This is a genomic window from Paraburkholderia sp. BL21I4N1, assembly GCF_002973525.1.
Lineage (GTDB): Bacteria > Pseudomonadota > Gammaproteobacteria > Burkholderiales > Burkholderiaceae > Paraburkholderia.
In genome coordinates this window covers 1036654-1434882 of sequence record NZ_PVEN01000001.1, presented here as the reverse complement: position 1 = coordinate 1434882, position 398229 = coordinate 1036654, and the positions used below count along the sequence as shown (strand labels likewise).

Sequence of the window (398229 nt, the reverse complement as noted above, 5' to 3'; positions counted from 1 at the left end):
TTGCGGTCATCGCCTTCAACGAATCGCTTCATGAGTCACCCGATCTCAGTGCGTTGATTCAGTTTAGGCGATCAATACGTTTTCACACACTCTGGACCCTAATCCGCCTTTCCCTGGCTGGGCATGAACGTCGCCAATCGGTCAAACGCAGGCCGTTCAGGCTCCATGCAATAGCCGCTCATCAATGAGCCTTTGAAGGGTCAGTAGATTGCGCTGTTTTGCCCAAATGCGCGCTCTACAAAGCACCAAGGGGGATTTTCAGATAACGCGTGCCGTTGTCTTCCGGCTCAGGCAATGCGCCCGCACGAATATTGACCTGGACAGCTGGAAGAATGAGCGTAGGCATATCAAGCGTCCGATCGCGTGCGGTGCGCATCGCGACGAACGTATCTTCCGAGTTGCCGTCATGCAGATGAATATTGCCTTTGCGCTGTTCAGCCACTGTGGTTTGCCATTGTGGTTGACGCGACTGCGGCGGGTAATCGTGACACATATAAAGCCGGGTCTCGTTAGGTAACGACAGCAGCTTACGTGCTGAGCGATAAAGCGTATGCGCATCACCACCCGGAAAATCACACCGTGCGCTACCTACGTCCGGCATGAACATCGTGTCGCCGACAAAAACCGCGTCTCCGATCTGATACGCCATGTCAGCCGGTGTATGTCCCGGCGCATGTATAGCATGCGCACTCAGCTCGCCGATCTGGAACGTTTCGCCAGCGGTGAACAGATGATCGAACTGCTGACCGTCGTCCGGCACGTGCGCACCCAGGTTGAAGACGCGCTTGAATACACCCTGCACTGCTCGAATGTTCTCGCCGATGGCAATCCTACCCCCTAGTCGCGTCTTCAGATATTGCGCTGCCGACAGATGGTCCGCGTGGGCATGCGTTTCCAGCAGCCATTCGACCCGTAACCCATGTGCCAGCACAAATTCCACGACCTTGTCGGCCGATTGAGTCGAGATACGGCCGGCCTTCGGGTCGTAGTCGAGCACCGAATCGATCACGGCACATGCAGAGCCATCGCCGACGTGAACGACGTAGGTAACGGTGCAGGTGGCCGTATCAAAGAACGCTTCTATCAGTGGCTTCATCGCATGTTCCAGTCAGTACATTGAAAAATAATATATATTTTAATATAATGAAGGTCAACATGATTGTCAGGTAAAAGGACGCCGATCAATGGGCACACAGTTATCTCCCGCCGCGCTCGACACGCTGCGGCAATCCGCGACGAAATGCTGCGCCCTTCTCAAAGCCATGGCGCAGGAGGACCGCCTGCTGCTGTTGTGCCAACTGATCGAAGGCGAACATAACGTTGGGGAACTGGAAGCAGCGGTCGGCCTTCATCAACCGAGCCTTTCGCAACATCTTGGCGTGCTGCGCGAAGAAGGCCTTGTCAGTGCGCGGCGCGAGGGAAAGTACATGTACTACAGTCTCGCGAGCGCCGAAGTCTTAAGCATCATGGAGACGTTGTCGAACCTCTATTGCGGCAAAGTCAAAGGACGCCTGAAATGAGCATCGACCTTGCTCACTTCACGCCGCTTCCCGCACTCGCCGGCGGCTTGCTGATCGGTCTTGCGGCAACGCTGCTTGTGCTCGGGAACGGCCGTATCGCCGGCATCAGTGGGATTCTTGGCGGCCTGTTCGACACAACATCCAGCGATCATGCCTGGCGCGCAGCATTCGTGCTTGGGCTCTTTGCCGCGCCCTGGATATTCAAGCTTTTCGCGGCACTGCCGGCCGTCGCGATCACGTCATCGCCGCCTGTGCTCGTTGTGGCCGGTCTGCTCGTTGGCATCGGCACCCGCTATGCGTCCGGTTGCACCAGTGGTCACGGCGTATGCGGCCTTTCACGCGGTTCGGTCCGCTCGCTTGCGGCCACCGCGACGTTCATGGCAATGGGCTTTCTGGTCGTTTTCGTTACCCGCCACCTGCTGGGGCTTTGACATGCTGATTCTCAACGCGCTGCTGGCCGGTCTGATATTCGCCACGGGACTGATCGTTTCCGGCATGGCCAACCCTGCGAAGGTGCTGGGTTTTCTCGATATCGCGGGCAACTGGGACCCGTCACTGGCGTTCGTCATGGCCGGCGCGATCGCAGTAGGCAGTGTCGGTTTCGCGATTGCAAGCAGGCTCAAGCGGAGTCTGCTCAAGGCGCCCATTTCGCTGCCGACCGCGACGCACATTGATCGCCGCCTGCTTGCTGGTAGCGCCATGTTCGGCGCCGGCTGGGGCTTGGCAGGATTCTGCCCGGGACCGGCTCTCGTGAGCGCCGGAAGCGGTGAGTTTGAAGCGATGCTGTTCGTCATCGCCATGCTCGTTGGCATGAAGATTTTCGCGTTGGTCGAACAACGCGCTATCCAAACCAACTGACCGTAACCTGGCACACGTTCATGTGTGCGGCCGCCCGATGAGTTGAACGCAAAACGTTACGGCGGTCGTCTCATATCCGTCCAAACCCGGACGGCCAAGAAACTTGTCTGAGTGGCTGAAACTGGCCGTCCACTGCCTGATGCGGTCACCTGTAACCGCCCCCCAGCGGTCGAACGCTATTCTCCGAAGCCGCCACTCGCCGCAGACGCGGAACTGGATATAAATTGGGTAAGCAATCCATCCCAGAGTGCGCGCAATTCGGCCTCACCCGGGGCGTCCAGCGCCTGAGTCCGGACGGCGGTGTGGACCAGCACCAGACCGGATTGCGGATCGACGAAGATACGTTGACCGTAAACACCTTCCAACGCAAATGCTCCACGTGATCCGGGCATTAACCAGATCTGATATCCATATCCCCCCGGATGCTGGCCCCGGCCCAAGGCAAGGAGGGAGCCTGGGGGCGCGGGTTTCGTCGCGTCCACTATCCATGAGCGCGGAATGATCTGCTTGCCGTTAAATTCACCACCGTGCGCCAGAAGCAGCCCAACCCGGGCGTAGTCGCGCAGGGTCGCGTTAAAGCAACACCAGGCAAGCTCCTGCCCTGTGTGATCCGTCACCCATCGGGCGTCTGCTTCGGCACCCATCGGTTGCCAGATACGAGTCTCCAGATAGCTCGATAGCGTCATGCCTGTAGCGTGAGAGAGGACCAGCCCCAGCACTTCAGTGTTCAGGCTAGCGTAGCTAAAAAAAGTATTTGACGCAGCCAGGCGGGTATTGAACTGTTTGACGACCGCGACCGACCCTGGACCTTTGGACGAAAGTAATTCACGGTGCATGGTCGTGTCGTCGTCGGTATCGGTGTAGTTTTGCTGGAAGCGGATACCGGACGCCATGTGCAGCAATGCGCGAATCGAGACGGTACCGATCTCGCTGCCTTTGAGTCCCGGCACATACACCTGTGCCGCGTCGTCAATGGAATGGATCTTGTGTTCGGACACCGCAATGCCGATCATAATTCCGACCAACGTTTTGGCCATTGACTCCGACATGAGCCGGTCATGATCGGATCGGGCGTATTGGTATTGCTCGAATAAAATCGTATCGTCGCGAGCGATCAGTAACCCAGTCGTCGGATTTCTTGAAAGGTAGTCACGCAGCGAAAGTGTCTGATTCTGGTATCGGTACGTGATATCCAGCGGGATTGCGGCACGGTTCAACCTTGATGGCGTCGCTGCCTTTAAAACCAGGTTGGATGGATAAAAGCTGTCGAAGTGGCTGTAGTTGCCCACTTCATGGACCTGACTTCTCAGAGGTAATCCGATTGGGTACCCGAGCCTTGCTCCATAAGAGTCTGCGTCTGGTCCCGTGTTCGAAAATGCGGGGCCGGACGCAGCCGGAGGCGGTCCATCCGCGATTGCGACAGTGCCGGTTAGCGCAACGGAAGCGGCGATAACCGTCTGAATGAGCTGCTTACTCATAGCTTGAACAATACCCTGCTCCATCTGGAAAACTGCGAACTGTTTCTCGTCTCTGACGTTGTCGGTCGCGCTGACGGTCGTGACCTTTCTTTAACGTCGCTCGCCAGAGAAATCCGTCGTGGGTCTGCGAATTCGTGCGATTTCAATGCGAGACGATAACTCTTTTCAGACGGAGCGCTATCGCTGCCACCACGCCTACGAGAAGCAACACGCGGTTTCGTGGCATCGTCGGCCGAAGCGCTGTGCCCTTGCCTGCAAAAGCGTAGATGTATTGAAATACCGTCCCAAGCATCGCGAAAGCAGTTGCCACCGCGTATACGACAAGCACCACGCCAATGCTACGCCCGAGTGAGGTACTCATATTCAAGGGTGAATTGTTGCAGGTGAAAGCTGGGATGCCTGCGAAAAGCATCACAGTGAGTAATGCGGAAATGACAAATGAGAGTCGATTTTTCAAGCCATCCCCTGGATACTACTTTTTTTTGAGTAAAGCTTAGCGCTAGTCAGCTCGCTCCCGTCGCCGAGGTCAGTAGCCTCAATCTTCATCATTACACGGGCGCTTGCCGTTTTTTGGCAATTTTCATCGATTTAGGCGGCACGGTCCGACCTTGAACTGCCTTTCCCGCGGTCGTCACGTCACAGTCCGCTCCCGCGGTCTTATGGACGCTGATCAGCAAATTGGCCGGCCTCTCAGAACATACGACCTACCGGGCTCCCGGAGACTCGCGTCGACGGAATCAGTCGTCGTCAAGAACTAGCCAAAGCATCCTCGGGCAGCATGTAGTGTCGCGAGATCCTGGAACTCTCCTTTACGAGCACGGAGCCATTGCGCTGTACAAGCAACAAGAGTTTCCTCAATCCGATTTTGCAGCGAGAGGCAGCCAGTCTGCCGGGTGTCCGATGTTGCAGAGAAAGGTGTCCAGCCCGCTTCGGGTGAGCGATACGCTCGCATTGTTCTCGAGGGGATGAAACAGAAAGGTTTCCTCGCCGCTCAGTTCAGCGTCGATGACGAGTCGCACGCGTTTGGCTTCGTCATTGGCCAGCGCGAGTGGGCTCAAAGCACCAGTCCGGATACCCAGCAACTCGAAGAGCTTGTCCGTCGACGCGAACGAGAGGCGTTTGCTGCCGAGTGTTTCGGCGACACCAGCCAGATCGAGCGACTTCGAAGCAGTTGTGACGACGAGGAAGTAATTGCCTTTCTTATCCTGCAAGAGCAGGTTCTTGCAGCGAGCCCCCATCACGGAAAGCGCCAACATTTCGGACGCTGCCATGTTGAGTACCGAGTCGTGTTCCTCGCACGAAAACGGAATTTCCCCTTCTTCAAGAAGCTTCAATACTTCGTCTTTTCCTAGCATGGCGTGGTTCGTCTTGATCCAGAAATAGACCGGCCCAGGAAGCATTCGAGGGCCGATTTCCATACACGAATGAGTCAGGACTCAAACACCGGGTATGACGCTTTGCGGATAGCCGCAATGGTGTCATCCGGGGAGAGCAATCCAGACTCATCGAGAATCGCAACTAAAGAGCGATCTTCGGTCACGGATTGGCGCGCGAGCTTGCTGACTTGAGCATAACCAATGTTTGGAACGAGCGCCGTCGCGACGGCCATCGATTCCATCAGATGCTTCTCATTGCGCGCTACGTCAGCCTTGATGCCCTTCACACACTTTTCGCCAAAGCGCTGGATGCCATTGGTGAGCAGCGCGATACTGTCGAAAACGCGCGAAGCAACAACCGGCTCGAAATGATTGATTTCAAGTTCGCCGTACTGAACCGCCTGAGCTACGGCGACGTCGTTTCCAACGACCGCGAAGCTCAGTTGGATCATCGCCATCGGCAGGACCGGATTGACCTTGCCCGGCATGATCGAAGAACCCGCCTGTGCCTCCGGCAGCCTCAGTTCCCCGAGTCCGCCGACAGGACCTGACGACAGGACAGTCAGGTCGGAAGCAATCTTCGCAAGAGACACTGCGCAGGTACGTAGTTCGGCAGAGACGCGCGAGAACACGTCCATGTTCTGCATGGCATCGAACGGATTTGCCGGTGCTTGATAATCAACGCCAGTGACGCTTTGGAGATGCGAGTACACGGCCGCGCGGTAACCCGCCGGAGCGCCGAAGCCGGTCCCGATTGCCGTGCCGCCAAGCGGAAGCGTGCGGAGCTTGTCACGCACCGCGACAAGTTCCTCTGCCAGACGTTCGGTCAGAGACGCGTAGCCTCCAAAGAGTTGACCAAGACGCATCGGCTGGGCATCCTGCAGGCAGGTCCGGCCCAGGTGAAGAACGTCGGCGAATTCCGTGGCTTTGCTGCTGAAAAGGGCCGCGAGTTGCATGACCTCCTTGATGAGCGGCCCGAGCATCGCGTACGTGGCAATCTTCAAGGCGGCAGGATATGCATCGTTCGTCGATTGGGAGCGGTTGACATGGTCGTTCGGATGAACGACCGCGTACGTTCCAGCAGCGTGTCCCAGGATTTGCTGAGCACGGTTCGCGATGACCTCGTTAAAGTTCATGTTGGTCGATGTGCCACCCGAACCTTCCATAAGGTCGACCACGAACGAGGAGTCGAACCGCCCCTCGATGACTTCCCTGCAAGCGGCAACGATCGCCTCACACTGCTCGTTCGTGATGACCTCGTTGTCGCGGTTGGCCAACGCCGCGGCCCATTTGACCTGCGCGAAAGCGTCGCGAAACTCGGGATAGTGGGCAATGTTCAACGGCGAAACCGTGAGGTTGTCGACCCCACGCACCGTGTTCACGCCGTACAGTTTGTCGCCAGGAATGGTGACCTCGCCGACATAGTCACGTTCGATGCGATCTACGCCCTGAGCACTCTTATTCATAGAGATTCCTTCCGCCAACGGTAATAAGTTTTTCAATATCCCGACCGAGAGCTGTCAGCCTCGGCAGGAACGATGTCTCGATAACTTCGTGCGCTGTATCGCAAGCGTCGTCGAAGAAAACGTTGTATTCGTCCCGGCGCGCTACGAGGTACAGTGAGCGCTCCAAGCCTAAATTCTCGACTACATGAACGGCGACGTGACCCGCATACGGCACTCCCTGAAGAAGGCACATGGGTGAAGTAATGGCCCAACCGACCCCCTCCGCTACCATCGAGGTCAAAGCATCGGCGTTGTCCAGTTCGAGTCTGGCAGGTGCGCGGATCTCAATGCGCCGGAGGTACCGTTCGATCTGCATGCCCACCTGAGACATCCGGTTGAACCTGACGATGGGCAAGCTGTTAATCAGAATCCGTAAGTCGTCGATGGTCTTCACGGGCATGCCGAGGTTTTTCGGCGTTATCACAAAGTACCGTTCGGAGAACAGCCGATACCGGACGACGTCGTTGGCGTCCATCAGTGGATCGCTCGTGACGATCAGGTCCAGGTCGCGGCGCAGCAGTGCTTCTCCCTGCTGAGGGCTGAGCCCCGTTCGAATCGACAACTGCGACACCTTTCCCAGCAGCTTTCTTGTAAAAACTGAACCACACGTGGCCGCGAATGAGTCGACCAGTCCGATGCGCAAGTCGGGTTTGATACCGCGTCCTGCTTCGACGACTTGTGCCTTGAGATTGGCGATCTCTTCGCTCAGCACCGCACCCCGGTTCCTCAGTGCAATGCCGAAGGGCGTCAGCGCCATCGGTCGAGTCGTCCGGTTGACGAGCACGACGCCCAGTTCGTCTTCGAGCTGCCGGATGATTTGCGATACGCCTGACTGGGATATGCCCATTCTCGTTGCCGCGGCGGACATGCTTCCCTCTTCCGCGACGGCGACGAAGACTTGTACAGCATGCATATCAATGGGTTTGTTCGACGGCATGGCGTGTCCTGGTATGAAAGTCCTCGCGTATGTTCTCGCATCTGGCCTGCCGTCAACTCCTACGGTCATCAAAGGCGCGTCTTGCTGCCACTCGGCGCAGCGGTTGCCAAAGTTGCGTCAGGGTGCCCGGCAGCGTCTACCTGGTCCCCGGCGACACTGTCGGACTTCACGTCTGAAACGCTCTCGCCGCCCGTTTCGGGTGCCATGAAGTGGCAGAAGACGCCACCGAACAGCAGTACCGCGACGCAGACACCCAGCGCTGCGTGAATGCCAACCTGCTGAACGGCGATTGGCAGCAGGAATGTACTGATGGCTGAACCAAAGCGGCTCGAAGCGACTGCCAGACCGACGCCTGAGGCGCGAAGATGCGTCGGGAAGAGTTCGGGCGGATAGACGAATTCGAGGTTCGCCGCTGCCGAGAGGATGCACGCGAAGAAGCCAAAGACGAGCATCGTCCCGATCGGCCCAAAGCTGGCATAGGTCAGCACCGCCAGCCCGAGCGCCGCAAGATAGAAGGTTCCAATGAGGAACGTACGACGGGAGATCCTGTCGATCAGCAGCAAGCCAATCGCTGCACCGACGAGAAGCAGGATGTTGTAGACGAGCCCGCCTGCGAACTTGTCCTTGACGTGCAGCGCCTCAAGGACTTTTGGCGCGAAGGTGCCCAATGCAAAGTAAGGAATGACCTGGCAGGTGTAGAAGACGCAGCCGACCAACGTGTTTTTGCGCCAGCGGGGCGAGAACAGCTGTGACCAGGCTCCCTTTCGCTGTTGAGTTGCGGCGGTCGTCGTCGAAAGCGTGACTTCAGGGCCGAATCTGCGACGAACGATGGCGAGCGCTTCGTCGCCGCGACCGCGTTTCATCAGCCACATTGGCGATTCGGGCACGATCAGGCGGAACGGGAGAATCAGCAGTGCCGGCACTCCGCTCGCTGCGAGCATGATCCGCCAGGCATCAGGCCCAATGTCACGCATGGTGAAGCCAACGAGGTACGCACCGACATAGCCCGCCGCCCACGCTGCTGCGAGCACACTCAGCAGACGGCCACGGTAACGGCGCGGCGAGTATTCGGTGACCAGGGATTTGCTCACCACGTAGTCGGCGCCGAGGATGAGTCCCAGCGCCAGACGCAAGACCAGCAACTGAGAGGCCGACGTCACAAAATACTGCGCAGCAGAGACGACAGCGAAGAGCAGCATGTCGTACGCGAAAATCGTCCGACGGCCATGTCTGTCCGCGATCGGGCCGGCCAGCATGCTGCCGATGAACAGGCCCGCGAGCGAAGCGGCGCCGAGCAGTCCCATCCAAAGCGCATCGAGATGCAGCGGCAGCGCCGCCATGCTGACCGCAATGCCAATGATGCCGAGCACGAAGCCATCGCTAAATTGACCGCCTGTCCCACTGAACGCAACGCCGATGTGGAATGGGCGAAGAGGCAAGTCTTCGAGTAGTACCTGGTTGCTCACGATCGTCTCCTGTCTCTAGTGTGGTGCTCATGTCGATGCACCTTGAGAACCAGTGTAGGGTGGCGATTTCAAAAAAACAGCAGGTAACAAAACAGTATCAACAATTCTAATACTACCCCTCGGTATGGCTGAAATCAGGCGATTTCCTCAAATTCAACACTCGACTTGACATGACGGGTGCAAAACGGCGAAAGGCCGGACGAGAGGCGGTCCGGCCGAGGTGCTGCAACTAGATTACGTCGCTAACCGACGGAGGTGGAACGAGAGCAGCGGTGTCTCACCCCACTCCGGAGGCGGTCCTTCGCCGCGCCACGCCCTCGGGCCGCTTAAAACTGATGAAGCATGTCCTGCACACGCTCCGGGTTGTTCGTCACCGTGAGCGCGAGCATCAAGAGGATTCGGGCTTTCTGCGGATTGAGGTTATCGCCGAGAAGACCAATATACGCAGGGTCTTCAGGAATATAGCCATTTCCGATTCTCGACGAGCGGACGACAATCACACCTTTATCGACTGCCTTCCTGATGGAGGGAAGCGTGAGCAAAGACTCACTGCCAGCGCCCACGCCAGCGACCACAATGCCGCGCGCGCCGTGAGCCACCGCAGCGTCATACAGGTACCCGCCGTCATTCTGGTGGCCGTAGATGATGTCGACTTCGGGAAGTGAATCCAGTTTCGACACGTCAAACGGCGTCTGCGTGGTCTGGAGCTTGGCTACGGCGGTTTCGAAGTGCGGCACATTATCGATCAACGTCCCGAGATAGCCGTCGTCTGGGCTCCTGAACGTATCGAGCGTGGTCGCGTTGGTTTTGGTCGTATATCGCGCCGAGCCAATGCGGTCGTTGAGGACAATCATCACGCCTCGTCCTCGCGCCGTAGGCGATGCCGCAACGGTAACGGCCTGCAAAATGTTACTTGGACCGTCTGCGCTGATGGCGGTCGAAGGGCGCATCGAGCCGGTCAGCACGACGGGCTTATCGCTTTTCACCACGAGGTTCAGAAAGTAGGCGGTTTCTTCAAGCGTATCCGTTCCGTGCGTGACGACGACACCAGCAATGTCAGGCTGCGCCAGCAGCTGGTTGATGCGCTTGGCGAGCTTGAGAAGAATTTCGTTGGTGATATTCTCGCTTCCAACGTTCGACACCTGCTCTCCGGATACCTGCGCCACTTTCCCGAGCGACGGAACGGACTTCAAAAGCGCATCGGCCGTGAGAACGCCAGGCTTGTAACCCGTGCTTTGCGTCTCGCTAGTGCCAGTTCCAGCGATGGTGCCACCTGTCGCCAGCACGGCAACATGCGGAAGTAATGTTTGCGTTGGACGTTGAGGTTCGGTCTGAGCTATCGCTGAGCCGGTAAAGATCCAGCCGATTACCAGAAGCTTGCAAACAACGTTTCTGTATTGGCTCATTTGAGCACGTGCGTCTCTCACAGCGGACTCCGAATTGAAAAGTGTAAAGAACTGCCGCCGCGCCGGGCGATGACGCGGTCGCTCTGATCGGACTTGTTCGATGGTCAGCCCGGCGGTATATGGGGCAACGACGACGCAGGGATAGTTGAAGTCCGATGAGGGCTAGTTTAGTGAGCCGAGGAGCGCGACAAATTGGCTGGACGCGACGATTACCAATTCTGATACTACGCTAGAGATTTTCTGAAAGTTGATAAGCGTCGGGCGACTCCCGAGTGCATATACCTTCCACGACAAGGGTAGCCAACAATGCGGTGACGTTTCTGCAAACGCACGAGCGGCCGCTACCGGGTGGCGGATTCAACCGGTTGAATCCACCGTTGCCTTCAGCTATTCAAGTCAAATGGCGTTGCGCTTCAGGAATTGCTCAATAACAGTGGCAAAATAAGGCGGGCATTCCTGCATCGGGTAATGCCCGCAGTTCGGGATAACGTGCAGCTCCGCGTTCGGATGCCACGCGAGAAATGTGCGCTGCATCGCTTCCGAGTCAAGACCGGGATCCTTGTCGCCGACAATGACGAGGTAAGGGGTTTCAAGACCCCGAACGTCGTCGACGAAGTTGGCCGTCGTCAGCATTTCGAGGTATCCCCGCCGGCATGCCGACGAGACTGTTAAACGGCTTTGTCTCACCTTTCGCAAAGCCCACCCATCGGAAAGACCTCCGCTGACGAAACTAAACAACCGCCGAAGCGCCTCGTCGTCTTCTATCGAGCTCGCAAAAAAAGCCAGCGCATCCGGACTCAGTCGATTTCCGGCCGCGGAAACGGGACATATGGCGATCGCACTTGTGATGCGGGACGGAGCGTCGCAGGCAATGCGCTGTGTGATCATGCCGGTCATCGAATGGCCGACGATATGAAAGTGTGTCCAACCGAGTCGGTCAGCGAGCATGAGGCAATCAGCGGCAACCTCCTCCACCGTGAATTCGCCTTCCAGGTTGATGGATTGCCCGTAGCCACGCAAATCGGCGAAAACGTAGGTGAATGCATGGCCGTCGAGCCAAGGCGTGACTGCATCGTAGCTGGAGTGGTCGCCGAGCCAGTCGTGCATGACCAGCACACGAATGGGACCATCGCCATACTGTACATACCCGAGACCGGAGTCCGATCCAGCGCGGCTTTCAAGATGAGCTTTCATTCCAGGGGTTCCATTTTGGTTGCAGGAACCAAAACGAAACGCCCTCCCGGCGAACCGGGAGGGCGTTTGAAAGTGGCCTAATCCTATCAAGCGCTCAAACGAGAGTCAATATAACTGCGCGGCGAATTGCGACTGGTCGCAATTCGCACATTAAGGGTCCCCCGCATGTCCGCATGCGGAATTGCTCGAGCGGCCGTAGTTGGTCGAGGCGGTGTGAAAGCGCAAAAGTACTCGGTTGTATAAGACGGCTTCCGGAGCGGTGATGCACCCATGATTGTTTACGCGGCAGTCGTCCGCACCGCCTGAATATCCATTGAGCACACAGCCCATCCGAATTCCCCCGCTACCTTTACGTTCGAAGCGTTAGGTCCGCCGAACATACTATTGGTGCTCCTTGACTAAGCGCATCAACCGCCACATCCAGCAGCATTTGAGGCCGCAGCGCAGGCACCGCCAAAACCGACTTTCTTTTACAGTACGCCATTCGATCCGGGCCGCAGGCAATTTCCAGAACTCGGCATTCGACCGCACGATCTTTTAACTTCGGTTGAATGGGGAAATCCTTGCGTAACGAGACGGAGCAAACCTCCATCCATTTGTCGGCGTTCCACGCCTCAATATCCCATGTCCTCTCGGAATAGGCCGGTAAGCGGTCGCTTTGAACCGCGCGAGTCGGCACGCAAAGTTCGCGAGCAAACCATTCCGCGAGTGGCTCCATGGCTTCCCGCATGTAGTCGCACTTCGAATCGGCGGCGTACAAGCATTGAAACTCCATTTGGTAAAACTCTTTTAGACGCATGTGCCGACTGGGTTGATCCTGCTCCCTCCGAAAGCTCTTGGACAATTGCCAAACGCACCAAGGCAGCTTGCGCGAGCGCGCTTCCAATTTCTTGACCATCCATGCATATGTCGACGGCGTCGTCTCAGGCTTGAGCGCCAAAGCCGTCTCTCGCTCTCCGACGGACTGTGCCCAAATATCGTTGTCGCTGTATTCCGCGCTCAACAAGTCTCGAGGGATCAGCGATGGCGCCTCTATTCGTTCGAAAGTCCATGCCGAATTCAGTTGCGTAAGAATCGTTGAGATCTGCGACGGCATGCTACGCGTGAATTGCTCCCGCAAGCGGATATCCTCTTCGTCATAGAAGAGAAAATTGTTCAATTCATAGACCTGTTCCATTTGAATACGCCTCATGAGATTGTCGGTGGTTACCGGAACCCGCAAGACGCAGAAATGGAAAGCAAAAAAAATCGGCGCCTTGCCAGCGCCGAAATTGTGCAAAACAAACAAGCAAAAACAGGCGTTGGCGGTTATGTGCCGCCAAAACCTCGCTGGTTGACCCAATGACGCATAGCGTCCATTGCCTGCTCCCTCTGCTATTCAGCGGGAACACCCCCGCTGTTCCACCAAAATACGTGGATATCGTCCCACTTGCAAGGAATCAATCGGCACACTCCCGATCAACAACGGCGCAAGCTGACGCGGAACGTCCCATCCGGCTTAAGGAGCGGCAGGTCGCGCGCTAAGGGTGATCGGCCGATTATGGCCGAACTGAGTCCGGTTGCGGCTGGCTCAAGTCGCCCCTGAGTTTCCGCTCGCGCTTCTTCGAAGCAGATTCCTCGTTAAAGGAATTTTATGTGCGTCGCGGTCTCATCCTCGATTGCGCTGAAGCCGAGTCGCACATAGAAGGCAGCAGCGGCTTCGGTATCTGTCGAAAGCCGAATTACACGAAACGTTCCGGATGCTTCTTTGAGAAGCGCATAGACCAAGGCCTCGCCAACGCCGCGACGCCGAAAACTACTTGCGACATACAGACGACGCAGCCGAGCCGTATCGCCGATCGGTTTGTAGGGATCAACGTTCAAGCCGCCGATACCAACAATGTTTCCAGCGGCCAAAGCCACTAAAAGGCGCTCTCCCGGCTTGTTAAACCTGTTGCTGCCAGTGCGCCACTCTTCGATCAGACGGCCCAGGAATTTAAACCCTTGCTTCGAGGCCTCACGCTCAAGGTCGACCAGCTCTGGAGGGAGGGCTTTCAGCTGAGTTATAGCGAGCATGTATCCGCAAAGGTGTTTGGAATGTGAGAAACCATAGGTTTCATCGCTCAATTGTCAGCGATCTTCGTGAGCGTGTCGACTGTCTCCTACTGGCCAGACACGGTCCGATCGCCACGGGCGGGAGCCGACCCACTTCTGCCCTTCGATGCAGGACGTCTGCAAGGGCAGCTGTAAAGGTGCAACGGTCGTTAGGAATGGCCGCTGACGGGTGAAGTCCCTCCGCAATACACCTTTTGAAATGCTCGCTTCAACCAGCGACGTTTGCCAACCGGCATTCGACGCGCATGAAGCTACCGGTCTACGTGGTTCTTCGCCCAAAACCGGGGAAGGGAGAGACTCAAGGTGTCTCTCAGCCTTGCTGCTGCAGATTCAACCTTCGTGTCGAGCACCTGCTGAACATGCGCGCCAGTAGGTCTGGATGAACAACGAGTCTGCGCCAGCGGATGACAGGATCCGTTCGAGATGGGGAACCTCATCCTCTGGTGTTGGGCGTATGAGGGCTCTCACTGTCTCCGCCCCTCTCCTTGTTGTTGTTTTCGCCCACTTCTCTCATGTGGTGTCCGACTGAGTCCGACCCGTACGCCATGCTTCGGTTGGGCCTGTCTCCGTCAATAACTGATGCGGGCGTGCCCTCGCTGTCATGTTGTCACCGGACTTAGAATGTGTCCCAGCCTTCGCTATTGAGTGCGCCCGCTGGGGATGCCAAGGCAGCGGCGGGCCGGGCAGGCGCGGCGGCTTTCCGGGCCGTCGGCCGTGCGAGTTGTGTACGCGGCATCGGACGATTTGCTGCGGATGCCGCGCCGCCCATTACGAGCGAAACGGCCCCGGCATCCATGCGGAAGAACGAAATCGCGTCATTCAGTTGCCGGCCCTGGTCTTCGAGTGACTTCGATGCGGCTGCCGCTTCCTCCACCAGCGCGGCATTCTGCTGTGTCACTTCGTCCATCTGCGTGATTGCCTGATTGACCTGTTCGATGCCCCGGCTTTGCTCGGTCGACGCAGCCGCGATTTCGCCCATGATGTCCGTCACGCGGGAGACGGCCTGCGTGACTTCGGACATTGTCTTTCCCGCCTCATTCGCGAGCATCGAACCGTCCTGGATTTTCTGGACAGATGCGTTGATCAGATCCTTGATTTCCTTAGCCGCGCTGGATGACCGCTGGGCGAGGCTGCGCACCTCGCTTGCGACCACTGCGAACCCCCGGCCCTGTTCGCCAGCCCTGGCCGCTTCCACCGCAGCGTTCAGCGCGAGGATGTTGGTCTGGAAAGCAATCCCTTCAATGATTCCCGTGATATCCGCGATCTTGGTCGAACTCGTGCTGATCTCGCCCATCGTGTCGACCACCTGACCGACCACCTTATTGCCTTTGAGCGCCACTTCGGATGCATTGGCGGAGAGAGAACTTGCCTGCTGCGCATTCTCGGCGTTCTGCTTCACCGTCGAGGTCAATTCTTCCATGCTTGATGCGGTTTCCTGCAGCGACGCGGCCTGCTGTTCGGTTCGCGAAGAAAGATCGACGTTGCCCGAAGCAATCTGGCTGGAGCCGGTCGCAATGCTGTCTGCCGCAGTGCGGACCCGACCGATCAGGCTGACCAGACTGGCCTGCATCTCGCCCATCGATGCGAGCACGCTCCCGGCCGGCGCACTCTTCGCACCCACCACCGGGCTCAGATCCCCACCCGCCACACGATGGGTCACTTCACCGAGGGCGCCCGGCTCGGCACCGAGGGCACGCAACAAGCCCCGGGTAATCATCACACCCGCGACGACCGCCAGCGCGACAGCGGCCAGGCAAATGGCGATCAGCAGATTACGCTGGCGCGCAAACTGCTCTCCGGACTCCTGCACCATTTGTACTGCGTGTTCGTGTGTCACGGCCTCGTAGTCGTTGGCAGCCTTGATCAGGGCGGAAAGCAATGGCCTGCATTTGGTATCGATCTCCGCAACGGCTGCATCGCGCTGGTTGCTCAGGGCAAGCCGGTCGATTTCCAGCGCTACCGGACGGTAAAGCGCTTCGATCCGGGAAATTTCGGCCGCGGCACTGCGCGCCTTGTCACTCATGTCCTGAGCGCTGGCCACCATCGCATTGAATTTTTGCAGATTCTCCTCGACCCGATGTTCAGCATCGCTGACGGCAGTTTTTTCGACCTCTACATCGGCGGGGGTCGTGACCAGAACGAGGTTGCGCACCGCAATCGCGCGATCATCAACTGCGGTGCGGACGGACTCAGCCATCGCGGCGCGCGCATTGATGCCGCTTACAAAGCCGGAAAAGCGGTCGTTGGCATCGTTGAGCGCTTTCAAGGCGATGCCCGACACGATCAGGACGATGGCGGCAAGCACGCCAAAAGCCCCCGTGAGTTTTGCCCTTACTGAGAGATTGCTGAGATTCATTTTTTAACTCCAGTTGCTGCCTGTCGCGCGCGAAAAGAGTGCTCGGGCCATTGGGTATCCAGGAAGACTCGCTCTGGTAGCGCAGGACACAAAACTTGCGCCTATGCATCAGGCATTACGGCACGTTTCTGCATGAGAGCAGGGTGGACAACCCTTCATCGGCAGGGCGCAAAGGTTTGCGCGCAATTGAATTTCCATATGGATAAATCACTTCGATTCATCATATGATTGTTTGACCTACATCAGTAAACATGTGACAGGCAGTCTGACCCTGCGCCGCGACGGATATTGCATTTCAGATCCTTCGCATAACTTATGATATTTTGCGTGACTCATGCAGAAAACGTTCACCGGGCAATAGCAGGGCTGTTGCTATCAAGACAGCAATTGGGCAGGAATCTAGGCAGGCTGGCAGTCCGGGCGCATCGGACGTCTCAGATGATGGAGCGGCCGCTCACTGAGTGCAGCGGCCATTTGAACGTCCGCGCGATAATGCGCGCGAATGACGCCTCATGGCCGAGCGGCGCCTGATGCGGCAGCCCCTCTGCGTGCCGGAGCGACCGGCTGCGGAAGTTGGCCGATCAAGGAGTCGGACGCACAAATTCCAGCCCAAATCTCACGTTATAGACAACGAAGCGGCCATCGGGTGTTATGACGAGGCCAGTGATATTTTCCCGATGAAAGTCGTCTATACGCGAATCATCGTCGACGCCAAGGCCGACGGTCAAAGCCCCGTCCTTCTCGATTAGCACTTTGTGGTCATAGTTCAGAACCGATCCCAAACAGCTAATCGTGCCTCCATTCACAACTAGCTCCGAAAGCGGATCATCAGCACCTATCCAGCGACCCTGCATTTGCGGCGGTAGCGGCTGATCACGTCCCAATCGATTCACTCTTATCCCTCTTCCTCGAGTCCAGTGAGAGGGATTGTCGACGATTCGGGCAGCCCTGTCGAATGTCTCAAAGTGGCCGAAGTGAGCCCGACGACGACCGGACTCAGGTCGACCCGGAGCGGTCGGTTGGTCTACTACATAGCGGTCACTGGAATTGACGTGATCTATCGTGGCACAAACGTTTTATACGGCCAACCTCGCGCCTGCGTCAGTCGATCATCGTACCGTCGCTGCCTATCAAGCAACTGCATGCTCAAAGCTGCCATACCCATATATTCAAGAACGCGCCAATTAGCATCATCGCCTTTCTCGAACGCCGCCTCGATTGCATCTAGAGCTAGCTCGAATTTGTTGTGGCTCAAGTACTCTTCGAATTCGTGAATTTCGTCAGCGCAGAATCCCTCTGCAGTTTCGGACAGGTTGGCTCTCGCTTCGCAAAGGTACTCTAACGTCTTGCTCCAACTCGAACGGTAGTCGTGAACGTTTGACCTGTGAAAATTCCACCGAATCTGGTGCGCTTATTGTCGACGATTTTCGCTGTAGGGTCGAAGGGCCGTACTTGGCCAAACGCGGACGGCTCCCCCCGTCCCAAGCTCGGCGTCACTCGCCCCCTCGAATCAAGGTTGGCGTTTTCCACGCCCACTAGCGGCCTTACCAGCCGGCTTCGCTGAACCCGCCCCCGCCTGGCCGGCTGCCTTACCAGCCGCCTTACCCTGCGGCTTCTGCACGCCAAATGGGCTCCCACTGGACAAACTCGCGCCTTTACCCGCAGTCGCAGAGCGCTGTGCCGCAGCCTTAGGTTTCTTCTCGCCACTTTGCGGGTGCGTTTTTTTGCGAGGCGCCGGCATGCCACCCAGCCCAGCTTGCGGCACTTTAGGCTTCTTGGGCTTTTTCGGTTTCTTGATGATCTCGCCCGTCGCGCTGGTTTGCGGCACGCGGTGTTCGGCTTCAAAACCTGGCTCTTCCTCGCGGCGCAGCGTCTGCCGGATCAGCGCTTCAATCGCGGCCAGTTGCGGCGCTTCATCGGCACACACCAGGGACACCGCCACGCCGCTAGCGCCCGCGCGGCCGGTACGACCAATACGGTGCACATAGTCTTGCGCCACGATCGGCAGATCGACGTTGATCACCAGCGGCAGGTCGTCGATATCGAGTCCGCGCGCCGCCACGTCGGTGGCAACCAGCATGGATACTTCGCCCGTCTTGAAGCGCTCCAGCGCACGCAGACGCGCGGGTTGCGGCTTGTCGCCGTGGATCGTGTCGACCGCATAACCCGCTTCATCCAGCATGGCCGCCAGGTAGTCCACGCCATTGCGGGTTTTGACGAATACCAGCGCGTGCGTCCAGTCGTTCTCGGCCACCAGGTGCATGAACAGGTCAGGCTTGTTCTTTTTATCCACCGTCACCACCCACTGCTTGATCTTGCTGGCCGTGGCATTGGGCGGGCTGACGCTGATATTGACCGGGTCGCGCAGAATGCCCGCCGCCATGGTGCGGATGTCGTCGGTAAACGTGGCGGAGAACAGCAGAGTTTGGCGCCGAGTGGGCAAAGCGGCGAAGACGGCGTTGAGTTCACGCGCAAAACCCAGATCCAGCATGCGGTCGGCTTCGTCCAGCACCAGCGTTTGTACCTGATCGAACTGCACGGCGTTCTGGCGATTCAGATCCAGCAGACGACCCGGCGTGGCAACGAGCACATCCACGCCTTTGCGCAACGTCATCATCTGCGGGTTGATACTCACGCCACCGTAAGCGGCGAGAAATCGTAAGTCGAGTCCTTTGCCGTAATCGATAAAGCTTTGCAGCACCTGTTCGGCCAGTTCCCGCGTGGGCACCAGCACCAGAACGCGCGCGCGGTTGCTGGACACCGCCGGGCCGTGCTGCACCAGCCGTTGCAACAGCGGCAGCGCGAAACCCGCCGTTTTGCCCGTGCCGGTCTGTGCCGCAGCCATGACGTCCTTACCGTTCAGCACGGCAGGAATCGCCTTGACCTGCACCGGCGTAGCTGTCTGGTAATGGAGGTCCTGCACATTACGCAGCAAGGGATCGATCAGGCCAAGCGAGGCAAAAGACATCGGCGTATTCCGGGCTAAAGCCGCAATTCTAGCGGTTACCGCCTGACCACGCCGTTTGGAGCATTACGCGGACAACTTGCCGCCAACGGATAAAGAACCCATACCGAATCAAAACCTACGCCTGAAGCACGGTTAGTCGCAACGGCAAACGGCCAACGCCAGCGGACTCAGCGTCCGAACCATCCAGCATTTTGAACAGGTAGATTACGGGGCCGAAATAACATTCGTCGACATGACCTCAGCTCAGTATCACAACACGTTGTATCGCACAGTATCGCTCGAAACCGATCGCCTGCTTCTGCTTCCGCCAACGCTCGACGACTTCGAAGCACTCCATTCGATGTGGTCGGACAGCCGCGTCGTCGCTCAAGTCATCGACTCGCCGCTCACCGAGGAAGAGGTCTGGTCGCGGTTACATCGGATCGTGGGGCACTGGGCGCTGTTTGGGTATGGTCACTGGATTGTTCGGGACAAGCGCAGTGGGAAATTTGTCGGCGAGCTCGGATTCTTTCGCTTCAAACGCGCGCTAACCGCCGACTTCGACACGGCACACGAAATCGGCTGGATGTTTGCGAAAGACTCGCAGGGACTCGGCTACGCCACCGAGGCAGCGACAGCGGCCCTGAAGTGGCTGGAAGCAGATTCTCAATGCAAGGAGACGGTGTGCCTCATTGCTCCGGACAATCTCGCGTCGCTGGCTCTAGCGAAAAAACTCGCGTACGAAATAAAGGATGAGGTCATCTACCGTGGCAAGTCGATGCTAGTTTTGCGCCGGCAGGCGACGTCGAATCAGACATCGCAAGACCTTACGCCATCACCCGGCGACCTCGAAACGGGACCGGCGATACCGCGACGCGAAATCTGATGGATCAGCGAACGGGCGTCGAACGTCCCGCCTTTATACCGACCGATGCTCGAGTGCGGGATCGATCTCTTTGGCCGTAAGGCCGAATCTCGCCATCCGTGCGCGATGCTCGGACGAGCCGAGATACCGGCGGAGTTGCTCGTTCACCGCATGAATCAGATCACCGTTGCTTCTGTTAAAAGAGAAGGCGCCGACCGGATGATGCTGCTGCCCTTCACTTCCCGTTTCGTGATCTACCGCTTCGACAGCGCTCCCAATCTGCCCGGCGAGTATCCGGTTGCCTAGCGCAGTACTTGCGTACGCATCGATTCTGCCTGAACGAACCGCTTCGATCGCGTCGGCCTGCTGCTCGAAGACGACGATCCGGTTTGCGGGCACACCCGCCGTTTTCGCGGCCTCATGTTGGACCTGTCCGGCGATGATGCCGAGCCGCGCATCTGAACGTTCCGCGATCGACGTGTAGCTACCGAGTCCTTTGGGATTTCCCGCCCGCACCAGAAAACCGTCGCCAATCGCCCACACGGGCACGCTGAATGCCACCTTGGTGGCCCGTTCGGGCGTGACGAATAGCGGCAAATTCATATCCCAGCGACCGGCCTCAACGCCGGGCAACAGCTCACTGAACGTCGTCAGGCAAGGTTCGATCCGGGTCACGCCGATCGCGCGAAGGACGGCATCGGCCAGATCGAGATCGGCGCCCGTCGCCGCCCCGTCCGGGCCTGTCCAACCGAATGGCGGTTCCTCGATGTACGCAATGGTGACTTTCACGATTTGCCTCCCTTCCCCGTCTCGGGTTCTAGCTCGCCGCCTTCGATAGCCGGAATCACTTCGGTTTCATTGCGGCGCGCGTTCGATAGTAACGTTCCGGATCACGACCTCGGTTCGCCCGTCTTCGTCGTCGATAGACTGGGTCCACGCAATGTTGTAGTCGGTCAACCACACGGAATGCCAGCTCTCATTCTTGCCGTGTGCCTTGGTGTCCGTGCACTGCAAGCCGATCGCCGAGCCCGTCAGCGAAGGGAAAATCGTCGACGCGGGCACCGCCTGGCCTATCTCGCAGCGCCGCGACTTCACGCCCTTCGCAGACGGTTGCGGCACGACGAGATCAAGGCTTTGTCCCGGCACGAGCTCGCGCTCCGCCGCGGGCATCGCAGCCTCGTCCTCGAGCGTGCCCCGTTGAGTCAAATCGGAGCCTCTCGCCACGACTTGCGTACGCAAGATCGCAATACCGTAGCTCAACGTAAAATCCGACCACCCTTGTGCAGTGGCGACATAGGCAATCACACCGTTATTGCGTCGATTGATAAACACGTTCCTGAATGCAGCGTTGTCGGCGGGCGTTTTTTTGTTCACCCAGTCGGCTTCGAAGGTCAAACGCGAGTACGGCAGCGGACGGCTACCGTCCGCAGGCAAATGGCGGCGCAGCGTCTCAGGCAATTGACGCTCGTCGAACGCATCGTCGAGATACGCCGACGGGCTGTCGAGCACCGTGTCGAACGCCGCCTTTTGCCCGCTCATCATCCGCATGAATTCGAACGATGCACGCTGTCGCACCGGCTCGGGTAATCCGTCAATTGCGTCGACCGAGAATGCGAGGGCGCCGCATGCGCCCGGCGGATAACCATGCGTTCCCGGCGCCACGGACGGCGTCGCATTCAGCCGTGCGTCCGCGTCGAGAAGATCCGTCACGCTGTATTGATCCTGAGGATGCGGCGACTTCGCGCTATTGATCGAAATTTCCAGAATCTGCATCATATCCTCCAGAAAGCGAGGCGACGACGTCCTGGCGAAGGCGAGAAAGTCAGCGCCAGCAGCCGGGGGCAAATGGCAGTCTTTCTGCGAGTCCATGGCCATGTCTTTCAGCAACTGCAGCATGCGCAGGCGGTCGTCCGCCGAGAGCGGCGCCGACCAGAAATTCTCCGCGCCGCCGGATTGCCGCGCCAAAGCAACCTGCCAGGCGGGATCGCTGGCGAACTTCGCAAGCCAGCGCATCAACACTTTCCCCTGCCCGGCGTCCGGATCGATTCCGGCCGCGATCAGCCCGTTGCGAAACTGCAGCGTGCTCGGCGTGGTTCTGCCGTCCGTCACCGCGCCCGGTGGCGACGAGTCCGATTTCGCCGATGCCGGCGCGGACGGTGCTCCGGACATATCAAGGCCATAGGCCGCCGCCGTTGAAAACATCAACAGTGCCCCGGCTATTTTTAGGGTGGTTTTCATTTTTTATCAGAAGGTCAGCGCGACCGTCATGTCGATAAGTCGGTCAGTCTTGATGAGTTTTTCCTTAGCCGACGTTAACGGCGTGTACCGGAAGAACTTGACTGGCATCGGAACTGAAATCGTCGCCGAGGCCATCAAGGTTCTGAATGCCTTGGGCCAAACAGGCCGACGCCATGCTGTTCGGCGCCATAGGCGACTGGCGATGCGACCGGCGACGCTTATTTCGGGCAACCTCATGGACGCCGCACTGCGGCACACGTTCATTTCCCCGGCTGGAATGATTCCAAAGGCACAAGCCGGGTCGGCACGAGCGAAACGGGTGATGCAGTCGTGACGGCAATCGCGAAAAGAACGTCGAGCGACTCACGTCGTCATGCGATCGACCCGCACGACACGCCGTCGCTCAATGCGACGAAACAAACTTCGCCTCCGGAAAAGCCGGAGGCAACGCGAAACTCTGGCGAAGATGCTTCGTCTCCGCGGCAGGCGTTCGACCAAACAGCCGCTTGAACTCGCGATTGAATTGCGAGGCGCTGGTATAGCCAACGGCATGACATGCCGCCTCCGCAGTCATGTCCTGGCGCACCATGAGCAAACGAGCCTGATGCAATCGGGTGGACTTCACGTACTGCATCGGCGAGGTCGACGTGATGGTTTTGAAGTGACTGTGAAAAGTCGCCACGCTCATTCCGGCCTGGCTTGCAAGGCTAGGCAGGTCGAGCGGCTCGGCATAGGTCGCGTGAATACGTTCCAGCGCTCGGCCAATCTTGCCGAACTGCCCTTGCATCGATAAAGCCGCCCGCATTGCGTTGCCTTGTCCGCCGGTCAGAACACGGAAATACAATTCACGCATCAGGGCCGGCCCGAGGATAGCGGCGTCGAGCGGCTGGTTCATGGCCTCCAGAAAACGCAGTACCGAGGCTCGCATTGCCGCATCCATCGGACTCGACATCATGGTCTGCGGCACCTTGCCCGCCGGCGGCAAGCCATGCCGGTCGATCTGAATCATCAACTCGGCGGCCATCTGAAAGTCCAGGTGCAGGTAGATCGCCAGCAGCGGCGACTCAGGCGTTGCATCGGTCTCCATGGTGAACGGAACCGGAACCGCAACGGCAAGATAGTGCTGCTCGTCATACACGTAGACCTGATCGCCCAGGTAGCCCCGCTTTCTACCCTGACACACGATCACGATGCCCGGATCGTAGAGCACCGGCGTGCGGGACAGCGCCCGATCCGAACGCAGGATGCGCACATCGCGCAACGCGGTCAGGTTGTAGCCTTCCTGCGGAGCGAGCGCGGTCAGCAACGCCACCATGCGGCGCCGCTCACGTGCGTCGCGCGTGGAAACTGCTCGCTCGACGCCCTTCTTGCTGGTTGCTCGGCTCATAGAAATAGGCAATAAAAATCGATAATCTGATCTGATTGACTGATGGAAGTCAGAATAACATGCAACCCTCAAACAGCTCAGGAGTGTTGCCATGTCATCGAACAAAACCCTGCTTATCACCGGCGTCAGTAGCGGCTTCGGCCGCGCGTTGGCCGAAGAAGCGCTTGCCGCAGGCTATCGAGTCGTCGGTACGGTGCGAAGCGAGCAGGCGAAACAGAGCTTCGAATCGCTCAACCCCGCGAACGCATTCGGTCGCGTGCTCGACGTGACCGACTTCGATGCCATCGAAGCGGTCGTCAGCGAAATCGAGGCAAACGTGGGCCCGCTGGACGTGCTGGTGAATAACGCCGGTTACGGGCACGAGGGCGTGATGGAAGAGTCGTCGCTAGCCGACATGCGGCGCCAATTCGACGTGAACGTGTTCGGTGCCGTCGCCGTCATGAAGAGCGTGTTGCCATTCATGCGTGAGCGCAGACGCGGACATATTCTCAATATCACGTCGATGGGCGGCTTTATCACCATGCCGGGCATCGCCTACTACTGCGGCAGCAAGTTCGCCCTGGAGGGCATCTCCGAAGTGCTCGGCAAAGAGGTCAAACCGTTCGGCATTCACGTGACCGCGGTAGCGCCAGGTTCTTTTCGCACGGCGTGGGCCGGTCGCTCGATGGTTCGAACACCGCGTTCGATCCCGGACTACGATGCGCTATTCGACCCAATCAGAAAAGGACGCGAAGAGAAAAGCGGCAAACAGCTCGGGGATCCGGTGAAAGCGGCACGCGCTATGTTGTCCGTGATCGAAAGCGACGAGCCGCCTTCGCATCTTCTGCTGGGCAGCGATGCGCTCAGCCTGGTCCGGGACAAACTCTCGTCGCTTGGCGCGGAATTCGATGCGTGGGAAGCGCTTACCCGATCGACGGACGGATGAATCCGACGCGAACCGAAGGAGTGCGTGACGCCAGCACGATTAGTGATAGGTGGTCGACGACGACTGGAGCTTCGTCAGCTCGCCGCCCACGAACCGGAACCAGCCTTGCGATCCTTGCATGACGACTTCGTCGCCTTGCCAGAACACGCGTTTGACCGTCATGCGCCGGCCCGTGCGCTGCACGAGCGGCGGGCGACGTCGAAAATCGAGCAGCACCGGACCGGCCTCGGTCTGCACGAGCATGCGCGTGATCGTGTCGTTTGCGGTGCCGGTGTCGTCGAAATGGACGAGCGTGTTCGCGTCGAAACGATCGAAAGGTTTCGCGTCGAGCATTGCGACGAAACCCCGCTCATTGCGCTCGAATTGCAGTTCGCCCGCGACTGTCGCGATGGGACCGGCGGCGCTGCTTTGCGCATGAGCGCCCGTCGCGAACGACATGGTTGCGAGCACGGCGAAGAGCCATCGCTTGCCGTCGCGTTTGATGAGTTGGCCGATCACGCGAACGTCGGCTCCAGAAACCGCTCGATCCAGACCGCCAACCGGTCGGCCGCAAAACTCGCATTGCGCGTGCCGACCCGGCAAACGATAGCGTCACCCTCGCGCACAAACTGCAGCGCGCCGCCGGCCTCTTCCAGCCATAGCAGGCAGGCGAGCCAGGCAGCGTGCTCGGCCGAGACAGCCTGACCCACCGGCCGCGTGAGGAACTCGCTCAATGTGGTCGGCGAGGTCCAGACCAGCGCGTCGCCGCCGCCGCGTACCGTGGCGCCGAGCACCTCGGTGAAGACCTGCAACGCGTCGGCGGCGCTACGCCCCGCGTTCTGCGTGCGCAGTTCCGCCAGCCGCAAACTGACCGCATGACCGAAGCTGCCGCCGCATTCGCTTTCGGCACGCACCACGTCGGCGTAATCCATACGTTGCCAGTCCGGCTCTGCATTGCGCGTACCGGCCAGTTCGGTGCCCGCCAGGTAGGTTTCCATCGGCTGGAAGCGGCCCGGACCGATCAGGCTGGCGCACAGCGTGTGCACGATACCGATACGGGTGGCCAGCGTCTGCGTCTGCAGCACGCTCAGCTTCTCGCGCACGAGTTGGTCGCGCTCCTTGCGCAGTCCCGCCAGCTCCAGCGCCTGCTTCATCTCCATGCGCAGCGCGCTGATGTCCCACGGCTTCTTGATATAGCGATGTATCTGCCCCTGATTGACGGCCTCGACGGTCTGGTCCAGCTCCGAATAGGCCGTGGTCAGGATCCGGACGATGTGCGGATAACGCTCACGCGCATAGCGCAGCAGTTCGTTGCCGTGTTCGCCCGGCATGCGCTGGTCGGACACCAGCACGGCCAGGCTGTCGGCGTGGGCATCCAGCATGGCCTTGCCGTCGTCCACGGAGGCGCCCGTCACGACCGGCGCGATCGCGCCGATGGCGCGCTCGAAGTATTTGACCGCGGTGGCTTCGTCATCAACGAACAGAATCGCCGGGGGCGGTGTCTGGTTGGCAATCGTATTGCTCATTGGTAACTCCTGTGGATTCGATCCTTGAAATTTTTGAATGCCAGCGCCACGGTCGTGCCGGCGCCGGACGCGGATGCGATCCTGGTACTCCCGCCAAAGGACTGCATAACGCAATTGCAGAAAATCATGCCGATGCCCATACCGCTAACGCCGGCGTTCGAGATAACGGGGTCGACCCGCGGGCGCGGCATCACTTCGGGCGCAATGCCGAAGCCGCTGTCGCCGCCGCCAGCATCTCGCGGACCGTGCTCAGGCCTAGCGGCTTCTCCAGAATTCGAAACACCTCGCCCGCATTGTCCGCTTCCAGCAGCGCGTCCTTGTCCGCGTACGCGGTCACAAGGATTCGCACGATATGCGGATACGCCTGCGAGACCTGCCGAAGCAGATCGCCGCCGTGCCGGCCCGGCATGCGAAAGTCGCTCACGAGGATCGCCACTCGTGCCCCTTCGCGACTCAGGATCGACAGGGCCTCGTCCGCGTCGCTGGCGAGCAGCACCTCATAGTCGCTGCCGGCCGCGCGCGCAAAGTACTTGCGAGCCAACTCCTCGTCATCGGCGTAGACGACAATCTGCCGTTCCTGCTGGGTCTCTTTCATATCGACATCACTCGGCACGCGGCAGATCGAAGTTGAACGCCGTCCATTTGCCTAACTCGCTTTCCGCAAACAATGTGCCGCCGTGCCGCTCCACCACCGCGTAGCTGATGGACAGGCCAAGGCCGAGGCCCTGGCCCACGTCACGGGTCGTGAAGAATGGTTCGAACACCCGCGCCAGATTCTCCGCGGCGATCCCCGGGCCGTTGTCGCGCACCTTCACATGCAGCCTCTCGTCTTGCCATTGCGCCGCGACATGCACCTGCGGCGATACCGTGGCGGCCTTGTGCATGGCCAGCGCGGCATTCGAGAACAGATTGATCAGCACACCGATCACCGCGGCTTCGTCGCCTAGCACGAGGGTGTCGAGGGGCAGCTCGCGCGTGATCGTCACGCCGCGCAACTCATGCGCGCTCAGCCGGATCGACGAATCGAGCGCCTTCTCGAACAGGAACGGCACGTCGTCGGCCGCCGCGCCGGGCTTGCGGTAGGCGAAGGTCTTCAGGTCCGACACGATGTGCTGAATGCGGTGCATGCCCTGCCGGGCATCCGTCAGACATTCCTGCAGCGACGGGCTCTCCTTGGCCTGCGGTTCTTCCATGGCGACTTCGATCGCCATCAGACAAAAGTTCACCGGATTGTTGACTTCGTGCAGCAATCCTGCGGACAACGTACCGATGGCCGCCATCTTCTCCTGCTGCAACAACTGGCCCTTGATCTTCGCCAGACTTTCATTGGTGCGGGCGAGCTGCTCGTTCTTGTGCGCCACTTCGTCCTTAAGCCGGAAAAGCTGGAATCGGCCCTTCTCGTTGAAGTAGGTGTAAATGGAACTGGCCAACGCGCAGAAGAAGATCAGGATCAGCTGGAACTGAAACTTGCTCGGGTTCACTATGCCGCCCGGATGCGCGGTGCAGGCAATGTAATAGAGGCAGACCGTGGCCAGGCCGAATGCCAGCGTCTGCCAATAGCCCGACGGAAACAGGATGCCCACCGCGAAGATCGTCAGGCTGAGTCCGGCATAGAACAGCGACTCCTCGCCCTGCGTGAAATAAATCATCCAGGAGATCATGGCCTGCGGCAGCAGCAGCCAGAAAAAGGTGATCACCTGCACGTGGCGCCGGCCCAACTTCGTATAAAGCGACAGCAAGGCCACGCCGATCGCCACGCTGGTCAGCACCCGAACCATGGCAAAGTACTTCTGCTCCGCCGGGTACACCACATAGTCCAGCGCCACGCCCATCAGCACCAGCAGGATCACGGTCAGACCGCCGGCCTTGCTGCACAGCAGGCGGTAGTCGCGCAACTCTTCACGATAGTTCGACTGCAGATCAAGCGAGGACGTTGTCATCTCAGGCCACTTGTTGCTGACCGACGATCACCTCGGCAAACACATTCACGCCGGTTGCATCAGTGTAAAGACGCGGCTCGCCGCAGTCTTCCGGCATGATTTCGGCCATCTGTGCCTCGTTGCGGTAGATCAGGTACCACTCCAGCACGTGCTCCATGCTGAAGCGCTCCGGGTTGTCGGCGTGGACGTTCGTGACCAGCAGGTGGCCGCCCCGCCGGGTGCGGCTGGCGAAATGCTGATTCAGCCGCGCGCAGACCTTGTCCGACAGATAGTCGAACAGGCCGGCGCAATACACCGCGTCGAACTCGCGGACGTCCGGCGCGTCCGCATCCATCCGACGCTTGAGCAGATGATGGACCGAATCATGCGTGAAGCTGATGCTCATGCGCTTGCCCATTTTCTGCGCGATGGAACCGAGGCGCTCGCGCGTCCAGTCGAGGGTCTCCTGACTGAAGTCGAGCAGTTCGAACGTCAGCCATTCCGGTTCGTCGTATTCATGAATGAAGCGCTGGATCTCCTGCGCCGGGCCGCAGCCCACGTTCAGCACCTTGAACGGCCGCCCCGCGACGCGCGCTTCATTGGCAAGCCGGGTCAGGTAGTTCACCAGTAACTCGACGCGATTGCGGTGCGCGCGTGCCACGGCCGTTTGCAGGAAGGCTGCGTTGACGATCTGGAAATACGTGCTCGGACCCTGACGAGGATCGTCGAGCATCTGGTTGACCATCATGTAGTCGCCGGCATAGCCCAGCGGCTTCGTGAAGGTGCGGAATACGAAGGGCGAACGCAACAGCAGAGGATGTAGCGCGGCCTGGGCAAAGGCACGATGTGCCGGCGCCAGTTCTTCGTCGACGAGGCGCGCCTCGCCTTCGAATGCGTCGAAGTAGGACTTGGTCTTCTCCATGAGCGGCGATGCCAGTTCGAGGAAAAAGTCCTCGCGCAGACTTTTGCCTTCTTTCGGCATGGTGTCCGCCAGGTCTGCCTGCTCGACCCAGCGCGACATGTCCGACAGAAACGCGCGAATGTGGTTGACCGCGATCTGATACTCAGGACGGATCTGGAAACGCTCGGCCCAGCCCTGCACGAACCGGCGGGCTTCTTCCCCCACGGTGCGCGCTTCGAGCGTGCCGCCACTCAGTTCCCGCCATTCGGCGATCAGCGTGACCGAGACGATCGCGGTCAGGCCGGTATTGACCATACTGATCACGACCGCCTTGCCCGAATAGGCGAGTTCCACCCCCATCTTGACCGACAGATCGTTCAGCACCTCACTGACCTGAACAATCGAGTACGGGTTATAGACCTCCATCACCAGGGACTTGCGCTGGAGATTGATGATCGTGCCTCGCACCTGCTCACCCTGCGAGTTGAGGAAGCTCACTACCGGATCGATTTGCGTTTTGGAATACACAGTATGGCGGCCAGGTAAGTACCACGAGAAGTTGGTTTGAAATCTGGTGCCATACCCAGGCTGGTAAGCCGCCTGGTTTAGCGTCGATGGTTTCCTCGGTTCACGTGACGAAGCGTCGCCATCGGTATTTCAGTTGCCGCCACGGCAGCCCGTTTTTTCTGAGCGGCACACCACTTTCTCCCGAACAGCATCGGCCAGACAAAGTATGCATTTGACTTATCCGCGTTAACTCGCGACTGCACGTGCACAAAGGGCATCGCGGTTCAACGAGACTCGTTAGCCTGGTGGGCCTCACGGCCCGTTTCAGAACAGCGCTGACTTTTGTGTCTGCAGCATTCTACTGATAAAAAAGATTACTGTCGTCTCACTCGCGCAATGAAATTCGACCGCCGACAGTTGCCGATCCGGCAGTAAAGATCGCTTGCACGACGACCCGTCGTGAATATATGATCCGTATACGTTTCATATATACGGAGAAGAGTGATGGGCATCGTGAACATCGACGACGATCTGCACGATCAGATACGCAAGGCCAGCACGGTGTCGTGTCGGTCGATCAACGCGCAGGCGGCCTTCTGGATCAGGATTGGCATGCTATGCGAAATGAATCCGACGCAAAGTTTCAACGAGATCGTCGCTCGTGAATTGCGCGCCGCGGGTGTCGTGGAGCCCACCGCCAGAATGGCCGCCGCATGACTAAACGGCCGGAAGAAATCGCATTGATGGCGCAGTCAGGCAAGTTGTTGGCGGAAGTATTCGGCCATCTGGACCGGTTGAATTTGATCGGCATGTCGACCATGCAGGTCAACGATCTTGTCGACAGCTTTATCGTGAACGACCTGAACGCACGCCCTGCGAGCAAAGGGCAATACGACTACGCCTACGCGCTGAACGCCTCGCGCAACAACGTGGTTTGCCACGGCGTTCCGGCCACGCATGAGTTACTGCAAAGCGGAGATATCGTTAATTTCGACATCACGCTAGAGAAGAACGGCTATATCGCTGACTCCAGCAAAACCTACCTTGTGGGCGAGGTTTCACCACCGGCCAAACGGCTCGTGCAAGTCACCTACGAAGCCATGTGGAACGGCATCAAGGCGGTTCGTCCGGGCGCCAGACTGGGCGACGTGGGGCATGCGATCGAACGTCACGCGCGGCGTAACGGCTATTCGGTCGTCAGGGAATATTGCGGGCATGGCATCGGGCGTGAAATGCACGAGGAACCGCAGGTGCTGCATTGGGGCAAGCCGCGAACGGGTTTGCTGTTGCGGGAAGGCATGGTGTTCACCATCGAACCGATGCTGAACCAGGGGCGGCATTCCGTTCGAACCGAAGAAGACGGCTGGACGGTGGTCACGTGCGACGGGCAACTGTCAGCGCAATTCGAGCACACCGTAGCAGTGACCCAGAACGGCGTGCGAGTCCTGACGTTGCGGCCCGAGGAACAGGCGCTGAACTGAGGGCATGGCCCGCGCGAGTCGGGCACGGGAGAGAACGCTCGTGGCCTTCCTCGGCCTCCTCCAATCTCCCGGCGCCTCGATATCAACGCACCAGTTGGACCAGCTCTCCGATATTTTCAGCGACGCACCGCTCGCCTCGCGCGGACCACCGTTCTCCCGACATCGTGCCGCTCAACACGCCAATAAAGCTCACGCCCGCCGCCCGTGCCGCGTCGGCATCGACAGGATGGTCACCCACGTATACGGCTGAAGCAGCAGCCACGCGCAATTGCGTCAATGCCAGCACTAGCGCGTCGGGGTAGGGTTTGTGACGCTGCACGTCCTCCGCGCCGACAATCACGTCCACCAGCGGACGCAGCCGCGCGACATCCAGAATCGCCTCGATGCGGTAGCGAAACTTGCTCGACACGATCGCCACACCGATGCCCTCGGCGCGCAGCCGTTCAAATAGATTGGGAACGTCGGGATAGATCCGGGTCGATGCCACCATGACTTCATCGGCCCGCTCGACAAAGAGACGGGCGAATTCGTCGGCGCGCTCCACCTCGCCGTTTCCCGTCAACGTTTGGAACATTGCCTGTAAGGGCAGGCCAATCACGGAAAAGATCTGCCCGCTCCCCACTTCCGCGAATCCCATTGCCGATAATGCGTATCGTGTACATTCCACGATTCCGCTGGACGAGTCGGCCAACGTGAGATCGAAGTCGAACAAGATGGCCTCGACGCGTCCACTTGCCATTAAGAAGCTCCTGGTTTGGGGTTCAGATAGCTGCGTCGAAAGCCGCGACCTATTCATCCGAGAGGATCTCGTCGATCACGTTATCGACCACGACAGGGCTATCAAAGTACGTGACCGAAGGAACCGCGCCGTAGGTCTCCTGCGCCAGTACTTTCCAGTTCTCGGTGTACATCGTCTCCGCTTCGGCGCGCGAGCGCCAGAGATAGACGCCACCGGCGGTGCTTCCGTCTTCCGACAAGATATAGCACTTACGCAGAAGGCCGGGCACGCCTCTATATCGCGAGGCCTTACTCAGGAAAAGACGCCGCGCCTCTTCGCGTGTGATCGGCTCCGACAACTTGAACGACGTGATAACCGTGATCATCGAAACGCTCCTCTTGCGGTAACAACCCCTAGATATCTAAACGACTCATTGCGGCTTTCAATTTGCTCCGCGGACACGACACGATATGGCGATTGGGCGCAGACCTGGTGCAAGTGATGCCGGCCGGCATCACCCCACTCCACGCCGGCCACTCACGGTGGATTACTTCGAACCTGCCGGCGCCTGAATCATCTTCCAGCCGTTTCCGGCCGGATCGCGAAACCCCGCATCCACACTACCGTACCGCTCCACCGGCTCCTGGGTGAACTCCACGCCGCGCTCTTTCAGCCTTGCGTAAGTGGCGCGACAGTCATCCACGGAGAGCACCAGCGCCGGCATCGCCCCTTTCGCGACCATCGCCCGCAGCGTTTGTGCGGTCGCCTCGTCGTGAACGGGCGGACCGGGAACGAACAGACCGAGCTGGAACGAAGGCTGATCCGGATGCTGCACCGTGAGCCAGCGATACGCACCGTTGCGCACGTCCGTATGCACCTTGAAGCCGAGCTTATCGACGTAGAACGTCAGCGCCTCGTCCTGATTATCGACGTACAAACCCACCACATTGACACCTTGACTCATAACGCCTCCCTGGTTGATGAGGGGACTGTATCGTCGGCGACGCGGCGGCGCTTCTCCAAAACTGCGATGTTGAGATCCGGGCGTTGCGCGGCTTTCAGCACGCAGGCCGGCACACGCTCGAGTTGCGGCATATCGGCTCGCGCGTCGACACGCATGGCGCCGGGACTTTTACCGGTAACGTCGCGAAAGATGCGGCCGAACGTGCCCAGGCTTTCCCAGCCGGTCGCGAAGGCGATCGTCGTGATGCTGAGATCGGTGTCGCGCAACAACGTGGTGGCCTGCTCGATGCGCCGCGTCAACAGATACCGATGCGGCGGAACGCCGAAGGCCCGTTTGAAGGAACGCGCGAAATGGGCTTCGGAAACGCCGCTGACCTCAGCCAGTCGCTTGACGGGCCAGGCCTCGTGCGAGGCAGCGTCCATGCGGTCCTTGGCGCGTAGCAGGCGGCGCAGCAAGGCTGGGTCCTGCAGCGCATCGGCACCGGCCGGCGCGGGCGACGAGGCAAGCGGCTGGGCAGGACGGTCTCGGGGAGCGCGCATGACTCGTGCATCACTTGCGTGTAAACGACCCACGCTGCAAGGTCACCATACGCGGCAGTTCGATCGTGAACACCGTGCCCATCGCTTCATCCGAATTCACGCTGACGTTGCCGCCGTGCATCCGCGCAATCTCCTGCACGATATGCAGGCCGAGCCCCAGACCTTCGCGCGAACGCGCGCCGCTGGTATTCGGCCCGAACGCCTTGAACAGATGGGGAAAGACTTCCATCGGAATCGTGCCGCGATTGGACACTTTCAGACGCACGGAATCCACCGCCTCGCCATCCACCTCGACGCCGATATCGCCGCCCGCCGCGCCATGATGCAGCGCATTGCTGACCAGGTTCGACACGGCTTGCCACACCAGATCCGTATCCCACGCGCCGCCGGTATTGCCGCTGCTCGCAAACACGATGCGCTTGCCGTTCTCGCGCGAAGCAAACTCGTCGATCACCGAGCGGCACAGTGTGGCCAGTTCGATCGAACGCGGCTGCAACGGTAGCCGCCCGCCTTGCAGACGCGCCAGATTGAGCAGTTGATCGACCATCCGCGCCATGCGCAGCGAACTGTTCTTCACGCGCGCGGCGACGGTGACCGATTGTTCGTCGGCCGCGGTGCGCATCAGATATTCCGCCGACGCCAGCACCGCGCCGAGCGGCGTACGCAAATCGTGGCTCAGTACCGCCATCAGCATTTCGTTGGCTTCGAGCATTTGCCGTGTCGTGACGAGCTGCGCCGCGAGCTGACGTTTCTGCTGTTCGAGCTGCACGAACACGTCAACCTTGGACTGCAGGATGCGCGGATCGAACGGCTTGTACAGGAAGTCGACCGCGCCGGCCTCGTAGCCGCGAAACGTGCGCGAAGCGTCCTGCGCGGTTGCCGTCAGAAAGATGATCGGCACATGCGACGTGCGCGGACTGCCGCGCATCAGCGCCGCGAGTTCGAAGCCGTTCATGCCGGGCATGTTGACGTCGAGAATCGCCAGCGCGACTTCGTGCTTGAGCAGCAGATCGAGCGCGGCGGTGCCCGAGTCCGCCACCAGCACATGCACGTCCGGCCGCGCCAGCAACGCTTCGAGCGCGGTGATGTTGTGGACGATGTCGTCGACGATCAGAATGTTGACAGGTGAGTTCGTCATGGCATCGGGTCAGAGAGAGGCCGGCAATGCGGCAAGCCGCAGCGCCATGGTTTCGGGAGTGTAAATGTAATCGGCCACGCCGGTTTCTATCGCGGCGCGCGGCATTTCGGGCGAACTGGCGGTGTCCGGCGCCTGCACCCAGGTGGTTCCACCGAACGCGCGCACGCGCTTCAAACCTTGTGTGCCGTCGTCGTTGGCGCCGGACAGCAGAATCGCCAGCAGACGTTCGCCGCATACCGCCGCCGCCGACTCGAACAACACGTCGATCGAAGGCCGCGAAAAGCGTACGGCGGCATCGGTGGAGAGCGCCACGGTGCGATCGACTTCCACCAGCATGTGATAACCGGGCGGCGCGACGTGCACGCGGCCCGGCAAAATCCGTTCGCCGGCATCGGGTTCGAGCACCGGCAACGCGCAGCGGTGCGCGAACGCGGGCACCAGATAGCTCGGCGAATCGGGCGGCAAATGCGTGACGATCATCACCGCCGCCGCAAAGTCCGCGGGCAAGGCGCCGAGCAGCACGTTCAGCACTTCGATCCCGCCCGCCGAGCCGCCGATCACCACGAGCTCGTACGCGCGCGACCCGGCCGCGCCTGGGTGGGCGGCAGCGGTAGCGGGCTGAACGGTTGAGCCTGACATGACGGCCTAGCGCTTCTGATAAATGCGTTCGCTCGAACGAAACTCGTCGAACGCTTCGTAATGACGGGAAAACCGCAAACTTTCCTTGCTGCCCAGGCCGAGAAAACCGCGCCGCACCAACGCGTTTTCGAACAGCCCCAGTGCGCGATCCTGCAGGCCGCGATCGAAATAGATCAGCACGTTGCGGCACGACACGAGGTGTGCTTCGAGAAAGACTTCGTCGGTCGAGAGGCTGTGGTCCGCGAACACCACGCGATCCTTCAGCGAGCCGGCAAAGCGCGCGCCGCCATAAGCTGCGTGATAGTAATCGGACAACGAACGCTTGCCGCCCGCCGCCAGATAGTTTTGCGTGAAGCCCTGAATCCGGTCGAGTGCGTAGATGCCGGACTCGGCGCGCGCGAGCGCGTCCGGATTGATGTCGGTTGCGTAGAACAGCGTCCGCTCGGTCAACCCCTCTTCGTCGAACAGGATTTTCAGCGACCAGAGTTCCTCGCCGGTGCTGCAGCCCGCCACCCACACCTTGATCGACGGATACGTGCGCAAACGCGGCAGCACATGCTCGCGCAGCGCCAGAAAATACGCGGGATCGCGAAACATGTCGCTGACCTGCACCGTCAGGTACTGGAACAACCGCGAAAATTCGTCACCGTGACGCATGATGCGATCCTGCAACTGCGACAGCGTCTTCAGGCCGAATTCCTCCAGCGCCTGCGATAGCCGGCGGCGCAGCGACGACATCGCGTAGTGGCGAAAATCGTGCTGATATTTGAGGTAAATCGCCTCCAGCAGCAATTTCAACTCGATGTCGAAATCGCTGATGCGTTGCGGCGCGTCGAATTCAGACCCACTCATTCGTTCAGGCTCATCCGTTCAGACTGGTTTATCGGATTCCCGCGACTACCGTTGACGCAGCCAGACGCGGCACAGCGCGACCAGCTTGTCCACGTCGATCGGCTTGGACACGTAGTCGTCCGCGCCGGCTTCGAGACAGCGGGTGCGGTCGTTCGCCATGGCCTTGGCCGTCAGCGCGATGATCGGCAGATGGGCGAAACGCGCATTACGGCGAATCTCGCCCATTGCGGTCAGTCCGTCCATCTCCGGCATCATGATGTCCATCAGGATCAGATGCACTTCGGGGCCGTTCTCCAGCGCTTCGAGCGCCTCGCGTCCGTTGCGTGCGATCTGCAGTTTCGCACCGAGCGGCTCCAGCACGTGCGAGAGCGCGAAAATATTGCGCACGTCGTCTTCGGCCAGCAGGATCGTGCGGCCTTCGAACGCGTTGTCGCGCTGCCGCACGGTGCGTAGCATGCGCTGCTGCTCCGGCGCCAGCGACGACTCCACGCTATGCAGGAATAGCGTCACTTCGTCGAGCAGACGCTCGGGCGACTTCGCGCCCTTGATGATGATGGATTTCGAATAGCGGCGCAGGCGGTGCTCTTCCTCGTCGGACAGCATGCGGCCCGTGTAGACGATCACCGGCAGCGCGGCATGCGCGGTGTTCGCGGCGAGCCGTTCGAGCAGATCGTAGCCGGTGCCGTCGGGCAGCGCGAGATCGGTCACCACGCAGTCGAAGCTGAACTTCGTCAGATAGTCCAACGCTTCGGCGAGCGTGGCGACCGCGACGATCTCGGTGTTTTCGCTTTGCAGCAACGCGCGGATGCTTTCGCGCATGGGGCCGTCGTCCTCGATCACCAGCACGCGTTTGAGGCGCTGCTGGAGGCGCGCCTCCAGACGGCGAATGGCGGCCTCCATCGTGCTGCGCGCGGTCGGTTTGAGCGTATAGCCGATCGCACCGAGATGCAGCGCCTTGTCGGCGTGGTCCGTGGCCGAGACGATGTGAATTGGAATGTGACGCGTGAGCGGATCGTTCTTCAACCATTCCAGCACGGTCAGGCCGGAGCGGTCCGGCAGACCGACGTCGAGCAACACCGCCGCCGGACGCATGTCCCGTACCAGCGCAAGGCCGCTCGCCGCACTGCTGGCGTGGACGAAATCGAAGTCGAGTTCGTGCGTCAGATCGCGCAGGATTTCGGCGAACGCGAGATCGTCTTCGACCGCGACGATCAGGCGGCCGGCACGCGTGCGGTTGTCGCGGTCGTCGGCGATCTCGCCGCCGGTCGTTTCAGACGCGTCGCCCGTGCTGAGGCCGTTGGCGGGCGTGATGACGGTAGTCTGGGTGAGGCTCGACGGATTGCGCACGAGTAGCGGCTCGGCTTCCGTTGCGGCGGTCCGGGCCGTTGCGGCTGTCGCGGCGGCCGCCGGTGCGACAGCCTGCGCAGGCGCGAATGCCGATGCCGACGTCGTCGGCGTGTCATGCCCCTCCGCGAGCGCCGCTTCGCCATCCACCGGCAGCCACAGCGTGAACACACTGCCCTTGCCGACGTCGCTCGCCACGGTGATCCGGCCGCCCAGCAAACGCGAAAACTCGCGCGAGATCGACAAGCCAAGACCGCTGCCGCCGTATTGACGGCTGGTGGACCCATCGGCCTGCTGGAACGCTTCGAAAATCATCTCCAGCTTGTCCGCCGCAATGCCGATGCCGGAATCGCGCACGTCGATGCGCAGCATGTTGTCGTGCGACGGCGCGATCGACAGCGCCACCTCGCCCCGCTCGGTGAACTTCACCGCGTTCGACAGCAGATTGCGCAGAATCTGCGTGACCCGCTGACCGTCGGTGACGAAGGTATCGGGCGTGCCCGGCGCACGTTCGAAGTTGAGTCGCAAATGTTTGGCGGCCGCCAGCGGCTTGAACATTTCTTCCAGCGACTGCAGCGTCGCGTCGATCGACACGGTTTCGAGTTCGACCGTGACCTGACCGGCTTCCACCTTCGACAGATCGAGAATGTCGTTGATCAGCACCAGCAGATCGCTATTGGACGCATGAATTGTTTCCGCGTAGCGCACCTGCTCGTCGCTCAGATTACCGGTACGGTTCTGCTGCAACAGCTTGGCGAGAATCAGCGAACTATTCAGCGGCGTGCGCAGTTCGTGCGACATGTTGGCGAGAAACTCGGACTTGTACCGGCTCGACTGTTCGAGGCGTTCCGCGTTGGCCGCGAGGTCGTCTTGCGCGCGCAACAGGTCCGACTTCTGCCGCTCGAGACGTTGCGCATATTCTTCGAGTTGCACGTTGGTCTGTTCGAGTTCGGCCTGCTGCGCTTCGAGCCGTACTTGCGATTCCATCAACGCGCGGCCGCGCTCTTCGAGCCCTTCGTTCGAGACGCGCAATTCTTCCTGCTGGACCTGCAACTCTTCGTTTAGCTGCTGGGTTTCCGCCAGCGCATCCTGCAGCCGTTCGCGATACAACGCGGCCTCGACGAAGTCGCCGAGCGCGTTGCCGATCAACTCCATGAACTCCTGATCGCGCACGGTCAACTCGCGAATAAAGCCCAGTTCGACGACGCCGTTCACCTGCCCGTCGTTGACGATCGGCATGATGAGAAGATTTTTCGGCGCGCTCTTACCGGTGGCCGACACGACCTGCACGTAATTGTCCGGCACGTCGCGCAACACCAGCGTGCGGTGCGCGGCGGCCGCCTGGCCGATCAGTGTTTCGCCGTCCTGGAAATTGCGCGCGCTACCCTGCTCGCTTTCGCGGCTGAAACCATAGGCGGCGATCCGGCGCAGCGTGCCATGCTGGCGGTCGCGCACGTAAAGCGCGCCGACGGCGGAGTCCAGATACTGGGCGAGAAAATCGAGCACCGCGCGGCCCACCAGTTGCGGGGTCGTCTGACCGACCACCTTTTCGGCCAGCAACCGCTGCCCCGAGCGCAGCCACACCTGCTCCTGCAAGATTTCGGTCTGTTCGGACTGCTGCCGCAATACGCCGTCGTAAGTCGACGACAGGCTCAGCAATTCGCGGCGGCCCATCCATGCAAGCAGCGCGCTGACGCCCAGACTGAACAGCAGGAACACGCTGACGAGCGAGGTGGTGACGCGCCGGGTGGCATCGCCGCGCTCCTGGCGCAAGCGCAATTCGACATCGAGAAAGTCGCCGAATTCGCGGCGGGTTTCGTCGAATTCGATCTTTCCGCGACCACTCGACACCGCGGCTTCGTAGTTCTGGTTGCGGCGGCGCGCGTCGATCATCTCTTCGGCGTAGCGCGACCAGCGCTGCTGAATCGCCTGGATCTCCTTGAGCTTGACGACCTGCGGCGGATTGTCCGACACCATTTGCTGCAGCATTTCGATCTGCGTCTTGAACTTCGGGCCACCGGTTTCATAGGGCACGAGAAAGCTCTCGTCGCCCGTAATCAGGAAACCGCGCATGGACGATTCGCGATCCACGGCGAGGCGCAGCATTTCGTTGGCCTGGCCGATCACGCGTTCGGAATGCTCGGCCCAATTCATGGTCGACACCAGATAGGCGATCAACCCGACGAACACCGCCATGGTGACCAGGCCGACACCTAAAGGCAGTGCAATGTTACGGCGAATGATGCTGCGAAAACGATTCTGGTCGACGGCCTGAGATGCGGTCATTTTTTCTGTCTTCGGCTTGGCGAATCGGGTCGATTCGGAATATTTTTCGGATTTTTCGCGCAGAGCGGTGTGTCGTTAAACGACCCGCGTCATCATACAGGAACGCCCCCATTTTTGAGACGTTATACGACGGCTCAGGCTTGCTGGGCGGGGCTGTTGCCGATCCACGCAAGTTCGCCCGGCTGACGCGGGGTCGGCCGGGCGAAGCATGCGAACGAAGCGAAATACGGCTACGCGGGCACCGTCTCCGCCAGCGCCGCGCGGGACCACACGCGATGCTGTTCCGCCGCCGCGACGAACGCCTTCAGCACGTCGGCGATCTGCTTGTCGTCGCCGGTGGCAACGCCGTCGGCGTTGGCCGGCAATTGCGCCGCGGCGAGCACGTCACGCCCCGCGCCGAGCGCCGTAATCGCCTTCAGATGCTTGAACGCCTCGAGCACGAAATGCCGCGCATCGCCCGATTGCGCGAGGCGTTTCGCGCCCGCTTCACCGCCTGTGACGATCACGGCGTCGAACATGATCGACGGCAAGCCGGCAATCGTCGCGTCGGGCGCCATGCCGTCGATCGGTGCGAGCGTCGGCGCGATCAGCATGGGCGTCGCGCCCTCGTCCTGCAGCGCCTGCTGCAGCTTCCTGATCGCGGCACCATCCGAACCCGGCGCGGCCAGCAAGGCGATCTTGCGCGTCTTGATGCCGGGCTTCACCCGATTCAGCAGACTCAAGGCCGGAGAATCCTTGGGACCGCTCAGCTTCGCCGTGCCCTTCTTCGGCGCGGGCAAGCCCAGACCTTCGGCGACGGTCGCCGCGAGTCCCGCGTCGAAGTTCGCGAGGATCTCGTTCACCACGCGCGCACGAATCTCCGGCCTGGTGACCTTGCCGAGTTCGAACTGATAGGCGGCGGCGATATGGTCCTTCTCGGGTGGCGACATGCTGTTGTAAAACAGCGCGGCCTGCGAAAAATGATCGGCGAACGACTCACTGCGCACGCGAATTTTGGTGCCCTCCACGCGCTCCTGATAACTTTCGAAGCCACCATCGCTCGGCGCCGGGTCCGTTTCCTTCGGCCAGCCGTCACTCAACGAATTCGGTTCGTACGACGCCTGGCCCACGTTGATCGTCTGGCGATGCATCGCGTCGCGCTGATTGTTGATGAACGGGCATACCGGCCGGTTGATCGGAATCTCGTGAAAGTTCGGACCGCCCAGCCGGCTGATCTGCGTATCCGTGTACGAGAACAAACGTCCTTGCAGTAGCGGGTCGTTCGAGAAATCGATGCCAGGTACGACATGCCCCGGATGAAACGCCACCTGCTCGGTCTCGGCAAAGAAGTTGTCCGGATTGCGATTGAGCGTCATCTTGCCGACGATCTTCACCGGCACCCGTTCTTCCGGAATCAGCTTGGTCGGATCGAGCAGATCGAAGTCGAATGCATGCTCGTCTTCTTCCTCGACGATCTGCACGCCGAGTTCGAACTCGGGGAAAGCACCGCGCTCGATCGCCTCCCACAAATCCCGCCGATGAAAATCCGGGTCCTTGCCCGCGAGTTTCTGCGCCTCGTCCCACAGCAAAGAGTACGAACCCAGCACCGGCCGCCAGTGGAATTTGACGAAACGGCCCTTGCCCTGCGCATTGACGAAACGGAACGTGTGAATGCCGAAGCCTTCCATGGTGCGCAGGCTGCGCGGAATCGCGCGGTCCGACATGGTCCACAAGACCATATGCGCGGATTCGGGCACGAGCGACACGAAGTCCCAGAAGGTGTCGTGCGCGGAGCCGCCGGTGGGCATTTCATTCGGCGCTTCCGGCTTCACTGCGTGGACGAAGTCGGGAAACTTGATGGCGTCCTGAATGAAAAACACCGGCATGTTATTGCCGACCAGATCGTAATTACCTTCCTGGGTGTAGAACTTCACCGCGAAACCGCGCACGTCGCGCACGGTGTCGGCGGATCCGCGCGGACCCTGCACCGTGGAAAAACGCACGTACACCGGTGTTTGCACACCGGGGTCCTGCAGGAATGCGGCCTTGGTGTACTCGCGCATCGACTCGTAGACCTGAAACACGCCGTGCGCCGCCGAGCCGCGCGCATGCACGATGCGCTCCGGAATGCGCTCGTGGTCGAAGTGCGTGATCTTCTCACGCATGATGAAGTCTTCCAGCAACGACGGACCGCGCGGACCCGCGCGCAGCGTGTTCTGGTTGTCGGCGATCTTGACGCCCTGATTGGTTCTCAGCGCCTCGCCTTGCGGACTTGCTCGAAACTGTTCGAGGTCTTGCGATTTCGGATCGCTTGCCGGCGCGTTCTTCGCTGCGGGCTTGTGCGTACTCGTTTTACCAGCCATGGGGATGTGCTCCTTGCGTTCGGGCGTGCCGGGGGGAATCCGGTCTAACGCGCAGAGAGAAGGCAGCAAGCGATATTCCCGCGAGTGAGCGTCGCGTCGAGAAGTGGGCGAAGGACGCGGCATGCCTCAGGAAATGGCACCCGCCATGCCGCCGTCCTTCAGGTTGAAACGTGTCAGGGCGCCGCGTCAGAAGCGGTAGTTAATCGAAATATCCGCCACGCCGTTCGCCTTGCGATGCGTGATCGGACTGTTCCCCGCACTGCCCACCAGTTGTTCGAACGCGCCGTCGGCGGTCGCGAACCAGTGCTTGTCGAACAGCCACACCGCGCTGATGCCGAAGCCCACCGACTTGAAGCCCGCGCTCGCGTGATATTGCGAGTACTGCGATTTCGCCGCCTGATTCTGATTCACGCCGAACCAGCTATTGATATACGTGGAGTCCGCCAGCGACACATTCGGCCCGGCGAACCAGAAGAACTTCTTCGTGCTGCCCGGCATGGGCATATAGGCGCCGAAGTCGCCGGTCCAACCGTTCGAGCCGCCGAAATAGCGTCGCACGTCAGCGCGCAGCACTAGCGGGAAATCTTTCGAGATCACGTATTCGCCGGCCAGTTTGACGCCGGGGGCCGCGTTGATATTGCCGAGGCCGTTCAGTTCCTGAGGATCGTCGTGAGCGCGTCGACCGAGATCGTAGACGGCGGCAAGACTGGCGCGCCAGTTCGGCCCTTGCGCGAAATTGACCCCGAAGCCTTCACCGCTCGACAGGAAGAACAGGTCCTTGTAGCGCACGTCGATGCTCGGGCCGCCCATCACGTGATAACGGTCCGAACCCTCGTAGCGCGGCTGGAACGACGAGGCCAAACCGAGGCGCACCTGCCAGTCGGGGATATTCGGCTGCCACATCTTCTGCAGCGGAATGCCGACCGAGTATTGCCATTCGTTGAGCGGCGAAGGCGTTTGCGCCAACGCCGAACCCGGCAGGAAGGAGATGCCGCCCAGGGTCACGGCCACCAGAGACGTTGCCGCGATGCTTGTTTGTTTATTGCGGAGCTTGCCAATCCGCTTTCTACGGCTGTTCAACACCAGAAGCCTCCGATTCTCGCGTATCGCGAAGAGGGTTATGTTCTCGCCCGAGGTCCGCGGTGGCGTGGACCGGTGGGCGACCGCCGCATTGCTACGCACGGCATGTAATTTTTTCAGCTAACGACACGCACTATCCGGCAAAACGCACTGCCCGGTTGTATTCGGCCCTGTAAAACGGGCTTTTGTCCGAGCAAAGGCGTACGAAAGATTTGCCGACGGGAACGCTTGTGCAAAATGCGGGCCTGGCGTGTGGAGAGCCGCCTCGGGTGGGATGGGGCAACGATGAGGAACGAAAAAAAAGACGTCCGGCACCATCATTGCGGCGCCGGACGGACAGGAAAAGTACGCGAACTGCGCGACGTTATTGCGCCGCTTCCACGAGCACGGCTTTGTCGCGATAGAGATTCGGGAACAGCCGCTTCAGATTGGCGACCTTTGGCATATCGTTGAGCGCGATATACGCGGAGTTCGGGTGCAAGGTCAGATAGTTCTGGTGATAGAACTCAGCCGGATAAAAGCCCTTGAACGCCTCGGCGCGGGTGACGATCGGCGCCGGGTACACATGGGCCTTGTCGAGTTGCGCGATATAGCTCTGCGCGACGCGCCGCTGCGTGTCGTTCAGCGGAAACACCGCGGAGCGATATTGCGTGCCGCTGTCGGGCCCCTGCCGGTTCAACTGGGTCGGGTCCTGAATCACCGAGAAATACACCTGCAGCAACTGGCCATACGTCACCTTGCTGGGATCGAAGGTGACCTGCACCGATTCCGCGTGGCCCGTCTCGCCGCCGCTGACCGTCTCATACTGCGCGGTGTCGCGCTGACCGCCCGAGTAGCCCGACACTGCCCGGGTCACACCGCGCACGTGCTGGAACACGCCCTGCACGCCCCAGAAGCAGCCGCCCGCGAACACCGCGGTTTCCTCGTGCGCGGTGGCGGCCGAGATCGGTTCGTCGAGCGCGGGCGGCGCAATCACGACCGCCGTCTCCGACGAAAACGCCATTCGTTGCGCCAGCAACAAGGCCAGCGCGCCAAAACCGATTGATAGCGAAATGGCAGTCAGCCGCGAGCGCGCGGATCGGCCTGTCGTGATGCGTGTCTCGAAGTTCATGATGTCCGTCCTGATCCGTTCAGCTCACGCCGTTCGATGCCGGCGTAAAGGCCAACGCCAGACCGTTCATGCAATAGCGCAGACCGGTCGGTTTGGGGCCGTCGTCGAACACGTGGCCGAGGTGGCTGCCGCAGCGCCGGCACAGCACCTCGTCGCGCGTCATGCCGAATGACTTGTCCGTATGCGTGATGACCGCGCGGTCGAGCGGCTGATAGAAGCTCGGCCAGCCGGTGCCGCTATCGAACTTGGTCTTCGATGAAAACAACGGCAGCTTGCAGCCCGCGCAACTGAACGTGCCGGCGTGGTGTTCGTCGTTCAGCGGGCTGCTGAACGGGCGCTCGGTGCCCGCTTCGCGCAGGATGCGGTATTGCGCGTCGTTCAGCATCTTGTGCCATTCGGCATCGCTGTGCGACACCTCGTAGGCCGCCGCCGCGCCGCTGTCCGCCGCGCGGGTCACGCTCCACATCGACGCCGCGCCGCCGGCCAGCGACGCCGCGCCGATAAACCTGAAGAATGTCCGTCTGTTGCAAGTCATGATGTTCGCCCCGGAAAGTCCGTGCCGTTCACCCGTTCAGGCGCGGGTCGCGCCGTCCGTGGGTGGTCTCGATGCTTGGTCGTGCGAGTTCGGTTTTTATGACAGCATGCTCGCCTTTTTTGTCGAGCGCTGGCGCTTACAGCGGAAATTTCGTGGTGGACAGGATTTCCTTCAGCACCATGAACGAGCGGATTTGCCGGACGCCCGGCAGATACAGCAACTGTTCCGCGTGCAGGCGGTTGAAGCTGTCGCTGTCGCGCGTGCGGATCGTCATGAAATAGTCGAATTCGCCGGTCACGACGTGACATTCCATGCAGCCGGCCACCTTCTGTGCCGCTTTCTCGAACTCGGCGAAGGATTCCGGCGTGGACCGGTCCAGCACCACTCCGATGATCACCAGCATCCCCGCGCCCGCCGCCTTCGGATCGATCAGCGCGACCACCCCACGGATCAGCCCCGACTCCCTGAGCCGCTCGACCCGCCGCAGGCAGGCCGGCGCGCTCAGCTTCACTCTGGCCGCGAGCGCGACGTTCGAAATCGACGCGTCGGTCTGCAACTGCCGCAGGATCGCGCGATCGATACGGTCGAGTGCCGGCAGGGGATCGGTCTGGACGGTGGCGGGGTCACCCCCCTGTGACGTGCGACGAACTTTTGTTGCGCTCATGATTTCATTGGCGGATTTTTATTAATGAAAATTTTGCTTCCCATTTTTAAAAGTAAGCCCAAGCCATTTATTTCGCAAGCTCATTTCAGACGGTTTTCCCTACCATGTATGTCGACGCGCCGGGCTGCCGGCCGCCTCTAAACCACCGACAACGGAGCTGCCATGAACCTGCAACGATTCCCTCGTTATCCGCTCACTTTCGGGCCGACGCCGATCCAGCCGCTCAAACGGCTGAGCGACCACCTGGGCGGCAACGTGCATCTGTATGCGAAGCGCGAAGACTGCAACAGCGGTTTCGCGTTCGGCGGCAACAAGACGCGCAAGCTCGAATATCTGATTCCCGAAGCGCTGGCGCAGGGGTGCGACACGCTGGTGTCGATCGGTGGGATTCAGTCGAACCAGACGCGCCAGGTGGCGGCGGTCGCGGCGCACCTCGGCATGAAGTGCGTGCTGGTGCAGGAGAACTGGGTGAACTACTCGGACGCCGTGTACGACCGCGTCGGCAACATCCAGATGTCGCGCATTCTCGGCGCCGACGTGCGTCTGGTCGAGGACGGCTTCGACATTGGCTTTCGCAAGAGCTGGGAGGACGCGCTGGAGAGCGTGCGCGCCGCGGGCGGCAAACCGTATGCGATTCCGGCCGGCTGCTCGGACCATCCGCTGGGCGGGCTCGGTTTTGTCGGGTTCGCCGAAGAAGTCCGGCAGCAGGAAGCCGAATTGGGCTTCAAGTTCGACTACGTCGTGGTGTGCTCCGTGACCGGCAGCACGCAGGCCGGCATGATCGTGGGCTTTGCCGCCGACGGCCGCGCCGAACGCGTGATCGGCATCGACGCCTCCGCAAAACCTGCACAGACGCGCGAACAGATCACTCGTATCGCCAGGCGGACCGCGGAACAGGTCGGCCTGGAACGCGACATCACCGCGGCGGATGTGGTGCTCGACGAGCGCTTCGGCGGCCCGGAATACGGTCTGCCGAACGACGGCACGCTGGAAGCAATCCGGCTATGCGCGCGTCTGGAAGGCGTGCTGACCGACCCGGTGTATGAGGGTAAATCGATGCACGGCATGATCGAGATGGTCCGCAACGGCGAGTTTCCGGCAGGCTCGCGCGTGCTGTACGCGCACCTGGGCGGCGTGCCGGCGCTGAACGGTTATAGCTTCATCTTCCGCAACGGCTAGGCTCACGCCGCAAGGCGCTTGCGCAAATGCTCCCTCAGGAACTCGACGAACGTTCGGATCGTGGGGGAGCTTTGCCGATGCTGCGGATACACCGCATAAACGCGGGTCGCGGCGGGCATGAATTCGTCGAGCACCGTGACGAGCAAACCACTTTTGAGCGCGTCGGCGACGATGAAGTCCGGTAGCCGCACGATGCCGAGCCCGGCCACCGCCGCGTCGCGAATCAGGTCGCCGTTATTGGCGCGCAGCGGCCCGCGCACTTCGACGCTTTTCAGCGTGCCCTCTATCGCAAACTCCCAGCTCACCGTACCGCCATGTCCGTACAGCAGGCAGGAATGCCGCGCCAGATCCGCCGGCACGGTGGGCGCGCCACGGCGCCGCAGATAGCCCGGACTGCAACACGCCACCATCCTGACGTCCGCGAGTTTTTGCGCGATCAGCGTGGAATCCGCCAACGTGCCGATCCGGATCGCCATGTCGAACCCTTCGCCGACCACGTCGACGGTACGGTCGCTCAATTCCATGTCGAAGCGCACTTCGTCGTGCTCGCGCAGAAACAACGCCAGCAGCGGCGACAGATGCATCATGCCGAACGACATCGGCGCACTCACCCGCAGCAGCCCGCGCGGGCCGGCACGCTGCCGCGACATGGCCTGCTCGGCGTCGTCCACTTCGCCCAGAATCCGCGTCGCGCGTTCATAAAACTCCTGGCCGAGCTCGGTCACCGCCAGCTTGCGGGTATTGCGGATCAGCAATTGCACGCCGAGCGTTTCCTCCAGCGCCATCACGCGGCGGCTCACAAACTGCTTCGACAGCGACAGACGGTGGGCTGCCGCCGTGAAGTTATGCGCGTCCACCGTCGCGACGAAAATTCGCATGTCGTCGAGTTGCATCTTATTGTCCACTCCTTGGTGACAGTGTTTCCTATTTCACTTCGATTATAACGATCTGGATTGACCTACACTGCTGTTCATGGATCGCGGACCAACCACTGGCCGGATCGCACAAACCCAAGGAGAACAACCATGCTCGATATCAGACACGCCAATCAACGCGGCCGCGCAGAACACGGCTGGCTTAGCTCGCGTCATACGTTTTCCTTCGCGAGCTACCATGATCCGAAGCAGAACGGCTTCTCCGACCTGCTCGTCATCAACGACGACCGTGTCGCCCCCGCTCAAGGTTTCGGCAAGCACCCGCACCGCGACATGGAAATCTTTTCGTACGTGCTGGAAGGTGCGCTCGAACATAAGGACACGATGGGCACGGGATCGGTGATCGTGCCTGGCGACATTCAGTTGATGAGCGCGGGAACCGGCGTGGCGCACAGTGAATACAACCACTCGAAGACCGATCCGGTGCACTTCATGCAAATCTGGATCGCACCGTCGAAGAACGGTGCGGCGCCGCGTTATCAGCAACGCCACTTCAGCGCGGAAGAAAAGCGCGGTGTGCTGCGCCTCGTGATGTCGCCGGACGGCGCGGACGGCTCGCTGGAGTTGCAGCAGGACGCGCGGGTCTACGCCGGTTTGTTCGATGGCGACGAAACGGCTCGGCTCGAGTTGGGCAGCGAGCGTTATGCGTATATTCACGTAGCGCGCGGCAGCGTGACGGTGAACGGCGTCGAGTTCGGCGAGGGCGATGGTGCGCGAGTGCGCGATGAAAAGTCGCTAACCTTCACGCACGGTCAGGATGCCGAAGTGCTGGTGTTCGATTTGCGGAACATCGAAACGTCGGCACTGTGGGCTTGAGTCGCATCACGGTTTGTTAAGGGCAGCTCGCCGACGCGTTGGCGGCGAGCCGCCTCACTTCCCTGCTTTCAAAATTTGAATCGAGAAAAATCATGCGCTACACACTATTTGAAAACCAGAAAGACGGGATCATTCTCGTCGCCCGTGTGCTGTTGATGGTGCTGTTCGTGATGTTCGGCTGGTCGAAGCTGACCGGCTTTTCCGGCACGGTCGCTTATATGACGTCGAGCGGCGCGCCGGTGCCCGAATTGTCGGCGGTGATCGCCGTGGTGATGGAGTTCGTCGTGGGTGTCGCGCTGCTGCTCGGCTTCCTTACCCGGCCGCTTGCGCTGCTGCTCGCCGTCTATACGCTCGGCACCGCGATTATCGGCCACCACTACTGGAACATGACCGGCGCCATGCAGTACGACAACATGATCCACTTCTATAAGAACATCAGCATCATCGGCGGTTTGCTGTTACTGGTTGTGACCGGCGCGGGCAAGTATTCGATCGATCGGCGGTAAGTGCGGGTTGCTGTTGTAAGTTGGTTCGTCGATAAAAAAGCCGCCCGGTGAACTGACCGGGCGGCTTTTTCCGTGTTGCCGACTACCCCGCGAATTGCGCCAGCACCCGCTCGCGGATCGCAGGACGAATATTCGACTGCGCCATGTCGCCGTGATAATGCGCGACGACGCGCGGGTTCATCACACGGAACCACAACGGTGGCACGTACGCGAACATGATCATCGTGGCATAGCCGGACGGTAATTGCGGCGCGCCGTCGAAATGCCGTAGTGCCTGATACGAGCGCGTCGGATTCGCGTGATGATCGGCGTGACGCTGCAACTGGTACAGAAACAGATTTGTCACGATACGGTTACTGTTCCACGAGTGCTGCGGCTGGCAGCGCTCGTAACGGCCGCTCGCGAGTTGCTTGCGACCCAGGCCGTAGTGCTCCAGATAATTGACCACTTCGAGCAGCGACGCACCGTACATCGCCTGGATCACCAGGAACGGAACGATCGTCTTGCCGAACAGCGCGATCAGGCCGCCCCACAGCACCGCCGTCATCGCCCACGAATGCAGGACTTCATTGCGCCACGTCCACGGTGATTTGCCGAGCCGTTCGAGACGGTGTTTTTCGAGCCGCCAGGCGGACGCGATACTGCCGAACACCGTGCGCGGCAGGAACGCCCAGAACGATTCGCCGTAGCGGGCGCTGGCGGGATCGGGCGGCGTCGCCACCCGCACATGATGTCCGCGATTGTGTTCGACGAAGAAATGCCCGTAGCAGGCCGGCGCCAGCGTGATTTTGGCAAGCCAGCGCTCGAAACGATCGGTTTTGTGGCCGAGTTCATGCGCCGTGTTGATCGACACGCCGGTCGCCGCGCCCAGCGACAGCGCGAAGCCGAGATAGTCGTACCACGTCAGGGCGTGCGTGCCGACAATCCACACCGCGCCGAAGAACGACACGTATTCGATGAACGTGGCGAGATAAACGACGCGCCGGTAATAGCGCTCACGCTCGAGCGTCGGGACGACATCCTCGGGCGGGTTGCTGGGATCGTCGCCGATCAGATAGTCGAGCAGCGGGATGATGCCGAACACGAAGATCGGACCGAACCACCAGAAAATATGCCAACCGGTTTGCAATGCCAGATTCGCGGCATGCAGCGGCAACGTGATCGTGAGCGCGCCGAGCAGCCATAAATAGCGTTTGCCGTCGACCCACCGCGCGGGGGCCGCTTGCGATGTTGCCATTGTCTCCCTCCTTTTTTATGTCGCGCTTGTGCGCGTATGGCCCGATGGCCGGCGCACAGGTCGGCAGGACTTTTTCCGACTTTCAGATTTATATGGCCTGGAGCGTGAGATCGCCAAGGAATTGAGCCAGGTGGGAGTCTCCAAACAGCGCAACGGTCGACGAGGCTTGTTGACGCGGGGTCGAGCGGATGAATGAAACGGGTGTTTGGGAAGGAGGTTATGGGCTGGTAAGTGCGAGGTGCTGCCGCCTGGCCGCGATTGCCCGGGTTCAGGTGATCGCACCGCAAACTACGCGCGAGCGGGTGCGAAAACGATTCGTCCTGGCAAGACGAACCCAATCCTCCAAACAAAAACGGCGGCCCGAAGGCCGCCGCGCACCACTCATCCAACCTCACGCCACCGTCAGACCGCCGCTTCCGCCTCGACCTCACTCACCGCCTCGAGCTCTTCGCTATGACGGATCAGGTGATCAAAAGCGCTCAGCGATGCCTTCGCGCCCTCGCCCACCGCAATCACGATCTGCTTGAACGGCACAGTGGTGACGTCGCCCGCGGCGAACACGCCCGGCACCGACGTCGCGCCGCGGGCGTCGACCACGATCTCGCCGTGCTTCGACAGCTCGACCGTGCCCTTGAGCCACTCGGTGTTCGGCACGAGACCGATCTGCACGAATACGCCTTCGAGTTCGATCGTTTTCACTTCGTCCGAACGCAGATCCTTATAGACCAGACCGTTGACCTTCTTGCCGTCGCCGGTGATTTCCGTGGTCTGTGCCTGCGTGACGATCGTCACGTTGGCCAGGCTGCGCAGCTTGCGTTGCAGCACTTCGTCGGCACGCAGCGTGGCGCCGAATTCGAACAGCGTCACTTCACGCACGATCCCGGCAAGGTCGATAGCCGCTTCGACACCCGAATTGCCGCCGCCGATCACCGCGACGCGCTTGCCCTTGAACAGCGGACCATCGCAATGCGGGCAGTACGCCACGCCGTGATTGCGGTACTCACGCTCGCCCGGCACGTTGATTTCGCGCCAGCGCGCACCCGTCGCCAGAATGATGGTCTTCGCCTTGAGCACCGCGCCGTTGGCCAGGCGCACTTCGTTGATGCGGCCCGGGATCAGCGCTTCGGCGCGCTGCACGTCCATGATGTCGACTTCATACGTCTTGACGTGCTGTTCGAGCGCCGTGGCGAACTTCGGCCCCTCGGTTTCCGTGACCGAGACGAAGTTTTCGATGGCCAGCGTATCGAGCACCTGGCCGCCGAAGCGTTCCGCCACGACGCCGGTCACAATCCCCTTGCGCGCCGAGTAAATCGCCGCTGCCGCACCCGCCGGTCCGCCGCCGACGATCAGCGTGTCGAACACCGGCTTCTTTTCCAGTTCCTTCGCAGCCCGCGCACCGGCATTGGTGTCGAGTTTGGCGAGAATTTCCTTCACGCCGCTGCGGCCCTGGCCGAACACTTCGCCGTTCATGAACATGGTCGGTACCGCCATGATCTGGCGCGCTTCGACTTCGTTCTGGAACAGCGCACCGTCGATCGCCACGTGGCGGATGCGCGGGTTGATCAACGCCATCACGTTCAGCGCCTGGACGACTTCCGGGCAGTTCTGGCATGACAGCGAAAAATACGTTTCGAATTGATAGTCGCCGTCGAGATTGCGGATCTGTTCGATGACCGAATCCTCGAGTTTGACCGGATGGCCGCCCACCTGCAGCAGCGCCAGCACGAGCGACGTGAATTCATGCCCCATCGGAATGCCGGCGAAACGGATGCCCGTTTCCTTGCCCGGGTTGCCGATCGAGAACGACGGCTTGCGCTCGCTGTCGCCGCGACGTTCGATCACGGTGACGCGTTCCGACAGCGTCGCGATATCGTTCAGCAATGCCAGCAGCTCTTGCGATTTTGCGCTGTCGTCGAGCGACGCGACGATCTCGATAGGGTTACTAACCTTTTCGAGGTACGTTTTCAACTGAGTCTTGAGATTGGCATCAAGCATGGCGATTCGATTCCGTGGCGATGGGTATTGGGTTCCCGGCGCCGCACACATCCAGAGAGGAAGGTACGGCCCGGGGACGTGCGAACCGTTCTAATGAACCGTCCGCACGGTGACACGCCGTGAGGCGCTTGTTGCGGGTGCTACCAGCGGTCTGGAGACCTTAGATCTTGCCGATCAGGTCCAGCGACGGCGTCAGCGTTTCTGCGCCCGGCGTCCACTTGGCGGGGCACACTTCACCCGGGTGAGCCGCGACGTATTGCGCAGCTTGCACCTTGCGCAGCAGTTCGCCTGCGTCACGGCCGATGCCGTTGTCGTGCACTTCGCTCAGCTTGATCTCGCCTTCCGGGTTGATCACGAACGTGCCGCGCAGTGCCAGGCCTTCTTCTTCGATCAGCACGTCGAAGTTGCGCGAAATTGCCAGCGTCGGGTCGGCCAGCATCGGGTACTTGATCTTCTGGATCGTGTCCGACGTGTCGTGCCATGCCTTGTGCGTGAAGTGCGTGTCGGTCGACACGCTGTAGATTTCAACGCCCAGCTTCTTGAATTCGTCGTAACGGTCGGCCAGGTCACCCAGTTCGGTCGGGCAGACAAACGTGAAGTCAGCCGGATAGAAAACGAACACCGACCACTTGCCCTTCAGGCTTTCTTCCGTGACGGTCTTGAAATCGCCATTGTGATAAGCCTGCGCCTTGAACGGTTTGACTTGACTATTGATGATCGGCATTTACTGAGTCCTCTTTCGGAGTGGTTGGAAAGTGGAGTCAGTATGTCAGACGACGCTTAATAGGTAAAGTGGAGTGTTTCAATAATTGCGATAGTTTTACACTATTTGTTGCGCCGCCGCAGGCTATTGCGTCGGCTCAGCCTTTCATCAGGCGCCACAGGGTGGTGCGACCGATCCCCAGCGCCCGGCTTGCCGCGGCGCGATTGCCGCCCGCTTCGTCGAGGGCGCGCATAACCTCGTCGCGGGTTGGCGTGGCGCGGGCCGAAGCCGGGTTGGCGATGGATCGAGGATCGCGCTGAACAAGGTCCGCTGCCCCTGCCCGCGCCATCCGCCCGAATTCGGGGAACACCGCCTGCCAGTCTTCGCCGCCTTGCGCCGCAGCCCTGTCAACCGGGCGGGCAGCCGTCGCCATGGTGGCATCGCCCAGATAAATCGCGGCGCGCGCCAGCAGATTTTCCAGCTCCCGCACATTGCCGGGCCACGCATAGCCGTCGAACAACGGTGCGAGAAACGCCAGCACCCGGTCCAACGCGGCGTCCGACAAACCATATTGGAGCGCGCCGCGGCTCAACAGGTGCCGCGCCAGTTGGGCGACATCGCCGCGCCGGGCGCGCAGCGGCGGCAATTCTATCTGAAGCAGATTCAGCCGAAAGTACAGATCCGCGCGAAACACGCCCTGCTCGACCAGCGTATGGAGATCGCGATGGGTCGCGGCGATCACCCGCACGTCGACCGGCGTGGCGCGCCCGGCGCCCAGTTTCATCACCTCGCGCTCCTGCAGCACGCGCAGCAGCCGGCTTTGCAACGCCGCGGGCATTTCGCCGATTTCGTCGAGAAAAATGGTGCCGGTATGCGCAATTTCGAACAGGCCGGGTTTGCCGCCGCGCCGCGCGCCGGTGAACGCGCCCTCTTCATGGCCGAACAGTTCGCTTTCGATCAGCCCCTCGGGCAACGCCGCGCAATTGAACGCGACGAACGGATTGCCGCGCCGCCGGCTCGCGTTGTGAATGCCCTGTGCGACCAGCTCCTTGCCGGTGCCGCTCTCGCCGGTGAGCAGCACGGTGGCGTCGTGCGCCGCGCCTGCCCGGGCTAGCCGCCGCACCCGCTCGAGCGCCGCCGAAGCGCCGACCAGATCGTCCAGCTGATGCCGCGCGACCAGATGTTTCGGCCGTTGACTGGTGCGCAGCGAACGGTCGATCCGCTGTGCGACCAGCGCATCCTGCAACGTCACGACCGCCCCCGAGCGCACGCCCTGCTCCACGACCGGCACACAGTTGACGATCAGCGCCCGGCCGCCGATCTGTTCGACACGCTCGTCGATCGGCTGGCCCTGTTCGAGCATTTCGCGCAGCAGCGGCCCGACGGCCTGCGACACCTGCGCGGCCACGTCCCGTTCGCGGCCGGCCAGCAGCAAGTCTTTCGGGGCATCGAAGCCGAGCAGATCGAGCATGGCCGGGTTGACCGCCTCGAGCTGGCCGGCTTCGTCGAAGGCAGCCACCCCGTCGCGCAGATGGCCGACGATCGTATTCAGCCGCTCGCGCTTCGCTTCCTTCTGCCGGCTTACGCGCGCCAGTTCCACCGAGCGCTCGAACGCTTCCTCGACCGCGCCGAGCGAGTACAGAAACACGCTGGCCAGTCCCGCCTGCTGCGCGACGTCGCAGGCCATGCCGGGACCGATGATGACACTGCAGCCCTCCGCGGCCAGATTGGCGACGGCGAGCCGCACTTCGTCGATCGACCGGTAGGCGCGCTGCTTCAGACCGACTTTCAGCCACGCGCTCAGGTCCGCCAGCTCGTGCGAGATCGTCTCGTGCAGCATCAAGCCAATCTGCGCGCCAGGCCACGTGGTGGTGGCGCGGGTAATCGCGCTCAACACGTCGAAGCCGTTCACCTTGACCATCACGACCGGCACGTTCAGGTTGTCGCGCAGATAGGCGCCGTTCGACCCCGCGGCCAGCACGACGTCGACGGCGCCCGCGTCCACATAGGCCTGCAAGGCCGTGACGGCCGCGCCGTAGCCCTCGCGCACCGAAAAGAAGCGCGCGCGCTCCGCGTAACGCGGCGCGACGGTCTCGCAAAGCGATTGCAACCGGCTGATACTCACCAGTGCAACGCCCGGCCGGCCCGACTGCGGCGCCGCCAGGGACGACGTGAAAGTGGACACCACGGCCCTCCGCTCCAGATATGAAACGTTCCATGAAACGTTTCATGGAACGGTCTGTGCATTGTGCCACGAACCGCCGCACGCCTCGTTTTTCACCTAATCCGTTGATCGTTCGGCACAAAGTCTCAACCAAACAGCAATGGCATGGTTCCTGCAAAGTTACGTCCAGATTCCGTTACTCACATTTCCAACTGGAGACACACCGTCATGACCACTTCCGCCATCCGTCGCGCCGCGTTCCGCGCCCGAGTCAACGAACGCCAAGGCCTGCTCGTGCCCGGCGCTTTCAATGCGATGAGCGCACGCGTCATCGAAGACGCCGGTTTCGAGGCGATCTACATTACCGGCGCGGGCGTCACCAATATGTCGCTGGGCCTGCCCGACCTCGGCTTCATCGGTCTCGCGGAAGTCGCCGAGCACACGGCGCGGATTCGCGACGCCGTCGCGCTGCCGCTGATCGTCGACGCCGACACCGGCTTCGGCAATGCGCTGAACGTGCGCCAGACCGTGCGCGTCCTCGAACGCAGCGGCGCCGACGTGATTCAGTTCGAAGACCAGATCATGCCGAAGAAATGCGGCCACTTTGCCGGCAAGGAAGTGGTCAGCGCGAGCGAGATGGTCGGCAAGATCCGCGCGGCCGTCGACGCCCGCGAAGACGGCAATCTGCAGATCATGGCGCGCACCGACGCGACCGCGGTCCACGGTATCGAAGACGCGATCGAGCGCGGCCATCGCTTTATCGAAGCCGGTGCCGACATTCTGTTTATCGAGGCAACCGAATCGCTGGCCGATATCGAACGACTGCCGGCGCTGTTCGACACGCCGCAACTCATCAACATCGTGATTGGCGGCAAGACGCCGGTGCAGTCGCGCGAAGCGCTGGCGAAACTCGGCTACGGCATCGTGCTGTATGCGAACGCGGCGCTGCAGGGCGCGGTGCTCGGCATGCAGCGCGCGCTGGGCACGCTGAAGAGTAACGGCCGTCTCGACGAGGACGCCACGCTGGTGGCGCCGTTCAGCGAACGTCAGCGGCTCGTCAACAAGCCGCTGTACGACAAGCTGGACCGCGAGTACGCCGCGAAGGACTGAGGCGAGAGGTAAGCGGGGAGCCGGCGGGCCGTCGCAGGCTTGCGGTCGGCCCGGCATCCGCCTTGAATACGGCAATCCCCGGCGATACAAGCGGGTCGGTTGCGTTACGATTCAAGGCTGGCGGCCATGCGCCCTGTTTCTACCGGTACGTCACCGTATGGGCCGCCATCTCACCGCTCGTCCCTGTCCGCATGCCGGAAACCCGCTTTCGTAAGGTAGTTGCAAGAACATGAAGCCAATTCAGAATCGCGCTCGCCTTTCGCGCGTCCCGCACGCCCTCGTTGCACGTCGCACGCAAGCCACGAGGGTCGGGCAATGACCGCAAGCGGCGCACGCAATTCGCACATTGGCTGGCTGCCGTACATCGTCGCGGCGACCTTCTTCATGGAATATCTCGACACGACGGTGATCGCCACCGCGCTGCCGCAGATGGCGCACTCGTTCGGCGTCGGTCCCAACAGCCTCAGTCTCGGCATGACGGCCTACATGCTGGCGCTGGCGATCTTTATCCCGGTGAGCGGCTGGGTCGCCGATCGCTGCGGGTCGCGCACGGTGTTCTTCAGCGCGATCGGCGTGTTCACGGTGGCCTCGGTGTTGTGCGGGCTGTCGCAGAACGTCGCCGAATTTACCGCGGCGCGTCTGCTGCAAGGGATCGGCGGCGCGATGATGGTGCCGGTGGGCCGCCTGATCGTGGTTCGCAGCACCGAGAAAAGCCGCATGATGCAGGCCATCTCCACCATCACGTGGCCGGCGATCGCCGCGCCGGTGGTCGGACCGCCGGTCGGCGGCTTCATCACGACTTACGCGTCGTGGCGCTGGATCTTTCTGCTCAACGTGCCGTTCGGCATCGCGGTCATGGCGGTGGCGCTCGCGTTGGTGCCGAACCTGCGCGGCACGGAGCGCAAACCGCTCGACGTGGTCGGCCTGCTGCTCAGCGGCACGACGCTCACCGCGATCCTGTACGGCGCGGAACTGGCGAGCCAGCCCGGCGAAAACCCCTGGGTCGCGGGCGCGGTCGTGCTGTTCGGCTTGCTGACGGGCATCGTGGCGTTCCAGCATGCCAGGCGTCATCCGCATCCGCTGATCGACGTGTCCACGCTGAAGATTCCGACTTTTTCCGTGACCGTCGTGACCGGCTCGTTCACGCGGATCGGCATCGGCGCGGTGCCGTATCTGATGCCGCTGCTGTTCCAGGTCGGCTTCGGCCTGTCCGCGTTCAAGTCGGGGTTGTTGCTGCTCGCGAGCGCGCTCGGCAACCTCGGCATGAAGGCGCTGACCACGCGCATTCTGCAGCGCTACGGCTTCCGCATGGTGTCGATCGTGGATGTGACGGTCGCGGGCCTGTTCATCGTCGCCTGTGGGCTGCTGACGCCGAACGTGCCGCTCGCGCTGGTGCTGATCGTCGTGTTCGTCTACGGCGTGGCGCGCTCCATGCAATTTTCCACGCTCGCCACCCTCGCCTATGCCGACGTCGCGCAACCGCAGATGAGCGCGGCCAGCACGCTGTGGAGCGCCGCGGCGCAGATGACGATCGGCCTGGGCATCGCGTTCGGCGCGGTGTCACTGCGGGCGGCGGCGTTCTTCAACGGCGAGACGACGGGCCGCGTGTTCACGCTCGACGATTTCCGCCTGGCGTTTCTGTTCGCCGGCGTGCTGACGCTGGTGTCCGTGATCGGCTACTGGGGTCTGCCGCATAACGCGGGGCAAAGCATCGGCGGCGGCTCGCGCGGCAATGAAGATCCCGCGAAGAGTTGACGGCGAGCGCGTTGCGCGTCATAGCCTGAGGCAGTGATCTGATGCGGCGGTGCGCGAAACGGAGCACCGCCGTATTTTTTTGGGTGCGTCGACAAAGCAAAAGGAGACACGCGGTGCAATCGAACGAATTGACCATCTCGAACAACAAGGCCGATCTCGACGTCGAGATGGTCTACACCTTCCTGACGCAACACACGCCGTGGGCCAAAGGCATGCCGCGCGACACCTTCGAGCGCGCCGTCGCGGGCTCGCTCTGTTTCGGCGGCTATCTCGACGGCAAACAGATCGCGTTCGTGCGCCTCGTCACGGACGAAGCCACCTTCGCGTACCTGTGCGATGTCTTCGTGTTGCCGGCCTATCGCGGCCAGGGCGTCGCGTCCGCGCTGCTGAAGCACGTTTTCGCGAGCCCCTCGCTCACCGGTTTGCGACGCATCGTGCTGGTCACGAGCGATGCGCATCACGTGTACGCGCCGCATGGCTTCACCGGCCTGGCGAATCCGGAGCGTTATATGGAATTGCATAACCCGGCTATCTACAAGACGGACTGAGCACCATCGGACCGCTGTCATCGCCGTGCCACGTTCGCCCGGTACTTTGCTGCGACAACAGAAAAAACGGTCCCCACCCCATGTCCCAGCTTTTCGAGCGCGACTGCCGCAGCCCTGCCCTTGCCGGTGGTCACCTTGTTTAAGGCCGCCTCCGCGAGCGCGCTGCTCAACGCTTTCCTCTGCGCGATGCAAATCGCCATCGGCATGATGGCGCATTCGGACGGACTGTTTGCCGACGGCATCCACACGCTGAGCGATCTGGCCGCCGACAGCGTCGTGCTGATCGTGCTCTACCTCACCACGCGACAACGCGGCACCACCCCGCGCGACGCCGGCAACGGCATCGAGCAGGCGCTGGCGTCGCTCTTCATCGCCGCCGTGCTGAGCGTCACGGCGATCGAAATGCTGTGGAACAGCATCGCGCAAACGTCGACGCTGACCGACAGCACCGCCATGCATATCGGCGCGCTCGCCATCAGCGGCTTCGTGATGCTCGCCAAGGAAACGCTGTTTCGCTACATGCGCGCCGAAGCCCGCCGCACCGGTTCGGCGATGCTGCTGGCCAGTGCCTATCACGCTCGCGTGGACGCGGTGTCGGCACTGGTCGCGACGTTGGGACTGGCCGGCAGTCTGGCCGGCGTGGCGGTGCTCGACCACGTGGCCGGCGCCGCGATCGGCCTGATGATTCTGCGGATGGGTTACACGAGCGGACGCACTGCCTTGAAACAACTGCTCGCCGGCTCGACCGACGCCGCCACCATCACGGTCGGCCAGACGGTCGAATAACGGGTCGAACGTCGGGTCGATCGCGCGACGTCAGCCGTAGGCGCGTTCGCGCATCCACTTCGTCATGATCCATTTGTCGCCGCCGAGCACGGGCGAGCCGCCGTGCAAGGTCAGCGGATCGAGCTGACGCTGGCCGTTCATGTAACGGAAATACACCGCGCCGCCCTGGTTCGCCGCGACCGAAAAACCCGCTTCCGGGAAAATCGTCTCGCCGCCGTCGGGCACGTCGTTCAGATAGATCACCAGCGTCGATACACGCTGGCCGCCCTGCGCGGTATGCACGGCGCTGCCGGGTTGATCGGGTGGGAAGTAGTCGAAATGCGGACGGTATTCGCCGGTCACGCCGTAGTGCAGAATCTGCAGCCCTTCGCCGTTTTCGACCGGCCAGTTCATCAGGCTGGAGATGCGGCGGTCCAGCTTCTCGATGAACGCGTCTTCGCCGCGCTGATACCAGATGCCCTCGCTAGTGCGGTTGCGAATCACGTCTTCCTTGCCGGTGTCGGGATTGACGATCGTGGAGCGTTTCAGCCGATGCCGCGAACGCTCGATCATCTCCTCGCATTCTTCCGGCGACAGCACGTCGGCGAACACGATGACTTGCGGGCGCTCGCAGCGCATCACTACACGCACGTCGCGGTCGTGGGCACGGATCACGTTGCCGGCGGCGACCGGCGCTTCGTCGTAGTGATAGGTGCGCGGCGCGGTCTTGGCGAGCACGGCCTCGGTCGCGGCAAGCGACGCCGCGCCGGCGTCCTGCGCTTCCTGGCCGAACGCCTTGTGGACGGCGGAGCGTGCGGCCTCGGTGGTGAAACCGGCCTGCACCATCGAGTCGATCATCGAATCCACGCTGCAGCCGCGCGCCACGTTGCTGCTGAGCCACTCTTCCCAGGCGGAATCCACTACTGGCATGACATCCCCTCGTTTCGTCGGCGTGACGAAATACTGTATCAACTCGCCGGCGCATGGCAAGCGGGAGGTGGGATGGGTGGCAGCCGGCAGCGGTGGTTGCTCAGCCCTGCAACTGCCGGCCGCGATAAAGCGCCAGACCTTTTTTCGCTTGTGCGCGGATGGCGCGCTTCACCAGCGGCGACCAGCCGAGCAACGTCCCTTTGGCGCCCAACGCCTGACGCGACCAGAGCCACACATCGAAACTGTCGCGATGTTCGACGATGCGGCCGTCGCGAAACACGAAACGCGCGTCGATCCGGTTGACCACCTCGCGGCCCGTCTGGCTGAACAGGTAACGGGCGACCCAGTGGGCGCGGCCGTTGTGCTCGTCCGCCTCGACGTGGTCGAACGTCAGCGAGAAGTTCTGCGCGCGCGCCACCAGCATGCGCCACATGTCGCGCGCTTCGTCGCCGCGCAATTCGCCGAAGACGGGGTCGCTGAAGACCACGTCGTCGGCATAGCAGGCGGCCATGGCCTCGCCGTCGCGCTGCTGGAAGGCCGTGTAAAACCGCTCGATCACTTCGATGTTGGGATGGCTCATTTTTTCGTCTTGTGCGTTGCCGGGATTAGCGAAGAAGGCGGGTCCGGACGTGCTGCGCGGTCATTCGGGCGCGAGCACGCAGCACACGATATCGGAAAACGGCGCGGGCTGGATAGCCTCGCCATGCTCTAGCCGTTCGACACCGCCCCACGCATCCGCGCCGCTTCGGCCCGGCCGCCCAGCAGCCAGACACCGGCGGCAATCGCCGCCGCAGCGAGCCCGGCCAACCCCAGCGCGGCGGCAAAGCCACTAGCAAAGCTCGCGTGCGCCGCCGACATCAGCGTGGCCCGAACAACCGGCGCCATATGCGCGGTGGCTTGCGTCGTATCGCCTGCCAGCACGCGGGACATGAAGCCGGTGTCGAGCGCGGCCCTGACTTCGGGCGTGAGCGGCGTATCGGCGATGAAAGCCGCGTGGGTGCGGGCCGCGAGCACCGCGCCGAGCACGCCGACCGAGGTCACGATCGCGGTAAAACGCGTGGTCGTGCTGATGCCGGACGCCATGCCGGTGCGGTCCGGCGGCACGCACGCCATGATCGCCTTCTGGGTGTCGCCGTTCAGAATCCCGGCACCTAGTCCCGTGACGATCATGCCGAGCGCGACCAGCGCATAGCGCTCGTCACCGGCCACCAGCGCCGTCAACAGATTGCCCAGCGCGATCAGCAGCAAACCGCCCGCCAGCACCGCCATCGCCGAAAAGCGTTTGCCGAGGGCCGCGCCGATGTACGGCCCGACCACCATCGCCAGCGCGAACGGCAGCATGCCGACGCCCGCCGCCACCGCCGACAGGCCGAAGGCGTTCTGCAGATACAGCGGCAGGAACGTCATCATGACCTGCGCGCAGGCGGCGTAACCGAACATCGCGAGCACGGCGGCGACGAAACGCCGCTGGCGGAACAGCGCGAGATCGACCATGGCGTGCGCCCGCACGCGCTGAAGCTGCACGAACCAGCCGAGCAGCAGCCCGCACGCTGCAAGCCTGGCGGCGGTGGGCCAGCTCGCGAGGCCATCGGCGGGCACTTCGATCAAGGCCCAGATGCCAAGCGACAGCGCCGATCCGAACAGGACGCCACCGGCGAGGTCGAGCGGACCGCGCTGCGGATTGCGCGATTCGACGATCGCGCGCGACGCGCACCACGCCAGCACCGCGCACACCGGCAGATTCAGCAGAAAGATCCAGCGCCAGCCGAGCCATTGCGTGATCACGCCGCCGACCAGCGGCGCGACGGTGGTGGCCAGTCCCATGCAGGTGCCCCACACGGCCCATGCACGCACCCGAGCCGGGCCTTCGTGGAAGGTGTTCGCGATCACCGCGAGCGCCGCGGTGAGCAACATCGCCGCGCCCACGCCCTTGACCGCGCGCGCGAGGTTCAGGAACAGCGCGGACGGCGCCACCCCGCACCCGAGCGACGCCAGAAAGAACACGGCAAGCCCGAGCAACAGCATTTTCTTGCGGCCGAGGCGGTCGGCCAGACCGCCGGCAGGCAGCAGACACGAGGCGAACGCGACCATATAGGCGCTGACGACCCATTCGACGTCGGCGAAACTCGCGTGGAACGAGCGCGCGATCGACGGCAGCGAGACGGCGACGACGTTGGTGTCGAGCACGATCAGCGCGCAGGTCGCGGAGGCGGTGGCGAGGATGAAGGCGGGGTTGGCGGCCGGCGCGGGTCTGGTTGTGGGCGTCGTGGCGTGGGCGGAATCAGGTGGCATGAGCGCGGTGTCTAGCTAACGGGGAATGAAGTGATCTCATCGTAACGAGGCGTGTATTTCCTGTCATTGACATAGAATCGCTAAATAATTAGCCTTGAATGCAATACAAAAACCCATGCGCCAACTCGAACTCCGCCATATCCGCGCCGTCGTTTGCGTCGCGAGACTGCTGCATTTCTCGCGCGCCGCCGACGAACTGGGCATCGCCGCGCCGTCGCTGACCAAGCTGATCCAGGAAGCCGAACACCTGCTCGGCGTGCGGCTCTTTCATCGCACCAAACGCTCGGTGGCGCTGAGCGCGGCCGGCAACGCCTACCTCGCCGAGGCGCTCACCGCGCTCGACCACCTCGCTCGCGGCGAAGAACGCGCGCTGCTCGCCGAGCGCGGCGAACTGGGGCGGATCGAAGTCGGCTACGTGGCGTCGGCGGTTTATGCGGGCGTGTTGCAACGCTCGGTCGGCGGCTTTCGCGTGACGCATCCGGGCGTCGAGATTTCGATTCGCGAGGTGCCGATGGACGGCGTCGCCGCCATGTTGCAGGACGGCCTGCTCGACGCCGCCTACGTCCGTCCGCCCATGCCGCTCGCGGACGGTATTCAGGCCGCCACCGTGCATCGCGACCGCTTCGTGCTGGCCATCCCGGCGGACTCCCCGCTGGCCGCGTCGGCAAGCGTCAAACCCACGCAACTGCACGACCAGTGGTTCGTGCTGCCGGAACAGGAGGCGCCCACCTTCGAAGTGGCGCGGCGCGGGCGCTTCTCACCGCGCCTCGGACCCCGGCCCGGCACGCTCGCGTCCGTGCTGGCCTGCGTCTCGCTGGGCGGCAAGGTCGCGGTGGTGCCGCAAACACTGGCCGAATGCATCGCGTTGCCTGGGGTCGTGTACCGCGATATCGCCGGCAAGGCGATCGCGTCGGAAATCGCCATTGCCTACCGGAAGTATGAAAAAACGGCGGCGGTGAAAGCGTTTCTGGACTTCGCGCGCAAGGGATAGAGACCGCATCACCAGGGCATGCGCGCGGCATAACCGGCAGCACCCCCAAGGCATGAACGCGGCTCAACCGCGTCTCAAACCCGGCATACGCATCGCCCAAACCCAAACCGAACGCTCGTTCCGATCCACACTCTGATCGCCTTTCGTTATATCCTGTCGAATATCACGGTCGGCTTGATGCCGCGTGGCTGCTGGTTCTCCAGCCTGGTCCATCGCCCCGCCGACCCTTGACGCCCAACCAGCCAGCAGGAGCCCCTAGCGGTGCGCAGCCGATCCACTCCGTCCGACCCGGCCAAAAGCCGTCAACGCTTTGCGAACGAGATTTCGTCGACGATCGTCGCGGTGAAATCGGCGTCCGAGCGCGGCCGTGCCGAATCGATCCGCGACGTCGTCGATGCTTACCGGCGCCTGTACGGCAGCGTGCAACGCTTCGTGCTGATGCTGACCAACGACCAGCTCAACTTCGCGTCGGTCGGCACCTCGGGCTCGCATTCGCTGAACCAGTTGCTGTCGATCCTCGCCGAGCGGGCCCGGGCGGTCGGATTCGCGCGTCTGCACGACCTGAAAGCCGCGATCGAGGAAGCCCGTTCGGCCGAACAATTGCGCGACGCGATTTTCTCGGACGCGTTCAGCAACGATCTGGCCGCGCTGCGCAAAGTCGTGGCGGCGCTTGAACGGCTCGATACCGCTTTTATCGGCCTCTGCGTTGGCCATGTCCTCGAACAGCATGCACCCGTCGCGGTGTGCACGGCCAACCTGCCGCGCGCGCGTCAAGTTCACGTCGAGCACGACTGACCCCGAACCGGATTCGAGGATTTCATGCACACGCCCCCGTTTCGCCTCGCCCAGCCCTCGCGTCTGAAACTGTCCGGCGACGAACTTGCGCACGCCGGCATGCATACCGCCGACGCATGCTGTACGCCCAACAACGCGCCGCCGCCTCGAGCGGACACCCAGCGACGCGCGCGCCTCGCCGAACTCGACGGCCATCTGCATTGCTCCATCATCGGCACCTGCCTGAGCACGCAGGAACTGCGCAAGCTGATCCCCAAATTCACGAATCTCGATCGCCGCGACGCCAGCGACCTCGACATTCATCACGCCGCGGTCGAACTGGCGATTGAGGGCGGCGCATGCGCCAAGGCGCTGCACAAGTCGCTCGACGAACACTATGCGACGGCGATCCGCCGCTTCGAGCAGGCCGGCGACGACGTCGAGTTGCTGAAGTTGTGGGACGAGGCTTTAAAGAACGGCGACATTCCGCCGGCGTACTGGGCGTTGATGACGCACCGGCACGCAACCTTGCCCGTGCGTCAGAAAGCATTCGGCGACCTGCATATGCTGTCGCATCTGGTCGGCGCGGCGAACCGCGCGGATATTCGCCGGCTGGTCGCGCTGGAAGAAGAAAATGCCGCGCTGAAAGAGAAAATCGAGCGTCAGCAAAACCGGTTGCACGAACTGGGCGCGCAGCGTGATGCATCGATCGCCGCACTGAACGAGCAGATTGCGCAACTCAGCGCGAACGCCGCCCGTCAGCTTCCCGCCGACGCCGCCGCTCTCGCCGCCGAGACGCAGCAACTACGCGAGCGGCTGAGCGACGCCGATCAGCGCGTGGCCTTGCACACCAGCCGCCGCGAAGCCGCCGAGCAGCGCGTGCTGCAGGAGCAGGACGCCGCCCAGGCGCTGCGCCGAAGCCACGATCAGGCGCTCGCATTACTTAAGCTGGTGCAAGGCGAATGCGACGCGCTGGAACGCGCGACCGTCGACGCCGCCGACGCCACGAACGGAGCCGGCGCGCGCCGGGCGAGTCTCGACAGCGTGCAAGGCAAGCGGATCGTTTATGTGGGTGGCAGGCCAGGCTCGAACGCCGCGCTAAAGCGTCTGGTGGATGCGGCCGGCGGCGAACTGCTGGTGCATGACGGCGGTCTGGAAGATCGCAAAGGCTTGCTTGCGGCCGCGTTGCCGGGCGCGGATATCGTGGTGTTTCCGGTGGACTGCATCGATCATGATTCGATGAATACGCTCAAACGCGTCTGCGAGCGTCATCAGATCGACTACCACCCGCTGCGCACGGCCAGTGTGGCGAGCTTCGTGGAGTTGATGGCGCGACTGCATCCTGAGCAGATCGCGCAACTGGGTAGCGCCGCGCCTTCGGCATTTTGCTTGCGGCATGGCTGAGCGCCGGGTTCGGGCGGATCGAGGTCCGCCGCTCGAACCGCCTTAATTCACGAACGAATCAAGCGCGTCAAGTCGGCGATCTGCTTCGCGCAGCTTCGCGCGGCTTCGACTTCGACGTCCCGATACAAACGGATAAGGGTTTCGCCGACCGGCGTCAGCGTGCAGCCGCCGCCGCTTTGACCGCCCTGCTCGGAATGCGTGGCCGGCGATTTCAACGAGCGGTTCAGTTCGTCGATGAGCAGCCACGCCCGACGGTACGACATGTCGAGACTGCGCGCCGCCGCCGAGATCGAACCGAACTCGCGGACGGCTTCGAGCAGTTCGACTTTGCCCGGTCCGAGCGCCACGGTGTCGCCGGTACGGATACGCATTCTGAAGCGCACTTCGGGGCGCACCTTCGCGGATTTTTTCGCGGATGCGGGTTTGGTTTTTGCAATGTCGGCCATGCGCGAAAGCATACACGAACGGCCTCGCGCTGCCATCCTGTGCGGACGCTGCCTAGTCGAGGTCCGGGAAGCAATGCCGGTAGTCTTCGCAGCGAGGGCAGCCGGGCGCGGGGCCGGGCGCCAGACCCAGCAAAAGCGCGCGTTGTTCCGCGAGAAATTTCTTCCATCGCAGATTGGCGACGTTGCGTTCGACCAGGGTCGGGAAGTAGCGCGTCAGCATCCAGGTGACGTCGTCGCGGCCGCGCAGTCCGAGGTCGCGCCACAGGTGATCCGGACGCAGGCAGGCGTGCGCGATGATCGTGGCGAGGCTATCGGCGTCGGCTGGGTCGACCGACACGCTGGCGTGCGTGAGCAACAACGTGTGAAGCGTGCGGACGAAGTCGATCTGGTCGGCGGCATTGACCGGCAGCGGAAGCGCGGGGGCCGATGCGTGCGTGAAGTGTCTTGCCAGAAGCGCGCGCCATACCGGCTGTTGCAGGCCGAGCAGCGCACATTCGTTGCGCGCGTCGCGCGCGGCGATCAGCCTGGCGAATAGTTGCGTGTCGGGCGAGGCGGGATGGGTGGCGAACGAAAGCCAGGCGGCCGTGCGGGCGGCGACATGGGCGTCGAGCGAATCAGGAGCGGCAACGCCATCAAGCGGATTGTCAGACATGGCATCGACACGCGGAAGAATATCGGCCCATGTTACGCCTACGGCGTGTCCGCCCTCACGCGCCTTCGCCTGAACAGTCCAAGCAGACCAAGCAGTCCACACCCACCCTAAACCGAAGCCGTCAAAACCTGCGCCTCGATCCGCGCAAGCCGCTTGACATGCCGCGGCGCCGGCAAAATATCCGAGCCCGAAAACAGAATCGGCGCGCCCTCCTCCGCGTCCAGCGCGCGCCCGCCGCATTCGTGAGCCACCAGCACGGTCTCGCCAATCGGCGTGTTAAACAGCTCGTGCCACGAAAACGTCACGACATACCCGTCCTGCCCGACCGCGACGAACACCGTACGCTTGAACTCGCCCGGCACAGCGTTCGGCAAACCCGCCTCGGTAATCAGCGTTGTCAGACGCACGCCACGATACGGTTCGACGCTGCGAATAAAGCGGTTCGTCGTATAGCAGCGCAGATCGAACGGCGTGGCCAGCACGCTGTCGTACCGCCGCAGTTGCTCAAGATCGAGCTGCAACGGGCGTTGAAATCGTCCGTTCAAAATCAGCGCGCCATTCACGGCCGGCGCGGCAATCACGTTCACACTATCCATTCGCGCTTATCTCCAGCATCGGCAGCCTGGCGGCTTGTTCATTCGTTATGTCCGTGTGTATATTACGCGGCGACGACCGCTTGCGCATAAAACCGCGCACGAACTTCGTCTATAGGCACTATATCGCCGGGCATATCAGCCGATCCGGTAGCGCCATCCTTACGCAAAACAACGAACAACAATGAACGGCGTACCGTCTCGCGCCGGCCCATGGCCGACGCGCACGCTCGCCAACCCAGGAGATTTCATGCGCCTCGCTTCCACCCTGCACCGCACCACCCGTCTCGCTCTCGTCAGCTTCGGCCTGATCGCCGCGCTGGCCGGTTGCGGCGGCGACAACGTCACCGCGTCGCCGCAACGCTTCGCCGTGAGTGCCGCGCCGAACGGCATTGCCGTGCGCGCCGCCGACGGCACGGTCTTCATCACCGACGACCAGACCAGCAGCGTGCTCTCCTCGCCCGACGCCCACGTGTTCGCGCACTACGCCAGCGTGCCGACCGTTTCCGGGCAGTCGAACAGCCTGAGTCAACTGAGCTTCGCCGACGCCGGCGCACTGACGATAGAGCGCTTCGGCTTCGGCACGGCAAGCGCGGTGTTTAGCATCACCGGTGTCGATACGATCGCGGCGCTGACCGGTCCCGACCCGACCCGCCGACGCCTCGGCCTGATTTCGATCGGCTCGAACCGTCTGCTGTCCACCTGGTTCATCAAGAGCGGCAGCAATCCGCCACAAGGTGCGCTGAGCCTGATTACCTACGACCCGAACGCCCACACGGCGATCGAACGCGATCTGCTGACGGGACTCGGCAAGCCGGTCGGTATCGCGGTGTCGGGCGACAACGTGTACGTGTCGGATCAGGCGAATAACGACATCGTCAAAGCCAGCCTCAGCGCGTTGCTCGCCAGTTCGCAAGCGACGGCGGCCAACGGTGCGTTCGTGCAGATCAATAGCCCCGACCTGATGACCGTCGACGCGCGCGGCACGCTGTACACCAAGTGCAACACCACGGGCCTATGCCGGATCGCGCCGGACGGCACGATCAGCGTGCTGGCAAACGACTTTCAGGACGCCCGCGGCGTGGCCGTGGACGCGCCGCGCGGCCTGCTGTACGCGATCGACCGCGCGACCGCCAGCGGCGGCACCAGCTACGTACGCACTTTTCCGTTGAATTGACGTCGCGCCGGATGACGCCATCCGTGCAACACGACACGATGGCGTCGTAATATAGCGCTCTTAATAACGTATCGGGGTTATCGCATGATTCGCAAGCTGCTCGCTTCTCTCGTTGCTCCACTCGTCGTGGTCACTGGCATCGTGACGGCCGCGCCCGCCTTCGCCGACGACAGCAACACAGTCAACGTGCTGTACGCCGGCTCGCTCGTCAATCTGATGGAGCGCAGCATCGGCCCCGCGTTCGAAAAAGCCACCGGCCAGCAGTTCCGCGGCTATGCGGCGGGCTCGAACAAGATCGCCAACGAAATCAAAGGCAAGCTGCGCCGTGGCGACGTCTTCATCAGCGCGAGCCCGAAGGTCAACGCGAGCCTGATGGGCGAAGCGAACGGCGATCACGTCACGTGGTACGTGAATTTCGCCGAATCGCCGCTGATGATCGGCTACAACCCGCAGAGCAAGTTCGCGGCGCAGTTCAAGAGCAAGCGTTGGGACCAGGTGTTGCAGGAGCCGGGCATCCGTATCGGCCGCACCGATCCGAAGCTGGATCCGAAGGGCGCGTTCACCGTCGAGATGGTGACGAAGGCCGCCGAGCTCTACCATCAGCCGGACCTGGTCGAGAAGACGCTCGGCGCGGCGGAGAATCCCGCGCAGGTTTTGCCTGAGGAAACGCTGGTGGGCCGCCTGCAATCGGGCCAACTCGACGCCGGCTTTTTCTATTCGACCGAAACGTCCGACCTGAAGATTCCGGCGATCCGTCCGGCGCCGGAATTGCAGGCCAAGGCCAGCTACACGCTGACCATTCTCACTGACGCGCCGAACCGCAACGGCGCGAGCAGCTTCGTCGACTTCCTGCTGAGCGAGAAAGGCCGTGCGCTGCTCAAGCAGCATGGCGTGGACGTCGTCAAACCGACCGTGAGCGGCAACGTGCAAGCCATGCCGCCTTCGGTGCAAGCCGTGATCGACGCCAACGCGCCGTAACGCGGTGAGCCGTTCGAGCGCGCGGCCGCTGCTGGGGCTGGCGGCGCTGCTGGCCGTCTATCTGTGCGCACCGTTTATCGCAAGCGTGCCGCAGCTCGGCGCGGCCGATTGGGCGAACGTCGACTGGGCCGCCACGTGGTCGGCAGTCGGCGTGTCGGCGGCGAGCGCGAGCGTGGCCTCGCTCGCGATTCTGCTGGGCGGCGTACCGCTCGGCTATTTTCTGGCGCGCTCGACTTCGCGCAAGGTGGCGCTGCTCGGCTTCGTCGTGCAGTTGCCGCTGGCGCTGCCGCCGCTCACCAGCGGCGTGTTGCTGCTGTTTCTGCTGGGGCCGTATAGCTTCGTCGGCCGCTTCACCGGCGGCATGCTGACGGACTCGTTCACCGGCATCGTGCTGGCGGAGACTTTCGTCGCGGCGCCCTTCCTGATCATCGCCGCGAAATCCGCGTTCGCCGCCGTCGATCCGGTTCTCGACGACGTCGCCGCGACGCTCGGCCATCGCGCCGGCAGCCGTTTCTTCCGCGTCATGTTGCCGGTTGCGTGGCCGGCCATTCGTGCCGGGCTCGCGCTCGCGTGGCTACGTGCGTTCGGCGAATTCGGCGCGACCGTGATGGTCGCTTATCACCCGTATTCGTTGCCGGTGTACACGTACGTGGTGTTCGGCGGCCAGGGGCTGCCCGCCATGATGCCGTTGCTGCTGCCCACGCTGGCCATCGCGATTCTCTGCGCCGCGTTGTCGATCTACAGCCTTCGGCAAAAAGCGGCGCGGGAACACACCGAAAACGGCGACGACGCGCTGGAACCCCTCGCGGAACCGGCAACGGCGAGTCGCGGGGACGCTGAAGACCGGCGCCTCGCATTCCATCTGCGGCGCCAACTCGGCGCGTTCGATCTCGACATTGCATGGGCGCCCGTCACGCGCCGCCTCGCCATCATTGGGCCGTCGGGCTCGGGCAAATCGCTCGCGCTGCGGCTGATCGCGGGGCTCGACGCCAACACCACGAGCACCGTGCAACTCGGCGAGAAACAGCTCCATACGCAGCCACCCGAGCGTCGTCAGATCGGCTATATGCCGCAAGACTACGGGCTGTTTCCGCACATGAGCGTGGCGCGGCAACTGAGCTTTCCCGTCGATGCCGACGCCGCGAGCGCGCGTTACTGGCTGGAACATCTGGGCCTCGCGCCGCTGGTCGCGCGTCTGCCGCATCAGTTGTCGTTCGGTCAGCGCCAGCGGGTTGCACTGGCGCGAGCGCTGACGCGGCATAGCGAACTGCTGTTGTTCGACGAACCGTTCGCCGCGCTGGACACGCCACGACGGCGCCGTCTTCAGCAATCGCTGCGCGCGTTGCAACGCGAGATCGCCGCGGTGACGATCATCGTCACGCACGATCCGGACGAAGCCGCGTTGCTGGCCGACGAAGTGCTGGTGGTCGAACAGGGGCGCGTGCTGCAGGCGGGCTTTATCGATGCCGTGTTCGAACGGCCGGCCTCGATGCGGGTCGCCGGCCTGCTCGGTTTGCACAACGTCGGCGAAGGGGTAATGACCGGCCCGTCTCAGGTCGACATCGCTCCTGGCTTCACGATAACGATTGGCGCAGGCGTAAGCGAACACGGTCTGAAACCCGGACAACGCGTCATGTGGCGCGTCTCGTCGCACGCGTTGACGCTTGCACCGGACGGCGCGCATAACGGTGTGGTCGAATCGGTCGAGTTGCGGCGCGGCGAGCGCTATCTCCGCGTGAATCTGGGCGGCGTACATTTCGACCTGGCCAGCGACGATGCGCACCTGCGCGAAGGCGCGCCCTGCCGCATCGACGTGCGAGCGGCAGGCGTGACGGTCTGGTTAGCGCGCCCGGCCGATCAGCCGGGCAATTAGCCTTCGTGCGCGTGAGCGCGGTGGCGGATGTCGGTGAGCGAGACGTCGATCAGCAGCTTGCCGGAATCGAACACCGTGACCAGCGCGTCGTCCCAATCGCTTTCAGCGGTGCGCTCATCCCACTCAAGCGGCAGCGTCGTGGTTCGATACTCGCCGGTGTGGCGATTTCGCAGCAGCGTGAGGCGGCCTTTCATCGAGCGCTTGCCGGCATCCGTAACCGGATCCTTCAACACGTCGTGCCATTCGTCGCCGAGACGGATCGCCGAGCACTTCATCGCGAAACGCTGCGTGTCGCGATTGATCTGCTGCAACAGCGCGCCGCCCATGCCGAACACGATGTTGTCCGCCGCGAAGCCGGCTTCGTCCATTGCCGCCAGAATGGCCGCGATCGATTCCGGGTTCACGCCGTCGCCTTGAATCACACGCACGTTGTCGAGCACGCGCCTGCGCTTGCCGTTCAGTGTCGAACCGAACGACGCGTCGAGCGCGCGCAAGGTTTGCAACACGATCGTCTGCGGATCGCCCGAGTCCGGCCGGATCACCAGCATGCCGCCGGAATCGAGCACCGACTGTTTCAACTCGGTGCCCCACACGTCGAGCGCGGCGAACAGATCGTAGGAATCGGACACCACCGAAACGATCGCGCCCGGCTTGCCGAACTGCGCGAGCATGTTGCGGAACGCATCGGTTTCGCGCTCGCGGCCCCATGACGTGATCGTGCTGTGCTCCGCCGCCGGCACCGAAAACGCCGCCATGGCCTCGTTGTAGTAGTGGTTCGCCGCGACCACGCCGAGCACCGTATCCGAGCCCATGAAACTGACCAGATGCGCGGCGCCGCCAATCGCGGCCGACTCCGCGCTCGACACGCCGCGCGCGCCGAAATCGTGCAGCTTGAACGGCAATTGCGTGAGATCGTCGCTGGTTTTTTCCAGCGCGGCGCGGATCGTCTGGCGCAAATGCCAGCTTTGCGTCGCCACGGTGATCGGATACCAGACGCGCAACAGCATGGTCTCCAGATACGAGGCCAGCCAGAACACCTGCGGATCGTCGCATTCAACCGTGACCAGCACGTTGTGAGTCGGCACGACCGAGCCTTCCGGCACCGCGCGAATCCGTACCGGCAGATAGCCGCCGAATTGCGCGACGATATAGCGCCAGCCGGCTTCATTGAACGGCTCGCCGTGCGCGGCGAAGAACGCCTTGGCCTGATCGATCATCGCCGGGGTGATGGGCCGGCACAGATACTCTTTGATGAGCATCTGCAAACCGAAGAACAACGTGCGGCCATAGCGTCCGCCGCGCGACTCGATGTACGAGAACATCGCCGACGCTTCGGGCGGATATTGCAGGTAATGCGAGGCTTTGTACGAATCCGTGTTGAGGATCGGATTCGACAGGATCGACGCGATGTCGTTGAGACCGTGGCTAACGTTGTGCATGGGCGATGCGGCGCCCGAAGGCGCTCTCGAGGGTGATCGGGCGGGTGGTGCTCTTTTTACCATACACCGCCGCGACACTTCGTACGGAATCGCGAGCCAACATCGCCGCGAACGCCCCGCTCAGCGCCTCATTCAATGCCCCGGTTTCAACTGCGGCGGAATAGTGGGCCGTGTCGAGAACAACCGCCCGAGCACGCCTTTGCGACGCTCGACGAGCGGCGGCCACAGCATGTCGGCCAGCAGCCTGATGCCTTGCGCCAATGCGCTGTCACGCGCCGCGGTCACTACCGGCACGCCGCGACTCAGCGCATCGTTGGTCAACTGTTCGTCGCGCGGCAGCTGATGCGCGACCTTCGCGCCGAGCGTTTTTTCGAGCGTCGGCAGATTGATTTGCGCGTTCTTGTCGTATTGATTCACGACCACTCGCACCTTGCTTGCCGGATAGCCCAGTTCGCGGAAAATATCGAGCATGCGGCGTCCGCCATGCAGGTACAGCGGATTCTGCCGCACCACCATGCAGATCGAGTCGCTGCGATTGAGCGCATGGATCGTCAGCGGATTGAGGCTTTGGCCGACGTCGATCAGCACCGCGTCGTAACGCTCGCGCACCAGCAGAAGAATCCGCTCCAGTTGCGAAGGCAACAATTCGGCGGCCTTCAGCGGATCGCCAGCGCCCGCCAGAACGTCGAGATTGGCATGCACGTGCATCAGGCAGGAGTCGAGCAAGGCCGCGTCGAGCCGGCCGATCTGCGAGCACAGATCGGCGAGCGTGGTAGGCGGCGGTTTATCGGCGAGCAACAGGCTGGCGTCAGCGAATTGCTGGCTCAGGTCGATCAGCAACACGCGCCGGTTGCGCGCGGCGGCCAGCGAATAGGCGAGATTCACGGCAATCAGCGTCGTGCCGCTGCCGCCCTTGGACGACGCGAGCGACACGATCCGTCCGGCACGGCGGCTGCGGGCGGTTTTGCGGGCGTGGATCTGCGCGAGCGCGCCGGTGATCTCACCGGTTTCGAGCGGCCAGGCGAACACATGCCGCACGCCCACCCGCATCGCCGCGCCGAGCAGCGCGGTCGACGGTTCCGGCGTCACCAGCATGCAGTGCAGCGCTGGCGTGCAGGCCAGCGCTTCTTCCACGCCGTCCAGTTCGCGGGCATTCAGGTCGATATCGTCGACGATCAGCAGATCCGCGCTGCGGAAAGCGCGTACGTGCGTCAGCAATTGCCGCGCGGTGCCGTAGACAATCCGCAGCCGATGCGGCACGCAGCTTTCTTCGAGGCGTGCGGCAATCTGCGACGCGCGCTGCGCGCTGGATGAAATCAGCAAAATGTCGATCATGTCGAGTCTCCGCCGTTCTTGGGCCGGTCGGCCGGCGAGGCCGTGTCGATCACAATCGACGTTCGGTTCAGGTTTAGTCTTCGTCGGCGTCGGACGGATAGACGTCCGTACCGCGTTCTTCATGCCGCTCGGACTGCACCGGCATGTCGTAGAGCGCTTCGCGCAAGGCGTCGCGCTGAATTTCCGCCTGCGCCCGGCGCTTGATCTGGTCTGCGATCACCAGCGTCAACAGGTCGGGCGGCGGCGCGGCGAACAATCCACGCGGCGCGCCTTGCAGGCGCCGCCACGTCAAGGCGTCGGGCCGTCCCGTGATTCCACGATCCAGCCGCGCTGCGGCGACCGGCTTGATAGTCTGTGTTTTCATGACAACCCCCGAGTGATGATCCGCTGCACGACTGCTGCCGCGCGACTGCCGGTTGATCCTCACCAAGAGCCGTGTCCGCCACCACGCGGACACGGCGCCCGGCTCACCTCGTACTGTGGTCTCTCTATGGAGACTCGGGCCCTGGCTCCCCGCTTCGTCGCGCCGGCTGGTCCTGACCGTGCGCTGCTTTCCCCGTCGCTACTTCTTCGCGTCACCGGTTCGCGGACTGCGCGAACCCGGTACGTGTCGTCATTGCCTGCGCTTCGACTCCGTCATCTCGGACGGAAAAAGTGGCGAGGTCAACGCGTCACGTTGTCCGGTCAGCGAAAGACCGGTACCCCGTACCGATCATTCGCGCCGTTTTTTTGACATCCGCTTCTTTTGGTCCCGCCGCACCCTCGTAAGTCACATCTGCTTGCTCTACCGTGCCTACGAAGTCTGTGTTTGCCGCCGGTCTCTTGTGAACTCTGCTTCCCCGTTGCGAACCGGGCGGCAACGCATTCTTTCTGCTTGAGTCACCTATTGCAACGGCTGTGCCATGTGCCTCCAAACCCCGATGGCACGGTGATTTTTTGTGCGTTGCATCGTATTACCGCTCTTCGACGGCACCTGTTGATTCGGATTCGACACGCACCGACAGCGGTCAGCGCACGATCCAGCACCCCGTACCGGCGGCCAGTTTTACCGATCGTCCATAGCGACGCCTTTGCAGCCAAGGGGTTATGTTGCCGACCGGTCAAATGTGCCGGTGCGCTGAGAGCATCAAGCAGCGCCTGTTCGGCTTGCCCAAGTTGTCGCAAGCTTGAGACGCGACGCACGGCGAACGTCGCGTGTGTTTCAGGATGACGAAATGGCGGAATTCGCCGTTATGTGGGATGCCCCGCATTGCCGGGATTGACCGATGATTTTTGAACGGTCAGCGCGGCGCACGGCGTGTGGACTGGCCGCTAAATCCAGATTTGTTTGTATGGCGCTCGTAGGCGGTTTCGCTTATGGTTAAGCCATGCGCCACCTAGAGCGCTTGTATCAGGCCAACGAGGTAAGAAACGGTTGTCGTTCGGGGATGAAAACGTCTGGCGGGTTTCAGCGGTGAACTGCTGTTCTGCCATCTGTCCGATATGTAGCACCTCGCGGCTCGCGCCGCCTGTTCATGCCCCCGCCGTTGCCGCCATCGTGAATCCGTCATCGCCCGGTTACTCGCTTCGAGAAACCGCAAGCGGCGGCGAAACCCAAGTCCGGGTCCGTGCAAACGGACCGGCTGGCTCAGTTGGCCGAAGACCGGTGCGCGTTGCCGGTCTATCCAGTACGCGTTGAACTGCAGTCCTGAGAGCAGCATCGAACCGGGGGAAACATGACTACCAATTGCACGCCTGTCGACACCGAACGCACCGTTCTGTACGTGTCCAATACGCCGGATCACAAGCTCGCCGATTTTCTCGCGGCTTCCGGCTGGCAAGCTGTGCATGCTAAAAGCACCGCGATCGCCGAACGGTTGATCGAGCGCGGCAACATCAAGGTCGGCCTCGTCGAGTTACCTGGCGACTGCACCTCCCAGCATCTGTCCGCGCTCGCGAACTGCATGCGGCGCGTCGAAACCAACTGGGTCGCCCAGATCGCGCCGGGCCAGGCGGAAAACGAACTGGTCAGCCGCTTCATCCTCGACTATTGCTTCGACTTCGTCACGCGCCCGTGGCTCAACGACCGGCTCGTGTTCGCGCTCGGCCATGCGCACGGGCTCTCCAGTCTGCGGCAAACGCCGGTCGCGCCCGAACCGTCGCTCGGCCGGCACGGCATGGTCGGACAGTGCGAAGCGATGCAGCAGTTGTACCGGCGCATCGACAAATGCGGCGTGACCGACGCCCCGGTCTTCGTGGCCGGCGAATCGGGCACCGGCAAGGAACTCACCGCGCGGGCCATTCATGAGCGTTCGCCACGCGCGGGCCGCGCGTTCGTCGCGATCAATTGCGCGGCGATTCCGCCGAGCCTGCTGCAGGCCGAACTGTTCGGCCACGAACGCGGCGCGTTTACTGGCGCATTGCAGCGCAAGATCGGCCGGATCGAAGGCGCGCACGAAGGCACCCTGTTTCTCGATGAAATCGGCGATATGCCGCATGAGTGCCAGGCGGTGCTGTTGCGCTTCCTGCAGGAAGGCACGATTGAACGGCTGGGCGGCAACGGCCCGATTCACGTCGACGTACGGGTCATCTCGGCGACCCACGTGGATCTCGACAAAGCGGTCGAAGACGGCCGCTTCCGCTCCGACTTGTACCATCGCCTGTGCGTGCTACGTCTGATCGAACCGCCGTTGCGCGAGCGCGGCGGCGACATCAAGCTGCTCGCCAATTACGCGCTCAGCATGTACAAGCAGGACGGCGCGCGCAAACTGCGCGGACTCTCCAGCGACGCGATCGTCGCGATGTCGAACTATCCGTGGCCGGGCAACGTGCGCGAGCTGATCAACTGCGTGCGTCGCGCGGTCGTGATGAGCGAAGGCCGTTTCATCACGGCCAGCGATCTCGGCTTGCCGGAAGCGGATAACGGCCCGGCGGTGACGCTCGCCGAAATCCGCAGCAAGGCCGAGAAGGACGCGATCGAACATGCACTGCAGCGGCATGGCTACAAGCTGTCCGAAGCGGCCGCCGAACTCGGCATTTCGCGGGCCACGCTGTATCGGCTGATGCACGCGAACCGGTTGCATCAGGAACCGGCGGCCGGGCGCACGTCGGGTGCGGGCGGTGCGGATGCCGACGACGAGGCTGAGCGGCAGGCGCCTTCCATGGTGTGAGGACGGGTGAATTCCGAGGCGGAATTCGCGCCTTTCGGATGCCCGCCCGCGTTGCTATGCTGAAAGCCGTTCATCCACCCCGGAGCGGACTTGGCCGATCGGCAGATTCCGGCGCTAGCGCGCCGTCCCTCCTCCACGCTTCCCGCCCAGGCCAGTCCGTGCGACGCGCTGGCCATCCGCGCCCACTCGCTCAGCACCGGCACACCCTGCCGACGTAAGAAGCTCGCGCTGGCCGCGACTATCCTCGGCTCCAGCATGGCCTTCATCGACAGTTCCGTGGTCAACGTCGCGTTGCCGTCGATCCAGACGGAACTGGGCGCGAGCGTGGCGGCGATTCAATGGGTCGTCGACGCGTATCTGCTGTTTCTCGGCGCGCTGGTGCTGGTGGGCGGCTCGCTCGGCGACAAGCTCGGCCGGCGCACCGTGTTTATCGCCGGGATCGTGCTGTTCACGCTGGCGTCGATCGGTTGCGGCCTCGCGCCCAGCGCCGCCGCGCTGATCGCGGCACGCGCCGCGCAAGGCGTGGGCGCGGCGCTGCTGGTGCCGAGCAGTCTGGCAATCATCGGCGCGGTGTTCGACGACAGTGAGCGCGGTCAGGCGATCGGCACGTGGGCCGGCGTCGGCGCGATCACGTCGGCGCTTGGACCGGTCTCGGGCGGCTGGCTGGTGGATGCGTTTTCGTGGCGGGCGATCTTCTTCCTGAACGTGCCGATTGCCTGCGCGACGGTTGCGCTGGCGGTAATCGCCGTGCCGGACAGCCGGCAAGACGACGTCGCGAAGGCGGAGCCGTCCGACAGCGGCGCGCCGGGTGATACACCTGCGCCGTCCGGTGGTGCCGCGCGGGTCGATGCGTCTGTCCAACTTCTCGCAACGTCGGCGGCCAAGCTCGACTGGCCAGGCGCGGCTACCGCCACCATCGGACTCGCCGCGCTGACGTATGGCCTGACGCTCGCGTCGACGCACGGTTTCGCCAACCGCTGGGTGCTGGCCGCGATAATCGGCGGCTTGCTGGTCATGGGCCTGTTCATCGCGCTTGAGGCGAGAACGCTGAATCCGATGATGCCGCTCGACGTGTTCCGTTCGCGCGATTTCGTCGGTGCCAATCTCGTCACGCTGCTGGTTTACTTCGGGCTCGGTGGCGCGCTGTTTTTCCTGCCGTTCACGCTGATCCGCGCTTATGGCTACAGCGCGACCCAAGCGGGTGCGGCGCTGCTGCCGGTGCCGGTGACGATCGGCCTGTTGTCGCGCTTTACCGGCGGTCTGACGAGCCGCCATGGAGCACCCGCCTTGCTGACCGTGGGCCCGGTGATCGCGGCGGCCGGATTCGCGATGATGGCGCTGCCGTGGGTGCGCGGCGAGTACTGGCGCGGCTTTTTCCCCGCGCTGACGGTGCTGGGACTCGGCATGACGATCACCGTCGCACCGTTGACAACGACCGTGATGACGTCGGTCCCGGCGACACGCACGGGCGTCGCGTCGGGGATCAATAACGCGGTGGCGCGGGTGGCGAGCCTGCTGGCGATCGCGGTGTTGGGGATCGTGTTCGTGTGGTCGCACGACGCCGCGCTCGATGCACGCCTCGATGCCTTGCATGTGCCACGAGCGGAGCGCGAGGCGGCGAGTCTTGCGCGCAGTGATGGGGAGCCGTCCGGATCAGCAGCGGTTACGGGTCCGACGTCAGCTTCGGCTTCGCACCCGGCTTCGGACTCGAGTCCGCCAGCCCCCGTGGCAAATCGGCAGACCCACGCGCCGGACACAGCGCCCCAAACCGCCGTCGCAACAGCGCAAGCCGACGCACTAGGCGCCGCGTTGCGAGCCGTGGCGCTGATGTCGGCGTTGTGCGCACTGATCGGCGCGGCGCTGGCGGCGACGACCATCCAGCGTTCGCAGCGCAAGCCGTAGCACCGGCAAACCCTCCGCCCGCCGCGTTCCACACTTCAGCTCACCCTGAAACATCGTCACCCGCCGATCTCCATACTGACGGCACGGCAGTCCACACGCCCCTCACGCCACCGAGAGCTTACCCATGACGATCACCTGCTTTATCCGTTACCAGATCGATCCGTTCCAACGCGACGCCTTCGACGAATACGCGCGCAACTGGGGCCGCATCATTCCGCGCTGCGGCGGACATCTGGTCGGTTATTTCCTGCCGCACGAGGGCACCAACGACATCGCGTGGGGTTTGATCACGTTCGACAGCCTCGCCGCCTACGAGGCCTACCGCACGAGGCTACGCACCGATCCCGAAGCGCGCGACAATTTCCAGTTCGCGCAGACGAAGCGCTTCATTCTGCGAGAAGAGCGAACCTTTACCGAAGTGGTAAAAGGCACCTTCGAGGTCGCGCCGCTGTAACGGAAGGCCACCCCAACTAAACGCGGCATGCATGGGCGGCGCGCACCGTCCCGCACGCCGTCGCGCGCGCTCATCCACGCCCTGAACGCGCCCACCACCCGAACCGCTGCCGCCCCCCGCGCCGTCCGACAGGCAGGTTTTTTGCTGCCCGTGCTAGCCTGTCGGCTGCCGCTTGTCGCCCGCCCGGCTTCGAAGGCCCGCCCAGCTTGCCCGAGGCGGCCGACGACCGCCGTCGCGAGGAACTTGTATGACCTGAACCGTGTCGGTTCAAGGTTACGCCGCCGAAACGGTCCACGCGTCCCGGCCCAGCCGTCCGCACCTGGAACCCCGCCTTACACCCTATGCGCAAATTACTACTCGTCTGGTTGGTCCTTCTTTTTATCGCCGGTGCAGCACCGGCCTTCGCCGCCCCGGCGCAACCCGCGCCCGCCTCGTCGGCCTCCGGCGCCGGCGTCACGCTGACGCCCGAGCAGGCCCGCCAGGCGCTCGCCGTCCTCAACGATCCCAAACGCCGCGCGCAAGTAGCCGATACGCTGCAAGCCATCGCCGCCGCCGGCGCGCTCAGCGCACCGCCTGCCGCGTCCGCTGCTTCGGCCGCTTCGGCCCCGGCGGCGGCCAGCGCCGCTACCCTCGTCCCAGCCGCGTTCCAGTCCAACGGACTCGCGTCGCAACTGGCCCGCCAGGGTGCGCATTGGGCGATCCATCTCGGCAAATCCCTGCGCGCGTCGGTGGCCGCGCTGCTCGATACCACGTCGGTACGCGCGTGGTGGAACTGGCAACTGACCAACCCGCAAGCGCGCGCCGTGCTGGGTCATGTCGTGTGGTCGCTGCTGGCCGCGCTGGTGCCGGCGCTGGTGATCGAATGGCTCGCGCGGCGTCTGTTGCGTCGTGCTTATAAAGCGCTGGCCGCCCGCCGCGAACTGGGCGCGGAAGACGACTCGCCACAAGCCGGTCTGCCGGTCGACGTGACGCCGCAACCCGCCGACGCCCCGAACGCCGCGCCGCCGTTGCCCGTCATGCCGGCAGCGGAAGCCGACGCCCTGGCCGCCGCGACGGCCAGTCCCGCCACCGCGCCATCGGCCAAAGGCAAGCTCGACGAAGCGCAAGGCAAACAACGCGCCGCGCATCACTGGACGTTGCTGCAACGTCTGCCGCGCGGACTGTTGACGCTGGTGCTGCGCTTCATCCCGCTCGCGGTGTTCGTCGGCGCGGCCAGCGGGCTGATGTCGGTCGTCACCGACGACGGCACGCCGCAAGACCGTGCGCTCGATTCGCTGATCGACCTCTACGTGCTCAGCCGCGTGATCGTGATCGTCAGCGGCTTTTTCCTGCAGCCGGGCGCGCCGCGTCTGCGTCTGTTGCGCATGAGCGATGCGTGGGCCGCCTTTGTGCAGCACTGGATCGTGCGGATCGTCAGCGTGGTGGCGGCCGGTTCGGCGATCGCGGAAATCGCGCAGTCGCTCGGCCTGAACGACGCGGCGCATCTCGCGTTGATGAAGGTGGTCGCGCTCGCCGGCCACGTGATGATTTCGATCCTGATCCTGCAATGCGCGACGCCGGTCGGGGAACTGATCCGCAAGCGCTTTGCCGCGCGCGAATCGCTCGCGATGTTCGGCAGCGCGCTGGCCGATACGTGGGCGTGGCTCTCCGTGTTCGTCGTGATGGCGCTCTGGTTCATCTGGGCGCTCGACGTGCGCAACGGCTATCACGAACTGCTGCATCTGGGCGGCATTTCGCTTGCGGTGCTGGTCGGCGCGCGGGTGATGTCGATCGTGATTTTCGGCGCGCTGGCGCGGCTCTTCAACGTGCAGGACGACGCCGACAAGTCGCTCGTGCACCGGCATGCGTATCGCTATTACCCGCTGCTGCGGCGCGTGGTGTCGTGGATCATCGGCGTGATCACTACGCTGGCGTTGCTGCAGGTGTGGGGCGTCGACGTGATCGATCTGTTCCGCGCCGGCTCGATCGGCCACCGGCTGGCGTCGGCGCTGGTCACGATCGGCGTCGCGGCGGTCGTCGCGTTGCTGGTGTGGGAAGGCGTCAACGTGTCGGTCGAACAGCGGCTCGAACGTTGGACCAGCAGCGGCGACCTGGTGCGCGCCGCGCGCCTGCGCACCTTGCTGCCGATGCTGCGTAGCGCGCTGTTCTGCGTGATCGCGCTGGTCGTGGTGCTGACGGGTTTGAGCGAACTCGGCGTCAACATCGGGCCGCTGCTGGCGGGTGCCAGCATCTTCGGCGTGGCGCTCGGCTTCGGCTCGCAGAAGCTGGTACAGGATTTCATCACCGGCATTTTTCTGCTGATGGAAAACGCGATGCAGGTCGGTGACTGGGTCACGCTCGCGGGCGTGTCCGGCACGGTCGAGTATCTGTCGATCCGTACCGTGCGGCTGCGCGGCGGCGACGGCTCGCTGTACACCGTGCCGTTCAGCTCGGTGTCGACGGTCAACAACACCAACCGCGGGCTCGGCAACGCGGCAGTGAAGGTCAATATCGTGTTCGGCGAGGACGTCGATCTGGCGATCGACACGCTGAAGGAAATCGGCGCCGCGCTGCGTGAAGACGAGAAATACAAGGACGGCATCCTGTCCGACTTCAGCTTCTGGGGTGTCGATGGACTGGATGGATCGGCGGTCACGTTGGCCGGCCAGATTCAGTGCCGCGACAGCGCGCGCTGGGGCGTGCAACGCGAATTCAACCGGCGCATTCTGAACCGCTTCGGCGAACTGGGCATCGCAATCGCAAATCCGCAACGCCATCTGCTGACGTGGGATCCGGAGAGCGTGCCCGCGCAGGTTGAAGCGGGGACCGCGCCGAAGACGGCGCGGCAGGACGAGCCGCCGTCCAATCCGCCGTCCGCGACAGAAGCCGCTGAAACCGCGAACACCGCCGCACGACAAGGCGATGCCCCCGTGGACGACCAGTTGCCCGTCGACCCTAAACCGGCCGGCGGTCCAGGAACGCCAGCAAATCCTGGTTCAACCTCTCCGCATGCGTGAAATAAAGACCGTGGGCGGCGTCCTCATAGACAGACAGTGACGCGCCGGGGATCAGCCGCGCCGTGGGCCGCCCGGTCAGTTCGAGCGGCGCCGACACGTCGCGCTCGCCATGTACCACCAGCGACGGCACGTCGACCCGCTTCAACTCCTCGCGGAAATCGGTGATGGTTTGCAGATGCGCGAGTTCCAGCATGGCCTGATGCGAGGTCTGCAGCATCATCCGGATCGTCCAGTCGCACGGCGCGCGCGACACACCCGCGCCGAAGTACGGCGCCGCATTCGCTTCGATCCAGTCGGGAAACGAGCGGCGTAGCGCGGCGCGGCCTTGTTCGAACAGCACGCCGTCGACCCCGTTCGGGTTGTCGGCGGTTTTCAGCAGATACGGCGTGGCGGCGGGCGCGACGAACGCGATCCGGGCGATCCGCGACGAACCGTGCCGCGTCAGATAGCGCACTGCTTCGCCGCTGGCGATCGAATGCGTGACCAAGGTCACGTCGTGGAGATCGAGCGTGCTCAGCACGCTGTTCAGATCGTCGGCCAACGTGTCGAAGTCGTAGCCGCGCCCCGGGTCGCTCGAACGGCCATGACCGCGACGGTCGTACGCGATGCAGCGGCAGTTCAGCCGCGCTAGCGGTTCCATCTGATACGCCCACATGTCCGAATTCAGCGTCCAGCCTGAGAGGAACACGATCGGCGTGCCTTGACCCCAGTCGCGGTAGAACAGACGCGTGTTGTCGGCCGCGCGGATGGTGTTGGGTTCGTCGGCGAGATGCGGTGCGGTTGCGTTCATGGCGGCCTCTTCTACGTGGATGGGAATGCGCGATGCGATGGCGTCACTGTGCCGGGCGGCCAGACGCGGGTCGATTACGTGGGAGGTAAAGAAATCGGCTTCGGGACACGTTTGCGCGGTACATCGGGTGTTGTCGCGTGTGGGCTCAATCCACCTGCCACCAGCGCGGCAGTAAGCGCCGCACCTCCGCGCGCCGGTAGCGGTCGTCGATCAGATGCACCACACCCCGGTCCTGCTCCGTGCGGATCACGCGCCCCGCCGCCTGCACCACCTTCTGCAAACCCGGATACAGATACATGTAGTCGTAGCCGCTGCCGAACTTCGCGTCCATCGTGCGGCGCATCTGCTCGTTGACGTCGTTGATTTGCGGCAGCCCGAGCGTCGCGATAAACGCGCCGATCAACTGCTGACCGACCAGATCGACGCCTTCCGAAAACGCCCCGCCCAGCACCGCGAAGCCGACGCCCTGACGATGCGTACGAAAGCGCGCGAGAAACGCGTCGCGCGCGGCTTCGTCCATGCCGGGTTCCTGCGCCCAGACCGGCACGTCGGGATGCCGTTCGCGCATCAATTCGACCACGCGTTGCAGATAGTCGAAGCTGCTCAAAAAGCCCAGATAATTACCCGGCTGCGCTGCATACTGCCGCGCGATCAGATCGACGATCGGCATCAGCGAACGCTCGCGGTCGCGCCAGCGCGTCGACACGTTGCCGGCCACGCGCACCTGCAATTGCTCGGCGCGAAACGGTCCCTCGACATCGAGCCATGAGGTCGACGTAGGCAAGCCCAGCGTGTCGCGATAGAAGTGATATGGATTCAGCGTGCCGGAGAACATGACCGTAGTGCGCGCGGCGGCGTAACGCTGCGCAAGAAACGGCGCCGGAATCACGTTGCGCACACACAGCGTGGCGGAGGTCTTATCGCGCGGCGCGAAACGGTCGGCGCTGATCGTGATGTCGAAAATGGAATGCTCGCCGAACTGCTCGGCCAGCGCGACGAAATGCATGGCGTCGAAGAAAAACCGCAGCGCCGCTTCGTCGATGGAAAGCGGCGCGTCTGCGAGTTGATCGGTCACTTCGCCAATCAGCTTTTGGGCAGCGAACAGTAGTTTGCTGGGCACTTCACCGTAGACCTGATACATCTCGCCCTGCGCGCGCTTGAGTGCGTTCCACTCGCGCTGCAAGCGCTCCAGCGGCTTGCGCAATGCGGCCGGCGCGGTTTTGCGCGCGAGCCGCAACGCCGCCTGATCGAGCGACGCGGTGTACATGCGCCGCGCCCGGTCGAGCAGATTGTGCGCCTCGTCCACCAGCACGCCCACGCGCCACTGGTTGATCTGCGTGAGCGCGTACAGCATTGCGCTGCTGTCGTAGTAGTAGTTGTAATCGCCCACCACCACGTCGGCCCAGCGCGCCAGCTCCTGCGCCAGATAGTACGGACAGACCTCGTGCGCGAGCGCGACTTCGCGCACCGACGCGCGATCGAGCTTCGGCCCGGCCAGCGCCGCACCGCGCGCCGCGTCGAGCCGGTCGTAGAAGCCGAGCGCGAGCGGGCACGACTCGCCGTTGCAGGCTTTGTCGGGATGCTCGCAGGCTTTGTCGCGCGCGACCAGTTCGAGGGTTCTCAAAGGCAACGCCGAGGCACTGCGGTGAAGCGTGTCGATGGCATCGAGCGCGAGCGCGCGGCCCGGCGTCTTCGCGGTGAGGAAAAAGATGCGCTCGATCTGATCCTCCGCGCACGCTTTCAGCAGCGGGAAAATCGTCGCAAGCGTCTTGCCGATACCGGTGGGCGCTTGCGCCATCAAAGGCTTACCGTCGCGTGCCGCGCGATAGACCGACACGGCCAGCTCGCGCTGCCCGCTGCGAAACTGTCCGTGCGGAAACCGCAGCGCGCCGAGCGCGGCATTGCGCGCGGCGCGATGCGCCTCTTCCTGCACGGCCCAATCGAGAAAGCGCTCGCATTGTTCGACGAAGAAAATCTCCAGGTCGCGCGCGGTGTGGTACTCCTCCAGCAGCGTCTCTTTCTGCGTGCCAATGTCGAAGTACACCAGCGCCACCGTTAGCGCGGCCAACCCGCGCGCACGGCACAGCAGATGCCCATATACCAGCGCCTGCGCCCAATGCAGCGTGCGGTGATTGTCGGGCATGCGCGAGAGGTCGCCGCGATACGTCTTGATCTCTTCGAGGCGGTTCTTGAAGGGATAGAACCCGTCGGCGCGGCCGCGCACGGTCAGGCCGCGATGCGTGCCGGTGAGCGTGATTTCGGTTTCGTAACCGCTTGCGCGGCGGCCGGCCACCGCGACGTGGCCCGCCATGCCTTCCAGCGAGGTCGGCGCGGGCGTGAAACGTAGATCGAGATCGCCGCGCTTGGCGGTGAATTCGCACATGGCCCGCACGGCGACGACGTAGGTCATGTGGGGGACTCGGTGGCGCGACGGCTGGGGGTAGTTGCGGTGGGCTTTGCGCGGGCATGCGGTGCGACCGGGCTAGTGGTGTCGGTTTCCGCCTGGATCGTGCCTTGCGCCGCGATCTCTTCGACAGCATTCGCGTCAGTATCGGCGGCGACGCCATCCTCAGCCTCTGCCCAGCGCACGTCGACCACGCGCACCGGCATACCGTGCTCCACGCAGTACGCGAGCCAGCGAATCTGGTTGTCCTGCAAACGATCGCCCGGCCCTTTCACTTCGATCAACTCGTAGCGACGTTCGGCCGGCCAGAAACGGATCAGATCCGGCAACCCTGAGCGATTGCTACGAATATCGCGCAATAGCCGTTCGAACCACAGCTTCAAATGGGCGGCGGGCAGACAGTCGAGTGCGAGCGCAACCAGTTCCGGGCTCAGCAGTCCCCAGAACACGAATGGCGATTGCAAACCCGCCTTGCTCTGCCAGTGCCGAAGAATCGTGTCGCGATAAGCGCCGCTATCGAGTTGCGCGAGACACGCCGCGAATTGCCCGGCGCGACGCGCCTGAAAATCCGGCGCGTGCAGATCGGCCGGACCGCGCTGGAACGGGTGAAAAAACGCGCCCGGCAACGCGGCGAATACCGGTTCCCAGCACAGCAGGCCGAACAGCGAATTAATCAGCGCATTCTCGACGTAATGCACCGGTGCGCTTTCGCAAGTGAGATGGTCGCGCGTGACGTATTCGACCGGCATTGGATCTTCAGGCCTAGGCAGCACCAGCGTGCCGCGTGCCACCGGACGCGCCGCCGCCACGCGCACCATCGGCTCGCCGAGCTTGCGCCGCAGACGCGGCATCATTCGCGCGACACGCTGCGCTTCTTCTTCGCTTTCCGGCGCGGTGCAGGCCTCGCCAGCCAGCGCGAACGCTTCGGCGAAACGCTCGCTGCGTTCCAGCACGCGCACACGCCGATGACGCGCGCCGGGCCATGCGCAATCCGCGTAAACGGTGAGCGCGGCGGCCCAGTTTTGCCGGCGCTCGCAATGCTGCCCAATCCGGAACAGCAATTTCGCGCGACGCGTTTCGAGCCACGCGTTCGAGATGGCAATCTCGCGGACGGCAACAACCAGCATGTCGATTGCCGCCGGCTCCGCATCGCCGCCAGGCAGCCAATCCAGCGCTTCGCGGCACGCGTGCAGCGCGAGATAGACCTCGACGTCGGCCCGCTGCTGGAACGCGCGCGACGACGGCGCGAACGGCACCTTTTCATACTGGAACACGCCGAGATCGGCCAGCACGAACTCCGACCAGGCCTGCTGCAAATTGCCGAAGAACATTAGCCGCAGACGCTCGCAGAGCGGCGCGACCGCGACGTGGAGAACACGATCCGACGTGGTGCGGTGCCACGCGGAAAGGGGCCGTTCGGGCCAGTTTGCCGCCGTACCTTCGCAGTCGCCGCGGCCCTCACCGTCATAAAACGGCCGCAGCGTTTCCAGCAGATCGGCTTTGCGCAATGCCTTCGCGCCGGGAATCAGCGCAATGGTCTCCGCGAAAATCTCCAGCAACTCGGGCCGCGTGGTCAGCGCGAACAGATTTTCAAGCGTCAGCCCGGGTTCGGTATCGATCCACCCGAGCGCCGTCATCGGCTCGGCGGCGAGCAACGGACAGCCGATCTCGTGGTAAGTGAGCCGGCTCGCGCGGAACAGCGTGCCCTGGCGCATCAGCATGCGCACCAGCAGCGCCCGCGACGCCTGCGGCAACGCCGCGAACGCGCGCAAAAACGCCTGTTCCTCGCCGTCGAGCAGGTCGTCATAGCGCTCGGCCAGCCAGGCCAGCGCACGCTCGAAGTTCAGCAAATAGTAAGGGACGTCAGACCGCAGATCTGACCGGGCGACGGTTGCCAAGGTGCTTTCACGATACCTGTATGTTTATACAGTAATCATAGCAAAATCCAGGGCGGTACCCCTACCTTCGTGTCAGCGGGCAATTGGCTCGAGCCGTAAGCGCAGCGGCGCTTCGGGCCTGAGCGACACGTTCAGCACCGGGCGCGGCGCCGTCATCCCCGCCGGCACGCCCAGCGCGAAGCGTTGCAACAGCATCGCCGCAATCAGCGTCAGCTCGGTCATGGCCAGATGCTGGCCGAGGCACACGCGCGGCCCGGCGCCGAACGGCATATAAGCGCCGCGCGGCAACTTCGGCGCGTCCGGCGAGAAGCGCTCGGGGCGAAACACCTGCGGCTCGGGAAACCAGCGCGGGTCATGATGCATCAACTGCACCGGCACCATGAACATCGTGCGGGCGGGCAATTGCCAGCCGCCCAAGGTGATCGGCTGCGTCGACCGGCGGCTGCTGAGCACCGGCACGCTCGGGTAAAGCCGCAGCGTTTCCTGCAGCGTCTGCGTCAGATACGGCAAAGACGTCAACGTATCCGCGTCGGGTTCCGCGCCTTGCAGCACGCGCTGGACTTCAGCGCGCGCGGCTGCCTGCGCCGTCGGATTGGCGGCCATGCACCATGCCCACCAGGTCAGCGTCGCGGCGCTCGTGTCATGGCCCGCGAGGAAGGTCGTCATGCATTCGTCGTGGACGGCTTGCAGCGGCCAGGCCGCCGGATCGGACAGATGCAGCGTCAGCAGACGCGACAGCAGATCGTCCGGCCACGCGTTGCGCGCGAGGCGCAATCTCGTTTGCAGATGACGGTCGATCAAACCGTCCAGCATTGCCTGCGCCCGCCGCGTGGCGCGCTTCCACGGCACCCAGCGCGGCGAGCTCATCGGCCAGTAGAGGCCCTCATAGGTCGACACGATCAGCGTATGCGCGGCTTGCTCGGCCAGCCGCGCATCGCTGCCGATCTCGCTCGAGAACATCATCCGCAGGATCACGTCCATGGCCAGCGACGTGATCGCGCTCTCGATCGGCCACGCGTCGTCGTTGCGCGGCCAAAGCGCGAACGCCGCGCCGGCCGCTGCGACCATGGTCGGCACGAACGCCTGCACCGATGCCCGCGAAAAACCCGGCTGCAACGTGTGCCGCTTGTCTTTCCACGCACCGCCCTCGGCGATCAGCACGCTGTGTCCATGCACTTCGGCGAAGACGCGCATGCCACGCTCCCAGCGGATCAGCGCGTCGTGGCGATTGACCAGCAACTCACGCACGAGCCGCGGATCGCTGACGACAAGCTGATGCTCCGGCCAGATCCGCAGATAAACGACGTCACCGAACGCTTGCTGCCACTCGGCTACCGTGGCCAGCAGATCACGCGACATGCGTCGCAACGCGCCCCAGCCGGTCATGCCGACGGCCGGCCCCGGCGGCCAGACGCCGGGAGCGTGAAGGACTGAAAGCGGAGGCGGCTCATCCGCGTGGAAGGGACACTGGGAGGGAGGTGAGGTCGTCATGTCGGGCATTGTTGGCGAGTGCGCCGCGCTCGTCTTGAACGCAAACGACATCGTGCGACAACCGGCATTGACGTTCCGTCGTGACGCGCGACGATGGCTGACAGGTGCACCGGTTTTACTTAAACTCTGCCGCCATGACACTTGACCTGCTTCCGCGCCAGGCCGCCTGTCCCGATCCGTTCGCGCGCGCCGCACGACTCTCCCGTCACGGCGACACCGTGCATGGGCGGATTCATCTTGCGCCCGCCGTGTTGCAGGGTGCGATCGTCGCGGTGATCACTCGCGACACGCGCGGCCTGGCACTGAACGACGTGCAGCGTCTGACGCATTTTCCGGCGTCGCCGCTGGTGAGTCTGTCGGCGTTTCAGCACATGCATGGCGGACTCGTGGACCGCACCGCCAAAGGGCCGCACTGGCTGCCGTTCGGCGCGCCTGTGATGCTGTCGGGCAGCCAGTCCCAACCGACCGTCAGCTGGTCGCCTACGGCAGGCCGCGGCTGCATGATCTGCTTCACCGCCGACACCGCACGCGCGCTGTTCGGGCTCGATCCGGTCGCCGTGCAGGACCGCTTCGTGCCCGCGCAAGCGGTGCTCGGCGAGGTCTGGCAACCGCTGCTGCAAGCGCTGCTCGACGCCCCCGACGACGCGGCCACGCTCGCGGCTTTACAGCAGCATCTGGCCACGCGCTGGCAAGCGTTGCAGGGGCGCGCGTCGGCCACGCCGTCGTTGCGGCAGATCGGCCGTCATTGGGTCGAGCGTCTCGGTCTGCAGGCGCACGAGTGGCGTAATACGCACAGCGCGCGCCAAGTCGAACGGCGGATCAAGGCGCATAGCGGACGATCGCTGCGTGAATGGCAAATGCTCGTTAAAACCGAAGGCGTATTCTTCAACGCGCGGGACCGCTACGATGCGGGCGAAGCCGTCGATTGGGCGGCACTGGCGTTCGACGAAGGCTTTGCCGATCAGGCGCATTTGAGCCGTACGGCCAAACGCATCACCGGATTTTCGCCGGGCGAATTCGTGCAGCGTTTTGCCGAAGATGAATCGTTCTGGTTGTACCGGCTGTGGGTTTGAGACGAGCGCATCGAGGCATCGCGCCGGTTGGCTCGCGTTTGCACAGCCCGCCCGCCATACCCACACTATGAATTGATATCCGTACGAAACCGACATGACAAACGGCCCGCATCACTGGATCACCACACCGATCACTCAAGCCATCCTGCACGGCGCGCTTGAACTGGAAACGACCGCGCGCGGCGTGCGTCCACATCGCCTGCCTGCCCGGGCGCGTGCGCAATGCAACGACCCTCAGCTGGCGATGGTGGAGTCGCAACCCTCCGGCGTGCGCCTCGTATTTCGCACCACGTCGAGCGCGATCGAACTCGACGTACTGCCCACGCGCTACCTTTACGCCGGTGTTCCGCCTCGACCGTCGGGCGTGTACGACCTGGTGGTCGATGGCCAACTCGTTCAGCAAGCCCGCGCAACGGGCGGCGACGTCGTGACGATCGACATGGGCACCGGCGCGGTATCGAAGCAGTCGAGCGAGCCGGGTACGCTGCGCTTCAGCGGCTTGTCGAGCCACGAAAAAACCGTCGAAATCTGGCTGCCGCACAACGAGACTGCCGAACTGGTCGCGCTACGCACCCATGCTCGTCTCGAACCGGGCCGTGCTGAAAGTCGCAAGGTTTGGCTGCACCACGGCAGTTCGATCAGCCAGGGCTCCAACGCGCCCAGTCCGACCACGATCTGGCCGGCACTGGCCGCCTCGATCGGTCAGGTGGAGCTGATTAACCTCGGCTTCGGCGGCAGCGCGTTGCTCGATCCGTTCACCGCTCGAACGCTGCGCGACACGCCGGCGGATCTGATCAGCGTCAAACTCGGCATCAACCTGTGCAACACGGATCTGATGCGCGCGCGAGCTTTTACGCCGGCAGTGCACGGTTTTCTCGACACCATCCGCGAAGGTCATCCGGCCACGCCGCTGGTCGTGATCTCGCCGTTGTATTGTCCGATTCACGAGGACACTCCGGGCCCCGGCGCCTTCGATCCCGACGCGCTGGCGGCCGGGAAAATATCGTTCAAGGCCACCGGCGACGCCGCCGAACGCAAGACGGGCAAGCTGACACTCCGCTTCATTCGCGACGAGTTGCAGCGTATCGTGACGCAGCGTGCGGGCGACGATCCGCATCTGCATTACGTGGACGGTCTAACGCTGTACGGCGAAACGGATTTCGCCGAACTGCCGTTGCCCGATCAGCTTCACCCGGATGGGCCGGCGCATGGCCGGATCGGTGAGCGCTTCGGCCGGCTCGCGTTCGGCCATGGCGGACCATTCGGCGCCGCACGCGACTAAGCCTCGACATCGCGACACCGCGACATCGAACGCACTCGACGACTCAACAGGGAACGCACCGCCATGCCCTCTTCCGTTCGCAACTCGCTGGTCTGGATTTTCGATGCCTTCGAGCGCGATCCGACCTACATCACCAAGCGGATGTTCGGCAGCGACGCCGCGTATCTCGACGGCCTGCTGTGTCTGATCGCCGCCGATCGCACCCGGCCGTGGAATGGCCTGCTGATCTGCACGTCACATGAGCGCCATGCGGCGTTGATCGAAGAATTTCCGGCGTTGCAACCCCACCCTGTACTGGGGAAATGGCTCTATATCCCGCAGGACGACCCGGCATTCGAAGCCGTCGCCGACAGCATGACCGCGTTGGTGCTCGCCCGCGACCCGCGAATCGGCGTCGAGCCGAAACCGCGTCGCGGCAGAAAGAAGTCCACCTTGCCCGATGCCTGACCCCGCGCGCGGCGCGTGCTATCGCGCCGCCGCCCACACCACCGTTAGCGAGCGCACCCCTTGCGCGCCGCGAATCAGCACGCCTTCGATATCCGCCGTTGCCGACGGTCCGGTGACGAGCGCCGCATACCGCGCGTCGCGGAAATCGTCGCGCCGGTAGACGTCCTGCAAACCGTCCACCATCTCAACCGGGTCGAGCAAGACGATCAGGTGCTGCACGAGGTAGCCCAGCGCGTTAACCACATACTCGCGCTCGCTGAACCACACCGAGCCGGTTTCGGCGACACCGAAACGCGCCCGCACCACGCCGACATCGATATCCTGCAGCGAGGCCGGTTCGGTCTGCGCCGTCAGCACACGCGTGCCCGCGACCTCCGGTGTCGCCGACGCCACCGATGCCGTATCGCCGAAGCGCTCGCGGATCAGCGCGCTCACGTCGGCGGCGGAGGCAACCTCGACGCAGGTGCCGCCCATCGCCAGCAACGCAGCCGTAAAACGCGCACGTAAATCTCCCCCCACCGCGTCGAACAACGGCACGTCGGGCCGTGGCCGCTCTGCGGGTTGCGCCTGGCGTACCTTCTCCAGAAACGCCTCACGCGTTGCCATCTTTACCTCCACGATTCTTCTTGTACCAGGCGTGGAAGGTCAGTTTCGGCGCCTCCGGCAACGCCCGTTGCTTGCCCCAGATATTCAGCGGGTTGTACAACACGAAATTCGGCAGCCCACGCAACGCGCTGCCCATCGACGACACCGTCGCGCGATACAAGGTCGGACTCGCGAGCAACCGCCCCGCCATTTTTAGCACTTCCTGCTTCACGAACGGCACTTCGTGATGCTCGGCGATCACCGTGCGCCACTTGTAGATCTGCTCGTGAATATTGATCTTCACCGGGCACACGTTCGTGCAACTGCCGTTCAACGTCGACGCGAACGGCAACGCGCTATAGCGCTTCAGATCGTAGGTGGGATTGATGATGGCGCCGATCGGCCCCGAGTACGTGCCGCCGTACGAGAGCCCGCCGCTGCGCCGGTACACCGGACAGGTGTTCATGCAGGCGCCGCAGCGAATGCACTTGAGCGAGTACCAGAAGTCTTCCATCGCGAGCCGTTCGGAACGGCCGTGATCGACGAGGATGAAATGCATCTCCGTGCCCGGACGCGGCGCGCGAAAATGCGACGTGTACTGCGTGATCGGCGAACCCAACGCGCTACGCGATAGCATGCGGATAAACACGCCGAGATCGGCCACTGTCGGAATCAGCTTTTCGATCCCGATCGAGGCGATATGCAGCGGCGGCACGTTCGCCGACAGATCCGCATTGCCTTCGTTCGTACACACCACCACGGTACCGGTTTCCGCCACCGCGAAATTACAACCGGTCATGCCGGCCGTTTTTTCGCGCACGAAGTACGGCCGCGTGTTCATCCGCTGGCTTTCCGCGAGATAGTGAATATCGCTGTTCTTCGGATCGGTGCCGATCGTGCGACCGAACAGTTCGGCGACGTCGGCGCGCAGCTTGTGGACCGCCGGCACCACCATATGACTCGGGTCCTGGTGATCGAGTTGCTGGATGCGTTCGCCCAGGTCTGTCTCCATCACCGTAATGCCGCGCGGCTCCAGATACTCGCGCATCTTGCATTCGTCGGTGAGCATCGACTTGCTTTTCACCAGCGTGGTCATGCCGCGTTCGGACATGATCTGGTGCACCAGCGCGTTGTGCTCTTCCGCGGTCGCGGCCCAATGTACGACCACGCCGTTCGCCTCGGCCGCCGCGGCGAACTGCTCGAGGTAGTCCGACAGATGCGACAACGTGTGTTCCTTGATGCCCGACGCCAACTCGCGCATCGTCTCCCATTCGGCGATGCCGTGCGCCTGCGCGTCGCGCTTCTCGCGCAAATCCCACAGCCGCTTGTCGTGAAACGCCACATGCTCGGTCTTCTTGATGAAAGCGCCGGCGGCTTTCGCGTGATCGATACGGCTCATGTGCGCGCTCCATTGAGCACCTGCGCGATGTGGATGAAGCGCGCTTCGGCCTTCATGCGCTCCGCGCAGCCTTGCTGATGCATCAGACACGACATGTCGCCCGAAACGATGTATTCGGCGCCCGCCTGCAGATGATCGCGAACCTTGTCCTGCCCCATACGCACCGACACCGGCTCTTCGGTCACCGAAAACGTGCCGCCGAAGCCGCAGCATTCGTCGGGCCGCGCCGGTTTGACGAACTCGATGCCCTTCACGCCTTCCAGCAAGGTGCGCGGCTTCGAGAACGGCGTGGCCGAGACTTCGGATATGGAGGCTTCCTTCAGATGCCGCAACGCGCTGCAGCTATTGTGCAGACCCACGCGATGCGGAAATTCGGCCCACGGAAATTCGCGCGCGCCGACCACGTCGTGCAGAAACTCGACGAGTTCATACGCGTTGGCGCGAACCCGTTTGACTTCGTCGGTCTGTTCCAGCGCGGTCAGATGTTCGCGCACGTGGTGGATGCAACTCGCCGACGGCCCGACGATGTAATCGTAATCCGCGAAATTGCGCGCGAACACGCGCTCGGCGCCGGCCGCCTCGGCATGCGCGCCGCTGTTGGCCATGGGCTGCCCGCAGCAGGTCTGCTCCTGCGGATAGTCGACCTCAATGCCGAAGCGTTCAAGCAATTCGAGCGTGGCAATGCCCACTTCGGGATAGAACGCGTCGATAAAGCACGGGATAAACAGGGCGACTTTCATAAGCTTTTTGAAAAGAAAATCGGCAGCCGGCGATTCACCTACTGTACTGCGGAATCATGCCGATGAGCCGGACCACGGGTTTTGCCCAATTGGTCAGCGTGGTAATGTTGGTCTGACCACGAAATATAAGGAAGTCGCCGGGCGGTGTCAATCCGCGCATGGGCTTGGGTGGGTATGCTGAGGCGGAAGGCGGCGTGGCCGCCCTACCTCAACGGCAATCAGGAAACGACATTCGCCGTGGGATTCGCGGCGTCGTCCTGATAGATTTCGCGAACGAAGGTCAAATGACGCTCGGCGGCCTTGCGGGCCTTTTGCGCATCGCGCGCCATCACGGCGTCGTAGATCGCCTGATGTTGCGTCATCAACTGCTTTTCCATCGCCTCGTCGTAATCGATCAGCCGATGGTATTGGCGCATGCCCTCGCGAATCAGCGTCAGGATGCCGTGCATCACATGCGCCAACGCGATGTTGTGCGTGGCGTCCGCGATCGCGAGATGAAACGCGGCGTCCAGTTCGGCGAGGTTCACGCGATCTTGCGACAGCGAGCCGGCCTTCAAGGCCTCGAACGCGCCGGTGATCTTTTGCAGATCGGCGGCCGTGGCGCGCTCCGCCGCATACGCCGTGGAAATCGCTTCGAGCCCCTGGCGCAGTTCCAGAATATCGGCACTGGTACGCGGATTCTGCGTAAGCAGTTCGGCCAGCGGCTTGGAGATGATCGGCGCGGTGACGTCCACCACCATGAAGCCGCCCCGCCCCGAGGTTTCAATGTAGCCGTCCGCTTCGAGGCGAATCAGCGCTTCGCGCAGCGAAGGCCGCGATACGCCGAGTTGCGTGGCCAGATCGCGTTCGGCCGGCAAGCGGTCGCCGGGCATCAGCGTGCCGGCCGAGATCAGTTGCTTGATCTGGTCGGACACCACGTCGGAAAGCCGTTTGCGCGTGAAGGACTGGATCGGGCGAAATGGCATGGGCAGCGCTGGAACAGGGGTGAGAACCGGGTTGATGAGGCAGGATTCAACGCACCTGGCGAGCGCGCGAGCGAAGCCTGATGCGAGTGCGTCGAAGCATCGAATTATAGCGGTCCACGGTTTGCCCCGACCTCGCCTTCGCGCCCTACCGCGCCGCAGCCCCCGCGTAAAAGCTCGTCAGATCGCGCTTGAGCGCATGCAAAGCCGCATCGTCGAGATAGATCATGTGACCGGTCGGGTAGTAGGCGAGCCGCACGTTGGCGCGCAGCGGCGCGTCCACGCCGAGATGCGCGAGCGCGTATTCGGTCGCGTAAAACGGTGTGGCGAGGTCGAAATAGCCGTTCAGCGACATGACGCGCAACTGCGGATTCTGCCGCATCGCCTCGGCCAGATCGCCCGCCGCGTAAGGCACCGGCAGATGTTCGCCCCACCATTCGCGATGCTTCCAGTCCCATTGCGTCAACGCTTCGTCGTTGAAGACGCGGTAACGGTCGGTTGGCGTGAAGTGCAGATCTTGCGCAAGATGCTGATGCAACGCGGCGTCGAACGCGCTCGACACGCTGGTCACCGACGCATCGTAATCGGGACGCTCGGACACGCCGTCGAATTCGAGCCCTTCGAAACGCGCGTCGTAACGGCCCACGCTGCGCCCCTGATCGCGCAGCAGTTCACTGCGAAAACGCGACGGATACAAGCGCAACCGGCTGCGCTTCACATAGCCGACGTCGAGCCCGGTGAACTGTGCGATACGCGCCGCGATCGCATCGCGTTCGGCGTCGGGCAGCGCGTCGCCCTGGGCGAGCGCTTGCGCGTACGGTCCGCGAGCGAACGCGCGGGCTTCGTCGAGAAAGGCCGGCAAGCTGGCCGGCTTCGGATTGATCTTGTCGTGATACCACGCAATCGCGGCGAAGCTCGGCAGATAGCTTTCGCTCTGGAAATCGGAGCCCGGCGAAAAGTCGGCGGAATCGAGCACCGACGACATCAGGATCACGCCGTTGAGCCCCATATTGTCCTGCCCCAGCCGATACGCCAGCATCGCGGCGCGCGCGGTGCCGTACGACTCGCCGAGCAGATACTTCGGCGAATTCCAGCGCTGGTTCACCGTCAGATAACGGTCGATGAATTGCGAGAACGCGTCGAGGTCCTTGTCGACGCCCCAGAAGTCCTTGCCCGCGCCATGCCCGACCGTTCGCGAAAAACCCGCGCCCACGGCGTCGATAAAGACCAGATCGGTGCTGGCCAGCAGGCTGTCGGGGTTGTCGTCGAGCACGTACGGCGGGGGCGGCGTGATGGCGGGGCTCGCCGTATGCGCCCGCTTCGGTCCGAACGAGCCCATCATCAGGAACACGCTGCCTGCGCCGGGACCGCCGTTGAACAGGAACGTGAGCGGGCGCGTGCCGGGCGGTTGGCTGGCCACGGTGTACGCCACGTAGAAAACGCTTGCGTTAGCCTGGCCGCTTTTGTCACGCAGCAGCAGATTGCCGGCGGTCGCGGTGTAGTCGAGCTTGCGGCCGTCGAGGCGGATCGTATGCCGGGTGACTGCCGTGGTTTCGGGCGGCACGGGAATCGCGGCGGCTTCGGCTTTCGTCGTATCGCGCGGCGCAGCGGTGAGCGGGCCGCTTCGCGTCGCGGCGGCAGAACGTTGCGGTGCATCGTTGGGCGGCGGATTGCGATTCGCCTGCGCGTCGCCGCCCGGCTGGCTGCTGGCATCGATGCGCCGGTTGGACGCTGGCGCGTGAGCCGAAGGCAAGCCCGGCGCCGAGGCGGCCGTTTCAGCGCTCGCGGCTAAATCGGCCGAGTCATCCGTTTCGGCCGCTGCGTCCGGCTGAACGAACACGCACATCGCAGCCAAACCCAACGCCGCCACGCGAGCCGACCTTGCCATCCGCGCCGCCCCCAAGCCACGCCACGAAAGATCAAAACGAACGCCCATGGTGTCCCCGCTGAAGAATCGCCAGCCGCCGATCCATACCGTGCCGATCTACTCCGCTGCGCGCACAGCCTTCAATCCGCCGACAAACGCCGTGATCCGCTCGCACGCCTCGATCAGTTGCGCTTCATCGACTACAAAACCAAGCCGAACGAAGCCATTCGCCGTATCGCCGAACGCGCTTGCATCGAGCAGCGACACCCCTTTCGCGCGAAACAGCTGCCATGTGAAATCGACCGTGTCGAGACCGGTGCCGCTCACGTCGACCATCATGAACATACCGGCTTCGGGCAGCAGACAGCGCAAACCCGGCACGCCATGCAAGCGCTCGAACACCACGTCGCGGCGACGCCGGTAAATCTCGCGCATTTCAGCGGCAATGTGCGCCTTATGCTGCAAAGCCGTCAACGCGGCCTGCTGAATAAAGCCCGGCAAACCATAGAGCATGGCGAGCGCGAGCCGCCCCCAATGCTCGATCAACTCCGCCGGACCGATCGCCCAGCCGACGCGCCAGCCTGCCATGGCATGCGACTTCGACAGACTGCCGAGCGTCACGGTACGCTCGGCCATGCCGGGCAGCGCGCCAATGCTCACATGCTCGCGTTCGAACGTGAGATCGGCATACACCTCGTCGGACAGCACCCAGAGATCGTGCTCGCAAGCGAGCCGTGCGATGCGTTCGAGATCGGCGCGCGGCATCACGACGCCGGTGGGATTGCACGGCGTGGCGAAGAAGATGGCCCGGGTGCGCGGCGTGATCGCCGCTTCGAGCACGTCGCAGTTGACATGAAAGGCGCGCGCCGCGTCGACTGGTACGGCCACCAGCGTGGCGCCCGCCGCGCGCACGCAGGCTTCGTAGGTCAGATACATCGGCTCGGGAACGATCACTTCGTCGCCGGCTTGCAGCAGGCACAGCGACGCGGCGAAGACGCCGTTCTGCGCGCCCGCGGTGAGGATCACGTTGGCCGCGCCGGTGGCGCAGCCGGTCATGCGCGTGTGTTCTTCGGCGATCGCCACGCGCACCGGTTCGCGGCCGGACACCGCGCTGTAATGCGTGTCGCCGCCGCGCAATGCCTCGACCGCGCGCTCGACGATCGGCGCGGGCGTCGCGAAATCGGGATCGCCCACGCTCAGCACGATGACGTCTTCGCCGTTGGCCAACGCCTGTTGCGCGGTGCGATGAATCTCCCAGGCCGACGTGCGTCTGCCCTGCAAGCGCTCCACCAGATTCGAGTACTTCATTGCGTTCACCCCGTTTTCACTGGACCCGCCAATGTAATGGGGCAAACACCAAACGTCCAGATACGAAGAAGCGCCACGCGAACGGATAGTTCGCCTGGCGCTTCTTCGTTGATATCGGTTCAGCGCGGTCTTCGCGCGGAACGCGCGCGCCGCAAACCGGCGACGCTGAAGCCGGCTTAAACCTGGCGACGCAATTCCGCCGGCGGCACCTTCATCAGATGCCGGTACTTCGCCACCGTGCGACGCGCCACCAGCACGCCCTGATCCGCGAGCATTTTGGCGAGCGAGACGTCCGACAGCGGATCGCGGGTGTTCTCCGCCGCGATCATTTCCTTGAGCAGCGCGCGCACCGCGGCGGCCGAACAGGTGCCACCGCTTTCCGTACCGAGTTCGCGCGGGAAGAAATGCTTGAATTCGAAAATACCGCGCGGGGTAGCCATATATTTGTTGCCCGTAGCACGCGAAATCGTCGACTCGTGCAGGCCGAGTTCGTCGGCCACGTCACGCAGCACCATCGGCTTCAACGCGATTTCGCCGTACTGGAAGAACGCTTTCTGATGCGCGACGATGCATTCCGCCACGCGCTGAATCGTATCGAAACGCTGCTGCGCATTACGGATCAGCCAGCGCGCTTCCTGCAACTGTTGCGCGAGCGGCGAACGGCTGGCGCCGGCCGACTGCGCGAACAGCTCCGCGTACATGCGGTGAATGCGAGCGCGCGGCTGCACGGCGGGATTGATCGCCACCGCCCACTTGTTGCGCACCTGACGCACGATCACGTCCGGCACCACGTAGTTGTCTTCGGTACGGCCGTAGCAATTGCCCGGCTTCGGGTCGAGCTTGCGCACCAGCGCGCAGGCCACCCGCAATTCATCGGCGCTGCAGCCGATCTGCTTCTGCAACTCGGCCTGCTCGCGCCGCGCGAGACGTTCCAGATGATGGTCGACGATCTGTCGCGCCACCTCACGTCCCGGCGTGTCGGACGGCAACGCGTTCACCTGCAGCGACAGACACTCCGACAGCGAACGCGCGCCCAAACCCGGACGATCGAGCGATTGCACGAGACGCAGCGCCACTAGTAATTCGTCTTCGGTCAGTTCCGGTTCGAGATCGACGCTGTCGGCGAGATCCGCAAGCTCCTGGCGCAGATAGCCGTCGTCGTCGAGCGCTTCGATAATGAAACGGGCCACCGCGCGATCGCGATCGTCGAGGCGATACAGCCGCAATGCATCGTGCAGTTGCTCGCGCAGCGTGGGTTGCGAACGCGCCCATTCGGCGGGATCGCTGCCGTCGGAGTCGCCATTTTGACGGGACGAGCTACGGCTGCCGTAGTCGCCGGAGAATTCGCCGCCGAAGTCACCGGCGTCGCCGGGCATGTCGTCCTGACCCGAGCTTTCCATCGAGTCGGCGCTGGACGCCTCGGCAGGCATGGCGTCGGGTTCGGCCGTGGCGACGGTATCGGTGGAGGGCAGCGCGCCGGCTTCGTCGCCCGGTGAAGTGGTTGCCAGCGCAACGTCTTCCGTCTCCGACGAGTCGTACTCGAGGAACGGATTGGTGTCGAGCGCGGTGCGCAACTCCTGTTGAAACTCGAGAGACGACAACTGCAACAGACGCACCGATTGCTGAAGACGCGGCGTGAGTGCGAGAGACTGCCTTGTGCGTAGTTCGATGGAAGGCATTGTAGTGAGGTCCCGTTAATAGCCGAAAGATGGTTCGTGACCTCTCATAGAGCAACTGTCGTACCAGCTCGCGCAACACGCTGTTTTTTATATGGTTTGGGTTTTCAGGCCCGCCAATTGCGCAGGCGCCGCGCGGCCTTTTTTACAAGCACCCGGCAAATTCCGGACCGTATCGGCGCAGCCCGCGCGGCGCCGCGTCGCGCGGCCGTTGCGACCGATTTGTCAGGCGAAATAGCCGCCCGGTAAAGGTCTTGCCGCTTCCTAGACCGATACGGCCAGATCCAGGCACACCCCTTGCGGATGAGCACTATGTGGACGGACGCCGGTCTTTGCAGCGGCAGCAAACGCGGCAACGCAGCGAAACCGCAGGCAAACACCCTCGTCCGGTGTCGATAACGGGCCGTGACGGAACCGTAGCGGCAACGACCCCACGCGAGTCATCGGCGGCTTCGGCCGCGATCGTTCGCAGGCAACAAGACCGCCATTTTCATCAACACCCGAAGGAGAAACCATATGAAGACGATCCAATTTCTCAAGGCAGCAGGTAGCATTGCTTGTGTCGCATTCGCACTGAACGCCACGGCGCAGACCAGCGCCTCGGCGCCGTCGGCCGCGTCGGAAACCATCGGCCAGCACGTCGACGACGGCACCATCACCACCAAGGCCAAGGCCGATCTGCTCGCGGCCAAGAACGTCAAGTCGACCCATATTCACGTGAAGACCCGCAAGGGCGTGGTGTGGCTCACGGGCACGGTGCCTTCGTCCGACGACAAGGCAGCGGCCGGCGAAGTGGTCGAAGCCGTCAAGGGCGTGTCGAGCGTGAAGAACCATCTGAAGATCGCCGCCGAATAAGGTCGGGCAAGCCAACAGGCGGGCGCCGGTTAGCGCCGGTTTCCGTCCTGCGGTGCTTCAGCGGAACAGGAAAAAGCCGTTCGCACTACGCGAACGGCTTTTTTCATGGCGCGCGGTTTTTGCGGTGCGTTCGGCCCGCACGCCCTGGAACCCTTGCGCCGCACGCCTTTCGACCGGTATGGGATAATCACGAAGTTTGCCCGAAGCGCGGCTCAAAAGGTTGTTCGCACGGGCGCGTGAGGGGCCTTTACTCCCGTGGCCCGCTACCCTATCCGCGTTACTTTTCAACCACCACAATGCCCGCATACCGTTCCAAAACCTCCACCGCCGGCCGCAACATGGCAGGGGCACGCTCGCTGTGGCGCGCCACCGGCATGAAAGACGAAGACTTTTCCAAGCCGATTATCGCGGTGGTCAATTCGTTCACCCAGTTCGTCCCCGGCCACGTCCACCTGAAAGACCTGGGCCAGCTCGTCGCGCGCGAAATCGAAGCCGCGGGTGGCGTCGCCAAGGAATTCAACACCATTGCCGTGGACGACGGCATTGCCATGGGCCACGACGGCATGCTGTATTCGCTGCCCAGCCGCGACATCATCGCGGACTCGGTCGAATACATGGTCAACGCGCACTGCGCCGACGCGATGGTCTGCATCTCGAACTGCGACAAGATCACCCCAGGCATGCTGATGGCCGCCATGCGGCTGAACATTCCGGTGATCTTCGTCTCCGGCGGCCCGATGGAAGCCGGCAAAACGCGCCTCGCGAACCCGAAAACCGGCACCATCGAGTTCAAGAAGCTCGATCTGGTGGACGCCATGGTGATCGCCGCGGACCCGAGCTATTCCGACGCCGACGTCGCCGAAGTGGAACGCTCCGCCTGCCCGACCTGCGGTTCGTGCTCGGGCATGTTCACGGCCAATTCGATGAACTGCCTGACCGAAGCGCTCGGTCTGTCGTTGCCGGGTAACGGCACGGTAGTCGCCACCCATGCCGATCGTGAGCAGTTGTTCAAGCGCGCCGGCCGCCGCGTGGTGGAACTGGCACGCCAGTACTACGAAGAGGAAAACGCGTCGATCCTGCCGCGCGCCGTGGGCTTCAAGGCGTTCGAAAACGCCATGACGCTCGACATCGCCATGGGCGGCTCGACCAACACGATCCTGCACCTGCTGGCCATTGCCCGCGAAGCGGAGATCGACTTCACGATGACCGACATCGACCGCCTGTCGCGCATCGTGCCGCAGTTGTGCAAGGTCGCGCCGAACACCAACAAGTACCACATCGAAGACGTGCATCGCGCGGGCGGCATCATGGCGATCCTGGGCGAGCTGGATCGTGCCGGCAAACTGCACACCGACGTGCCCACCGTACACACCGCCACGCTGAAAGACGCGCTGGACCAGTGGGATATCGTCCGTACGCAAGATGAAGCCGTGCGCACTTTCTACATGGCAGGACCCGCCGGCATCCCGACGCAGGTCGCGTTCAGTCAGAACACGCGTTGGCCGAGCCTGGATCTCGATCGTGCCGAAGGTTGCATCCGTTCGTACGAACACGCGTTCTCGAAAGAAGGCGGCCTGGGCGTGCTGACCGGCAACATCGCACTCGACGGTTGCGTGGTGAAGACCGCGGGCGTCGACGAGAGCATTCACGTGTTCGAGGGCACGGCCCATGTCACCGAATCGCAGGACGAAGCGGTCGAGGACATTCTCAACGACAAGGTCAAGGCCGGCGACGTGGTGATCGTGCGCTACGAAGGCCCCAAGGGCGGCCCCGGCATGCAGGAAATGCTTTATCCGACGAGCTATATCAAGTCGAAGGGTCTGGGCAAGGCTTGCGCGCTGCTGACCGACGGCCGCTTCTCGGGCGGTACGTCAGGTCTGTCGATCGGCCACTGCTCGCCTGAGGCGGCAGCCGGCGGTGCGATCGGGCTGGTGCGTAACGGCGACAGGATCCGCATCGACATTCCGAATCGCACGATCAACGTGCTGCTGTCCGACGAGGAACTCGCGCGTCGTCGCGAAGAGCAGAACGCGAAGGGTTGGAAGCCTGCGAATCCGCGTCCGCGCAAGGTATCCGCGGCGCTGAAGGCGTATGCCAAGCTGGTGATGTCGGCCGATAAAGGCGCGGTGCGCGATCTGTCGCTGCTGGACGACTGATCTCGCGGCGGGCTGCGTGCCCGCTCGTGTCGAAGCCGCTCCATGGAGCGGCTTTTTTTATGGACGCGGCGCGCATCGCCGTGCGCCACGCTTGAAGCACAACGGCCTGGCACTTTTACAAGCACCAGGCCGCCGAACTGCTCATGCTACTGCTTCATGCCGCCGCTAACACATGCCGGCAGAAGCCCCCGCTATCACCGCTTCGCAGCCGCATACTGATCGCGCAGGTCACGCACGCGGTCATGGTTCTGCAGCACGCCCTGATACTGCCGCTCGACGATCGCGCGTACGTCCACCGGCAAATCCTTTTCGAGCGCATCGTGATAGTGCTTCTTCGCGACGTCTTCGCCCTTTTCACAATCGGCGAGGATGTCGTGGTCGCTGCGGTCCGTCACGGCCGACTTCAAGTCGACCCAGCCGCGATGCAACGCGCCGCTCATGCTGCCGCCCGTATCGGGCTTGCCGCCCAACGCCTGCACGGCATCCTGCAACTCGCGCGCGCCACGCGTGCAGTCTTCGGCACGCGACAGAAACATCGTCTTCAGTTGCGCGTCGTGTGCGTCTTCAGCTGCTTTGCGAAAGCCCTTCTCGCCGTCCTTCGACGTTTCGACCAGATCGTTCAGTACGGAAATAACGTTCGTAGCCATGCAATACCTCCAGGGGTTTCGTTGATCGTGGAATCCGTCGGCGGGCAAGTGCGACCCGCCAACAGCCTTCGATCACCTATTCGCATGACGCGTGCCCGGCCTGCAAACGCGAAAGATCAGCGGAATCAGCGCGAAGGAGACGACCGCGAGACCGCCGTGGCCGGGCCAATCTTGCCAACGCACGTAAATGTTGCGCGCAGTAGCCGCCACGCATGCGCTACGCGCCTTGCTGCATGGTGCTTTCGTGAATGGCACGGCGGTTGCTTTATCTGCTGCGCCCGCACGCCGCCGACAACGCAAAACACCTGGCGACCCGTGCGAAGGAATTCAGAACAACAGGCAGGCAAAAACGACAGGGAGTGTCACCATGAAAATCAGACGCGCGGAATATCTGGTTGCCATTGCAATCGTCACCTCCGCCACCGTGATGCAGGTTCGCGAACATCTCCTGCAAAACGAAACGTCGCCGGCAGGCGTGCAAAACATGTCGACGTCCTGCGGCGCGATGCACGAAGGTCTGGTGCCCGCCGGCTGCGAAGCGACCAGCGACCAAAGTCGGGGGGATCGTGCGCCGGCAGCGCCGCATGACGCGCCGCGAATCTGGGTGTGAATGCAAGGGTTTAATCTGAACTCAGCCCATGCAAAACGGCCCGACAGTAGTCGGGCCGTTTGCTATTCAAGACGACCGGAATAAACCCGGCAACATCTCACGCCAGCGGTCTCAGGCGTGTCTTTCCGTGTACTCGTTCAAGGGCTCCGGCTGCTTCAACGGATCGAAATCCGCCCAACGTCCCTGCTGCCAGCGGCCGGTTGCGCGCTCGACCGCCGCGCCGCCCGCTTCGCGCAGCACACGCGCGGCGTCGAACTGATTGTCCGGCGACACATGGACCGCGACGAGCACGCCCGAGTCGCGCGTTTCCTCGTGAAACGGCGAGCGGTGCCCCGGCGTCCCACCGCCCCGCGTCCGCATCATGGCGCCGGCCAGCGAGCCGATATAAGCGCCGACGCCGGCCGCAATCAGCGACACCAGAATCGGCGCCGAGAACGCCGCGAAAATACCGACGCCCACCACCGCGCCCGCCGCCGCACCGATCGTGACGCCGAGCCCCGCGCCCTTCGGCGCCTCCCTTGCGCTGGCGTCCGTGGCGGTATCGCCGCCAATCGGATAGCGCGCGTGCTGGCCGCGCGGATTGACGAAAAACAGCGTGACGTCTTCTTCGACGAAACCTGCGTTGAAGAGTTTTTGCGCCGCGTTTTCAGCGGACGGAAAAGTCGTGAAACGTGCTGCGACGATGAGTGACATAAGGCCTCCTTGCATCGTTGATTGACGTCCGCGAACTGCGCGGCCACGCCTTGCTGCGCCGCAAGACGCCCAGACAGGCGCCCGGCCGGCACGCGACAGCGTGGGCGCTACGCCGTGGCGCCACGGTCCGGTTCCATGCCTTCCACTCTGAACAGTCCGCTATGCAACACTACGCCTTCGCCGGCATTCAGGTCGAGCGCTTCCGCGCAAACCGAACGGATGCGATGGCGGCCTTTGTCGAACGCGGACATCAGCGCGGATTCGAGCGCGGAATCGGCGCCGAAATGATCTTCCAGCGCTTCGGCGGTAATCGCGCACGACACCGCTTCGCCGTCCACGCGCGCCATGAAGCGCACCATCAGATTGGCGCCGTCGAAAGCCGGCTCGTCGTCGGAAAAAGTGATCTGCATAAGAGAGTCCTCATAGGCCGGACGCGGCAGGATCGCGTTCATGACGAACCCTTCAAGGCACCGGCGAGTTGCTGCGCCATCGCGAGATGATGTTTGATGGTCGGCAACGCGTGCGCGGCAGCCGCTTTCAGCTGCGAGTCCGTGCCGCTCTGCGCTTCCTGCTGGAACAGATCGACCGCGCGTTGATGCGCTTCCAGCCCGATCTGCTCGACGTACGCCTGATCGAACGCGTTACCCTTGAGCGATTGAAGCTTGCCGACCAACGCGGCATCCGCGGACGGTGTCGTCGTGAAGCCCTTCTTCGCGACCAGCGCCGCCATGCCGTGCGAGAGTTTCGTGTGATCGACGATCATCTGCTGCGCGAATTTCTTCACATGCGGATCGCTGGCATTCTTCAACGCGATCTTGCTCGCGGCGATTTCGGTCGCATCGGCTTGCGACGCGTCCTGCACGAACTGCTGGTCAGCCGGCGAGAGTTGGGTGCCGCTCACCGGCGCATCGCTGGCCGGGGCGTCGCTGGCTTGCGCGTACACCGCGCCGATCGACGCCACGCCTAGCCCCAGCGCGGTCGTCATCACTTGTAGGGAATACCGGAGTTTCATGCATTTTCTCCCTGGTCGACGGGTTCACCGACGCGCAGCGCTGCCACGCGGCGCCACCGGTTTCGTGAGCCGGCGCGCCGCGTCGATCGCTCGCGCTTAAGCCGCCTTGCGCCTGGATAGTTGCGCAATCAGCGTTTTATTGAATGCGGGAAGATCGTCGGGTTTGCGGCTCGTAATCAGGTTGCCGTCCTCGACGACCTCCTGGTCGACCCACGTTCCGCCCGCATTGCGAATATCGTCCTGCAAGCTCGGCCAGCTCGTCACCGTGCGGCCCTTGATGATCCCCGCCGACACCGGCAGCCAGGCGCCGTGGCAGATCACCGCGATCGGTTTCTTCGCGCTGTCGGCGGCTTTGACGAAGGCTTGCGCCTGCGGCAGCAGACGGATCGCGTCGCCGTTCACCACCCCGCCCGGCAGCACCACGGCGTCGTAGTCGGACGCGGTGACTCTGTCGAAGGTGGTGTCGACGTCGACTGCTTCGCCCTTGTCGACGTGTTTGAAGCCCTGAATCTTGCCGGGCTTCGACGAAATGACGTGCACGGTGGCGCCCGCATCGGCGAGCGCGCGCTTCGGCTCGATCAGTTCCGCCTGTTCGAATCCGTCCATGGCGAGGACCGCGATCTTGCAGCCATTCAGCGTGTTGCTCATTCGTGTTCTCCTTCAGTTGCCTGCCGGGACCGGGCGCATTACACGGCGCGGTCCCTTCGTTGTGGGGACATCAGCAAAAGGTGTGCCTATGTCGGTATCCGCGTATCAAAGTCCGTGCGGATCGTCGTCGAGGCCGTCGTCGTCGCGAGCCAACGGGTCGATCGGATCGATCACGCGGTCCGGTTCGATATCGCGGTCCGGGGTGAGCGTCGAGTCGCCGTCGGCCGCGGCGCGCTCGCCGGTGCCCGCGCGATCCGTATCGCTGCCGAGTTCGCTGTCGCCGGTTTCGAGCGCGTGGTTGTCCAGTTCCGAATCGACGTCGAACGCATGGCGCTTCGCGCCGGCGACGTCGCTGCCACTGTCGGACGAATCGCTCGGACCGAGCGCGCCGGTCGTGCCGGACGTCTCTTTAACGACCTGTTGCGGCGCTTCATCGGGGTTTAGCGTGCTGCTCATGGTGTGCTCCTTCGAGGGTTGATGTCGGGGTTGATGTCGGGGTTGATGTCGGTAGTGAAGTTGCGCAAGGACCGTTCCGCTCGCGTTTTCGCAGTACGTCGCGGCATGCGCTGGGCACTCCCTTTGCTTGATGCGCAGACATCGGTGATTTAGCGCCCCATCCGCGCCCCAAGCTTGAAACTTCTACCTGCGACCATGACCGACACGCCCATTCCGAACCCACGCCGCACAGAACGTCGCGGCGATAGCGCAGCATCAGGCGCGAGGCAAAGCGCGAATCAAGGCGCGACGCCGGCCGCGCCGCCGTCCATGCCGCCAGGCCTGCGCCACGCCGACGATTCCAAACCCGGCTACACCCGCAAGCGCGATAAAGACGGTTTCACCTACTTCGACGTGGCCGGCAAGCGTATCGACGACGACGAGCAGATCCAGCGCATCAACGCACTGGCGATTCCCCCAGCGTATGAAGACGTGTGGATTTGCCCTGACGCGCGCGGCCATATCCAGGCGACCGGCCGTGACGCGCGCGGCCGCAAGCAGTACCGCTACCACCCGCGCTGGCGCGAGACGCGCGACGCCGACAAATACGAGCGCATGGCTGAGTTCGGCCGCGCGCTGCCGAAGATCCGCGCTCGCGTGGCGCGCGATCTGAAACTGCCGGGTATGCCGTGCGACAAGGTGATCGCCGCGATCGTGCAGTTGTTGGACACGACGCTGATCCGCATCGGCAGTGTCGAATACGCGCGCGATAACCAGTCGTACGGTTTGACGACGCTGCGCAAGAAGCATTTGAAAATCGAAGCCGGGCAATTGCGTTTCAGGTTTCGCGGCAAAAGCGGCATCGAGCACGACGTCACGGTGAACAATCCGCGCATCAAGCGGATCGTGCGACGCTGCGCCGAATTGCCGGGCCACGACCTGTTCCAGTATCTCGATGACGACGGCTCGCGCCGCACGATCGGTTCGGCCGATATCAACGACTACCTGCGTCGTGCGAGCGGGGCGGATTTCACCGCCAAGGACTATCGAACGTGGGCCGGCAGTGTCTACGCGCTGGCCGCGTTACGGCGGCTGATCTGCGGCAGCGCGGCCGAAGCGCGCCGTCATCTCGTGGCGACCGTCAAGGACGTGGCGGTTTTGTTGCGCAATACGCCCGCGGTGTGCCGGCGTTGCTACATTCATCCGGCGGTGATCGGCGCGTTTGAAGCGGACGAGCTGCAGACGCTGCCGCCGGGTCAGACGCGGCGTGGTTTGCGGGTGGATGAAGTCGCGTTTGCCGCGTTGCTCGCGCATGCGGAGAAACGTGCGGCGAGGTTGGCGCGTCAGGCCGGCGCGAAGGGTCGCAAGACGCGCGAGGCGGCAGTCGCGGATAGCGTCGACGATACGCTGACGAGTTTGCTGAAGAAGTCGCGCGTGGTGCGCAAAGAGATCGCGGCGCAGGCGAATAGCAAAGCGGGTGGACGGACTTCATCACGGGCGACGCGAGCCGGTGGAACAACCCGGGCGCGCGAGGTAAAGCAAGCCGCGCATTGAGCGCTGACGGTCGCGGCGGCGCGGCCACCAGCAGCGCGATTCGATCCGCGCCACACAATGGCGCGGATCAACGGGTCAAGCAATTAGCCGCTCACTGCCCTTTCGTATCGCTGCTCGCATCGGCGCCCGGACTATTGGTCGAATCGGTCATCGGCTTCTTGCTCTTGGTCTTTTTGGCGGTGTGATTCATCTTTGTCGATCCGGAACTCATCGCTCCGCCCGACGCCGGCTGATTCCCCGCCGTGGGCGCCGCCGTCGCCGCGCCGTGTGCGTTACCCGACCCGCCGGTCCCACCGCCACCGCCACCGTTGCCATTGCCGCCGCCCGACTGCGCGAACGCCGCGCCCGACATCGCGACGAGTGCCGAAACGACTAATGCCTTTGCGTATTTCATTGAGATCTCCCTGAGTGAGTGTGCGAACTGCGCAGCGGTTGCCGCGTCACCTCGACGGCATGCGCGCCGTTGCCCAAGCGAGCCGCAAGGGCCATGCCTCACCAGGCGCTTTTTAAAACGCGAGTCAACGCGACCTCACGCGGCACCCGCAAGCAACCGTAACGAAACCGAGGAACGCCGGTTGCTGCACCTTGCGTACATCCAACCAGTGGAGGAGTCACATCATGCTCAACCAGACACAGACGCAAGCCGGCATGAGCCAGGGCCAGGGCGCCCGCATCGTCGGCAAGGGCAGCGCAACCGCGGACGGTCCCGGTCCGGACGTGATGGCCGCGGCCACTCTCGACGGCAACAAGGTGCTCAGCAGCGACGGCGAAGACATCGGCAAAATCAAGGACATCATGCTCGACGTTGGCTCGGGCCGCGTGGCGTATGCGGTGCTGTCGAGCGGCGGTTTCCTCGGCATCGGCGACAAACTGATGGCGATTCCATGGCATGCATTGACGCTCGATACCGAGCAGAAGTGCTTCACGCTCAACATGACCGCCGAGCGCGTGAAGAACGCGCCGGGATTCGACAAGGATCACTGGCCGGCCATGGCGGACCAGACCTGGGCCACCTCCGTGCATCAGTACTACGGCAGCGAACCCTATTGGGGCCGCGGTGCGTACGATACACGCGACGACCTCGGCGTCGGCGATATTCCGGCGGGATCGTCGGATGCGCCCGAGGCGGGCGGGCTGAAGCTTTAAAGGCCACACCCGGCCGGATGCGCCGGCCTGCCGTGCTTGCGGCGGCCGCCGCGTTTCACTTCGCTGCAGCTACACATTGATCAGGAACAGAAACCATGGCCACCCGAAAAGCCAGCAGCAAATCGAAGCGCCCGGTCGCGCGTGGCAAATCGGGCCGGCCACCGCGTCAGCGGCATGCCCAAGCCCACGCGGCGCATCGCGCGAAAGCATCGACCGGTTCCGCCAGCAGTACTCAGAAATGGTCGCACCACGTGATGGAAACCAGCGACGCGATGGATATCGAGCACGATATTTTCAAAACCGGTAGTGCCGAAACCATCGCGCACTCGCTTAAGCAATCCTCCGCGCGGAGTCGTCGCCGTAAAGGCACGCCGTTTCAGTCGGCCATGTCGATGCTGAATTTCTATATCAATCGCGCGGGCAAGAACCTGCCCAAAACACGGCGCGCCACACTGCAACAAGCCAAGCGCAAGTTGCGCGAAGCATTCGGACGCGAGCCCTAGCGCAACGCGTCCGGCCTCGCGCCCTCCTCAACCGGTCACGCAAGCGCCACCCGCATGCCGGCCTTCACCGGATGCTCATGCACGAAACACTGTGGTTTCTCATCGTCGGCGCCGTGCTCGTTTTCATGGGCGTGGCGGCGACAACCCTGCGGCGACTGCCCGTCAGCGCCGCGATGTTTTACCTGCTGACGGGCTACCTGCTCGGGCCGCCCGGCTTCGACCTGTTGCGCCTCGATATGGCCGCCGACGCGCACGTGCTGCGCGTCGTCACCGAAATCGCGCTGCTCGTCTCGCTGTTCGCCATCGGTCTGCGGCTGCGGCTCGGCGTATTCGACAAACTCTGGACCGTGCCGCTGCGGTTGGGCTTCGTCGCGATGCTGGCGACCATTCCGCTGCTCACGCTATTCGGCGTCTACGTTCTGCAATTAGCCTGGGGGCCGGCCTTGCTGCTCGCCGCGATCCTCGCGCCGACCGATCCCGTACTCGCGCACGACGTGCAGGTCCACAACCCCGGCGATCACGACCTGTTGCGCTTCGCGCTCTCCGGCGAAGGCGGCCTGAACGACGGCATTGCCCTGCCCTTCGCGGCGCTCGGCCTCGCGGTCTGCGCCGCGCCGGCGGGGCACGCGGCCGGCTTGCTGAATCTCGCGCTCCTCGCCGGCATGGTGTGGGGCGTGGCGGGCGCGATCCTGATCGGCGGCGGGCTAGGCTGGGCGACCACGCATGCGGTTGCCTGGTTGCGCACACGTCACGCGCAGGCCTTGGGACTGGAAGGCTTTTTCGCGTTAGGTCTGATCGTGTTGTCGTTCGGCGCCGCGCAACTCGCGAACACGTACGGATTCCTCGCGGTGTTCGCGGCGGGCGTCGCGATGCGCCGCGTCGAGCATCGCGCGAGCGGCGGTATCTCGCCGCGCCAGGCGATCGGCACGGTCGATTCCGAAGACGTCGACGCCACCGCCGCGCATCCCGACAAAGCACACGCCTATATGACGGAGTCGGTGCTCGGCTTTACGATCGAACTCGAACGCATTGCCGAAGTGGCCGTCATGGCGATGGTCGGCAACGTGCTCGCCAACTTGCCGGGGCCGCTCTTCACGTGGCAGACGGTGGCGCTATGCGCCGCGTTGTTTGCGATCGTGCGGCCGGTTGCGGTCGAACTCTCGCTGCTCGGTTCGAGCGCGACACCCACGCAACGGCGTTTGATGAGCTGGTTCGGCATTCGCGGCATCGGCTCCTTTTACTACCTTGCGTACACGCTCGAAAACGGCGCCCCCGCCGACGTCACGCGCCTCGTGCCGCTAACGCTCGCGGTGATTGCAGCGTCTGTCGTGATTCATGGTGTATCGGCTACGCCGTTGATGAACTGGTATCACCGCTTGCGCAGCCGGGAAAGCTGAAAGCGGATAAGCGGATCACGCCGGATACCGAAGCGAAGCCATACCGGCCGCGATGCAAACGGCATGCAACGCATGCCGGCAAAGCCTCTGCCGATCACACCGCGTTTCAAACAAATCGTGGAAACATCCACGCATAATTTGAATACCGATGCGCTATGCATTTTTTGAAAATAATTACCGCCAATAGGTATTGGACGAAAGCAAAAAACCCAGAATCGAGTCTAGTCGCTTTAAGCATTCTTAACTAAGATAGCCGCTAACTCATTGCCGAGAGCGCGACGACATCGATGCGAAAGTACCGGGTCACTTTTGCCGTCCCAGGCGAATGCCACGTATAAATGACGCATCGTGGCTCGCGTTACTCGCCCAGGGTTTGGCTTCGGCCGGCAGCACGTGAGCCGATGTCCGCGCGGTGTGAACGCGCGGCATGGCGCTTCGTGCGGGTTGCGTCGCGGTTCGCGTTACCTGCGCTCCTAACGGTTTTGGTCTGGCTGCATGGCGCCGTCGCCAACGCCGCGACGGAGTCCGGCAATGCGATAGACCCAGGCGCGCCGGCGTCGCAGACGTTATCCGCTGCGGCGGCGCCTTCCGGCGCAAGCCCGCGCCAGCCTTCATTCGCGCTGTACTACGGCAAGAATCCGCCCGTCGAGTTGCTGTCCGCTTACGACGCCGCCGTGGTCGAACCCGACAGCGGTTTCAACCCACTGGCGCACGCGCTACCGCACACCACCTGGTTCGCTTACGCGAGCGTCGGCGAAGTGCTGCCTTCGCGCAGCTACTACGCGGCGCTGCCCAAAGCCTGGCTCGCGGGTCACAACGAGGCATGGGCCTCGCGCGTGGTCGATCAGAGTCAGCCGGGCTGGCCCGCCTGGTATGTCGAGCACGTCATTACGCCGCTCTGGAATCAGGGTTATCGCGGCTTTTTCCTCGACACGCTCGATTCATGGCAACTGGTAGCCAAAACGGAATCCGATCGCGCCGCTCAACAAGCCGGATTGGTGGCGGTAATCCGCGCCATCAAACAGCGCTATCCCAATGCGAAATTGATTCTGAATCGCGGCTTCGAAATTCTGCCGCACATTCACGATCTCGCTTATGCGGTCGCATTCGAGTCTTTATATCGCGGCTGGAATCAGGCGCAGCAACGCTATACGGAAGTCCCGCAAGCCGATCGCGACTGGCTGCTGGGCGAGGCGAAGACGATTCGCGAGCAATATCATCTGCCGGCGATTTCGATCGACTATTGCCCGCCCTCCGATCGCGCCTGCGCGCAAGACGCCGTCGACAAAATCCGCGCGCAAGGTATCGTGCCGTATGTGACAGACGGCGGGCTCGTCACCATGGGCGCGAGCGCGGTCGAGCCGCTGCGCCGGCGCATTCTCGTGATCCAGGACCCGCCGGCGCGCACCGATCTGAACGTGTCGCCCGGCGTGCGCTTTCTCGCCATGCCGCTGAACTATCTGGGCTACTGGATCGACTACGCCGACGCGCGCGAGCCGTTGCCGCAAGGCGATCTGCGCGACCGCTATGCCGGCATCGTGCTGTGGATGAACAACGACGTGCCGCGCGCCACCGAATATCGCGCGTGGCTCTCCGCGCAAGTCGACGCGGGCTTGCCGATCGCGGTGTTCACGTCGTTTGGCGCGCAACTCGATCCGGCGCTCGCGCAGAAGCTCGACTTGCAGGTGGTGCCGGGCCAGCCGTCGAAAGGCAAACTCGAGGTCGAATCGTTCGATCCGAAGCTGATGGGTTTTGAAATGAAGCCGCGCCCGGACCCGCACGACTACACCGCGGTGCGCGTCGGCCCGCATAGCCGCTCGCTGCTGAGGCTGCGCTCGGGCAACTTCGTGATCGACGGCGCGGCGCTCACGCCGTGGGGCGGCTACGCAATGCGGCCGTTCGGCGTGTTCGATCTCGGCGCGGTCAATCAGGCGCGCTGGGTCGCGCAGCCAATCGCTTTTCTGCAAGCCGCGTTGCGTTTGCCCGCCGACATGCCGGTGCCCGACACCACCACGGAGAATGGCCGCCGTCTGCTGATGTCGCATATCGACGGCGACGGTTTCGCGTCGCGCGCGGAATTCAGCGACCACGGCACGCCGAACACCGACGCGTCGCCGCAGTATTCCGGCGACGTGCTGTTCCGGCTACTGCGCGACTCGGGCATGCCGACCACGGTCTCGCTGATCGAAGGCGAAGTCAGCGACGACGGACCATACAAGGCTTTCGCCGCGCATTTGCGCCTGCTTGGCCGGCGCATTTTCGAACTACCGAATGTCGAGGTCGCGACCCATACTTACACGCATCCGTTGCAATGGATGCGCGTCACCGGCCTCGGCATCTCGAACGACAAGGACGTGCCGACCGAAGGCGGCAGCCAGACCAACAGCACCGGTCTGTCGATCGACATTCCCGGCTACCGCTTCAACATCGACCGCGAGATCGGCGGGTCGATCGGCTACATCGACAAACAGATCACGCCGCTCACGAAGCCGGTGCGCATGGTGCTGTGGAGCGGCGACTGCCAGGTGCCCGCGCCGGTGCTGAAGGCAGCGTATGAAGCGGGTGTGCTGAACATGAACGGCGGCGACACGCTGATTACAAAGAGCTATCCGAGCTGGACCGCGATCGCGCCTCTCGGCGTGATGAAAGACGGCTACTTCCAGGTGTTCGCGCCGAACCAGAACGAAGAGTTGTACACCGATCTGTGGCATGGACCGTACTACGGCTTCACGCGCGTGCTCGAAACCTTCGCGATGACGGACCAGCCGCTCCGCTTCAAACCGATGGACATTTACTACCACATGTTCTCCGGCACCAAGTTCGCGTCCGTGCAGGCGTTGCAGCAGATTTTCGACACCGTGTTGCGGCAACCGGTGAATCCGGTGTTTTCCTCCGAATACGCGCGCAAGGTGCTGGATTTTCTCGACATGAGCATTGCACGCGACGGCGCACGCTGGGTGGTGCGCGACGGCGGTCAATTGCGCACCGTGCGGCTGCCGCCCGGAAAAGTGCCGGACATGGCGAGCGCGACGGGCGTGGCCGGTTATCTGCCCGGTCCGGGCGGCACCTATGTGCATCTCACCGGCGGCGAAGCGAGCTTCACGGTGATCGATGCGGCCAGCGCGCGACGCGTGCCGTATCTCGCCGACGCGAACGGCCGCATCGACCATTTCGAACGCACGTCGGGCGGTTTCTCGTTCGATCTGCGCGCGCGGATCGCGCCACAGTGGCGCCTCGCAAATGCGGGCGCCTGCCGCGTGAGCCACCGACCTCTTTCCAACAACGCCCACCAATTGCATGTCGACGTCGCCTGCGACACCTGAACGGCAGCGGCTGTTTTCGCCGGCCGTGATCCTCGTGCTCGGCGCGCTCACCGCGCTGATGCTGGTGCTCGCCTATCCGCGCGACAAGCTGGAGCCGCGGCTGCTGCGCGGCACTAACGCGGACGGTTTGACGATCGCTTATCTGGAAGCGTGGCTGCGGATCGATCCCGACAACACGGACGTGCTGTCCGAACTGACGCGCGAGTATCTGAAGGGACAGCGGATTGCCGAGGCGTCGCGTGTGCTCAACCGCTTGCAGCAGTCGCACGATCCGGCCGCAAGGCAAGGTGCGCTGGCGATTCGCGTGTCGATCGCGCAGCAGCGGCTATACGCGCTGAAGGCCGACGATCCCGCGCGAGCCGCGCGACTGCGCGAACTGGACGCCCTGCTGCGAGAAGCCGCCGCGTACACCTGGGACAACGAGCAGCTTGCGTTGCTGGCGCGTCAGGCGCGCGGCCTGAACGACAGCGAACTCGCGGCGCGTTACTACCGTCAATTGATCCAGCGCGATCCCGCGCATGCGAGCGGCTGGCTGGTCGACCTCGCACAGACCGAACTCGGCAACGGCCGCTATGCGGCGGCGGCGAACGCGTGGTTCGAGGCGCAACAGCACGCCAGCGAGCTGGACCAGCGCCGCGCGCGATTTATCGCGGGCGTGAAGGCGCTGCAGGCGGGCAACGACCCGCTCGCGGCGATTCAGGCGGCGAATGCCCATCTCGGCGACCTCGCCGACGATCCCGCTACGTTGCGCTATCTCGCCAATCTGGCGCTCGCAGCCGGCCGGCCCGATCTGGCCGAGCGGTATGTGAAGCGGCTGCTCAAGATGTCGGCGGTGCCACCGCGCGGGATGCGATTGGCTGCGTTGGCCGACACCGCGTCTGTCGACTATCGCAATGCCCGAGGCGTCTGGTTACGCGCCGCGTGGTATCGGCCGGTGCGTCGAGCGCGGGGTTGGCAACACGCGAACGCACCCATCGACCAGCGCGGCAGATTCATCAGAATTGCCACGACAGCGACCGCCGCCGCCCCAACGCCCCCCAGCCCTCCCGCCGAATCCGACCATGAACTCGCGTACCGCGTGTTCCTCGCCAACGGCGACGTCGCCAACGCCCAGCGCATCGCCCAGGCGGCGCTCGACACAGACCCGCAATCCGCGTTGTGGCGCGGCCGTCTCGCGCAGGTGGCGGAATGGAATCATCAACCGCAGGTGGCGCTGCGCAATTACCTCGCGCAGGCGCAAGCCAACGGCGACGCCAACGCCTGGCAGCAGGTCGCGCGCCTCGCTCCCGGCTTGAACGACAACGCCGCCGTGCTGGCCGTCACGTTGCATCAATCGGAACAACAGCCGGACAATCTGAAGCTGATCGACGCCGTGGTGTTCTCCTACGAACAACTCGCCGACCCGGACAGCGCGCTGCGCTTTCTGCAGGCGCGCATGCACGGCGCGCAACGCCGCGCGGTGATGGAACGTTACGCGCTGATCGCCGAGCGCAAGGGCGACGACGATCTCGCGCTGCGCACGTGGCGCGACCTCGAACGCGAGTTCGGCCCAAACAGCGCCTACGGCCTGAAAATCGCCACCCTGCTTTACACGCGTACCCAGTTCGACGCCGCGCTCGCCGCGATGAACGAGGCCAAGCCCGCCGCGCCGAATACCGACGGCGACTTCTGGCGCTTCTACGCGCTGCTTGCCAACACGGTCCAGCATCCGCACGAGGCGAACCAGGGCTATCGCGCGTTGATCGCCGGCGGCAAAGCCGACGCCGACGACTACGAAGCGATGACCGGTTTCTACAACGATTCGCCGCTCGACGCCGGCCGTCTCGCCGAATACGCCTACCGCCATGGCGGGCCACCGCGCGCGCTATCGCAGGCGCTTTACAACTATCAGCGCGCCCGGGCCTGGGGCCGGATTCGCGCATTGCTTGCGTCGCTCTCTCCCGAGGAACGCAGCGCCGCCGAACAGTCGGCCACCTTCCTGCTGGCGCGCGCCGAATACGAACGGCAAACCGGCTCGGTGGAAGACGCCGAACGCGATATCAAACGCGCCGCGAGACTCGCGCCCGACAACACCGAAGCACGCGCCGCCTATCTGTGGATGCTGACCGATCGCGGCACCGACGCCGAGTTGCGCAATGCCATGCGCAACGATGCCGGCGACGCCGAAAACGATCCGCAACTGTGGGCGCCCTACGCGGCCGCGTCGATGCGTCTCGGCGACGGCCGCACCGCGCTGCACTATCTGCACAAACAGTCCGCGCAGGCCGCGCAGAGTCCACTGTGGCGGCTGACCTATGCTGACGCGCTGGAACTGAACAGCCGCATCGACGAGGCGTGGCAATTACGCCGCGGCGTCTGGCTCGAACTGGCGCGGCACCGCCGCGATCCGGCGCAGGCGAGCGCGCTGCCTGCCGCCGAGCAGGACGATTTGCGCGGCCGCTACGTCGCGCTGACCACGCTGTTCGACAACGGCGACCGCTCGCGCGCCGTGCTGATCGAGATGCTGCGCGCGGACCAGGCGAGTCAGACGGACGCGCAATCGGCGCAGACCTCCGAACTCGGCGACATCGGCCTGCTGCCGCCCGCGCAACAGGACGCGATCCGCAAGGAGCGGCGCGTTTATACGGCCATTGCGCGCGAGGCGGCGATTTCCTGGGCCCAGGCACAGGACGCGTCCGACATGGAACGCGCGTGGCTGGAAAAGCAATACATTCAACGCAGCACACGGCCGGTGTACGCCGAGGCCCAACTGGCGATCAACGAGGGCGACGTCAACGAATTGTCGCACCTGCTCGACACCTTGCCCGATCTGATTCCCCGGCAAAACAAGGTCGATGCGCAAACGCTGACCGGCCGCAACGCCGACGCGCAAACCACCGCGTTCGAGTCGCTCACGAGCCTGCCCAACGACAGCGTGATGCACGGCCAGCTGCACGACCGGCTGCTCAGCAACGCGCAGGCGGTCGCGCCGTCGGTCCGTTACAGCGATCAGGGGCCGTTGCGCTTCAGCGAGGAATCGATCACGGGCGGCGTGCGGCTGACGCCGTCGCAGGCGTTGCAATTGCGTTACCGGCAGCGCGACCAGAGCACCGACGCCGCATCGCTGCCCAACGCGCCGAATCACGACCGTTTGCTCGAAGGCGTCTACTCGCACAAGGGGCAATACGACGAAGAACACGTGATCGTCGGCCGCCGCGAAGCGTTGAAGGACTTCGTGACCGCGCGTGTGGAAGGCACCTACGCGGTGAACCCGAAACTCACGCTCACCTATGCGGCCGGCTACAACCAGTCCGCGACCGAAACCACGCAACTGACCGTGGCCGGGGTGAAGGACGTCGCGTCGCTCGGCTTCAACTACCGGCTCGATTCGCACTGGTTCGGCGGCGGCCGTTACGAGTACGACCGCTTTCATGGTCAGGACCGTTCGTCGCTCGGCGACGGCCATCTGGTCGAGCTGAACGCCGGCTACAAGATCAAGGCCGACTATCCCGACTACACGATCCGCGCGGTGTTCTCGCACGGTCAGTACAGCGCCAACGGCACGCCGGGCGCGGCGTTGCAGAACCTGCTGCCGGCCGGCACCGCGTTCAACGCGCAGGCCTTCATGCCGCAGACCTTCACGCAGGGCGGCCTGCTGTTTTCCTTCGGCGACGACCTGCCGGAGAACTACTCGAAAGGCTGGCGGCCGATGTTTTCCGCCGGTCCGCTGCGCGACTCGCGCGCGGGCTGGTCGGGCCAGGTGATGGCCGGCCTCGTGGGGAGTCTGTTCGGCGGCGATCAGGTGCTGATCTACGGCTTGTATCAGGGGGCGTCGTCGAATCACTCGACCTCCGTGAAGGAAATCGGCGCGCGGTATCAGTGGCTGTACTAGAACACGTCGGCAAGTTGCGGCTTGCGCGGCGAATCGAATCAAGCCTGTCTGACTGGAGAGCAAGATGGACCAAGCAAAACAAGCTCAAACGAAGCGGCCGCGCGTGCGCACCGCGATGCTGTCGATCGTGCTCGGCGCTGCGCTCGGTGCAAGCCTTGCAGGTTGCTCGGTGATCGATCGCAGCACCGCGCCGGCATTCTCGAAGAGCGACACGTGGGTGATCCTGCCGATCGCCAACAACACCGAGACGCCGCAAGCCGGCCAGCGAGCCGCATCGATCGCGCAAAGCCTGCTGAGTGCGTATGGCTACGCGAATTTGACGCGCTATCCGGCCAGCGCCGACGACGAAACGCTATTCGATCCGGCCAAGCCGGACGCGCAGCAGAACGCGCTGAACTGGGCGCGTCAGCAGAATGCGCGCTATGCGCTGAGCGGCGCCGTCAACGAGTGGCGCTACAAGGTCGGTGTGGATGGCGAGCCGGCGGTCGGCATCACGCTCGACGTGCTCGACGTGCAAAGCGGCAAGGTCGTCTGGACCGGCACCGGCAGCCGCACCGGCTGGAGCCGCGACGCGGTGTCGGGCGTGGCGCAGAAGCTCGAGCGCGAGTTGCTGAGCCCGCTGGCGCGCTGAGCCGGGATCATGCCGACGCGTCCGCCCTTATGTCAGCGTTCGCGGGGTTCACGGCGAACCCGGGCGCCCGACACTCACGCCAGTGGTCTTTCAACCGATACCAGGAAGCCCTCGCCATGAACACGCGTGCTCCGGATCAATTCGCGCCGCGCTCCCGGCATCGGCGCCGTCAGGCGCAAAGCGTCGGCGCGGGCTCGTGGTGGGCGCGGCTGGTCGCGCCGCCGCGCGGCTCGATGCGTCGCCGCGCCGTCACCACGCTCGAATCGGTCCTCGCGACGCTGCTCGCGATCGGCCTGTGCTGGCTATTCCGGCCGCACAACCCGCTGCTGATTCACGTCGGCTTCGTCTGGATCTGGATCGTGCCGATCGTGCTGGCGCTGCGCTACGGATCGATTGCGGGAACCTTCTCCGGCCTGATTCTGCTCGGCGCGTGGTACGTGCTGTATCCGGGCGCGGATCCGTCGTCGCTCGGTTCGATTGCGCATGTGCTGGGCGAGTCGCAAACCGAGGCGCAGCCGTTTCCGGTCGGCTTCTTCTTCGGCGGCTTTGCGTTCACGCTGCTGTGCGGGCAATTCGGCGACGTGTGGATCACGCGACTCGGCCAGGCGCGGATGGCCAACGACTACCTCGCCGAACGGCTGTCGATCCTCACGCGCAATCAGTTTTTGCTGCGGCTTTCACATGAACGTCTCGAACAGGATCTTCTCGGCCGCCCCGCCACGCTGCGCGATTCGCTAGCGCGGATGCGGGCGGTGACGCTAACCCAGGAGCCCGGCAACGCGCAACGCGGCGTGGTGGATCTGCGCGGCGCGCAGCAGTTTCTGGACACCGCGGCGCAGGCGTGTCAGCTCGAAGGCGCGCGTCTTTACGCGTGGCGCGACGGCGAGCCGCATGACGAAGCCGCCGCGTGGATCGGCGCCACCTTCGAACTCGACGCGGACGATCCGCTGGTGCGCGAAGCACTCGAAGTCCGCACGCTCGTCCATATCGAATCGGCAACCCAGCAAAAGGCCGCGCAAAGCCGCTATATCGCCTGCGTGCCATTGATCGACGCGCTGAAGCAACCGGTCGGCCTGCTGGTGATCGAGCGCATGCCGTTTCTCGCGTTGACGCGCGACAACCTGCAATTCCTGCTGGTGCTGTGCAACTACTACGCGGACGGCGTGCAGCATGCCGACGTCACGCGCGACCTGCTGCAGGCGTTTCCCGATTGTCCCTATGATTTCGCGCTGGATTACGCGCGGCTCGTGCATCTGTATCGCGATACACGGGTGCGCTCGTCGCTGGTCGCGCTGGTGTTCGACGAGCGCACGGCCAGCACCACCTGGTACGACCACGTGCTGCGCACGCGGCGCGCGCTGGACGTGCAATGGGCGCGCAACAACGGCTCACAGCGCGCGATTCTGACGTTGATGCCGCTGTCGGGGGAAGGCTCGATCGACGGCTATCTGCTGCGGATCGAAGACAATCTGCGCGCGCAATACGGCGTCGATTTCGAGTCGGCCCGGATTGCCGTGCACGCGATGCTGATCGCCGACGCGGAGCCGGTGAATGAATTGCGGCGTTTGCTGGAGCGCTGCGATGCGCGAGTCTGACGCGGATTCGGCGCGGGGGACGTCTGAGTCAGCTCATGGCTCGGCTCGTCGGTCCGCTTCGGCTTCACGCTCCAGCGTGTTGTCCGCGGCGATCGCCGTGCTCGCCGGGCTCGGCGGCGTCGCCTTGCAACTTGCGGTCTTCGCGATCGCCACCCACGGCGCGCCGGATACCTCCGCGCAATGGCTCGGCGGCCTCCCGGAAGACGCGCCGGCCGGCGATGCCGCGCGTCTGAACACGCACACGCTGCTGCTCTGTCTGCTGATCCAGGCGCTAGCCGCCCTGCTGATCTCGCTCGGCATCGCACGCGCGCTGCCGCAGCATTACCGCGCGCCGCGCAAAAGCGTGCTCGCCGCGCTGTGGTTCCTGAACTTCGCGCTGCCGATCGGCGGTGTGGCCTGCACGCTCGGTGCGCTGGCCATCGCGAGCATCCTGCCGCGTCCGGCCGAGCGCTTGCCCGTCACGCGGATCGACGAGCCCGAATTCGCCGCGAATCTGATCGGCAACGTGTCGTATGGCCGTGGCGCACGGCTGAAGGCCGAGTTGCAGAACGCCGACGCCGGCACCGCGTTTCGCATGACCGCCCTGCTGGCGATGCAATCGATGCCCGCGCGTACCATCTCCCCCTTGCTGCAAGGCATGCTGGCCGACCCGCTCGACGACATCCGTCTGCTGGCGTACGGGATTCTCGACAATCGCGAGAAAGCCCTCACGCAGCGGATTCTGGTGGAACGGCCCAAGCTCGACCGCAAGCTGCATCCGGAGCTGAACGACACCGACCGGCGGCGCGCCAACAAAACCCTCGCCGAGCTGTATAGCGAGCTGATTTACGAGCATCTGGTCACGGGCGACGTCTATCGCAACGCCGCCGATCAGGCCGACGGTTTCGCCGTCGCGGCGCTCGACGCCGATCCCGACGACGCCTCGCTCTGGCGCCTGCGCGGCCGCCTCGCACTCGACCGCCGCGAACTCGACAACGCCGACACCATGCTGCAACGCGCGATCGACTGCGGTTTTCCGCGCGAGCGGATGCTGCCGTATCTCGCCGAGGCCGCTTATTTGCGACGCGATTTCTCGCGCGTGCGCCGCTTGCTGCGCGAGATGGACAGTCACGCGGGCGGCTCGACGTTGCATGCGGTGCTGGCGTTCTGGCAGGGGCGCGAGGCGGCTAAAGCCGGCGACGCTGCCAGCCCACGCGATTCACGTGGCCCGCGGGCGGCAAGCGCCGATGCCAACGCTTCCGACCGCTCCGATTCATCGGCCCGCGACGCCATGCGCCGTGCCATGCCCGCCCCCCTGTCCGCGCCGGACGCCCCGCCGAGACGCCCAACATGAACGCTCCTAAAACCGCCGCCACCGTCGTCTCACACGCGCCGCCGAAACTCCCGCGCGCGGCCTCCGCCGATATCGCGCTACTGCTCGAAGGCACGTTTCCGTATGTGAGCGGCGGCGTCTCCAGTTGGGTCAACCAGATCATCCGCGCGTTTCCGGAGTACACGTTCGCGCTGTGCTTTCTCGGCAGCCGTCCGCAGGACTATCCGAAGATGTCGTACGCGTTGCCGGAGAACGTCGTGCATCTGGAGAATCACTATCTGTACGACTTCGCGCCGCCGCCGATGATCCGTCACCAGCCCGGCGACCCCGCCGCCTTCATGCAGGCCGGTCAGATGCACGAGAAGCTGCGCAATCCCGCCATGCGCCAGGCGGCCGGCCGGATGCTCAAGGACATGCTCGACGATCTGCGGCCCGGCGGTGCGCTCGGTGAGGAAGCGTTTCTGTATTCGAAGGAATCGTGGACGTATCTGACCGATCAATACCGGCAGTTCTGCACGGACCCGTCGTTCGTCGATTATTTCTGGACCGTGCGCATCATGCACAAGCCGCTGTGGCAGTTGGCCCGCATTGCCGAGGGATTGCCCAAAGTGAGGATGTTTCATACCGTCTCGACCGGCTACGCGGGTTTTCTGGGTGCGTTGCTACGTTACCGGCATGGCCGTCCGCTGCTGGTGTCGGAACACGGCATCTACACGAAGGAACGCAAGATCGATCTGTTTCAGAGCCAATGGATTCGCGACAACCGCAGCATCTTCGAACGCGACGTGTCGCAGATCGGCTATTTCCGCGACCTGTGGGTGCGTTTCTTCGAAACGCTGGGCCATGTTTGCTATGACGCCGCCGAAGACATCATCGCGTTGTACGAAGGTAACCGTCGACGTCAGATCGTTGACGGCGCACCCGAATACAAGACCGCCAATATTCCGAACGGCGTGAACCTACCGCGGCTCGCGCCGTTGCGCGCGCTGCGCGGCGCGCAGGTGCCCAAGACGCTGTGCCTGATCGGCCGCGTGGTGCCGATCAAGGACATCAAGACCTTCATTCGCGCGATGCTGACCGTGGTGCGCCAGATGCCGGAGGCCGAAGCCTGGATCGCCGGTCCCGAAGACGAGGACGAGTCGTATGCGAACGAATGCCGGGCGCTCGTCGAGAGTCTCGGCTTGCAGGACAAGGTGAAGTTTCTCGGCTTCCAGAAGATCGATGAGTTGCTGCCCAAATGCGGCGTGCTCGTGCTGAGTTCGATTTCCGAGGCACTGCCGCTCGTCGTGCTTGAAGGCTTTGCGGCGGGCGTGCCGTCGGTGACGACCGACGTCGGCTCATGCCGTCAGTTGATCCACGGACTCGACGGCGAGGACGCGGCGCTCGGCACGGCGGGCCGCGTGGTGCAGATCGCCGATCCGCGCGCGCTCGCCGAGGCCGCGCTCGACCTGCTCGACGAAGACAACTGGCATGCGGCGCAAAAAGCCGGCATCGCAAGAGTCGAGCGGTTTTATACGCAGGATCAGATGGTGGGCTCGTATCGCGAGCTGTATGCGCGGCTAACGGCGCTAGCGGATCTGGAGCCGACGCCGCAGCAGGCGTTTTCATCTTGACGCGGCGCTAAAACCGCGCGGATGCCGCACTGAGCCACCACCCAATCAACCCAAACGGGACGGATCGCCATGGCCGGAATCGGCTTCGAACTGCGCAAGATGCTCCGCCGCGATACGCTGCTGGGGCTGATGCAGGCTTATACGTACGCGGGGCTGATCGGCGCGGGGCCGTGGGTGCTGTCGATCGTCGGCATTCTGCTGATCGGGGTGCTGAGCTTGCCGTTCGTGTTGCCGACCGGGCTCATCACGCAGTTCCAGGTCTCGGTGACATATCTGATTTCGCTGTCGCTGATCCTCACCGGCCCGTTGCAACTCGCTTACACCCGCTTTACCTCCGACCGTCTGTTCGAAAAGCGCGACGACCTGGTGCTGCCGAACTATCACGCGGTGGCGTTCGTCGTGACGGTGGCCTCGGCGGTGCTCGGCACGCTGGCGATCGTGCTGCTGTTTCCGCAGCAGACCGTCGCGTACCGGCTGCTGATGCTGGCCGGCTTCGTCGTGATGTGCAACATCTGGATCGCGACGATTTTTCTGTCGGGCATGAAGCAGTATGTGTCGATTATCGTGGTGTTCTTTATCGGCTATTCATTCACTACCGGCGCGGCGCTCGCGCTCAACCGTTTCGGCCTGACCGGCCTGCTGTCGGGCTTCGTGACCGGTCAGACGATTTTGCTGGTCGGCCTGCTCGCGCTGATCTACCGCGATTACCGCAGCGATCATTTCATCTCGTTCGAAGTGTTCTGGAAGCAGTACCGGTATCCGTCGTTGATGCTCACCGGTCTGCTGTATAACCTCGCGATCTGGGTCGACAAGTTCATGTTCTGGTACTCGCCCGGCACCGGCCAGCCCGTGATCGGGCCGCTGCGGGCGTCGCTCATCTACGACATTCCCGTGTTTCTCGCGTATCTCGCGATCATTCCGGGCATGGCGGTGTTTCTGATGCGGATCGAAACCGACTTCGTGGAGTACTACGACGCCTTTTACGACGCGGTGCGCGAGGGCGCGTCGCTGCAGCATATCGAACGCATGCGCAACGCGATGGTCGAGGCGCTACGCAACGGCATCTGGGAAATCATCAAGGTGCAGACCATCGCCGCCATGATGCTGTTCGCCGCCGGCACCGTACTGCTGTCGTGGCTGAAAATTTCGACACTGTATCTGCCGCTGCTTTATATCGACGTGATCGCCGCCAGCATGCAAGTGGTGTTCATGGGCACGATCAACGTGTTCTTCTATCTCGACAAACGCAAGATCGTGCTGTGTCTGGTGGCGGGGTTCGTGGCGTTGAACGTGGTTTTCACGGCGCTGACGCTCGCGCTCAATCCCGCTTTCTACGGCTATGGGTTCGCGGGCGCGCTGCTGGTGGTGGTACTGGCCAGCCTTTACCTGCTCGATCGTAAATTGGAATCGCTAGAATACGAGACCTTCATGCTGCAATAAGGCCGCCTCTTTCGATGAGCTTACCCGACGAATCGACACGTCATGCACGAGCGAGCGCGGCCAACTCGCTGTTCGCCTTTCTGAAGGCCTTGCCGCTCGGCGAGCGGTTGATAGAAGGCGGTTTCATGGCCGTGCAGGCGGTAGCCGGCGCGAGTCTCGCGTTCGGGATCGGCCGTCTGCTTCATACCGAGCAGGCGTTCTGGGCCGCGATCACCGCAATCGCGGTCAGCCAGCACAGTTATATCGACACGCGCAATCTGTCGCGCGATCAGTTTATCGGCGCGATGGTGGGCGGCGTGTGCGGGCTGGCGGGTGCGTTGCTTGGCAGCGGGTATTTTGCGGCTTATGCGGCGACGGTGGGCGTCGCGATTGTCGTGTGCTGGATTCTGAATGTGGGTAGCGCGGCGCGGCTGGGTGGCATTACTGCGACCATCATGCTGCTGGTGCCGGGGATGGGACCGCCCTGGGATAAGGCGTTGCTGCGGTTGGGTGAGGTGACGCTGGGCACGGTGTGCGCGTTGTTGATGGCGTGGCTGATGTCGAAGGTCGAACAACGGTGGTTTGGGAAGCCGCGGAATACGTGAGGGAGGGTCAGCGATGAGCCGTTCGTTGGTAGCGCCTTAGCGTGCGGTAGCCGGCGAAGATCAGGCCTCCGACTAACAGCGTGGAAACGATCCAGTAAAGAAGTAAGGCGAGCATTTCCATGTCGTCGGCGTTCGCCAGGTCATTGTTTCCCGTCACCGAGAGCACGAAGCGGATGAAGCCGTCGACGAAATCCGGCATGTTGAACGGCAGGAGACTGAAGAGGCACGCGAGATACCATCCTCCTATAACGGAAACAACCACAAAGACCACGACGGCTAATATTTTCATTGCAAGCTGTCTATTCATTTCACTTCAACCGTTCCGTATGCCTTCATCGTAGTGCCTGGAACCGGCATCGTGAGCCCCTTGGATCGAATGAATTTTTGAAGTGCATCAAATGCACCCGGATTGACGACGGTAATGCATCCTTGGCTCAGTCGGAGCGGCCCCATTGGATGCAATCGAAAATTTCCCCTGGCGATTCCGTTAATGTTCGTGGTATCGCCCGACACGGGATTCCACAACATGAACCAGTACTGCCTGTCGGTGGAGCCAAAGCCGTATGTGCTCCACAAGTCACGCATGATTCCCATATGCCCGCCCGAATAGCGGTCGACCAGATAATAAAATCCTTTAGGTAGCGGTCCGAGATTCGGAATAGCCGTATCGTCCGGGTTGTCCCGCCCTCGATCAGTCCCAGAAAAAGCCGTAACAGGTGCGGTTCCTGGACACGTGAGAATCGAAGTTTTCTGCTTGTTGAGAATGAAAGTGCATGCGACTGGCATATGACCATTCTTTATTTCCGTTCGGGGCCGGCCATACTATCAACGTGGCTCTCTCAAAAATCATTGAAGCCATCCCGCGATTTCAACCTCTCGCATTACGTCGTACTTCAAGGAGTTATTCTCGATACAACCAGCCTCGGACCGGTGGAGCGCACGTAAGCACGCCGAGCAATCTGAATGGCCTGAGCAACGTAGGTGTCTGCCAACACACGATTTGCAAACCTCACAATCGCTAAGTGCCGCGAAGCGGCATTCGCGGCAAGCTAGTTCAGCTAGCCTTGCGCCACATCATCCTCTTGCGGCCGCCGCCGGTAACGCCCCGGCGTCTCGCCGATACTTTGCTGAAACGCCTTGCCGAACGCGGCTTCCGACTGATAGCCCACCATCTCGCCGATCTCCGCCGCGCTGCGTTGCGTGCGCAGCAGCAGGTCGCACGCAATCGTCATGCGAATCTGCGTGAGAAAGTCCATCACCGTCATGCCCGCCCGCTCGTTGAAATGGCGCGCGTAAGTGGCCCGGGACATCGCGGCGAGGTCGCCGAGTTCGGCGATGGTCCATGCGCGCTCCGGCGCGCTCAACATGCTTTGAACGGATGCGCCAAGACGCGCGTCGGCGAGCAGCGTCAACACGCCGGAAGTCGACGCGTTCTGTTCGCCATACACGCGCAACGCCATCGCGAAGAGCGCATGGCTCAGCGCGGTGACGATGGCCAGCGCGCCCGGCTGGCGATGCTCCGCTTCGGCGCGCATCAGCGCGATCACGGTTTGCAACGGGCCGAGTGTTTGCGTGCCGCCAAGCGAGACGTGGAACGGATCGGGCAGCGCATTCAGCAGTAACGCGGATGAACCCGGTGAATAAACGAAGCGGCCGCAGAGGAGATCGACATCCGGCTGGGTGGCAGCCTGGGTTGCGAGCGCGTTGCCGTTATTGCCGTCGCCGCCGACGTGGCCGTCGTTGCGTCGTATCGGCAGCATGCCGTCATGACTTTGCGTCAACGGCGCCGTTGCGCTGGTTCGCGCCACATTCCGCACGCGATGCGCCGCGCCGCGCGGAAACAGCACGAAATCGCCCGGCCGCAGCGCCACGTCCCCGCCGCCCGTGGTTTCGATCAGGCAGGCGCCCCCGAGCACCAGATGAAACGGCGCGATGCCCGCTTCCATCGGCGCGTGATCGATGTCGAAACCGCCCGACAGCAGGCAACGCAGATCCAGACTCGCTTGCGGGCGGGCAAGATCGATCAATCGGCTGAGTATGTCCATGAGACGATCGCGCTAAAAGTTGAGCGAATCGAGTATTCAGGATATCGCGGCGCAGCGCAATACTTTGTCTCACGACGCCGGCACCCGCCGACGCGCAATACAGACGAAGGAGCATGGCCATGTTGAACTGGATCGAATACCGCAAAGAACTGTTCGGCCGTATCGGCGAAATCGGCAAACTGTCGCCGGATACCGTCAGGGCGTATCAGACCATGTCGAGTGCGGGTCAGAAGAGCGATCTGCTGGGTGCCAAGACGCGTGAGCTGATTTCGCTGGCGGTGGCGGTGAGCTTGCGTTGTGACGGTTGTATTAGCGTGCATACGGCCGAAGCGCTGAAGCAGGGCGCGACGCGCGACGAAATCGCCGAAGCGCTCGGCGTGGCGGTGGCGATGAATGCCGGCGCGGCGATGGTGTACTCGGCAAGGACGATGGACGCCGTCGCGGCTTATGCGAGTGATGCGGTGGATGCAGGTCGGTAATCATCCGGCCGCATGAAAAAAGCCGGTTACATGCACACCGTCATGCAACCGGCTTCGTTGCGCGCGGTAATTACAGCGCGTGCCGCGCCTCTTCCAACTGCTTGCGACGCGGCTCGCCTTGCCGCTCCAGCATCCAGCCGGGATACTCGGCCGGCAGCGTGCTGACCTGATCGAGCTTCGCCAGCTCATCCGCGGTCAGCGCGACGCCGGTCGCGGCGATGTTGTCGTCGAGTTGCTCGACCTTCTTCGCGCCGACAATCACCGACGTCACCACGCGCTGGTGCAACAACCACGCGAGCGCGATCTGCGCGACCGACACCTGTTTCGCCTGCGCGATGTCGCGCATCACGTCGATGCAGTCGTATGCGCGCTCACGGTTGACCGGCGGAAAATCGAACGTCGTGCGACGGCTGCCCGCCTCGCCCTGCTGCTCACGCCCATATTTGCCGCTTAGCAAACCGCCCGCGAGCGGACTCCACACCATCAGGCCCAGGCCTTCGCTGTGCAGCATCGGCACGAGTTCGCGTTCGAGGTCGCGCCCCGCCAGCGTGTAATACGCCTGCAGCGATTCGAAGCGCGCGAGCCCAAGCCGCTCCGAGATGCCGAGCGCCTTGGCGATCTGCCACGCGGCCCAGTTCGACACGCCGATATAGCGCACGTGACCATGCTGAACTAGCGTGTCGAGCGCACGCAGGGTTTCTTCGATCGGCGTGGCCGGATCGAAACCGTGGATCTGATACAGGTCGACGTGATCGAGTTGCAGGCGTGTCAGGCTCGCCTTGACACCGTCGATGATGTGATACCGCGATGCGCCGCGCGCATTCGGAAACTCGCCGGTCTGGCCGAACACCTTGGTCGCCACCACGACTTTGTCACGCGGCACCTTGAGGTTTTTCAGCGCCTGGCCGGTGATCTGTTCGGACAGGCCACCCGCGTAGACGTCGGCCGTGTCGATGAAGTTGATGCCCGCGTCGAGCGACCGGCCGACCAGCCGCTCCGCGTCGGCCTGCTGCAGATCGCCGATCTGCTTCCAGATGCCCTCGCCGCCGCCGAAGGTCATCGTACCCAGACATAACTCTGAAACAAAAATACCGGTACGGCCTAACTGGTTGTAACGCATTGCCGAGACTCCATCGTGAAGGGTGGATGGGTGAGGCGTAGAGGTTACTGCAATTGGGGGAAGTCGGCTGGGGGCGCGGCGGGGTGAAAACGAATCGATTGCGTGGGGTTTTGACAAACAGCGGGGCTGCGGGATTAGTCACGATGTATTCCTGGCTCAGAGGTTTCTGCCGATATAAGCAGGAGTTCCGTATAACGTGACTACATTGACTGCTGGCTATCTTATGAGGCCTGTCAAAGCCCTATAAGCCCGAATACAGTTTGCTGCAGATCAGGCTTTTCCATGTCTGTCTATCTGGTTTTCATTGCCACCCATGCTTAAGGCCACATAAGATCCCAGACAGCACCATCAGGGCGGGCGGTGGCTTTAACAATTACAACGTTCAGATGTAAAATTTCGTTACTGCATCAGGATCAGATTCCTAGCGCATAGAGTCGACCATATTCCTCATATAGAATCGGCGTTTTAAGCTTCGCAGGTTGACCCTATGCCGTGGACATTTCAGCAAAGTACCGGAAAACTTTCGTTCAATGGCGAGTCTGTCGAAACGGGTTATTCGGGTGCTGCGACCGGTAAAAACAATCCGGCCATGCAGTCAATTCAAAACGTGGGGCCGATCCCGCGCGGTAGCTGGCGAATCGGTGCGCCGCACAGCTCTCCACACACCGGAAGCTTCACGCTCAACCTCGCGCCTATGGTGGGAACGAATACATTCGGGCGAAGCGCTTTCCGAATCCACGGCGACAGCACGGCTCATCCGGGACAGGCATCTGACGGATGCATCATCATGGGCATTCACACTCGCCACCGTATATGGTCAAGCGGCGACCGGCGCTTAGAGGTCATCCAATGACGCGCGCTTCTGGTTTTACATTGGCACTCGCGTTGGCTTGCTCAGCCGCATCGGCAATTGCGGCTCAACCCAACGCGTCCGTTCTGGCAAGGCAGCTTGATGAAAAAGGTGCGAAGGCCACCGTGAGCGGCATGTCAGAGTCCGAGTGGGAAAACGTCCTGACACATATCGATTCCGGTAACACGGCATGGGTTGCGCTTGCACCGAAGCTGGCCGAAGGAACGGACGGCGGAAATTCCGAAGACCTTGGAATCGGGTTGGCATACGCCCTCACAAAGAACCCCAAAGCCGTACTCAAGGCCATTGATCCGAATAACGGACCTGTGCTTGGCGTTGGTCGCGTCTGCTCTGCTCCGTTCATCGAAGATACGGTTAAAGACATTCCGGCGTACATCAGGCGCGCCAAAGCCGCGTTGCGCGACGTGCATGACCCGGCGTTGCAAAACGTGAAGGATGCCTGTCTGGCGGAGCTGGCGAAGCCGTAGACAGAAATGCCCGCGATGGAGGCGCACTCGGTGCAATTGATTATCCGTTTTCGACACGTTCATAATCGCGCTAACTTCGACGTCCGGGTACATGAGAACCATTCTCCGGCGCGCGCTTCGTGCCCCTGCGGTGAGTGAGAGAGAAGTGAGTGGCGCGGATTTGCCGAGACCAATTGCAGTCACGAAGAGACCGCCTAACCAGCGGTTTTTTTGCTTTTGAGGCTGACCTCGTTCCAACAGACGAAAACGACAAATCCAGAAACAGAGGTATCCCGGCATGACCGACAAAACCTGGATTCAACTCTTTCAAATCCCCCCAGCAAACCCCACGTAAACCTGCCAGACTGACCCGAAACCGCGCCTCTGGATATGGCACGCCCCGCCCCCATCTACGCACCTATGACTTCGGCAAAGACAAAGCCCGCCGCCGCACTAAACGCGGCCCGCCTATCCAAAGCGTCGCGTCAACCGGCGGGCAAAGCCTCGGCCAAATCAACCACGTCCACCGCACTCACCCCCTTCCACCCCGCCGTCGCCAACTGGTTCAAAAAAACCTTCCCCGCGCCCACCGACGCTCAAGCCGCCGCCTGGCCGCACATCCGCGGCGGCCGCTCCACACTGGTCGCCGCCCCGACCGGCTCCGGCAAAACTCTCACGGCCTTCCTCTCGGCGCTCGACGATCTGGTCCAGCAAGGCCTCGCCAACGGCGGCGCCCTGCCCGACGAAACGCTGGTGGTCTACATCTCGCCACTAAAAGCCCTCTCCAACGACATCCGCATCAACCTGCAAGCCCCCTTGCAAGGCATCGCCGAGGAACTCACCGCGCTTGGCCTGCCGCCACTCGATATCCGCACCGCAGTGCGCACCGGCGACACCACCCAGCAAGAGCGCAACGCGCTAAAAAAGCGTGCGCCGCACATTCTGGTGACCACCCCCGAATCGCTCTACGTCCTGCTCGGCTCGGACTCCGGCCGCCGCATGCTCGCCACCGTGCGCACCGTGATCGTCGATGAAATCCACGCGCTCGCGGGCAGCAAACGCGGCAGCCATCTCGCGCTCAGTCTCGAACGGCTCGACGCGCTATGCCAGCGTCGCTTGCCACGTATCGGCCTGTCGGCCACACAAAAACCCGTTAGCGCGGTCGCACGCTTTCTGGTGGGCGGCGCGAGCCTCGCGAGCAGCGAGGCCGCCGACTGCGCAATCGTCGACGTCGGCCACATCCGCGCCCGCGATCTCGCGCTCGAAATCCCGCCGGTGCCGCTCGAAGCCGTCATGTCGAACGAGGCATGGGAGCGCGTCTATGACCGTCTCGCCGAACTGGTGGCAATGCATCGCACCACGCTGGTCTTCGTCAACACGCGCCGCATGGCGGAACGCGCCGCGCGTCATCTGACCGAGCGCCTGGGCAAGGGCGCAGTGGCCGCGCATCACGGCAGCCTCGCGAAAGAACATCGTTTCGACGCTGAACAACGTCTCAAACGCGGCGAATTGCGTGTGCTGATCGCGACGGCATCGCTGGAACTCGGTATCGATATCGGTGATGTCGAACTGGTCTGCCAGATGGGTTCGCCGCGTGCGATCGCGCCGTTCCTGCAACGCGTCGGACGTTCGGGCCACCAGGTCGGCGGCATGCCCAAGGGCCGGCTGTTTCCGGCTTCGCGCGACGATCTGATCGAATGCGCGGCGCTGCTCGATTGCGTGCAGCGCGGCGAACTCGACGCGCTGCGAATTCCACGCGCGCCGCTCGACGTGCTCGCGCAGCAGATCGTCGCCGAAGTCTCCAGCGCCGAATGGGACGAAGACGCGCTGTTCGACATGATGCGGCGCGCCGCGCCCTACGCGGACCTCGAACGGGAGCAATACGACGCCGTGCTGCGCATGCTCGCCGAAGGCTACACCAGCCGCAACGGCCCGCGCGGCGCGTATATCCACCGCGACGTGGTGAGCGGCACGCTGCGCGGGCGGCGCGGCGGCAAGCTGGTGGCCGTGACCTCGGGCGGCACGATTCCCGAGAACGCCGACTACGCCGTCATGCTCGAACCGCAGGCAATCAACATCGGCACCGTCAACGAAGACTTCGCGGTCGAAAGTCTGGCCGGCGACGTGTTTCAGCTCGGCAACGCGTCATACCGGATTCTGCGGATCGAGAGCGGCCGCGTGCGGGTCGAGGACGCGCAAGGCCAGCCGCCGAATATTCCGTTCTGGCTCGGCGAGGCGCCGGGACGCAGCGACGAACTGTCGTTCGGCGTGGCACGATTAAGAGAACAGATCGGGCGTTTGCTCGAAGTGCAAACCGAAACACCAAACGAAACACAAACCGAAACCGAAGCAAACGCCAACGCCGAAGCCCCGCGCCTCGACCCCGCAATCAACTGGCTCGTCGACACGCTCCGTCTCGACGAAGCCGCCGCACGCCAGATCGTCGACTATCTCGCCCGCGCTCGCGCCGCGCTCGGCGTGCTGCCGACGCACAACACGCTGGTCATGGAGCGTTTCTTCGACGAATCCGGCGGCACGCAACTCGTGATTCACGCGCCGTTCGGCAGCCGCGTGAACCGCGCGTGGGGTCTCGCGCTGCGCAAGCGTTTTTGTCGAACCTTCAATTTCGAACTGCAGGCCGCCGCCACCGAGGACGCGATCGTCCTGTCGCTGACCGGCAGCCATTCGTTCGTGCTCGACGAAGTGTGGCGCTATCTGCATTCGAACAGCGCCGAACATCTGCTGATCCAGGCGCTGCTCGACGCGCCGCTGTTCGGCGTGCGCTGGCGCTGGAACGCGACCACCGCGCTCGGTTTGCCGCGTTACACCGGCGGCCGCAAAACCGCGCCGCAACTGCAGCGCATGCGCAGCGAAGACCTGCTCACGAGCGTGTTTCCGGAGCAGGCGGCGTGTCTGGAGAACATCGTCGGCGAACGCGAACTGCCGCGCCATCCGCTAGTCGACCAGACCGTCGACGACTGTCTGCACGACGCCATGGACAGCGACACCTGGCTGGCGCTGCTGCGCCGGATCGAACAGGGCGACGTGCAACTGGTGGCGCGCGATTTGCCGGCGCCGTCGCCGTTGGCCGCCGAAATCCTGACCGCGAAACCCTACGCCTATCTGGACGACGCGCCGATCGAGGAACGTCGCACGCAGGCGGTCATGAATCGCCGCTGGACCGATCCCGCCAGCGCCGACGACCTCGGCGCGCTCGACGCCGACGCGATTGCCAGCGTGCGCGACGAAACCTGGCCGCAAGCGCGCAACGCCGACGAGATGCACGAAGCGCTGACGGGCCTCGCCTGCATCACCGAGGCCGAGGCTCGGGCGCACGAAGACTGGCCCACGTGGCTCGCCGCGCTGGCCGGGGCGGGCCGCGCGACGCGCCTGCAAGTCAGCGAAAACGTCGCGCTCTGGCTGCCCGTCGAACGCCTCACCTGCTTCGAGGCGCTCTACCCTGACGTGCCGGCCGCGCACTACGCGCCGCCGCTCGCCGCGCCCAAAGGCTACGCCGAAACCTGGACCGCCGACGACGCCCTGCTCGACGTCTTACGCGCGCGCTTGACCGGCTTCGGTCCGCTGCCCGTCGAGGCGATCGCCCAGGCGCTGGACTTGCCGGCGGCATCGGTCGAACGGACCCTGACGCGCCTCGAAGCGGAAGGCTACGTGATGCGCGGCCGCTTCACGCCCCACACCGACACGGAAGAATGGTGCGAACGCCATCTGCTCGCACGCATCCACCGTTACACGGTGAAACGCTTACGCCGCGAAATCGAACCGGTGGAACGGCACGACTTCATGCGCTTTCTGTTCGCGTGGCAGCACCTGACGCTGGACACGCGCAGCGAAGGCCGCGACGCGCTCGCCGCCGTGCTCGATCAGATGGAAGGTTTCCAGGCCGCCGCGGGCGCGTGGGAAGACGACATTCTGCCGGCGCGCGTGAAGGCCTATTCCAACACTTCGCTCGACGAACTATGCCGGGCCGGCAAGATCGTTTGGACTCGTCTGAGCGCGCGCGCACACAGCGGCGCCGGCCCGGTTCGCAGCACACCGATCGTGCTGTTGCCGCGCGGCCAGGTGCGCATGTGGAACGCGTTGATCGATCCGTCGAAGCAAGCCGCATTATCGGCGCGCGCGCAAAGCGTCTACGACGCGCTGGTTCAACACGGCGCGATGTTCTTCGACGAATTGCTCACGGAAGTCCGCGTTTTGCGGATGGAATTGGAGAACGCTTTAGGCGAACTGGTGGCCGCCGGCCTCGTGAACTCCGACAGCTTCGCCGGTCTGCGAGCGTTGCTGAAGCCCGTGGCCAAACGCAGTGCATTTCCCGGCAACCGGCGGGCGAGGTCGAGCGCATTGATCGGAGGAATGGACGACGCCGGCCGCTGGGCGCTGGTCAGCCGTCCAGCGGCGAGCGCAGAGCCGGCGCCGACACCGGCACCGGCACCGGCACCCGCCCCCGAGCGGCGCGCACAGTTACCACCCGAGGTGCTCGACTATGTCGCAATGACACTGCTGCGCCGCTATGGCATCGTGTTCTGGCGTCTGCTCGAACGCGAGGCCGACTGGTTGCCGCCGTGGCGCGATCTGCTGCGCGTATTGCAACGCCTCGAAGCACGCGGTGTGATTCGCGGCGGACGTTTCGTCAACGGACTCGCGGGCGAACAGTTCGCGTTGCCGGAAGCGATTCCCGTATTGCGGGAGGTTCGCCGCCATGCGAACGACGGTGCTTTTGTGTGCGTCGCCGGCACCGATCCGTTGAATCTGGCGGGCACCCTGCTTGTCGGTGAGCGCGTGCCCGCGGTGGCCGGCAATCGCGTGTTGTATCGCGATGGCAGCGTGATCGCCACACTTGTGGCAGGGACTTTCTGGTTCGCGCCCACCGTGGAGGAAAACCCGGCCGAACGCGAGCGGGCACGCGGCTGGCTGGCAAAAAGATTGCAGGGTTTGCACGCGGGTTGAATACAGATTACGCGGCGAATTACACAGCCCGGTCATTTAGAAGCACTAAAGCCGATTTTGAAGCAAGCCCTAAAGATCGGGCTGTGCCACCCGTTAATGTTTATAAGCCCGAAGCGCATTCGCTTAGCTACAATGGATAGAGTCTTAAGTATGATGAAGACTGTCTGCCGCCTTCCGCCTTCATGGCGGCCAACGGCACACATCGCCCGGGGATCCCATGAACGACGACCAACACGAGCAGGTGCTTTTTGCCCAGTTCGGCACTAGCAGCCCATGCTGGCGTCTGTCGACCGACAGCAACGCGCTAGAACTCACGCCCGTTACCGGCGATATCCCCGCCAACGTCGCGATTCCACTGAACCCTCAACAAGCTTCGCAGATTCGTTGCCTGACTGGCGTCACCTCGCATCTGATCGTCGACGTGCGGCTGTTCGGCGAACCGTTGCGTTTGCATCTGGTCGGCAAGAAACTCAACAGCAACACCTGGGCCGGCACCGCGTCCGCCTACGACGACACCGAATCGGTGGCGCGCGATCTGGTGCATGGTCTGTCGTTCGCCGAGCAGGTCGTCTCCGAAGTGAATTCGGTCGTGGTGATCGTAGACCGGCACGGCCGAATACAACGCTTCAACCGGCTTGCCGAGGAACTCACCGGCGTCAAGGAAGAGAACATCATCGGCCGCAACGTGTGGGCGCTGTTCATGTCCACCGAAGACGGCGCCGCCTCCAGCCAGAACATTGCCGGCTTCTTCAATCGCGGCGTGTCGTACGAAGTCGAACGGCGCGTCAAGACGGTGCACGGCGAACGGCTCTTCCTGTTCCGCAATAAATTCGTCCAGAGCGGCAGCGGCGTCGAAGAGCAGTTCCTGATCTGCTCGGGCACCGACATCACCGAACAACGCCTCGCGCAAGACCGGCTCACCGAACTGGCCAACACCGACGCGCTCACCGGCCTCGCCAACCGCAACGCGATCCAGGACAAGATCCGCGTCGCGATCGAAGAAGCCTCGCCCGGCGAAACGGTCGGCGTGCTGTTCCTCGACCTCGACAACTTCAAGAAGGTCAACGACCACTACGGCCACGTGTTCGGCGACCGTCTGATCCGCGACGTGTCGTCGGCCATCAGCACCTGCCTGAACGAAGGCGACGTGCTCGCGCGGTTAGGCGGCGACGAGTTCATCGTGCTGGCGGCCAAGGGCACCGCGCACGAACTCGAAACCACCGCGCAACGCATTCTCGACCGCATGCGCACGCCGTTCGCGTTGGGCCTCGTGGAGGTCTACACCGGCTGCTCGATCGGCATTGCGTGCTATCCGGAACACGGCGATAGCCTCGAATCGCTGATCCGTTCGGCCGACACGGCCATGTACGTCGCCAAAGACGAAGGCAAGCGCACCCATCGCGTGTTCTCGCCGGACATGAACCGCCGGGTTGCCGAGTACATGTGGCTCGACACCAACCTGCGGCGCGGGCTCGACGAAGGCCAGCTCACGTTGCATTACCAGCCCAAACTGTCGCTCGCCACCGGGACGGTGCAAGGCGCGGAAGCGCTGGTGCGCTGGAATTCGCCGGAGCGCGGGCAGATCATGCCGGCCGAGTTCATCCGCTATGCGGAGGAATCCGGCCTGATCGGCGTGCTCGGCCGCTGGGTCATGAACACCGCCGCGAAGCAGGCCGCGAGGTGGAAAGCGGCTGGCTACAACCTGCGCATCGCGATCAACGTGTCGGCGCGGCAACTGGTCGATACGGCCGTGGTGCGTCATTTCACCGAGGCGCTGCAGAACGCCAATCTCGATCCTTGCCTGATCGATCTCGAGCTCACCGAGAGCTGCCTGATCGAAGACGAAGCGGCCGCGCTGGAACTCATCAAACAGTTCCGCGTGCTCGGCGCGCAGGTGCATCTGGACGACTTCGGCACGGGTTACTCGTCGCTGTCGCAACTGGGCCGCATTCCGCTCGACGTGATCAAGCTCGACCGCAGCTTCGTGCGCTCGATCAACGCGGACACCAAAGCGCAGGCACTGGTGCGCTCCATGGTGGCGGTCGCGCAGGAACTCGATCTGAAGGTCGTTGCCGAGGGTATCGAAACCGAATCGGAAGAACTGTTCATGAAAGGCCTCGGCGTCGATTACGTGCAGGGCTTCCTGTACGGTCAGGCCATGCCGGCCGCTGAATTCGAACGCTGGTTGCAGGATAGACAGAAGCTCAGACTGATTGCCTGAGCTTCCGGTCGCTCCGTGGAAAGTCCCATTCAGGCCAACGCTGCGGTTCGAGGCGTGTGAATCAGCCGCAATTCAAGCGAAGCTCGCCGCGCTGGAAGCCGCCTGACGCATGTTGGACGTGCGGCGGTTCTGCAGCGTCACCAGCCGCTCCATGAAGGCGAGGTCCTTCTCCTCGATCGTGAAGGCGGCGTCCACCCAGTCCTCGGTAATTTCCATCAGCTCGGCACGCGACAATTGCAGCACGCGCTGGCGCGCTCGCAGCATCGCGCGGATGCCGTTCATCTTCGGCTTGAGCGTATCGATGAACGTGCGCGTGGCCAGATAGGCGTCCCCCGGTTCGAACAGCTGATCGACCAGCCCCTTGCCGTAGTGCCATTCCGCCGTATGCGATTCCCCCACGCCGATCAGTTCCTCGGCGAGCCGCATGCCGGCCTTGCGCGCCACCAGCGAATACCCGCCCATGCCCGGGAACAGATTGAACGCGATCTCCGGGAAGCCCATGCGCGCGTCGTTCTGCGCCAGCAGGAAGTGGTGCGCCAGCGCCGCCTCGAAGCCCCCGCCGAGCGCCGTGCCCTCCACCATCGCGATCGAAATCGCGCCCGTGTCGAAGCCGCGCGCCGCCGCATGCACGCAATCCACACACGCGCGCGCGTAGGCCATCAGCGCCTGCCGCTTGCCCGCTCGAATCGTTTCGGCGAAGAAATCGAGATCGCCGCCGACGTTGTACATGGTCGGAATCAACGACCCGGTCACCCAGAAATCGATCTGGAGTCCCGAGTCTCGCGCCGCCTGCGCGAGCCCCAGAATGTCATGCACCAGATCGAGGTTGAAACAGGGACGCGGTTGCGCTCGCAACATCATCCACATGATGTTGCGGCCTTCTTCATAGTAAGCGGAGATTTGCGACAGGTTGCCGGCTTCGATGAACGGCCGGCAGGCGTGGTGGCTATGCAGATTCATTTTGAACGGTCCTTTAAGGTTAAACACTGGTAATGCAATGCGAGCCTAAAGCAGACCGGAATGGGATGGGAGCGGGGTAACCAACAGAAGAATGCAAGCGCTTATCGAAGCCACGCCGGACAGCGCTCCGGCAGCGGGTGGCCACCTATTCGCGCGATGCCGTGGACGCAAACGCTTGCGCACCGAAGATGGGCGACATTAGCCCAAAAATGCGCATGTCGCCGCGCGCAAACAGCGGCCGGCGTAAATGCGAATTTTTTGCCGAAATGGAATGAAAAGGAAATAACGCGCGATTAGGCAACGCAATCGAAAATAGGGATTGCGAATGTTTATTTTTTTGAATTGTGGTCTGGCAGACGGAATATCTAATTTGCATAACGCCGGCCCTTGCCGGCGCTATGCGAGTCGTGCCGGTCGGGTCTGACCGAGCGGCACGAACTCATGGACTGACGAACTTACGGATTCACGAACGCTCAAGGCGCGGCGGCGATCACATCGGCCACGGCGGCGGTCAGCTTCTTGCCGTAAGGCACATGCAGGAACTCGTTCGGTCCGTGCGCGTTAGACTTCGGCCCGAGCACGCCGCACACCATGAACTGCGACTTCGGGAAGCCCGCCTTCAGCACGTTCATCAACGGAATCGTGCCGCCCTGCCCCATGTAGGCGACGTCCGCGCCGTAGTGTTGACGCGAGGCGTCGTTGAGCGCGGTGGCGAGCCACGGTGCCAGATCGGGCGCGCTCCAGCCGCTGGCCGCGCCCGCGTCCGGTTTGAACGTGACCTTCGCGTTGTACGGCGGGTCGACTTCGAGCAGCGCCTTCAGTTCGGCGACGGCCTTCTCCGCTTCGATCATCGGCGGCAGACGCAGCGACAGCTTGAACGCCGTGCGCGGACGCAGCACGTTGCCGGCGTCCGCGAGCGCGGGCATGCCCGCCGCGCCCGTTACCGACAGCGACGGACGCCATGTGGAATTGAGCAGCGCTTCCTGCGGATTGGTGGTGGTGGGCAGCACCTGGCGGCCGTTCTCACCGCACGCCCATGGCAGTTTTTTCCAGACGTCGTCACCGAGAATTTTGGCGGTCGCTTCCGCTTCGCGCAGACGGTCGGCCGGAATCTGAACGTGAAAACCCTTCGGCAATAGCGTGCCGTTCGCGGAGTCTTCGAGACGGTCGAACAGTTGCCGCATGATGCGGAAACTCGACGGTGCAATGCCGCCGTAACCGCCTGAGTGAATGCCTTCGTCGAGCACCTGCACTTCGAGATCGCCGGCCACCAGACCGCGCAGCGACGTGGTGAGCCACAGTTGATCGTAGTTGCCCGCGCCCGAATCGAGACACACCACGAGCCCGACCTTGCCGAGCCGCTCACGCAAGACGTCGACGTACGGCAGCAGATCGTAGCTTCCCGACTCCTCGCAGGTCTCGATCAGACCGACGCAACGCGGACGCTCGATACCTTGCGCGTCCAGCGCGGCGAGCGCGGTGATGCTGGCGTAGATCGCGTAGCCGTCGTCGGCGCCGCCGCGGCCATAGAGCTTGTCGTTCTCGAGCTTCGGCGTCCACGGTCCGAGGTCGTTGCGCCAGCCGTCGAACTCGGGCTGCTTGTCGAGATGGCCGTACAGCACGATGGTTTCCTCGCTGCCGGAACGGGTCGCGGCCGTTTCGAAAAAGATCACCGGCGTGCGGCCCGGCAAGCGGATCACTTCGAGTTTCAGACCGCGCACGGGTTGCTGTTCGGCCCATCGCGCGGCGTCGGTGATCACGCGCTCCAGGTAGCCGTTCTTGACCCACTCGGGATCGAACGCCGGGCTCTTGGCCGGAATCGCGATGTAGTCCGTCAACGCCGGCACGATCTCGTCGTTCCATTTACGGTCGACGAATTCGCGTAGCGTGTCGTGGTTGATGCGTTGGGTCTGCTGGGTCGTATCGTCGGAGATCATGATGGCGTCCGTATCGGATCTGGTCGGTCGAAACGAACATGATAGTCCTGATGCCCGATGCGCTGAAGCCCTCGCCGCTTGGCCCGGCTCCGGCGCCTTGCGGCGACCCGCCGCCCGACGCGGAAAATCGTTTCGCATGAGCACTGCGCAAAAGAAACAATCGCGCGACAATCGTGGTTTACGTTGCTTTGAGGAGTGCCCCCATGGCGGGCAATGTCATCGTTCAGGCTGTGGCCGCCGTGCTCGCATTGGCGCTGTATTTTCTGCCGGCCATTCTGGCGGACCGCCGCAAGCGTCACGACGTGCTGACGCTGGCGCTGTTCAACGCGTGCCTTGGTTGGACCGGTTTCGGCTGGCTGCTTGCGCTCTACTGGTCATTGCAACCGAACCCGCCGAAGAACGTCGCCGGCGAGGTGGTCGAGACACGCAAGATCGTGCGGATGAAGGCTTTTTCGACCGCGTTGCTGGTGCGCGTTCAACGACGCGCAACCGCACGGGATAGTTTGAAGAAGTAAGGCCGAAGAGTCGGCGAAGCCGACTCCGCTCGCCTCGCCGCCTGCGCTCAGGCCGCCCGGCGCCCCACCCGCCACTGCACGGACCCGGCGGGAATGGAGCGCGGCTCGGCGCGTACGCTGGCCGGCGCGAACATCTCGCGGCGCAATTCGCCGTGTTCGTCGAACCACTCGCAGATCAGCCAGTCACCGGGATTGAGCGCCACCGGTCCCGCATAAGTGACCGTCATGCGCGAGCCGCCGTTCTTCAACGTCACGACGTCGCCCACGTTGAAGCTGGCGGCTGGCGGCATTTGCAGTGCGTCAATGGTGGCGGTCAGCATATTCAATCCCCTGGAACTGTTGAGCGGCATTTAAGTCATTGCACCGGACTTTTCGACGTTGGAACTTCTGAGGGATGACTCTAAAAGTGAAGCCAGATTAACAATTGAATTTAATCCCGGCAAGCGCTTTTTATTGACATCGTTTTCAGCGGAGCTGCAATAGGTTTGGCATAGCGGGCTAGCGCACAAAAAGCAGGGAAAACCCTTCAAGGCCACGCCAGGCATGCCACCCATGTGGCACCGCACGATCGCAAGAGTTACGGCCTTCCACTCGCTTTGCCAGTAGAAAATGCGAGTTGTATTTCCTCATATTTAATACAGTTACGTGCCGATATCAGGGTTTATTATGATCCCTGTCAAACGCGGCAAACGGAATTACCTATGAATCACACGCTCACCGGCAAATAAGTTATGCCTGATATTACGCTTTGGTGAAAGCGCATAATAATTTCGGGAGACCTTGCTGAAAACGATTACCGGGGCACGATTTTCAAACCGGCTGTGCCGCGAGACGCAGCGCATGCTGCTGATGCCGCACCAGCAGCACGCTCAAGCCGATGCAGATAAACATCAGTAGCGCATTGATCGCGAGGCTGAACTGAAAGCCATGCGCGTAGGCGGTGGGCGTCGAATGCCCGCCGATCACGCCGAAGAACGCGCCGCTGATCGCCGCCGTGCCGAACGCCGAGCCGATCTGCAAGGTCGACGACACCACGCCCGACGCAAGCCCGGCCTTCTCCGGCGCGACCTCCAGCAGCACGATGCGCACGATCGACGGCAGCAGCAAGCCATGGCCGATCCCCGCGCACACCAGCCCCAGATAGAACAGCAGATCCGGCGACACCGAGTGCGCGGAGGCCCAACCGGTGATCGTGAAGCCGACCGTCATCATCGCGAAGCCGAGCGTCAGCACATGACTGCCGATCCGCTTGACCACCATCGGCGACGTCAACGGCCCCGCCACGAAACCCAGCGCGAACGGCATGATCGCCATGCCGGAAGCGAGCGGCGTCCAGTGCAGACCCGTCTGCAGGAAAATCCCGTAGGTCAGGAAAAACGCGCTGTTGCAGTAGAACAGGAACGCGAGCACCAGGCCCAGTGCGAAGGCCGGATTGCGGAACAGTTGCAGATCCACCAGCGGATAGCCGCCGCCGCGCTCGACCCGTCGCTCGGTCGTTACGAACAGCGCGAACACCGGCACGGCGAGCGCGAACATGACGAAGGTCCACACCGGCCAGCCGGCTTCGCGGCCATGCGTCATCGGGTAAATCACCAGCAGCAGTACGGCGGAGAGCAGCGCCACGCCCTTCAGGTCGATGCCCGCGCGGGTGGCCGGCTGGTTTTCCGGCACAAACTTCCACGTGCCGATGAACGCCACGATGCCGATCGGAATGTTGATCAGAAAAATGATGCGCCAGTCGAGTCCGAACGGATGATAGGTAATCAGCGCGCCGCCGCCCAACTGTCCGACGATCGACGACAGCCCGAACATGAAGCCATACAGGCTCATCACCTTGGTCTGCCGATGCAACGGCACCATCGCGCGCACCGTCGCAAGCACCTGCGGCGCCATCACCGCGGCGGCGATCCCCTGCACGATCCGCGAGATCACCAGCATATGACCGCTGGTGGCGAAGCCGCACAACGCGGAAGCGATCACGAAGGCCGCCATGCCCGCCATGAACATGCGACGGCGGCCGTATAGATCGCCGAGCCGTCCCCCCGTAATCAGCAGCACCGCATAGGACGACGCGTACGCGGACACCACCAGTTGCAACTGCGCGTTCGTGGCGTTCAGCCCGGAATGAATCGACGGCAGCGCGAGATTGACGATGAAGTAGTCGAGCGGCGCGAGAAACGCGCCGACGAACAGCACGGCGAGCGCCAGCCCCTGCCGTTCACCGCGCGGCGCGGTGTGCTTCGAGCTTGAGCCTGCCGCCGTAGCGGACTTGATTGAATCGCTATTCATGACCGATCGTTCAAAAATTAGGCAAAAAAAATTCAGCCGAGCGCGCGCATGGCGACGTCCACGATTTTTATCAGCGCGTCTTCCTGATGAGCGACGCGGCCCATCACGCGCAAACCCTGCATGATGCAGAGCAGGAAATCGCCGACGGCTTTTTCGTCGAGCGTGGCGTTGAATGCGCCGCTTGCCTGCCCGCGAATCACCGACGCCGCGAGCAAGGTCGCCATGCGCCGCTGAATCGCCGCGACGCGGGTGCGCAGTTCCTCGTCGCCCGGTTGCATTTCGAGCGTGGTGTTGGTGATGAAGCAACTACGCTCGCCGGTCAGTGCGCAGGCCACCCGCGCGTAATGCAGCAGCGCGTTGCGCAGCGCTTCTTCCGCCGGGACCGGCGCGTTCAGCCGCTCGGCGAGCCGCGCGACCGAGCCTTCCGCGTAGTGATCCAGCGCGGCCAGCATGATGCCGTGCTTGTCGCCGAATACGCCGTACAGGCTGCCGCGCAACAGGCCGGTTGCCTTGCACAGGTCGTCGATCGAAGTGGCGTGGTAGCCGTGGTTCCAGAAGACCTGGCTCGCGCTCGCCAATACCGTGTTGGTATCGAACTCGCGCGGCCGGCCTCGCGGACACCCCGCACCTGCTTTCTTCGCCGATTGATGGGGAGAGCCGGGTTGCTTCATGGAATGGATATTATGACTACCCGTTCAAGAAAGCAAGGTCGAGTTGTCGTGAGTTTTTGCGGGTTTTCGTAGAAACAGGCTGGCACGACGCTCAGCCCGGCTTGCCCCACTTCTGATCCGCCGCCGTGAACAACTGATTCATCTCGTTGCCGCTGGCCGCTTGTTTCGTGAAATCGAACGTGCCGTGCTCCCGCATCTCTTGTGCCGCGCGCTGGAACGCGCCCAACGCCGCGCGCGCCAGCGATCCGCCCACGCTCACGCGACGCACGCCCAGCGAGCGCAATTCGTCGAAGCCGAGCACGACGCCTTGCAGGCCCATCAGCACGTTGACCGGACGATCCAGCGCGCCGACCACGGCCGCGATTTCGTCGCGCGTCTTCAGACCGGGCGCGTACAGCACGTCCGCGCCGGCGTCCTGATACGCCTGCAAACGGCGGATCGTATCGTCCAGATCGGGACGGCCGACCAGGTAATTCTCGGCGCGCGCCGTCAGCGTGAACGGAAACGGCAACGCGCGAGCGGCTTCGACGGCGGCGCGCACGCGCTCCACGGCGGCTTCGAATGGATAGATCGGGGCGTCGCCGCGGCCGGTCGAATCTTCGATCGAACCGCCGACCACCCCGGCGGCTGCCGCCTGGCGAATTGTCTCCGCGCAATCTTCGGGGGCGTCGCCGAAACCATTTTCCAGATCGGCGCTGACGGGTAAATCGGTCGCGCCGGCGATCTCGGCGAGGTGCAGCATCATCTGCGCGCGGCCGATCGCGTTATCCGGCAGGCCGCGCGTGAACGCGTAGCCGGCGCTGCTGGTGGCGAGCGCCTTGAAGCCCGCCAGTGCGAGCAGTCGCGCGGTGCCGATGTCGTACGGATTGGGGATGATGAAGGCTTCGCCAGCGGCGTGATACGACTGGAATTGCCGTGCTTTGTCGGATTGCGTTGTCATTGACGGTTCCATGGAAGACCGCCGGCCCGGCAGCTTGCCGCGGCGCAGCGGTGAATCGTTGAGGAGACTTGCCGACCACGAGAAAAATCCGGCGGCGGATTCTGCCCGCGCACCGGCTTGCCCCATTATGACAGCGGGGTTGAAGGCGGCAACTGGCGATGCGGCCTGAGTTGCTGCCCGGCTTGCGGCTCAGGTTTCGAGCTTCGCGTCCAGCGTGATGGTGGCGTTCAGGACCTTGGAAACCGGGCAACCTGCCTTGGCATCCGCCGTGGCTTTGTCGAAAGCGGCCTTGTCGCCGCCGGGAATCTTCACCGCCACATCGAGATGCACGGCGGTGATCGAGAAACCGCCGCCGTCTTTGTCCAGCGTGACGGTGGCGGTGGTGCCGATCCGTTCGGGCGTGATGCCGGCCTTGCCCAGTTCCGCCGATAGCGCCATCGAGAAACACCCCGCATGCGCAGCCGCGATCAGCTCTTCCGGATTGGTGCCGATTCCGTCCGCGAAACGGGTCGCAAATGAGTACTGGGTCTCCTTGAGGACGCCGCTGTCGGTGGAAATCGTGCCCTTACCGTCTTGCAGGCCGCCTTGCCAGACTGCCGATGCTTTGCGTTTCATTGCCTTCTCCTCTATGTACCCTCTCGGGCGGGAACGAACTTCATGATAGGCGCTTCCGTGTGCCGGTGTCGTGACGGTGCCGCGAATTCCCCAGCACGGAACCCACGCCGCAAACCATATCAATATCGGTAACAATCTTTCTTCAGAAAGCGGCTTTTTCACAGACCTCGCAAGAAATAGACTGATTTCAACGGATCGGGACAGAGCATTCCACCCGGTCTCTCCAACAATCGAATTCCGGAGGTCATCATGAAATCGCTTATTTCCGCCGTGGTCGTTGCATCCGCTCTCATTGTTCCGGCCGTGTCGTTTGCGCAGCAGACGAATGGCCCGGTAACGCGCGCCCAGGTTCGCGCCGAACTGGTTGCCGCGCAGCAAGCCGGGTTGCTGAACCAGAACGACACCACCTATCCGAAGACCGTGCCGCAAAACGCGGTCCCGGTCGCGGTCGCCGAGCAAGGTTCGCAGGATGTGGGTGGCACGAGCGCCGGGTCGTCGGCAGCGGGTGCGCCGACGTCGGTGCAACAACGGTTGTTCTCGACGTATCGCGGGCAGTAAGCAGGTCGCCACTCAGGTAGCGGCAACGAAGGGGTCTGCTTGTCGCAGTCGCTGTAAAAAAGCGCAGAGGTAGCGAAGTTAATTCGCCACCTCTGCGCTTTTTGTTTGCTACGGAAAGACTGGAGCGCGCGTTGTGTAAAACGCCCTTACTCGTCGAACGGCAAACTCTCCTGACCGAGCGCTCGCATATCGAACACGTTCAACGTCATCGCCACCAACGCGTAGTAGCCGAGCAAACCGACCAGGTTGATCACCACCTGATGCCCGAAACGGCCAACCGCGTTCGCATAGGTCGCGTCCGACACGCGTTTCGTGTCGTACAACTCGCTCGCGAAATCGTGGATCAGCGCGTCGTCGGCATCCGCGAAATCGGGACGACGCCCTTGGCGGATCGTCTCGGCATCCGCGGCCGGCACGCCCGCTTGCAACGCGATCGGATAGTGGATATACCACTCCGCCTGCGCCTGCCAGCGCGCGGCGGTCACCAGAATCGCCAGTTCCGACAGGCGCAGCGGCAAACCCGTCCGGTAGCGGCAGAACGCACCCAGGCGCTGCGCCTGCTGCGCCAGTTCGGGACTATGAATCCAGCCGAGAAACGGCCCATTCAGATTGCCGCGTGGGCCGGACAGAATCTCGTCCAGCACGGCTTTCTGGTCGGGGGTGGCGTCGGACAGGTCGAAGTGAGGCAAACGCTCGGTCATCATCGGTCTCGCAGGTCGCGTGGCGTGGTTGCAAAAGTGAATGGGAAGTCGCTCGGCATCACACCGCGGCCAATGCGCCGCCAATCGCATCGCTCAACCGACTGACGATCTCGTCGATGTCGCGCGCCGTGCAGATGAACGGCGGCGCCAGCAGCACATGATCGCCGATCTTGCCGTCGACCGTGCCGCCCATCGGATACACCATCAAGCCGCGCGCGAACGCTTCGCGCCGGACCGCCGCGTGCAGTTTCACGCTCGCATCGAACGGCGTTTTGCTCGCGCGGTCCCGGACCAGTTCGACGCCGACGAACAGCCCGCGGCCACGCACATCGCCGATATGCGGATGCTGCGCGTAGTGCTCGCGCAAGCGACCGCGCAATTGTTCGCCGCGCGCCAGCACGTTCGGCAGCAGTTGCTCGTCGGCGATCACGCGCTGTACTTCGAGCGCGGCGGCGCAGGCGGTCGCGTGGCCGATATAAGTGTGCCCGTGCTGAAAAAAGCCCGAGCCGCCGACGATCGTCTGATAGACCCGATCGCTCACGAGTGTCGCGCCGATCGGCTGATACCCCGCGCCGAGACCTTTGGCGATAGTCAGCAAATCGGGCGCCACGCCGTCTTCCTCGCACGCGTACAGATAGCCGGTGCGGCCCATGCCCGACATGATCTCGTCGAGAATCAGCAGCACGCCGTAGCGATCGCACACCGCGCGAATCTTGCGGAAATATTCGCGCACCGGCGGCACCGCGCCGGCCGTTGCGCCTACCACCGTTTCCGCGACGAACGCAGCCACCGACTCCGCGCCGAGTTCGAGGATCTTCTGCTCGAGTTCATCGGCGAGACGCTGCGCGAAGGCCTCTTCGGTTTCGTCGGCGCGCTGCTCGCGATAGGCGTAACACGGGCTGACGTGATGCGCCTCGATCAGGATCGGCAGAAACGGCTCGCGACGCCATGCGTTACCGCCAATCGCCAGCGCGCCCAGCGTATTGCCGTGATAACTCTGCCGACGCGCGATGAAATGCCGGCGCTGCGGTTCGCCCTTCTCGACGAAATACTGGCGCGCCAGTTTCAGTGCGGCCTCGATCGCCTCCGAGCCGCCCGACACGAAGTACACGTGTTCGAGCCCGGCCGGCGCGCTCGCAACCAGACGGTCGGCAAGCTCCTCGGCGGCCTCGGTTGTGAAGAACGACGTGTGCGCGTACGGCAATTGTTGCGACTGCCGTTTGATCGCGTCGATCACGCGCTGGTTGCTATGACCGAGACACGACACGGCGGCGCCGCCGGAGGCGTCGATATAGCGTTTGCCGGTGGAATCGATGATTTCGATGCCGTCGCCCGCGACGGCGACCGGCAGCGACTGCTTCGGCGAACGATGAAAGACGGTGGACATGGTGGTCGGTTTCCTTCCTGGGTAAAGACAGCGGCGGATAGCGGTGGATGCGGTGGATGCAGTGGCTTAAGCGCCGGCGGAATCGGACGCCACGCGGGCGATGAAGGTATCGAACGTGCACTGCCCTTGCTGATAGACCTTCATCCACACGCCGCCGTCGCCGATCTCGAAGAGTGCGGTGGCGAGGGTATTTTCGTCGTCGGGATCGAGCGGATCGTCGCGATAGATCGGTAAGCCGGACGGCGCGCGATCGTGCAGGACGTCGAGCAACGCCGCGGCTTGCATCGGCTGGCTCGACGCGGGTAACAACGCCTCCACGCGCCGCTGCCGGTCGCGTGAAGAATTGGTGACGATCTGCGCTTCGGCTTCGCAGCCCGGATGAATCAGATGGTTCGCGTGGCCGGCGAGATTCGTCACTGGCTGCACCGAACAGCGCCGCGCGCTCGCTTCGACGCTGAAGAGACGTTGGTCGACGTCGCCGGCACAGCCGAGCGTGTGATGAAACCCGCTCGCTCTCGGCGCATCGTGCAATAGCGCCAGCGCGTCGTCGAGCGAGCCCTTATCGAGCACGGCACGCGCGAGGATCATGCGCGGCACACCGACCGCCGGTTCGCGAATGCGGAGATTGTTGATGGCCTGCACGACGCCCGCACGATTGACGGCGAAGGTGTGCCCGGGCAACGAACCGGGATAGTAGAAAGTGACGAAGCCCGGCTTGCTGGTGGGCCGCACGTCGACCAGCAGGCAACGGTCACGCAGAAACGGATCGCCGTCTTCGTTGTGCGCGATGAAGCGCGTGCGCTCCGTCACGGCCGCGAGCGTGGTGCAACCGTCCGGCGCGTTGTGAATCAGCTCGCCGCGACAGTTCCACAGAAACACATCTTCTGCCGCCCAGCCGAGACCCGCTGCCATGCCGTCGAGTTCGTCCAGTAGCGCGGGGCAATGTGCTTGGGCCGCGTCCCGCAACTTTTGCACGAACGCGTTGCCACGCCAGCGGCGCACGTCGCGCCAGGCGCGGCTTTGCTCCATGTAGTCGGCAAATACCGGCCGCGCAAGCTCACCCAACTGGCGGCCGATTTCAAACGGCTCGCCGCCGACCTGAACAATCTTCGTTTCCTGCGTCGATACCACAGCTTCCATCCAATCAACAATCGATACGCATTTATACTTCACAACAACATTTGTTGTCAAACAGCGCGGCCATGATCCACCCGGAGCCACGCTGATCCGGGTGGTTTGCTACTTCAATTCAGACGGACATTTTCAAGGGACGTACGCGCCCTTGGCATGCAACGATTGCTCGGCGACGGCGAGTTGTTCGACTGCGCCGGCGCCTTCCAGCGCCAGCAGATGCGCGACCAGCGACTCGGTAATCGCGGTCGCCGCCACCAGCGACGGAAAGAACGAAGGACTCTCGTGCGAAAAGATCAGCACCTTGTCCGCATTCAACGCGATCGGCGAGACCGCGCTGTCGGTAATGGCGATCAGCTTGCTGCCTTTTTCCTGCGCGGCTTCGGCCACGCGTGCCGCCTCGACCGAATACGGCGCGAAACTGACGACGACGGTCGCACTATCGCGCTCGACCGAGCGCAACTGCATTTCCAATGTACCCGCCTCACCGTTGATCAGCGACACGGACGGCCGGAACAGCCGGTACTCGTAAACGAACCCGAAAGCCACCGCGTAACAGGAGCGGAATCCGGCCACATGCACGTGCGGCGCGCGCCGCAACAGGCGCGCTGCCTCGACAATCGCGCGGCCGTTATGCGCGGCGGTAACCGCGAGATTGTGCTGTTGCGCGGCAAGCAGATCGATGGCCAGCGCGTCTTTCGATTTGACCAGCGAGCGGGCGCGGCTGGTCAGCGCTTCAGGCCGCGTGCGCACGCGCGCGACGAACAGGTTGCGCAATTCGTTCCAGCCGGGGAAACCGAGTTGCTGCGACAGGCGCACCAGCGAAGCGGGTTGCACCTGCGCGCGCTCGGCCACTTTGCGCATGGACGAAACTGCGACCTCGTCGGGATGATCGAGCAGGAAACCCGCTCCCATCTGGAACTGCGGACTCAGTTCGGAGAAGCGCGCCCTGATCAGGGCGGCGAGCTGGTCGAAACTGTCTGGCATGCGGATGTACCGGGCGAACGGCCGATGAGGATGACAACAAATGTTACCACCCGGCACATCGCATCCAACATTAGTGACAACACGGTTTTACCGCCGATTTACAGCAGCGCCACCACCCGCACGTCACCCTGCTCGGCCGACGCAACCACCTTCTCGCCAATGCGGCGGAACGTGATCGATACCGACGAATCGCCGACCCGCAGATCGCCGACTTCGAGCCAGTCGATGCCTTCGGGCAGCATGGGCTGTTCGATCAGCACTTCGCGGCGTTCGGCGTCGATCGTAATGCCGAGACAGGCTTCGAGCATCATGAACGGCGAGCCGGCTGCCCAGGCTTGCGGCAGACACGCGACCGGATACGCGGTAGGCGGTTCGCCGCGCCGGCGCGGAAAGCCGCAGAACAGCTCGGGCAAACGCATGTCGAAATTGACTGCCGCCTGGAACAGCGCCTGCAGCAGCCGGACGGCCGCCGCTTTGCCGCCGTAGCGCGACAGGCCGCGCGCGCACAACGCGTTGTCGTGCGGCCAGACCGAGCCGTTGTGATACGCCATCGGGTTGAAGCGCGCCTGGCTCGCGGCCAGCGTGCGCACGCCCCAGCCGGTGTGGAACAGCGTGGAGTCGAGCGCGCGCACCACTGCTTCGCCGCGCTCGCGCGCGGGCAGACCGAAGGCCAGCAAATGGCCCGCGTTCGACGCCATCACGCGGCACAGTTCGCCGTGACCGTCGAGCGCGATGCCGTAGAAGCCGGACTCTTCCATCCAGTACTTTTCTTCCACGCACTGACGGATTTTCTTCGCGCGTTCGCTGTACTGCGTGGCCGGTTCGTGCAGGCCACGCAGCTTCGCGAAGTGCGCCATCGTGTCGAACGCGGCACTCGCGTAGGCTTGCACTTCGACGAGCGCAATCGGCCCGTCGGGGAAGCGGCCGTCGGCATGAAACACCGAGTCGTGGCTGTCTTTCCAACCCTGATTCGCGAGACCGCCGTCCGACTCGCGCTGATAGTCGAGCAAGCCGAAACGGTTTTTGTCGCACACGCCCGCGACCCACTGCGCGGCGCGCTCCAGCGCCGGCCACAACTCGTCGATCAATGCGAGGTCGCCCGTGCGCGCCGCGTAGGCACCGGCCAGCACGATGAATAGCGGCGTGGTGTCGACGCCGCCGTAGTACAACGCGAACGGCACCTCGCCGGTGGCGGCCATTTCGCCCTTGCGCATTTCGTGCATGATCTTGCCGGGCGCGGCGTCGCGGAATGGCGAGTTTTCACGCGCCTGATGCTCGGCGAGAAAACGCAGCACGCCCGCCGCCAGTTGCGGCTGCAACCACAGCGTTTGCAGCGACGTGATGACGGCGTCGCGGCCGAACGGCGTGGAGAACCACGGAATACCGGCGTACGGATACGGACCGGTGGCGAGATCCGTGGTCAGCAGACCGAGGTCGGCCAGCGAACGGTCGATCCACGCGTTGAACAGCGGGTTGCTCGAACGCACGCGCGCGGTCACGCGACGGCGTTCGCGCATCACGAGGTGGGCGTCGACCAGCGCGGCACGCACCGCGGCGCGGCCAACGCGCGGGCGCTCCGCGTCGATTTGCGAGAGGTGCGCTTCGCTCAGCGGATGCGTGGGCTGCGAGACTTCGGCAGCAGGCTTGCCCGCTTGCGGCACGACCTGCACCGCCACCGACAGATAAATCGACACACAGGCCTGCGCCGGCAGCTTGACGGTGTAATCGGCGCGGTCGGCGAACAGCTTGTCCGGTTCCGGCGAGAACGCGATCTGCACATTGCGCGCCACGTCGTCGAGCCCCAGATAGCCAAGCAGCACCTCGCGATTTTCGATGCGCGCGGGTTCGATGCGGCCTTGTTTGTCGCGCTTCAGGCCGCGCACTTCGAACATGTCGCGGAAGTCGCTGGCGAACGAAATGGACAGCGGCACGATGGCGTCGCTGGTGCCGTAATTGGTGAGTTCGATCGCTTCGTTGAGCACGGTGCCCGACAGCACCCGCACGCGCTCGACGTGGATCACGCCCTCCGGTGTGCTGTCGCCGCCGAGCGGCGGCAGCGGACGATTGGTCAGATGCGCGGTGAACGACGTGTTGTCGCTGCTGACGCTGCCCGACAACAGCGACGGCGCGCGGCCGCCGAAGGTCAGCCGCAGTTGCGACAGCACCCGTGTGTCGTTGACGAACAGCCCGTCGTCGTGACCCGTGATATCGCCGAGCGGATCGTTGACGATAAAGGTGTCGCCGGATTTCAGCACGTGCTGGGCGGCGCTTGCGACGTTGAGATTTTCCGTCGGGATGAATGCGCCGTCCGGCTCGGGTTCGTGATGATCGATTCCGCCCGAAAGGCCGCCGAGGGCTTCTGGCTGCTGCATCAGAGTCACTCCTATGGGTTCGCTTGCGCGTTCAGTGTCACATCCGGTAGCTGCTGGGACCAGCCCGGCCGCTTCCGATTGTAGAGGGTCTGCCCGCGTCAGACGAACTTATCACCATGGAGTTTCCGATTTTTTTACGTGGCATGGGACGTGCAGGCTTGTCGCGGCGGTCGGGTCGACGCAACGCCGGCGGCGGCCATAAAAAAAGGCGCGATCGCTCGCGCCTTTCATCGACTCACTTCGTGTGAACGGAAGTGAATTGTTTCAGCCAATCGTCATGCCCCACACGATTGCTTTACCTTTGTGCCAGCGGCTTCGCCGCGCGTTGCGTTTCGCCCACGAACAGCTGACGCGGACGGCCAATCTTCTGCTCCGGATCGGCGATCATTTCGTTCCACTGGGCAATCCAGCCGACCGTACGCGCCATCGCGAAGATACAGGTGAACATCGCGGTCGGAATACCCAGCGCGCGCTGCACGATACCCGAGTAGAAGTCGACATTGGGGTACAGCTTGCGCGACACGAAGTAGTCGTCTTCCAGCGCGATCTTTTCCAGCGCCATGGCCAGCTTGAACAGCGGGTCGTCGTGCAGACCGAGTTCTTCCAGCACTTCGTGGCAGGTTTCGCGCATCAGCTTGGCGCGCGGATCGTAGTTCTTGTAGACGCGGTGACCGAAACCCATCAGCTTCACGCCGGAGTCCTTGTCCTTCACCTTCGCGATGAACTCGGGAATGTTGTCGACCGAGCCGATTTCTTCCAGCATGTTCAGCGTGGCTTCGTTCGCGCCGCCGTGCGCCGGGCCCCACAAACACGCAATACCGGCCGCGATACACGCGAACGGATTCGCACCCGACGAACCGGCCAGACGCACGGTCGAGGTCGACGCGTTCTGTTCGTGGTCCGCATGCAGGATCAGGATACGGTCGAGCGCGCGCACCAGCACGTCGTTGACTTCGTACTCTTCGGCCGGATTGGCGAACATCATGCGCATGAAATTCGCGCTGTACGACAGCTCGTTCTTCGGATAAACGAACGGCTGACCGACGGTGTACTTGTACGCCATCGCCACCAGCGTGGGCAGCTTCGCGATCATGCGGATCGCGGAAATGTCACGGTGCTGCGGATTATTGATGTCGAGCGAGTCGTGATAGAACGCCGACAGCGCGCCGACCGCCGCCACCAGAATCGCCATCGGGTGCGCATCGCGACGGAAGCCGCGAAAGAAGAAATGCATCTGGTCATGCACCATCGTGTGCTGCGTGACGGTCTCGACGAACTCTTCCTTCTGCTGCGCGTTGGGCAATTCGCCTTTCAGCAGCAAATAGCAGGTTTCGAGGAAGTCGGCGTTTTGCGCCAGATTGTCGATCGGATAACCGCGATACAGCAGCTCGCCCTTATCACCGTCGATATACGTGATTTCCGAATTGCAGGCCGCCGTCGACATGAAGCCCGGGTCATACGTGAACTTGCCGGTCTGGCCGTAAAGCTTGCGAATGTCGATCACGTCGGGCCCGAGCGAGCCTTGATAGATCGGCAGATCGATAGTCTGGTCGCTGTCGGAAAAGCTCAGCGTTGCGTGTGTCTTCGAGTTCATCTACACGTTCCTTTTACTGTCACATCGCACACGTGCCGGCATGCCCTGGGGTCATGGCGTGCTATGACCGGGTTGGCATGCTCAGGCTCCGCTTCGCATTCTAAGGTCCAGAGAGGCCTTCATTGCGACGATTGGCCGCAACAATCCATCTCGACTGGCGCAACATTCGTTGCCGCGAGCAACGCTGTAAACGCACGCCGGCAGGCTGCGCGCGGACGCGTCGTGCAACTATTTACAAGCGCCACCGAAATGAAAGCTAGCGCACTCACTGCAACAATGTTTTGCGGCAGTCGGGCTGCACGGGCGGAATCCATCTGCGATACTGGTCTCGTGTTTTTGCTTCCCCTGCAAACACATGCTGTCTTTGGCCCGCCGGTTGACGGCGGGCCTTTTTAATCGGCCAGAACAAAGGAAGGACCCGATGAACGCCTCTCTCGAAACGCTGTTTCCGGACCATGTCCACAACGAAGACAACATCGTCACTGCACTGAATCATCAGGACATCGTCGTCGCGTTGTCAGCAGCGCTGAAGACGCAAGACGTGGCGGTACTGCATATGCTTTACCCGCGCACCGACGCACGCACCCATCGCAGCCTCGACGCGCTCGTCGACGTCTTGCACGGCCACGGCCTGCACGAAGTCGCGAAACTGATCGCGCAGGAAGCGCACTATCTGCTGTTCAAGGATCCGGTGAAAGCGTGGAAAGCGTTCCACGAAATCCGCAACGACTCGCTCGCGATCGGTGTGCATCTGTACTACCACGGCCTCGTCGGCGAAGCAGCGGAACTCGCGCTCGACAAAGACGCGCATCGCAAGGCCTGAGTCGTTGCGAGCCAGACGCTCGGCGCCCTCAAGCGGCGTTGATCGCGCCGATAAACTCGTGCACATAGCGATTGAACGCCGACGGATGCGCCAGGTTCATTCCGTGCGACGCGCCGCGCACCGTCTCGCGGCGCGCGTCCGGCAACCATTCCAGTAGCGCGTCCGCGGCCCGGCGGAACATCAGCGGGCTCTTTTCGCCGTCGATCAGCAAGACCGGGCAGCGAATTTCAGCGGCTTCCTCGGGTACATAGGCCGGCAACGGATCGCGGAATTGACGCGCCAGCGTGTGCGCATTATCGGTCGCCATTTGCCGGAAACCCGGCGTGCTCATCGCCCAGAAACCCGGCCGACTCACCGAGTCGACGAACAGTTGCAAGCCGGCTTCCACCTCTCCCGTCTCGATCAATTGCGCGGCTTTGGCGCGTAACGCGTTGACCGTTTCCGGCAAGCTCGCGGGCGGACGCCCGGCAATCTGCAGCGGACCGCCCGGATCGGCCAGTGTCAACGTGCGCACTCGCTCGGCGTGACGTCGCGCGAAATGGTAGGCCACGCAGCCGCCGCGCGAATGCCCCACCACGTGCGCCGGCCCCATACCGAAACGTTCGATGAATTCCGCGACTTCGTCCGCATGTTCGCTCCAGCTGAACGGCAGACCGGGCTCGGTATCGGTCACCGGCCAGTAATGCGTGAGACTCACCGCGACGCAGCGGTAGTGCTTCGACAGTCCCGCGAGTTGCGGTTGCCAGTAACGGAGATCGCACAACGATCCATGCACGAACAGCAGCAATTCGCCTTCGCCGGCTTCGACGTAAGGCATGCGCAGACCGCTCTGGAGTTCGACAAAGGAAGGCGACGACGGGGACGAAGCGGAAACAGATTGATTCACGGGTGGTTCACGGACAGCGCGGCGAAACGCAGATTCAGCGTTGCCGGCTTGAAATTGAATTGAAAGAAAAGGCGAGTCCGCGTCCCTCCAATTGGGACGCGTGGCGTATTGTCACACAGCCACTCGAACTGCGTGACAGGCGTTCATAGCCAATGCAGAAGCGCCGCCCTAAGCGGCGGGTCGGGATTGCACCATTGCCGAGCGCAAAAGCATGATGCGGGCGCCCCCGCGTCGGTTCATTCGTACGCGAGTTCGTCGAGCAAACCGGCGCTCGCCGCCGCGCCCGCGCCACGTACCGCGCAGGTCAACGGTTCGTCGGCGACGCGCACCTCGAGTCCGATTTCATTCGTCAGGCGGCGGCTCAGATTGGCCAGCAGCGCGCCACCGCCGGTCAGCACGATGCCGTTGTTCGCAATGTCGGTCACCAGTTCGGCCGGCGCCTGTTCGAGGCCGCGCTTCACCGCGCCGATCACCTGGCGCAGCGGGCCTTCGATCGCATCGGCGATATCGTGGTTGCTCAACTGGACCGTGCGCGGCAAACCATCGTCGACGCTGCGGCCGGTCGCGTTCATGTGCTCGGCCGGCACGTCGCGCACCGCCGAACCGATACTCTTCTTGACGTGCTCCGCGGTCTGCTCGCCGAGCAGCACGCCGTACAGATTGCGCACATAACTGATGATGGCCATGTCGAAGCTGTCGCCGCCGACGCGAATCGAGCCGTTGTACGCCATGCCGCCGAGTGCGATGACACCGACTTCGGTGGTCCCGCCGCCGATATCCACCACCATCGAACCGGTCGCCTCCGACACCGGCAAGCCCGCGCCGACCGCCGACGCCAGCGATTCGCCAATCAGACTCACCTTCCACGCACCTGCCGCGACCGCCGCTTCCTTGATCGCGCGACGTTCGACCTGGGTCGCGCCGGCCGGCACGCACAACGTGAACGCGGCGCGCCGGCTGAACAGCGGCCGTGGCCGCGCCATGTCGACGAATTGACGAATCATGTGTTCGGCGGCGGAGAAATTGGCGATCACGCCGTGCCGCATCGGCCGTACTGCTTCGAGATTGCGCGGCGCGCGGCCGAGCAGTTGACGCGCCTGGGTGCCCACCGCGGCGACGCGTTTCGGCCCGGAGGCCGGCTCTTTCTCGAAGCAGACAACGGACGGCTGGTTCAGCACGATGCCGCCGTCGTCGGTATAGATCAGGGTATTGGCCGTGCCGAGGTCCACCGCCACGGCGTGACGGAACAGGCGATCGAAAAGCGGGTAATGCGGCGTCGGTTTGGCCATGAGAAGGCTCTGTTGTGTCGTTATCCGCCCATACCGGGCAGTCTGAAAAGTGCGCCCCCGGTCACCCGAGCCGCGTGGCACGCCCAACAGGACGTAACTGCTGTCCGCGCGGCGGGGTGATTTTCATGCTAATGAGCTATTAACGGCAAGCAGATCGAATTCTTTAGGGCCACTTTTCAATCGGGGTCGTGTCAACCGCGCGACAAAGCGCCCAATGCGTGCTCCAGCGCCTCCTGGCCGAGCGCCACGCCGTCGGCGTTGATCGTATGACCGATACCGGGCAACGCGTAGGCGTCGACGTGATAACCGGCGTTGCTGAACGTGTCGGCGGCGTATTCCAGTTCCTGCACAGGGATCACTTCGTCGTCTTCGCCATGGATCAGCGTGAGCGGCGTGCCGTTGTGTACAGCGACCACCGACGCGAGCCGGCCCGAATAGGCGACCACGCCAGCCGCGCCCTCCGCGCTGGTCGCCACGTGATGCATCGCCATGATCGAACCTTGCGAAAAGCCGACCAGCGCAAGCCGGTCGAAAGCCACGCGCCAATGCGCCAGTTCGGCGTCGAGCACGGCGCGCAACGCCGGATAGGCCGCGCTCACGCGCGCTTCGCGGTTGCCTTCGTTGACCTCGCGCAGGCTGAACCATTGGCGGCCGCCGAAGCCGCCGTCGAACGCGTCGGTGCCGTCGAGCGACGTGAACGCCACGTCCGGCAGGCTCTCGCTCCAGATGTCCGCGAGCGGCATCAGGTCGCGCGCGTTGCTGCCGACGCCGTGCAGCAGCACCACCAGCCCTTTGGCGGGCGCGCTCGCCGGTGCGCGTCGCCAGCCGTGTTCGAATTGCTCCCAGGCCATATCTGATCCCTTGTTTCGCTGATGTGTCGTGTTGTCGGGTTCCGCACGCGACGGCCCTGTCCGGCAGCCTGCCGACCGGTGCCCGTGCGGCTTCAGCCGCGAGCATACGCTGCCGGATGGGTTTGCGCCGCCCTGGCTGTGGAGTTCGACGACACCCGGGCGTGATTGCAGGTATGCTTTTGCGAGCATCCGGCCGTCCCGCTGCGGCGCCCGCTGCGAGGGCGTGGCGGGCCATCTGCCGACCCGCCGCAGCATCCCGATCTGGAGAATCCGTTGAGCCAGCCTTCGTCCGCGCCTGCCTCGGCATCGCCACCACCCGCACCACCGCCGCCGCTGCAAGGCGGCAAGTTGGTGCTGGCAACCATCGCCGTCGCGCTCGCCACGTTCATGAACGTGCTCGACACGTCGATCGCGAACGTTGCGATCCCAACTATCTCCGGCAATCTCGGCGTCTCGGTCGACGAAGGCACGTGGGTGATCACCGTGTTCGCCGCAGCCAACGCCGTATCGATTCCACTGACCGGATGGCTCACGCAGCGCATCGGCCAGGTGAAACTGTTCGTCGGCGCGATCCTCTCGTTCGTGCTGGCTTCGTGGTTGTGCGGCATTGCGCCGACGCTGCCTATTCTGCTGCTCGCGCGGATTTTCCAGGGCGCGGTGGCCGGTCCGCTGATTCCGCTGTCGCAAGCCATTCTGCTCGGCTCGTATCCGAAGGAGAAATCCTCCACCGCGCTCGCGCTATGGGCAATGACCGCGACCGTCGGCCCGATCGCGGGCCCGGCGCTCGGCGGCTGGATCACGGACAGCTATAGCTGGTCGTGGATCTTCTATATCAACATTCCGGTCGGCATTTTCGCGGCCGGCGTGACGTGGATGATCTATCGCACCCGTGAGTCGCCCACCCGCAAACCGCCTATCGATGTCGTGGGGCTTGGCCTGCTAATCACCTGGGTCGCGTCGCTGCAGATCATGCTCGACAAGGGCAAGGACCTCGACTGGTTTTCGTCGCCGGTGATCGTGATTCTCGGCATTACCGCGCTGATCAGCTTCGCGTTCTTTCTCGTGTGGGAACTGACCGAGGAGCATCCGATCGTCGACCTGAGGCTATTCCAGCAACGCAATTTTCTTGGCGGCACGATTGCGATTTCGGTCGCGTATGGCGTGTTCTTCGGCAATCTCGTGCTGCTGCCGCAATGGATGCAGGAGTACCTGAACTACCGTTCGGTGGATGCCGGGCTCGTCACCGCACCGCTTGGCATTTTTGCCGTGCTGCTCGCACCTGTCATGGGCCGTGTGCTGCCGCGCTCGGACGCGCGCGTGATCGCCACGCTGGCGTTTGTCGGTTTCGCGATCGTGTTTTACATGCGCTCGAAGTACGTGATCGAAATCGATACGTGGCATCTGGTGCTGCCCACGCTGCTGCAAGGGATTCCGATGGCGCTGTTCTTCGTGCCGCTCACCGCGATCATTCTGTCTGGGCAGCCGCCTAACAAGATTCCGGCCGCGGCGGGTTTGTCGAACTTTGCGCGGGTGTTTTGCGGCGCGGTGGGAACGTCGATCGCGGGTAACGAGTGGAACAACCGCACTGTGCTGCATCATGAACGGCTCACCGAGCAGGCGTCCGTCACCAACCCGCTGTTCAATCAGCAGATCGAGTCGACTCAGTCGCTACTGCATCTGAATACGCAATCGGCGCATGCGCTGTTCGATTTCACCGTCAACACGCAAGCGGCGATGATGGGCCTGAACGATATTTTCTTCGTGTCGGCGGTGATCTTCATTCTGATCATTCCGCTGATCTGGATTACGCGGCCAGCCAAAGGCGGTGGCGGCGCGGATGCGGCGGGCGCGCATTGAGCGTGTGAGTATCGACCTCAGCGTCCGCATCAACCCGCGCGGAAATAACGCGCCGGCGTGTCGCCGAAAACCTCGCGGAACACCGCGATAAAAGACGACACGTCCTGATATCCCACGTCGAGCGCCACTTGCGTGACGCTGGCGCCGCCGCCGAGATGCTCCAGCGCGACCAGCAAACGCAATTGCTGGCGCCACTGGCCAAAGGTCTGCCCCGTTTCCTTGACGAACAGACGCGCCGCCGTGCGTGCGGTCACGCCCGCGCTCGCGGCCAACTCGTCGAGTACCGCCGACTGGGTCGGATCGGCGCTCAACGCGTCGGCAATCTGCTGGATGCGCGGATCGCGCGGCCAGTTCAAACCGAGCGGCGCGGCGGGAACGCGCGCGAGGCGGTCCAGCAGCACCTGCAAAAGGCGTTTGGCGGGTTCGTCGTGGGGTTGGTCGGCGGGCAGTTCGACGGCGGCAGCCAATAGCGCCTCCACCAGCCGATCGGGCGCGAGCGCGCCGCTTTGCGACGGCAGCGGCGCGGCGTCCGTGCCGGCATACAGCGAAACATACCGCACCGGACGGCGGGCGGACAGACGGTGTAGCACGCCGGCCGCCATCCACACCGAGTGGCCGGGCGGCGCCACCCAGCGCCCCGTTTCCGTGCGCACTGTCAGTACGCCCGCGCCGACGTGGATCAGCCGCGCGCGCCGATACGCGCGCCAGGGTTCGTCCAGCGTGTCATGGCGATCGCTGACCACACATGGCGTCGGCTCGACGAGATCGGGATCGAAGGCTTCCATCGGGCGTCCGTTTTGCCCGGTTATGGGCAGAAAGGCAGCAAGATTAGCATAATCGATGCGACGGCCTGCCCCGCGCGTTCGCGCATCGGACCACGCTTTCTCCATGTGCCATTCATGCAGGCTTGCCAGTAGAATCGCGGCTCCAACGGTCCAAGCCCAATGAACTACGCATCCATCCTCGAACAGATCTGCGGCCCTATCTGGGCACCGGCAAGGTCGCCGATTACATCCCCGAACTCGCCAACGTCCCCGCCGATAGCTTCGGCATGGCGATCGTGACGGCGTCGGGCGAAGTATTCCGCACCGGCGAAGCCGACACGCGCTTTTCGATTCAGAGCATCTCCAAGCTGTTCGCCTGCACGATGGCGTTCCGGCTGCTCGGCGACGCGCTCTGGCAACGCGTGGGACGCGAACCATCCGGCAATGCGTTCAACTCGCTGGTCCAACTCGAAGCCGAGCAAGGCAAACCGCGCAATCCGTTCATCAATGCAGGCGCGCTGGTTGTCACCGACGTGTTGTGCCGCCGCTTCGTGCAAGCCGAAACCGCGCTGGTCGAATTCATGCGACGGCTCACGGGCGAAACCAGCATCGACTACGACTCGCGCGTCGCGCAATCGGAATTGCAGCACGCGCACCGCAACCGCGCGATGGCGCATTTCATGGCGAGCTTCGGCAACATGGAGATGCCGCCGGAGGTAGTGGTCGACGCTTACTGCCGTCAATGCGCGATCTCGATGAGTTGTGTCGAGCTCGCGAAAGCGGCGCTGTTTCTGACCCATCACGGGGTGGCACCGGCCACGGGCGAGCGGATTCTGGATACCAGTTCGGCCAAACGGCTTTCCGCGTTGATGTTGACATGCGGCACGTATGACGCGGCGGGCGATTTCGTCTATCGGGTCGGCTTGCCGGCGAAGAGCGGCGTGGGCGGCGGGATCGTGGCGGTGCTGCCAGGCGAGATGGCGGTGTGCGTGTGGTCGCCGGGGTTGGATAGCAATGGGAACTCGCTGGCGGGGGTATTGGCGCTCGAGTGGTTGACCACTTTTACGGGGCAGTCGATTTTTTAATAGCAGTTGGTCGTTCGCCAACAAAATGCGCGATATAAAACGTGCTGAAGGCCGACACAGGGCATGTATCTAATCCGCATATATCAATGTGCGCTATCTGAAGCGTCCCGAAAAGACGCCGCCATTTTCACAAGCCGTAATAATTGGTGAGTTGTTGTGAGTGCGGCAGTTATTCAGAATGGCGGGGCTCGCCATGTTATTAGTCTCGATCTTTGCGCGTCAAAGAACCATAGGTTGCAGGGTGAACGCCGACACGGTTCGTCGCCGAGTTCAGAATTATCAGAAAAGGGAACAACACATGCGGATTTATCTACGTACAGTTTTTGTGATGTGCTGCTGCGTATTTTTAAGTGCTTGCGGAGGTGGATCTGGCAACTCGAGCTCAACCGCCGCTACGACGTCGCCCGTCACCCTGGGAGCGGGTTCCAGCTTGACCATGACGGCAAACACATCGGTGAAGGTGCCTGCTGGGACTACCGTTACTGCGCCGAACGGCACGAGCGTAACGGTTGGCGGATCATCAGATACCATCATCACGCAGGCGGGCGCAGTGGTCAACGTACCCGCCAGTGCAACAGGGCCGGCAAACAATGTTGTCACAACGGGGCAGGCGCCCGGTAGCGGTCTTTCGACGTCCGCATTGTCAGTTACCAGCCTCGCCGGTTCGGCAACCACAAACGTGAATGTTGTCGACGGGACGGGAGCAGCCGCCGTTTTCTGGGGCGGTGGCCATCTTGCGATGGACTCGTCTGGCAACATTATTCTCTCCGATCGTGGCAGCCTGCGGAAGGTCACGCAGGCAGGAGTAGTCACCACACTGACGCCTCAAGGGTCTTGGGACGGCGTTGCCATCGATCCGTCTGGCGATATTTATGGGTCGGGATACGTCCAGGGAATTGCAGGCTCGCCGCCCACATTTGAAGCGTCGCTGCAAGAGTTCTCAGCTTCTGGCACCTACCAACAATTGTTCGCGAACTGGGAAAGCTCTAGCAGCAATTTTTCGGTCGGCACTGGCGGTCTCGCCATGGACAGCAAAGGCGCTCTGTTCCTTGCGGACGTCGCGAACAATCGCATCGTAAAGTTTAGCGTTGGCAGCAACACCTGGGCGGTTTTCTCAGGCAGTGGCACCAGCGGCAATCAGGATGGGGCAGGCACTGCCGCCACATTCACGCTCTATGCGTTGCCTGACCTTGCAATTGACAGCAACGACAACCTGTATGTGAGAAGTCTCGGCACGGTTCGAAAAATCGCGCCGGACGGCACCGTCACAACGATCACCAGCCAGTTGCAAACGGGAGGCCCGATCGCCGTCGATAAGTCGGGAAACATCTACACATCGGGTATTCAGGCGATCAACCGTATTGCCGGTGACGGCAGCGTCGTTTCGTATCCGTTCACAAACACGACGGATTTTATTACCTCAATGGTCACCGACAGCAGCGGCAATCTTTATGTCGGTACGCGAGGTATCGGAGCGCAGATCTTCAAGATCACGTTCCCAAATGACTGATCTTTCACTGTAGTTCATTTTGACTGAGCGCCAGCGTACTGGCGCTCGAGTGGTTGACCACGTTTACGGGCCAGTCGATTTTTTATTTTCATCGAATGCGAGGGGCGTGATCGGCTTCGCCATCACACCCCTCGCTGCAGTCACCGTTTATCCGGTGCGCTTCCCCAACCTCCTTCTGTGCCCCTCGTCCCACTTACGCGCTCATTCGCGTCGGCCTTAATTCGATCCAACCCGAGTTGAATCCACCCATCGTCTAACTGACGCGCCGCCGGCCTGCCCTGTCTCGCTCTCGTCGCTTCCTGAACTTGTCATCGCCACACAGGCAATCGCTCCCAGCGCACCTAAGAGATTCATTGAGCATCAGTGTCGTCTCAACAATGCCATTTCGTCATGAAATCGACGCCACGAGCGGCCGTATCGCAAAAAAGGTTTTGACAAACTATCTTTAGATATATATCTTACGATGCATCTTAAGACACAAACGGAGTACCCAAGATGCGTCATCATCACCGTTTTTCCCGTTCTCGCACCGCAAACGACACTATCCACACCGGCCATGAACGTGCGTCGCTGCATGCCTTGTGGCACGCACTCACCCGCCAGCATTCTGAGTATCGCGGTGAACGCGGTGAACGCGGCGACGGGTTCGAGCGCCGTCACGGCGAGCGGCACGAGTTTCAACGGGACGACCTGGGCCATGGCCGTCGTCACGAGTCCCATGGCGACGAACGCGGCCATCGCGGCCACCACACCTATGCCGATGAAGGACACGGCCACGGTCACGGTCAACGCGGCCGCCACGAGTCGCGCGGCGAAGCCCACGGCAGCAACCACGCCCACGGCCACCGCGGCCACGACCGCCTCTCACTCCACTCGCTGTGGCACGCCATCGGCGGCCATCATGAACATCGCGGCGGCGGCCGTGGTGGCCGCTTCGGCGGTGGCGGTGGCGGTGGCGGCGGCAACTTCGGCGGCGACGGCGACGGCTTCCCGCGCGGCCGCAAATTCAGCTCCGACGACCTGCAACTGCTGCTGATGTCGCTGATCGAAGCGCAGCCAAGCCACGGCTACGAACTGATCAAAGCGCTCGAAACGCGCTCGAACGGCTTCTACACACCGAGTCCCGGCATGGTCTATCCGGCACTCACGTATCTGGAAGAACTCGGCTACGTGACCGTACAACTCGAAGGCAATCGCAAGCGCTACGAGTTGTCGGACACAGGCCGCGACTATCTGGCCGCCAACCGGGACCGCATCGACCTGATGCTCGCGAAGCTTAGCCATTTCGCCCGCAAGATGGATTCGGTGCGCCGCGCGTTTGCCGGCGAAGAACCGGCCGACATCAGCGAAGGCGGCTGGCTGCCCGAGTTGACCGAAGCGCGACGCAAGCTGAAGAACATGCTGGTGCTGCGTGGCAACGCGTCGGCCGAAGAACAGCGCCGCATCGCCGTGATTCTGATGCGCGCGGCGCGAGAGATCGAAAGCGGCGCCCAGCCCGGCAACACAAGCAACGATCCGAGCGGGGAACCAGGCGGCGCCCAGCCCACCTCCTGAGATCGCGCCGTCCGTCTCCGCACTACGTTTTGCCTCCGCGAGAAGCCGCCGCCCCGTGTGCGCGCTCGCGTCAACCGACCAATCGCAACCCTGTTGCTTGACACCCGGGCAGGCACTGAAGCGCCAACCCGGGTCGACAAAGGAGTAATCCTCTATGCTGACCAACGATCACCGAGCCGACCTGGCAGTCCAGCGCGTACGGCATCCATTGAAGTTCCGTCTGCTGCAGGTCAAGCAGGTGCATGCGCTGACCCCGCATCTGATCCGCGTCACCTTCACCGGCGAGGATCTGCACGACTTCGTCTCCGCTTCGTTCGACGACCACATCAAGGTGTTTTTCCCCGAACCCGGCGCGGACCGGCCGGCGCTGCCGGAAGCCGGCCCCGACGGCCCGGTATTCCCGGCCGGCCAGCCGCGTCCCACCGCGCGCGATTTCACGCCACGCCGGTTCGACCGCGAAGCGCGCGAGCTCGACATCGAATTCGCGATGCACGAAGCTGGCCCCGCGGCCACGTGGGCGGCGCAAGCCAAAGTCGGCCAATATCTCGGCGTCGGCGGACCGCGTGGTTCGCTGGTGATTCCGACCGGCTTCGACTGGCATCTGCTGATCGGCGACGACACCGCCTTGCCAGCCATCGCTCGTCGCCTGGAAGAACTGCCGGCCGGCACGCGTGCGGCCGCGGTGATCGAAGTAGCGGATCCGTCCGCGCGCATCGAGTTCACCACGCGCGCCGAACTGCATCTGGTCTGGTGCTATCGCAACGAAACCGGCTATCGCGGCGAACCGTTGCTGCAAGCGGTCCGCGAAATCTACCTGCCCGAAGACGGCGAAGGCTACGTGTGGGCCGCCGGCGAATCGGCGACCATGCGCGCGGTGCGCTATCACCTGTGCACCGAACGCGGCGTCGATAAATCGCGCATTCGCGCGGCCAGCTACTGGAAACAGGGCGCCGTGGCAGTCCACGAGAACCTCGACGACTGAACCCAGCCGGCGCGCCAAGGACAACAACGACAACGAGGAATCAATCGATGTATTCAATCAGCAGCAAACACGAGCGCCATCTGCTATGGCTGCTCGCGCTGACGCAGTTCACCATCATCATGGACTTCATGGTGATGATGCCGCTCGGCCCGCAGATCATGCACACCTTCGCGATCACGCCGGCGGCATTCGCCACCGCCGTCTCCGCGTATTCATGGTGTTCGGGCCTGTCGGGACTGTTCGCGGCAACCTATATCGACCGCTTCGACCGCCGCCGCTTACTCCTGACCGTGTATGCGCTGTTCGCGTTGTCGAACCTCGCCTGCGCGCTTGCGAGCAGCTTCCCGTTGCTGCTGGCGGCACGAGCCTTCGCGGGTCTCACCGGCGGCGTGCTGGGCTCGGTGATCATGGCGATCGTCAGCGACGTGATTCCGGTGAATCGACGCGGCGCGGCGACCGGCACGATCATGACGGCCTTCTCGCTCGCGGCGATTGCGGGCGTGCCGGCCGGCGTGATGCTGGGCGCCCATTTCAGTTGGGCCGCGCCGTTCTTTCTGCTGGTGGTGTTGTCGCTCGTGGTCTGGGTGGTCGCCCAACAGCAGGTGCCGTCGCTTGCCGAGCACTTGAGCCGGCGTCCGCCGCCGCTCGCCGAAGTGCTGCCGGATCTGTGGCGGCTCCTGACCAACCCGCGCCACCTGAACGCGTTCGCGCTGACCCTCGTCATGATGGTCTCTCACATGCTGGTGATCCCGTTCATTTCGCCGGTGCTGGTCGCGAATCACGGCGTGGCGCCCGAACAGTTGTCCTGGCTGTATATGGCGGGCGGCGCGGCGACGTTCTTCACGTCGCGCCGGGTGGGCCGGCTCGCGGACCGCTACGGCACGCGGCGCGTGTTTCGGATCATGGCGGTGCTGTCGTTCCTGCCCGTGCTGTTTGTCACGCATCTGCCGGACCTGCCGTTCTACGGAATGGTGCTATTTTTCCCGTTCTTCATGGTTCTGCTGTCCGGGCGGATGGTGCCCATGCAGGCGCTGCTGACCACCGTGCCCGAGCCCGCGCGACGCGGCGCGTTCCTCAGCGCGAACAGCGCGATTCAGGCACTCAGCATGGGCTGCGGCGCATGGTTCGGCGGCTTGATGTTGAGCAATTCGCCGACCGGGCGAATCGACGGATACGGCACCGTGGGCGTGGTCGCGGTGGCCATTGCGTCGATCGGTTTGTTCTGGGTGTCCCGCGTGCATGGCTCGAAACATAATGCGCCGCCGCCGAGCGCGTTGCCGGCCGACGCGATCGGAGAAAGTTGATCCTCGAGCCGCTCCGCGCTTCCGGTCCAAAGCCTCCAAAGCGCGGAGCGACCCGCTCAGGCGGAAGAATCAACACGAGCCACGCCAACCGTCAATCGGTCTTACCCGTCAGTGCACGCCGCGCCGCTTCGCCTTCGGCGCGCGAAGCCGAGTAGAACACCCACGCGCGGCCCACAATGATCTTCAGCATCGCGATCACCGGCACGGCGAGAAAGATCCCCGCCACGCCGCCGAGCTGATCGCCAGCCAGCAAGCCGACAATCACCAGAAACGGGCTGACTTCCACCCCCTCGCTCATCAGATACGGATTGAGCACGTAGTCCTGGAACAGCCTGTACAGCGCGATGAAAATCACCAGCCACAGCAGATGCGGATAGCCGCTGAACACCGCCACCACCAGCGTGATCGCCACCGCGCCTAGCGGCCCGGCGAACGGCACGAACTCCAGCAAACCCGCGCTGACCGCGAGCAAAAACGCGTAAGGCACGCCGAGCAGCGAGAACGCAACGCCATAGCAGATCAACGTAGCCAGCGACAGAAATAGCAACGCTCGCACGTACTTCGACAACAGAACGTTCAGATCCGTGACGATCTCCGCCCACAAAACACGATGCCGGTCCGTCAGCAACGCGAGACACGCGTCGCGCATTTGCGGGCCTTCCTTGATGAGCAGAAAGCTCAAGATCGGAATCAGCACCAGATAGATCAGATTGCTCGCCGCATGCACGACGCCGAGGCCGACGCTACGCGCCATCGGCACCGCCTTGTCGGACCCGGTCTCGATCTGGCTGCGCACGAAGTCCACGATCCGTTCGCGCAACGGCTCCAGAAAATGCGGCAACGGAAGACGATTCGGCACATCGGATTTCATCAACTCGGGCAGCTGCGCGAACAGGTGGGAAGCCTGATCCTGTAACTGAACGCCGAAGATCGAGCCGACCACCGCGATTGCCGCGACCACCACCACGAACACCAGCGCGATCGACGCCACCCGCGGCACGCGTCGCGGCCGGATCCGTTCGACGAGATCGACCATCGGGTAAATCAGGTAGCTGAAGAAGACCGCGAACACGACCACCAGCACAACGGACGAAGCGGTATAGAGAACAAACAGCAGTAGCGCAATCAGAAACGCGGTCCAGACTTTTCTGGCCGTGGAGACATCGAATCCCAGCATGAACCTTCCTCGAATAGACGATGAGATCCGGCGCATCGACCGCGCCGGGAGCATCGGACAACCATCGGATCAATCAGGCACCGGCGGGGTTACACGGCGAAGCGCGCCGCGCGCCGCCGGTGCCGAACGCATCGGCCGACACGGCACGCGTAAATCACATCAGCTTGCCCAGTAGAAAGCCAACGCCGACCGCGATCAGCAGCGCGCCGATCGGATTGTTGCGGGCCGTTTCGGCGACATGGTCGACGCTGTCGCCGTATTTCGCCTGCGCCTTGCCGGCCAGTTGGCGGACTTTGCCTTCGGCCTGCAAATCCACGTCGCCGGTGAGTCCGCCAACGGCGTCCTGCACCTTGCCTGCGGCGTCTTTCACGGTGCCTTCGAGCTGGTTGGAATTCATCGTGTTTCTCCTAGATCAGGGTGAGCAAGCAGCCGGCGCCGGGGAGCGGCCGGCCATCACGGCGTGATACGCCGTCAGTTCGATAACGGCCTAGCGCTTCACGCGATCGCGCACCGCGTCCGCGGCCTCGCCGACTTTCGATTGCACCTTGCCCGCGAGCTTTTCCGCTGCGCCTTCGGCTTGCGTCGCGCGATTGCCGGTGACCTTGCCGATCGCTTCCTTCACGGAGCCCTTCACCTGTTTTGCCGCACCTTCCACGCGATTCTTGTCCATGACGGTTTCCTTGAAAAAGGTTGAGTTAACAACGCGTTGCTCATCGAACCACAACAGGAGCGACACCAGCACAGTTCGTTCCCGGCTGTTTCTCCAGCAAAAAACTCGCCTGAAACCACTTACGCCCCCTTCGCGCCTTTACGGCGCGGCGCGCTCCCCGGCGCGAGCCCAAAGTGCCCACGCGTCTGCGCCCACACAATCGCTTCGCCGCGACTATGCACGTCGAGCTTCGCGTAGATCGTGGCGACGTGGTTACGCACCGTATTCGGCGCCAGCCCGAGCTCACGCGCGATCTCCTTGTCCGCGAGACCGCCGCACAGGCAGGCGAACACGTCGCGCTCGCGGGCCGTCAGATCGGCGAGATGGCCGCCCGCGTCGGGCGCATTGGCGCGTCGCACATTGACGAGTTTTTCGATCAAGGTCTGGCTGAACCACGAGGCGTCCTGCATGACGGTTTCGATCGCGGTCACCAGTTCCATTTCGGAGCGCTTGCGCTCGGTGATATCGAGCAGAGTCATCAACACGCAATCCTTGCCGTGAATGCTGACCGCTTCCGCCGACACCAGGCAATTCAACGTCTCGCCGCCATGGCTCTTCACCAGAAATTCGACATTGCGCAAGCTGCCGGACTCGACCAGCGCCGCACTGATCCGCGCGCAGGCGTCGTCGGTCCAGAGCGGGCTCTGATCGAGCGGCTTGCCGAGCAATTCCTCCGAGCCAAAGCCGGTGGTTACGGTGAATGCGTCGTTGATATCGAGCGTGGTGTAGTCGTCGGCGACGAAGAGCGCGGTGGACACCGGCGTCATCCTGAACGACTTCTCGAAGCGTTCCTCGCTCTGGCGCAACGCGCTCTCCGCGCGCTTGCGCGGCTCCAGGTCCATGAACGTGAACAGCATGCAGGCCTCTTCGCCGATGTCGATCGGCTGGCCGGCCACCACCACGAACTTGGTGCCGCCTTCGGGCAGGCGCAGTACCGCTTCCATCTGCGGAATGGTCGCGCCTTCGCTGAGACGCTCGATCGCGAGTTCTCGTTTTTCAGCGCCTTCGAACACATCGAGCTCGTATACCGAGCGGCCGATCACGTCCTCGCGCGCATAGCCTGTCATTTCCAGAAAACCGAGGTTGACCTTGATATAGCGCTGGTCGCTCAACCGGCAGATCACGGCCGGCGCGGGATTCGCGTTGAAGGTCTTTTCGAAGCGCTTCTCGGCGTTCGCCCACTCGCTGGCGTCGTGCAGAATCAGCGCGAGGCAGTCGGGCTCGCCGCGCGCGTTGGTCAGCACGAGGCTGCGCACGCGGTGCACCCAGTTCACTTCGTCGTCGTGCGCGGGAAAAACCTCGACCACGACGTCGCTGAAGCACTCGCCCGCGACCACGCGCTCGATCGGATAACTGCCTTCGGGCAGCGGATGGTTATTGCGGTAGCGCAGCCGGAAGCGTTCGCGGTACTCGGTGACGTCGGCGCCCAGTTGCGCGATTTCGGCGATGCCGTGCATCTCCAGCGCGGCCTGATTGGCCCACACGATGGTCTGATCCGGCTCGACGAGAATCACGCCCTCGGTGAGCCCGGTGATGATCTGCTGCAACTGGCGACGATCGGTCTGCGAACGCAGCACTTTGTCGTCCGGCGGCGGCGCATCGTCCGCGGCGGGAGATTGCACCAGTGACGCCGGTGCAGCGGAAGTCGTGTCGGTCATTATGATTTTGCGCGCGCAAACCGTGCGCGATAGCCTGTCCAGACCGCAGAATCGCCGAAATCACGGCATTATGCCAATAGCCAATGCACCAAGTGGCCTGATGCAAGTGCACCAGGTGCACGGGGGAACAGGCCGGTCGCGTGAGCGAACCGGCAAACTTCACGCTTTTTCCGGGTCCGGCGCGGGCAAACTTCGGGACGAGCCGGTAGAAAGTACAAATGCGGCGCGATTGCCGCGCCGCCGGGCAGACCCATGCATCACGCCGCGACGCTGACCGGCGTCGCGCTAAACCTTGTCAATCGCGCCGGCTACGCCCCTAACCCGGCCAGCGGATGGGCCTCCCGCTTCCACGGCGAAGCCAGAAAATGCCGGACCCGCTCGGGCCGCACTTCGGCCAGTGTGGCCGGTGCCCAGCGTGGCTTGCGATCTTTATCGATCAATTGCGCCCGCACGCCCTCGCAGAAATCGCCTTCGTCGATTACGCGTTTGACAATGCCCAATTCCATGCGGAAACACTCGGCCAGCGTCATCTGCCGCCCGCGCAGCAGCGCCTCGCGCGTCACGTAGAGCATGGTGGGCGAATGACCGGCGAGCGCGTCGTAAGTGGCCTGCAGCCACTGCCTGACCTCGCGTGGCGGCTCGCGCTCCAGATCGTGGCGCAAGGTCGCGACCATGCGATCGATGCTCGAGCGCCGATCAAAATGCCGCAGAATCAGCTGCGTAAACGGCCCCACTGCCGCGTGCGGAATGATGTTGCACGGCGGTTCGAACACGCCGCGCAACGCGGCGAGCAGATCGCCGTCGTGCGGCATGCGCTGCAGGCGTTCCTCGAAGGTAGCGAGCCATTCCGCCGGCACGCACAGATCGGCCAGCTGCAGGCGCAACGCATCCGCGCCGGACAGCGTCGCGCCGGTCAGCCCGACATACAGCGCCAGTTCCGTCGGCATGGCGCCCAGAAAATGCGTCGCGCCGACATCGGGCAGAAAGCCGATGCGCGTCTCCGGCATCGCGATCTTGCTGCGCTCGGTGACGATGCGCAGCCGCGCCGCCTGGCCGAGACCCATGCCGCCACCCATCGTCACGCCGTCGAGCAGCGCGACCACCGGCTTCGGAAACGTATGCAGCGCGTAGTCGAGCCGGTATTCGTCGACGAAGAACGCGAGCCAGCGGCTGTCGGCGTTCTTCGCCAGCTTTTGCACTTCACGCACGTCGCCGCCGGCGCAGAAGCCTTTGGCGCCCGCGCCCTTCAGCACGAGCGCGACGATGCCATCGTCGCCACGGCAATGTTCGACCAGCACCGCGAGTTCGCGCACCATGGCATGCGACAGCGCATTCAACGCGGCCGGCCGGTTCAGCGTGATGATCGCCACGCGATTGACGACGCGAAACAGAATCTCGCGTTCCGCTTCGACGGGGGTGTCGAGCGTGGCGCTTTGCACGGCGCTCATCGATTCGTCTCCTGCACGGCTTGAGCGGAACCGCCGGTGTGGTCCGCGTGATCGACCTGCCGACCCTGTGCCCCCTGCCAGCGCGGCGCGCGTTTGTCGAGGAACGCGTTGACCCCTTCGCGCTGATCGGCGCCGTCGAACAGATCGACGAAACGTTCGCGTTCCAGCGCCAACGCCGCCGAGCGCGGCACGCCGTTGCGCCCCTGATGAATCAGCGTCTTGCTGAAACCGACCGCTTGCGGGCTCAGCGTCGCGACCCGCGCCGCCATGCTCAGCGCAGCCTCGCGCGCGGCGCCCTTCTCGACGACTTCCTCGACCAGACCAATGCGCAACGCGGTCGCCGCGTCGACGCGCTCGCCCGTGAGAATCATCCGCTTGGCCCAGCCTTCGCCGACCAGCCACGGCAGCGTTTGCGTGCCGCATCCGCAGGGCAGTAAGCCGACCGCTGTCTCGGGCAAGGCGAGCAACGCGTGCTGTTCCGCGATACGGATATCGCAAGCCAGCGCGCATTCGAGTCCACCGCCCATCGCGTAGCCGTTGATCGCCGCGATCACCACCGGCCGCGCGTTCTGCAAGGTCTCGAACGCCGCCCCGAAGCGCGCCGCCGCGGTGCGCGCGACTTCGCGGTTGCCGTCGGCGAAGGTGTTCAGATCGGCACCCGCGCTGAAAAACCTGGGACCGTCACCGGTGATCACGATGGCTCGCACGCGCGCCTCGACGTTCAGTCGCTCGACCGTCTGCTGCAATTGCAGCAAGCCCTCGGGCGTGAACGCGTTCGCGGGCGGCCGCTTCAGCGTCAGCAATGCGACGGCGCCGTCGTGCGCGTACTCGAGTTCGATCATTACGCTTCCCCGTCTTTACGATACAACTTGATGACGGCGGAAAAGTCGAGACGTCCCGCGCCTTTCGTACTCATGGTTTGATAGAGCTGCTGTGCGAGCGCGCCGAGATACACGGGTTGACGCGCGCCGCGGGCGGCGTCGGTGGCGAGGCCAAGGTCCTTGAGCATCAGGTCGGTGCCGAAGCCGCCCGTATAACCGCGCGTGGACGGCGCGGTTTCGACCACGCCGGGCATCGGGTTATACGTGTCCGAGCTCCAGCAACGCCCCGTCGACGTATTGATGATGCCGCCCAGCACCTTCGCGTCGATACCGAGCGCTTCGCCGAGCGACATTGCCTCGGCCACGCCCGCCATCGTGATGCCGAGCACCAGGTTGTTGCAGATCTTCGCGACCTGGCCGGTGCCGGTGTCGCCGCAATGCACGATGTTCTTGCCCATGGCCGACAGCACCGGCTTGACCTGTTCATACGCGCTCGCGCTGCCGCCCACCATGAAGGTCAGCGTGCCGGCCGTCGCGCCGCCGGTGCCGCCCGACACGGGCGCATCGACGAACGTGTTGCCGTGCTGGGCCGCGAGGGCGGCGAACTCTTTCACGCTGGCCGGATCGATCGTGCTCGAATCGATGATCGGCACGCCTTTGCCGATTGCCGAGAAGACGCCGTCTTCCGCCGTGAGCACGCTGCGCACATGCGCGGCGGCCGGCAGCATCGTAATCACGCATTCCATGTCGGTCACTGCCGCCTGCGGCGACGCCGCGGCTTTGGCGCCCGCGTCGACCAGCGCCTGCACCGCCTGCGCATTGAGGTCGAACACATTGACCGCGTGGCCGGCTTTCAGCAGGTTGTGCGCCATCGGCGCGCCCATGTTGCCGAGTCCGATGAAAGCTATTTTCATAATGTCGTCTCCGTCTGTTCGCGCGATCGTGATCGCCTGATCAAAGCCGCGCTCAGCGCAGGCTGATGGTCGTGTTGACGCCGTCGTTGACGGTGTCGTCGTCGAACCAGCGGGCCGTGACGGTCTTGGTCTGCGTATAGAACTGCACGACCTGTTTGCCGTACGGGCCGAGATCGCCGAGTTTCGAGCCGCGCGAACCCGTAAAGCTGAAGAACGGCACCGGCACCGGAATCGGAATGTTGATGCCGACCTGACCGATGTCGATCTCGCTCTGGAACTTGCGCGCTGCCGCGCCGCTCTGCGTGAACAGGCCCACGCCGTTGCCGAACGGGTTGCGGTTGACGAGCGCGATTGCGTCGTCGAGTGTGGCGGCATTCAGAATCACGAGCACCGGTCCGAAGATTTCCTGCGTGTAAATCCGCATCTCGGTCGTGACGTCGGTGAACACCGTCGGGCCGATGAAGTTGCCCTGCTCGTAGCCCGGCACCTTCACGTCGCGGCCGTCGAGCGCAAGCGTGGCGCCTTCTTTCACGCCCGCTTCGATCAGGTCGAGAATGCGTTGCTTCGCCGCGCGCGAGACCACCGGGCCGACATCCGTATTCGGCTCGCTGCCCGCATTGACCTTGAGCGTTTTCGCCTTCGCAACGATCTCCGGCACCCACTGCTGCGCCGCGCCCACCAGCACGACGACCGAAGTCGCCATGCAACGCTGCCCTGCCGCGCCAAAGCCGGCGCCGGCCAGCGCGTTCAGGGTTTGCTCGCGATTCGCGTCGGGCAGCACCACGGCGTGGTTCTTCGCGCCCATCATCGATTGCACGCGTTTGCCGTGTTCGCTGCCGAGGCGATACACGTGCGTGCCGACCGCCGTCGAGCCCACGAACGACACCGCTTTGATCAGCTCATGCGTGCACAACGCATCCACCACGTCCTTGCCGCCATGCACGACGTTCAGCACGCCCTTCGGAATTCCGGCTTGCAGCGCGAGTTCGACCAGTTGCATGGTCGACATCGGGTCCTGTTCGGACGGCTTCAGCACGAAGGTATTACCGCAGACGATCGCCATTGGGAACATCCACAGCGGGATCATGGCGGGGAAATTGAACGGCGTGATGCCGGCGCACACGCCGATCGGTTGACGCAGCGTGTACGTATCCACGCCGCCCGCGACGTTTTCCGCGAATTCGCCCTGCTGCAACGTACCGATCGAACACGCGTGCTCGACCACTTCCAGACCGCGGAAGATATCGCCTTCGGCATCCGGAATCGTCTTGCCCTGTTCGGCGCTCAACGTCTTCGCGATGCGCGGCATGTTCTCGCGAATCAACGCCTGGTACTTCAACATGATGCGCATGCGGGCGCCGATCGGCGTGTCCTTCCACGTCTTGAACGCGGCATGCGCGGCGCTGATCGCCTCGTTCACTTCGTCGGCGGTGGCGAACGGCACGCGCGCCAGCACTTCCTGGGTGGCGGGATTGACGATATCGCGCCATTCGGTGGTCTTCGATTCGACGAACTCGCCGTTGATCAGCAACTTGACGGTGGCCACTTCGTGCGCCGCCTGGTTCGAAGCAATTGCGTTCATGCTGGAACTCCTGTGCAGTGGCCGCGCGGCGGCCGGGCAGTAACTGGGAACGAAAAGAATCAACGCAGGTCCGGGAAATCCTCTTCCCAGTACTCGTCCGGCAGGCGCGCGGGTTCGGCTTCGCGCTCCATTTCGCGGCGTCGCAACTCGACGCGGCGAATCTTGCCGGAGATGGTTTTCGGCAGATCGCTGAATTGCAGACGGCGAATCCGTTTGTACGGAGCGAGCTTTTCGCGCGAAAACGCGAACACGGCGCGCGCGAGTTCCGGGCCGGCTTCGTAACCCTGACGCACGGTAACGAACGCTTTGGGCACCGAGAGACGAAGGGCGTCGGCGCTGGGCACTACCGCCGCCTCGCCGATCGCCTCGTGTTCGATCAGCACGCTTTCCAACTCGAATGGGCTCAGGCGGTAGTCGGACGATTTGAAAACGTCGTCGACACGGCCGACATAGACGTAGTAGCCATCGTCGCGGCGCAATGCGACATCCGAAGTCCGGTAGAAGCCGTTGCGCATGGCTTGCGCGGTGGCGTCGGCGTTATTGGCGTAACCCGTCATCAGGCCCAGCGGACGCGCGCCGTTGAGCGGCAGCGCGATTTCGCCTTCGCCGACGGGTTGATCGTCGGCGTCGATCAGTTCGATCCTGTAGCCGGGCAACGGACGTCCCATCGATCCGGCGACCACCGGTTGTCCCGGCGAGTTGCCGATCTGGCAGGTCGTTTCGGTCTGGCCGAAACCGTCGCGTATCGTGATGCCCCACGCGTGCTTCACGCGTTCGATGATCTCGGGATTCAACGGCTCGCCCGCGCCGACGATCTCGCGCAGCTTGACCGGATAGTCGGTCAGATGCTCCTGCACCAGCATGCGCCAGACGGTGGGCGGCGCGCACAGCGTGGTGACGTTGAACCGCACCAGCACGTTGAGCGTGTCTTTCGGCACGAAGCGCGGGAAGTTGAACACGAACACGCAGGCCTGCGCATTCCACGGCGCGAAGAAGCAGCTCCACGCGTGCTTGGCCCAACCCGGCGAACTGATGTTCCAATGGATGTCGTTCGGTTGCAGACCGATCCAGTACATGGTCGACAGATGCCCAACCGGATAGCTTTGATGCGTATGTTCGACCAGCTTCGGCTTCGAGGTCGTGCCCGACGTGAAGTACAGCAGCAGCGGATCGGTGGCGAGCGTCACGCCCTGCGGGGTGAAGTGCGGCGACGCCTCGTAGGCCGCGGCAAGATCGCGCCAGCCGTCGCGCGGTGCGCCGACCGAGATGCGCGTGAGCGGCGTGTCGAGCGCGTCGAATTTGCTCAATTCCGCGCTGTCGACCACCACGAATTTTGCGCCGCCGATCTGCACGCGGTCGCGCACGTCGTCGGCGGATAGCTGCGTGGTGGCGGGCAGCACGATCGCGCCGAGCTTCATGGCGGCGAGCATCACGTCCCAGAGTTCGACGCGGTTCGGCAACATCAGCAGCAGACGGTCGCCGCGTCCCACGCCAACACCACGCAGGTAGTTCGCCATGCGCGACGAGCGCTCCGACATCTGCGCGTACGACAGGCGCAGGCCGTCGCCGCTCGGGTCGTCGACGATCCACAGCGCCGGGTTGTGATTGTCGCGCGCGATCACGTCGAAGTAGTCCAGCGCCCAGTTGAACTCGCCCAACGCCGGCCACTTGAATTCGCGGTATGCCCGGTCGTAGTCGGTTCGATGGCGCAGTAGGAAGTCGCGCGCGTCGAAGAAACCTTTCGCTGCCGTCATCGTCGTCTCCTGTGTCGACCCGGGTTGGCGTGGGCGCCGACTCGGGTCGCATTGGTGGCGCGCTATGCGCTCCATTTTTTTGGCTTTGCTGCGTTGCTGCTTTATTGCTTTGTTTTTTTGCCGCTTTGCACCCACGCGCCGACTGCCTCGCGCATCGGCTTCGCGGTCAAACTATTTTGCGCTCAAACGCCGCCTGCTTCGCGTTTAAACATTGCGCGCGATCACCATACGCTGCACTTCGCTGGTTCCTTCGTAAATCTGCGTGATGCGGGCATCGCGATAGTGACGCTCCACGGCATAGTCTTCCAGGTAACCGTAGCCGCCGTGAATCTGGATCGCCTTCGAACAGATCTGCTCGGCCGCTTCCGACGCGAACAGTTTTGCCTGCGACGCCTCCGACAAACACGGCAACCCTTCCGTGCGCAAACGCGCCGCGTGATGCACCAGCAGCCGCGCGGCGTTCAATTGTGTGGTCATGTCGGCGAGCATGGACGCGATGGCCTGGTGATCCTTGATCGCCTTACCGAACTGCATGCGTTCGCTTGCGTAAAGACGCGCGGCGTCGAACGCGGCCCGCGCAATGCCGACCGCCTGTGCGGCAATGCCGATCCGCCCGCCTTCCAGATTCGACAGCGCGATGCGCAAGCCCTCGCCCGGCTCGCCGAGCAGGTTTTCTTCCGGCACCGCGCACTCGTCGAGCGAGATCGGGCAGGTGTCGGACGCGCGAATACCGAGCTTGTGCTCCGGCTTGCCGACGTTGAAGCCCGGCGTATCGGTCGGCACGATAAAGGCCGACAAGCCACGTTTGCCGAGCTCGGGATCGGTGACAGCGAATACGATCGCGATATCGGCGCGCGAGCCGTTGGTCACGAACTGCTTGCTGCCGTTGAGGATCCACTTGCCGTCCTGCAACACGGCGCGGGTGCGCAGATTGTTCGCCTCGGAACCCGCCTGCGGCTCGGTCAGGCAGAACGCGCCGATCGTGCGGCCGGCCGCGAGGTCTTGCAGATAGCGGTCTTTCTGCGCCTGGGTGCCGAACTTGAGAATCGGTCCGCAACCGACCGAGTTATGCACGCTCATCAGCGTGGCGCACGAGGCGCAGCCGGCCGCGATCTCTTCGATTGCGAGCGCGTAGGCCACGTAGTCGGTGTACGAGCCGCCCCATTCCGCCGGCACGATCATGCCGAGCAAGCCGAGCTCGCCCATCTGCGTGACGATCTCCGCGGGCAATTGCGCTTCGCGGTCCCATTGCGCCGCGTGCGGCGCGAGTTGTTCTGTGGCGAAATCACGCGCGGCGTCGCGGATCATTCGTTGGTCTTCGGTGTAGAAGCTGTCCATGGCGCTCGATCCTGTCTGGTCCGTCTGATCGCGGTGGAAGCCTGTCCCCTGAGCCGGCCGCGATCTCATGGAAGATAAGTGTAGGCAAGCCGCTGGACAGGTTCGATGCTCAGCCCGATCATTCTCGCTGAGCGCATTTGCCATACTGATACTATGCAAGCCCGATTCCACCCGCAAGTTCAAGGGCTTGACGCGTCGTCACAAGGAAAATGTTGAGCGCTTTTGCCAGCTTGAGCAGACTCAGATGAAAAACGACAAGGGCACGATTTCCGTCAGCATGGTCGGGGAAACCCTGGCGCTGGCGCGCGCGAGCGGCTTCGACGCGCTGCCGCTGGCCGAAGCGACCGGCATCGCGGCGGCGCTGCTGGCTTCGCCGAAGAGCCGCGTGTCGGCGGCGCAATACGGTGCGCTGTGGGCCGGCATCGCGCGTGCACTGGACGATGAGTTTTTCGGCCAGGATTCGCATCGCATGAAAAGCGGCAGCTTCATCGCGATGACGCAGACCGCGCTGACCGCGCGCAACGGCGCGCAGGCGCTCGCGCGGGCGGTCGGTTTCATGCGGCTGGTGCTGGACGATCTCGGCGCGCGCATCGAAACCGATGCGCAGCGCGTGAGGCTGCGTTTCGTTGAGCGCGAGGGCGCCAAGCCACCGGCCATGTTTGCCTATGCGACGTGGTTCATCCTCGTTTATGGGCTGCTGTGCTGGCTGGTGGGGCGGCGCATTCCATTGTTCGAGGCGCGTTTTCGCTGCGCCGAGCCGCCCGCCGCGCGCGAATATCGGTTGATTTTCTGCGACGAGATGCACTTCGATCAGGCCGAGTCTTATGTCGATCTGTCACCCGCGTTTCTCGAACTGCCTGTCATTCAAACCACCAAGTCGGTTAAGCCCTTCCTGCGCGACGCGCCCGGCAGTTTTATCGTCAAGTACCGCAATGCGGGTTCGCTCGCGGTGCGCGTGCGCAAGATGCTGCGCGCGCTGCCGATGTCCGGCTGGCCTGCCGCGGACCGGATGGCCGAGCGATTGAACGTCGCCGAGGCGACCATGCGGCGGCATCTGAAGCAGGAAGGCTATACGTATCAGTCGATCAAGGACGACCTGCGGCGCGACATCGCCATCGGCGAGTTGCAGGATACGGACCGCACGATCGCCGATATTGCCGCGTCGGTGGGATTTGCCGAGCCGAGCGCGTTTCACCGGGCGTTTCGGAAGTGGACGGGAATGCGGCCGACGGATTATCGGCCGGGTGTGGGCGGGGCTGGTGTGGCCGCTCCGGCGACCAGGACACCAGGCGCGGCGCGCGGCGATTTCACGCGGCGCGCGGAATCGGACTAAGCTGTAAAGAGCAGGCCTGCCTTACCAGAGGGTTCGGCCCGCGCCGCTCGCATCCTGTCGTCGCGGCGCGGCAGCCGTCAGCGATGAGCACGTATCCGCGTCTCCCGTTCCGGCAGTCCGGCTCGCACATGCCGCTTATCCGCGGCGCTGTCGTGAGCCGGTTGATGCGCGGCATGACCGCGCTCGGCGTGCTTTTGGCCCTTGGTTTCGCATCGTGCGAAACGCTGGCGCCGCTGCGGGCCGATGCGGCGGTGACAAGCACGGCGGCGCCTGGCAGCGTGGTGGTGATTCCGGTGGATGGCGCGATCGATCCGGCGAGTGCGGACTTCATCGTACGCAGCCTGCAACGCGCCGCCGAACAGCGCGCGCAACTCGCCGTGCTGCAACTCGATACCCCCGGCGGTCTCGACACGTCGATGCGGCAGATCATCAAGGCGATTCTGGCGTCGCCGGTCCCGGTAGCCACGTTCATCGCGCCAAGCGGGGCGCGGGCCGCCAGTGCCGGTACGTATATCGTCTATGCGAGCCATATCGCGGCGATGGCGCCGGGCACCAACCTCGGCGCGGCGACACCGATTCAAATGGGGATGGGCGGTGCGGAGCCGCCTGCGGGCGGTGGAATGCCGGGGTTGCCGGGTAACGGTGCGGGTAACGGTGCGGGTGCGGGTGCGGGTGCGGGTGCGGGTTCAACGAATACCGGTTCAGCGGCTGCCAGCGCCCCGTCAGGCGCGTCTGCTCCCGTCAACGCCAACGCCCTTCCCCTCGACACCCAATCGACCGAACTCCGTAAGCAGGTCCATGACGCCGCCGCTTACATCCGCGGCCTCGCGCAAATGCGCGGGCGCAACGCCGACTGGGCCGAGCGCGCGGTACGCGAAGCCGTCAGCCTGTCGGCCGCCGAAGCGCTCGCACAACACGTGGTCGATCTGAACGCGCGCGACCTCCCCGACCTGCTGCGCCAGCTCGACGGCCGCAAGGTCACCACCCGCGGCGGCGACGTCACGCTCGACACCGCCCGCGCCCCGATCGTCACGCTCGAAGCCGACTGGCGCAGCCGCTTCCTCGCCGTCATCACCGATCCCAACGTGGCGCTCGTCCTGCTGATGATCGGCATGTACGGCCTGTTTTTCGAATTCGCCAATCCGGGCTTCGTGCTACCAGGCGTGGTCGGCGCGATCAGTCTGCTGATGGGCCTGTTCGCGATGCAAATGCTGCCGGTCAACTACGTCGGCCTCGGTCTGATCTTTCTCGGCATCGCGTTTCTGATCGGCGAGGCGTTCCTGCCGACCTTCGGCTCGCTCGGTTTCGGCGGCGTGGTGGCGTTCGTGATCGGCGCGTTGATGCTGATCGATACCGACGTGCCCGGCTACGGCATTCCGCTGCCGATGATAGCCGCCGTCGTCGTATTCAGCGTGCTGTTCGTGCTCGGCGTGTCGCGGCTTGCCTTGCGTGCAAGGCGACGGCCGGTGGTAACGGGAGCGGAAGCGTTGATCGGCAGTATCGGTGTGGTACTCGACGGTGGGCTGCTGCCGGAAAAACCCGCTGCATACGCGCCGGAAAGACCCCCGACCAACCCCACCGCGCCGCTCCCCGAAACCACGACCGCCCACGCCCCGCTCGCCGGCTGGGCGCAGGTGCATGGCGAACGCTGGCGGGTGTCCAGCGCAGCCCCGGTTGCGGCGGGCCACTTCGTGCGGGTCACCGCGCGGCACGGCCTGACGCTCACCGTGGTGCCGGCGGAAGGGCGACAACAAGGAGAACGCTCATGATCGGTTTCACATTCGGCTTCACCAGCATTCTGATTCTGCTGGTGGCCGCGCTGATTGCTTCATCGATACGGATTTTTCGCGAGTACGAACGCGGCGTCGTGTTCATGCTCGGGCGCTTCTGGAAGGTCAAGGGGCCGGGCCTCGTCCTTATCATCCCGATCGTGCAGCAGGCGGTACGCATGGACCTGCGCACCGTCGTCTTCGACGTGCCGCCGCAGGACGTCATCACGCGCGACAACGTCTCGGTGAAGGTCAACGCCGTGGTGTATTTTCGCGTCGTCGATCCGGAGAAGGCGGTGATTCAGGTGGCGCGTTACTTCGAGGCGACCAGCCAGTTATCGCAGACCACGCTACGCGCGGTGCTCGGCAAACACGAACTCGACGAACTGCTGGCCGATCGCGAACAATTGAACGCCGACATCCAGAAAGTGCTCGACGCGCAGACCGACGCGTGGGGTATCAAAGTATCGATCGTCGAGATCAAGCACGTGGACATCAACGAAACGATGATTCGCGCGATTGCCCGTCAGGCCGAAGCCGAGCGCGAACGGCGCGCCAAGGTGATTCACGCCGAAGGCGAATTGCAGGCCTCGCAGCATCTGCTGGAAGCGGCGCAGACGCTGGCGCGGCAACCGCAGGCCATGCAGCTGCGCTATCTGCAAACCCTCACGACGATCGCCGCCGACAAGAATTCGACCATCGTATTCCCGCTGCCAATCGACCTGTTGAGCGCGGTGCTGGATCGCTTCAGCAAGCCGTCAGGGCCGTGAGGTGCCGATTGAGCCGTGAAGTGAAACGGTGCATTGCCTTCAATCGCCTTACTCGATGGAGAGGCCAAAACTAGAATACCGGCATTGTTGCTAACCGCTCCCTGGGAGCTCGTCATGAAAATTGCATCTCTGGTTGGACTCGGCGCGTTGTTGACCGCCGTGAGTATGAGCAGCGCGTTCGCGCAGACTTCGGGTCGCTCAAATGACCCGTCGGCGCCGAAAACGCGTGCGGAGGTCCGCGCCGATCTCGCCGAATGGCGCGCCGCCGGATACGACCCGCTCGACTGGATCGACTATCCGAACAACGCGCAGCGCGCGGGACGCATCGTCGCGGCACGGCGCGCGCAAGCGGCCGGCGGGACGATGACGCAGTAAGCGGCGCCTTAGCCGTCACGCGGCATGCCGGGCCACCCGCGACTGCAACGGTCGTGGGCGCCGTGGGTCCGGCGTGTCTTTCCTGTCTCCGCTCGTCCACCTCCGGTGTCTGCTCGCCGACCTCCGCGCTTACCTCCTCCCGCACGCCCCACGACATCGTAAATCCGCCTGTCGCGCCGCGTCGCTCGCTGGCAAGGTATCATCTCGCCCCTTCGACACACCCCGCAGTGGGAATCCGCACAATGCCAATCCGGGTCGACGCCGGCGCCTGGCCGGTCGTGATCAACGACATGCTGTACCGCGCCGCGCCAATTGATGCGCCGACGCCACAGTCTCCCGATGAATCGTCCACCGCTTGAGCGTTTTGCGCATGAGTTCAAGCCGCGACATGCCGTGCCGCCGTCAATCGTGATTACAATCCGGCCGTAGTGCCGCCATGCAGCCGCGGCACCGACGCGCAAGCCCCGCAAAAAACGACGTCAAGCCGCCTCGCCCGATATTCCGCCTTACCGCCTCAACCACAAGAAACGCTTTCTGAACGACGAGAGACCCGCCACATGGACGCCATCAACCGCTACTTCGGCTTCGACGCCGCCGGCACCAACCTGCGCACGGAAGTACTCGCAGGCCTCACCACCTTTCTGACGATGGCTTACATCATCTTCGTCAACCCGGCGATTCTCGGCGACGCCGGCATGCCGAAAGACGCGGTGTTCGTCGCGACCTGCATCGTGGCCGCGCTGGCCTCGCTGATCATGGGTCTGTACGCGAATTACCCGATCGCGCTCGCGCCCGGCATGGGCCTGAATGCGTACTTCGCGTACACGGTCGTCAAGGGCATGGGCTTCACGTGGCAAGCCGCGCTCGGCGCGGTGTTCATTTCCGGCTGCCTGTTCATGATCGTCACGCTGTTCCGGGTGCGCGAGGTGATCGTCAACGGTATTCCTCACTCCATCCGCATCGCGATCACCGGCGGCATCGGCCTCTTTCTCGCGATCATTTCACTGAAGACGGCCGGCGTGGTGGTCGGCAATCCGGCTACGCTCGTCACGCTCGGCGACCTGCATAACCCGCACGTGATTCTCGCGGTGATCGGCTTCTTCGCGATCGTCACGCTCGACTATCTGAAGGTGCGCGGCGCGATTCTGATCGGCATTGTCGGCGTGACGGTGTTGAGCTTTTTCTTCGGCGGCAATCAGTTTCACGGCATCGTCTCCGCGCCGCCGTCGATCACCCCGACGCTGTTCCAACTCGACATTCGCGGCGCGCTGTCCACCGGCGTGCTCAACGTGATCCTCGTGTTCTTCCTCGTCGAACTGTTCGACGCGACCGGCACGCTGATGGGCGTGGCCAATCGCGCGGGGCTGCTGGTGGAAGGCAAGATGCATCGACTGAACCGCGCGCTGCTCGCCGATAGCACGGCGATTCTGGCGGGCTCGATGCTGGGCACGTCGTCGACGACGGCGTATATCGAAAGCGCGTCGGGCGTGCAGGCCGGTGGACGCACCGGCGTCACCGCGATCACCGTCGCCGTGCTGTTTCTCGCGGCACTGTTCTTCGCGCCGCTGGCGGGCGTGGTGCCCGGCTATGCGACGGCGCCGGCGCTTCTGTATGTGTCGTGCCTGATGCTGCGCGAAATGCTCGACCTGCCGTGGGACGACGCCACCGAAGTCGTCCCGGCCGCGCTGACCGCACTGCTGATGCCGTTCACCTATTCGATCGCCAACGGCGTCGCGTTCGGCTTCATTTCGTATGCGGGATTGAAACTGCTGACGGGCCAGGCCCGCAAGGTAAAACTGGTGGTGTGGATCATCGCCGCGATCTTCCTGTTCCGATACTTCTATCTCGGCAGCGAATAAGTGCGACGCGTGATCTGATGGGGCGGTTGCCGCGCGATGCGGCAACGGCATGAGTCGATGCGGCGCACAGCCGCACGCTCAAGCGTGCTCAAGCTCGATTACGCGGGGTGCCGGCAGGCGCGGTTGCCCACCCAACGTCCGCGCTTCCGTCAGTCAGACCATTGCGTCTGAATTAGCGCCTCAGTTGCGCCAGTTCGCCTCGTAGAAGCGCACATAGCCGCTTCGCAGCACCAGGCACTGCGCGCGCGTTTCCGACAGCAAACGCCGCGTGGCCGCTTCGATCCGGGTGCGATGCGCGTCGAATGCCCCGACCATGTCTTCCAGCCGCGGCGATGCCGCGCCGTAGTGGTCTTCCAGCGCTTCCGCGGTGATCATGCATTCCACCCTTTCGCCGTCGACCATCGCCGGGAACGCCAAAGTGAGTTCGCGACCTGAATATTCAGGAGTTTCGTTCGGGAATAGGATCTGCATGGGAGTTCACCTGGAAGGTTGGGCGCCGCGCATGATGCCGCCGGGTGATGCGCACGCCGGTTACGTCCGATCGCGCCTGCCGTTGCCTCCTCCTTGTTCGATTGCCGGCGACGCGGGCTCGTCACCCCATGACGACGGCCGCGCAGTTCGCGCCCCGCGGAGGTGATTTGATTCACTCTAGACGAGTTCTGGCGCGGCGCAAGTTTTCCTTTTCGTTTGCTTGATTTTGGTGCCTGGCGCGGTTTTTTTCGGGCATGTTTCGGGCACGATCTCCGTTTTTTCCGTCGTCGCGCACAACGCGCTTCGTCCTGTAATATCGGTGTTGGGCCGCAAACGCGTATGTTGCGATGCGGCATCGAGCGACGGGCAACGCACCCGTTGCGTCCGATCACCGGAGACATGCATTGACCCATCGCCCTGCCTCGCCGGCCAGCATCGGTCGGCCTGATGTCATCGCGCAAGCTCACGCCCGTTCGGTCGAGATCGGCCTGCGTGCGTCGGAAACGCCGGACTTTCATCCGCTGCGTCAGCCCGTGTTGCGCGAGCTCGTCGAGCGCAATCAATCGCTTTACACGCATGCATTGCCGGTCATGGAGACGCTGCACGCGCAGATCGTCGACACGCAAAGCATGGTGCTGCTCACCGACAGCCACGGCGTGATCCTGCATAGTCTCGGCGACAGCGACTTCGTCGAGAAGGCCAATCGCGTCGCGTTGTGTCCGGGCGTGTCGTGGGCCGAAGCGGATCGCGGCACCAATGCGATCGGCACCGCGCTGGTCGACGGACAACCCACCGTCGTGCATGGCGGCGAACATTTTCTACATGCCAACCGGATTCTCACCTGCTCCTGCGCGCCGATCGCCGATCCGTTCGGGCGCACCATCGGCGCGCTCGACGTAAGCGGCGACACGCGCGGCTTTCATAAGCACACGCTCGCGCTCGTCAGAATGTCGGCACAGATGATTGAAAATCATCTGTTCTCCAATCAATTCGCCGATGCGATCCGGGTCCACTTTCACGCGCGCGCGGAGTTCATCGGCACGCTGTTCGAAGGGCTCGCGGCCTTCGCGCCGGACGGCCGGTTTCTGTCGGCGAATCGCAGCGCGCTGTTTCAATTCGGACAGCCGCTCGGCGAACTGCAACGGCAACCGATCGATGCGTTGTTCGGCATCGCCTTCGCCAAGCTACTGCAGCAGATCACGCGCGCGCCCGGCGAGAGTATCGAGCTGACGTTGCCGAGCGGCGTGCGCGTGGTGGCGCGCGGCGAGTACGCGGCGCCGCGTTATGTTGCGCCGGCGGAGAACCGGGTGGGTTCGTCGCGCGAGTTTGGAACCGCTGCGGCGCAGTTCACGGCGCAGCAGCGTGGTGAGCCCGTCCCGCTCGCGACGCTGGAAACGCTCGACACCGGCGACGCGCACATGGCCGCCGTGCTGCGACGTGTCGCCAAACTGCGTGGCCGCGATATTCCCCTTCTCGTACTCGGCAAGACGGGCACCGGCAAGGAATGGCTCGCACGCGCGATCCATCACGATTCGCCGCGACGGGGCGCGCCGTTCGTCGCGTTGAATTGCGCGTCGCTGCCGGACACGCTGATCGAAGCGGAACTGTTCGGCTATGAAGACGGCGCGTTTACCGGGGCGAAAAAACGCGGCAGCGTCGGCAAGATCGTGCAGGCCGACGGCGGCACGCTGTTCCTCGACGAAATCGGCGACATGCCGCTCGCGCAGCAGGTGCGGCTCATGCGCGTGCTGCAGGAGCGCACCGTCGTGCCGCTCGGCGGCACGCGCGCGATTCCGGTCGATCTGCGCGTGATCTGCGCGACGCACCGCAATCTGCGCGAAATGATCGAAGCGGGCACCTTCCGCGAAGACCTGTATTACCGGATCAACGGACTTGTCGTCACGCTGCCGGCGCTACGCGAGCGCAGCGATCTGGCGGCGCTCGTCACGCGTATCCTGGCCTTGCAGCCGGATGGCGAACGGCTGCCGCGGCGAGTGTCGGCCGCGGTGCTCGAACGTTTCGCGCAGTGCCGCTGGCCCGGCAATTTGCGGCAGATGGCCAATGTGCTGCGTACCGCGAGCATCATGGCCGAAGGCGCGGAGCAGATCGAGGTCGATGATTTGCCGGACGACTTTTTGCAGGATTGCGTCGATGTGGCGAACGGTGAGGTTGCGCGGCCGGCGGTGGCGGAACGCAGCGGCGTTGCCGACGCTCGCGGCGCCGGCGTCGCTCGCGTCGCGACGCAATCGCCCGCGCGAATGGAGGACTGGCAGGCCACGTTGATTGCGCAGACGCTTGCCCGGGTTGGCGGTAATGTGTCGGCGGCGGCGCGCGAGTTGGGGTTGGCGCGCAATACCGTATACCGGTATTTGCGGCGCACCGGGGCGGCTCATTGAGGTTGGTCGTTGCAGTGGCGCGTTGAAGGCGCTGAGGGGGCGCGTGATAGCGGCACGTTAACGCGGCTAACTAACGCGGCTCGCAAACGCGACACGTAAGGCGGTCAACAGAAGCAGCACCGTGTAAAGTGTGACGCAATCCGTCACAGACTCACACGATGTCCGATTCCGCCCGCCCGCCTCTGGTTCGCATCGAACCGCTCGGCCAGAGCTTCGAAGCCCCCGATTCGCTGACCATTCTCGAAGCCGCCGGTTTCGCGAATCTGCGTTTGCCGCGCTCGTGCCGCAATGGCACGTGTCGCACGTGTATATGCAGGATGACGGCAGGACGCGTGCGCTACACGATCGAGTGGCCGGGGCTGAGCCGCGAAGAAAAAACCGAGGGCTATATCCTGCCGTGCGTGGCGATCGCGGAAACCGATGTCGTGCTGAATGTACCCGATGCGGTCGGGCTGACGCCGCTGAAATGAGCGCGGCGCGTGCGGGATCTCGAGCGCCGACGCGCGCTCACCGGTTTAGCGCGCGTTGCCCATTGCCCGAGCGATTTTTTTATCCGTGGTGTACTGACTCAACGCGTACACCGACCAGATCGCGGCCGGAATCCAGCCGATCACCGTGAGTTGCAGCAACAGACAGATGATGCCCGCGAACGGACGGCCGATCGTGAAGAACTGAAACCACGGCAAAACGATGGCAAGCAAGAGACGCATTCGAAATTCCTGTCTGGATGATGATGGCGGCAAGCGTTGTTCGAGCGCGAGCGCGAATGCAATCGCGATGACAACCGCGACCGCCTTACTGTGAACCGAAACGCAAATACAAACGCAAACGTCTAGTTGATCGGCGCGAAGCGCGACACCTTGACGCCGTCGACCTCGACCAGTTCGAAAAACACTGAAGCCGGACGCGTCCAGATCGTACCATTGGCCGCTTTGTAGACAATCATCGTGACCGTGGGATCGGACTCCAGCGTGGCCTCGCAAACCAGTTCATACAGCCCGCCCTTGTAGTGCCGGTAACGCACCATTCGACTACTCCTTGGTTGAATTGAAAACCGCAGCGCGCACGGGTCGGCAACGTCGTGCCGATTCAGCCGGCCTCTTTCATCTGCTTCAGAATCTTGTAGACGGTGGCGCGCCCCATCGTCAGCACGGCCGCCACATAGTTCGCCGAACTGCGGCCGCGAAACGCGCCTTGCGCATGCAACGCTTCGACAATTTCACGCTTGTGCTCGCGCGTGAGCGCGTTGACGCCGATCTGTCGCTCGCGCAGCCATGTGTGCAGATACGTATTGATGCGGTCCTGCCAGTCGTCACGAAACAGGTCCTCCGAGGGCGCGTCCGACAGCGTGCCGCCCTTGATGAACAGATCGAGCGTGGCGCGCACGTCCTCGAACACCGCGATGTTGAAGTTGATGCACAGCATGCCGGCAGGCTTGCGCTCGTCGTCGAACAGAATGTTGCTCACGCAGCGCATGCGCCGTCCGTCCCAGTTCAGCTTCTCGTACGGTCCGATGGTCTGGCCGCGTGCCGCGTAGTGGACTTCGTCGAGCACCGACGGGCCGCCGACCTCGAGCTTCGACAGATTGTTCACGAGATAGGCGATGGTCTGATCGCGCAGGTCGTGTATCACCACTTCGGCGCACGGGTAGAACAGCGCCGCGATACCGTCGGCGATGGGAGCGTAGCGCTCCAGCAGCAGGTCTTTCACAGGAGACACGGTTGTCTTGCGCATTGGAAAATCGCAGTGTTCGAAGGATGCCGCGTGCCCGCCATGTCGGATGGCCTCGCGCGGCAACTCGCCATTGTATCCACCCGGCCCGGCCGCCGCGACCGCCGCACCGATCACGCCCTCAAAAACCGGCGGCGCGCTCACGGCTGTCGCGGCACGCGATGAATTTTGTTCGCTTGGCGAGCGATTTTTTTTCGTGCGATAAAAGGCCTTCTATTTCACGGAGCAACAGATGGCCACGCTCGAAGCGTTTCGCGCCGTGCTCGATGACGAAGGCACGCCGGAAATCATCCGCAATCACATCATCGATTCGCTGCAGTACACGCTGCGCAATCACGGACAGATCTTTACGTCGAAGGAAGTCGAATGGCTGGCCGGCTGGGATGACGCCCGCATTCCGCTGGCGGCGTCGCGCGAGCTGCAGAAGCGCATTGCCGAGACCGTTCGCTGACGCGGTGCGCCGATCGCTGCGGCAACCATTCGCGCGCTGCACGACGCACTGAGCGTCAGGGCGGCCGCGTTGGCCACCTCGCGGCACGCAAAGGCTGCGCGGGCGCCCCGCCCGCGTCGGTCGCGGTTCGCGCAAAGCCCCGCCAGCCGGGCGGCCTGCTCGCGCGCGGAACTTTTTGCTATCCAATCAGACCCATTTAGTGCATCATATTGGAATAGCTGCATTCCGAATCCGCAGTGTCGGGCGCAATAAGCGGCAGCAACACGTAACACCCAGGCAACACCGGGCCGTCTCAAACCCGCATCTCCGCACCACCCTCGACTGTTCGACCGCCGCCTGTCGGCGATCCCGTCACTCCGGCAATGCGCTGCATGCATGCGCCGTCGCGAGTTGTGCAGCTGAGTGGTTCAGCTTTTACGCGCCCGATGTCCGCGCGACATCAGCGTGTTTCTTCTCCATCGAATCCGCGATTTTGCGCGGTCGCGCTCAAGCCCTTGCCATCGGGCCTGTGCCAACTTTTTCCATGGCGGCGCGCCCCAGGGTGCTGCGCTGCCCGGCCTGTCGTGCCGCGCGGTAACACGCGTGACACGCCGGCCACGTAATACAGGACATGTGCTTCATGAATTCAGTTGTCAAGACGTACAAGGGCTATGAAATTCACCCGCTCGTCTATCCGCGCCGTCCGGCGGACGGTCAAACGGGCCGCAATCCGGACGCGGGCTACGACGCGTCGGTGCGCATCTGCCGCGTGGGCGCCAATCCGGCGGCCGACGGCCGGGTGTTCCGTCTCCAGTATCTGTTTCCGTTCGACGGTACGGGCAAGGCGCGCATCGCGTGCATGGCTCACGCCGAACAACTGATCGACGGCCGTGTAGACGGCCAGTCCGTCGCCGATCTTTGAGCGGTACTATCAGCGCATAGGCTGATGCCGCAAGACAGTGGGCCTGAAAGCCAATTGTCAACCGTAATCCCTGCTGTTCGTCCGGCTTTCCCGGAGACCAGCAACCCGCTATCCCATCGACCAGGAGTTATGCATGGCGAAAGAAGAACTGCTTGAACTTGACGGTATCGTCGACGAAGTACTTCCGGACAGCCGTTACCGCGTGACGCTCGACAACGGCGTCGTGGTTGGCGCTTACGCGTCCGGACGCATGCGCAAGAACCACATCCGTATTCTCGCGGGTGACCGCGTTACGCTGGAACTGTCGGTCTACGACCTGACCAAAGGCCGGATCAATTTCCGTCACAAAGACGAGCGCGCCAGCGGTGGCGGTGCAGCCCGCAACAATTCGCAATTCCGTCGCCGTTAAGACGGATAGCACGCTGAGCGCGTTCCGCACGGCGCCGGTGTGATCTATTGCAGTCAGTTGTACGCGAAGCCTTTCGCGCGCCTTCTCCGGCTTGACTCGTTGAATTGAGCCTGAGCGGCGCGCTGCGGCGACGTTCGTTCATCAGCACGACCCCGGTCTGCCTCCATCGGCGGCAACGGCGTTTCACACCCTCACACCCTCGGCAGCCTTGAGCGGCGCCAGGCGTTTCTATCTCAGCCTCTCTACCCTTATCCTCTGAATACCGCACCGATATCCTCGTCGGCGGCGCTTTGGCGTACCTGTGCGATCACGCGCGCCTCCAATTCAGCCAGATGCTCGCGCATCGCCGTCAACGCCGTTTGCAGGTCTCCTGCGTCGAGCGCTTCGATAATTCGCAGATGTTCGTCCGCGGAACAGGTCGAGCCTTTCGACGGATCGAACAGGGCTTTATAAAGCTCGGTCTTCGCGACGAGTTGCCCCACCAGGCCCAACAATTCGGTGCCGCCCGCCAGTTCCGTCAAGAGCACGTGAAACTGGCCCGCGAGACGCACCGACTCGTCGATCGCGCCAGCGCGCGCCGCATTCTCCTCGCTGCGCACATGGGCGCGCAAACGGCGCCTATGCTGCGCGCTCAACGCCCCGCACAACGCCGCGACGATCCCCGCTTCGACGATCTGCCGCGCGCGATACACCTGGCGGATGTCCTCTTCCGACGGCGACGGCACGAACGCGCCGCGATTCGCCTCCAGCACCAGCTTGCCCTCGAAACCCAGGCGCGCCAGCACCTTGCGCAACGCGCCGCGCGTACAGCCGAAGGCGGCGGCAAGATCCCGCTCGACCAGTTGCGCGCCCGGCCGCAGGCGGCCTTGCAACAACGCCGAGGTGATCGACGTATAGAGGCGTTGTTCGACGCTGACGGCGTCGTCCTCGGGCACGCCGGGGCTGGCCGTTGCAGTGTCGGCGGACGGTGAACGACGGGGACGTGTGGCCATGGTTTCGGCGAGAGATGACTGAGAGATAACTAAGCAACGACGCGGCGCGCCGCGTGTGCGAAAACCACGTGCCGGCGCCCGGCATTTTAGCGGCGACGCCGGGCGGGCGCCATCGGTCTGCGTCGCGGGCTATACCGGGGATTGCAAAAATGGTTAACCATTCCAGGTTATTATGGTTGACCAAAAAATGCGCTTGCGTGATTTTTTCATGGCACGCAAGTCTCCATGCCTTCGTCGGCCGTGCCAGCCTTTGCGCTGGCGCTCGCTCATGGACGGCACCGCTTTTCCATCTTCGGGTTTATCGTGAATTCGCCCTCCAGCGCCAGCCCTACCCCTCGCCATGCGAACGACGCATCCCGAACGCTCACCTGGCGGGACGCGTTGTGGCTCGGCGCGATCGTCGTCATCGGCGTGAATCTGCGGCCGTTACTGACGTCGATCAGCCCATTGATGACCACGATCCGCGCGGCCACCGGCCTGAGCTTCTATGGCGCGTCGTTGCTGACCAGTTTGCCGGTGGTGGCGATGGGCATCGGTGCATTCGGCGCCAGCGCGCTGACCCGCGTGCTCGGCGAAACGCGTGGCGTCGCACTGGGTTTGCTGGCGATCGCGCTCGCGTGCGGCTCGCGCTGGGCGGCTGGCAGCGGCGCCGCGCTGTTGCTGACGGCCGCGCTCGCCGGAGTCGGCGTCGCCGCCGTGCAGGCGTTGTTGCCGGCCGTGATGAAGCAGCGTTTTCACTCGCGGGTGCCGCTTGCCATGGGCGTGTTCTCGGCATCGATCATGGGCGGTGGCGGGCTTGGCGCACGGCTGAGCCCGTGGGTGAGCCATGCGCTGGGTTCGTGGCACGCCGGACTCGCGGTGTGGGCGTTGCCCGCGGTGGTTGCGCTGGTTTGCTGGCTGGGATTGAATCGGTGGCGTTCGGGTGGGTCTGCGAGCCAGCCGCCGAATCAACCGTCGACGCAGCACCCTGCGCACGTCCCTCCCCACGCTTGCACCGCCCACGCCCCGCTCTGGCGCAAACGCCGCGCGTGGACACTGGGCCTGTTCTTCGGCATCGTCAACGGCGGTTACACCAGCCTGGTCGCGTGGCTCCCAGCGTTCTATCAGCAACGGGGCGTCAGCGTCACCGATAGTGGTGCGCTGCTGGCCGGCATGACGGTGTTCCAGGCCGCCGCGGCCTTGCTGTTGCCGCTTGCCGCCGCGTCGTTCCGGGATCGGCGGCCATGGCTGGTGCTCGGCCTGTCCGCCCAACTCACCGGACTGCTCGGTCTGATTGTGTGTCCCGACACCGCGGCATGGCTGTGGGTTGGGGTTGCCGGTGCGGGGCTCGGCGGTACGTTCTCGCTGACGCTCGTCACCGCGATGGATCATTCGCCCGACCATCGCGTCGCCGGCAAGCTGGTCGCCTTCACGCAGGGAGTCGGCTTCGTGGTCGCCGCGATCGCGCCGATGCTCGCCGGCATGGTGCGCGGTTGGACCGGCAGTTTCGGGGCCGCGTGGGTGATGCTGGCCGCGAGCGTCGCCGCGATGATTGGGCTAAGTCTGCTGTTTTCGCCCCGGAGCTATGACCGCTGGAATTGACGAGACCGGTTTGTCATTGCCCTTCCACTGAAGCCGCGCACTGGAAGCAAGCGGCTGGCTGTTGACTGACAGGCGCCACGCCGGCCGACTCAAAACCGGCTCATTTTCGTTCGATCCCTCCACCGCCCTCCCGCCGCGTCCATTCAGGACGCGGCCTGTACACGCCTGCACAGCCCGCCAAGCGTTCAGTCCTACGCGCCAGGTAATTCCTCCGACACACAAAAAGAAATACCTGATTGCCTAACTTCGTCAGGATATTTAATCTCCTGTTCGAGCTAATTTTTTAACTGCCCAGCGAAACCGCGATAGCTCACTTCATCGCGGCGAAAGAGCAACGCGCGTCACGGCGGTTGGCAGCAGTGATTAGTTAGCCATCCTGATGTCGCCGAACGAAAAGGGCATCAGGCGAGACAGTCATTTTCATTTGTCGCACGAGGTAGAACAAGATGCAAAAAGAGAGAGATGAAAGCGGGATCCAGACGTTCCGCACAACGATCGCGGCAATGGCCACGTCGCGATCAGCCGTCACCGCACGCCGGGCGCTAGTCAAAGCCGCCGCGCTATCGCTTTCGCTGACCTTCGCCGCCTGCGGCGGAAGCAACGGCAGCAGCATAAACGGCTCAGGCGCGAGCGGCGAAGCCGCCACGCCTGACGCCAAGGCCGACGTCGAAACCTCGGCCGCACTCGCCGCGGCATCGGCCACCGTGCCCCTCGCGCTGTCGTTAAAAATGAATACCGACGGACTCGAGGCCGACGCCAGCAATGACCGCTTCATCGTCAGATACCGTGACGGCACGACCGAACGCAACTCGACCTCGGCGGTGCAATCGAGACTGCAGAGACTGTCGGGGGCGTTCCCCGCGAAAGCGCGGCATGTCCGCCGTACCGGCATTGGAGCCGACGTCGTCACGACCGACCGCAAGCTGAACATGAAAGAAGCGAAGGCGTTCATGCGCGCCATCGCGTCCGACCCCAACGTCGACTATATCGAGGCCGATCGCGAGATGTCGACGACGATGGCGCCGAACGACCCGGACTACAGCAAGCAATGGAGTTTGAGTTCGAACCAGAAGGTCGGCAACAGCTATCCGGGCATTCGCGCCGAAGGCGCATGGGATATGTCGAACGGCGCCGGCGTGGTGATCGCGGTGGTCGATAACGGCACCACCAGCCATGCCGACCTGAACGCGAACATCCTGCCCGGTTACGACTTCACCTCGACCAATCGCGGCGGCAACGGGACCAACCCCGGCATCCTCGGCGAGTCCTGCGCGGTCGACTGGCACGGCACGCATGTCGCGGGCATCGCGGCCGCGCTGACCAACAACGGCTACGGCGGCGCCGGCATCGCGCCCGGCGCCAGGGTCGTACCGGTGCGGGTGATGAACGCCTGCGGCAGGGGCTATACGTCCGACATCGCCGACGGCATTGTCTGGGCGGCCGGCGGCACGGTGTCGGGCGTGCCCGCCAACACGCACCCGGCGAAAGTCATTAACCTGAGCCTGGGCGGCCTGGGCAGTTGCGAAACCACGTTGCAGAATGCGCTCGACTTCGCCGTCTCGCGCGGCGTCAGCGTGGTCGCGGCGGCGGGCAACAATTCCACGAGCGCGACGAATTTTTCGCCCGCCAACTGCCGTAACGTCATCAGCGTCGGCGGCAGCAACCGGTGGGGCTCGCGATGGGTCAGCTCGAACTATGGTCCGACGGTGGACATCGCCGCACCCGGCGACTCGATCTGGTCGACCTACAACAACGGCACCGCGAAGCCCGGCACCGAAGGGTATGCCTATGCCTCCGGCACGTCGATGGCGGCGCCGGCGGTGAGCGGGGTGATCGCGCTGATCCAGTCGGTGGCGCCCACCCCGTTTACGCCGATCGAATTGCGCACCCTGCTCGCGCAGAACACGCAGCCTTTTCCCGGCGGCGCGCCGGACCAGCCGATCGGCGCCGGCATTCTGGACGCAACCGCCGCCGTGACGGCGGCAAGGCTCGGGAAAATTCCGGCGGCGGCGAACTTCAGCTGCAAGCAAAGCGACAAGTTAATGCATGTCTCGTGCACCGATCTGTCGACCGCGCGCGGCGTGCCGATCCGCTCATGGACATGGAACTTCGGCACGGCGGCGGGCAACACGGTCAACACGAAATCGACCAACCCCGAGCTCGATTTCGAGCAACCCGGCACCTACGAATTCACGCTGACGGTGACGGATGCCAACGGCGGCATCAGCAAAGTGACGCGTCCCTTCGAGGTCGAGCCCATGCGAGTCACGAACCTTTCCGACGACGGCAGCGCAGTGAGATTGCCGATGGCTGCCGGCGACAAGCAGTATTTTTCGGTGACGATTCCGCCGGGCGTGAGAAGTTCGGTGGCGCCGGTGGGCGTAAAAAGTCTGACCTTCACCCTGTCGCCCGACACACCCCGCGACGTCGCCACGATGTCGCTGAAACGTGATACGGCTTTGATGGCCGACCCGAGTTGTACTGCCGTTATGTCGGGCGGAAAGCCGGCCGTCTGCGCGGTGAATGGCGTTGGAGTCGGCACTTACTACGTGCTGGTGAGCAGCGCCTCGGCGATCGATAACGTGTCGATCAAGGCGGTCTCGTTGTACTACTACCAATAGACGTCACAGAGCCACCCGACGTCGGAACGCGAGCGCTTCGAGCATTTGCCTGCGGCAATCGCATCGGAAACTCGCGTTCCACGCACATCGCTTTACGGAAATACCAGTCGCGTGTCGAAGCCAAGCCTCTCCTTTCTGGATCGCGACGAAACCGCCGCGGATGTCGACACGCTCATCGCGCAAGCCGACATTCTTTTTTCCGCCCGTCGCATGAATGCGGCGATGAACGCATACTGCCGCGTACTGCTCCGGCATCCGCACATTGCGCATGCATGGCATCGCATGGCCCTCGCGTGTATTCATACCGGCGAAGTGGACCGCGCGCGTTACTTTCTCGCCCAGGCCGTGCGAGTCGCGCCGGAACACGCGGAGTTATGGGAACACGCGGGCCTGGCCGCGGCAATGCAAGACGATCACGCAACAGCCGAAACGTATTACCGTCGCGCGTTGAAACTCAGCGCCAATATAGCGAGCCTGCATCGCAACCTCGCCGACAGTCTGCGGCTCGCCGGCAAACTCACGGACGCGATCACGCATTACGAGCACGCGCTTGACATCGAACCGGGTCTGCATCACGCCCTGCGCGCGGCAGCGCGTATCGCCGCGGAACTCGGCAAAACTTGCGACGCCGCCGACCACTGGCTACGCGCATGGGCACTGAACCCGGCGCGTCTGCAAGACGGCTTCGAGCTGATCGGCGCGCTCGCCCGCGACAACCGCAACCGCGAACTCGACGAGGTGATCGAACAACTCAGAGCCCGTTGCGCCCATCACGCCGAGTCGCTCAAATCGCTCGCCTTCGTATTGAACCGCCACGACCGTTTCCGCGATGCGCTCAGCGTCGCCCGACAGGGTCTCGCGGTCGATCCGCATCATCCGCTGCTACATCACAACGCGGCGCGCGCACTGAGCATGCTCGGCTGTCTCGCGGAGAGCCTGCCGCACGGTCTCGAAGCAGCGCGGCTACTGCCCGACAACGCCTACCTGCAGTTTCAACTGGCCGGCGTACAACTCGGCCTGGGCGATTTCGCGGCGGGCTGGCGGCGTTATAAATGGTTCTACGCGCTACCGGGCAAGGATCGAGAACGGGTTCACGCGAGCTTCCCCGAGTGGCAAGGCGAGCCCGTTGCAGGGCGCCAGTTCCTGCTGATCGGCGAACAAGGGCGCGGCGACGAAATACAGTGCCTGCGATTCGCGGCGTGGTTGCATCGACAAGGCGCCACGGTAGATGTGCTGGTCAGCCAGCCGATCGTTGCGCTCGCATCGAGCATGACCGGCGTGCGAGCCGTTTTCACCACGCTGCCGCCGGGCCCGTACCACTACCAGTGCCTGATGCTCAGCATGCCCGCGCCGATGAAACTCGACGTCTCGATGCTGCCCATCGCCATGCCCTACCTCATCGCGGATCCGTGCAAGACGCGCGACTGGCATGCCCGCCTCGACGCGCTCTCTCCACGCGGCTTGAACGCGAAACGCAGACGTGTCGGCGTCGTATGGGCGGGCAACCCGGCTCACGCCCTCGACCGTTTTCGCTCGATACGGCTCGACGCGCTGAAACCGTTGTTCGCGCTCGCGGATATCTCGTGGTATTCGCTGCAGAAAGGCGAACAGGAACACGCCAGCGCGACGCTGGCGAGTACGTACCCCAATCTGCACACACTCGGTCCGCTGATCCACGACTTTGCGGACACGCTGGCGATTCTGCATTCACTCGACCTGCTGATTACCGTCGACACCTCCGTCGCCCATCTCGCCGGCGCGGCCGCACTGCCGGTCTGGGTCATGGTGCCCGCCCACGGCGAATGGCGATGGTTGAGCGAGCGCACCGACAGCCCTTGGTATCCGTCGATGCGGTTGTTCCGCCAACGTGAATCCGGCGCGTGGGCACCGACCGTCAACGAAATCGCCGACGCGTTGCGCGCATGGCTCGATGCGCCGCTTCGGTGCATGCCGTCCGGATGCCCCGCGCGGGTGCAGACAGCACGACTCCCGGTCGCGCCAACACCGTGACCGCGCTGAAGCCGTCGCACGATGCGGCAACTGGCATAGCCATTGCTTTAAGCATGGCCAGTCGTCGATAAATGGATTCCATGCTGCGTGTTCTCCTCGTCACCGATACCGACAAGCCCATAGGCGATCTGCGTGACACCCTCGCCCGGCTCGGCTACGACATGCTGGCCGGCACGGCGACGCCGCAAGCGCTGCATCGCGTGGTGGAAAGCGAGCGGCCCGATGTCATCATCATCGACACGGAGTCCCCCTCGCGCGATACGCTCGAACAACTCGCGGTGATGAACGCCACCGCGCCGCGTCCGGTGCTGATGTTCAGCCACGACGCCAACCAGCAGTTGATCCGCGACGCGGTCGGCGCGGGCGTCACCGCGTATCTGGTGGAAGGCCTCGCCACCGAGCGGCTCGCACCGATCCTTGAAGTCGCGCTCGCGCGCTTTGCACAGGAATCGCAATTGCGCGAGCGCCTAGCGCAAGCCGAAAGCGAGTTGGCCGAACGCAAGCTGATCGATCGCGCCAAACGTCTGCTGATGGACCAGCAGAACCTCACCGAACCCGCCGCTTACGCCAACCTGCGCAAACGCGCGATGAATCAGGGCGTCAAACTCGCCGAGGTCGCGCGCGCGATCATCGCGACGGCCGACCTGCTCAAATGAAGCGCCGCTCATGAACTCTTCCGCCTCTTTCACCGCGCCGTCCTCGTCGGGTCAACTCGAGAAGACTCATGTGCGGCTCGGTTTCGTGGCGCTCTCCGACGCCGCGCCGTTGATCGCCGCGAAGCTGCTCGAATTCGGTCACGCGCATGGGCTCACCCTGGAGCTATGCCGCCAGCCGTCGTGGGCCGCCGTGCGCGACAAGCTGTTGTCCGGCGATCTCGACGCGGCGCACGCGCTGTACGGGCTCGTCTACGGTGTGCAATTGGGCTTGGGCGGTCCGCAAACGGACATGGCCGTGCTGATGGTGCTGAACCGCAACGGCCAGGCTATTACGCTGTCGAATCGCCTCGCCGCCGCGCTCGCCGAGCATGGCACGCTGCCCAAGGCACTGGCGACGCTCGGTCGCAAGCCGGTGTTCGCGCAGACCTTTCCGACCGGCACGCATGCGATGGGGTTGTATTACTGGCTCGCGTCGCAGGGGGTGGATCCGTTGCGCGATATCGACAGTGTTGCGATTCCACCGCCGCAAATGGTCGCCGCGCTGGCCGACGACAAACTCGACGGCCTGTGTGTCGGTGAGCCCTGGAACGCGCAGGCCGAGGCCGATGGGGTCGGTAAAACGGTGGCTTATTCGAGCGAGGTATGGCCCGATCACCCGGAGAAAGTGCTGGCCTGTCGGCGCGATTTCGCGGCGGCGCATCCGAATACCGCCCGCGCGCTCGTGCAAACTTTGCTCGAAGCGTGCCGCTGGCTCGACGGCGCGGGGCATCGCAACGAGATCGCGCACTGGCTCGCGCGGCCCGACTACATCGGTATCGACGCGACGCTGATTGCCGCGCGGCTGGGTGGCGACATCGCAGCGTCCGCGCCGCGCGGCCTGCCGGTGCGTTTCTTCGATGACGGTGCGGTCAACTATCCGCATCCGTTCGAAGGCGCGTGGTTCCTCACGCAATTCGAGCGATGGGGCATGATCGACGCGCGCGCGGACTACGACGCGATTGCGGCGCGGATCAACCAGACGCAGTTGTATCGCGAGGCGGCTGCTTGCGTGAACGTCGCGGTGCCTCGCGACAACGCAGCGCCGCGCGTGTTGATCGACGGTAAGGAGTGGGGTCGTGACACGCGATCCGAAGCGTATGCGATGAGGTTTCCGATTCGGCGTTGAGTTCGACTGCAGGTGCTCGCCGCACTGAAAAACGCATGACGAAATCATGCAGCGTCATTCACCCTCACACAGCGGAAACAACACGCTCACCACCAGCCCGCCACCGTCCGCATCGGTCAACGCAATCAACGCACCGTGCACCCGCGCGATTTCCCGCACGATCGACAAACCCAGCCCGCTCCCCTCCACCGCCTGCGTCGCTTCGCTGCGATAGAAGCGCTCGAACACCGCCTCGCGTTCGCCGACGGCAACGCCCGGTCCGTTATCGATCACCTGCAACAGCGGCTGCCCGCGTTCGGTCGCGACCCGCACGGTAATCACCGCGCCATCGCCGGCATAGCGGATCGCGTTATCGATCAGATTGCCGACCAGTTCCGCGAGCAGATCGACCTGGCCCATCACGCCGATCCGTACCTCCTGCTCGAAACCCAGATCGATACCACGCGAACGCGCCACCGGCGACCAGTCGAGCGTCACGCTACGCGCGACTTTATGCAGCGGCACCGCGGCATGCTTGACGGTGTAGCCGCTGTCCGCGTCGAGCCGCGATAGCGACAGCAACTGCTGCACGATCCGCACCGCTTGCTGCACCGCGCCGTTCAGGCGCCGCAAATGCACGCCTTGCCGACGATTGCCGCCGGCGCTTTCTTCACCGCCGTCGAGATCGCGCAGCGCCAGTTCAGACTCCGCCTGAATCACGGCCAGCGGCGTTTTCAACTGATGCGCGGCGTCGTTGAAAAAGCGCCGGCGCGATGACTGCATCAATTGCGTACGGCCGATGTACTGATTGATCGAATCGACCAGCGGCGTGACTTCACTCGGCAAGCCGACCGTATCGAGCGGCACGGGATCGTCTTCCGCACGCGCGGCGACTTTCGCCGACAGTCGATTCAGCGGCCGCAAGCCGCGCGCGACACCCAGCCACACAATGCCGAGCGCCAGCACCACCAGCAAACACTCCTGCTGCAACGAACCGATCAGAATCTCACGCGCCAACGCCTGACGCGGTTCGATCGTTTCGCCGACCCGAACCAGAACGACCCGGGTCTGCGCGCTCGGCACGTCATGCACGGGCAACCTGAGCATCGCGATACGCAGCGGCCGGCCGCGAAACTCGTCGTCGTAAAACTGCACGCTGTAAGGCTCGGACGGCACTTTGCGCGGGTTCGGCAGATCGGGATAACCCGTCACCACGCGGCCACTTTCCTCGCGAATCTGATAGTAGATGTTGCCGCCGCCGTTCGATTCGAACATTTCCAGCGCGAGATACGGCAGGTCCACTTCGATTTCGCCGTCGCGCAGACGGATGCCGTCGCGGATCGAACGCAGCGAGAATTCGAGCGTGCGGTCGAACGCGTCGTGAGCCGCGTTCATGGCGCGTTGATAGGTGAGCCACGCGTCGAACGCGAGCAGCAGAAGCAGCGGTAACAGCAACCACAGCGCGACCCGCACGCGCAGATTCGGCTGCTTCATGCGCCCCGGGCTTCCAGCAGATAGCCAAGTCCGCGCAACGTCACGATGCCGACCGAACTGTGTTCGAGTTTCTTGCGCAGACGGTGGACGTAGATTTCAATCGCGTCCGCATTCACGGATTCGTCGAGTCCGAAAATTTTCTCGGACAGCGTGTCTTTATTGATCGCACGGCCATTGCGCAAAATCAGCACCTCCAGCACCGAACGCTCGCGCGGCGTGAGCGCCAGCGCTTCGCCGCCTAGCGTGAAACCGCGGTCGACGCTGTCGTAGTGCAGCGTGCCGCATTGCGCGCGCTGCGGGTCCTGCCCATGACTGCGACGCAACAGCGCGCGAGCGCGCGCTTCGAGTTCGGTGAGCGCGAACGGTTTGGCCAGATAGTCGTCCGCGCCGAGGTCGAGACCGCGCACGCGCTCCTCCACTGACCCATGCGCGGTCAGCATCAATACCGGCACTGCGTTGCGCCGCGCGCGTAAACGCCGCAGCACTTCGAGACCGTCAAGCTTGGGCAGACCGATGTCGAGAATCACCAGCGCGTAGTCTTGCGTGCGCAAGACGTGATCGGCGGATTCGCCGTCGTGCATGCAGTCGACCGTGAGTTTCGCGCCGGTCAGCGCGTCGGTCAGCGAACGGGAAAGGATCGGATTGTCTTCGACGAGCAGCACACGCATAACCAGAATCCCAGGGAAATCCATGAGGCGAATTCGACCATTGTGACGCATTTCCCTCGAAAAATGAAAGCGTTCAGAAAGCGACCATCTCTTACCATTCGCCTACACAAAACCAACACGAAGTTTTCTGGAGGAAGACGTGCAAAACGCTTTGAAGGCTCTCGCCATTGCTGTCGCATTCGCTGCCAATCCCGCGTGGTCGGCCATTCCGGCCGGTTATCCCGGCGACTATCAGAGCACCGTGGACAGTGCGAAGAAGGAAGGCAAACTGATCGTCTACTCGGTCACGGACACGGCTCTGGTGCGTCCGCTCATCAAGGATTTTGAAAGCCTGTACGGCATCAAGGTCGAGTACAACGACATGAACAGCACCGAGTTGTACAACCGCTACATCAGCGAAAACGCGGCCAGCAGCACTAGCGCCGACGTGCTGTGGAGCTCGGCCATGGACCTGCAGGTCAAGCTCGTCAACGACGGGCTGATGGCCACTTACGAATCGCCCGAAGCGAAGCACTTGCCGCAATGGGCGCAATACCAGAAGCAGGCGTACGGCACGACCTATGAGCCTCTGGCGATCGTCTACAACAAGCGCCTCGTGCCGGCCGGCGACGTGCCGCAAACGCGCGCCGATCTGATCAAACTGCTGCAAACCAAAGCCGATCAGTTCAAAGGCAAGGTCACGACTTACGACATCGAAAAGTCGGGTGTGGGCTTCAACTACCTGACGCAAGACGCGCGCGTGAACCCGCAGGTCACGTGGGATCTGGTGAAGGCCATGGGCGCCACCGGCCCGAAACTGCAGTCGAGTACCGGTGCAATGATGGAGCGCATCTCGTCGGGTGAAAACCTGATCGGCTACAACATTCTCGGTTCGTACGCGCTGACCAAGGCAAAGAAAGACCCGTCGATCGGCTACGTCTACCCGAAGGACTACACGCTGGTGGTCAGCCGCCTCGTGACGATTTCGAAGAAGGCGCAGAGCCCGAATGCCGCGAAGCTGTGGGTCGATTACCTGCTGTCGCAACGCGGCCAGACGCTGCTGGCGAATCAGGCGAGTCTGTTCTCGATTCGCGCCGACGTAGACGGCGATACGTCGATGGCGGGCCTGACGAAGCAACTCGGCGATTCGCTTAAGCCGATCCCGATCGGCGCGGGCCTGCTGGTCTATCTCGACCAGTCCAAGCGCCTCGAATTCCTCAAGCAATGGCAACAGTCCATCAAGCGTTAAGCGCGCGCGTTTAACGCCTCGGCCGTCGCACCGAAACGCGCGGCCGCCCTTCCTTCTCTACCTGTCGATAGGCGGCCCATTGGCCGCAGGGGGACACTCATGCTTTCCACAAGCGCAACCGGACACCGCGACGCCCCGCCGCTCGCGGCCGACGGCGGCTCCATCGGCGCATTGCCGCGCGGCGGTCTGCAGCCGTTCGCGGGGCTGCTGCGCTGGCTCGTCGTCGCGGTGCTGACCGTCGCGGTGGCGCTGCCGCTCGGCTTCATTCTGTTTCAGAGCGTGCTGAACGCACCGTTCTTCGACGCCAAACGCGCGCTCGGTCTCACCGGCTTCGAATTCATTTTCAGCGATCCCGACTTCTGGTCCGCGCTGAAGAATTCGTTCGTGATCGCCGCCGGCATGCTGTTCATTTCGATTCCGCTCGGCGGCATTCTCGCGTTCCTGATGGTGCGCACCGATCTGCCCGGCCGCCGCTGGCTCGAACCGCTGCTGCTCACCCCCGTGTTCGTCTCGCCGATGGTGCTCGCATTCGGCTACGTGGTCGCGGCCGGCCCGGTCGGTTTCTATTCGGTGTGGTGGAAAGAACTGTTCGGCGCCGCCGAAGCGCCGTGGACCGTCTACTCGATTCTCGCGATCACGGTGATCGTCGGCTTGACGCATGTGCCGCACGTGTACCTGTATTCGTCGGCGGCGCTGCGCAATCTCGGCTCGGACGTCGAGGAAGCGGCCCGCGTTGCCGGCGCGCGGCCGTTTCGCGTCGCGCTCGACGTGAGCCTGCCGATGACGCTTCCCGCGCTGCTGTTCGCGGGCGTGCTGGTGTTTTTCCTCGGCTTCGAGGTGTTCGGTCTGCCGCTCGTGCTGGGCGACCCCGAAGGACACCTCGTGCTGGCCACCTATCTGTACAAGCTCACCAACAAACTCGGCGTGCCGTCCTATCACCTGATGGCCGCGGTCGCGGTGTGCATCGTCGCAATCACGTTCCCGCTGGTGCTACTGCAACGGCGGCTGCTGAAGAGCGCGAACCGCTTCGTCACCGTCAAGGGTAAGGCGGGACGCCAGACCGTGCTGCCGCTCGGCGCGTGGCGCTGGGTCGCATTGGCGATCGTCGCGCTGTGGCTGATGCTGACCGTGTTCGTACCGCTCTCCGGCATCACGTTGCGCGCGTTCGTCACCAACTGGGGCGAAGGCGTGCATCTCGCCGAAGTGCTGACGCTCGCCAACTTCACCGAACTGTTCGAACAGGACAACCTGGTCCGCGCGATTCTGAACACGCTCGGCATTGGCGTGCTGGGCGGCGCGCTGGCCGTGGGCTTCTATTCGCTGGTCGCGTTCGCCGGGCATCGCCGCAACGATTGGGCCACCCGTCTGCTCGATTACCTCGTGCTGCTGCCGCGTGCGGTGCCGGGGTTGCTCGCCGGTCTAGCGTTTCTGTGGATCTTTCTGTTCGTGCCCGGACTGAAGGAACTGAAGAACTCCATGTGGAGCATCTGGATCGCGTACACGGTCGTATGGCTCGCGTACGGCATGCGTCTGATTCAAAGCGCGCTGCTGCAGGTCGGTCCCGAACTCGAAGAGGCAGGACGCAGCGTCGGCGCCACGCGTGCGCGCGTCAGCCTCGACGTGACGCTGCCGCTCGTGCGTTTCGGTTTGCTTGCGGCGTGGCTGCTGATCTTCATGATCTTCGAGCGCGAATACTCGACCGCCGTCTATCTGCTCTCGCCCGGCACCGAAGTGATCGGCGCGCTGCTGGTGTCGCTGTGGGCGACCGGCGCAGTCGATCAGGTCGCCGCGCTTTCTGTCATCAACATCGCGATGGTCGGCGTCGGACTCGGCGTCGCTCTGCGCTTCGGAGTGAAATTGCATGGATAAGCTCTCGGTCGACAACCTCTTTCTGAGCTATGGCGACAACCCGATTCTGAAGGGCGTGTCGTTCGATCTGAATCCCGGCGAAGTGGTCTGCCTGCTGGGCGCATCGGGCAGCGGCAAGACCACGCTGCTGCGCGCGGTGGCGGGTCTCGAACAGCCCGCGTCGGGACGTATCGAACTGGACGGCAAGACGTTTTTCGACGGCGCGAAGCAGGTCGATCTGCCGGTCGAACAACGCTCGCTCGGGCTCGTGTTTCAGTCTTACGCGTTGTGGCCGCATCGCACGGTGGCCGATAACGTCGGCTATGGATTGAAGCTGCGACGCGTGTCCGGCGCCGAGCAGAAAAAGCGCGTGCAGGCCGCGCTCGATCAACTCGGCCTCGGTCATCTCGCGGCGCGCTACCCGTATCAACTGTCGGGCGGTCAGCAACAGCGTGTGGCGATTGCGCGCGCGCTGGTCTACAACCCGCCGGTGATTCTGCTCGACGAGCCGCTATCGAATCTCGACGCCAAGCTGCGCGAAGAAGCGCGCGCGTGGCTGCGCGAACTGATCGTGTCGTTAGGGCTATCCGCGTTGTGCGTGACGCACGACCAGACCGAAGCGATGGCGATGTCCGATCGCATCCTGCTGCTGCGCAACGGCCGTATCGAGCAGGAAGGCACCCCCGCCGACCTGTATGGTGCGCCCCGCTCGCTGTACACCGCGGAATTCATGGGCAGCAACAACCGCTTCGATGCGCGCGTGGCGTCCGTGGACGGCGAACGCGTGACCCTCGCCGGCGACGGCTGGCAATTGCAGGCGCAAGCGCGCGAAGCGCTCACCACGGGGCAACACGCGCAGGCCGTGATTCGCCTCGAACGCGTGCAGGTGGCCGACGGTCCCGGCGCGAATCGCCTCGAAGCCGATCTGATCACGTCGATGTATCTCGGCGATCGCTGGGAATACCTGTTCCATTGCGGCGATCTACGTTTGCGTGCGTTCGGTTCCGTGCCGCGCGCGGCGGGCCGTCACTGGATCGAATTCCCCGCTAACGATTGTTGGGCGTTCGCCCAGGCGAGTTGACGCGCGCGCCGCTCACGAAAAGCAGCAACCGAAGTCAAAAAACCAACCACCGGAGACAGTAGATGAAGTGGAGCATGAAGAAGACGACCCTCGGCGTAACCTGCGCCGGCCTCGCGGGATTCGCTGGATTGGCGGGGTTCACGACCAGCGCCCAGGCGCAATCGAGCGTGACGTTGTACGGCATTGTCGATGCGGGTATCGAATACGTGAACCATGCGAGTCGAGACGGCAGCGCGACGCGTCTCGTGTCGGGCGGCAAGAACACCTCGCGCTGGGGCTTGCGCGGCGTCGAGGATCTGGGCGGCGGGCTGAAGGCGATCTTCCAGTTGGAAAGCGGCATCGACATCGCGAACGGCCAGTTCGACGATAGTTCCGGCGCGATCTTCGACCGGCGCGCGACGATCGGCCTGAAGAACCGCTTCGGGCAGATCACGTTGGGCCGCAATTTCACGACCACGTACGACTACATGCTGCAGTTCGACCCGATGGGTTACGCGCCGAACTACTCGTGGGCGAGTTCATCCACCGCAACGGGCGGCCGGAAGGACGGGTTGTTTTCGCGTTCGTCGAACGCGGTGCGCTACGACGGCATGTTCTCGGGCGTCAAGATCGGGGCGATGTACGGCTTCGGCAATGTGCCGGGCAGCCTGAAGTCGAGCTCGAAGTACGACTTTGGCCTCGGTTATGAAAGCGGCCCGTTCGCGGCGGTCGTAACGTTCGACCGCCAGAACGGCGCGTACGACAGCGTCACGCCGATCGACAGCACGAATTACATTCAAGGCATCCACGCCGGTTTGAGCTACGACTTCGGCGCGGTGAAGGCGATGGCGGGCTACCGGAATTACCGACGCACGTTCCATACATCCGCGCCGACGCAGCGCAGCGACATGTACTGGATTGGCGGGCAATACGACGTGACGCCGTTCGTCTCGGTGTTCGCGGCGGTCTATCATCAGGACATCAAGGACGCGAGCGACGCCGATCCGACCTTGTTCTCGCTGCGCGCGCAGTACGCGTTGTCGAAGCGCACGGTGCTGTATGTGGCGGGCGGTTATGCAATGGCGAAGCATGACAACGCGGTGAGTTTGTCGCGCGATCTGACGGGTGCCGCGGATACGCAGACCGGGGTGACGGCGGGGATTCAGCACCGGTTTTAAGCGAGCGGTCAGCTTTTCGTAGCCGCCAGAACATACGAGGCGTGCCTGGCGGTGTCTTGCCCGGCACGCCTCGTTTTAGAGCTAAAAGCTTTGTCGCCTAGAAATTGAAGTTGTCGATATTGCCTGAATCGAACGTGGTCGGCGGTCCGAGAATGATTTCGCCTTTCGGCCCGATCGTGCGCTTACCCAGCTTGCCGGCGTCGAACGACTCGCCTTCCTTGCCCGTGATCGTGCCCGACGCGAGCGCCGCCGCGGCATAAGCCGCCAGATAGCCCAACTGGTTCGGATCCCATAACTGGAACGCCTTCACCGTGCCGTTCTTCACGAACGCGCGCATCTGGTTCGGCGTGCCCAATCCCGTCACCGCGACCTTGCCCTTGCTCGACGACGACGAGATGTAACGCGCTGCCGCCGCGATACCCACTGTGGTCGGCGCCACGATCGCCTTCAGATTCGGATACGCCTGCAACAAACCTTGCGTTTCGGTGAACGACTTCTGATCGTCGTCGTTACCGTAAGCGATCTTCACCAGCTTGATCTTCGAGTATTCAGGCTTCTTCAGTTCTTCCTGCATCCACTTGATCCACGTGTTCTGGTTGGTCGCGTTCGGCGTGGCCGACAGCACCGCGAACTCGCCCTCGCCGCCCATCAGTTTGGCAACCAGCTGGACCTGACTGCGCCCGATCCCTTCCGCGTTCGCCTGGTTGACGAACAACTGACGGCCCTCGGGGGCCGTGTCCGAGTCGAAGGTCACGACCTTGATGCCTTGCGACATCGCTTTCTTCAGATACGGCACTACCGCATTCGCGTCGTTCGCGGCAATCACGATTGCGTCCTGTCGTTGCGTGATCAACGTGTTGATGTATTGCACCTGCGACGACGCGCCGGCATCCGACGGCCCGACTACCTTGCCCACGCCGCCGAACTCCTTGATCGCGGCAAGGCCACCGTTGTCGGCGGTGACTTCGTAGGGGTTATTGATCTGCTTCGGCACGAACGCGATCTTCAGCCCGCTTTTCAGATCCGCGGCGGACGTGGCGCAACTGATCGCGAGCAACGCGACGCAAAGTGCGGCCGCGCCGGTGTGACGTAGAGGTTTGAACATGAAGTGTCTCCTGCTTGTTGTTGGACGTGACGGTGTCCGGGTTATCGGTTGTTGGACTTTCTCTTCGTGCACAGGGATAAGACGTCATGGGGAAGACGCGGACTTCGCGATAAATCGCCGGTCGCGCGCCGCGCGCCAGCGGGCCACCAGATTCGGAATCAGCACCGAGGCCAGCAACAACACACCGGTGACGATGGTGAGCGTTTCGCTGGAGACGTCGTCGAGCGTCAGCGCGTTTTTCAGCACGCCGATAATCAACAGCGACAGCAGCACGCCAATCATCGAACCACGTCCACCGAAAATACTCACGCCGCCGAACAGCACCGCCGCGATCACCGACAACTCGAAGCCTTCGCCGTTGTCGCCGCGTGCGCTGGTGAAGCGCAGCGTGTAGACCACGCCCGCCAGCGCGCTCATCGCGCCGGACAACACGAACAGACGCAGCCGGAGTTTCGCCACTTCGATGCCGGAAAACGCGGCGGCGGTCGGATTCGCGCCGATCGCGTAAAGACTGCGGCCGAACGCGGTGGATTGCAGCAACACGGTGAACAACACCGCGCCGACAATCACGATCACGAATGGCAATGGAATGAAGCTTGCGCCGAGCGTGTCCATGCCGAACGCCGTATAACCCGCCGGGAAATCCGCCACGGCCTGATCGCCGAGCAGCACGTAGGCGAGACCGCGAAACAGCGCCAGCGTACCGATCGTGACCGCGAGCGAAGGCAGATTGAGCTTGACGATCACGAGGCCGTTCAACAATCCGGCCAGCGCGCCCGCGATCAGCACGAGCACGATCACGACGGGCATCGGCAAGCCCATATGCCACAGCACGCCCATCAACGCGCTGGAGGCGCCGAGCACGGAAGCCACCGACAGATCGATTTCAGCGGCGACGATGATCAACGTCATCGGCAACGCCATCAGCGCGATCTCCGTCAGATCGGCGAGCACGTTACTCAGATTTGCGCCGGTCAGGAACACCGGCGACAACACGCGGCCGAGCACGAGCGACAGAATCAGCACGATCACCAGCAACACTTCCCATTGCAGCGGCGTTTCGCGTTTGCGCGTGAGCAGCGCGGAATCGGGTTTAGCCATGATCGCGTTTCCTCATCATGCGTTTGGCGACGGAGCGGGCCAGCAAGGTATCCGCGGTGATCGCGGCGACGATCAGCGCGCCTTGAATCGCCTGCTCCCAGAACGGCGATACGTGCAGCACGACCAGCGCGATGCTGATGACACCGAGCACCAGCGCGCCGAGCGTGGCGCCGAGAATCGTGCCGACGCCGCCCGTAATCGCGACGCTCCCCACCACGGCGGCGGCCACGACCTGCAGTTCGATGCCCTTCGCGGTGCTGGCGTCGACGGTGCCGAAACGTGCCAGCCACAACGCGCCGGCGAAACCGGCAATCGCACCCGAGAGCAGAAAACCCGCCATCACGCGACGCTCGACGTTCACGCCGGCGAGCCGCGCGGCCTCCGGATTCGAGCCGATCGCGTAGTGCTCGCGGCCGCCGCGAAACTGCTTCAGATACACGGCGAGGCCAAGCAGTACGACGAAGGCGATCAGCGCGAGCGTCGGAATACCAAGCCACGTGCCGGTCGCGAGCCGCGAATACGCGTCGGGCAAACTGGTCGCGTTGATCTGGCCGCCGTGCACCCACGCGTAATCCGCGCCACGAAAGATGTACAGCGTGGAGAGCGTCGCCACCAGCGACGGCACGCGCCCCACCGCGACCAGCAGCGCGTTGATGCTGCCCGCCACGAGACCGATCGCGAGCCCCGCCGCCAACGCGACCAGCACCGGCATATGGGGAAACGCGACATACAGGCTACCGACCGCATACGCGCTGATGCCGACCGTCGAGCCGACCGAGAGATCGATATGCCGCATCAGGATCACCACCGTCATACCGGCGGTCAGCAGACTGATAATCGACACGTTAAGCAGCACGTCGCGCAGATTCTGCAGATTCAGGAACTGCGGTTTCGCCAGCCCCGTGCCGACGATCAACAGAATCAGCACGACGAACAGCGTGGTTTCCCGGCTCTTCGCGATGCCCGCTACAAAACCGCCTGGCGTCGCGGCGTTGCGCTTCGACAGCGGCGGCTGGACCGGCGCGGGGTGCGTGGAAGAATGGCGCATCATGCTGCGTTCCCCAACGGTGGAATCGGTTGGCCGAGTGCCGCCGCCATGATGCGTTCCTCGTCGGCTTCGGCGCGTGCTATGTCCGCGCTGATCCGCCCTTCGTGCATCACCAGCACGCGGTCGGCCATGCCGAGCACTTCCGGCAATTCGCTCGAAATCATCAGCACGGCCATGCCGTCGCGCACCAGTTCGGCTAGCGCGCTGTACACCTCCGCTTTGGCGCCGACGTCGATGCCGCGCGTGGGTTCGTCGATGATGAGCACTTTCGGGCCGGTGGCCAGCCATTTGCCGAGCACGACCTTCTGCTGATTGCCGCCCGATAGCGTGCCGACCGGCGCGTTCGGATCGCCCGCCTTGAGACGCAGCCGCGTGCCCCATTGATTGGCGAGCTGCGTCTCGCTGCGCGTCGAAATCAGGCCGTGTTTGACGAGCCGCCCAAGTACCGTCATCGACGCATTGCGGGCGATGCTCAACTCCAGCGCCAACCCTTGTTGCCGGCGATCTTCCGGCACCAGCGCAAGCCCCGCTCGTACCGCAGCGGCCGGCCGTCCCGCCGTCAAACGCTCGCCGGCAATATAGATCTCGCCTGAGTCGAGCGGGTCGATGCCGAAAATCGCCCGCGCCACTTCGCTGCGGCCCGCCCCCACTAGGCCGGCCAGCGCGACGATCTCGCCCGCGCGCACGTCGAACGAAATGTCCTTGAATACGCCCACGCGCGTGAGCTTGCGCACCGATAGCCGCACCTCGCCCGGTGGCCGCTCGGCCTTCGGATAGAACGTCTCCAGATCGCGGCCGACCATCTTCGCGACGATCGACTCCGTGCTGAGATCGACGGTCAACCCATCGAACACTTTGGCGCCGTCGCGCATGATCGTGACGCGCTGCGTCAGCGCGAACACCTCGTCGAGCCGGTGCGTGATGAACAGAATCGCCACGTCGCGCTCGCGCAGCTTGCGCACGATCGCGAAGAGCCGTTCCACTTCAGGCAGCGACAAGGCCGCCGTGGGTTCGTCCATGATCAGCACGTTCGCGTTCAGCGACAAGGCCTTGGCGATTTCGATCACCTGCTGATCCGCGATCGACAGGCCGCGCACCAGTTGATCGGCGCGCAGATCGACACCGAGCGACGCGAGCAGGCCATCCACTTCGCGGCGCATGGCGTCGTACTGAATGCGGCCGATTCGGTCGACCGGCTGCCGTCCCATGAAGATGTTCTCCGCGATCGACAGATCGAAGAACAGCGTCGGCTCCTGATAGATCACCGCGAGTCCGGCGTCGCGTGCTTCGGCGGGCGTCGCGAAGCGGCGCGCCACGCCGTCCACCAGCAGTTCGCCGGTATCGGGCTGATGCACGCCGGCGAGAATTTTCACGAGTGTCGACTTGCCCGCGCCGTTTTCTCCGAGCAACGCATGTACTTCGCCGGGCCACAGCGAGAGATCGCCTTCCGAGAGTGCGCGGACCCGGCCGAACGATTTGCTTGCATGCCGCAATTCAAGCCTCGGCACGGCGGATGTGGATTGCTGCACTGCGTGTCTCCTTCCTGTTTCTCTAGCCGATCGCACCGTATGCAATGAATGCATTAAATGCGGTAGCAACGTTCCGCATTGCGGCGAAACAGCGCCTCTTTTTCCGTGACACTCGCGCCGTCGACAATCGACGCATACGCGTGCCACAAATCCGCGTAAGAACCGAACAGGCGGTCGACCGGAAAGTTCGACGCGAACATGGCTCGTTCCACGCCGAACGTATCGATCGTTTCGAGCACGTAGGGCCGCAGACTTTCAATGGTCCACTGGTGATCGAACATGGCCAGTCCGCTGATCTTCACGGCGATATTCCCGCAGCCGGCAAGCAGGCGCATGCCGTCGCGCCACGCGCGATAGCCGGCCACGCTGTCGCGATCCACGAACATGCCCGCATGGTTGACGATAAAGAGTGTGTCGCTGTGAGCGCGCGCCAGTGCCGCTGCATCTTCCATCTGTGACGGATACAGTTGCAGATCGAACGACATGTCGTAACGGCGCAGCAACGCAAAGTGCTCACGCCACCTCGGTTCGCGCATGTAATGACGGCCGACGTAATCGAACAGCTTGTTGTCGTGCACGTTCAATATCTGGCGGATGCCGCGCGTATTGGCGAATGTCGCGTGCGCTTCGAGAAGCGCCGGTGCATTCGGCGCGGACAGATCCACCGCGGCGACGATCGCGTTCGGCATGCCGCGCGATTCGGCGTGGTCCGCCACGGACTGCAACCAGCGCGTTTCTGCAACCGGATCGGCGGGATCGTGATTCGCCTCGACGTGCACCACTTTCAGCACCTCGATGTCGCCCGCTTCGCCTAGAAGATCGTCGAGCAGGTAGTCGTGTTTCAACTCGCGCGCGTCGCCGACGAACGACACGCCCGGGTTCTCCAGCCATGGATAGCGATGCGTTTTCAGATCCCACAAATGGATATGCGAATCGACCACCTGCATGCGCGTTTCTCCGTGCGGTGTTGATCGTGGCGAGCCTGTTGAGAGAGGCGCGTTCATCGGATCACGTCAAGCTCAGCGAGTTCAGATGAAAGACCGGTTCGAGCGGCTGTTGAAACGGCGTGTGGTCCGGCGCGGTTTGCATGATGTCGGCCATGTAATCCCACCATTTGCGCATCACGTCGAGCTGCGGCAGGTCGTTCATGGTGTGATGCGAGGTGCGCGTGAGGATGGCGAACAGGTGATGCGTGTCCGCGTCGAAGAAAATCCGGTACTCGCGCACGCCGGCGTTGTGCAATGCGTCAACCAGTTCGGGCCAGATTTGCGCATGACGTCGTTCGTATTCCTCGCGCATGCCGGGGTTGAGCACCATCCGGAAAGCGATTGTCTCCATTGCGGCTTGTCTCCCATCGTATTCGGGCGCTTTTCCGGCGATGCGGCCCAGCGTCTGATGCGACTATAATTCCTGCGTCGATAGCATCTCAATCCGTTGTTGGGATTGGGCGATCCACAAACCGAATCGCACAGAGCCATGAGCCAACACTCCGCTGCCGTCGCACTCGTCAATCGGCTCAAGTTCAAACATCTCGCGTTGCTCGTCGCGCTCGACGACGCCCGCAACCTCCATCAAGCCGCCGAGGCGATCAACGTCGCCCAGCCGAGCGCGAGCCGCATGCTCGGCGATATCGAGGAAGCGTTCGGCTTTCTGCTGTTCGAGCGCAACGCGCGCGGCATGACGCCCACACCGCTCGGTGTCGTGACGCTCGCTTACGCGCGGCGCGCGCTGGCCGAGTTGACCCGCTTCGCCGAAGATCTCGAGGTCAAACGCCGTGGCGGACACGGACAGCTGACCGTCGGCGCGATCATGGGTGCCGCGCCCGATCTGCTTGCCATGTCGGTCGCCGCGCTGAAAACCGAAAGCCCGCTGCTGAACGTGCGGATTCTCGGCGAAACCAGCGACCAGGTCGTGCAATTGCTGCATCGCCGCGAAGTGGATCTGGCGCTCGGGCGTCTGACCAATCCTCTCCAGCACAACGATTTCAGTTTCGAGCCGCTGGCGCGCGAAACCTTGCTGCTGGTGGTGCGCGCGGTGCATCCGCTGGCTGAGCGCGCGCGCATCACGCTGAGTGAGTTGATCGACTGGCCGTGGGTCGCGCAACCGGTTACCAGCCCGGCGCGTGTGCTGTTCGAAGAAGAACTCGCGCGTGCGGGACTGGCCACACCGGTCAACCTGACCGAATGCGCGTCGATCTTCGCGACGCTGCAATTGCTCGAGAATTACGATGCGGTGGCCATGCTGCCGGAGTCGGTAGTGCGCGATCATTTGCGCGGCAAGCTGCTGGTCGCGTTGCCGCTCGAGATCGGCAAGAGTCTGGCGGGGTTCGGTATTCTCACGCGCAAGGAAGAACCGCTCGCCGAACCGGCGCTGCGTTTCATTGATCTGCTGCGCGGTTTCTCGCGCAAGCTCGCTCGCAATGATGTCGATAGCGCGTCCGCGCCGCCCTCCGCAACTGTTTCGGTTCCGGTGAATTGAAGGCGGTCGCATCGGTATCGGCACGGCGCGTTATTGCAGGTTGACGAACAGGCCGCCGTCCACCAGCAGCGCGGCGCCGGTGACGTAGCGCGCGCGGTCGGAGGCGAGGAACACCACGCAATCGGCCACGTCTTCCGGGCGACCTAGGCGGCCCAGTGGAATGCGCTTTTCGAAATAGGCTTTCTTCGCTTCGTCGGCGAGATCTTCGGAGTTCAGGTCGGTGGCAATGGTGCCGGGCATCACCGAATTGCAGCGAATGCCGTACGGGCCCAACGCCACCGCGCAAGATTGCATCAGCGAATGCACGCCGGCTTTGGTCGGCGTGTAATGGGTCTGCATACCGCCGCCCACCAGCGCGCTGATCGAACTGGTCGCGACGATCGCGCCACCCGTGCCCTGCGCTTTCATCTGCTGCGCGGCGGCTTGCGTGACGTAGAACGCGCCATTCAGATTGACCGCGACCGTCGACTCCAGAATCTCCGGCGGCATGTCGAGAAACGCGTGAAACGGACAGATGCCGGCATTGCTGGCGAGCACGTCGACTTTGCCGAAGGCCGCCACCGTATCACGCACCAGCTCCTGGCCGGTTTCGCGCGCGGCGACGTTGCCCTCGATCGCGATCACGCGCCGCCCGAGCGCCTCGATTTCCTCGACGACCTCCGCGACCGCCGAACGGCGTCCGTACGATGCGTCGTTATCGCCCCAGTAGTTGATCGCCACGTCCGCACCTTCGGTTGCGCACGCAACCGCTATCGCGCGGCCGATGCCTCTGGAACCGCCGGTGACGATCACGACCTTGTCCTTGAGCAGCACGTCATTCTCCTTTTCGATCGCAGCGCACACGGTGTGCGTTTAACGCGGATAGGGCCGCACCAGCGCGCACTCCGGATTCAGTCTCACACCAAAGCCCGGTGTGTCCGGCACTTTCATGCGTCCATTCACGGGCACGGGTTCGTCGAGCAGCAGCGGCGTGAACATCGGCACGACTTCGTCGGCTTCGGGCGCCATCATCAGAAACTCGGCGAACGGCGAGTTGTGCCGCGTGACCACGAAGTGATAGCTGTACACCGACGAACCGTGCGGCACGACCATCACATTGTGAGCATCGGCCAGTGCGGAAATCTTGATCAATTCGGTCATGCCGCCGCACCAGCCGACATCAGGCTGAATCAGATCGCAGCATTGCATCTCCAGCAACATGCGGAAACCCCACCGGGTCGCTTCATGCTCGCCGGTCGACACCATCATGCCGCGCGGCACGTTGCGGCGCAGTTCGGCGTAACCCCAGTAGTCGTCGGGCGGCAGCGCTTCTTCGATCCACTTCAGGCCGTACTCGTGCGCCGCGTGTGCGAAGCGCGTTGCGTACGGCACGTCAAGGCTCATCCAGCAGTCGTACATCAGCCAGAAGTCGTCGCCGACGCGGCTGCGCATGTCGGCAAGTTTGTCGAGATTCTTTTTGAGGCCGGCCTCGCCTTCAGCGGGTCCATGTTGCAACGGCAGCTTGCCGCCGATGAAACCCATCTCCTTCGCGAGATCCGGACGCGCGCCGGTCGCATAGAACACGAGTTCGTCGCGAACCGGGCCGCCCAATAGTTGGTACACCGGCTCCTTGCGCACCTTCGCGAGCAGATCCCACAGGGCGAGATCGACGCCTGAAATGGTATTGAGCACCACACCCTTGCGGCCGTAATACAACGTCGAGAAGTACATCTGGTCCCACATCTTCTCGATGTCGGTCACGAGTTGCCCTTCGAGAAAACGCGCGAGATGTTTCTCGACGATAAACGCGCCGATCTCGCCGCCGGTGGTTACCGCAAAGCCGACCGTGCCGTCGCTGGCTTCGATCTCCACGACCAGTGTGCCGAGCACGTTGATTCCGAACGACTGACGGCTCTGCCGGTACTCCGGATAACGCGCCATCGGCGTGGAAATATGATCGTCGATCCAGTGTCCGCCGGGTTGATCGTGATAGTCCGCTCCGCCGCCGCGAACAGTGAAGGCACGCACGTGCCGGATAGTGGGCATGGCCATGAGAGAGGCTCCGTTATGAGTGCGTCGACAAAGCAGCGGCCGACAATGCGCCTAGCGGGCGCGATGCAATAAGGTTTGGAAGGAATCGTTCGCTCCGCTCGCGTCGCGGCGCAACAGCGTGCCGATCAGCAGCGCGGCGAGCAGACTGGACACGCCCAGCACCACTAGTCCCGCCGACGTCGACGAAAACGCGCGTTCCGCCGCGGTGCGCAAGCTCGGCGCGAAGAAACCGCCGAGGCCGCCGAGCGAATTGATCAACGCGATGCCGCCGGCAGCCGCGGCGCCCGTGAGCGTGCGAGTCGGAAACGTCCAGAACAGCGGTTGCGCAGCGATGAAACCACTCGCCGCGCCACACAAGGCAATCAGCCCGAGCACCGGGTTATGCGCGAGTCCCGACGCGGCGATGCCGAGCCCGGCGAGCACCAGCAGAGCAACCGCCCAACGCCGATGTCCGCCTGTGCGATCCGCGCGTCGCGGCACGTACCAGGTGACGGCCAACGCGCACAACCACGGCAAAGCGGCAACGAGCCCCACGCGCAAACCGACGGTCGTCCCGAGCAATGCGGCGACCTGTTGCGGCAGATAGAAGATCACGCCATACACGCTCATCTGAATCAGCAGATAGATCGCCGACAGCAGCAACACGCGACGATCCACCAGCGCAGCGAGAATGCGATGCGGCCCATGCGCCGACGCGGCGCGCGCATCGTCTTCGAGTGCTGCACGCAGACTGGCGCGCTCTTGCGGATCGAGCCATTGCGCTTCGTCGGGACGGTTGTCGAGATACCAGAACGCCCACACGCCCACCGCCGACGCCAATACGCCTTCCACCAGAAAGAGCCATTGCCAGCCGGCGAGACCCCACGCGCCATGCAATTCGAGCAGCGAGCCCGACAACGGACCGCCGAAGATAAACGCCAGCGGCGCACCGAAATAAAACACGCCGACGGCCCGCGCTCGCGCGCGTTGCGGAAACCAGTGAGTCAGGTAATAGATCACGCCAGGAAAAAAACCCGCTTCGGCAACGCCGAGCAGGAAGCGCAGCGCGTAGAACGTGGTGGCCGTGTTAGCCAGACACATCGACGCTGACACGAGGCCCCACGTAACCATGATCCGACACATCCAGACGCGTGCGCCGAAGCGATGCAACAGCAGATTGCTCGGCACCTCGAACAGCGCGTAGCCGACGAAGAACACGCCCGCGCCAAACGCGAACGCTGCGTTCGACAAACCCGTATCGTGTTGCAGCGCCTTCTGTGCAAAACCGATATTGGCGCGGTCGAGAAACGCCAGCACGTACATCAGCAGGAGAAACGGCAACAGCCGGCGCATGACCTTGCGGTTGATCGCCTCCAGCGAAATGTTCGCCTGCGGGTCCATGTCGTCTCCTTCGCGAAGCTCGCCGGCGGGCGGCGGCTACGCGCTTTTATCTTGAGTGCGGCGGGTCGTACGGATGCGGCGATTGCTGCCTTGCGCTGCAGCGGCTCAGTAAGTTGCGCGGCCGCCGGACAGATCGAACACCGAGCCCGTGCTGAACGCGCAGTCTTCCGACGACAGCCACAAAATCAGCGAGGCCGCTTCTTCCGGCAACAGGAAACGATTCATTGGAATCTTCGACAGCATGTAGTCGATATGTTGTTGCGACATCGAATCGAAGATTTCGGTCTTGGCCGCGGCGGGCGTGACGGCGTTGACCAGAATGTTCTTCGTCGCGAGTTCCTTGCCGAGCGATTTGGTCAGGCCGATAAGGCCCGCCTTCGAAGCACTGTAATGGGAGGCGTTGGGATTGCCTTCCTTGCCGGCCACCGAGGCGATATTGACGATGCGTCCATAGCCCTGTTTGAGCATTTGCGGCACGACCGCGCGGCAGGTGAGATACGGGCCGATCAGGTTGACGTCGATCACGCGGCGCCACACGTCGGGCGCCAGTTCCCACGTCGCGCCGTTGCCGCCGGTGATGCCGGCGCAATTGATCAGCACGTCGATCGCGCCGTGCGCGGCGACGGTTTGCGCGACCGCTTCGGCGACCGCAGCTTCCTGCGTGAGTTCGACGCTGACGGCGGTGACTTTGCCGAGTTCGCTCAGCTCGCGCTGGCTGCGCGCGAGACGGTCCGCGTCGACGTCCCAGAGCGCGACGGAGGCGCCCGAGTTCAGCGCCCGTTGCGCCACCGCGTAGCCGATACCACGCGCGCCGCCGGTAATGGCGACCACGCGTCCCTCCAGATCGATCCGATTCATCGCTGTGCTCCTGGGGCAAGCCGGGCGGCTTGCCATTGTGTTTTTATCCATGGGCTGGGTGAGCTTGCTGCTCACTGTCCGGCCAATATACGAGCGGGGCGATGTGCTAACAATCCGAGTATTGGAGGGGGTGATAACAAAAGTGGATCGGGCATATGGCGATTTAGCCGATCGCTGGCGAGTCGAAGCAGGTCGACGAATCCCGAGAAGGCCGTCAACGTGAAGTTCGGCAGTAGGACGATCCCAAAGCGGATCGGCGCCGAACGATCATTGAGCAAGTTGAATGACCGGCTGCGCTGCGCCGTCCGCCGCCTTTGGCCAACCTTTCATCATGTCGTCGACTTCTTCCGCGATCCATTGTCTGAACTTCAGGTACTCGGGCCGGCTTTTTGCGTTCTTGTGCGTAATGACGTAATGATGCCGGTCCTGAAAGACCAGAGAATCGCGCACCGGCCGCACCAGAAGCCCCTGGTCGATTTGACGGTGCACCAGGTGATGCCAGCCCAGCAGCGTCCCTTCTCCCGCTTCCGCCAACGAAACGAGCAGCCGGTAGTCATTACTCTCGAAGTGCTCGCCCGGCGCGTAGCGGTCCGAGCCATCACCTTGCTGGAACCAGTTGCGCCAGACACGCCAGTCGACGTGTTCGCAAACCTGGGCGCGGCCGAGCAGGGAGAGGTTGAGCGTAGGCTCCGTCAGCAAGTCGAGCGGCTTCAGCGCCTTGCCCTGAAAGTGGCGTTCGAAGAAAGCCTGGCTGCACACCGGGTACACGACATCGTGAAAGAGCGGCTCCACGTCGTATTGCAGTTCGCGCGGTGGATTCTTGGTAATGATGACATCAGGCTGCATGAGGTCGTCGAGCTCCATGAAGTGCTCGGTGACGGTCACGTTGAGTTTTATTTCCGGAAACCGCTTGCGCAAACGCGGCAGCCGTGACGACAGCCACAACGCGGAAAACGTGTGAGAGACGTAAATGTTCAACGCCTGCTTGTCGGAGCGCCGCACAACCTCGGCCGCCTCGGCGATATTCATGATCGAGAGATACGAGGCGTTGTAAAGGATGCGGCCCGAATCCGTCAGCGCGATGTGCCGCCCGGTCCGCTCGAACAGCGCGACGTCGAGCGTATCCTCGAGCTCCTTGATTTGTCTGCTGATAGCGGCCTGTGTCACGCATAACACTTCGGCGGCCTGCGTGAAACTCTCGTAGCGAGCAGCCGTCACGAAACAGCGCAACGCGCGTAACGACGGCATTTGCGCGAGCAACCTGTCGGCGAATAGTTGTTTCTTCTGCATCGTCCTCACCTTCAAGGCGGTCGAATCCGGAAAGACGGCAAACCGCCTGTGGGCGGACTCTCAAACTTTACACCGACGGCCTGCTAGCGTCCTTCCACACGCCTGAGCACATGGTCGAGCGCCTCGCGATAGTGCGAGTACGTGCCCTTGACCGACAACTCGTTGTGAAGCTGTTCATTGATGCCCCCAGGCGTCATGGACGCCGCAACCAACGCGGAGAACGATGCTCCGCTCTCCGACGTTTCATGGGCGAGCCCCCTGCAGTAGCCACCAAGGTAGGCTCGCGCCGAGTCGTGGTCGATTCCTTGCTGCACCAGCCATTCTGCCTGGGTGTCGAGGACGGCGTAGAAGCTCGCCATGGTCGCCGTCACCGCCGACAGCGCATCGAACTTTCTTTCGTCGCTCACTTCGACCGGCGTGCCGAGCCAGGAAAAAAGCCGGCGCGTGATCTCATCCGGCGGGCAAATGGCCGTGCTTCCCATCCCTGCGGCCACGGCCGGCAACGGTACCGCGCGCACGATTGCGTCCGCCGCGCCGACCATCCGCTGCAAGGCTGCCAGCGACACGCCCGCAATGAAACTGACGACGTGATGACGCGCCTCGAACTCGAGCGCGCCGAGCACCTCCGGTGCAATGGTCGGCACGACGGCGAGACACACCACGTCACTGGCGTCGAGCACCTGCTGGTTTGTCCCGCAGACCGAAATACGTGGATCGAGTGCCGCCAGCGCGATGCCGACATCGGCGTTGCGCGGTGAAAGGCAGATATGCTCGAAGGGCGCGCCGACATGAATCAGCCCCGTCACGACAGCGCGTGTAATCGTGCCTGTACCAATGAATCCGAGTCGCATGGTCTCTCGATCTGATGACACGCGGTGCAGGTTCATCCCCTACCGCGTCGCCAATGGTTAGCTGCCCGGTATTCGCGGGCAATGAGCGCTCTCCCGCTTCAGGCGAGCTTGAGCCAGGTCGTCTTCAGCTCGCAATACTGGTCGTGTGCGTACACCGATTTGTCGCGGCCGCCAAAACCTGACTGCTTGAAACCGCCGAACGGGGTGGACAGGTCACCCTCGCCGAAACAGTTCACCGTGACCGTCCCCGCGCGGATTCGGGCCGCGATCTTGTGCGCATGGTTGACGTTGTCCGTCCACAGCGACGCCGCCAGCCCGTAACACGTGTCGTTGGCGATCTCGACCGCCTCGTCGATGTCGCGGTATTCGATCACGCAAAGCACCGGGCCGAAGATTTCTTCGCTGGCGAGACTCATGCCGGGCGTCACGTTGTCGAAGATCGTCGGCTCGACGTACCAGCCGCCACTTTCGACGAACACGGCGTGACCGCCCCGCACGAGTCGCGCGCCTTCGTGCTTCGCCTTCTCGATGTGACCGAGCACCTTCTCATAGTGCGTCTGTTCGATCAGTGCCCCCAGTTTCACCTCGGGGTCCAGCGGCTGACCGGTTTTCCAGCCTTGCAGCACCGCTTCGATTTTTTCCAGCAGCGCGGCCTTCATTCCCGTGGGCACCAGCAGACGCGAGCCCGCGCTGCAATTCTCGCCCATATTCCAGAACGCGGCGGCCACGGCCTGTTCCGCCACCGCATCCAGATCCGCGACATCCGGCAGTACAAGCTGCGGGTTCTTTCCGCCGCATTCGAGGATGACCCGTTTGAGGTTCGTGTCGGCGGAATAGCGCAGGAAACGCTTGCCGGTTTCGGTCGAACCGGTAAATGCGATAAGGTCGACGTCCGCGTGAACGCCAAGCGCGTGGCCCGCGGTCTCGCCGAACCCGGTGACGACGCTGAACACCCCCGCCGGCACGCCGGCCTCGAGCGCAAAATCGGCGATGCGCAACGTCGCGAGCGAAGTTTGCTCGGCGGGCTTCACGATCATGCTATTGCCGACCGACAGCGCCGGGCCGATTTTCCACGCCAGCATCAGTGCCGGAAAATTCCATGGCAGGACGGCGCCGACCACGCCAATCGGCTCGCGAGTAATCATGCCGACGACGCCTGGTCCCGAGGGCGACAGCGCGTCATATCGTTTGTCGGTAACTTCCGCATGCCAGCGAATGCATGCCGCGGACTCGGGGATATCCAGCCCCAGACATTCCGAAATCGGCTTGCCGGCTTCGAGTGCTTCAAGCATCGCCAATTCGTCGGTATGGTCTTCGATTAGCTGTGCAAGTTTCAGCAGCACCGCCTTCCGATGTGAAGGCGCCGCCTTCGACCAGACGCCGCTGTCGAATGCCGCTCTCGCGGCAACAACGGCCCGGTCGATGTCTTTCGCGTCGCACCGCGCGACATCGGCCAGTACCTTTCCGTTCGACGGATTCAACGTCGCGAATGTTTCATTGGATGCCGCAGGACAACGCTTTCCCGCAATGAAGGCGCGGCCGTCCAAAGAAAGGGCATCGGCCTTTGTCTTCCAGTCATCAAGTGTCGTCATGTCGTGTCCTCAATCGATTAAAGTTCGGCGCCCGCCGAGAACTCCTTGACCCAGATAGCCGCGGAAACCGCCATGTCGGCAATCGGGCGCATGGGCAACGGGCGCGGTTGCGGCTGTTTCAGAAGCTGTTGAATCATGTAGTTCGACAGTCCCAGCGCGTACTCGGCGATCACTTTTCCCGACGCGGAACCCCGGCTGAGACCTAGCCCGTTACATCCGATCGCCTGATAGAGATCGTCGTCCCGCTTTCCGAACAAGGCGCCGCTGTTTGCCGACAGGCAGAGCGCGCCACCCCACGTGTAGTCGAGCGCCACCTCCTTGAGCATCGGAAAGCGCCGGTCGAAAGAACGCTGGTGCAGATGCTTCGCTTTGCGCAGATCGGCCGGCGACACCTCCAGTCCCGGGCGGAACGCGAAGTGATTGCGAATACAGATCTGATCGGTGGCAAGTCGACGAACCGTCGTGCCCATCGGGTCGGCCGGAATCAGCGCCCAGGATTTGATGCCGCCGAGCGCCTCGACCTCGGCCGGCGTCAGCTTTCGACTCAACGAGGCGAAGGTGTACACCGGCAGCAAGCCGTTTGGTTTTTCACCAAAGCTTGCGGCGTACGCATTGGTGCACAGAATGACTTTGCCCGCGTTTATCGTGCCGTCGGCGAACCGCAGCACCTTCGCGCCATCGCTGCCGTGTTCCAGCCGTCTGAGCGGACTCAACTCGAAAACCTCGACGTTCGACGGCATGGTCCTTGCCAGGCCTCGCATCAGCGCGGCAGGTTGGACCGTGCTGCACCCCGGCGTAAAAATGGCGCCGTGGTAGAACCCGGTGCCGGTCACCTTCGCAACGGCGGTTTCGTCCAGCCACTCGAACGGCTCGTCGATGCGCTGCAAGCCCTCCGCAAAGTGCCTGAGCGCGTCCTTGCCGCGTTTATTCACGGACGCATGGTATTTGCCGTCGTCACGCCAGTCGCACTGGATCTTCTGCTCGCGAACCACCGACCTGACGTAGTCGATGCCGTGGCGCTGCATCCGCACGTCCGCCTTGTCGGCGTCCACACTTCTCGAATAGCTTTCGCTGCTGATGTCGTGTGGCAAGTCGACGAAGAAACCCGAATTGCGCCCCGCCGTCGAGCGGCCAATGCGATCGGCCTCGACCAGCGCGACCGACGCTTGCGGCGCCAGCTCCGCCAGTCGCCGGGCTGCGCATAAGCCCGTGATCCCGCCGCCCACCACTACAAAGTCAAAATGTCGGTCACCGTGGAGCGCGATCGCGGCCGGCGGCGGCGGCAGACTTTCCCACCAGCCGTTGACGCCATCCGCCGCGGGCAAGCGATCGAATTCGAGTTTCGAGGCCATGCAACTCAGCGTCCCTTGCGAAGCAGCGGCTGCACGAGCTGCGCGAAACCGCGCCGCTCGTCGTCCGTCAGCGCGCCCAACGGCGCGCGCGCATTGCCCACCGCCCGGCCTGCCAGTTCACAGCCATAGCGTACGTACTGAATGAATTTGCCGCTGCGCTCGAGAAGCTCCAGCACCGGTAGCAGTTGCGTCATCAACTCTCGCCCGGCGACGAAGTCCCCCTTCCCGACACAGGTGTCGAGCAGCTCCACGTGGACTTCAGGGAGAAAGTTGGCGGCGCCCGCAACCCAACTCCGTGCGCCCCACGCAAAGAATTCGAGCGCCTGGTCGTCCATGCCGCAACTCAGCACGAGCTTCTTTTTGAAGTGCGTAGCCAGATGATGCAAGTGCGCGATATCGCCAGTGCTCTCTTTCATGGCGACGAAGTTCGGCCGCTCGAGCAATTCCTCCAGGATGCGGTCACCGATTTCCGTGCCGGTCCGTGCCGGGAAGTTGTACAGCATGATCGGCATGTCGAGACGGTCGTCGATCTCGAGCAGGTGCTTCAGTAACTCGTCCTGGGTGGGTTGCGCATAGTACGGCGCCGCCACCAGCAGCGCCGCCAGCCCGGCGCTCTTCGCCGCGTGCCCGAGCCGCAGTACTTCGCGTGTCGTGGTCGCGTTGATGCCGGCGGTGAGAAACGTCTTGTCGCCTGCGGCTTGCGCAACGGTGTGGAACGTGTGAACACGCTCCTCGAAGCTGAGCGCGTAGTATTCGCCCGTCGTTCCGCCAATCCCGAGACCTGCCAGGCCTCGGCCCGCCAGATCGATGGCATGTTGCGCCAGCAGTTCATGGTCGATTTCGTCGTCGGGCTTGAACGGCGTCACCAGGGGTGCGTGTACTCCCTCGAAGCTCATCAATCTTTCTCCTTGTGCAGAAAATCACATCACGGGAAGCAGCGATACTCGATCGCCGCGATACCCGGCTCAAACCAGTGCATCGGCGTGGGTATAAATGGGAAAACGGCTGCACAGATCGCGAACCTTGCCTCGCACCGAGCGCTCGACGAGTTCGTCGCCCGCCGGGTGCTGCTCCAGGCCGGACAACACCTCGAGAATGAGCGTGCCGATCTCGTCGAACTGCTCGACGCCGAAGCCACGTGTCGTGCCCGCGGGCGTGCCGAGTCGAATGCCCGAAGTGACAGTGGGGCTCTGCGTGTCGAACGGAATACCGTTCTTGTTGCAGGTGATACCGGCCCGCTCCAGCGCTTTCTCGACCTGTGCGCCGGTCAAGCCTTTCGGGCGCAGATCGACGAGCAGCAAATGATTGTCCGTCCCGCCGCTGACGAGATTCACGCCGCCCAGCTTGAGCACTTCCCCCAGTGCCTGAGCGTTTTTCAGCACCTGGTCGATGTACTTCGTAAACTCGGGACGCAAGGCCTCGCCGAAAGCCACCGCTTTACCCGCGATGACGTGCATGAGCGGACCGCCCTGCAGACCGGGGAAAACGGCCGAGTTGATTTTTTTGGCGACGTCGGCGTTGTTCGTCAAAATGAAGCCGCCGCGCGGACCGCGCAGCGTCTTGTGAGTGGTGGACGTCACGACATCGGCGAATCGCACGGGATTCTCGTGCCGGCCAGCGGCAACAATGCCCGCGATGTGGGCCATATCGACCATCAGCATGGCGCCGACGCTATCGGCGATCTCGCGGAACTTCGCGAAATCGAGCGCGCGCGGATAAGCCGAGTAGCCCGCGATAATCAGCTTCGGGCGATGCGTCTCGGCGAGCCGCCGAACCTCGGCATAGTCGATCAGGAACGTGTCCGGATCGACGCCGTATTGAACCGCGTTGAACCACTTGCCGGACAAAGCGGGACGCGCGCCATGCGTCAGATGGCCGCCCGCATCTAGCGACATGCCGAGCACGGTGTCGCCCGGTTTGAGCAGCGCGAGCATGACGGCGCCGTTCGCCTGAGCGCCGGAATGCGGCTGCACATTGGCGAATTCGCATTCGAATAGCGCTTTTACCCGGTCAATGGCCAACGCCTCGATGCGGTCGACGTGCTCGCAACCGCCGTAATAACGCTTCGAGGGATAGCCCTCCGCATACTTGTTCGTGAGCACCGTGCCCTGCGCTTCCATCACTGCGGCGGACACGATGTTCTCAGACGCAATCAGTTCGATCTGCGACTGTTGACGCCGCAATTCGAGGGCGATTTCCGAGGAGATGACCGGGTCACGGTCTTGCAGCGTCTCTGAGAAAAATCGAACGAAATCGTTCACTGACATACTCCATGATCGTCATAAAGCAGATTTTCCGAGGCTCTCGACGGGCGCGTCACGAAACGCTCATGCGCTCCGATCCGGCCCGCGAGCCGTGTTACTGCTCAAGCCACGCCTTCAATTTGTCGGGATGCGCGTCGACAAACTTCTTCGCCGCCGTGGCGTAATCATTCGAGTTGTTACCCTCGAACTCGATAGCTTCCACATCGGCCAGCGTGAGCTTGAAGTGCTTCATGAACACATCAGCGCGCGGGAACCGGGTTGCGAACTGCTTCGAAGCAAACGCGTGAACCTGCTCTTCGCCACCCAGCGTGCCCTTCGGGTCCTTCAGGTAACGCATCTGCCATTTCTGAAAGAGCCAGTGAGGGCTCCAGACCGTCGCCACAATCCATTGCTTCGACTGATACGCGCGCTGCAGCGAGGCAAGCATGCCCGCTTCACTGGACGACTGCAGGTTGTAGCCGGCGAGGTCGTAGTCCTTGATGGTTTTTTCGGAAGCCTGCATCAGGCCGCCGCCGGGTTCGATGCCTTGAATCGTGCCGTTGAGCTTGCTCTTGACCTCGGGTTTGTTGAGATCGGCTACCGACGAGAGTTCGGATTCAGGCACGTAGGCGGGAACCGCCCAGCCGTTTTTCCCGCCGGTGTAGATAATGCCGACGTCGTCCATATCGTTCTTGTAGCGCGCGTAATACGTGGCGTGCGTGACCGGCAACCAGCCACCGACCATCAGATCCACGTCGCCTCGCGCGACGCCCTGATACTGAATGCCGATATCGGCCTGAACGAACTGGACCGGCTGGTGAAGCTGGCTCTCCATCACATACTTCGCCACATTCGCCACCGCAAGCACGTCGGCCCAGTTGGTGATCGTCAGTTTCAGCGGCTCCGCGGCCACCGCTCCGCCGCCATATAGACCGACGGCACACAGCGCCGACAGGGCAAGTTTCACGGCATAAGATTTCAGCGTTTCTTTTTTCATCGGGTACTCCTTGATCAATGGAAGAATTTCTTCTCTATTGCGTCGTAGCGTGGTGGTCGTGAGTCAAGACTGCGTTGAGACCGTCTCACGCGTGGGGGTTGCGGACGTCCGCGCACGACTCTTCTTCCTCGCCGACTTGACACCGAAACTTTCGGTCAGACGGTCAAGAATGATGGCGAGCAGAACGACACCCAGACCGCCTTCGAAGCCAATGCCGATATCGAGCCTTTGAATACCGCTCAGGACATATTCGCCGAGGCCGCCCGCGCCGATCATCGAGGCGACCACGACCATCGAGAGCGCCATCATGATGGTCTGATTGATGCCCGCCATGATGGACGGCAGCGCATTAGGCAGCTGAATCTTCCACAGCAGTTGCGAGTCGGTGCTGCCAAACGAGCGCCCGGCTTCCATCAATTCGTCGCGGACCTGCTTGATGCCTAGCGTCGTGAGCCGAACCACCGGCGGCATGGCGAAGACGATCGTTGCAATCACCGCGGGCACGCGGCCGAGTCCGAACAGAATGACTGCGGGAATCAGGTACACGAATGCGGGCATCGTCTGCATGAAGTCCAGCAGCGAACGCAGGATTACCTCCGCGCGGCCGTTGCGTGCGCCCCAGATCCCGAGCGGAATGCCGATCAGCAGACTGAAGAAAGTGGCGGCAATCACGAGCGCCAGCGTGGATACCGTTTGCGCCCACAACCCCATGTAATGGATCGTCAGGATCGCAAGGCCGACGAATGCCGCGAACACCACGCCTTTACGCCACAGCGCGATAGCCACGAACGCCACCAGCATCACCGCAAAGGGGATCGCGCCGAGACCGTCCTGAAGGAGCTTGACGACCGCGTCCAATGCTGCGGAAAAAGCGTCGAATCCGCCTCGGAAATGCAGAAAGAGAAAGTTGACGGCGTGCTCCGCCGCTTGCCCGATAAATGACGAGTTCATACCGCTCTCCGTTGCATAACCTGTTTCAGAATCGCGCGGCACGATACGACGCCGGCGAGCTTGCCGGCCGCGTCAACGATGGGTACGTCGTGTTCCTGTCTGAGCGCGATGGCCGACAGTTCGTGCAGATCGGCGTCGATCGAGACCGCCGCCATGTCGTGTAGCAACGCGCTGCGGATCGGCGCGCTACCGCATTGGCGCAAAGACGTCGAAGTAACGCATCCCTGGTAGCGGCCGGCTTCGTCGCAGACGTAGCCGCACTCGACGCCGGCGTCGATCAGCTCATTCATATAGCGGTCCGCCGGGGCGGCGGTGTCGCAGGAGATCACGCCGCGTTCGACCCTGGACAGCAGACTCGACGCTTTCTGGAAGCGCGAGACGTCGACGTTGCGAAAGAAATTGCGAACGTAGTCGTCGGCGGGCGACTGGATCAGTTCGGCGGGGGTACCGACCTGCACGAGGCGCCCGTCTTTCATCACGCCGACGCGGCCGCCAATCTTGATGGCCTCTTCGATGTCGTGCGAAATGAAGACCACCGTGCGTTGCTCCTCTTTCTGCAGCCGCAGAAGTTCATTCTGCATTTCAAAGCGGATCAGCGGATCGAGCGCGGAGAAGGCTTCGTCCATCAGCAGCACCGAAGGATTCACAGCCAGCGCACGTGCAAGGCCGACCCGTTGCTGCATGCCACCGGACAGTTCCCCCGGATAGAGCTTTTCGTATGAGCCGAGCCCCACCCGGACCAGCACGTTGCGCGCAAGCTCGTAGCGCTCGGCCTTCTTTTCGCCGGCAACTTCCAGACCGTACGCAACATTCTCGATAACCGTGCGATTGGGCAGCAGCGCAAACGATTGAAAAACCATTGCCATTTTCTTGCGCCGCACTTCGCGCAGTTCGGGCGTGGACATGGGCGCAATATCGCGGCCTTCGAGAACGACCTTCCCCGATGTCGGTTCGATCAGACGATTCAACAGCCGCACCAGCGTCGACTTCCCGGAGCCGGACAGTCCCATGATCACGAAGATCTCCCCCGCCCGGACACCGAGGCTCACGTTGTCGACCGCCACCATATTGCCGGTCTGCTGGAAGATTTCGTTGCGCCCGAGACCTTGCCGCAATAACTCCGCGGCTCGTTCGGGTTTCGGACCGAAAATCTTCGAAAGGTTTTGAACCGTCAGAATTTCATTCGCGGGCACGGAAACGGGCATCGCGATTGAAGACGTGGAGCTCGAACTGGCGACGCCCGGGTAGACCGCCTGTTCGGATGCAAAGGTGAGGTTTGGGGACATTCCGTCATTCCAACTGGCAAGGTCAAAAAGCTGTAGGCCCGCGATCGTCACCGGTATGCGCGGCATGCACGCACCGTTGCAACGTTGCTTTGCGGGTCAGGGATGAGCATTGCGGCGGTCCAACGCTCACACGCTGGAGGCCATATCGCAACTGAAGACAGCCAGCCTCGCGCAGCCGCATAAAGCGCGGTTTTTATCGCGAAACTTAACAAGTTTCATCACTAAACTAGACTTGAGCCATGTTTGCTGCGTTGATAACAGCGTACATCGCCAATTAGAGCGAACTAGCTACATTTTCTGCGCTCTTTGCCCTACTTCTGGTAATGAGTAGGCCGCTTGCAAAGTCCAGCGGCTCGGCGTGATTTCCGCGAAGGCAGGCCTGGCGCGGCTTTGATCGGCACGAGACACCACTCGACGCAACCCGCCGCGCCGCGCCCATAAGGGGAAATCCGGAGCAGGCGCGCCGCGCCCTCTCGCTGTCGACAATTTTTCAAATATCATCGGCTGACACCACGATCCCTCGCCACCCATGCCCGCCCCATCATGAAATCCGTCACCGAAGGCGCCAAAGGCTATCGACGGCTGATCCCTTCGTTGACGGCTCTCGTCGAGTTCGAAGCGGTCGCGCGATTGAGCAGCTTTACGCGGGCCGCGAACGAGTTGGGTGTCACGCAAGCTGCGGTAAGCAGGCAGGTGCGAAGCCTCGAAGTGTCCCTCTGCGTTCGCCTTTTTCATCGCTTGCACCGGTCGATCAGACTGACGGGCGAAGGAGAAGCGCTGTATCTCGTGGTGGCGGAGTCCATGCAGCGGATTGCCGGTGTCTACGACCGGTTATCGGACGGCAGCGCGGAACAGGAGGTGGTGCTGGCCACCACCGCGGCCTTTTCGCATTTCCGCGTGTTGCCCAGGTTGGCCGAATTGAAACGGCTTCAACCGCAATTGAAACTGCGGCTGACAACGCAAATGTTCACCGCCGATCTGCGCCACAACGAAGTGGACATAGCCGTGCGATATGGCAATGGCAAATGGCGCGATGGCACCGCCTCGTTGCTGTTCGATGAAGAAGTCTTTCCGGTATGTTCGCCGGCCTGGTCGCAGGTTAACGGCGCGCCGCAGTCGCTCGCTGAGTTGACGAAGACGCAGTTGATCGATTCCGACTCGACATCCGAAGGATGGCTGGACTGGGAAACCTGGTTCCAGGCGCTTGGCGCGCGGCCGTCGCGATTGCAGTACGAACTCCGTTGCACCCTGTACACGGACGCGATTCAGGCCGCGCTTCATGACCAGGGCGTGGCGCTCGGCTGGCGCAGATTGTTGAGCGACCTGCTCGACTCCGGCGAACTGGTCCGCGTCACGCAAGCGTCGGTCAAGGTCAGCGAGGCCTATTACGTGGTGATTCCACACGGCCGCACGATTACGCCGGCGACAAACCGCGTGATCGAATGGCTACGTGGCGGCGCGATGCCTTCATGACGTTATCGTTGCGATGCAATCACTGAACATCCGAGAGCAAAGCCCCCAAATATCCTTCGCATAACTGGTGGTAATGCCAGCAAAAAAATAAAGCGCATTGACGCTCGAAATCGTCGATTTAATACTGGGTTATTCACGTGATGCCATGACATCACGACGATCAATCCATCAAGAGGCAATCGATGTCCGCAGCGAACTTTAGAGCTCACGCAGAAGTGGCGCGCAGCCGCCAACCTGGTCACGGCATGCCGGGAGAACTATTCGGCCGCCAGGACGTGTTCGAGACCGATGTGGACGTGTTCTTCCACCGGCACTGGATTCTCGCGGGCGTCACCGCCGACGTTCCGCAGGCCGGCGACGTATCCGCGATCGACATCGGCCGCGCCTCGATTCTCATCGTGCGCGACGACGATGAAATCATTCGCGCCTATCGGAACGTATGCCGGCACCGCGGCGCGCGCCTCAAGGAAGCCGGAAAGTCCACCGTCGGGTTGCTGGTGTGTCCATACCATCAGTGGACCTACGGCCTCGACGGCAGCCTCAAGCACACCGCTCATATGGGTATCGATTTCGACCGCTCGTGCCGCAGCCTGATGCCGGTGAAAACGCGCGTCGTCGGCGGTCATATTTTTGTGTGCCTTGCGAACCATGCCCCCGCCGATATCGAGTTTCTCGCGCAAACCATGATTCCACGGTTCGCGCCCTACGACCTGACGCGCACCAGGATCGCGCATGAAACCGACATCGTCGAGAACGGCAACTGGAAACTTGTCATCGAGAACAATCGGGAGTGCTACCACTGCGGCGCAACGCATCCGGAATTGACCGCATCGTTCCTTCCTGAAGATTTCGGATTTTGCCCGCAAGGTTTGAGCGACGAGTCGCAACGCGCATTGGAGGCTTATCACGCACGCAACGCCGCGAGCATCGCGAGTTGGGAACGCGACGGGCTGATTTGCGACACGGTCGAAAGACTCGCCCCGGACATCGCCACGGGTTTTCGAACCCAGCGTCTGGTGATAGCGGGAGACGGCGAATCGCAGACCATGGACACACGAGTAGCCAGCAGAAAACTGTTGGGCGACTTATCGCGTCGCGACCTCGGCGACATGCACTTATGGACCCACAATTCGTGGACGCATGTGATGAGCGACCACGCCGTTGTCTCGTACATCATCCCGCTCGCGCCGGACAAGACGCTGGTGCGCACGAAATGGCTGGTCCATGAAGACGCCGTGGAAGGGGTGGATTACGACCTGAATGCGCTGACTGAAGTCTGGGTTGCCACGAACGCGCAAGACGCCCGGCTCGTTTCGATCAATTACCGCGGAACGCAGGATCCAGCGTATCGCCCCGGACCGTTCTCTCCGTTTACCGAGACCTACCTGGAGCTTTTTTCGCAATGGTATGCGACCAGGCTGGGGATGGACACCGCATGACCACGGCGCCGTCAGCACGGGTTGTAGTGGACTTCTCATCGAGGTAATACGTGAATTCATCGAGCAACAACGAAACCGCTTCTCCCGATTCGTTCGTGTTCGTCGCGCGGCGCAGCTATGCGATCGACGACAACGACTGGCTGCCGCTGACAATCGGCGACTCGGAGATTCCCGGCTATTTCTGGATCCCATTGTCGAGCGACGACAAAAACAGGTGGTCGAGCTACTGGATGAAAATCGAACCGGGGGCCCAAGGTCCGCAACATCGGCATGAAGCGACCGAGTTGATTCTGGTCTACGAGGGCACTTTCACCGATAGCGACGGCAAGGACTTCGCACCAGGAAACGTGATCACTTACGCGACCGGTTCCAACCATTCAAGCTCGTCCCGCGATGGCTGCGTCGTTCTGGTCGTTGCGCGAGAGGGCTCGCACCTGCTCGACTGAGGTCGGGCGAATGGGGCGGCATTGCGGACGGCAATCCGGAAGCCACCTTCAGCCATGTCGCCCAAGTATTCGACGGGTACAAGATCGCCTACCTGCACGTGATCGAACCGCGCATCAAGGGCGACGACACGCTGCACGGAGGGCATCCGCCGGTGGCGGTGACGTATCTTCGTCCGCACTTTTCCGGACCTATCGCCGCCGCCGGTGGATTCGACTGCGATAGCGCCGAAGCCGTCGTCGCAAACAGCGACGGGGATCTGGTCGCTTTGGCCGCCTTTTCCCATCGAATCCGGATTTGCCGTATCTTCTGAAGCACAAGCTGCCGCTCACGCCCTACGTTCGCGCCGCACTCTGGGGCGGCGACGAAAAGCACTACTCCGATTTCCCCCTATCAGCCTGTCGCAGAAGCCGAAGCGACCGTCTGAGTCGATTCGTGTTTCGTCATCCATCAACGGAGGTTTTTCATGCCACGCACCATCAAGTTCGCCCAGGCCGGCGGACCGGAAGTTCTCGAATTCGTCGACACGGTCACAGCCGAACCGGGTCCGGGCGAGATTCGTATCAAGGTGAAAGCGATCGGCATCAATCGGGCGGAAGCGATGTGGCGCATGGACCAGTACATCGAACCGGTCAAATATCCGGCAGGTCTCGGTTATGAAGCGGCCGGCATTGTCGATGCGATCGGCAAGGACGTCAGCGGCTTCGCGGCCGGCGACGAGGTCAGTGTGATTCCATCGTTCTCGATGAATCAGTACGGCACTTATGGCGAAGTGGTCGTCGTGCCGGCATACGCCGTCGTCAAACATCCGCCGTCGCTGTCGTACGCCGAGGCCGCTTCGGTGTGGATGATGTTCGTGACGGCATATGGCGCGCTGATCGAAGATGCGAAGGTGACGAAAGGCGACTTCGTGATCGTGCCGGCGGCGTCGAGCAGCGTGGGTCTCGCGGCGATCCAGCTCGCTAATTACGCCGGCGCGACGTCCGTTGCGCTGACGCGTAGTGCGGCCAAACGTCAGCAGTTGCTCGACGCGGGCGCCGCTCATGTGGTGGTGACGGACGACACCGATCTGCTCGACGAAGTGATGCGAATCACGGATGGCAAGGGTGCACGCGTGGTGTTCGATCCAGTCGGTGGGCCGAACTTTGCGAAATTGATTTCGGCGCTGTCGTTTCAGGGCATTGCGTATATCTACGGTGCGCTTAGCGATGAAGTCACGCCGCTGCCGCTGCTCGAGATGATCGCGAAGATGATCACCGTCAAGGCGCACAACATCTGGTTGACGAGTGGGGATGAGACGCGTCGTAAGGCGGGGGTGGATTATGTTCTCAAAGGGTTGGCGAGTGGCGCGCTCAAGCCGGTGATCGATCGCACGTTCTCGTTCGATGAGATGGTCGAGGTGCACCGGTATCTGGAGACGAATGGGCAGTTTGGGAAGATTGTGGTGACGGTGTGATTTGCTGATTGAGGGTGGGTGAGACGTTCGCCGATGGGTGGCGAACGTCTTACTACCGTCTCCCTCCCCACATCCCCGCCATCGCGGAGAGACCTGCTATCCCCGCGCTGGCGGCGGCGCGCACCGGCAGCGAAGTCGCCAGCGTCGTCATTACCGCCGCGCCCGCCACCGCTCGGACCGCGCCGATGCCCACTCCGCCCCATGTTCCGCCCGGCTGCATGTTCAGCGCGAACTGCTGTGTGCCGCCGACGATCGACGACGCGCCCGAACCATGCCAAAGCGCCGTGCCGGCCAGGCTGGAATCTGCCCCATTGCCTCCCATGCACCGCTTCGGGGAGGCGTAGCAAGCGGCGGCATCACGGCAGCAATATGGGCCGAGTTCTGCAGGACAGAGTTCTTCGACGTCTTGTCCATACTCACCACCTTTGCTTTCTCTCGCCGAGATAATGAATCGCCCCCACAGCCATTTCCTTGCCGGTGCCGGTCTTGCCGAGCACCGCGACGGGCACGTCCACGCTGGCGATCTTTTCGATTTGCCGTCTCATCGCATGTATTGCCGCGGACGAACCTAGCAGATTGAGACGAACGAACGGATCCATGCGCACCCCGGAAGCTGGTCTATAAATTTAGCCATCCGCGAGCGGCTCGCGAAGGGCTTCTTTTCTTGTAGAGCAACGCGGCGAGGCCGCAATTCCTTATACAGCGTATTGCTGAATCAGACGTCGGGAGACGGTTATTGCACGCATTTCGCCTATCCCCGTTATGCGTTTTTACGCATAACGGCTTTCAATTAACTTTAATAAAATTGTGCTAATTGAATAAACGATATGTGCCAACCCTGCACCGGTGAACCGCGCATAGCGAATCGCGACGCGCGTAGCTAGAAGAAAAAACCACGAGCGATTACGGGCGGTTAATGGAGGGTGAAAGCCTGCGGTGCAGTACGCGCATTGCCACGCTTTCGGTGGCTTGTGCATTCCATGGGCGTCAATGGCTGGACTTCCGGTGGCTACCAAAATTGAATTAACCGGAGATGACAACCTGCGACTTGATATGCGGAGTGGTCGGTCTACGAACAACGCCGGCCGCACCATAGTTCGACATCCCAATCATTTCGCGGCGCCGCGTTCGCGGAATATCGGTGCAATATCGATCAATGGCAAGTCATATACGACACCGGTTCGGCTCGGCCATCAGACCATCACCGGATTGCACAAAAACCTGTATGGATGTACAGTACTCTCCTAGGGATATCCGAACCTGCTTTCAAACCGTTGTGCGGGTTCCCGGAAACCACACTGCGCGGTCGTGACGCTCCAGAAACGCGGGGCAAGCATAGGGAGAAAACATGTTTCGATTTGCGATCCTAGGTGCATTGCTGCTGGCGTTCGCTTCGACAGCGGTAGCCGGTGAGCACTACATCGAGATCTGGAATCCGCCGGAAGCGCGCCTCCCGCAGCCTTCGGCTATTGGCAAGGGAATCGCCGGCAAGACACCACTCTTGCCGCGCCATTCGTCCAAAGCGGCGCCGCATCGGGTTGCAGATCCGGTTGTGAGATCCACTCCGGGAAAACGCGTGGCGGATACCTTTAAAAAGCCTATTACGCGACGCCCCACCGACATCCCTCGCATCATCACGCCAGAAGGCAATGTGCTTAGCGTCAATTACACCGGTTCACCGGTCCGGGTGTTGCGCTGACCAAGGTGTCTTTCACGGTCCCATCACAGTCGAGCAGACGAGTTCCCCTCAGCGGGTTATCCACGCGACTTGACCGGCTTCTCCATGCACGCGTCAACGTCGATACTTTCCTGATCGTCGGAATGAGCCCGGCTCGCCAGGCGCAAATAAGCGGCGGCGAGCCGCCGGAGCTCGTCTTCGGAGGCGTCTTCAATGCCGATCAATTGATCGTTCGCCGCGCGATGCGACGCGAGGAGTTCATTCAACTTGAGATGCACCGCCACGCTATCCTTGTTCTGACTTTGCTGAATCAGAAAGACCATCAGAAACGTAATGATGGTCGTGCCGGTATTGATCACCAGTTGCCAGCCGTCGGAAAAGTGGAATAGCGGACCCGTCACGGCCCAAACGATCACCGTGATAGCCGCGACGCCGAATGCGACCGGCGAACCGGCCAGCCGCGTGACCGAACTGGCGAAGGTATCGAAAGCACGCGTGATGGGATGGCGCGCCGCGTACGCTGGGCTCGACGTGTCCGGCACGGTGCTCAGACCGTCAGCGTAAGAGCCCGGTTTTGCTTCTCGCATGGCTGTCTCCAACGGTTGTGATTCACCTCCGTCGGATAGCATTTTGCGTGCCTTAAGGCGCGTGGCGTGTGGCGATTCTCATGCCGCAATGAAGCGTGGCGCCGTTCACCGCATCGACATACTTAGTCAGTACAGGCGGGGCATGCCACCGTCGTCGCGGTCGGCTCGCTTACCGGCTTGCCTGTGAGCTTGCTTTCAGGCTTGCTGTTCACGTGACTCACCGCCTCAGCCGCGCCACCCGCAACCGTCGCGCCCTGCCCGCCCCGACCGAAGCTGAGCAACACAGCGAGCCCCAGCAACGCGAGCGAGCTACCGAGCAGAAGATCGGCCGAGATTCCCACGTGATCGACCACCATGCCGCCCACCAGCGAGCCGAGCGCGATCGCCACCTGAATGATGCTCACGAACAGCGCCGAACCGGCCTCCGGCGAATCCGGCGTGGCGCGCTGAATCCAGATGCTGAAACACAGCGGCAACGCGCCGAATGAAACGCCCCATGCGAGCACGAGCGCCGTGACGCCAATCGACGAATGCTGCAACAGCGGCAACGAAACCAACGCGACCATCAGCAGCGACACCATCACGCCTAGCGATATCTTCAGATTGCGCGTGACCGTGGACGACACCGCGAAATTGGAAACGAAACCGATAATGCCGAAACCGAGCAGCAGCCACGTAATGGTCGGCATGCTCAGACTCGCATTGCGCAGCAGGAATGGCGTGATGTACGTGTACGACGAGAAATGCGCGCCGAACACCAGCGCCACCATCAGCATGCTTTTACGCGGATGCGGACGGCGTAGCAGCGTCACGAGATCATGCAGACGCAACGCCGCGTTCGAGGGCAACGACGGCACGAAAAAGAACTGCGCGACGAGCGCCACGGCAACCAGCACCCCGGTCGCCATGAACGAAGCTCGCCACGACGCGAAGCTCGCGATGAACGTGCCGAGCGGCACGCCGATCACCGTGGCGCACGTCACACCGGTCAATATCGTCGCCATGGCGCGCGCGGCGTCTTTCGGCCGCACGAGACGTCCCGACGCCGCCGTGGCCAGCGTCCAAAAACCGCCCAGCGCGGCGCCGAGCAATGCACGGCCCACCAGCATGACAAGGAAATCCGGCGCCATGGCGGAGATCAGATTCGACGCCAGCAGCAACGCGGTAAGCAGCAGAAAAACGCGCCGCCGATCCATGCGCCCCGCCACCAGCATCAGACCCGGCGCTGAAATAGCCGCGATCACGCCGGGCACCGTGACCATCAGTCCCGCGGTGCCCGGCAACACGCCGAGATCCGCCGCGACGCGCGGCAACAGTCCAACCGGCAAAAACTCGGTCGTCACGAATGCGAAAGCGCCGACTGCAACGGCGCCAACCGCGAGCCACGAACGCACGGACGACGACGCGCCATCGTCCGTCGAGGCGTGGCTCGACGGCAGATTATCTTCCATCAACATAGTATTGTTTGCGAGTTACTTAACAACGAGTGGGATTGGAGCGGCAGTGCCGTGCTAATCGATTCGCGGACTGCCCACCCCGAATAAAAAAGCAGGTCGTGTCGACCTGCTGTGGATTGCATCACCGGAAATCAGCGAGCGATAACCAGAATGCGCACACCTTAACATCGTATTAAACCGCTCGCTGACCACCCCGAAAAATTGCGGTCGCGCGTGGGGTTATTGGTGCGGCCATGGAGATTGGGCACAACGATTGCTCGAACGCACGCGAGCGTTGCCCGATGGTAGCGATGGTATCGCTGCGTGAAGGCGGGGCGAAGTTGCGATGCCGGTCACCCGCACCGCATCCTCGTCCGCCGATCCTTTTTTATTGACCGAAATAAACCCGGCATAACGGCCCGGAAGAACACGGCTGGCTCTGCCGGCCGCCCATTTCCGATTGCCCTGCGGCCACGCCTCCATAAGACGCGTTCCGCACGCCCTGTACGGGCTGTCCCGGTTCTCCGAACGACATGTCGGTCGTTGCTTGCGCCGATTCGTTCGCGTTCTGTTGCATCAGCGTGCGGCCCGACATGCCGTCGCCTGGCGCGCCATCCGTCTGCAGCGCGCCGACAGTCACCGGCACCAGCAGCAGTACCGCGCTTGCCATTGCCACCCATAAATGAAATTTCATGTCCAGACTCCTCGAATCCGGCGCAGCAGTACCCGTCCTCCCAAGGAATCGATCCGCGAAAAATCGTCTGGCCGCCCAATCGGACCGACGGACGAGTCATTGCCGACGCATGACTGCTGCGGCGAGTCACCGAACTAAACAAGCTACTCCTTGCCAGACCTGCAACCGATGTCGGACGCGTTCTCGCGGCGCGCCGGAATCGATCGCCACAGGCTGGAAACGCGGATTTTGGCTCCGCTGTTCCGTTATAGGTCGGCCGCTCAGGAATTCAATCTCCGACTCGCAAGCTATGCGATTTGCCGTCGACACGGTTCGCTTCGCCGCACTCGCGCACAAAATCCAACAAAGCAGCGCGTGCGTTGGCCGCGCAGTGCGTTATGATGCTGCCATAACGTAAAAAAACGGCACCACGCGAGGCACCGGCGAGAGACGGAGCGTGGACGTGAAACCAGCCGGACGCAATCAGCGCATCGTCAACATCGTTCGTTCCCAGGCGGCCGCAAGGCTTATCCAGCCTTATCTGCCGTCAGGCAGTGCGCCGGAATACGCGCTGAATGTGTTTGATCGTGCCGATCGGCATAGCGGGTATTAATGACAGCCTGACCGGACAAATGCAGTACCGCAATTTACGGAGCAACGTTATTTAACGCTGCCAGAAGCATTTCCTTCACTCGATAACCCGACCGCGGGCCGGCCCCATTTAGATGGGCTCGAGGCATACGCGGCTTTTCCTTGCAATCTGTAACTGACAGAACGCCGGACGCTTTAGAAGGACGAATATCTTATGGACGAAAGGAAGCGAGATAGCATGATTGCGTATCTCCGCCATCGCATGGAAGAGTTTGGTATCGAGCCGGAAGATCTGGCAGCGGTATTGGCGGCCGAGCCCGCGGCGCAAAAAGACGCGCGCTACCGTAGCGCAACCGGAGATAGCTGGGACGGCCAGGGCGAAATGCCTCAGTGGCTCAAACAGGCAATCAGCGCGGGCCAATCAATCGACCACTTTGAATTGTCGGCAGCGCCGGCCCCCACCCCGCAGCCGAAGAAAAACGTGGACTGGAAAAACGATCCGTTCGCAGGCAGTCCACTGGCCCGTTCGAACAATCGTTAATCCGGCGTTACGCGTTGCACGGGGTGAGTTGCGGCGGCACCGCGTACTGCGGTAATTGAATGAATGCGCTGATCTGCCGCACGATCTGCCAGAACAGTTTGTCGAACAGCCGCCCACGCTCCGCCTCCGACACGCCGTCCGCCAGCGGATCGGCAAAGCTCCAGCGATACAAAACCGGTTCACCGGGAAAGACAGGCGCAAGGGGTGCGGCGACGAATTCGTCCATGGCAACAATCACATCCATTCGCGGCGCCCATTTACCGGTGAATTCCAGCCAGCTTTTGGCGCCGAGCACGCCGAGTTCCGAAATGCCCGGCCGCAATTGCGCCACGGCAAAGGGATGAACCCGCGCGGCCGGTTCCGGCCCCGCGCTGAATGCATCGAAACGGTGTCCCGCCAGTTCCCGTAATAAAGCTTCGGCAATGATGCTGCTTGCTGAATTCTCACGACAAAGAAACAGCACCTTATATTTTCTGGTCACGCTCACCCCGTACCCATGTTTTTTTGCTTGTGTGCGGCATTCTGCCGTCGCAGTCTTGCGCCCTCGTGACACTACGATGACCTGATTGATGGCGCTACGGGAAGTTGTACCAGGAGCCCGACTGTCCGGCGCAGCGCATTGCTTTTGCTCGCCAGTTTAGCAGCGTGAGCGACGAAGCTTTCAACACGCTGTCATTCACACACTCTCTCGCCGTGTTTTGTCACATGACTGCGGCGCATCAAATCTCCTCAACTCGCGGCCTCGCTGTCGCGTCTCTCCGACACGATCCGATTGGCTGCGTCGCTGTCTAGCACAGCCGCGGGCGGAGCCGTTTCGAACTGCATCGCGGCAGTGGCCGGCTTGCTGATCGCCTTGACGCCGTTAGCAATACCCGGCGCCGCGACGTAGGGAACGAAGGCCGCCACCGCGACGACAATAATGAAAGTGAACATGAGCGTCGTACCTCATGGGAGGGACTGCGTGAGAGACCGCTTGAGGGATGGCCTGAAGGTGGAGATCGGTCAGAACGGAACGGCATTCGCTCGACTCGCGTCGCGAACGGTAAGAACGTGTCTTTGATTCTAGAAGCGCGGCTGGCCGCGCTAAAGGTTGCGGTCTCGATCAAATCGGCCTACGTCTATGGTCTGGCGGCCAACGTCCCTTTCGTCACACCACGGGTGACTCCTCCACCTCATGCGGTAACCTGGCGTCCTCATCGTGCTCGCCGTCCGGCGCTCCCGTGCGGCTCAAAAACGCGAACGACGCGCACGCCGACAGCAACGTGATCACGATCAATACATGCAGCAAACTCGTGAACGCGTGGGTATAACTGAGCGCGAGTGCGTGCCGGCTGATTTGCGGCAGACTCGCGGCGCCGCTCGCGAGGTCGCCCGTCGTCAAACGCTGCGCTGCTTCGGCGATGCGTTGCCTCATCGCGGGGCTGCCGTCCGCCGTTAGTCGTGCGAGGCTGTGTTGCGCGAGGCTCGCGAGTATCGCCGTGACGATCGCCAGCGCAATGCCTTCGCCGGCCACGCGCGTCGTGCTGAAAATACCCGTGGCCATGCCGGCGCGCTCCTTCGGCACGACACTCACCGACAGACCGTCCATCAAACCCCATGGCATGCCCGCGCCGATGCCGACTATCAGCATCGGCACGATCGCCGACCCGCGCGATGCGCCGATGTCGACACGGCTCAACCAGTAGAGCCCCATCGCCGCGATCAGAAAGCCGAGCCCCGACAGCACGCCGGCCGACATCCATCGTGTCAGCGAAGCAACCAGCAGCGGCACGGCGAGTAACGGTGCCGACAACGCAATCATCAGCAGACCCGCCTCCATTTCGCTAAGGCCTTCCGCGCCGATAAAACGCAGCGGCAACATCACGATCAGCACGATGTAGCAATAGCAGGTGCCGACGGGCAGAATCTGCACGCCCACGAAACGCGGATAGCGAAACAGGCTCAGGTCCAGCATCGGCCGCGCGACGCGTAGTTCCACCGTCACGAACACGGCCAGCATCGCCGCCGACCCGGCCAGCAGGCCGATCACCAGCACGCTGGACCAACCGGCTTGCGGCGCCTGAATCACCGCGACCGTAAAGAGTCCGAGCGTGGCGGTGAAGCTCAACGTGCCGGGCCAGTCGAGACCGGTGGCGGCCGGATCGCGCGTTTCACGCATGCGCGGCACGCCGAACACGAAGGCGAGCGCACCGATCGCGGCGATCGTCACGAAGATCGCGCGCCAGCCGAAGTGCGTAATCAGCGCACCCGCCATCAGCGGACCGAATGCAAGGCCGAGTCCGAAGCTCGTCCCCAGCAGGCTGAATGCGCGGGTGCGCGCGTGGCCGTCAAATTCCTGCGCAAGCGCCGCGGAACCACTCGCCAGCGACGCCGCCGCCGCGACGCCCTGTAGCGCGCGCAACGCGTCGAGCCAGGCCACCGAAGGCGCCAGACTCAGCGCCAGCGAAGCCACGATAAAACCACCCAGCCCGGCCGCAAAAAGCCGCTTCCGGCCGAACTGATCGGCCAGCGCGCCGGCCGCCATCAGCAGGCTGCCGAAGCTCAGCATGAAGGCATTCGTGATCCAGGTCAGCGCGCCCGCGCTGCCGCCCAGATCGCGCCCGATCGCGGGCGTGGCGACCGCGCCGCCCGAGAAAGCGAGCGGCAGCACCAGCGCGGATAAACAGACGGCGGCGAGAATCAGCGGTTGGGCGCCGGCCTCTCCGTGTGACGTTGCAGTTTTCATCGATCAGCCCTTCCCCGAAATCCGGCCGCGGCGTGACGTGGCGAATCACGAGCGCCGGCCGGACGCGCTCGCAAACACACGCACTCAAGGGCGTCATTCTGGCTACGGCGACGGGGCGGATAAAGAGCCTGCCGGTCGTGACTGAGCGGCCTGAAACGCGACAATCGCGATACGGAACGCGCAGCGGGGGTGGCTGCCCGCGTGACGCGTCAGAACCTCAGGCCGTTCAGGAATTGAAACCAGAGACCGCCCAGTACGCCAGCGGGATGCGCGGCGGCGGTGGGGTCGTCGGGTTTGCCTTCGTGCGGTTCTCCGCGCGTGTCCTCCCGCGTACCGTCGCGCTTGCCGCGGCCCGTGCGATTCGCCGGCGCGTCACCCGTTGCAGCGCCTCGTTTCGCGGCAGCGGCAGCGGCAGCCAAACCCGAAGCAGCGTCTACGCTGTCGAACGCGGTTTCCGCGGCCGCCCCCTGCACGTCGACCTTCGCCGCCGCTTCCGCCTCGCGCCGCGCCTTCTGCAACGCCGCCACGCTGTCCGCGATCTGCGCGGCTCGCCGCGCCTCGCAGCGGCGCCCGAGCAACACGCCGAACAGCACGTCGCGGTTGTGGCCTTCGTCGGCGAAACGCATGGCGAGCGACACCATCTCCGCGTAGGCCGCTTCGTCGGCGGCTCGCACCGCGGCTTCGCGCTCCGCCTGGGCGCGTTCCCGACGCGTACGCTGCGCCTCCCAGCCGCGCATCTGCTCGGCGTAGACCGCGTCGTATACCTTGCGTTGCGCGGCGTCGGAGAGGATCGCGTACGCGTCTTTAATCTCCTGGAAGGTGGCGCGCGCAACCTCTTCCGCGCCGCTGTTGCGGTCCGGGTGCCACTTCATCGCGGCCTTGCGATAGGCGCGCTTGATTTCGTCGTCGGTGGCGTGCGTGGGCACGCCGAGCGTGTCATAAAGAGTTGTCATTGCCTGCTCGACCTCGCCGTGAATCGCGTCGCGAATGATCCTAGCATGTGAAAAATGTCAGCCACCTGCGTGAACCGGCGTGAGCCTGCATGCCCGCGATTTCACGCCGCGTGATTCGCGTTTCGCACACGGCCAGTCGCGAGGATGGGTGGCGCACACGAAAACCGGGCCGTTTCGAAAGCTTTCTCGCAAAGCCTTCGGATCCGGCAATAAAACCGAATACGGTCGAAGCGCAAAACTCCAATCTCGTGCGCGATATTCGCGCCGATCGGCGATACCGCAATCGATCAACGGATTTCCAGGTAACGTCGCCGCGCAGACAAACTCGTTGATTCGCCTTCTATCCGAAGACATTCCGTAGAGCCATCGGAATTTCTACGCCTGCTTTCTGCGACGCGCTTCATCGGTTTCATATTTCTCAGCCTGACACGCTGACTTCGGTTTTCGCGCGCGCCATTCGCGCAATCACCGTTCACTCGAATAGCATAATCAATATTACCAATTCCTTTCATTTACAAAGCACGCGCTTCTTCTCAATGAAACTTTTTGTGTTTTCATCAAAAAAAGTTTGCAACGTAATTTTTTTTCTTGCTATCTTCCCGATCTCAAGATGGTCTGTAAGGTATCGCACGGCAAAGAGTATGAAATCTGTCGGATGAAAGTAGGCTGAATGCATATATTTTTCAGGCCTTTTTATTCCCGAAATACGCCCCTGTGCCGCTTAAGCAGACGAAGTGAACGTTAAAAAGATAGGCCGCAGGTTCGGCCACACTTGCGTGAGACACAAGAAAACCAGCCATTTTAATTTCCATCACCCAGTAATCCGACACGTTGAAATTTAGCGTGTCCCGTCCGTTCGTCTTCAGTTATTCGCACGGTGAATCGGCGTGCCGCGAAGTGAATGGATGGGACAGCTTGATATGGTGCGGCGCAATAGCGCCGTCAATCGCGTGGCGAGGTTCACGAGACCTCGCCGACCATTTTGGCGCAGCTCTATTTACAAGCGAAAAGGGGAAAAATTGAAACAGCGTGCATTGGCATTAGCCATTAAAAGAATAATCTGGGCCGAACTGGCGTTTTCGGCTGCGCTCGCCGTACCGGCATTCGCGCAGAGCCAGCCCACCACGGCGGGAAATACGGCCGCGGCACCCTCCACGGCACCGGCCGTCAATCCGGCTAAAAGCGCGGCTCCCGGCATGGCCACGAGCACCCCCACCAGCACCGCGCCCGCGTCCAAAGAGAAGGTTCAACAGATCAAAACCTTCGAAGTGACCGGATCGTTGATTCGCAGCGCCGACAAGGTGGGCTTCAATCAGGTTCAGAAGATCACGGCGAAGGACATAGAAAACAGCGGCTATACCAACGTGGCCGACTACCTGCGCAACGTGTCCGCCAATTCGGCCAGCAGTTGGGGCGAAGGATCGACCAACAGCTTCGCACCCGGCGGTGCGGGCATCGCGCTGCGCGGCCTCAGCGAGAAGTACACGCTGGTGCTGGTGGATGGACAGCGCGTCGCGCCCTACGCATTCGCCGTCAATGGGACCGATCAGTTTTTCGACGTGAACACGTTGCCGTTGAACATCATCGATCGCATTGAAATCGTGAAGACCGGTGCCGTCTCGCAGTACGGTTCCGACGCCATTGCCGGTGTGGTGAACATCATCACCAAACACAATTTTCAGGGGCTGGAACTGGGCGGCAGCTACGGCGGCGCCACGCAGAACGGCGGCGGCCAGGGCACCACCCGGTTCAGTATTCTGGGCGGTATCGGCGATCTGAATTCGGACCGCTTCAACGTGACGGCCGCGCTCAGTTACTACAAATCGAACGGCTTTCTGGCCTCCGACCGCGACACGACGCAGAACCAGGATTTCTCGAATCAGCCCGGCGGCCTCTCCAACCAGTCGCCGTCTTACTGGCGACGCGGCAACGGCATCGGCAATGTGCCGCTGAGCCCTTGCCCCAATGGCGGCACGGTCGTGCCGGCCAATGCCAATGCGCAGACTTATGGTTCAGGCGGCACCGTCTGCCAGAACAATACCGCCTACGCGACCTCTCTCTCGCCGTGGACCGAACGCCTGAGCGCAAAGGTCCATGCCGACTTCAAGATCAACGACGCGATGCAGGCGTTCGCCGATCTGTGGGAGAGCAACAATACGACCAACACCAATAATTTCGTCGGACGGTTGAGCTCCAGCACGCAGACTTACGACCCCGCCACCGGCGGCGTCAATCTGATCTCGAACGTTGTGCCCGCAAGCAACCCCTACAACCCGTTCGGCGTGCCGACGCAGCTTCGCTACGCGTTCCCCGCCACGCAATCGGTTCGCACCAGTTCCAATTTCTGGCGTGCCGCCACGGGTGTGAAGGGCACCTTCACGACCCCCGGCATTGGAGACTGGGACTGGAGCACCGCGTATACGCATTCGCAGAATACGGTGTCGAACAACTATACGAACCTGATCAACGCGAACGCGCTGACCAACATCATTCAGAACGGCGTGTTCGACTTCGCCAATCCGTCCGCGACGCCGAATGGTTTGAACGGGTTGTACGGCAGCACGTCGACGCAGGCGATCACGAAGCTCGACGCGGTCGACGCCACGCTGGCGACACCCCACCTGTTCACGCTGCCCACCGGCGACGTCGGGCTCGGTTTCGGCGCCCAGTTCCTGCACCAGAGCCAGTACATCGGCACCGGCGCGGGCTATGTGAACGGCACCTACGTCAATCCGTCGATCCAGTCCGTCGACGGCGAACGCAACGTGGCCGCGGTCTATTACCAGGTCGATATCCCGCTGCTGACGAACCTGACCTTCAGCCAGTCCGGCCGTTACGATCACTACAGCGATTTCGGCGGTGCCTTCTCGCCGCGTTTCGCGCTGCGCTTCCAGCCGGTTCGTGAATTGACGATGTATGGGTCGTACACGCGCGGCTTCCGCGCGCCGACGCTGATCGAAAACACCTCGTCGAAAACCTTCGGTGCCCAGGGCGCAATCGATCCGAACGATCCGAACGATCCGGGCGCTTACGCGTTGCGTGAAGAAATCCAGGCGGGCTCGCGCAACCTGCAACCGGAGCGGACCAAGAACTACAATCTCGGCTTCCAGTTGTCGCCGACACGCACCACCGACATCGGCTTCGACTGGTACAAGATCCACATCGACAACGTGATCGGCACCGACGATATCCAGTCCGTGGTGAATGAGAACGACCCGTCGAAAGTCATCCGCAACCCGAACGGTTCGATCGCCTACGTTCTGCTGCCGTATCAGAACCTGGCGTCGCTCGATACGGACGGCTTCGAAACGACGTTCCGGCAATCGGTGGCCACCAAAATTGGCACGTTCACGCTGTCCGGCGACTGGACCTATGTCTGGCACTTCAAGATGCCGGTGGGCGGCGTTACGACCGACTTCGCCGGCAACAACGGCGCGCAGAATACGCCGTTCGGTGCCAGCTTCCCGCGCTGGAAAGGCAATACCGATCTGAACTGGAACTACCAGAAGTGGAATGCGACCTTGACCTGGGTTTATACCGGGCCTTACGCGCAAGCCATTCTGCCGCCGGGGAACTATCCCGGCATGAAGGACGGTATCGCGTCCTACAGCCAGTTCAACCTGTTCTTCAGCTACACGGGGATCAAGCACTGGACGCTCTATGCGGGTGTCGACAACATCTTCAACCGCGCGCCGCCGTTCGATCCGACCTTCATGAACGCGAGCTACCAGTCCGGTTACGACACGTCGCTGTACTCCTACGTCGGGCGTTTTGCGCAGATCGGCGCGACCTACAAGTTCTGACGGCTGACTACCGGGCCGCTTGCGGCCCGGTTCTGGCGCACCTCCACGACGGACGAAAAAAAGGCCTCGCCACTTAACGTAGCGAGGCCGAGTCCCATGTCAAGGAGATGTCATGGAGGAGACGATTCGATCATAGCGTCCGCCTGTGGCACCCCCAAACAATCGTTCGCCATATGCTTATCCCGCATCGATCCATGTGCATTCCAGCGCACATTCGCGAGCAGAAAAACCCCCCACTGCCCCACACGGGTTATATCGTTAGAACAAAAAGTCGCTTCGCGCCGCAGGCGATGGTCTTTAAGATGACACTTCAAAGTCCGGTTCGTCCCGGCTTCGCCGCGCGCAGCCCCGCGCCGGCAGGCCGTGAGCCGTTACCGAAGGAGCATTTCGTTGACCAGTTTCGATCATCAGCGCCGGCCTCTCGTTATCGGCATCGGCGGCACGACCCGCGCCGCTTCGTCGACCGAGCGCGCGCTCGGCTTTGCGTTGCGCGGTGCGGAAGCCGCCGGCGCACAAACCCGCCTGTTCGGCGGCACGTTCCTGCATAGCCTGCCCCACTACGCCCCTGAAAATCCCGCCCGCACCGACGAACAGCTCGAACTGATCGAAGCCGTGCGCCACGCGGACGCGCTCATCATCGCCACGCCGGGTTATCACGGCGGCGTGTCCGGGCTCGTCAAGAACGCGCTGGATACGCTCGAGGAATTGCGCGCCGACGAGCGTCCCTATCTGGACGGCCGCGCGGTCGGCTGCATCGTCACCGCCTATGGCTGGCAAGCCGCCGGTTCGGTGCTGACGTCGCTACGCTCGATCGTCCACGCGCTGCGCGGCTGGCCCACGCCGTTCGGCGCCGGCATCAATACGCTGGAAACGCGCTTCGACAGCGTCGACACCTGTTCGGATCCGAAAGTGGTCGATCAGCTCGCCACGGTCGGCCAGCAGGCCGCGCAATTCGCGCTGGCCTTTGCGTCGCATCGCACGCCGGCTGCCGCGCCGGTCGCCGGTGCGCAGAACGAAACGGCCCGCAACGAAGCGCAACCCGCGCGCTTGCTGCACGCCGTCTAAGCTCCCCGAAATACGTTTTCCGCCAGCCGTGGCGCCGCATTGCCGGCCCACGGCGTTCGCGCTTGTCCGAACCGTGCGGCACATAACAGACCACGGTCCCGCCACGCCGGATAGTGTGTTCGAGCACAACCAACATGGTCCGATGCGGCCGGATGAAGTCCGTTCCCGAACCCCGCTGATTTGCTTACGACGAATGATTGGTTCACCGGCTGCGCAGTGCCCCCTACGCTTGATCCTGCCCGCCGACTCACCGGCCGCCCGACGCCGCCAATGCGCGTCCCACGTGCCGGCTTCCTCGACAACGCACGCGGGCATACTCACTGCCACGACCATGAATTCACATCTCCGCTACAAGGGTTACGAAGTCGCACCGGTTGCGCAACGCCTGCCCAACGGCCTGTTTGCCGCCAATCTGACGATCGAGAAAACCGCTTCGAACCACGAGCAAGCCTATTCGTTTGACGCGCTGGATTACTTCTTCGACGAAGAGCATGCGCTGGCTTACGCGTTTCGCTGGGGACGCATGTGGATCGATAACCACCAGTAACGCCATCCACCGAGCCTTTGCGTCGACCGGCATCGACGCCCGACAGGTTGTGCCAGAATAGACGACACCTCGAGCTCGTCCCCTGCACGCCCGCCATGACCGACGTATCGACTGCTGTCGCCGCCTTCCGCTGCCTGCCTTCTCCTTTTCCACGCTCCCGTACCGGTCCCGCGATCGCCGCCGAATGGCCTGCGTTCGCGCGTGCCGCACCGCGCTCACTGCCCGTGACGAAACCCGTCGCGCCGCCCCCGCACCCCAACCTATGGAGACATCGGCCATGACATGGACCGTCGATGAACAACTCGCGCTCACCGCCACCGAAGCCATCGCCGCCATCCAGTCGGGTCGCCTCAAAGCCGCCGACTACGTGGCCACGTTGCTAGCGCGCGCCGCGTCGCTCGAAAGCCTCAATGCACTCACCACGCTCGACCTCGACGGCGCCCTTGCCGCCGCGCGGCGCATCGACGCATTGCCGGCCGCCGCGCTCGCACAACTGCCGCTGGCCGGCTTGCCCATCGTCGTGAAGGACAACATCAACACGGCCGGTTTGCAAACCTCGGCGGGCACGCCGGCGCTGGAAGGCTTCATCCCGAAGGCGAACGCACCGTCGGTGCAGCGTCTGGTCGATGCCGGCGCAATCGTGCTCGGCAAGGCCAACATGCACGAACTCGCGTTCGGCATCACCAGCACGAACCTCGCCACGCACGCGCGCCCGGTGCGCAATCCGTACGATCCCAAGCGAATTCCCGGCGGTTCGTCGGGCGGCACGGCGGCGGCGATTGCCGCGCGCATCGTGCCGGCCGGCCTCGGCACCGACACCGGCGGCTCGACGCGTATTCCGGCGGCGCTGACGGGCACCGCGGGGTTTCGTCCTTCGGTCGGCAACGGGGGCACTGAACGGCGCTATCACGACCCAGATGCCGTGGTGCCGATCAGTCATACGCGCGATACGGTCGGACCGATGGCGCGCACCGTCGCCGATATCGCACTGCTGGACGGCGTGATGACCGGCAGCGGCGCGTTACCGGCTATCGCGCTGACCGACTTGCGCATCGGTTTGCCCGCGCCGCTGTGGGAAGGCCTCGAACGGCAGGTGGAAGACATCGCGCGCGACGCGGTGCAGCGGTTGCAGGCAGCGGGCGTGGTGTTCGTGCCGGTGGCGATGCACGAACTCGATCATTTGAACGGTATGGTGGGCGGCCCGATTGCGATCCACGAAGCGCTCGACGATGTGCGCGCCTGGCTCGTCGCGAATGACGCGCCGGTTAAAACCGTTGCCGAACTCGCGGCTCGCATCGCCAGCCCCGACGTGCGCGCGATTTACGACGGCGTGCTCGGCGACGTGCTTGCCGCGCAATACGACGACGCGCTGAATCTGTGGCGGCCGCGTTTGCAGGCGTACATGGCAGCGACGTTCGCCGATGAGCGGCTCGACGCGCTGCTGTTTCCGACCACGCGTCTCGCCGCGGCACCGATCGACGATGTGTATGGCTCGTCGTTCGTCAGCATCGACGGCGGCGAACCGATCGACACCATGGACGCGTTCCTGCGCAATACCGATCCGGCCAGCACGTCGGGCATTCCGGGGCTGTCACTGCCGGCCGGCATGACGCCGGGTGGTTTGCCGGTCGGTCTGGAACTGGATGGGCCACTGGGTGAAGACCGGCGGCTGCTGGCGATCGGCGTCGCGGTCGAGCAGTGGCTCGGCGTGCTGCCCGCACCGACGCTTTGATCCACGCCGCGACCTACCTTTTAAAATACCCACCCCATGCCGACGACTGCGCCGATAAAAACGCCGACCGATGCACCGTTGAAAACACTTACGCCCCGCCTGGCATTCCGGGCTCTTTCGCGCGGCAGCGCTGGCCTGAAGGCTACGTTGGCCGCGCTGACCGTTGCGCTTGCAACCACCGGCTGCGCACGCCTCGCCACGGTCGATTCCAACGCGCTATGGAAGATCGTCGATCTGCGCTGCGTGCCGTCGCAACAGGCAACCGGCACGCCAGGCCAATGTACGACCGTCGATCTCGACAAACGCTATGCGATCCTGAAGGACATCGTCGGACGCTCACAGCATCTACTGATTCCAACCGACCGCATCACCGGGATCGAAAGCCCGCTCGTGCTGGCACCGCATGCGCAGGACTATTGGGTCGACGCGTGGGATTCGCGCCGTTACGTCGAGCAATCGGTCAAACGCACGCTGCCCGACAATCAACTCGGCCTTGAAATCAATTCGAAGTATCGGCGTTCGCAAAACCAGCTGCATATTCATATCGATTGCATGCGCGGTGATATTGGCGAGGCGCTTGCGCGTCACGCGAAGGATGTGCCTGGCGAATGGCATTGGGACACGCTCGACGGCAACCGCTACCGGATCATGCGCGTCACCACGCTGACGAACGGCAGCAATCCCTTCCGGGTTGTCGCACGCGACAACCCGGGTGACGCGGCAATGGCCACACAAACCATTCTCGTGACGGGCGCGGGGCCGTCCGCGGAACAGGACGGCTGGCTACTCGTGAATAGCGGTACGGAAGTGGACAACGGCAGCGGCACCGCCGAACCCTTGCTCGATCACGCGTGCCGCGTGGCGGACGCGCACTGAGCATCATTGAGGCGTCGGATCACGCCGGAAACAGGCTAGCGTGATCTGCCACGCCTAAGCACGATCAGGCAGATGCATTGCTGAACAAATTGGTTCGGGCGGCGCCCATGGGTCCGTAGGATCGGGTTAAACATGCACTTCGACCGATCCAGCCCATGGCGTTTTACCTCGACGATACGCAGCGCAAAACCCTCGCCCGACTCGCGACAAGCTGGACATGGCGCACGCAGTGGCCCACATGGGCACTGATCGTCACGATTTATAGCGGATGGTTCGGCGTGGCCACCCATGCGCGTGAGCTCGGTTTGCCGCTTACCGCCGCTCTGCTGGCCTGGTTCGGTGCGTGGTACATGTCGCTGCAGCACGAACTGTTGCATGGTCATCCAACCCACTCGCGTGCGTTCAACGCCGGGCTCGGCTTGGCGCCGCTGGCCGTGTGGTTTCCCTACGGCATCTATCGGGATTCACATCTTCAGCATCATGACGACGTGCATTTGACGCATCCGGAACGCGATCCGGAAAGCTATTTTGTCGATGCGTTGGTGTGGCAACGCGCGGGGTGGGCGATTCGCGCGCTGCTGACTTTCCGGAATACGTTTATCGGTAGATTGCTGGTTGGACCCGCGTTTTCTATCGCAGCGACCGGCGTGGATGCGCTCGCCAAAGTCAGACGCGGTGATTGGCGTGATGTGCCGGTGTGGTTGGCGCATTTCGCGGCGTTGGCTACGCTCACGTTATGGTTGCGGAGTGACTGCGGGATACCGGCGTGGGTGTTTATTCTCGGCGCGGGTTATGGCGCGCTGTCGCTGGGTTCGATTCGCTCGTTCCAGGAGCATCGCGTCGCGCAGGCTCCTGAACATCGCACGGTGATTAACGAAGCGTCATGGTTCTGGCGCTTGCTGTTTCTGAACAACAACTACCATCTGGTGCATCACGACTTGCCGCATGTGCCGTGGTTTGCGCTGCGGGAGGTCTACGAGACGTCCCGCCAGCAATACATAGAACGTTCGGGATGCTTTCTAGTAAGGGGTTACAGAGAATGGCTGAAACTTTATGCATTCGCTTCAGTTGCGTCTCCGCTTTATGGGGATCTATCCGGGTTGATCCAGAGTAGTCCGCATGCTGCCGACGGTTTTGCGGGTAAATTGCGGGCAAAAATCATGGTAGTTGTCCGTCGAGGAGAGCCGCGTGAAGCTAACCTACCCTCTACTGCTGAACGCTAAACCGCAAAACAAGCCCTATAAGATCCGAGACCCCCAAGGCTCATGAGTTAATCAGCGCGTTTCAACGTCGGGCGCCACGGTTCAGGCGCATTGCACAACAAATGCCAAATGCTCATAACCTTCGATGAATAGGTTATTGGAGCGACGGGCCGCATGTTTGTATATTCGATTCCGGTCAGCACTCACCAACGACGAGTGCCAGAATTCAAACTGCGGAAATCGAACCATGAGCCTACGCCCTTTGCATGACCGCTTGATCGTCAAGCGTCTCGACCAGGAAACCAAAACCGCTTCGGGCATCGTGATTCCCGAAAGTGCCGCGGAAAAACCCGATCAGGGCGAAGTGATTGCCATCGGTCCGGGCAAGCGCGACAGCGACGGCAAACGTATCGAGCCCGATCTGAAAGTCGGCGAGCGCGTGCTGTTCGGCAAATACGCGGGGCAGTCCGTCAAGGTAGACGGCACCGAATTGCTGGTGCTGCGTGAAGAAGACGTGGTCGCCGTCGTCACTCAATAAGGAGCTTCGAACATGGCAGCAAAAGAAATCATTTTTAGCGATGTGGCGCGTTCGAAACTGGTCGAAGGCGTGAACATTCTCGCCAACGCGGTCAAGGTGACGCTCGGGCCGAAGGGCCGCAATGTCGTGCTGGAGCGTAGCTTCGGCTCGCCGGTCGTGACCAAGGACGGCGTTTCGGTCGCGAAGGAAATCGAGTTGCTGGACCGGGTGCAGAACATCGGCGCGCAACTGGTAAAGGAAGTCGCCTCCCGCACCAGCGACGCCGCCGGTGACGGCACCACCACCGCCACCGTACTCGCCCAGGCGATCGTGCGTGAAGGACAGAAATATGTCGCGGCCGGCTTGAATCCGCTCGACCTGAAGCGCGGCATCGACAAGGCGGTCGTGGCCGCCATCGACGAATTGAAGAAGATCAGCAAGCCGACCACCACCAGCAAGGAAATCGCCCAGGTCGCGACGATCTCGGCGAACGGCGAGGAGTCGATCGGTCAGCGGATCGCGGAAGCGATCGACCGCGTCGGCAAGGAAGGCGTAATCACGGTCGAAGACGGCAAATCGCTCGATGACGAACTCGACGTGGTGGAAGGCCTGCAATTCGATCGGGGCTACCTGTCACCGTATTTCATCAACGATCAGGACAAGCAGGTCGCGGTGCTCGACAACCCGTACATCCTGTTGCACGACAAGAAAGTCTCGAACATTCGCGATCTGCTGCCGGCGCTGGAACAGGTCGCGAAAGCGGGCCGCCCGCTGCTGATCATCGCGGAAGACGTGGAGGGCGAAGCGCTCGCCACGCTGGTGGTCAACAACATTCGCGGCATTCTGAAGACCGTCGCGGTCAAGGCACCGGGCTTCGGCGATCGCCGCAAGGCGCTGCTCGAAGACATCGCGATTCTGACGGGCGGCCAGGTGATCGCCGAAGAAACGGGTCTGTCGCTCGAGAAAGCGACGCTTGCGGAACTGGGTCAGGCCAAGCGGATCGAGGTCGGCAAGGAAAACACCACCGTCATCGACGGTGCGGGCGACAGCAAGAACATCGAAGCGCGGGTGAAGCAGATCCGCACGCAGATCGACGAAGCGACCTCGGACTACGACCGCGAGAAACTGCAGGAACGTGTCGCGAAACTGGCCGGCGGCGTGGCGGTCATCAAGGTGGGCGGCGCGACTGAAATCGAGGTCAAGGAAAAGAAAGACCGTGTCGACGATGCGCTCCATGCAACGCGCGCCGCTGTCGAGGAAGGCATCGTGGCGGGCGGCGGCGTCGCGCTGATTCGCGTGAAGCAGGCCATCAGCGCGCTCAAGGGCGTGAATGCCGACCAGGACGCGGGCATCAAGATCGTGCTGCGCGCGCTCGAAGAACCGCTGCGTCAGATCGTAACGAACGCCGGCGAGGAAGCCAGCGTGGTCGTCGCGAAGGTGGCGGACGGCACGGGCAATTTCGGCTATAACGCGCAGACAGGCGAATACGGGGACTTGGTGGAATCGGGCGTGCTCGATCCGACCAAGGTGACGCGCACGGCGCTGCAAAACGCGGCATCGGTCGCGGGTCTGCTGCTGACCACCGACGCCACCGTGCACGAGGCACCGAAGGATGCGCCCGCGGCGGGCCAGCCGGGCGGTCCAGGCGCGGGTGGGCCGGGACTCGATTTCTGAGGATCCGTACCGTCAGCCGCGAAACAATCGCGCGGTTGAGCGTAAGGAACATGGGCCGGTACTCGCGTCAAGGCGAGCCGGCCCGTGCCTGTTCCCTTCTCCCCTGCTATGCCGGCGCTAACGCTGCCATACCGTTCCGCGCCGTCATCACGACGTCACCGAAGCCATGGTTGACTCCCGTCGAGATCACCGAGCGGGGCGTAATCGCCAATCCGGCCGGCATCCGGATCAGGCGGCCTGTGCGTCGAAAGTCTTGCCCGGAATCGCTGCGAGCAGCGTGCGCGTATACGGATGCTGCGGCGCTCGCCAAATGTCCCGATGATGCCCGCTCTCCACAATCCGCCCTGCCTGCATCACATGCACGCGATCGGCGATATAGCGCACCACTGAAAGATCGTGCGAGATGAACAGATACGCGAGGCCGAGATCGCGTTTCAGATCGACCAGCAGATTAAGAATCTGCGCCTGAATCGACACATCCAACGCGGACACCGGTTCATCGCAAATCAACAGATCGGGTTCAAGCACGAGAGCCCGTGCAATGCCAATGCGTTGCCGCTGACCGCCCGAAAATTCGTGCGGAAAGCGGCCGAGCGCTGAAGCAGGCAATCCGACGCGGTCAAGCATGGTGGCGATTCGCGAGCGACGCTGCTGCGCGTTGCCGATGCCGTTCACCACCAGCACCGTATCGAGAATCTCCGCCACCGTGCGGCGCGGATTGAGCGACGCATACGGGTCCTGAAACACCATTTGCAGGTGACGCCGCAGCGGCCGCAAGTCACGCTCGCCCAAAGGCACGAGATCGGTGCCCCGCAAACGGATTGCACCGCTCGCAGTCGGCACGAGCCGCAGGATCGCTTTCGACAGCGTCGATTTCCCGCAGCCGGATTCGCCCACCAGCCCGATCGTTTCGCCGCGCGCAATCCGCAGCGACACACCATCCACGGCGCGCAGCGTGGTTTTCCCATGACGTTGCAGATAGTCGATCCGCACGTCCTGCAATTCGAGCAACGGCGCTTCGCCGGCCGCCGCGACACGTTCGGTGCGACAGACATCCGCCACATACTGCCCGGAGCGGACGGAACGCGGCACCACCGTGAAGCTCGGCTTGCCGTCGTCGCCGATTCCGTGGCGGATTTCCGGCAGTTTCCAGCCGCGATAATGCAGGTCGTCCGTGAGATTCAGTGATGCGCCCAGCAGACCGCGTGTGTATGGATGCCGCGGTTGCGTAAAGAGCCGCTCGACTGGCGCCTCCTCGACCTTTTCGCCCGCCAGCATCACCGCGACGCGGTCCGCGTGCTTCGAGACGATACCGAGGTCGTGCGTGATCAGCAGCAAGGACATGGACAGTTCGCGCCGCAACCCGTCGAGCAGGTCGAGAATATGCGCCTGAATCGTGACATCGAGCGCGGTGGTCGGTTCGTCCGCAATCAGCAGACGCGGGCGGCAGGCCACCGCCATCGCGATCATCACCCGCTGCCGCTGACCGCCGGACAGCTCATGCGGATAGTCGAACACGCGCCGCTGCGGCTCGGGAATCCGCACCTGCGCCAGCAGTTCGACCGCGCGCTTCCACGCGGCGACTCTGGACAGGCGCTCATGCTGCCGCAAGGTCTCGACAATCTGCACGCCGATCGACAGCACGGGGTTGAGCGACGTCATCGGCTCCTGGAAAATCATTGAAATCTGCCGCCCGCGAATCTCGCGAATTTCGCGCGCCGACAGATCCAGCAATTCGCGGCCGTCGAAGCGCAAGCTCCCCGTCACGCGTCCCGGCGTGGGCACGAGGCGCATCAGCGACAGCGCGGTCGCCGATTTACCGCAGCCCGATTCACCGACCAGCGCCAGCGTCTCGCCTTGCGCGATATCGAAGCTCAGGCCGCGCACGGCTTCATGCGCGCCAAAACTGACGCGTAGGTCGCGTACTTCAAGCAGGTTTGCCACGGTGCATCCTTGGGTACGTTGTAGGCCATGCCATTGACCACCTGTTGGCCAGCTCATCAATCCGGTGTCGGGCGTTTTCAGACGCGTTCGCGCAGGCGCGGATTGAGCGCGTCGTTCAGGCCGTCGCCGAGCAGGTTCAATGCGAGCACCGCGAGCACGATCGCCGCGCCGGGGACGGCGGTCAGATACCAGGCGGTGCGCAGCGAATCGCGGCCGGCGCCGATCATGCCGCCCCAGCTGGCCACGTTGGGGTCGCCCATGCCGAGAAACGACAGCGACGACTCGATCAAAATCGCGCTCGCCACCATCACCGACGCAGTCACGATCACCGGCGGCAACGCGTTTGGCAAAATTTCGCCGAAGATGATGCGCGCGTTGCTAAAACCCTGGCTGCGCGCCGCGAGCACAAAGTCCGATTGGCGCAGCGTGCGGAATTCGGCGCGCACGATCCGCGCGACGGTCGGCCAGGAAGCGATGCCGATGGCGAGCGCGATGATCGTCACACTCGGTTGGCCGATTGCGACAATCACGATCACCAGCAGAAACGACGGCACCGTTTGAAAGAGTTCGGTCACCCGTACCAGCACGTCGTCGATCACACCGCCGAAGAAGCCGCCCGTCGCGCCGACCAGCGTGCCGATCACGAGGCCGATTCCCGCCGACGCCGCGCCGATCAGCAGCGACACGCGCGTGCCGTGCGCGATGCCCGCGGCCACGTCGCGTCCCAGTGAGTCCGTGCCGAGCCGATAGAGCGGATCCACACCAGGCCATTCGAACGGTGCCGCCACCATATCGAGTGGATCGCCGGGAAACAGGTGTCCGGCGCTGAGCGCGAGCGCAGTGAAGATGGCCAGCAGGACGAGTCCGGCGAGCGCCGATGGGTTGCGCATCAGTGCACGCCAGACGCCGCGCCCCGCCGCGGCGCGGCCTGCCGCAATAGCCGTGTTGCCGCGCCGCAGGCCGAACAGCGTACCGGTCAACTCACGCCGCCATGGCGATACTTCGGCCTCGGGCGCTGTGGGAATCAGATTCGAAGAGTCGGAAGCCATGTCATCCTTCTGAAAAAACCGCAGGCGTCAGCGCGATCTGTCACGCGACGCGGGGATCAAGCCAGGCCTGCAACAGATCGACCAGAACATTGGCGACAATCACTAGCAGCGACGACAGCAACAGCACGCCGAGCAGCACGCTGAAGTCGCGCGCCATGACAGCGTCGAGCGCGAGGCGCCCGAGGCCCGGCCAGCTGAACACCGTCTCGGTCACTGCGGCGCCGCCCAGCAAGGTGCCGAAATGAATCCCAACGGTAGTCGTGAGCGGCATCAGCGCATTGCGCAACACATGCCACACCGTCACGCGCCACGGATGCAAGCCCTTGGCCTGCGCGGTCCTCACGAAGTCCTGGCGTTGGACTTCCAGCATCGCGGCCCGCGTCAGCCGCGCGTAGATCGCGACGAAAAACGTCGCCAACGTCCCGGCCGGCAGTAGCAGGTGCCTGGCTGCATCGGCGAAGTAAGCGAAACCGTGGAGCGGGACACCGAGCGTAATGTTGCCGCCGCTCGGCAGCCAGCCCAGATGCACCGAGAACTGCACGATCGCGAGCAGCCCAATCCAGAAGCCCGGCGTCGAATAAAACAACAAGGCCAGCACGGACAGCACACGGTCCGGCCACTTGCCGGCCCAATGGGCCATCACCGCGCCGAGGACCACGCCCGCCACGATCGCGATCGATAACGCCACGCACATCAGCAGCAGCGTATTGGGCAAGCGCGACACAATCAGCTGCATCACCGGCATGTCGTAGCGCGGCGAATAACCGAGGCTGAAGTGCGACAGATGCGCGAGATACGACCACAGTTGATGCAGCAACGGCTGGTCAAGGCCAAACTTCGCGCGCAGCACCTGCATCGTTTCCGCGGTCGCGGAGCCGGACTCGCCGGCCAGCACGTCGGCGGCGTCGCCCGGCATCAGCTTCAGCAGGAAGAAGTTGAGGATCACGATGCCGATCACCGTCGGCAGCGCCTGCCACGCGGTTCGCCGGAGAACTCCCCTAAAACGCAAACCTCGACTCATCGCGTCGCTCCTGTCATGCGTTCAGATAGACATCCGCGATGTTTGCCTTCGAGGCCTTGCGCGGACACGGTGTGGTTGTGAACGCGCCGGTTCGCGAGCGTGATCATGCGTGGTGCGATGAGGGCGAGAATCGGCAGAGCGCGACAAACAATCTGCTGGAACCGCTGATCTGACGCATCCGTTTCGATGCGACGCGCCTCGATCGCATTCCTGATCGAGGCGCATTGTTTCCGCGTTGCGTCATGACGTCACGCGGAATGGCGTGTTCTGTCTCCGAGTTCGATCCCATCAATGCACTTTATGGAACCCGTGACGCTGCGCCAGCAGATCAAGAATGCGGCGCGTGTCCGTCACGAAGCGTTTCTCGCCCAAGGTCTGCGCATCGGCAGGCGCGGGATACTCGTCTCCGAGAATCAGCACGGGCAGACTCTGGTGCTCCGCGTCGAGCGCTTCGATCACTGGAGCGCGCGGTCGGGGAAACGGCAGCCGGCGAATTTCCAGGCGCGCATTGAGCGCCGGGTCGCTCGCGAGCAAACCTTCAATGGGCGCCCCGTGCGGGCAAATGAAACGCTCACCGGGATGTTTCGGATCGGTAAATCCCGGTTCCAGCAGTAACAGCAAATCTCGGCTCATGGTCTGCCATGTTCGTAATGGATGAATGGATGGCGACGCGCTTTAAAACACGCGTCCTTCCGTCAGATGCGTGGTTATTCCGTTCAATTCGTAATCGCCGATCACGCGAGCTTTGTGCAGCAGCGGGTTGTGGCTGAAGATCGTGCGCAGATTGCGCCAGTGCCGGTCGAAATTGTGTGCGCGGCTTGTGGCCGAAGCACCGCCAATCTCGAACAGGCGTTCGCCGGCATACAGCGCCAGCTTGCTCACCACGAGTTGCGTTTTGGCCGTGGCCAGCGCCCCTTCCAGCACCCTTTCTTCCGCGTTGACGGCGCCGCTGTAGATCGCATTGGCCGAGCGGTCGAGAGTACGCGCATTCTGCGCGACCAGCGCGTCTATCGACAAACTGTGCGCCGCCAGATCGCCCACCACCTGCTGCACGAAACCGTCCGCGCGCGCGGAAGGCGCCGGGCTATGCAGCACCGGGCGGCCATATTGCGTGACGTAGCGCCGCGCATCTTCCACGATGTTGCGTACGATCCCCGCGGCGACCGTCACCAGATGCAACTGCCGCACCGCGCTGCCATGCCGTCCGGCGAGACTCGTATAGCCGCGCGTCGCGATCTCGTGAGAAAAAACCTGGACGTTGTCGAGCACCAGACTGCCGCTCGCCGTCATGCGTTGTCCCATGCCGTCCCAGTCATCGAGCACCTGCACTCCTTCGCGCGACACCGGAATCACGATCGACACCTTCTCGTCGCTCTGGTCCTGCACGTTGATCCGCGCATAGTCGGAGAACGCCGTGCCGGTCGAATAATACTTCTTGCCTGTCACACGGAAGTGCTGACCGTCGCGTACCAGTTTCGTCCCGATTTCGCCGGGCCTGGAGGTGCCGAGCTCCGTCGAGGCACCGCCGAAAATCGCCCCTTTCTGCACGCGTTCAATCTGCGTGTCGTTGAAGACCGAGCGCGGCGACAACAGCAATTGTTCGGTCAGATCGTAGTGAATCCGCAAAGCGTGCGCGACATTCGATTCATGCGCACCCAATGTCGCGATCACATTGAAGAGATCTTCCAGCGACCCACCGAGGCCACCCCACTCCACCGGAAACCGGAGCACCGCCAGACCCGATTCGCGAAACAAGGCAAAGCCGTCGAACGGCAACTCCCGCCGCACTTCACGTTGCGCGGCGTCTTCGCCGATCGCCCTGGCCACCGCCGGCAACGCGGCCAGTGCCGCCTGAAGCTTTGCTCGCGCCGCGGCGTCCTGAGAGGCCTGCATGCCTTGATTCCTTATTAAAACGCACGGACCCCACCGGATCCGGCTGTTAGCGCTCGGAGCGTGATTCCGCACACGCGGAGGGAGGGCGCAGATTGCCGAATCAGTATAGGGACGCGGCGCGTCATGCAAAACCAGCGAATTGAGCTATGAATATGCGCGATTCTGAAATGCGCGCCGTAACGCGAAACTCGCGTCACGCCGCGACGGGATGGGTCGCTCGCGCCGCCAGTTGCGCCAAGCCCGGCGCGGCCAGATAAGCGATTTCGTAACCCACCCCGTGCTCTACCGCGTGCAACGGCGCTGAGCTGAGGGTAAACCGTGCAAGCTGCCAATTGAGCACGTCGACGCCGACAAGCGAAACGACCGTATCGTCACGCTGCGCAATCAGCACGCCCCGCGCGGTCTCCGCGGCCCGCAGGTCGCCCAGATCGCTGCCTTCGTCGACCGGCACATCCTCCCGATAGATGGACAACGCGCGCCTAGGCTGCCCGGTGTGGACGGCCAGCGGCAACCACGTCCGCACCGGCGGGCGGCCAAACGACTCGATCACCGGCTTGAACCGCGGCCCAGTGATGAACTCAGCCGCGGCATCGTCGCGCAACCATAAATAGATCGACGTATATGCATTGTGATGCGCGCCATGCTGGCCGCGCTCACGTAAAGCAAAGGCCTTGAACGCGAGACCCTCGGTGTTGTCCCAGACGAGGCCGCGTGTGCGGCCGCGCTCGCGAATCTGCGCCATGTCGTAGTCGAACGGAAGACGGTGTTCGTATTGCTTGATCAGCATGATCTGCCTCCATGAAATGGCGAAACTTCAGGTTGCCAGAACACCGCGACGCCTTCAATGCTGGGGTTCGTATAACTGTGATGACGATACCGAATCGCCAATACTGACTTCGTTCGCGAGCGCCGCGAAGCCAGGCAATGCGCCCTTGAACACATGCACGTCCCAGCCGCGATGTTTCAGCCAGTAGGCGGTGGTAAGCGCCCGTGTGCCGTCGTCGTCGATCAGCACGACGCGCGCGCCACGCGTAGCGAGCGTTCGATACGTCACACCGAGCAACTGGCCGCCAGGTGATGAAATCGACCCCGCCAGATGGCCCGCTTCGTACTCCTGCGCCGAACGCACGTCGAGCAGATAGGTTGTCCGTATTTCACTCTCGGCGAGCCATACGGCCACGGTATCGCGTTCGACCACGGAAATGCCGCCACGCGCGGCAAGCTGACCCACCCGCTCGGTGCCGAACGCGGCGGCGCTCGCGCTGGCACGTCCGCGCGACGTATCCGGGCCGCTGGCGAGTTCAAACGATGCGCGTGTCCAGCCGACCGTGCCGTCTTCGAGCAGCGCGACCTGATTCGGCACACGCGCATCGATCAACGTTTGCGCCCCTATGACCGCGCGCGGCAAGCCTGCGCACGAGACGACCACGAACGTGTCGGGACTCGGCACGTTGTCGAGAAAACGCTGCAGAATTTCTTCGCCGGGCGCATTGACCGCGCCAGGCACGTGCGATTGTGCGAATTCAGCCGGCGTGCGCGTGTCGATGACGATCACGTCCTTGCCCTCGGCGCGTAAAGCTTGCAGTTTTTTTGCGTCGATCGACGGTGTGGCGCACAAATCGCGGATGCTGCCGGCAAATATGTTGCCCGGAATATCGAAGGTGGGCAGACCGGCCCCGTCACTCGCGTTCCATGCAGCTACGCCGCCCGCCAGGGTATAAATGTCGCTGTAGCCAAGCCGTTCGAGAATCTGCGCGCCACGCGCGGCTGTGCCGTCGGCGCTGTCCACGAGCACGAGGCGCACGGAACGGCGCGGCACGAAATCGCCTGCTTCCGCCTCAAGCCGCGCAAGTGGCAGATTCGTCGCAAACAGCGGGTCGCCCTTGCCGAAATCGGCCTCGGTGCGTACATCCAGCAGCGCCAGTTCCTGTCCGCCGCCCAAGCCGCTTTGCGTGAGCCACGTTTGCAATGTGGAACGATGAATCTCGCGAATGCTCATGGATATCCTGTCAATGTTTGAAGAAGTGGGGAGACGCAAAGGTGACCCGGCCGCTCACGGCTCACCCCGCGTTGTCATGCCGGCGCCATAGATATAGATTCCGGCTTCAGTCTTTCCAACCAATATAAAGAGCTTTTTAAAGCGCAAAAAGTACTGACGAGCATTCCTATTCATTTCACATGATTGTCAATAACTCACACCATGAACAATTACTTAGCATGATTCGTTCGTTGGCAAGTCGAACGGCGCCGTGATTTACTCGGCACCTGTTCGGCATCTGGATCGATAGAGCGCTGCCGCAACGCAGGAATTGCCTGGCAAACGGCACGCACCGACATTCCTGCATTCGTTTTTGAATTCTCAGGACATGCCCCCAATACGTCATGGCTGAATCAAACGTCGTCGATCAACCGGTTGGCCGCGATACGAAACAGGCATCGCCTTTCGTGCCCGTGCACTCGCCCCTGGAATTTGCGCAGAGCCCCGCTGCACGCCTGCTCGAACAACCGCTGAATCTCGGCCTGTTCCTGCCGATTCAGGCCGGTGGCTGGAGCGCGTCCAACTTGCCGCGCAGCACTGACTGGTCGTTCGATTACAACGCCGCGCTAGTCAAACAGGCCGAAGGCTTCGGTTTCGACTTCGTCTTCGCGCTGTCGCAGTGGTTGCCGAAAGGCGGATATGGCGGCGTATTCAACGGGGAAGCGCTCGACTCGTTCATGTCGCTCGCGGCAATGACTGCGACCACCGAACGCATCATGCTCGTCGCCACCAGCCATGTGCTGTACGGCCCGTGGCATCCGTTGCACTTCGCCAAATTCTGCGCGACGCTCGACCACATTTCGAAAGGCCGCTGGGGCGTCAACGTGGTGACCGGGCACCGCGCGGTTGAACATGAAATGTTCGGCTGGCAACGTATCGAACACGACAAGCGTTATGAACTGGCGGCTGAATTTCTCGACGCGGTTCAACAATTGTGGGCGCAACCGGATAATTTCTCTTTCCAACCGGAACTGTCGAACTGGCGGCTCGACGGAGCGTTCGTCACTCCGAAGCCGCGCTATGGCCGCCCTCTGCTTGTCAACGCAACCGGCTCGACTGCCGGTATTGACTTCGCCGCGCGCTATTCGGATTTCATCTTCATCACAAGCCCCGAGGGCTCCGACGTCGAAACGGCGATCGCCACGCTACCCGCGCACACCGCTCGCGTAAGAGCCGCAGCTCACGCGCACGGCCGCACAGTCCGCACCTTGCTTAATCCCATGGTGATTTGCCGCGAAACCTCAGCGGAAGCGCACGCGTATCGCAGTGCCATCGTTGCGAATGCCGTGGAAGGAAACTTCGACCGGTTCAACAGCGATGCGCACGCCTGGCGCAATCAGGCCGACCGTGCGCAAGTGGCCCGACGGGCGGTGGGCGGAAACATTTCGATGGTCGGCTCGCCAGACGAAATCATCGACTACTTCCGGCGTCTGCATGCGGCAGGCGTCGATGGCATCCAGGTGAGTTTCTATGACTTTGCGCCGGACCTCGAATTCTTCGGCCAACGGGTCGTGCCGCTGCTGCGCGAAGCCGGACTCAGGCATTGAGCGCCGGGCACCCACGGTTGCCACGCCCGCACCTATCTCAAGCTCCTCTTCGATACGCGATGCCACTCTACGCCATGCCGCGCCCGCTTCAGAACGCCCTACGAACTTCGCTTCTGAATTCACTATGCCGGCTCACCAACACCGCGCTCGCCACGCTGCTGACGGCATCGCTGCCGGTCACGATCACGCTCGCCGCGCATACGGTCGAAGCGCAAACGCGCGGCGGTACGTTAAATGTCGTGGTAACGCCGGAGCCCACCACGCTGGTCAATCTCGCGACCACCGCGACCAACGTGATGCAGGTCAGCCCGAAAGTCACCGAAGGGCTACTCGATTACAACCTCGATCTGCAACCGCGTCCCTTGCTTGCCACGTCGTGGGACATTAGTCCCGATGGCCGCACCTATACGTTCCATCTGCGTCATGGCGTCAAATGGCACGATGGAGAGCCTTTCACGTCCGCGGACGTGGCCTATTCGATCGAGACCTTACGCAAGGTCCATCCGCGCGCGCGTTCGACCTTCGCCAATGTGTCCGACATCGCAACGCCCGATGTGTACACGGTCGTGCTGCATCTCGCGCGACCCACCTCGTATCTGATCAAGGCCTTTTCCGCCTCTGAAACACCGATCGTGCCGAAGCATATATACGACGGTACTGACGTCCTGGCGAATCCGGCAAGCAACGCGCCGATCGGAACGGGCCCGTTCCGCTTTGTCAGATGGGTGCGAGGCAGTTACATCGAATATGTGCGAAACGAAGAATACTGGGACACGACCAAACCCCACCTCGACCGGATCGTCGTCAAAGTCATAAGCGACGCCGCCGCGCGCTCGATCGCACTGGAAGACGGATCGGTGGATATAGGTGGTGAGACACCGGTGCCGTTGTCCGATCTTGCCCGCCTCAAAGCCGAGGCGAGGCTCGGTATCGAGACCCGGGGTTACGCGTTCGAAACCGGCGTGGTGCGGGTCGAGTTCAATCTCGACAATCAGTACTTGAAGCATCTGGCGGTACGTCAGGCGATTGCGTCCGCGGTGGATCGCGACGTGATCCGCAACGTGATCTATTACGGCTACGCCAATCCGACCAGTGGCCCGATCATTCCCGGTCCCTATGCGGATCCGTCGCCGAGTCCGTATCCATACGACCTGAAACACGCGAATGCGCTCCTTGATGCCGCCGGCTTCCCGCGCGGCGCCGACGGCATGCGCTTTGCGCTGGCGATCGATCCGTTTCCCGGCAACGACGCGTACAACCGCATCGGCGCGTATCTGCGCACGTCGCTGAAACGCGTAGGCATTGCGCTGACCGTACGCAATCAGGACTTGCCGGCCTATCTGAAGCGCGTGTACACGGATCGCGACTTCGATATGAGCGTGCACGGAATGAGCAACCTGTTCGATCCGTCGGTGGGTGTCGCGCGCCTTTATACAAGCACGAATTTCCGTCGCGGCGTACCGTTCACGAACGGCTCCCACTACAGCAATCCGGAAATCGACCGCCTGTTTCAGCAGGCCGCCGACGCCACCAACGAAGCTCACCGCAAGCAGGACTTTCTCGAGATCCAGCGCATCGTCAAGCGCGATCTGCCCGATCTCACGCTGGCATCGCCGCAGTACGTCACGGTATACAACCGCACGCTGCACGATCACACGTTGTCGGCTGACGGAACCGCATCGAGCTTTGCCGATGCATGGATTCAGCGATGAGCATGCCCCCGTCGCCAGCGTGCTTTCGGTTAGTGCAACCCGGCACGCGCAGCCTGCCGCCGCGCCTTGTCCGGCAGTTCCGCCGCATGCTGGTCCACGCATTGCCGACCATGGCCGGCGTGGTCGTGCCGAATTTCGTCCTGATGAAGTTGGTGCCTGGCGACGCCGTCCTGCCCGGCACGCCGCTGTTCGCGTCGGTCACGGTGATCGTCGCCAATATGGCGGTCTATCTGCTCCGCGCGTCGCGTTGAAAGGTCTTCAGCCGCGATGCATGGCAGGCAATCACAAGCTGTCACAGAAGCCATCGCTGTCAAGCTCAACAGGTCCACTTATAAAAAATCATGACCATCAATAGAAGAAAATTTCTGCATACCTCGGTAACACTGCTTTCGGCTGGTGCAGCCGTCGCACTGCCGCGTCTCACCGCTGCGGCAACACCACTAACACCCGCAACGCCCGCGGCGTCCCCGTCGAACCAGCCCGTCGACGGCGGCACGCTGACCTATGCCGTGCCCGAAGACGCTACCCAACTCGTATCGTTTCTCGACACCAACACGCGCAACCGCAACATCAGCGCGAAAATCACCGAAGGCCTGCTGCGTTACGACAGCCAGTTCAAGCCCCAGCCGTTACTTGCCACGTCATGGGATATCAGCGCCGACGGCCTGCGCTATACCTTCAGGCTGAGGCCGAACGTGAAATGGCATGACGGTCAGCCGCTCACATCGGCGGACGTGCGCTATTCGCTGCTCACGCAACAAAAGCTGGGTCCACGAGGACGCATCAGTCTCGCCAACGTCGAACGGATCGATACGCCCGATTCGCTGACCGCGGTAATCGTGTTGGCGAAGCCCGCGCCCTACCTGATCAAGGCGTTCTCGTCCGCCGAGTTGCCGATCGTGCCGCAACACCGTTACGGCGACAGCGATCCGCTGACTAACCCTAACGCGACCGCACCGATTGGCACAGGTCCGTTCATCTTCGATAAATGGGTACGCGGCAGCTATGTGAGCCTGCGCCGTAATCCAGACTACTGGCGCACAGGGACGCCGCATCTGGAGCGCGTCATCTTCAAGGTCGCGAGCGACCCCGCGGCGATCTCAGCAGCGCTCGAAACCGGCGAAGCGGACGCGGCAAACAACGTCGGCCTCGCCGACCTCGCCCGCCTCGCGCGCAATCCGCAGCTGAAGGTGGACGACAGCTACGACGCGTATCTGAACAACGGCGCGTTCCTCGAATTCAACAATGAGCATGCAGCGCTCGCGAAACCCGAGGTACGCCACGCGATCGCGCAGGCCATCGATCGCAACTTCATCCGTGACAACATCTATTACCGTCACGCGAGTCTGATCGATTCGCCCGTGCCGCGCGTGCTGTCCTCTTACTACGAAGACAGCACCTTTCGCTATCCGTTCGACGTGGCCGCGGCGAACACGGCGCTCGATCGCGCCGGCTATCGACGTCAAGCCGACGGCACGCGCTTCGCGTTGCGCCTCACGTATCTGACCGGCGGCGACCTGAAAAATACAGCCGCTTACACGCGCTCCGCGCTCGCAAAAGTCGGCATCAAGGTGACGATTCTCGACGGCGATCTGCCGACCTTCCTGAAACGCGTGTACACCACGCGAGAGTTCGACATCAATCTGAACGGACTCGGCCGTCTATACGACCCGAGCGTTGGCGTGCAGCGTTTCTACTGGGGCGACGGCGTCAAACATCCGCTTGTGTGGATCAACGCGTCGCACTACCAGAATCCGGACGTCGATCATCTGTTCGTCCAGGCCGCGGTCGAAACCGACGAGAACCACCGCGCCGTACTGTTCAAACAGGTGCAGCGGATTGTCGGACGCGACCTGCCGGTATATCCGCTCGTCAGCATCCCGTCGATTCAGGTCTACAACACGCGTGTGCGCAATCTGAACAACAGCGTCGATCTGATGGCCGGCGACTTCTCCGACACCTGGCTCGACATCAAGGCAAAGACCTGATCCTCGCGCGAACCCAATTCATCCCGGACGCCATCATGACTGCCACCGCTACCACAGACTCCGCACAAGACCTGCTTGCTACGCTGAGCTTTGCAAGCGCCCGCGAGCAAGCCCAGGCGCTCGTCGACGGCCGCGTGTCCGCGCTCGATCTGCTCGAACAGACACTCGCGCGCATCGACCGTTTTGACGGTGCCGTGAACGCAATCGCCGTGCGCGACGACGAGGGTGCGCGCCGCGCCGCTCGCGAAGCCGACAGCGCACTCGCGCGCGGCGAACGCAAGGCGCTGCTTGGCGTGCCGGTCACCGTCAAGGAATCATTTGACGTGGCCCACCTCGTCACGAGCGGCGGCGATCCCCGGTACGCGGCCAATCGTGCCGAGCAAGACTCTCTGGCGGTCGCGGCACTGCGTGAGGCGGGCGCGGTGATCGTGGGCAAATCCAATGTTCCGCTCGCCAATGCCGACCTGGAGACCTATAACGACATCTATGGCGTGACCCGCAATCCGTGGGATCTGAAACGCTCGCCAGGCGGTTCGTCTGGCGGTTCAGCGGCGGCGCTGGCGGCCGGGTATGTCGCGCTGGAGCTGGGTTCGGATATCGGCGGGTCGATCCGCATTCCCGCGCATTTCACCGGCGTGTTCGGCCACAAACCGAGCTATGGGATCGTGTCGATGCGCGGCACCGGTGCGCCGGGCGGACGTATCGTCGATCGCGATTTGAGCGTGGCTGGACCACTTGCGCGCAGTGCCGGCGATCTCGAACTGGCGCTGGATCTACTCGTCAATCGCGAGCCGCTCGCCAGGAAGGCATGGCGGCTGACCCTGCCGCCCCCTCGGCAGACGCGCTTGCAGGATTTTCGCGTGCTCGTGCTCGAAGCGTGGCCCGGCACCGAAGCGAGCTTGTCCGAGCGATGGGCCGTCGAACGCGTGGTTGAACGGCTGCGCTCGCAAGGCACGCAGGTGAGCCGTATCGGCGATCTGCCGGCCGGACTGCTGCCGGACCTCGTAAGCTCGCATCCGCTGTTCCGCACGCTCTCCGGCGCGTCGCTCGCCGAACCGCCGCGGTTGAGCGCACGAGCGCAGCAACAATGGGCGGCGTTGCATCCGGACGATCGAAGCGCCGACGCCGCCCGTCTGCGTGCGCCGACCCTGTCCCATCGCGAGTGGATCAAGGCAGACGAACAGCGCTTCGCGCTGCGGCATGCATGGGAGAAACTTTTCGGCTCCTTCGACGTCGTCGTGACGCCGGTCGCGCCGACGCCAGCCTTCGAACACAACCACAGCCTGTCGAAAGACGAACGCGCCTATCCGGTTGCCTTTCAGGACGGGTTGCGTCAATTGCCGTTTTTCGAGCTGTTCTACTGGGCCGGCCTGCCGGTCTTGCCCGGACTTCCCGCAACGAGCTTTCCGCTCGGACTCGACGACGATGGCTTGCCGGTCAGTGCACAAGCCGTTGGCGCGTACCTTGAGGACCGCACGACGATCGCGTTCGCGCTCGCATTCGAGACTGCGTACGGCGGTTTTATCGCGCCGCCGGGTTACAGGGGAGCGAATGCGTCATGACAGCAAGGCAACCGCTTGTATCAACGCTCGTCGACGGCTGGATCGACCGTGCGGCCGCGCTCGGTCGTGACTTCGATCTACTCGCCGCGTATCACGATCGCACCGGCGCGGCACCAGCCGCGCAATTCGACGCGCTGCAAAAGGCCGATCTGCTCCGGCTGGTTGTCGCGCAGGCGGACGGCGGTCACGGTGCCGGTCTTGCGGCAGCCAGCGCAGTGGTGCGCGAGATTGCGTACGGCGACCCCTCGGTCGCGTTGATCCTGTCGATGCACTACAGCCAGCACGCCGGGATCGTCCGCTCGGAGCGTGAAGGCCTCGGCGAGTGGCCGGCTCACCTGGCGCGCCGACTGGCCCGCGAAGCGGCCACGGGGGCTGCGCTATTCAACGCGGCGCAGGTCGAACCAGGCCTCGGTTCGCCTTCGCACGGCGGCTTGCCGGACACGCTGGCACGGCGCGAAGGCGAATACTGGCGCATCTCGGGCCATAAGCTGTACGTGACCGGCTCACCGCTGCTGTCGTGGATCAGCGTACTGGCACGCACCGACGAAGCCGAACCGCGCCTCGGCCAGTTTCTGATTCCCCGCAGCGCGCCCGGCGTGCGGATCGTCGAAACATGGGACCCACTCGGCATGCGCGCCACCGTCAGTCACGACGTGGTTTTCACCGACGTCGCCGTGCCGCTGCCCGACGTAGTCGCGCTGAAGCCGGCATCGCTTGGCTTGCAGCGGCATCCGCACAGCACCGCGTGGTATTTCACGCTGGTCGGCTGCGTGTACGACGGTGCTGCGCGCGCCGCGCGCGACTGGCTGGTGCGGTTTCTGAATGAACGGCGGCCCGGCTCGCTCGGCGGTGCCTCGCTCGCGAGCCTGGCGACCGTGCAGCAAAGTGTCGGCGCAATCGAGGTACTGCTGCAAACGAACGACTGGCTGCTCAAGAGTTCGAGCGCGGCATTCGATGACGGCACCGCGCCGGATACGCTCGCGAGCACCGTCAAACAGGTGGTGGTCGATAACGCGATCAAGGCGGTCGATCTCGCACTCGAATTGACCGGCAATCACGGACTCGCGCGCGGCAATCCGCTTGAACGGCATCACCGGAACGTGTTGTGCAGTCAGATTCATGCACCGTCGAACAGTTTGCTGAGCGGCAATGCGGGGCGCGCGGTACTGCAAGCGCGGAAGTGAAAACGCGCTGCCGGGAAAAAGGCGCGTTCGCGCGGCGTCATGAAAAGCGGCGCATAAAAGCACAAGCGACACTAGAAACACGGCAACCGCAGAACCCCACTCGACCCACAAAACCATGCGGCATCAAAGCAGACGCAGCACCGCGCACACGGCCGCTGTGGTGCCGAGGATGACCAATGCCCCGCAACACAAACCTGTCAGATGCGCCATCAACGCCTGTTTCGAATCAAGCGGACCACCACCGCCGCCGTCGTTCGACGAATGCGGTGAATAAGGTGCACACGAAGCATCGTCATTGTGGGCATGGATGATGTCGGACATAGTGGCTCCTGGCGACTGGGCAATGCCGCAAGCGTGATGGCACAGCCGTTCGAGCACCGGCTTGCCCAATACCTCATATCGCGTTAGCGTGGCACGAATTGCAGCGTTGTTAAACAGGCCCGCACGAATTTCAGTGATGTCAAAAAAATATGGATCGCCATGAAAACACTCGACTTGGAAGCGGTACAGGCTTTCGTGCTGGTAGCCGACCTGCGCAGCTTCACGCGCGCGGCCGATACGCTGGACAGCACGCAGTCGGCGATCAGTCTGAAACTCAAACGACTCGAAGACCGGCTTGGCCACCGGCTGATCGAGCGCACGCCGCGCATGGTGCGTCTGTCGCCGAAGGGCGAAGTCTTCCTGCAGGCCGCGCGCAACCTGCTCGGCGCACACGATGACGCGCTAGGCGCGCTGACGCGCGAGCGCACCACACTGAAAGTGGGTATTAGCCATCACATTGTCGGCGGCGAATTGCCCGTGCTGTTGCGGCACATACACAGCGCCGATCCCGCCCTGCTGGTAGAGATGCGCGTGTCGAGCTCGCGGGAAATCGAAGCCGAGTTCGATCGAGGCGCGCTGGACGCAGCTTTGGTGCTGCGTCACGACGACAGCCGCCGCGACGGCGAAACGTTGCTCGAAGAGCCGTTCGGCTGGATGGCCACGCCTGACTGGACGCATCACGAAGGCGAGCCGCTGCGGCTCGCGACCCAGGCCCACCCGTGCCGCGTCCGGGCCATGGCCGTGGGCGTGCTCGACGAAGCCCGCGTACCGTGGGTGGAGGTATTCGTCGGCGGTGGCATTGCAACGATTGGCGCGGCCGCTCAAGCCGGCCTCGCGGTCGCCGCGCTCGCGCTGCGGGTCGCGCCGCGCGGCACCGTCGACGTCGGGCCGCGCCTCGGCTTGCCGCCGCTGCCCTCGCGTGAGGTCGTGCTGTATTCGTCGACTTCCGATCCCCAGGTGCGGGCCTCGTTGCGCACGCTGGTCAGCGCCTTCCGTTCCACGCCGGCCTGCGTGGCGCCACATGCGCCGCTGCATGCGCCCGGTAACCTGTCGCTGCATACATGAGCGGCAGTCGGAAAAACTGAACGCGGCCCACTACTTCTGGACGCTAGTCTCAAGCGGCGCGGGCGCGAATGCCGGGCTCAGCGCAGGCTTCTTCTCGAACACCGACGCCAGCATGCCGGCAATGGTCTGGCTGCCCGCGTCGTCGTAGCCCTTCACGCCCATTGGGGTGGCCGATCGCTCCGGCGCGTCGACCAGCGTGCCGAACAGGCGGTCCCACAGAATCAGGATCACACCGAACTGGCTATCCGAATACTTGCGGATTTTCGCGTGATGCACGAAATGCTGGCTCGGTGTGACGATGAAGCGCCCCAGCACCCGTTCGACCCGAGCCGGCAGCTTCAAATTGCTGTGGTGATACAGCTGTCCCGCCAGCGCGAGCGGCGCGTGGACGATCAGCGTGAGGGGATTGAGTCCGAGCAGCGGAATCAGGATGGCTCGCGGTGCCAGAATCGTGATCGCGGCGCCCGGATGATTGCGGATCGTGGTCGACGCTTCCATCACCGGATCGCTATGATGCAGCCTGTGAAAACGCCACAGCAACCGGAACGTGTGATCCGCGCGGTGTCGCCAGTAGTCGGCGAAATCGAGCAGCAGCATGCCGAGCGTCACCTGGAGCCACAGCGGTACGGCAATGCGGTTAAACAGACCCCAGTGGTGATGCTCCGTTGCATGAATCAGCCACACGATACCAAGACCGAGCACGGCGGTGGTCGCCACGTAGATTGCGCCGATCACCAGATTTTTCGCAGTATGCTGCCATCTGCGTGCGCCTTCGATGAGCGGCGCGAACGCCTCGATCGCGATCAGCAGCGGCAGGCCAATCAACATCACGGCGTAGCGCGGATTCGCCAAAGCAAGGTTGTACAGATGCATGATGATCTCCGATTCTATTTGCTATCCGGCTGGTTCTCGGGAAGGGCATGCTGGAAGGCCGGAACTTCCAGACATGTTTCGACGATCCTTGCGATCGTCGGATAAGCGTTGACGTCGATACCGACGCGGCGCGCGGTCAGCACTTGCGGTACGAGAAACAGATCGGCCACACCGGGCGCATCGCCGTGGCTGAAGCGGCCCGTGAAGCCGTCCTGCAGCCGTTGCTCGAACGCGCGCAGGCCCTCGGCGGCCCAATGCCGTTGCCATGCGAGTACCGCGTCGGAATCCAGCCCCAGCTGCTCGCCCAGGTAGCGTGCGACGCGCGCAGCGCCAAGCGGATGAATATCGGCAGCGATGCTTGAGGCGAGACTCGTCACGCGTGCGCGAGCGAGCGGTTCGGCCGGGAATAGCGGTGGCTCGGGATAGATCGTGTCGAGGTATTCGACAATCGCGAGCGATTGCGTCAATAACGCGCCGTCGATCTCCAGCGTCGGCAACAGCCCTTGCGGATTGAGCGCTAGATACGCGGGTTGGCGGTGCGCACGCTGTGCGATGTCGTACGAAACGGCTTCCACCGGGCGCTGCTTCAGGTTCAAGGCAATGCGCACGCGAAACGACGCGGACGAGCGGAAATAGCCATGCAGTTTCATGACGGTGATCCTCGTGAAATGAAACGGGTTGCTTGCCGTGCTATCCGGCGTGCGGTTCGCAGCGCTGTTCGCGCGGGGATATTGGCGTCAATCGGCGTGGGTTAGCGCTGAGATGAACGGCGCCGCCGTAACAGCCACGCGACGAAGCCCGGCAACTGCAACGCCACCGCCGCAGCAAACGCAGTCTGAAAAGCGACCACCGGGTAGTGGCGCGCGGCATCCGGCTGCCATACGCTGACTATGAAGCCAAAGCCGCTCTGCACGACGAATGCGCCGAAGAAGATCAGCAGGTTCAGACAGGTCGCCGCGCGTCCGGTCAGCGCGGGCGGCACGCTCTGCGCGACGATCGTGTACTCGAGTCCGGCAATCGTGCCGATCAACGTGAACGCCACGGTGATCACGGGAATCAGGGGCACGATGTTCAGCACCGCGAGGACCTGCACGGTGATGAACAGCCCCACGCCGATGCCCGCGACGTCGAGCGGCTTCATACCGAAGCGACGCCCCGCCCACTCTGTAATATTGCCGATCGACAGCGAGCCCACCACGATTGCGCCCATGCCGATGAACAGCAGCGTGGCCGCATGACGCTCGCTCAGACCGCCCACGTCTTGCAACCATTGCCCCATCCACAGACCCTGCAATCCGAACGCGACCGCATGTGCCGGCAGCAGCAGCGAAATAGTGCGGCGAAATGCCCGGTCGCGATACACTTCGAGCAACGACCGCAATGAAGGCCAACGCGTAATTCGATCCACGAGCGGTTCATGCGGCGTGACAAAGTAGATCACCAGCGCCGGCACGAGCGTGACACCCGCCAGCACGACGAACAGCGCGCGCCAGTTGAGATACTGCAGCGCGAGCTCGACCGGCAACGTTGCCGACATCGCGCCGAGCCCGCCGACCGCTAGCAGATAGCCGTGAATCGAAGGCAGCTTAGGGGTATCCACCCAGTACGAGAGTGCCTTGATCGATCCCATGAAACACGCGGACAGACCCAGACCGGTGAGAATGCGCGCAATGAACAGTGCGCCGAATCCATTGCCCGCTGCGAACAGAAGCGAACCGAGCGCGGCTACACCGAGCAGAACGAGTTGCACACGGCGCGGACCGTAACGGTCGAGCGCGAGGCCGACCGGCAACTGCGCAAGACCGAACGACACAAAATACGCACTCGACAGCAAACCGAGCTGCGCGGCGCTTAATTGCAACGATTCGACCAGATACGGCGCAAGCACCGCATTGATGGCGCGAAATACGAACGATACGTAGTGGCCGAACGCGAACGGCAGGAACACGGTCGCGTACAGCGCGGCCGTGCTGAAGCGGGCTTCGGTATTGGACGACTCCACGCGCAACTCCTCTATGATGAACGGGTGAGTAATCGGTGACGCCTGTCAACGCGACGAGCGCGTTGCATGAAGCGCTGTGAACTCAAGCCGCGCTATCGCAATCAGCCGCCTGGTACACATGCTCGAGCTCGCCGTCCGGCGACTCGCGCATTAGCGTGCCCAGCTCGGCCAGTTGCGGCAGATTCTGCAAGCCATACAGCACGAGCGGCGTGTGCTCGTCCGGGTTGGCGAGACGATGCGCGGACCACGGAGGCACATAAAATGAATCGCCGGGCGCAAGCCGAAATTCGGAACCGTCGTCGATATGCGCGCTGCCCTCTCCCGACACCACGACATAAAGATGCCAGAACGAATGACGATGCGAACGCGTGCCGCGTTGCGGCTCGACCACCTGCAGCGTCAGCGAAATGCCGGGGGCGGCTTCGGCGCGGACGGCGTGCGCGTCGGAGGCGAGGGCAACCGTGCCGCGTTCGCCGTGACCGGCACCAAGCCATGCCTGAGACACCACTTGCCAGGGCCAATGTGCGGGTTGCTGGCGGCTGCGGCTGGCTGCGGCGAGGTAGGCATCGAACGGCACGAGACGGCCGCTCAGGGGTGCGCCTGGGGATGTGATCCGGGCCGCGTCCAGAGGCTTGGCTGGCGGCGTTCCCGGCGCCCTGACCGGGGCTGGTGAATCAGACAACGCCCCGGGCTGAATGGCTTCGGCGTGGACATCGGCGTCGCCAACGGTTTCAACGCGACTCATACGGTCTCCTGGAAATCGTCGACTGGAATTGGGGCGTCGCTATCAGCGGAATACGTATGCTGCTCGTCGAGCGCGTCGAACAGTTGCAGCACGCAGCGCTCGGCGTCGGCGGTTTGCCGCGATGCGATTTGCGGACGCGGCAACGCATGCGTGTAAAAATGCGCGCCTTCGACAAGGAAGCCGATCGCCCATAGGCGCGGATGAGCACGTCCGTTAACGCCGATCGGCCGCGAGTGCACGTCGATGTCGATGCCGCCCGGGTGATAGTCGCCGTTGCGATACGGTCGGATCAGCCCGCGCCGCAGCAGATTCGCGGTCAGCGCCGAATCGTCGGTGAGGGGTGAAAAACTATCAAGCCGCGCGGCGATCAGCACGTCGGCGAAACGCTCCGTGGTGCCGTCCGTGTACGGCGTGTCGATGCGAAACTGGCTGCTTGCCGGATCGCCGCTCACCCGTGCACCCGGACCGCCCGCCAGATCGAGTAAGCCGGCCGCACGCAGCGCGAGGAATTCGACGTTGCGCCGCTTCGGCGGACCGAACGCGACACGATTGGTGATCGCGTTGAATTCCTCGACAAAAAAGCGCTGCGAATCAGGCAGCGAGCCGCCGAATTCGACCGCCGTGCGCAGTGCTTCCCGCGTATCGCGCAGCACGTCGGTGGCCGCTTTCACCGGGCTTGTCAGATTGCCTTTGAATGCGTGCGCGAGGTCGTCGTTGAACTGCTGGTCGAAGAACTGCTGGAATGCCGCCGCCGACGCGAAACGGCGGCCCTTCAGCGGCCACAGGATCGCGTCAATCGCCTGTCGCTCGTCGGGCGTGGCTTCGAACGTGGCCGGGTCGACAGTTTGCTGACGAGCAGCGCTGCGATAGGCATAAGCCATTTCCTTTACGATCAATGGCAAAACATCCGCGCGGAAATCGATCCGCGGATCGTTGCGCGCGCGTTTCGCCGCGTCGGCCAGCGCCCGCACCGCGGCCGGCGTGAAAAACTGCGCCTGATGCTTGCCGGTCAAACCTTTCTGATTCACGCCCCGCGCCGCGAACGGCAGGCAGTTGCGCGAAAACATCAGGATTCGCGGCTCCCTGCCCGACGCTTCATATTGCAGGCCGTTCGCCGTTTCGACATAGCGGCCGCCGCGGCCGAGCGTCAATTCGGAGATCACATCATGCGCGGTAAGGCCGAAGCCCTGCACGGCGACGGTGGCCTGAGCTGAGATGGTGGAGAGGCCCATCACCGGATACGGTGACGCGAAAAACCCCAGCTTCGGATTGCGCGCGACATGCCGCTCGACGAACACGCCGGCCCGCTGATCGTCGTCCGTCGGCTTGCGCCGGCCGTGGCCCGTAACGAGGAAAACGAAATCGGCGGGGTACACATAGCCGTTTTCGAGTCGCACCTGGAAACGGCGCCCGCGCTCCTCGACATCGAGCACACGGCTGCGGTGATGCGCGACCGTGATACGCTCCGGCAAAAGTTTCACCACCCGGTCATAAACCCATGCCAGGTATTCGCCCAGCAGACTGCGCGGCAGATGATCGAATTCGGTGATCGCCTCACCCGAACCGTCTTCAACGCGAAAATAGCGCTGGCCGAAGCGCCGGTAGCCCCGCTCAGCCGCCCATTCGACGAGCGACGGCCCGCCGCCGTCGCCACCTGCCACACTGTGCGGCGCGAACATCGTAATTTGCGACGCCACCGTATTGATCAGCAGGTGGTCAGGCTGACGCGACGGATGCGAGCCCTGCCCCGCTTCGCCCGCATCGATCACGTCGATATGCAGGCGTGCGTCGGCCGGTAATCGCTGCGCATGCTCAAGAATCCGTTCCAGCACGCTCAAGCCGCGCGGCCCCATTCCCACCAGCGTCACGTTCGTCAGTGTCATTGCGGTTCTCCTCAATGCGCCAGCGCGGTGGCGGCGTCGGTGCGTGCAAGTTCGGATGCGGGTGCGATGTCGGCCTTGTCGGCGGGCACCAGCGGCGCTTCGTGGATCGCCAGGATTTCCGGCTCGCCGGGCAACGCACGAAATGTCGCGCGCACCAGCGGATCGTGACCAGGCACGATGTGGTCGGGGCCGTCGGCGAGCCGCTCGATCAGCGCGTGCGCATCGAGCATGTGGCCCACGTCGACGACGATCGGAAACGGCCGTCGCGCGCGCAGGTTGTCCCAGTAATGCGCGGCGTCGCTCGCGAGCACCACATGTCCACGTTGCGTGGCCACGCGTACCACTTGCAATCCGGGCGTGTGCCCTCCCGCCTGATGCAGCGTGATGCCTGGAAACAACTCGCTGTCGCCTTGGACGAAATGCACACGGCCTTCGAACAACAGGAACACCGCTTGCGCGACGTCCTGCGACTCGAACGGTCCGCGCAGGGCGTGGTGGCACATGCAACGGCCCGTACAGAATGCAAGCTCGCTTTCCTGTATATGAAACCGTGCGCGCGGAAACGCATCGAGGTTGCCGGCGTGGTCGTAATGCATGTGCGTGATGATCACGTCGTCGATTTCGGCCGCGTCGATGCCGAGTCTGGCGAGCAGAGCGGCCGGCTCGCCGAAGTAGTCGCGGCCCCGCTTCACTGCCAGCGACGGCTTGAAGCCGGTATCCACCAGCACCGTGCGCTGCGCGTTGCGGATCACCCAGAAGTAGAAATCGAGCGGCATCGAACGATTGCCGTGCGGATCGTGGCCGAGGTAGTTCTCGGCGCTGCGACGTGCCGAATGGGTCGCATAGCGCACCGCGTAGACTTCATACACCGGCGTGCCGCCCGTGCTCCCGAGGACGTCGCGCGTCATTGCGCGGCCTCCAGCGCTTCGTCCTCATGCGTGCGGCGCGTGCCTGCCGCATGCACCGGAATAACGGTCTTGCCGGCGTGCGTGTTCCCCCCCTCCGTTTCGAAGAAAAATTTGCGCTCACCGAACGCCGGCACCAGTTCGTCGAGCCATGTCGCGTGTGGATCGAACTTCGCGTAGAACGGCCGCCGCACCCATTCAGGATTGCGCGCCTGCAGGAACTGCAACGCGAATACCTTCTCGCCGCCGATCGTCACAATGCCGTCGACCATCACCTTGCCCGGGAACGCGCTCATCGACGGCCCACGCACGGTCCGCGCGAGTCCCGACACCTGCCGATAGGCTTGCTGAAAAATCTCATAGGCGTCTGCGAGCGGCAGCTTAAAGTACTCACTGGGCCCCGTGTCGCGTTCGACGAACATGTAGTACGGCACCGCGCCCAGCCTCACGCCGAGCGTCCACAAGCGCGCCCATGCGCTCGGGTCGGTGTTGATGTGACGGATCAGCGGCGCCTGCATCCGCACAGTCGCACCCGTGCCGATGATGCGGCGCACCGCCGTTTGCGCGATCTCCGGCTCCAGCTCATTGGGATGGTTGTAGTGCCCCATGATTGCGAGATTGCGGCCGGACTTCACCACCGCCTCGAACACTTTTAGCAACTCATCCGAGTCCTTGTCGGTGACAAAACGTTGCGGCCAATAAGCGACCGACTTGGTGCCGATCCGGATGCTCTGGATGTGCGACAACTCAGGCACGAGGAGTGGAGTCAGATACTCCGACAGCGAGCGCGCGTTCATCACCAGCGGGTCACCCCCGGTAATGAGCACGTCGGTGACGTCTTTATGACGCTTCAGGTATTCGACCAGTTGAGTGGTCTCACGGGCGTCGAATTTGAAGTCGTCCATGCCAACGAATTGCGGCCAGCGGAAGCAGAATGTGCAATACGCGTGGCATGACTGGCCGGCACTTGGGAAAAACAAGACAGTTTCACGATATTTATGCTGCATACCTTGCAACGGCACACCGTCCAGATAGGGCACATTATGAGTAAGCTGGCCTGCCGGATGGGGATTCATGCGTAAGCGAATTGTACGGATAAGTTGGTCGATTTCATCTTCCGGCCTGCCCGATTTAATCAAATCCTTCAGACTTTCATACTCCTCTTCACGCAGCATTTCTTTATGCGGGAAAGTCAACCGGTAGATTGGATCGTCAGGCACTCGATCCCAATCGATCAATTCGCTCAATACATATTGATTAACCCGAAAGGGCAGCACGCGTGCCACCACGTCGACCGCCTCCTGCTGCTCCGCTGTAAGCTTCGACCATTCCCGCGTCTGCCGTATTGTTTGTCGCGTGAAAGGCTTGAAACGGCTTGGAGCGTCGTTTTGCATAATATGTCCTCGGAAATTAATTTTCACTTTTTCAGCCATATCGCTAAAACGGGGTATAAAACCCCGAACAGCTTAATCTGAAGCTGCACGAAATTCATTCCCGGCCACAGACATTTCCTCGCGACCCAGAAACGTTTATCAGTGATTCGATGCGACTTTAACGGTCACCTTTTGATTTAGCCAGCATGAAATTTGAATTTCTGAAATCAATCTTCACTATGCCTGATTCACGATAAGCAAATTCCGCCCCGCGGGTTTTAACAGGCAAGCGCCTTGCACAATTAATAATATGGCCTTCAGTTCCGCTTTTTACAGCGGCGTGATTGCGCGGTGCTGGGTGGAAGCATCGGGACTTGTCAAATTATTGGGTCGGATGAGTTAGCGTGACGCAGAACTCGAAATCGCCGCGTCAAATCCTCCGTTTCCCGGCTGCAATTTCAGGCCGAGGACCTCAAGGGCATTCGGATCCCTGCTCGCTTCCTCAGGCGTTACGGCGTCACCGGGTTGCGCGACGGCGCCCTTGTAGAGCCGCCGGCTCAAGACCTTGCCAGGAGCCATTCAGCTACTGGATTACCTGGTAACGTCACTGCGCGAAGAGAGGTAGGCGTGCGTTATCAATCCGCCATCGAAGATCATTCGACGTTGCGACGTCGGCGTCGTCTGCCCAAATGCACGAATCAGATAACGGTATGAGAATTGATTGGTTCTATCCGGGAGCCCACATGCCGAGAATAAGCGATCCAGAAATTCGCCCCATTCCGTCATGTTCAACGTACCGTCCCGCCGCATCCTCCGCCATGCCTTGACCGCACTCGGCGTGCTCGTCGCCTTCGGCGCCACGGCGGCACACGCCGACGCGACGCTCGACCGGATTCATCAGCGTCACAAGATCGTGATCGGCGTGATCCTGTCGGGACCGCCGTTCGGTTCGCTCGACCCCGCGACGCAAAAGCCGGTGGGTTTCAACATCGACCTCGCCGAAAATGTCGCCAGGCAACTCGGTGTCGACGTGGAATTGACGCCGGTGCAGCCGTCGAATCGTGTGCAATTCCTGCAGCAAGGCAAGGTCGACGCGTTGATCGCCAACATGGAAGTCACGAAGGAGCGCGCGGAGATTTTCTCGTATCCGCCGACGCCGTTCGAGGAGATCGGCGGTGCGCTGATCACGCGCAAAGATAGCGGTATCAAGACCTGGGCCGATCTGCGCGGCAAATCCGTGTGCGTTTCGCAGGGCAGCAACTATACGAAACCGCTCGCCGAACAGTACGGCGCCCAGGTGAAAGCCTTCCGCGGCCAGCCGGAATCCTTGCTCGCGCTGCGCGGCAATAACTGCGTCGCCGCCGTGCATGTGGCGCCGACGTTGCGCCTGCTAGTCGCGCGCAATCCGGACTGGAAGGACTACACGATCCCCGTCTCGAATGACCTGATTCCTTCGCCGTCCGTGATCTGGGTGCGCAAGGGCGAAACCGATACGCAGCAGGCACTCGAAAAAATCGTCCAGAACTGGCATCGCAGCGGCTGGCTGATCGACGTCGAACGAAAGAATGCGATGCAGCCTTCGCAAGCTGTTCTCGATCTGCACACGAAATACAAGGCGCAACCGGCATGAGTTCGCTGCTTGCCGGACTCGCGCCGGCCGCGGCCGCGCTCGTCGATGCACTCGGCAAGATTGGGCTGAACTATCGTTTCGTGCTCGAAGCGGACGAACTGGCGTCGTTCCTGCACGGCATGCTGGTTACGCTCGAACTGTCGTTTGTCACGGCAGTGGGCAGTCTGGCCGCCGGTGTCGTACTGGCGGCCATGCTGAGCTCGCCACGCGCCGCGCTGGCGCGTCCGGCGCGCGTGTTCATCGAGATCACCCGTAACACACCGACACTCGTGCAGCTCTTCTGCGCGTTTCTGGTAATCAACATGCTGCTCAGCGAGGCACTGCGCGGATTAGGCGGCAATCCGTTGACGCCGTTCATCTGGAGCGCGATCGTGATCTCGTTGCACAAGGGCGCGTTTCACGCGGAAGCGTTGCGTGCGGGAATCGAAGCCGTGCCACACGCCACCCTCGAAGCGGCGCAATCGCTCGGTTATAGCCGCCGTCAACGCCTGTGGGAAGTGCAGTTGCCGCTCGCGGTGCGCTTCGCCTTGCCCGCGCTCGTCAACAACATGGTCGACCTCGTCAAGATGACCACGGTCGCCTCGGCGATCGCCGTCGGCGACGTGACCTATGCGTCGATCATGATCTGGACGCAGCGCGACAACGTGCTCGAACTGATGATCCTGATCCTGCTGTTCTTCGGCGCGCTGACCTTCGCGATCAATCACGCAGGACGCTGGCTCGAAGCGCGTTTGAGGATGCCCGGCTATGGCCACTGACACGCTCGCCCCAGCCGCGCGCGACGAGCGGCGTCGCCCTGCCACGCTGCTCGCCGTCGTGGCCGTTGCCGCGCTGCTCGCGCTCGCCGAGCATGAGGTGGTGGCGGGCCGTTTTCATACGGCCCTGGCCGCGCTCGTCACATGGACGCCGGCACTCGTCGAATCGCTGTGGGTCAACGTCGAAATCAGCCTGATTGCGATCGCGCTCGGCACGCTGGCCGGTCTCGTGCTCGGCGTGTTGCTGGTGTCGCCGCTGTGGCCCGTGCGGGTCGTCACGCGCGCCTATGTGCAGGTGTTCCGCAACGCCCCGCTGCTCGTGCTGATCTATTTTTCCACCTACGTGTTCCCGTTCGAAATCGACATCGGCCATGTTTCGCTGCCCTTTCCCGACTGGATCAAGGTCACGCTTGGTCTCGCGCTGCCCGCGAGCGCCAACTTCGCGGAGATCTTCCGCGGCGCTATCCAGTCGATTCCGCACGCGCAATGGGACGCCGCGCGCTCGCTCGCGTTCAGCCGCACGCAGATATTCCGCTGGATCATTCTGCCGCAGTGCGTGCGACGCATGCTGCCACCGTGGATGAACCTTTACGCCAGCATCACGATGGCCACCGCGCTCGCGTCGCTGGTCGGCGTGCACGATCTGCTAGACACCGCGCAGGTGGCCAGCAATACGGTGGCGCGCGCGGATTTCACGGTCGTGGTCTATTTCACCGTGCTCGGGTTGTTCTTCGTTTACTGCTACCCGATTGCGCGTCTTACCCGTTTCATCGAAAAACGCCATGCCTTCAGCTGACAGCCTGCTCGCCGCTCCTTCCGCCCCGCGCCCGCTAGTGCGTTTGCGTGACGTGCACCTTGCGTTCGGTGCGAACCCCGTGCTCAGGGGCATCGATCTCGACGTGTTGCGCGGCCAGGCGGTGTCGATCATCGGGCCGTCCGGGTCGGGCAAGTCGACCATTCTTCGTTGCATCACGGGGCTGCTGAAGCCGCAGCAAGGCGAGATTGAAGTGGACGGTACGCGGGTCGACCAGCTCGCATCCGAACGCGCGGAAATCGAACTGCGCAAGCGGGTTGGCTTCGTGTTTCAGCAGTACAACCTGTTTCCGCATCTGAGCGTGCTCGACAATCTGATCGTGGCGCCCGTGCGTATTCTCGGCCGCGATAAAGCCGCCGCGAAACGCACCGCTTACGATCTGCTGGAGAAAGTACGGCTCGCGCACAAGGCCCACGCGTATCCGGGCGAGTTGTCCGGCGGTCAGCAGCAGCGTGTCGCGATCGCTCGCGCGCTGGCGATGGAACCGGATTTGATCCTGTTCGACGAAGTGACGTCGGCGCTCGATCCCGAGACAGTCGGCGAAGTACTGACCGTGATCCGCGATCTCGTCAGGGATGGCATGACCTGCGTGCTCGTCACGCATGAAATGCGTTTCGCGGAAGAAGTCAGCGACGTGGTGTATTTTACCGAGGCCGGCGTGGTGGTCGAGCACGGCACTGCGGCGCAGGTGTTTCGCGCGCCGGTGAATCCGCGGACGCAGGCGTTTCTTGCACCTACGACGGTTGCGGACGTGCCGCGTGAGGCGCCGGTGCGGATGCCGTTGAAACTGGATTTGAGTCGCTTCGCGATCTGAGGGCGGTTGGCTCGAGGTAGAGTCGCGCCGATAGAGAATGTGATTCGACGTAAAAAGACGCGGCGCATGGAGGCCCACGCGCCGCGTCTTTTGTTCGCTTTCTCAACCCGCCGCGTACCGGCTTTCGGGTCTTTGCAAGCCGAGATGATCGCGCAACGTCGTCCCGCTGTACTCGGTGCGAAACAGTCCACGCCGTTGCAACTCAGGCACGACGAGTTCGACGAAGTCGTCGAGACCGCCCGGGAAGTACGGCGGCATGATGTTGAAACCGTCGGCGGCTTCGCCGGTAAACCACTCTTCGAGCGCGTCGGCAACCTGCACAGGCGTGCCCCACACGATCCGATGCCCACGCGCACCGGCAACCAGGTAATACAGCTCGCGCAACGTGAGGTTCTCGCGGCGAGCCAGATCGGTCAGCAATTTGGCCCGGCTTTTCAATTGGTCCGATTCGGGCAGTTCAGGCAGCGGACCATCGAGCGGATACTTCGACACGTCGTGACCGAGCCGGTCCGACAGCAACGACAACGCGCCCGTCGTATCGGTCCATTGCTGCAATTGCGCGTACTTGTCTTTCGCTTCCTGCTCGGTTCGGCCGATCACCGGAAATACGCCGGGCATCACGTGCAGTTGCGCGCCCTCGCGGCCGAACTTCGGCAGACGGCCTTTGAGATCGCGATAGAACGTCTGCGCTTCGTCGAGCGTTTGTTGCGCAGTGAAGACCACCTCGGCGGTCCGTGCGGCCAGATCCTGCCCTGGCCCCGATGAGCCGGCCTGAATGACCACCGGATGCCCCTGCGGCGGCCGCGACGCATTCAGGGGACCTTTGACCGAGAAGAAACGCCCCTCATGGTTCAGCGAGTGGACTTTCGCCGGATCGTAGTAAACGCCGCTGGCCTTGTCCCTGACGAGCGCGTCGTCGTCCCAGCTATCCCACAGGCCTTTGACCACATCGACGAATTCACCCGCCATGTCGTAACGCAGCGCGTGCTCCGGATGATTGCCGCGCGTGAAATTCGCCGCCGTGCGATCGTACGAAGTCGTGACAACGTTCCACGCCGCGCGACCACCGCTCAGATGATCGAGCGACGCGAACGCGCGCGCCACATGATATGGCTCGCTGTAAGTGGTCGACGCGGTGGCCGCGAGGCCAATGTGACGCGTGCCCATCGCGAGCGCCGACAGCAGGCATAACGGCTCGATGCGCATCGCCATCGACGGATGCGCATCGGGTCCGCTCGTCAGGCCGTCGGCAAGAAACACCATGTCGAATTTGGCTCGCTCGGCGGTCTGTGTGATGCGTTGCATCAGTGCGAGATTTTCGCTGCCCGCCTGCGCGTCGGGATGACGCCAGCCGGCGACATGATGCCCGGCGCCCTGAATAAAGAGCCCAAGCCGCATCTGGCGGCGGGCGGCGTTGCTGTTGGTCGTGGTCATACGCGATTGGCTGCGAAAGCTTTGAAGAGAGTGGCGAGATCGGCTGCGGAATGCATCGTGTCGATCAAGGCGGGAACGAAGGCGAGCGCGTCGGCATGCCCCGTGGCGTCGGCGAATTTCGCGGGGAGATCTTCCGCGCTGTGAAGACGATCGGCCTTGTGGCTCATCACCGTCCCGTTGCGCAAGGCGATTTCAACGGTCGAAAACCGTGTCGTGGGATCGGTCGACGCGCGCTCGGCGGTGTCGTCGTGACGGCGCTTCACACGGGTGGCCAGCGCCAGCAGATCGTCGCGCACCGGCACGTCGGCGAACGTCGCGACGCCCGGCGAGCCGTCCGTCAGCGCGGCGGCGACCGCGTATTCGACGCTGAACCGCGCTTCCAGACCGGTCGCAGGTAGATGATTCGACAGCGGCGTGTCGCCACCCGGCGGAAAGGTCACGGTCACGCGTTCGATGTCGTGCGACGTGAGCTTGTGCGTTTCACGCAAGCTCAGCGCGGCATGCACCGCATAGTGAGTGGCGGTACAACACGGCCACGGTTTGAAATAGAGCCCCGGGCTCGCGATTTGCCACGGCGCACCCCAGCCATCGAGTACGCGTTCCGGCTGCGCGGCGCCGCCGCTGAACACCGCGAAAAAACCGATCGGCCCGTCAAGCGCATCCGCAACGCCATGCAAACCCGCAGCGGTCAACTCCGCCGCGAACACGCCGGCTCGCGCCGCGAGACCCGCGTGCAGCGGCTTCGCCTCGCTGCCGAACTGCACGCGCAGTCCGGCCGCCTGAGTGGCCGCCAGACCCAGCGCGTTGTCGACGGCCTGCGCGTCGAACTTCAGCAGAAACGAGACGGCAGCAGCCGCACCCAAAGCGCCGAGCGTCGCGGTGTTATGGAAGCCCTGCTCATAGTGACGGCTGCCGAGCGCCAGCCCGAGACGCGCCATCGTTTCGACGCCGACCACGTAAGCGTCGAGCAGTTCGAGCGCGCTGCTGCCCTGCTCCTGCGCCACCGCGAACAGCGCGGGCAGCAGCACCGTCGAAGGGTGGCCGCGCACGCTACTATGTACGTCGTCGTAATCGAGCGCATGGCCCGCGTAGCCGTTGAGCAACGCGGCCTGTTGCGCCGACGCCTGCGCCGCGCTGCCAATCACCGCCGCCGCGCCGCGCGAATCCGTGCCGTTGACGGCCAGCAATTTACGGTAGGCCGCATCGTCGGCACCGGCGAACGCGGCGGCAAGAAAGTCGAGAAGGCCACGCCGTGCCGCGGCGATCGCGGTCGGGTCGGACGATGGAACCGCGTGGGCGATCGCGGCGGCCAGTTGCCGGGTGATGCCCGCAGTTGGCGCCGTGTGAATGGATACGGGGAGGCGTGACATATCGAAAGAGAGGCTAAAGTCGTGGAAAAACGTCGGGCGGGCGTGTGCGTGCGTCAAAGCGCCAATCGTCGAATGCTAACGAAGCCGACGATCACGACCAAACAAGATTTCCCGCTTTCGATATCGCGGATTCAGCGTTGCTGCAGCAGAGGCTCCGCCCCAGCGGATAAAAACAGCGACGCGCGCCATTCGATGCTTCTGTGTAGCGTGGCGTCGGGCGGCGACGCGCGATCGTCCAGGGCCGTATGCGCGATCAGACGCGCAATGCCGCCCGTCGAGTCGCACATCTTGAGCAGCAGGAATTCGTCGAGCGTCATGTTGGGACAGCAGTACCTATGCCACGGCAGCTACGAAACGGTTTGACGCTGGTGCGATACATTCGGCGAGGGCTTTGCGCGCCGGTCGACACGCTATTCGCGTGCAGCCTGCGACTGGCTGCGCGCTAGCGCGGTAAAGTAACGGCCCGGCGGATGTCCGAGCGCTTTCTTGAACATGGTGATAAAAGCCGTCACCGATTCATAGCCAAGTTCGTCGGATACGCGTTGAACAGACGCGCCGCCGGCGAGTTCACGCACGGCGACCAACAATTGCAACTGCTGTCGCCATCGGCCAAAAGTCAGCCCTGTTTCATTAACGACGAGTCTTGCCAGCGAACGCTCGCTCATTGCCAGACGCTTGCCCCATTGCGAAATGGTGCTGCGGTCGCCGGGGTTGGCGTTCAACGCGTCGGCGATCTGACGGATTTTCGGATGATCGGTAAAGGGCAAATAGAGGCGTTCGACCGGCATCAAACTCAACTCGCGCAATAACACACGTGCAAGCTGGTCGATATGTCCGCCCTTCTCATAGTCAAGCGGCGCCGCTGCCAGATAAAGAATGATCTCGCGCACCATGGGTGAAATGGACAGCGTGCAGCAATCTTTGGGCAAATCGACAATACCCGGCTCGGCGAACAGATAACAAAGCTGCGCGTTGGGCGTGGCACGGTTGCTATGCGGCATGTCGCCGGGAATCCAGACCCCGCATTGCGGCGGCACGATCCACAACGCACCCGCGACCTGGCAGGTTACGGCGCCGTGTAACGCCAGTACCAATTGCCCCTTTCGATGCTTGTGAACCGGAATTTCCTCGACATGCTCGTCGAGTTGCATGCGAAGCGACACTGCTGGGCGATCGATTTTATCGGGATCGTCAAGATCGGGAAGGCTAAGGTAACGATCCATATCTAGCTTTTTTCAGCGACATGCTGCCATTGTAGCGACATCCACACGAAAAATAACCCGGCGTTTTACCGTTAGGCAAACCGTCGATTGCCGACCCAACTTCTCGTCGCGCGACCCACCACGAATTGCGCTTCGATTGACGGCTCCCACCGCACAATCTGCTGACCAGAACCCAACTGCAATAGCACAAGAATAGAAAATTCTGCTTGAACTGCGGCAATATTTCTCCATGCATTCCAATTAAATCACGACGCAGGCGACCCGATAAAAATCCCCGCAACGTGCAAATTGATGTGATTTATCGACATGCATTTATGCCTGACAGAATTCATTCGACTGACGTCTGGAGATCTTGTGAAAACGAAAAAAAAGGAAATCATTGTTGGCTCGCTCGTGGGGCTTGCCAGTTCGCTGGCCCATAGCCAGAGTAGTGTCATGCTCTACGGAGAGATCGACAACGGTCTTCATTACCAGACCAACGTGGGTGGCGGCAAAGCGATTTATATGGACTCGCTGGACGGCATCGACGGCAGTCGCTGGGGGTTGATCGGCAAAGAAGATCTGGGAGGCGGCTTTAAAGCCATTTTTACCCTTGAATCCGGCATCAACGTGAATAACGGACAATTCGCTCAGGGAGGCACGGCCTTTGGCCGCCAGGCCTTCGTCGGACTGAGCAGCGACGCCTACGGCTCGCTCACCGCGGGTCGTCAATACGACATGGTGTGGTATTTCCCCGAATTCCTCGCGGGCTCCGCAGCCGTTGGAGACCTGCCTGGCGGGCACCCGGGAGACCTCGACAATGTCGGCAACAGCGTGCGATTCAACAATTCCGTGCGTTATATGAGTCCGGATTTTCATGGCTTTTCCTTCGGGGCCGAATACAGTCTTGGCGGCATACCCGGCGACTTTACGTCCACATCGGGCTACTCTATCGGCGCGGGCTACACCCATGGCCCGCTTCAGATCGGCGCAGCATTCGACTACTTCAAACATCCGACCTCGACGCCGGGAAGCGGCTGGTTCACTGCGTACGCAAGCGGCTTCAACCTGCTAGCCAACTCCCTGAATTCGGCTTACCAGGTTGCGCAGGCGTATCAGGATGCTGTTGTCGCCGCGACCTACACGATCGGCAACGCGGCGATCAGCGCCTCTTACTCGAACGTTCAGTACGCCAACCTGGGGCTCTCGTTTCGGAACGGTACGGCGGTCTTCAACAACTACGATATCGGTTTGAGTTATCGCATCACGCCGGCATTTTCGGTCGGCGTGATGTATGACTATATGAACGCCCGCGGCGTAACCACGGCACAGGGCAACATCGTCGGTAACCAGCACTACAATCAGGCAGCGTTTCTCGTGGACTATCTGCTGTCGAAACGCACGGATGTGTATTTCTCGGGGGGCTGGCAACGTGCTTCAGGCACCTCGTCGACGGGCGCGCCTGCAGTCGCCGACATTGGCGGATCCGGAGATTCGTCGAACAACCACCAGATGATTTATAGGTTGGCTATCCGCCACAAATTCTAGAAAGGCCATCCCGTCAATACTCCGATCGAACCACGCGCCGGCATTTCACGACCTGAATGCTAGCGCCGCGCCCGTCTCTCAGGGTTGCTGGCTCAATGCCTGGTAGGTCGGTGTCATGCGAACACCAGCGTCATATATATTCCGGTTCCGGCCAATCTGTTCCGGAGCCGGTGGATAGGCCCGTTGCTTCGTTGCTGAAATCCAGCCGTCATGTTCGGCCTGGACGAGTTCGGCGCGTACCTCGGCGCGCGTCTTCTTACCCACAACCACCACGCCCGGGAGGTTTGCATTGTCGGTCTCGGCGCTTGCGGCCAACGGAAAGAAAATCGCCAAGCTGAGCGCAGTTGCAATCATCGCTTTCATAAAAATTCCTTCTTTGTAAAGCAGCAGTTTCGCAATCAGATGTAACCGTACATGGTGAACAACAGGGCATACGGTATTTCCTGCCCCGCTGAGTTGCAGACAATGATGTCCAGCTTCTGGATAGCGCAGAGGGACGCTATCGTCTTTGCGACTAGCGAAAAGATATTCTTCACGATGACGGGCTCTCCGACGAAAAGATCTGGACCACGGGTGCTTTGAAGCATTTCCATGAGTGATACTTTATCGGGAACCGTCCAATCTGAATTTATGGAAGATGACAACTTATCGCCAAAAACAGCCAGAGTTTTCGCTACCGCTTCACGTGCGTTTCACAAGCCAGCGGCAAGCCGACACCCGGTTCTACCGCATGCAGTGCGTTAGAACGCGAGTGCGGGCGAGCGCCGCTGGGACTGCGATCTGCGTTGGGTGTATCGAGCAGCAGGTGGATTGTCGGCGTGGAGCGGCGGCTATTGATTATTTTGATTGGCCGCGCATCTATTAGCGGGGAAGCTATCGTGACGTCCCGCCGCGAAGCGTGAACGGTGGGTGAGAAGAAATTTTACTTCGATCGTTTCAGGCCTGCTTCTGCGGAATCCGATGGTAAGCGCGCCCGTGATACACGAGACCCGAGACCGAGGAACCGAGATGCACGGCCTGCACCGCGCAGAAAAAAACCGTATGCGTGCCAATATCGACGCTTCGGCTCACCGTACAGTCCAGACTCGCGGCTGCGGATTCCAGCACTGGCGCGCCTGTGGCGAGGCGGATCCATTTACCGTGCGTGAAACGCTCGGTCATGCCGATATCCCCTTTGCCCGCAAAGATCGGCGACAGCACCTCATGCTCGTGAGAGAGCACATTGATGCAGATGATGCCCGCCGTGCTGAAGTGATGATATTGACGGCTGGATCGGCCAATGCAGACGAGCACGGTGGCCGGATCGTCGGTCACTGAGCAGACTGCGGACACCGTCATGCCGACATCGCCAGTGGTGGTCGTGGTGGTGATGATATTAACTGCCGCCCCGATACGCGCCATGGCCTCGCGGAAGGTGGTGCGGTCTGGTGAAAGTGCGATCACTACGGCATCTCCCTCAGTTGACTGTATGGGGCAATCTGTTCTTTGATCAACTGATCCTCGGCGTCGTCGTAAAGACCGGCTATAAGGCTCTCGTAACGCGCCATTATTGGCTTGCGGCGCTTTTTACGCGTAGCGGTCATCACACCATTCTCAGGTGTGAGTTCCTCGGGAATGATCCTGAAGGCCTTGATCTGCTCCGCGCGAGCCAATCTCGCATTGGCCTTTTCTACTTCTTCGCGGATCAGGCCTATTACGACTGCGGACGTGGCCAGATCGGCATAGCGCACGATCGAAGCATCGCGCGCACTGGCCCAATCCATGGTAAGCGTGCCATCCACTTCGATCAACGCCGTCAGATATTTGCGCCCTTCACCAATCACCACTGCTTCGGTGATATAAGGGCTCTGGCGAAGTTCGTTCTCGATCTGAACAGGGCTGATGGATTTTCCGGCGGCGGTATTGACGAGCTCTTTTTTTCGATCAATCAGCTTGTACGAACCGTCCTCGCCGATATGCACGATATCTCCGGTGTAGAGCCAACCGTCCTGCAAGGCAGCATGGGTCTCGGCTTCCTTGTTCCAGTACCCGACGAACAGTCCCGGCCCTCTAACGAGCATTTCGCCGTCTGCCAATACGCGCGTCTCCCAGGCCGCGTCGTCGAGCGGCACACCGGAATTGCCTGGCCTCGACCAGTCGGCAATCTGCGCGAGGTTGCCACCCACCATCTCCGTCTGCCCGTAGATCTCCCGCAGATTGACGCCCCATAATTGGAACAGTGTGACGAGTTCGGGCGGCATCGGAGCCGATGCGGTATAGGGATACCGCAGATCGTCGAAGCCAATTCTGGCCATCAGGGGCAGGAAAATGGACCGCTGGCAGGCAGCGTATATCTCCTCCTTGAACGGGTCGCTGCGGCCCGCCTCCAACCGGTCGGCGAGCACGTCTCTCGCAATCCCGAGGGCCAGCTTGTAGTTTTGCTGATCGGCTTCAGAACTGCTGTTCACGTGGTTGATGATCTGAGTTGCAAACTTCTGATAGAAGCGCGGAGGCGCCATATAGGACGTCGGCCTGACTTCTCGAATGCAGTTCGCGAAATCGGCCGATACATCGACGAAGTAAGGTACTGTCTTCGCGATCAGCGGCAGCGTCATGGCCTGAACGCGCGCCACCGTATGCGAGAGCGGCAGATGGATGACCATGCGCTGCGGTTCGGACATGATCGCAGGACAGAAGGTCGGCCACGTGAATGCGCCGGCCAGCATGGAAAGATGCGTGAGCATCGCGCCTTTGGGCGACCCCGTGGTCCCCGAGGTGTAGCCAAGACTCACCAGATCCGTCGACTGCGCAGATTCGGACTGCTCCCGCAGATACGCCGTCTCGTCCCCGGAGAAAGGCCTGGCGAACTCGGCGAACGAAACGACATTCGTGCCGGTCTCGTCAGGCGTCTTCTTCCAGGCCGGGTCGAGTACGACGATTTTAAGGAGTTGGCGAGACGAGCTGGCGGCTTCGATTATGCGAAGCTGCGCAGCATTACCGGCAAAAGCCAACCGTGCCCCTGAATCTTCCAGATAGTAGCGAACCTCTTCGACCGACGACGTGAAATAAACGCCCACCGTGACCGCGCCCGAGCAGATCGTCGCCATGTCGGCGATGACCCACTCCTGAGATACGTCACCCATGATGGCAATCCGGTCGCCTCTTGCTATACCGGCCTGCCTGAGCGCGACGGAAATGGAACAGACCGCGTTCGCATATTCCTTCCAGGTTGTCGGTGTCCAGGTCCCTTCGCGCTTTTGAAAAAAGGCGTTGGCGTCGGCATCGTTTTTCAGCCGCTCCATCAGCAATGCCGGGATACTGGTCGACGCGAATTGACCACCGGAAGTCCAAGGTGCGGCGATCATTTGTGGCTGTCTCCAAAGCGCTTGCGCTTCTCGGCGAACGAAGCCACCGCTTCACGACGCTCGGCCGAATTGAAGGTTATCGTTTCCAGAGCAGTCGACGTATCGAGTAATAGATGCGTGTACTGCTTGGTGATCTTGTTCACACAGTACTTAGTCCAGACAATCGCGTCGCGCGGACCGCTTGCGAGAAGTTCCGCGTATTCGACGGCTGCCTCCAGCAATCTGTCGCTCTCGACGATCTTGTTGATCATGCCCATGGCCAGCGCTTCGTCGGCGTTAACGAAGTCGCCCGTCATCAGATAGTGCCTGGCGCGGATCGGGCCGAGAAGAAGCGGCCAGATCACCGCGCCGCCGTCGCCCGCCACGACACCCGCATTGACGTGCGTGTCGGCGAATCGCGCAGTCGGAGTCGCATAGATCATGTCGCAAAACAGCGCTAGCGTAGCGCCCAGACCCACCGCCGCGCCATTGACTGCCGCCACGATCGGCACCTCGACCTCCAGCATGTTCCTGATCAAGTGACGGCCACCTCGTGTCGGCGATGGAAGATCACCATTATCAATCGACTTCTGATCACCGCCGGAGCAGAAGGCGCGCCCCGCGCCGGTCAGCACGATCGCCTTGACCAGTTTGTCGTGGTCCAGATCGACGAATACCTGTTCCAGCTCGCTGTGCATGTCCCAATTGATAGCGTTCAGAATCTCCGGACGATTCAGCGTGACAATCGCAACACCGGAAGGCCGATGTTCCACATTCAGATACTGGTAGCGGGAAGACGTGTCCATGCGTGAGTTCATCCTTGAGTTTGCAGCGGGTTGGAGGTCTGCGGCCGCATTGCTCGAATCTTGCCGAGAACCTCGTCCAATGGCCGAACGATGTTGTTGCGATCGTTGAAATGAGGAATGACATATCGGCCGACCATCTCGATCGCCGACATGATCTGCTCGTGGGGGACCGAATCCATATGCAACAGTACTTCGTCGATACCGAGCTTTTCGTATTGCTCCAACTGCCGAATGACAGTATCGGGACTTCCGCATACCGTGGTGGCGGACTCGTTCAGGAGATAATCCCAATCCTCGGCGGCGCGCTGCATCGCAGGCACGCTTTCGGCCATATACGCATAGTTGTCGGCGAGCTTTGCGAGCCGCGGGTAAGCGTCGGTCGAGATGCGCGCATAGTGCATGATGGGGGCGGCGAAGGTGTCCTTCGCTTCCTGGTCCGTTTTGCCGATGCCGATAAAAAGCGGCACACCGGCACGTGGCTTGTGCAGAGGCCCGGTTTCGTCGCGCTTCCAGTTCTGCCAGTACGTGTCGAGTAACCCTTTCTGCTTTTCCCAGCCCTGGTAGATGGCGTGGCTCATCACAGCGAGCCCCTCCGAGGCGGCCCACACGTGGCTATTCTGACTCGTCGCCGCGACGCCAAGCACCGGATACGGCTTTTGCAACGGCTTGGGCACGAGTGAGCGAGGAGGCACCTGGTAGTACTTTCCTTCGAAGGTGAAAACGTCTTCCCGCATTGCCGTGCGAAGCAGGGCCATGCCCTCTTCCATTTGCGGCAACGTTTCGTCGGGCGATACGTTGAATGCACGCATCGCGATCGTGGTGTTGGCCCGGCCGCAATACATTTCCATCCGACCGCTGGAAAGTATGTCGGTCACCGCCAGCCGCTCCGCCGTGCGAAGTGCGTGGTTGATGGCTTTAGGCATCAGTGCCACCGACGGGCGAAGTTTGATTCGCGAGGTAACGGCGGCGAGATAACCAAAGACCACCTCGGGAGCCGAGCTCGAAATGCCGCCCAGAGCAAAATGCTGTTCCGAGAGAGCAACGAAGTCGAATCCCATCTGCTCCGCCAGAACAGCTTCCCGAACCAGTTCGCGCAATCTGTTCGAGTAGCTATGCCCGACCTGCGTTTCCTGCTCCGACCAAAAACCGATTTTCAATGGCATTTGCGTTTCCTTGACAGTTGCAATGTACAAACTCATGGCGCGCACAAAATTCCGCACGCGGACCTTCGGTTAGATGACGGGCATCGCCGATGTGCCGAATCTCTGAATTACAATTTGTTAAAGACAATAGTTATACTTATCTATTTCTTCATACTTCCGCATTCGAAATTGCGTTTTTATCGTGTAGAAATATTGCCGCAGATCCCACAGCATTTTTTATTCTTTTTACGCGGCGACATCGTGCTCATCCGCAGATCATGCTGTCAAACGTTCAACCGGGTGTCGGAACGTCAGCCGCATCTCCCGACGATTCGGCCACGAACGCCGAAGCTAGCAGTCTGGCGGTAGCATTCAGACAGGTCTCGCCGATCTCGCGTGACGATCCTCGTGCGTCGCCGAGCACACCGTTGCGAGATATCGAGGCAATGCCGTTTTTCCACATCAGATTCAATTGCTCGGTCGTCAGGAAACCAACGTGGCCTGCCACCAGTTGTCCGCGCCGAACACTGTCGGGATGAAGGTGCATCATGAGAGAGGTTTCAGCAATATCGGCGTGCCCACCCACGGACTCCGGATCGCCGCCGGCCTCTTCAACTGCCACGCGCCACTCGCGAAGCCACGCTTCATGATTCGTATAGGCGAACACCTCGGTCGCCGGGCCGACCGCGTCTCTCAAACGTGGGAGCATGGTACGTAGCGCATTAAAGTTGCCGACGTGGGCCGAGAAAAGATAAATGCGCCTGAATCCATGCTTCGCGAGGCTTGTGCAGTAATCGTGACAAAGCGCGGCGTAAGTTTGCTCCTGCAACGAAATCGTGCCGGGGAAGGCCATGTGGTGCCTGGAGCATCCCACCTGAATGGTCGGCGCGATCAGTGTTCGTCCTAACAACGTGGCGATTTCCACCGCGAGAGCAGCCGCGTGATCGGCATCCATGCTCAAGGGTAAATGGGGCCCGTGCTGCTCGACGGCCCCGCAAGGAATGATTACGCCGTCAAACCCGTTAGCCAATGCGGACGACACGTCTTCATACGTCATGCGCGTGAGATGAAGCGTGTCCGATTGCTGGAAGTTGCTCACGATTCCACCTTCTTGTTGCGTGTCAGGAAGTGAGCTCTGGCGTCGGCGGTCTTCGGATTGTCGAGATATCCACGAAGGTCGCTCAGAGTCAACTGTAGCAAAGCGTCGTCCGTCATTTGCGGGCTCTGGCGGAGCGTTTGTTTGATTGCGCCAAAGAGTTGACGATCCTTGTCGCAAAGCTGCCCGCATTGGACGATCGCCTGAGCGAGCACGTCCTCTCGCGCGGAGATCGCGTCGACCGCGCCGATTGTGAGTGCATGCTCGGCGGAAATCAGCGCACCTGAAAACAGGAGCGAGCGTGCGGCGCGATAACCCAGCAGAGACGCCGCCTGACGCATCCCTTTTGCCGCCGGTAGAAGGCCGTGATTGATCTCGGGAAATCCCAGCCGGGATTCGGGCGATGCGACGACGTAATCCGCATGCAGGACAATTTCGAATCCCGCACCGACGGCATATCCATTGACCGCGCACACGAGTGGACCTGGGTACTGCTCGATCTGACACAGAAACGCGCTGAACGCCTCCATGCGGGACACAGCGAGTTCATGGTTCGCCACTTCGTTGATATCGCCGCCAGCGCAAAAGAACTTCTCCCCCGCTCCGGTAAGAACCACACCGGGTGGCACGGATTGTCGGGAGAACCGGCTGAAGGTGGACATCAATGCCGCAATCAATGTCTCGCTGAGAGCATTCGCCGGTGGCCGTTTGATCGTAAGCTGCACGAGGTTGGCATTGATGTTTGTGAGGATAAGTTCGTCGGTGTTCATTCGTGATGACTCGTCTTTGTTTGTCTGTTTAGTGTAGGCGGAGGTGAGAGAAATTTAATTTTGAATTGTTTGCACCAGCACTAATCCGGCAGCTTAAAATCGCGTCATTCAGATGCCCCGCCGAACGTTGCACTGCGAACGGCGACTCATGAACTGAATGAGGCAATACGATCAGCGCAAAAGCGAGTGAACCGTGGACCCAGCAACGTCTGACACCCATCCTGCCGCATCCCCAGTCGCGACAGACGAAGTAGCGATCGACTACCACCCGTTCGATCCGGACTCCATAGATTCTCCGGTAATAGCCGTCCTTCTTCAGACAAAAGGAAGAGAGGACGAGTTGCCCATGCACGTCCACCGCAAGGGGCAACTCGTGGTCGCGTTGAAGGGCTCGGTCATGTGCCGATCGCCGAACGGATGGTGGATCGTGCCGCCCGATGGCGCTGTCTGGATTCCGGGAGGCGTTCCTCACAGCAATCATGCGTCAGATTTTGCGAGTCTGTACGTGATCTGTATCGCGCCCAACGTGGCCGACATGCCCACCGAATGTCGCAGCTTCACGATTACGCCGCTCATCCGCGAATTGATCCGCTCACTGGCCAGGCTGTCGCCCTTCTATCCGGAAGAAGGACCGACAAGCCGGCTCGCCGGCGTGTTGCTGGATCAACTCACCCAACTCGCGCCTGACGACGTCTTTCTCCCGATCTCCGATAATCATCGGCTACAACAGATTGCTTCGTCGTTGCTCGACAATCCTGCCGACCGCAGCACGATCGCGGAATGGGGACGTCGTTATGCCATGAGCGAACGTACACTCGCGCGATTGGTGCTTAGCGAAACGGGCATGACATTCGGACGCTGGCGCGAACGCCTGCACATCATCATCGCGCTGCAGCGTCTTTCGGCGGGAGCCTCCGTTCACGCGGTGTCGATCGAACTCGGCTATGAGGGTCCCAACTCGTTCATCACCATGTTCAAGAAGATCATGGGGCAAAGTCCCGGAAAATTCCGGGTGGAAAAAATAGAAGCGTCCCAGCCCTGATCGAATCGACGCATCATCTGTCAGTAAAGCGGGAACCTGCGTCGAATTGACGGTCATTCTCGATAGATTCAATCTTCCTGATAGTCCCTGATGCGCTCTATTCCTCTTTGCTCCACTACGTTCAGACCGTAGCCTTCCAGGCCGACAATCGTTCGCTCATGATTGGAGAGCAAAATCATGTTCTTCACGCCGAGGTCGGCGAGAATTTGCGCACCGACTCCATAATCGCGCAGTGCCGGCTCCGCGGGCTCGGGGTGCATCATGGAGCGCACACGTTCCGACACTGCCGCGAGACGCGACTCACGAATGAGCACGATGACGCCACGGTTCTCGTTTCCCAACAACTGTGCGGCACCGCGTAAAGACGCAAGGTGATGGCCTCCCATGATGTCGTTCAGGGTGTCCACCGCATGCATGCGCACAAGCACCGGATCGCTTCCCCGCAGGTCACCGATCACAAAGGCAATATGCTCGACCTGATCGACCCGATTCCGGTAGACGACAATGCGCCAGTAACGTCCGTTCGGCTCGGTGAAACTACCGTTTTCGACCACCTCCACGAGCTTTTCCGTTCGTCGGCGATACGCGATGAGGTCGGCAATCGTGCCCAGTTTCAGCGCGTACCGCCGCGAAAAACGGACCAGGTCCGGCAGCCTTGCCATGGTGCCGTCGTCGTTCATGATTTCGCAGATCACACCGGCCGGCACGAGCCCGGCCAGACGCGCAATATCGACTGCGGCCTCGGTATGGCCCGCGCGCACGAGGGTGCCGCCGTCGCGCGCCATCAGCGGAAAAACGTGGCCGGGAGAGACGATATCGTCGCGGCCCATTTCCGCATTGATGGCAACCGAAATGGTGCGGGAACGGTCGGCTGCGGAGATGCCCGTACTCACGCCATCACGCGCCTCGATCGACACCGTGAAAGCAGTCTCGTGCCGCGATCCGTTGATCCGGCTCATCAGGTTAAGACCCAGTGATTCACAGCGCGACCGGGTCATGGCAAGGCAGATCAAACCGCGCGCATGCCTCACCATGAAGTTCACCGCGTCAGGTGTGGCGAACTGGGCGGGAATAATCAGGTCGCCTTCGTTCTCGCGGTCTTCATCGTCCACCAGAATGAACATGCGGCCGGCTCTAGCTTCTTCGATGATTTCCGACGCCGTCGAGATATCTTCGCGCAAATCCAGCGGCTTCAAGGTTGATGCAACGTCATTCATCCGAACACCTTTTTGAGTTCCGCAGCAGTCGCCAACGGTCGCGATCACGACGCCAGCGGCATCGCATGAATCTGGATAGGCCGCGTGGTGTCGATCGGAAGCGTCGTTTTGTTTGCCAGTCTTTTAAGGACGACGTTCGAGCGAACGCTGGCCACGCCGGGCAGTGATGTCAACTTGTGCGTGATGATGTGTTCGAGTTCCACGAGATCCCTGGCCACCACTCGCAGAAAGTAGTCGGTTTGCCCCGTCATCATGAAACAGTCCATGACCTCGGTGATGCCCTTCACCGTGTCGGCGAAACTCTCCCGCGCATGCATGCCCTGCCGCTCCAGACCAATCTCCACGATGGCCATCACCACCAGGCCGAGTAGAGATGCGTCGAGGACAGCAACACGCCGGCTGATCACACCGAGACGCTCCAGATTCCTCACCCTGACGAGACACGGAGAGGGCGACAAGTTGACACGAGCCGCCAGTTCGAGATTCGTCAGACTCGAATCCTCCTGAAGTTCGCTCAGGATGCTGAGGTCAATCCGATCCAGCGCAACGTTCATGACCAAGGTCTCCTCTTCACTTAAGGCCCAGGTACCTTGAAGTTCATACCCCAGCTTTCGGCCAGTACAGCGATTTCCGCTGCAACACGTATTCGAACAACGGTACCTGATGAACGAGTCTATGCCAGTTGGCTTCGTGGGAAATTCCGATAAAAAGTCGAGTTATCACCAAAAACAGACATTCCTGCCGAGGTACGGGAAAACCCGCTATTCGGTCACACAGGCGTAACGAGCGCTGCGGCGACAATGACGGGCGATGCGCTGGGCGATCACCTCAAGCAGACTGTCCTAATTTGCAAAATGCATGTCCCGTAATGTCAAAAGGAAGAATCCAATGCCGATACACTCGATTGCTGAATTCGGATCGGCTTGGATCTGGGCGAGAAAACAGATCAACCCTCCGGAAGAATGTAGCGCGATGTGCGGCCTATACGTCGGCGCGTTCCGCAATGCTTAACGCTAGAGGTTCCATCTACTATGAAAAATTTTGTCTTCGTTCATGGCGCTTTCCATGGGGGTTGGTGTTTTGACAAGGTCCGCCCCTCGCTGGAAGATGCTGGCCATCGTGTACTCACGCCCACGCTAACGGGAGTCGGGGAGCGCTCTCATCTTTCGACGTTGGGTCCAATCAATCTGGAAACCCATATTCTTGATATCGTCAACCTCATCAAGTGGCGAGATCTCGATGATGTTGTGCTTTGCGGCCATTCGTACGGCTGTCTTGTCATTACCGGCGTTGCCGATCTGCTGCATGACCGGATTGCCTCGCTTGTTTACCTCGACGGTCCACTTCCAGAAAAAGATGGCGACTCGCTCTTTTCGTTGCTGCCCAATCTGCTATTGCCGTGGACCGAAGGCAGCGCCTCGCTTGGCGGCACGCAGGTTCCGAATTGGCCTTCAAAAGTATTTGGCGTTGACGAAGTACATCAGGCGTGGGCAGATTCGAAGCTAACGTCGCACCCGTTGGCCTGCTTCACGCAACAACTTTCTCTCATCGGCGAATTCAAAAAAGTACCGAAAAAAGTGTTTATCTACAACTCGAAGGATATCGGCATACCGAGCCGTATTCCGGAGTGGTACGAGGCCCAACGCGATCTTCCTGGAAGTCACGTCTATTCATTAGATGGCGGGCATGACCTGATGATCAACAAGGCACGCGAAGTAGCGGAGATCCTGCTGAAGCATGCCTGACATCGTTGAGCGGCGACTGCCGTCGCGAAGAGCCGTCGCCTGAGCGGCCTCTTGCTCCGTCGCTCATCCCTAACCCCTCCTCTGACATCCCCCCAAAGACATGGACAGCGCCCAAACGGGCGCCGCATGGAGCTAGCATGAGTCGCCCGATCCTCTTTAGTCCGATTCAAATCGGCAATTTGAAGTTAGATAACCGCATCGTCATCGCCCCGATGGCCCAATATTCGGCCGAAGACGGGCAGATGAACGAGTGGCACCTGATCCACCTGGGGCAACTGGCCAGTTCAGGTGCGGCCCTGCTAACGATCGAGGCAACCGCGGTTACACCCGAAGGACGCAACACGCCCGGTGACGTAGGACTCTATTCCGATGACTGCGAAGCCGCCATGGCGCGAGTACTGCGCGGCGTTCGGCGCTGGTCGGACATGCCGATAGGGATCCAGCTCAACCATGCCGGGCGAAAGGCCTCACGACAAAAATCGTGGGAAGGTGGCGCGCAGATTTCACCCGGGCAGCCGAATGGCTGGCCAACCTATGGGCCCTCATCGCTCGCGTTCGCGTCCGGCGAGATACCGCCGATTGCTCTGGATCGCGATGGTCTGGCTGCGATCCGCAACGCCTTCGCCAGCGCTGCACGAAGAGCGTCCCGGCTTGGCCTGGCATTCATTCAGATTCTGGGTGCGCACGGCTACCTGCTCCATGAGTTTCTCTCGCCTCTTTCAAATCAGAGGTCAGACGAGTACGGCGGCTCGCTGGAAAACCGCATGAGGTTTCCGCTGGAGGTCTTCGAGGCCGTACGGGACGCGTTTTCGCATGACCGCCCCGTGACGATGCGAGTGTCGGCAACCGACTGGGTGGAAGGGGGATGGTCCATCGAGGAGACTATTGCGTTTGTCGACGCATTACAGCGGAGAGGCTGCGCCGCCGTCAATGTTTCGAGTGGTGGGTCGAGCCCGGCACAGCAGATACCGATTGGGCCCGGCTATCAGGTTCCCCTTGCGCGCGCGGTGAAACAGGCGACTAACCTGCCGGTCATCGCCGTTGGTCTGATCACCGAATTCGAGCAAGCCGAGGCAATCCTCGGCACGGGAGATGCCGACCTGATCGCGCTCGCGAGAGCGGTGCTCTACAACCCCCGATGGCCCTGGCATGCGGCTGCTCACTTTGGCGTTCAGATCAAGGCACCCAATCAGTATCTTCGCTCTCAACCCCATCGGATCCGGAATCTGTTCGTTTGATTAGTCACGTCGGGCAAACTCTTCGCGTTTCAATTAACATTTTGTGACTCATGCGTCTCAATGTGAGACATGTCAACCATTCGCGAGGGAACCACCGTTATGCGCAAGCGAGTCGTCAGAAGCGCCACGTTGCATGGCTATCTGCGAGCCGCCTGCGACGTTGGCATTGACGGTAAAGCGCTGATGGCTCGAGTCGGATTGAGCAGCGATATCGCTGCAAGTCCCGACAGCCTGATTCCCCTGGATGCATGGATCAGGCTTCTGGATTTGTCTGTTGCCGCGTCCGCCCGTACCGATTTCGGTGCACGCGTCGCGATCGCCCGCGGTGTTCCCGACTATGGGCTGGTCAGTCTTCTGTTGCGGGAAGAGGAAACGCTAGGAGATGCGCTGCAAACGTATTCGACGCAGTTGCATCGCCACTGCGACGGCATCTTCATCGATCTCGACGAACGCTTTGAAAAACCGCTGCTGACGTTCAGGATCGAGTCGGAGATTCCGTCGATACAAGTCATGGAATACTGTGCCTGCGGAATCGTCCAGATGATTCGCTGGCTTGTCGGACAGGACTGGCAACCCGATGCAGTCTGTCAGGAACACTCCCGTCCCGCCCACACGCAATTGCAAGGCAATTTCATGCGATGCGAACTCAGGTATGACCAGGTGGTCAGTGGGATCCTGCTCGGTCGCGACGCGTTATCCATGAAAGTTGTCGCCTCGTCCGCCGCACTCCGACGTCACGCGAAAACCTTGCTCGAGCAAACCTTCAATCATTCGCCGGAAAATTTCGAGGCACGCGTTGAGTGGCTCATGCATCAACAGTTGCGCGACTCGCGATGCAGCGTCGACACCCTCGCGTCCAGTCTTGGAATGAATCGGCGCACCCTGCACAGGCGACTCGCGGGCAAGGGACTATCGTACTCCGGGCTTTTACAGCACGTACGGTGCGACACCGCGAAACGACTACTCAGCGTGCAAGCCGTGTCATTGACCCAGGCAGCCGAAGCGTTGGGGTTTGGCAGCCTGAGCGTGTTTTCCAGATGGTTCCAGGCCAGCTTCGGTTGCAGCGCCTCGACGTGGAAGCGGAATCTGGCAGCCGCCGGCTAAAACATCTCGTCAGGATCGATGTCCTTCAGCGTGACGCGAAAGATCGACATTGTTGAATTGACCGTATTTAGAAGTATTTTGTCACTATCAACAGATTCATGCGCACGTCCCATCTTTAATCTTGAGGCTTGTTAATGTCGAATCGAATTCATCTTGGAACGTCAAACAAGCCTTACTTCAATCGTCATGGTGCTGGTCCTGGCGGGCTGTGCCAACTACGCCGGCATCAACAGTGACAAACAGATCACCGAGCCACGGAACGAGGCATTGCAGGCTACGCAAAGCGTGCCGTCGCAAGGCGGTCAGTGGCCGTCGCTCGACTGGGCCAAGCAGTTCGGCGATCCGCAATTGCCGCGGCTCATCGATGAAGCGCTGGCGGGCAGTCCATCGATTGCGCAGGCACAAGCCCGAATCGCAAAGGCATCGTCCTACATGGAAAGCTCGCGTGCGGGTCTTTTCCCGAAAGTGGACGGCTCGTATTCCTGGAGTCGCGAGCGCTTCTCAGCGAACGGCCTTTATCCGCCCCCGTATGGCGGCAGTTGGGTTAGCGAGAACAATGCGCTCGTCAGTGCTTCGTGGGACCTGGACCTGTGGGGCAAGAACCGCTCGCGGCTAAATCAGGCAGTGTCACAGCAGAAAGCCGCCGAGGCGGACATGCAGCAGGCGCGTGTGACGCTGGCCGCATCGGTTGCGCAGACCTACAACCAGCTCGCGCTGCTCTATGCTTTGCGCGATGTCGCCCGGCGCGAAGTCGAAAACCGCACCGACGTGGCGCGCATCACGAACAGCCGCGTGGCGGCGGGACTCGATACCAACGTCGAAATCCGCACGGCCGCAGGCAATATCGCCACGAGCCAGACGAATTTTTCCGGGCTCGACGGCCAGATCACGACGACGCGTTACCAGCTTGGCGCGCTGCTCGGTCAAGGCCCAGATCGCGGCCTGACCATAGCGAACCCAGTGCTGAACTCGACGATCGGGGTCGCGCTACCGGACAACGTGCCCGCCGACCTGATCGCGCGCCGGCCGGATATTGTCGCGGCGCGCTGGCAGGTCGAAGCGGCGACATCGAACGTGCGGGAAGCCCGGGCCGAGTTTTTCCCCGATATCAATCTGTCGGTGGCTGCGGGCTTCGATGCCTTCGGCTGGGGCCGGTTCTTCACCTCGAGCAGCCGTCAGTCCAACGCTGGGCCGGCCGTCCATTTGCCGATCTTCGATGCTGGCGCGTTGCGCGCCCAGTTGAAGGGCCGTTACGCGGACTTCGATCTCGACGTCGCGAACTACAACCAGACGCTGATCAACGCGCTGAACGATGTGGCGACGCAGATTGCGTCGATTCGTTCGGCCGATCAGCAGACCCGCGATGCGACGCGCGCCCTCGACGCCTCCACTCAGGCCTACCAGCTCGCCGTGATCCGGTACAAGGCCGGGTTGTCGCCACAACTGCAGGTGCTCAGCGCCGACCAGAGCCGCTTGTCGAACGAGCAAACCGTGACGAACTTGCGAATGAAGCGTCGCGATCTTCAGATTGGCCTGATCAAGGCGCTGGGTGGTGGTTTCAATACCGCCGACACCCATCTTGCCGTCGGCGGGCAAGCGGCGAAGACCGCCGATTGAATCCGACCGCATCGAATCGATTAGCAGCAACTCAAGACAGAGAATACGGAGCTATTCATGAGCGACTCTCAACACAATGCCGCACCGGCACCGGCGCGCCAAACCAGCAATGCCAGCAACACCAGCAACGCCACGCGCCGCGTGCTGATGTCCCTGATCGTGCTGGTCGTGATCGTCGCGGCGGTTGCCTATGGGCTGTACTACTTCCTGGTCGAGCGTTTCCACGAAATCACCAACGACGCGTATGTGAACGGCAACATCGTGCAGATCACGCCGCAAGTGGTCGGCACGGTGATCTCGGTGAATGCGGACGATACGCAAACCGTCAAGGCAGGCGATCCGCTTGTCATCCTGGATCCGGCCGACGCCAGGGTCGCGCTCGACCAGGCCGAAGCGAATCTCGCGCAGACGGTACGCCAGGTCCGCACGCTCTTCGTCAACGATAACCAATACCAGGCGCAAGTCGCGCTGCGTCAATCGGATTTGTCGCGTGCCCAGGACGACCTGCGCCGCCGCCTGACGATTGCGCAAACCGGCGCGATCTCGGGCGAGGAGATCTCTCATGCCCGCGACGCCGTGCGCGGCGCGCAAGCCTCGCTCAACGCCGCGCAACAGGCGTTGCAATCGAACCGTTCGCTGACGTCGAACACGACCGTCGCGAATCATCCGACGGTACTCGCGGCGGCCGCCAGGGTCCGCGATTCAGCCCTGAACTTCGCGCGCAACACGCTTCCCGCGCCGGTGACGGGTTATGTCGCCAGGCGTTCGGTGCAGGTTGGCCAGCGCGTCTCGCCAGGCACGCCGCTGATGGGCATCGTGCCGCTGAACGGCGTATGGATCGATGCCAACTTCAAGGAAGTGCAGTTGACGCACATGCGCGTCGGCCAGCCGGTCGAATTGACGGCTGACGTTTATGGCTCAGGCGTCGTGTTCCACGGCAAGGTGATCGGTTTCTCGGCCGGAACCGGCTCGGCGTTCTCGCTGTTGCCGGCGCAAAACGCGACCGGTAACTGGATCAAGGTCGTGCAGCGTCTGCCGGTACGCATCGCGCTCGATCCACGGGAACTGGAGAAGCATCCGCTGCGAATCGGTTTGTCGATGAACGTGGATGTATCCATCAAGGACGAGAACGGCGGTCAACTGAGCACCGCGCCGAGCACCGTGTACCAGACCGATGTGTTCGCCAGGTACGGCGATAAGGCCGATGTCGACATTGCGCGCATCATCGCGGCAAACGAAGGCACGCCGGACCCGGCTACAAGAAATGGCCGCAGAGACGTCAGCGGCAGCTCGCAGAAGACCTCGAAGGACAACATTCGGCTCTCGAGAAAGCGAGACCTCGTCGAACCGGCATAAGCGTCCTTCAAAACTTCACGGAACGATTCCTATGTCTCAACCCAACATAGTTCATGCTCCGCTGGACGGCGCCAAACTCGTGATCGGCACGATCGCGGTGTCGCTCGCCGTGTTCATGAACGTGCTCGATTCATCGATTGCCAATGTGTCCATTCCGACGATCTCCGGTGACCTCGGGGTCGCGTCGGATCAGGGCACGTGGGTGATCACGTCGTTCGCGGTGGCCAATGCCATCTCCGTGCCGCTCACCGGTTGGCTGACGCAGCGCCTCGGGCAAGTGAAACTGTTCACGATGTCGATCGTGCTGTTTGTGATCGCGTCGTGGCTGTGCGGGCTCGCACCGAGCCTTCCCTTTCTGCTCGCCGCACGCGTCTTCCAGGGGGCGGTCGCCGGCCCGATGATCCCCCTTTCGCAAACCTTGCTGCTCGCGAGTTATCCCCGAGCGAAGGCGCCATTGGCGCTTTCCATGTGGTCGATGACCACGTTGATCGCGCCCGTCGCGGGCCCGATCCTCGGCGGCTGGATCTCCGATAACGTTTCCTGGCCATGGATTTTTTACGTCAACATTCCGGTGGGTGTCATTGCCGCGATCGCCACGTTTGCGATCTTCCGTGAACGCGATTCGGTCATTCGCAAGGCGCCCATCGATACAGTCGGTCTTGGCCTGCTTGTTATCTGGGTCACGTCGCTGCAGATCATGCTGGACAAAGGCAAGGACCTCGACTGGTTCAATTCGACGACCATCGTGGTGCTGACGCTGATCGCGGCGATCGCGCTCGCTTTCTTCATTGTGTGGGAGTTGACCGAGGAACATCCGGCCATTGATCTTTCGCTTTTCAAGCTGCGCAATTTCACGGGCGGAACGATCGCGCTGGCGGTTGGCTACGGCTTGTACTTCGGCAATATCGTGTTGTTGCCGCTGTGGTTGCAAACAGATCTCGGCTATACCGCTACCGATGCCGGCCTCGTGCTCGCGCCAGTCGGGTTCTTCGCGGTTTTGCTCTCGCCCGTGCTCGGCAAATTCCTGCCGCGTATCGATCCACGCAAGATCGCGACGGGCGCGTTCCTCGTCTTCGCGCTCGTGTTGTGGATGCGCTCGCACTACACCACAGGCGTCGACTCCTTCACGCTGATGTTGCCCACGTTGATTCAGGGCGTCGCCATGGCCGGATTCTTTATTCCGCTGGTTTCGCTTACCTTGTCCGGCTTGCCGGGCAACCGGATTCCAGCGGCATCGGGATTATCGAACTTCGTGCGGATCATGTGCGGCGGTATCGGGACGTCGATCTTTTCAACCGCATGGGATCGCCGGTCAAGCGTGCATCATGCGCAGCTTGTCGAGCAGGCCAACCTGTACAACCCAAACTTCAATGCGTCGATGCAGCAATTCGGCGCGGCGGGGTTCAGCAAGGAACAGGGCTACGGGTTGTTCAATAGCATGGCAACGCAGCAAGCGGCGCAGTTGGGCGTGAACGATCTTTTTTATCTATCGGCGGCGATTTTTGTCGCGTTGATTGCGCTGATCTGGATCACCAAGCCTGAGCGATCGAGCGGTGAGGATTCGGCGGCGGCGGCTTCGGCGGCACATTGAAAAGCACATCGCCAGAATGAACCCGGACATGTTGTCGAGGACAAGCTACGGCGAAGCAGGTTTCTGTTGCGCGTATCCGGGGGGAGTCAACACCACGAGGAGCATCGCACCGAGCGGCGCCACGTATGCGTGCGGTCGATGCGACGAAAACAAGGCACTTTCTCCCGCACGCAACCGCGTCGGCTCATCCTGTTCGAAATGCAGTTCCAGTTCGCCGGACAGCACGTAACAAAATTCTTCGCCTTCGTGTGCGGCGAGCCCCCCTGCTTCGTCGAGCGTACGCGCCTCGATCTGCATGCGCAACGTGACCATGCCTATTGAACTATCGCGGTGCAGCAACGCGTATTCATAGGGAATGTTTGCGATTCGCGTCGTGACGATGTCGTCTGTGTGACAGACGCTCAGCGAATTATTGCTGCGCGGACGGTTGGTCAGCACGTCGCGCCAGTCGAATCCCATGCCTTCAATGATCCGGTGCAGCATGCCGAAGGTCGGCGACATTTTGTTCGTCTCGATACGCGAAAACGTTGCTGCAGGCACACCCGTCAGCAGGCTTGCCTCATTCAGCGTGAGGTCTCGCGACTGGCGCAGTGTGCGCAACCGCTCGCCAATCTTGTCAGCGGGAACCTGCAGGCGGGGGCGACGCGGCGGCTTGATCGACAGTGCCGACATGATGGAGACGACGCGGGTCTTCTTGTTCATTGCCGCTCATCGAAGTTGAACAGGTTTACGGATACGTAAACGGACTATACAACATCGGCACACCCGCGGACAACGGAACGCACGCGCCATCTCCACGCGACCGGAAGAAACAGACAAGCCGGTGGCGCGGAGCGCTTCGGCCGTGCGTGCGAAATCACGGATCGTCGTGGTCACGCCTGGCGAAGCGATCCGGGTCGAATGCGTCCGGAGAAAGTCCGGAGATCGTCGCCCCCGCCGCAAACGGATATCTTAGATACGACGCGCGAGGCTGCCCTGGCGGCGAGTATTGCCCGTCGGCCAGAATCCGCTTCTTTGCGGTCATCTCGACGACCACACAACGAATGGCGATGATCTGATCGGCCGCCGCGCTTTCGATCGCCGAGTAGTCCTTCTCCGGTCGAAATTTGTCGAGCGCGAGATTCTGGTGACGAATGACGGCGTCCGTGTCGTGATCGATAGTCGCAGTACAACGCGCAATGACGCTGTAGTACTCGAGACTGGTGTTCTGCCCTTTCGGCGCTTTGAGTAGCGAGACCGGCCTGTCCACCTCGATCGTCACATTGGGATTCTCGCGGAGCTTTTGCGCGAAGGTTCCGAAGCGCGAACAATGAACGAGAAAAGTGTCGCCCGTGAAGGTAAAGCTTTGCGCGACGATGTAGGGGTAAGGTGCGTCGTGCACGGCCACCCGGCAGATCAGTTCGTCTTTCAGGAACGCCTGTATCGACGGCCAGTCGGTCCACGCAAGGTCACCTCGACGCATCTGCGAGTTCAGGAATTGCGGATTCATAGTATCCAGTTGGTTCAACAACATCACCCTTTTCCATCGACTGAAATGCGGCGAGCACGTCAGCGCAATCGTGTTTGCCGGTCGTATCAGTCTTCCAGTATGAACGTTGCTTCGACTTCCACCGGCGCATTGAGCGGAAGGCTCGCCACACCGATCGCGATCCGTGCATGTTCACCACGGTCACCGAATATCTGAGTGATCAATTCGGACGCCGCATTGATGATCGACGGAGCATCGGCAAAGCCCGGTGACGTGACGACGTAGCCCCCGAGTTTGAGAACCTTCGTAACGCGTTCCAGATTGCCCCCGGTTGCCTGGTGCACATACCCGAGAACGTTGAGGACACGTAGTCGAGCCGCCGCTTTGGCATCGTCGACGGAGACCGCCTCCGGCACGGCACCGGTCCATTGCACCTTGCCGTCGCGAAGCGGCAACTGCCCCGAGACGACCAGCAAGTTTCCCTGCTGATTGAATGGCTTGAATGCAGCGCGTGTCGGCGCATGGTCCGGCACCGTGAGACCCACTGCCCGAATTCGTTCGTCGATCGTCATTTTCTCTCCAGTACGCCGCCACAACCGGGCGGTGTGGCAATCATTCTGAAGAGAACACGACAGTCACGCTATCGCGGATGTGTCGTTTCCTATCGCGGATACGCCAATCCTTCACGGTTCAATCGGCCTGAAGAACGCACTCGGACTGCATCCGAGCGCCTTGCGGAACATTGCGCTGAATGCGCTTGGGCTCTCATAACCGAGCGTTGAGGAGATCTCCGTGACGGAGCGCTTATCGGCAAGCATCCGCACGGCCGCAAGGAGGCGAGCCTGCTGTCGCCATCGTGTGAAAGTCATTCGCGTCTGGCTGGCAAACAGGCGGATGATGGTCCGCTCGCTGGCTCCAACAACCTTGCTCCAGGATTCGACGGAGGTTTCTTCCGCCGGATTGGCAACGATCCAGCGACAAATGCGTGCAATACGCTCGTCATCCGGCATGGGCAAATGAAGGGGCTCGATCTGCAGCGGCTTGATCTCCTGATAGAGCAGTTCGACGACGAGTCCATCACGGCCCATTTCGTCGTAATCGACAGACATAGCCACCACCGAAGCAATCAACTCGCGCAAAAGCAGAGATATGGACACGACGCAACATCGCGACGTATCGATCGGCGTGCGCTCCGGGGCGAAGTAGAGTGTGCGCATCTCGGTGCGACCGATGGCCTGCATGCAGTGGTGTACGCGAGGCGGCACCCATACTGCCCGTTGAGGCGGCACGACCCACGAGCCGCCCTCGGCCGTGACGAAAATCGATCCCGTGTAAGCATAAATCAGCTGACCACGTCGATGCTCGTGGAAATCGATGAAGAAACGGTCCGGCAGATCGCGGGCCATCCCTCCTACCGGACGCGCGATCGCCTGATAGTCGTCCCGGTCTTCACTTTTGCCAAACATGACATTTCCCCGATGCGCGAAACCTAAGCCAGCGCCGGGCGCAGAATACGCGCGGCCGCTTGATCGATGCCCAGTTTCTCGGCCAGCCAGTCGCAGACAAATTCCTGACCGAGCGTCGGATTGTCGATCTGGCAATGTGCCGCGCCGGTTTCTTCCGGATAGAAAAGCTTGAGGTCGGCCTTCACGCCGTTCTTCTTCGCATAGCCGTAGGTATCGGTTGCCGTCTCGAGACCGAGCCAATCCTCGGTTCCCTGAAGGACCAGATACGGCACGCTGATGTCGTTGATAACGCCCCTCAACGAGAACACTTTGGCCCGCTGAACCACCGCTTCAGGCGTTTCACATCCGAAGACCCATTTCAGGTGGCCCCAGATCAGCCTGTCGGGGGAGTCGAGCCACCCGGCGAACAGGGACGACATGTCGAACATCACCGAATCGGAGACAACGGCAGCCACCCGCTTTTCCACCGCCGCGGCAAGCGCCGCATAGACGCCACCGACACTGGCACCGTACAAGCCAATCCGGGCGGCATCGACGTCCGGGCGAGTCGACAGATAGTCGATACACGCCCCAACCGGAACATGCGTATCCGGGCGATTGACGATTTTTTGCCTGCGGAGCGTGCCTCCCTGTCCGGGCAGATCCACCAACAGCAACGACATGCCTCGGGGAAGCGCATGCTTGGGCATCTCGTGAAGGAGTTCGTCCTTGTACTCGTCGAGACCACCGAACGCGATCACGACCGGCGATCGAACCTCGTTGCCTGCGCACGGAATGAAATAGGCGTCCAGGTGCGCCCCGTTCTCGTACGGCACCTTGACGACTTCACCGGCGGGTGTGAGACCCGCCAGATAACGCTTCGAACAGCGCTCCACACTGTCGAAGGTGTCGGTGCGTCGCGGGTCGTCATGCCCCAGATAGAATTCCGACGAGCGATAGTAGTTGGCGGCGCGCAGCCAGTTGCTGCTCGCCGTACGGAAGCGTTTCAACTCGAACGCCTCGTTTGCACGCGTCTCGCTCGTCCGCGCCATGGCTTGCCATTCGCGATACCAGCTCTCGGTATCGCCCGGCGTCATTCGCGACGCCGCGAGAAAACACTCGCTGATCAGACTTGCACCTTCCTGCGCCGCGCCGAGCGTGCGGGCAAACTGAAAACTCAGCTCGGGCTGCCCCGGCCATTGAATCCAGCCGTTCTTCTCGTAACGACCGGTAGCTACGTGGTTCGCTTCCATCTCTTGTCTCTCTCCATGTTTGCTTTGACAAACTGAAACACGACGAACTGCATTCGAGAATTCTGCTTCTTGCGAGGATTCAGACTAATCCGGGCACCTCTAAATTTACGGATAAGTAAATTTCAATTGATGATAGCGAGTCTGTTATCACATATCAAGGCGATGTTTCACCGTGAGGGGCACTTCGCATTCCCCTCGGCTCATCGACCGGGCAAATCGGCGTGGTTGGCGGCGCGACTACGGCGCGGTCTTTCTCCACGACCGAAACAGGTCGAGCAGCGCACGACATGGCGTCGACATCGCGCCGCCCCTGCGCCAGACCGCGCCGACATCCATGGTCGGCACCGTCACGCTGAGATCGCGGCGACTAATCCGGTTTCCCTCCAGAGACCAGGGTCGATAGACCAGATCCGAAAGGATCGTGACACCTTGCCCGAGCGCGACAAGACTTCTCACCGCTTCGATCGATTTGCTCTGCATCCAGACATTCGGTGCGACGCCATAACTTCCCCAGTACTTGCCGACCGTTCGCAGGTGCTCGTCCATGTCCAGAAGCAGATAGTTCTCGCGCGCGACATCTTCGAGTGTGACTCGTTGCGCCTCTTGCAGAGGATGGTCAGGATGAGTCCACAACCGTCGGGTAAAGCGAAGAATCGTCTCGTACTTCAGGTCTTTGACTTCCGCGGTGTTCGACACCAGCAGGAGCGCGATATCGAGGCGATCGTCGACGAACATCTCCTCAATGGCTTCACGCTCGCTTTCGACGATGCTCACACTCAGGTTGCCGAAGCGTTGGGCAATGGTGGAAATCAGCGACGGCATCAGGTAAGCCGAGATGGTTTCGGTCACGCCGATACGCACATGTCCCGAGATCTGCGCTGGATCTTCCTGTGCCGCTGCAACGGCGCGGTCGACAGACACCGCAGCGTGTTGCACATGGCGCAGAAATCGCTCTCCAGCCTGGGTGAGCCGAACCCCTTTCGAATGACGATGAAGCAGCGTCACGCCCACCGCATCCTCGAGTTTCTTCAACGCGATCGTCATGGACGATTGGGACACCGCGCAAAGGTCGGCCGACTGAGAAATCTTCCCCGTGTCGGCGACGGAAACGAAGTATTCGATCTGGCGAAGCGTGATGGATGTGCTCACGGATATAAACCTGGAAAGACCGGGCAATGATGGAACAGCACTGTCTCGAAGACCGAACAGTACATCGGATCGGGCCGCCTGATATTGATTCAATATATATCAAGCTATCAAAAGTATGAATTTGTCATGTTCATTTCGGCTTCCTAGCATGCCGTAATCATGAAGCTGACGAAGCGAGCGAATGGAGACTCAGGAAAAAAAGGGTTATTGCACGCTGTGCCGGTCGCGGTGCGGCACGATCAATGTCGTGCGTGGCGACATGATGATCAAGGTCAAGCCCGACAACACGCATCCGACTGGCCATGCGATGTGTATGAAGGGGAAAGCCGCGCCTGAACTGGTGCATAGTCCGAACCGCGTGCTGTATCCCATGCGGCGCACGCGCCCCAAGGGTTCGGCCGATCCCGGCTGGAAGCGCATCGGTTGGGACGAAGCGCTGTCCGAGATTGCGGAACGCCTTGCGCATTTCAAGCGCGAGAACGGCGCTGAGTCGGTTGCGTTCGGCGTGACCACGCCGAGCGGAACGCCGATGAGCGACAGCATCGACTGGGTCGAGCGATTCGTCTGGTTATATGGAAGTCCGAATATCTGCTACGCGACCGAGATCTGCAACTGGCACAAGGACAGCGCCCATGTCTTTACGTTCGGTTGCGGCATGCCGACAGCGGACTACCAGAACGCCGAGCTCATCATTCTCTGGGGAAACAATCCCGCCAACACCTGGCTGGCCCAGGCCGATGCGATCGCAAAGGGTCGCCGCAACGGGGCAAGGCTGATTGTCGTCGACCCGCGGCCGACAGCGCTCGCACGCGAAGCGGACCTCTGGCTGCGCGTGCGCCCGGGAACGGACGGGGCGCTCGCGATGGCGATCGCGCGACAGATGATCACGATCGGAAACGTCGACGATGCCTTCGTCCGGACATGGACGAACGGCCCGCTGCTGGTGCGTGCCGATACGGGCCGGTTCTTGCGGGAACGGGACATCGACAGGCACGCATCGAACAACCGCTATGCAATCTGGAACCAGACGCTCGATCGGCTGGAACTGGTCGGCGAGGAGGTCGGCACCACGCCGTTCGATCTGTCGATGGCGGGCGCCCGTCACGTCGCGATTGATGATTCGACCGGCTGCCGGACAGAGGTGGAGTGCACACCGGCGTTCGACCTCTATGCGAAGGCGCTCGACGACTTCACACCAGCGCATGCAAGCGCGATTACCGGCATCAGCGCGGACGACATCATGAAGGCCGCCGACATGCTGAGGCCGCACCGCCGTATTGCGTATCACGCGTGGTCTGGCGTTGGCATGCACACCAACGCCACGCAGACGGAGCGCTCCATTGCGACGCTGTATGCGTTGACAGGCGCATTCGACACGCGTGGCTCGAACCGGCAACTGACGAAACAGCCGGCCAACGCGATCAGCAGCTACGCGATGCTGAATCCGCAGCAGCGTGCGAAAGCACTCGGCCTCGACGAGCGCCCGCTCGGGCCACCTTCGCAGGGTTGGGTGACAGCGCGCGATGTCTATCGGGCGATCCTCGACGGCGAACCCTATCGGATCCGCGCGCTATTCGCATTCGGCACCAACATGGCGATGTCCCAGGCGGATGGCGGCATCGCCCACGATGCGCTCCGCGCACTCGACTTCCACGTTCACTGCGACCTCTTCGAAACGCCATCGTCGAGCTATGCGGACATCCTGCTGCCCGTGAATACGCCGTGGGAGCGTGAGGGATTGCGGCTCGGCTTCGAGATCAACGAGCGTGCGGTCGAACGGATCCAGCTCAGGCAGCGCATGGTGCCGCCGAGGGGAGAAAGTCGCGCGGACTACGACATCGTCCTGGATCTCGCTGTCCGTCTCGGCATGGGCGACGCGTTCTTCGGCGGGAACATCGAGGCGGGATGGAATCACGTGCTCGAACCGCTCGGACTGGACGTCGCGTCGTTGCGTGCCCGTCCGGAAGGTATTGACAGGCCATTAGTCCAGCAAGAGCGGCGCTATGCGTCGCCGACGCCCGACGGCGCATTGGGATTCAACACGGAGACCCTGCGCGTCGAGCTGTATTCCGAGAAGCTGCATCGCCACGGATACCCGCCCGTTCCACACTACGTGCCGCCGCGGCACGGCCAGGACGGAGACGCGAATAATCGCCGCCGGTTCCCTTGCACGCTGACCTCGGTGAAGAACGGGTACTACTGCCACAGCCAGCACCGCGGCCTCCCGAGCCTGCGTCGCCGTGCACCGTATCCGGTCGCTGAACTCAACGACGCGCTGGCGGCGGAACACGGTATTGTCGACGGTGACTGGTTCCTGATCGAAACGACAAACGGCTCGGCGCGTTTCAAGGCGCGTCTCGTGCCGGAGCTCGCGCGCGACGTGATCGTCGCCGAATACGGCTGGTGGCAGGCCTGCGACGAGATCGGCATGGATTCGCTCACCGCCGGAGGTCCAAACAACAGCAATTTCAACCAGCTCGTCTCGGCCGCTGTGCTCGATCCGGTAAGCGGCTCGTCGCCGCTGCGCTCCGTCCGTTGCCGCGTGAGGCGTGATCCGTCGATCGATCCGTCGCGTCGGGCGTGGCAGGGGCTGCGGGAATTCGTCGTGTCCGCCGTACGAATAGAAGCGAGCGGCGTGCGAGCCGTCACGTTCCGGGCCGCGGATGGTGGCGCGCTGCCGGACTACCTGCCCGGTCAGCATGTGACCGTGCATATTCCGGCGCTCGGCGACGGCGGCACCACACGAGCCTATTCCCTGACCGGCGCCGCTCGCGAACACAACCGCCAGACCTACTCCATCGCCGTGCGTCATCAAAAAGGCAACGCTCGCGACGGCGTCGCTTTCGAAGGCACGATGTCCTCGTACATCCACCGCGTTCTCAAGGTCGGCGACTCCGTACTGCTTGGCGCTCCCGCCGGTACGTTCATCGTGCCACCCGCGTTGAGGCAGCCGGTCGTGATGTTTGCGGGCGGCATCGGCATCACGCCATTCGTCTCCTATCTGGAGTCGATCCAGGATCTGGGCGACCAGGCGCCGGAGTCACGACTCTTCTTTGCCAATCTGAACAGCCGGACGCATGCCTTCCGGGAACGCATCGGGACATTGAAACGGCGCTTGCCGAAGCTGGAGGTCGTCGACTGCTACAACCAGCCCGAAGACGAGGCGCTGGGCCACGACTACCAGATGCGTGGCTACCTGACGGCCGACGTGGTCAGCGACGATCTGATCCGGAGGCGCGCCCGGTTCTATCTATGCGGCCCCGAGCCGATGATGCAGGCGATCACGTCAGGGCTGATCGAGCGTGGCGTGCCGCCTTTCGACATCTTCAAGGAAGCATTCCGGTCTCCGTCCCGGCCGGCGGCCGATCCGTCAAAGCGATTCGCTGTGCGGTTCACGAGATCGGATCGCACGGCCACCTGGACACCGAGCGACGGAAGCCTGCTGTCGTTTGCGGAAAACCTCGGGATCGCCATGCCGAGCGGTTGCCGCGTCGGGCAGTGCGAGAGTTGCGCGGTCAGGGTCGTAGCGGGAGAAGTCACGCATCTGAGCGGGCACGGACCGGACGAAGCGGAGATGTGTCTTGCCTGTCAGGCCATTCCAGCCACCGACGTCATCATCGACGCATGAGTTCATTTGAGAAAAGGGCTGACATGAAAATTTTCGACAGCATCGCGACACGCGAGGCACTCGATTTCGAATCACTGATCTCGCGCCTTAGACAAGCCTTCATCGACGGTTGCCATGTGCCGCTACGTCATTCGCACGTGCTCAATACGGGAAGCGAAAACGAGGGCACCGTTCTCGTGATGCCGGCGTGGCAAGACAACGGTTACCTGGGCATCAAGACGGTCAACATCTTTCAGGGCAACGCGCAACGCGGGATGCCCGGACTGCATTCGACCTATGTGCTGTATGACGGAAGAACAGGCGCCCCGCTTGCGCAACTTGACGGAAACGAAATCACGTCGCGCCGCACCGCTGCCGCATCGGCCCTGGCCGCAACGTATCTGGCCCGTCGCGATGCCTCGCGCCTCGTGCTGCTGGGCGCTGGCCGGGTCGGCAGCCTGGTTCCGCTCGCCTACCGCAGCCAGTTGCCGATTGCGAACGTCGAGGTGTGGGATAGAAATCCGCAAGCCGTTGCCGCGCTGGTCGATCGATTGACACGTTTGGGCTTCAATGCGGCGCCCGTCACCCACCTTGAAGCGAGCGTTCGTCGCGCGGACGTCGTGACGTGCGCAACGCTTGCGACGGAACCTGTCGTATTCGGCGAATGGTTGTCTCCGGGCTCGCATCTGGATCTGATCGGCAGCTTCACGCCGCGCATGCGCGAGGCAGACGACGCTTGTTTCCAGCATGCGGAAATTTATGTCGATACGGACGAAGCGCCGCAAAAATCCGGCGACTTGCTCGGCCCGCTGTCTCGCGATGTCATGACGATTGGCAGCCTGAGCAGAACACTGACGGCACTGTGCCGGAGCGAAGTCGAGGGGCGCGTGAACAACAGTCAGCGAACCGTTTTCAAGGCAGTCGGCACCGCACTGGAAGATCTCGCGGCTGCCGTGCAGGTTTACGAAAAATCAAACTGAAGCCGCGGCGCGAAAGGAGATCGAGATGAAAGAGTTGACGGAAATGCGCAAGAGTGACGCGTCAGACGCAGAGCGTGAGGGCCGACTCGAACGAATGGCCGCCAGCGTGGCGCGCTGGTCGGAGAAGTGGTTTCCGGACGCGTATGTTTTCGCGGCCATTGCGGTCGTGATCGTGGCGGCCGGCGCGCTGGCGATCGGCGCGCCGGTCAGGCAGGTCGGCATCGCGTTCGGCGACGGTTTCTGGAGCCTCATCCCGTTCACGATGCAGATGGCGATCGTCGCCATATCGGGTTACGTCGTCGCGGTATCACCGCCCGCGTCGAGACTGATCGACGGGCTCGCGCGCCTGCCGTCGTCCGGGCGTGCGGCAGTGACGTTCGTCGCGCTGATCAGTATCGGCGCATCGTTGTTCAACTGGGCCATCAGCCTGATCTTCAGCGGTCTCCTGGTTCGTGCGCTTGCGCGCCGTACCGAGCTGCGCATGGACTACCGGGCCGCCGGCGCGGCCGCGTATCTGGGCATGGGCGCGACGTGGGCGCTTGGCTTGAGTTCGTCCGCCTCGCAACTGCAGGCGAATCCGGACAGCCTGCCCAAGGCATTGCTGGCCATCTCCGGGGTGATCCCGTTCTCCGAGACGATCTTTCTGCCTCAGTCGATGCTGATGGCCTCGGTGCTGACCGTTGCGTCGCTGCTGATCGCTTATCTGTCCGCACCCAGCGACGCGCGTGCGAAGACCGCGACTGAGCTGGGGATTCAGCTCGACGAAGCCCATGCGACGATCGCGCGACCGACACGCCCGGGAGACTGGCTCGAATACAGCCCGTTCATCACTATCGTCATCGTCTCGATCGGTGCGATCTGGGGTTGGCACGAGCTCACGACGAAAAGCCCGCTGATCGCGATCTCGAATCTGAACACCTACAACTTCCTGTTCCTGATGCTCGGCATGTTACTGAACTGGCGGCCACGGCGATTCCTCAACGCAGTCGCACGTTCGGTGCCGTCGGTTGCAGGCGTACTTATCCAGTTTCCGTTGTACGGCGGCATCGCCTACATCCTGACGAAAGCGTCGGCACCCACCGGATTGCCGCTCTCCGATCACCTCGCGCATTTCTTCGTCGCGCTGTCCTCGCATTCGTCGTTTCCCGCGGTGATGGGTGTGTATTCCGCCGTCCTCGGATTCTTCGTGCCTTCCGGTGGCGGCAAGTGGATCATCGAAGCACCCTACGTGATCGAGGCCGCCAAGCTGCTGCAGGTACACCTGGGCTGGGCGGTGACAATCTACAACGCGGCCGAGGCATTGCCAAACCTGATCAACCCGTTCTGGATGCTGCCGCTCCTGGGCGTGCTCGGGCTGCGCGCACGCGACATTGTCGGGTTCACGTTCACGCAACTGGTGGTGCATCTCCCGCTGGTGATTTTCATGCTTTGGGCCTTTGCGGGTACGCTCACCTACCATCCGCCGGTCATTCCCTGATGAGCGACCGACTTCGCCTCAATCTTTCCGCGCTCCGCGCACTCGAAACCGCCGAACGATGCCGCAGCTTTACCGCGGCCGCCCACGAGCTGAGTCTGACACACAGCGCGATCAGCCATCAGATCCGGCAGATCGAATCGATGCTGGACATCGTATTGTTTACGCGTACACAGTCGCGGATGATTCCAACGTCGACCTGTACACGTCTGGCCGAACGGGTGCGCGAGAGTCTGACCGAGATCGAATGCGCGCTTCTGGAAGCAGGAAAGGCGAACAGGCAACAGCGTCTCGTTCTCAAGGTCAGCGTCATGGCCGACTTTGCGACCGTTTGGCTGATCCCGGAGCTCGAAGCGTTTTATAGCCAGTACCCGCATCTCGATCTCTCCATCGCGGTTCGCAATACTCTCGACATTCCGGAAGGGTACGAATCGGATATCGGCATCTGGCACAAAAGCGTCGATCGAAACGGATTTCAGTCAAGGAAGCTGCTGGAAGACCAGGTGATTGCAGTATGCACGCCCGCGTTTCTGGAAAAACATGGGCCGTTGACCGTCGCGGACCTGGTTCACGTTCCGCTGATGCGTTTCACCGGTCGATCGTGGCAAGAGTTTTTCCACGCCGCTAATCTCGCTGCCGGCGATCCGGAGCACGGCCCTATCTTCGACGATGCGGCATCGCTGCTGCACGCCGCACTCGCGGGACAAGGTGTCGCCATGTTGAGAGAGCGGTTGACCGGTTCTTACCTTCAGCAGGGAAAACTGGTGCAGGTCGGGAGCACGCGAATTCCCTCCAACCTCGCCTACTATCTGTGCTGGCGAGAAGGCCATCCGAAGCAGGAAGCCATCCTGCAATTCGTGGGCTGGCTGGAGGGAATGGTCCGGCAGGCAGACACCACCACCACGCGTTATCCGCGCGGGCGGGCGTCGTAGAACCTGACGTCCTCGCCGTCGCGCAGATCGAGCACTTCGCATCCGGACTCGGTAACCGCGACCACGTGCTCCCAGTAGACGGCAAGCGACCCGTCGGCGGTCTGTGCCGAACGCGTGACGTTGTTCAGGCGGATGCCCTCGCCGGACCCGGCACAGATGAACGGTTCGACCGTGATGACCATGCCTTTCTCCAGCACCCGCCCTTCGTTCACGGAAGTCTCGTAGTACGGTATCAGCCATCCGTCCGCGTGAACCTGGCCGATCGAATGCCCCGTTCCGCTCGGAACGCGCAGCATCGAAAACCCGAACGATTCGACATAGGTCTGGACGCGACGGGCAATCTCCTGCACCTTCGCGCCCGGACGAACCAGGCTGATGCCGAGGCACATGGCCTGGTACCCGACCGCCATTAACAGGCGCGCTTCAGCGCTCGTTTCCTCCCCCACGATCCACATGCGTTGAGTATCGCCGCACCACCCTTCCTTCCTGATGCTCACGTCAACACCGAAAAGATCTCCCTTTTTCAAGGGCAAGTCGTTCGGTTCACCGCTGAAGGCGTTCTCGTTATGCGCGATCGAGATGCAGGCGTACTCGCTCGAATCGTAGCCGGAGAGATCTTCCCGGTCGATTTCCGCGTGGTATTTGTTGACGATCAGGTCATAGGCGATGTCGTTGATCTGACGCGACGTCACGCCGGGTTGAATATGCGGCGTGAGATCCTGCAGGACCTGGGCTGCGATGCGCCCAGCGGCACGCAGCATCGCGATTTCTTCGGGAGTCTTGATTGAGATCTTGTTGTAGTCGATATTGTGGCTCATGTTTCACCATGCACTTTCAGGTTGAACGTATGTCGCAATCCCGAAGCGCCTGACTTCCACCATCACATGCCTTAGACCGAAAACACTGAATGACGGGCAGTCCGAACGCGCGGATCGCAACCTCGCGTCGAGCGAGCAATCAATCGCTTCGACATGGTGAAAGTATTGAATTTCGAGTACCCGACGTCCAACGATAGATTTTCACGACTGATGTGAATGATGTTTGACATGCATCGTTAGGGAGAAAAGCCTCTTATCCGCGATGTCAGCCGACATTGACCACTCCCGGCGTTGCGTCGCTCAATGGTGCTTTGGTCTGGCGGTCTTTCACGAGATCGATCCCAATGAAGAAGCCTGCGCCACGAACATCCTCAATTAGTCTGCAGATCAGGCACCCGCGCAATCAATTGATGATGCGCGGTCTCGCCAATTGCGCCGCGCTCGCTGCCGTGCGTCTCGTTGTCGGAGTGATACACAACGAGCACGGCGTTGGCATGGTTCATCCGAACCGGTGTAATCATGCTGACGCTTGCGAAGCCATTCGAATCGGCGACAAAAGAGTTGCCGCTTCCCTTACCGTCAACCGGCGTGAAACCAGTGGGTTGCTGATCGAAGTGATTTTCGAAGAGGCTGAATTTCCCACCGGGTTTCAGGCCGTGCAACTGTACGGTTACGTCCTCCCGGCCATCCGCGCGCGGCTTCAGGATCACGATACCGCCGGCTGTAAACCATTGCCCAGCTGTCATCCCCAACGGGGTACCTCTGGCCGTATAGAGATCCGTTGCGCTGGCATCGTCAACCTGTGCGTTGCGCACACCCGCAACATGTTCAATCCCCTGCCAATGGCGCTCCGCCCGGGCGTTTTTGTCGTGCACGAAGACCTGCGGGTCCAGAATCGTTGGCGACGTCACTTCGCGGGAAAAATAGGCGGCATGTGTTTCGAACGGCAGAGTGACCGCCGGGATGGTCTGCGCGTGCGCGCAGACCGACAAAAACGAAACGGCACCAATGAGAAGGGAGATAAAGCGCATATTCAATGAAAGAACCCAAGAAATGAACGGCAACGTACAGCCGGATTGAAAAAGCCGTTAATGAACGGCGTCACCCGCCGTTTTCGGGTAGAGCGTCTTAAGCGCCTGCTCGAACGTTGCTCGCGAGAACGGCCCCAGATGCGTTGCCAGCAGTTTGCCGTTCCGGTCGTAAAACAGCGTGGTCGGGAACGCTCTTGCTCCGACTGCGCGCGCAACGGCAAGGTTCGGGTCACGCGCAAGGTTGTGCAGCACAAGCCCGTGCTCCGTCACAAAGTCGGTCACCGCGGCTTCCGGCTCCCCCTGATTGATAAACGCGATGTCCACCTGCGTGAAGTCTCTTTGCGCTTCGGCTAGAACGGGCATTTCAGCTCGACATGGCCCGCACCAGCTCGCCCACAGATTAACGACTAGCGGCTTGCCGTCGTTATGGGCAAGGGGCTGCGGGTTGCCATTCATATCGAGCACCGTTACCGCCGGCAGAAATGCTGCCTGCTCTCCCGTGTCGGCGAAAGCCGTCGCCAAGCCCCAACTCGCGCAACCGGCAAAAACCGCGAGCATCGCGGCGCGGCGCACCTGTCGCCGCTTCGCGAGCAGCACTAGCAGAACCATCGCGCCGGCCACGGCGCCCGGTACCGGGTCGAAGCCCAAGTCGCGGAAATCGAGCATTTTCAGCACATCTCCCCGATAGGCCGGCAGGTATTGCCCGACGAACGCCAGTCGGGACACCAGCAGTCCGGCCACCACGCTATACAGAATGGTCGTTTCCGCCGCAGGGCCGCCATGGGTGGCCTTGCACGCCACCCAAAGAGCAATACCGATGCTCGCCAGAAAGACGAGCGGCGCGACCGGGAACGAATAAGGGCCGAGGTTCATTGCTTGGCGGCGCGTGCCGGAACCTTGCCCAGCAGGATATTCAGGCCTTCGGAGATCAGCGGATGCGCGATGATCGCGTCGCGCACCGCCGTATAAGGCAGCTTGCCGATCATGGCCATCTGCACGGCCGTCACCACGTCGCCGGCGTTCGTGCCCAGCATCGTGAATCCAAGAATCTGGTCCGAATGCTGATCGACCAGAACCTTCATGAAGCCTTTCGTCGCCCCATTCGTGCGGGCGCGCGGCACGACCGCCATCGGAATCTTTGCCACCCGCACCTCGATACCGCCTGCCTTCGCTTCGGTTTCGTTCAGTCCGATGCGGCCTAGTTCGGGTTCGACGAACAGAGCGTAGGGAATGATGCGGTTTTCCGTCGTCATGTTGCCGCCGGCAAGTTGCGACTTCAGCACGCGGTAGTCATCGAACGAGGCGTGTGTGAACATCGGTGTGCCTGCCACTTCGCCGATGGCCCAAGTGTTGGCGGCGGTCGTCGCGAGCCGCTCGTCGACCTTGATGAAGCCACGTTCGTCCGTTTCGACAACGGCTGCATCGAGCGCCAAACTCTTCGTCACGGGCGTGCGTCCCGCCGCGACGAGCACATGCGTACCCGACACCACCTTGCCGCTTTCCAGTTCGATCGTGACGGCATGGCCCGACGTGCCCGTCACCTTTACCGGCCTGGCACCGACCAGAATCTCGATGCCCTCTTCGGCCAGCGCGGCCTGAATTTCCGACGTGACGTCTTCATCCTCGCGCATCGCGACACGGGGAGCTTCCTGAATCAGCGTGACGCTGCTGCCCAAACGCCGGAACGCCTGCGCCATCTCGAGACCGATGTAGCCGCCGCCGATCACGACGAGATGGTCCGGCAGCGAATCCAGTTGCAGTGCTTCGACGTGCGTGAGCGGTTGCGCGTCTTTCAGACCCGGCACGTTGGGAATCGCGGCGGTGGTGCCCGTGTTGATGAAAACGTGCTCGCCCTCGATGATCCGGGCAGCGCCTTCGTTCATCTCGACATGAATCCTGCGCGGGCCGACAAAGCGGCCCGTTCCCAATACCAGGTCGAGGCCTGAACCAAGAAATGCTTTCAGATTGGTATCCACCATGCCACTCACCACCGAGCGCACGTTGCCGAGCACCTTTTTCATATCGGTTTTCGGGCCTTCGGTCACTTCGCTATCGTGCCGATGAGCATTGCGCACATGGGCGATCCGCGCGTTCTGAATCAATGCCTTGGTCGGGATACAGGCTACGTTGATACACGATCCGCCGATCATTCCGCGCTCGATGAGCGCAACCCGCTTTCCGGCTTGAGCCAGGTCCATCGCGAGCGTTTTGCCGCCCTTTCCGCCGCCGAGGAAGACATATTCATAGTGTTCGACATTCGACATCGCCAACTCCAGTTTGGGTTATCGCGCGGTGCGTTTCAACGGGAAGCGCATCGGCTCGGATCTCAGTGACTAAATTCTATGAGTCCAACCGGGGTTTGCCGATGCTCGCGACGCTCGAAAACTAGCTCGATCGTCTCAAGTTCCACCCTGAGCGCGGATGTCGATGGCTTGTCACTCAAGTAACCCCAGGCTATCCATTCGTATCGGTGCGACCCGCTTTCGCGTTTGGGATGACTTGCCGCGTGAGACACTGGACGCTCGTCTGCGTTCTATCGCCGGGACGAGTCGATACCGGGTGACGCGGCCTTCGTCGTCCGCACGGCGTTTTTCTTTACTTTTGGGAGCTACCGGTCATGACCCGTTCCGCCTCTGAATCGTTCGCACTTCCGCCCCACGTGATCAGCTTGCCGAGCAGCACGGATTTTTCGACCACGGTGGCTCGTATCGAAGCCGCATTAGCGAGCCGCCATATCACTCTTTTCGCCAAGGTGGACCAGGCGCAGGCGGCGGCGGAGTCTGGCGCCGTTCTTCGGCCGACGGTTTTGCTGCTGTTCGGCAACCCCGCGGCAGGTACACCGATCATGGCGGCGAACCCGCATGCGGCGGTTGAATTGCCGCTGAAAGCCGTGGTGTGGGAGGACAGCGAAGCACGTGTCTACGTTGATTACCTCGACGTGATCAAGGTCCTGACCAATGGCTATGGACTCGATCCTGCCTCGTTCGAGAAGCTCGAGAAAATTCCCGACATGCTGCGCGGCGCGATTACAGCCTGAAGAGGCAAATGCCCCGTGTGCATTGCGGGGCATATCGCCTTACCCCTCCCGTCCCTGCGTGACACGTTGCTACGACATACGTTCGTCTAGGGTCGCCTGTCCAAAGACGGCACGCGGATAGTCGTTCGTAGAATGGGACTGCGGTGCGTCCTCACCTAATCTTGTCATTAACATTCCAACGTTACGACAGGGAGAAATGAAATGCACACGATCAAATGTCTTGAGTTATTTAAGGCAGTCGCAGAACATAAAAGTTTTTCGAGGGTCGCCGCTGCAAACAACATTGCTCCAAGTGCGGTGACACGGGCCATTCAGGAACTCGAAACGGAATTGGGCGTCAGGTTGTTTCACAGAACAACGCGCGAACTTTCGGTAACGGACGTCGGTATGTCGGTCTACAACCGGGCGGTCTCGTTGCTCGACAACTATTCGGAAATCAAAGGCATCAGCGAAGCATGCTCCGGTACGATGAGCGGAACGGTGCGGGTGGCGATACAAAGGCTTCTTGGATTTGACTCCCTGTCTGCAACGCTGGATCAATACATGCGCTCCCACGATAACGTGACGGTGAGCGTCGATTTTTTCGACGCCGGAGATGACCCTCTCTCCTGCGGAGCAGACGTAGCCATCTCGTTGCAGAGTGAAGTTCGTGACGTCTACATTGCCAAACAGATTGATTCCTTGGGCATGTCGCTCTACGGCGGCAAGCGGTTTCTGGCGGAGACCAAGGCGTTATTCCCTTCCGACCTTCTTCCGCAACAGCGCATGTCACCCGGCGGAAGCGCCTGGGATTTAATAGCCCGTGGATCGGAAAGGCACCTCGTGCTTCCTTGCGACTCCCGTTTTCGCTCAGCGAGCCCGCAAGCCATTGCATCGGCTGCGGTACAAGGTTTTGGGGTTGCCTTGCTTTCGTCCGCGATAGCGAATCCTCACGTGAAAGCCGGTGAACTTTTCCCCGTTTTTGAAGCGTGGAGATCGCTACCGGCGCCGGTTTCAATCAGCTATCGTTCTCGTCAGTTCGTTCCTGAGCGGGTGCGCGGCCTGATTTCTTACATCAGTGCCACCATGGGTCTTCGTAATCGTAGTGACCTGTCACTATCCGTCCGTAACCTTATTCAATCCGCCCAGATTGAGCATGCGGATGAGCTTCTTCAAACCGGCGAACTTGAAATGTGTGGCCAGTAGGGAACGCGAGTCTAGCGATTACTCCCGGCAACATACGTTCGCTGCTGTCGTTCATCCGGCGTTAATCGCTTCTCCGCCTACACCGACTGTATCGTCCCAAACGAACGTCCAGCGCTCCCTGAACGCAGCGACGACGACTCGGACGGCAGCGCCGGCACCACGCGGGGCGACGGATTCGACGCCGTGCGTGCCGACCCGTAAGCAAACGCCGCGCCCGCCATCCACGATAGCGAGGACGCCGTGCCGTACCAGGCCGCACTCGTCGTATCGTTCTCCGACGACGCACGGACGGACGCCGCCGACAACCCGGCCGCCGCGAGATTCGCTACGCCGCTCGCAATCTGCAGCCCGCGACTCACTCTGCCGCGCGTACCGTCGAGCGCGGCGTGCGCCATGCTCGTGATCGCGCTCAAGCCCCATGCCGCCGACGACGCGTAACCGAGATTGGTCTGCGTGCTGTCCGTATTGAACACGGACGCGGTGCTCAACGCCCCCGCGCTGAAGTTCATGAAGTTGCCGAACGATGCCAGTCGGCTGGAGGGTTGCGTGTTGCCCGCTTCCGACATCCCGGCGGCACCGCCCCATAACACCCCGCTTACGGCACCGCTTGCTGTCGATGCGACGGAACCCGGTACGACTCTCGACGCCACCAGCGACGCCCCCGCCGCCAGACCATCGACCAGCGGCGCGAATTGACCTACCTTTTGCCGTGTGGATTGGGGACTCGCATGCTGTTGCGCCACCTGTTGTACCGCTTGTTGGCCACCCGGCTGCGCAGGCGGATGAAGCGGTTGCGGCGGCGCCATGTCGATCACGGCATGGTCGGGACGCTGCGCGGGAGCCTCGCTGCCCGACGGCCGAGGCAGCATCGGCGACAGCACCGGCGAGCTCGAGCCGCTGGACGGATTGTGATGCATCGGTGTCAGCCCCGCCCCATTCGAGCGGTTCGACGGCGGAGAACGCATCGGCGACAGCGTCGCCGCACTATTCTGCAATCTGTCGACGGGCGGCGTGGCGGCACGCCCAGGGCTGCCATGCGGCGGCGGGGTCATCGGCGACAGCACCGGGCTGCTGGAGTGCATACCGATCGGGAGCGGCGCGCTCCGAGACCGTGGCCTGTCGCTGCCGACCGCTCCGTGCCCGGGGTCGTAGCGGGGCGTCGGCGGATGGAAGACCGGATCGCTATTTGCGTTGAGCGGCTTCGGGCCTTTACTTCCGTTGCCATCGGATTGCCGCATGAGATTGTCCTGGCGTCAGGTGGGTGGGCGCGAGAAGAAGGCGAACAGACCCAACTGATCGAATGCTTCTCTCCCCCTCCCTCACACAAGCTTCGTGCCAGTTGACCTCCAATGTGGCGCGCGCCTTGCGCCACGAGACCGACGCCGTAATCCGGCGGTGTTCGCGCGCCGTGCAATGGGCACGATTTCACCCAGGCCAGCGCTTGCCCCGAGGGCAAGACCATTCGTCCGTCACCTGTGCATCCCTGCCGTGCCGAGGTTGGTTCGTCGGGCGCGAGATGGGAAAAAATCGCCCCCTCTGGGTCGAATCGAACCCTGCCGTCATGAGCGACGAATCCCCTTCCCGCGCCCGGCTATTCCAGGTGAACGAGGGAGAAACGAATCTCCCTCGCCGTGCTCACTCCCGTTCAAGCGCCTCGATCGCTCTCGCAACACCCGTACCATAAGCAGGATCGGCCTGAGCGCAGTGCTCGATATGCAACTGCTGGACCGGCTTCGAAACACCGTTCAGCGCGCGCGCCGTGTTCTCGAACAAGGTCTGCTGCTGCGCGGCCGTCATCTTGCGGAACAGTGCGCCCGGCTGTGAATAGTAGTCGTCGTCGACGCGATGATTCCAGTGATCGGCCGTGCCTTCTATCGACAAAGGCGGCTCCCGATAATCGGGCTGCTCCTGCCATTCACCCCGCGTATTCGGCTCATACGGTGTGGCGCCTCCCGTATTCGCATCGACCCGCAACAGCCCGTCGCGATGATAACTATGCACGTATTTCGCACCACGCGGCGCATTCACCGGTACCTGGTGATAGTTGACACTCAACCGGTAACGTTGCGCGTCGCCGTACGAAAACAGCCGTCCTTGCAACATCTTGTCGGGCGAAAAGCTGATACCTGGCACCACGTTGGCGGGCGCGAACGCGGCCTGCTCGACATCGGCGAAATGGTTGTCGGGATTGCGGTTCAACTCCATCACGCCGACTTCGATCAGCGGATAGTCGCGCTTTGGCCAGACCTTGGTCAGATCGAACGGATTGATCGGATAACTGCCCGCTTCTTTCTCCGGCATGATTTGTACAAACAGCGTCCAGCGCGGAAACTCGCGCCGTTCGATCGCTTCGTACAGGTCGCGATGATGCGTTTCGCGATCACGGCCCACCAGCGTTTCGGCTTGCGCGTCCGTCAGGTTTTCAATGCCCTGCTGCGAGCGGAAATGGAACTTCACCCAGTAGCGTTCGTGCGCGGCGCTGATGAAACTGAACGTGTGGCTGCCGAACCCATGCATATGGCGGAACGTCTTCGGAATACCGCGCTCGCTCATTACGATCGTGACCTGATGCAACGCTTCCGGCAGTTGCGTCCAGAAATCCCAGTTGCTCTCCGCGCTACGCAAACCCGTGCGCGGGTCACGCTTGATTGCGTGATTCAGGTCCGGGAACTTCAATGGGTCGCGCAGGAAGAACACCGGTGTGTTGTTGCCCACCAGATCCCAGTTACCCTCTTCGGTATAGAACTTCAACGCGAAGCCACGAATGTCGCGCTCCGCGTCGGCCGCGCCACGCTCGCCCGCCACGGTTGAAAAGCGCGCGAACATTTCCGTCTTCTTGCCGACTTCGGAGAAGATCGCGGCCCGCGTGTACTTCGTGATGTCGTGCGTGACCGTGAACGTACCGAATGCGCCGGATCCTTTCGCATGCATGCGCCGCTCGGGAATCACTTCACGGTCGAAGTGAGCGAGCTTCTCGATAAGCCACACGTCTTCGAGCAGCGCCGGACCGCGCGGACCGGCGGTGCGAATATTCTGGTTATCGACGACGGGTGCGCCGAAGGCGGTAGTGAGCTTTTTCATCGGAGATCCTGTATCAACCCGAAATGACAGGCATGGTCATGACCGCTAGGGCATGCCCGGATGCCGGCGTCGGCTGGCTTACGCCGTTGCGCCGCCGGTGCATGCGCAGCCGGCATGATGCGCGTGGTCGGCTTTGCTGTCGTCCCACGCCGAGCCGAGAATGATCTGGCAGAAGTTCAGACGCTTGTACGACGGATCGCGAAGCTCGAGTACGTCGGCCTTGACGTTACCGAACGTCGTCTCGGGCTTCTTGATCGTGCCTTGCGCGAATGCGTCGATAATGCCGTTCTTGAAGGTCTTTTCGCGCGGGTGTGCCGCCACGACCGCGTTGCGCTGCTCGTCGCTGAATTCGTTGTAGCTCAGTCCCAGCACGTCCATCTCGACCCCGGCGGTCACGAGCGCGACAACCGGCTTCATGTGTTCGGGAACGCCCGGCGTCGTATGCAGCGCGATCGAAGCCCACACCTGGTCGATGTCGTACTCGTTCATGCGGTACTGCGTCATGAAATCGCGCGCGGCATTGGCGCCATCCACTTCGAAGCGAAGGTTCTCGCTGCTATAGGCCGGCATCAGGCCCATGTCGTGGAACATCGCACCGAGGTACAGCAGTTCCGCGTCGTACTTCAGGCCCTTGCGGTTGCCGCTGAGGGCGCCGAACAGGAAGACCCGGCGCGAGTGGTTGTACAGCAGATCGGTTTCGGTATCGCGAACCAGTTCGGTCGCGGCGCGTGCAATGGCGCTGTCGGGGATTTCGATGCCTGCGATGTGGGTGTTAGTCATGTCGGTTCCTTCGCTGATGGGTGGATGGAGGACATACACGCCCTCCCAATGTCCGCCTGGCGCAGTTGCTGGCGTCAAGGCCTCGCGGTGAAACCAGTATTGGCTAACGGCCGCCGGCGGGCAACGAAGTTGGGCCGCTGAAGTCTGCCAACGTGGCCGTGTAAGCTGCCACGCCGCTTTGAGACGGCGAATTGCCAGGCGCAATGGCTCGCCTGGCTGACGCAACTGGTCGACAATGACGACCCGACTTGACCTGCCTCGACCCGCCTCGACTCGACCCGCTATCGGCTCAGAACGGTTTGGTCGGCAGGTACTTGCCGTCGAGCGTAATCACCGCACGCGATCCCCCCTCCGGATCGTCGACCTTCTGGATATCGAGCTTGAAATTGATCGCGCTGATAATGCCGTCGCCGAACTTTTCATGCACGAGCGCCTTGAGCGTCGAGCCGTAGACCTGCACGATTTCATAGAAGCGGTAGATGGTCGGATCGGTCGGCACGCCGCCCGGAATACTGCCGCGCACCGGCACGGTCTGTAACAGGCGTACGGCGTGCTCGTCGAGATCGAGCTTATCGGCGACCACTCTCGCCGCGTCGGCGGGCAGCGGATGCTGGCCGAGCAGCGCGGCCGTGACGAACGCGAGACTCAGGCCCGTACCTTCGTTGATCTCTTCAAACGTCAGATTCTTGCGAATCTTCGCGTCGATGATGACGTCCGTCAGGTTCTGGCGGGAACTCGGGTTGATTTGCGATTGAGTCATGAGCGTTCCTTCGTTTGAAAACACAGGATGGACGCAGCCGGAAAGCGCCGCGTAGGCGTGGCACCGACCTCAGAATACGCCGCGAAAAAACCAGCCGTTGCGTCATGCCGTTCCCGGTTCCGCGCATTGATCGCAATCCCGTACCAAATGGAACAAGACCGTGCAATCTTCCGCCGGCTTCGGGTCCGTATGCTCTCCCTGCAGCGACCCACTATCGCTGGCATTCCGGAACGAGGCCGGGCACGACCGCTGTTCATACCGTACACGCGGCATCGACGTGGTCACCGGGTCTCCAGATCGCTGCTCTCTTTCAACGTTGGAGAAATCGTATGGCCGATTACAAAACCACCACTCTCGTCGTCGGTGCATTCGCCGCCGCCCTCGCCGCCTTGACGGCCACCTCCGCCAGCGCACAGGAATTCACCGCGGCACAGAAGAAGATTCAGGCCGAGCATACGGCGCTCGTGAAGTCGGGCAAGGTCGAGCCCTGCTTCGGCACGGCAATGAAGGGGCAAAACGACTGCTACGCCGGAGCGGGCACCACCTGCGCCGGCACCAGCACGACGGACTATCAGGGCAACGCATTCAAGCTGGTGCCCAAAGGAACCTGCACCGGCATCTCCACACCGAACGGTCCCGGCAGCCTGTCGCCGAAGGCCTGACATCGATCGGCGGCCGGGCGTCGTCAAGCCCGGCCTCGCAGTGCTCACCGCAATAATGGTTCGCCATGCCAGAGTCGCTCTCTCACGATGTCCGACAGAGCCTGCCCCAGCGCGCCGGGGTCGGGCTTAAAGCGCAGCATTACCACACGATCCTCGAATCGAGGCCGGACATCGGTTTTTTCGAGGTGCATGCGGAAAACTATATGGGCGCCGGTGGGCCGCCGCATCGCTTTCTGTCCGCCATACGCGAGCATTACCCCTTATCGCTTCACGGCGTCGGCCTGTCGATCGGCGCGGACCGTTCGCTCGACCCGGAGCATCTCCATCGGTTGAAACGACTCATTGCACGCTATACGCCGGCGCTGTTTTCCGAACACCTGGCCTGGTCCAGTCACGATTGCGGCTTTCTCAACGATCTGCTGCCGGTTCCCTACACCGCGCGGAGCCTCGCGCGCGTGGCGGACCACATCGACCGGATTCAAGAGGTGCTCGGCCGGCAGATGCTGCTGGAAAACCCGTCGACGTACCTCGCCTTCGAGGAAAGCACGTACCCGGAGACCGATTTCATCGCCGCCGTCGCGCAGCGCACCGGCTGCGGCCTGCTGCTCGACGTCAACAACGTGTACGTCGCCTCGATCAACCAGCAGTGGGACCCGTTTGCCTATATCGATCGCTATCCGCTCGCGGCCGTGCAACAGATTCATCTGGCCGGTCACACCTGCGAGGCGGATGATAAGAACCGCCCGCTGCTTATCGATACGCACGACCGTCGCGTCGCGGACATCGTGTGGGATCTCTTCGCGCAGGTAATCCGCCAAACCGGTCCCCTTCCCACCTTGATCGAATGGGACGCGAACCTGCCCGACTGGCCGACGCTCGAGGCGCAAGCGAGGCGTGCCGACAGCGTCGTTCAGGCTGCCATGCAACCGGTCGGCATCGACCATGTAATTAGCCGTCCGTCACTCATCGCCATGCGTCACCCGCGCACAGAGGTGCAAATACCATGATCAAGCGACAAGTCCTTGTTTATTACGCGTGGAGCCGGCCAGGCGAGAACGGTGCGCCGCTCCATATAATCGACGACCGCTTTCCGGCGCTCTTCGAAAGTCGCAGGATGGGTTTCCCGAGATTTCACGAATTCTCCGATCCGCGCGAGTTCGATCAGAGCATCAACGGCTTCCTCGACCACATCATGAAGCGCAACTTCACCGCCTTTGTCGAACTGGCGACGGCGTTGACGGGCCAGAGCGTCACGGAGATCGAACGCGTGGCGGACGACGGCACTCTCACGCCACTCGACGCGCGTCTTCTCGACGGCGTCGACACGCTGATCGTCATCAGTTTCGACTCGCTGCGTACCGCTCAAACGGCGGGCAGCGAAGAAATCGACGCGTTGCGCGCCTTCCTCGGACAAGCCGACCATCTCGCCTTCATCTGCCCGCACCACGATATCGGCGACGTCACGGGGCTGCCGGAAAACGAGCTACTGGAGCGTCAGATCGCCGAATTCCATCATCACGGCGACAAGACAATTCCGCCCCGGCAGCGGTTCGGGGGCTTCGCGCGTTCGGTGCTCGCCGCCCTTGGCGTACCGGTGGAAAATCGCTTCGGACTCAGGCCGTCGGCCGCAGCGGATGGAACGCCAACGCCGATTGAAGCGGATACGGCACTCGATCGATTGGGCTTGCTGCAGAGAGTCCGCACGTTTAATCTTCATGCGCATTTGCCTCAGCTTGAACGACTCGGCGAGGCCGTCGAAAAACTCGATGTGCTGGTTCGACAGCGAATCGACCTCAGCGCGCCGCCGCATCCGTTCACCGATGAACGCGCGACATTCGACGCCCTCCTGCAATCGCGACCGGACACGTTCGCGGGCAGCCTGCTCGTTAGCGATACCACGCTCTGGAGTTCAACGGCCGGCGGGGTCGACAGTCTTCGCGAGCTGTGGACGAATGTGGTCCAACGGCCGCTACGGACTTGAGCGCGTAATGGCACACTCCCATCGGCATCAAGGGTCCGCAAGCTCGTTGAGTGGCGAAATCGACGTCCGCTCAAGTCTGCGTCCCGATGACTTATACGACCGGCAGAGGCACTTTGCCGCCGCGCTACTGGATCCGGATAGCCCAGTTCCTGCCGGCCTGCTCGGCCCCGACCGCGAACCCAGCGAAAAGCGCTTTAACGTCTACCGGAACAATGTCGTGGTTGGCCTCGTCGAGACGTTGAGGGCGGCGTATCCCGCCGTATGCCGTCTTGTCGGCGACGAATTCTTCGCGGCGATGGCGCGCGTCTACGTTGCACTCGAACCGCCGAGGTCGCCCATCATGCTCGACTACGGCGAAACTTTCGCGGCGTTCATCGACAAATTCGAGCCCGCGAACAGCGTGCCGTATCTGGCCGATGTCGCCCGACTCGAACGCGCGTGGGTGGAGGCGTATCACAGCGCGGAGGCGCTGCCGATCGACCCGGCTCGACTCGCCACGATCGATTCGCAAAGCCTGCCCCGGGTCTGCTTTGCGCTGCATCCTTCGATACGCGTCGTACGGTCCACGTTTCCCGCCGTGCGGATATGGCAGACAAACGTGGGCGGCGGTGAGCCTGTCGCTATCGACCTGACCAGTGGCGGCGAGCATGCCCTTGTGGTTCGTCCGCTTGCCGAAGTCGAGGTTCGCCAAATCCCTGCCAGCGCAGCGACATTTATTTTGAGCGTTGCGGCCCACGCACCCATCGCCGATGCGGCGACGCTTGCTCTCGAAGAAGACGCCGATTTCGATCTGACCGGCACGCTTCGCGATCTGTTCGCGGTCAATACGATCGTCGGATGGAGCCTGCGAGAGGCCACCCTGTTTAGCCCCACTGCGAGGGTCGCATGAATCAGATGACTGCGCGGACAAAGGGCCGCTTCGAACTGCGGGTTCGCGCGGCGTTGGAGCACATCGAGGCGCTCGGGTGCAGTCTCGCTCCGCCTGTCTTGCGAATTGCTCTCGCGCTGCCGTTCTTTCGATCCGGTCTGACGCGATGGGATGGCCTGCTGTCCATTTCGCCCGCCACGCTGTTCCTGTTCGAGAATCAATTCAAAGTACACGTGTTCGGCGGCGCCTATGGCTTCCCGGCGCCCGACACGGTCGCGCTTCTGGTTGCCGTGGCGGAAATAAGCCTGCCGATTCTGCTCGTGCTCGGATTTGCGACCCGATTCGCGGCGCTGGCTCTATTGGTCATGACGGGCGTGATCCAACTGGTCTTCCCCGATGGCTGGGCGAATTTTCATCTCTATTGGGCGTCGCTCGCCGTTGCGATCATGGCGCTCGGTGCGGGGCCTGTGTCGGTGGATCGCCTGATAAGTCGCCGGTTCCATTCACGGGATCTCTGACGATCGCATCCATGCCATTGCGCCGGTCGATCCGCACGACTCGCGTTCAGATTCTTTCCAGAGAAAAGCAATGGACCACTCCGAGATAGCCGATGCATGGAAGTACTCGCTCGACCTGCTCACGCAGATGCAGTTGCCGAAGCCACGCTGCGGTTCCCGCTCCGGTTCCGGCACGAACGCATACGATTGTTGCAAGCGCACCGATCTCGCCACTCGTGGCAAGCGACGCGTTCGCGTGGTCCGCGAGCGAGCCGTCCATCTGCATATCGTGGAAAAATATTCGAGCTCGGCGATCGCCGTCTGCTGGCGCGACGCGACCTCCGGGTGTTATGGCGAGCAATTGTGGAAAGCCGTCACGGCACGGGCGGGGGCGACCTGTGCGCTAAGTGGCTTGCGGATTCGTCGCGGCGACGCGGTGTTTCGACCTTGGGCACGCGGCTACAAACCGGGCAATGGCGACTCGATGATTCTCGCTTCGGCCGTCGAGCACACCACTCAGGAGGCGTGTGATTGCGTCGCCGTGTAAGCAGGATCCGACGTTATTCGTGCGTGCCTTTCATTGCACGCCGTTTGCCGTTTTCCCGCGCGAACGCGGCCGGCGTACAGCCCACGTGCCGGTGAAAACGCCGCGTAAAGTGACTCTGATCCGCAAACCCGGTCATGAGCGCGATGGCCGAAAGCGGAATGGCCGTTTCCAGAATGAGCGATTGCGCGCGACGAATCCGGCATTGTTCGACAAAGCCGATCGCCGTCATTCCCGTGCTTTGCTTGAACAGACGCGTGAAGTGGAAACGGCTCACGTTCACTATGCCGGCCAGTTCGATGAGTCCAATCGGTCGGTCCAGATTCTCCTCCACATACGCGGTGATCCGAGCCACTTCGACCCGGCTCAACGTGGGCAGAACTTGCGGTACCACCGGCTCGAAAACGTTGTAACTACGCAGCAGATGCGCCGCGAGCGCGAACGACATCTGATCGACAATGAGCGTCTGCGCGGGATGAGCCTTGCGATCCAGTTCGCCGATCAGAATCCGCGCGATGTGTTCGATGATCGGATCTTTCGTTTCGAACACATTCCGGATTTCGATCCGCGACGTGCTGCGGTGCCCGATCTGCCCGGCGGCCGACTCGATCAGCGCGGTCGGAATGCGCAATCTCGCCGTTGCGGATGCACTGCCCTCCCATAACGAATCGTAGCCGGCTGGCATGAGCATTGAAACGCCGGCCGTCACGAGACTTTCGTGGACCGTTCCATCGCGACCCTGAACCAGGCGCGCGCTGCCGGTCGGGCAATAGCAGATCAGGTGATGATCGAGCGAGGGATAGCGCTCGGATACATCGGGGAGCGGAGCGTACAGGTCCACCGTGACGCCTGACCAGTCGCGCTCGCGCGTGGTTGCCGTGGGACGATGAGACAGGACATGCACGATCTCGTCGATAGTGACGGGTTTATCCGCGGTTTGAGAAATCGTTGACATGTCACGGTGCCGGATCTGCTTGCTTCGAGCGCAAATGCTAACACGACAATAGTCCCATTCGGGACCGCCGTGAATCACTTTGGAGAACGATAAAGCGGGACATGATCCTGCGTTCCACCATGAAGCCCTCCGTAGCGTTTCAGGCATCAACCATCGACCAAACTGAGCACGAGTGTTCAATTCAACGCTCGGGAGTTCTGCTACGCTGAACTCGCCTTTCCATGTCGCGGGCCATTTCAATCGGCCGCGAGGGCAAATGCCCAATCCCGTTCATTCCTCCCCGTTCGCGTGAGCTCAGGGCGCTAGCTTGATGAAACATTACGATGTCGTCGTCATTGGCTGCGGCGCGGGCGGTTACAACACCGCGATCCGGGCGGCCCAGCTCGGCCTCTCTGTCGTCTGCGTGGAACGAGCGTCGAATGTCGGCGGAGCGGGCATCCGCAGCGGCTGCATGCCGTCCCGATTGCTGCTTCACACGTCCGAAATCTACGAGCTGGCCAGCAAGAATGCCGCGCTGGGCATCGACTGCGTGCCCACGCTTAATCTCGCACAGATGATGGCGCACAAGGCCGCCACCGTTGAGAAGATGTCGCATGGCGTTCATAAACTGCTGCACAAGCACGGCGTCACGCTCATCTACGGACACGCACTGCTCGTCGCCGCGGGACAGGTCGTCGTCAGGAAAGCGGGCGGTGTGCGGCAATCCTTGCGCGGCAACGCCGTGGTGATCGCAACGGGCTCGGAACCCATCCCGCTCCCCTTTGCACCTTTCGATCACAGGCGAATTCTCGATTCCACCGATGCGTTGTCACTCGAGCGCGTACCGCGACATCTAGCGATTATCGGCGCGGGTGCGGTCGGTGTGGAACTCGGTTCGATCTGGCGCCGCCTCGGTTCGCGCGTGACGCTGATCGAGCGTCGCGATCGTCCATGCCATTGGCTCGATCGCGACGTGACAGCCACGCTGGAACGCTCGCTGCGGCGACAAGGTATCGCGATCCGATTAGAGAGCGACGTGATCGGTATCGACAAGCGCACGGACAGTGTTTCCATTCAACTGCGCACGGCAGGATCGAGCGAGATCGCCACGCTCGACGCTGACATGGCGCTCGTCGCGATCGGCCGACGGCCGTCGACGGCGGGCTTGAACCTCGCGAGCGTGGGCCTTCCATCCGCTCAAGAAGGCGGCTTATCTCAGCAAGGCCTGCTGACCCACGCTGCCGGAATATGGATGATCGGCGACGCGGCGAGCGGCTCGATGCTGATGTCCAAAGCCGAAGAAGAAGCGATAGCGTGCGCCGAACGGATTGCCGGTTTGCCCGGCTTCGTCAACTACGCGTCGATCCCCTACGCGCTTTACACCCGCCCCGAGGTCGCCATGATCGGCAAAACCGAGGACGACCTTCGTGGAGCCGGCGTGGCGTATCGAATCGGCTATTGCCCGATCGCCGCTAATGCGCGCGCCGCCATCTGCAGCACCGCTGATGGCTTCGTGAAACTGCTGGTCGACGCTCAGACGAACCTGATCGCGGGCGCTCATCTGGTAGGCCCAGGCGCGGCCGAGCTGGTTTCGCAGGTGGCCATTGCGATGGAAGCGTCGATGCTGTGCGAAGACTTTGCCCGAATCTGCCATCCCCATCCCGTCTGGTCCGAGGCACTGCGTCAGGCAGCGATGGCCGCGGGTGGATGGATGATGCACGCGTAGCGCACGGCGTCACCGAACGCGCCATGCAAACCATACGAACCATACGAACGTCAGCGCTATTGCAGTGCACGCCGGCAATCCGCTTGACGAGCCGCGCCCGCTAAACCGCGCATCCGGTCCGCTCGTGCCGCGCAAGGCGAGACAAACAACAGTAGGAAAACGTCGGGCGCAAGTGACACCCGGAGCCGGAAAATCTGCGCCATGTCGGCGCGGCAAATCGACGTATGTCAGCGATTCACGCGATCGGTCATTGCTCGCGCTTACCGTTCGCCTGCGCCGAGCGCGGCCCCGAGCGTCGTCGCCCCTGCTCGCGCGCAAACACTGCCGGCGTACAACCGACATGCCGATGAAAGCGCCGCGTGAAATGGCTCTGATCGACAAAGCCCACCGTCAACGCGATCTCCGCGAGCGGCCGGTCGGTGTCGGTAATCAGCGATTGCGCCCGGCGAATCCGGCACTGCTCGACGAAGCTGATTGCCGTGCTGCCCGTACTGCGCTTGAACAGCCGGCTGAAATGAAACCGGCTCATATTCACGACCGAGGCCAGATCTTCGAGGCTGATCGTGCGATCGAGATGATCTTCGATGAACTCGGTCAGGCGCGCGATTTCGAGCTTGCAGAGCGAGCGCTCCGGCGAGACCGCCACCAGTTCGAATGCGTTGTAGCCGCGCAGCATGTGGGCGGCCAGCGCGGTGGATAGCGCGTCGATGATCAGTACCTGAACGGGATGCGCCGGCCGCTCCATTTCCCCGAGCAGCGTCTGCGCGAGGTGCTCGATGACGGGATCGCGCACCTGAAACACATTGCGGATTTCCACTTGCCCTGGCCGCTGCCCCAGTTGCTCGGCCGCCGAGTCGACCAGCGAGGTCGGCACGCGCAGCCGGGCGGACAATCCCGAATCGCCTTCCCACGCCGACTCGTAACCGGCGGGCATGATGTAGGAAGTGCCGGCCGTAATGACGCTCGCATGAACCACACCGGCGCGGCTCTGAATCAGTTTCGCGCTGCCCGACGGGCAGTAGCAGATCAGATGATGATCGAGGCCCGCATGGCGCTCGGCGCAACCGAAGTAAGGACGGTGCAGATCGGCTGTCACCCCACTCCAGCCGCGCTCGCGGGTGGTGGCGATGGGCCGCTGGGGGCGCGCGCTCAAAATCTCGTCGATGGAGATCAATCTGGAGTGTGAATTGAAGATGGTGACCATGTGCGCCTCCCTTACGAGCGATGCCTGCGGTGGCCACCGCAGTGGCGACGTCAACCACACCGAACGCCCGTGTCCCGCGGCGATCCTGACGTTTTATTGTGTCACAGGTTTCAAAGGCGCAGACATTCCCCCTTGTTCGACGCGGTTTCAGCTCGGCTGCCGGATCGGCGGCGCTATGCCGATCCGTTCCGGTATGCCAGCGAGCGCGAGTCGCGGCACAGAGAGCATACGGAAGCGGACCCCGCCGAAGATTGCATGTTCTTGCTCCATTTGGTATCGGATTGCGATCGATGAGTTCGGCGGGCGTTTGGGCATACCGTACTGCTCGAAGTAACGGCGCGAACCCACGCAAACGAGAGGCGTGCCTGCCACGCGTTTTGCCGACCGCATTGCACGCGCGCCGATCGCCGCCAATTCACCCCGAATGCCGGTTCCCCCACATACCTCCCCCTTACGATTTGTCATCCTGACACCTCGGGCGTGTGTGGGGAGGTCGCCATGTCGGTCTATGTCGATGAAGGGTTCCGGCCCTGTGTCACGGAATGCGCAACGGTCGCGTTCCGGGTCTGCTGCGATGATCGCGTGCAGATTTTCGAAGTCAGCGCCGAGGCGCTCATCACCTTCTGCGGCGCGGCCAGCAAGCGCAAGCAGGACCTGCTGATCGCGTTCGAGGACGCGCAGCAGGAGATCCTGTCCGTCGCGGCACGCAAATGGACGTTCAGACCGACCGAGGCGGTCTGGCTCGGCCTCGACGAATTCCGAATGGTCAGACATTAGGTGTGCCAGAATCGCGCTCATGACCTGGATCGCCGCCCTGCCGATGTATAACGTCACGCCCGCTCTCGCCTCCGAATGGCGCGAGTGGCTGACCGCCGTGTTGCTTAAGGTCAAGCCTGCCTGCCGCATCGTCGAACCCGACGAAGAGTTGCACGGCTTCTGGCGCCGCCCCAATCTGCTGATCTCGCAGACCTGCGGCTATCCGCTGATGCATGGCTTGCACGAACAGGTGCAGTTGATCGCCACGCCGCGCTTCGACGCGCCGGGTTGCGAAGGCGCGGACTATTCGAGCGTACTCGTGACACGCGCCGACGCACCGTTCGACACGCTGGCCGCCTGCCGGGGGGCGCGCGCCGCCTACAACCAGGACGACTCGAATAGCGGCATGAACGTGTTTCGTCACGCCGTAGCACCGCTTGCACGGGGCGGTGCATTTTTCAGCGCGGTCGTGCGGACCGGCTCGCATCTCGGATCGTTGCGCGCGGTCGTGGAAAATCGCGCGGACGTCGCCGCGATCGACTGTGTGACGTTCGCGTTCGTCAACGATGAAATACCTGAACTTGCCCGGCAAGTGCGGCGGATCGGCGTGACGGCGCCGTCGCCGGGACTTCCGTTGATCGCGTCGAACACCGTGCCGCCGCAGACGATTGAAGCCTTGCGCGACGCATTGAACGACACGCTCACCACCCAGCCCGAACGCGCAAAACGCCTGCGTTTGCAGGGCTTTTCCACGCTGACGCTCGCCGACTACGAACGCATCGAGCAACTCGAAGACGAAGCGCGCGCCGTCGGCTATCCGCGCCTCGCCTGAGCTTTACGTCAGCGCTTTACGCCGACTGCACGTCCAGCACCAGAAGTTGCGCGCCGTCGGCCACCTGATCGCCCACCGCATACAACACTTCCGACACCGTGCCCGCCGCCGGCGCGCCGATCGTGTGCTCCATCTTCATCGCTTCCATCACGATGAGCGGCGTGCCCTTCTCCACCACCGTGCCCGGTTCGACCAGCACCGCGATCACCTTGCCCGGCATCGGCGCGGTCAGACGGCCTTCGCCGCCTTCCGCGTCCGCGGCATGCGCCAGCAGGTTCTGCCATTCGAACGATAGCGTTTCGCCAAGGCAGAACACATGGAACGTGTCACCGTCGACAAACACACGGCCGGTTGCGCGCGCATCACCGATGGTCGCGCGGAACTCGTGTTCACCCGCGCCGCCCGACCAGCTGAAGCCTTCACTGACGCCGTCGTGTTCCAGCGTTTGCGTGTCGCCGTCGCGGGCGAACGTGACGGTGAACGCGCTTTCGTCGTCGAGATTGCGCCAGCCCAGTGTCTGCGTGTAGCCGCTATTCAGTCGCCAGTGCGACAGCGCATCCCACGGCGACGCGCCGTGAGCGGCGCCCCCTTCACGCGTCAGCAACGCCGCGCAGGCGAGCGCCAGCGCCTCCTTGAACGGCTTCTTCACCGGCGCGAACAACGCGTCGTGATGACGCTCGATCAAACCGGTATCCAGATCGCCCGTCGCGAACGGCTCGCTCGTGACAATGCGCTGCAGAAACTCGACGTTGGTATGCGGGCCGACCACTTCGCACGCATGCAGCGCGCGGCTCATGCGCGCCAGCGCTTCCTCGCGCGTGGCGCCATGCACGATCAGCTTGGCGATCATCGGGTCGTAGAACGGCGTGATGGTGTCGCCTTCGCGCACGCCGCTGTCGATCCGCACCGGCGCCTTGCGTCCCGGCTCGCCCATGCCGATCACGAATTCCACGCCCTCCGGCATGCGCAGATGCTTGAGCGTGCCCGTCGACGGCAAAAAGCCGCGCGCCGGATGCTCGGCATAGATACGCGCTTCGATCGCGTGGCCGTCGAGTTTGAGTTGTTCCTGCGTGAGCGGTAGCGGCTCGTCGCCGGCAACGCGCAGTTGCCATTCCACCAGGTCCTGCCCCGTCACCATTTCGGTCACCGGATGCTCGACCTGCAGGCGCGTGTTCATTTCCATGAAGTAGAAATCGCCGCTGGGGGCCATGATGAACTCGACCGTACCCGCGCCGACGTAATTCACCGCGCGCGCCGCGGCCACCGCCGCCTCGCCCATTTCGCGCTTGATCTCAGCGGACAAACCCGGCGCCGGCGCTTCCTCCAGCACCTTCTGGTGACGCCGCTGCACCGAGCAATCGCGATCGAACAGATACACCGCGCCGCCATGACGGTCCGCGAACACCTGTACTTCCACGTGACGCGGTCGCGTCAGATACTTTTCGATCAGCACGCGATCGTTGCCGAAGCTGCTCGCGGCCTCGCGCTTGCACGACGCCAATGCCGCCTCGAAATCCTCGCTGCGCTCGACCACGCGCATGCCTTTGCCGCCGCCGCCGGCACTCGCCTTCAGCAGCACCGGATAGCCGATCGCATCCGCCTCGCGATGCAGCAACGTCGGGTTCTGGTCCTCGCCGTGATAGCCCGGCACGAGCGGCACCGCCGCCGCATGCATCAGCGCCTTCGCGGCGGCCTTCGAGCCCATCGCGGCAATTGCCGCGACCGGCGGTCCGATAAAGACGATGCCGGCCGCCTCGCACTGCTGCGCGAAGTCTTCGTTTTCCGACAGGAAGCCGTAGCCCGGATGCACCGCTTGCGCGCCGGTGGCGCGTGCGGCTTCGATAATGCGCTCGACGCGCAGGTAGCTTTCCTTCGCGCTCGAACCGCCGATATGCACTGCTTCGTCGCAGGCGGCTACGTGTTTCGCGTCGGCGTCCGCATCGGAATAGACCGCCACGCTCGCGATGCCGAGCCGCTTGCAGGTCGCGGCGACGCGGCACGCAATCTCGCCGCGGTTGGCTATCAGGATCTTGTTGAACATGAAATGTCTCGATGAAGTGTGCCGTTGTTCGGGGCTGTTGTTCTGGTCAGAGGCGTTCGCCGTGTTTCAATCGCGCCAGGACGGCGTGCGTTTTTCGAGGAACGACGCGACGCCTTCACGCCCTTCCGCGCCGGCTCGCGTGCGCGCGATACGCGCCGCCGTGTCGTCGATCAGCGCGTCGTTCAACTCGCGGCCCGCGATATCCTGCACGAGCTGCTTGCACGCGCGCACCGCTTGCGGTCCGTTCGCACAGAGCGTGCCGGTGATCTGCTGCACGGTCGCATCCAGTTGCTCCGCGCTCACCGCTTCGCTGACCAGACCGAGGCGCAACGCCGTCGCGCAATCGAACTGCTCGGCGGTCGTGAAGTAGCGGCGCGAGGCCTGCTCGCCCAACGCGCGAATCACGTAGGGCGCAATGGTCGCGGGAATCAGGCCGAGGCGCGCTTCGGACAGACAGAAACGCGCGCTCTCCACCGCCACCACGATGTCGCACGCGGCAATCAGACCCATGCCGCCCGCGTATGCGTCGCCGTTCACGCGCGCAATCACCGGCTTGTTGCAGCGATAGATCGACGCCAGCATGTTCGCCAGCAGCATCGCGTCGGCGCGGTTCTCGTCGTCCGAGTAACCGGCCATTTTCTTCATCCAGTTCAGGTCGGCACCCGCGCAGAAGGCCTTGCCGTTCGCGGCGAGCACCACCGCGCGCACGTCGTCGCGCGTGTTCAGCGACGTGAAGACCGAGGCTATCTCGGCAATCATCGTTTCATTGAACGCGTTGCGCACGTCCGGGCGATTCAGCGTGACCGTGGCGACCTGGGCGGACACGTCAAGCGTCAGCGTTTCGTATTGCATCGTGGCTCCTGCGCGGGGTTGTGTTGCTGCGCTGTTGTGCTCGTCACATTCTGAACACGCCGAAACGCGTTTCTTCGATCGGAGCGTTCATGCTGGCGGACAGACCGAGACCGAGCACGTCGCGCGTTTGCGCGGGATCGATCACGCCGTCGTCCCACAAGCGCGCGCTCGCATAGTACGGGTGCCCCTGATGTTCGTACTGGTCGCGGATCGGCTGTTTGAACGCTTCCTCTTCCTCCGCGCTCCATGCACCACCCTTGCCTTCGATGCCGTCGCGCTTGACCGTGGCCAGCACCGACGCCGCCTGCTCGCCGCCCATCACCGAGATGCGCGCGTTCGGCCACATCCACAGGAAGCGCGGCGAATACGCGCGGCCGCACATGCCGTAATTGCCCGCGCCGAACGAGCCGCCGATAATCACCGTAAACTTCGGCACCTTCGCCGTGGCCACGGCCGTCACCATCTTTGCGCCATTACGCGCAATGCCTTCGTTTTCGTACTTGCGGCCCACCATGAAGCCCGTGATGTTCTGCAGGAACACCAGCGGAATCTTGCGCTGGCAGCACAGTTCGATAAAGTGCGCGCCCTTGAGCGCCGACTCGGAAAACAGAATGCCGTTGTTCGCAATGATCCCGACCGGGTGCCCCCAGATATGCGCGAACCCGCAGACGAGCGTGGTGCCGTAGCGCGCCTTGAATTCGTCGAAGGCGGAATCGTCGACGATCCGTGCGATCACCTCGCGGATATCGAACGGCTTGCGGGTATCGACGGGAATCACGCCGTACATGCTTTTCGCGTCGTAGCGCGGCGGCTTCGGTTCCTGCAACGCGACCGGCACCTGCTTCACCCGATTCAGATTACCGACGATGCTGCGCGCGATCCCCAGCGCATGCGCGTCGTTCTGCGCGAGATGATCGACCACACCGGAGAGGCGCGTATGCACGTCGCCGCCGCCGAGGTCTTCCGCGCTCACCACTTCACCCGTGGCGGCTTTCACGAGCGGCGGACCGCCGAGAAAAATCGTGCCCTGATTCCTGACGATGATCGACTCGTCGCTCATGGCCGGCACATACGCGCCGCCCGCCGTGCACGAACCCATCACCACGGCGATTTGCGGAATGCCCGCCGCCGACAGATTCGCCTGGTTGAAAAAAATACGGCCGAAGTGATCGCGATCGGGAAACACGTCGTCCTGATTCGGCAGATTCGCGCCGCCGGAATCGACCAGATAAACGCACGGCAGATGATTTTCCGCGGCGACTTCCTGCGCCCGCACGTGCTTTTTCACGGTGATGGGATAGTAGGTGCCGCCCTTGACCGTCGCGTCGTTACAGACGATCACGCACTCCTGACCCGCGATCCGGCCGATGCCGGTAATCACGCCCGCGCCCGGCGCGTCGTTGTTGTACATCTCGTACGCGGCGAGTTGCGAGAACTCGAGAAACGGCGTACCCGGATCGAGCAGTTGCGCGATGCGCTCGCGCGGCAGCAGTTTGCCGCGGCCCGTGTGTTTGTCGCGCGCGGCCTGGCCGCCGCCCAGCGCGAGCTTGTCGATCTTCGCGCGAAGATCGGCGACCAGCGCTTCGAGCGCCGCCGCGTTGGCGCGGAAGTCGTCCGAGCGCGGATTCAGCTTTGATTCGATGATCGGCATGGCGTGGTTTCTCCTGAAGGGTTCACGCTCACGCCGTTTCGGCAAACAGCTCGCGGCCAATCAACATACGGCGGATTTCGCTCGTGCCCGCGCCGATTTCATAAAGCTTCGCGTCGCGCCACAAACGGCCGACCGGATACTCGTTGATGTAACCGTTGCCGCCGAGAATCTGGATCGCTTCGCCGGCCATCCACGTGGCTTTTTCAGCGGTGTAGAGAATCACACCGGCGCAATCCTTGCGCACCTGGCGCACGTGGTCGGTGCCGAGCGTGTCGAGCTGGCGGCCCACCGCATATAGATACGCGCGGCAGGCCTGCAACGTGGTGTACAGATCGGCCACCTTGCCCTGAATCAGCTGGAATTCGCCGATGGATTGGCCGAACTGCTTGCGGTCGTGGATATACGGCACGACCTCGTCCATGACCGCGACCATGATGCCGGTCGGACCACCCGCGAGCACCGCGCGTTCGTAGTCGAGGCCGCTCATCAGCACCTTCACGCCGCCGTTGAGCTGACCGAGAATATTTTCTTCCGGCACCTCGACGTTCTCGAATACCAGTTCGCCGGTATGCGAGCCGCGCATGCCGAGCTTGTCGAGCTTCTGCGCGACCGAGAAACCCTTCATGCCCTTCTCGACGATAAACGCCGTAATGCCGCGCGAATTCGCTTCGGGATCGGTCTTGGCGTAGACGACCAGCGTGTCGCAATCCGGGCCGTTGGTGATCCACATCTTGGTGCCGTTCAGCACGTAGTGGTCGCCCTTCTTTTCGGCGCGCAGCTTCATGCTGACCACGTCCGAACCGGCGTTCGGCTCGCTCATGGCGAGCGCGCCGACGTGTTCGCCGGACACCAGTCTGGGTAGATATTTTTCTTTTTGCGCGGTGGTGCCGTTGCGATGAATCTGGTTGACGCAAAGATTCGAATGCGCGCCGTACGACAAACCGACCGACGCCGATGCCCGCGAGATTTCTTCCATCGCGATCATGTGCGCGGTGTAGCCCATGTTCGCGCCGCCGTATTCTTCCGAGACTGTCATGCCCAGCACGCCCAGATCGCCGAATTTGCGCCACAGGTCCATGGGAAACTGATCCGTGCGATCGATTTCCGCTGCGCGTGGGGCGATTTCTTTGGCAGCGAATCCCGCGATGCTGTCACGCAGCATTTCGATTTCTTCGCCGAGCGGGAATTGCAAACCGGGCAGGTTGCGCATTGCTGTGTCTCCAGGGTTCGTTGGCGGCCGGGCAGCCGGGTCAGGCTGACGGCGAATCCGAGTGCGGCTCGGCGGACGGCGGCGGCCTTGTGAGTCGCCCCTGTCGTCACGCACGAGGCGCGAAACGTTCAAGCCGCATTTCACGCTAGATTGACGTAAGCGTCAATAGGTATTTTTGAGTGTCACTCAGAAATCATCCGGCGCGCATCTGGATCGGTCCATGGCGTGATAGCATCGGCGTAGACAGGCTGATCCGGCCTGCGTCCCGGCCGTCCTTCCGGCCGCTTCCGCGTCCAAAATTTGAACTTGACTCATATGACGGTTGCCCTGAAGGCCGAGTTACCCGCCTCGCGCCGCCAGCCGGCCGGGCGCAAGTCGCAGCAGCGCGTGAAGGAGATTCTTCAGGCGGGGCGCGACGTGTTCTCCGAGAAAGGCTACGAGCGCGCCACGACCGCGGAGATCGCGCAACGCCTCGGCATTTCCGAGGCGACCGTGTTCAGTTACTTTCGCGGCAAGCGCGAGTTGTGCGCACGGGTGATCGGCGACTGGTACGACGAGATCATCGAGGCGATCGAATCCGGCCTGCCGCGCGACGGCAACGTGCGTCAGCAGTTCGCGTTCATCGTACGTACGCATTTGCGGCTGATGCTGCTGAACGGCACGGATCTGTGCGCGCTGGTGCTCTCCGAAGGGCGCGCGCGGCATCACGAGTTGAGCGAAGCCCTCACCGAATTGCAGCGCCGTTACACCGCACCGTTGATGCGCGTCCTCGCGCAGGGCCAGGAGAGCGGACAGATTCGCGCCGACATGCCGTTGCGCCTGCTGCGCTCGATGGTGTTCGGGCCGATGGAACACGTGCTGTGGGACGCCACGCTGGCGAACCGGCATATCGACATCGATGCGACCGCCGATCAGTTGATCGACGTATTGTGGGCCGCGCTCACGCCGCCGGACCTGGCGGTTAGCGCGTTGCAGCAGTTCCGGGTGGAAATCGCGGAGGCGAACCGAAGGTTCGAGGAAGCGGCGAAAAAACGCTAATCTACGGCTTCCGAGTTGAAGCCTGAAGGAGCGTCCACGTGCCTGAAGCGAAACCCGCAAAAGCCACAAGCCCGACTAAGGCCGCAAAGGCCGCTAAACCCGCAAGCCCACCCAAGCCTGCCAGAACCGCGTCAACCAGCCCGACCGCCAACTTCCGCGTCGGCATCGGCGGCTGGACCTACGCGCCGTGGCGCGGCCCCTTCTACCCGTCGGATCTCACGCAAAGCCGCGAACTCGAATACGCGAGCCGGCACCTCACGTCGATTGAAATCAACGGCACGTTTTACGGTTTGCAAAAGCCGTCCAGCTACGAGAAGTGGTATCAGGAAACGCCGGACGATTTCGTCTTTTCGCTCAAAGCCCCGCGTTACGCGACCAATCGTAAAGTCCTCGCGGACGCCAGCGAGACCATCGAGCGCTTCTTCGCGAGCGGCGTGCTACTGCTCAAACAGAAACTCGGCCCGATCAACTGGCAATTCGCGACGACCAAGAAATTCGATCCCGAAGACTTCGAGGCCTTTCTGAAACTGCTGCCGGCGAGCATTGAAGGCCAACCGCTGCGGCACGCCGTCGAGGTCCGCAACGACAGCTTCAAAACGCCGGAATTCATCGCGCTCGCCCGCCAATACCAGGTCGCCGTCGTGCTGGCCGGCGACAGCGATTACCCGCAGATCGCGGACCTGACCGCGCCGTTCGTGTACGCCCGCATCATGGGCACCACCGACAAACACGCCAAGGGCTACACCGCGAAAACGCTCGACGTCTGGGTCGAGCGCGCGCGTCAACTTGCCGCGGGCACGACGCCGGACGATCTGGAAACCTCGGGCGGGCCGCCACCGAAAATCGCCACGCGCGACGTCTATCTGTATGTGATCAGCGGCTTCAAGGAACGCAATCCGGCCGCCGCCATGGCGCTCATCGAACGGCTCTGAGGGCGCACATGCCGATCCGCATGCTGGCCGTCATGCGCGAGTGTCATAATCCCGGCAGCGAATCCGCCACCCCACTTACATACACAGGCCGTGAGGCTATCGCCTCACCCGGTCCGGGAGAATATCTTGAGCGCCCTCGACAACCCCCTGCACGATCAGGAAGTCGGCTCGGCCGACGCCACCCAGGACACCACGCGCATCGACGACACGCGCATCGGCGCGGTCCGTCCGCTGATTTCCCCCGCGCTGCTGCAAGACGAATTGCCGGTGCCGGCTTCGGTGCAGACGCTCGTCGAGAAGACCCGCGCGGAAATCGCCGACATTCTGCATGGCCGCGACGACCGGCTCGTGCTGATCGTCGGTCCGTGTTCGATTCACGACCACGATCAGGCCATCGAATACGCCCGCAAGCTGAAGCGTGCCGCCGAGTCGTATAAAGACGACCTGCTGATCGTGATGCGCGTTTACTTCGAAAAGCCGCGCACCACGGTGGGCTGGAAAGGCTATATCAACGACCCGCGTCTGGACGGCAGCTTCCGCATCAACGAAGGCCTGCGTCTTGCGCGGCAATTGCTGCTCGACATCAACGGATTAGGCTTGCCGACCGCTACCGAATTTCTCGATCTGCTGAGCCCGCAATACATCGCCGATCTGATCGCATGGGGTGCCATCGGCGCGCGCACGACGGAGAGCCAGAGCCATCGGCAACTCGCTTCCGGACTTAGTTGCCCGATCGGTTTCAAGAACGGCACCGACGGCGGCGTGCAGATCGCCGCGGACGCGATCGTCGCCGCGCGCGCAAGCCACGCGTTCATGGGCATGACGAAAATGGGCATGGCCGCGATCTTTGAAACCCGCGGCAACGACGACGCGCATGTGATCTTGCGCGGCGGCAAGCAGGGACCGAATTACGACAGCGCGTCGGTGGAAGCCACGTGTGCCGCACTCAAATCGGCGGGCCTGCGCGAACAGGTGATGATCGATTGCTCGCACGCGAACTCCGGCAAATCGCATTTGCGTCAATTGGAAGTCGTGGAAAATCTGGCGCAACAATTGGCGCAGCACGAACGCCGCATTATCGGCGTGATGCTGGAAAGTCATCTGGAAGAAGGCCGTCAGGATCTGAAAGCCGGGGTGCCACTGCGTTACGGCGTGTCGATCACGGATGCGTGCGTGAGCTGGACGCAAACCGAACCGGTGCTGGAGACGCTGGCCGCCGCCACCCGCAAGCGTCGCGCGGGCTGACGACAAAAACCCACGCGCCGCACCAGCTGCCGATGCTTCATCTCACCGGGAGTTGGGCGGCGCGTGATTCCTCACGCCCGATGTCTCGCTAGTCACGCGCAACGACTGCGCGCGCGCAAAACTCCGGCGCGAAGCGCGTTGCATTACGACGCGTTGACAGCTTCCTTGAAAGCCTTGCCTGCGGTGAACTTCACCGTCTTGGCCGCTGCGATCTGGATCTCAGCGCCCGTCGACGGGTTGCGGCCCACGCGAGCTGCGCGCGCGCCGGTCGAGAAAGAACCGAAACCGACCAGTTGCACCGTATCGCCACCCACCACGGCTTTGGTCACCGCTTCGACGATTGCGTCGATGGTTTGGCCGGTGGCCGCTTTGCTTTCGCCCGTCGCTGCGGCGACTGCATCAATCAGTTCCTGTTTGTTCATAGCACTTCCCGTATGGTAATCATGGAACCGGCGCCGCATCTGTTGCGCCGGGACCGACACACTAACGCATAGGCGCATATTCGCGCAAACCTTGGGTGTAAGCCTTGTATCACCCGCCCAGCGGCAATTTGACGATTTTTTCCGGCAAAGTGCCATAAGAATCGTGCGCTTACGTGATTCCCGGGTCCGGCAATCGTTAAATCCGAATCACAATCCGTTGCAATTTCAGTGCTTTAGCGCGACACAAAGCGATGCCGATGGGCTTTTTTACTATGTTATGGTGGATCGCCTGAAACACGGCAAGACCCGGTCGCAACGCCCGGCGGTGAAGAATTCGCGAGAATAAAAAAATGAAATTTCGCCATATTGCAACATCCTCACCGCTTGCCCCGACGCCCCGCACGGCCGCTGCGGACGGCGCGAGTGACGGCGCGAGCCTCGTTACGGCGACCGGTTCGGGGTCGCCGGCCTCAATCAAAATGCATTAATCGACGGGCGGCAGAAGTGACATATCGCCCGTATTCGGCAGGTCGGAGTTACCGCTCACGATTTATTTCCGCGTTAATCACCCTCAAGCTTGCCCCGGTCGTGCCGATATACAAAGCTGCGTTGGCGGCGCAAACGTTAAAAGGACGGGCATGGTTCGACTAACCAGATTGAGGGAGACGCTATCTGTCGCGGAAGGCGACCCGGAGCTCGTGCGTTCGCAGCTCCAGGCGTTCGGCCGGCAGATCCCGCTGCTCTATTTCATCCTGCTGGTCAACACCATGGCCGTCGCGATCACGCACGTGAATTGCGCGCCGGCCTGGCTGTCCCTTTACGCGCCGACCGTCCTCTGCGCGCTGTGCGTGGTGCGTTGCATCCGCTGGTGGCGCGCCCGGCACCGTGTGCTGACTCACGACAAGGCCGTGCCCGAGTTGCGCAAGCTAATCTGGCTGTCGAGCATTTTCGGCATTGCGTTCAGCACCTGGGCGCTGCTGCTGTTTCCGTACGGCACCGCGTATGAACAGGCCCACGTCGCGTTCTATATCGCGACCACCGTGATGGGCGGCGTGTTCTGTCTGATGCATCTGCGCGCGGCGGCGTTGCTCGTGCTGTCGATCGTGATCCTAAGTTTCTCGACCTTCATGGTGTTCACCGGCTCGCCGGTGTTCATCGCGATGGCGATCGACATGGCGCTGGTCGGCATTGCGCTCGCGTTTATCGTCGAGTTGTATTACCGGACGTTTACCGGCGTGGTGCACGCGCAGAGCGAATTGCTGGCGAGCCAGCAGAAGACCCAGCGTTTGAGCGACGACAACTTCCGGCTCGCGAGCATCGACAGTCTGACCGACCTGCCCAACCGGCGCAGTTTCTTCGCGTCGTTGCGCGCGCTGTCCGAACAGGCGCTCGGCAGCGGCGGCGGTGGCTTCAACGTGGGGCTGATCGATCTCGACGGCTTCAAGCAGGTCAACGATATCTACGGTCACGCGAGCGGCGATCTGGTGCTGCAGGAAGTCGGCGTGCGTCTGCTCGCACTGGCCGAACCCGGCATCTTTTTCGCGCGGCTCGGCGGTGACGAATTCGGCGTGCTCGCGCAGCACGAGCAGTCGAACGAAACGCTGGTCGAATTGGGGCAACGCATTTGCGACACGTTGAGCCAGCCATACCGGGTGGCCGGCAATGTCGCGGAGCTGTCCGGCACGATCGGCTGGGCCGCGTTTCCCGAAGCCGGCACCACGGTCGCGCAGGTGTTCGAACGCGCCGACGCGGCGCTCTACGTCGGCAAGGAAAGCCGCCGCGGCACGCCGGTGATTTTCTCGACCGAACACGAAACACGGATTCGCCGATCGAGTCTCGTGACTCAGGAACTGCGCCACGCGGATCTCGATTCGGAACTGTTTCTGGAGTTTCAGCCGATCTACGACGTGATCGCGCAGCGCACGATCGGGCTCGAAGCCTTGGGACGCTGGCACAACGCGCGCCTCGGCGCGGTCAAGCCGGAGGAATTCATCCGGATCGCCGAGCGCACCGAACTGATTCTGCGCATCACCGAAGTGCTGTTGCACAAAGCGCTCGACGAAGTCGCGCGCTGGCCCGCCGAGCTTTATCTATCGTTCAACCTGTCCGCGATCGACATCTGCACGTCGGCGCGCGCGCGTCGTCTGATCGACATCGTGCAGGCGAGCGGCGTGCCGCCGCACCGCGTATCGTTCGAAATCACGGAGACGGCCGTGACGCGCGATTTCGAACAGGCGCGCGCCTCGCTGACCATGATCAAGAAAGCCGGCTGCCGGGTGTCGCTGGATGACTTCGGCACCGGTTATTCAAGCCTGAGCTATGTGCATAGACTGCCGTTCGACACGATCAAGATCGATCGCAGTTTCATGACCGATGTGGATACGAACAGCGCGTCCAAGAAGATCGTCAAATCGGTGCTCGACTTGTGCCGCAATCTTGGACTCGAATGTGTCGTGGAAGGGTTGGAGACGTCGTCGCAAGCGGCGGTCGTGACCGCGCTCGGCGCGCGCGCCGTGCAGGGTTATCTGTTCAGCCGGCCGATGCGGGCCAGCGCCGTCGCCACTTTTTTGCAGACGGCGCTCGGACAGGGTTATGCGGTTGAAGGATAGGCGGAGGTAAGTTGCGACTCGCGCCTTGCGACTGCCGCGCTTTACGAGCGCGCGCGGCCGCATGGCTCGCGGTCCGACCCGCACCGCGATCAACCCGGCGCCGCCGGATACTCCAGCTTCGGATACCAGTCCGTTCCCCGCCCGGCTGGCGTCATATCGAGCACCGTCCAGATCGGCATGACATCGGGCGCACCGCGCGGATCCTGCCCGGGATCGGCACTCGACGGGCCCATTTCCTCCGCCCAGAAGTGCCGCACTGTGCCATCCGCGGCGCGCGTGAACACGTTGAACGCCGGGTTGTCGTCGCCTGCGGGATCTTCCGCCGCGTAGTCGCGATTGAACGTGTTGCCGCCCGACGAGGCCAGCCGCAAATGCCGCCAGCCCCGCTCCTGCTTGAACGCGACGAGCTTCCCGATCGACGCCCGGCCGATTACGACAAACGCCACGCGCTGCAGGATGTCGGGCATTTCGCCGTCGTACGCGCTGAGCAGCGACGTGCACATCGGGCAAGGCCGCGCGCGCTGCGGACCGAACATCCAGTTATAGGTGACGAGCGTGTCGTGCGCGCCGAACAGACCGGATAAGGTCACCGGCCCCGCTTCGCCGTCGAAGCGATAGTCCTCTGGGACGACGCCGCCCGGCGGCAGCGCGCGGCGCTGCGCGGCAACCCGTTCGATGTGGCGGCGCAGTTCGATTTCCTCGGCCAGCAAATCGTTGCGCGCGCGACGATAGGCCGGGCTTTCGTTCGGAAAGCGCGACGGCAAATCGGCCAGCACGCGGGCCGGTTTCAGTGTCTGTGCGGATGCGGTTGCTTCAGTCATCAGCTCTCTCCCATGCACGATCGTTGCGGTGGCGGGAAAGGTTGATCCTCCCCGATACCTACACGACGAACAATGCGCCAGTAAATCGACATCCCATTCAATTTTTTCGCATTCCATCAGCTTTAACGTTGCGGTCCCCGGCGCGAGCTATCCACGCATCGGGTCGACCGCACGACGATCAGCCCTCCCCAGCAAGGTATCCTTCTGCCCAGAAACAGCCCGCGCGCCCGCTGCGCCATCGCTTTGCCACACGGCGCGCCACGCACCGTCCCGAGAGGATGCATCATGCCGCTTCGTCTGCCGCCTCTGCCGGCGCTTCGCCTTTTCGAAGCCGCCGGCAGGCATCAAAGTTTCAAGCTCGCCGCCGCCGAGTTGCACGTCACGCCGAGCGCGGTGAGTCATAGCATCGTCGGGCTGGAAGAAGCGCTCGGCGTGCAGTTGTTCGTGCGCGAACCGCGCGGTATTTCGCTGACCGCGACGGGCGTGGACTATCTTTCATACGTGTCCGAGGCGTTCTCACTGATCGCGATCGGCACGCAGCGTCTGCCGAACCATCGCGCGAATCGGCCCATCGCCCTGAGCTGCGCGCCGACCTTCGCGTCGCGGTGGCTGCTGCCGCGCCTCGCCCAGTTTCGCGCGCACTGGCCGAATGTGAATGTGAGCGTCGATACCTCGCACCGGCAGGTGGGTTTTCCCGTCGACGGTTTCGATTTCGCGGTTCGCATGAGCCGTTCGCCGGTGGCGGGCGCCGCGTGGACGCGGCTGTTCGGCGAGCGCCTCGTACCGGTGTGCAGCCCCGCGTACCTGGAAAATCTGCGCGATGCGCACGGCCATCTCGACCTGCGACGCGCGACCCTGATTCATGTGAACGCCGCAAGCGAAGACTGGCAGGCCTGGCTCGACGCGACCGGCGCGGACGATATCGAAACCGCTGACGGCTTACGCGTCGACACGATCCAACTCGCGTTCGAAGCCGCCAGCATGAGCCTCGGCGTCGCACTCGGACGCCGGCCGCTGGTGGATAGCAATCTCGCCAGCGGCTCACTGGTCGAGGCTCACCCGCAAACGATCGCGTCGGACACGGCCTACTGGCTGGTCAGCGCGGAAAACGCGGAACGGCGCCCGGAACTGCTCGATTTCAGGCGCTGGCTGATCAGCGAGGCGGAACAGTTCGACGCACAAAGCGAAGCCGCCTGACACGAACCACGAAGTACGCCACGCGCAACGCGTGCCTCGACACGTCGCCAACGGACACGTGAGTCGCACTCACCTGTCATCAAAATCTTTTCTTTTGCCGCTTCTGATGCTCGCTGCGACCATGGTGTCGAAGGAGATCAGAACCATGTCCACGACCCACAGCAAACGCTACGTCCCCGTCTTCAACCCGACCACAGTCGTGATCCTCGCCGGCGCGCTCGTGCTGAGCGCGGCGATGGGTATCCGCCAGACTTTCGGGCTCTTCATCGGGCCGTTCTCGTTCGATCGCGGCTTACCTGTTACGCAGATCGCGTTCGCCATCGCGCTGCACAACCTGGTCTGGGGTTTCGCCCAGCCGTTCGCGGGCGCCGCCGCCGATCGTTATGGCTCGACGCCGGTGGTCGCGTTCGGCGCGACTACATTCGCCGCCGGCCTCGCGTTCGCCGCGGTCGCACCGAGCGGCGCGATGCTCATTATCGGCATGGGACTGCTGGTCGGCATTGGCGTGAGTTGCACGACCTTCGGCGTGGTGTTGCCGGCGGTCGGTCGCATCGCCACCCCGGAAAAACGCAGTATGGCGATGGGTCTGGTCAGCGCCGGCGGCTCCGCGGGTCAGGTGTTGATGGTGCCGCTCGCGCAAGGCGTGCGGCTCAGTTGGGGCATCGCCGCGTCGCTGTTCGTGCTGGCCTTTCTGATGCTGCTGGTCGCCCCGCTCGGCATGGTGCTCGACCGTCGCGTACGTACCGGCATGCCACAGCGGGAAACGGCCGCCGAACCGTTGCGCAAGGTGCTAGGCCTCGCGTTTCGACATCGGGGATACCGGCTGTTGACGCTCGGTTTCTTCACCTGCGGATTTCAACTCGCGTTCATCGCCACGCATTTGCCCGAGTATCTGACGCTCTGTCATATGCCGGTCGGTCTCGGCGCGACCGCGCTCGCGTTGATCGGCCTGTTCAATATGGCGGGCAGTTGGGCCTGCGGCTGGCTGGGCGGCCGCTACCGTCAGCATCATGTGCTCGGCTGGCTGTATCTGATCCGCAGCGCGACGATCGGCACGTTCTTCGTGCTGCCGAAAACGTCCACCTCGGTGATCGTGTTTGCCGCGGTAATGGGCCTGACCTGGCTCGGTACCGTGCCGCTCACCAGCGGACTGGTTGCGAAAGTGTTTGGCACGCGGCATCTCGGCAGCCTGTTCGGCGTCTGCTTTTTGAGCCATCAGATCGGCTCGTTTCTCGGCGCGTGGCTCGGCGGCCTGGTGTTCGATCTGACCGGGTCGTATTCACTGCTGTGGGAAGCCACCGTCGCGGCCGGACTGCTTGCCGCGCTGCTGCACTTTCCGATTAACGACGCCACGGTCAACGCGCCCGCGCCGCGCGCCGAACCGGCGGGGGCGTGAGTGGGCGCGTGAGTGGGCAAAGGGCGTGGGCAGATTGCAGCGGACGGCGGCGACGGCTACAGCCCCGGCGCGCAACGCCCGCCGCTACTCCGTCGTCTTCCGCGCCGCCTTCGGCACGCGCCCCATCAAAAAGAACTCGTCGTTCGGCCGCATCGAAATCACATTCGCCATGCGATTCGACAGACCGAAAAACGCCGTGATCGCGGCAATGTCCCAGATGTCTTCGTCGCTGAATCCCTGCTCGCGCAACGCCTGAAAATCGGCTTCGTCGACGCTGCCTGATGCGCGGCACACCTTCAGCGCGAAATCGAGCATCGCTTTCTGGCGCGCGCTGATATCGGCCTTGCGGTGATTTACCGCGACCTGATCCGCCAGCAAAGGCGCTTTTTCGTAAATGCGCAGAATCGCGCCGTGCGCCACCACGCAATACAGACACTCGTTCACCGCGCTCGTGGCGACCACGATCATCTCGCGCTCGCCCTTGGTGAGGCCCCCCTCCTTCAGCATCAACGCGTCGTGATAGGCGAAGAATGCGCGGAATTCGTCCGGCCGATGCGCAAGCGTCAGAAAAACGTTCGGCACGAAACCCGCTTTCTCCTGCACCTCGAGGATGCGCGCGCGGATATCGTCCGGCCAGTCGCTCGGCACGGGATAGCGGCTGATCGGGCTGGCTTGGGTCATGGCATGTCTCCGTTGTATTCGATTGGCTACGCCGACGATTCTAGCAACCGGGCCCTCGCGTCGTCGCGCACACCTCTTCGGGCAAGCTCGCAGCGCCCTTTTCCCGCCTGTGCTTAAATCGTCCTCTGACCGTGCCGTGCCACGCCCACGTAATGGCCGGGCGGGTACACTGCACGCCGTCGCGCGGGAACGGAACCTGCGCGGTCTGGGCACGCCGTGCCGCCAGGGCGCGGCCGGTCAAATCTTCCTTACTGCATTCCGAGGAGCGCGGTTGTGTGGCATTTTCCAGTGGCGATTCCCGCCTCGCTCGGCGTTTGGGCCGTTTTCATGAGCGTGCTCGTCACGCAACTCGGCCTGCCGGTTCCGGCCGCGCCGATGCTGATTCTCGGCGGCACGATGGCCGCCATGGGGCAAACCTCGTATGCGAGCGTCGTGTTCGCCGCCGTGGCCGCCACGCTGATTGCCGATTCGCTGTGGTTCTTCACCGGCCGCGCCTACGGCCGGCGTCTGCTGAACTATCTGGTGCGCTTCTCGCTGTCGCTCGATACCACGGTGCGACTCGCGCGCAACACGTATGAACGGCACGGCGCGCCGATTCTCACCGTCGCCAAGTTCCTGCCGGGTCTCGGCCTGATTTCCGCGCCGCTGCTCGGCACGACCGCGATCAACGTCGGCGTCTTTCTGCTGTGGGACCTGATCGGCGCCACGCTGTGGGCGAGCGTGTGGGTGATCGGCGGCGCGGCGCTGCACGACCAGATCGTGCAGTTCATGCTGCTCGTGCGGCAGAACGGCGGCACGATCGTCGACACGTTCGCGGCGATCTTCGTGGCCGCGCTGCTCTACCGCTGGGTGCGCCGCTGGCAGTTTCGCCGCTGGCTCGCGCATACGCGCATCTCGCCGGATCAGCTCGACGAATTGATGAAGTCGAACGAGCCGCCGCTGATTTTCGACGCCAGACCGCACAGCGTGCGCGAGAAAGAATCGCACCGGATTGCCGGCGCCCTGCCGCTCGACCTCGATTCACCTGAGCCGATTCGTCCCGAGCTGATGAAGCGGCCGATTGTCGTCTACTGCGTGTGCCCGAACGAAGCGACCGCCAAGCGGATCGTCAACCAGTTGCATCGCAAGAATATCCACCATATTCGCGCGCTTAAAGGCGGGCTCGACGCATGGGAGAAACGCGGCTATCCGGTTGAACCGTTGCCCCCCGATTTCAATACCGCGAAGGCTCATCTGATCGAGGACGAAGGCAACGAAGGTGAATATACGGTGCGCGCAAGACTGGCGGACTAAGCGGCCGCTCTGCATCACGCCGCGCTGATAATTCCCTTGCGCTCGTCACCCAATGTGTGCAACATGCATGTATGCACGTTGCACACATTGAGGTATTCCCATGACGCGGCGCACAGAAAACCTGCTCGGCGTGCTGGCCCTGCTGGTCACCGACGAGATGAACGCGCCGCCCGACGCGGCGGCGCTCGCCGGCCCCACCGCGCGTGCCATGCTCAACGCGATCGGCCAATATCCCGATTCGTCGATTGAAATCCTGCGCGAGGCGGTCGACCTGTCGCATCCCGCCGCCGTGCGCGCCGTAGCAGGCCTGGTCGAGGCGGGCCTCGTCGAGAAAAACGCCGGGACGGACAAACGCGCCGTCGCCCTTGCCTTGACCGCGGACGGCAAACGCGAAGTCAAACGCCTGCGCACGGCGCGCGACAGGATGCTGCAACGCGTGGTCGGGCGGCTCGACGACAGCGAGCGCGACGTGCTCGAAAGCCTGCTGATCAAGATTCTCTATAGCGAAACCCGCGACCCCGCGCACGCCATGCAGTTGTGCCGCCTGTGCGACGACGGGCCGTGCCTGAAAGCCGGCTGTCCGGTCGAATGCCGCGAACAGGGCCTGCCGATGCCCGAACGGAGCGGTGCATGACCGCCGCCATGCCGACAGCGCGCTGGCCGGCGATCGCCGCGCTGACCGCCGTGTCGGCGCTGGCGCAGATCGGTCAGTTCGGCATCGGCTTCATGGTGTTGCCCGTCTGGCTCACGCAGCGCGGCCTGGACGCGCCGCGCGCCGGTCTGTTCTCGGCCGCGCAATGGGCCGGCATGCTGGGCGGTTTGTTGATGGCGCCGTGGCTCACCGCGCACATTGGCGCGAAACGCACGGTGTCGCTGGGGCTCGCGGCCACACTCGTTGCGTTCGCCACGATCGGCGCGGTGGGGTGGCCCCTGTGGCTCGTCCCCGGGTTGCTGACCGGACTCGGCATCGGCCTGCGCTGGATCGCCAACGAAACGTGGCTCTATCGCCTCGTGCCGCCGCAAGCGAGCGGACGTGTGGTCGGTGTGCATGAGGCGCTGATCGCCACAGCCGGCATCGTCGGTCCCGCGTTGGCCGCGTGGTGCGCGGTCGACGGACGCATCACCTTCGCGGCCGGCGCAGCCTTCACGCTCGCCGCGGCGCTGCCGCTGTGGTTGACCGCATCGGACGATAAACAGCCTCCTGTCGCGCCGATGCAGCCCGTGCGAGGCGGCCGGCGTGTCCCGATCGGTCCACTGGTCAGCCTCGGCATGGTGGTCGTTGCGGCAGGCGGGATCGGCGACGGCGCGCTGTACGGCCTGTTTCCGCTGTTCGCCGACGCGCACGGCCTCTCCGCCACGCAAACGGCAACGCTGCTGATGCTGTTCGGCGTCGGCGGCATGGCGCTGCAATTTCCGGTGGGCTGGTTCGCGGATCGTGCGGGGCTCGCCGCCGCCGTGATCGTCTGCGCGGCGCTCAGCACGCTCGCTATCTGCGGGTTCGCGACCGCCGCACCGGCCTCGGCGCTCGCAGCCGCAAGCGCGGTGCTGCTTGGCGGCATGAACAGTTCGTACATCACGCTCGGTATGGTTGCGGCCGCTTGCGGCGAGAAGGCCGCGTTGACGCGCAATATGCGGCTGGTGTCGCTCACCTTTGCCGCGAGTTCGATCGTCGGTCCGCTCGCCGCGGGATTCGCGATGAAAGCGCGCGGCAGCGACATGCTGATGTGGCAACTCGCGCTGATGAGCGGCGCGCTAGCGGTCTACACGCTGGGTTTGCGCGAAGGCCGGCGTCAGCCCGGTCGATCTTCATCGATGAGCTAACCGCCGTCTCGAGTTCACGACAAAACGCTTACGCGGCCCCCACCTTGCGTTGCCGCCACAGACACAACAGATCGCATGCAATATGCGCGGCGGCAATCGCCGTGATTTCGCTCTGGTCGTAGGCGGGCGCCACTTCCACGACATCCGCGCCCACCAGATTCAACGCGCCGAGTCCGCGCACGATGGCAAGCCCCTGCGCCGACGACAATCCCCCCGCCACCGGCGTGCCCGTACCGGGCGCGAACGCGGGGTCCAGACAGTCGATATCGAACGTCAGATAGGCAGGACGTTCACCCACAATCGACGTGATCCGCTCCACCGCCGCGCGCGTACCGTGTTCATGAACCCACGCGGCGTCGAGCAGATTGATGCCCATGAAATCGTCGTTCCACGTGCGAATGCCGACCTGCACCGACGTCTTCGGATCGATCAACCCGTCCTTCACCGCCTTGTAGAACATCGAACCATGATTCAGGCTGTCGGGACTGTCGTCGGCCCAGGTATCGCAGTGCGCGTCGAAATGGATCAGCGAAAGCGGCTTGCCGTACTTCTCCGCATGCGCGATCAGTAGCGGATACGTGATGTAGTGATCGCCGCCGAGCGTCAGCATCTTCGCGCCGGAACGCAAAATCGTACGCGCATGGTCGACGATCGATTCCTTGATCGTCAGCGGATTGTGCGCGTCGAACCAGCAATCGCCGTAATCGGTCACGGCGAGATCGTCGAAGGGATTGAAACCCCACGGATACGGATGCAGTTCCGACAACTGCACACTGGCCGCGCGCACCGCCGCGGGACCGAGCCGCGCGCCCGAGCGGAACGTGGTGGCCAGATCGAGCGGCACGCCCGAAACGACGACATCGACACCGTCGAGTTCGCGGGTGTACTTGCGGCGCATGAACGACAACACACCCGCATAAGTGTTTTCGATCGACGAGCCATAAAGCGACGAACGGCGGATTGCGCCGTCGCCATAGACGAGTTCAGTCATGGATGACCTGACACCTGATAAACACACCGGCGCCACGCGCGAAGCTTCCCGTTGTGCGCGCAACCTCCGGCTTCGGATTCATTGGGAACGCGGCGGCATGCGCATCACGCGTGCCGCCGCGCTGGCTTGCGAATCCTTTAGCGCAGCCGCACCAGCGTGGACTTCAGCTCGGTGTACTTCTCCAACGCGTGCAACGACTTGTCACGGCCGTTGCCCGATTGCTTGTAACCGCCGAACGGGAAATTCATATCGCCGCCTTCGTCGTAGCAATTGACCCACACCGTGCCCGCGCGCAACTTGCGCGACACTTCGTGCGCGGTCGTGAGATTCGACGTCCACAGCGCGGCGGCCAGACCGTACTCGCTGTCGTTAGCAATCTCGATCGCCTCTTCCACCGTGTCGAACGTAATCACCGACAACACCGGCCCGAAGATTTCCTCGCGCGCCACCTTCGCGCCCGTGGCGGGGATTTCGAAGATGGTCGGCTCGATATAGAAGCCGCCCGTCTCTTCCTTCACGCGCGCACCGCCCAGCAGCAGCTTCGCTTCCGCGCGGCCCGCTTCGATGTAGCCGAGCACGCGCTCGAGTTGAACCTTGTCGACGATCGCGCCCATCGACGTTTTCGGATCGAGCGGATTGCCCGGTGTATAGCTGCGCGCCGCCGCGATCAGCTTGTCGAGGAACGCTTCCTTGATGTCGCGATGCACGAGCAGGCGCGAGCCCGCTGTACACATTTCGCCCATGTTGTAGAAGATCGCCCCGGCCGCCGCATTCGCCGCGCGGTCCATGTCGGGACAATCCGGCATGACGATGTTCGGCGACTTGCCGCCGAGTTCGAGCCACACGCGCTTCAGGTTCGACTGACCGGCATACTGCATGATCAGCTTGCCGACGTTCGTCGAGCCGGTAAACGCGAGACAGTCCACGTCCTGATGCAACGCGAGCAGCTTGCCCGGTTCGCCCGCGCCCGGCACGACGTTGAACACGCCGGCGGGAATACCGGCGTCGAGGGCGAGTTGCGCGAGACGGATGGCCGTGAGCGGCGACTTCTCCGACGGTTTGAGCACCACACTGTTACCCGCCGCCAGCGCCGGGCCGAATTTCCACGACGCCATCAGGATCGGGAAATTCCACGGCACGACCGCGGCCACCACACCGATCGCTTCGCGCGTGACCAGCCCGACCAGATGATGATCGGCCGGCGCGACTTCACCGCCCACCTTGTCGATCGCTTCGGCGAACCATTCGACGCAATACGCGGCGCCCGGTACATCGACCGAGGTGGTGTCGGCAATCGGCTTGCCGGCGTCGAGCGTTTCGAGCAGCGCCAGTTCGTCCATGTGCTCGCGGATCGACGCGGCCCAGCGCAACAACACTGCCTTGCGCTTGCGCGGATTCAACCCGGACCACACGCCGGATTCGAACGCCCGGCGCGCGGCGGCGACGGCCGCATCGACCTCCGCGGCGCCGCTGTCGGCGACTTTCGCGAGCAGCTTGCCGTCGATCGGGCTCAGGCAGTCGAACGTGCGGCCGCCTGCCGCGTCACGGTATTCGCCGTCGATAAACGCGCGGCCTTCGATTGAAAGCGTAGCGGCTTTGTCTTGCCAGAAAGCGAGAGATTGCTTGTCCATCAGGATGCCTCATTGTTATGCGCACGACGCGGACCGGCATCGACTTCATGCGGCATTGAATTGCGGCGTGGCGCGTTGGCGCGGAGTCTTCAGAACGTGGGAGGCGAATTGGCCGACACGACCTCGCAGAGATGCTCCGCGCTGGGATTGCGAAAACGGTGCGGCAAACGGCTTTCGAAGTAATAGCTGTCGCCGGGATCCAGCAGCCACGTGGTGCCGTCGACAGTCAGTTCGAGTTGCCCGCGGACCACCACGCCGCCCTCGTGACCCGCGTGCTCCAGCATTTCCGGACCGGTGTCCGACAGCGGCTGATAGACCTCGCGCAGAATGCCCATGTTGCGGTCTTTGATACTCGAGCCCGCCAGATAGAACTCGATCGACTCATTGCCGAGGTTCGGCATGTCCGCGCGGCGCGAAACGACCGATCGTTCTACTTCGACCTCGAAGGTAAAGAACTCGGCGAGACTCATGGGTATGCATTCGAGCAATTTCTTCAGCGAGCCCACCGAGGGGCTCACGCGGTTCTGCTCGATCAGCGAGATCGTGCCGTTGGTCACGCCCGCCCGTTTCGCAAGTTCACGCTGGGACAAGCCGTTCTTCTTGCGGATGTACTGCAGACGGGTTGCTACTTCTATGGACATCGCTAGGTTCTCTGACATGGAGGACGATCGGGGCGTGTGGACTCGGGCAACGTGTGCCCGCGAGTGTTGAATATTCTAATCACTTTAATCGTTGCGCCGCTGGGGAAAACCCTGAAAGGATTCCGAAATATGACTGGCGCAACGATTGTTCCCACCGGCTGGGATTCTAGCTACCCCCTCGGGAAAGCCCTGATAAATCTTTTATAAAAATGATTTGACGGCATTATTGGCTCGTATATGCTGGTTCACAGGCGATCTTCATACCAACGTCACAGAGCCCGAAAGGGTGTTTTGCGGCGCAGCGAACCCGCTTCGCATCGGTAAGAGAAGATCATCCCAGCGTCCTGTTTCTTTAAACGCCTTGTGCGGATTTCGAGCAGGCCGTTCAATACTTTCAACGTCGCCAGTCGAGTGTAATCGTGAGAGTCCGAGGCCCTTTGGTGAGATGGAATCGAAGTCAGGCGAGTTGTCCTCGCGCTGACGGCGCCATCGCCGACGGCAGCAACGGCAGCCTTGCGTTCCGCCGCTTTCTGTCCGTCTTCACGATCCTGTCCCGCCGTTCCGTTCGACGTCACAACTCTATCTCCGCGCGCGCCTTCATTGCCGTTCGCACGGATGAAGTCGCGTCGCTGCTGCCGTAGCGCCTCCCTCCTTTCGTCGTTCGATTCATCCGTTTGCGTGAGCGCGGCCTCTTTGGGGCTCTGCGGTCCCGCGTGTGCGGTGCTGTCCGCCGCCCATGCGTTTCACGCAGCACCGAGTGCTGGTGCACCGCAGCGGATGGAATCGAACGACCCGCCCTAAGACCACGCGCGGCGCGTTGTCGCAAACGCCCGCCCCCTGCACCACTCCGGTGGCTTGACGCTCCGCGTCCGGCTGCGGAATCGTGCCGCGCTGTGTTTAACGTTGTTCGTGCCGCGTCCCGCGGGGAACACACACGTCTATCTGTTATGCGAAACAAACCCCTGGTCGGCATTAGCGCCGACAGAACGATGATGGGAGTCCACCCATCGCATGTGGTCGGCGAAAAGTACATCGCCGCGATCGTGGACGGCTCGCAAGCGCTGGCCATGTTGCTGCCGGCACTCGGCGAACGTCAGTCCAGCGCCGATGTACTCGCGACGGTCGACGGCCTGCTCTTTACCGGCAGCTATTCGAATGTCGAGCCGCACCGCTACGGCGGCGAACCCAGCGCGCCGGGCACGCTGCACGACGCCGCGCGCGACGCGACGACGTTGCCGCTACTGCGCGCGGCCATCGCAGCGGGTGTGCCGGTACTCGCCGTCTGCCGGGGCTTCCAGGAAATGAACGTGGTGTTCGGCGGGACGTTGCATCAAAGCGTTCACGCGGTGGCCGGCTTGAGCGACCACCGCGAGAACAAGGAAGACGACCTCGACGTGCAATACGCACCGTCGCATTCGATCGCGCTGACGCAGGGCGGCTTGTTGCAGCGCCTAGCGGGCGGCACGAATGAAGCGCGGGTGAATTCATTGCACGGTCAGGGCGTCGAGCGGTTAGGCGCCGGCCTTACGGCCGAAGCCATCGCGCCGGACGGCTTGATCGAAGCGGTGAGCGTAAGCGGAGCGCGTGCGTTCGCGCTGGGTGTGCAGTGGCACCCGGAATGGAAGCATGCCAACGACACGTTATCCACCGCGATCTTTCGCGCGTTCGGCGACGCCTGCCGCGATCGAATGCGCACCAAGGCCGGCTATGGCGCGGCATCCGCCGCTGCCACGCATGCCTGAGCCGGTCGCGCACCAAAACAGAGAGATAAAAATGCATGAAATCGACGATTTTCTGAAGAAGAACCGCGTCACCGAAATCGAAGCGATCATTCCGGATATGGCCGGGATCGCACGCGGCAAGATCATTCCGCGCAGCAAGTTCGAATCCGGCGAGTCCATGCGCTTGCCGCAGGCGGTGATGATCCAGACCGTCACAGGGGACTATCCGGAAGACGGCACGCTCACCGGCGTCACCGATCCGGACATGGTTTGCGTTCCCGACGCCAGCACCATCCGCATGATTCCGTGGGCCATCGATCCGACCGCCCAGGTGATTCACGATTGCGTTCACTTCGACGGCACACCCGTCGCGATTTCGCCGCGCCGCGTGTTGCGCCGTGTGCTCGAACTCTACAAGGCCAAGGGCTGGAAGCCGGTTATCGCGCCGGAGCTGGAGTTCTATCTGGTCGACATGAATAAAGACCCGGATCTGCCGCTGCAACCGCCGATCGGCCGTACGGGCCGTCCGGAAACCGGACGTCAGGCGTATTCGATCGAAGCGGTCAACGAATTCGATCCGCTGTTCGAAGACATCTATGAATACTGCGAGGTGCAGGAACTGGAAGTCGACACGCTGATTCACGAAGTCGGCGCCGCGCAGATGGAAATCAACTTCATGCACGGCGATCCGCTGAAGCTCGCCGACAGCGTGTTCCTGTTCAAGCGCACGGTGCGTGAAGCCGCGCTGCGCCACAAGATGTACGCGACCTTCATGGCCAAGCCGATGGAAGGCGAACCCGGCTCGGCGATGCACATGCATCAAAGCCTCGTCGACGAGGAAACCGGCCTCAACCTGTTCACCGGTGCGGACGGCAAGCCGACTTCGATGTTCACGGGTTATATCGCCGGTTTGCAGAAGTACACGCCGGCGCTGATGCCGATCTTCGCGCCGTACATCAACTCGTATCGCCGTCTGTCGCGTTTCATGGCCGCGCCGATCAACGTGGCGTGGGGTTACGACAACCGCACGGTGGGTTTCCGGATTCCGCATTCGGGGCCGGCCGCGCGCCGCATCGAAAACCGCATTCCGGGCGTGGATTGCAATCCGTATCTGGCCATCGCCGCCACGCTCGCCGCCGGTTATCTCGGCATGACGCAGAACCTGGAAGCCACCGAGCCGCTGCTCAGCGACGGGTACGAATTGCCGTACCAGCTGCCGCGCAATCTCGAAGAGGGCCTGACGTTGATGGGCGCGTGCGAGCCGATCGCCGAAGTACTCGGCGAGAAGTTCGTGAAGGCTTACCTCGCACTGAAAGAAACCGAATATGAAGCGTTCTTCCGCGTGATCAGTTCGTGGGAACGCCGGCATTTGCTGCTGCACGTCTAAGGCAAACGCAAAAAAACTGGAGGCAGTATGAGCTACAGAACAGAAGAAGTCGCATACGTACAACCGGCCGTGCCAAGCGCCGCCGCGGCACAAGCCACGCAACAACGCACCACTGCCGAATACCGCGCGCTCGACGCCGCGCATCACATCCATCCGTTCTCGGATATGGGTGCGCTGAACCGCGCCGGCAGCCGCGTGATCGTCAAGGCCGAAGGCGTGTATCTGTGGGATTCGGACGGCAACAAGGTGATCGACGGCATGGCCGGCCTGTGGTGCGTGAACGTGGGGTATGGCCGTAAGGAACTGGCCGATGCCGCATATAAGCAGATGCAGGAGCTGCCGTTCTACAACACCTTCTTCAAGACCACGCACCCGCCGGTGATCGAACTGTCGGCGTTGCTCGCCGAACTCGCGCCGGCGCCGTTCAATCACTTCTTCTACTGCAACAGCGGTTCGGAAGGCAACGACACGGTGTTGCGCATCGTCCACCATTACTGGGCGGCGCAAGGCAAGCCGTCGAAGAAGGTCGTGATCTCGCGCAAGAACGGCTATCACGGTTCGACGATCGCGGGCGGCACGCTCGGCGGCATGGGTTACATGCACGAGCAGATGCCCTCGAAAGTCGAGAACATCGTGCATATCGACCAGCCGTATTTCTTCGGCGAAGCGCAAGGCAATCTGACGCCGGAAGAATTCGGTCTGGCCCGCGCGCAACAGCTGGAAGCGAAGATTCTCGAAATCGGCGCGGACAACGTGGCCGCGTTCATCGGTGAGCCTTTCCAGGGAGCGGGCGGCGTGATTTTCCCGGCCGCCACGTACTGGCCGGAAATTCAGCGCATCTGCCGCAAGTACGACATTCTGCTGGTCGCCGACGAAGTGATCGGCGGGTTCGGTCGCACCGGCGAATGGTTCGCGCATCAGCACTTCGGTTTCGAGCCGGATCTGATCACGATGGCAAAGGGTTTGACGAGCGGCTATGTGCCGATGGGTGCGGTCGGTCTGCATGATCGCGTCGCCAAGGTCATTGTGGAAGGCGGCGATTTCAATCACGGCCTCACCTACTCCGGCCATCCGGTCGCGGCCGCGGTCGCGGTCGCCAATCTCAAGCTGCTGCGCGACGAGAAGATCGTCGAACGCGTCAAGACCGAGACGGGTCCGTACTTCCAGAAGAAGCTGCGCGACACGTTCGCCAATCACCCGATCGTCGGCGAAATCTCCGGCGCGGGTCTGGTGGCCGGTCTGCAACTCGCGCAAGACCCGCAGGCGCGCAAGCGCTTCGCGAACGGCGGCGATGTCGGCACGATCTGCCGCGACTTCTGTTTCAACGGCAACCTGATCATGCGCGCCACCGGCGACCGCATGCTCCTGTCGCCGCCGCTGGTGATCAACAAGCTGGAAATCGACGAGATCGTCACGAAGGCCAAAAAAGCCATCGATGCGACCGCACAACAACTCGGTATTTCGTAACGGCAGTCCGTTCCGGCATGGGCACCCACATCTCACGCTCATGCCGGTTCTTCACATCAAGGGAAAAAACCATGAGCGTTAGTCATCTTCGTCATGCGGTCGCGGGGGCCGCGCTGCTCGCCTTCGCGGGTTTTGCGGCGCTGTCGGTTACGCCGGCCCTTGCGGCCGACACGGAACTGAATGTGTATAACTGGTCGGATTACATCGCGAAAGACACGATTCCGAACTTCGAGAAGCAGGACGGCATCAAGGTCAAGTACGACAACTACGATAGCGACGACACGCTGCAGGCCAAACTGCTCGCGGGCAGCTCCGGCTACGACATCGTGGTGCCCACCTCGAACTACATGGCCAAGCAGATTCAGGCCGGCGTGTATCAGAAGCTCGATAAATCGAAACTGCCGAACCTCGCGAATCTCGACCCCGTGCTGATGAAGATGATCTCCGACGCCGACCCGGGCAACCAGTACGGTGTGCCCTGGGCCTACGGCACCGACGGTATCGGCTACAACGTGCAAGCGGTGCAGAAAGCGCTCGGCGCCAATGCGCCGGTGGACAGCTGGGCGCTCGTGTTCGATCCCGCCAACCTCTCGAAGCTGAAAGGCTGCGGCGTATCGTTCCTCGACCAGGCCGTCGACGTGTTCGCGGCGACGCTGCAATACATGCATAAGGACCCGAACAGCACGAACCCCGCCGATTATCAGGCCGCGTTCGAAGTGCTGAAGAAAGTCCGCCCTTACATCACCCAGTTCAACTCGTCGGGCTACATCAACGACCTCGCGAATAACGACGTGTGCGTGGCCGTGGGCTGGTCCGGCGACGTCGGTATTGCGAGCCGCCGCACCGACGAAGCGAAACGCTCGTATCAGATCAAGTTCTCGAACGTGAAGGAAGGCGGTTTGCTGTGGTTCGACGTGATGGTGATTCCGAAAGACGCGCCGCACGCCGAGGCCGCCCTTAAGTGGATCAACTACATTGAAGATCCGAAGGTCAACGCGGCGATCACCAACGAAGTGTTCTACCCGACCGCGAACAAGGCCGCGCGCCAGTTCGTGACGCCGGCTGTCGTCCAGGACAAGACCGTTTATCCGGGCGACGACGTACTCAGCAAAATGACGCTGATGAAACCCATGCCGACCGATATTCTGCGCCTTGAAAACCGTCTTTGGGCGCAGCTTAAAACCGGTCATTGATTAAACCAGCAATCTGAAACCTCGATCCCGCGCTCAGGGATCGCTCGAACCCTGAGCGCATGAATGGCAGTAACGGCAGTCAGCCTGCGCGCTATAGCGTCCCAGCCGCGCGCAGTCCCATGTATTCCGATCGCAGCGTACGTTGCAAGGCGCCTCCCGCGCCTCGCAGGGAGACACTTGCGCTCGCGATCCGCAAGGAATGGTTACATCATGAACTCGACGACTTCAAAAAGCGCAGCCGGCGCCACCCAGATGGCCCGCCCCGCAGTAGCGACAAAATCGAAACCGGATGAATTCGTCCGCATCGAAAACGTCGTGAAGAAATTCGGCGACAGCACCGCTGTCGACAATGTCAACCTGAGCATCGCCAAGAACGAACTGTTCGCGCTGCTCGGCAGCTCAGGCTGCGGCAAGTCCACTCTCCTGCGCATGCTCGCGGGGCTCGAGACGGTCACGTCCGGGCGCATTTTCGTCGACGGCGAAGATCTCGCCGCGATGCCGCCGTACAAGCGGCCGGTCAACATGATGTTCCAGTCGTATGCGCTGTTCCCGCACATGAGCGTGGAGGCGAACATCGCCTTCGGCCTGAAGCAGGAAGGCACGCCGAAGAACGAGATCAAGGAACGCGTTGCCGACGCGCTGAATCTCGTGCAGATGAGCAAGTACGCCCAGCGCAAGCCGCACCAGTTGTCAGGCGGCCAGCAGCAGCGTGTGGCGCTCGCCCGTTCGCTGGTCAAGCGCCCCAAGCTGCTGCTGCTCGACGAGCCGATGTCGGCGCTCGATAAAAAGATCCGCCAGAAGACCCAGCTCGAACTGGTGAACATTATCGAAAAGGTCGACGTGACCTGCGTGATGGTCACGCACGATCAGGAAGAAGCCATGACCATGGCCGGCCGCCTCGCGGTCATGAGCGAAGGCCGCATCGTGCAGATCGGTTCGCCCAGCCAGGTCTACGAGTTTCCGAATAGCCGCTTCTCCGCCGAATTTATCGGCTCGACCAATCTGTTCGAAGGCACGGTCGTCGCGGATGAGCCGGACCACATTTTCGTGGAAAGCGAAGAGCTCGAATCGCGCATTTACGTGAGCCACGGCATTACCGGCCCGCTCGGCATGCCGGTGGGCATCTCGGTGCGCCCCGAACGCGTCAAGGTGTCGCTCGACAAACCGTCGACGCCGCACAACTGGGCGCGCGGCGTGGTCTCGGATGTGGCCTACATGGGCAGCTATTCGCTGTATCACGTGCGTCTGCCGAGCGGCAAGACCGTGGTGTCGAATCTCTCCAGCTCGCACCTGATGAGCGACGGTGCGCCGTCCTATAACGACGACGTGTTCGTCTACTGGTCGCCGGCTAGCGGCGTGGTGCTGACGCAATGAGCCATCCCACCTCCTCCCCCGTGGCGCTCGGCGCGCCGTCCGGCAGCCGGCTGCTCGGCTCGCTGAAAAAACGCCTCTCGATGTTCGTGCCGTCTGGCCGCACGACTGTGATCGGCGTGCCGTTCCTGTGGCTCACGCTGTTTTTTGCGTTGCCGTTCGTGCTGGTGCTGAAGATCAGTTTCGCCGATCTGCGTCTGGGCATTCCGCCCTACACGGATCTGATGACGATCAAAGACGGCATCGTGCATTTCGCGATCCAGCTGGGGCACTACGCGTTCCTGCTGCAGGACGATCTGTACGTCGCGACCTATATCAGCTCGTTGAAGATGGCCGCCGTTTCGACCTTCTTCTGCCTGTTGATCGGCTACCCGATCGCGTATTACATCGCCCGCTCGGAGCCGGCCAAACGCAACCTGCTGATGATGGGCGTGATGCTGCCGTTCTGGACGTCGTTCCTGATTCGCGTCTATGCATGGATCGGCATCCTGAAGGACGACGGTCTGCTCAATCACACGCTGATGTCGATCGGCATGATTCATTCGCCGTTGCGCCTCTACCACACGGATATTGGCGTCTATATCGGCATGGTCTATTCCTACCTGCCCTTCATGGTGATGCCGTTGTATGCGCATCTGGTGAAGATGGATCTGACGCTGCTCGAAGCGGCCTACGACCTGGGCTGCAAACCGTGGACCGCGTTCACGCGCATTACGTTGCCGCTGTCGAAGAACGGCATTATCGCCGGCAGTCTGCTGGTGTTCATTCCGGCGGTGGGCGAGTACGTGATTCCGGAACTGCTCGGCGGTGCCGACACGCTGATGATCGGCCGTGTCATGTGGGATGAATTCTTCAACGATATGGACTGGCCGATGGCATCCGCCGTCACCGTCGCGATGGTGTTGCTGCTGCTCGTGCCGATGGCCGTGTTCCAGTACTACCAGGTCAAGGAACTGGAGGACGCGAAATGATCAAGCCTAATAGAACGCTCTCCAATAGCGTGCTGACGTTCGGGTTTCTGTTTCTGTATATCCCGATCATCAGCCTGATTGTCTATTCGTTCAATGAGTCGAAGCTCGTCACCGTCTGGTCCGGCTTCTCACTCAAATGGTACGGCGCGCTGCTGCAGGACGACGAGTTGCTGAACGCCGCGTGGCTCTCGATGAAGATCGGTCTGATGACCGCATTTGCCTCAGTCGTGATCGGCACGTGGGCCGGCTTCGTGCTGGCACGCTTCGGCCGGTTTCGCGGCTTCACGCTGTTCGCCGGCATGATCAACGCACCGCTGGTGATTCCCGAAGTGATTCAGGGTATCTCGCTGCTGCTGCTGTTCGTCGCGCTCGAACAGATGCTCGGCTGGCCGAAGGGTCGCGGCCTCTTCACGATCTGGATCGGTCACGTGATGCTGTGCGTCTCGTACGTGGCGATCATCGTGCAGTCGCGTATCAAGGAGATGAACAAGTCGCTCGAGGAAGCCGCGCTCGACCTCGGCGCCACGCCGTTCAAGGTGTTCTTCCTGATCACGCTGCCGCTGATCTCGCAAGCCTTGATGTCCGGCTGGCTGCTGTCGTTCACGCTGTCGTTCGACGACCTCGTGCTGTCCGCGTTCCTCTCCGGTCCCGGTTCGACCACGCTGCCGCTAGTCGTGTTCTCGCGCGTGCGTCTCGGCCTGAATCCGGAAATGAATGCGCTCGCCACGATCTTCATCACCACCGTAACGATCGGCGTGATTGCCGTGAACCGCTGGATGCAGGTCCGCGAACGTAAGCGCAACCGCGACATGCAGCAGGCGTTCGCCCTCGCCGAAGCCGCCGACCCGTTACCTTCCGCTCCACAACAAGCCGCCGTACGGAAACCGCTCGATACGGCACGCGCATAAGAAGTCCTTTTGCAATACGACCAATAAGGAGAATTTGCATGAGAAAGAAGCTCATCTGTCTGTTGGTGGCGGGGAGTTTGCCTGGCATGGCCATGGCGGACGCCACCAGCGACCAGATCAAGGCGCTCCAGGCCCAACTCAACGCACTGCAAAAGGAAGTGAAGCAGTTGCGCTCCGAGGTGGCGACCAAACCGAAGGCCAACGCGGCGATCGTGGCGGCGCCGGCCACTGCCCCGGCGGTGGCCGAGACGCCGGTCGACATCTCGTCGCCCGACTATGGCAAGTCGCGCGCCACGTTGACCAACGACCAGGTCGATACGATGAAGCAGCAGATCGCCAACCAGCAACTGAAGGTCGATTCGCTGGTCGATGCCGCCAATACCGGACCGCTCGCGGGCCTGTCGGTCACCGGCTATATCGATCCGACCTACATCTATAACCGCGCGGCCAGCAGTTCGTCGTTCCTGTTCGCGAACCACGAAAGCAGCTACAACTACTTCAACAGCACCTTCGGCGATCTTTACCTCGACATCAAGAAGACCTTCGGTGTCGGCCCGATGGCGCCGTCGGCCGAAATCACGTTGATGCCGAACCGCGGCAACGGCATCACGCTGCTGCAGAACGAACACGGCAATATCGGCAACAACATCCTGAACACGGCGGTTGTAACGATTCCGATGACGGCGACCACGACTTTCGTGGCCGGCCTGATGCCGAGCTTCGGCGGTTATGAAGTGCAGCAGTCGAATCAGATGCTGACGCTCACGCATAACCTGCTGTACGACTTCTCCGATCCGGGCAGCTATCTCGGCGTCGGCCTGAACTACACCGCCGACGGCAGCAACTGGGCATGGAAGTTCATGCTCGGCAACGAGCAATACCGCACGTACGGCTCGGTGGTGCAGACCGGTACGAACGCGCTGGGCGATCCGATCACCAGCAGCAACAAGATCCCGACCTTCACGGCTCGCGTCGACTACACGTGGTCGAGCGCGCTGGATATCGGCGGTTCGTTCAATATCGGCCGTCAGACGCTGTCGGCCGCGACCCAGAACGTGAACGGCAATACCATTCCGGTCTATGGCGTGGGCGGTCAGGCGTCGAGCGCGTTCGGCACGTTCTTCTTCGGCGAAGCGGATCTGGCTTATACGCAAGCCGACGTGCAGTACAACGCCGAAGTCGACTACGGCCAGCAGCAGAATGCCGCGTTCAACGGCGGTCAGGCGCAGTGGTACGGCCTGTCGTTGCTGGCGCATCGCAAATTCTCGCTACCGGGCCTGGGGCGCATGGGTATGACCGCGCGTTATGACGTACTCGTCGATAGCAAGAACGGTGGCGGCGGTGGCGGCGTTGCGTTGAATGCGAACGGTATGGACACTGCGGACGGCTTCGGTATCGGCGCGGACTGTCTGGCTAATTCGAAGGGCAACGGCGGCCTCGGTTTCGAATGCAAGGGCGCCACCCATCAGGACGTCTCGCTCGACCTGTTGTTCTACCCGACCCAGCAGGTGACGGTGAAGGTGGAATACCGGCACGACTGGGCCAACAAGCAGGTGTTCCTGAAGAACGACGGCTCGTACGGCAAGTCCAACGACCTGCTCGGCACGCAGCTGATTTACTCGTTCTAATCCGCACGGCCTGGGCGCGCACGCTGCGCGCTCAGGCACTCTACCCCGCACACTGCCTATGCTCCGCTTCTCGAACCAGCCTCACGTCGCTTCGTATTACGCCGCCACGGCCAACGACACCACGCGCCATCCCCCGCTCGACGATTCGATCTCGGTCGACGTCTGCGTGATCGGCGCGGGACTGACCGGCATTTCCACCGCGCTGAACCTCGCCGAACGCGGCCATACGGTCGCGGTGCTCGAAGCGTCGAAGGTCGGTTGGGCGGCGAGCGGCCGCAATGGCGGCCAGTTGATCGGCGGCTTCGCGTGCGATATCGACACGTTCGCGAAGTTCATGCCGGCGGACGACGTGAAGCGGGTCTGGGACATGGGCCTTGAAACGCTCGACATCGTCAAGGAACGCATCGCGAAGCATCAGATTGATTGCGATTTGACAATCGGTTACCTGACCGCGGCGAACAAACCGCGCGATACGGACGCGCTGCAAAAATGGCGCGACGAAGCGCGACGCCGCTTCGGCTACGATCGTTTCAGCTATGTCGACGCCGACGGCATTAGCCAATACGTGCAATCGCAGCGCTATCTGGGCGGTCTGTACGACGCGGACAGCGGTCATCTGCATCCGTTGAATTACACGCTGGGTCTTGCACGCGCGGCGCGCGAGGCCGGCGTACAGATTTTCGAAGACAGTTGCGTGACCGCGCTGCGTGAAGAAAACGGCCGACATGTGGCCGAAACCGCGCGCGGCAAGGTCCATGCGCAGTTCGTCGTGCTCGCCTGCAATACCTATCTCGGCCAGCTCGCGCCGGAGGTGGCCAGCAAGATCATGCCGGTCGGCACCTATGTGATCGCCACCGAACCGCTCGACGCCGACCGCGCCGAAGCGCTGATGCCCGCCAAAGCCGCGGTCTGCGACAGCCGCTTCGTGCTCGACTACTTCCGGCCCGCACCCGATAATCGCCTGCTGTGGGGCGGCAAGGTCAGCTATTCGACGTTCGCGCCGCGCAATCTCGGCGAGGCGATGCGCCGCGACATGCTGAAGACTTTCCCGCAACTCGACGACGTCAAAGTCGACTATGCGTGGGGCGGTTTCGTCGACATTACGATGAATCGCGCGCCACATTTCGGGCGCCTGTCGCCCACCATTTATTTTGCGCAGGGCTTCTCGGGACACGGCGTGAATACCACGGGTCTCGCCGGCAAGCTGATCGCCGAAGCGATCAGCGGTCAGGCGTCGCGCTTCGATCTGTTCGGCAAGATCCGCCACCTCGACTTTCCCGGCGGCGCTACACTGCGCACCCCTGCCCTCGTCCTCGCGATGGCCTGGTATCGAATGAAGGACCTGCTTTGATGAATGCACCGACTCCCGGCTTCAACACGCTCGACCAGCGCGCCGACGCCCTGATCGCCAACTCCTACTACGAGGCAAGCGCCCCCCGTCCGGCCGCCGACGACCCCGCGCTCGACGGCGTGCTGGAAGCGGATGTGTGCGTGATCGGCGCGGGTTTCGCCGGTTTGTCGGTGGCGCTCGAATGCCGCGCACGCGGTCTTTCGGTGATCGTGCTCGACGCGCACCGGCCGGGCTGGGGCGCGTCGGGCCGCAACGGCGGCCAGACGCTGGTGGGTTTCGCGAAAGACGAGGTCCTCGAAAAGCAGCTCGGACTCGACGGCGCGCGCGCCGCGTGGGCCATGTCGGTGGAAGGCGTGGCGCTGGTGCGGGAGCGTATCGAACGCTATGGCATCGACTGCGATTTCACGGCCGGCTATTTAACCGTCGCGACCAAACCGAAACGCGTGCCCGATTTGCGCGCGTGGATGGAATCGGCCTCGCAACGCTGGGGTTACACCAAACTGTCATGGCTCGACACCGACGAAATCCGTTCGCGGGTCGCGTCGCGACGCTATCTCGCCGGCGTTTACGATCCGTTTTCCGGCCATCTGCATCCGCTCAAGTACTGCCTCGGTCTCGCCGATGCCGCACGCCGCGAAGGCGCGCAACTGTTCGCGCATTCGCCGGTGATCGAGGTGGTGCGCGGCGCTCGACCGGTCGTGCGCACCGCACGCGGCGAGGTGCGCTGCCGCTTCGTCGCCGCGTGCGGCAACGCCACGATCGGCGACGTATTGCCGGCGCCGATCGCCGCGCGCATCGCGCCGATCGCGTCGTATATCGTCGCCACCGAACCGCTCGGCAAAGCTCGCGCCGACGCATTGATCCAGCAGCGCGAAGCGATCTGCGACAACAACTTCTTCCTCGACTATTTCCGTCTGTCGGCGGATCACCGCGTGTTGTTCGGCGGACGCGCGAGTTCGACGGGCGCCTCGCCGGTGCAACTCGGCGCGGAGATTCGCGAGCGCATGGTCGGCGTGTTCCCGCAACTCTCGGACGTGAAAATCGACCATGCGTGGGGCGGTTTCGTCGACGTGACGCGCAATCGCGCACCCGATTTCGGTTCGATCGATCCGAATTACTTCTACGTGCAGGGCTTTTCGGGGCACGGCGTGGCGTTGACGGGAATCGCCGGGCGCGTCGTCGCCAAGGCCATGGCCGGCGAGACGGCAGCGTTCGATCTGTTTGCCCGGTTACGGCACGCGCGCTTTCCCGGCGGTCCGGCGCTGCGCGGCCCCGCGCTCGAACTCGGCATGATGTATCACCGGATCCTCGAACTGTTCTAAGCGGTTTTCAACCTCCTCCAAAAAACAAAGCGTTTTAAGGCGGCGCGGCTCGGCGTTTACCCGAAACATATACTTTATCGACTATTTATCGATAATTTATCGTGTTACATTGCCTCGCCGCCTGTCACCCGTCACCTGTACGGGCTGACAGGTTTGATGTTCACCCCATTCGCGCTATTAATCTGCGTGACGGCCGGCGTCGCGATCTAAAGCGTCACGGCCGTCCGCTTTACTATTTTTTATCGTCACCGCCATACTGGCGTGTCCGTTCGTATGCCGCTCCTGAGGAGGCGCCGATGACCCTTCTACTGACTCCCGAACTCGCTTCCCGATTCGCCAATCTCGCGCTCGCTCACCTCACGCGCGAATATCCGAACAAGCTGACGCACTCGCTGGACGGACCGCAGGACGTGCAGGGGCCGCGTGCATTGCACCCGATTTTCTACGGCAGCTACGACTGGCATTCGTGCGTGCACGGCTACTGGTTGATCCTGCATCTACTCGAACGCTTTCCCGATCTGCCGGAAGCGGCGCGGATCGTCGCCGTGGTCGACGAGCATTTCACCGAGGCCAATGTGGCGGGTGAGCGTGCGTATCTCGATCTGGCGCATAACCGCGGATTCGAGCGTCCTTATGGTTGGGCATGGCTGCTGGCGCTCAGCGCACAACTCGAATCGTTGAAACTCTCGGACGCCGCGCGCTGGAAAAAAACTTTTGCGCCGCTGACCGAGACCTTTGTCGAACGTTTCGAAGAGTTTCTGCCGAAGGCCACCTACCCGTTGCGAGTCGGCACGCACTTCAACATGGCTTTCGCGCTGTCGCTCACGCTGGATTTCGCACGGCAAACCTCCCGCGAATCGCTGGAAGCGTTGCTGGTCAGCACGGCGGAACGCTGGTTTCTCAACGATGTGGCCTGTCAGGCGTGGGAGCCCGCCGGCGACGAGTTCCTGTCGCCTTCGCTGATGGAAGCGGAGTTGATGCGACGCGTCTTGCCGCCGGCGCAATTCGTCGACTGGTTCGGGCGCTTTCTGCCGGACATCGGCGCAAAAAAGCCCGCCACGCTGTTCGAACCCGTTACCGTGACCGATCGCACCGACGGCAAGATCGCGCATCTGGATGGCTTGAATCTGAGCCGTGCGTGGTGTCAGCGCTCGTTGGCGCGTGCGCTGCCGGCCGGCGATATTCGCCGCACGGTGTTGTTCGAGGCGGCCGAGCGCCATCTGCATAGCGCGTTGCCGCATGTGGCGGGCGACTATATGGGCGAGCATTGGCTGGGCACGTTCGCGACGCTCGCGCTGGAAGCGTGATCGCGAAGTCGGAGTCGGCGTGAGTTAAAGCACGATCGCCCGTTCGTCCATTCAGGCGGGCAAAAAAATAGCGGCGCTCGCGGCGCGAAACGGTTCGACTTTCTACCGATTCGCGCCAGCAGCGCCGCTTTTCCATGACTGCGTCAGATTGGACGCCTTTGCGGCGCCCAGCCGGCGACCACGCCGGCTTATGGCATTACTGGGCCGTCAGCTTCTTCGGCTTCGGCGGCGCCTGAACCTTGTTGTACTGGAACTCGGGCGTTGCCTTCAACGCGTCTTTCGTCGCGCCGGCCAGATAGAAATTGCCACCGCGAATATCCAGCGCGGCGATCGGCACCGCGACGTCATGCGACGCGACGCCGAGGAATCCGCCTGCGGAAACAATGGCTGCGGACAGCGAACCGTCCGGCGCCACCACCAGATCGCGCACCGTACCGATCTTTTCGTTCTGATCGTTGTACACCGCCTTGCCGAGAATGCTCTTCTTCACGCTCCAGCCGCTCAGCAGCGCGGTGGATTGTTCGACCGTGACGCTCAGCGGCTGCGAGCCGGCGACTTGCGCCTGCGCGCCCAGGCTGGTTGCAGCAACTGCGACCGCAATGACAAGCTTGCTCAAAGTCATATCGTTTACTCCGTTCTTAGTAGACTTGACCGGCGCGGAATCCGCGCCGAAGGAATCGCTGCACGACGATCATACAGACTGCGCGACGCGGTTGCACCCAGCGTGCCAGGACTGCACGCGCGTGGCGGTAAAATCATGCGCGGCGATGATGCCCGCATTAGAGGTGGCAGTTTGACCGAGCTTGAACAGGGTTTCATATTGACCCGGCATTGGCGTGACACGCCCGCCGGCACGGAAGTCGAATTCTGGCTGGCAACAGACGGCGGGCCTCGTCACATCCGCTTGCGCCCGCAACCATCGGTCGCATTCATTCCCGCCGAGCATCGCGAGCGCGCCGAAACAGTGCTGCGCCGCGAAGCGCCGCTCGATCTGCGCCCACTCGAATTACGCGACTTTCAGCATCGACCGGTCATGGGGCTCTACTGTGCGCAGTACCGGCAATTGACAGGCTTCGAAAAGCGCCTGAAACAAGGCGGTATCGACATTTACGAAGCGGACGTCTTTCCGCCCGAGCGCTACATGATGGAGCGTTTCATCACCGCGCCGGTGTGGTTCGGCGGTGAGGTGCAGAACGGCGGTCCATTGCTGAATGCGGAACTCAAGCCGGCCACGGATTACCGGCCGCCTTTGAAGCTGGTGTCGCTCGATATCGAAACCAGCGCGCACGCCGAGTTGTATTCGATCGCGCTCGAAGGATGCGGGCAGCGCCAGGTGTATATGCTGGGTCCGCCGAACGGTCCTGCGGGCGAGGCGGATGCACTCGACTTCGAGCTCGAATACTGCGAAACCCGCGCGCTGTTGCTGGAAAAGCTGAATGCGTGGCTGGAGCGGCATGATCCTGATGCGATCATCGGCTGGAATCTCGTGCAGTTCGATTTGCGGGTGTTACAGCAGCATGCCGAACAATATCGCGTACCGTTGCGGCTCGGTCGCGGCGGTGCGGTGATGGAATGGCGCGAGCACGGTCTCAAGCAGAATCACTTCTTTGCCGGCGCGGCGGGACGTTTGATTATCGACGGCATCGAGGCGCTGCGCTCCGCGACCTGGAGCTTCCCGTCGTTCAGTCTCGAACACGTGTCCCGCTCGGTGCTCGGCGAAGGCAAGGCGATCGACAATCCGTATCAGCGCATGGATGAAATCCAGCGCCGCTTCGACGAAGACAAACCTGCGCTCGCACGCTATAACCTGAAGGATTGCGAGTTGGTCACGCGTATCTTCGCGAAGACCGAGTTGCTGCGCTTTCTGCTGGAGCGCGCCACGGTGACTGGTTTACCGGCGGATCGCAGCGGCGGATCGGTCGCGGCATTCACGCATCTGTACATGCCGCGCATGCATCGGCAAGGCTACGTCGCGCCGAATCTCGGCGACGTGGCGGGCGCCGCGAGCCCCGGCGGATTCGTGATGGACTCGCGGCCGGGGCTCTACGATTCGGTGCTGGTGCTCGACTACAAGAGTCTGTATCCGTCGATCATTCGCACGTTTCTGATCGACCCCGTCGGCCTCGTGGAGGGCATGCTGAATCCCGCCGACGACCAGTCCGTGCCCGGCTTTCTCGGCGCCCGCTTTTCACGCACACGCCATTGTCTGCCGTCGATCGTCGAGCAGGTCTGGCAGGGGCGCGAAGTCGCGAAGCGCGAGCACAACGCCGCGCTTTCGCAGGCGCTGAAGATCATCATGAACGCCTTTTACGGTGTGCTGGGTTCTACAGGCTGCCGTTTCTTCGATCCGCGTCTCGCGTCGTCGATCACCATGCGTGGCCATGAAATCATGCACACCACGCGTGAGTTGATTCAGGCCCAAGGCTATGAGGTGATTTACGGCGATACGGATTCGACCTTCGTCTGGCTCAAACACGCGCATGACGAGGAGCGCGCCAGCCGCATCGGTCGCGGGATTGTCGAGCATATCAACGCGTGGTGGCGGGAGAATCTGCACGCGCGGTTCGGACTCGAGAGCGCGCTCGAACTGCAGTTCGAGCGGCACTACCGGCGTTTCTTCATGCCGACCATTCGCGGCGCCGAAGAAGGCAGCAAGAAACGCTACGCCGGTTTGACGATTCGGCCGGACGGTAGCGAAGACATCGTCTATAAGGGGCTTGAAACGGTACGCACCGATTGGACACCGCTGGCGCAGCAGTTTCAGCAGGAGCTTTACCGGCGCATTTTCAAGCAGCTGCCGTATCAGGACTATGTCCGCGATTACGTGCGCGACACGCTCGCCGGCAAGCTCGACGACCAACTGGTGTATCGCAAGCGCCTGCGCCGGGCGCTCGGCGAATACGAACGCAACGTGCCGCCGCACGTGCGCGCGGCGCGCGTGGCCGACGAGTTCAATCACCGCCAGGGACGCCCGCTGCAGTACCAGAACGGCGGCTGGATCAGCTATGTGATGACGGTCGCCGGGCCCGAGCCGCTTGAAACACTGCGCTCGGCGATCGACTATGAGCACTATCTCACGCGGCAATTGCAACCCGTTGCGGATGCCATCTTGCCGTTGCTGCGCGACGACTTCACGACCTTGATGTCGGGGCAAAAGCAGTTGTTCTGAGCGCGGTGCCCGCATCGGGCACGGTGTCATGCGATCGACAGTCGTCGCGGGAGTCGAACGTTGCAAACAACAGGTGAACCACGGCACGAGGCGGCGAGCACGGCGAGTGGTGCATTTACCGGCGGCGCGCTCAGTATTGGACTCACGCTGCCCTTGTTGCGTCCGGGCACGATCGTGGCCGATTTCACGAAACAGGTCGCGCTTGCGCGTCGATAAGCGCCGTCAACGCGGGATACAACGCGCTACCCGAGGCAATGATCGGATTACCGCGCAATAGTCCGCCGTTCGCGAGGAAATCGTTTACCATGCCGCCCGCTTCGCGCATCAGCACGATGCCCGCAAGGCAGTCCCATGCATTGATATGCGGCTCGTAATAGCCGATCAGACGTCCCGCCGCGGCATAAGCCAGCATCAACGCGCCCGAGCCGTTGCGAATGAACATGCCACCGTCGCCGAGCAGGCGACCGAGAAACGGCATGAATGCCTCAGGCTTCAGCCGGTGAGAAAAGCCCACGCCTAACAGGCCTTCCCGAACGCTACACGCCGGGCTGGCGTTTAGCGGCGTCTGACCGACAAACGCGCCGCGTCCTTGCGCGGCATGAAACAGCTCACCGCTGTTCGGATCGAACACCACGCCGATCAGCGGCTCGCCGTCCACCAGAATGCCGATCGACACGCACCACGCGTACAGGCCGTTCAGAAAGCAGCTCGTACCGTCGATCGGATCCACTACCCAGACCACCCGCTCGCTCGACAAGGTATCGGATACGCCGGCCGCACTTTCCTCGCCGAGAAACGCGTCGTCTGGAAACGCTTCGCTCACGGCTGTTCGGATCATGCCCTCCACTTCCCGATCGGCAATGCTGACGAAGTCCTGCAAGCCCTTATGTTCGACTTCGAGCACGGCGCGATGGCGGAACATCTGCAATGCGCGTTCCCCTGCTTGCTGGGCGATCTTGCGCGCAAGCGCATAGCGGACGTCGAAATCGATCGAGAACCGTGACGGCGATTCAATGAGCGTCATGCATGCGCTCCCGCCAATGCCGCGCTGCGCGCTTTGAGCGGCAACCCGACCCGCACTTCACGCGGGAAAAACTGATCCAGGCCATGACACACGACAAAGTTCTCCGGGTTCCGATTGAATGATGTGGCTGAAGAGACGGGCACGCACTGCGTTCAGGAAGCGTCTTTGTGACTTATGTTTGCACACGCGTGCAAGCATGGACGCCGAGCATACCACGCTCGGTTAACACTCGCGATCACGGCAATGACTTCCCTATCGCCTGAAGGCGTTTTTTGAGGGAAATACGACCTTTGCGCCATCCACGTCCCCTTCCATAATTTGCATTGGAGATCAGGCCGGTTGCGCTTTCAACCTCTAGCTTGATCAATCAAAAGACGGAAGAAAGGGACTTAAAGATGAGACTCAAGAACAAATCAGCTTTGATTACAGGCGGGACGAGCGGCATTGGTCTCGCAACCGCCAGACTCTTCATTGCGGAAGGCGCACGTGTTGCGGTGACGGGCCGAGACGAGGCCGCATTGGAGCGCGTAAGAGCCGAGCTTGGTGAAAATGCGCTGGTTCTTAAGGGCGATGTACGATCGATCGAAGACATGCGGGCAATCGCCGCCAAGGTGAAAGAGAACTTTGGCGGCCTGGATGTGGTGTTCGCCAATGCGGGCTGGGCGTTTCCGTCGGCAGTCGACGACATCGACGCACAACTCTACGACGAGATCATGGATATCAACGTCAAGGGCGTGGTGTTCACGCTTCAAGCGGTATTGCCGGACTTGCGGGAGGGTGCCTCAGTCATTCTCAATACCTCGTTCGTGGCGCAGACCGGCAAGCATGGCATTTCGTTGACCGCGGCGGCGAAAGCCGCCGTACGGTCGCTAGCCCGCAGCTGGTCCTACGAGTTTCTCGACCGAAAAATCCGCTTTAACGCGATCGCGCCCGGTGCGATCGACACGCCCCTGCTCGGTAAGTGGGGCATGCCCGACGAGCAGGTTCGCAGCCTCAAGACCGAGTTTGCCAAGACCATTCCAGTGGGTCACATGGGCAAGGCCGACGACATTGCCTACGCCGCGCTCTATCTCGCCAGCGACGAATCCTCCTACGTGGTCGGTACCGAACTGGTCGTCGATGGCGGTGCCTCGCAACTTTAAGGTTCCGGTTTTCGACGCCGGAACTCTCCACGTTATCCCGGCTCCACCACGTTTCCATTAAAACGCCCGTGGGCTCTTCAATCCGGTCCGACCTGGCTGCGCTTGCAGAGAGGGCCGACGCATAGGAAAAAATCTTTGTGACAAACCCTATCGACAACAACGCCTCCGGGGCGCAACCGATCAACGCTCGCCCTTCGCGCCGCGATATGCTCAAACTGGGCGGCATCGCCACACTCGGTGCTCTGCTGGGAGGGGGCACCCTGCTTGGCCACGCCAAACCCGCTTTCGCCGAGGCGCCCAGTGCGGGGATACTTTCGCCGACCGATCCGCTCGAAATCGTCATCGCGGTCTATCCCAACGGCACGCTTCTCGATTTTGCCGGCCCCAGCGAGGTTTTTCACTGGCTGCCCAATACGACCGTTCGCTACGCAAGCCTCGATGGAGGTCCTGTGACGCTGGAATATGGCGTGGTGTATGGCAAGACTGAGCGGCTCGCCGATATCGCCAAAGCCGATCTGATCCTGGTTCCCGGCGGCTCCAATCTGACGGCGCCGATGCAGCCGGACTATCAGGCGCAAATCCGGCGTCTCGCGGACGGTGCGAAATACGTGACGTCGGTCTGCAATGGATCGCTCGTACTCGCGGCAACGGGCATTCTCAAGGGTAAGCGGAGTGCCTGCCATTGGGCCTTTATCAACGACCTGACCGAATACGGCGCCATACCCGTTCCAGAGCGCTTCGTGGAAGACGACAACGGCCGGTTCATGAGCGGCGGCGGCATTACGGCGGGCATCGACTTCGCACTGCGTGTCGCCGCGAAACTACGCGGTCAACAGGTCGCCGAATTCGCGCAACTCCTGATCGAATACGATCCCGCCCCGCCATTCCATTCCGGTCACCCCAGGGACGCCCGGCCAGAGATCGTTGCGATGGTCGAAAAGGAATTGCCAGGCGCGTCCAGGGGACTTGCACGCATTCCAGGCATTCGCTGAAACACTTGCAGGCAATGTACGCGCGGCCATTTCGCTGACGTCGACCAAGGCCGCAACCGGGTTGCCTGCGCCACCGGCCGCATCGAATACGTGCGGCCTTTCCCATTCAAGCCAGGATTCGAATTCATTCAATGCGACAGACTCGTCTTTTCGCTGCGGCCCTTGCGGCCTGCGTCCCTCTTCTCGCCTTTACAGCGTCGGCTACGACCAGTAGCCCGCCACGCCCTTCCGAGGCCGCCATCAAAACTGAAAACGCACGATGGGCGGAAGCCTTCGCGCGCGGGGACTATGACGCGATAGGCCGCCTTTATACGGAAGATGGCGCACTGTTGCCGCCCGGCGGCGACAGAATTGTCGGAGCCCGCGCGATCGCCGATTACTTCATCAAGGGCTATGCAGGCGCCATGCCCGATACAGTTTCCTTCAGCAATCTCGAGGTCTATGGCGACGATCGGATCGTGACTGAAGTTTCGGATACCGAGATTCGCGATCACAGTGGAAAGCTCAAATCTCGCGGCAAACAAATCCTCGTCTTCCTGAAGCAACGTGGTGTCTGGAAACTACATCGCGACATCTGGAATAGCGGCGCTCCGCTGAAATCCGACGATCATTGAGTGGCCGCCGAGGCATCAGCGCTCGGCGTTCAATCTGCTCGCGCGGCGAATGGATTGCGGTGGATGTCCATGCAGTTTGACGAAAGCTCTCCGCATCCGCTCCGGATCGGAGAATCCCACAGCCAGAGCAATCCGTTCGATCGGTTCGCTACCATCCTGGAGGCGCAGTCGCGCGGCTTCAACGCGTAAGCGCTCAACTGCCTTAGCGGGTGTTTCGCCTGTTTCCCGTCGGAATGCCCGGCCAAATTGCCGCAGACTCAATCTTGCGGCTTCGGCGAGTCGCTCGACAGGTAGCGCTTCGGCCAGATGTTCCCGGGCAAAATTCAGCGCAATGCGGATGCGATCCGACTCCGGTTCCATTTGCGACATAGCGGAGAATTGCGACTGACCGCCTGGCCGACGATAGGGAACGACCAGATTTCTGGCGGTTGCGCGCGCAACGGTTGCGCCCATATCCGCTTCGATCATGGCCAGCGCGAGGTCTATGCCGGCCGCGATACCCGCCGATGTCCAGATGCACCCGTCCGCGATGTAGATGCTATCGCCCTCGACCTTGGTGCGAGGAAAGCGCGACTGCAATTGAGCAGCGTAGCGCCAATGCGTGGTAGCTCTCCGTCCGTCCAGCAACCCGGTTTCCGCAAGCAGGAACGCGCCCGTACATACGCTTGCCACTCGTGTGGCATTGGCACCTAATCGTCTGGCGGCGGCAATGTTCTCCGACAACCGCATCGGCTCGATATCTCCGCCCACGAATATGACCGTGTCGAACGTGCGCCTCTTTATGGACTTCGTCTCGATTGGAAGTCCCGTATTGCCGACAATCGGGCCGCCGAGCCGCGAGATGACGTGGAGAACATAGGGCGTATGACCCGCCGCTATTGCCACCTGATTGAAAGCCGAAAGGGGTCCGGCAAGATCCAGAGCATCGTGGCCATCGCAAACGAAAAATCCAACTCGATGCGTCATGAGGTAGTAAACCGGCTACACATGGAATGGCGTATTTTATAGAAAACCCTTAAATTACGCCATTCCAGTGTTTCCCGTTAGATGCGGCGAGTGGGATCGATTTTAGTGATCCGACTCAGCGGTTCATTGCCTGCGCATACGGGGCACACGCGCCAAGTGTTCCGTCATACGACATTTCCCTCTAGCTGGAAATGATTTCGAGTTCGAGCCCCTTCGTGCGCGGCCCCATCAGGCCAATCGCCAGCATCACGATCAGCATCGCACCGGCAATAAACACGAACACACCGGTCGTGCCGAACTGCTTCAACACCGACGCGATCAGAAATGCCGTGAAAATAGCCGAGAACCGGCTCCACGAATAGACGAAGCCCACCGCCCGCGCACGAATGCTGGTCGGAAAAAGCTCGGTCTGATACGCATGGAAGCTATACGAAATGATATTGCCCGCAAGCGTCAGGCAAACCCCGAGACTTACCAGCAACACCGCGCCCGACGCCTGACTGAACCACAGCCCGCAGACGATATTCACCGCGGCCATCACCACAATCACTGTTTTGCGTTCGAAGCGATCGCCGATAAACAGCCCGATGATGGGTCCAACCGGCGCAGCCAGTGCGATCACGCTCGAGTACATCAAACTCGTGGTAATCGTAATGCCCTGCTTGATCAGCAACGTCGGCACCCAGTTCGCGAAACCGTAAAAGCCCACTGTCTGGAAAATGTTGAAGATCGTCATCATCAGCGTGCGGTTGCGGTACGGCGGCACCCACATATCGCGGAAACTGCCGCGCGGCGCCACCGGCACCGGCGGTGCGGGCGGCGGCAATTCACGGCCGTATTCGCTGCGCACTTTCGCTTCGAGCGCGCTCATCACACGGTCGGCTTCGGCGAGACGCCCTTGCTGCGCGAGCCAGCGCGGACTCTCGGGCAACGCACGGCGAATCCACCAGACGAACAACGCACCGTGCGCGCCGATCAGCACGACCCAGCGCCAGCCATCCAGACCGAGCACGGTACGCGGCACCAGCAGATACGACAGGAACGCCACCACCGGCACGGCTGTGAAACCCACGGCCTGCTCACAAGCGAACGCGCGGCCGCGAATCTGCTTGGGCACCAGTTCCGAGATGTACGTGCCGATCGTCACTAACTCGACGCCGATACCGATACCCGCGACGAAGCGCCAGAAGTTCAGCCCGGTCGCCGTCTCCTGAAACGCCATCACGACGTTGGCTGCGGTGTACCACAGCAGCGAATAGGTGAACACGGCGCGGCGTCCGAAGCGATCCGCCAGAAAGCCGCACGCGATCGTGCCGATAAAGAGGCCACTAAACAGCGCAGCGATGAAACTCGCCACCCCGGTCGAGCCGAACAGACCGTGCGTGGTCGCCGTCAGCAAACCGCTTTTGACGAGGCCAGGTGCAACGTAGCCCGAGTACAGCAGGTCGTAGAGTTCAAAGAAGAAGCCGAGGCTCAGCAGCACGACCAGCTTCCAGACGGAACGCGTGGCCGGGAGCCGGTCGAGGCGCGCGGAAATGCTGCCGGCGTCGAGCGTGGCGGTGGTGCCGGTAGCCGCATCAAAAGAGGCGACGCCGGGGCTGCGCTGTGCAGCGGACGCGGCGTGATCGGGGGATGCCATGTTGTTTGTCTCCTGTGTCGACCGGCGTCAGCGTGTCGATTCGAGGCGGCGCTTTGGCGCCGACGCGGATTCCGAACCGCCTACTCCGATCCCGTGCAACGTGTTGCACGCATTACGGGCAACCGCCATGCGGCGCGCCGAAACCAGTCTTGTGCCGGCCTTTCCTTGATTCGCGCAACCACGCGCACCACGCTTGCCGGGCCGCAAGGTCCGGCGAGCATTCTAGCCGCGCGCGCGCTTCAATTGTTCGAAGGTGGTGATTTTTCCGGCCAGCGCGCTCGCCGCCACCGTGTACGGACTCGCGAGCCACACGTCCCCCGGGCCCGAACGCCCCGGAAAATTGCGGTTAATCGCGCTGATCGTCACGTCATTCGCGTCGGCGGATTGCCCCGGCCCGCAATTCGCGCACGACCCGCAACCCGGCATCACGAGCGTCACGCCCGCGCGCTCGAATACCGGCAAATAGTCTTGCGCCTCGCAATACGTGCGCACGGCCATGGTGCCGAATTGTAGAAACAGACGCGTGCCGTCCGGCACACGCATGCCTCGCTCGACGCCCCAGCGCAGCACCTCGTGGTAGTAGTCGAAGTCTTCGCGCTTGCCCGCGGTACACGAACCGCCATAGGCGATGTCGATCGCGACGTCCTGCTCCAGTTGCGGCGCCGGCATGCCGTTGCCGGGGTCGCCTGGGCGCGCGAGCATCGGTTCGATCCGGCTCGCGTCGATCCGGATCGTGTCCCGATAGGTCGCGCCTGGATCGCTTTTCATCCAGCTGTCCACGCTGAAATCAACGCCGCGGCGCTCCTTCAGAAACGCAGCCGTGCGTGCGTCCGGTTCGACGATGCCCGTGAAGCCGCCCAGTTCCGCGACCATGTTCGTCAAGGTTGCGCGCTCATCGATCGACATCGCCCGCACCGCTTCGCCGCCGTATTCGAACACGAGGCCGATCGCACCGCCCGAGCGGATCGCGTCCATCTGCAGCAGAAACAGCACGACGTCCTTGGCGGTGACGCCGTCGCGCAACACACCGTCGATCTCGATACGCAACGTCTCCGGCACCTTGCAGCGCACGTAGCCCGTCACCCAGCTATTGGCGATTTCCGTTGCGCCCGCACCGAATGCGAGGCAGCCGAGCGCGCCGGAATGCGGCGTGTGCGAATCGGTGCCGCACGCCACTTGCCCCGGTAACGCATACTGCTCCGCCATCAGCGCGTGACAGATGCCTTCGGAGCCCGGCTGCGTGTCGAGCGCGCCATGCGAGCGCACCGGATAGTCGCGCGAGAACGATGTATGCCCTTCCATCAGATTGGCGACGCCCGGCAATAAACCGTCGCGCACGTGCGGGATGCTCTGCGCCGCGAGCACCAGATGATCCTGAAACGCGATGATGTGATCCGGCTGGTGTAACGGCGCGGGCTTGCCGAACGCGCGATGCATCAGATGCGCGCACATGCCGGTGAAGTAGTCGTGACTGAAGCGCCAGTCGGCGGCGATAAACACGCCGTCGCCCCGCCGCGCGCCTGTCATGCCCGGATGCAGATGCCGCGCAATGATCTTCTCGACCAGCGTCATCGGCGCGGCAGGCTGCGCGAATGCATTCGTCGCGGCGTGAGTGTTGGCATTGGCATTGGCATTGGCATTGGCGTTGCTGTTCCCATTCGCCCTGCCCGGCGCGGGCCAATCCGCGAACTTGCTGTACGCCAGCAAGCCGCCGCTGCGAATGATCTGCTGCGTGAGTTCATCGCGGCCTTCGAGAAAGGCGTCGATCGGCACGGCCTCGCCGGCCATCAAACGGTCGAGCACGGCGAAATCGGTGGTGGTGAGAATGCCGATGTTGTCGCAATTCTGCTGGTAAATACGCTCGAAACTCTCCGCGACGATCACGCGGATACCCGCCGACAACTCCGCCAGCGGACTCGATTCGCGCGACGACCCCTTACCGTAGCGCTTGCCCGCGACCGTGATCTGGAAGCCGCCGTCTCTCACCGCATTGCGCCCGATCGGCAGACGCTCACCGGCCTTGAAGCCGACGTACGGATACTGGCCGAGACGTTCGTCGTAAGTGAGCATCACCGTGACGGGCGTAATCTCGTCGGTGGAGACGTTATCGCGCAGCGGCCCCGCACTGGCGCGCGTCAAGTTGCCGCCGGCCAATTGCGCGTCGATCACCGCGGGGTCCGAGGACAGGAACAGCACGCGGCCGTCCAGACGAATCGTATCGCTCATCAGCATTCTCCTTCTGCTCACTATACGGCGCGTGGACGCACTGCCGAAGTGCCGTTGCAGCAACGCAGACCTCTCGTTTCATGAGGTTTGCGCATCCTCACCCGAGGTCATGCATCGCCAGAGGCAGCAAATTATTCCGCATGGCCAGTTGACAATAATTCTCATTTACAATAGATTTGTAAGGCTTTAGTCAACTTTATCCATCCAATTCACATACACGGTCCGCATTTAATGCGAACTGCCAGCCAGGTGCCTCTCGTCACCCAGCCAGCTCACGGGCTCGTTTGATCGGGAGAACCACACGTGCATCACCTCAATACAGCGCGACGTCCGCTGTGCACCATGCTGTCCGGCGTATTTGGCGTAGTCGGACTTTGGGCCGCGCAGTCGGCACACGCGGCAGATAACACATCGCCTCAGAACGCTACCGCGCAACAGGTCGCCCAGGCGTCGCAAGCCGCATCGGCGGCACAATTAGCGTCGAACCGACTGCTCGATCCGGTGACCGTCACCGCCACACGCACCGCGTCCGCGCAAAGCCGCACGGCGGCGTCCGTCTCGGTGATCACCGACCAGGACCTGGAAGAACAGCAAGCCGAAAACATCAAGGACGCGCTGCGCTACGAGCCCGGCGTCACGGTGCGCCGCGCGCCTTACCGGCCCGGCTCGGCGGCTTTGGGCGGCGGTCGCGACAACGATTCGAGCATCAACATTCGCGGCCTCGAAGGCAACCGCATTCTGATGATGGAAGACGGCATCCGCCTGCCCTATTCGTTCACGTTCGGTCCGCTCGAATCGGGCCGCGGCGACTACGCGGATCTCGGCACGCTCAAGCGCATTGAAATTCTGCGCGGCCCGGCTTCGGCGCTGTATGGCAGCGACGGCCTGACCGGCGCGGTGAACTTCCTGACCAAAGACCCGCAGGATCTGCTCGACATCTACAACAAGCCGACCTATTTCTCGGTACGTCCGAGCTACGAATCAGCCGACCGCAGTTTCGGCGCGACGGTGCAGGCGGCCGGCGGCAACGACATGATTCAGGGCATGCTGATCGCCGACGGCCGGCGCGGCCACGAAGTGGACAACAAAGGCTCGAACAATTCGGCGACGACGCTGCGCACCACGGCGAATCCGCAGGACACGTATTCCGAAACATTGCTCGGCAAGCTGGTCGTCAAACCGACCGCGCACGACACCTTCAAATTCACCGCCGAAACCGTCCGCGAACGGATCGACACGAACGTGCTGTCGGCGATCAACCCGCCCACCACGCTCGCGCTGACCGGCAACGACAAGCTCGAACGCAACCGCTACAGTCTCGACTACGACTTCAATAACGAGGCCGCACCGTTTTTCCAGACTGCGCACGTTCAGGTGTACTACCAGGACGCCTGGCAGGATCAGAACTCGTATGAGAAGCGCGGCTCGTCGGCTTCACGCACGCGGTTGAGCCATTACGGCGAGCGGGTGTTCGGCGGTTCCGCGTTCGCGGAAAGCAACTTCCGCACGGGCATCCTCTCGCACAAGCTGCTGTATGGCGGCGACGGCAGCCTCGACCGCGTGACGGCGCTACGCGACGGCACCGTGCCGGGCGTCGGCGAAGCGGCGTTCCCGAACAAGCCGTTCCCGGATACCGACTACCGTCTGCTCGGCGCGTTTATTCAGGATCAGATCAGCTACGGCGGCTTGACCGTTACGCCGGGTTTGCGTTTCGACACCTACGCACTAAACGCGAAAACCGGCGACCCGCAATATCTGGGCAAACCGGTTTCGTCGAGCGACAACGCGTTGTCGCCGCGCCTCGCGGTGCTGTACGAAGTGTCGCCCGCGCTGATTCCGTACGCGCAATACGCGCACGGCTTCCGCGCCCCGTCGCCGGATCAGGTGAACAACAGCTTCGCGAATCCGCTGTATGGCTACACGTCGATCGGCAATCCGAACCTCAAGCCGGAAACCAGCGACACCATCGAAGCCGGTTTGCGCGGCAAGCTCGGCACCGGTCTCGGCCCGCTGCGCTATAGCGCGGCGATCTTCGCCGGCCGCTATCGCGACTTCATCGCGCAACAGACCGTGAGCGGCAGCGGCCGCCCGAACGATCCGCTGGTGTTCCAGTACGTCAACTATTCACGGGCCTCGATTCACGGCCTCGAAGGACGCGCGGAATGGGCGCTGCCGTACGGCTTCACGGTCAAGACCGCGATGGCGTTCACCAAGGGCAGCGTGGAGGGCGGCAACAACGCGAATCAGCCGCTCGACACCATCAACCCGTTCTCGGCCGTGTTCGGCCTGCGCTATGAACCGAGCGAGCGCTGGTTCGTGCAAAGCGATCTGCTGTTCCAGGCCGCGAAGAAATCGAGCGACATCACGCCGAAGAGCTGCGCGGCGCAAACCTGCTTCGCGCCGGGCTCGAGTTTCGTGGTCGATCTGCGCGGCGGCTATCGCTTCAACAAACACGTCATCGCGTATCTCGGCGTGTACAACCTGTTCGACCGCAAGTACTGGAACTGGTCGGACGTGCGCGGCATTGCGGAGACGTCGCCGGTCAAGGACGCTTATACGGCGCCCGGCCGCAACGTGTCGGTCAGCATGAAGGTCGACTTCTGATGCGGCACGCGCACGCCGCGCTCCCCTCTTTCAACCCGCTAAACGGCATTGCGAGGCACTTATCATGCTGAATTCCGCCCGTCACGATGCAGCTGCACTGACTCAGCTGCGTCACGATTTTAAAACCGTGAAGGCCGCGCAGAAACTGCGCAACCGCGAAGCCGCACACGCGCTCGGCATTAGCGAAGGCGAAGCGCTCGCCGCGTTCGTCGGCGAACACGTGGTGCGGCTCGAGCCGAACTTCGTCGAGCTATATGAACAGATGCCGCAGCTGGGCGCCGTGATGGCGCTCACGCGCAACGAGGCCGCCGTGCACGAGAAAGACGGCGTCTTCGAAGACATGAGTCACGACGGCACCGTGGGCCTCGTGCTCGGCAGCGCGATCGATCTGCGGGTGTTCTATCACGCGTGGGCGTCGGGTTTCGCGGTGCGCGAAAGCACCGCGCAGGGCCTGCAAAAAAGCCTGCAATTCTTCGACAAACAAGGTCACGCGGTCCACAAGATCTTCCTGCGCGAGCACAGCAATCACGAAGCGTTCGACGCCTTCGTCGACCGCTGGCAAATGCGCGACCAGGTGCCGGGCCTCGCAACGGAAGAAGCGTCCGCGCCGCCCGCGTTGAATCTGGACAGCGATATCGACGTGGCCGCGTTTCACGGCGCGTGGGACGCGATGACGGACACGCACCAGTTCTTCGGCATGCTGCGCAAGTTCGGCCTCGCGCGCACCCAGGCATTGCGGCTCGCCGAGCGCCGCTACGCGTACTCGGTCGCCAACGACGCGCTGCAAGGCCTGCTCGAACGCGCCGCGCAGAGCACGCTGCCGATCATGGTGTTCGTCGGCAATCGCGGCATGATCCAGATTCACACCGGACCGGTCAGCAATATTCGCATGATGGGCCCATGGGTCAACGTGCTCGATCCGGGCTTCAATCTGCATCTGCGCGGCGATCTGATCGCCAGCGCGTGGGTAGTGCGCAAGCCGACCAGCGACGGCATCGTCACGTCGCTCGAACTGTTCGACGCGAATGGCGAGAACATCGCGATGCTGTTCGGCGCGCGTAAACCGGGTCAGCCGGAACTCGCGGGTTGGCGCGAACTGATCGACGGTATCGCGCGTCTCGAAGACGGGGCGGCAGCGTGAACGCCGTCCGCCTGAATGGGCGGCGACGTCGCCTGATGCTCGGCAGCGGCGCGCTGTTGCTCGGCGCGTTGGCGCCGCGTGCGTTCGCGCAGCCGCCGCGGCGCGTGATCGTGGTCGGCGGCGCGCTCGCCGAAATCATTTACGCGCTCGGCGCTCAGGGCAATGCCACTAGCGCCGCCAGCGTGCTGGTCGGCGCGGACACGACCTGCAGCTATCCGGCTGCCGCGCGCGCGTTGCCGAAGGTCGGCTATCAGCGTGCATTGTCGGCGGAAGGTTTGCTGTCGTTGCGGCCCGACCTGATCCTCGCGTCGGCGGAAGCGGGGCCGACCAACGTGCTCGCGCAGGTCAAACAGGCGGGCGTGTCGGTCGTCTCGTTCGCTGAACAGCACAACGTGGACAGCGTGCGCGACAAGATCACCGGCATCGCCAGAGCGCTCGACGCAACGCCGCAGGGCGACGCGCTGCTGACGCGCTTCGACGGCGAATGGCAGCGCGCGCGCGAGGCCGTCGCGGCCTCGTCGCTCGCGCGCCGCCCGCAATCGCCGCGCGTGCTGTTCGTGCTGAATCACACGGGCAACAGCGCGATGGTCGCCGGCCAGCACACCGCCGCCGACGCGATGCTCGCCTATGCCGGCGCGCGCAACGCGATGCAGGGCTTCAATGGCTACCGGCCGCTGTCGGCCGAAGCGCTGGTGAGCGCCGCGCCCGATCTGATCCTGACCACCGACGAAGGCCTGAGCGCGGTCGGCGGCGCAGCGGCCATGCTGGCGAGCCCCGGCTTCGCGGCGACGCCCGCGGGACAAAACAGGCGCGTCGTCGCGCTCGACGCCTTGTTCCTGCTCGGCTTCGGCCCGCGCCTGCCCGATGCGGTGACCATGCTGAACCAGAAGCTGCAGGAGGCGTGATGGAATCGGACCTCGTGGCGTCCACGCCAGGGCAAGGGCGAGGGCCAGGGCCCGCGCCGGCAGGCCGCCATCAGCCGAAGTCGGCCACGCTGGCGGAACGTCGCCGGCGCACCGCTCGTCTGCTGCTAGGCGCGCTGGCTATCGCGCTCGGCCTCGCGACGCTCGCCGCGATCTGCATCGGCGCGTATCGCATCGGCCCCACGCTAGTGTGGTCCGCGTTGCTCGCCCAACCCGCCGAGTTGGCCAACGATCCGGCGCTTCAACAGGCGCGCGCGGTCCTGCTGCAAATCCGTTTGCCCCGCGTCGTGCTGGCGCTGCTGGTCGGTGCGGGCTTCGGCTCGGCCGGCAGCGCGCTGCAGGCGCTGTTTCGCAATCCGCTCGCCGACCCAGGGCTGATCGGGATTTCGAGCGGCGCGGCGTTGGGTGCTTCCACACTGATCGTGCTCGGCCCGATGATCGGCGCACTCAGCCTCGTCTGGCTGCCGGCCGCCGCATTTCTCGGCGCGCTGACCGTGGCGGCGCTCGTCTACCGGCTCGCCGCCGCGCGCGGCCGGCTCGCGCTGCCGCTGCTGCTGCTCGCCGGCATCGCGATCAATGCGCTGGCCGGCGCCGCGATCGGCCTGCTCACCTATCTCGCCGACGACGCGCAATTGCGTTCGCTGACCTTCTGGAGTCTCGGCAGTCTCGGCAGTGCGCAGTGGCCGGTGCTCGGCGCGGTCGCGCCCTTCGTCGTGGCCGGGGCGCTGGTGATCGCGCGCAACAGCCACGCGCTCAACGCGCTGCAACTCGGCGAGACCGAGGCGCAGCATCTCGGCGTGCCGGCCCAGGCGGTCAAACGTACGGTGCTGGTAGCGTCGGCGCTGGGTGTCGGCGCGCTGGTGTCGTGTACCGGCGTGATCGGCTTTATCGGGCTGGTCGCGCCGCATTGCGTGCGGCTCGCCTGCGGTCCCGATCAACGCGTGGTGATGCCCGGCGCGATGCTGCTCGGCGCCACGCTGACCGTGCTCGCCGATCTCGCGGCACGCACCGTTGCCGCGCCGGCCGAAGTGCCGCTCGGCATTCTGACCGCACTGATCGGTGCGCCCTTCTTCCTCGCGTTGCTGTGGCGCAGCCGCAGTCAACTCGGTCTGTGAGCGATCCAGACTTCCTGACGGAGCGTATCCGATGCTCATGACCCGCCACCTCTCGATCACCCGCGGCGACCGGCCGATTCTGCGAGATCTTTCGCTGACGGTTAAGCCCGGTTGCCTGACCACGCTGCTCGGCTGCAACGGGGCCGGCAAGAGCACGCTACTGAAAGCGCTGGCGGGCGAGTTTCATGGCGGCGGCTCGACGCGTCCGCCGCAGTTGAGCGGCACGACGACGCTCAATGGCGAGTCGCTCGACGGCATGTCGTCGAAGCGTTTGGCGCGGTTGCGGGCGGTGTTGCCGCAAGCGTCCAATCCGGTATTTCCGTTCACCGTCGAAGAAATCGTGCTGCTCGGGCGCTATCCGCATGCGGCGAGCGGCGCCGTGTCGCGCAACGACCGGCGGATCGTCGACGAAGCGTTGACGCTGGCGGGCGCCGAAACGCTCACGGGACGCGAGATCACCACGCTGTCCGGCGGCGAGTTGGCGAGGGTGCAGTTCGCCCGCGTGCTGGCGCAGATCTGGCCGCAGGAAGACGATATCGGCAACGCGTCGGAACAACCGACCCGCTATCTGCTGCTCGATGAGCCGACCGCCGCGTTGGATCTGGCGCATCAGCATCGCTTGCTGGAGACCGTCAGGGCGTTGACGCGCCGTTGGCGGATCGGTGCGCTGGCTATCGTGCACGATCCGAATCTGGCCGCGCGTTATGCCGATGCGATCGCTTTGCTGGCGGACGGCACCATCATCGCGCAAGGCACGCCGCGCGAGATCATGCAGCCGGCGTTGATCGAGCGATGTTTTGGGTTTGCGGTGCGGATGCTGGATGCGGGAGACGGGTCGGCGCCGGTGGCGGTGCCGGCATGAGGTTGCGGGGTTGAAGTTTCGGGTTTACGGCGGGCTTGTTGCGGACTTAACCGCAAATCACGCGCCACTCCCCAAAAATCCCACCAACGCCGCCGCGCTCGCACTCAACTGCTCGCGCGCCTTGAAAATCACCATCAACCGGCGCACCGCCCACGCATCGCTCAACGACAACAGCCGCACGTCGAGCGCATTCACGTAAAGCAGGCCCACCTGTTCCGGCACGATCGCGATACCGAGCCCCGCATGCACCATCCGGCACAACGCATCGAGACTGCTCACGCGGATCTTCACGTCGAGTTGCCTGCCCTCCGCGGCCGCCTGCTGCGCGAGCATCTGCGTCAGCGCGCTCTCGCTGCGCAAACCGACAAAGCTGTCGCCGAGCAAGCCGTTGAACGCCACGCGCGCCATGCCGGCGAGACGATGACCGCCCGGCACCAGCACCGCTAACCGGTCCTGCCGGTACGGCACCTGCTCGAACGCTTCGCTGCCCGCCACCGGGTTGCAGATACCAAAGTCCGCCGCATGCTCGGCGACCAGACGCAGCACGTCGGCGCTGTTCTCCTCTTCGAGTTCGATCGACACTTCCGGAAACGCGCGCCCGAAGGCGGCCACATCTTCCGGCAGAAACTGCACGATCGACGACAGATTCGCCACCACCCGCACCCTGCCTTTCGCGCCCGACGAAAAGCGCGACAACTCCGCGCTCATCTGTTCGATGTTGCCGATGATAGCCAGCGCATGGCGGAGCACCGTCTCGCCGACCGGCGTCACCGTGATACCGCGCGATTGGCGCTGGATCACCGGCAAGCCGATCACCGCTTCGATTTCGGCGATGCGCCGGCTCACCGCCGACGGCGCAATGAACTCGCGCTCGGCCGCCCGCGCGATGTTCCGCTCCTGGCATACCGCGACGAACAATCGCAGCGAAGTGAGATCGAGTTTCTTGAGAAGATTTTCCATTGAGCTTCCGTCACCGTAACGCCAACCCGACCAGAACCGCACACCGGCACCCGCGATAGTCGAGCGGTCGAGGTCGTCCTCGGCGCACGCGCTTTGTTTCCGCCACGTTATCCGCTATCTTTGCGCACTCCGCATTTTGCACGCCGCGCGCCGAAACGCGCCTATTTATCGCCGATTGGAGACGCATGACCACCGTTCGACTCAGCCGCGCAACTCGCGCCGATGCCGCCGATCTGATCGCCGCCAACCGCGCGAGTCAGGACTACCACTTGCCGTGGGTCGCCTCCTTCACCGATCAGGCCGGCTTCGACGGCTGGTTCTCACGCACGCTGACCGGACCCAACGTCGGG

350 protein-coding genes and 1 pseudogene (1 of these 351 only partly in view) are annotated in these 398229 nt (G+C 62.5%); 159 read left to right on the top strand and 192 right to left on the bottom strand.

What is annotated here, in order from left to right; all coding sequences use genetic code 11:
* Positions 1-235: 235 nt before the first annotated feature.
* Entirely contained in the window at positions 236-1096 is an 861-nt protein-coding gene (locus B0G83_RS06300) for an MBL fold metallo-hydrolase (protein WP_105506498.1), read from the bottom strand.
* A gap of 88 nt (positions 1097-1184) precedes the next feature.
* Here B0G83_RS06300 and B0G83_RS06295 point away from each other — a divergent pair, with 88 nt between their 5' ends.
* The 3 genes from B0G83_RS06295 to B0G83_RS06285 are packed head-to-tail and all read left to right on the top strand — an operon-like array spanning position 1185 to position 2378.
* On the top strand, positions 1185-1520 hold the full coding sequence (locus B0G83_RS06295) for a helix-turn-helix transcriptional regulator (protein ID WP_105506497.1): 336 nt from the start codon (positions 1185-1187) through the stop codon (positions 1518-1520).
* Entirely contained in the window at positions 1517-1951 is a 435-nt protein-coding gene (locus B0G83_RS06290) for a YeeE/YedE family protein (protein WP_105506496.1), read from the top strand. The genes B0G83_RS06295 and B0G83_RS06290 overlap by 4 nt, the downstream gene beginning before the upstream one ends.
* A gap of 1 nt (position 1952) precedes the next feature.
* Positions 1953-2378, top strand: coding sequence for a YeeE/YedE family protein (locus B0G83_RS06285; protein WP_105506495.1), 426 nt, complete (start codon positions 1953-1955; stop codon positions 2376-2378).
* 176 nt (positions 2379-2554) lie between these two features.
* On the opposite strand, the gene B0G83_RS06280 is transcribed toward B0G83_RS06285, so the two are convergent.
* The 12 genes from B0G83_RS06280 to B0G83_RS06220 form a co-directional block, all read right to left on the bottom strand.
* Positions 2555-3667, bottom strand: coding sequence for a serine hydrolase (locus B0G83_RS06280; protein ID WP_181156711.1), 1113 nt, complete (start codon positions 3665-3667; stop codon positions 2555-2557).
* Positions 3668-3998: 331 nt separating this feature from the next.
* Positions 3999-4313, bottom strand: coding sequence for a hypothetical protein (locus B0G83_RS06275; RefSeq protein WP_146120163.1), 315 nt, complete (start codon positions 4311-4313; stop codon positions 3999-4001).
* 397 nt (positions 4314-4710) lie between these two features.
* Complete coding sequence (locus B0G83_RS06270) at positions 4711-5274, bottom strand: prolyl-tRNA synthetase associated domain-containing protein (protein ID WP_105506492.1); 564 nt, start codon at positions 5272-5274, stop codon at positions 4711-4713.
* 11 nt (positions 5275-5285) lie between these two features.
* Positions 5286-6698, bottom strand: coding sequence for an aspartate ammonia-lyase (locus tag B0G83_RS06265; RefSeq protein ID WP_105506491.1), 1413 nt, complete (start codon positions 6696-6698; stop codon positions 5286-5288).
* On the bottom strand, positions 6691-7674 hold the full coding sequence (locus tag B0G83_RS06260) for a LysR family transcriptional regulator (protein ID WP_105506490.1): 984 nt from the start codon (positions 7672-7674) through the stop codon (positions 6691-6693). The genes B0G83_RS06265 and B0G83_RS06260 overlap by 8 nt, the downstream gene beginning before the upstream one ends.
* A gap of 68 nt (positions 7675-7742) precedes the next feature.
* On the bottom strand, positions 7743-9140 hold the full coding sequence (locus B0G83_RS06255) for an MFS transporter (protein ID WP_105506489.1): 1398 nt from the start codon (positions 9138-9140) through the stop codon (positions 7743-7745).
* A 326-nt stretch (positions 9141-9466) separates the two neighbouring features.
* Positions 9467-10546 carry a type II asparaginase gene (locus B0G83_RS06250; protein ID WP_105506488.1) on the bottom strand — a complete coding sequence of 360 codons (1080 nt, stop codon included), beginning with the start codon at positions 10544-10546 and terminating at the stop codon, positions 9467-9469.
* Positions 10547-10942: 396 nt separating this feature from the next.
* Positions 10943-11740, bottom strand: a complete 798-nt coding sequence (locus tag B0G83_RS06245; RefSeq protein WP_105506487.1) for an alpha/beta fold hydrolase — start codon at positions 11738-11740, stop codon at positions 10943-10945.
* A 349-nt stretch (positions 11741-12089) separates the two neighbouring features.
* On the bottom strand, positions 12090-12917 hold the full coding sequence (locus tag B0G83_RS06240; protein WP_105506616.1) for an aminoacyl--tRNA ligase-related protein: 828 nt from the start codon (positions 12915-12917) through the stop codon (positions 12090-12092).
* 443 nt (positions 12918-13360) lie between these two features.
* Positions 13361-13846, bottom strand: a complete 486-nt coding sequence (locus B0G83_RS06235; RefSeq protein WP_258167732.1) for a GNAT family N-acetyltransferase — start codon at positions 13844-13846, stop codon at positions 13361-13363.
* Between the two features lie 604 nt (positions 13847-14450).
* A complete protein-coding gene (locus B0G83_RS06230; protein ID WP_105506485.1) occupies positions 14451-16190 on the bottom strand; it encodes a methyl-accepting chemotaxis protein in 1740 nt (579 codons plus the stop codon).
* A gap of 1510 nt (positions 16191-17700) precedes the next feature.
* Positions 17701-19158 carry a DEAD/DEAH box helicase gene (locus B0G83_RS06220; RefSeq protein ID WP_105506483.1) on the bottom strand — a complete coding sequence of 486 codons (1458 nt, stop codon included), beginning with the start codon at positions 19156-19158 and terminating at the stop codon, positions 17701-17703.
* 232 nt (positions 19159-19390) lie between these two features.
* Between B0G83_RS06220 and B0G83_RS06215 the strand changes: the two genes are divergently transcribed.
* Positions 19391-20023 (top strand): GNAT family N-acetyltransferase, encoded by a 633-nt coding sequence (locus B0G83_RS06215; RefSeq protein ID WP_105506482.1) that lies wholly within the window; start codon positions 19391-19393, stop codon positions 20021-20023.
* 33 nt (positions 20024-20056) lie between these two features.
* Here B0G83_RS06215 and B0G83_RS06210 read toward each other — a convergent pair whose 3' ends face one another.
* Positions 20057-20791, bottom strand: coding sequence for a transporter substrate-binding domain-containing protein (locus B0G83_RS06210; protein WP_105506481.1), 735 nt, complete (start codon positions 20789-20791; stop codon positions 20057-20059).
* A 66-nt stretch (positions 20792-20857) separates the two neighbouring features.
* Positions 20858-22240, bottom strand: a complete 1383-nt coding sequence (locus B0G83_RS06205; protein ID WP_146120162.1) for a hypothetical protein — start codon at positions 22238-22240, stop codon at positions 20858-20860.
* A 52-nt stretch (positions 22241-22292) separates the two neighbouring features.
* Between B0G83_RS06205 and B0G83_RS06200 the strand changes: the two genes are divergently transcribed.
* Positions 22293-22574 carry a hypothetical protein gene (locus B0G83_RS06200; protein ID WP_374954887.1) on the top strand — a complete coding sequence of 94 codons (282 nt, stop codon included), beginning with the start codon at positions 22293-22295 and terminating at the stop codon, positions 22572-22574.
* Between the two features lie 69 nt (positions 22575-22643).
* On the opposite strand, the gene B0G83_RS06195 is transcribed toward B0G83_RS06200, so the two are convergent.
* Positions 22644-23555 carry an AraC family transcriptional regulator gene (locus B0G83_RS06195; RefSeq protein WP_105506479.1) on the bottom strand — a complete coding sequence of 304 codons (912 nt, stop codon included), beginning with the start codon at positions 23553-23555 and terminating at the stop codon, positions 22644-22646.
* 163 nt (positions 23556-23718) lie between these two features.
* Between B0G83_RS06195 and B0G83_RS06190 the strand changes: the two genes are divergently transcribed.
* Complete coding sequence (locus B0G83_RS06190) at positions 23719-24552, top strand: oxidoreductase (RefSeq protein ID WP_105506478.1); 834 nt, start codon at positions 23719-23721, stop codon at positions 24550-24552.
* Positions 24553-24591: 39 nt separating this feature from the next.
* On the opposite strand, the gene B0G83_RS06185 is transcribed toward B0G83_RS06190, so the two are convergent.
* The 5 genes from B0G83_RS06185 to B0G83_RS06165 form a co-directional block, all read right to left on the bottom strand.
* Complete coding sequence (locus tag B0G83_RS06185) at positions 24592-24990, bottom strand: hypothetical protein (RefSeq protein ID WP_105506615.1); 399 nt, start codon at positions 24988-24990, stop codon at positions 24592-24594.
* 56 nt (positions 24991-25046) lie between these two features.
* Positions 25047-26057, bottom strand: coding sequence for a response regulator (locus B0G83_RS06180; protein ID WP_105506477.1), 1011 nt, complete (start codon positions 26055-26057; stop codon positions 25047-25049).
* A 190-nt stretch (positions 26058-26247) separates the two neighbouring features.
* The gene (locus tag B0G83_RS06175; protein WP_308701385.1) at positions 26248-26652 is read right to left on the bottom strand and encodes a response regulator; all 405 of its coding nucleotides are present in this window, start codon (positions 26650-26652) and stop codon (positions 26248-26250) included.
* A gap of 7 nt (positions 26653-26659) precedes the next feature.
* On the bottom strand, positions 26660-27997 hold the full coding sequence (locus B0G83_RS06170; protein ID WP_105506476.1) for a sensor histidine kinase: 1338 nt from the start codon (positions 27995-27997) through the stop codon (positions 26660-26662).
* Between the two features lies 1 nt (position 27998).
* Positions 27999-29405, bottom strand: a complete 1407-nt coding sequence (locus B0G83_RS06165) for a class I SAM-dependent methyltransferase (protein WP_105506475.1) — start codon at positions 29403-29405, stop codon at positions 27999-28001.
* 483 nt (positions 29406-29888) lie between these two features.
* Between B0G83_RS06165 and B0G83_RS06160 the strand changes: the two genes are divergently transcribed.
* The gene (locus B0G83_RS06160; protein ID WP_105506474.1) at positions 29889-30101 is read left to right on the top strand and encodes a ParD-like family protein; all 213 of its coding nucleotides are present in this window, start codon (positions 29889-29891) and stop codon (positions 30099-30101) included.
* Positions 30098-30865, top strand: a complete 768-nt coding sequence (map, locus tag B0G83_RS06155; protein ID WP_105506473.1) for a type I methionyl aminopeptidase — start codon at positions 30098-30100, stop codon at positions 30863-30865. Before B0G83_RS06160 ends, map begins: the two co-directional genes overlap by 4 nt.
* A gap of 82 nt (positions 30866-30947) precedes the next feature.
* Here the strand turns inward: map and B0G83_RS06150 are convergent, their stop codons facing one another.
* The 13 genes from B0G83_RS06150 to B0G83_RS06090 all read right to left on the bottom strand — a co-directional run bounded on the left by B0G83_RS06150 (position 30948) and on the right by B0G83_RS06090 (position 45077).
* Entirely contained in the window at positions 30948-31604 is a 657-nt protein-coding gene (locus B0G83_RS06150; RefSeq protein ID WP_105506472.1) for an HAD family hydrolase, read from the bottom strand.
* A gap of 49 nt (positions 31605-31653) precedes the next feature.
* Positions 31654-31968 carry a YdhR family protein gene (locus B0G83_RS06145; protein WP_105506471.1) on the bottom strand — a complete coding sequence of 105 codons (315 nt, stop codon included), beginning with the start codon at positions 31966-31968 and terminating at the stop codon, positions 31654-31656.
* 162 nt (positions 31969-32130) lie between these two features.
* The gene (locus B0G83_RS06140) at positions 32131-32547 is read right to left on the bottom strand and encodes a VOC family protein (protein ID WP_105506470.1); all 417 of its coding nucleotides are present in this window, start codon (positions 32545-32547) and stop codon (positions 32131-32133) included.
* Positions 32544-33086, bottom strand: a complete 543-nt coding sequence (locus B0G83_RS06135) for a helix-turn-helix domain-containing protein (protein WP_105506469.1) — start codon at positions 33084-33086, stop codon at positions 32544-32546. The genes B0G83_RS06140 and B0G83_RS06135 overlap by 4 nt, the downstream gene beginning before the upstream one ends.
* Positions 33087-33096: 10 nt before the next feature.
* Complete coding sequence (locus B0G83_RS06130; RefSeq protein ID WP_105506468.1) at positions 33097-34224, bottom strand: hybrid sensor histidine kinase/response regulator; 1128 nt, start codon at positions 34222-34224, stop codon at positions 33097-33099.
* Positions 34225-34233: 9 nt separating this feature from the next.
* A complete protein-coding gene (locus tag B0G83_RS06125; RefSeq protein ID WP_105506467.1) occupies positions 34234-34863 on the bottom strand; it encodes a chemotaxis protein CheB in 630 nt (209 codons plus the stop codon).
* A gap of 6 nt (positions 34864-34869) precedes the next feature.
* A complete protein-coding gene (locus B0G83_RS06120) occupies positions 34870-35715 on the bottom strand; it encodes a protein-glutamate O-methyltransferase CheR (protein WP_035557708.1) in 846 nt (281 codons plus the stop codon).
* A gap of 45 nt (positions 35716-35760) precedes the next feature.
* Positions 35761-39345, bottom strand: a complete 3585-nt coding sequence (locus B0G83_RS06115) for a response regulator (protein ID WP_105506466.1) — start codon at positions 39343-39345, stop codon at positions 35761-35763.
* Positions 39346-39575: 230 nt separating this feature from the next.
* Positions 39576-41687 carry a catalase HPII gene (gene katE / locus B0G83_RS06110; protein ID WP_105506465.1) on the bottom strand — a complete coding sequence of 704 codons (2112 nt, stop codon included), beginning with the start codon at positions 41685-41687 and terminating at the stop codon, positions 39576-39578.
* 186 nt (positions 41688-41873) lie between these two features.
* A complete protein-coding gene (locus tag B0G83_RS06105) occupies positions 41874-42770 on the bottom strand; it encodes a MipA/OmpV family protein (protein ID WP_105506464.1) in 897 nt (298 codons plus the stop codon).
* A 361-nt stretch (positions 42771-43131) separates the two neighbouring features.
* A complete protein-coding gene (gene msrA, locus B0G83_RS06100) occupies positions 43132-43878 on the bottom strand; it encodes a peptide-methionine (S)-S-oxide reductase MsrA (protein ID WP_105506463.1) in 747 nt (248 codons plus the stop codon).
* A 19-nt stretch (positions 43879-43897) separates the two neighbouring features.
* Positions 43898-44413: a peptide-methionine (R)-S-oxide reductase MsrB gene (msrB, locus tag B0G83_RS06095; protein WP_105506462.1), complete on the bottom strand. Its 516-nt coding sequence runs from the start codon at positions 44411-44413 to the stop codon at positions 43898-43900.
* Between the two features lie 136 nt (positions 44414-44549).
* Positions 44550-45077, bottom strand: coding sequence for an Lrp/AsnC family transcriptional regulator (locus tag B0G83_RS06090; RefSeq protein ID WP_105506461.1), 528 nt, complete (start codon positions 45075-45077; stop codon positions 44550-44552).
* A 162-nt stretch (positions 45078-45239) separates the two neighbouring features.
* Between B0G83_RS06090 and B0G83_RS06085 the strand changes: the two genes are divergently transcribed.
* The gene (locus B0G83_RS06085) at positions 45240-46256 is read left to right on the top strand and encodes a 1-aminocyclopropane-1-carboxylate deaminase (RefSeq protein ID WP_105506460.1); all 1017 of its coding nucleotides are present in this window, start codon (positions 45240-45242) and stop codon (positions 46254-46256) included.
* A gap of 2 nt (positions 46257-46258) precedes the next feature.
* Here the strand turns inward: B0G83_RS06085 and B0G83_RS06080 are convergent, their stop codons facing one another.
* Positions 46259-47149, bottom strand: coding sequence for a LysR family transcriptional regulator (locus B0G83_RS06080; protein ID WP_105506614.1), 891 nt, complete (start codon positions 47147-47149; stop codon positions 46259-46261).
* A 132-nt stretch (positions 47150-47281) separates the two neighbouring features.
* Here B0G83_RS06080 and B0G83_RS06075 point away from each other — a divergent pair, with 132 nt between their 5' ends.
* Both B0G83_RS06075 and B0G83_RS06070 read left to right on the top strand, forming a co-directional pair.
* Entirely contained in the window at positions 47282-48007 is a 726-nt protein-coding gene (locus B0G83_RS06075; protein WP_105506459.1) for a pirin family protein, read from the top strand.
* Between the two features lie 92 nt (positions 48008-48099).
* Positions 48100-48513 carry a DoxX family protein gene (locus B0G83_RS06070; RefSeq protein WP_105506458.1) on the top strand — a complete coding sequence of 138 codons (414 nt, stop codon included), beginning with the start codon at positions 48100-48102 and terminating at the stop codon, positions 48511-48513.
* A gap of 82 nt (positions 48514-48595) precedes the next feature.
* On the opposite strand, the gene B0G83_RS06065 is transcribed toward B0G83_RS06070, so the two are convergent.
* From B0G83_RS06065 to prpR, 4 genes are all read right to left on the bottom strand, one after another.
* Positions 48596-49750, bottom strand: a complete 1155-nt coding sequence (locus B0G83_RS06065) for an alkane 1-monooxygenase (protein WP_105506457.1) — start codon at positions 49748-49750, stop codon at positions 48596-48598.
* A gap of 402 nt (positions 49751-50152) precedes the next feature.
* Positions 50153-51745 carry an alkyl hydroperoxide reductase subunit F gene (ahpF, locus tag B0G83_RS06060; protein ID WP_105506456.1) on the bottom strand — a complete coding sequence of 531 codons (1593 nt, stop codon included), beginning with the start codon at positions 51743-51745 and terminating at the stop codon, positions 50153-50155.
* Positions 51746-51905: 160 nt separating this feature from the next.
* On the bottom strand, positions 51906-52469 hold the full coding sequence (gene ahpC, locus B0G83_RS06055; RefSeq protein ID WP_105506455.1) for an alkyl hydroperoxide reductase subunit C: 564 nt from the start codon (positions 52467-52469) through the stop codon (positions 51906-51908).
* Positions 52470-52605: 136 nt separating this feature from the next.
* Positions 52606-54633, bottom strand: coding sequence for a propionate catabolism operon regulatory protein PrpR (gene prpR, locus B0G83_RS06050; RefSeq protein WP_105506613.1), 2028 nt, complete (start codon positions 54631-54633; stop codon positions 52606-52608).
* Between the two features lie 207 nt (positions 54634-54840).
* On the opposite strand from prpR, the gene B0G83_RS06045 reads away from it, so the two are divergent.
* From B0G83_RS06045 to B0G83_RS06030, 4 genes are all read left to right on the top strand, one after another.
* Positions 54841-55722 (top strand): oxaloacetate decarboxylase, encoded by an 882-nt coding sequence (locus tag B0G83_RS06045; RefSeq protein WP_105506454.1) that lies wholly within the window; start codon positions 54841-54843, stop codon positions 55720-55722.
* 315 nt (positions 55723-56037) lie between these two features.
* The gene (locus B0G83_RS06040; protein WP_105506453.1) at positions 56038-57477 is read left to right on the top strand and encodes an MFS transporter; all 1440 of its coding nucleotides are present in this window, start codon (positions 56038-56040) and stop codon (positions 57475-57477) included.
* A 113-nt stretch (positions 57478-57590) separates the two neighbouring features.
* On the top strand, positions 57591-58025 hold the full coding sequence (locus tag B0G83_RS06035) for a GNAT family N-acetyltransferase (protein ID WP_105506452.1): 435 nt from the start codon (positions 57591-57593) through the stop codon (positions 58023-58025).
* A 135-nt stretch (positions 58026-58160) separates the two neighbouring features.
* Positions 58161-58811 carry a cation diffusion facilitator family transporter gene (locus B0G83_RS06030; RefSeq protein WP_105506612.1) on the top strand — a complete coding sequence of 217 codons (651 nt, stop codon included), beginning with the start codon at positions 58161-58163 and terminating at the stop codon, positions 58809-58811.
* Between the two features lie 30 nt (positions 58812-58841).
* On the opposite strand, the gene B0G83_RS06025 is transcribed toward B0G83_RS06030, so the two are convergent.
* The 3 genes from B0G83_RS06025 to B0G83_RS06015 form a co-directional block, all read right to left on the bottom strand.
* A complete protein-coding gene (locus B0G83_RS06025; RefSeq protein WP_105506451.1) occupies positions 58842-59720 on the bottom strand; it encodes a 2OG-Fe(II) oxygenase in 879 nt (292 codons plus the stop codon).
* Between the two features lie 100 nt (positions 59721-59820).
* Entirely contained in the window at positions 59821-60300 is a 480-nt protein-coding gene (locus tag B0G83_RS06020; RefSeq protein ID WP_105506450.1) for a nuclear transport factor 2 family protein, read from the bottom strand.
* Between the two features lie 128 nt (positions 60301-60428).
* On the bottom strand, positions 60429-62012 hold the full coding sequence (locus B0G83_RS06015; protein ID WP_105506449.1) for an MFS transporter: 1584 nt from the start codon (positions 62010-62012) through the stop codon (positions 60429-60431).
* Between the two features lie 115 nt (positions 62013-62127).
* Between B0G83_RS06015 and B0G83_RS06010 the strand changes: the two genes are divergently transcribed.
* The 3 genes from B0G83_RS06010 (at position 62128) to B0G83_RS06000 (ending at position 65181) form a co-directional block, all read left to right on the top strand.
* On the top strand, positions 62128-63003 hold the full coding sequence (locus B0G83_RS06010) for a LysR family transcriptional regulator (RefSeq protein ID WP_105506448.1): 876 nt from the start codon (positions 62128-62130) through the stop codon (positions 63001-63003).
* A gap of 261 nt (positions 63004-63264) precedes the next feature.
* On the top strand, positions 63265-63798 hold the full coding sequence (locus B0G83_RS06005) for a hypothetical protein (RefSeq protein WP_258167730.1): 534 nt from the start codon (positions 63265-63267) through the stop codon (positions 63796-63798).
* 24 nt (positions 63799-63822) lie between these two features.
* Complete coding sequence (locus tag B0G83_RS06000) at positions 63823-65181, top strand: DUF2325 domain-containing protein (RefSeq protein WP_105506447.1); 1359 nt, start codon at positions 63823-63825, stop codon at positions 65179-65181.
* Positions 65182-65228: 47 nt separating this feature from the next.
* On the opposite strand, the gene B0G83_RS05995 is transcribed toward B0G83_RS06000, so the two are convergent.
* From B0G83_RS05995 to B0G83_RS05985, 3 genes are all read right to left on the bottom strand, one after another.
* Positions 65229-65627 carry a winged helix-turn-helix domain-containing protein gene (locus B0G83_RS05995; protein WP_181156709.1) on the bottom strand — a complete coding sequence of 133 codons (399 nt, stop codon included), beginning with the start codon at positions 65625-65627 and terminating at the stop codon, positions 65229-65231.
* A 52-nt stretch (positions 65628-65679) separates the two neighbouring features.
* Positions 65680-66279 carry a nitrogen fixation protein NifQ gene (locus B0G83_RS05990; RefSeq protein ID WP_105506446.1) on the bottom strand — a complete coding sequence of 200 codons (600 nt, stop codon included), beginning with the start codon at positions 66277-66279 and terminating at the stop codon, positions 65680-65682.
* A 107-nt stretch (positions 66280-66386) separates the two neighbouring features.
* On the bottom strand, positions 66387-66875 hold the full coding sequence (locus B0G83_RS05985) for a molybdopterin-dependent oxidoreductase (protein ID WP_105506445.1): 489 nt from the start codon (positions 66873-66875) through the stop codon (positions 66387-66389).
* 247 nt (positions 66876-67122) lie between these two features.
* On the opposite strand from B0G83_RS05985, the gene B0G83_RS05980 reads away from it, so the two are divergent.
* From B0G83_RS05980 to B0G83_RS05970, 3 genes are all read left to right on the top strand, one after another.
* The gene (locus tag B0G83_RS05980) at positions 67123-68049 is read left to right on the top strand and encodes a hypothetical protein (protein WP_105506444.1); all 927 of its coding nucleotides are present in this window, start codon (positions 67123-67125) and stop codon (positions 68047-68049) included.
* An 84-nt stretch (positions 68050-68133) separates the two neighbouring features.
* On the top strand, positions 68134-69027 hold the full coding sequence (locus tag B0G83_RS05975) for an extracellular solute-binding protein (RefSeq protein WP_105506443.1): 894 nt from the start codon (positions 68134-68136) through the stop codon (positions 69025-69027).
* Between the two features lie 4 nt (positions 69028-69031).
* Positions 69032-70900 carry an ATP-binding cassette domain-containing protein gene (locus B0G83_RS05970; RefSeq protein ID WP_105506442.1) on the top strand — a complete coding sequence of 623 codons (1869 nt, stop codon included), beginning with the start codon at positions 69032-69034 and terminating at the stop codon, positions 70898-70900.
* On the opposite strand, the gene B0G83_RS05965 is transcribed toward B0G83_RS05970, so the two are convergent.
* The 3 genes from B0G83_RS05965 to B0G83_RS05955 form a co-directional block, all read right to left on the bottom strand.
* A complete protein-coding gene (locus B0G83_RS05965; protein ID WP_105506441.1) occupies positions 70897-72339 on the bottom strand; it encodes a nicotinate phosphoribosyltransferase in 1443 nt (480 codons plus the stop codon). The two genes, B0G83_RS05970 and B0G83_RS05965, sit on opposite strands and share 4 nt — an antisense overlap.
* A 132-nt stretch (positions 72340-72471) precedes the next feature.
* The gene (locus tag B0G83_RS05960; RefSeq protein ID WP_105506440.1) at positions 72472-73674 is read right to left on the bottom strand and encodes an AAA family ATPase; all 1203 of its coding nucleotides are present in this window, start codon (positions 73672-73674) and stop codon (positions 72472-72474) included.
* A gap of 73 nt (positions 73675-73747) precedes the next feature.
* Positions 73748-74038, bottom strand: coding sequence for a hypothetical protein (locus B0G83_RS05955; RefSeq protein WP_105506439.1), 291 nt, complete (start codon positions 74036-74038; stop codon positions 73748-73750).
* A 1351-nt stretch (positions 74039-75389) separates the two neighbouring features.
* Between B0G83_RS05955 and B0G83_RS05950 the strand changes: the two genes are divergently transcribed.
* From B0G83_RS05950 to B0G83_RS05935, 4 genes are all read left to right on the top strand, one after another.
* Entirely contained in the window at positions 75390-76823 is a 1434-nt protein-coding gene (locus B0G83_RS05950; protein ID WP_105506438.1) for a sigma-54 dependent transcriptional regulator, read from the top strand.
* Between the two features lie 90 nt (positions 76824-76913).
* Positions 76914-78725, top strand: coding sequence for an MFS transporter (locus tag B0G83_RS05945; RefSeq protein ID WP_105506437.1), 1812 nt, complete (start codon positions 76914-76916; stop codon positions 78723-78725).
* A gap of 124 nt (positions 78726-78849) precedes the next feature.
* Positions 78850-79179: an NIPSNAP family protein gene (locus B0G83_RS05940; RefSeq protein ID WP_105506436.1), complete on the top strand. Its 330-nt coding sequence runs from the start codon at positions 78850-78852 to the stop codon at positions 79177-79179.
* A gap of 341 nt (positions 79180-79520) precedes the next feature.
* On the top strand, positions 79521-82175 hold the full coding sequence (locus B0G83_RS05935) for a mechanosensitive ion channel family protein (protein ID WP_105506435.1): 2655 nt from the start codon (positions 79521-79523) through the stop codon (positions 82173-82175).
* Here B0G83_RS05935 and B0G83_RS05930 read toward each other — a convergent pair.
* The 4 genes from B0G83_RS05930 to B0G83_RS05915 form a co-directional block, all read right to left on the bottom strand.
* Positions 82114-82965: an alpha/beta fold hydrolase gene (locus B0G83_RS05930; protein WP_105506434.1), complete on the bottom strand. Its 852-nt coding sequence runs from the start codon at positions 82963-82965 to the stop codon at positions 82114-82116. The two genes, B0G83_RS05935 and B0G83_RS05930, sit on opposite strands and share 62 nt — an antisense overlap.
* 145 nt (positions 82966-83110) lie before the next feature.
* On the bottom strand, positions 83111-85375 hold the full coding sequence (locus B0G83_RS05925; RefSeq protein ID WP_105506433.1) for an ATP-dependent DNA helicase: 2265 nt from the start codon (positions 85373-85375) through the stop codon (positions 83111-83113).
* Positions 85372-87267: a VRR-NUC domain-containing protein gene (locus B0G83_RS05920; RefSeq protein ID WP_105506432.1), complete on the bottom strand. Its 1896-nt coding sequence runs from the start codon at positions 87265-87267 to the stop codon at positions 85372-85374. The genes B0G83_RS05925 and B0G83_RS05920 overlap by 4 nt, the downstream gene beginning before the upstream one ends.
* Positions 87268-87339: 72 nt before the next feature.
* Positions 87340-88758, bottom strand: a complete 1419-nt coding sequence (locus tag B0G83_RS05915) for a cytochrome P450 (protein WP_105506610.1) — start codon at positions 88756-88758, stop codon at positions 87340-87342.
* 134 nt (positions 88759-88892) lie between these two features.
* Here B0G83_RS05915 and B0G83_RS05910 point away from each other — a divergent pair, with 134 nt between their 5' ends.
* The 3 genes from B0G83_RS05910 (at position 88893) to B0G83_RS05900 (ending at position 91560) form a co-directional block, all read left to right on the top strand.
* A complete protein-coding gene (locus tag B0G83_RS05910; RefSeq protein WP_105506431.1) occupies positions 88893-89831 on the top strand; it encodes a helix-turn-helix domain-containing protein in 939 nt (312 codons plus the stop codon).
* Positions 89832-89925: 94 nt separating this feature from the next.
* Positions 89926-91113, top strand: a complete 1188-nt coding sequence (locus B0G83_RS05905) for an SGNH/GDSL hydrolase family protein (protein WP_105506430.1) — start codon at positions 89926-89928, stop codon at positions 91111-91113.
* A gap of 63 nt (positions 91114-91176) precedes the next feature.
* Positions 91177-91560: a hypothetical protein gene (locus B0G83_RS05900; protein ID WP_105506429.1), complete on the top strand. Its 384-nt coding sequence runs from the start codon at positions 91177-91179 to the stop codon at positions 91558-91560.
* An 18-nt stretch (positions 91561-91578) separates the two neighbouring features.
* On the opposite strand, the gene B0G83_RS05895 is transcribed toward B0G83_RS05900, so the two are convergent.
* The 7 genes from B0G83_RS05895 to B0G83_RS05865 all read right to left on the bottom strand — a co-directional run bounded on the left by B0G83_RS05895 (position 91579) and on the right by B0G83_RS05865 (position 100100).
* Positions 91579-92166 (bottom strand): LUD domain-containing protein, encoded by a 588-nt coding sequence (locus B0G83_RS05895; RefSeq protein ID WP_105506428.1) that lies wholly within the window; start codon positions 92164-92166, stop codon positions 91579-91581.
* Entirely contained in the window at positions 92153-93544 is a 1392-nt protein-coding gene (locus tag B0G83_RS05890; RefSeq protein WP_105506427.1) for a lactate utilization protein B, read from the bottom strand. Before B0G83_RS05890 ends, B0G83_RS05895 begins: the two co-directional genes overlap by 14 nt.
* Positions 93541-94284, bottom strand: coding sequence for a (Fe-S)-binding protein (locus B0G83_RS05885; protein ID WP_105506426.1), 744 nt, complete (start codon positions 94282-94284; stop codon positions 93541-93543). Before B0G83_RS05885 ends, B0G83_RS05890 begins: the two co-directional genes overlap by 4 nt.
* 218 nt (positions 94285-94502) lie before the next feature.
* Positions 94503-95249 (bottom strand): FadR/GntR family transcriptional regulator, encoded by a 747-nt coding sequence (locus tag B0G83_RS05880; protein WP_105506425.1) that lies wholly within the window; start codon positions 95247-95249, stop codon positions 94503-94505.
* Positions 95250-95394: 145 nt separating this feature from the next.
* Entirely contained in the window at positions 95395-97182 is a 1788-nt protein-coding gene (locus tag B0G83_RS05875) for a S10 family peptidase (protein ID WP_105506424.1), read from the bottom strand.
* A gap of 48 nt (positions 97183-97230) precedes the next feature.
* Positions 97231-98421, bottom strand: coding sequence for a pyridoxal phosphate-dependent aminotransferase (locus B0G83_RS05870; protein WP_105506423.1), 1191 nt, complete (start codon positions 98419-98421; stop codon positions 97231-97233).
* A gap of 176 nt (positions 98422-98597) precedes the next feature.
* Positions 98598-100100: an RNA polymerase factor sigma-54 gene (locus B0G83_RS05865; RefSeq protein WP_105506422.1), complete on the bottom strand. Its 1503-nt coding sequence runs from the start codon at positions 100098-100100 to the stop codon at positions 98598-98600.
* Between the two features lie 513 nt (positions 100101-100613).
* Here B0G83_RS05865 and B0G83_RS05860 point away from each other — a divergent pair.
* Together B0G83_RS05860 and ilvD are read left to right on the top strand one after the other, a co-directional pair.
* On the top strand, positions 100614-100952 hold the full coding sequence (locus B0G83_RS05860; protein ID WP_105506421.1) for a BON domain-containing protein: 339 nt from the start codon (positions 100614-100616) through the stop codon (positions 100950-100952).
* A gap of 296 nt (positions 100953-101248) precedes the next feature.
* Positions 101249-103108, top strand: coding sequence for a dihydroxy-acid dehydratase (gene ilvD, locus B0G83_RS05855; RefSeq protein WP_105506420.1), 1860 nt, complete (start codon positions 101249-101251; stop codon positions 103106-103108).
* 194 nt (positions 103109-103302) lie between these two features.
* Here ilvD and B0G83_RS05850 read toward each other — a convergent pair whose 3' ends face one another.
* Complete coding sequence (locus B0G83_RS05850; protein WP_105506419.1) at positions 103303-103755, bottom strand: PA2169 family four-helix-bundle protein; 453 nt, start codon at positions 103753-103755, stop codon at positions 103303-103305.
* A 244-nt stretch (positions 103756-103999) separates the two neighbouring features.
* Here B0G83_RS05850 and B0G83_RS05845 point away from each other — a divergent pair, with 244 nt between their 5' ends.
* Positions 104000-104365 carry a hypothetical protein gene (locus B0G83_RS05845; protein WP_258167724.1) on the top strand — a complete coding sequence of 122 codons (366 nt, stop codon included), beginning with the start codon at positions 104000-104002 and terminating at the stop codon, positions 104363-104365.
* 111 nt (positions 104366-104476) lie between these two features.
* Here the strand turns inward: B0G83_RS05845 and B0G83_RS05840 are convergent, their stop codons facing one another.
* The 5 genes from B0G83_RS05840 to B0G83_RS05820 all read right to left on the bottom strand — a co-directional run bounded on the left by B0G83_RS05840 (position 104477) and on the right by B0G83_RS05820 (position 107174).
* Positions 104477-105058 carry a hypothetical protein gene (locus tag B0G83_RS05840; RefSeq protein ID WP_105506417.1) on the bottom strand — a complete coding sequence of 194 codons (582 nt, stop codon included), beginning with the start codon at positions 105056-105058 and terminating at the stop codon, positions 104477-104479.
* Positions 105059-105165: 107 nt separating this feature from the next.
* On the bottom strand, positions 105166-105510 hold the full coding sequence (locus B0G83_RS05835) for a DUF1488 domain-containing protein (protein WP_105506416.1): 345 nt from the start codon (positions 105508-105510) through the stop codon (positions 105166-105168).
* The gene (locus B0G83_RS05830) at positions 105507-106070 is read right to left on the bottom strand and encodes a DUF4142 domain-containing protein (protein ID WP_105506415.1); all 564 of its coding nucleotides are present in this window, start codon (positions 106068-106070) and stop codon (positions 105507-105509) included. Before B0G83_RS05830 ends, B0G83_RS05835 begins: the two co-directional genes overlap by 4 nt.
* A gap of 96 nt (positions 106071-106166) precedes the next feature.
* The gene (locus B0G83_RS05825; RefSeq protein ID WP_105506414.1) at positions 106167-106718 is read right to left on the bottom strand and encodes a type 1 glutamine amidotransferase domain-containing protein; all 552 of its coding nucleotides are present in this window, start codon (positions 106716-106718) and stop codon (positions 106167-106169) included.
* 105 nt (positions 106719-106823) lie between these two features.
* The gene (locus tag B0G83_RS05820) at positions 106824-107174 is read right to left on the bottom strand and encodes a chemotaxis protein (protein WP_105506413.1); all 351 of its coding nucleotides are present in this window, start codon (positions 107172-107174) and stop codon (positions 106824-106826) included.
* A 309-nt stretch (positions 107175-107483) separates the two neighbouring features.
* Between B0G83_RS05820 and B0G83_RS05815 the strand changes: the two genes are divergently transcribed.
* Positions 107484-108707, top strand: a complete 1224-nt coding sequence (locus B0G83_RS05815; protein ID WP_258167755.1) for a DNA topoisomerase IB — start codon at positions 107484-107486, stop codon at positions 108705-108707.
* A gap of 91 nt (positions 108708-108798) precedes the next feature.
* Here B0G83_RS05815 and B0G83_RS05810 read toward each other — a convergent pair whose 3' ends face one another.
* Positions 108799-109101, bottom strand: a complete 303-nt coding sequence (locus tag B0G83_RS05810; protein ID WP_105506411.1) for a hypothetical protein — start codon at positions 109099-109101, stop codon at positions 108799-108801.
* 224 nt (positions 109102-109325) lie between these two features.
* Between B0G83_RS05810 and B0G83_RS05805 the strand changes: the two genes are divergently transcribed.
* The 11 genes from B0G83_RS05805 to B0G83_RS05755 all read left to right on the top strand — a co-directional run bounded on the left by B0G83_RS05805 (position 109326) and on the right by B0G83_RS05755 (position 126122).
* A complete protein-coding gene (locus tag B0G83_RS05805; RefSeq protein ID WP_105506410.1) occupies positions 109326-109853 on the top strand; it encodes a PRC-barrel domain-containing protein in 528 nt (175 codons plus the stop codon).
* Positions 109854-109948: 95 nt separating this feature from the next.
* Positions 109949-110356, top strand: a complete 408-nt coding sequence (locus B0G83_RS05800) for a DUF3175 domain-containing protein (RefSeq protein ID WP_105506409.1) — start codon at positions 109949-109951, stop codon at positions 110354-110356.
* 77 nt (positions 110357-110433) lie between these two features.
* Entirely contained in the window at positions 110434-111753 is a 1320-nt protein-coding gene (locus tag B0G83_RS05795; protein WP_105506609.1) for a sodium:proton antiporter, read from the top strand.
* A gap of 401 nt (positions 111754-112154) precedes the next feature.
* Positions 112155-115076: a bifunctional glycoside hydrolase 114/ polysaccharide deacetylase family protein gene (locus tag B0G83_RS05790; protein WP_105506408.1), complete on the top strand. Its 2922-nt coding sequence runs from the start codon at positions 112155-112157 to the stop codon at positions 115074-115076.
* Positions 115051-118947 carry a tetratricopeptide repeat protein gene (locus B0G83_RS05785; RefSeq protein WP_105506407.1) on the top strand — a complete coding sequence of 1299 codons (3897 nt, stop codon included), beginning with the start codon at positions 115051-115053 and terminating at the stop codon, positions 118945-118947. The genes B0G83_RS05790 and B0G83_RS05785 overlap by 26 nt, the downstream gene beginning before the upstream one ends.
* 115 nt (positions 118948-119062) lie before the next feature.
* On the top strand, positions 119063-119578 hold the full coding sequence (locus B0G83_RS05780) for a penicillin-binding protein activator LpoB (protein WP_105506608.1): 516 nt from the start codon (positions 119063-119065) through the stop codon (positions 119576-119578).
* A gap of 116 nt (positions 119579-119694) precedes the next feature.
* Positions 119695-121173: a PelD GGDEF domain-containing protein gene (locus B0G83_RS05775; RefSeq protein WP_105506406.1), complete on the top strand. Its 1479-nt coding sequence runs from the start codon at positions 119695-119697 to the stop codon at positions 121171-121173.
* Positions 121160-122506 (top strand): sugar ABC transporter permease, encoded by a 1347-nt coding sequence (locus B0G83_RS05770; RefSeq protein WP_258167722.1) that lies wholly within the window; start codon positions 121160-121162, stop codon positions 122504-122506. The genes B0G83_RS05775 and B0G83_RS05770 overlap by 14 nt, the downstream gene beginning before the upstream one ends.
* A complete protein-coding gene (gene pelF / locus B0G83_RS05765) occupies positions 122503-124098 on the top strand; it encodes a GT4 family glycosyltransferase PelF (RefSeq protein ID WP_105506405.1) in 1596 nt (531 codons plus the stop codon). The genes B0G83_RS05770 and pelF overlap by 4 nt, the downstream gene beginning before the upstream one ends.
* 69 nt (positions 124099-124167) lie before the next feature.
* Entirely contained in the window at positions 124168-125538 is a 1371-nt protein-coding gene (gene pelG, locus B0G83_RS05760; RefSeq protein ID WP_105506404.1) for an exopolysaccharide Pel transporter PelG, read from the top strand.
* A 14-nt stretch (positions 125539-125552) separates the two neighbouring features.
* Positions 125553-126122 carry an aromatic acid exporter family protein gene (locus tag B0G83_RS05755; RefSeq protein WP_105506403.1) on the top strand — a complete coding sequence of 190 codons (570 nt, stop codon included), beginning with the start codon at positions 125553-125555 and terminating at the stop codon, positions 126120-126122.
* A gap of 7 nt (positions 126123-126129) precedes the next feature.
* Here B0G83_RS05755 and B0G83_RS39065 read toward each other — a convergent pair whose 3' ends face one another.
* The 3 genes from B0G83_RS39065 to B0G83_RS05740 all read right to left on the bottom strand — a co-directional run bounded on the left by B0G83_RS39065 (position 126130) and on the right by B0G83_RS05740 (position 128167).
* The gene (locus tag B0G83_RS39065; RefSeq protein WP_258167721.1) at positions 126130-126429 is read right to left on the bottom strand and encodes a hypothetical protein; all 300 of its coding nucleotides are present in this window, start codon (positions 126427-126429) and stop codon (positions 126130-126132) included.
* Positions 126426-126908 (bottom strand): DUF2778 domain-containing protein, encoded by a 483-nt coding sequence (locus tag B0G83_RS05745; RefSeq protein WP_105506402.1) that lies wholly within the window; start codon positions 126906-126908, stop codon positions 126426-126428. The genes B0G83_RS39065 and B0G83_RS05745 overlap by 4 nt, the downstream gene beginning before the upstream one ends.
* 272 nt (positions 126909-127180) lie before the next feature.
* A complete protein-coding gene (locus B0G83_RS05740) occupies positions 127181-128167 on the bottom strand; it encodes an AraC family transcriptional regulator (RefSeq protein ID WP_105506401.1) in 987 nt (328 codons plus the stop codon).
* A 119-nt stretch (positions 128168-128286) separates the two neighbouring features.
* Between B0G83_RS05740 and B0G83_RS05735 the strand changes: the two genes are divergently transcribed.
* Positions 128287-128646, top strand: a complete 360-nt coding sequence (locus B0G83_RS05735; RefSeq protein ID WP_105506606.1) for a carboxymuconolactone decarboxylase family protein — start codon at positions 128287-128289, stop codon at positions 128644-128646.
* 70 nt (positions 128647-128716) lie between these two features.
* Here the strand turns inward: B0G83_RS05735 and B0G83_RS05730 are convergent, their stop codons facing one another.
* A complete protein-coding gene (locus B0G83_RS05730; protein WP_105506400.1) occupies positions 128717-129766 on the bottom strand; it encodes an aldo/keto reductase in 1050 nt (349 codons plus the stop codon).
* Between the two features lie 487 nt (positions 129767-130253).
* Here B0G83_RS05730 and B0G83_RS05725 point away from each other — a divergent pair, with 487 nt between their 5' ends.
* The 4 genes from B0G83_RS05725 to pdeR all read left to right on the top strand — a co-directional run bounded on the left by B0G83_RS05725 (position 130254) and on the right by pdeR (position 138269).
* Positions 130254-130619 carry a tlde1 domain-containing protein gene (locus tag B0G83_RS05725; RefSeq protein WP_105506399.1) on the top strand — a complete coding sequence of 122 codons (366 nt, stop codon included), beginning with the start codon at positions 130254-130256 and terminating at the stop codon, positions 130617-130619.
* Positions 130616-131104 carry a hypothetical protein gene (locus B0G83_RS05720; RefSeq protein ID WP_146120161.1) on the top strand — a complete coding sequence of 163 codons (489 nt, stop codon included), beginning with the start codon at positions 130616-130618 and terminating at the stop codon, positions 131102-131104. The genes B0G83_RS05725 and B0G83_RS05720 overlap by 4 nt, the downstream gene beginning before the upstream one ends.
* A gap of 399 nt (positions 131105-131503) precedes the next feature.
* Positions 131504-136048, top strand: coding sequence for a DEAD/DEAH box helicase (locus B0G83_RS05715; RefSeq protein WP_258167720.1), 4545 nt, complete (start codon positions 131504-131506; stop codon positions 136046-136048).
* 217 nt (positions 136049-136265) lie between these two features.
* Positions 136266-138269 carry a cyclic di-GMP phosphodiesterase gene (pdeR, locus tag B0G83_RS05710; RefSeq protein WP_105506396.1) on the top strand — a complete coding sequence of 668 codons (2004 nt, stop codon included), beginning with the start codon at positions 136266-136268 and terminating at the stop codon, positions 138267-138269.
* Between the two features lie 72 nt (positions 138270-138341).
* Here the strand turns inward: pdeR and B0G83_RS05705 are convergent, their stop codons facing one another.
* Together B0G83_RS05705 and B0G83_RS05700 are read right to left on the bottom strand one after the other, a co-directional pair.
* Positions 138342-139229: a crotonase/enoyl-CoA hydratase family protein gene (locus tag B0G83_RS05705; RefSeq protein WP_105506395.1), complete on the bottom strand. Its 888-nt coding sequence runs from the start codon at positions 139227-139229 to the stop codon at positions 138342-138344.
* Positions 139230-139702: 473 nt separating this feature from the next.
* Positions 139703-141166 carry a M20 family metallopeptidase gene (locus B0G83_RS05700; protein WP_105506394.1) on the bottom strand — a complete coding sequence of 488 codons (1464 nt, stop codon included), beginning with the start codon at positions 141164-141166 and terminating at the stop codon, positions 139703-139705.
* A 203-nt stretch (positions 141167-141369) separates the two neighbouring features.
* Here B0G83_RS05700 and B0G83_RS05695 point away from each other — a divergent pair, with 203 nt between their 5' ends.
* Positions 141370-141681 (top strand): superinfection immunity protein, encoded by a 312-nt coding sequence (locus B0G83_RS05695; protein ID WP_035557882.1) that lies wholly within the window; start codon positions 141370-141372, stop codon positions 141679-141681.
* Between the two features lie 47 nt (positions 141682-141728).
* On the opposite strand, the gene B0G83_RS05690 is transcribed toward B0G83_RS05695, so the two are convergent.
* From B0G83_RS05690 to B0G83_RS05670, 5 genes are all read right to left on the bottom strand, one after another.
* A complete protein-coding gene (locus tag B0G83_RS05690; RefSeq protein WP_105506393.1) occupies positions 141729-142001 on the bottom strand; it encodes a YodC family protein in 273 nt (90 codons plus the stop codon).
* Between the two features lie 490 nt (positions 142002-142491).
* Positions 142492-143970 carry an MFS transporter gene (locus B0G83_RS05685; RefSeq protein WP_105506392.1) on the bottom strand — a complete coding sequence of 493 codons (1479 nt, stop codon included), beginning with the start codon at positions 143968-143970 and terminating at the stop codon, positions 142492-142494.
* A 32-nt stretch (positions 143971-144002) separates the two neighbouring features.
* Positions 144003-144641, bottom strand: coding sequence for a TetR/AcrR family transcriptional regulator (locus B0G83_RS05680; RefSeq protein WP_105506391.1), 639 nt, complete (start codon positions 144639-144641; stop codon positions 144003-144005).
* Between the two features lie 91 nt (positions 144642-144732).
* On the bottom strand, positions 144733-145581 hold the full coding sequence (locus B0G83_RS05675; RefSeq protein ID WP_105506605.1) for an oxaloacetate decarboxylase: 849 nt from the start codon (positions 145579-145581) through the stop codon (positions 144733-144735).
* Positions 145582-145770: 189 nt separating this feature from the next.
* Entirely contained in the window at positions 145771-146196 is a 426-nt protein-coding gene (locus B0G83_RS05670) for an OsmC family protein (protein ID WP_105506390.1), read from the bottom strand.
* Between the two features lie 249 nt (positions 146197-146445).
* Here B0G83_RS05670 and B0G83_RS05665 point away from each other — a divergent pair, with 249 nt between their 5' ends.
* The gene (locus B0G83_RS05665) at positions 146446-146754 is read left to right on the top strand and encodes a DUF4148 domain-containing protein (protein WP_105506389.1); all 309 of its coding nucleotides are present in this window, start codon (positions 146446-146448) and stop codon (positions 146752-146754) included.
* Positions 146755-146900: 146 nt separating this feature from the next.
* Here B0G83_RS05665 and B0G83_RS05660 read toward each other — a convergent pair whose 3' ends face one another.
* The 6 genes from B0G83_RS05660 to gltA form a co-directional block, all read right to left on the bottom strand.
* Positions 146901-147455: a carboxymuconolactone decarboxylase family protein gene (locus B0G83_RS05660; RefSeq protein WP_105506604.1), complete on the bottom strand. Its 555-nt coding sequence runs from the start codon at positions 147453-147455 to the stop codon at positions 146901-146903.
* Positions 147456-147513: 58 nt separating this feature from the next.
* Positions 147514-148842, bottom strand: a complete 1329-nt coding sequence (locus B0G83_RS05655) for an aspartate aminotransferase family protein (protein ID WP_105506388.1) — start codon at positions 148840-148842, stop codon at positions 147514-147516.
* A 66-nt stretch (positions 148843-148908) separates the two neighbouring features.
* Complete coding sequence (locus B0G83_RS05650; protein WP_105506387.1) at positions 148909-149982, bottom strand: C45 family peptidase; 1074 nt, start codon at positions 149980-149982, stop codon at positions 148909-148911.
* Positions 149983-150105: 123 nt separating this feature from the next.
* The gene (locus B0G83_RS05645; protein ID WP_105506386.1) at positions 150106-150960 is read right to left on the bottom strand and encodes a MurR/RpiR family transcriptional regulator; all 855 of its coding nucleotides are present in this window, start codon (positions 150958-150960) and stop codon (positions 150106-150108) included.
* A gap of 98 nt (positions 150961-151058) precedes the next feature.
* Positions 151059-153332: an amylo-alpha-1,6-glucosidase gene (locus tag B0G83_RS05640; protein WP_105506385.1), complete on the bottom strand. Its 2274-nt coding sequence runs from the start codon at positions 153330-153332 to the stop codon at positions 151059-151061.
* 295 nt (positions 153333-153627) lie between these two features.
* Complete coding sequence (gene gltA, locus B0G83_RS05635) at positions 153628-154926, bottom strand: citrate synthase (protein ID WP_105506384.1); 1299 nt, start codon at positions 154924-154926, stop codon at positions 153628-153630.
* Between the two features lie 421 nt (positions 154927-155347).
* On the opposite strand from gltA, the gene B0G83_RS05630 reads away from it, so the two are divergent.
* Positions 155348-155749, top strand: coding sequence for a hypothetical protein (locus B0G83_RS05630; protein WP_105506383.1), 402 nt, complete (start codon positions 155348-155350; stop codon positions 155747-155749).
* A 28-nt stretch (positions 155750-155777) separates the two neighbouring features.
* On the opposite strand, the gene B0G83_RS05625 is transcribed toward B0G83_RS05630, so the two are convergent.
* The 3 genes from B0G83_RS05625 to B0G83_RS05615 form a co-directional block, all read right to left on the bottom strand.
* Entirely contained in the window at positions 155778-156635 is an 858-nt protein-coding gene (locus tag B0G83_RS05625) for an alpha/beta fold hydrolase (RefSeq protein WP_374954886.1), read from the bottom strand.
* 236 nt (positions 156636-156871) lie between these two features.
* On the bottom strand, positions 156872-157924 hold the full coding sequence (locus tag B0G83_RS05620; protein WP_105506381.1) for a rod shape-determining protein: 1053 nt from the start codon (positions 157922-157924) through the stop codon (positions 156872-156874).
* 191 nt (positions 157925-158115) lie between these two features.
* A complete protein-coding gene (locus B0G83_RS05615) occupies positions 158116-158775 on the bottom strand; it encodes an alpha/beta hydrolase (RefSeq protein WP_105506380.1) in 660 nt (219 codons plus the stop codon).
* A 273-nt stretch (positions 158776-159048) separates the two neighbouring features.
* On the opposite strand from B0G83_RS05615, the gene B0G83_RS05610 reads away from it, so the two are divergent.
* Positions 159049-160632, top strand: a complete 1584-nt coding sequence (locus B0G83_RS05610) for a DHA2 family efflux MFS transporter permease subunit (protein WP_105506603.1) — start codon at positions 159049-159051, stop codon at positions 160630-160632.
* 29 nt (positions 160633-160661) lie between these two features.
* Here the strand turns inward: B0G83_RS05610 and B0G83_RS05605 are convergent, their stop codons facing one another.
* Positions 160662-161417 carry an AraC family transcriptional regulator gene (locus B0G83_RS05605; RefSeq protein ID WP_105506379.1) on the bottom strand — a complete coding sequence of 252 codons (756 nt, stop codon included), beginning with the start codon at positions 161415-161417 and terminating at the stop codon, positions 160662-160664.
* 122 nt (positions 161418-161539) lie between these two features.
* Here B0G83_RS05605 and B0G83_RS05600 point away from each other — a divergent pair, with 122 nt between their 5' ends.
* From B0G83_RS05600 to B0G83_RS05580, 5 genes are all read left to right on the top strand, one after another.
* Positions 161540-162481: a glutaminase gene (locus tag B0G83_RS05600; RefSeq protein ID WP_105506378.1), complete on the top strand. Its 942-nt coding sequence runs from the start codon at positions 161540-161542 to the stop codon at positions 162479-162481.
* A 436-nt stretch (positions 162482-162917) separates the two neighbouring features.
* Positions 162918-163991: a hypothetical protein gene (locus B0G83_RS38045; RefSeq protein ID WP_146120160.1), complete on the top strand. Its 1074-nt coding sequence runs from the start codon at positions 162918-162920 to the stop codon at positions 163989-163991.
* A 690-nt stretch (positions 163992-164681) separates the two neighbouring features.
* Positions 164682-165545, top strand: a complete 864-nt coding sequence (locus B0G83_RS05590; protein WP_105506602.1) for a PadR family transcriptional regulator — start codon at positions 164682-164684, stop codon at positions 165543-165545.
* Between the two features lie 154 nt (positions 165546-165699).
* A complete protein-coding gene (locus B0G83_RS05585) occupies positions 165700-166527 on the top strand; it encodes a siderophore-interacting protein (RefSeq protein WP_105506376.1) in 828 nt (275 codons plus the stop codon).
* Between the two features lie 47 nt (positions 166528-166574).
* Positions 166575-167831: an MFS transporter gene (locus B0G83_RS05580; RefSeq protein WP_105506375.1), complete on the top strand. Its 1257-nt coding sequence runs from the start codon at positions 166575-166577 to the stop codon at positions 167829-167831.
* A 91-nt stretch (positions 167832-167922) separates the two neighbouring features.
* Here B0G83_RS05580 and B0G83_RS05575 read toward each other — a convergent pair whose 3' ends face one another.
* The 10 genes from B0G83_RS05575 to B0G83_RS05530 form a co-directional block, all read right to left on the bottom strand.
* On the bottom strand, positions 167923-169008 hold the full coding sequence (locus B0G83_RS05575; protein ID WP_105506374.1) for an AI-2E family transporter: 1086 nt from the start codon (positions 169006-169008) through the stop codon (positions 167923-167925).
* A 154-nt stretch (positions 169009-169162) separates the two neighbouring features.
* Positions 169163-169405: a CsbD family protein gene (locus B0G83_RS05570; protein WP_105506373.1), complete on the bottom strand. Its 243-nt coding sequence runs from the start codon at positions 169403-169405 to the stop codon at positions 169163-169165.
* 90 nt (positions 169406-169495) lie between these two features.
* Positions 169496-169678 carry a CsbD family protein gene (locus B0G83_RS05565; RefSeq protein ID WP_105506601.1) on the bottom strand — a complete coding sequence of 61 codons (183 nt, stop codon included), beginning with the start codon at positions 169676-169678 and terminating at the stop codon, positions 169496-169498.
* Between the two features lie 119 nt (positions 169679-169797).
* Positions 169798-171375, bottom strand: a complete 1578-nt coding sequence (locus tag B0G83_RS05560) for a helix-turn-helix transcriptional regulator (protein WP_105506372.1) — start codon at positions 171373-171375, stop codon at positions 169798-169800.
* A 308-nt stretch (positions 171376-171683) separates the two neighbouring features.
* On the bottom strand, positions 171684-172823 hold the full coding sequence (locus B0G83_RS05555; protein ID WP_105506371.1) for an enoyl-CoA hydratase/isomerase family protein: 1140 nt from the start codon (positions 172821-172823) through the stop codon (positions 171684-171686).
* Entirely contained in the window at positions 172820-173665 is an 846-nt protein-coding gene (locus B0G83_RS05550) for an enoyl-CoA hydratase (protein ID WP_105506370.1), read from the bottom strand. The genes B0G83_RS05555 and B0G83_RS05550 overlap by 4 nt, the downstream gene beginning before the upstream one ends.
* Entirely contained in the window at positions 173665-174558 is an 894-nt protein-coding gene (gene mmsB, locus B0G83_RS05545; RefSeq protein ID WP_105506369.1) for a 3-hydroxyisobutyrate dehydrogenase, read from the bottom strand. Before mmsB ends, B0G83_RS05550 begins: the two co-directional genes overlap by 1 nt.
* A gap of 52 nt (positions 174559-174610) precedes the next feature.
* Positions 174611-176140, bottom strand: a complete 1530-nt coding sequence (locus B0G83_RS05540; RefSeq protein ID WP_105506368.1) for a CoA-acylating methylmalonate-semialdehyde dehydrogenase — start codon at positions 176138-176140, stop codon at positions 174611-174613.
* Positions 176141-176199: 59 nt separating this feature from the next.
* Entirely contained in the window at positions 176200-177894 is a 1695-nt protein-coding gene (locus tag B0G83_RS05535; protein WP_105506367.1) for an AMP-binding protein, read from the bottom strand.
* Positions 177895-178098: 204 nt separating this feature from the next.
* Positions 178099-179232: an acyl-CoA dehydrogenase gene (locus tag B0G83_RS05530; protein WP_105506366.1), complete on the bottom strand. Its 1134-nt coding sequence runs from the start codon at positions 179230-179232 to the stop codon at positions 178099-178101.
* A gap of 244 nt (positions 179233-179476) precedes the next feature.
* Between B0G83_RS05530 and B0G83_RS05525 the strand changes: the two genes are divergently transcribed.
* From B0G83_RS05525 to B0G83_RS05505, 5 genes are all read left to right on the top strand, one after another.
* The gene (locus B0G83_RS05525; protein ID WP_258167716.1) at positions 179477-180565 is read left to right on the top strand and encodes an AraC family transcriptional regulator; all 1089 of its coding nucleotides are present in this window, start codon (positions 179477-179479) and stop codon (positions 180563-180565) included.
* Between the two features lie 83 nt (positions 180566-180648).
* The gene (locus B0G83_RS05520; RefSeq protein WP_105506365.1) at positions 180649-182334 is read left to right on the top strand and encodes a nodulation protein NfeD; all 1686 of its coding nucleotides are present in this window, start codon (positions 180649-180651) and stop codon (positions 182332-182334) included.
* Positions 182331-183104, top strand: a complete 774-nt coding sequence (locus tag B0G83_RS05515) for a slipin family protein (protein ID WP_105506364.1) — start codon at positions 182331-182333, stop codon at positions 183102-183104. Before B0G83_RS05520 ends, B0G83_RS05515 begins: the two co-directional genes overlap by 4 nt.
* A 114-nt stretch (positions 183105-183218) precedes the next feature.
* Positions 183219-183479: a DUF4148 domain-containing protein gene (locus B0G83_RS05510; protein WP_105506363.1), complete on the top strand. Its 261-nt coding sequence runs from the start codon at positions 183219-183221 to the stop codon at positions 183477-183479.
* 557 nt (positions 183480-184036) lie between these two features.
* Positions 184037-185338: an NCS2 family permease gene (locus B0G83_RS05505; protein WP_105506362.1), complete on the top strand. Its 1302-nt coding sequence runs from the start codon at positions 184037-184039 to the stop codon at positions 185336-185338.
* Positions 185339-185518: 180 nt separating this feature from the next.
* Here B0G83_RS05505 and B0G83_RS05500 read toward each other — a convergent pair whose 3' ends face one another.
* Positions 185519-185809 carry a DUF1488 domain-containing protein gene (locus tag B0G83_RS05500; protein WP_105506361.1) on the bottom strand — a complete coding sequence of 97 codons (291 nt, stop codon included), beginning with the start codon at positions 185807-185809 and terminating at the stop codon, positions 185519-185521.
* Positions 185810-186213: 404 nt separating this feature from the next.
* Here B0G83_RS05500 and B0G83_RS05495 point away from each other — a divergent pair, with 404 nt between their 5' ends.
* Together B0G83_RS05495 and B0G83_RS05490 are read left to right on the top strand one after the other, a co-directional pair.
* Positions 186214-188205 (top strand): sigma-54-dependent Fis family transcriptional regulator, encoded by a 1992-nt coding sequence (locus tag B0G83_RS05495; protein ID WP_105506360.1) that lies wholly within the window; start codon positions 186214-186216, stop codon positions 188203-188205.
* A gap of 158 nt (positions 188206-188363) precedes the next feature.
* Entirely contained in the window at positions 188364-188675 is a 312-nt protein-coding gene (locus B0G83_RS05490; RefSeq protein ID WP_105506359.1) for a 2Fe-2S iron-sulfur cluster-binding protein, read from the top strand.
* 45 nt (positions 188676-188720) lie between these two features.
* Here B0G83_RS05490 and B0G83_RS05485 read toward each other — a convergent pair whose 3' ends face one another.
* From B0G83_RS05485 to B0G83_RS05475, 3 genes are all read right to left on the bottom strand, one after another.
* Positions 188721-188915 (bottom strand): YqaE/Pmp3 family membrane protein, encoded by a 195-nt coding sequence (locus tag B0G83_RS05485; RefSeq protein WP_105506358.1) that lies wholly within the window; start codon positions 188913-188915, stop codon positions 188721-188723.
* 122 nt (positions 188916-189037) lie between these two features.
* On the bottom strand, positions 189038-189232 hold the full coding sequence (locus tag B0G83_RS05480) for a DUF1653 domain-containing protein (RefSeq protein ID WP_105506357.1): 195 nt from the start codon (positions 189230-189232) through the stop codon (positions 189038-189040).
* A gap of 62 nt (positions 189233-189294) precedes the next feature.
* A complete protein-coding gene (locus B0G83_RS05475; RefSeq protein WP_105506356.1) occupies positions 189295-189939 on the bottom strand; it encodes a transcriptional regulator in 645 nt (214 codons plus the stop codon).
* A 229-nt stretch (positions 189940-190168) separates the two neighbouring features.
* Here B0G83_RS05475 and B0G83_RS05470 point away from each other — a divergent pair, with 229 nt between their 5' ends.
* The 3 genes from B0G83_RS05470 (at position 190169) to infA (ending at position 191697) form a co-directional block, all read left to right on the top strand.
* Positions 190169-190387 (top strand): hypothetical protein, encoded by a 219-nt coding sequence (locus B0G83_RS05470; RefSeq protein ID WP_105506355.1) that lies wholly within the window; start codon positions 190169-190171, stop codon positions 190385-190387.
* A 619-nt stretch (positions 190388-191006) separates the two neighbouring features.
* Positions 191007-191288 carry a hypothetical protein gene (locus B0G83_RS05465; RefSeq protein WP_093635985.1) on the top strand — a complete coding sequence of 94 codons (282 nt, stop codon included), beginning with the start codon at positions 191007-191009 and terminating at the stop codon, positions 191286-191288.
* Between the two features lie 133 nt (positions 191289-191421).
* Complete coding sequence (infA, locus tag B0G83_RS05460; protein WP_105506354.1) at positions 191422-191697, top strand: translation initiation factor IF-1; 276 nt, start codon at positions 191422-191424, stop codon at positions 191695-191697.
* 248 nt (positions 191698-191945) lie between these two features.
* On the opposite strand, the gene B0G83_RS05455 is transcribed toward infA, so the two are convergent.
* Positions 191946-192689 (bottom strand): GntR family transcriptional regulator, encoded by a 744-nt coding sequence (locus B0G83_RS05455; RefSeq protein WP_181156706.1) that lies wholly within the window; start codon positions 192687-192689, stop codon positions 191946-191948.
* A gap of 303 nt (positions 192690-192992) precedes the next feature.
* Between B0G83_RS05455 and B0G83_RS05450 the strand changes: the two genes are divergently transcribed.
* From B0G83_RS05450 to B0G83_RS05430, 5 genes are all read left to right on the top strand, one after another.
* A complete protein-coding gene (locus tag B0G83_RS05450) occupies positions 192993-194270 on the top strand; it encodes a cyanate transporter (protein WP_258167754.1) in 1278 nt (425 codons plus the stop codon).
* 503 nt (positions 194271-194773) lie between these two features.
* Positions 194774-196891: a S8 family serine peptidase gene (locus B0G83_RS05445; protein ID WP_181156703.1), complete on the top strand. Its 2118-nt coding sequence runs from the start codon at positions 194774-194776 to the stop codon at positions 196889-196891.
* 111 nt (positions 196892-197002) lie between these two features.
* A complete protein-coding gene (locus B0G83_RS05440) occupies positions 197003-198901 on the top strand; it encodes a tetratricopeptide repeat-containing glycosyltransferase family protein (RefSeq protein ID WP_258167712.1) in 1899 nt (632 codons plus the stop codon).
* An 80-nt stretch (positions 198902-198981) separates the two neighbouring features.
* Complete coding sequence (locus tag B0G83_RS05435; RefSeq protein ID WP_105506599.1) at positions 198982-199557, top strand: ANTAR domain-containing response regulator; 576 nt, start codon at positions 198982-198984, stop codon at positions 199555-199557.
* A gap of 10 nt (positions 199558-199567) precedes the next feature.
* The gene (locus B0G83_RS05430) at positions 199568-200722 is read left to right on the top strand and encodes a CmpA/NrtA family ABC transporter substrate-binding protein (RefSeq protein WP_105506350.1); all 1155 of its coding nucleotides are present in this window, start codon (positions 199568-199570) and stop codon (positions 200720-200722) included.
* A gap of 54 nt (positions 200723-200776) precedes the next feature.
* On the opposite strand, the gene B0G83_RS05425 is transcribed toward B0G83_RS05430, so the two are convergent.
* Together B0G83_RS05425 and B0G83_RS05420 are read right to left on the bottom strand one after the other, a co-directional pair.
* A complete protein-coding gene (locus tag B0G83_RS05425; protein WP_105506349.1) occupies positions 200777-202195 on the bottom strand; it encodes a sensor histidine kinase in 1419 nt (472 codons plus the stop codon).
* A complete protein-coding gene (locus B0G83_RS05420; protein ID WP_105506348.1) occupies positions 202192-202887 on the bottom strand; it encodes a response regulator in 696 nt (231 codons plus the stop codon). Before B0G83_RS05420 ends, B0G83_RS05425 begins: the two co-directional genes overlap by 4 nt.
* A gap of 115 nt (positions 202888-203002) precedes the next feature.
* Here B0G83_RS05420 and B0G83_RS05415 point away from each other — a divergent pair, with 115 nt between their 5' ends.
* From B0G83_RS05415 to B0G83_RS05400, 4 genes are all read left to right on the top strand, one after another.
* Positions 203003-204091, top strand: a complete 1089-nt coding sequence (locus B0G83_RS05415) for an ABC transporter substrate-binding protein (RefSeq protein WP_105506347.1) — start codon at positions 203003-203005, stop codon at positions 204089-204091.
* A gap of 99 nt (positions 204092-204190) precedes the next feature.
* A complete protein-coding gene (locus tag B0G83_RS05410) occupies positions 204191-205960 on the top strand; it encodes an iron ABC transporter permease (RefSeq protein WP_105506346.1) in 1770 nt (589 codons plus the stop codon).
* Positions 205953-207020, top strand: coding sequence for an ABC transporter ATP-binding protein (locus tag B0G83_RS05405; RefSeq protein ID WP_105506345.1), 1068 nt, complete (start codon positions 205953-205955; stop codon positions 207018-207020). The genes B0G83_RS05410 and B0G83_RS05405 overlap by 8 nt, the downstream gene beginning before the upstream one ends.
* A 62-nt stretch (positions 207021-207082) precedes the next feature.
* On the top strand, positions 207083-208177 hold the full coding sequence (locus B0G83_RS05400) for a porin (RefSeq protein ID WP_105506344.1): 1095 nt from the start codon (positions 207083-207085) through the stop codon (positions 208175-208177).
* A 97-nt stretch (positions 208178-208274) separates the two neighbouring features.
* Here B0G83_RS05400 and rhaS read toward each other — a convergent pair whose 3' ends face one another.
* The 6 genes from rhaS to rhaM all read right to left on the bottom strand — a co-directional run bounded on the left by rhaS (position 208275) and on the right by rhaM (position 214298).
* On the bottom strand, positions 208275-209282 hold the full coding sequence (rhaS, locus tag B0G83_RS05395) for a rhamnose ABC transporter substrate-binding protein (RefSeq protein WP_105506343.1): 1008 nt from the start codon (positions 209280-209282) through the stop codon (positions 208275-208277).
* An 84-nt stretch (positions 209283-209366) separates the two neighbouring features.
* Entirely contained in the window at positions 209367-210383 is a 1017-nt protein-coding gene (locus B0G83_RS05390) for an ABC transporter permease (RefSeq protein WP_105506342.1), read from the bottom strand.
* Complete coding sequence (locus B0G83_RS05385; protein ID WP_105506341.1) at positions 210376-211434, bottom strand: ABC transporter permease; 1059 nt, start codon at positions 211432-211434, stop codon at positions 210376-210378. The genes B0G83_RS05390 and B0G83_RS05385 overlap by 8 nt, the downstream gene beginning before the upstream one ends.
* On the bottom strand, positions 211431-212960 hold the full coding sequence (locus tag B0G83_RS05380) for a sugar ABC transporter ATP-binding protein (protein WP_105506340.1): 1530 nt from the start codon (positions 212958-212960) through the stop codon (positions 211431-211433). Before B0G83_RS05380 ends, B0G83_RS05385 begins: the two co-directional genes overlap by 4 nt.
* A 53-nt stretch (positions 212961-213013) precedes the next feature.
* On the bottom strand, positions 213014-213907 hold the full coding sequence (locus tag B0G83_RS05375) for an amidohydrolase (protein ID WP_105506339.1): 894 nt from the start codon (positions 213905-213907) through the stop codon (positions 213014-213016).
* A gap of 61 nt (positions 213908-213968) precedes the next feature.
* Entirely contained in the window at positions 213969-214298 is a 330-nt protein-coding gene (gene rhaM / locus B0G83_RS05370; protein WP_105506338.1) for an L-rhamnose mutarotase, read from the bottom strand.
* A gap of 138 nt (positions 214299-214436) precedes the next feature.
* Between rhaM and B0G83_RS05365 the strand changes: the two genes are divergently transcribed.
* Positions 214437-215438: a LysR family transcriptional regulator gene (locus tag B0G83_RS05365; protein ID WP_105506337.1), complete on the top strand. Its 1002-nt coding sequence runs from the start codon at positions 214437-214439 to the stop codon at positions 215436-215438.
* Between the two features lie 30 nt (positions 215439-215468).
* On the opposite strand, the gene B0G83_RS05360 is transcribed toward B0G83_RS05365, so the two are convergent.
* From B0G83_RS05360 to B0G83_RS05295, 13 genes are all read right to left on the bottom strand, one after another.
* Positions 215469-216251: an SDR family NAD(P)-dependent oxidoreductase gene (locus tag B0G83_RS05360; RefSeq protein ID WP_105506598.1), complete on the bottom strand. Its 783-nt coding sequence runs from the start codon at positions 216249-216251 to the stop codon at positions 215469-215471.
* 39 nt (positions 216252-216290) lie between these two features.
* A complete protein-coding gene (rhmD, locus tag B0G83_RS05355) occupies positions 216291-217469 on the bottom strand; it encodes an L-rhamnonate dehydratase (protein WP_105506336.1) in 1179 nt (392 codons plus the stop codon).
* A 51-nt stretch (positions 217470-217520) separates the two neighbouring features.
* The gene (locus B0G83_RS05350; RefSeq protein WP_105506335.1) at positions 217521-218849 is read right to left on the bottom strand and encodes an MFS transporter; all 1329 of its coding nucleotides are present in this window, start codon (positions 218847-218849) and stop codon (positions 217521-217523) included.
* Positions 218850-218954: 105 nt separating this feature from the next.
* Entirely contained in the window at positions 218955-219707 is a 753-nt protein-coding gene (locus B0G83_RS05345; RefSeq protein WP_105506334.1) for an SDR family NAD(P)-dependent oxidoreductase, read from the bottom strand.
* Positions 219708-219974: 267 nt separating this feature from the next.
* Positions 219975-220997 (bottom strand): LysR substrate-binding domain-containing protein, encoded by a 1023-nt coding sequence (locus B0G83_RS05335; RefSeq protein ID WP_105506332.1) that lies wholly within the window; start codon positions 220995-220997, stop codon positions 219975-219977.
* Between the two features lie 83 nt (positions 220998-221080).
* A complete protein-coding gene (locus B0G83_RS05330; protein ID WP_105506331.1) occupies positions 221081-221848 on the bottom strand; it encodes a pyrroline-5-carboxylate reductase in 768 nt (255 codons plus the stop codon).
* A gap of 98 nt (positions 221849-221946) precedes the next feature.
* Positions 221947-223440, bottom strand: coding sequence for an aldehyde dehydrogenase (locus B0G83_RS05325; RefSeq protein WP_105506330.1), 1494 nt, complete (start codon positions 223438-223440; stop codon positions 221947-221949).
* A 17-nt stretch (positions 223441-223457) separates the two neighbouring features.
* Positions 223458-224792: an FAD-binding oxidoreductase gene (locus B0G83_RS05320; protein ID WP_105506329.1), complete on the bottom strand. Its 1335-nt coding sequence runs from the start codon at positions 224790-224792 to the stop codon at positions 223458-223460.
* A 5-nt stretch (positions 224793-224797) separates the two neighbouring features.
* Positions 224798-225688 (bottom strand): dihydrodipicolinate synthase family protein, encoded by an 891-nt coding sequence (locus B0G83_RS05315; protein WP_105506328.1) that lies wholly within the window; start codon positions 225686-225688, stop codon positions 224798-224800.
* 69 nt (positions 225689-225757) lie between these two features.
* Positions 225758-227059 carry a serine hydroxymethyltransferase gene (gene glyA, locus B0G83_RS05310; protein ID WP_181156701.1) on the bottom strand — a complete coding sequence of 434 codons (1302 nt, stop codon included), beginning with the start codon at positions 227057-227059 and terminating at the stop codon, positions 225758-225760.
* Positions 227060-227150: 91 nt separating this feature from the next.
* Positions 227151-228032 (bottom strand): glycine betaine ABC transporter substrate-binding protein, encoded by an 882-nt coding sequence (locus B0G83_RS05305; protein ID WP_105506327.1) that lies wholly within the window; start codon positions 228030-228032, stop codon positions 227151-227153.
* A gap of 63 nt (positions 228033-228095) precedes the next feature.
* A complete protein-coding gene (locus B0G83_RS05300; protein WP_105506326.1) occupies positions 228096-228983 on the bottom strand; it encodes a proline/glycine betaine ABC transporter permease in 888 nt (295 codons plus the stop codon).
* Positions 228980-230188 carry a glycine betaine/L-proline ABC transporter ATP-binding protein gene (locus B0G83_RS05295; protein WP_374954894.1) on the bottom strand — a complete coding sequence of 403 codons (1209 nt, stop codon included), beginning with the start codon at positions 230186-230188 and terminating at the stop codon, positions 228980-228982. Before B0G83_RS05295 ends, B0G83_RS05300 begins: the two co-directional genes overlap by 4 nt.
* 624 nt (positions 230189-230812) lie before the next feature.
* Here B0G83_RS05295 and B0G83_RS05290 point away from each other — a divergent pair.
* The 5 genes from B0G83_RS05290 (at position 230813) to B0G83_RS05270 (ending at position 235081) form a co-directional block, all read left to right on the top strand.
* The gene (locus B0G83_RS05290; protein ID WP_105506324.1) at positions 230813-231742 is read left to right on the top strand and encodes a LysR substrate-binding domain-containing protein; all 930 of its coding nucleotides are present in this window, start codon (positions 230813-230815) and stop codon (positions 231740-231742) included.
* A gap of 182 nt (positions 231743-231924) precedes the next feature.
* Positions 231925-233181, top strand: coding sequence for an SRPBCC family protein (locus tag B0G83_RS05285; protein WP_105506323.1), 1257 nt, complete (start codon positions 231925-231927; stop codon positions 233179-233181).
* Between the two features lie 50 nt (positions 233182-233231).
* Positions 233232-233627 (top strand): cupin domain-containing protein, encoded by a 396-nt coding sequence (locus B0G83_RS05280; RefSeq protein ID WP_105506322.1) that lies wholly within the window; start codon positions 233232-233234, stop codon positions 233625-233627.
* Between the two features lie 98 nt (positions 233628-233725).
* On the top strand, positions 233726-233938 hold the full coding sequence (locus B0G83_RS39060; protein ID WP_258167710.1) for a hypothetical protein: 213 nt from the start codon (positions 233726-233728) through the stop codon (positions 233936-233938).
* Positions 233939-234091: 153 nt separating this feature from the next.
* On the top strand, positions 234092-235081 hold the full coding sequence (locus B0G83_RS05270; protein WP_105506321.1) for a zinc-dependent alcohol dehydrogenase family protein: 990 nt from the start codon (positions 234092-234094) through the stop codon (positions 235079-235081).
* 52 nt (positions 235082-235133) lie between these two features.
* Here B0G83_RS05270 and B0G83_RS05265 read toward each other — a convergent pair whose 3' ends face one another.
* Entirely contained in the window at positions 235134-235403 is a 270-nt protein-coding gene (locus tag B0G83_RS05265; protein ID WP_105506320.1) for a hypothetical protein, read from the bottom strand.
* 94 nt (positions 235404-235497) lie between these two features.
* Complete coding sequence (locus B0G83_RS05260; RefSeq protein ID WP_105506319.1) at positions 235498-235680, bottom strand: sigma 54-interacting transcriptional regulator; 183 nt, start codon at positions 235678-235680, stop codon at positions 235498-235500.
* Between the two features lie 749 nt (positions 235681-236429).
* On the opposite strand from B0G83_RS05260, the gene B0G83_RS05255 reads away from it, so the two are divergent.
* Complete coding sequence (locus B0G83_RS05255; RefSeq protein WP_105506318.1) at positions 236430-236780, top strand: hypothetical protein; 351 nt, start codon at positions 236430-236432, stop codon at positions 236778-236780.
* 56 nt (positions 236781-236836) lie between these two features.
* Here the strand turns inward: B0G83_RS05255 and B0G83_RS05250 are convergent, their stop codons facing one another.
* The 3 genes from B0G83_RS05250 to B0G83_RS05240 all read right to left on the bottom strand — a co-directional run bounded on the left by B0G83_RS05250 (position 236837) and on the right by B0G83_RS05240 (position 239476).
* On the bottom strand, positions 236837-237346 hold the full coding sequence (locus B0G83_RS05250) for a low affinity iron permease family protein (protein WP_105506317.1): 510 nt from the start codon (positions 237344-237346) through the stop codon (positions 236837-236839).
* Between the two features lie 122 nt (positions 237347-237468).
* Positions 237469-238803, bottom strand: a complete 1335-nt coding sequence (locus B0G83_RS05245; RefSeq protein WP_105506316.1) for an MFS transporter — start codon at positions 238801-238803, stop codon at positions 237469-237471.
* A 367-nt stretch (positions 238804-239170) separates the two neighbouring features.
* Positions 239171-239476 (bottom strand): hypothetical protein, encoded by a 306-nt coding sequence (locus B0G83_RS05240; protein ID WP_105506315.1) that lies wholly within the window; start codon positions 239474-239476, stop codon positions 239171-239173.
* Positions 239477-240260: 784 nt separating this feature from the next.
* Here B0G83_RS05240 and B0G83_RS05235 point away from each other — a divergent pair.
* Positions 240261-240587 (top strand): H-NS family nucleoid-associated regulatory protein, encoded by a 327-nt coding sequence (locus B0G83_RS05235; RefSeq protein ID WP_105506314.1) that lies wholly within the window; start codon positions 240261-240263, stop codon positions 240585-240587.
* A gap of 7 nt (positions 240588-240594) precedes the next feature.
* On the opposite strand, the gene B0G83_RS05230 is transcribed toward B0G83_RS05235, so the two are convergent.
* The 4 genes from B0G83_RS05230 to B0G83_RS05215 all read right to left on the bottom strand — a co-directional run bounded on the left by B0G83_RS05230 (position 240595) and on the right by B0G83_RS05215 (position 244265).
* Complete coding sequence (locus B0G83_RS05230) at positions 240595-241068, bottom strand: low molecular weight phosphatase family protein (protein ID WP_105506596.1); 474 nt, start codon at positions 241066-241068, stop codon at positions 240595-240597.
* 248 nt (positions 241069-241316) lie between these two features.
* Positions 241317-241520 (bottom strand): hypothetical protein, encoded by a 204-nt coding sequence (locus tag B0G83_RS05225; RefSeq protein ID WP_105506313.1) that lies wholly within the window; start codon positions 241518-241520, stop codon positions 241317-241319.
* A 214-nt stretch (positions 241521-241734) separates the two neighbouring features.
* Entirely contained in the window at positions 241735-243312 is a 1578-nt protein-coding gene (locus B0G83_RS05220) for an MFS transporter (protein ID WP_105506312.1), read from the bottom strand.
* A gap of 209 nt (positions 243313-243521) precedes the next feature.
* Positions 243522-244265: a J domain-containing protein gene (locus B0G83_RS05215; RefSeq protein ID WP_105506311.1), complete on the bottom strand. Its 744-nt coding sequence runs from the start codon at positions 244263-244265 to the stop codon at positions 243522-243524.
* Between the two features lie 1019 nt (positions 244266-245284).
* Here B0G83_RS05215 and B0G83_RS05210 point away from each other — a divergent pair.
* The 8 genes from B0G83_RS05210 (at position 245285) to groL (ending at position 255681) form a co-directional block, all read left to right on the top strand.
* Positions 245285-248068 (top strand): TonB-dependent receptor, encoded by a 2784-nt coding sequence (locus B0G83_RS05210; protein ID WP_105506310.1) that lies wholly within the window; start codon positions 245285-245287, stop codon positions 248066-248068.
* A gap of 390 nt (positions 248069-248458) precedes the next feature.
* The gene (locus B0G83_RS05205; protein ID WP_105506309.1) at positions 248459-249133 is read left to right on the top strand and encodes an NADPH-dependent FMN reductase; all 675 of its coding nucleotides are present in this window, start codon (positions 248459-248461) and stop codon (positions 249131-249133) included.
* 331 nt (positions 249134-249464) lie between these two features.
* Positions 249465-249680, top strand: coding sequence for a transcriptional regulator (locus B0G83_RS05200; RefSeq protein WP_105506308.1), 216 nt, complete (start codon positions 249465-249467; stop codon positions 249678-249680).
* A gap of 277 nt (positions 249681-249957) precedes the next feature.
* Positions 249958-251412, top strand: coding sequence for an indoleacetamide hydrolase (iaaH, locus tag B0G83_RS05195; protein WP_105506307.1), 1455 nt, complete (start codon positions 249958-249960; stop codon positions 251410-251412).
* 78 nt (positions 251413-251490) lie between these two features.
* Positions 251491-252288 carry a CDP-diacylglycerol diphosphatase gene (locus tag B0G83_RS05190; protein WP_374954885.1) on the top strand — a complete coding sequence of 266 codons (798 nt, stop codon included), beginning with the start codon at positions 251491-251493 and terminating at the stop codon, positions 252286-252288.
* A gap of 155 nt (positions 252289-252443) precedes the next feature.
* Positions 252444-253511, top strand: a complete 1068-nt coding sequence (locus tag B0G83_RS05185; RefSeq protein ID WP_105506305.1) for a fatty acid desaturase — start codon at positions 252444-252446, stop codon at positions 253509-253511.
* 226 nt (positions 253512-253737) lie between these two features.
* On the top strand, positions 253738-254028 hold the full coding sequence (locus B0G83_RS05180) for a co-chaperone GroES (RefSeq protein WP_011493321.1): 291 nt from the start codon (positions 253738-253740) through the stop codon (positions 254026-254028).
* A 12-nt stretch (positions 254029-254040) separates the two neighbouring features.
* Positions 254041-255681 (top strand): chaperonin GroEL, encoded by a 1641-nt coding sequence (groL, locus tag B0G83_RS05175; protein WP_105506304.1) that lies wholly within the window; start codon positions 254041-254043, stop codon positions 255679-255681.
* 228 nt (positions 255682-255909) lie between these two features.
* Here the strand turns inward: groL and B0G83_RS05170 are convergent, their stop codons facing one another.
* The 3 genes from B0G83_RS05170 to B0G83_RS05160 form a co-directional block, all read right to left on the bottom strand.
* Entirely contained in the window at positions 255910-257625 is a 1716-nt protein-coding gene (locus B0G83_RS05170) for an ABC transporter ATP-binding protein (protein WP_105506303.1), read from the bottom strand.
* A gap of 77 nt (positions 257626-257702) precedes the next feature.
* A complete protein-coding gene (locus B0G83_RS05165; RefSeq protein ID WP_105506302.1) occupies positions 257703-258674 on the bottom strand; it encodes an ABC transporter permease in 972 nt (323 codons plus the stop codon).
* 40 nt (positions 258675-258714) lie between these two features.
* Entirely contained in the window at positions 258715-259695 is a 981-nt protein-coding gene (locus B0G83_RS05160; RefSeq protein WP_105506301.1) for an ABC transporter permease, read from the bottom strand.
* Positions 259696-259733: 38 nt separating this feature from the next.
* On the opposite strand from B0G83_RS05160, the gene B0G83_RS39055 reads away from it, so the two are divergent.
* Positions 259734-259868, top strand: coding sequence for a hypothetical protein (locus B0G83_RS39055; protein WP_258167707.1), 135 nt, complete (start codon positions 259734-259736; stop codon positions 259866-259868).
* A 115-nt stretch (positions 259869-259983) separates the two neighbouring features.
* Here B0G83_RS39055 and B0G83_RS05155 read toward each other — a convergent pair whose 3' ends face one another.
* From B0G83_RS05155 to B0G83_RS05140, 4 genes are all read right to left on the bottom strand, one after another.
* Positions 259984-260328: a DUF3088 domain-containing protein gene (locus B0G83_RS05155; protein ID WP_105506300.1), complete on the bottom strand. Its 345-nt coding sequence runs from the start codon at positions 260326-260328 to the stop codon at positions 259984-259986.
* 42 nt (positions 260329-260370) lie between these two features.
* Complete coding sequence (locus tag B0G83_RS05150) at positions 260371-261588, bottom strand: acyl-CoA dehydrogenase family protein (RefSeq protein WP_105506299.1); 1218 nt, start codon at positions 261586-261588, stop codon at positions 260371-260373.
* A gap of 193 nt (positions 261589-261781) precedes the next feature.
* Positions 261782-262375, bottom strand: a complete 594-nt coding sequence (locus B0G83_RS05145) for a DUF4865 family protein (RefSeq protein ID WP_105506298.1) — start codon at positions 262373-262375, stop codon at positions 261782-261784.
* A 54-nt stretch (positions 262376-262429) separates the two neighbouring features.
* Entirely contained in the window at positions 262430-263587 is a 1158-nt protein-coding gene (locus B0G83_RS05140) for a rhodanese-like domain-containing protein (RefSeq protein WP_105506297.1), read from the bottom strand.
* A gap of 383 nt (positions 263588-263970) precedes the next feature.
* On the opposite strand from B0G83_RS05140, the gene B0G83_RS05135 reads away from it, so the two are divergent.
* The 6 genes from B0G83_RS05135 to B0G83_RS05110 all read left to right on the top strand — a co-directional run bounded on the left by B0G83_RS05135 (position 263971) and on the right by B0G83_RS05110 (position 271619).
* Positions 263971-265173: an LLM class flavin-dependent oxidoreductase gene (locus B0G83_RS05135; protein ID WP_105506296.1), complete on the top strand. Its 1203-nt coding sequence runs from the start codon at positions 263971-263973 to the stop codon at positions 265171-265173.
* Positions 265174-265247: 74 nt separating this feature from the next.
* Positions 265248-266885, top strand: coding sequence for an ABC transporter substrate-binding protein (locus B0G83_RS05130; RefSeq protein WP_105506295.1), 1638 nt, complete (start codon positions 265248-265250; stop codon positions 266883-266885).
* Entirely contained in the window at positions 266882-267136 is a 255-nt protein-coding gene (locus tag B0G83_RS05125; protein WP_146120159.1) for a hypothetical protein, read from the top strand. Before B0G83_RS05130 ends, B0G83_RS05125 begins: the two co-directional genes overlap by 4 nt.
* Before the next feature lie 90 nt (positions 267137-267226).
* Positions 267227-268873, top strand: a complete 1647-nt coding sequence (locus B0G83_RS05120; RefSeq protein ID WP_105506293.1) for an ABC transporter substrate-binding protein — start codon at positions 267227-267229, stop codon at positions 268871-268873.
* Positions 268874-268908: 35 nt separating this feature from the next.
* On the top strand, positions 268909-270435 hold the full coding sequence (locus tag B0G83_RS05115) for an amidase (protein WP_105506292.1): 1527 nt from the start codon (positions 268909-268911) through the stop codon (positions 270433-270435).
* Positions 270432-271619: an acyl-CoA dehydrogenase family protein gene (locus B0G83_RS05110; protein ID WP_105506291.1), complete on the top strand. Its 1188-nt coding sequence runs from the start codon at positions 270432-270434 to the stop codon at positions 271617-271619. The genes B0G83_RS05115 and B0G83_RS05110 overlap by 4 nt, the downstream gene beginning before the upstream one ends.
* A gap of 123 nt (positions 271620-271742) precedes the next feature.
* Here B0G83_RS05110 and B0G83_RS05105 read toward each other — a convergent pair whose 3' ends face one another.
* Complete coding sequence (locus B0G83_RS05105) at positions 271743-271940, bottom strand: hypothetical protein (protein WP_105506290.1); 198 nt, start codon at positions 271938-271940, stop codon at positions 271743-271745.
* A 159-nt stretch (positions 271941-272099) separates the two neighbouring features.
* On the opposite strand from B0G83_RS05105, the gene B0G83_RS05100 reads away from it, so the two are divergent.
* Positions 272100-273005 carry a LysR family transcriptional regulator gene (locus B0G83_RS05100; protein ID WP_105506289.1) on the top strand — a complete coding sequence of 302 codons (906 nt, stop codon included), beginning with the start codon at positions 272100-272102 and terminating at the stop codon, positions 273003-273005.
* 30 nt (positions 273006-273035) lie between these two features.
* Here B0G83_RS05100 and B0G83_RS05095 read toward each other — a convergent pair whose 3' ends face one another.
* The 7 genes from B0G83_RS05095 to B0G83_RS05065 form a co-directional block, all read right to left on the bottom strand.
* Entirely contained in the window at positions 273036-273878 is an 843-nt protein-coding gene (locus B0G83_RS05095; RefSeq protein WP_105506288.1) for a sterol desaturase family protein, read from the bottom strand.
* Between the two features lie 14 nt (positions 273879-273892).
* Entirely contained in the window at positions 273893-274528 is a 636-nt protein-coding gene (gene maiA, locus B0G83_RS05090; RefSeq protein ID WP_105506287.1) for a maleylacetoacetate isomerase, read from the bottom strand.
* A 101-nt stretch (positions 274529-274629) separates the two neighbouring features.
* On the bottom strand, positions 274630-275880 hold the full coding sequence (locus B0G83_RS05085) for a nitrate/nitrite transporter (RefSeq protein ID WP_181156698.1): 1251 nt from the start codon (positions 275878-275880) through the stop codon (positions 274630-274632).
* An 82-nt stretch (positions 275881-275962) separates the two neighbouring features.
* The gene (locus B0G83_RS05080; RefSeq protein WP_105506286.1) at positions 275963-276625 is read right to left on the bottom strand and encodes a cupin domain-containing protein; all 663 of its coding nucleotides are present in this window, start codon (positions 276623-276625) and stop codon (positions 275963-275965) included.
* Positions 276622-278508 carry an FAD/NAD(P)-binding protein gene (locus tag B0G83_RS05075; protein ID WP_105506285.1) on the bottom strand — a complete coding sequence of 629 codons (1887 nt, stop codon included), beginning with the start codon at positions 278506-278508 and terminating at the stop codon, positions 276622-276624. Before B0G83_RS05075 ends, B0G83_RS05080 begins: the two co-directional genes overlap by 4 nt.
* 11 nt (positions 278509-278519) lie before the next feature.
* Positions 278520-279416 (bottom strand): N-acyl homoserine lactonase family protein, encoded by an 897-nt coding sequence (locus B0G83_RS05070; RefSeq protein ID WP_105506284.1) that lies wholly within the window; start codon positions 279414-279416, stop codon positions 278520-278522.
* The gene (locus B0G83_RS05065; RefSeq protein ID WP_258167701.1) at positions 279413-280846 is read right to left on the bottom strand and encodes a KamA family radical SAM protein; all 1434 of its coding nucleotides are present in this window, start codon (positions 280844-280846) and stop codon (positions 279413-279415) included. Before B0G83_RS05065 ends, B0G83_RS05070 begins: the two co-directional genes overlap by 4 nt.
* Before the next feature lie 724 nt (positions 280847-281570).
* On the opposite strand from B0G83_RS05065, the gene B0G83_RS05060 reads away from it, so the two are divergent.
* From B0G83_RS05060 to B0G83_RS05045, 4 genes are read left to right on the top strand one after another with little or no spacing between them, the layout of a single operon-like run.
* Positions 281571-282416 carry a transporter substrate-binding domain-containing protein gene (locus B0G83_RS05060; protein WP_105506283.1) on the top strand — a complete coding sequence of 282 codons (846 nt, stop codon included), beginning with the start codon at positions 281571-281573 and terminating at the stop codon, positions 282414-282416.
* A complete protein-coding gene (locus B0G83_RS05055) occupies positions 282413-283174 on the top strand; it encodes an amino acid ABC transporter permease (RefSeq protein ID WP_105506282.1) in 762 nt (253 codons plus the stop codon). The genes B0G83_RS05060 and B0G83_RS05055 overlap by 4 nt, the downstream gene beginning before the upstream one ends.
* A complete protein-coding gene (locus B0G83_RS05050; RefSeq protein ID WP_105506281.1) occupies positions 283164-283967 on the top strand; it encodes an amino acid ABC transporter permease in 804 nt (267 codons plus the stop codon). The genes B0G83_RS05055 and B0G83_RS05050 overlap by 11 nt, the downstream gene beginning before the upstream one ends.
* Positions 283954-284799 carry an amino acid ABC transporter ATP-binding protein gene (locus B0G83_RS05045; RefSeq protein ID WP_105506280.1) on the top strand — a complete coding sequence of 282 codons (846 nt, stop codon included), beginning with the start codon at positions 283954-283956 and terminating at the stop codon, positions 284797-284799. Before B0G83_RS05050 ends, B0G83_RS05045 begins: the two co-directional genes overlap by 14 nt.
* Before the next feature lie 102 nt (positions 284800-284901).
* On the opposite strand, the gene B0G83_RS05040 is transcribed toward B0G83_RS05045, so the two are convergent.
* The 4 genes from B0G83_RS05040 to B0G83_RS05025 all read right to left on the bottom strand — a co-directional run bounded on the left by B0G83_RS05040 (position 284902) and on the right by B0G83_RS05025 (position 288754).
* On the bottom strand, positions 284902-286233 hold the full coding sequence (locus B0G83_RS05040) for an LLM class flavin-dependent oxidoreductase (RefSeq protein WP_105506279.1): 1332 nt from the start codon (positions 286231-286233) through the stop codon (positions 284902-284904).
* Positions 286230-287603, bottom strand: a complete 1374-nt coding sequence (locus B0G83_RS05035; protein WP_105506278.1) for an MmgE/PrpD family protein — start codon at positions 287601-287603, stop codon at positions 286230-286232. The genes B0G83_RS05040 and B0G83_RS05035 overlap by 4 nt, the downstream gene beginning before the upstream one ends.
* A gap of 131 nt (positions 287604-287734) precedes the next feature.
* Positions 287735-287920 carry a hypothetical protein gene (locus B0G83_RS05030; RefSeq protein WP_105506277.1) on the bottom strand — a complete coding sequence of 62 codons (186 nt, stop codon included), beginning with the start codon at positions 287918-287920 and terminating at the stop codon, positions 287735-287737.
* A 93-nt stretch (positions 287921-288013) separates the two neighbouring features.
* On the bottom strand, positions 288014-288754 hold the full coding sequence (locus tag B0G83_RS05025; protein ID WP_258167700.1) for a helix-turn-helix domain-containing protein: 741 nt from the start codon (positions 288752-288754) through the stop codon (positions 288014-288016).
* Between the two features lie 426 nt (positions 288755-289180).
* Here B0G83_RS05025 and B0G83_RS05020 point away from each other — a divergent pair, with 426 nt between their 5' ends.
* Complete coding sequence (locus B0G83_RS05020; protein ID WP_105506275.1) at positions 289181-290353, top strand: porin; 1173 nt, start codon at positions 289181-289183, stop codon at positions 290351-290353.
* Positions 290354-290431: 78 nt separating this feature from the next.
* Here the strand turns inward: B0G83_RS05020 and B0G83_RS05015 are convergent, their stop codons facing one another.
* The 7 genes from B0G83_RS05015 to B0G83_RS04980 form a co-directional block, all read right to left on the bottom strand.
* Complete coding sequence (locus tag B0G83_RS05015; protein ID WP_146120158.1) at positions 290432-290716, bottom strand: DUF4148 domain-containing protein; 285 nt, start codon at positions 290714-290716, stop codon at positions 290432-290434.
* A 573-nt stretch (positions 290717-291289) separates the two neighbouring features.
* On the bottom strand, positions 291290-291796 hold the full coding sequence (locus tag B0G83_RS05005) for a flavin reductase (RefSeq protein ID WP_258167699.1): 507 nt from the start codon (positions 291794-291796) through the stop codon (positions 291290-291292).
* The gene (locus tag B0G83_RS05000) at positions 291796-293697 is read right to left on the bottom strand and encodes a long-chain fatty acid--CoA ligase (protein ID WP_105506272.1); all 1902 of its coding nucleotides are present in this window, start codon (positions 293695-293697) and stop codon (positions 291796-291798) included. Before B0G83_RS05000 ends, B0G83_RS05005 begins: the two co-directional genes overlap by 1 nt.
* Positions 293694-294482: an enoyl-CoA hydratase/isomerase family protein gene (locus tag B0G83_RS04995; protein ID WP_105506271.1), complete on the bottom strand. Its 789-nt coding sequence runs from the start codon at positions 294480-294482 to the stop codon at positions 293694-293696. The genes B0G83_RS05000 and B0G83_RS04995 overlap by 4 nt, the downstream gene beginning before the upstream one ends.
* An 8-nt stretch (positions 294483-294490) precedes the next feature.
* Entirely contained in the window at positions 294491-295645 is a 1155-nt protein-coding gene (locus B0G83_RS04990) for an LLM class flavin-dependent oxidoreductase (protein WP_105506593.1), read from the bottom strand.
* Positions 295646-295916: 271 nt separating this feature from the next.
* Positions 295917-296723, bottom strand: coding sequence for a creatininase family protein (locus tag B0G83_RS04985; RefSeq protein ID WP_105506270.1), 807 nt, complete (start codon positions 296721-296723; stop codon positions 295917-295919).
* Entirely contained in the window at positions 296720-297490 is a 771-nt protein-coding gene (locus tag B0G83_RS04980; protein WP_105506269.1) for an enoyl-CoA hydratase/isomerase family protein, read from the bottom strand. The genes B0G83_RS04985 and B0G83_RS04980 overlap by 4 nt, the downstream gene beginning before the upstream one ends.
* A 193-nt stretch (positions 297491-297683) precedes the next feature.
* Between B0G83_RS04980 and B0G83_RS04975 the strand changes: the two genes are divergently transcribed.
* Positions 297684-298532 carry a helix-turn-helix domain-containing protein gene (locus B0G83_RS04975; protein ID WP_105506268.1) on the top strand — a complete coding sequence of 283 codons (849 nt, stop codon included), beginning with the start codon at positions 297684-297686 and terminating at the stop codon, positions 298530-298532.
* A gap of 68 nt (positions 298533-298600) precedes the next feature.
* Here B0G83_RS04975 and ribB read toward each other — a convergent pair whose 3' ends face one another.
* Together ribB and B0G83_RS04965 are read right to left on the bottom strand one after the other, a co-directional pair.
* A complete protein-coding gene (gene ribB, locus B0G83_RS04970; RefSeq protein ID WP_105506267.1) occupies positions 298601-299749 on the bottom strand; it encodes a 3,4-dihydroxy-2-butanone-4-phosphate synthase in 1149 nt (382 codons plus the stop codon).
* Between the two features lie 44 nt (positions 299750-299793).
* A complete protein-coding gene (locus B0G83_RS04965; RefSeq protein ID WP_105506266.1) occupies positions 299794-300303 on the bottom strand; it encodes an Lrp/AsnC family transcriptional regulator in 510 nt (169 codons plus the stop codon).
* A gap of 477 nt (positions 300304-300780) precedes the next feature.
* On the opposite strand from B0G83_RS04965, the gene B0G83_RS04960 reads away from it, so the two are divergent.
* The 6 genes from B0G83_RS04960 to B0G83_RS04935 all read left to right on the top strand — a co-directional run bounded on the left by B0G83_RS04960 (position 300781) and on the right by B0G83_RS04935 (position 308400).
* A complete protein-coding gene (locus tag B0G83_RS04960; RefSeq protein ID WP_105506265.1) occupies positions 300781-301494 on the top strand; it encodes an alpha/beta fold hydrolase in 714 nt (237 codons plus the stop codon).
* A gap of 137 nt (positions 301495-301631) precedes the next feature.
* On the top strand, positions 301632-302732 hold the full coding sequence (locus B0G83_RS04955; RefSeq protein ID WP_105506264.1) for an NADH:flavin oxidoreductase/NADH oxidase: 1101 nt from the start codon (positions 301632-301634) through the stop codon (positions 302730-302732).
* 69 nt (positions 302733-302801) lie between these two features.
* Positions 302802-303836 (top strand): AraC family transcriptional regulator, encoded by a 1035-nt coding sequence (locus B0G83_RS04950; RefSeq protein WP_105506263.1) that lies wholly within the window; start codon positions 302802-302804, stop codon positions 303834-303836.
* A 186-nt stretch (positions 303837-304022) separates the two neighbouring features.
* On the top strand, positions 304023-305453 hold the full coding sequence (locus tag B0G83_RS04945; RefSeq protein ID WP_105506262.1) for an efflux transporter outer membrane subunit: 1431 nt from the start codon (positions 304023-304025) through the stop codon (positions 305451-305453).
* Positions 305454-305510: 57 nt separating this feature from the next.
* Positions 305511-306809 carry an efflux RND transporter periplasmic adaptor subunit gene (locus tag B0G83_RS04940; RefSeq protein WP_105506261.1) on the top strand — a complete coding sequence of 433 codons (1299 nt, stop codon included), beginning with the start codon at positions 305511-305513 and terminating at the stop codon, positions 306807-306809.
* A 31-nt stretch (positions 306810-306840) separates the two neighbouring features.
* Complete coding sequence (locus B0G83_RS04935; protein WP_105506260.1) at positions 306841-308400, top strand: DHA2 family efflux MFS transporter permease subunit; 1560 nt, start codon at positions 306841-306843, stop codon at positions 308398-308400.
* Positions 308401-308445: 45 nt separating this feature from the next.
* On the opposite strand, the gene B0G83_RS04930 is transcribed toward B0G83_RS04935, so the two are convergent.
* From B0G83_RS04930 to B0G83_RS04905, 6 genes are all read right to left on the bottom strand, one after another.
* Complete coding sequence (locus tag B0G83_RS04930) at positions 308446-309102, bottom strand: helix-turn-helix domain-containing protein (protein ID WP_105506259.1); 657 nt, start codon at positions 309100-309102, stop codon at positions 308446-308448.
* A 154-nt stretch (positions 309103-309256) separates the two neighbouring features.
* On the bottom strand, positions 309257-309913 hold the full coding sequence (locus tag B0G83_RS04925; protein ID WP_258167696.1) for a pyridoxamine 5'-phosphate oxidase family protein: 657 nt from the start codon (positions 309911-309913) through the stop codon (positions 309257-309259).
* A 62-nt stretch (positions 309914-309975) separates the two neighbouring features.
* The gene (locus B0G83_RS04920) at positions 309976-310440 is read right to left on the bottom strand and encodes a RidA family protein (RefSeq protein WP_105506258.1); all 465 of its coding nucleotides are present in this window, start codon (positions 310438-310440) and stop codon (positions 309976-309978) included.
* A 111-nt stretch (positions 310441-310551) separates the two neighbouring features.
* Positions 310552-311334, bottom strand: coding sequence for a helix-turn-helix domain-containing protein (locus B0G83_RS04915; protein WP_105506257.1), 783 nt, complete (start codon positions 311332-311334; stop codon positions 310552-310554).
* Between the two features lie 23 nt (positions 311335-311357).
* Positions 311358-312410, bottom strand: a complete 1053-nt coding sequence (locus B0G83_RS04910) for a S9 family peptidase (protein WP_181156696.1) — start codon at positions 312408-312410, stop codon at positions 311358-311360.
* 393 nt (positions 312411-312803) lie between these two features.
* Positions 312804-313715 (bottom strand): LysR family transcriptional regulator, encoded by a 912-nt coding sequence (locus B0G83_RS04905; protein WP_105506255.1) that lies wholly within the window; start codon positions 313713-313715, stop codon positions 312804-312806.
* A gap of 181 nt (positions 313716-313896) precedes the next feature.
* On the opposite strand from B0G83_RS04905, the gene B0G83_RS04900 reads away from it, so the two are divergent.
* From B0G83_RS04900 to B0G83_RS04885, 4 genes are read left to right on the top strand one after another with little or no spacing between them, the layout of a single operon-like run.
* The gene (locus tag B0G83_RS04900) at positions 313897-317343 is read left to right on the top strand and encodes a molybdopterin-dependent oxidoreductase (RefSeq protein ID WP_105506254.1); all 3447 of its coding nucleotides are present in this window, start codon (positions 313897-313899) and stop codon (positions 317341-317343) included.
* A 23-nt stretch (positions 317344-317366) separates the two neighbouring features.
* The gene (locus tag B0G83_RS04895) at positions 317367-318302 is read left to right on the top strand and encodes an ornithine cyclodeaminase family protein (protein WP_105506253.1); all 936 of its coding nucleotides are present in this window, start codon (positions 317367-317369) and stop codon (positions 318300-318302) included.
* A gap of 25 nt (positions 318303-318327) precedes the next feature.
* Positions 318328-319779, top strand: a complete 1452-nt coding sequence (locus tag B0G83_RS04890) for a short-chain fatty acid transporter (RefSeq protein WP_105506252.1) — start codon at positions 318328-318330, stop codon at positions 319777-319779.
* On the top strand, positions 319779-320708 hold the full coding sequence (locus B0G83_RS04885; RefSeq protein WP_105506251.1) for a LysR substrate-binding domain-containing protein: 930 nt from the start codon (positions 319779-319781) through the stop codon (positions 320706-320708). The genes B0G83_RS04890 and B0G83_RS04885 overlap by 1 nt, the downstream gene beginning before the upstream one ends.
* Here the strand turns inward: B0G83_RS04885 and B0G83_RS04880 are convergent.
* From B0G83_RS04880 to B0G83_RS04865, 4 genes are all read right to left on the bottom strand, one after another.
* Positions 320684-321526, bottom strand: a complete 843-nt coding sequence (locus B0G83_RS04880) for a M24 family metallopeptidase (RefSeq protein WP_105506250.1) — start codon at positions 321524-321526, stop codon at positions 320684-320686. The genes B0G83_RS04885 and B0G83_RS04880 overlap by 25 nt on opposite strands.
* 371 nt (positions 321527-321897) lie before the next feature.
* Positions 321898-322590 carry a hypothetical protein gene (locus B0G83_RS04875; protein WP_258167695.1) on the bottom strand — a complete coding sequence of 231 codons (693 nt, stop codon included), beginning with the start codon at positions 322588-322590 and terminating at the stop codon, positions 321898-321900.
* A 24-nt stretch (positions 322591-322614) separates the two neighbouring features.
* On the bottom strand, positions 322615-323298 hold the full coding sequence (locus tag B0G83_RS04870; RefSeq protein WP_219849000.1) for a TlpA disulfide reductase family protein: 684 nt from the start codon (positions 323296-323298) through the stop codon (positions 322615-322617).
* 128 nt (positions 323299-323426) lie between these two features.
* Entirely contained in the window at positions 323427-324821 is a 1395-nt protein-coding gene (locus B0G83_RS04865) for an FAD-dependent oxidoreductase (protein ID WP_105506247.1), read from the bottom strand.
* A gap of 353 nt (positions 324822-325174) precedes the next feature.
* Here B0G83_RS04865 and B0G83_RS04860 point away from each other — a divergent pair, with 353 nt between their 5' ends.
* Both B0G83_RS04860 and B0G83_RS04855 read left to right on the top strand, forming a co-directional pair.
* Entirely contained in the window at positions 325175-325594 is a 420-nt protein-coding gene (locus B0G83_RS04860) for a DUF302 domain-containing protein (RefSeq protein WP_105506246.1), read from the top strand.
* Between the two features lie 201 nt (positions 325595-325795).
* Positions 325796-326779 carry a LysR family transcriptional regulator gene (locus B0G83_RS04855; RefSeq protein WP_105506245.1) on the top strand — a complete coding sequence of 328 codons (984 nt, stop codon included), beginning with the start codon at positions 325796-325798 and terminating at the stop codon, positions 326777-326779.
* Positions 326780-326856: 77 nt separating this feature from the next.
* On the opposite strand, the gene B0G83_RS04850 is transcribed toward B0G83_RS04855, so the two are convergent.
* The 4 genes from B0G83_RS04850 to cynS all read right to left on the bottom strand — a co-directional run bounded on the left by B0G83_RS04850 (position 326857) and on the right by cynS (position 331400).
* Complete coding sequence (locus B0G83_RS04850; RefSeq protein WP_105506244.1) at positions 326857-327861, bottom strand: hypothetical protein; 1005 nt, start codon at positions 327859-327861, stop codon at positions 326857-326859.
* A gap of 553 nt (positions 327862-328414) precedes the next feature.
* On the bottom strand, positions 328415-329860 hold the full coding sequence (locus tag B0G83_RS04845) for a catalase (RefSeq protein WP_105506243.1): 1446 nt from the start codon (positions 329858-329860) through the stop codon (positions 328415-328417).
* A gap of 78 nt (positions 329861-329938) precedes the next feature.
* The gene (locus tag B0G83_RS04840) at positions 329939-330640 is read right to left on the bottom strand and encodes an HD domain-containing protein (RefSeq protein WP_105506242.1); all 702 of its coding nucleotides are present in this window, start codon (positions 330638-330640) and stop codon (positions 329939-329941) included.
* 289 nt (positions 330641-330929) lie between these two features.
* Positions 330930-331400, bottom strand: coding sequence for a cyanase (gene cynS / locus B0G83_RS04835; RefSeq protein ID WP_105506241.1), 471 nt, complete (start codon positions 331398-331400; stop codon positions 330930-330932).
* A gap of 329 nt (positions 331401-331729) precedes the next feature.
* Between cynS and B0G83_RS04830 the strand changes: the two genes are divergently transcribed.
* From B0G83_RS04830 to B0G83_RS04805, 6 genes are all read left to right on the top strand, one after another.
* Positions 331730-332062: a DUF2282 domain-containing protein gene (locus tag B0G83_RS04830; RefSeq protein WP_105506240.1), complete on the top strand. Its 333-nt coding sequence runs from the start codon at positions 331730-331732 to the stop codon at positions 332060-332062.
* Between the two features lie 65 nt (positions 332063-332127).
* Positions 332128-333069, top strand: coding sequence for a DUF692 family multinuclear iron-containing protein (locus B0G83_RS04825; RefSeq protein ID WP_105506239.1), 942 nt, complete (start codon positions 332128-332130; stop codon positions 333067-333069).
* Positions 333066-334043: a hypothetical protein gene (locus tag B0G83_RS04820; protein ID WP_105506238.1), complete on the top strand. Its 978-nt coding sequence runs from the start codon at positions 333066-333068 to the stop codon at positions 334041-334043. The genes B0G83_RS04825 and B0G83_RS04820 overlap by 4 nt, the downstream gene beginning before the upstream one ends.
* A gap of 46 nt (positions 334044-334089) precedes the next feature.
* Positions 334090-334932, top strand: coding sequence for a DUF2063 domain-containing protein (locus B0G83_RS04815; protein WP_258167692.1), 843 nt, complete (start codon positions 334090-334092; stop codon positions 334930-334932).
* A complete protein-coding gene (locus B0G83_RS04810) occupies positions 334929-335429 on the top strand; it encodes a DoxX family protein (protein ID WP_105506236.1) in 501 nt (166 codons plus the stop codon). Before B0G83_RS04815 ends, B0G83_RS04810 begins: the two co-directional genes overlap by 4 nt.
* A 70-nt stretch (positions 335430-335499) precedes the next feature.
* Positions 335500-335955: a DUF3331 domain-containing protein gene (locus tag B0G83_RS04805; RefSeq protein ID WP_105506235.1), complete on the top strand. Its 456-nt coding sequence runs from the start codon at positions 335500-335502 to the stop codon at positions 335953-335955.
* Between the two features lie 13 nt (positions 335956-335968).
* Here the strand turns inward: B0G83_RS04805 and B0G83_RS04800 are convergent, their stop codons facing one another.
* The gene (locus tag B0G83_RS04800; protein WP_105506234.1) at positions 335969-336907 is read right to left on the bottom strand and encodes a helix-turn-helix domain-containing protein; all 939 of its coding nucleotides are present in this window, start codon (positions 336905-336907) and stop codon (positions 335969-335971) included.
* A 310-nt stretch (positions 336908-337217) separates the two neighbouring features.
* On the opposite strand from B0G83_RS04800, the gene lpdA reads away from it, so the two are divergent.
* Positions 337218-338612: a dihydrolipoyl dehydrogenase gene (gene lpdA, locus B0G83_RS04795; protein ID WP_105506233.1), complete on the top strand. Its 1395-nt coding sequence runs from the start codon at positions 337218-337220 to the stop codon at positions 338610-338612.
* Between the two features lie 247 nt (positions 338613-338859).
* Here lpdA and B0G83_RS04790 read toward each other — a convergent pair whose 3' ends face one another.
* Complete coding sequence (locus tag B0G83_RS04790; protein ID WP_105506232.1) at positions 338860-339816, bottom strand: AraC family transcriptional regulator; 957 nt, start codon at positions 339814-339816, stop codon at positions 338860-338862.
* Between the two features lie 498 nt (positions 339817-340314).
* Between B0G83_RS04790 and B0G83_RS04780 the strand changes: the two genes are divergently transcribed.
* Entirely contained in the window at positions 340315-340593 is a 279-nt protein-coding gene (locus B0G83_RS04780) for a DUF1488 family protein (RefSeq protein WP_105506230.1), read from the top strand.
* A gap of 19 nt (positions 340594-340612) precedes the next feature.
* Positions 340613-341404 carry a phosphate/phosphite/phosphonate ABC transporter substrate-binding protein gene (locus B0G83_RS04775; RefSeq protein ID WP_105506229.1) on the top strand — a complete coding sequence of 264 codons (792 nt, stop codon included), beginning with the start codon at positions 340613-340615 and terminating at the stop codon, positions 341402-341404.
* Positions 341405-341420: 16 nt separating this feature from the next.
* Here B0G83_RS04775 and B0G83_RS04770 read toward each other — a convergent pair whose 3' ends face one another.
* The 4 genes from B0G83_RS04770 to B0G83_RS04755 all read right to left on the bottom strand — a co-directional run bounded on the left by B0G83_RS04770 (position 341421) and on the right by B0G83_RS04755 (position 347158).
* The gene (locus B0G83_RS04770) at positions 341421-343445 is read right to left on the bottom strand and encodes an acetyl/propionyl/methylcrotonyl-CoA carboxylase subunit alpha (RefSeq protein WP_105506228.1); all 2025 of its coding nucleotides are present in this window, start codon (positions 343443-343445) and stop codon (positions 341421-341423) included.
* Positions 343446-343511: 66 nt separating this feature from the next.
* Positions 343512-344297, bottom strand: a complete 786-nt coding sequence (locus tag B0G83_RS04765; RefSeq protein ID WP_105506227.1) for an enoyl-CoA hydratase/isomerase family protein — start codon at positions 344295-344297, stop codon at positions 343512-343514.
* Between the two features lie 43 nt (positions 344298-344340).
* A complete protein-coding gene (locus tag B0G83_RS04760; protein WP_105506226.1) occupies positions 344341-345948 on the bottom strand; it encodes a carboxyl transferase domain-containing protein in 1608 nt (535 codons plus the stop codon).
* A 28-nt stretch (positions 345949-345976) separates the two neighbouring features.
* Positions 345977-347158: an isovaleryl-CoA dehydrogenase gene (locus tag B0G83_RS04755; protein ID WP_105506225.1), complete on the bottom strand. Its 1182-nt coding sequence runs from the start codon at positions 347156-347158 to the stop codon at positions 345977-345979.
* Between the two features lie 315 nt (positions 347159-347473).
* On the opposite strand from B0G83_RS04755, the gene B0G83_RS04750 reads away from it, so the two are divergent.
* The 3 genes from B0G83_RS04750 to B0G83_RS04740 all read left to right on the top strand — a co-directional run bounded on the left by B0G83_RS04750 (position 347474) and on the right by B0G83_RS04740 (position 350373).
* Positions 347474-348196 (top strand): TetR/AcrR family transcriptional regulator, encoded by a 723-nt coding sequence (locus tag B0G83_RS04750; protein WP_105506224.1) that lies wholly within the window; start codon positions 347474-347476, stop codon positions 348194-348196.
* A 38-nt stretch (positions 348197-348234) separates the two neighbouring features.
* Entirely contained in the window at positions 348235-349128 is an 894-nt protein-coding gene (locus tag B0G83_RS04745; RefSeq protein WP_105506223.1) for a DUF72 domain-containing protein, read from the top strand.
* 126 nt (positions 349129-349254) lie between these two features.
* Complete coding sequence (locus tag B0G83_RS04740) at positions 349255-350373, top strand: 3-deoxy-7-phosphoheptulonate synthase (RefSeq protein ID WP_105506222.1); 1119 nt, start codon at positions 349255-349257, stop codon at positions 350371-350373.
* Positions 350374-350516: 143 nt separating this feature from the next.
* Here B0G83_RS04740 and B0G83_RS04735 read toward each other — a convergent pair whose 3' ends face one another.
* Positions 350517-350795, bottom strand: coding sequence for an HU family DNA-binding protein (locus B0G83_RS04735; RefSeq protein ID WP_006049832.1), 279 nt, complete (start codon positions 350793-350795; stop codon positions 350517-350519).
* Between the two features lie 638 nt (positions 350796-351433).
* On the opposite strand from B0G83_RS04735, the gene B0G83_RS04730 reads away from it, so the two are divergent.
* Complete coding sequence (locus tag B0G83_RS04730) at positions 351434-353404, top strand: bifunctional diguanylate cyclase/phosphodiesterase (RefSeq protein WP_105506221.1); 1971 nt, start codon at positions 351434-351436, stop codon at positions 353402-353404.
* 89 nt (positions 353405-353493) lie between these two features.
* Here the strand turns inward: B0G83_RS04730 and B0G83_RS04725 are convergent, their stop codons facing one another.
* Entirely contained in the window at positions 353494-354225 is a 732-nt protein-coding gene (locus tag B0G83_RS04725) for a DUF899 family protein (RefSeq protein WP_105506220.1), read from the bottom strand.
* A 285-nt stretch (positions 354226-354510) separates the two neighbouring features.
* Between B0G83_RS04725 and B0G83_RS04720 the strand changes: the two genes are divergently transcribed.
* On the top strand, positions 354511-355422 hold the full coding sequence (locus B0G83_RS04720; protein WP_105506219.1) for a LysR substrate-binding domain-containing protein: 912 nt from the start codon (positions 354511-354513) through the stop codon (positions 355420-355422).
* 145 nt (positions 355423-355567) lie between these two features.
* Entirely contained in the window at positions 355568-356818 is a 1251-nt protein-coding gene (locus B0G83_RS04715) for an MFS transporter (protein WP_105506591.1), read from the top strand.
* Between the two features lie 84 nt (positions 356819-356902).
* Here B0G83_RS04715 and B0G83_RS04710 read toward each other — a convergent pair whose 3' ends face one another.
* Positions 356903-357499 (bottom strand): peroxidase-related enzyme, encoded by a 597-nt coding sequence (locus B0G83_RS04710; RefSeq protein ID WP_105506218.1) that lies wholly within the window; start codon positions 357497-357499, stop codon positions 356903-356905.
* A gap of 273 nt (positions 357500-357772) precedes the next feature.
* Between B0G83_RS04710 and B0G83_RS04705 the strand changes: the two genes are divergently transcribed.
* The 3 genes from B0G83_RS04705 to B0G83_RS04695 all read left to right on the top strand — a co-directional run bounded on the left by B0G83_RS04705 (position 357773) and on the right by B0G83_RS04695 (position 360613).
* Positions 357773-358792, top strand: a complete 1020-nt coding sequence (locus B0G83_RS04705; RefSeq protein ID WP_105506217.1) for a VTT domain-containing protein — start codon at positions 357773-357775, stop codon at positions 358790-358792.
* A 100-nt stretch (positions 358793-358892) separates the two neighbouring features.
* Positions 358893-359426 carry a MarR family winged helix-turn-helix transcriptional regulator gene (locus B0G83_RS04700; RefSeq protein ID WP_105506216.1) on the top strand — a complete coding sequence of 178 codons (534 nt, stop codon included), beginning with the start codon at positions 358893-358895 and terminating at the stop codon, positions 359424-359426.
* Positions 359423-360613: an MFS transporter gene (locus B0G83_RS04695; protein WP_105506215.1), complete on the top strand. Its 1191-nt coding sequence runs from the start codon at positions 359423-359425 to the stop codon at positions 360611-360613. The genes B0G83_RS04700 and B0G83_RS04695 overlap by 4 nt, the downstream gene beginning before the upstream one ends.
* Before the next feature lie 28 nt (positions 360614-360641).
* Here B0G83_RS04695 and speB read toward each other — a convergent pair whose 3' ends face one another.
* The 3 genes from speB to B0G83_RS04680 all read right to left on the bottom strand — a co-directional run bounded on the left by speB (position 360642) and on the right by B0G83_RS04680 (position 363876).
* Positions 360642-361604, bottom strand: a complete 963-nt coding sequence (speB, locus tag B0G83_RS04690) for an agmatinase (protein ID WP_105506214.1) — start codon at positions 361602-361604, stop codon at positions 360642-360644.
* 137 nt (positions 361605-361741) lie between these two features.
* Positions 361742-363235 (bottom strand): aldehyde dehydrogenase, encoded by a 1494-nt coding sequence (locus B0G83_RS04685; protein ID WP_105506213.1) that lies wholly within the window; start codon positions 363233-363235, stop codon positions 361742-361744.
* 89 nt (positions 363236-363324) lie between these two features.
* On the bottom strand, positions 363325-363876 hold the full coding sequence (locus B0G83_RS04680; protein ID WP_105506212.1) for a cupin domain-containing protein: 552 nt from the start codon (positions 363874-363876) through the stop codon (positions 363325-363327).
* 419 nt (positions 363877-364295) lie between these two features.
* Here B0G83_RS04680 and B0G83_RS39540 point away from each other — a divergent pair, with 419 nt between their 5' ends.
* The 12 genes from B0G83_RS39540 to B0G83_RS04620 all read left to right on the top strand — a co-directional run bounded on the left by B0G83_RS39540 (position 364296) and on the right by B0G83_RS04620 (position 378502).
* Positions 364296-364517 carry a hypothetical protein gene (locus tag B0G83_RS39540; protein ID WP_171983793.1) on the top strand — a complete coding sequence of 74 codons (222 nt, stop codon included), beginning with the start codon at positions 364296-364298 and terminating at the stop codon, positions 364515-364517.
* A gap of 306 nt (positions 364518-364823) precedes the next feature.
* Positions 364824-365618: a gamma-glutamyl-gamma-aminobutyrate hydrolase family protein gene (locus B0G83_RS04670; RefSeq protein ID WP_105506211.1), complete on the top strand. Its 795-nt coding sequence runs from the start codon at positions 364824-364826 to the stop codon at positions 365616-365618.
* Between the two features lie 31 nt (positions 365619-365649).
* On the top strand, positions 365650-366984 hold the full coding sequence (locus B0G83_RS04665) for a glutamine synthetase family protein (RefSeq protein WP_105506590.1): 1335 nt from the start codon (positions 365650-365652) through the stop codon (positions 366982-366984).
* Positions 366985-367011: 27 nt separating this feature from the next.
* Positions 367012-368451, top strand: a complete 1440-nt coding sequence (locus B0G83_RS04660) for an aspartate aminotransferase family protein (RefSeq protein WP_105506210.1) — start codon at positions 367012-367014, stop codon at positions 368449-368451.
* Positions 368452-368522: 71 nt separating this feature from the next.
* Positions 368523-369644, top strand: a complete 1122-nt coding sequence (locus tag B0G83_RS04655) for a polyamine ABC transporter substrate-binding protein (RefSeq protein ID WP_105506209.1) — start codon at positions 368523-368525, stop codon at positions 369642-369644.
* A 210-nt stretch (positions 369645-369854) separates the two neighbouring features.
* Positions 369855-371018, top strand: coding sequence for an ABC transporter ATP-binding protein (locus B0G83_RS04650; RefSeq protein ID WP_105506208.1), 1164 nt, complete (start codon positions 369855-369857; stop codon positions 371016-371018).
* The gene (locus tag B0G83_RS04645) at positions 371015-371986 is read left to right on the top strand and encodes an ABC transporter permease subunit (protein WP_105506207.1); all 972 of its coding nucleotides are present in this window, start codon (positions 371015-371017) and stop codon (positions 371984-371986) included. The genes B0G83_RS04650 and B0G83_RS04645 overlap by 4 nt, the downstream gene beginning before the upstream one ends.
* Positions 371983-372894 (top strand): ABC transporter permease subunit, encoded by a 912-nt coding sequence (locus B0G83_RS04640; protein ID WP_105506206.1) that lies wholly within the window; start codon positions 371983-371985, stop codon positions 372892-372894. Before B0G83_RS04645 ends, B0G83_RS04640 begins: the two co-directional genes overlap by 4 nt.
* A 38-nt stretch (positions 372895-372932) precedes the next feature.
* On the top strand, positions 372933-374522 hold the full coding sequence (locus B0G83_RS04635) for a DUF3138 family protein (RefSeq protein ID WP_105506205.1): 1590 nt from the start codon (positions 372933-372935) through the stop codon (positions 374520-374522).
* Positions 374523-374580: 58 nt separating this feature from the next.
* Positions 374581-375873, top strand: a complete 1293-nt coding sequence (locus B0G83_RS04630; protein WP_105506204.1) for an FAD-binding oxidoreductase — start codon at positions 374581-374583, stop codon at positions 375871-375873.
* Positions 375873-377195 (top strand): FAD-binding oxidoreductase, encoded by a 1323-nt coding sequence (locus tag B0G83_RS04625; protein ID WP_105506203.1) that lies wholly within the window; start codon positions 375873-375875, stop codon positions 377193-377195. Before B0G83_RS04630 ends, B0G83_RS04625 begins: the two co-directional genes overlap by 1 nt.
* A 296-nt stretch (positions 377196-377491) precedes the next feature.
* Complete coding sequence (locus tag B0G83_RS04620; RefSeq protein WP_105506202.1) at positions 377492-378502, top strand: DUF2891 domain-containing protein; 1011 nt, start codon at positions 377492-377494, stop codon at positions 378500-378502.
* A gap of 196 nt (positions 378503-378698) precedes the next feature.
* On the opposite strand, the gene B0G83_RS04615 is transcribed toward B0G83_RS04620, so the two are convergent.
* A complete protein-coding gene (locus tag B0G83_RS04615; protein ID WP_035558253.1) occupies positions 378699-379124 on the bottom strand; it encodes a PRC-barrel domain-containing protein in 426 nt (141 codons plus the stop codon).
* Positions 379125-379295: 171 nt separating this feature from the next.
* On the opposite strand from B0G83_RS04615, the gene B0G83_RS04610 reads away from it, so the two are divergent.
* The gene (locus tag B0G83_RS04610) at positions 379296-381671 is read left to right on the top strand and encodes a DNA polymerase II (RefSeq protein WP_105506201.1); all 2376 of its coding nucleotides are present in this window, start codon (positions 379296-379298) and stop codon (positions 381669-381671) included.
* A 60-nt stretch (positions 381672-381731) separates the two neighbouring features.
* Positions 381732-381878 (top strand): annotated as a pseudogene (locus B0G83_RS39045) (LLM class flavin-dependent oxidoreductase); the annotation flags it as partial.
* Here B0G83_RS39045 and B0G83_RS04600 read toward each other — a convergent pair.
* Positions 381856-382695: an inositol monophosphatase gene (locus tag B0G83_RS04600; protein WP_105506200.1), complete on the bottom strand. Its 840-nt coding sequence runs from the start codon at positions 382693-382695 to the stop codon at positions 381856-381858. The pseudogene B0G83_RS39045 and the gene B0G83_RS04600 sit on opposite strands and share 23 nt — an antisense overlap.
* 395 nt (positions 382696-383090) lie before the next feature.
* On the opposite strand from B0G83_RS04600, the gene B0G83_RS04595 reads away from it, so the two are divergent.
* The 3 genes from B0G83_RS04595 to B0G83_RS04585 all read left to right on the top strand — a co-directional run bounded on the left by B0G83_RS04595 (position 383091) and on the right by B0G83_RS04585 (position 385443).
* Positions 383091-383837 (top strand): SDR family oxidoreductase, encoded by a 747-nt coding sequence (locus tag B0G83_RS04595; RefSeq protein WP_105506199.1) that lies wholly within the window; start codon positions 383091-383093, stop codon positions 383835-383837.
* Between the two features lie 137 nt (positions 383838-383974).
* Positions 383975-384829 carry a DJ-1/PfpI family protein gene (locus B0G83_RS04590; RefSeq protein ID WP_374954884.1) on the top strand — a complete coding sequence of 285 codons (855 nt, stop codon included), beginning with the start codon at positions 383975-383977 and terminating at the stop codon, positions 384827-384829.
* Positions 384830-384960: 131 nt separating this feature from the next.
* The gene (locus tag B0G83_RS04585) at positions 384961-385443 is read left to right on the top strand and encodes a DUF4440 domain-containing protein (protein ID WP_105506197.1); all 483 of its coding nucleotides are present in this window, start codon (positions 384961-384963) and stop codon (positions 385441-385443) included.
* Between the two features lie 15 nt (positions 385444-385458).
* Here B0G83_RS04585 and B0G83_RS04580 read toward each other — a convergent pair whose 3' ends face one another.
* From B0G83_RS04580 to B0G83_RS04570, 3 genes are all read right to left on the bottom strand, one after another.
* Positions 385459-386409, bottom strand: a complete 951-nt coding sequence (locus tag B0G83_RS04580; protein ID WP_105506196.1) for a GlxA family transcriptional regulator — start codon at positions 386407-386409, stop codon at positions 385459-385461.
* Positions 386410-386590: 181 nt separating this feature from the next.
* The gene (locus B0G83_RS04575) at positions 386591-388048 is read right to left on the bottom strand and encodes an MFS transporter (RefSeq protein WP_105506195.1); all 1458 of its coding nucleotides are present in this window, start codon (positions 388046-388048) and stop codon (positions 386591-386593) included.
* 222 nt (positions 388049-388270) lie between these two features.
* Positions 388271-390274: an aconitase family protein gene (locus B0G83_RS04570; protein WP_105506589.1), complete on the bottom strand. Its 2004-nt coding sequence runs from the start codon at positions 390272-390274 to the stop codon at positions 388271-388273.
* A 342-nt stretch (positions 390275-390616) separates the two neighbouring features.
* Between B0G83_RS04570 and B0G83_RS04565 the strand changes: the two genes are divergently transcribed.
* The 5 genes from B0G83_RS04565 (at position 390617) to B0G83_RS04545 (ending at position 396919) form a co-directional block, all read left to right on the top strand.
* Positions 390617-392878 carry a TonB-dependent hemoglobin/transferrin/lactoferrin family receptor gene (locus B0G83_RS04565; RefSeq protein ID WP_105506194.1) on the top strand — a complete coding sequence of 754 codons (2262 nt, stop codon included), beginning with the start codon at positions 390617-390619 and terminating at the stop codon, positions 392876-392878.
* A 64-nt stretch (positions 392879-392942) separates the two neighbouring features.
* A complete protein-coding gene (locus B0G83_RS04560) occupies positions 392943-394019 on the top strand; it encodes a hemin-degrading factor (protein ID WP_105506193.1) in 1077 nt (358 codons plus the stop codon).
* A 35-nt stretch (positions 394020-394054) separates the two neighbouring features.
* Positions 394055-394924 (top strand): hemin ABC transporter substrate-binding protein, encoded by an 870-nt coding sequence (locus tag B0G83_RS04555; RefSeq protein WP_105506588.1) that lies wholly within the window; start codon positions 394055-394057, stop codon positions 394922-394924.
* On the top strand, positions 394924-396057 hold the full coding sequence (locus B0G83_RS04550; protein WP_105506192.1) for an iron ABC transporter permease: 1134 nt from the start codon (positions 394924-394926) through the stop codon (positions 396055-396057). Before B0G83_RS04555 ends, B0G83_RS04550 begins: the two co-directional genes overlap by 1 nt.
* A gap of 31 nt (positions 396058-396088) precedes the next feature.
* Positions 396089-396919, top strand: coding sequence for a heme ABC transporter ATP-binding protein (locus B0G83_RS04545; RefSeq protein ID WP_105506191.1), 831 nt, complete (start codon positions 396089-396091; stop codon positions 396917-396919).
* A 57-nt stretch (positions 396920-396976) separates the two neighbouring features.
* Here B0G83_RS04545 and B0G83_RS04540 read toward each other — a convergent pair whose 3' ends face one another.
* Positions 396977-397879 carry a LysR family transcriptional regulator gene (locus B0G83_RS04540; protein ID WP_105506190.1) on the bottom strand — a complete coding sequence of 301 codons (903 nt, stop codon included), beginning with the start codon at positions 397877-397879 and terminating at the stop codon, positions 396977-396979.
* 185 nt (positions 397880-398064) lie between these two features.
* Between B0G83_RS04540 and B0G83_RS04535 the strand changes: the two genes are divergently transcribed.
* Positions 398065-398229, top strand: partial view of a GNAT family N-acetyltransferase gene (locus B0G83_RS04535; protein ID WP_105506189.1) — the 5' portion only. The gene runs 357 nt beyond the window's last position; 165 of the gene's 522 nt are visible here — the first part of the coding sequence; the start codon lies at positions 398065-398067; the stop codon falls past the right edge of the window.

Excerpts from the sequence above, each read along its gene's own strand:
- B0G83_RS05515 (WP_105506364.1), top strand. The coding sequence starts at position 182,331 with ATGATCGGTTTCACATTCGGCTTCACCAGCATTCTGATTCTGCTGGTG.
- B0G83_RS39065 (WP_258167721.1), bottom strand. The coding sequence starts at position 126,429 with ATGAATAGACAGCTTGCAATGAAAATATTAGCCGTCGTGGTCTTTGTG.
- B0G83_RS05795 (WP_105506609.1), top strand. The coding sequence starts at position 110,434 with ATGCACGAAACACTGTGGTTTCTCATCGTCGGCGCCGTGCTCGTTTTC.
- B0G83_RS06015 (WP_105506449.1), bottom strand. The coding sequence starts at position 62,012 with ATGCCACCTGATTCCGCCCACGCCACGACGCCCACAACCAGACCCGCG.
- B0G83_RS04790 (WP_105506232.1), bottom strand. The coding sequence starts at position 339,816 with ATGGTCACCATCTTCAATTCACACTCCAGATTGATCTCCATCGACGAG.
- B0G83_RS05665 (WP_105506389.1), top strand. The coding sequence starts at position 146,446 with ATGAAATCGCTTATTTCCGCCGTGGTCGTTGCATCCGCTCTCATTGTT.
- B0G83_RS04640 (WP_105506206.1), top strand. The coding sequence starts at position 371,983 with ATGATCAAGCCTAATAGAACGCTCTCCAATAGCGTGCTGACGTTCGGG.
- B0G83_RS06075 (WP_105506459.1), top strand. The coding sequence starts at position 47,282 with ATGCTCGATATCAGACACGCCAATCAACGCGGCCGCGCAGAACACGGC.
- B0G83_RS04615 (WP_035558253.1), bottom strand. The coding sequence starts at position 379,124 with ATGACTTTGAGCAAGCTTGTCATTGCGGTCGCAGTTGCTGCAACCAGC.
- B0G83_RS05145 (WP_105506298.1), bottom strand. The coding sequence starts at position 262,375 with ATGCTGATCAAGCAATACGAACACCGTCTTCCGTTCGACTACGACATG.
- B0G83_RS05245 (WP_105506316.1), bottom strand. The coding sequence starts at position 238,803 with ATGTTGATGGAAGATAATCTGCCGTCGAGCCACGCCTCGACGGACGAT.
- B0G83_RS06260 (WP_105506490.1), bottom strand. The coding sequence starts at position 7,674 with ATGCCGTCGAACAAACCCATTGATATGCATGCTGTACAAGTCTTCGTC.
- B0G83_RS04665 (WP_105506590.1), top strand. The coding sequence starts at position 365,650 with ATGCATGAAATCGACGATTTTCTGAAGAAGAACCGCGTCACCGAAATC.
- B0G83_RS04900 (WP_105506254.1), top strand. The coding sequence starts at position 313,897 with ATGGAGACTCAGGAAAAAAAGGGTTATTGCACGCTGTGCCGGTCGCGG.
- B0G83_RS04965 (WP_105506266.1), bottom strand. The coding sequence starts at position 300,303 with ATGAACGTTGCGCTGGATCGGATTGACCTCAGCATCCTGAGCGAACTT.
- B0G83_RS05290 (WP_105506324.1), top strand. The coding sequence starts at position 230,813 with ATGAAATCCGTCACCGAAGGCGCCAAAGGCTATCGACGGCTGATCCCT.
- B0G83_RS05325 (WP_105506330.1), bottom strand. The coding sequence starts at position 223,440 with ATGACGACACTTGATGACTGGAAGACAAAGGCCGATGCCCTTTCTTTG.
- B0G83_RS05255 (WP_105506318.1), top strand. The coding sequence starts at position 236,430 with ATGTTTCGATTTGCGATCCTAGGTGCATTGCTGCTGGCGTTCGCTTCG.
- B0G83_RS05425 (WP_105506349.1), bottom strand. The coding sequence starts at position 202,195 with ATGAAGCAGCCGAATCTGCGCGTGCGGGTCGCGCTGTGGTTGCTGTTA.
- B0G83_RS05115 (WP_105506292.1), top strand. The coding sequence starts at position 268,909 with ATGACTGCCACCGCTACCACAGACTCCGCACAAGACCTGCTTGCTACG.
- B0G83_RS06115 (WP_105506466.1), bottom strand. The coding sequence starts at position 39,345 with ATGACCGCATCTCAGGCCGTCGACCAGAATCGTTTTCGCAGCATCATT.
- mmsB (WP_105506369.1), bottom strand. The coding sequence starts at position 174,558 with ATGAAAATAGCTTTCATCGGACTCGGCAACATGGGCGCGCCGATGGCG.
- B0G83_RS06080 (WP_105506614.1), bottom strand. The coding sequence starts at position 47,149 with ATGCAACTCGACGACATGCGAATTTTCGTCGCGACGGTGGACGCGCAT.
- B0G83_RS05250 (WP_105506317.1), bottom strand. The coding sequence starts at position 237,346 with ATGCGAGAAGCAAAACCGGGCTCTTACGCTGACGGTCTGAGCACCGTG.
- B0G83_RS05235 (WP_105506314.1), top strand. The coding sequence starts at position 240,261 with ATGGACGAAAGGAAGCGAGATAGCATGATTGCGTATCTCCGCCATCGC.
- ribB (WP_105506267.1), bottom strand. The coding sequence starts at position 299,749 with ATGAATGACGTTGCATCAACCTTGAAGCCGCTGGATTTGCGCGAAGAT.
- B0G83_RS39055 (WP_258167707.1), top strand. The coding sequence starts at position 259,734 with ATGTTTGCCTTCGAGGCCTTGCGCGGACACGGTGTGGTTGTGAACGCG.
- rhaS (WP_105506343.1), bottom strand. The coding sequence starts at position 209,282 with ATGTTCAAACCTCTACGTCACACCGGCGCGGCCGCACTTTGCGTCGCG.
- B0G83_RS06245 (WP_105506487.1), bottom strand. The coding sequence starts at position 11,740 with ATGAAAGCTCATCTTGAAAGCCGCGCTGGATCGGACTCCGGTCTCGGG.
- B0G83_RS05700 (WP_105506394.1), bottom strand. The coding sequence starts at position 141,166 with ATGATCTCCGACGATACGACCCAGCAGACCCAACGCATCAACCACGAC.
- B0G83_RS04930 (WP_105506259.1), bottom strand. The coding sequence starts at position 309,102 with ATGAACAAGAAGACCCGCGTCGTCTCCATCATGTCGGCACTGTCGATC.
- B0G83_RS04755 (WP_105506225.1), bottom strand. The coding sequence starts at position 347,158 with ATGCGCAACCTGCCCGGTTTGCAATTCCCGCTCGGCGAAGAAATCGAA.
- B0G83_RS06290 (WP_105506496.1), top strand. The coding sequence starts at position 1,517 with ATGAGCATCGACCTTGCTCACTTCACGCCGCTTCCCGCACTCGCCGGC.
- B0G83_RS05335 (WP_105506332.1), bottom strand. The coding sequence starts at position 220,997 with ATGCAGAAGAAACAACTATTCGCCGACAGGTTGCTCGCGCAAATGCCG.
- B0G83_RS05400 (WP_105506344.1), top strand. The coding sequence starts at position 207,083 with ATGAAGTGGAGCATGAAGAAGACGACCCTCGGCGTAACCTGCGCCGGC.
- B0G83_RS05220 (WP_105506312.1), bottom strand. The coding sequence starts at position 243,312 with ATGAAAACTGCAACGTCACACGGAGAGGCCGGCGCCCAACCGCTGATT.
- B0G83_RS05580 (WP_105506375.1), top strand. The coding sequence starts at position 166,575 with ATGTATTCAATCAGCAGCAAACACGAGCGCCATCTGCTATGGCTGCTC.
- B0G83_RS05025 (WP_258167700.1), bottom strand. The coding sequence starts at position 288,754 with ATGCAACTCGACGAGCATGTCGAGGAAATTCCGGTTCACAAGCATCGA.
- B0G83_RS05070 (WP_105506284.1), bottom strand. The coding sequence starts at position 279,416 with ATGACGCGCGACGTCCTCGGGAGCACGGGCGGCACGCCGGTGTATGAA.
- B0G83_RS05655 (WP_105506388.1), bottom strand. The coding sequence starts at position 148,842 with ATGTCCACCGTCTTTCATCGTTCGCCGAAGCAGTCGCTGCCGGTCGCC.
- B0G83_RS05405 (WP_105506345.1), top strand. The coding sequence starts at position 205,953 with ATGGATAAGCTCTCGGTCGACAACCTCTTTCTGAGCTATGGCGACAAC.
- B0G83_RS04570 (WP_105506589.1), bottom strand. The coding sequence starts at position 390,274 with ATGAGCGATACGATTCGTCTGGACGGCCGCGTGCTGTTCCTGTCCTCG.
- B0G83_RS04700 (WP_105506216.1), top strand. The coding sequence starts at position 358,893 with ATGACGCGGCGCACAGAAAACCTGCTCGGCGTGCTGGCCCTGCTGGTC.
- B0G83_RS04750 (WP_105506224.1), top strand. The coding sequence starts at position 347,474 with ATGACGGTTGCCCTGAAGGCCGAGTTACCCGCCTCGCGCCGCCAGCCG.
- B0G83_RS05305 (WP_105506327.1), bottom strand. The coding sequence starts at position 228,032 with ATGAAAAAAGAAACGCTGAAATCTTATGCCGTGAAACTTGCCCTGTCG.
- B0G83_RS05820 (WP_105506413.1), bottom strand. The coding sequence starts at position 107,174 with ATGAGCAGCACGCTAAACCCCGATGAAGCGCCGCAACAGGTCGTTAAA.
- lpdA (WP_105506233.1), top strand. The coding sequence starts at position 337,218 with ATGAAACATTACGATGTCGTCGTCATTGGCTGCGGCGCGGGCGGTTAC.
- pelG (WP_105506404.1), top strand. The coding sequence starts at position 124,168 with ATGGCCGGAATCGGCTTCGAACTGCGCAAGATGCTCCGCCGCGATACG.
- B0G83_RS04565 (WP_105506194.1), top strand. The coding sequence starts at position 390,617 with ATGCTGTCCGGCGTATTTGGCGTAGTCGGACTTTGGGCCGCGCAGTCG.
- B0G83_RS06205 (WP_146120162.1), bottom strand. The coding sequence starts at position 22,240 with ATGAAAACCACCCTAAAAATAGCCGGGGCACTGTTGATGTTTTCAACG.
- B0G83_RS05705 (WP_105506395.1), bottom strand. The coding sequence starts at position 139,229 with ATGAATCTGCATAGCCACCACGCCTGCCGGCCGTTCATCGAAGCCGGC.
- B0G83_RS04680 (WP_105506212.1), bottom strand. The coding sequence starts at position 363,876 with ATGTCCATAGAAGTAGCAACCCGTCTGCAGTACATCCGCAAGAAGAAC.
- B0G83_RS04915 (WP_105506257.1), bottom strand. The coding sequence starts at position 311,334 with ATGTTTGGCAAAAGTGAAGACCGGGACGACTATCAGGCGATCGCGCGT.
- B0G83_RS04955 (WP_105506264.1), top strand. The coding sequence starts at position 301,632 with ATGAGTCGCCCGATCCTCTTTAGTCCGATTCAAATCGGCAATTTGAAG.
- B0G83_RS05300 (WP_105506326.1), bottom strand. The coding sequence starts at position 228,983 with ATGAACTCGTCATTTATCGGGCAAGCGGCGGAGCACGCCGTCAACTTT.
- B0G83_RS05260 (WP_105506319.1), bottom strand. The coding sequence starts at position 235,680 with ATGGATCCGTTCGTTCGTCTCAATCTGCTAGGTTCGTCCGCGGCAATA.
- katE (WP_105506465.1), bottom strand. The coding sequence starts at position 41,687 with ATGGCTGGTAAAACGAGTACGCACAAGCCCGCAGCGAAGAACGCGCCG.
- B0G83_RS05875 (WP_105506424.1), bottom strand. The coding sequence starts at position 97,182 with ATGGGCGTTCGTTTTGATCTTTCGTGGCGTGGCTTGGGGGCGGCGCGG.
- B0G83_RS04885 (WP_105506251.1), top strand. The coding sequence starts at position 319,779 with ATGAGCGACCGACTTCGCCTCAATCTTTCCGCGCTCCGCGCACTCGAA.
- B0G83_RS05410 (WP_105506346.1), top strand. The coding sequence starts at position 204,191 with ATGCTTTCCACAAGCGCAACCGGACACCGCGACGCCCCGCCGCTCGCG.
- B0G83_RS04935 (WP_105506260.1), top strand. The coding sequence starts at position 306,841 with ATGTCTCAACCCAACATAGTTCATGCTCCGCTGGACGGCGCCAAACTC.
- B0G83_RS05865 (WP_105506422.1), bottom strand. The coding sequence starts at position 100,100 with ATGCCTTCCATCGAACTACGCACAAGGCAGTCTCTCGCACTCACGCCG.
- B0G83_RS04550 (WP_105506192.1), top strand. The coding sequence starts at position 394,924 with ATGGAATCGGACCTCGTGGCGTCCACGCCAGGGCAAGGGCGAGGGCCA.
- B0G83_RS05200 (WP_105506308.1), top strand. The coding sequence starts at position 249,465 with ATGAATTCACATCTCCGCTACAAGGGTTACGAAGTCGCACCGGTTGCG.
- rhmD (WP_105506336.1), bottom strand. The coding sequence starts at position 217,469 with ATGGCCATGCCCACTATCCGGCACGTGCGTGCCTTCACTGTTCGCGGC.
- B0G83_RS04645 (WP_105506207.1), top strand. The coding sequence starts at position 371,015 with ATGAGCCATCCCACCTCCTCCCCCGTGGCGCTCGGCGCGCCGTCCGGC.
- B0G83_RS06215 (WP_105506482.1), top strand. The coding sequence starts at position 19,391 with ATGACCTCAGCTCAGTATCACAACACGTTGTATCGCACAGTATCGCTC.
- B0G83_RS05445 (WP_181156703.1), top strand. The coding sequence starts at position 194,774 with ATGGCCACGTCGCGATCAGCCGTCACCGCACGCCGGGCGCTAGTCAAA.
- B0G83_RS06250 (WP_105506488.1), bottom strand. The coding sequence starts at position 10,546 with ATGAGCCAATACAGAAACGTTGTTTGCAAGCTTCTGGTAATCGGCTGG.
- B0G83_RS04580 (WP_105506196.1), bottom strand. The coding sequence starts at position 386,409 with ATGACGCATCGAGTTGGATTTTTCGTTTGCGATGGCCACGATGCTCTG.
- B0G83_RS04660 (WP_105506210.1), top strand. The coding sequence starts at position 367,012 with ATGAGCTACAGAACAGAAGAAGTCGCATACGTACAACCGGCCGTGCCA.
- msrA (WP_105506463.1), bottom strand. The coding sequence starts at position 43,878 with ATGAACTTCGAGACACGCATCACGACAGGCCGATCCGCGCGCTCGCGG.
- B0G83_RS05555 (WP_105506371.1), bottom strand. The coding sequence starts at position 172,823 with ATGAGCGCCGTGCAAAGCGCCACGCTCGACACCCCCGTCGAAGCGGAA.
- B0G83_RS05365 (WP_105506337.1), top strand. The coding sequence starts at position 214,437 with ATGAGCCAACACTCCGCTGCCGTCGCACTCGTCAATCGGCTCAAGTTC.
- B0G83_RS05815 (WP_258167755.1), top strand. The coding sequence starts at position 107,484 with ATGCCGCCAGGCCTGCGCCACGCCGACGATTCCAAACCCGGCTACACC.
- B0G83_RS06180 (WP_105506477.1), bottom strand. The coding sequence starts at position 26,057 with ATGAGCAATACGATTGCCAACCAGACACCGCCCCCGGCGATTCTGTTC.
- B0G83_RS05850 (WP_105506419.1), bottom strand. The coding sequence starts at position 103,755 with ATGGCTACGAACGTTATTTCCGTACTGAACGATCTGGTCGAAACGTCG.
- B0G83_RS05385 (WP_105506341.1), bottom strand. The coding sequence starts at position 211,434 with ATGATGCGCCATTCTTCCACGCACCCCGCGCCGGTCCAGCCGCCGCTG.
- B0G83_RS05015 (WP_146120158.1), bottom strand. The coding sequence starts at position 290,716 with ATGAAAGCGATGATTGCAACTGCGCTCAGCTTGGCGATTTTCTTTCCG.
- ahpF (WP_105506456.1), bottom strand. The coding sequence starts at position 51,745 with ATGCTTGATGCCAATCTCAAGACTCAGTTGAAAACGTACCTCGAAAAG.
- B0G83_RS05890 (WP_105506427.1), bottom strand. The coding sequence starts at position 93,544 with ATGAGCCGTATCGATCACGCGAAAGCCGCCGGCGCTTTCATCAAGAAG.
- B0G83_RS38045 (WP_146120160.1), top strand. The coding sequence starts at position 162,918 with ATGACGGCAAACACATCGGTGAAGGTGCCTGCTGGGACTACCGTTACT.
- B0G83_RS04555 (WP_105506588.1), top strand. The coding sequence starts at position 394,055 with ATGCTCGGCAGCGGCGCGCTGTTGCTCGGCGCGTTGGCGCCGCGTGCG.
- B0G83_RS05670 (WP_105506390.1), bottom strand. The coding sequence starts at position 146,196 with ATGAAACGCAAAGCATCGGCAGTCTGGCAAGGCGGCCTGCAAGACGGT.
- B0G83_RS06160 (WP_105506474.1), top strand. The coding sequence starts at position 29,889 with ATGGGCATCGTGAACATCGACGACGATCTGCACGATCAGATACGCAAG.
- B0G83_RS04845 (WP_105506243.1), bottom strand. The coding sequence starts at position 329,860 with ATGAAAAAGCTCACTACCGCCTTCGGCGCACCCGTCGTCGATAACCAG.
- B0G83_RS05125 (WP_146120159.1), top strand. The coding sequence starts at position 266,882 with ATGAGCATGCCCCCGTCGCCAGCGTGCTTTCGGTTAGTGCAACCCGGC.
- B0G83_RS05065 (WP_258167701.1), bottom strand. The coding sequence starts at position 280,846 with ATGGCTGAAAAAGTGAAAATTAATTTCCGAGGACATATTATGCAAAAC.
- B0G83_RS06240 (WP_105506616.1), bottom strand. The coding sequence starts at position 12,917 with ATGGAACAGGTCTATGAATTGAACAATTTTCTCTTCTATGACGAAGAG.
- B0G83_RS05725 (WP_105506399.1), top strand. The coding sequence starts at position 130,254 with ATGCCGTGGACATTTCAGCAAAGTACCGGAAAACTTTCGTTCAATGGC.
- B0G83_RS04655 (WP_105506209.1), top strand. The coding sequence starts at position 368,523 with ATGAGCGTTAGTCATCTTCGTCATGCGGTCGCGGGGGCCGCGCTGCTC.
- B0G83_RS04575 (WP_105506195.1), bottom strand. The coding sequence starts at position 388,048 with ATGGCATCCCCCGATCACGCCGCGTCCGCTGCACAGCGCAGCCCCGGC.
- B0G83_RS05475 (WP_105506356.1), bottom strand. The coding sequence starts at position 189,939 with ATGCGCAAGACAACCGTGTCTCCTGTGAAAGACCTGCTGCTGGAGCGC.
- B0G83_RS05240 (WP_105506315.1), bottom strand. The coding sequence starts at position 239,476 with ATGAAATTTCATTTATGGGTGGCAATGGCAAGCGCGGTACTGCTGCTG.
- B0G83_RS06265 (WP_105506491.1), bottom strand. The coding sequence starts at position 6,698 with ATGAATAAGAGTGCTCAGGGCGTAGATCGCATCGAACGTGACTATGTC.
- pdeR (WP_105506396.1), top strand. The coding sequence starts at position 136,266 with ATGAACGACGACCAACACGAGCAGGTGCTTTTTGCCCAGTTCGGCACT.
- B0G83_RS05730 (WP_105506400.1), bottom strand. The coding sequence starts at position 129,766 with ATGCGTTACAACCAGTTAGGCCGTACCGGTATTTTTGTTTCAGAGTTA.
- B0G83_RS06010 (WP_105506448.1), top strand. The coding sequence starts at position 62,128 with ATGCGCCAACTCGAACTCCGCCATATCCGCGCCGTCGTTTGCGTCGCG.
- B0G83_RS05630 (WP_105506383.1), top strand. The coding sequence starts at position 155,348 with ATGAACGCCTCTCTCGAAACGCTGTTTCCGGACCATGTCCACAACGAA.
- B0G83_RS05835 (WP_105506416.1), bottom strand. The coding sequence starts at position 105,510 with ATGAACGCGATCCTGCCGCGTCCGGCCTATGAGGACTCTCTTATGCAG.
- B0G83_RS05180 (WP_011493321.1), top strand. The coding sequence starts at position 253,738 with ATGAGCCTACGCCCTTTGCATGACCGCTTGATCGTCAAGCGTCTCGAC.
- B0G83_RS05565 (WP_105506601.1), bottom strand. The coding sequence starts at position 169,678 with ATGGACAAGAATCGCGTGGAAGGTGCGGCAAAACAGGTGAAGGGCTCC.
- B0G83_RS05810 (WP_105506411.1), bottom strand. The coding sequence starts at position 109,101 with ATGAAATACGCAAAGGCATTAGTCGTTTCGGCACTCGTCGCGATGTCG.
- B0G83_RS04880 (WP_105506250.1), bottom strand. The coding sequence starts at position 321,526 with ATGAGCCACAATATCGACTACAACAAGATCTCAATCAAGACTCCCGAA.
- speB (WP_105506214.1), bottom strand. The coding sequence starts at position 361,604 with ATGACTGAACTCGTCTATGGCGACGGCGCAATCCGCCGTTCGTCGCTT.
- B0G83_RS04545 (WP_105506191.1), top strand. The coding sequence starts at position 396,089 with ATGCTCATGACCCGCCACCTCTCGATCACCCGCGGCGACCGGCCGATT.
- B0G83_RS05955 (WP_105506439.1), bottom strand. The coding sequence starts at position 74,038 with ATGAAAACACAGACTATCAAGCCGGTCGCCGCAGCGCGGCTGGATCGT.
- B0G83_RS05830 (WP_105506415.1), bottom strand. The coding sequence starts at position 106,070 with ATGAAACTCCGGTATTCCCTACAAGTGATGACGACCGCGCTGGGGCTA.
- B0G83_RS05050 (WP_105506281.1), top strand. The coding sequence starts at position 283,164 with ATGGCCACTGACACGCTCGCCCCAGCCGCGCGCGACGAGCGGCGTCGC.
- B0G83_RS05470 (WP_105506355.1), top strand. The coding sequence starts at position 190,169 with ATGGCCACGCTCGAAGCGTTTCGCGCCGTGCTCGATGACGAAGGCACG.
- pelF (WP_105506405.1), top strand. The coding sequence starts at position 122,503 with ATGAACGCTCCTAAAACCGCCGCCACCGTCGTCTCACACGCGCCGCCG.
- B0G83_RS06150 (WP_105506472.1), bottom strand. The coding sequence starts at position 31,604 with ATGGCAAGTGGACGCGTCGAGGCCATCTTGTTCGACTTCGATCTCACG.
- B0G83_RS05645 (WP_105506386.1), bottom strand. The coding sequence starts at position 150,960 with ATGCCAGACAGTTTCGACCAGCTCGCCGCCCTGATCAGGGCGCGCTTC.
- B0G83_RS04695 (WP_105506215.1), top strand. The coding sequence starts at position 359,423 with ATGACCGCCGCCATGCCGACAGCGCGCTGGCCGGCGATCGCCGCGCTG.
- B0G83_RS06000 (WP_105506447.1), top strand. The coding sequence starts at position 63,823 with ATGCACACGCCCCCGTTTCGCCTCGCCCAGCCCTCGCGTCTGAAACTG.
- B0G83_RS06285 (WP_105506495.1), top strand. The coding sequence starts at position 1,953 with ATGCTGATTCTCAACGCGCTGCTGGCCGGTCTGATATTCGCCACGGGA.
- B0G83_RS05215 (WP_105506311.1), bottom strand. The coding sequence starts at position 244,265 with ATGACAACTCTTTATGACACGCTCGGCGTGCCCACGCACGCCACCGAC.
- B0G83_RS05315 (WP_105506328.1), bottom strand. The coding sequence starts at position 225,688 with ATGAGCTTCGAGGGAGTACACGCACCCCTGGTGACGCCGTTCAAGCCC.
- B0G83_RS05130 (WP_105506295.1), top strand. The coding sequence starts at position 265,248 with ATGCCGCGCCCGCTTCAGAACGCCCTACGAACTTCGCTTCTGAATTCA.
- B0G83_RS05620 (WP_105506381.1), bottom strand. The coding sequence starts at position 157,924 with ATGGCCAAACCGACGCCGCATTACCCGCTTTTCGATCGCCTGTTCCGT.
- B0G83_RS04990 (WP_105506593.1), bottom strand. The coding sequence starts at position 295,645 with ATGCCATTGAAAATCGGTTTTTGGTCGGAGCAGGAAACGCAGGTCGGG.
- B0G83_RS05560 (WP_105506372.1), bottom strand. The coding sequence starts at position 171,375 with ATGACCGACACGACTTCCGCTGCACCGGCGTCACTGGTGCAATCTCCC.
- B0G83_RS04950 (WP_105506263.1), top strand. The coding sequence starts at position 302,802 with ATGTCAACCATTCGCGAGGGAACCACCGTTATGCGCAAGCGAGTCGTC.
- B0G83_RS05935 (WP_105506435.1), top strand. The coding sequence starts at position 79,521 with ATGCGCAAATTACTACTCGTCTGGTTGGTCCTTCTTTTTATCGCCGGT.
- B0G83_RS06300 (WP_105506498.1), bottom strand. The coding sequence starts at position 1,096 with ATGAAGCCACTGATAGAAGCGTTCTTTGATACGGCCACCTGCACCGTT.
- B0G83_RS04725 (WP_105506220.1), bottom strand. The coding sequence starts at position 354,225 with ATGACTGAAGCAACCGCATCCGCACAGACACTGAAACCGGCCCGCGTG.
- B0G83_RS05500 (WP_105506361.1), bottom strand. The coding sequence starts at position 185,809 with ATGCAGATCCTATTCCCGAACGAAACTCCTGAATATTCAGGTCGCGAA.
- B0G83_RS04855 (WP_105506245.1), top strand. The coding sequence starts at position 325,796 with ATGCACACGATCAAATGTCTTGAGTTATTTAAGGCAGTCGCAGAACAT.
- B0G83_RS04775 (WP_105506229.1), top strand. The coding sequence starts at position 340,613 with ATGACCTGGATCGCCGCCCTGCCGATGTATAACGTCACGCCCGCTCTC.
- B0G83_RS06195 (WP_105506479.1), bottom strand. The coding sequence starts at position 23,555 with ATGGTGGCGTTGCTGACCGCGCTCGCTCCGCAGGAAGGCTACAACCTG.
- B0G83_RS06220 (WP_105506483.1), bottom strand. The coding sequence starts at position 19,158 with ATGTCTTTTGCCTCGCTTGGCCTGATCGATCCCTTGCTGCGTAATGTG.
- B0G83_RS04820 (WP_105506238.1), top strand. The coding sequence starts at position 333,066 with ATGATCAAGCGACAAGTCCTTGTTTATTACGCGTGGAGCCGGCCAGGC.
- B0G83_RS04800 (WP_105506234.1), bottom strand. The coding sequence starts at position 336,907 with ATGTCAACGATTTCTCAAACCGCGGATAAACCCGTCACTATCGACGAG.
- B0G83_RS05720 (WP_146120161.1), top strand. The coding sequence starts at position 130,616 with ATGACGCGCGCTTCTGGTTTTACATTGGCACTCGCGTTGGCTTGCTCA.
- B0G83_RS05985 (WP_105506445.1), bottom strand. The coding sequence starts at position 66,875 with ATGGATAGTGTGAACGTGATTGCCGCGCCGGCCGTGAATGGCGCGCTG.
- B0G83_RS05430 (WP_105506350.1), top strand. The coding sequence starts at position 199,568 with ATGAACTCTTCCGCCTCTTTCACCGCGCCGTCCTCGTCGGGTCAACTC.
- B0G83_RS06130 (WP_105506468.1), bottom strand. The coding sequence starts at position 34,224 with ATGACGAACTCACCTGTCAACATTCTGATCGTCGACGACATCGTCCAC.
- B0G83_RS04995 (WP_105506271.1), bottom strand. The coding sequence starts at position 294,482 with ATGGACACGTCTTCCCGCTACCAGTATCTGAATGTGGAACATCGGCCT.
- B0G83_RS05990 (WP_105506446.1), bottom strand. The coding sequence starts at position 66,279 with ATGTCTGACAATCCGCTTGATGGCGTTGCCGCTCCTGATTCGCTCGAC.
- B0G83_RS05695 (WP_035557882.1), top strand. The coding sequence starts at position 141,370 with ATGGCGGGCAATGTCATCGTTCAGGCTGTGGCCGCCGTGCTCGCATTG.
- B0G83_RS06175 (WP_308701385.1), bottom strand. The coding sequence starts at position 26,652 with ATGAAAGAGACCCAGCAGGAACGGCAGATTGTCGTCTACGCCGATGAC.
- B0G83_RS05135 (WP_105506296.1), top strand. The coding sequence starts at position 263,971 with ATGGCTGAATCAAACGTCGTCGATCAACCGGTTGGCCGCGATACGAAA.
- B0G83_RS05570 (WP_105506373.1), bottom strand. The coding sequence starts at position 169,405 with ATGAATTCCAACCAGCTCGAAGGCACCGTGAAAGACGCCGCAGGCAAG.
- glyA (WP_181156701.1), bottom strand. The coding sequence starts at position 227,059 with ATGTCAGTGAACGATTTCGTTCGATTTTTCTCAGAGACGCTGCAAGAC.
- B0G83_RS05650 (WP_105506387.1), bottom strand. The coding sequence starts at position 149,982 with ATGGAAGCTGTGGTATCGACGCAGGAAACGAAGATTGTTCAGGTCGGC.
- ahpC (WP_105506455.1), bottom strand. The coding sequence starts at position 52,469 with ATGCCGATCATCAATAGTCAAGTCAAACCGTTCAAGGCGCAGGCTTAT.
- B0G83_RS05490 (WP_105506359.1), top strand. The coding sequence starts at position 188,364 with ATGTCCGATTCCGCCCGCCCGCCTCTGGTTCGCATCGAACCGCTCGGC.
- B0G83_RS05390 (WP_105506342.1), bottom strand. The coding sequence starts at position 210,383 with ATGGCTAAACCCGATTCCGCGCTGCTCACGCGCAAACGCGAAACGCCG.
- B0G83_RS04825 (WP_105506239.1), top strand. The coding sequence starts at position 332,128 with ATGCCAGAGTCGCTCTCTCACGATGTCCGACAGAGCCTGCCCCAGCGC.
- B0G83_RS05825 (WP_105506414.1), bottom strand. The coding sequence starts at position 106,718 with ATGAGCAACACGCTGAATGGCTGCAAGATCGCGGTCCTCGCCATGGAC.
- ilvD (WP_105506420.1), top strand. The coding sequence starts at position 101,249 with ATGCCCGCATACCGTTCCAAAACCTCCACCGCCGGCCGCAACATGGCA.
- B0G83_RS05345 (WP_105506334.1), bottom strand. The coding sequence starts at position 219,707 with ATGAATCGGATCGATCTGGAGGGACGCGTGGTCGCCATTACCGGCGGC.
- B0G83_RS04840 (WP_105506242.1), bottom strand. The coding sequence starts at position 330,640 with ATGACTAACACCCACATCGCAGGCATCGAAATCCCCGACAGCGCCATT.
- B0G83_RS05680 (WP_105506391.1), bottom strand. The coding sequence starts at position 144,641 with ATGAAGCAACCCGGCTCTCCCCATCAATCGGCGAAGAAAGCAGGTGCG.
- B0G83_RS05155 (WP_105506300.1), bottom strand. The coding sequence starts at position 260,328 with ATGAGCCGAGATTTGCTGTTACTGCTGGAACCGGGATTTACCGATCCG.
- rhaM (WP_105506338.1), bottom strand. The coding sequence starts at position 214,298 with ATGGAGACAATCGCTTTCCGGATGGTGCTCAACCCCGGCATGCGCGAG.
- B0G83_RS04715 (WP_105506591.1), top strand. The coding sequence starts at position 355,568 with ATGTCCACGACCCACAGCAAACGCTACGTCCCCGTCTTCAACCCGACC.
- B0G83_RS05165 (WP_105506302.1), bottom strand. The coding sequence starts at position 258,674 with ATGGCTTCCGACTCTTCGAATCTGATTCCCACAGCGCCCGAGGCCGAA.
- B0G83_RS05685 (WP_105506392.1), bottom strand. The coding sequence starts at position 143,970 with ATGAATAGCGATTCAATCAAGTCCGCTACGGCGGCAGGCTCAAGCTCG.
- B0G83_RS04710 (WP_105506218.1), bottom strand. The coding sequence starts at position 357,499 with ATGACCCAAGCCAGCCCGATCAGCCGCTATCCCGTGCCGAGCGACTGG.
- B0G83_RS05740 (WP_105506401.1), bottom strand. The coding sequence starts at position 128,167 with ATGGACATACTCAGCCGATTGATCGATCTTGCCCGCCCGCAAGCGAGT.
- B0G83_RS05100 (WP_105506289.1), top strand. The coding sequence starts at position 272,100 with ATGAAAACACTCGACTTGGAAGCGGTACAGGCTTTCGTGCTGGTAGCC.
- B0G83_RS05040 (WP_105506279.1), bottom strand. The coding sequence starts at position 286,233 with ATGACCACGACCAACAGCAACGCCGCCCGCCGCCAGATGCGGCTTGGG.
- B0G83_RS04595 (WP_105506199.1), top strand. The coding sequence starts at position 383,091 with ATGAGACTCAAGAACAAATCAGCTTTGATTACAGGCGGGACGAGCGGC.
- B0G83_RS05575 (WP_105506374.1), bottom strand. The coding sequence starts at position 169,008 with ATGCTGGGATTCGATGTCTCCACGGCCAGAAAAGTCTGGACCGCGTTT.
- B0G83_RS05870 (WP_105506423.1), bottom strand. The coding sequence starts at position 98,421 with ATGAAGTACTCGAATCTGGTGGAGCGCTTGCAGGGCAGACGCACGTCG.
- B0G83_RS05320 (WP_105506329.1), bottom strand. The coding sequence starts at position 224,792 with ATGGCCTCGAAACTCGAATTCGATCGCTTGCCCGCGGCGGATGGCGTC.
- B0G83_RS04650 (WP_105506208.1), top strand. The coding sequence starts at position 369,855 with ATGAACTCGACGACTTCAAAAAGCGCAGCCGGCGCCACCCAGATGGCC.
- B0G83_RS05095 (WP_105506288.1), bottom strand. The coding sequence starts at position 273,878 with ATGCATCTGTACAACCTTGCTTTGGCGAATCCGCGCTACGCCGTGATG.
- B0G83_RS05905 (WP_105506430.1), top strand. The coding sequence starts at position 89,926 with ATGACAAACGGCCCGCATCACTGGATCACCACACCGATCACTCAAGCC.
- B0G83_RS06065 (WP_105506457.1), bottom strand. The coding sequence starts at position 49,750 with ATGGCAACATCGCAAGCGGCCCCCGCGCGGTGGGTCGACGGCAAACGC.
- B0G83_RS04945 (WP_105506262.1), top strand. The coding sequence starts at position 304,023 with ATGGTGCTGGTCCTGGCGGGCTGTGCCAACTACGCCGGCATCAACAGT.
- B0G83_RS06270 (WP_105506492.1), bottom strand. The coding sequence starts at position 5,274 with ATGGAAATCGGCCCTCGAATGCTTCCTGGGCCGGTCTATTTCTGGATC.
- B0G83_RS05930 (WP_105506434.1), bottom strand. The coding sequence starts at position 82,965 with ATGAACGCAACCGCACCGCATCTCGCCGACGAACCCAACACCATCCGC.
- B0G83_RS04980 (WP_105506269.1), bottom strand. The coding sequence starts at position 297,490 with ATGAACACCGACGAACTTATCCTCACAAACATCAATGCCAACCTCGTG.
- B0G83_RS05900 (WP_105506429.1), top strand. The coding sequence starts at position 91,177 with ATGCCCTCTTCCGTTCGCAACTCGCTGGTCTGGATTTTCGATGCCTTC.
- B0G83_RS04830 (WP_105506240.1), top strand. The coding sequence starts at position 331,730 with ATGGCCGATTACAAAACCACCACTCTCGTCGTCGGTGCATTCGCCGCC.
- B0G83_RS04810 (WP_105506236.1), top strand. The coding sequence starts at position 334,929 with ATGAATCAGATGACTGCGCGGACAAAGGGCCGCTTCGAACTGCGGGTT.
- B0G83_RS06170 (WP_105506476.1), bottom strand. The coding sequence starts at position 27,997 with ATGACAACGTCCTCGCTTGATCTGCAGTCGAACTATCGTGAAGAGTTG.
- B0G83_RS05965 (WP_105506441.1), bottom strand. The coding sequence starts at position 72,339 with ATGCACAACGTTAGCCACGGTCTCAACGACATCGCGTCGATCCTGTCG.
- B0G83_RS04770 (WP_105506228.1), bottom strand. The coding sequence starts at position 343,445 with ATGTTCAACAAGATCCTGATAGCCAACCGCGGCGAGATTGCGTGCCGC.
- B0G83_RS05270 (WP_105506321.1), top strand. The coding sequence starts at position 234,092 with ATGCCACGCACCATCAAGTTCGCCCAGGCCGGCGGACCGGAAGTTCTC.
- B0G83_RS05745 (WP_105506402.1), bottom strand. The coding sequence starts at position 126,908 with ATGCCAGTCGCATGCACTTTCATTCTCAACAAGCAGAAAACTTCGATT.
- cynS (WP_105506241.1), bottom strand. The coding sequence starts at position 331,400 with ATGACTCAATCGCAAATCAACCCGAGTTCCCGCCAGAACCTGACGGAC.
- B0G83_RS06185 (WP_105506615.1), bottom strand. The coding sequence starts at position 24,990 with ATGTCGTTCGCGACGGGCGCTCATGCGCAAAGCAGCGCCGCCGGTCCC.
- B0G83_RS04585 (WP_105506197.1), top strand. The coding sequence starts at position 384,961 with ATGCGACAGACTCGTCTTTTCGCTGCGGCCCTTGCGGCCTGCGTCCCT.
- B0G83_RS05265 (WP_105506320.1), bottom strand. The coding sequence starts at position 235,403 with ATGGGAGGCAATGGGGCAGATTCCAGCCTGGCCGGCACGGCGCTTTGG.
- B0G83_RS05505 (WP_105506362.1), top strand. The coding sequence starts at position 184,037 with ATGGACGCCATCAACCGCTACTTCGGCTTCGACGCCGCCGGCACCAAC.
- B0G83_RS05550 (WP_105506370.1), bottom strand. The coding sequence starts at position 173,665 with ATGATCGAACTCGAGTACGCGCACGACGGCGCCGTCGCATTGCTGACG.
- B0G83_RS05640 (WP_105506385.1), bottom strand. The coding sequence starts at position 153,332 with ATGCAGCAGCCAGAAGCCCTCGGCGGCCTTTCGGGCGGAATCGATCAT.
- B0G83_RS05225 (WP_105506313.1), bottom strand. The coding sequence starts at position 241,520 with ATGTTCACTTTCATTATTGTCGTCGCGGTGGCGGCCTTCGTTCCCTAC.
- B0G83_RS05880 (WP_105506425.1), bottom strand. The coding sequence starts at position 95,249 with ATGCCATTTCGCCCGATCCAGTCCTTCACGCGCAAACGGCTTTCCGAC.
- B0G83_RS05615 (WP_105506380.1), bottom strand. The coding sequence starts at position 158,775 with ATGGCCTGGGAGCAATTCGAACACGGCTGGCGACGCGCACCGGCGAGC.
- B0G83_RS04600 (WP_105506200.1), bottom strand. The coding sequence starts at position 382,695 with ATGACGCTCATTGAATCGCCGTCACGGTTCTCGATCGATTTCGACGTC.
- B0G83_RS06070 (WP_105506458.1), top strand. The coding sequence starts at position 48,100 with ATGCGCTACACACTATTTGAAAACCAGAAAGACGGGATCATTCTCGTC.
- B0G83_RS05675 (WP_105506605.1), bottom strand. The coding sequence starts at position 145,581 with ATGACAACGCAATCCGACAAAGCACGGCAATTCCAGTCGTATCACGCC.
- msrB (WP_105506462.1), bottom strand. The coding sequence starts at position 44,413 with ATGACTTGCAACAGACGGACATTCTTCAGGTTTATCGGCGCGGCGTCG.
- B0G83_RS05520 (WP_105506365.1), top strand. The coding sequence starts at position 180,649 with ATGAGCACGTATCCGCGTCTCCCGTTCCGGCAGTCCGGCTCGCACATG.
- B0G83_RS04635 (WP_105506205.1), top strand. The coding sequence starts at position 372,933 with ATGAGAAAGAAGCTCATCTGTCTGTTGGTGGCGGGGAGTTTGCCTGGC.
- B0G83_RS05660 (WP_105506604.1), bottom strand. The coding sequence starts at position 147,455 with ATGACCGAGCGTTTGCCTCACTTCGACCTGTCCGACGCCACCCCCGAC.
- B0G83_RS05120 (WP_105506293.1), top strand. The coding sequence starts at position 267,227 with ATGACCATCAATAGAAGAAAATTTCTGCATACCTCGGTAACACTGCTT.
- B0G83_RS04960 (WP_105506265.1), top strand. The coding sequence starts at position 300,781 with ATGAAAAATTTTGTCTTCGTTCATGGCGCTTTCCATGGGGGTTGGTGT.
- B0G83_RS05995 (WP_181156709.1), bottom strand. The coding sequence starts at position 65,627 with ATGGCCGACATTGCAAAAACCAAACCCGCATCCGCGAAAAAATCCGCG.
- B0G83_RS05080 (WP_105506286.1), bottom strand. The coding sequence starts at position 276,625 with ATGAGTCGCGTTGAAACCGTTGGCGACGCCGATGTCCACGCCGAAGCC.
- B0G83_RS05535 (WP_105506367.1), bottom strand. The coding sequence starts at position 177,894 with ATGACGGCAGCGAAAGGTTTCTTCGACGCGCGCGACTTCCTACTGCGC.
- B0G83_RS06295 (WP_105506497.1), top strand. The coding sequence starts at position 1,185 with ATGGGCACACAGTTATCTCCCGCCGCGCTCGACACGCTGCGGCAATCC.
- B0G83_RS04860 (WP_105506246.1), top strand. The coding sequence starts at position 325,175 with ATGACCCGTTCCGCCTCTGAATCGTTCGCACTTCCGCCCCACGTGATC.
- B0G83_RS05030 (WP_105506277.1), bottom strand. The coding sequence starts at position 287,920 with ATGACGCTCGACGAATTCCTGCTGCTCAAGATGTGCGACTCGACGGGC.
- B0G83_RS05940 (WP_105506436.1), top strand. The coding sequence starts at position 78,850 with ATGACGATCACCTGCTTTATCCGTTACCAGATCGATCCGTTCCAACGC.
- B0G83_RS05185 (WP_105506305.1), top strand. The coding sequence starts at position 252,444 with ATGGCGTTTTACCTCGACGATACGCAGCGCAAAACCCTCGCCCGACTC.
- B0G83_RS05295 (WP_374954894.1), bottom strand. The coding sequence starts at position 230,188 with ATGCCCGTTTCCGTGCCCGCGAATGAAATTCTGACGGTTCAAAACCTT.
- B0G83_RS04630 (WP_105506204.1), top strand. The coding sequence starts at position 374,581 with ATGCTCCGCTTCTCGAACCAGCCTCACGTCGCTTCGTATTACGCCGCC.
- B0G83_RS05110 (WP_105506291.1), top strand. The coding sequence starts at position 270,432 with ATGACAGCAAGGCAACCGCTTGTATCAACGCTCGTCGACGGCTGGATC.
- B0G83_RS05785 (WP_105506407.1), top strand. The coding sequence starts at position 115,051 with ATGTCGACGTCGCCTGCGACACCTGAACGGCAGCGGCTGTTTTCGCCG.
- B0G83_RS04940 (WP_105506261.1), top strand. The coding sequence starts at position 305,511 with ATGAGCGACTCTCAACACAATGCCGCACCGGCACCGGCGCGCCAAACC.
- B0G83_RS04735 (WP_006049832.1), bottom strand. The coding sequence starts at position 350,795 with ATGAACAAACAGGAACTGATTGATGCAGTCGCCGCAGCGACGGGCGAA.
- B0G83_RS06125 (WP_105506467.1), bottom strand. The coding sequence starts at position 34,863 with ATGTCAGGCTCAACCGTTCAGCCCGCTACCGCTGCCGCCCACCCAGGC.
- B0G83_RS05755 (WP_105506403.1), top strand. The coding sequence starts at position 125,553 with ATGAGCTTACCCGACGAATCGACACGTCATGCACGAGCGAGCGCGGCC.
- B0G83_RS05465 (WP_093635985.1), top strand. The coding sequence starts at position 191,007 with ATGAATTCAGTTGTCAAGACGTACAAGGGCTATGAAATTCACCCGCTC.
- B0G83_RS04760 (WP_105506226.1), bottom strand. The coding sequence starts at position 345,948 with ATGCCGATCATCGAATCAAAGCTGAATCCGCGCTCGGACGACTTCCGC.
- B0G83_RS06230 (WP_105506485.1), bottom strand. The coding sequence starts at position 16,190 with ATGAATCTCAGCAATCTCTCAGTAAGGGCAAAACTCACGGGGGCTTTT.
- B0G83_RS06025 (WP_105506451.1), bottom strand. The coding sequence starts at position 59,720 with ATGCCAGTAGTGGATTCCGCCTGGGAAGAGTGGCTCAGCAGCAACGTG.
- B0G83_RS05055 (WP_105506282.1), top strand. The coding sequence starts at position 282,413 with ATGAGTTCGCTGCTTGCCGGACTCGCGCCGGCCGCGGCCGCGCTCGTC.
- B0G83_RS04720 (WP_105506219.1), top strand. The coding sequence starts at position 354,511 with ATGCCGCTTCGTCTGCCGCCTCTGCCGGCGCTTCGCCTTTTCGAAGCC.
- infA (WP_105506354.1), top strand. The coding sequence starts at position 191,422 with ATGGCGAAAGAAGAACTGCTTGAACTTGACGGTATCGTCGACGAAGTA.
- B0G83_RS05895 (WP_105506428.1), bottom strand. The coding sequence starts at position 92,166 with ATGGCAACGCGTGAGGCGTTTCTGGAGAAGGTACGCCAGGCGCAACCC.
- maiA (WP_105506287.1), bottom strand. The coding sequence starts at position 274,528 with ATGAAACTGCATGGCTATTTCCGCTCGTCCGCGTCGTTTCGCGTGCGC.
- B0G83_RS05375 (WP_105506339.1), bottom strand. The coding sequence starts at position 213,907 with ATGCAGGTGGTCGATTCGCATATCCATTTGTGGGATCTGAAAACGCAT.
- B0G83_RS05285 (WP_105506323.1), top strand. The coding sequence starts at position 231,925 with ATGTCCGCAGCGAACTTTAGAGCTCACGCAGAAGTGGCGCGCAGCCGC.
- B0G83_RS05925 (WP_105506433.1), bottom strand. The coding sequence starts at position 85,375 with ATGACCTACGTCGTCGCCGTGCGGGCCATGTGCGAATTCACCGCCAAG.
- B0G83_RS05735 (WP_105506606.1), top strand. The coding sequence starts at position 128,287 with ATGTTGAACTGGATCGAATACCGCAAAGAACTGTTCGGCCGTATCGGC.
- B0G83_RS04620 (WP_105506202.1), top strand. The coding sequence starts at position 377,492 with ATGACCCTTCTACTGACTCCCGAACTCGCTTCCCGATTCGCCAATCTC.
- B0G83_RS06020 (WP_105506450.1), bottom strand. The coding sequence starts at position 60,300 with ATGAGCCATCCCAACATCGAAGTGATCGAGCGGTTTTACACGGCCTTC.
- B0G83_RS05885 (WP_105506426.1), bottom strand. The coding sequence starts at position 94,284 with ATGAAAGTCGCCCTGTTTATCCCGTGCTTTATCGACGCGTTCTATCCC.
- B0G83_RS05000 (WP_105506272.1), bottom strand. The coding sequence starts at position 293,697 with ATGATCGCCGCACCTTGGACTTCCGGTGGTCAATTCGCGTCGACCAGT.
- B0G83_RS05140 (WP_105506297.1), bottom strand. The coding sequence starts at position 263,587 with ATGAGCATTCGCGAGATTCATCGTTCCACATTGCAAACGTGGCTCACG.
- B0G83_RS05975 (WP_105506443.1), top strand. The coding sequence starts at position 68,134 with ATGATTCGCAAGCTGCTCGCTTCTCTCGTTGCTCCACTCGTCGTGGTC.
- B0G83_RS04765 (WP_105506227.1), bottom strand. The coding sequence starts at position 344,297 with ATGCAATACGAAACGCTGACGCTTGACGTGTCCGCCCAGGTCGCCACG.
- B0G83_RS05800 (WP_105506409.1), top strand. The coding sequence starts at position 109,949 with ATGGCCACCCGAAAAGCCAGCAGCAAATCGAAGCGCCCGGTCGCGCGT.
- B0G83_RS06090 (WP_105506461.1), bottom strand. The coding sequence starts at position 45,077 with ATGAGCGCAACAAAAGTTCGTCGCACGTCACAGGGGGGTGACCCCGCC.
- B0G83_RS05075 (WP_105506285.1), bottom strand. The coding sequence starts at position 278,508 with ATGACACTGACGAACGTGACGCTGGTGGGAATGGGGCCGCGCGGCTTG.
- B0G83_RS05780 (WP_105506608.1), top strand. The coding sequence starts at position 119,063 with ATGCTGTCGATCGTGCTCGGCGCTGCGCTCGGTGCAAGCCTTGCAGGT.
- B0G83_RS05790 (WP_105506408.1), top strand. The coding sequence starts at position 112,155 with ATGTCCGCGCGGTGTGAACGCGCGGCATGGCGCTTCGTGCGGGTTGCG.
- B0G83_RS06135 (WP_105506469.1), bottom strand. The coding sequence starts at position 33,086 with ATGCGCGCTCCCCGAGACCGTCCTGCCCAGCCGCTTGCCTCGTCGCCC.
- B0G83_RS04895 (WP_105506253.1), top strand. The coding sequence starts at position 317,367 with ATGAAAATTTTCGACAGCATCGCGACACGCGAGGCACTCGATTTCGAA.
- B0G83_RS04730 (WP_105506221.1), top strand. The coding sequence starts at position 351,434 with ATGGTTCGACTAACCAGATTGAGGGAGACGCTATCTGTCGCGGAAGGC.
- B0G83_RS05150 (WP_105506299.1), bottom strand. The coding sequence starts at position 261,588 with ATGCAGGCCTCTCAGGACGCCGCGGCGCGAGCAAAGCTTCAGGCGGCA.
- B0G83_RS05690 (WP_105506393.1), bottom strand. The coding sequence starts at position 142,001 with ATGCTGACCGCCACCATTGACGCACTGCAAATGCCGCCAGCCGCCAGC.
- iaaH (WP_105506307.1), top strand. The coding sequence starts at position 249,958 with ATGACATGGACCGTCGATGAACAACTCGCGCTCACCGCCACCGAAGCC.
- B0G83_RS04865 (WP_105506247.1), bottom strand. The coding sequence starts at position 324,821 with ATGTCGAATGTCGAACACTATGAATATGTCTTCCTCGGCGGCGGAAAG.
- B0G83_RS04560 (WP_105506193.1), top strand. The coding sequence starts at position 392,943 with ATGCTGAATTCCGCCCGTCACGATGCAGCTGCACTGACTCAGCTGCGT.
- B0G83_RS06200 (WP_374954887.1), top strand. The coding sequence starts at position 22,293 with ATGAGTTTTTCCTTAGCCGACGTTAACGGCGTGTACCGGAAGAACTTG.
- B0G83_RS04850 (WP_105506244.1), bottom strand. The coding sequence starts at position 327,861 with ATGCACTCCAGCAGCCCGGTGCTGTCGCCGATGACCCCGCCGCCGCAT.
- B0G83_RS05525 (WP_258167716.1), top strand. The coding sequence starts at position 179,477 with ATGAAAAACGACAAGGGCACGATTTCCGTCAGCATGGTCGGGGAAACC.
- B0G83_RS05035 (WP_105506278.1), bottom strand. The coding sequence starts at position 287,603 with ATGTCACGCCTCCCCGTATCCATTCACACGGCGCCAACTGCGGGCATC.
- B0G83_RS06120 (WP_035557708.1), bottom strand. The coding sequence starts at position 35,715 with ATGAGTGGGTCTGAATTCGACGCGCCGCAACGCATCAGCGATTTCGAC.
- B0G83_RS05060 (WP_105506283.1), top strand. The coding sequence starts at position 281,571 with ATGTTCAACGTACCGTCCCGCCGCATCCTCCGCCATGCCTTGACCGCA.
- B0G83_RS05715 (WP_258167720.1), top strand. The coding sequence starts at position 131,504 with ATGACTTCGGCAAAGACAAAGCCCGCCGCCGCACTAAACGCGGCCCGC.
- B0G83_RS04685 (WP_105506213.1), bottom strand. The coding sequence starts at position 363,235 with ATGGACAAGCAATCTCTCGCTTTCTGGCAAGACAAAGCCGCTACGCTT.
- B0G83_RS05770 (WP_258167722.1), top strand. The coding sequence starts at position 121,160 with ATGCGCGAGTCTGACGCGGATTCGGCGCGGGGGACGTCTGAGTCAGCT.
- B0G83_RS05160 (WP_105506301.1), bottom strand. The coding sequence starts at position 259,695 with ATGAGTCGAGGTTTGCGTTTTAGGGGAGTTCTCCGGCGAACCGCGTGG.
- B0G83_RS04910 (WP_181156696.1), bottom strand. The coding sequence starts at position 312,410 with ATGACGCCGGGCGATACCGAGAGCTGGTATCGCGAATGGCAAGCCATG.
- B0G83_RS05775 (WP_105506406.1), top strand. The coding sequence starts at position 119,695 with ATGAACACGCGTGCTCCGGATCAATTCGCGCCGCGCTCCCGGCATCGG.
- B0G83_RS04805 (WP_105506235.1), top strand. The coding sequence starts at position 335,500 with ATGGACCACTCCGAGATAGCCGATGCATGGAAGTACTCGCTCGACCTG.
- B0G83_RS05485 (WP_105506358.1), bottom strand. The coding sequence starts at position 188,915 with ATGCGTCTCTTGCTTGCCATCGTTTTGCCGTGGTTTCAGTTCTTCACG.
- B0G83_RS05915 (WP_105506610.1), bottom strand. The coding sequence starts at position 88,758 with ATGACGACCTCACCTCCCTCCCAGTGTCCCTTCCACGCGGATGAGCCG.
- B0G83_RS05840 (WP_105506417.1), bottom strand. The coding sequence starts at position 105,058 with ATGTCACTCATCGTCGCAGCACGTTTCACGACTTTTCCGTCCGCTGAA.
- B0G83_RS06140 (WP_105506470.1), bottom strand. The coding sequence starts at position 32,547 with ATGAGTCAAGGTGTCAATGTGGTGGGTTTGTACGTCGATAATCAGGAC.
- B0G83_RS04540 (WP_105506190.1), bottom strand. The coding sequence starts at position 397,879 with ATGGAAAATCTTCTCAAGAAACTCGATCTCACTTCGCTGCGATTGTTC.
- map (WP_105506473.1), top strand. The coding sequence starts at position 30,098 with ATGACTAAACGGCCGGAAGAAATCGCATTGATGGCGCAGTCAGGCAAG.
- B0G83_RS05435 (WP_105506599.1), top strand. The coding sequence starts at position 198,982 with ATGCTGCGTGTTCTCCTCGTCACCGATACCGACAAGCCCATAGGCGAT.
- groL (WP_105506304.1), top strand. The coding sequence starts at position 254,041 with ATGGCAGCAAAAGAAATCATTTTTAGCGATGTGGCGCGTTCGAAACTG.
- B0G83_RS04625 (WP_105506203.1), top strand. The coding sequence starts at position 375,873 with ATGAATGCACCGACTCCCGGCTTCAACACGCTCGACCAGCGCGCCGAC.
- B0G83_RS06085 (WP_105506460.1), top strand. The coding sequence starts at position 45,240 with ATGAACCTGCAACGATTCCCTCGTTATCCGCTCACTTTCGGGCCGACG.
- B0G83_RS04670 (WP_105506211.1), top strand. The coding sequence starts at position 364,824 with ATGCGAAACAAACCCCTGGTCGGCATTAGCGCCGACAGAACGATGATG.
- B0G83_RS05510 (WP_105506363.1), top strand. The coding sequence starts at position 183,219 with ATGAAAATTGCATCTCTGGTTGGACTCGGCGCGTTGTTGACCGCCGTG.
- B0G83_RS05480 (WP_105506357.1), bottom strand. The coding sequence starts at position 189,232 with ATGGTGCGTTACCGGCACTACAAGGGCGGGCTGTATGAACTGGTTTGC.
- B0G83_RS04780 (WP_105506230.1), top strand. The coding sequence starts at position 340,315 with ATGTCGGTCTATGTCGATGAAGGGTTCCGGCCCTGTGTCACGGAATGC.
- B0G83_RS05350 (WP_105506335.1), bottom strand. The coding sequence starts at position 218,849 with ATGGACCCGCAGGCGAACATTTCGCTGGAGGCGATCAACCGCAAGGTC.
- B0G83_RS06190 (WP_105506478.1), top strand. The coding sequence starts at position 23,719 with ATGTCATCGAACAAAACCCTGCTTATCACCGGCGTCAGTAGCGGCTTC.
- B0G83_RS05910 (WP_105506431.1), top strand. The coding sequence starts at position 88,893 with ATGACACTTGACCTGCTTCCGCGCCAGGCCGCCTGTCCCGATCCGTTC.
- B0G83_RS04920 (WP_105506258.1), bottom strand. The coding sequence starts at position 310,440 with ATGACGATCGACGAACGAATTCGGGCAGTGGGTCTCACGGTGCCGGAC.
- B0G83_RS05455 (WP_181156706.1), bottom strand. The coding sequence starts at position 192,689 with ATGGCCACACGTCCCCGTCGTTCACCGTCCGCCGACACTGCAACGGCC.
- B0G83_RS04890 (WP_105506252.1), top strand. The coding sequence starts at position 318,328 with ATGAAAGAGTTGACGGAAATGCGCAAGAGTGACGCGTCAGACGCAGAG.
- B0G83_RS05980 (WP_105506444.1), top strand. The coding sequence starts at position 67,123 with ATGCGCCTCGCTTCCACCCTGCACCGCACCACCCGTCTCGCTCTCGTC.
- B0G83_RS06145 (WP_105506471.1), bottom strand. The coding sequence starts at position 31,968 with ATGATCACGGTTATCACGTCGTTCAAGTTGTCGGAGCCGATCACACGC.
- B0G83_RS05420 (WP_105506348.1), bottom strand. The coding sequence starts at position 202,887 with ATGGATTTCCCTGGGATTCTGGTTATGCGTGTGCTGCTCGTCGAAGAC.
- B0G83_RS05805 (WP_105506410.1), top strand. The coding sequence starts at position 109,326 with ATGCTCAACCAGACACAGACGCAAGCCGGCATGAGCCAGGGCCAGGGC.
- B0G83_RS05330 (WP_105506331.1), bottom strand. The coding sequence starts at position 221,848 with ATGCGACTCGGATTCATTGGTACAGGCACGATTACACGCGCTGTCGTG.
- B0G83_RS06040 (WP_105506453.1), top strand. The coding sequence starts at position 56,038 with ATGACCGCAAGCGGCGCACGCAATTCGCACATTGGCTGGCTGCCGTAC.
- B0G83_RS05605 (WP_105506379.1), bottom strand. The coding sequence starts at position 161,417 with ATGGAAGCCTTCGATCCCGATCTCGTCGAGCCGACGCCATGTGTGGTC.
- B0G83_RS05530 (WP_105506366.1), bottom strand. The coding sequence starts at position 179,232 with ATGGACAGCTTCTACACCGAAGACCAACGAATGATCCGCGACGCCGCG.
- B0G83_RS05540 (WP_105506368.1), bottom strand. The coding sequence starts at position 176,140 with ATGAACGCAATTGCTTCGAACCAGGCGGCGCACGAAGTGGCCACCGTC.
- B0G83_RS06045 (WP_105506454.1), top strand. The coding sequence starts at position 54,841 with ATGACCACTTCCGCCATCCGTCGCGCCGCGTTCCGCGCCCGAGTCAAC.
- B0G83_RS05585 (WP_105506376.1), top strand. The coding sequence starts at position 165,700 with ATGCTGACCAACGATCACCGAGCCGACCTGGCAGTCCAGCGCGTACGG.
- B0G83_RS05105 (WP_105506290.1), bottom strand. The coding sequence starts at position 271,940 with ATGTCCGACATCATCCATGCCCACAATGACGATGCTTCGTGTGCACCT.
- B0G83_RS05860 (WP_105506421.1), top strand. The coding sequence starts at position 100,614 with ATGAAGACGATCCAATTTCTCAAGGCAGCAGGTAGCATTGCTTGTGTC.
- B0G83_RS04925 (WP_258167696.1), bottom strand. The coding sequence starts at position 309,913 with ATGTTGTTGAACCAACTGGATACTATGAATCCGCAATTCCTGAACTCG.
- B0G83_RS05960 (WP_105506440.1), bottom strand. The coding sequence starts at position 73,674 with ATGATCGACATTTTGCTGATTTCATCCAGCGCGCAGCGCGCGTCGCAG.
- B0G83_RS05950 (WP_105506438.1), top strand. The coding sequence starts at position 75,390 with ATGACTACCAATTGCACGCCTGTCGACACCGAACGCACCGTTCTGTAC.
- B0G83_RS05045 (WP_105506280.1), top strand. The coding sequence starts at position 283,954 with ATGCCTTCAGCTGACAGCCTGCTCGCCGCTCCTTCCGCCCCGCGCCCG.
- gltA (WP_105506384.1), bottom strand. The coding sequence starts at position 154,926 with ATGAACTCGAAGACACACGCAACGCTGAGCTTTTCCGACAGCGACCAG.